This is a genomic window from Sorangium sp. So ce381, from assembly GCF_051473845.1.
Classification (GTDB): Bacteria; Myxococcota_A; Polyangia; order Polyangiales; family Polyangiaceae; genus Sorangium; species Sorangium atrum.
Map to the genome: position 1 here is coordinate 10,896,201 of NZ_CP150336.1, position 461,373 is coordinate 11,357,573.

General features: G+C 71.2%; 351 protein-coding genes, 1 tRNA gene and 3 pseudogenes (2 of these 355 running past the window's edge). 177 read left to right on the top strand and 178 right to left on the bottom strand.

The features are described 5' to 3' along the window. Window positions 1–47: the start of an ABC transporter ATP-binding protein gene (locus WMF29_RS40880; protein WP_437325496.1), read on the bottom strand. The gene continues 1,765 nt to the left of window position 1, outside the view; 47 of the gene's 1,812 nt are visible here — the first part of the coding sequence; the start codon lies at window positions 45–47; its stop codon lies beyond the left edge, outside the window. A gap of 282 nt (window positions 48–329) precedes the next feature. Here WMF29_RS40880 and WMF29_RS40885 point away from each other — a divergent pair, with 282 nt between their 5' ends. Together WMF29_RS40885 and WMF29_RS40890 are read left to right on the top strand one after the other, a co-directional pair. Next, window positions 330–707, top strand: coding sequence for a hypothetical protein (locus tag WMF29_RS40885; RefSeq protein ID WP_272102371.1), 378 nt, complete (start codon window positions 330–332; stop codon window positions 705–707). Window positions 708–1,215: 508 nt separating this feature from the next. After that, the gene (locus WMF29_RS40890) at window positions 1,216–1,728 is read left to right on the top strand and encodes a hypothetical protein (RefSeq protein ID WP_272102370.1); all 513 of its coding nucleotides are present in this window, start codon (window positions 1,216–1,218) and stop codon (window positions 1,726–1,728) included. A gap of 82 nt (window positions 1,729–1,810) precedes the next feature. On the opposite strand, the gene WMF29_RS40895 is transcribed toward WMF29_RS40890, so the two are convergent. Continuing rightward, window positions 1,811–3,043, bottom strand: coding sequence for a choice-of-anchor L domain-containing protein (locus tag WMF29_RS40895; RefSeq protein WP_437325497.1), 1,233 nt, complete (start codon window positions 3,041–3,043; stop codon window positions 1,811–1,813). 280 nt (window positions 3,044–3,323) lie between these two features. Next, complete coding sequence (gene argS, locus WMF29_RS40900; protein ID WP_437325498.1) at window positions 3,324–5,057, bottom strand: arginine--tRNA ligase; 1,734 nt, start codon at window positions 5,055–5,057, stop codon at window positions 3,324–3,326. Between the two features lie 114 nt (window positions 5,058–5,171). Here argS and WMF29_RS40905 point away from each other — a divergent pair, with 114 nt between their 5' ends. Beyond that, on the top strand, window positions 5,172–7,340 hold the full coding sequence (locus WMF29_RS40905; RefSeq protein WP_437325499.1) for a serine/threonine-protein kinase: 2,169 nt from the start codon (window positions 5,172–5,174) through the stop codon (window positions 7,338–7,340). A gap of 161 nt (window positions 7,341–7,501) precedes the next feature. Next, window positions 7,502–7,837, top strand: coding sequence for a hypothetical protein (locus WMF29_RS40910; protein ID WP_437325500.1), 336 nt, complete (start codon window positions 7,502–7,504; stop codon window positions 7,835–7,837). Window positions 7,838–8,251: 414 nt separating this feature from the next. Here the strand turns inward: WMF29_RS40910 and WMF29_RS40915 are convergent, their stop codons facing one another. Continuing rightward, entirely contained in the window at window positions 8,252–9,631 is a 1,380-nt protein-coding gene (locus tag WMF29_RS40915) for a GH1 family beta-glucosidase (RefSeq protein WP_437325501.1), read from the bottom strand. A gap of 47 nt (window positions 9,632–9,678) precedes the next feature. Beyond that, window positions 9,679–9,882 (bottom strand): CopZ family metallochaperone, encoded by a 204-nt coding sequence (locus WMF29_RS40920; protein WP_437325502.1) that lies wholly within the window; start codon window positions 9,880–9,882, stop codon window positions 9,679–9,681. 242 nt (window positions 9,883–10,124) lie between these two features. On the opposite strand from WMF29_RS40920, the gene WMF29_RS40925 reads away from it, so the two are divergent. Together WMF29_RS40925 and WMF29_RS40930 are read left to right on the top strand one after the other, a co-directional pair. Beyond that, entirely contained in the window at window positions 10,125–10,904 is a 780-nt protein-coding gene (locus WMF29_RS40925) for a helix-turn-helix domain-containing protein (RefSeq protein WP_437325503.1), read from the top strand. A gap of 15 nt (window positions 10,905–10,919) precedes the next feature. Further along, window positions 10,920–11,357: a membrane spanning transport protein gene (locus WMF29_RS40930; protein ID WP_437325504.1), complete on the top strand. Its 438-nt coding sequence runs from the start codon at window positions 10,920–10,922 to the stop codon at window positions 11,355–11,357. Window positions 11,358–11,368: 11 nt separating this feature from the next. Here WMF29_RS40930 and WMF29_RS40935 read toward each other — a convergent pair whose 3' ends face one another. Then, window positions 11,369–12,595, bottom strand: a complete 1,227-nt coding sequence (locus WMF29_RS40935) for an ROK family protein (protein ID WP_437325505.1) — start codon at window positions 12,593–12,595, stop codon at window positions 11,369–11,371. Window positions 12,596–13,442: 847 nt separating this feature from the next. Between WMF29_RS40935 and WMF29_RS40940 the strand changes: the two genes are divergently transcribed. After that, on the top strand, window positions 13,443–14,132 hold the full coding sequence (locus WMF29_RS40940; protein ID WP_272102360.1) for a Kazal-type serine protease inhibitor domain-containing protein: 690 nt from the start codon (window positions 13,443–13,445) through the stop codon (window positions 14,130–14,132). 59 nt (window positions 14,133–14,191) lie between these two features. Here WMF29_RS40940 and WMF29_RS40945 read toward each other — a convergent pair whose 3' ends face one another. Then, window positions 14,192–14,953, bottom strand: coding sequence for a hypothetical protein (locus tag WMF29_RS40945; protein ID WP_437325506.1), 762 nt, complete (start codon window positions 14,951–14,953; stop codon window positions 14,192–14,194). A gap of 363 nt (window positions 14,954–15,316) precedes the next feature. Between WMF29_RS40945 and WMF29_RS40950 the strand changes: the two genes are divergently transcribed. Beyond that, window positions 15,317–15,658 (top strand): hypothetical protein, encoded by a 342-nt coding sequence (locus tag WMF29_RS40950; RefSeq protein ID WP_437325507.1) that lies wholly within the window; start codon window positions 15,317–15,319, stop codon window positions 15,656–15,658. Then, entirely contained in the window at window positions 15,655–16,230 is a 576-nt protein-coding gene (locus WMF29_RS40955; RefSeq protein ID WP_437325508.1) for a hypothetical protein, read from the top strand. Before WMF29_RS40950 ends, WMF29_RS40955 begins: the two co-directional genes overlap by 4 nt. Window positions 16,231–16,424: 194 nt before the next feature. Here the strand turns inward: WMF29_RS40955 and WMF29_RS40960 are convergent, their stop codons facing one another. The 7 genes from WMF29_RS40960 to WMF29_RS40990 form a co-directional block, all read right to left on the bottom strand. After that, window positions 16,425–17,342: a metallophosphoesterase gene (locus WMF29_RS40960; protein WP_272102356.1), complete on the bottom strand. Its 918-nt coding sequence runs from the start codon at window positions 17,340–17,342 to the stop codon at window positions 16,425–16,427. 310 nt (window positions 17,343–17,652) lie between these two features. Beyond that, window positions 17,653–18,756 (bottom strand): alpha-hydroxy acid oxidase, encoded by a 1,104-nt coding sequence (locus WMF29_RS40965; protein WP_437325509.1) that lies wholly within the window; start codon window positions 18,754–18,756, stop codon window positions 17,653–17,655. A 212-nt stretch (window positions 18,757–18,968) separates the two neighbouring features. After that, window positions 18,969–20,000 (bottom strand): expansin EXLX1 family cellulose-binding protein, encoded by a 1,032-nt coding sequence (locus WMF29_RS40970; RefSeq protein ID WP_437325510.1) that lies wholly within the window; start codon window positions 19,998–20,000, stop codon window positions 18,969–18,971. Window positions 20,001–20,057: 57 nt separating this feature from the next. Beyond that, on the bottom strand, window positions 20,058–21,422 hold the full coding sequence (locus WMF29_RS40975) for a hypothetical protein (RefSeq protein ID WP_437325511.1): 1,365 nt from the start codon (window positions 21,420–21,422) through the stop codon (window positions 20,058–20,060). 229 nt (window positions 21,423–21,651) lie between these two features. Then, a complete protein-coding gene (locus tag WMF29_RS40980) occupies window positions 21,652–27,390 on the bottom strand; it encodes an AAA family ATPase (RefSeq protein ID WP_437331217.1) in 5,739 nt (1,912 codons plus the stop codon). Window positions 27,391–27,856: 466 nt separating this feature from the next. Continuing rightward, window positions 27,857–29,281, bottom strand: coding sequence for a YncE family protein (locus WMF29_RS40985; protein WP_272102349.1), 1,425 nt, complete (start codon window positions 29,279–29,281; stop codon window positions 27,857–27,859). Beyond that, entirely contained in the window at window positions 29,278–30,831 is a 1,554-nt protein-coding gene (locus WMF29_RS40990; RefSeq protein WP_437325512.1) for a YncE family protein, read from the bottom strand. Before WMF29_RS40990 ends, WMF29_RS40985 begins: the two co-directional genes overlap by 4 nt. 562 nt (window positions 30,832–31,393) lie before the next feature. Here WMF29_RS40990 and WMF29_RS40995 point away from each other — a divergent pair. Beyond that, entirely contained in the window at window positions 31,394–32,257 is an 864-nt protein-coding gene (locus WMF29_RS40995) for a fibro-slime domain-containing protein (protein ID WP_437325513.1), read from the top strand. Window positions 32,258–32,353: 96 nt separating this feature from the next. Here the strand turns inward: WMF29_RS40995 and WMF29_RS41000 are convergent, their stop codons facing one another. After that, complete coding sequence (locus tag WMF29_RS41000; protein ID WP_437325514.1) at window positions 32,354–32,686, bottom strand: hypothetical protein; 333 nt, start codon at window positions 32,684–32,686, stop codon at window positions 32,354–32,356. A 131-nt stretch (window positions 32,687–32,817) separates the two neighbouring features. Between WMF29_RS41000 and WMF29_RS41005 the strand changes: the two genes are divergently transcribed. Next, a complete protein-coding gene (locus WMF29_RS41005; protein ID WP_437325515.1) occupies window positions 32,818–33,942 on the top strand; it encodes a S8 family serine peptidase in 1,125 nt (374 codons plus the stop codon). A 37-nt stretch (window positions 33,943–33,979) separates the two neighbouring features. On the opposite strand, the gene WMF29_RS41010 is transcribed toward WMF29_RS41005, so the two are convergent. After that, window positions 33,980–35,947 (bottom strand): TolB family protein, encoded by a 1,968-nt coding sequence (locus tag WMF29_RS41010; RefSeq protein ID WP_437325516.1) that lies wholly within the window; start codon window positions 35,945–35,947, stop codon window positions 33,980–33,982. 501 nt (window positions 35,948–36,448) lie between these two features. On the opposite strand from WMF29_RS41010, the gene WMF29_RS41015 reads away from it, so the two are divergent. Then, a complete protein-coding gene (locus WMF29_RS41015; protein WP_437325517.1) occupies window positions 36,449–36,823 on the top strand; it encodes an RNA recognition motif domain-containing protein in 375 nt (124 codons plus the stop codon). Between the two features lie 185 nt (window positions 36,824–37,008). Here WMF29_RS41015 and eno read toward each other — a convergent pair whose 3' ends face one another. After that, a complete protein-coding gene (gene eno / locus WMF29_RS41020; protein ID WP_437325518.1) occupies window positions 37,009–38,304 on the bottom strand; it encodes a phosphopyruvate hydratase in 1,296 nt (431 codons plus the stop codon). A 206-nt stretch (window positions 38,305–38,510) separates the two neighbouring features. On the opposite strand from eno, the gene WMF29_RS41025 reads away from it, so the two are divergent. The 5 genes from WMF29_RS41025 (at window position 38,511) to WMF29_RS41045 (ending at window position 47,076) form a co-directional block, all read left to right on the top strand. Next, complete coding sequence (locus tag WMF29_RS41025) at window positions 38,511–39,152, top strand: DotU family type IV/VI secretion system protein (protein ID WP_437325519.1); 642 nt, start codon at window positions 38,511–38,513, stop codon at window positions 39,150–39,152. Continuing rightward, a complete protein-coding gene (locus WMF29_RS41030; protein WP_437325520.1) occupies window positions 39,149–40,243 on the top strand; it encodes a type VI secretion system protein in 1,095 nt (364 codons plus the stop codon). The genes WMF29_RS41025 and WMF29_RS41030 overlap by 4 nt, the downstream gene beginning before the upstream one ends. Before the next feature lie 160 nt (window positions 40,244–40,403). Further along, entirely contained in the window at window positions 40,404–45,851 is a 5,448-nt protein-coding gene (locus WMF29_RS41035; protein ID WP_437325521.1) for an AAA family ATPase, read from the top strand. After that, window positions 45,848–46,225, top strand: coding sequence for a response regulator (locus WMF29_RS41040; RefSeq protein ID WP_437325522.1), 378 nt, complete (start codon window positions 45,848–45,850; stop codon window positions 46,223–46,225). Before WMF29_RS41035 ends, WMF29_RS41040 begins: the two co-directional genes overlap by 4 nt. A 128-nt stretch (window positions 46,226–46,353) precedes the next feature. After that, complete coding sequence (locus WMF29_RS41045; protein WP_437325523.1) at window positions 46,354–47,076, top strand: Hsp20/alpha crystallin family protein; 723 nt, start codon at window positions 46,354–46,356, stop codon at window positions 47,074–47,076. Window positions 47,077–47,181: 105 nt separating this feature from the next. Here the strand turns inward: WMF29_RS41045 and WMF29_RS41050 are convergent, their stop codons facing one another. Together WMF29_RS41050 and WMF29_RS41055 are read right to left on the bottom strand one after the other, a co-directional pair. Next, on the bottom strand, window positions 47,182–48,171 hold the full coding sequence (locus WMF29_RS41050; protein WP_437325524.1) for a DsbA family protein: 990 nt from the start codon (window positions 48,169–48,171) through the stop codon (window positions 47,182–47,184). Between the two features lie 77 nt (window positions 48,172–48,248). After that, window positions 48,249–49,034, bottom strand: a complete 786-nt coding sequence (locus WMF29_RS41055; protein ID WP_437325525.1) for a hypothetical protein — start codon at window positions 49,032–49,034, stop codon at window positions 48,249–48,251. 328 nt (window positions 49,035–49,362) lie between these two features. Here WMF29_RS41055 and WMF29_RS41060 point away from each other — a divergent pair, with 328 nt between their 5' ends. The 3 genes from WMF29_RS41060 to WMF29_RS41070 are packed head-to-tail and all read left to right on the top strand — an operon-like array spanning window position 49,363 to window position 52,225. After that, the gene (locus WMF29_RS41060; protein WP_437325526.1) at window positions 49,363–50,364 is read left to right on the top strand and encodes a MopE-related protein; all 1,002 of its coding nucleotides are present in this window, start codon (window positions 49,363–49,365) and stop codon (window positions 50,362–50,364) included. Between the two features lie 11 nt (window positions 50,365–50,375). Next, the gene (locus tag WMF29_RS41065; protein ID WP_437325527.1) at window positions 50,376–51,236 is read left to right on the top strand and encodes a DUF692 domain-containing protein; all 861 of its coding nucleotides are present in this window, start codon (window positions 50,376–50,378) and stop codon (window positions 51,234–51,236) included. Next, window positions 51,233–52,225, top strand: a complete 993-nt coding sequence (locus WMF29_RS41070) for an HvfC/BufC N-terminal domain-containing protein (RefSeq protein ID WP_437325528.1) — start codon at window positions 51,233–51,235, stop codon at window positions 52,223–52,225. Before WMF29_RS41065 ends, WMF29_RS41070 begins: the two co-directional genes overlap by 4 nt. Window positions 52,226–52,346: 121 nt before the next feature. Here the strand turns inward: WMF29_RS41070 and WMF29_RS41075 are convergent, their stop codons facing one another. Together WMF29_RS41075 and WMF29_RS41080 are read right to left on the bottom strand one after the other, a co-directional pair. Continuing rightward, complete coding sequence (locus WMF29_RS41075; protein ID WP_437325529.1) at window positions 52,347–53,702, bottom strand: methyltransferase domain-containing protein; 1,356 nt, start codon at window positions 53,700–53,702, stop codon at window positions 52,347–52,349. A 170-nt stretch (window positions 53,703–53,872) separates the two neighbouring features. After that, complete coding sequence (locus tag WMF29_RS41080; RefSeq protein WP_437325530.1) at window positions 53,873–54,415, bottom strand: helix-turn-helix domain-containing protein; 543 nt, start codon at window positions 54,413–54,415, stop codon at window positions 53,873–53,875. Between the two features lie 381 nt (window positions 54,416–54,796). Here WMF29_RS41080 and WMF29_RS41085 point away from each other — a divergent pair, with 381 nt between their 5' ends. Beyond that, window positions 54,797–55,834, top strand: coding sequence for a hypothetical protein (locus WMF29_RS41085; RefSeq protein ID WP_437325531.1), 1,038 nt, complete (start codon window positions 54,797–54,799; stop codon window positions 55,832–55,834). On the opposite strand, the gene WMF29_RS41090 is transcribed toward WMF29_RS41085, so the two are convergent. Further along, window positions 55,805–56,638 (bottom strand): AraC family transcriptional regulator, encoded by an 834-nt coding sequence (locus tag WMF29_RS41090; protein WP_437331218.1) that lies wholly within the window; start codon window positions 56,636–56,638, stop codon window positions 55,805–55,807. The two genes, WMF29_RS41085 and WMF29_RS41090, sit on opposite strands and share 30 nt — an antisense overlap. Before the next feature lie 337 nt (window positions 56,639–56,975). Here WMF29_RS41090 and WMF29_RS41095 point away from each other — a divergent pair, with 337 nt between their 5' ends. Together WMF29_RS41095 and WMF29_RS41100 are read left to right on the top strand one after the other, a co-directional pair. After that, entirely contained in the window at window positions 56,976–58,160 is a 1,185-nt protein-coding gene (locus WMF29_RS41095) for a pyridoxamine 5'-phosphate oxidase family protein (protein ID WP_437325532.1), read from the top strand. A 151-nt stretch (window positions 58,161–58,311) separates the two neighbouring features. Further along, window positions 58,312–59,229 carry a hypothetical protein gene (locus WMF29_RS41100; protein WP_437325533.1) on the top strand — a complete coding sequence of 306 codons (918 nt, stop codon included), beginning with the start codon at window positions 58,312–58,314 and terminating at the stop codon, window positions 59,227–59,229. A gap of 191 nt (window positions 59,230–59,420) precedes the next feature. Here WMF29_RS41100 and WMF29_RS41105 read toward each other — a convergent pair whose 3' ends face one another. The 3 genes from WMF29_RS41105 to WMF29_RS41115 all read right to left on the bottom strand — a co-directional run bounded on the left by WMF29_RS41105 (window position 59,421) and on the right by WMF29_RS41115 (window position 63,945). Then, the gene (locus WMF29_RS41105) at window positions 59,421–60,107 is read right to left on the bottom strand and encodes a queuosine precursor transporter (protein WP_437325534.1); all 687 of its coding nucleotides are present in this window, start codon (window positions 60,105–60,107) and stop codon (window positions 59,421–59,423) included. A 218-nt stretch (window positions 60,108–60,325) separates the two neighbouring features. Then, complete coding sequence (locus tag WMF29_RS41110) at window positions 60,326–62,632, bottom strand: helicase-related protein (protein WP_437325535.1); 2,307 nt, start codon at window positions 62,630–62,632, stop codon at window positions 60,326–60,328. 263 nt (window positions 62,633–62,895) lie between these two features. Continuing rightward, window positions 62,896–63,945 carry a hypothetical protein gene (locus WMF29_RS41115; protein ID WP_437325536.1) on the bottom strand — a complete coding sequence of 350 codons (1,050 nt, stop codon included), beginning with the start codon at window positions 63,943–63,945 and terminating at the stop codon, window positions 62,896–62,898. Between the two features lie 614 nt (window positions 63,946–64,559). Between WMF29_RS41115 and WMF29_RS41120 the strand changes: the two genes are divergently transcribed. Next, complete coding sequence (locus WMF29_RS41120; protein ID WP_437325537.1) at window positions 64,560–66,212, top strand: protein kinase domain-containing protein; 1,653 nt, start codon at window positions 64,560–64,562, stop codon at window positions 66,210–66,212. 24 nt (window positions 66,213–66,236) lie between these two features. Here WMF29_RS41120 and WMF29_RS41125 read toward each other — a convergent pair whose 3' ends face one another. Next, the gene (locus WMF29_RS41125; RefSeq protein WP_437325538.1) at window positions 66,237–66,902 is read right to left on the bottom strand and encodes a nitroreductase family protein; all 666 of its coding nucleotides are present in this window, start codon (window positions 66,900–66,902) and stop codon (window positions 66,237–66,239) included. Between the two features lie 823 nt (window positions 66,903–67,725). On the opposite strand from WMF29_RS41125, the gene WMF29_RS41130 reads away from it, so the two are divergent. Together WMF29_RS41130 and WMF29_RS41135 are read left to right on the top strand one after the other, a co-directional pair. Continuing rightward, the gene (locus WMF29_RS41130) at window positions 67,726–67,884 is read left to right on the top strand and encodes a hypothetical protein (RefSeq protein WP_437325539.1); all 159 of its coding nucleotides are present in this window, start codon (window positions 67,726–67,728) and stop codon (window positions 67,882–67,884) included. After that, complete coding sequence (locus tag WMF29_RS41135; protein WP_437325540.1) at window positions 67,881–68,441, top strand: RNA polymerase sigma factor; 561 nt, start codon at window positions 67,881–67,883, stop codon at window positions 68,439–68,441. Before WMF29_RS41130 ends, WMF29_RS41135 begins: the two co-directional genes overlap by 4 nt. A 224-nt stretch (window positions 68,442–68,665) precedes the next feature. Here WMF29_RS41135 and WMF29_RS41140 read toward each other — a convergent pair whose 3' ends face one another. From WMF29_RS41140 to WMF29_RS41160, 5 genes and pseudogenes are all read right to left on the bottom strand, one after another. Further along, window positions 68,666–69,283, bottom strand: coding sequence for a hypothetical protein (locus WMF29_RS41140; RefSeq protein ID WP_437325541.1), 618 nt, complete (start codon window positions 69,281–69,283; stop codon window positions 68,666–68,668). 11 nt (window positions 69,284–69,294) lie between these two features. Continuing rightward, window positions 69,295–70,164 (bottom strand): hypothetical protein, encoded by an 870-nt coding sequence (locus WMF29_RS41145; RefSeq protein ID WP_437325542.1) that lies wholly within the window; start codon window positions 70,162–70,164, stop codon window positions 69,295–69,297. Next, the gene (locus WMF29_RS41150) at window positions 70,161–70,853 is read right to left on the bottom strand and encodes a hypothetical protein (protein ID WP_437325543.1); all 693 of its coding nucleotides are present in this window, start codon (window positions 70,851–70,853) and stop codon (window positions 70,161–70,163) included. The genes WMF29_RS41145 and WMF29_RS41150 overlap by 4 nt, the downstream gene beginning before the upstream one ends. A 442-nt stretch (window positions 70,854–71,295) precedes the next feature. Beyond that, a pseudogene (locus WMF29_RS41155) lies at window positions 71,296–71,547 on the bottom strand (IS1 family transposase); the annotation flags it as partial. Window positions 71,548–71,642: 95 nt separating this feature from the next. Further along, window positions 71,643–71,864, bottom strand: coding sequence for a hypothetical protein (locus tag WMF29_RS41160; protein WP_437325544.1), 222 nt, complete (start codon window positions 71,862–71,864; stop codon window positions 71,643–71,645). A 957-nt stretch (window positions 71,865–72,821) separates the two neighbouring features. Between WMF29_RS41160 and WMF29_RS41165 the strand changes: the two are divergent. Next, window positions 72,822–73,906, top strand: a pseudogene (locus tag WMF29_RS41165) (transposase). A gap of 110 nt (window positions 73,907–74,016) precedes the next feature. Here the strand turns inward: WMF29_RS41165 and WMF29_RS41170 are convergent. The 3 genes from WMF29_RS41170 to WMF29_RS41180 all read right to left on the bottom strand — a co-directional run bounded on the left by WMF29_RS41170 (window position 74,017) and on the right by WMF29_RS41180 (window position 79,676). After that, window positions 74,017–75,117 carry an aldo/keto reductase gene (locus WMF29_RS41170; RefSeq protein ID WP_437325545.1) on the bottom strand — a complete coding sequence of 367 codons (1,101 nt, stop codon included), beginning with the start codon at window positions 75,115–75,117 and terminating at the stop codon, window positions 74,017–74,019. A 117-nt stretch (window positions 75,118–75,234) separates the two neighbouring features. Next, complete coding sequence (locus WMF29_RS41175; protein ID WP_437325546.1) at window positions 75,235–77,532, bottom strand: multiheme c-type cytochrome; 2,298 nt, start codon at window positions 77,530–77,532, stop codon at window positions 75,235–75,237. 80 nt (window positions 77,533–77,612) lie between these two features. Continuing rightward, window positions 77,613–79,676, bottom strand: coding sequence for an arylsulfatase (locus tag WMF29_RS41180; RefSeq protein ID WP_437325547.1), 2,064 nt, complete (start codon window positions 79,674–79,676; stop codon window positions 77,613–77,615). A gap of 996 nt (window positions 79,677–80,672) precedes the next feature. Between WMF29_RS41180 and WMF29_RS41185 the strand changes: the two genes are divergently transcribed. The 3 genes from WMF29_RS41185 (at window position 80,673) to metH (ending at window position 87,240) form a co-directional block, all read left to right on the top strand. Continuing rightward, complete coding sequence (locus tag WMF29_RS41185) at window positions 80,673–82,016, top strand: patatin-like phospholipase family protein (protein ID WP_437325548.1); 1,344 nt, start codon at window positions 80,673–80,675, stop codon at window positions 82,014–82,016. Window positions 82,017–82,444: 428 nt separating this feature from the next. Continuing rightward, entirely contained in the window at window positions 82,445–83,398 is a 954-nt protein-coding gene (locus tag WMF29_RS41190; RefSeq protein WP_437325549.1) for an ArsR/SmtB family transcription factor, read from the top strand. A 2-nt stretch (window positions 83,399–83,400) separates the two neighbouring features. Continuing rightward, window positions 83,401–87,240, top strand: a complete 3,840-nt coding sequence (gene metH, locus WMF29_RS41195; protein ID WP_437325550.1) for a methionine synthase — start codon at window positions 83,401–83,403, stop codon at window positions 87,238–87,240. 148 nt (window positions 87,241–87,388) lie between these two features. On the opposite strand, the gene WMF29_RS41200 is transcribed toward metH, so the two are convergent. From WMF29_RS41200 to WMF29_RS41240, 9 genes are all read right to left on the bottom strand, one after another. Further along, window positions 87,389–88,798 carry a DUF1552 domain-containing protein gene (locus WMF29_RS41200; protein WP_437325551.1) on the bottom strand — a complete coding sequence of 470 codons (1,410 nt, stop codon included), beginning with the start codon at window positions 88,796–88,798 and terminating at the stop codon, window positions 87,389–87,391. After that, a complete protein-coding gene (locus WMF29_RS41205; RefSeq protein ID WP_437325552.1) occupies window positions 88,795–90,516 on the bottom strand; it encodes a DUF1592 domain-containing protein in 1,722 nt (573 codons plus the stop codon). Before WMF29_RS41205 ends, WMF29_RS41200 begins: the two co-directional genes overlap by 4 nt. Window positions 90,517–90,816: 300 nt before the next feature. Beyond that, window positions 90,817–91,617, bottom strand: a complete 801-nt coding sequence (locus WMF29_RS41210; protein ID WP_437325553.1) for a BPTI/Kunitz domain-containing protein — start codon at window positions 91,615–91,617, stop codon at window positions 90,817–90,819. Window positions 91,618–91,815: 198 nt separating this feature from the next. Continuing rightward, a complete protein-coding gene (locus WMF29_RS41215) occupies window positions 91,816–92,232 on the bottom strand; it encodes a hypothetical protein (protein ID WP_437325554.1) in 417 nt (138 codons plus the stop codon). 185 nt (window positions 92,233–92,417) lie between these two features. Further along, window positions 92,418–93,281, bottom strand: coding sequence for a BPTI/Kunitz domain-containing protein (locus tag WMF29_RS41220; protein ID WP_437325555.1), 864 nt, complete (start codon window positions 93,279–93,281; stop codon window positions 92,418–92,420). Window positions 93,282–93,497: 216 nt separating this feature from the next. Then, complete coding sequence (locus tag WMF29_RS41225; protein ID WP_437325556.1) at window positions 93,498–95,213, bottom strand: metallophosphoesterase family protein; 1,716 nt, start codon at window positions 95,211–95,213, stop codon at window positions 93,498–93,500. A gap of 122 nt (window positions 95,214–95,335) precedes the next feature. Then, window positions 95,336–96,568, bottom strand: coding sequence for a c-type cytochrome (locus tag WMF29_RS41230; RefSeq protein WP_437325557.1), 1,233 nt, complete (start codon window positions 96,566–96,568; stop codon window positions 95,336–95,338). Then, entirely contained in the window at window positions 96,565–97,956 is a 1,392-nt protein-coding gene (locus WMF29_RS41235) for a DUF1501 domain-containing protein (protein ID WP_437325558.1), read from the bottom strand. Before WMF29_RS41235 ends, WMF29_RS41230 begins: the two co-directional genes overlap by 4 nt. A 191-nt stretch (window positions 97,957–98,147) precedes the next feature. Further along, a complete protein-coding gene (locus WMF29_RS41240; protein WP_437325559.1) occupies window positions 98,148–98,975 on the bottom strand; it encodes an HAD family hydrolase in 828 nt (275 codons plus the stop codon). On the opposite strand from WMF29_RS41240, the gene WMF29_RS41245 reads away from it, so the two are divergent. From WMF29_RS41245 to WMF29_RS41255, 3 genes are all read left to right on the top strand, one after another. Next, on the top strand, window positions 98,974–99,744 hold the full coding sequence (locus WMF29_RS41245; protein ID WP_437325560.1) for a hypothetical protein: 771 nt from the start codon (window positions 98,974–98,976) through the stop codon (window positions 99,742–99,744). The genes WMF29_RS41240 and WMF29_RS41245 overlap by 2 nt on opposite strands. A 67-nt stretch (window positions 99,745–99,811) precedes the next feature. Then, window positions 99,812–100,702 carry a hypothetical protein gene (locus WMF29_RS41250; RefSeq protein ID WP_437325561.1) on the top strand — a complete coding sequence of 297 codons (891 nt, stop codon included), beginning with the start codon at window positions 99,812–99,814 and terminating at the stop codon, window positions 100,700–100,702. 11 nt (window positions 100,703–100,713) lie between these two features. Then, on the top strand, window positions 100,714–101,199 hold the full coding sequence (locus WMF29_RS41255) for a hypothetical protein (RefSeq protein WP_437325562.1): 486 nt from the start codon (window positions 100,714–100,716) through the stop codon (window positions 101,197–101,199). 270 nt (window positions 101,200–101,469) lie between these two features. Here WMF29_RS41255 and WMF29_RS41260 read toward each other — a convergent pair whose 3' ends face one another. The 8 genes from WMF29_RS41260 to WMF29_RS41295 form a co-directional block, all read right to left on the bottom strand. Next, window positions 101,470–102,129, bottom strand: a complete 660-nt coding sequence (locus tag WMF29_RS41260; RefSeq protein ID WP_437325563.1) for a nucleotidyl transferase AbiEii/AbiGii toxin family protein — start codon at window positions 102,127–102,129, stop codon at window positions 101,470–101,472. Further along, a complete protein-coding gene (locus tag WMF29_RS41265; RefSeq protein ID WP_437325564.1) occupies window positions 102,110–106,978 on the bottom strand; it encodes a hypothetical protein in 4,869 nt (1,622 codons plus the stop codon). The genes WMF29_RS41260 and WMF29_RS41265 overlap by 20 nt, the downstream gene beginning before the upstream one ends. Before the next feature lie 303 nt (window positions 106,979–107,281). Further along, window positions 107,282–108,004 carry a hypothetical protein gene (locus WMF29_RS41270; RefSeq protein WP_437325565.1) on the bottom strand — a complete coding sequence of 241 codons (723 nt, stop codon included), beginning with the start codon at window positions 108,002–108,004 and terminating at the stop codon, window positions 107,282–107,284. Continuing rightward, window positions 108,004–110,013 carry a DUF1585 domain-containing protein gene (locus WMF29_RS41275; RefSeq protein WP_437325566.1) on the bottom strand — a complete coding sequence of 670 codons (2,010 nt, stop codon included), beginning with the start codon at window positions 110,011–110,013 and terminating at the stop codon, window positions 108,004–108,006. Before WMF29_RS41275 ends, WMF29_RS41270 begins: the two co-directional genes overlap by 1 nt. After that, window positions 110,010–111,566, bottom strand: coding sequence for an ABC transporter ATP-binding protein (locus WMF29_RS41280; protein WP_437325567.1), 1,557 nt, complete (start codon window positions 111,564–111,566; stop codon window positions 110,010–110,012). The genes WMF29_RS41275 and WMF29_RS41280 overlap by 4 nt, the downstream gene beginning before the upstream one ends. After that, the gene (locus WMF29_RS41285; RefSeq protein ID WP_437325568.1) at window positions 111,563–112,645 is read right to left on the bottom strand and encodes an ABC transporter permease; all 1,083 of its coding nucleotides are present in this window, start codon (window positions 112,643–112,645) and stop codon (window positions 111,563–111,565) included. Before WMF29_RS41285 ends, WMF29_RS41280 begins: the two co-directional genes overlap by 4 nt. A 48-nt stretch (window positions 112,646–112,693) precedes the next feature. Then, window positions 112,694–113,791 (bottom strand): ABC transporter permease, encoded by a 1,098-nt coding sequence (locus WMF29_RS41290; protein ID WP_437325569.1) that lies wholly within the window; start codon window positions 113,789–113,791, stop codon window positions 112,694–112,696. Between the two features lie 19 nt (window positions 113,792–113,810). Then, complete coding sequence (locus WMF29_RS41295) at window positions 113,811–114,845, bottom strand: BMP family lipoprotein (protein ID WP_272102290.1); 1,035 nt, start codon at window positions 114,843–114,845, stop codon at window positions 113,811–113,813. 362 nt (window positions 114,846–115,207) lie between these two features. On the opposite strand from WMF29_RS41295, the gene WMF29_RS41300 reads away from it, so the two are divergent. The 5 genes from WMF29_RS41300 (at window position 115,208) to WMF29_RS41320 (ending at window position 119,879) form a co-directional block, all read left to right on the top strand. Beyond that, a complete protein-coding gene (locus WMF29_RS41300) occupies window positions 115,208–115,813 on the top strand; it encodes a hypothetical protein (protein WP_437325570.1) in 606 nt (201 codons plus the stop codon). Window positions 115,814–115,818: 5 nt separating this feature from the next. Beyond that, window positions 115,819–117,111 carry a c-type cytochrome gene (locus WMF29_RS41305; RefSeq protein ID WP_437325571.1) on the top strand — a complete coding sequence of 431 codons (1,293 nt, stop codon included), beginning with the start codon at window positions 115,819–115,821 and terminating at the stop codon, window positions 117,109–117,111. A gap of 186 nt (window positions 117,112–117,297) precedes the next feature. Then, on the top strand, window positions 117,298–118,731 hold the full coding sequence (locus tag WMF29_RS41310) for a sensor histidine kinase (RefSeq protein WP_437331219.1): 1,434 nt from the start codon (window positions 117,298–117,300) through the stop codon (window positions 118,729–118,731). Between the two features lie 14 nt (window positions 118,732–118,745). Further along, window positions 118,746–119,120, top strand: coding sequence for a response regulator (locus WMF29_RS41315; protein ID WP_437325572.1), 375 nt, complete (start codon window positions 118,746–118,748; stop codon window positions 119,118–119,120). 138 nt (window positions 119,121–119,258) lie between these two features. Continuing rightward, the gene (locus WMF29_RS41320; protein ID WP_437325573.1) at window positions 119,259–119,879 is read left to right on the top strand and encodes a DUF1349 domain-containing protein; all 621 of its coding nucleotides are present in this window, start codon (window positions 119,259–119,261) and stop codon (window positions 119,877–119,879) included. Between the two features lie 177 nt (window positions 119,880–120,056). On the opposite strand, the gene WMF29_RS41325 is transcribed toward WMF29_RS41320, so the two are convergent. After that, window positions 120,057–120,968: a LysR family transcriptional regulator gene (locus tag WMF29_RS41325; RefSeq protein ID WP_437325574.1), complete on the bottom strand. Its 912-nt coding sequence runs from the start codon at window positions 120,966–120,968 to the stop codon at window positions 120,057–120,059. A gap of 141 nt (window positions 120,969–121,109) precedes the next feature. On the opposite strand from WMF29_RS41325, the gene WMF29_RS41330 reads away from it, so the two are divergent. Continuing rightward, window positions 121,110–121,880, top strand: coding sequence for an SDR family NAD(P)-dependent oxidoreductase (locus WMF29_RS41330; protein WP_437325575.1), 771 nt, complete (start codon window positions 121,110–121,112; stop codon window positions 121,878–121,880). A 184-nt stretch (window positions 121,881–122,064) separates the two neighbouring features. Next, window positions 122,065–123,582: a hypothetical protein gene (locus tag WMF29_RS41335; RefSeq protein ID WP_437325576.1), complete on the top strand. Its 1,518-nt coding sequence runs from the start codon at window positions 122,065–122,067 to the stop codon at window positions 123,580–123,582. 70 nt (window positions 123,583–123,652) lie between these two features. On the opposite strand, the gene WMF29_RS41340 is transcribed toward WMF29_RS41335, so the two are convergent. Next, window positions 123,653–124,126 carry a MarR family winged helix-turn-helix transcriptional regulator gene (locus tag WMF29_RS41340; protein WP_437325577.1) on the bottom strand — a complete coding sequence of 158 codons (474 nt, stop codon included), beginning with the start codon at window positions 124,124–124,126 and terminating at the stop codon, window positions 123,653–123,655. 189 nt (window positions 124,127–124,315) lie between these two features. On the opposite strand from WMF29_RS41340, the gene WMF29_RS41345 reads away from it, so the two are divergent. After that, window positions 124,316–125,482 carry a serine hydrolase domain-containing protein gene (locus WMF29_RS41345; RefSeq protein WP_437325578.1) on the top strand — a complete coding sequence of 389 codons (1,167 nt, stop codon included), beginning with the start codon at window positions 124,316–124,318 and terminating at the stop codon, window positions 125,480–125,482. 112 nt (window positions 125,483–125,594) lie between these two features. Here WMF29_RS41345 and WMF29_RS41350 read toward each other — a convergent pair whose 3' ends face one another. The 7 genes from WMF29_RS41350 to WMF29_RS41380 form a co-directional block, all read right to left on the bottom strand. Then, window positions 125,595–127,889, bottom strand: coding sequence for a substrate-binding domain-containing protein (locus WMF29_RS41350; protein ID WP_437325579.1), 2,295 nt, complete (start codon window positions 127,887–127,889; stop codon window positions 125,595–125,597). A 77-nt stretch (window positions 127,890–127,966) separates the two neighbouring features. Further along, a complete protein-coding gene (locus WMF29_RS41355) occupies window positions 127,967–128,890 on the bottom strand; it encodes a response regulator (RefSeq protein ID WP_437325580.1) in 924 nt (307 codons plus the stop codon). Continuing rightward, window positions 128,884–131,805: a response regulator gene (locus tag WMF29_RS41360; RefSeq protein WP_437325581.1), complete on the bottom strand. Its 2,922-nt coding sequence runs from the start codon at window positions 131,803–131,805 to the stop codon at window positions 128,884–128,886. Before WMF29_RS41360 ends, WMF29_RS41355 begins: the two co-directional genes overlap by 7 nt. A 230-nt stretch (window positions 131,806–132,035) precedes the next feature. Further along, complete coding sequence (locus WMF29_RS41365) at window positions 132,036–132,896, bottom strand: sugar ABC transporter permease (protein ID WP_272102277.1); 861 nt, start codon at window positions 132,894–132,896, stop codon at window positions 132,036–132,038. Further along, on the bottom strand, window positions 132,893–135,184 hold the full coding sequence (locus WMF29_RS41370) for an extracellular solute-binding protein (RefSeq protein ID WP_437325582.1): 2,292 nt from the start codon (window positions 135,182–135,184) through the stop codon (window positions 132,893–132,895). Before WMF29_RS41370 ends, WMF29_RS41365 begins: the two co-directional genes overlap by 4 nt. 7 nt (window positions 135,185–135,191) lie before the next feature. Then, the gene (locus WMF29_RS41375) at window positions 135,192–136,271 is read right to left on the bottom strand and encodes an ABC transporter ATP-binding protein (protein ID WP_437325583.1); all 1,080 of its coding nucleotides are present in this window, start codon (window positions 136,269–136,271) and stop codon (window positions 135,192–135,194) included. 39 nt (window positions 136,272–136,310) lie between these two features. After that, the gene (locus tag WMF29_RS41380; RefSeq protein WP_437325584.1) at window positions 136,311–138,281 is read right to left on the bottom strand and encodes an alpha-amylase family glycosyl hydrolase; all 1,971 of its coding nucleotides are present in this window, start codon (window positions 138,279–138,281) and stop codon (window positions 136,311–136,313) included. Window positions 138,282–138,907: 626 nt separating this feature from the next. On the opposite strand from WMF29_RS41380, the gene WMF29_RS41385 reads away from it, so the two are divergent. The 9 genes from WMF29_RS41385 to WMF29_RS41425 all read left to right on the top strand — a co-directional run bounded on the left by WMF29_RS41385 (window position 138,908) and on the right by WMF29_RS41425 (window position 157,549). After that, window positions 138,908–142,441: an AAA-like domain-containing protein gene (locus WMF29_RS41385; RefSeq protein WP_437325585.1), complete on the top strand. Its 3,534-nt coding sequence runs from the start codon at window positions 138,908–138,910 to the stop codon at window positions 142,439–142,441. Window positions 142,442–142,771: 330 nt separating this feature from the next. Then, window positions 142,772–146,476 (top strand): protein kinase domain-containing protein, encoded by a 3,705-nt coding sequence (locus WMF29_RS41390; RefSeq protein WP_437325586.1) that lies wholly within the window; start codon window positions 142,772–142,774, stop codon window positions 146,474–146,476. Continuing rightward, window positions 146,473–149,685 carry a hypothetical protein gene (locus tag WMF29_RS41395; RefSeq protein WP_437325587.1) on the top strand — a complete coding sequence of 1,071 codons (3,213 nt, stop codon included), beginning with the start codon at window positions 146,473–146,475 and terminating at the stop codon, window positions 149,683–149,685. The genes WMF29_RS41390 and WMF29_RS41395 overlap by 4 nt, the downstream gene beginning before the upstream one ends. Next, the gene (locus WMF29_RS41400) at window positions 149,685–150,299 is read left to right on the top strand and encodes a hypothetical protein (RefSeq protein WP_437325588.1); all 615 of its coding nucleotides are present in this window, start codon (window positions 149,685–149,687) and stop codon (window positions 150,297–150,299) included. Before WMF29_RS41395 ends, WMF29_RS41400 begins: the two co-directional genes overlap by 1 nt. A 535-nt stretch (window positions 150,300–150,834) precedes the next feature. Next, window positions 150,835–151,911: a tyrosine recombinase XerC gene (locus WMF29_RS41405; RefSeq protein ID WP_437331220.1), complete on the top strand. Its 1,077-nt coding sequence runs from the start codon at window positions 150,835–150,837 to the stop codon at window positions 151,909–151,911. After that, window positions 151,908–154,220, top strand: coding sequence for a sulfatase-like hydrolase/transferase (locus tag WMF29_RS41410; protein WP_437325589.1), 2,313 nt, complete (start codon window positions 151,908–151,910; stop codon window positions 154,218–154,220). The genes WMF29_RS41405 and WMF29_RS41410 overlap by 4 nt, the downstream gene beginning before the upstream one ends. A gap of 201 nt (window positions 154,221–154,421) precedes the next feature. Further along, on the top strand, window positions 154,422–154,847 hold the full coding sequence (locus WMF29_RS41415; RefSeq protein WP_437325590.1) for a MarR family winged helix-turn-helix transcriptional regulator: 426 nt from the start codon (window positions 154,422–154,424) through the stop codon (window positions 154,845–154,847). Between the two features lie 53 nt (window positions 154,848–154,900). Continuing rightward, window positions 154,901–155,884, top strand: a complete 984-nt coding sequence (locus WMF29_RS41420; protein ID WP_437325591.1) for a hypothetical protein — start codon at window positions 154,901–154,903, stop codon at window positions 155,882–155,884. 102 nt (window positions 155,885–155,986) lie between these two features. Then, window positions 155,987–157,549: an Eco57I restriction-modification methylase domain-containing protein gene (locus tag WMF29_RS41425; RefSeq protein ID WP_437325592.1), complete on the top strand. Its 1,563-nt coding sequence runs from the start codon at window positions 155,987–155,989 to the stop codon at window positions 157,547–157,549. Between the two features lie 12 nt (window positions 157,550–157,561). Here the strand turns inward: WMF29_RS41425 and WMF29_RS41430 are convergent, their stop codons facing one another. The 4 genes from WMF29_RS41430 to WMF29_RS41445 all read right to left on the bottom strand — a co-directional run bounded on the left by WMF29_RS41430 (window position 157,562) and on the right by WMF29_RS41445 (window position 162,573). After that, complete coding sequence (locus WMF29_RS41430) at window positions 157,562–157,861, bottom strand: hypothetical protein (protein WP_437325593.1); 300 nt, start codon at window positions 157,859–157,861, stop codon at window positions 157,562–157,564. A gap of 378 nt (window positions 157,862–158,239) precedes the next feature. Beyond that, entirely contained in the window at window positions 158,240–158,641 is a 402-nt protein-coding gene (locus tag WMF29_RS41435; protein WP_437325594.1) for a hypothetical protein, read from the bottom strand. A 104-nt stretch (window positions 158,642–158,745) separates the two neighbouring features. Further along, window positions 158,746–159,732, bottom strand: a complete 987-nt coding sequence (locus tag WMF29_RS41440) for an RHS repeat-associated core domain-containing protein (protein WP_437325595.1) — start codon at window positions 159,730–159,732, stop codon at window positions 158,746–158,748. A 345-nt stretch (window positions 159,733–160,077) separates the two neighbouring features. Next, window positions 160,078–162,573 carry an RHS repeat domain-containing protein gene (locus WMF29_RS41445; RefSeq protein WP_437325596.1) on the bottom strand — a complete coding sequence of 832 codons (2,496 nt, stop codon included), beginning with the start codon at window positions 162,571–162,573 and terminating at the stop codon, window positions 160,078–160,080. Between the two features lie 10 nt (window positions 162,574–162,583). Here WMF29_RS41445 and WMF29_RS41450 point away from each other — a divergent pair, with 10 nt between their 5' ends. The 3 genes from WMF29_RS41450 to WMF29_RS41460 all read left to right on the top strand — a co-directional run bounded on the left by WMF29_RS41450 (window position 162,584) and on the right by WMF29_RS41460 (window position 164,728). Continuing rightward, window positions 162,584–162,961, top strand: a complete 378-nt coding sequence (locus WMF29_RS41450) for a hypothetical protein (RefSeq protein ID WP_437325597.1) — start codon at window positions 162,584–162,586, stop codon at window positions 162,959–162,961. A gap of 178 nt (window positions 162,962–163,139) precedes the next feature. Further along, window positions 163,140–164,480 carry an IS4 family transposase gene (locus WMF29_RS41455; RefSeq protein WP_437325598.1) on the top strand — a complete coding sequence of 447 codons (1,341 nt, stop codon included), beginning with the start codon at window positions 163,140–163,142 and terminating at the stop codon, window positions 164,478–164,480. Then, on the top strand, window positions 164,477–164,728 hold the full coding sequence (locus tag WMF29_RS41460) for a hypothetical protein (RefSeq protein ID WP_437325599.1): 252 nt from the start codon (window positions 164,477–164,479) through the stop codon (window positions 164,726–164,728). Before WMF29_RS41455 ends, WMF29_RS41460 begins: the two co-directional genes overlap by 4 nt. 261 nt (window positions 164,729–164,989) lie before the next feature. On the opposite strand, the gene WMF29_RS41465 is transcribed toward WMF29_RS41460, so the two are convergent. Beyond that, the gene (locus tag WMF29_RS41465) at window positions 164,990–174,085 is read right to left on the bottom strand and encodes a SpvB/TcaC N-terminal domain-containing protein (protein WP_437325600.1); all 9,096 of its coding nucleotides are present in this window, start codon (window positions 174,083–174,085) and stop codon (window positions 164,990–164,992) included. A gap of 577 nt (window positions 174,086–174,662) precedes the next feature. Here WMF29_RS41465 and WMF29_RS41470 point away from each other — a divergent pair. The 3 genes from WMF29_RS41470 to WMF29_RS41480 are packed head-to-tail and all read left to right on the top strand — an operon-like array spanning window position 174,663 to window position 179,226. Further along, the gene (locus tag WMF29_RS41470; RefSeq protein WP_437325601.1) at window positions 174,663–175,637 is read left to right on the top strand and encodes a hypothetical protein; all 975 of its coding nucleotides are present in this window, start codon (window positions 174,663–174,665) and stop codon (window positions 175,635–175,637) included. Window positions 175,638–175,689: 52 nt separating this feature from the next. Continuing rightward, window positions 175,690–176,775, top strand: coding sequence for an ATP-binding protein (locus WMF29_RS41475; RefSeq protein WP_437325602.1), 1,086 nt, complete (start codon window positions 175,690–175,692; stop codon window positions 176,773–176,775). A gap of 9 nt (window positions 176,776–176,784) precedes the next feature. Then, entirely contained in the window at window positions 176,785–179,226 is a 2,442-nt protein-coding gene (locus WMF29_RS41480; protein ID WP_437325603.1) for a DUF5682 family protein, read from the top strand. 69 nt (window positions 179,227–179,295) lie between these two features. Here the strand turns inward: WMF29_RS41480 and WMF29_RS41485 are convergent, their stop codons facing one another. Continuing rightward, window positions 179,296–180,252, bottom strand: coding sequence for a hypothetical protein (locus tag WMF29_RS41485; protein ID WP_437325604.1), 957 nt, complete (start codon window positions 180,250–180,252; stop codon window positions 179,296–179,298). 413 nt (window positions 180,253–180,665) lie between these two features. On the opposite strand from WMF29_RS41485, the gene WMF29_RS41490 reads away from it, so the two are divergent. Next, window positions 180,666–180,905, top strand: coding sequence for a hypothetical protein (locus tag WMF29_RS41490; RefSeq protein WP_437325605.1), 240 nt, complete (start codon window positions 180,666–180,668; stop codon window positions 180,903–180,905). Window positions 180,906–181,019: 114 nt separating this feature from the next. Here the strand turns inward: WMF29_RS41490 and WMF29_RS41495 are convergent, their stop codons facing one another. Beyond that, on the bottom strand, window positions 181,020–181,970 hold the full coding sequence (locus tag WMF29_RS41495) for a LysR family transcriptional regulator (RefSeq protein ID WP_437325606.1): 951 nt from the start codon (window positions 181,968–181,970) through the stop codon (window positions 181,020–181,022). A gap of 142 nt (window positions 181,971–182,112) precedes the next feature. Here WMF29_RS41495 and WMF29_RS41500 point away from each other — a divergent pair, with 142 nt between their 5' ends. From WMF29_RS41500 to WMF29_RS41535, 8 genes are all read left to right on the top strand, one after another. Then, window positions 182,113–182,433, top strand: coding sequence for a putative quinol monooxygenase (locus WMF29_RS41500; RefSeq protein WP_437325607.1), 321 nt, complete (start codon window positions 182,113–182,115; stop codon window positions 182,431–182,433). Between the two features lie 620 nt (window positions 182,434–183,053). Then, window positions 183,054–183,326, top strand: a complete 273-nt coding sequence (locus WMF29_RS41505; protein WP_437325608.1) for a hypothetical protein — start codon at window positions 183,054–183,056, stop codon at window positions 183,324–183,326. Window positions 183,327–183,414: 88 nt separating this feature from the next. Then, window positions 183,415–184,950 (top strand): sensor histidine kinase, encoded by a 1,536-nt coding sequence (locus WMF29_RS41510; RefSeq protein WP_437325609.1) that lies wholly within the window; start codon window positions 183,415–183,417, stop codon window positions 184,948–184,950. Further along, the gene (locus WMF29_RS41515; RefSeq protein ID WP_272102252.1) at window positions 184,947–186,332 is read left to right on the top strand and encodes a sigma-54-dependent transcriptional regulator; all 1,386 of its coding nucleotides are present in this window, start codon (window positions 184,947–184,949) and stop codon (window positions 186,330–186,332) included. Before WMF29_RS41510 ends, WMF29_RS41515 begins: the two co-directional genes overlap by 4 nt. A gap of 168 nt (window positions 186,333–186,500) precedes the next feature. Next, the gene (locus tag WMF29_RS41520) at window positions 186,501–187,169 is read left to right on the top strand and encodes a UPF0158 family protein (protein ID WP_437325610.1); all 669 of its coding nucleotides are present in this window, start codon (window positions 186,501–186,503) and stop codon (window positions 187,167–187,169) included. A 23-nt stretch (window positions 187,170–187,192) separates the two neighbouring features. After that, the gene (locus tag WMF29_RS41525) at window positions 187,193–187,831 is read left to right on the top strand and encodes an OmpA family protein (RefSeq protein WP_437325611.1); all 639 of its coding nucleotides are present in this window, start codon (window positions 187,193–187,195) and stop codon (window positions 187,829–187,831) included. 50 nt (window positions 187,832–187,881) lie between these two features. Then, window positions 187,882–188,268: an AgmX/PglI C-terminal domain-containing protein gene (locus WMF29_RS41530; protein ID WP_437325612.1), complete on the top strand. Its 387-nt coding sequence runs from the start codon at window positions 187,882–187,884 to the stop codon at window positions 188,266–188,268. A 208-nt stretch (window positions 188,269–188,476) separates the two neighbouring features. After that, complete coding sequence (locus tag WMF29_RS41535) at window positions 188,477–189,718, top strand: VWA domain-containing protein (RefSeq protein WP_272102248.1); 1,242 nt, start codon at window positions 188,477–188,479, stop codon at window positions 189,716–189,718. A gap of 929 nt (window positions 189,719–190,647) precedes the next feature. On the opposite strand, the gene WMF29_RS41540 is transcribed toward WMF29_RS41535, so the two are convergent. The 5 genes from WMF29_RS41540 to WMF29_RS41560 all read right to left on the bottom strand — a co-directional run bounded on the left by WMF29_RS41540 (window position 190,648) and on the right by WMF29_RS41560 (window position 200,125). Beyond that, window positions 190,648–192,849 carry an ATP-binding protein gene (locus WMF29_RS41540; protein WP_437325613.1) on the bottom strand — a complete coding sequence of 734 codons (2,202 nt, stop codon included), beginning with the start codon at window positions 192,847–192,849 and terminating at the stop codon, window positions 190,648–190,650. 16 nt (window positions 192,850–192,865) lie between these two features. After that, window positions 192,866–197,197: a HAMP domain-containing protein gene (locus WMF29_RS41545; protein WP_437325614.1), complete on the bottom strand. Its 4,332-nt coding sequence runs from the start codon at window positions 197,195–197,197 to the stop codon at window positions 192,866–192,868. A 114-nt stretch (window positions 197,198–197,311) separates the two neighbouring features. Continuing rightward, window positions 197,312–197,731: a response regulator gene (locus WMF29_RS41550; RefSeq protein WP_437325615.1), complete on the bottom strand. Its 420-nt coding sequence runs from the start codon at window positions 197,729–197,731 to the stop codon at window positions 197,312–197,314. A 17-nt stretch (window positions 197,732–197,748) separates the two neighbouring features. Further along, window positions 197,749–199,317, bottom strand: a complete 1,569-nt coding sequence (locus WMF29_RS41555; protein WP_437325616.1) for an ATP-binding protein — start codon at window positions 199,315–199,317, stop codon at window positions 197,749–197,751. A 433-nt stretch (window positions 199,318–199,750) separates the two neighbouring features. Then, entirely contained in the window at window positions 199,751–200,125 is a 375-nt protein-coding gene (locus tag WMF29_RS41560; protein WP_437325617.1) for a winged helix-turn-helix transcriptional regulator, read from the bottom strand. Between the two features lie 142 nt (window positions 200,126–200,267). On the opposite strand from WMF29_RS41560, the gene WMF29_RS41565 reads away from it, so the two are divergent. After that, a complete protein-coding gene (locus tag WMF29_RS41565; RefSeq protein WP_437325618.1) occupies window positions 200,268–201,398 on the top strand; it encodes an alkene reductase in 1,131 nt (376 codons plus the stop codon). A 192-nt stretch (window positions 201,399–201,590) separates the two neighbouring features. After that, complete coding sequence (locus WMF29_RS41570; RefSeq protein ID WP_437325619.1) at window positions 201,591–204,539, top strand: HEAT repeat domain-containing protein; 2,949 nt, start codon at window positions 201,591–201,593, stop codon at window positions 204,537–204,539. Window positions 204,540–204,689: 150 nt separating this feature from the next. Here WMF29_RS41570 and WMF29_RS41575 read toward each other — a convergent pair whose 3' ends face one another. The 6 genes from WMF29_RS41575 to WMF29_RS41600 all read right to left on the bottom strand — a co-directional run bounded on the left by WMF29_RS41575 (window position 204,690) and on the right by WMF29_RS41600 (window position 209,143). Beyond that, complete coding sequence (locus WMF29_RS41575; protein WP_437277491.1) at window positions 204,690–205,112, bottom strand: response regulator; 423 nt, start codon at window positions 205,110–205,112, stop codon at window positions 204,690–204,692. A 105-nt stretch (window positions 205,113–205,217) separates the two neighbouring features. Then, window positions 205,218–205,883, bottom strand: coding sequence for a hypothetical protein (locus WMF29_RS41580; RefSeq protein WP_437325620.1), 666 nt, complete (start codon window positions 205,881–205,883; stop codon window positions 205,218–205,220). Further along, complete coding sequence (gene parA / locus WMF29_RS41585) at window positions 205,834–206,517, bottom strand: ParA family partition ATPase (RefSeq protein WP_272102240.1); 684 nt, start codon at window positions 206,515–206,517, stop codon at window positions 205,834–205,836. Before parA ends, WMF29_RS41580 begins: the two co-directional genes overlap by 50 nt. A 540-nt stretch (window positions 206,518–207,057) precedes the next feature. Continuing rightward, on the bottom strand, window positions 207,058–207,615 hold the full coding sequence (locus tag WMF29_RS41590; RefSeq protein WP_437325621.1) for a flavin reductase family protein: 558 nt from the start codon (window positions 207,613–207,615) through the stop codon (window positions 207,058–207,060). A gap of 147 nt (window positions 207,616–207,762) precedes the next feature. Further along, complete coding sequence (locus WMF29_RS41595; RefSeq protein ID WP_437325622.1) at window positions 207,763–208,557, bottom strand: glutathione S-transferase family protein; 795 nt, start codon at window positions 208,555–208,557, stop codon at window positions 207,763–207,765. 181 nt (window positions 208,558–208,738) lie between these two features. After that, the gene (locus tag WMF29_RS41600) at window positions 208,739–209,143 is read right to left on the bottom strand and encodes a GFA family protein (protein ID WP_437325623.1); all 405 of its coding nucleotides are present in this window, start codon (window positions 209,141–209,143) and stop codon (window positions 208,739–208,741) included. A 475-nt stretch (window positions 209,144–209,618) separates the two neighbouring features. On the opposite strand from WMF29_RS41600, the gene WMF29_RS41605 reads away from it, so the two are divergent. The 3 genes from WMF29_RS41605 to WMF29_RS41615 all read left to right on the top strand — a co-directional run bounded on the left by WMF29_RS41605 (window position 209,619) and on the right by WMF29_RS41615 (window position 216,121). Further along, window positions 209,619–210,809, top strand: coding sequence for a PAS domain S-box protein (locus tag WMF29_RS41605; protein WP_437325624.1), 1,191 nt, complete (start codon window positions 209,619–209,621; stop codon window positions 210,807–210,809). Window positions 210,810–210,947: 138 nt separating this feature from the next. Beyond that, window positions 210,948–214,964 carry a hypothetical protein gene (locus tag WMF29_RS41610; RefSeq protein WP_437325625.1) on the top strand — a complete coding sequence of 1,339 codons (4,017 nt, stop codon included), beginning with the start codon at window positions 210,948–210,950 and terminating at the stop codon, window positions 214,962–214,964. Further along, the gene (locus tag WMF29_RS41615) at window positions 214,961–216,121 is read left to right on the top strand and encodes a UDP-N-acetylmuramate dehydrogenase (protein WP_437325626.1); all 1,161 of its coding nucleotides are present in this window, start codon (window positions 214,961–214,963) and stop codon (window positions 216,119–216,121) included. The genes WMF29_RS41610 and WMF29_RS41615 overlap by 4 nt, the downstream gene beginning before the upstream one ends. 38 nt (window positions 216,122–216,159) lie before the next feature. Here the strand turns inward: WMF29_RS41615 and WMF29_RS41620 are convergent, their stop codons facing one another. Then, window positions 216,160–217,908 carry a trypsin-like serine protease gene (locus WMF29_RS41620; RefSeq protein WP_437325627.1) on the bottom strand — a complete coding sequence of 583 codons (1,749 nt, stop codon included), beginning with the start codon at window positions 217,906–217,908 and terminating at the stop codon, window positions 216,160–216,162. 781 nt (window positions 217,909–218,689) lie between these two features. Here WMF29_RS41620 and WMF29_RS41625 point away from each other — a divergent pair. Next, complete coding sequence (locus tag WMF29_RS41625) at window positions 218,690–219,553, top strand: nicotianamine synthase family protein (RefSeq protein ID WP_437325628.1); 864 nt, start codon at window positions 218,690–218,692, stop codon at window positions 219,551–219,553. Continuing rightward, window positions 219,550–220,422 (top strand): ATP-grasp domain-containing protein, encoded by an 873-nt coding sequence (locus WMF29_RS41630; RefSeq protein ID WP_437325629.1) that lies wholly within the window; start codon window positions 219,550–219,552, stop codon window positions 220,420–220,422. Before WMF29_RS41625 ends, WMF29_RS41630 begins: the two co-directional genes overlap by 4 nt. Here the strand turns inward: WMF29_RS41630 and WMF29_RS41635 are convergent. From WMF29_RS41635 to WMF29_RS41645, 3 genes are read right to left on the bottom strand one after another with little or no spacing between them, the layout of a single operon-like run. Next, window positions 220,415–222,544, bottom strand: a complete 2,130-nt coding sequence (locus WMF29_RS41635; protein ID WP_437325630.1) for a 2-aminoethylphosphonate--pyruvate transaminase — start codon at window positions 222,542–222,544, stop codon at window positions 220,415–220,417. The two genes, WMF29_RS41630 and WMF29_RS41635, sit on opposite strands and share 8 nt — an antisense overlap. Window positions 222,545–222,569: 25 nt before the next feature. Next, window positions 222,570–223,592, bottom strand: coding sequence for a TauD/TfdA family dioxygenase (locus WMF29_RS41640; RefSeq protein ID WP_437325631.1), 1,023 nt, complete (start codon window positions 223,590–223,592; stop codon window positions 222,570–222,572). A 46-nt stretch (window positions 223,593–223,638) separates the two neighbouring features. Next, a complete protein-coding gene (locus WMF29_RS41645) occupies window positions 223,639–224,682 on the bottom strand; it encodes a TauD/TfdA family dioxygenase (RefSeq protein WP_437325632.1) in 1,044 nt (347 codons plus the stop codon). A 618-nt stretch (window positions 224,683–225,300) separates the two neighbouring features. On the opposite strand from WMF29_RS41645, the gene pheA reads away from it, so the two are divergent. Continuing rightward, window positions 225,301–226,380, top strand: a complete 1,080-nt coding sequence (gene pheA, locus WMF29_RS41650; RefSeq protein ID WP_437325633.1) for a prephenate dehydratase — start codon at window positions 225,301–225,303, stop codon at window positions 226,378–226,380. A 34-nt stretch (window positions 226,381–226,414) separates the two neighbouring features. On the opposite strand, the gene WMF29_RS41655 is transcribed toward pheA, so the two are convergent. Continuing rightward, entirely contained in the window at window positions 226,415–226,621 is a 207-nt protein-coding gene (locus tag WMF29_RS41655; RefSeq protein ID WP_437325634.1) for a hypothetical protein, read from the bottom strand. On the opposite strand from WMF29_RS41655, the gene WMF29_RS41660 reads away from it, so the two are divergent. From WMF29_RS41660 to WMF29_RS41680, 5 genes are all read left to right on the top strand, one after another. Next, window positions 226,620–228,104 carry an IS4 family transposase gene (locus WMF29_RS41660; protein ID WP_437325635.1) on the top strand — a complete coding sequence of 495 codons (1,485 nt, stop codon included), beginning with the start codon at window positions 226,620–226,622 and terminating at the stop codon, window positions 228,102–228,104. The two genes, WMF29_RS41655 and WMF29_RS41660, sit on opposite strands and share 2 nt — an antisense overlap. A gap of 162 nt (window positions 228,105–228,266) precedes the next feature. Next, window positions 228,267–229,616 (top strand): hypothetical protein, encoded by a 1,350-nt coding sequence (locus tag WMF29_RS41665; protein WP_437325636.1) that lies wholly within the window; start codon window positions 228,267–228,269, stop codon window positions 229,614–229,616. Between the two features lie 198 nt (window positions 229,617–229,814). Continuing rightward, the gene (locus tag WMF29_RS41670) at window positions 229,815–230,375 is read left to right on the top strand and encodes an RNA polymerase sigma factor (RefSeq protein WP_437325637.1); all 561 of its coding nucleotides are present in this window, start codon (window positions 229,815–229,817) and stop codon (window positions 230,373–230,375) included. Further along, entirely contained in the window at window positions 230,372–231,547 is a 1,176-nt protein-coding gene (locus tag WMF29_RS41675) for a tetratricopeptide repeat protein (RefSeq protein WP_437325638.1), read from the top strand. The genes WMF29_RS41670 and WMF29_RS41675 overlap by 4 nt, the downstream gene beginning before the upstream one ends. Before the next feature lie 247 nt (window positions 231,548–231,794). Next, complete coding sequence (locus WMF29_RS41680) at window positions 231,795–232,826, top strand: hypothetical protein (RefSeq protein WP_437325639.1); 1,032 nt, start codon at window positions 231,795–231,797, stop codon at window positions 232,824–232,826. A 72-nt stretch (window positions 232,827–232,898) separates the two neighbouring features. On the opposite strand, the gene WMF29_RS41685 is transcribed toward WMF29_RS41680, so the two are convergent. Further along, window positions 232,899–233,150 carry a hypothetical protein gene (locus WMF29_RS41685; protein WP_437325640.1) on the bottom strand — a complete coding sequence of 84 codons (252 nt, stop codon included), beginning with the start codon at window positions 233,148–233,150 and terminating at the stop codon, window positions 232,899–232,901. Between the two features lie 64 nt (window positions 233,151–233,214). On the opposite strand from WMF29_RS41685, the gene WMF29_RS41690 reads away from it, so the two are divergent. The 6 genes from WMF29_RS41690 (at window position 233,215) to WMF29_RS41715 (ending at window position 241,771) form a co-directional block, all read left to right on the top strand. Beyond that, on the top strand, window positions 233,215–233,988 hold the full coding sequence (locus WMF29_RS41690) for a hypothetical protein (protein WP_437325641.1): 774 nt from the start codon (window positions 233,215–233,217) through the stop codon (window positions 233,986–233,988). 84 nt (window positions 233,989–234,072) lie between these two features. Next, window positions 234,073–236,139: a PEP/pyruvate-binding domain-containing protein gene (locus WMF29_RS41695; protein ID WP_437325642.1), complete on the top strand. Its 2,067-nt coding sequence runs from the start codon at window positions 234,073–234,075 to the stop codon at window positions 236,137–236,139. Window positions 236,140–236,218: 79 nt separating this feature from the next. Further along, window positions 236,219–236,902 (top strand): DUF4956 domain-containing protein, encoded by a 684-nt coding sequence (locus WMF29_RS41700; protein ID WP_437325643.1) that lies wholly within the window; start codon window positions 236,219–236,221, stop codon window positions 236,900–236,902. Between the two features lie 102 nt (window positions 236,903–237,004). Beyond that, complete coding sequence (locus WMF29_RS41705) at window positions 237,005–239,101, top strand: HlyD family secretion protein (protein WP_437325644.1); 2,097 nt, start codon at window positions 237,005–237,007, stop codon at window positions 239,099–239,101. A 32-nt stretch (window positions 239,102–239,133) separates the two neighbouring features. Then, window positions 239,134–240,525, top strand: coding sequence for a TolC family protein (locus WMF29_RS41710; RefSeq protein ID WP_437325645.1), 1,392 nt, complete (start codon window positions 239,134–239,136; stop codon window positions 240,523–240,525). A gap of 10 nt (window positions 240,526–240,535) precedes the next feature. After that, a complete protein-coding gene (locus WMF29_RS41715; protein WP_437325646.1) occupies window positions 240,536–241,771 on the top strand; it encodes a CotH kinase family protein in 1,236 nt (411 codons plus the stop codon). A 77-nt stretch (window positions 241,772–241,848) separates the two neighbouring features. Here WMF29_RS41715 and WMF29_RS41720 read toward each other — a convergent pair whose 3' ends face one another. From WMF29_RS41720 to WMF29_RS41735, 4 genes are all read right to left on the bottom strand, one after another. Beyond that, a complete protein-coding gene (locus WMF29_RS41720; RefSeq protein ID WP_437325647.1) occupies window positions 241,849–242,205 on the bottom strand; it encodes a hypothetical protein in 357 nt (118 codons plus the stop codon). A gap of 111 nt (window positions 242,206–242,316) precedes the next feature. After that, the gene (locus WMF29_RS41725) at window positions 242,317–242,601 is read right to left on the bottom strand and encodes a hypothetical protein (protein WP_437325648.1); all 285 of its coding nucleotides are present in this window, start codon (window positions 242,599–242,601) and stop codon (window positions 242,317–242,319) included. Between the two features lie 269 nt (window positions 242,602–242,870). After that, window positions 242,871–243,236 (bottom strand): hypothetical protein, encoded by a 366-nt coding sequence (locus tag WMF29_RS41730; protein ID WP_437325649.1) that lies wholly within the window; start codon window positions 243,234–243,236, stop codon window positions 242,871–242,873. Window positions 243,237–243,272: 36 nt separating this feature from the next. After that, a complete protein-coding gene (locus WMF29_RS41735; RefSeq protein WP_272102212.1) occupies window positions 243,273–243,560 on the bottom strand; it encodes an RNA recognition motif domain-containing protein in 288 nt (95 codons plus the stop codon). A gap of 541 nt (window positions 243,561–244,101) precedes the next feature. Here WMF29_RS41735 and WMF29_RS41740 point away from each other — a divergent pair. From WMF29_RS41740 to WMF29_RS41780, 9 genes are all read left to right on the top strand, one after another. Then, the gene (locus tag WMF29_RS41740) at window positions 244,102–244,782 is read left to right on the top strand and encodes a methyltransferase domain-containing protein (RefSeq protein ID WP_437325650.1); all 681 of its coding nucleotides are present in this window, start codon (window positions 244,102–244,104) and stop codon (window positions 244,780–244,782) included. 73 nt (window positions 244,783–244,855) lie between these two features. Next, a complete protein-coding gene (locus tag WMF29_RS41745) occupies window positions 244,856–247,102 on the top strand; it encodes a glycosyltransferase (RefSeq protein ID WP_437325651.1) in 2,247 nt (748 codons plus the stop codon). Between the two features lie 13 nt (window positions 247,103–247,115). After that, entirely contained in the window at window positions 247,116–248,531 is a 1,416-nt protein-coding gene (locus WMF29_RS41750) for a DUF362 domain-containing protein (protein WP_437325652.1), read from the top strand. Between the two features lie 260 nt (window positions 248,532–248,791). Beyond that, on the top strand, window positions 248,792–250,060 hold the full coding sequence (locus tag WMF29_RS41755) for a non-reducing end alpha-L-arabinofuranosidase family hydrolase (RefSeq protein ID WP_437325653.1): 1,269 nt from the start codon (window positions 248,792–248,794) through the stop codon (window positions 250,058–250,060). A 331-nt stretch (window positions 250,061–250,391) separates the two neighbouring features. Next, window positions 250,392–251,201, top strand: a complete 810-nt coding sequence (locus WMF29_RS41760; RefSeq protein ID WP_437325654.1) for a fumarylacetoacetate hydrolase family protein — start codon at window positions 250,392–250,394, stop codon at window positions 251,199–251,201. An 88-nt stretch (window positions 251,202–251,289) separates the two neighbouring features. Further along, on the top strand, window positions 251,290–251,463 hold the full coding sequence (locus WMF29_RS41765; RefSeq protein WP_437325655.1) for an LUD domain-containing protein: 174 nt from the start codon (window positions 251,290–251,292) through the stop codon (window positions 251,461–251,463). A 304-nt stretch (window positions 251,464–251,767) separates the two neighbouring features. Next, window positions 251,768–253,018: a non-reducing end alpha-L-arabinofuranosidase family hydrolase gene (locus tag WMF29_RS41770; protein WP_437325656.1), complete on the top strand. Its 1,251-nt coding sequence runs from the start codon at window positions 251,768–251,770 to the stop codon at window positions 253,016–253,018. A gap of 212 nt (window positions 253,019–253,230) precedes the next feature. Next, entirely contained in the window at window positions 253,231–257,082 is a 3,852-nt protein-coding gene (locus WMF29_RS41775) for a serine/threonine-protein kinase (protein ID WP_437325657.1), read from the top strand. 142 nt (window positions 257,083–257,224) lie between these two features. Next, window positions 257,225–258,070 carry a hypothetical protein gene (locus tag WMF29_RS41780; protein WP_437325658.1) on the top strand — a complete coding sequence of 282 codons (846 nt, stop codon included), beginning with the start codon at window positions 257,225–257,227 and terminating at the stop codon, window positions 258,068–258,070. On the opposite strand, the gene WMF29_RS41785 is transcribed toward WMF29_RS41780, so the two are convergent. Beyond that, complete coding sequence (locus tag WMF29_RS41785; RefSeq protein ID WP_437325659.1) at window positions 258,051–258,362, bottom strand: hypothetical protein; 312 nt, start codon at window positions 258,360–258,362, stop codon at window positions 258,051–258,053. The two genes, WMF29_RS41780 and WMF29_RS41785, sit on opposite strands and share 20 nt — an antisense overlap. Window positions 258,363–258,383: 21 nt before the next feature. Here WMF29_RS41785 and WMF29_RS41790 point away from each other — a divergent pair, with 21 nt between their 5' ends. The 3 genes from WMF29_RS41790 to WMF29_RS41800 all read left to right on the top strand — a co-directional run bounded on the left by WMF29_RS41790 (window position 258,384) and on the right by WMF29_RS41800 (window position 260,543). After that, on the top strand, window positions 258,384–258,791 hold the full coding sequence (locus WMF29_RS41790) for a hypothetical protein (protein WP_437325660.1): 408 nt from the start codon (window positions 258,384–258,386) through the stop codon (window positions 258,789–258,791). A gap of 163 nt (window positions 258,792–258,954) precedes the next feature. Continuing rightward, a complete protein-coding gene (locus WMF29_RS41795; protein WP_437325661.1) occupies window positions 258,955–259,320 on the top strand; it encodes a hypothetical protein in 366 nt (121 codons plus the stop codon). Between the two features lie 398 nt (window positions 259,321–259,718). Beyond that, complete coding sequence (locus WMF29_RS41800) at window positions 259,719–260,543, top strand: SIMPL domain-containing protein (protein WP_437325662.1); 825 nt, start codon at window positions 259,719–259,721, stop codon at window positions 260,541–260,543. A gap of 52 nt (window positions 260,544–260,595) precedes the next feature. Here the strand turns inward: WMF29_RS41800 and WMF29_RS41805 are convergent, their stop codons facing one another. Beyond that, window positions 260,596–261,297 carry an alpha/beta hydrolase family esterase gene (locus WMF29_RS41805; RefSeq protein ID WP_437325663.1) on the bottom strand — a complete coding sequence of 234 codons (702 nt, stop codon included), beginning with the start codon at window positions 261,295–261,297 and terminating at the stop codon, window positions 260,596–260,598. Here WMF29_RS41805 and WMF29_RS41810 point away from each other — a divergent pair. After that, window positions 261,284–261,544 (top strand): hypothetical protein, encoded by a 261-nt coding sequence (locus WMF29_RS41810; protein ID WP_437325664.1) that lies wholly within the window; start codon window positions 261,284–261,286, stop codon window positions 261,542–261,544. The two genes, WMF29_RS41805 and WMF29_RS41810, sit on opposite strands and share 14 nt — an antisense overlap. Window positions 261,545–261,998: 454 nt before the next feature. On the opposite strand, the gene WMF29_RS41815 is transcribed toward WMF29_RS41810, so the two are convergent. From WMF29_RS41815 to WMF29_RS41850, 8 genes are all read right to left on the bottom strand, one after another. Further along, window positions 261,999–262,802, bottom strand: coding sequence for a hypothetical protein (locus WMF29_RS41815; RefSeq protein ID WP_437325665.1), 804 nt, complete (start codon window positions 262,800–262,802; stop codon window positions 261,999–262,001). Window positions 262,803–263,172: 370 nt separating this feature from the next. Next, window positions 263,173–264,561 carry a sigma-54-dependent transcriptional regulator gene (locus WMF29_RS41820; protein ID WP_437325666.1) on the bottom strand — a complete coding sequence of 463 codons (1,389 nt, stop codon included), beginning with the start codon at window positions 264,559–264,561 and terminating at the stop codon, window positions 263,173–263,175. Window positions 264,562–264,564: 3 nt separating this feature from the next. Further along, window positions 264,565–265,434 (bottom strand): DNA-3-methyladenine glycosylase family protein, encoded by an 870-nt coding sequence (locus WMF29_RS41825; protein WP_437325667.1) that lies wholly within the window; start codon window positions 265,432–265,434, stop codon window positions 264,565–264,567. Window positions 265,435–265,489: 55 nt separating this feature from the next. Then, a complete protein-coding gene (locus WMF29_RS41830) occupies window positions 265,490–266,089 on the bottom strand; it encodes a DUF488 domain-containing protein (protein WP_437325668.1) in 600 nt (199 codons plus the stop codon). 185 nt (window positions 266,090–266,274) lie between these two features. Next, window positions 266,275–266,613, bottom strand: coding sequence for a carboxymuconolactone decarboxylase family protein (locus WMF29_RS41835; RefSeq protein WP_272102195.1), 339 nt, complete (start codon window positions 266,611–266,613; stop codon window positions 266,275–266,277). A gap of 224 nt (window positions 266,614–266,837) precedes the next feature. After that, a complete protein-coding gene (locus WMF29_RS41840) occupies window positions 266,838–268,046 on the bottom strand; it encodes a cytochrome P450 (protein WP_437325669.1) in 1,209 nt (402 codons plus the stop codon). Between the two features lie 15 nt (window positions 268,047–268,061). Then, the gene (locus WMF29_RS41845; RefSeq protein WP_437325670.1) at window positions 268,062–270,503 is read right to left on the bottom strand and encodes a proprotein convertase P-domain-containing protein; all 2,442 of its coding nucleotides are present in this window, start codon (window positions 270,501–270,503) and stop codon (window positions 268,062–268,064) included. Window positions 270,504–270,539: 36 nt separating this feature from the next. Next, window positions 270,540–272,135: an ATP-binding protein gene (locus WMF29_RS41850; protein WP_437325671.1), complete on the bottom strand. Its 1,596-nt coding sequence runs from the start codon at window positions 272,133–272,135 to the stop codon at window positions 270,540–270,542. Between the two features lie 192 nt (window positions 272,136–272,327). Here WMF29_RS41850 and WMF29_RS41855 point away from each other — a divergent pair, with 192 nt between their 5' ends. The 3 genes from WMF29_RS41855 (at window position 272,328) to WMF29_RS41865 (ending at window position 274,415) form a co-directional block, all read left to right on the top strand. Further along, window positions 272,328–272,804, top strand: a complete 477-nt coding sequence (locus WMF29_RS41855) for a hypothetical protein (protein ID WP_437325672.1) — start codon at window positions 272,328–272,330, stop codon at window positions 272,802–272,804. A gap of 91 nt (window positions 272,805–272,895) precedes the next feature. Beyond that, window positions 272,896–273,312: a thiol-disulfide oxidoreductase DCC family protein gene (locus WMF29_RS41860; RefSeq protein ID WP_272102190.1), complete on the top strand. Its 417-nt coding sequence runs from the start codon at window positions 272,896–272,898 to the stop codon at window positions 273,310–273,312. A gap of 812 nt (window positions 273,313–274,124) precedes the next feature. Continuing rightward, window positions 274,125–274,415, top strand: coding sequence for a cupin domain-containing protein (locus tag WMF29_RS41865; protein WP_437325673.1), 291 nt, complete (start codon window positions 274,125–274,127; stop codon window positions 274,413–274,415). Between the two features lie 137 nt (window positions 274,416–274,552). Here the strand turns inward: WMF29_RS41865 and WMF29_RS41870 are convergent, their stop codons facing one another. Further along, window positions 274,553–276,061, bottom strand: a complete 1,509-nt coding sequence (locus WMF29_RS41870; protein ID WP_437325674.1) for an FAD-dependent oxidoreductase — start codon at window positions 276,059–276,061, stop codon at window positions 274,553–274,555. Window positions 276,062–276,148: 87 nt separating this feature from the next. Here WMF29_RS41870 and WMF29_RS41875 point away from each other — a divergent pair, with 87 nt between their 5' ends. After that, the gene (locus WMF29_RS41875) at window positions 276,149–276,793 is read left to right on the top strand and encodes a TetR/AcrR family transcriptional regulator (RefSeq protein WP_437325675.1); all 645 of its coding nucleotides are present in this window, start codon (window positions 276,149–276,151) and stop codon (window positions 276,791–276,793) included. A gap of 74 nt (window positions 276,794–276,867) precedes the next feature. Here WMF29_RS41875 and WMF29_RS41880 read toward each other — a convergent pair whose 3' ends face one another. Then, the gene (locus WMF29_RS41880; RefSeq protein WP_437325676.1) at window positions 276,868–278,322 is read right to left on the bottom strand and encodes a hypothetical protein; all 1,455 of its coding nucleotides are present in this window, start codon (window positions 278,320–278,322) and stop codon (window positions 276,868–276,870) included. Between the two features lie 289 nt (window positions 278,323–278,611). Then, complete coding sequence (metG, locus tag WMF29_RS41885) at window positions 278,612–280,684, bottom strand: methionine--tRNA ligase (protein WP_437325677.1); 2,073 nt, start codon at window positions 280,682–280,684, stop codon at window positions 278,612–278,614. A gap of 180 nt (window positions 280,685–280,864) precedes the next feature. On the opposite strand from metG, the gene WMF29_RS41890 reads away from it, so the two are divergent. The 3 genes from WMF29_RS41890 to WMF29_RS41900 all read left to right on the top strand — a co-directional run bounded on the left by WMF29_RS41890 (window position 280,865) and on the right by WMF29_RS41900 (window position 283,917). Next, window positions 280,865–281,473: a Dps family protein gene (locus tag WMF29_RS41890; RefSeq protein ID WP_437325678.1), complete on the top strand. Its 609-nt coding sequence runs from the start codon at window positions 280,865–280,867 to the stop codon at window positions 281,471–281,473. Window positions 281,474–281,627: 154 nt separating this feature from the next. Further along, window positions 281,628–282,917 (top strand): phytoene desaturase family protein, encoded by a 1,290-nt coding sequence (locus WMF29_RS41895; protein ID WP_437325679.1) that lies wholly within the window; start codon window positions 281,628–281,630, stop codon window positions 282,915–282,917. Between the two features lie 19 nt (window positions 282,918–282,936). Next, window positions 282,937–283,917 carry a sigma-70 family RNA polymerase sigma factor gene (locus tag WMF29_RS41900; protein ID WP_437325680.1) on the top strand — a complete coding sequence of 327 codons (981 nt, stop codon included), beginning with the start codon at window positions 282,937–282,939 and terminating at the stop codon, window positions 283,915–283,917. Window positions 283,918–284,099: 182 nt separating this feature from the next. Here the strand turns inward: WMF29_RS41900 and WMF29_RS41905 are convergent, their stop codons facing one another. Next, complete coding sequence (locus WMF29_RS41905) at window positions 284,100–284,432, bottom strand: polyhydroxyalkanoic acid system family protein (protein ID WP_437325681.1); 333 nt, start codon at window positions 284,430–284,432, stop codon at window positions 284,100–284,102. 407 nt (window positions 284,433–284,839) lie between these two features. On the opposite strand from WMF29_RS41905, the gene rseP reads away from it, so the two are divergent. The 3 genes from rseP to WMF29_RS41920 all read left to right on the top strand — a co-directional run bounded on the left by rseP (window position 284,840) and on the right by WMF29_RS41920 (window position 289,808). Then, on the top strand, window positions 284,840–286,510 hold the full coding sequence (gene rseP, locus WMF29_RS41910) for an RIP metalloprotease RseP (protein WP_437325682.1): 1,671 nt from the start codon (window positions 284,840–284,842) through the stop codon (window positions 286,508–286,510). Then, window positions 286,503–287,984, top strand: a complete 1,482-nt coding sequence (locus tag WMF29_RS41915) for an RsmB/NOP family class I SAM-dependent RNA methyltransferase (RefSeq protein WP_437325683.1) — start codon at window positions 286,503–286,505, stop codon at window positions 287,982–287,984. The genes rseP and WMF29_RS41915 overlap by 8 nt, the downstream gene beginning before the upstream one ends. Window positions 287,985–288,266: 282 nt before the next feature. Next, window positions 288,267–289,808: a serine/threonine-protein kinase gene (locus WMF29_RS41920; RefSeq protein ID WP_437325684.1), complete on the top strand. Its 1,542-nt coding sequence runs from the start codon at window positions 288,267–288,269 to the stop codon at window positions 289,806–289,808. A gap of 143 nt (window positions 289,809–289,951) precedes the next feature. Here the strand turns inward: WMF29_RS41920 and WMF29_RS41925 are convergent, their stop codons facing one another. After that, the gene (locus tag WMF29_RS41925; protein WP_437325685.1) at window positions 289,952–290,911 is read right to left on the bottom strand and encodes a PEGA domain-containing protein; all 960 of its coding nucleotides are present in this window, start codon (window positions 290,909–290,911) and stop codon (window positions 289,952–289,954) included. Between the two features lie 255 nt (window positions 290,912–291,166). Between WMF29_RS41925 and WMF29_RS41930 the strand changes: the two genes are divergently transcribed. After that, window positions 291,167–294,013 (top strand): hypothetical protein, encoded by a 2,847-nt coding sequence (locus tag WMF29_RS41930; RefSeq protein ID WP_437325686.1) that lies wholly within the window; start codon window positions 291,167–291,169, stop codon window positions 294,011–294,013. 44 nt (window positions 294,014–294,057) lie between these two features. Here the strand turns inward: WMF29_RS41930 and WMF29_RS41935 are convergent, their stop codons facing one another. After that, on the bottom strand, window positions 294,058–295,557 hold the full coding sequence (locus WMF29_RS41935; protein ID WP_437325687.1) for a hypothetical protein: 1,500 nt from the start codon (window positions 295,555–295,557) through the stop codon (window positions 294,058–294,060). A 689-nt stretch (window positions 295,558–296,246) separates the two neighbouring features. Between WMF29_RS41935 and WMF29_RS41940 the strand changes: the two genes are divergently transcribed. From WMF29_RS41940 to WMF29_RS41965, 6 genes are all read left to right on the top strand, one after another. Next, entirely contained in the window at window positions 296,247–296,552 is a 306-nt protein-coding gene (locus WMF29_RS41940) for a hypothetical protein (RefSeq protein ID WP_437325688.1), read from the top strand. Next, window positions 296,549–297,898, top strand: coding sequence for a hypothetical protein (locus WMF29_RS41945; RefSeq protein WP_437325689.1), 1,350 nt, complete (start codon window positions 296,549–296,551; stop codon window positions 297,896–297,898). The genes WMF29_RS41940 and WMF29_RS41945 overlap by 4 nt, the downstream gene beginning before the upstream one ends. Before the next feature lie 186 nt (window positions 297,899–298,084). Beyond that, complete coding sequence (locus WMF29_RS41950) at window positions 298,085–299,422, top strand: hypothetical protein (RefSeq protein WP_437325690.1); 1,338 nt, start codon at window positions 298,085–298,087, stop codon at window positions 299,420–299,422. Between the two features lie 39 nt (window positions 299,423–299,461). Next, a tRNA-Gln gene (locus tag WMF29_RS41955) sits at window positions 299,462–299,535 on the top strand. Between the two features lie 468 nt (window positions 299,536–300,003). Continuing rightward, window positions 300,004–300,585: a sigma-70 family RNA polymerase sigma factor gene (locus tag WMF29_RS41960; protein ID WP_044970125.1), complete on the top strand. Its 582-nt coding sequence runs from the start codon at window positions 300,004–300,006 to the stop codon at window positions 300,583–300,585. After that, window positions 300,582–301,025 carry a hypothetical protein gene (locus tag WMF29_RS41965; RefSeq protein ID WP_437325691.1) on the top strand — a complete coding sequence of 148 codons (444 nt, stop codon included), beginning with the start codon at window positions 300,582–300,584 and terminating at the stop codon, window positions 301,023–301,025. The genes WMF29_RS41960 and WMF29_RS41965 overlap by 4 nt, the downstream gene beginning before the upstream one ends. A gap of 269 nt (window positions 301,026–301,294) precedes the next feature. Here WMF29_RS41965 and WMF29_RS41970 read toward each other — a convergent pair whose 3' ends face one another. Then, entirely contained in the window at window positions 301,295–302,068 is a 774-nt protein-coding gene (locus tag WMF29_RS41970; RefSeq protein ID WP_272102167.1) for a Stp1/IreP family PP2C-type Ser/Thr phosphatase, read from the bottom strand. A 173-nt stretch (window positions 302,069–302,241) separates the two neighbouring features. After that, complete coding sequence (locus tag WMF29_RS41975; protein ID WP_437325692.1) at window positions 302,242–303,441, bottom strand: S1C family serine protease; 1,200 nt, start codon at window positions 303,439–303,441, stop codon at window positions 302,242–302,244. Window positions 303,442–303,703: 262 nt separating this feature from the next. Here WMF29_RS41975 and WMF29_RS41980 point away from each other — a divergent pair, with 262 nt between their 5' ends. From WMF29_RS41980 to WMF29_RS42000, 5 genes are all read left to right on the top strand, one after another. Then, window positions 303,704–304,282 carry an RNA polymerase sigma factor gene (locus tag WMF29_RS41980; RefSeq protein WP_437295745.1) on the top strand — a complete coding sequence of 193 codons (579 nt, stop codon included), beginning with the start codon at window positions 303,704–303,706 and terminating at the stop codon, window positions 304,280–304,282. 5 nt (window positions 304,283–304,287) lie between these two features. After that, on the top strand, window positions 304,288–308,994 hold the full coding sequence (locus WMF29_RS41985; RefSeq protein ID WP_437325693.1) for a VIT domain-containing protein: 4,707 nt from the start codon (window positions 304,288–304,290) through the stop codon (window positions 308,992–308,994). A gap of 272 nt (window positions 308,995–309,266) precedes the next feature. Beyond that, window positions 309,267–311,738, top strand: coding sequence for an AAA family ATPase (locus WMF29_RS41990; protein WP_437325694.1), 2,472 nt, complete (start codon window positions 309,267–309,269; stop codon window positions 311,736–311,738). Between the two features lie 118 nt (window positions 311,739–311,856). Further along, the gene (locus tag WMF29_RS41995) at window positions 311,857–312,363 is read left to right on the top strand and encodes a hypothetical protein (protein ID WP_437325695.1); all 507 of its coding nucleotides are present in this window, start codon (window positions 311,857–311,859) and stop codon (window positions 312,361–312,363) included. Between the two features lie 32 nt (window positions 312,364–312,395). Then, window positions 312,396–313,280: a 3-hydroxyacyl-CoA dehydrogenase family protein gene (locus WMF29_RS42000; RefSeq protein ID WP_437331221.1), complete on the top strand. Its 885-nt coding sequence runs from the start codon at window positions 312,396–312,398 to the stop codon at window positions 313,278–313,280. Between the two features lie 35 nt (window positions 313,281–313,315). Here the strand turns inward: WMF29_RS42000 and WMF29_RS42005 are convergent, their stop codons facing one another. The 5 genes from WMF29_RS42005 to WMF29_RS42025 all read right to left on the bottom strand — a co-directional run bounded on the left by WMF29_RS42005 (window position 313,316) and on the right by WMF29_RS42025 (window position 319,854). Continuing rightward, entirely contained in the window at window positions 313,316–313,993 is a 678-nt protein-coding gene (locus WMF29_RS42005) for a tetratricopeptide repeat protein (protein WP_437325696.1), read from the bottom strand. Between the two features lie 34 nt (window positions 313,994–314,027). Then, entirely contained in the window at window positions 314,028–314,843 is an 816-nt protein-coding gene (locus WMF29_RS42010; RefSeq protein WP_437325697.1) for a hypothetical protein, read from the bottom strand. Continuing rightward, a complete protein-coding gene (locus WMF29_RS42015) occupies window positions 314,840–315,820 on the bottom strand; it encodes a pseudouridine synthase (RefSeq protein WP_437325698.1) in 981 nt (326 codons plus the stop codon). Before WMF29_RS42015 ends, WMF29_RS42010 begins: the two co-directional genes overlap by 4 nt. Continuing rightward, window positions 315,817–318,861: a PEP/pyruvate-binding domain-containing protein gene (locus tag WMF29_RS42020; RefSeq protein ID WP_437325699.1), complete on the bottom strand. Its 3,045-nt coding sequence runs from the start codon at window positions 318,859–318,861 to the stop codon at window positions 315,817–315,819. Before WMF29_RS42020 ends, WMF29_RS42015 begins: the two co-directional genes overlap by 4 nt. A gap of 69 nt (window positions 318,862–318,930) precedes the next feature. After that, a complete protein-coding gene (locus tag WMF29_RS42025) occupies window positions 318,931–319,854 on the bottom strand; it encodes an alpha/beta hydrolase (protein WP_437325700.1) in 924 nt (307 codons plus the stop codon). 286 nt (window positions 319,855–320,140) lie between these two features. Between WMF29_RS42025 and WMF29_RS42030 the strand changes: the two genes are divergently transcribed. After that, entirely contained in the window at window positions 320,141–321,643 is a 1,503-nt protein-coding gene (locus WMF29_RS42030) for an amino acid permease (RefSeq protein WP_437331222.1), read from the top strand. 199 nt (window positions 321,644–321,842) lie between these two features. Here WMF29_RS42030 and WMF29_RS42035 read toward each other — a convergent pair whose 3' ends face one another. Then, entirely contained in the window at window positions 321,843–323,462 is a 1,620-nt protein-coding gene (locus WMF29_RS42035; RefSeq protein ID WP_437325701.1) for an AgmX/PglI C-terminal domain-containing protein, read from the bottom strand. A 681-nt stretch (window positions 323,463–324,143) separates the two neighbouring features. On the opposite strand from WMF29_RS42035, the gene WMF29_RS42040 reads away from it, so the two are divergent. From WMF29_RS42040 to WMF29_RS42060, 5 genes are all read left to right on the top strand, one after another. Next, a complete protein-coding gene (locus WMF29_RS42040; protein ID WP_437325702.1) occupies window positions 324,144–325,067 on the top strand; it encodes a hypothetical protein in 924 nt (307 codons plus the stop codon). Between the two features lie 52 nt (window positions 325,068–325,119). Continuing rightward, window positions 325,120–326,016 carry a hypothetical protein gene (locus WMF29_RS42045; RefSeq protein WP_437325703.1) on the top strand — a complete coding sequence of 299 codons (897 nt, stop codon included), beginning with the start codon at window positions 325,120–325,122 and terminating at the stop codon, window positions 326,014–326,016. Between the two features lie 269 nt (window positions 326,017–326,285). Next, window positions 326,286–328,355, top strand: coding sequence for a TonB family protein (locus tag WMF29_RS42050; protein WP_437325704.1), 2,070 nt, complete (start codon window positions 326,286–326,288; stop codon window positions 328,353–328,355). A gap of 58 nt (window positions 328,356–328,413) precedes the next feature. Beyond that, on the top strand, window positions 328,414–328,944 hold the full coding sequence (locus tag WMF29_RS42055) for a thioredoxin (protein ID WP_437325705.1): 531 nt from the start codon (window positions 328,414–328,416) through the stop codon (window positions 328,942–328,944). Window positions 328,945–329,051: 107 nt separating this feature from the next. Continuing rightward, complete coding sequence (locus tag WMF29_RS42060; RefSeq protein ID WP_437325706.1) at window positions 329,052–329,687, top strand: AMIN-like domain-containing (lipo)protein; 636 nt, start codon at window positions 329,052–329,054, stop codon at window positions 329,685–329,687. A gap of 75 nt (window positions 329,688–329,762) precedes the next feature. On the opposite strand, the gene WMF29_RS42065 is transcribed toward WMF29_RS42060, so the two are convergent. Further along, window positions 329,763–330,992 carry a LysM peptidoglycan-binding domain-containing protein gene (locus WMF29_RS42065; protein ID WP_437325707.1) on the bottom strand — a complete coding sequence of 410 codons (1,230 nt, stop codon included), beginning with the start codon at window positions 330,990–330,992 and terminating at the stop codon, window positions 329,763–329,765. Between the two features lie 200 nt (window positions 330,993–331,192). Between WMF29_RS42065 and recD2 the strand changes: the two genes are divergently transcribed. Together recD2 and WMF29_RS42075 are read left to right on the top strand one after the other, a co-directional pair. Further along, window positions 331,193–333,622, top strand: coding sequence for an SF1B family DNA helicase RecD2 (gene recD2 / locus WMF29_RS42070; RefSeq protein ID WP_437325708.1), 2,430 nt, complete (start codon window positions 331,193–331,195; stop codon window positions 333,620–333,622). Between the two features lie 425 nt (window positions 333,623–334,047). Then, on the top strand, window positions 334,048–335,181 hold the full coding sequence (locus tag WMF29_RS42075) for a tetratricopeptide repeat protein (RefSeq protein ID WP_437325709.1): 1,134 nt from the start codon (window positions 334,048–334,050) through the stop codon (window positions 335,179–335,181). Between the two features lie 79 nt (window positions 335,182–335,260). On the opposite strand, the gene WMF29_RS42080 is transcribed toward WMF29_RS42075, so the two are convergent. From WMF29_RS42080 to WMF29_RS42095, 4 genes are all read right to left on the bottom strand, one after another. Further along, window positions 335,261–336,103: an HAD family hydrolase gene (locus WMF29_RS42080; protein ID WP_437325710.1), complete on the bottom strand. Its 843-nt coding sequence runs from the start codon at window positions 336,101–336,103 to the stop codon at window positions 335,261–335,263. Between the two features lie 85 nt (window positions 336,104–336,188). Then, a complete protein-coding gene (gene rpmA / locus WMF29_RS42085) occupies window positions 336,189–336,446 on the bottom strand; it encodes a 50S ribosomal protein L27 (protein ID WP_012240530.1) in 258 nt (85 codons plus the stop codon). 14 nt (window positions 336,447–336,460) lie between these two features. After that, on the bottom strand, window positions 336,461–336,769 hold the full coding sequence (rplU, locus tag WMF29_RS42090; RefSeq protein ID WP_012240531.1) for a 50S ribosomal protein L21: 309 nt from the start codon (window positions 336,767–336,769) through the stop codon (window positions 336,461–336,463). Window positions 336,770–337,073: 304 nt separating this feature from the next. Beyond that, window positions 337,074–339,689, bottom strand: a complete 2,616-nt coding sequence (locus WMF29_RS42095; protein WP_437325711.1) for an ATP-dependent Clp protease ATP-binding subunit — start codon at window positions 339,687–339,689, stop codon at window positions 337,074–337,076. A gap of 80 nt (window positions 339,690–339,769) precedes the next feature. Between WMF29_RS42095 and grxC the strand changes: the two genes are divergently transcribed. The 5 genes from grxC (at window position 339,770) to WMF29_RS42120 (ending at window position 347,254) form a co-directional block, all read left to right on the top strand. Continuing rightward, window positions 339,770–340,063, top strand: a complete 294-nt coding sequence (gene grxC, locus WMF29_RS42100; RefSeq protein WP_044966993.1) for a glutaredoxin 3 — start codon at window positions 339,770–339,772, stop codon at window positions 340,061–340,063. 190 nt (window positions 340,064–340,253) lie between these two features. Further along, window positions 340,254–341,912, top strand: a complete 1,659-nt coding sequence (locus WMF29_RS42105) for a serine/threonine-protein kinase (protein WP_437325712.1) — start codon at window positions 340,254–340,256, stop codon at window positions 341,910–341,912. Window positions 341,913–341,919: 7 nt separating this feature from the next. Next, window positions 341,920–343,152 (top strand): hypothetical protein, encoded by a 1,233-nt coding sequence (locus WMF29_RS42110; protein ID WP_272102138.1) that lies wholly within the window; start codon window positions 341,920–341,922, stop codon window positions 343,150–343,152. A gap of 304 nt (window positions 343,153–343,456) precedes the next feature. Next, window positions 343,457–345,424: an acetate--CoA ligase gene (gene acs, locus WMF29_RS42115; RefSeq protein ID WP_437325713.1), complete on the top strand. Its 1,968-nt coding sequence runs from the start codon at window positions 343,457–343,459 to the stop codon at window positions 345,422–345,424. A gap of 267 nt (window positions 345,425–345,691) precedes the next feature. Continuing rightward, entirely contained in the window at window positions 345,692–347,254 is a 1,563-nt protein-coding gene (locus tag WMF29_RS42120; protein WP_437325714.1) for a serine/threonine protein kinase, read from the top strand. Between the two features lie 69 nt (window positions 347,255–347,323). Here the strand turns inward: WMF29_RS42120 and WMF29_RS42125 are convergent, their stop codons facing one another. From WMF29_RS42125 to rho, 4 genes are all read right to left on the bottom strand, one after another. After that, a complete protein-coding gene (locus WMF29_RS42125) occupies window positions 347,324–348,997 on the bottom strand; it encodes an ATP-binding protein (RefSeq protein ID WP_437325715.1) in 1,674 nt (557 codons plus the stop codon). Beyond that, the gene (locus WMF29_RS42130; RefSeq protein ID WP_437325716.1) at window positions 348,994–350,088 is read right to left on the bottom strand and encodes a (Fe-S)-binding protein; all 1,095 of its coding nucleotides are present in this window, start codon (window positions 350,086–350,088) and stop codon (window positions 348,994–348,996) included. Before WMF29_RS42130 ends, WMF29_RS42125 begins: the two co-directional genes overlap by 4 nt. Before the next feature lie 49 nt (window positions 350,089–350,137). Then, complete coding sequence (locus WMF29_RS42135) at window positions 350,138–352,225, bottom strand: GAF domain-containing protein (RefSeq protein WP_437325717.1); 2,088 nt, start codon at window positions 352,223–352,225, stop codon at window positions 350,138–350,140. Between the two features lie 115 nt (window positions 352,226–352,340). Then, a complete protein-coding gene (gene rho / locus WMF29_RS42140) occupies window positions 352,341–353,588 on the bottom strand; it encodes a transcription termination factor Rho (protein ID WP_012240541.1) in 1,248 nt (415 codons plus the stop codon). Between the two features lie 420 nt (window positions 353,589–354,008). Here rho and yccX point away from each other — a divergent pair, with 420 nt between their 5' ends. Together yccX and WMF29_RS42150 are read left to right on the top strand one after the other, a co-directional pair. Continuing rightward, window positions 354,009–354,287, top strand: coding sequence for an acylphosphatase (gene yccX / locus WMF29_RS42145; RefSeq protein WP_272102132.1), 279 nt, complete (start codon window positions 354,009–354,011; stop codon window positions 354,285–354,287). 5 nt (window positions 354,288–354,292) lie between these two features. Continuing rightward, complete coding sequence (locus WMF29_RS42150) at window positions 354,293–356,404, top strand: hypothetical protein (protein ID WP_437325718.1); 2,112 nt, start codon at window positions 354,293–354,295, stop codon at window positions 356,402–356,404. 143 nt (window positions 356,405–356,547) lie between these two features. On the opposite strand, the gene rplQ is transcribed toward WMF29_RS42150, so the two are convergent. The 24 genes and pseudogenes from rplQ to rplV all read right to left on the bottom strand — a co-directional run bounded on the left by rplQ (window position 356,548) and on the right by rplV (window position 368,767). After that, window positions 356,548–357,066 carry a 50S ribosomal protein L17 gene (gene rplQ, locus WMF29_RS42155; RefSeq protein ID WP_437325719.1) on the bottom strand — a complete coding sequence of 173 codons (519 nt, stop codon included), beginning with the start codon at window positions 357,064–357,066 and terminating at the stop codon, window positions 356,548–356,550. A gap of 20 nt (window positions 357,067–357,086) precedes the next feature. After that, window positions 357,087–358,127 carry a DNA-directed RNA polymerase subunit alpha gene (locus WMF29_RS42160; RefSeq protein ID WP_012240545.1) on the bottom strand — a complete coding sequence of 347 codons (1,041 nt, stop codon included), beginning with the start codon at window positions 358,125–358,127 and terminating at the stop codon, window positions 357,087–357,089. 207 nt (window positions 358,128–358,334) lie between these two features. After that, window positions 358,335–358,964 carry a 30S ribosomal protein S4 gene (gene rpsD, locus WMF29_RS42165; protein ID WP_272102129.1) on the bottom strand — a complete coding sequence of 210 codons (630 nt, stop codon included), beginning with the start codon at window positions 358,962–358,964 and terminating at the stop codon, window positions 358,335–358,337. 11 nt (window positions 358,965–358,975) lie between these two features. Continuing rightward, entirely contained in the window at window positions 358,976–359,386 is a 411-nt protein-coding gene (gene rpsK, locus WMF29_RS42170; RefSeq protein ID WP_272102128.1) for a 30S ribosomal protein S11, read from the bottom strand. Between the two features lie 20 nt (window positions 359,387–359,406). Next, complete coding sequence (gene rpsM, locus WMF29_RS42175; RefSeq protein ID WP_012240548.1) at window positions 359,407–359,787, bottom strand: 30S ribosomal protein S13; 381 nt, start codon at window positions 359,785–359,787, stop codon at window positions 359,407–359,409. A 43-nt stretch (window positions 359,788–359,830) separates the two neighbouring features. Continuing rightward, window positions 359,831–359,947 carry a 50S ribosomal protein L36 gene (gene rpmJ / locus WMF29_RS42180; protein WP_012240549.1) on the bottom strand — a complete coding sequence of 39 codons (117 nt, stop codon included), beginning with the start codon at window positions 359,945–359,947 and terminating at the stop codon, window positions 359,831–359,833. A 30-nt stretch (window positions 359,948–359,977) separates the two neighbouring features. Then, on the bottom strand, window positions 359,978–360,229 hold the full coding sequence (gene infA / locus WMF29_RS42185) for a translation initiation factor IF-1 (protein WP_012240550.1): 252 nt from the start codon (window positions 360,227–360,229) through the stop codon (window positions 359,978–359,980). Then, window positions 360,226–360,867: an adenylate kinase gene (locus tag WMF29_RS42190; protein ID WP_437325720.1), complete on the bottom strand. Its 642-nt coding sequence runs from the start codon at window positions 360,865–360,867 to the stop codon at window positions 360,226–360,228. The genes infA and WMF29_RS42190 overlap by 4 nt, the downstream gene beginning before the upstream one ends. 10 nt (window positions 360,868–360,877) lie before the next feature. After that, window positions 360,878–362,206 (bottom strand): preprotein translocase subunit SecY, encoded by a 1,329-nt coding sequence (gene secY / locus WMF29_RS42195; RefSeq protein WP_272102126.1) that lies wholly within the window; start codon window positions 362,204–362,206, stop codon window positions 360,878–360,880. A gap of 44 nt (window positions 362,207–362,250) precedes the next feature. Continuing rightward, window positions 362,251–362,742: a 50S ribosomal protein L15 gene (rplO, locus tag WMF29_RS42200; RefSeq protein WP_272102125.1), complete on the bottom strand. Its 492-nt coding sequence runs from the start codon at window positions 362,740–362,742 to the stop codon at window positions 362,251–362,253. A 50-nt stretch (window positions 362,743–362,792) separates the two neighbouring features. Next, a complete protein-coding gene (rpmD, locus tag WMF29_RS42205) occupies window positions 362,793–362,996 on the bottom strand; it encodes a 50S ribosomal protein L30 (protein WP_012240554.1) in 204 nt (67 codons plus the stop codon). A gap of 134 nt (window positions 362,997–363,130) precedes the next feature. Next, window positions 363,131–363,610: pseudogene (gene rpsE, locus WMF29_RS42210) on the bottom strand (30S ribosomal protein S5); the annotation flags it as partial. 79 nt (window positions 363,611–363,689) lie between these two features. After that, window positions 363,690–364,049: a 50S ribosomal protein L18 gene (gene rplR / locus WMF29_RS42215; protein WP_012240556.1), complete on the bottom strand. Its 360-nt coding sequence runs from the start codon at window positions 364,047–364,049 to the stop codon at window positions 363,690–363,692. A 47-nt stretch (window positions 364,050–364,096) separates the two neighbouring features. Beyond that, window positions 364,097–364,714 carry a 50S ribosomal protein L6 gene (gene rplF, locus WMF29_RS42220; protein ID WP_437325721.1) on the bottom strand — a complete coding sequence of 206 codons (618 nt, stop codon included), beginning with the start codon at window positions 364,712–364,714 and terminating at the stop codon, window positions 364,097–364,099. Further along, a complete protein-coding gene (gene rpsH / locus WMF29_RS42225; protein WP_272102122.1) occupies window positions 364,714–365,109 on the bottom strand; it encodes a 30S ribosomal protein S8 in 396 nt (131 codons plus the stop codon). The genes rplF and rpsH overlap by 1 nt, the downstream gene beginning before the upstream one ends. Before the next feature lie 4 nt (window positions 365,110–365,113). Then, a complete protein-coding gene (locus tag WMF29_RS42230) occupies window positions 365,114–365,299 on the bottom strand; it encodes a type Z 30S ribosomal protein S14 (protein ID WP_012240559.1) in 186 nt (61 codons plus the stop codon). Between the two features lie 10 nt (window positions 365,300–365,309). After that, on the bottom strand, window positions 365,310–366,035 hold the full coding sequence (rplE, locus tag WMF29_RS42235) for a 50S ribosomal protein L5 (protein WP_437325722.1): 726 nt from the start codon (window positions 366,033–366,035) through the stop codon (window positions 365,310–365,312). A gap of 2 nt (window positions 366,036–366,037) precedes the next feature. Then, window positions 366,038–366,355 carry a 50S ribosomal protein L24 gene (gene rplX, locus WMF29_RS42240; protein WP_272102121.1) on the bottom strand — a complete coding sequence of 106 codons (318 nt, stop codon included), beginning with the start codon at window positions 366,353–366,355 and terminating at the stop codon, window positions 366,038–366,040. Beyond that, complete coding sequence (rplN, locus tag WMF29_RS42245; RefSeq protein WP_012240562.1) at window positions 366,355–366,723, bottom strand: 50S ribosomal protein L14; 369 nt, start codon at window positions 366,721–366,723, stop codon at window positions 366,355–366,357. The genes rplX and rplN overlap by 1 nt, the downstream gene beginning before the upstream one ends. A 4-nt stretch (window positions 366,724–366,727) precedes the next feature. After that, on the bottom strand, window positions 366,728–367,027 hold the full coding sequence (gene rpsQ, locus WMF29_RS42250) for a 30S ribosomal protein S17 (protein ID WP_437331223.1): 300 nt from the start codon (window positions 367,025–367,027) through the stop codon (window positions 366,728–366,730). 53 nt (window positions 367,028–367,080) lie between these two features. Then, the gene (gene rpmC / locus WMF29_RS42255) at window positions 367,081–367,284 is read right to left on the bottom strand and encodes a 50S ribosomal protein L29 (protein ID WP_272102120.1); all 204 of its coding nucleotides are present in this window, start codon (window positions 367,282–367,284) and stop codon (window positions 367,081–367,083) included. 8 nt (window positions 367,285–367,292) lie between these two features. Further along, the gene (rplP, locus tag WMF29_RS42260; protein ID WP_012240565.1) at window positions 367,293–367,706 is read right to left on the bottom strand and encodes a 50S ribosomal protein L16; all 414 of its coding nucleotides are present in this window, start codon (window positions 367,704–367,706) and stop codon (window positions 367,293–367,295) included. Between the two features lie 12 nt (window positions 367,707–367,718). After that, the gene (rpsC, locus tag WMF29_RS42265) at window positions 367,719–368,411 is read right to left on the bottom strand and encodes a 30S ribosomal protein S3 (protein WP_020740980.1); all 693 of its coding nucleotides are present in this window, start codon (window positions 368,409–368,411) and stop codon (window positions 367,719–367,721) included. A gap of 17 nt (window positions 368,412–368,428) precedes the next feature. Continuing rightward, window positions 368,429–368,767 (bottom strand): 50S ribosomal protein L22, encoded by a 339-nt coding sequence (gene rplV, locus WMF29_RS42270; RefSeq protein ID WP_012240567.1) that lies wholly within the window; start codon window positions 368,765–368,767, stop codon window positions 368,429–368,431. A 629-nt stretch (window positions 368,768–369,396) separates the two neighbouring features. On the opposite strand from rplV, the gene WMF29_RS42275 reads away from it, so the two are divergent. From WMF29_RS42275 to WMF29_RS42285, 3 genes are all read left to right on the top strand, one after another. Beyond that, window positions 369,397–370,125, top strand: a complete 729-nt coding sequence (locus WMF29_RS42275; RefSeq protein WP_437331224.1) for a hypothetical protein — start codon at window positions 369,397–369,399, stop codon at window positions 370,123–370,125. 322 nt (window positions 370,126–370,447) lie between these two features. Continuing rightward, entirely contained in the window at window positions 370,448–371,344 is an 897-nt protein-coding gene (locus WMF29_RS42280) for an SUMF1/EgtB/PvdO family nonheme iron enzyme (protein ID WP_437325723.1), read from the top strand. A gap of 460 nt (window positions 371,345–371,804) precedes the next feature. Continuing rightward, complete coding sequence (locus WMF29_RS42285; RefSeq protein ID WP_437325724.1) at window positions 371,805–372,977, top strand: hypothetical protein; 1,173 nt, start codon at window positions 371,805–371,807, stop codon at window positions 372,975–372,977. A gap of 92 nt (window positions 372,978–373,069) precedes the next feature. On the opposite strand, the gene WMF29_RS42290 is transcribed toward WMF29_RS42285, so the two are convergent. After that, complete coding sequence (locus WMF29_RS42290; RefSeq protein WP_272102117.1) at window positions 373,070–373,639, bottom strand: hypothetical protein; 570 nt, start codon at window positions 373,637–373,639, stop codon at window positions 373,070–373,072. Between the two features lie 1,265 nt (window positions 373,640–374,904). Between WMF29_RS42290 and WMF29_RS42295 the strand changes: the two genes are divergently transcribed. The 3 genes from WMF29_RS42295 to WMF29_RS42305 all read left to right on the top strand — a co-directional run bounded on the left by WMF29_RS42295 (window position 374,905) and on the right by WMF29_RS42305 (window position 376,278). After that, a complete protein-coding gene (locus WMF29_RS42295) occupies window positions 374,905–375,171 on the top strand; it encodes a hypothetical protein (RefSeq protein WP_437325725.1) in 267 nt (88 codons plus the stop codon). Between the two features lie 18 nt (window positions 375,172–375,189). Then, a complete protein-coding gene (locus WMF29_RS42300; RefSeq protein WP_437331225.1) occupies window positions 375,190–375,570 on the top strand; it encodes a class I SAM-dependent methyltransferase in 381 nt (126 codons plus the stop codon). A gap of 84 nt (window positions 375,571–375,654) precedes the next feature. Beyond that, the gene (locus tag WMF29_RS42305) at window positions 375,655–376,278 is read left to right on the top strand and encodes a hypothetical protein (RefSeq protein WP_437325726.1); all 624 of its coding nucleotides are present in this window, start codon (window positions 375,655–375,657) and stop codon (window positions 376,276–376,278) included. Window positions 376,279–376,333: 55 nt separating this feature from the next. Here the strand turns inward: WMF29_RS42305 and WMF29_RS42310 are convergent, their stop codons facing one another. After that, a complete protein-coding gene (locus WMF29_RS42310) occupies window positions 376,334–377,443 on the bottom strand; it encodes a PhoH family protein (protein WP_437325727.1) in 1,110 nt (369 codons plus the stop codon). Between the two features lie 212 nt (window positions 377,444–377,655). On the opposite strand from WMF29_RS42310, the gene WMF29_RS42315 reads away from it, so the two are divergent. The 4 genes from WMF29_RS42315 (at window position 377,656) to WMF29_RS42330 (ending at window position 382,141) form a co-directional block, all read left to right on the top strand. Beyond that, window positions 377,656–379,407: a porin gene (locus WMF29_RS42315; RefSeq protein ID WP_437325728.1), complete on the top strand. Its 1,752-nt coding sequence runs from the start codon at window positions 377,656–377,658 to the stop codon at window positions 379,405–379,407. 166 nt (window positions 379,408–379,573) lie between these two features. Further along, window positions 379,574–380,857, top strand: coding sequence for a penicillin-binding transpeptidase domain-containing protein (locus tag WMF29_RS42320; protein ID WP_437325729.1), 1,284 nt, complete (start codon window positions 379,574–379,576; stop codon window positions 380,855–380,857). A gap of 437 nt (window positions 380,858–381,294) precedes the next feature. Further along, window positions 381,295–381,591, top strand: a complete 297-nt coding sequence (locus WMF29_RS42325) for a hypothetical protein (RefSeq protein ID WP_148314458.1) — start codon at window positions 381,295–381,297, stop codon at window positions 381,589–381,591. 370 nt (window positions 381,592–381,961) lie between these two features. Then, entirely contained in the window at window positions 381,962–382,141 is a 180-nt protein-coding gene (locus tag WMF29_RS42330) for a hypothetical protein (protein ID WP_272102111.1), read from the top strand. A gap of 167 nt (window positions 382,142–382,308) precedes the next feature. Here the strand turns inward: WMF29_RS42330 and WMF29_RS42335 are convergent, their stop codons facing one another. From WMF29_RS42335 to WMF29_RS42350, 4 genes are all read right to left on the bottom strand, one after another. Next, window positions 382,309–382,830: a hypothetical protein gene (locus tag WMF29_RS42335; protein WP_437325730.1), complete on the bottom strand. Its 522-nt coding sequence runs from the start codon at window positions 382,828–382,830 to the stop codon at window positions 382,309–382,311. A 59-nt stretch (window positions 382,831–382,889) separates the two neighbouring features. Beyond that, the gene (locus WMF29_RS42340; protein ID WP_437325731.1) at window positions 382,890–385,940 is read right to left on the bottom strand and encodes a BamA/TamA family outer membrane protein; all 3,051 of its coding nucleotides are present in this window, start codon (window positions 385,938–385,940) and stop codon (window positions 382,890–382,892) included. Between the two features lie 24 nt (window positions 385,941–385,964). Beyond that, on the bottom strand, window positions 385,965–387,050 hold the full coding sequence (locus WMF29_RS42345) for a hypothetical protein (RefSeq protein ID WP_437325732.1): 1,086 nt from the start codon (window positions 387,048–387,050) through the stop codon (window positions 385,965–385,967). A 191-nt stretch (window positions 387,051–387,241) separates the two neighbouring features. Then, window positions 387,242–388,090 (bottom strand): methionyl-tRNA formyltransferase, encoded by an 849-nt coding sequence (locus WMF29_RS42350; RefSeq protein ID WP_437325733.1) that lies wholly within the window; start codon window positions 388,088–388,090, stop codon window positions 387,242–387,244. A 104-nt stretch (window positions 388,091–388,194) separates the two neighbouring features. Between WMF29_RS42350 and WMF29_RS42355 the strand changes: the two genes are divergently transcribed. The 9 genes from WMF29_RS42355 to WMF29_RS42395 all read left to right on the top strand — a co-directional run bounded on the left by WMF29_RS42355 (window position 388,195) and on the right by WMF29_RS42395 (window position 394,969). Continuing rightward, window positions 388,195–389,016: a cell division ATP-binding protein FtsE gene (locus WMF29_RS42355; protein WP_272102106.1), complete on the top strand. Its 822-nt coding sequence runs from the start codon at window positions 388,195–388,197 to the stop codon at window positions 389,014–389,016. A 41-nt stretch (window positions 389,017–389,057) separates the two neighbouring features. Further along, complete coding sequence (locus WMF29_RS42360; RefSeq protein WP_272102105.1) at window positions 389,058–389,951, top strand: cell division protein FtsX; 894 nt, start codon at window positions 389,058–389,060, stop codon at window positions 389,949–389,951. After that, a complete protein-coding gene (locus WMF29_RS42365) occupies window positions 389,948–390,964 on the top strand; it encodes a murein hydrolase activator EnvC family protein (RefSeq protein ID WP_437325734.1) in 1,017 nt (338 codons plus the stop codon). The genes WMF29_RS42360 and WMF29_RS42365 overlap by 4 nt, the downstream gene beginning before the upstream one ends. Window positions 390,965–391,043: 79 nt before the next feature. After that, window positions 391,044–391,817 (top strand): ribonuclease PH, encoded by a 774-nt coding sequence (rph, locus tag WMF29_RS42370; protein ID WP_272102103.1) that lies wholly within the window; start codon window positions 391,044–391,046, stop codon window positions 391,815–391,817. After that, a complete protein-coding gene (gene rdgB / locus WMF29_RS42375) occupies window positions 391,814–392,437 on the top strand; it encodes an RdgB/HAM1 family non-canonical purine NTP pyrophosphatase (RefSeq protein ID WP_437325735.1) in 624 nt (207 codons plus the stop codon). The genes rph and rdgB overlap by 4 nt, the downstream gene beginning before the upstream one ends. 112 nt (window positions 392,438–392,549) lie before the next feature. Continuing rightward, the gene (locus tag WMF29_RS42380; RefSeq protein ID WP_437325736.1) at window positions 392,550–392,918 is read left to right on the top strand and encodes an AtpZ/AtpI family protein; all 369 of its coding nucleotides are present in this window, start codon (window positions 392,550–392,552) and stop codon (window positions 392,916–392,918) included. After that, complete coding sequence (locus tag WMF29_RS42385) at window positions 392,908–393,372, top strand: ATP synthase subunit I (protein ID WP_437325737.1); 465 nt, start codon at window positions 392,908–392,910, stop codon at window positions 393,370–393,372. The genes WMF29_RS42380 and WMF29_RS42385 overlap by 11 nt, the downstream gene beginning before the upstream one ends. Window positions 393,373–393,574: 202 nt before the next feature. Beyond that, complete coding sequence (atpB, locus tag WMF29_RS42390; protein ID WP_437325738.1) at window positions 393,575–394,342, top strand: F0F1 ATP synthase subunit A; 768 nt, start codon at window positions 393,575–393,577, stop codon at window positions 394,340–394,342. Window positions 394,343–394,630: 288 nt separating this feature from the next. Then, the gene (locus tag WMF29_RS42395) at window positions 394,631–394,969 is read left to right on the top strand and encodes an ATP synthase F0 subunit C (RefSeq protein WP_012240589.1); all 339 of its coding nucleotides are present in this window, start codon (window positions 394,631–394,633) and stop codon (window positions 394,967–394,969) included. Window positions 394,970–395,056: 87 nt separating this feature from the next. On the opposite strand, the gene WMF29_RS42400 is transcribed toward WMF29_RS42395, so the two are convergent. The 3 genes from WMF29_RS42400 to WMF29_RS42410 form a co-directional block, all read right to left on the bottom strand. Next, window positions 395,057–396,415, bottom strand: coding sequence for a L,D-transpeptidase (locus tag WMF29_RS42400; RefSeq protein ID WP_437325739.1), 1,359 nt, complete (start codon window positions 396,413–396,415; stop codon window positions 395,057–395,059). A gap of 72 nt (window positions 396,416–396,487) precedes the next feature. Continuing rightward, the gene (locus tag WMF29_RS42405) at window positions 396,488–397,642 is read right to left on the bottom strand and encodes an FHA domain-containing protein (protein WP_437325740.1); all 1,155 of its coding nucleotides are present in this window, start codon (window positions 397,640–397,642) and stop codon (window positions 396,488–396,490) included. 118 nt (window positions 397,643–397,760) lie between these two features. Continuing rightward, entirely contained in the window at window positions 397,761–399,374 is a 1,614-nt protein-coding gene (locus tag WMF29_RS42410; RefSeq protein ID WP_437325741.1) for a hypothetical protein, read from the bottom strand. Between the two features lie 361 nt (window positions 399,375–399,735). Between WMF29_RS42410 and WMF29_RS42415 the strand changes: the two genes are divergently transcribed. Together WMF29_RS42415 and WMF29_RS42420 are read left to right on the top strand one after the other, a co-directional pair. After that, window positions 399,736–403,194: a DNA translocase FtsK 4TM domain-containing protein gene (locus WMF29_RS42415; RefSeq protein WP_437325742.1), complete on the top strand. Its 3,459-nt coding sequence runs from the start codon at window positions 399,736–399,738 to the stop codon at window positions 403,192–403,194. A 180-nt stretch (window positions 403,195–403,374) separates the two neighbouring features. After that, window positions 403,375–403,602 (top strand): hypothetical protein, encoded by a 228-nt coding sequence (locus WMF29_RS42420; protein WP_162144043.1) that lies wholly within the window; start codon window positions 403,375–403,377, stop codon window positions 403,600–403,602. A 950-nt stretch (window positions 403,603–404,552) separates the two neighbouring features. Here WMF29_RS42420 and WMF29_RS42425 read toward each other — a convergent pair. Together WMF29_RS42425 and WMF29_RS42430 are read right to left on the bottom strand one after the other, a co-directional pair. Then, the gene (locus tag WMF29_RS42425; RefSeq protein WP_437325743.1) at window positions 404,553–404,837 is read right to left on the bottom strand and encodes a hypothetical protein; all 285 of its coding nucleotides are present in this window, start codon (window positions 404,835–404,837) and stop codon (window positions 404,553–404,555) included. Between the two features lie 762 nt (window positions 404,838–405,599). Further along, window positions 405,600–406,232 (bottom strand): hypothetical protein, encoded by a 633-nt coding sequence (locus WMF29_RS42430; protein ID WP_437325744.1) that lies wholly within the window; start codon window positions 406,230–406,232, stop codon window positions 405,600–405,602. A 13-nt stretch (window positions 406,233–406,245) separates the two neighbouring features. Between WMF29_RS42430 and WMF29_RS42435 the strand changes: the two genes are divergently transcribed. After that, window positions 406,246–408,069: a hypothetical protein gene (locus WMF29_RS42435; protein ID WP_437325745.1), complete on the top strand. Its 1,824-nt coding sequence runs from the start codon at window positions 406,246–406,248 to the stop codon at window positions 408,067–408,069. A 79-nt stretch (window positions 408,070–408,148) separates the two neighbouring features. On the opposite strand, the gene WMF29_RS42440 is transcribed toward WMF29_RS42435, so the two are convergent. The 4 genes from WMF29_RS42440 to WMF29_RS42455 all read right to left on the bottom strand — a co-directional run bounded on the left by WMF29_RS42440 (window position 408,149) and on the right by WMF29_RS42455 (window position 411,845). Beyond that, complete coding sequence (locus WMF29_RS42440; RefSeq protein WP_272102091.1) at window positions 408,149–408,868, bottom strand: hypothetical protein; 720 nt, start codon at window positions 408,866–408,868, stop codon at window positions 408,149–408,151. A gap of 108 nt (window positions 408,869–408,976) precedes the next feature. After that, on the bottom strand, window positions 408,977–409,957 hold the full coding sequence (locus WMF29_RS42445) for a hypothetical protein (RefSeq protein ID WP_437325746.1): 981 nt from the start codon (window positions 409,955–409,957) through the stop codon (window positions 408,977–408,979). Between the two features lie 19 nt (window positions 409,958–409,976). Continuing rightward, window positions 409,977–411,083 (bottom strand): M50 family metallopeptidase, encoded by a 1,107-nt coding sequence (locus tag WMF29_RS42450; RefSeq protein ID WP_437325747.1) that lies wholly within the window; start codon window positions 411,081–411,083, stop codon window positions 409,977–409,979. 195 nt (window positions 411,084–411,278) lie between these two features. Next, window positions 411,279–411,845, bottom strand: coding sequence for a hypothetical protein (locus WMF29_RS42455; protein ID WP_272102088.1), 567 nt, complete (start codon window positions 411,843–411,845; stop codon window positions 411,279–411,281). A gap of 256 nt (window positions 411,846–412,101) precedes the next feature. Here WMF29_RS42455 and WMF29_RS42460 point away from each other — a divergent pair, with 256 nt between their 5' ends. From WMF29_RS42460 to WMF29_RS42475, 4 genes are all read left to right on the top strand, one after another. Next, window positions 412,102–413,922 (top strand): right-handed parallel beta-helix repeat-containing protein, encoded by a 1,821-nt coding sequence (locus WMF29_RS42460; protein ID WP_437325748.1) that lies wholly within the window; start codon window positions 412,102–412,104, stop codon window positions 413,920–413,922. Between the two features lie 329 nt (window positions 413,923–414,251). Further along, the gene (locus tag WMF29_RS42465; RefSeq protein ID WP_437325749.1) at window positions 414,252–414,932 is read left to right on the top strand and encodes a hypothetical protein; all 681 of its coding nucleotides are present in this window, start codon (window positions 414,252–414,254) and stop codon (window positions 414,930–414,932) included. Window positions 414,933–415,380: 448 nt separating this feature from the next. Then, window positions 415,381–416,265, top strand: a complete 885-nt coding sequence (locus WMF29_RS42470) for an SUMF1/EgtB/PvdO family nonheme iron enzyme (RefSeq protein WP_437325750.1) — start codon at window positions 415,381–415,383, stop codon at window positions 416,263–416,265. Between the two features lie 284 nt (window positions 416,266–416,549). Next, complete coding sequence (locus WMF29_RS42475) at window positions 416,550–417,587, top strand: M28 family peptidase (protein WP_437325751.1); 1,038 nt, start codon at window positions 416,550–416,552, stop codon at window positions 417,585–417,587. A gap of 21 nt (window positions 417,588–417,608) precedes the next feature. Here WMF29_RS42475 and WMF29_RS42480 read toward each other — a convergent pair whose 3' ends face one another. The 3 genes from WMF29_RS42480 to gloB form a co-directional block, all read right to left on the bottom strand. Continuing rightward, window positions 417,609–418,553: an NAD(P)-binding domain-containing protein gene (locus WMF29_RS42480; protein WP_437325752.1), complete on the bottom strand. Its 945-nt coding sequence runs from the start codon at window positions 418,551–418,553 to the stop codon at window positions 417,609–417,611. Further along, window positions 418,550–420,331 carry a 1-acyl-sn-glycerol-3-phosphate acyltransferase gene (locus WMF29_RS42485; protein ID WP_437325753.1) on the bottom strand — a complete coding sequence of 594 codons (1,782 nt, stop codon included), beginning with the start codon at window positions 420,329–420,331 and terminating at the stop codon, window positions 418,550–418,552. The genes WMF29_RS42480 and WMF29_RS42485 overlap by 4 nt, the downstream gene beginning before the upstream one ends. A 66-nt stretch (window positions 420,332–420,397) precedes the next feature. Beyond that, on the bottom strand, window positions 420,398–421,153 hold the full coding sequence (gene gloB, locus WMF29_RS42490) for a hydroxyacylglutathione hydrolase (RefSeq protein WP_437325754.1): 756 nt from the start codon (window positions 421,151–421,153) through the stop codon (window positions 420,398–420,400). 195 nt (window positions 421,154–421,348) lie between these two features. On the opposite strand from gloB, the gene WMF29_RS42495 reads away from it, so the two are divergent. Continuing rightward, window positions 421,349–422,371, top strand: coding sequence for a hypothetical protein (locus tag WMF29_RS42495; RefSeq protein ID WP_437325755.1), 1,023 nt, complete (start codon window positions 421,349–421,351; stop codon window positions 422,369–422,371). Window positions 422,372–422,484: 113 nt separating this feature from the next. Further along, on the top strand, window positions 422,485–423,639 hold the full coding sequence (locus WMF29_RS42500; RefSeq protein ID WP_437331226.1) for a bifunctional methionine sulfoxide reductase B/A protein: 1,155 nt from the start codon (window positions 422,485–422,487) through the stop codon (window positions 423,637–423,639). A gap of 291 nt (window positions 423,640–423,930) precedes the next feature. On the opposite strand, the gene lpdA is transcribed toward WMF29_RS42500, so the two are convergent. From lpdA to WMF29_RS42530, 6 genes are all read right to left on the bottom strand, one after another. Continuing rightward, entirely contained in the window at window positions 423,931–425,337 is a 1,407-nt protein-coding gene (gene lpdA / locus WMF29_RS42505; protein WP_437325756.1) for a dihydrolipoyl dehydrogenase, read from the bottom strand. A 162-nt stretch (window positions 425,338–425,499) separates the two neighbouring features. Continuing rightward, complete coding sequence (locus tag WMF29_RS42510) at window positions 425,500–426,693, bottom strand: thiamine pyrophosphate-dependent dehydrogenase E1 component subunit alpha (RefSeq protein WP_437325757.1); 1,194 nt, start codon at window positions 426,691–426,693, stop codon at window positions 425,500–425,502. A gap of 115 nt (window positions 426,694–426,808) precedes the next feature. Further along, window positions 426,809–427,084 carry a hypothetical protein gene (locus tag WMF29_RS42515; protein WP_272102076.1) on the bottom strand — a complete coding sequence of 92 codons (276 nt, stop codon included), beginning with the start codon at window positions 427,082–427,084 and terminating at the stop codon, window positions 426,809–426,811. A 141-nt stretch (window positions 427,085–427,225) separates the two neighbouring features. Continuing rightward, complete coding sequence (locus WMF29_RS42520) at window positions 427,226–427,837, bottom strand: DUF4149 domain-containing protein (RefSeq protein ID WP_437325758.1); 612 nt, start codon at window positions 427,835–427,837, stop codon at window positions 427,226–427,228. After that, a complete protein-coding gene (locus WMF29_RS42525) occupies window positions 427,834–428,862 on the bottom strand; it encodes a HEAT repeat domain-containing protein (RefSeq protein WP_437325759.1) in 1,029 nt (342 codons plus the stop codon). Before WMF29_RS42525 ends, WMF29_RS42520 begins: the two co-directional genes overlap by 4 nt. A gap of 53 nt (window positions 428,863–428,915) precedes the next feature. Continuing rightward, a complete protein-coding gene (locus WMF29_RS42530) occupies window positions 428,916–429,635 on the bottom strand; it encodes a hypothetical protein (RefSeq protein ID WP_437325760.1) in 720 nt (239 codons plus the stop codon). A gap of 168 nt (window positions 429,636–429,803) precedes the next feature. Here WMF29_RS42530 and WMF29_RS42535 point away from each other — a divergent pair, with 168 nt between their 5' ends. The 4 genes from WMF29_RS42535 (at window position 429,804) to WMF29_RS42550 (ending at window position 434,221) form a co-directional block, all read left to right on the top strand. After that, the gene (locus WMF29_RS42535; RefSeq protein WP_272102072.1) at window positions 429,804–430,109 is read left to right on the top strand and encodes a YfhL family 4Fe-4S dicluster ferredoxin; all 306 of its coding nucleotides are present in this window, start codon (window positions 429,804–429,806) and stop codon (window positions 430,107–430,109) included. Window positions 430,110–430,203: 94 nt separating this feature from the next. Further along, the gene (locus WMF29_RS42540; RefSeq protein WP_437325761.1) at window positions 430,204–430,971 is read left to right on the top strand and encodes a hypothetical protein; all 768 of its coding nucleotides are present in this window, start codon (window positions 430,204–430,206) and stop codon (window positions 430,969–430,971) included. 186 nt (window positions 430,972–431,157) lie between these two features. Then, window positions 431,158–432,132: a hypothetical protein gene (locus WMF29_RS42545; RefSeq protein WP_437325762.1), complete on the top strand. Its 975-nt coding sequence runs from the start codon at window positions 431,158–431,160 to the stop codon at window positions 432,130–432,132. A 22-nt stretch (window positions 432,133–432,154) separates the two neighbouring features. Continuing rightward, on the top strand, window positions 432,155–434,221 hold the full coding sequence (locus WMF29_RS42550; RefSeq protein ID WP_437325763.1) for a protein kinase domain-containing protein: 2,067 nt from the start codon (window positions 432,155–432,157) through the stop codon (window positions 434,219–434,221). 78 nt (window positions 434,222–434,299) lie between these two features. Here the strand turns inward: WMF29_RS42550 and WMF29_RS42555 are convergent, their stop codons facing one another. Continuing rightward, window positions 434,300–434,647: a hypothetical protein gene (locus tag WMF29_RS42555; protein ID WP_437325764.1), complete on the bottom strand. Its 348-nt coding sequence runs from the start codon at window positions 434,645–434,647 to the stop codon at window positions 434,300–434,302. A 188-nt stretch (window positions 434,648–434,835) separates the two neighbouring features. Here WMF29_RS42555 and hutU point away from each other — a divergent pair, with 188 nt between their 5' ends. After that, on the top strand, window positions 434,836–436,509 hold the full coding sequence (hutU, locus tag WMF29_RS42560) for a urocanate hydratase (RefSeq protein WP_437325765.1): 1,674 nt from the start codon (window positions 434,836–434,838) through the stop codon (window positions 436,507–436,509). Here hutU and WMF29_RS42565 read toward each other — a convergent pair. Continuing rightward, a complete protein-coding gene (locus tag WMF29_RS42565) occupies window positions 436,424–437,374 on the bottom strand; it encodes a deoxyribonuclease IV (protein WP_437325766.1) in 951 nt (316 codons plus the stop codon). The two genes, hutU and WMF29_RS42565, sit on opposite strands and share 86 nt — an antisense overlap. 292 nt (window positions 437,375–437,666) lie before the next feature. Here WMF29_RS42565 and WMF29_RS42570 point away from each other — a divergent pair, with 292 nt between their 5' ends. Together WMF29_RS42570 and WMF29_RS42575 are read left to right on the top strand one after the other, a co-directional pair. Beyond that, window positions 437,667–442,241: an AMP-binding protein gene (locus WMF29_RS42570; protein ID WP_437325767.1), complete on the top strand. Its 4,575-nt coding sequence runs from the start codon at window positions 437,667–437,669 to the stop codon at window positions 442,239–442,241. Next, window positions 442,238–443,239 (top strand): NAD-dependent epimerase/dehydratase family protein, encoded by a 1,002-nt coding sequence (locus WMF29_RS42575; RefSeq protein WP_437325768.1) that lies wholly within the window; start codon window positions 442,238–442,240, stop codon window positions 443,237–443,239. The genes WMF29_RS42570 and WMF29_RS42575 overlap by 4 nt, the downstream gene beginning before the upstream one ends. Here WMF29_RS42575 and WMF29_RS42580 read toward each other — a convergent pair whose 3' ends face one another. After that, complete coding sequence (locus WMF29_RS42580; RefSeq protein WP_437325769.1) at window positions 443,240–444,160, bottom strand: DUF2267 domain-containing protein; 921 nt, start codon at window positions 444,158–444,160, stop codon at window positions 443,240–443,242. Between the two features lie 185 nt (window positions 444,161–444,345). After that, window positions 444,346–448,491 (bottom strand): transglutaminase domain-containing protein, encoded by a 4,146-nt coding sequence (locus tag WMF29_RS42585; RefSeq protein ID WP_437325770.1) that lies wholly within the window; start codon window positions 448,489–448,491, stop codon window positions 444,346–444,348. 129 nt (window positions 448,492–448,620) lie between these two features. Here WMF29_RS42585 and WMF29_RS42590 point away from each other — a divergent pair, with 129 nt between their 5' ends. The 6 genes from WMF29_RS42590 to WMF29_RS42615 all read left to right on the top strand — a co-directional run bounded on the left by WMF29_RS42590 (window position 448,621) and on the right by WMF29_RS42615 (window position 456,321). Then, window positions 448,621–449,064: a hypothetical protein gene (locus tag WMF29_RS42590; RefSeq protein ID WP_437325771.1), complete on the top strand. Its 444-nt coding sequence runs from the start codon at window positions 448,621–448,623 to the stop codon at window positions 449,062–449,064. 92 nt (window positions 449,065–449,156) lie between these two features. Beyond that, entirely contained in the window at window positions 449,157–449,588 is a 432-nt protein-coding gene (locus WMF29_RS42595) for a hemerythrin domain-containing protein (RefSeq protein ID WP_437325772.1), read from the top strand. A 55-nt stretch (window positions 449,589–449,643) separates the two neighbouring features. Beyond that, the gene (locus tag WMF29_RS42600) at window positions 449,644–452,481 is read left to right on the top strand and encodes a protein kinase domain-containing protein (RefSeq protein WP_437325773.1); all 2,838 of its coding nucleotides are present in this window, start codon (window positions 449,644–449,646) and stop codon (window positions 452,479–452,481) included. A 7-nt stretch (window positions 452,482–452,488) separates the two neighbouring features. Continuing rightward, complete coding sequence (locus WMF29_RS42605) at window positions 452,489–452,677, top strand: hypothetical protein (protein ID WP_437325774.1); 189 nt, start codon at window positions 452,489–452,491, stop codon at window positions 452,675–452,677. Beyond that, the gene (locus WMF29_RS42610; protein WP_437325775.1) at window positions 452,674–453,732 is read left to right on the top strand and encodes a lysylphosphatidylglycerol synthase domain-containing protein; all 1,059 of its coding nucleotides are present in this window, start codon (window positions 452,674–452,676) and stop codon (window positions 453,730–453,732) included. Before WMF29_RS42605 ends, WMF29_RS42610 begins: the two co-directional genes overlap by 4 nt. A 15-nt stretch (window positions 453,733–453,747) precedes the next feature. Beyond that, window positions 453,748–456,321, top strand: a complete 2,574-nt coding sequence (locus WMF29_RS42615) for a hypothetical protein (protein ID WP_437325776.1) — start codon at window positions 453,748–453,750, stop codon at window positions 456,319–456,321. A 181-nt stretch (window positions 456,322–456,502) separates the two neighbouring features. Here WMF29_RS42615 and WMF29_RS42620 read toward each other — a convergent pair whose 3' ends face one another. The 5 genes from WMF29_RS42620 to WMF29_RS42640 all read right to left on the bottom strand — a co-directional run bounded on the left by WMF29_RS42620 (window position 456,503) and on the right by WMF29_RS42640 (window position 459,945). Next, complete coding sequence (locus WMF29_RS42620; protein ID WP_272102055.1) at window positions 456,503–457,546, bottom strand: glycosyltransferase family 2 protein; 1,044 nt, start codon at window positions 457,544–457,546, stop codon at window positions 456,503–456,505. Window positions 457,547–457,813: 267 nt separating this feature from the next. Beyond that, the gene (locus tag WMF29_RS42625) at window positions 457,814–458,191 is read right to left on the bottom strand and encodes a hypothetical protein (protein ID WP_437325777.1); all 378 of its coding nucleotides are present in this window, start codon (window positions 458,189–458,191) and stop codon (window positions 457,814–457,816) included. Between the two features lie 148 nt (window positions 458,192–458,339). Beyond that, window positions 458,340–458,648 (bottom strand): NADH-quinone oxidoreductase subunit NuoK, encoded by a 309-nt coding sequence (gene nuoK, locus WMF29_RS42630; RefSeq protein WP_272102053.1) that lies wholly within the window; start codon window positions 458,646–458,648, stop codon window positions 458,340–458,342. 3 nt (window positions 458,649–458,651) lie between these two features. Further along, window positions 458,652–459,167 (bottom strand): NADH-quinone oxidoreductase subunit J family protein, encoded by a 516-nt coding sequence (locus WMF29_RS42635; protein ID WP_437325778.1) that lies wholly within the window; start codon window positions 459,165–459,167, stop codon window positions 458,652–458,654. 106 nt (window positions 459,168–459,273) lie between these two features. Then, on the bottom strand, window positions 459,274–459,945 hold the full coding sequence (locus WMF29_RS42640) for a NuoI/complex I 23 kDa subunit family protein (protein WP_437325779.1): 672 nt from the start codon (window positions 459,943–459,945) through the stop codon (window positions 459,274–459,276). 297 nt (window positions 459,946–460,242) lie between these two features. Between WMF29_RS42640 and dapA the strand changes: the two genes are divergently transcribed. Further along, window positions 460,243–461,148, top strand: coding sequence for a 4-hydroxy-tetrahydrodipicolinate synthase (gene dapA, locus WMF29_RS42645; protein WP_437325780.1), 906 nt, complete (start codon window positions 460,243–460,245; stop codon window positions 461,146–461,148). 71 nt (window positions 461,149–461,219) lie between these two features. After that, on the top strand, window positions 461,220–461,373 hold the 5' portion of the coding sequence (gene dapB, locus WMF29_RS42650; RefSeq protein WP_437331227.1) for a 4-hydroxy-tetrahydrodipicolinate reductase. 644 nt of this gene lie beyond the right edge of the window; 154 of the gene's 798 nt are visible here — the first part of the coding sequence; its start codon is at window positions 461,220–461,222; its stop codon lies off the right edge, out of view.

Below are 461,373 nucleotides of genomic sequence, written 5' to 3' on the forward strand. Positions count from 1 at the left end.
CGTGGGGTGTAGGCAAAGCTGTCCCGCAGGCGGGAGAGGCCGAGCATGGACGGCAGATTCTAACCACGCCGCGGCGCCCCGCCCGCGAAGACCCGCGAGGGCGCGAGGGCGCGAGGGCGCGAGGGCGCGAGGGCGCGAGGGCGCGAGGGCGCGAGGGCCGAGGAACGCGAACGCGGCCGCGGCGACCACGGGCTGCCTCCCGCGGGCGGGGTGATGACTAGCGCGCGAGCGCGCGAGCGCGGGCGCTCGACGGGCGGGCGAGCAGGCAGGACGCGGTGGCGGGCGCGCGCCCGGCGCGGTATCCCGGGGCTCCGAAAAGGAGGCTCTTCATGTCGAGCATGTCCACGTTGACCATGGGCTACGGAGCGCTGCTCACAGCGCTCGGCGTCGGAGGATTCGCGGCGACGAGCGCGCCGACGGCGCTCATCCCGGCCGGCTTCGGGGTCGTCGCGATCGGGCTCGGCCTGCTCGCGCGACAGGAGAGGTACCGCATGCACGCCATGCACGCGTCGGCCATGGTCGGCGTCCTCGGCTTCCTCGGCTCCGCGCGCGGCCTGGCCCAGCTGCCGACGCTGCTCTCCGGCGGCGACGTGGCGCGCCCGCCGGCCGTCATCGCCCAGTCGGTGATGGCCGTCCTCTCGGCGGGCTACGTCGCGCTCTGCGTGCGATCCTTCGTCACGGCGCGCCGCGCCGCCGCCCGCACCTGAGCGCGGCGCGCGCCGTCTCGCGTGAGGAGCGCGCCGCCCTGCCACGCGGCGCGCGCCGCCTCGCGCGAGGAGCGCGCCAGCGCGCCGCCCTGCCAGGGAGCCAAGGCCCCCTCACAGCCCGCTCCACCCATCGCCTTCCCATCCCCGTCCGGCCGGCGCGCTCCGTGCGGTCCTGTCGGGCGCGAGAGCCATCGAACGGCGCGCTCCTGCCGATCCGTAGAGAACGGCCGCTGCGGCTCCTCTCGCGTGGCGCGTGGTGGATGAGCCTCGTCCCCTCTCCTCACCCGCCTTACTCTGCACGTCCCATCTCTGCGTGTCCGATCTCCGCTCGTCGGATCCAGGCGCCCGCGCACCGAGGAGCTCTTTCATGTCGATTATTTGACAATCCGGACCGGCAGTCCGGAATGCTATAAATCCGCTCGCAAAAAGCCAGATCGGTGCCCTCGATGCCCGTGCATGATGTACTGTCATCGTCACCAGACCATCAACTACGAGAAGAGCGAGCACCATGCTTCGACGCGTCATTGCATTGGGGCTGACGGCGCCTTTTTTCCTTTCCTGCGAGGGGAGTGGTGGTGTCATCCAGATCTGGAATTGCGAGGAGTGCCTCAAGGGCTGGACCTGCACGGCGGACGCTTGCATCCCCCCGCACTGCAGCAATGACGTCACGGATGAGGACGAGGGAGAGACCGACCGCGACTGCGGCGGCTCGTGCCAGCCGTGCGGCTTCGGCGCCTCGTGCGAGACGGGCATCGACTGCAAGGAAGGCGTGTGTCGTCAGGGGGTTTGCCAGGCTCCGACCTGCGTCGACGGCGTGGCGAACGGCTTCGAGACCGGCATCGACTGCGGCACGCGCTCATGCCCGCTCTGCCCCGCGGGCGAGGGGTGCCTCACCGGCGAGAACTGCGCGTCCGGCGTGTGCAGGGAGCGTGTCTGCCAGGCGCCCTCGTGCGACGACGGGGTGCTGAATGGAAGCGAGCTCGCCGTGGATTGCGGGGGGGACTGCCTGACGTGCCGGTAGCCCGGAGCGCCCAGCGAGGCGGCCAGGCCTCGCGACCCCACCCCGACGAGGCGTCGGCGCGAGGGAGGAGCGCCCCCTCGCCTCAGAGGGGATTGACCGCGGGCGCCGTCTCCAGGCTGACCGTGCCGCCGGTCGCGATCCAGCGGAAGCCATCGATGAGCGCGGTCGAGTCGAAGCGATCGTCGCCGGTGTCGAACAGGATGAACCGGAGCGAGATCTCCTCGCCGCCGCGCACCGGCGCGCGGGTCTTGAGCCACCGGGTGCCGCCGTCGTGGCGCGGGCTGAACCCCGTCCCCACGAGCTCGCCCGAGCCGAGCGGACATCCGTCGCAGACATCGAAGAACGCGATATTGACGCTGACCGGCCTCCCCTCCCCGTCGAACGAGAGATTGCCGTTGTACGACCCGGGAGGCGCGGGCGTGGCCAGCGCGACGAATTGATCGTTGAAGTCCTCGCAGACCCACTCCGGGTATTCGAACGTATAGAACTTGAAGAGGAACTCGTAGCCGGTCGCGTTCGTCGGCGCGCGCAGGACGACCTCGAGGCCGATGTCGTCGTTGATGAAGCTGGACGGAGGACAGGCAGGGTTGTCCTGAGGGAACCCGGGGGGCGCTGTGCCGGCACCGTAGCTCGAGCAGCTCCCGGACCAGCAGGCGTCGGGGTGGCCAGGCAGGCGTGCGCTCCCCGTCGAGAGCGCGAGCAGGCGCGCGCCGCCCTGCACGTGCACGTTGGGGCCGAACCCATCGAAGACGCCAACCGCGGGCGACCGCTCTGCAGACGAGCCGTCCCCGCGGACATACCTCGCGGAGAGCACGCCCCACCGCCTGTCCTCGCGGGACGCGACGGCGCAGAGGTCGATCGCCTTGGCCCCGTTCACTGGGTCGAAGTCCTCCAGCGAGAGGCCCTCGTCGCACGGTGGCGGCACATCGTCGATCACACCGTCGCAATCCTCGTCCGCCGGCGCGGGGATATGGCCGCTCGCGTCAGGCTCGGTGACCTCGACCTCGATCGCGCCCGGATTCACATTTCCATCAACATCGTTGCAGTCGCCCTCCGCGGGCGTGAACCCGTCCCCGTCGCCGTCCACGTTGGGATCGGTGACAGGGATTGCGCCACCGGGGCCGAGCCCTGGCTCGCCCGGCTCATCGAGCCCGTCGGAGGCGTCCTCACCGATGGTCCCCGCGGGCTCACCGCGCCCGTCTCCCCCACCCCCCTGCGCGGACGCGCCGCCCACCGCGGAGCACCCGAGTGCAACGGCGAGCATCGCCGTCACGGCCATGCCGGTGCAGGGAAGAGCGATCCGTCGTTCGATCATGCTGCACTTTGCCATAGGGAACGGACCGACGTCCCACGCAACCTCGAGCGGGCGAGCGCAACCTCGGTTCGAACACGCACAGCTCACGCGAGCGCGGAGCTCACGCAGACGCGCAGCTCACGCGAGCGCGGAGCTCACGCAGACGCGCAGCTCACGCAGACGCGCAGCTCACGCAGACGCGCAGCTCACGCAGACGCGCAGCTCACGCGAGCGCGGAGCTCACGCAGACGTGCACCTCACGCAGACGCGCGCCCGCCGACGGGCGCCGCTGCCGGACGCTCTACATCCGCTCCGGCGCCTCGATCCCGAGCAGGCCGAGGCCCTTCGCCAGCACCTCCGCCGTCAGATCGCACAGCGCGAGGCGCGAGCGGCGCACCTCGTCGCTCTCGGCGCGGAGCACCGGGCAGCGCTCGTAGAAGGTCGTGAACGACCCCGCGAGCTCGAACAGGTAACCGCACAGGCGGTGCGGCTCGAGCGTGGCGGCCACGTCCTCCAGCACGGCGCCGAACCGGAGCAGCTCCAGCACGAGCGCCCGCTCCGCCGGCTCGCTCAGCACGATCCCGGCCTCGCGCGGCGACTCGACGCCGGCCTTCCGGAAGATCGACCGGATGCGGGCGTGCGCGTACATCAGGTAGGGCGCCGTGTTCCCCTCGAACGCCAGCATGCGATCCCAGTCGAACACGTAGTCCTTGATCCGGTCGCTCGAGAGATCGGCGTACTTCACCGCGCCCACGCCGACCGCCCGCGCCACGGCGTCTCCGGCCTCGGCGTCGAGCTCGGGGTTCTTCTCCCGCACCACCTTCGACGCGCGCTCCGTGGCCTCGTCGAGCAGGTCCGAGAGCTTCACGGTGTCGCCGCTCCTCGTCTTGAACATCTTCTTGTCGGCCCCGAGCACCGAGCCGAACGCCACGTGCTCGGCCCGGGCCGGCGGCGCGAGCCAGCCCGCCTCGCGCGCGGTCGCGAAGACCATCGCGAAGTGCTGGCTCTGCGGCGCGCCGACGACATAGACGATCCGGCGCGCGCCGACCGTCGTGAGGCGGTGGCGGATCGCCGCGAGATCCGTCGTCGCGTAGCCGTAGCCGCCGTCCTGCTTGCGCACGATGAGCGGCAGCGGCGCGCCGTCCTTGCCCGTGAAGCCGGCCGGGAAGACGCAGAGCGCGCCCTCGCTCTCGCGCGCCAGCCCCTTCTGGCCGAGCTCCTCGATGACGTCGGGCAGCATCGGGTTGTAGAAGCTCTCGCCGGCGAAATCCGCGTCGGTCAACGTCACGCCGAGGCGGCGGTAGACCGACTCGAAGTAGCGCGTCGACTCGCGCACGAGCTGCCGCCAGAGCGCGAGGGTCTGCTCGTCGCCGCCCTGCAGCCGCACGACCCGCCGGCGCGAGCGCTCGGCGAACGCCGGGTCGCCGTCGAACTTGGCGCGCGCCTGCCGGTAGAACGCGTCGAGATCGCCGACCGAGAGCTCCTGCGAGGCCGCGGCCTCGCCGAGATCGAGCATGTGCTCGATCAGCATGCCGAACGGCGTGCCCCAGTCGCCGAGGTGGTTCTGGCGGATCACGCGGTGGCCGAGCGCCTCGAGCACGCGCGCGAGGGCGTCGCCGATGATCGTGCTGCGGAGGTGGCCGACGTGCATCTCCTTCGCGGCGTTGGGGCCCGAGTAGTCGACGATCACCGTCTCGGGCTGCGCCGCGGGCGCGATCCCGAGCCGCCCGCCGCCCGCCGTCTCGGCGAGCTCGCGCGTGAGGTACGCGTCCTCGAGCGTCAGGTTCACGAAGCCGGGGCCCGCGATCTCGACCTTCCGGCAGATCCCGTCGAGCTGCAGCGCCGCGACGATCGCCGCCGCGACCTCGCGCGGCGGCCTGCCGAGGCGCTTGCCGAGCGCCATGGCGGCGTTCGCCTGGTAGTCGGCGTGGGTGGAGCGGCGCAGGGAAGGATCAACCGCGGCGTGCTCGGCGCCGAACGCGGCGGTGATCGCCGCCTGCAATGCGCGGGCGAGGGCGTGGACGGGATCGGCCATGGCGCATCCTTTGGCCCGGGCGCCCGGCCAATTCAATAGGCAAGCCGGCGCGGCCCCGCCACATCAGCGCACCTTTGACAAAAATCGGGGTAGGCCGGACAGTTCACGCCTCACGTGAGCGCTTCCCCGCCCCCTGCCCCCGGCGATCCGCCGCCCGCCGCGAGCAACGCGCTCGCGGAGAGCGCGGCGGCCCAGCTGGTCGGGACGGTCATCTCGGACCGGTACCGGATCGTGGAGCTCGTGGCGACGGGCGGGATGGGCGCGGTCTACAAGGCCGAGCACCTGCTCCTGCGCAAGTGGCTGGCCGTGAAGCTCCTCCTGCCCGAGGCGAAGGGCTCGCCGGAGCTCACGGCGCGCTTCGAGCGCGAGGCGATCGCGGGCGCGCACATCCAGCACCCGAACATCGCCTCGGCGACCGACTTCGGCACCCTCCCCGACGGCTCCCGGTTCCTCGTGCTGGAGCACGTCCGCGGCACGACGCTCGATCGCATCATCAAGAAGGGCCCCGTGCCCGCCCCGCGCGCCGCGGAGATCGCGCGGCAGATCGCGGCGGCGCTCGCCGCCGCCCACGAGCGCGGCGTCATCCACCGCGATCTGAAGCCGCGCAACGTCATGGTCGAGGACGGCACCGACGCGGTGAAGCTCATCGATTTCGGCCTGGCGAAGGTGCCGATCGAGCGCCTCTCCACGACGGACGCGCACAGCAGCGAGGCGCGGCCCGACGCCGGCCGGATCACGCTGAGCGGCATGGTCTTCGGCACGCTCGCGTACATGGCGCCCGAGGCGGCGCAGGGCATGGATCACGTCGACGAGCGCTCCGATCTCTACGCGCTCGGGCTCATCCTCTACGAGATGCTCGCCGGAAAGCACCCGTTCGACGCGATCCTCCCCGTCGAGATCTTCCGCGAGCAGATCCACACGGCGCCGCCGCCGCTCCGGCTGCGCGCCCCGGGCACGGCGGCGCCGCGCGAGCTCGAGGCGCTCGTGATGCGCATCCTGCGCAAGGACCCGGCGGAGCGCCCCGCGAACGCCCGCGCGCTGCTCGCGGCGCTCGACGCGGCCGTGCCGAGGTCCGAGGCGCTCGGCCTCCTCCCCTGGAAGGAGCCGCTCTCGAGCGGGGCGTGGCGGCTCAGCGACCCGCTGCGCGCGATCCCGCACGCCGCGCCGCCCGAGCTGCCGGCAGCGCAGGACCGCGCGGGCGCGGCCGGCGGCGCCGCGGCCAGGGGAGCCGCGGCCGGCGGCGCGGCGACCGGCAGCGCCGAGGCGGATGCGTTCGGCCTGCAGCTCGGGGCCGCCGGAGCCGACGGCGGGGCGCCCGGGAAGGCAGCGCGCGGGGCGGCAGGAGGCCGGCCGCGAGCGCGGAGGCGCGCGTGGGGCTGGCTCCTCGGGGTGGCCGCCGTGGCCGCGATGGGCGCGGCGGGCGCGCTGCTCCTCGGCCGGCTGCCCGCGGGCGCAGGCTGGCTGCGCGCGGGCGCCCCGGCGGCCGCCGGCCCGGAGCTCCAGGCGGCGCCCGCAGCGGCGCAGGCGGCCCCCGCCGGGGCGCCGGCCGCCCAGGCGCAGGACGCCCTCGCCCCCCCTCCGCAAGCCCCCTCCGCGGCGCCCGTCGCGAGCGCCTCGGCCCCCGGGTCGGCCGACGCCGCGGCGGCGCAGGACGCGGGCGCGGCGGCACCGGAAGCGGATGCCGCGGCGCCTGACGCGGGCGTGGCGTCGGCCGGCACGGGGCCGATCGAGGGTGCGGGCCTCCCGGCCGAGCGCGAGCGCCTCGTGGCGGCGGTCCGGGCGAAGCGGTGGGGCGACGCGGAGAGCGCGCTGCTCACGCTGCTCGAGAAGGATCGCGCCGCCTTCGAGCAGCGCGACGTGATGACGGCCGCGGCCGCCGTCGCCGTGAAGAGCTCGTACCGGACCGACGGCCGCGCGGACGCGATCTTCGACGCGCTGGAGGGCCGCCTGGGCCCGGAGGGCCTCGACATCGCCTACGAGATCGCGAGCGGCTACGGGGGCACTCAGGGCGGAAAGCGCGCGGCGGCGCTGCTCCGCCGCCCCGAGGTGCTGAAGCGCGCGAGCGTCCCGCTGCGCATCGCCGTGGCGCTGCGCGAGGCCCCCTGCCGGCGCAAGGAGGCGCTCTTCGAGCGCGCGGCGCTCGAGGGGGACGCGCGCGCGCTCGTGTTCCTGGAGATGCTCCGCTCGTCGCAGTGCCAGCCGCGCATCGGGCAGTGCTGCTTCCACCACCACGCGGGGCTCGAGAACGCGGTGCGCGCCCTGCGGGACCGGCTGCGCTACTGAGCCGACCGCGCCCGCGCGGCGCGGGCTCCCGGCGCGAGGCGGCCCCGAGGGCCGCCGAGATGGGCTAGGCTCGCGCCCCCGGGTTCCACGGCGCCCAGGAGGCCAGAGCACGGCGACCGGGCGACGGGCGACCTGCGGACGACAAGAACGAAGGAACAGGAATGAGCGACAAGACGAATGAGGAGATCTACAGGGCGTATCTGCTGGGTTACGCGTGCACCGGCGACGCTTCGAAGGTCGCGGTGCTCCAGGACGCGCGCCCGCTGACGTCGGTGATCGCCGCCGCGCTCGCCCTCGCCGAGCGCGACCGCCAGGCGAGCGAGCCGCCTGATACATGGGATTCCCTGTCCGGGCGCCTGCAGGCCATGTTCGATGAGTTCGACCCGCACGGGTACGACCTGGCGGGCGGAGGCGACGAGTCGCTCGAAGACGAGGACGAGGACGAAGAAGAAGACGACGACGAGGACGAAGACGGCGACGAGCCGATCGCCTCCTGAGGCGCTCCTTCGAGGCACGGACGCGCAGCGTGCGCCGGTGACACGGCCATTCGCCCGGCGAGCCCGGGCGAGTGGCCGTTCCTCACACCGCTTTCGCTCTGCGGGCGGCGGAGATCACGACCCTCCCCTCGGCCTTAACCAAGCTCGCGCCGCGTTCTCCTACATCCGAACGTTTACGTAGTCGTAGTCGTAGTCGTGGTCGTGGTCGTGGTCGTGGTCGTGGTCGTGGTCGTGGTCGTTCACGGCCTGCCGTTGACGACCACGACCACGACCACGACCACGTAAACGTTCACGTTCACGACCACGTTCACGTTGGTGACTGGTGGTGGGGGCAGCATTCATGCCCTGAACGTGACCGAACGAGCCTCGTTAACGCCACAGATCATCGAGGCGCTGCGCGCGACGCGGCCCCGCTCATCCCCCGAGGGTCGCGCCGTTCGAGGCGATGACCTCACGATACCAGTGCGCCGAGTCCTTGAGGACCCGCCTGCCCGTCGGGTAGTCGACGAAGACGAGGCCGAAGCGGTGTTTGTAGCCGTGAGCCCACTCGAAGTTGTCCATGATCGACCAGTGGAAGTAGCCGTTCACGACCGCGCCCTCGGCGATCGCCCGGCGGAGCTCGATCAGGTGGCGCGCCATGAAATCGATGCGCTGCGGGTCGTGCACCTTCCCGTCGAGCGAGATCCAGTCCCGGGTGGACAGGCCGTTCTCGGTGATCACGATGGGCCGCTTGTACCGCTCGTAGAAGAACCTGGGCCCCCAGTAGAGGCACTCGGGGGTGACCGACCACTCGAACGCGGTGATCGGGTGCCCCACCGGGTGGGGCACCACCTCGGCTGCGCCGTTCGCCCCGGCGCGCACCGGGACTCCCCAGTAGACGTTCACGCCGCAGAAATCGACCGGCTGGGCGATGATCTCCATGTCACCGCTCCGGACCTCGGGGAGCTCCTTCGCGAACAGGCGGAGCCCGTCCTCGGGATACCTGCCGAAGAACACGGGATCCATCCACCACGTGTTGGTCCACGTGGTCCGACCGTTCACCGACCACGTGGCCGCGCGCGCCGCCTCCAGATCCTCCGGCGACGAGGACGCGGGGTATTTGACCTGCGCGACGGGCGCATAATAGACGTTGCATTTCCCGGGGCTCGACGCGCGGATGGCCTGCACCGACTTGCCGTGCGCGAGCAAGACGTGGTGGCAGAGCCGGAGCACCTCGGCGAAGCGCAGCCGGTCGCCGGGCGCGTGGCGACCCTCGTAGTGGCCGGCGCCGGCGAACACCTGCGGCTCGTTGAGCGTCATCCAGTCCTTCACCCGGTCGCCGAGCTTCCTGACCACGACGCTCGTGTACTCGGCGAACCAGTCGGCGCTGTCGCGGTTCAGCCACCCGCCCTTGTGGTAGAGCGCGAGAGGAAAGTCCCAGTGGAACAGCGTGACATGGGGCTCGACGCCCGCCTCGAGCAGCGCGTCCACGAGGCGATCGTAGAACGCGAGCCCGCGCTCGTTGACGGCGCCCGTGCCCTCCGGGAGGACGCGAGGCCACGAGATGCTGAGTCGATAAGCGCGGAGGCCGATGTCGCGCATGAGGGCGACGTCCTCAGGGTACCGGTGGTAGTGGTCGCACGCGACGTCGCCCGTCTGGCCGTTCCACACGGCGTCCGGCTTCTTGCAGAACATGTCCCACACGGACGGCCCCTTGCCGTCCTCGTACGCGGCGCCCTCGATCTGGTACGACGCCGCGGCGGCGCCCCACAGGAACCCTTCCGGAAAGCCCTCTTCGCTCTGCTGTCGCGTCATGGTGGCCGCCACCATACCAAAGGCGGCCGAGCTCCGGCACCGCGGCGTCAGCCGGCGTCGCGCGCCTCGTAGCCGGCCTCGCGCACGGCCGCGAGGAGGGCCTCCTCCGTCGCGCTCCCCTCGACGACCGCCTCTCCACGCTCGAGGCTCACCTCGCTCACCCGCGTCACGCCAGGGACCTTCGCGAGCGCCTTCGAGACCGCCTGGACGCAGTGGCCGCACGTCATCCCTTCGATAGCGATTCTGTGCATCTCCCCCCCTATGCCCGCTCGAGGTGGCAGCGTCAACGAGGGCACGCGGCGCGCCAGCGCGGAGCGCCGTCGATGCAAGAGTCCTCCGGAACCGCCCAGGAGGTGGCCTCTCCAGCGCTCTCCGGCGCTCCGCTGCTGCGTGGTTGCGCCAGCTGCATCGGTCGCGTCGGTCGCGTCGGTCGCGTCGGTCGCGTCGGTTGCATCGGTTGCACCGCCCGCGTCCCGGTGATGTTCTCTCGAGCGTGACGGCTCTCGAGCACACGGCGCTTGTCGGCCACGGCGGCGTGCACATCATCGAGGGCGCCGGGGGGACGCGCCGCCATGCGCTCCACCTGGTCAAGCTGGTGGTGCCGGTCGAGGGTCCTCTCGAGATCGAGGCCGAGATCGGGCGGCCGTTCGAGGTGCGCGCGCCCGTGCTCACCGGCGCCGGGGTCGCTCATTCCATCGGATCTCCCGGCGCGACGGTGACGGTCTTCCTGGCGCCCGACGGGCTCGGCGCCGGCGCCCAGGCGGCCGCCCGCGGGCGGGTGCTCGCCCTCGAGGGCGCGCAGGCCGAGCGGGCGCGCGCGGCGGCGCGCGACGTGCTCCGCAGCGGGCTCGATCACGCGGCGACGCACGAGCTCATGAGGACGTGCGCCGCCGCGTTCGCGCCGGGCGGCCCGCCGGCCGATCGCCGCGTGCTCCGCGCCATGCGCCGCCTGACGGAGCAGGCGCCGGGCCGCCCCGCGCTGGGCCCGCTCGCCGCCGCGGAGGGCCTCTCTCGCTCGCGGCTCTCCCACCTGTTTCACGGCGCGTTCGGACACCCGCTGCGCGACTACGTGACCTTCCTGCGGGTGATGACGGCCATCCGGGCGCTCATGGAGGGCACCCCGCTGGCGCAGGCGGCGCTCGCCGGCGGCTTCCACGACCAGGCCCACCTGGCGCGCGCGGTCGTCGCGACGCTGGGCCGCACACCGGGCTCGGTCGCTCGCAGCCACTTCGTACAAGCCACAGCCACGGCCGGGGCCATGGTGATCCCCTGAACCCAAGGAGGATCCATGCCCCCCCGCGCTGTCGGCGCAGCCCGCGTCGCCCTCGGCCTCATCGTCCTGCTCGGCGGCATCAACGGATTCGTGCGCATCGTCCCGGTCCCCGAGCCGCTCCACCCGTTCATCCAGCTGCTCGTCGACAGCGGCTACATCCACGCGGTCAAGGTCGTCGAGATCGCCGCCGCGGTCCTGCTCCTGCTCGACCGCCGCCGCCCGCTCGCGCTCGCGCTGTTATGGCCTGTCGTGGTGAACATCGCCCTGTTCCACCTGCTGCTCGACCCCCGCGCCGGCATCAACGCCGTCATCCTTCTCGGCCTGCTCGGCGCCCTCACCTGGCATGATCGCCGCGCGTTCGCGCCGCTGCTCGCCGAGGGGCGCTCCGGATCGCGCGCCCGCGCGCCGATGGACGGCGACGCGGCGCGCGGAGAGCGCGCCTCGCCCGCCTAGAGCCCGATCACCTACGGCGCGCTGTCCTGGAGCACGCCGTCGGGCACGAGGCGGAGCGAGCGAACCGCGCCCTCGCGCGCGAGCAGGAGGGCGCCGAGCACACCCGCCTCGCTGCCCAGCGGAGAGGCGACGACCGGCACGTCCGCGCCGCGGACGGCGTGGCGCGGCAGCTCCTCTCGCACGCCGGCGAGGAGGATGTCGGGCGCGGCGAGCAGCTCGCCGCCCAGCACGACGAGCTGGGGGTTGAGCAGGTTCAGCAGGACCGCGATGCCGCGCGCGAGCTGCGTGCCCGCCTGGTGGAAGATCGCGCGGGCGCTCTCGTCGCCGGCGAGCGCCGCGCTCGCGATGGCGCTGACGGCGTGCGGGCGAGCGAGCGCGGCGAGCTGGGGTGAGCGCGCCGACGCCGCCTCGGCGGCGCGCCGGAGCGCCATGACCGAGGCGAACGTCTCAAGACATCCGCGGCGCCCGCAGCCGCAAGGCGGGCCGTCGTCCGCAATGCGACAATGGCCGATCTCACCGCTGTACCCCTGCATCCCGAAGAACAGGCGTCCATCGGCGACGAGGCCCGCGCCGACGCCGAGCCCGACGTAAATCCACACATACGACGCCTGCCCCCGCGCCGCGCCGAGCTCCCCTTCCGCCACCGCCGCCGCCTGAGGCAGGTTGTACACAGGCACCTGCATGCGGAGCGCGCGGCTGAGCTCCGCGCGCACAGGGAAGCGCTCCCAGCCGAGGTTGGGCGCAAGCACGCAGACGCCGCTCGGCCGCTCGATGAGCCCAGGCAAGACCGCGCAGGCGCCGCGCAGCCGCTTCCGCGGCACCCCGCTCAGCTGCAGCACCTTTGGCAAGAGCTCGACGATATCGCGGACCGTCCGGTGCGGATCGCGCAGGACGGTGGGCTGCTCCAGGCGCGCCCGCAGCCGCCCGCGGGCATCGGCCACGGCCACGGCCGTCTGCTCGACGCCGATCTCGATGCCTAGGAAGGCGGCGCTGTCGTCGTTGAACTCGAGGAGCCGCGCCGGGCGCCCGCCGCGCGATTCGCTCCCGACATCGCGGACGCTGCCGCTGTCGAGGAGCTCCTCGATGATGGCCGAGACCGTCGGCTTGGTCAGCCCGCTCAACCGCGCGAGGTTCGTGCGGGAAATCGGGCCGTGCTCTTGCACGAGGTCAAGGACGAGGGAGCGGTTGAGCTCCCGAGGGGTGCGGTTGTTCGCCGTCTTGTCGCTGGCACGGACCATTCGAGCAAAACCAGACTTAGCCGTCCTCGTGCAGCAAAAGCAAGGGGGGTCGCAACCGAACTGTCACGAAAGCGCGCGCGGCGAGCGCTCGTGGTCTCCCGCGCTTCCCCGCTCCTCACGCGCGTCACGCGCGCTTCCCGCTCCTCCCCGCCTCTCCGCCACGTCTTCCCGCTTCCTCTCGCTCACCGCGCATCGCCGCCTCGACGCCCCCACCCCGCGGCGCGTCAGAGCTGCTTATGTCAGCATCACAATCGCCGCTGCCCGAGACGGCCACCGCGCAGCGCCCCTCCGGCCTTCCACGTAGCAAACTGCCCCGCTTCGGGGGATGGGCTCCTACAGCCCGCACCTCCGTGTGGCGGAACGCCGCATCGCGCCTTGTGAGGTAGAAACAGGGTGCGCGCGCTCCGCTCGGCGTTCGACCCGCCCGGACCTGGCGATCGCCGCGCTCCCCGCTCCCACGACGCCGCAAAGTTCCGCGGCGGGCGGGCTCATCTCTTCTCGCAGGGAACACCGATTGCAGACGGCCATGAACAACAAGCGGTGGATGACAGACGGCAGACGCTCATCGGCCATCGACGTCCAATGAACGACAAACGGCAAACGCGGGAAGCGAGCAGACATCGAGTCGATGTGCGCAGACGCCGTGGGGCGTGAAGGAGAGCGATCGTCGAGGCGCTGGAGTCCTGACATGCCGACGCACTGTCGTCCCAGGTCGAGCGAGGGCTCGAGGGGTTGGAGGACACGGCGACATCGCGCAGCGACGCTTTGCCCAGCTCGCGCGCGATGCGCAATGCCGAGGAGACGCCCGGAGCGCCGGGCGGCATCCTCACGAGGAGTTTTCACGATCATGAAGATGGCAGACGTTCTGGGTGCAGTGTTCGCTGTGACGCTCGCCGCCTGCACGGCGACATCCGATGAGGTCGCTGATGCAGAGGAGACCGGGGCCGACGAGGGCGCGCTCGGGGTGAGCGACGTGGCGGCTGCACCGGCGACTTCCGAGCACGAGAGCCGCTTCAGCCTCGCGCGGCCCGGCGCCATGTGCGGGGGCATCGCCGGCATACGCTGCGCGGTGGGCCTCTATTGCGACTTCGCCCCCGAGGCGAACTGCGGCGCGTACGACCGGAGCGGCACGTGCGCGCTCATGCCCGACGCGTGCCCGCAGGACTACGATCCGGTGTGCGGCTGCGATGGCCGCACGTACAGCAACGGCTGCGTCGCGGCCACGGCCGGCGTCTCGGTGAGGAGCGCGGGGGAGTGCGGCCCCACGATCGTGGGGGTCGGCGAGAGCTGCGGCGGCTTCACCCTCGGCGGGCCGCGCGTGTGCGGCGAGGGGCTCTACTGCAAGTACGCGCCTTCCGCGATCTGCGGGCGCGCGGACGCGTCCGGCAGATGCGCGGAGAAGCCCGATGTCTGCACGAAGGAGCTCGCGCCCGTGTGCGGCTGTGACGGCCAGACGTACGCCAACGCGTGCACGGCGGCCGCGAGCGGCACCTCCGTCGACGCGCGGGGCGCGTGCGTGGACGCGCCGATCGAGTGAGCGAGATCGCCGCCCCGCTCCGCGGCTGCTCGAGCGCGAGGAGCGCGGGCGGCGCGCGGTCACGGCTTCTTCTCGACGGATTGCACGTCGAGCTGGATGAACTGACCGTTGAACGGCTGGGGCGCCGGGGGGACGCCGTCCACGACCAGGTGCTTGAAGTTGGTGATGCTGATGTCATTCGGGTCCTCGCCCTTGAAGGACACCTTGGCTCCGCCCCGGATCGGAATGGTCTTCGTGTGGTCGATCTTGAACGTGTCGTGCCCCACGTTGGGGCTGTCGTTGAGCCAGTAGACCTCGGCCGGGTCGGAGACGGAGATGCTGTAGCGGTTGTACTCCCCGTGGTCGGGTGCACCGCCCACGCGGAAGTGCATGCCGTCCGACGTGCCGCCCTTGTAGGTCTCCGGCTCGACGACGCCGCGGAGCCGGACGGTCACCAGATAGACCGTGTCGGGCGAGCCGCCGAACGTCTTTGTCGCGTCGACCTGCGCCGAACACGCACACTCGTCGCTGTTGCCCGGGTCCCGGTCGCACGGCATCTCCCAGCGGAAGCCGTCGATGCTGTCGGCCGCGGCGAGCAGGTTCTCTTCTTCGCCGCCGCCGCTGCCGCCGACCCCGCCGCTGCCGCCGCTGCCGCCGCTGCCGCCGGCCCCGCCGCTGCCGACGGAGCTCGCGCTGCTGGAGGCGCTCGCGCTGCTGGAGGCGCTCGTGCTGGCTGCCGTCGAGGCTCCCCCGCCCGAACCCGCAGCGCCGGTCGTGCTGGCGCTGGCCTGGTCGTCCGCGGGCGGGTCGTAATCGGAGCCGCAGGCGAGAAGGACCATCATCGCAGGAACCACGATCAAAGAGATTCTCATTTTACACCAGTCCGGCGAGGGCGCCGGCAGTTGAGGCTCGGGACGCGAAACGTCGTTGCCTTGGTATCACGGCTCGTTCGCGTGGCCATGTCAGGGTCGTGAGCGGTCCGGTGCACTACCGGACGAAGCCAAAGGAGGACGTGCGGCCGACAATGTGAACGTTCACATGACGGGCGTCAACGCGAATCGACCGACCCGCGGGGTTCCTCGAGCGTGCGGGGGAGCGCGGACCGAGGACATGCGGACATGGGCGTGCGCTCGCGGTAGGATGCCATGGCGCCCGGGGCGCCGCGATCCGCCGCGCCGCCTTCGCGCTTTGCAGCGAGGTTGAACGTGAGATCCTGGATCTCTGCCCGTCGAATCCTGTGCGTCCTCCTGCTCGCGCCGCTCGTCCTCGGGATGGGCATCAGCGAGCAGGAGTTCCTGTGCGAGAACGCGGCTGCGCATCTCGAGGAGTGCTGTCCGTCGTTCTCCGCGACTCCCGCGCTCTGCCGGCAGAACGTCGGCTGCAACGGGGACGAGGAGCTGTGGCTCACGGCCGACGAGAGCCGGTGCATCCAGGACAGGGAGTGCGGCGACCTCGTCGCGAGCAACGTCTGCGAGCAGGCCGCCACGCGCATGAAGCTCGCCGAGGGCGGGAGCACGGGCGTCGCGCGCCCGGTGGTGTGCCAGTGAGGCGGCGTATCCGCTCATCGAGGCGACGATGGGGCGTCGCGGCCGCGCTCTCCGGGCTCCTCGCCCCCGCCCTCGCCAGCGCGCAGGCGCCGCAGCCTCCTCCGGGGGCGCCCGCTCTCGAGGGCCCGGAGGGGTGGAGGCGCGGCTTCGGCGCCAAGTTCTACGCCGGGGGCTCGTGGCAAAGCTTCTATTCCCTCGCCATCTATGGAGCGAGCTTCGGCGCCGCCGCCGGGGGCACGCTCGAGCACGTCGCGCTCTGGGGAGGGTGCGAGGGCTTCGTCGGCGTCACCGAGTTCGGCCTCCCCGCGCGCATGATCCGCCCGAGCTTCGCGGTGGAGACCCACCTCGGCGATTTCCGGCTCGGCGGAGGCGCTGGCATGCTCGTGCTCGCGGTGACCCGCGCGACGTCAACGTCGTCGATGACCTCCGCGGCGTTCGGGTTCAGCGGGCACCTGAGCTACGACCTCGTCACCCTCGATCAGCACGCGATCTACCTCGAGGCTCGGATGAACGTCGATCTCGCCTCGGCGATCCTCTGGGGGCCCTCGGGAGCCCTGGGCTTCCGCTACTAGTTCTACCTACCAGGAGTCCGCCCAGGGATCCGGAGAGATATTTCAACGCAAAGACGCAAAGGCGCAAAAATACGAGAGATTTATTCTTTTTGCGCCTGTGCGCCTTTGCGTTGAAATCTCTTTTCGCACGCGAGGCAGATCGCTGGCAGGATTTCAAACCCGCGCAACCAGCGACGGCCTTGGGCGCCGCGGCGCTACGGCTCTCCGCCGCCGGCGCTCCCCTCGCCGTGCCGGTGCACCCGCGCCCGCCGCTCCCGGTTCCTCGCCACCTTCGCCGCGCGGCTCGCCATGAGCTCCGGCGACGGCTTGCGCCCCAGGTGCGGCGCCTGCTCCGCGTGGTGCTCGTCGAACGACCCCGGCTCGCTGCCGAGCTCGAAGATCGCGACCTCCCGCTGGCCCCGCTCGCCGAGGCGCAACGGCATCACCGCCGCGCCGATCCCCGCCCCGACGTAGACCGCCCCCTGGCCGGGCTCCCCCCGCTTGCGCGTGCCGTAGAGCCCGTGAATGTACCGGTGCCCCGCGATCTTGCCGATCGAGAGCTCGTTCAGGCGCGCGACCGTCACCTGGCCCGCGTGCGTGTGGCCCGACAGCACCAGCGGGATGCCATGGCGCCAGAGCCCGTCCGCCTCCTCGGCGATGTGCGAGAGGCCCAGCGTCGGCAGGTCGCGCCGCACCCCCTTCACCGCCTTCTCGAGCGACGCATGGCCGGTATACGCGTCGTCGAGCCCCACCACCTGGAGCCGCTCATGGCCCAGCGTGATCACCGTGCTCGCGTTGCAGAGCACCGCGGCGCCGCCCCGCTCGAGCGCGCGCTTCACCGCGTCGGCGCCCGACCAGTGATCGTGATTCCCCAGCACGGCGATCACCGGCGCCTCGAAGCCGCGCACCACCTCTTCCAGCTGATCGAGGTAGAGCTGGCTGTGACACACGAAATCGCCCGTGAGCACGACGAGATCGGGCCGCTGCAGGTTCGTCAGCGCGACGGCCGCGCGCTGCACCCGCACCGACGTCACGCGACCGACATGCTGATCCGTCAGGTGGGCAATCCGGAGCGACGACACCTGATCGAGGTAGGCCGCCGGCCCCGCGAAGCGCCGGAGCCGAATCCCCATGGTCGGGTCCGCCCCCTCGGGCGCTGGCGCCCCCCCGGAGGCGCCAGCGCCTCGCGTGAAGAGCCTCCGCCACCGCTCCCTCGCAGGTACTGCGCTGCTCACGATGGCCGAGTGTAAGGGTGAGGCCGAGTGGCCGCCACCTTTTCTTTCGTCGAAGACGCCTTGACACCTCGGTTCAGCGGAGCGCAGCAATCTGTCTACATGGGTTACATGGGCGACTTGAACGCCGTGATCGTCGCCATCCGCCAGGACGCACGCGGGGACAGCGCCGATCTTGGAAAACTCCGCGCTCGTGCGACTCAGGCATCCATCATAGCGCCCGAGCTCGTCGGATCAGGTCGCGATCGATGGATGCCAGGGTAGGACAGCCGGCGAGCGCCATGGCGATCGAGAGCTCATCGCGCAACCCCGCGAGCACGCGCGCGACGCCCTCGCCGCCGAGCGCGGCGAGTCCCCACAGGACTGGGCGTCCGACCAGCACCGCGCGGGCGCCGAGCGCGATGGCCTTCAGCACGTCGGTACCCCACCGGATACCGCCGTCCATCAGCACCAGGCACCTCCCGGCGACCGCCTCGGCGATCGCCGGGAGCACCTCGATCGTCGCGGGGGCGCCGTCGAGCTGCCGCGCGCCGTGGTTGGAGACGACGACGCCGGCCGCGCCCGCTTCGAGCGCGCGGACCGCGTCGTCGGGCCTGACGATGCCCTTGAGCAGGAGGGGGAGCCTCGTGAGCGAGGCGAGCCACCCGACGTCGCGCCACGTCAGCGAGGCGTCGTGTCGCGAGGCCACGTAGGACGCGAGCAGAGAGCCCCGCTCCTCGGCCGGCGCGGCCGACGCGGCGTCGACGAGGTTCGCCATCACGAGCCCCTCGGGCAGCGCGAAGCCGTTGCGTACGTCCGCTATCCGGCGGCCGAGGACCGGTGTGTCGACGGTCAGCATGAGCGCCCGGTAGCCGGCGGACTCGGCCCGCTCGACGAGGGCGCGCGTGAGGCCGCGATCCTTGTGGACGTAGAGCTGGAACCACTTCGGCCCTGAAGACGCGTCCGCGACCGCCTCGAGGCTCGTCGTCGAGAGGGTGGAGAGCGTGAAGATGGTGCCGAGCTCGGAGGCCGCCCGCGACGAGGCGATCTCGCCGTCGGGGTGCGCGAGGCGCTGGTAGGCCGTCGGCGCCACGAGGATGGGGAACGGCACCCTCGTGCCGAGCACCGTCGTGCTCATGTCCCGCTCGGCCACGTCGACGAGGACGCGGTGATGGATCTCGAGGCGGCGGAAGGCGCGCCGGTTCTCGCGGAGCGTGCGGCCCTCGTCGGCGCCCGATCGGTAGTAGTCATAGGCCATCTTCGACAGCCGGGCGCGCGCTGCGCGCTCGAAGTCGTCGACGGTGAGCAGCGACGGGGCGGGGCGAGGGTCTTGCACGGTGTTCTCCTGGAGATCCCGGCGGCGGGTCCGCCCGCAGGGGGCGGTCATCCTACCAGCTGGCCCCGCGACGAGCCGGCCGGCGAGCGCGCTTCCCCGCAGCCAGGGCGCGGTCGCGGCGCCCGTGTGCGCTCGGCCGCGCCGCGCGAGGGGCGCGGCCACCACCGGGCCTCCGGGCGGCCGCGCTCGAGCAGGGGGCGCAGGCCTCGGGCTCAGTTGCAGGCGGGGAACTGCGCGCTCGCGGGCTGGTTTCCGGCCTTGAGCTCCAGCATCGCTTCCACGGTGGAACCGTTGATGTCGGTGACGCGGACATGGTACGGCGCATTCCCCATGTTGCCGTCGCCGACGACGAAATAGTTGTACGGCTCCCGCGTGGCCGTCTTCCACGTGCCGTTGATCTCCACCTCCAGCTTCTCGATCGGGTGCGCGTGCCCCTCGACGAGGATCTGGTTCCAGTTCTTGTTTGTCGGCTCCTTGAGCCGGAAGGAGACTGCACCCGTCGTCGGGCACGGGATGTACCGCCACGAGATCTTCCCCGCCGCGCCGCCGTGGGTGGTCCCCAGATACCCCTCGCGCTCTTCGCCGATCTTGAGAAAGGCGTTCTTGCTGAGATCGATGTGGCCCGCAGTGCACTTCGGGTTCGTGGCGATCGGGCACTGGTCCACGACCATGGCCTGCACCTTGCGCCCGTCGTCCCGGGAGACCTCGACGCACGCGCCGCACATCGCCGCCGCGTTGTAGTCGGCGGTGTTCATGGCGGCGAAGAACTTGCCTCCTTCGAACGGGACGTGCCCGACGACGTCCGGGTTGCGCCCTACGATCGGATAGCTGCAGTTCACCTCGGTCGAGCCCATGTCGAGCGTGTAGAAGGTGACGGAGCCGTTCTCGTACGCCGCGGGATAATCGCAGCTCACCGCCTGCTCGCCGCCGGTCGCCGCCGTCGTGGTGGTCGCGCCGGTGGCCGTCTCGCCGGGCTCGCCGCTGCTCGTCGACGTGGCGCTGCTCGTCGTGGAGCCGCCGGAGCCAGCGCCCGCGCCCGTCGTGACGCCGCCGCCCCCTGCCCCTGCGCCGCTCCCGGCGCCGGCGCCGACCGCGCCCGCGCCACCCGGCCCGCCGGCGGCGGACGAGGCGCTCTCGGCGGTGCCGGCGTCACCGCCGCCGCCGTCGCTGCAGCCGGCGACGCCAAGCGCGATCAGCGACACGAGCGGCCATGAAATGCCCTTGGGCAGATAACCTAGCTTCATCTCGACTCCTTAAGATTTACGATAGGGATGGATTCGCGAATCCACGCGGTTGGCTTATCACGGCCCCGCGGCGCGCTGCTCGATGAAGGTGCCGGCCGGCGTCGTGTACGCGATCCATAGCGAGCCGCCGCGATCCGCCTCGATCGCCACGTGCTTGAACGACTTGCCCTCCACCGCGACGCAGCGCGGGTGAAACCGCCCTTCGCCGTCGAGCTGCCCGAGCTCGAGCGCGTGGCGCGCCCCGGGCTCGCGCGAGACGGGTCGGACCCGGGCCACATGGATCGGCGAGACGCCCTGCGTGGCCGCGATCGGCGCGGGGCTGAGCCCGTTCGGGTAGAGCGACCAGACCGCCGGCATGTCGTCGCGCGGCGCCTCGTCGATGCGGATCGCCGCCATGCCGAACGCCGAGATGTCCTTGGCCGCCGGCAGCAGCACGTACGCAGGCCCGGCGGCGCCGATGGCGAGCGCGCCGCCCATCCTCGATTCCCCCGCGTCGCCGACGAAGACGACCGCGTCGGGGCCGAGCTCGAGCTTGCCTTCCGCGGTGAGCCCCAGCGTGCGGGCGTGCACCGGCGTCAGCGCCGAGCGCGCGTCGATGTACATCGCCAGCGCGCCTCCCTTCCAGGGCGACAGCGCGACGAAGGTGGCGCCGCTGCCCTCCTCCGAGAGCGGCACGGCGGCCCTGTCGTCGAGCACCGCGAAGGCCTGCGTCACGGCGCCCTCGCTCGTCTTCCGATCCGAGAGAAAGGCGAGCAGCGTGTGCCCTCCGGGCAGGGCGACGGCGGAGATCCCCGTGCCGCGGCGCCCGGCGCCGATGGGCGGTCCCTCGCCGCCGCCGAGCGGGGTCCTCCGGATCGTGCCGCCGTGATCCATGCAGTACACGAACCGAGAGGCCACCGCGCACGCCGGCCACGAGGCGCGCTCTGGATCGCCGCTGCCATCCCCGGCGTCGGGCGCGGCCTCCGCGGGCGGCGAGCCCGGCGCGGTGAGCCCGCCGAACGACGGCGCGACGTGCTGCGCCACGCCGTCGCGGTTGAAGATCACCCGGAAGTCCGCGCGCTCCGCCTCGTCCGGAGACCACAGCAGCGCCGGCCCCCGGAGCGTGAGCGAGAGCGGCCCTCGGCGCAGCTTGCAGCCCGCGCCCAGCGCGGCGGCGTCCGGAGCTGCCGCGTCTGGAGCTGCCGCGTCTGGCCCTGCTGCATCTGCCGCTGCTGCGTCCGGTGCCGCTGCGTCCGCCACCCCCGCGTCCATCGACGGCGCGCTCGGGGCGCTTGCCTCGCTCGCGGCGGGCGCAACGGAGGGCGCCGGCGCGGCAGCACCCGCGTCGGGCGCCAGCCCGGCGCCCGGCGTACCCGAACCGTCACGGCAAGCGGCGAGCGCCGCCAGCACGAGAAGGCGCGCGCGCAGGGGGGGATAGCTCACCACCGCAGCCCGACTCCGAGCAGGGCCAGGATGTTCCCCGAACGCATGCGAAAGCTATCGGGCGGACGGCGTGTAGCGTCAACCCGGGAAGCATCGCCGGATGCCGTGTCGGCCCGTGGAACCCATGGGGAATCCACGCGAAGAGCGAAGGATGGTGTTCTCATCACCTCTGGCGAGCCGGTCGCGCGAAGAAGAAGAGCGTTATGGCGGATCGAACGATCCCAAGACGTCACTGCCTGAGCTGCCTCCCTGAGGCGCATGATCCTATCGAATCGTTCGAGAAAGCCGGCGCGCGCGGCGACACCGGCGCTCCAGCGCCGGGGAGCTCGACGGTGAACGTGGCGCCGGCGCCGGGCGCGCTCTCGACACGGATCGAGCCGCCGTGCGCCTGCGCGATCTGGCGGCTGATGTAAAGGCCTAGCCCCAGCCCGCCGTAATGCCGGTCGGACACGGCGCGCTCGAAGCGATCGAAGATCCGCTCCTGGCGCGCCGGGTCGACGCCGATCCCGTGATCCTTCACGGACAACCGCGTTGTCCCGGCCTCCTCGCCGAGCACGATCTCGATGGGCTTGCCCGCGCCGAACTTGATCGCGTTGGCGACGAGGTTCGTGACAATCTGGTCGACGCGGGAGCGATCCCAGAGGCCCACGTTCCGGCCGCTGGTCCTCAGCGAGACCGAGCACCCGGCGCGCGCCAGATCGAGCTCGAACCGCGCGATCACGTCGCGCACGACCGCACCGAGGTCGACCTCCGCGACGTCGAGCGAGACCCGATCCGTGTCGATCCTCGAGACCTCGAGGAGCTCGCTGTTCAGGCGGGCCAGGCGCATGGCCTGCCGCAGCGCGCGGTCGACCTGCCTGCCCATCGCCGGCTCGTCGCAGGGCCGACCCGAGCGAAGGCTCCGATCCATGGCCTCGAGCGAGAGCGTGAGCGACGTCATCGGCGTGTTGAGCTCGTGCGTCGCCACGGTCAGGAACTCGTCCCGCATGCGGATGGCCTCCTGGGCAACGCGGTACAGCCGCGCATTGTCGATCGCGAGCGCGGCCCTGTGCGCCACGTGCCGGACGAGCTCCAGGTCGGCCTCCCCGTAGCGGCGCCCCGGCGCGGACGAAACGACGCTCAGCGCCCCGATCGGCCGTCCCCGCGCCATGAGCGGCACCGCGATGGCGCTCTGCACCCCGAGCTCGCGGATGAGCCTCGCATGCTCGTCGTCTTCGCAGTATTTCCGGAGCTCTTCCTCGCAGCACCCGGATATCAGCAGCGGCTCACCACACCGCAGCGCCCTGGCCGCCGGATGGGGCGAGTCCAGGGCAGGAGAATACCGCCGCCGTAGCTGCTCGAGCAGCGGTTCCTTCGCAGGATCCGTGTGCGCCCAGATGCTTCGCCGGATCTGCTCGCCTTCAACGACGTCGGTGATGCACCAGTCGCAGAGCGATCGCACCGCGAGCCGCGCGACACGCGCCAGCGTCTCCTCGTAATCGAGCGACCCGGAGAGGATCTCCCCGGCCTCGGCCAGGAAGGCCGCACGCCGCTCCGCCGCCTCGGCCCCGGTCCTCGCGGCGTGTTCCTTGGAGAGAAGCCGCGCGTTCTCCAGGGAAATCGCGGCCTGCGCGGCGAGCAGCGACAGGGCGGTGAGCCGCTCCGGCGGGAACGCGCCGGCGAGGAGGTCGTTCTCGAGATAGAGCAGGCCTGCCACCTCCGCCTGCCTCAGGATGGGCATGCAGAGGACCGATCTGGGCTTGTGCCGCGCGAAGTACTCGTCGCCGGAGAACTTGCCGGCGAAAGCCTCGGTAGGACTCAGGATGACGCGCTCCTTCGTTCGTTGCGCGTAACGGACGAGCGACATGGGGACGCGCTGTGGAGCGCCTTCCGAAGAGCACGGGAGGAGGGTCTTCACCTCCCCGCTCTCCTCCAGGATGGCCTCGGCTCCGATGGAGAGGCGCTCGTCCTGATACAGGACGAGACAAGCTCGCTGCGCGCCGCCCTGCTCGAGGACCACCGTGAGCAGCGTCCTCAGGAGCTTGTCGAGGACGATCTCGCCCGAGATGGTCTGGGACGCCTTGACCATCGAGAGCTGATCGAGCTGCTCGAACCGCGTTGCAAAGGAGGCGGTCGGGGCGAGCGGCCTCGCGTCCCAGAGACGCGGATTCTGCTGATCGATGTGCCGGACCTTGCCGTCCGCCCCCCAGCGGACATAGCAGGCGCGGGCCTCGCGGAGGTAGGTGTCGGCGATCAGCTCGAACCGTCGCTCGCGGTAGAACCCCGACGCGATCTCGTAGGCCAGCGCCTCGTCGTGGACGAAGCCGCTCGCGCGCGCAGCGCCGATCGCCTGCTCGTAGAGCTGGGCCGCGTCGTCCCATGCGCCGCGGAGGCGCGCGATCTCGGCGCCGATCAGCGCCGCCCGGTCGCCGAAGTTCTCGGGGCAGCTCTCCGCCCAGGTGTCGATCTGCCTCTGGTGGGCGGCGAGCGCCTCGAGGTGCAGGCGCCGCTCGGCGGCGACCGCCGCGCGGCAGCGCGCCGCACGCACGAGCGCTCCATAGAAGTGGTACTCGGCCACCTCGAAGAACGAGCCGGACGTCCAGAGGAGCGGCCGCGCCTTCTCGGCGGCCTCGAGCGAGCCGTCGAGATCGCCCGCGTGGAAGCGCGCTTGCAGCTTGCGTATCCAGTACCAGCAGGCGGCGATCGCGAGGCGCGGATCGCCCTCCAGGCGCTGCTCGAACCGGCGCTCGTCGAAGTCGGCGTCGTTGAACGAGGAGGGATCGGGCAAGAGGCCCCGGAGGGCCCGGATGAGCCTGAGCTGCGCGGTGACGATGTCGACCTCGAGGCCGAACCGCGCCCGCTGCACGAAGTCGAGCGCGCGCTCGGCCTCTCTCTGCACCTCGCAGAGGGGCTCTCCCGCGGCGAGGAGGATCGTGATCAGGCAGCTCTTGTTGTACGACGCATACGTGAGGTCCCCGGTCTCCTGCCCCGCCTCGAAGCCCCGTCGCAGGAGCTCGACGCCGGTGCGCATGTGCCTCACCCACGGGTTGACCCGGTGCCCGAAGCCCAGGTAGACGCGGGATTTGAAGCGCAGGGCCCCGCGGCGCTCCAGCAGGTCGAGGCCGAGCCTGGCGAACCGGTAGGCCATGCGGTAATCGCCGAAGCGCGGCCCGAGGAGCATGCCGAACCAGGTGTACGCGAGGCATGATGCGTCGCTATTGCCATGCTGGAGGCTGAGGTTCGTCATGCGCGTCACGACGAGGCAATTCAGGTTCGCGTCCGTGAACAGGGCCGGCGACTGCGCGTGGGTCAGGACCTCGAGAATCGCGCGGCACTCCGGGTCCGTCATCCGAGGTGAGTCGATGAGATCCTCGACCGGACGGCTCCCGAGCAGCTCCCAGACTCGCTCGTATTCCTTCCGTACCTCCTCGTCCGTGGGGTGCGGCGACCACGCGATGCCGACGCGGCGGAGGTAGTCGAGGCCCACGTCGACGCCGCGATCGCTGCGGTCCATGGTCGTGTAGAGGCCGAGGCGCACGCACGTGACGGAGCCCAGATCGACGAGGCTCGCGGCGCGGCGCGAGAGCGCCGAGAGCCGCTCCTCGGCCGACGAGAGATCGCCGGTGAGGTACTCGCACTCGGCCCGATGGAGCTCGAGCTCGAAGGTGAGCTCGTACCGTCGCTCCCAGCAATCCTCCGGGAGCAGCGCCCTGCCGACGGCGAGATACCTCAGCGCCAGAGCGCAGGCGTTCGACCCCCTGGCCCGCTTGCCCGCGATGAGGTTGAGCTCGGCCACCCGCTCGCGCTCCGCCCGTGAGCTGATCAGCGGAGCGCCGCGGTCGAGCTGATTGACGATCTCGAAGATCTTCTCCTCGACCTCCTCCGGCGCCGCGCGCGACGCGAGCAGCCGGCCGACTCCGAGGTGCATCGCCGGCCGCTCGTCTTCGGGGATGAGCGAATAGGCGGCCTCCTGGACCCGGTCATGGAGGAACCTGTACGAGACGTCCCTGCGCAGGACCAGCCCCGCGCGGACGGCATCCCAGAGGTCCGCGTGTGTCTCCTCCACCGATCTTCCGCGGACCATCGCGAGGAGGTCGACGTCGGCGGTGCTTCCGAGACAGGCGAGGTGCTTCAGCGACTCCTGGGTGCCCGGAGGGAGCCGCACGAGCTTGCCGACCATCAGGTCGATCACGTTGTCCGTGAAGCCCTTTTGGCGGATCTTCGCCACGTCCCATCGAAAGATCTCGGCGCGGTCGTCGAGCTCGATGAGCCGCTCCTCGTGCAGCGCGGTGAGGAACTGGATCGCGAAGAAGGGGTTGCCGGCCGTCTTCTCGTGGACGAGGGCCGAGAGCTGCGCGGCGTCCTCGCTGCGGCAGCGGAGCGCGTCGCCGACGAGCGCGCCCAGCTGCTCCCGGGAGAGCGGGCCGAGCACGATGTCCGAGACGCGCGCGCCGTCCTTTCGCGCCTTGTCGAGCGCCACCATGAGCGGGTGCGAGGGCGTCACCTCGTTGTCGCGGTACGCGCCGACGAAGAGGAGGTGGCGCACCTCGGGGTGGGTCACCAGATCCTGGAGGAGCCCGAGGCTCGCGGGGTTGGTCCACTGGAGATCGTCGAGGAAGAGCACGAGCGGGTGCTCCTTCCGGGCGAACGCCCCGATGAAGCTCCGGAACACGACGCGGAACCGGTGCTGCGCCTCGGCCAGCGGGAGCTCAGGGACCTGCGGTTGCCGACCGATGACGAGCTCGAGCTGCGGGATGACGTCCACGATGAGCTGTCCGTTGGGCCCGAGCGCGTCGAGCAGCCGCTGCCGGAAGGCCGCGATCCGGTCCTCCGGCTCGGCGAGGATCTCGCACACGATCTCCCGGAAGGCCTGGACGAGCGTGAAGTGAGGGACGCCGCGTTTGCATCGTTCGAACTTCCCCGAAAGAAACAGGGCTCGTTCCCGGATGATCGGCTTGCAGAGCTCGTGGACCAGGGCCGACTTTCCGCTGCCGGAATAGCCGGAGACCAGGACGAGCTCGGGGGCTCCCGTGTCCGCGACGCGCTCGAACGCGCGCCGCAGGGCGCTCACCTCGCGCTCGCGGCCGTAGAGCTTCTGCGGGAGCTGGACGCGGCCGGAGACGTCGCGCTCGCCCAGGGAGAACGGCTCGATCCTGCCGCACGCTCGGTGCTGCGAGAGGCACCGCTCGAGGTCGTGCCTGAGGCCGCGGGCGGTCTGGTAGCGATCCTCCGCCATCTTGGCGAGGAGCTTCAGGACGATCGCCGAGAGGACCTCGGGCACCCCCGGGACGACCGCGGAGGGAGGCGGCGGGGCGAGGGCGACGTGGCAATGCACCCACTCGAGCGGATCCCGCGCCTCGAACGGCAGGCGCCCCGTGAGCATCTGGTAGAATGTGACGCCGACCGCATAGAGATCTGCGCGGCAGTCGACCGCCCGGTTCATTCGCCCCGTCTGCTCCGGAGACAGGTACGGCAAGGAGCCTTCGATGAGCCGGGGAGTCCCCACCGGGGGCTGCTCGCGCGGGAGCCGGGAGGCAAGACCGAAGTCGGCGAGCTTCACCTCGCCAGTGGTCGCGTTGACGAGGATGTTCTGGGGCTTGAGGTCCTTGTGGAGGATGTCCCGCTGGTGGAGCTCCGCCACGCAGGTGACGAGGCGGACCGCGAGCTCGAGGAACCGCCCGGCGCTCATGGGCGCGTCGATGACGATGAGGCGATCGAGCGACTCGCCGCCGAAATCCTCCATGACGAGCGCCGGCAGCCCCTCGAACGTCTCCAGGGCGAGCGGCTCGACGAAGGCCTCGTGGCGGAGCGTCTTGCCGATCGTGTACTCGCGCCGGAGGCGCTCGATGTCCTGCGAGCAGCCGCTCCTCGGGTCGATGACCTTCAAGATCACCGGCCGGCCATCGGCGTTCCGGACCGCGCGAAGCAGGCGAGTTCTGCCGCCCTCGTGGAGGGTCCCGGAGATCGTGTATAGGCAGGGAGCGCGCATCTCCTCGGGCAGCCTCACGAGGACGACACGCCTCGAAGCGCCGGCGCCGGTCGGCCGGGTGGAACATCGGTATCGTCGGCAAACCCCGAATTGCCGAGCCCGTGTGCCGCCCCGAGGGGACTCAGCCACACGATCGGCCTGCGCGCGCGCGCGCGGCTCCCGCCGGACACCGCGCCGCCGGCCCCATGCTCCCGCGATCGTACCAACGTCAGGTCCCTCCCGTATCGATATCGTATCGATACCACGACAACCCCGCTGCGCTCGTCCCTGGGCGGCCGGCGCCCGGCAGGAGGGGATTCATGAAGCGATCGGTCGGCTGCTCGGGCCGCGGGATCACCGGACGGGCGGGCCGGCGCCGGAGATGTCCGTCACCCGCGCGCCGCGGAACCTCGGAGTCACACGCCGGCCCTCCAGAGGAGCTACGGGCGCGCTCCGCGCCGAGCGCCGCCCGCCGCCGCGGCCGGGCTTACTGCTCGAGCACCGTGATCGACCGGTCCCAGTACGACGCGACAACCGCCCGCGCGCCGTCCTTCGAGACCGCCACGGCGCACGCGCCCTTGCCCGTGGGCAGCGACGCGACGACCCGCGGCGGGTCGCCCGCGATGACCGCGACGCCGCTGCCGACAGGCGGCCACTGGGTCCCGCCGAGCGCCACGAAGAGCGTCTTCCGGTCGGGCGACGTCACGCCCGTCAGCGGCACCCCGCGGAGCGGGAGCGTGCTCTTCACCTCCATCGTCGACAGGTCGATGACGCTCGCGGTCCGCGCCTCGGCGTTGAGCGTGATGCCGTACCGGTCCTCGTCGAGCAGAAAGCCCGCGGTCGGCCCGACGCCGACGGGCGTCTTCCTCGTCTCGGTCACCCCGGCGACGCTCAGCAGGATCGCCGTGTTGGACAGCCGATCAGGGAAGAACACGGCGCCGCCGTCCCTCGTGATGTCGCCCTCGCGCGGCTCGCGCCCGACCGCGATGCTCCGCCGGGTCGCGCCGAACGGCGACTCGCTCGGATCGAACAGGTCGATCCACGCGCCCGCCGGCCGGCCCGCGTGCGTCAGCGCGCCGAGCGCCGCGATGTAGGGGCGCCCCTCGGCCTGCACGAGGAACAGCTGCCCCGTGGCGTGCGGGAGCGTGATGTTCGCGAGCCGCACCCCCGTCGGCAGCTCGAACTTCGTCACGCGCTTCGTGTCCGTCGTCGCCGCGACCACCGTCCTGCCGTCCGGCAGCGCCACGATGTCGCCCGGCGTCCGGCCGACGTCGAGCAGGACCGGATCGCGATCCCACGCGGTCGTGTCCATCACCGGGATCCGCGCGGCGTCCTCGTGCCGCAGCACCGCGACGTAGCGGTCGAACAGGAGCCGGATGTGGTCGCCCTGCGCCGGCATCGACGCCTTGTGGATGAGCTCGCCGCTCTGGAGCTTGTACTCGCGCAGCGAGGCGTCGTCGGCGCTGACGTAGATCGACGCGCCGCTCGGGTTGAAGACCACGTCGAGCGGGTGCACGTCCCCGATCCGGAACTCGCGGGCACGCCAGCGGCCCTTCTGCTCCGCCGGGGGCGGCGCGGGCTCGGCGGCGTCGGGGCCGAACGCCGCGGGATCCGGCGCGTCGTCAGGCGTGTCGCGCGCGGCGCGCGAGGCGGCGCCCTCCGGCGCGAGCGCGGTCAGCGGCGGCGCCTCCCCGACGGGCGACTTCAGGCTGGTCAGGGTGGCGATGATCACGGCCGCGACGCCGCTCGCCACGGTCACCGCGGCCCGCGCCAGGCGCGGCTCGCGGCCGGAGAGCGACCCCACGGAGCCGCGGTGGCCCTCGCCGAGCCACCCCTTGCAGGCGCGGCACTTGCGCGCCCCCTCGACGATCCGCGCGCCGCAGCTCGGGCACGGGACGCGACGCTCGCTCATTGCAGCACCCATGCGACCTTGGCGCGATCGCCGAGCGCGAGCGCCGAGCCGCCGTCCGGGGCGAGGCGGACCCGCGTCGGCTCGCCGCCGAGCGGGTGGACCTTCGCCGCGTAGCTCTTCAGATCGACCAGGGCCACCGAGCCCGCCCCGTCGCCGCTCAGCGCGACGACCGCCTGCGCCCCGTCCGGAGCGACGGCCATGTCGAGCGCGCGGCCGGGGAACGTGACGGCGCGGAGCAGCTCGCGCTTCGACAGATCGAAGACCTGGATCGCCCGCCCCTCGTTGCACCGCACGATCGCGCGCCGGTCGCTCCGGACGAGCGCGATCTGCTCCGGCTCCCGGCACGTCGTGATGCGCGCCTCCTGCCGGACCGCGCCCGACGGGAGCCAGGTGAGCGGCACCAGGGTGTTCTCGGCCCGGAGGGCCACGAAGCCCGCCGAGCCGTCGGGGATCATGAGCGCGCTCGCCGGGTTGCCCACCATCGAGGTGCGCACGCGATCCTGCTCCGAGCCGAGCCGGCTCGGGTCGAACGGATAGGCGACGCCGCCCGCCGGCTCGCGCTGGCCGGGCAGCGGGAGCTGGCCCGTCGTCGTGATCGCCCGGCTGCCGCTGTCGTCCACGGCCACGGGGCCCACGGCGTCGTCGCCGAACTGGATGCGCTCGATCTCGGCGTGGTACTCGGTCGCGAGGATCGCCACCGCGTGCGCCGCCGGCAGCGAGGCGAGCGCGCGCCGGCCCGAGGCGCCGACCTGGATGTCGCCCACGGCCTCGCCGAGCTCGATCGTCTTGAGCAGCCGCGTCGTGGCGGCGTCGATCACGTAGATGCGCGAGGGCGCGGTGGCGTAAACGACGTCGCCCACGCGGTGCAGGCGCCGGACGTGGGGCGCCTCGGAGACGAGGCTCAGCGCCTCGCCGGTCCGGGAGCTGCGCACCTCCAGGCCGGCGGACAGCGCGACCACGAAGCGGTCGCGGTCGAGCGGGAGCGCGTCGAGCGCGTCCTTGGGGAGCGAGAAGGGCCCGGCGATCGAGGGCGCGTGCGCGTCGGCCAGGTGGCCGACGTCGTTCGGGCGCTGCCAGACGCAGCGGCCGAGCTGGCACGACTCGCCGCTCCAGCACGGCGCCCCGCACACCGGGGCCGGGGGAGCGACAGGCGACGCGGCCCTGGACGGCGCGAACCGGTGGGGCGCCAGGTAGCGGAGCGCGCCGCCGGTGCTGATGAGCCCCAGGATCGCGCCGATCGTGACGAGCGGGCGCCAGTGGAGGGCGAGCCAGCTCGCGTCCTTGGGGGCATCGGGGATCGAAGGCGCCGTCGCTGGCCGCCTGGGCGCGTCGGGCGGCTCCCCGCACTCGGGGCAGAGGGCGACCCCGGCGGCGATGCGCTCGAGGCAGACTGGACAGACCGCCTGGCCGGCGCCGGCGCCGGTCGATCGCCGGGGCAGCGGCTCCGTCCACGGGACAGGCACCGGGCTCGCCTCGGCGGCGTGGCGAGCCTCCCGCGCATCAGCGTCGCTGGAGCCGGGCTCGATATCGCTCCGCGTCTCGTGGTCCACTGCGCACCTGCGTCTCTTCCGAGTCCGTGACGAGCGGTCCTCGCGTAACCCGAGCGTGCCCGGAAGTCGAGCCCCTCGTGCCGGCGCAGCCGCTCCGGCGACGTGGCCCAAACCACGAACGACCCGCGCCGTGGACGAAACGACGTGGCTGGAGATCCCACCGCCGCGAAAGACGCCTCGCGCGGCGGGCGAGGGTCGCCGGCGCAGCCGAGGGGAACATGGTTGTGGCCGTCAGCTCGGGAGTCGGCCGGCGGACGCCAGCTCGGGAGTCGGCCGGCGGACGCCGGGTGGCCGAAGCGTCGGTATCGCCGAATTGACGTGCTCCCCGCTCCCGGGGCGCCTGTGCGCCATGACTCGTCCGACGAACACCGTCGAAAGAAAATGTCAGCACCATCAAAAGAATAGGCACATTTGCCGGGTGCAATTCCACCAGATAACGCACCACGTCAGCCCGCCGGGAGGACGTTATCATGCTAATTTGCCGCAGGGGTCTTGGGACGGCGTTCTTAACACGAGGTTGGCGATGAAAAAGACGGCTGGGTGCGTGGCGGCGCTTGCGCTTATGGGTGTGCTGAGTGCGTGCAGCGCGGTGGACAATCAGGGGAACAGCAGCGGAGGCGATACGTCGTCGCAGGCAGCTGGGCCCGGCGGGACGACCGGCGGGCCCGGCGGGACCGGCGGGCCCACCGGGACGGGCGGCTACGATGACAGCTTCGGCTCGGTCAACCCCAGCGTCGGCAGCAGCGGTGTCGGCGGGAACCCCGGGGACGACCAGGAAACCGGCAAGTCGTGCGACGGCAAGTTCACCGGCCGGGTGCGCGACTTCCAGGAGGCGCACCCCGACATGGAGCCGCAAGACGAGGGCAAGTGCGTCAACTGCGACGATCACATGATCGTCACGGACACCCTCGGAGAGGACCTGAAACCCGTCTATGCCGGCGCGGCCGACGGCACCAGGACCACGACCGGCAAGGAGAACTTCGACGTGTGGTTCCGCGACACCGAGGGCGTGAACATGCCGATGAACCTCACGCTGCAGTTCGAGGACCCCGAAGGCGACGGCGTGTGGACGTACAACAACCGGGAGTTCTTCCCGATCGACGAGGCGCTGTACGGCAACGAGGGGCGGCCGCACAACTACCATTTCACCTTCGAGATGCACATGGGCTTCCAGTACAAGGGCGGCGAGCAGTTCACGTTCGCCGGCGACGACGACGTCTTCACGTTCATCAACGGGAAGAAGGTGGTCGACCTCGGGGGCATCCACGCCGAGGAGCTCGAGGTCGTCGACCTCGACGAGCTCGGGCTCGAGATCGGGAAGACGTATCAGCTCGACTTCTTCTTTGCCGAGCGCCACGTGACCGACTCCCACTTCCGGATCGACACCTCGATCGAGTTCCTCAACTGCGGCATCCAGGTCAACTGACGCCGGCGAGGGGCGCGCGCCGAGCCGTCGTCGCCTCCCTTCGAGCCACCAAGCCTATCCGAAGCGCCGCGGCCGAGCGCGCCTCCCGCCGCGCGCTCAGCCGTCCGCCGGCCTCGGCACCGTGACGAGCCCGTACGTCCCTGCGCCGCTGACCTGGATCCACGCGCGCACCACCTGGATCGACCGCCCCGCCCGCGCCACGGCGGCCACCGCGTCGCCGAGGTCGCGCGCGCACGCGGCGTGCAGGTCGTCGGTCGTCTCGTGATCCTCCGCGGAGCGGCGGATCCAGACCGCCGTCGACGGCATCGCCGCGCCCTCGTGCCTGTCCTGCCAGCGCCTGCCGACGAGGTGCGCCCGCAGGAGCTTCCTCGCTTCCGGCGGCGTGTCCGGGTGGAGCTCATACACCATCGTCGCGATGAACGACCTCATGCGCCCGAGCCTGCCGGAGCGGCGCGCGCCCGTCCAGACGGCGCGCTGCATGCGTCCGCCGGACGAGCGGGCGGGCTCGCGCGGAGTTCCCGCGGGCGGGGGCGGCGGAACGGTGAAATAGTGTCCCGCCCATGCCTCCGAGCGACCTCGACCCCAGGCGTATCCTGCCCATCGCGGACCGGCTCCACGCGGATCCTGGCTACGCCGGCCGCGGCGTCACCATCGCCTTTCTCGACTCCGGCTTTTACGCCCACCCGGACCTCACGACGCCCCGGAACCGCGTCCTCGCCTACCACGATCTCTTCGCGCCCGAGGCGGGGCCGTCGGCGCTCGAGCACGGGGACACCTCGTCGTGGCACGGCATGATGACCTCGGTGGTCGCCGCCGGGAACGGCGCGCTCTCCGACGGGCGCTTCCGCGGGCTCGCCTGGGAGGCGAACCTCGTGCTGGTCAAGGTCGGCTTCGCCCACCGCATCGTCCACGACGACATCCGGCGCGGCATCGAATGGGCGATCGCGCACCGCGAGCAGTACGGGATCCGTGTGCTCAACATCTCCTGCGGAGGCGATTACGAGGAGTCGTACCTGACCGGGAGCCTGTCGCGCGCCGCGGACGAGGCGACCCGGCACGGCATCGTCGTCGTGGCCGCCGCGGGCAACGCAGGGCACGACCCGGGGCACCGCGTCCTGCCGCCGGCGAGCGCGCCGAGCGTCATCGCCGTCGGGGGGCTCGACGACGGCGGCGCAGGAGAGCAGACGTGGAACTACCACTCTTCGTACGGCCTCACCCTCGACGGGCTGCAGAAGCCGGAGATCATCGCGCCGGCGATCTGGCTGGCGGCGCCCATCCTGCCCGGGACGCCGACCGCGGCGCAGGCGCAGCTCCTCTCGATGCTCGACAGCGCCCTGGACGAGGAGCTGCCCGGGCTGCTCGTCGAGCACGCGTGCGTCGATCCGGACCTCGACGCCATCGCCGGCCGCGAGCCGTACCTCGTGCGCCAGCTCGCGGCGGCCAAGCTGCGCGATCAGAAGGTGATCTCCGGCCATTACAAACACGTGGACGGGACGAGCTTCGCCGCGCCGATCGTGAGCAGCGTCGTGGCGCAGATGCTGGAGGCGAACCCGCGCCTCTCCCCGCAGCAATGCCGGCGCATCCTGATGAAGACCGCGCGCGGGCTGCCCGGCATCGCGGCGGAGCGGCAGGGCTTCGGCGTCGTGCAGCCCCGCGCCGCCGTGGCCGCCGCGCGCGCCGCCTGAGCGGCAGGCCCGGCGGCGAGCCCCTCTCCTGCCTCGCTCACTGCGGCACGGGGAGCGCCTTCTCGGCCCATTGCGGGATATGGTTGCCGGTCGGATGGGCCATGTCGTCGTTCTGCCGGGGCATCCACACCGGCGCGAAGCTCGGGTCGCCGCCCTGCGCCGCTCCCGGCGAGAGCGTCACGGCCGCGAACCAGAGCTGCGGCGTGGTCGTGCCGTCGCTCGACCCGGCGAGGCGCAGGCCGTAGGGGCGCCGCGACGAGAACGCGACCCAGTAAAGGTTCTTGCCACGGTAGGTGTCGTGGCTCGGCCCGAAGCGCGGCCACGAGTTCGCCCAGGTGTCATCGCCGTTCGCCCGGGCGAGATCGACGGGCGCGCCCCCGTCGACCGGGATGATCTGGAGCCGCGCGGAGTTGTCGTCATAGGTGTCGCACGGGTCGTTGCCGTAAGGCCCGTTGCCGGGCGGCCCGTCGCAACGCGACGTGTTGAACACGACGAAGGCGCCGTCGTCCGAGATGGCAGGATAGTAATGGCTCCTGTCCTGCGCGCGCGGCACGAGGGCCCGCGGCGCCTCGAACGCGCCCGCCCCGTCCGAGCCCGCGATGAGGATCTGCGCGCCCCGGACCGTGTCGCCGTAGAGCTCGTCGCCCGCGCCGTTCTCCCCCGGCTGCCACGCGACGAAGGCGAGGTGCTTGCCGTCCGGCGACCAGAACGGCTGCGTCAGCCGCTCGCCCTCGTCGGTCGTCGGCGCGAACAGATCGCCGAGCGCCTCGAGCGTCTCGTCCGCGCGGCGGAGCGTCAGCGCGCCGCGGAAGGCGTTGACCATGAGCTCGCCGTCCGGCGAGAACGTGGTCATCGTGGCGAATCCGGCGGCGTCGGTGTTGCGGAGGGCGATGATGTCCGCGGTCGCAACGTCCACCAGCGCGAACGAGGACGGGCCGCTGCCGCCGAAGGTGAGCGCCATCTTGTCGCCGGCCTGCGCGAGGGCGTGGCAGCCCATGCAGGGCATCTCCTGCCCGTTCGCCAGCGGCGGCGACTGCTCGTTCTCCCAGAACAGCTCGGGCGGGCTCGCCGCGTCGTCGAGATCGTAGCGGTAGATGGCGGCCGACTGGAGCGTGGTCCCGTCGGTGCGCCAGTAGTACAGGCCGCCGGAGAGCGCCGCGCTCGCCCACCGGACGTCGATGGCCGCGCTCTCCCCGAGCTCGGCCCCGTCCTCGGCGGCGAGGCGGACGCGCGTCTCCATCACCTCGCCGTCGCTCGTGCGCACGAGCATCGGGACCACCTCCGCGGGGAGCGCCATCGCGCACCCGCCTTCGTCCGGCAGCGGCTCGCAGGCGCCGACCAACCTCAGATCGATGAGATCACCCACGATCTCGATCCGGCCCACGCGCTGCCCGGCGCTGCCCTTGCGCACGTGGACCTCGACCTCGCCGATGTTCGACGGGAAGAGCGCGCCGTCGAGGGGATAGGCGATCGCGGGGGCGCTCGCCGCCTCGGGCGCGCCGTCGAGCGCGGCGCTCGCGCCGGGGGGAGCTCCGGGCAGCGCGACGGTGCCGGCGAGCTTCACGGTGACGTCGGCGCTCGCCGTGAGGGGCCCGTCGGCGGCGATCACCCGGACGCGGCCGGGCGAGGCGGTCGTGAGCTCGCCGGCGTCCACGCGGGCGAAGAGGTCGCTGGTCCCCCAGCTGACCTGCGCCGTGACGTCGCGCTCGGAGCCGTCCTGGAAGCGGCCGATCGCCGCGAGCTGCACGGCGGCGGACTCGCCGTAGGCGAGCGCGACCGAGGCGGCGCCCGGCTCGACGCGCAGCGAGACGAGCCCCTCCACGGCGCCGCTGCCCGAAGAGCCGCCGCCGCCCTGCGCCCCGCCCGAGCTCGAGGTCGCGCCGGCGCCGTCGCCCGAGGAGCACGCCGCCGCGGAGGCCGCGATCGCCGTCGCCAGGGCGAGGAGGAGCGCCCCTCGATTCACCGTGCGCGGGGCTGCCCCCGGCGAGAACACGCGTGGCATCATGATCTGACCTCCGGGTCGAGCTCCGAACAGGCAAGGTACCATGCCGATCTGGCGGCCGGCTCGCCGGGCCTTCAAGCACGAACGGTTGGAAGAGGGCCCGGAGCCCTGTTCGTCCACATCGCACGGAGCATCGCGGCACGAGGCGCACGCCGTATCCCGACGCGGGTGCGCGCCGTCGCCCGCCGCGCGTCGGGCGGCGGGCGGCGGGCGGCGGGCGGCGGCGACGCTCGGCGCTCGGCGCTCGGTCGCGGTCATGAACAGGCAGACGCGGCCAGCCTGGGGGAATACCTTGCGTACCCCGTCGCCGGCCGGTAGCTTCCGGAGCGCCTCAAGGCTCGTTCGTCCTCGACCTCTGATCCGGCCGCCTGCTGCAACGTGGTTGCCTCGTCCGAACGTGGGGTGACGGCCGGTCGTCGGGGAGCGTTTTCGCGTGCGGTCCGCGGCACGATCCGGGCCGTCCGCGAGGGAAGCGGGGATCGTGCAACGGGATTGGCGGCAGACATGAGCAAGCGGCTTTATGTGGGGAACCTGGCGTTCCATTCGACGGAAGACAGCCTGCGCACCGCGTTCGAAGGGGCCGGCGTCGAGGTGCTCTCGATTCAGTTGATGACGGACCGCATGACCGGGCAGTCGCGCGGGTTCGGGTTCGTCGAGGTGAGCGATGCCCAGGCGCAGGCGGCCATCAACGCGCTGCACGGCAAGGACCTCGACGGCCGTACCCTGACGGTCAACGAGGCGCGCGAGCGCACCGGCGGCCCCGGCGGCGGCGGCGGCGGCGGCGGTGGCTTCCGCGGGGGTGGCGGCGGCGGCGGCCGTGGAGGCGGCGGCGGCGGGCGCGGCGGTGGCCGCGGCGGCGGCGGGCGCGACCGCTGGTAGCGCTGCAAGGTCGACCCCGACGGCGCGGTCAGCGCCGCGCGGGGCGTCTCGCCGCCGCGACCACGGACGCCGGGGCGCGGAGCGCAGGGGAATCCCCCAGCAAATAAAGCAAGGAACGCCAGCGCGAGGGCGCGGCGACCCGCGCAGGAGCCCGGCCACCCTGGCCGGACTCCTGGCGGGTGGGACTAGCTGGAGCGCTTCGCCCCGGGGCGGCGGAACGGCGCGCGGCCGGCGAAGACCTGGCCGTCGCCGAGCGCGTACGAGATCCGGAGCAGCTGGTTGTACTTCGCGACGCGATCCGAGCGGGACGCGGAGCCGGTCTTGATCTGGCCCGCGTTCGTCGCGACCGCGAGGTCGGCGATGAACGTGTCCTCGGTCTCGCCCGAGCGGTGGGAGATGATCGACCGGTAGCCGCCCTCGGCCGCCTGGCGGATGCAGTCGAGCGTCTCGGTGACGGTGCCGATCTGGTTCAGCTTGATGAGGATGGCGTTGGCGAGGCCGTCCTCGATGCCCTTCGCGAGGCGCGCAGGGTTCGTCACGAAGAGGTCGTCGCCGACGAGCTGGACCTTCTTGCCGAGGCGCTCGGTGAGCAGGCGCCAGCCCTTCTCGTCGTTCTCGGCGACGCCATCCTCGATGGACACGATCGGGAACGCCTTCGCGAGCTCGTCGTAGATGGCGACGATCTCCTCGCGGGTCTTCGACTGCTTGTCGAAGGTGTACCGCTCGGTCTTCGCGTCGTAGAACTCGCTGAGCGCCGAGTCGAGCGCGACGCCGACGTCCTCGCCCGGGCGGTGGCCGGCGGCCTCGATGGCGCGCACGACGTACTCGAGCGCCGCCCGGTTCGACGGGAGGCGCGGGGCGAAGCCGCCCTCGTCGCCGACGGCCGTGACCATGCCGTCCTTCTTGAGCAGGCCCTTCAGCGTGTGGAAGATCTCGGCGCCCGTGCGCAGCGCCTCGGCGAACGACTCGGCGCCGTAGGGGACGATCATGAACTCCTGGATCTCGAGGCCGTTGTCGGCGTGCACGCCGCCGTTCAGGATGTTCATGAGCGGCGTCGGGAGGACGCGCGCCGCGGCGCCGCCGAGGTAGCGCCAGAGCGGCAGGTCGACCGTGTCCGCGGCGGCGCGGGCGGCGGCCATCGAGACGGCGAGGATGGCGTTGGCGCCGAGCTTCGACTTGTTGGGGGAGCCGTCGGCCTGGATGAGCACCTTGTCGAGCTCGGCCTGGTCGAGCGCATCCATCCCGAGGACGGCCGGACCGAGGACGGTCTCGATGTTCTTCACCGCGGTGAGGACGCCCTTGCCGAGGAAGCGCTTCTTGTCGCCGTCCCTGAGTTCGACGGCCTCGTGCTCGCCGGTCGACGCGCCGCTCGGCACGGCCGCGCGGCCCGTGCCGCTCAGCGTGGTGACCTCGGCTTCGACGGTGGGGTTGCCGCGCGAATCGATGACTTCGCGCGCGATGACGCTCTGGATCTCCGACATGACCTCTCCTCAAGGGGGTCGCCTTCGCGCGACCCCGGCTGCTCTCGAAGGGGGCTCGAGAAGCGGGCGGAGCATAGGCACGGCCCCCCCCGGATGTCGACGCTCCGGTGCACCCGCGGCGCACGGCGCGGCCCGGCGCCACCGTCGACGGGGAACGCGCGCCCGGGTCGACGGTCGGTGCGCGCCTGGCGTAAGCTCGCGCCCGCGTGGAAACGTCCATCGGCGTCTTCGGTGAGGAGATGCTCCTCTGGCTCTGCATGCTCCGCCAGTCCCCGCGGCGGCCGCCGGCCGATCACGTGCTGCGACAGGCGAACCTGCTGCTCGAGGAGCTGAAGGGGTCCAGGCTCGCGCAGGAGATGCCGGTCGCGTCGGTCGACGACGGGATGTTCGCGATCGCCGCCTGCGCGGACGAGATCGCCATGTCGCTGCCGGACCTGCGGCCGGTCTGGGCGCAGCGCCCGCTCCAGGCGTCGCGGTGGACGACCAACAACGCGGGCGTCGAGTTCTTCGAGCGGCTGGAGCGCGTCCGGAAGGGCCCGCTCCCGGTGATGGCGACGTACGCGTGCGTGCTCGGGCTCGGCTTCCGCGGCCGCTACGGGCTGCCCGGGCAGAACACCGACGAGCTGCTGCGGATCCGCCGCGATCTGTCGCTCAAGCTCGGCGTGGATCCCGATCGGGACTGGAAGGGCGGGGTGCTCAAGCCGGTGCAGGTCGAAGGCGTCGCGGTCCAGCACCTCCCCACCCAGTCGTTCTGGCGGTCCGTCCTTGTCGGGCGGGTCCTGGCGTCGCTCGTCGCGATCGCCGGCGCGCTCGCGCTCGCGTGGACGATCGCCCAAAGGGTCCGATGAGCGGCTCCTTCGTTTACGAGCTGGCGAGCGTCCACACGCTCGTCGAGCAGGCGAACCTGGACAGCAGCCAGGGGATCTACGCGGTCCCCTGCTACCTGGTGCTCGGCGAGCCCGGGTCGGGCCGCTCCACGGTGATCCGCTCGATGAACCTGACGTGGCCCGCGAGCGGCGGGCAGCTCCCGATCGGCGTGCCCGGGGCGCGGTGCTCTTACTGGCTGGCGAAGGAGGCGCTCTTCATCGAGCCGGAGGCGTCGGTGCTCGGCCCGCGGCGGGAGCCGGCCGAGCTCTCGCGGCTCTGCGACGAGCTGCGCCGCTCGCGGGAGCGCGAGCCGATCGACGGCATCCTGCTCGTGCTGAGCATCGCGGAGTTCGTCGAGCTCGACGAGCAGGGGCTCGACGCGTACGCGAACCGCATCCGCGCGTACCTCGTCGAGGTCGGCCGCGCGCTGCGCGCCGACGTGCCGACGTACGTGGTGCTGTCGCGCTACGACACGCTCTGGGGCTTCGCCGAGGTGTTCCAGTGGACCGCCGAGCGCGGGCGCGAGGAGCCCTGGGGCTTCACGCTCCCCCTCGAGACGAGCCCGGACAACGCGGGGCCGCGGATCCTCCAGGAGCTCGAGGGGCTCAACGCGCGGCTGGAGTCGACCTGCCTCGCGCGGGTGAGCTCGGAGGACGCGCCCGAGGCGCGGACGCGGGCGTTCCAGCACCTGGCCGAGGTGCGGGCGCTGATGCCGCGGCTGCGGCAGCTCTTCGGGGTGATCGCGATGGCGAACGCGTTCGAGCGGGCGCCGTGGCTCCGCGCCGTGGCGATCGGCAGCGCGATGCCCGGCATGGGGGACCGGCTCCGCGCGGGGGTGACGCGGTTCATGAACATGGGGCTGGCGCAGCCGCCGAACGTGGCGGTCGCGATGCGGCCGGGGGGGCTGCCGATCCACGCGACCCTGAGGGCCGTCGTGCTGCCGGAGCGGGACATCGTGCCGCTCCGGCAGCGGTGGCGGGACGACCGGTTCACGCTGGTCTGCTTCGTGGGTGGGCTCTTGCTGCTGCTCGCGGCGGGGCTCACCGAGATCATCCTGCGCTACGCGATGTGAGCGGGCGCCGAGGGCGGCCCCGCCGGCCTCGGCCGTCCAGTTGACATGGCAACTCGTGAGCCCAAACGCCTCCGATATGCGGGGCACGTCGGAGGCATGGGATCGAGCTGCTGTCCAGCAGGCTCGCTCCGTTGAGCCTGGGCGCGCGCCACACCTCCCGGTGCGACCGAGCACAGCCCATCTCAAGGGGTATCACGTCACCGCGAAGACCGGCGAGGGCCCCGGCTCCGCCACGTATCGAGCCTATCGGGACGCCGACGGCATCGACGTGGCGATCAAGATGCTGCACACCGATTACGCTCGAGCCGGCGATATCATGCGCGTCAGGCACGCCTACCGCGCGATACGGCAGGTCGACTCGGCGAGGGTCGTCAAGGTGTACGCCGTCGAGGAGCACGAGGACGGCCTGGCGCTCGTCACCGAGTATTTCCCGGGCGCCCCGCTGTCCGCGAGGACGGCCTGCAGGCTGGGCGTCTGCGCGTCGCTGGACATCTTGATCCCCGTGGCAGAAGCCCTGGCCGACATCCATCGCCATGCCCTCATCCATGGCGACGTGAGGCCTCCGAACATCCTGCTCGGAGAGGACGGTCAGGTGAAGCTCACGGGCTTCGGCGTGGATTCCATCGTGACGCGCGAGAAGGAGGAGATCTATTGCCGCCGCGTCCTCTCGAAGGTGCTCCCCTATACATCGCCGGAGCAGACAGGCCGCATGAACCGCAGCGTGGACTACCGCACCGACATGTACTCGTTCGGCGTCGTCCTCTACGAGATGCTCGCCGGGCAAAGGCCGTTCGAGGCGACAGACCCCCTCGAGCTGATGCACGCGCACATCGCCGTGACGCCCGTCGCCCCCTCGGAGCTCAACCCGGAGGTGCCCGACGCGCTCTCCGCCGTCACGATGAAGCTCCTCAGCAAGAACGCCGAAGACCGCTACCAGTGCGCCGAGGGGCTGAAGGCCGATCTGGAGGAGATCCGAGCGCGATGGCAGCGCAGCGGCCAGATAGGAGCGTTCAGCCCTGGCCGCCACGACAGGAGAGACCTCTTCCGGCTTCCCCAGAAGCTCTACGGCCGCGAAGGCGACATCCGGAAGCTCGTCGGCGCGTTCGACGACGTGCTGCGGGGCAAGCGGACGATCGTCCTCGTCTCGGGCTATTCGGGCATCGGCAAGTCGTCGCTGGTCCAGGAGATCTTGAAGCCGCTGGTGCGCGAGAAGGGCTATTACATCAGCGGAAAGTACGATCAGTACAACCGCGACGCGCCCTACAGCGCCATCGTCCACGCGTTCGACACGCTCGTCAAGCAGCTCCTCTCCGAGAGCGAGGAGCGGATCCTACGGTGGCGGGACGCCATCCTGTGCGCCCTCGGGGCCAACGGACAGGTGATCTGCGACGTGCTCCCGTCGCTCAAGCACATCATCGGCGAGCAGCCGCCCGTCCCCGCGCTCGGCCCGGTCGAGGCACAGAACCGCTTCATCCTCTACTTCCACAACTTCGTGTCCGTCTTCGCCCGGCACGCCCACCCGCTGGCCATCTTCCTCGACGATCTCCAGTGGGTGGACTCGGCCAGCCTGAGCCTGCTCACGAGCGTCCTCGCGAGGGAGGACGTCGAGTCGCTCTTCTTCTGCGGCGCTTACCGCGACAACGAGGTGAGCCCGACCCACCCCTTCCTCGTCGCCCTGGAGCAGCTCACGAAGGGCGGCCTCGAGGCGCGCGACATCGTCCTCGCGCCCCTCGGCCTCACGCACCTGACCGAGCTCATCAACGACAGCCTGCAAATCGGCGGCGGCGAGGCCCTCGCGTGCGCGATCCTGAAGAAGACCGGGGGCAACCCGTTCTTCGTGAAGCAGTTCATGCGGCACCTCTACGACACGAAGGCGCTCGTCTTCGACCCTGCGGCCGGCTGGGGCTGGGACCTCTGGCAGATCGAGCGGCTGGAGTGCACCGATAACGTCCTGAGCCTCATGGCGGAGACCATCCGGCGCCTGCCGCATGCGGCGCAGCGGGTGCTCCGGCTGGCCTCGGCGATCGGCAACACGTTCGAGATGGACGTCCTGAACACCGTCAGCGAGCGGCCCGCCGACGAGACGTACGCGAGCCTCGACGACGCCCTCGCCGAGGGCCTGATCGTGAGCGCAGACGAGCAGTATCGGTTCGCGCACGACAAGATCCAGGAGGCCGCGTACTCGCTGATCCCGGAGAGAGACAGGCCAGCGTTCCACTACCGGATCGGGAAGCTCCTGCTCGGCAAGCCGCGCTCCGACGACCGGCGCGATCTGTTCGACGTCGTCAATCACCTGAACAGCGCCGGTGATCTGATCCGCGCGCCGGAGGAGCGCATGGAATCGGCCAGGCTCAACCTGGAGGCCGCCGGGCGCGCCCAGGAGTCGGCGGCCTTCACCGCGGCCCTCAGGTACCTGGAACATGGCATATCCATGCTGCCCGGAGACGCGTGGGCCTCCAGCTACGAGCTGACCTTCACCTACCACACGAAGAAGGGGCTCCTGGAATCGCTCTGCGGACGCCACGACGACGCGCTCTCCACCCTCGCGGGGAGCTTCGATAAAGCGGTGGGGCGCCTCCACAAGACGGAGGTGCGCCGCCTGAAGATGAACGTGGAGATCCTGAAGAACGATCTGCCCGCCGCCATGGAAGAGGGCCTCGCCGCGCTCCGGGCGTACGACATCGACCTGCCGCCCTATCCGGGCGACGACGCGCTCATGACCGAGATGGAGCGGACGATCGCGATGATCGGCGACCGCCCGATCGCGTCGCTGGTCGATCTGCCCGCGCTCGACGATCCCGAGATCGCCGCCCTGCAGGACGTGCTCCAGGAGATGTTCTCGCCGACCTACCAGCTGGGAACGAACAACTTCGGCATCACGGTGATGAAGGCGCTCCAGAACTCGCTGAGGCATGGCATCTCGAGGAACTCGATCTACGCCTACGTGAACTTCGGGACGCTCCTGTGCGCCAGGCGCGACATCGAGAAGGGGTACGAGTTCGGGCGGGCGGCGGTCCGCCTGAACGAGCGCCACCCGGACGTGAAGTCCGAGTCCATGCTGTGCAACATGTGGGGAGCGTGGGTCCAGCACTGGATGGATACCTACGAGAGCTCGAAGGCGTCCCTGCGCAAGGGCGTCCACGCCGGCGTGGAGACGGGGCAGTACATCTGGGCCTTCTACAACGCATGCAACGCGAGCATGAACGGCCTCCTCCGGGGGGAGCACCTCCACGACGTCATCGAGGAGGCGAGGCTGTATCTGCCGCTCTGCAGGCTCGACAAGTTCAACGCGATCACGTGGATCGTCGGGGCCGTCGGGCAGCTCTGCGAACACCTGAGCACGCAGGACGAGGGCGATTGGAGGCGCGGGGCGTGGGTCGACATCGACGCGGTCACCGAGGACGCCCGCAGCATCGACAACCGGGCGTCGCTCTACTTCGTGAACGTCTTCGAGGTCCTCGCCGGCGTGTTCCAGGGCGCGTACGAGGAGGTGGCCGAGAGGTGGGGCTCCACCGACCCGGGCAGCCTCGGCATGCTCGCCGCGTGGCACGCGAGCCCCTGTTATCACTTCTACGGCGGGCTGGCCTTCTCACGGGCCGCGGGCGCCGCCGCCCCCGCGCGCAGGGCGGCGTACCTCGCGAGGCTCGGCGAGTGCGCGCGCAAGGTGGAGTCGTGGGCAGCGCTCGGCCCGGAGAGCCACGGCCACCGCAGCTTGATCTTGAAGGCCGAGATCGCCCGGAGCGAGCGGCGAGACGGCGCGGGCGCCCTCTACGATCAGGGGATCGCGGCCGCGCGGGAGGGTCGTTTCCTGCACGACGAGGCGCTGGCCAACGAGCTCTGCGCTCGACATTACCTCGATCTGGGCAGGGCCTTCATCGCGCGCGCCTACATGACCGAGGCGCACAGGCTCTATGGGCGCTGGGGCGCCGTGCGGCCGATGCTGCGCCTCGAGAGGGACTTTCCGCACGCGCTCGGGCCGGAGGCGCTGCGCAGGCGGACCGACCTCGCGCGGGACGGGTACGCCGACGTCCGCGCCGCCGCAGTGGGTCACGGCGCGCGCCCGGGGCTCGACTTCATGGCCATGCTCAGGGCCTCGCAGGCGGTCTCTGGCGAGCTGAACCTCGACCGGGTGATCGAGGCCCTGCTGACGATCGCGGTCGAGCACGCGGGCGCCGAGCGGGGGCTGCTGATCCGCGCGTCCAGCGCCTCGCGCGCCGCGCACACGGCGCACGTCATCGAGGCCGAGGTCGTCACCCGGCACGACCGGGTCGAGGTCACCCTTCGCCAGGCGCCCGTCACCTCGAGCGATCTCCCCACCGCCATCCTCCAGTACGTGGTCCGCACGCGAGAGCGCGTGATCCTGGACGACGCCGCCGTGCCTAACCTGTACTCGGAAGACGCCTACGTGCGCGGGCGGCGCCCCCGCTCCGTGCTCTGCCTCCCCCTGGTGAAGCAGGGCGCGCTGGTCGGCGTGCTCTATCTGGAGAACAACCTGACCCCGCGCGCCTTCACCGCGGATCGGGTCGAGGTGCTGGAGCTCCTGGCCTCCCAGTCCGCCATCTCGCTGGAGAACGCGCGCCTCTACACCCAGCTTCAGCAGGAGAACGGCGAGCGCAGGCGGGCGGAGCTGGCGCTGAGGGAGAGAGAGGCGCGCATCCGGCGCCTCGTGGACTCCAACATCATCGGGATCGCCGTCTGGGACGTCGACGGCAGGGTCATCGACGCGAACGACGCGCTCCTGGGCATGCTCGGCTACAACCGTGAAGACCTGACCTCGGGGAATATCCGCTGGGCAGATCTCACGCCGCAGGAGTTCAAGGAGGTCACCCAGCTGGCGCTCGAACAGATCCGCACGACGGGCGAGTTCGGGCCGCAGGAGAAGGAGTTTTTCCGAAAGGACGGCGGCCGCGTCCCGGTGGTGATCGGCGGCGCGCGGTTCGAGGGATCGGAGAGCCAGGGGGTGGCGTTCTTGCTCGACGTGACCGAGCGCAAGCAGGCGGAGGAGCGCCAGAAGCTCCTGATGAACGAGCTGAACCATCGGGTGAAGAACACGCTGGCGATCGTGCAGGCGATCGCCGTGCAGACGCTCCGCATGGCGGACTCGCCCAGGGCCTTCACGGACGCCTTCCTGGCCCGGTTGCTCGCCCTGTCCCAGACCCACAACCTCCTGAACCAGACAGCGTGGCAGGGCGCCGACCTCCACGACGTCGTCCGCGCCGAGCTGGCGCCGCACGCCCATGGCGACGCCGATCGCGTCCGCCTGGCCGGCCAGGACGTCCGCCTCCGCCCGGAGGCCGCGGTGACGCTCGGCATGGTCTTTCACGAGCTGGCGAGCAACGCGGCCAAGTACGGAGCGCTATCGCAGCCGTCCGGCCGCGTCGCGGTCACATGGGACGTGATCACACGGGCGCACGAGCGCCTGCTCCACCTGGAATGGCAGGAGACGGGCGGGCCTCCGGTCCGGCCGCCGCACCGCAAGGGCTTCGGTTCACGCCTGATCGAGCGCGACCTCGGGCGCCAGCTCGCCACGGAGGTTCGCCTCGACTACCTGCCTGGGGGCGTGGTTTGCGTGATGGACCTGCCCCTCGAGCGCGTGGGCGTAGGATGAGCTCGACCCCAGGAGGCGAACGCGGGCTGGAGGGGCTGCGTGTCCTCATCGTCGAGGACGAGCCCATGATCGCCTCGTCCCTCGAGGACGTCCTGACCGACCTCGGCTGTGTGGTGGTCGGCCCGGCGCTGAACATGAAGGACGCGATGCGCCTGGCCCGCGCGGCCGAGATCGACGGGGCGAGCCTCGACGTCAACATCGCCGGCGAGAAGGTCTATCCGGTGGCCGACATCCTGAGCGAGCGAGGCATCCCGTTCGTCTTCCTGACGGGGTATGGCAAAGCTGGGTTGCGCGAGTCCGATCTCAGCCGCCCGGTGCTGCAGAAGCCGTGCAGTCTGGAGCGCTTCGAGGAGATCCTGGCGGGGTGGCGGTGAGCGATCCCACCGGGCTCCCGGGCGCAGCGGCGCGGCGTCGACAGGCCACGTCATCCACGTTGGTTCACGCTCGCGACACGGCACTACACTTGCAAGTCACGCTTGCGAATGCTCGAAAGGAGGTTCTTATGGCGGAACAGCAGCGTCAGCCGACAGGCCAGGACGTGTCCGTGAGCAAGTCGCAGCAAGGCAAGCCCGGCGGCCAGGCGACAGGTCAGACGCCTTCCCAGGGCGGTCAATCCACCGGGATGCAGCGTCAGCAGGGCGGCGGCCAGATGGGGCGGTACGGCGCGGCGGGCGGCGTCTTCAGCCCGTTCGCGATGATGAGCCGGATGATGGAGGACATGGATCGCATGTTCGACGATTTCGGCTTCGGAGGGTTGCTCTCGCCGTTCAGGCAGGGCCGCGCGATGGGTGAGCCGGGTGGCGGCCGGGGTCTCTCGTCCCTCGGGGGCGGCCTCTGGTCGCCGCGCATCGAGCTCAGCGAGCGCAACGGTCAGCTCGTCGTCAAGGCCGATCTCCCCGGCGTGACGAAGGACGACATCCGGGTGGAGCTCCGGGAGGACACCCTGATCATCGAGGGTGAGCGCCGGCAGGAGCAGCAAGAGCAGCGCGAGGGGGTGAGCTACACCGAGCGCAGCTACGGGTCGTTCACGCGCTCCATCCCGCTGCCCCAGGGCGTGCAGGCCGACGACGTGGACGCGAGGTTCGAGAACGGCGTCCTCGAGGTCTGTCTGAAGCTGCCGCAGCAGCAGCAACGCAGCCGCTCGGTCGAGATCAAGAGCGGCGGGCCCTCGCAGGGGACGAGCGCTGGCGGCGGCCAGATGCCCGAGAAGAACCGGCCCAGCTAGCCGATCTCGACGTGGGTCCCACCGGGGCGACGGTGCGCCGTCGCCCCGGTGTCGCTCGGCGGAGGGGTCGGTCGTCCACCGAGCGCGACCCGCAGGCGCGCGACGTTAAGGCGCGTCGTGCCCCGTGCCGCCTCCGGGCGCCGCCGCCTCGCGCCCTCCGAGGATCGCGAGCTCGGTCTCGATCCACCGGTCGAGCTCGCCCTGGAGGTTGAACAGCGCCAGATCGAACTCCCGCCCGTTGATGACGATGAACGGCGTCCCCGAGAGCCCTGCGCGGTCGGCCTCGGCCTTGTCGCGCGCCACCACCCGGGCGGCGGGCTCGCCCGCCATGTCGGCGCGGAACCGGGCCATGTCGAGGCCGACCTTCTGCGCGTAGCCGAGCAGGTCCTTCTCCTCGAGCCGCTGCTGGTTCTCGAACAGGAGGCGCTCCATCGGCCAGTAGCGGCCCTGGCGGTGCGCCGCGATGGCCGCGCGCGCCGCGGCGTCGGCGTGCGGGTGCGATCGCAGCGGATACACCTTGTGGATCAGCCTGACGGAGGGCGCGTGGCGCTCGACGACCTCGTCGATGAGCGGGACCGCGCGCCCGCAGGAAGGACACTCGAAGTCCGACCACACGACGATCTGGATCGACGCGCGCTCCGGCCCGCGAGAGGGCGAGTCGGCGAGGTCGATCCGCTTCACGTTCGGACCGAACCTCACGCCGTACGCGGCCTGCGCCTCGGCGCCGCTCGCGCCGCCGCGGATCTTGTCGGCGAGGAGCTGCGCGGCAGGCGCGCAGGCCGCGCAGGAGCGCGACTCGCGGACGCACTGCGCGAGCGACACCGCCTGATCCGGGCACGGCGCGTAGAGCTGCGAGACCAGCTGCCACCAGGTATCGCGCTCGCGGCGGACGAGCTCGGCCGTGTCGACGCCGGGCAGCTCCTCCGGCGCGTCGCCGCGCGCGTCGAGCGGCGCGGCGCCCGGGGGCCCGGGGAGCGGGACCTCGGGGGAATCGGCGAACTGGGGTTCCTGCCGCTCCGCGCCGCCGCAACCCGCGAGCGCGGCGAGCGCGGCGAGCACGAGCCGTCGTCGTACACCTGATCTCGGAATGAACACGCGCGGATGCTACACCCGCGCCGCGGCCCGGCCAGGCCGAACCGCGGCCCGAGGCGCGCGGCCGGCGCCGCGGCCCCTCAGAAGGCGCCGCTGAGGCCGAAGGTGGTGCCGCCAGGCGCGAGGGCGACGTGCGGCGCGAACCGGAGCCGGAGCGGGCGAAGGCGGATGTACTCGTAGCTCTCGGCCGCCGGGGGCTCCTCGTACTCGAGGAGCATGACGTCGAGGATGTTCGCCGTGAGCGCTCCGAGGACGGCGCCGAAGACCAGGCCAGTGAGCTCGCCCCCTCTGCTGGGGGCAGCGCTGCCGACGAGCTGGCCGACCAGGCCGCCGCCGAACGTGCAGCCGACGTTGAGGCCGAGGCTGGCAAAGCCCTTGACGAGGTGGCCGTTGGCCCAGTGGGTGATCGGACCGCCGAGCACGAATGGGCCGGCGGTCATCCAGGCGAACACCTCGTTCTCCGTGGCGACAGCGAGGGGTCCGAATGCGATGGTCCCGCTGAGCACGAGGAGGTGCTGCCAGCCATACCAGACGCGCTCCTGCTCGCGCTGATCGCGCCAGGGAGAGCTCCCGGGCTGCCAGGGACCCGGGCTCGTCGTCCACCTCAGGGGCGCCTGGGGAGCTCCGGGCGGCGCAACCCCGGTCGGCGGCGCGCCACCGTCGCCCGGAGCCGGCGGTGGCAGGAGGGGCGCAGCCGCCGCGTCGCCCGGAGCCGGCGCAGGCGGCGCGACGGCCGACCCGCTCGGCGGCGCGGCAGGCGCAGGGAAGACCTCGGACGCGGCCTGCATGGCGCTCGCCGGCGCCGCCGTGACCACAACGGCTGCTGCACAACCGATCCACAGCCCGCCGCGAAGCATGCCTGTCATCCTGCGTTCCTCTCTTCCTTCTTTCCGCGCTCAGAACCTCTTTACTTCGTTTCGCTCGGCCGCCGCGTGCAAATCCGGCCCCGCATTCCTGCGAGCGGCGATGGACGGCTGCTCCGCCCGCGGCGCGCGCCGAACGCCCCGCGGACCGGCCGTGGGCGCAGAGGAGAGAGCGCGCGGGACGCCGCCCGTACAGCCACGCTCCGTCCGGTCGACGATGGGCCCGCGACAACTTGCCGCATATTCCGCGCGCACCAGCCGTGCCACATGTCGTGCGCCGGGCAGCCTGCAGGCGCGCCCTGCGCGTTTCTTCGGAGGCACGACGAGCACCATGACCCAATCGCCGAGATCCACCTTGCTTGCGCTGGCGCTCGCCAGCTTCGCCGCCTTTGCTCCGGCCTGCGGCGACGATGACGGCGTGACGCCGATCGGGACCGGCGGCTCCGGCGGCGAGCCCCCCGCCGGGACCGGCGGCGCAGGCGGCGAGGAGCCCGCCGGGACCGGCGGCTCCGGCGCGACGGGCGCGGGTGGCCAGCCCGTGGGCGACGAGGACAGCGACCACGACAGGGACGGCCTCACCCCGCGCGCAGGCGACTGCGACGACTTCAACAACACCGTCCACCCCGGCGCCGAGGAGCGGAATTTCGATGCCATCGACTCGGACTGCGATGGGTCCGACGCGCCGGGCAAGACCCTGGTGTGGAGCGCTGACGAGGATCCCGCTCAGCCCGATCTGGTGGACGCGCTGGCCCTCATGGACGCCGACGGCGACGGCCAGATCTCCTTCGAGGAGTTCTCCGCGGCGTGCGCCGAGTCCGCCATGCTGGCCGGCACCGCGCGCCCCGGCGTGGTCCAGGTCCACGCGTCCTGCTCCGGCAACAACAGCTGCCGCGGCATGGTCTATCAAAGCTGGAATGAGCTCTACGAGCACTCGTGTCGCGCCGTGAACGGCTGCGAGGGCTGGAGCTGCGTGGAGACCGCCGAGGACCAGGATCGAGACGGCCCCGCGGCGTTCAAGGCCGCGACATGCGACCATTGCCACAGCGCCGCGGCGGGTAAGTTCTCGGTGAAGGTGCCGCCAGGCGAGGACGTGAGCGCCTTCCTCGCCGACTTCTGGGAGCGCCGCTCCGATCCGTACCTGCAAGCGATCATCGCGTTCGGGATCGACGGCGCCACCCCCGAGGGCACCGCCTACGCGAACATGCCCGGCTCCTATCATGTGCTCTCGCGCTCCGAGATGGACCGGCTGATCGCCTACCTCCGCACCCTGACGCCGGAGGGCGACAACTTCGAGCAGGTGCCGACGCCAGACCCGATCGACCCGGGCAACTGACCCTCCGACCGATGAGCGCGCCCCGAGACACCAGCGACGATCGGGCGCCCGGCGCGCGGTCCATCCCGCGCGACGCGCTCGGCCTCGGGCTGCGCCCGCCGCACTACGAGGCGATCGAGCGGACCAGGCCCGAGCTCGGCTTCTTCGAGATCATCGCGGAGAACTACCTCGGCGCGTCTCCCCTGCCCCGGGAGCGGCTCCGGCGCATCGCCGAGCGCACCCCGATCGTCGCCCACGGCGTCTCCGTCAACCTGCTGGGCGAGGCCCCCCTCGATCGCGGTTACCTGTCCCGGCTCAGGGATCTGATCCAGGAGCTCCGCATTCCCTACTTCACGGATCACCTCTGCTGGACGGCGTTCGAGGGCGTGACGCACCACGACCTCTTGCCGGCGCCCTACGATCCGGAGCTCATCCCCTACGCCGCGGGCCGGGCGTTCGAGGTCCAGGAGGCGCTCGGCGTCCCGTTCGGGATCGAGAACCTGTCTTCCTATGTCGCCTGGGAGCGCGACGTGTTGCCCGAGTGGGAGTTCTACCGCCGCGTGGTGGAGGAGTCCGGCTGCTGGGCCATGCTGGATCTCAACAACGTGTTCGTCTCCAGCGAGAATCACGGGTTCGATCCGCGCGCGTACCTCGACAGCGTGCCCTGGCGCCGGGTCTTGCAGGTCCACCTGGCTGGCCACCAGACATTGCCCTCCAGCTTGCGGCACGACACGCACGATCGCCCGGTGTGCGACGAGGTATGGTCTCTTTACGAAGAGGCGTGGCGCCGGGGCGGTCCCTTCCCGACGCTCCTCGAGTGGGACGCGGAGATCCCGCCGCTGCACGTGGCGCTCGCGGAGCTCGGCAAGGCGCGGCGGGTGCGGCCTTCATGAGCCCGAGAGGCGGGGCTCCTCCGGGCTGGCTGCGAGAGCTCCAGCGCGACTTCACCGCCGTCCTCCGCGCGCCGCTCGACTCGAGCGCGGGCCGGTTCCGGGAGCTGCAGGAGCGGTATCCCGCGGGGCTCGTGGCGCAGGTGAAGGGCGGCCCCGGGGGCCTCGCGCCGGCGGAGCGGCTCGCGCTCTATCACCGCCAGTACTGGATGCGCCTGTTCACGGGCCTGCAGACGAGCTTCCCGCGCGTGTCGCGGGCGCTTGGCTTCTGGCACTTCAATCACCTGGCCGCGCTGCACCTCGAGGGGTGCCCGCCCCGCCACTTCGACATCGACGAGAGCACGCGCGGGTTCGCCGAGCGGCTCCGCAGCGCGCTGCGCGGCCCTGACGGCGCGCGCCGCGGTCGCCAGCCGGGGCGCCCGGCGCGCGGGCACGAGGACGCGTGGCGCCGGCGGCTCGAGCTCTCCAGGGCGCCGCTCGCGATGGTCCGCCAGGCGCTGCGCATGGACGAGGCGGAGCGGCGCGCCTACGAGTCGCCGTTCGAGGGCCTCTGGCGGCCGACGCCGGAGGAGCTCGCCACGCTGGCCGAGGCGCGGCTGCGCTTCGCGGTGTCGTTCTCGTTGACCCACGAGGACTGGGACCTCGCGCGCTTCTCGCGGCTCGCGGGGGGCGACCTGGACGAGGGCCCCCTGGACGCGAGGCGTCGCCACGCGTCGACCCGTGCGTGGGTCTTCGCCCGGAGCGCCGCCGGCACGACCACGACCTCGGTGGATCCGCTGTTCGCCCGCCTGATCGAGCGCTGCCGGGAGCTGCCGTTCGGGCAGGCCCTTGCCGCCGTCGAGCAGGGCTGCACGGCGGCTGAAGCGGCGCAGCTGCAGGCAAATCTGCAGGGCTGGATCGCGCTCGCCCTCTCGAGCGGCTGGTGGACGGGCATCGACGGCGCCGAGCCGCGCGCGCAGGAGATCCCGCTCGACGATCTGGACCGAGCGTGAGCCCCCGGAGCGCCCCTCCGCCGCCCGGTCGCTCGCGCGCCCTTGCGCATCCGCGGTCTCGGTGGCCAGCTCGCGGGAGCGGCGCATGCCTTCAGCGCTGTCCCTGGGCGGATGGCGTCATCTATCCGATCTCGATCCAGCCCCGGAGCCTCATGGTTCGCAGCAGGACGACGAAGTCGTCCTCGGTGAGCGCCTCGCCGGCGGCCGTGCCGAGAGCGGCCAGGATCTCGCGAGCAGCCCGCCTGCCGTCGATGGACGACAGGAGCTTGTGCAGGAAAGCGCCCAACGGGCCCGGGATCGGCGTCGCTCTGCTGTTCGCGGAGGTCAGCTCCACACGAGGCTTCGGGCCCCCGGAGCCGAAGGACCACCCCTCGAGCAGCTGGATCCGGCGGCCCGCGATGAACCGCGGGATCATGTCCAGGATCGCGCTCCCGCGCCGGGCAGCGTGATCCACGAAGGCGCGTGCGACGGGATCGGGCTCGAGGTCTCCGCGCTTCCGTGCGGCGAAGAAGATGGTGGAGTGAACCAACCCGGGGAGCCACTCGTCGAGCGCAGAGAGGTCGTGGAACATGGCTCTCCTCCGGCGGATCTCCAGCGCATCGAACGCGAGCTCATCGAGGAAGGCCGGCATGTCGTCGCTCCTCAGGGGCCCGGCCGCCGGTGGGTCCGAGGAGCGGCGGAAGGGCAAGCCGAGATTGAGCCATACGCCCCCGGGGGACAGGACCCGGTTGATCTCCCGCGCGATGAACGCCGGCGCCCCGGCGATGTCCAGCAGGTACTGGGTCACGACCAGCGATATCGATCCGGGAGCGAAGGGCAGCGCGGCGGCGTCCGCCACGATGAAGCCTGCCCCTCTGGGAGGCGTCGCCGGCCCCCGCATCGAGACCTGGCGCCAGCGCGCCTCCGGGATCTGCAGCGAGAGCGCGCCGCCCCGCATCAGGTGGTCGGCGAGCAGCAGCTGCGGCAACGAGACGTCGAGCCCGAGGCTCGTGGGGAAGGCCGTGGCCAGGCTCGCGACGAGCCCTCCAGCGCCGCAGCCGAGCACCGCCGCGACGCCCCGATCCGGGCAATGCCGCAGAACCGCGTCGAGGAAGAGCGCGCGGTCGGCGCGGAATTCCTCGGTGTCGGCCCAGTCGATGTACAGGTACGGGAGCCTGGTTTCCCAGCCGGCCATCTGCGACGTCATGAAGTCGCTCATGCCGATCGGGCGCTGAGGGAGCCCCGCCGCTTGCGCGAGCGCGGGCTCCAGGACGCGCTTCAGCGACTCGCGGTTCCCCGGCTGCGCCGCGTCGGGCTCGGGCAGCGAGGCGACCTGCGTCCGCAGCGCGTCAATCCACACGTGCGGCTTGAACGTCAGGATGGGAACGCCGAGGAGGGACGGGGCCTCCGTCCCGCATACGACACAGGCATCAGGCCGCGCAGGGCCGAAGGCTCGGCCGCAGCACACGCAGCACCATGAGACATCGCCGCTTCCCATGGCGATGCTCCTTGGGCAGCGCGATGAAGGGCGTAAGGGGGCCGCTGGCGATGCCCGCCAGGGCCATCGCCGAGCTCATCTAAGGTTCGAGCTCCCTCCGGGCCCCGGGCTGGAGCAAGAGCCCGCTGCTCCCGAGGGCGCAGCGGGGCGCGCCTGGACCAGGTGACGTGCTAGGCGGCCGCGCTCCCGCGGCCGGCTGCGCCGTTTCCCCCTTCGTTGAGCTTCGCCTCGTGCTTTGCGACCCACTTGCGGAGCCGCTGCGACAGAGGTGACCGCCCGTTCTCGTAGTTGGCGACCGAGCTGCGCGCGAGGCCGAGCTTTTCGCCGAGCTCGGCCTGCGAGAGCCCGAGCTTCTCGCGAAGCACCTTCAGCGTCGTCGAGTCTGTCGCCGCTTTCGCGCGCGCCGGTGCGCTCGGAGGGGTGGCCGGCACGGCCTCGACCGCGCGCCCGGCCCGCTGCGGGCGCTCGACCGCCACCGGCGGCGACTCGGTGCGGGCGCCTTCCGGAGCGGCGCGCCGCGCGACGGGCGCTCGGACGCTGCTCGTGCTCCCCGCGAGCTTCTCGCCGCAAAACGGGCAGAAGTCGAACGCGAGGACCTTGCCCGAGTCGTTGCGGAACTCGACTCCCTGGATCGACGCTGGAATCCCTTGCGCGCGGCGCTCTTCGCTCGCCCACCCGTACACGAGCGTGAGCCCGCGCTCCTCTTGATTCACCGGTAGACCGGTCTGACTCATCCGAAGGCAGACTGTCCTGCCGTCGCGAGTGCACTGTCGTCCGATCATGGGCATCGTCATCTCCTCTTTTTCGTGCGGGCGCAGGCGTATCCGGTCCAACTTTTGCGCAGTACTGCTCACCTGTCAAGGTGGACACATGCCCGGTCGAACATTTGCGCGATACTGTTCATTTGTCAAGGCAGATAAACGGGAAGCCTGGGCGAGGAAGAGGCGATGATGTAGGGATCGTCGACGAGCTCGTTCCCGCTCTCTTCAGCGTGGAACCCGCGCGTGGAACCCGCGCGTGGACCCCGCGCGCGGGTTGTTTTGTCTACGTTTCGCTTCCTCGCGTCCTCGCGCTCCTGGGGGAGCTTGCAGCCGATGAGCCCCGTCAACGTTTACCACTGCCAGCGATGCATCGCGCCGCTGGAGGTTCCGCCGGGCATCCGCACGATCGTGTGCCGTTACTGCGGAACACACAACGAGCTGCAGCGCCCAGGCCCGCCCGCGGCCGCGCCTCGCCCCGCTGCGCCGCCGAGCCGCACGCTCGCCGCGATCCTCATCGGGGTCGCCATCGCCGTCGCCGTGCTCGTGAGCATCGCCATCCTCGCCCCGCGGCGCGTCCGGGTCCCTGGAGCGTTCCGCGGCCCGCTCGATCTCGAGTGGTCGAACGAGCGCAAGTTCGTCGTCAAGTCCGACGAAGCGCTCTACGGCGAAGTCTCCATCTTCGAGGGCACGTACCAGATCACCTTTCACGGCTTCCCACAAGGCACCAGGTGGAAGGTCGCGGAGAAGAGCGGGCGCATCGAGAGCGACATCTATGACATCATCAAGCTCGACAATGTCGAGGGCCAGCTCGGAAGAATACCAGTCGCCAAATACCGCGATACCCTGCTTGGGCCCAAGGCGAAGCTCGAGATCGAGCTCCCCTCCGGACAGGCAGCTTCCATCGAGCTGCGCCAGGCCGACGCCGCCATGTCCGTCCTGTCGGTGCTCGATCGGGTCAAGAATGGTCCGGTCCTCTTCGAAGGTGAGCCGAAGCAGGAGGGCGATCTGAGCAGCGTGCTCCTCCTGGAGACGGCTTCCATGAAGCTCTTCGGCCAGGCGGTCCTGCTGCAAGACGTCGATCTGGTGGCGATGACGCGCCGGCTCCCGGAGATCAAGGGCCGAAAGACGTGCACCGGGTACAAGGACCGAGCGGGCGAGCCGCTCGCTGACCTGACGATCCGGTTCAAGGAGACCGAGGCCACCGTGCTCGATAGGCGGACCGGGGCCGTCGTGCAGAAGAAGGTCTTTCCGCCGGATGAAGAGTGCCCGATGTTCAGGTTTTCGATTGGCGACGATCGCGAGCGAGAGCAGGACAGCTACCCGCCGACGCGGGACATCGAGTCATGGCTGAGCTCCTTGGTCCAGCGTTAGGCGACCGAGACGGCGGGCCATGTACCGCGCCGGCGACGCGCCGAGCGCCTTGCGGAACATGGTGACGAAGCTGCTCGCGCTCTCGTAGCCGAGGTCGCTCGCGACGCTCTGCACGCTCGCGCCGCGCGAGAGCCGCTGGAGGGCCAGGACGATGTGGAGCTGCTGGCGCCAGCGACCGAAGCTGAGGCCGGTCTCCCGGACGAGCAGCCGGTTGAGGGTCCGTTCGCCGACGCCGATCCGGCGGGCCCACGTCCCCATCGTCGCGCCGTCGGCGGGGTTGGTCGCCATCGCATCGACGAGCTTTCGGAGGCGCCGGTCGGCCGGCATCGGCAGGCGGTGCTTCTCGATCGTCGCCGCCGCCAGCTCGTCGAACAGGACGGCCACGAGCCGCGCATCCGGCCCGTCGAGGTCGTAGAGCGCGGGGCGCGCCGCGAGACGGACGAGCAGCTCGCGAAAGAGCGGCGTGACCGAGACGGCGCAGCACTCGGCCGGCAGGTTCGGAGCCGCGTCCGGCTCCATGAAGACGCCGTAACCCTCGAGCGGCGCGCGCCCTCGTATCTTGTGGACCACTCCGCCGGGGATCCACAGCGCCGAACGCGGCGGGATGATCCACAGCGCGTTCGACGCCTCGCACGTGACCTCGCCGCGCTCGAGGAAGAACAGCTGTGACTCGCGATGGCTGTGGAACTCGCTCTCCAGCCCGCCGGTGACCATGCTCAGGCCGACGGCGTTGGCGGGCCGGGCGAGCGTGCTTCGCCAGCGGCCACGATCCTCGAACGCGAAGCGGCGCGAGAGCGACTCCATCGCTTCGGCCATCGATGCGCGTGGCTCGTTTGCGAGCTGGACGTCGCCATGAAAGGTCCACCCGGGGGAAGCGCTCGACGGCGACGCGGGCGGGGCCGACGAGCCTTTCGTGGTGGAGCCGGCGGAGGGCGAGGCCGACGCCGGCGATGCCGGCGATGACACGGACGACGCGGGACGCTGCCTTCGCTTCGAGCCCATGGCCGGTTTGCGAAACAAAATGTCCTCATTTCGGAATGCGGTCAAGGTCGCCGGCTGCGATGGTTCCTCTGCGCGCTCCGGCGGCCGTGCCGGAGCCCGGAAACCGCTCTTCGGCGGACGGGAACGAGGAGGCTCTTCGATGCGGAAGGTGATGACCGCGCAGCAGATCGAGGCGATCGTCGGCGCCCCGATCCCGGCCGTGCGCATGAAGCAGATCGGCGCCCTGGACGAGGGTTGTCGGCGCGTCCTCGCCAATGCGCCGATCGCCGGCTTCGGTTTTCGTGACGAACAGGGAGGCTGGCACAGCACCTTCGTCGGAGGCGCCCGCGGCTTCGTGCACGTGGAATCGCCGAAGCGCATCCGGTTCGAGCTACCGGAGAGACACCCGACGCCGAAGTCGGGCAGCGGCGCCTCCTTCGTCTTCCTCTTGCCGGGAATCGGCGAGACCCTTCGGCTCAACGGCTCCGTGGCGGAGCGACGCGGCGGCCGGATCATCGTCACTGTCGAGGAGGCCTTCGTGCACTGCGCGAGGAGCATCCTCCGATCCGGCCTCTGGGAGGGGCCGCGCGCTCCCGCCGCCACCGCCGTCGAGCCGCCGTTGCCGCGTGATGGCGCGCGTCACGAAAGGGAAGGCGGACTGCTCGGCGATCCGAGCGTTGCCCGCTTCCTCGCGTCGAGCCCCTTTGCCGTCGTCTCGTCGTGGGACGCTGCTGGCTCGGGCGATACGAGCCCGCGAGGGGATTTCCCGGGCTTCTTGCGGATCCTCGACCACGAGACGCTCGTCATCCCCGATCGCCGGGGAAACCGGCGGACCGATACGTTCCACAACGTCATGACGTGCGCCCAGGTCTCCCTCGCGGCCGTGGTTCCAGGGCGCGACGACGTTCTCCACGTCAGCGGCACGGCGTACGTCACCGACGAGCCGGCGCTCTTGTCGACCATGGCGCTCGCGGGAAAGCCGCCGCAGGCGGCGCTCGTCATCCGCGTGGAGCGCGCGGAGCTCCTGGCGAACGAGGCCCTGCAGAGGTCGAAACTCTGGCAACGCTCCGCCCACGGCGACGCGGCCGTCATCCCCGATCTGATGGCGCTGGCGACCCAGCACCTCGCGCTCAACAAGGGCGGCGGCGCGAAGGCGGCGGTGATTCGCATGCTCGGCAGCGGCGCCGGCGCTTTCCCGAGGCTCCTGCGTTGGCTCATCGATCTCGGTTACCGCAAGGGTCTGGCGGACGAGGGCTACGACCGCGGCGCTGCGCTCCGGAGCGGCGACGAGGCGGTCCGCCCGCGAGGATCTCGCGGTCGAGCCGCTCGACCACGAGGCTCATGAGACGCCGGCGGGCCTGAGGGACTTTCGTTCACGTCGCGCCCGAGTCGACGTGGCCGACCGGGCAGCTCCTCCAGCACGCAGGGCCCGTGACGCTGTAGCCGGCGCCGCAGGTCGGATAGTGTTGTTCGGCAACCAAGGAGAAGCCGCGAAGATGATCCGATCCTCACGCGCCGCGACGGCGGCCATGGCAAGCCTGTTCCTGCTCCCGCTCGGAGCGTGCGTCGCGGAGTCGGGGGCGCGGCCTCCCGCCGCGGCCACCGCCCCATCACCCGGCCCAGAGCCCGCGGCCCCTGCGACGAGCCCCGCTCCAGCCGCGACCGCGCCGGCGACAGCCGCCGCCACCGCGCCGGCGACCGCCGCGCCCGGCCCGGCGGCCCCCGCGACGGTGGATCTCGATGCGCTCTACAGCGAGGCGATCTTCAGGTCCGCCGTCGTCACGCCCGCTGCCGCGCGCAAGCTCGTGCCGCTCAAGCCCGACGCGAACGGCACCTACACCGTGACCACCTGGGCCGGCTGCCGGGGCGACGGCGGACCGAACAAGTGCGGCGCCTACGTGGCGCAGCAGCCCGTGAACGTGAAGTGGGACGTGTGGGTCACGAGCAACGGCGAGCTCCAGAACAAGTGCAAGACATGGACAGGCGACGTGGTGCTCCAGATCCACCAGGTCCTCGGCATGTCGGCGCCGCAGCCGCCGCTGCCCGCGGACACGATGGAGCGGCAGTTCGTCACGTTCTCGGGGGTGCCGGCCGCGAGCATCTTCCGCCCGTGCACGGACGCCCGCGTCGACACCGATTCCTGCAACGGGACGAAGCTGCCTGAAAAGCAGGCTGCCCCGGCTCCGGCCGATTACTACAGGTGGTTCACGAACCAGGCGATGTCCTCGTGGCAGGTGCCGGAGAAGGGTCAGACGCCCACGGGCTTCCCCTGGACCAGGCTGGGCTATTCGTACAACTGGGCGCCGGGCGCGGACATCTACGGGGCGTCCGAGTACGTCATCTCCGGCAGCGCGAAGGCGGTGAAGCTCACCGTCGCCGCCGTCCAGACGGCCAAGGATTTCTGCAAGCCTTGATCAGGCGCGCGTGAACACTGCGGCGCCGGACGCTGCAGGGGTGATTTGATCCGATCGTTCGATCGGGGCCGATTCGGCGTGGGCCTCGCCGGGCCGACCTCCGCGGTCAAGGTGATTCGATCCGCCGCTCCTGAGGAGCTGGGACACAAGCGCCGCTTGTGTCCCTTCTGGTTTGAGCGCCGGAGGCGGAACTATGCCTGCAGCCCCGGCTCCTCCTTGCCTTTCTTGTCGGGCACGAGATAGATGCCAGGCAGGCTTATCAGGGTCATCGCGAATTTGGTCGCCAGATTGATGGCGAAGATCTGCCGGATCACGTCGAACGGCAGTACAAAGGCGAAGGCACCGAAGCAAAACAGCAGGTTATCGATCGGGACGCTGACCGCGTTGCTCGCGAGGACCGCGAGCCACTGGCGCCTGGGGCCCGATTTTTTCAGATAGGCCTCGCGAACCCGATGAAAAATCTCGGTATCCAGCAGCTCGCTCACGACCTCCGCGACGATGCTCGCGAACACGATCCGCCACACCGGGCTCAGGATCGCCGAAAACTGCTCGCCGAGCCCCCAGGACGGGTCGGACGGCACCTGTGCGGCCCAGAGGAGATAGAGGGCCATCAGGAGATTGACCCCGCCGGCGCACAGGATCAGCGTCTGGGCGCCGCGCTTGCCGATGGTCTTGTGGACCATGTCCCGCAAGGTGAAGGTAAGGGGATAGATGAAGGTCCCCATATCCACGGCCAACGAGAAGACGACGCCGATCTTGAGGCTTGCGATCTGGCTGATGAGCTGCGCAGCGATGTAGAGCGAGATGACGATGATGGCCGCCGGCCTGACGGCGTTCGTCAGATCTTGGCTCGCGCTCCTGGACGACACTTCGGACATGAGAATCGCCTCGTTTTTTAAGGCGGGCGTGGGGACCGCCGCAGTTGTGAGCCGGGTGCCCAGGGCAGCGAGACATCCTGGTCAACAAACAAGACAAAAGTCGGCTGAATCTAGATAATAAGCTTGAATCTTCGCACAGCATCAAGCCGAATCTAGAATCTAATCTCTCGAATCCGGCTAATTCAAAGCAAAAATCGAGGAATTACCTCGGGCAGCTCCTACCCCAGCAGCGACGCCGCCACCCTCGGCGCCTCCCGCGCGGGGCACCCCATCCAGCCCGAGAGCCGCTCCGCCGGCTCGCCGCTCGCGAGCGCCCGGAGCACCCGCTCCGCCACGTCCGCGCGGAGCGCCCGCGTCCCGAACACCGGGTAGCCGATCGCCGCGTATGCCCTCGGATCCACGCCCCTCGCGACCGCCATCGACACCGCGCCGGGCGCCGGGCACGCGGGCACCCGGCCGCGGTCGAACCAGGCGGCGCACAGCGCGAGGCGGCGCTCCAGCGCGCCGCGCCGGAGCAGCGGCTGCACGTAGAGCACGCGCTCGCCCACCTCAATGCCGTGCGCCGCGAGCAGCGCCCGGCCCTCCGGCGCGAGCTCCGCGACCTGCTCCTCCGCGTCGCGCGCCGCCGCCGTCCCGAGCCCCTGCTCCAGCTGGTAGACGATCCCGCGCGCCGCGGCCGGGAGCGCGCGCACCTCGGGCGAGCGCAGCGGCGCGAGCAGCGCCTCGACGAGATCGCGCGCGAACGCCACGAGCCGCCGGAGCACGCGCGAGCGCGCCCCTGCGCCGAGGTCCTCGAGCGCGGCGAGCCGCACGTCGGGCAGGAGCAGCGTCGGGCCGCGCGCGAGCTGCCCGAGCAGCCGCTCGCCGTCGAAGATCCGCCCGCCCACGTCGACCGAGAACCGCTCGTGCGGCGCCCCTACCAGCGCCTCGACCCAGCGCGCCCGGTCGTCCTCGGGCGCCGGCGCCGCAGGCCCCGGCGCGAGCCGGGCCCGGAGCGCGGCGATCCGCGCGAAGGGATGCCCCTCCGGCACCGCCGGCGGCTCGGCCTCTTCCCGGCGCGCGCCCGACGACGCCCGCGCGCTCGACGACGACCGTAAGCGGCGCGCCGCCCCGCCGCCCCGCTCGACGAAGCGCTGCACCAGCCGCTCGTGGAGCGCGTCGCTCAGGCGATCCTCGATCGCCCGCGTGCGCTCCTGCCACGCCGCCGCGTCGCGGACCCAGCGCGCGTGGTTCGAGATGTACGTCCACGTCCTGATCGACGCGATCCGCGTGATCAGCGTGTCGATGTCGCCGCCCACCTCGTCGATCTCGGCGACCCGGGCGGCCATCCAGCCGGCGTCGAGCGCCGCGCTCGGGCCCGAGAGCTGCCCGTAGATCTCCGCGAGGAGCGCGACGTGCGACTCGAACAGGAGCTTGCGGAAGTCGGGGATGCGGCAGATCTCCCAGAGGAGCCCCACCGCCTCTTCACCCCGCGCGCGCGCTCGCACCGCCGGGTCCTCGGCGAGCCTCGCCAGCGCGGCCGTGTCCTCCGCGTCGTCGACGAGCCTCAGCGAGCGGGCGCGCGGGCGCGCCCGGAGCGACCCGAGGAGCGCGTCGATCGAGCTCATGTCGAGCTCGCTGCTCCGCCAGAGCAGCCTCCGCACCGGCGGGAACCTGTGCGCCTCGATCGCGGCGGCCACGCCGTCGGGGAGCGACAGCGGCGCGACGGTGCCGAAGGTCCCGTCCGCGAGGTGCCTGCCCGCGCGGCCGGCGATCTGCGCGAGCTCGGCGGGGTCGAGGTCGCGCACGGCGCGCCCGTCGAACTTGCGGAGCGCCGCGAACGCGACGTGGCGCACGTCGAGGTTGAGCCCCATGCCGATCGCGTCGGTGGCGACGAGGTAGTCGACCTCGCCCGACTGGAAGAGGGCGACCTGCGCGTTGCGGGTGCGCGGCGAGAGCGCGCCGAGCACCACGGCGGCGCCGCCCCGCTGCGCGCGCAGCCGCTCGGCGATCTCGTAGACCTGAGGGGTCGAGAACGCGACGACGGCGCTGCGCGGCGGCAGCCGCGAGAGCTTTCCGGCCCCGGCGCTCGCGAGCCGCGAGAGGCGCGGGTGCTGGACGATGCTGGCGGTCGGCACGAGCTCGGCCATGAGCGGCCGCATCGTGTCGGCGCCGAGGAACCAGGTCTCGCGCCGGCCGCGCGAGAGGAGCAGGCGCTCGGTGAACACGTGGCCGCGCTGGTCGTGCGCGGCGAGCTGGATCTCGTCGATGGCCAGGAAGTCGACCTCCAGATCGACCGGCATCGCCTCGACGGTGCACACCCAGTAGTCCGGCCGCCGCGGGACGCGCTTCTCCTCGCCGGTCACGAGCGCGACGCGGGCCTCGCCGACCCGGGTGGTCACGCGGTCGTAGACCTCGCGCGCGAGCAGGCGCAGCGGCAGGCCGATCATGCCCGAGTCGTGCGAGAGCATGCGCTCGATGGCGCGGTGGGTCTTGCCGGTGTTGGTCGGGCCCAGGACGGCGGTGATGGGGGAAGCGTCGACCATGGCGCACGCAGCTTAGTACCGGACGCCGCGGTTACGCCTCCGCGCGAGACGCCGAGGGCGTGCGCCTCGGGTCCTTGCCGCTGGGCGGGCTCGTCCTCGGGCCCGCCGATGGCCCTACGGAGCCCGAGCGGCGGAGCCCGACCCGCGCCGGAGGCCCCGTGGGCCTGTCACCGCTGACGGCACGGCGATCGTCGCTTCGGCGCGCGGCCGCGTCGAGCCCCGCGACGGAAGCGTAGGCACCGTCGGCGACCGACGGATCTGTCTCAGCGTGCCGTCGGGTCCGCGAGCCAGGCGGCGAGCGCCTCGGGCGGGAGTGCCAGCTTTGCATCGTCGAGGCGATCGGCACCCAGGCGCTCGAACCGTTCAGCCAACACGGAGTGCTCCATGTCGGTCATCGGTCGGCCCAGCTTCTTCTCGAACTGCCTCGCCAGCACCCGGAGCTGCCCCTCCTGGAGGCCCTCCTTGCGCCCCTCCTGGAGGCCCTCCCTGCGCGCCTCGTCGCGGAGGGATTGCTTGAGCTGCTCGAACCACTGCTGAACTTCCGTCACGATCTCCTCCTCCTCCGCGTCTTCCGCGGTGCGCGCCGAGGGCTCAGCCGGGACCTCGAAGCGCAATCTTAACAGCCAGGGCAGGGCGATGCCCTTCTCCCAGGCGTCGTCGGGCAGGGCGATGAGCTCACGAATGGCATCCCGGAGCACGGCGCGCGCGCCGAGCAGGCGCAGCAGCAGGGTGTCTCGGGTGCGCGGCAGCTCGGCGATGACGACGAGGTCGATCCGCCATCCCGGCGCGGCCCGGTACAGGCCGGGGCGCCCGGGCACCGGGTCGAAGCCGAACGCGTCGAGCACGGTGGCGGGCCGGCCGCTGCTGAGGACGCATAGCCGCGGGAAGGGCACGGCGCCGCCGGCGCGGCGCTCGAGCTCATGATGCCAGTGGAGCTGCTTGCGGACGCAGCCGCGCAGCTCGGCCGGACCGGGGGTGTCGTGGAAGGGCTCGAACTGACAGGGCTCTGCCGCGAGCTCGCCGAGCAGGCCGAGCTCTGCGCGCAACGCGGCGCGGGCGGGATCGGGCACGTACCAGATGTCCATGGTCTGGGAAGTTGCGATGACCTCGACCTGAGTGTCGGCGCCGCCGACGAGACCGAGGGTCTCGCGCAGGACGTTCTTGCAGAAGGCGTCGAATCTGCTGCGCATCGATGCGGTGACGAAGATGGGATTTATCGGACGCGTCAGCAAGCCAATTGCGCACGAAACGTGCTGTTTTCGCGAAGCGACGTAGAGCGACGTCGCGTATAGGGAGGAGAAGAATCGGGTCATTACATGCGCCGCATCGATGTCGTTCAGAAATCGTGTCTTCAGCGCTGCACCGCCGCGGCGTTGGGGGTGCGAATCGATGGACAGGAGAGTGGTAGTTCGTCGGGCGGATGTTCGGGGTGTGCGTGCGCGTACCGCGGGAGAGCGCGAAGGACGCGGCGGTCGAAGGCGTGGACCTCGACGCTGGGGATCGAGCTCCTGCGCGCGCAGCGCGCTGGCCCGTGTAAAGGACGAGCACGGCAGCTCGCTTTGGCCTGCATCGACGTCGGGGATCGGCGGGCCCCGAACGCCTGAACAGCGCGAAATTTCACTAACATTGTATTCGCAGGAGCGATGCCCTGGGCCACCTGGGCGGGAACGGCTTCTCCCTCTTCAGCGACATCGACCGCTCGCCTCGATGCCGCGGAGCCCCCGGAGGGCCTGGGAGCAGCCTGCCGATGCAGGGAGGAGAAGATGCGACAGCAGCCCGCTTGCGCTCGGCCTTCGTCGCGCCGCCGGGCCCGTGGCATGATGGGGCGAGATGCCGGCCGCTGTAAGACGTGCGACATGGGACCCGGCCTCTGCTAGACCGCGGAGGCCCGAACGGACGGACGCTGGGACGCGGAAGGCTCGATCGCATGCTGTCGCTTGAAGCGGGGAGCGTCGTCGGTGGGAAGTATCGCCTGGAGCGGCCGCTGTCGGGCGGCGCCATGGGCTTCCTCTGGGTAGCCCGGCACCTCCATCTCGACGTCGAGGTCGCGCTCAAGTTCATGATGCCGCAGCACGCCGACTCCCCCGTCGCGCGCGCGCGGTTCGAGCGGGAGGCGAAGGCGTCGGCCCAGCTCCGGACGCCCAACGTGGTCCACGTCTACGACTACGGCCTCGAGGGCGACACGCCTTACCTCGCCATGGAGCTGCTCGAAGGCGAGGACCTGGCGGCGTACCTCGCGCGCCACGGGCGCCTCGAGCCGGAGGAGCTGCTCGGCATCGTGAGCCAGGTGAGCAAGGCGCTGCGCCGCGCGCACGAGGTGGGGCTCATTCACCGCGACCTCAAGCCGGCGAACATCTTCCTCGCGCGGCAGGGCGAGGAGATCGTCAAGATCCTCGATTTCGGGGTCGCCAAGGCGACCGGCACCGGACTGGCCGCCGACGCGACGAAGACCGGTACGCTCATCGGCTCGCCGCACTACATGAGCCCGGAGCAGGTGCGCCGGAGCAAAACGATCGACTTCCGCAGCGATCTCTGGTCGCTCGGCGTGATCATCTTCCAGTGCCTCACGGGCCAGCTGCCCTTCCCCGGCGAAGAGCTCGGCGACGTGCTCGTGGAGATCTGCACGGGCGACATTCCGGTCGCCTCGCAGCTCGCGCCGAACCTCTGGCCCGAGCTGGATCGTTTCCTGGAGCGCGCGCTCAAGCGCGAGCCCGCGGAGCGGTTCCAGAGCGCGAGCGAGCTCGCCCGCGCGTTCGCCGCGGCGGTGCAGCGCAGCGGGGTGGTGCCGGACTCGCGCGACTCGCTGGACTCGACCGAGGCGCTGGCTCAGGGCGTCGCGCCGGTTCACGGCGGCGCGCCGGTTCACGGCGGCGCGCAGGCTCACGGCGGCGCGTCAGCTCACGGCAGCGCGCCAGCTCACGGCATCGCGCAGGCTCTCGGCATCGCGCCGGCTCACGGCGTCGCGCCTGCCATCGGGGGTGGCACCGTGGCCCTCGACGAGGCGGTGACCGCCGGCGGCACGCTGGCGGCGGGCGGGACGGTCGTGGCGGACCGCGCGCAGGTCCCAGGAGGCATGGGGGGCCCGGGCGACACGCTGGCCGCGGGCGGGACGCTGACCGCCAGCGGCACGCTGGAGGCCGTGGGAGGCGCGCTGTCCCCGCCCGTGGATCGTCGCGCCCCGTCGCGAGCGGCGCTCGCAGTGGCTGCCAGCGTGCTCGTGGTCGGCCTGGGGATCGCCGCCGTCGTCCTGCTTCGCTCGCCCGCTCCCGAGGTCGCGGCTGCCCCTGCGGCGACGTCTCCGCCCCGCGCTCCGGGATCCGCCGCAGCGCCGGCGCGGGTGGAGGAGGTGCCTTCCCCGCCTCCCCCGGACGCGAGCGCCGTCCCCGCCACGTCGGCTTCGTCGGCCCCGGCGGGCGCAGACGCCGCGTCGGCAGCTCCCTCACCCGCTCCCCCCTCCGGCTCGGCGAGGGCCACGCTCAGATCGACACGTCCGTCGGCGCCTCCGCCGGCGAGGCGGCCTTCCCAGGCTGCGCCCTCCAACAGGGGCACTTCCGAGAAGGATCCGACCTTCGGCTTCTAGTGTCCGGTCCCTGAAGAGCGCGAACTAACGGTCGACGAACTTGATTGTCTCGTCGAGCGGCGCCCGGCCCGTACGGGTGTAACCGACCGTGGGGTCCTCGTAGCCGATCGACATGCCGCAGAAGAGGATGAGCCCGTCCGGGGGTGACAGGACCTGCGCGACGGTCTCGCGAACCTGCGACCATGCCATCTGCGGGCAACTGTGCAGCGCTTCGGCGCGCAGCAGCAGCATGACGGTCTGCAGATACATCCCCGTGTCGGCCCATTGGGCCGGGCCCACGTCACGGTCGATGTAGCAGAACAGGGCGGCGGGCGCGCCGAAACAGTCCCAGTTCGCGATCGCGGCCCTCTGCCGCGCCTCCCAGTCCTCGCGAGCAATGCCGAGCGAGGCGTAGCGCTCCCTGCCGAAGGCGGACCGGCGCTCTCTGTACGGGGACTTCAGTCCCGGCGGGTACATTTCGTACTCCCGCTCGTCCCAGGGGTCGCCTGCAGCCACGCGCTCAACGGCGAGCTTCTTGAGCTCAGCCAGCGGCGCGCCGGTCACCACGTAGATGTTCCACGGCTGGAGGTTCGATCCGGATGGCGACCAAGCCGCCGCGGATAGCACGCGCTCCAGCACCTCCCCCGAGACGGGCCGGTCGGTGAATCCGCGCACCGCCCGTCGGCTCCTGACTGCCTCATAGACGTCCATGACCGCCTGCCTCTCCAGATCTTCTCATTGACATCACAAACCTATTCGACGACTTGACCAGGATCGAATCGCCGCGTGGCGGAGCGAGACCGACTCGGGCGGATAGTGCAAGCAAACGGGCTCCGGAAGTCAAGGGGCGTCTTATCCCACGTCGCAGTGGGCAGAACATGCCATCCACCATCCTGGTCAAGTCGTCGAACAGGTTCGTGATTCATGACATGGCGCACCACCGGACATCGACATGCAGGAGCCCTAACGCCCGGACGACATGGCCGGCGCGTGCTCGACCAGGCACCCCGGCATGTCGGACATGGGCCGGCGCGTGCTCGACCAGGCATCCCGGCATATCGGACAGGGGCCGGCGCGTGCTCGACCAGGCATCCCGGCATATCGGACAGGGGCCCGCGCGTGCTCGACCAGGCATCCCGGCATATCGGACATGGGCCCGCGCGTGCTCGACCAGGCATCCCGGCATATCGGACATGGGCCGGCGCGTGCTCGACCAGGTAGTGCGGTCTTTTGAGATCCGGTGCGGTCATTTGACCCCGGACCTTCGATGAGCCGCTAAGTTCGGCCGGAAGTAGTGCAGCCCGCGACGGCGCCAACCGTCCGGGCTGCGTGGCCGAACCCCGAACCACGAGGTCCGACAGTGCAACTGTACCTGATCCCTCCCGACGGAGGGCAAGGCGAAGGTGCGCGCGCGCGCCGCCGCTTCGCCCCTTGCGTCTCCCTGACCCCCACGCAGCGCAAGCGCCTCAGAGCAGCTTTGCGCAGCCTTCGATCGGCGTACGGCTCATGGGCCTGCCTGGCCGAGGTGATGGGCATGTCCGTCATCGCGGTCGAGAGCATCGCGAACGGGCGGGCCAACGGCTCGCCCGCGACCGCGCTCCGCGCTGCGAAGGCAGCGGGCGTCACCGTCGAGCAACTGCTCGGTGGCCTCGCACCGGTCCATCGCTGCCCGACGTGCGGGAGGTCCGGGTGACGAAGCCGCGGAAGGGGGCGAAGAGCCCGCCTGCCGCGCGACATCCCCGGAAGAAGCCGAGCATCGAGGCGATCATGGCCGAGCGCGACATCGTGCGCGCCACGGTCGCAGGCATCCCCGCGCGCGACCGCGCCGACGTCGAGCAAGAGATCCTCCTCGGCGCGTGGCGGTCCGTGAAGCGCGGCATGTACAGACCCGACCCGCGGGACAAGCCGCGCGACGCGCTCCGCAAGTTCTTGCGCGGAGTCGCGTGGCGTACGGCCGCGCGTCACATCAACAGCGCGTGGACGCGCCGCGCCGTCCTGACCGAGCAGCCCCTTGGTCTGCTCCGCGATCTCGTCGGGCCCGATCTGGAGGCACAGGTCGCCGCGCGCGAAGTGCTCGACGCCGTGGCCAGCCTGCCGGACTGGCAACGCGAGGCGCTGCTCATCGTCGATGCGCCCGAGGCGCTCACCGAGTGGGCAAGGGCCCGCCGCATGAACCCGAGCACCGCGGCGTCCAGGCTCCGCATCGCTCGCGAAACGCTGGCGCTGCGACTCAAGAGGTGGCGGCGGTAGGCGACCGCGAAGCGGCCCAGCGGGCTCTCGGTGCCATCCGGACGCTCGACGCCATCGACCAGTTCTTCGTCCGGCACGACAGTCAGGCGCACGCCCGGCGCAGCACCTGCGTGAGAAGTCGTACTTACACAGACAATGTGCGACGAGTATCAGTCCCATGTCCGCGCGATGGGTACGCTATCGATGGTCCAATGCGGGCCTATCTACACATGTGATAACGCGCCTTATTGGCTACCATCGCCCGAGAGCAGCGAGAATACCGGCGTATGCGGTGGAGGCGTTGGCATTTGAACATCTCGATGAATCTCGAACACGCGCGCATATTGCATCCGCTCGCGCTGCGCTTTCTCAGTGTCTCGCGGTCGCTTTCTGTTAGGTGCGAATACCCTGCCATGCCAGAGCTTTATCGCCATCTTAAGATCTTGGACCGACTTTCCTACTGGAACCAGATTGAAATGACATGGATTCTGAGTTCCATCAGGGTCCGGATCGTAAACCGCCTTAATCTGGATGCCGATCTCATCAACGAGGGCAGCCAGATCGATCACAACCGCATGCCTAAACTGCTCTGATTTGGGATGCAGAAGCACGGCGCAGCGCAGTGTATTTACGCACGATTCAAGATTCACCGAGAGGCCGTCGTCCAGTTCCACGGCCTCCCATCTCCACTCGTGCGGCTTTACGCGGTATCCGAACTCCGGCGGTTCATCATCCATCTCGAAGCGCTTTGGCGCCTCATCATTCTTCAGAATTCTGACAAACTTTCCACCATCGAGCTGCGCACCTCGATTGAGTTCGGGCTTATTCGCACGATCGATGCACTCTTGTCGATCTGCGCTCACTGGCCAGTCCTTCAGATAAGGAATGAACGCGCATGCTCCACCACGCGATGCGCAAGAGAGAACGATCGAGTTTGAATAGCAGGTCGGTCCTCGTCTGCGCGCGCGTAAGCTCGCACGCTAACACCCGGCCACGGCAATCGTGGCCGATTCACAATCCATGTAAGCTGCCTAGGCGTGTCCCACGTAACCTCGATTGCGCCATCGTCGGACGGCTCGAAATTGGCCTCAATATCAGCACCAACGTCAGCGATCACTGCGCAGATGAGATTTCGCGCCGAAGCTAGTACGCGACTGTCTACCGTGGCAATCGCGTTGAGTTCATTGAGCCACTCAGGAGCGCTCGTGCCCAAAGGCAGGGAGGGCAATTGCTTAACGATGACACGCAGATGCGATTCTGCAGCGACGCAAACATCCTCGGCACGCTCACGGATGGCGTCGAGATGTACCGCATCATTTATGGTGCCAGAGGCACCAAGAGCAGCTATCGTTTCGTCTAATAGACGAAGCGCTTCACTTCCAAATTTAGATTGCGCATCTACACTTGACAGTGTTCTCCAATGAAGAACATCGCCATCAGTGAGGGTGATTGGTTCGTACTTGTATATGCAGTGAGATACGATCTCTGGCTGCGCACGTGGCCATAGCTTCTGAGAAAGTGGTGGAAGCAAGTGGCGTGACGTGTAAACGATGGCGTTGGTGGATTGCTGAAATTTGTCCCGCGCAATAGCAAGTCCACTTGTGCTCCAAGAGGCGCCGCTTACCACTTCTTTCTCATGTTCACCTGCGAGACGGCCCCACCTGGACGACGTGTACGCCTTTTTAGCATGCCCTGGCGGCGAGCGGAGTAACCGTTCCGAACCAGATCCTTTTGAGTGGCTCATGTGCTTGGCGTGTCCGACAGGGTCATTATAGATTCTGGCAGTTCGATGCCGTTTTGCGCGCTCACAAGTTTCTTCAGCGCGGCCAGTTTTCTTTTTGCTCGCGCTGCCTGAACGCACAGGTCATCGAGTTCCTCCTCGGTAATCCGTACCTCAACAACGGTCGGACTTAATGCCCCGGACTGATGAACAACGAGCTTCAGAGTGGTCAGTGGAACAAGCCCCTCAACCCGCTCTCCGTCTTCATCGAACACTGGGCGCAGGTCGGAAATCATCGCCAATTCATCGAGATGAGATCCGGTCTTTCGAACAACCCGATCTACCTTAGCCTGGAGTTCCACTCCGAGCACCGGCGCCAGCGTTTGTGGCAGCCTATCAACGATGCTGCGTCGTTCAGCATCTGATAATGAGTCGGGCAGCTCCTCAGCGATGGAATCCACAAGCGCACTAGTACGAATACCAGTGTCTCGCCCCAATTCAGCGAAGTTGATGACAAAGTGCGCAAAGCTGGCGGCTTGTTTACTATCAGCGATCGCGGCACGCGCTACGGCATGCAGTCGTCGTGGTCCGAGAAACCCAGGCGCCGAATGAACGGCTTTCAGAGCAGCCTCGAACGCATCATCCGGTATGGCCGCGAAGCGCCTAGCATCGTTGAGAAATGCATCGCTCTGCAAGAGTTGCTCTAGCGACATAGAAACCCATCGTTCTGCCCTAGACGCCACGATTCGCTTTGCTCCGCGCTGAGAGTTTCCAGAGACAATAGTCAACCCGCATACCAACAGCAAGAGGCGAACAATGTAGGCACATGTGTTACAGAGTAGCCAAGACTCTCAAGTGTTACATTTCTTACAATTTTTGGAAGCTAGTCTGACTTCTTCGCTTTCGTAACCGTTTAACTTACCGACTTGTTCCAGATGGTGCCAACTAACCGGCCGGGCAAGCCGACCGTTTGTGCTCCGATGGAGATGCCTTGGGCTCCGCTTGGGCACCTCTCGCTGCGGATCGTAGCCGCATCCGGATGGCCGTGGACGCACTCGGCAACACGCCTCCCGTCGAGCAGAACCCGCTGACATTCTGTCAAGACAGAATGTCCATGCGTGCGTACCGGGCTGTGGGAGGCGCAGGTTTCTCGCTTCAGGTGGGATCGTCGCCGAACAACGAGAGCTGAACCATCGTGCGCGGCTCGGGAGAGGTCGGCTCTCGCCTCGGCGCCACGGGCGGCGGCTGCGAAGCAGCAGGCGCCGCCGGCGCGTTCCCGACGAGTCGCCGGAACCCGCGCCCGTTCGGCAGAGCTCGCGCGGGCGCCGTAGGTGTCCCCGGGTTTGGCGTCCGGAGCTTGAGCGGCTGCGGGGTCGGCGGCTCGGTCTTGGGCTCCGCCAGGGCCGAGGACGTTTCCCTGCTGCGCGCCTACCCAGGCGGTAACGCCGGACACGCTGAACGAACCCCGTCTTGCACTCAGCACTTCGACACCTCGCTGCTGCTCAAAAGTCCCACCAGTTGTTTGTGATGGTGAGAGGCCCTGAGTAGGCGCGACCTCCAACGTCAGCAGGCTTGAACTCGACGGAGTAGTACCTCGGGAAACCAATCCCGCGCGCGTAGTCCGTGAACCGTATCGCGCCTTGCCCCTCATGAACAGGTTCGCTGGCTTCGTGGTACGGTGCGTCCTCTAGCATCTCATCAATCGTTCTGTACCTGATGGTCATGGTACCTGGATGTATAAACCGTCCTCCAGGCCCACCCGTCGCAGCGTCAATCTTTGTGACGACAAAAACCATCCGCTCACCTATGAACTCGACACACAGCTTCAGAATAGAACCCCAATTTCCACCCCCATCAGCCTGAATGGTGCATTGGCCCAACGGCGCCTTAAGCCCAGCCTCAGCCGTACTCTGTCCGCCAAAAGTCACGAGGCTCGCAGCTCCAACCATAAGAGCGGTCGAGCTCAACCACAATAACCTCATTACACACCTCCGTTCTGCACCGGTGTACCTAAGGCACCCCACCCGGCACGCAATCCTGTTGTTCGAGATTGCGTTGATGTGATGGTTTTTCTTTCAGGACGGCCCCGAACCCGCACCCGTTCCCAGCGCGCCGCCGCCTCCACGGGCGCCGAGCTCGCCGCGGGGTCGTCGGGGGGCTGGCGAGCCCGTCGAGCCGCCGCCGCGCACCGCGAGCGCGACGACGAGGCGCACCTGGTCGAGGCAGAGCACGCCAGGCCCGCCACGCGCCCGCGGGCGCGCGCAGCTGGGCTCTTCCGCTCGCGGTTCGGCCGAGCGTCGCGAGCGTGCTCCTCGCGTCCGCCGCGCCATCAAGAGCCCGCACGCCACCCCGCACCCCTCCGGGAGCGGATGTTTCCGAGGTTCCAGCAGGTGCGTCTCGAGCGCCGCGCACGCCTCGTCGTTGATCTCGACGCCCTCCAGCGCGCACCCCCGCAACGTGCCAGTGCGGCTATGACACCTGCTGTCCTAGCGCCCCCCTCTTCTGCGTCCTTGCCAGCGGTTTTACTCGGCAAAATCGCTATAATCAGAGGACCTTAGACGAAAACGCCCCGCCTCCGGCTGGAACCCGAAGGCAGGGCGGCAGAAGCCGAGCGGTGCGACCCGTCCGACGTCCTGGCAGACCGGATCGTGGGCCCTCCGCTGGGGAAAGGCAAGGGTCCCGTGGCGAACGTGCTCCCGGCCGAGAAGCGCCTGCGTGTGCTCGCGGCGCTCGTAGACGGCAACAGCGTGCGCGCGACCGAGCGCATGACCGGCGTCCAGCAGAAGACCATCCGGCGCTTCGCGCTGGCCCTGGGGCAGGGTGCGGAGCGGCTCCACAACCGACTGGTGCGGGACCTTCGCTGCGTCCTGGTCCAGGTCGACGAGATCTGGGGCTACGTCCAGAAGAAGCAGTCCCGCGTGACCGAGGCCGACCCGCCCGGCGTGGGCGAGGCGTACACCTTCGTTGCGATGGACACGCTGTCCAGGCTCGTGATCGCCTACCGCGTCGGCCAGCGCGACCAGGCGACGACGGACGCCTTCATCGAGGACCTACGGGCTCGCATGCTGGTCATGCCCCAGCTGACGTCGGACGGCTTCGCGCCGTACATCCCTGCCGTTGGCGCCTCGTTCGGCACGTCGATTGACTACATGCAGACGGTGAAGAACTACCGCTCTGGCAGCCGTGGACGCCGAGACGACCACCGGTACGAGCCGCCTCGGGACCCCTTCATCACGAAGAGCACCGTCTACGGCGCGCCCGACCCGGCCAAGGCGTCCACGTCCTACGTGGAGCGGCTGAACGGCACCACGCGACACCAGAACGGGCGCATGCGGCGCTTGTGCTTGGCCTTCTCCAAGCGCATCGAGCACCACCGCGCGTCGGTCGCGCTGGTGTACGCCTACTACAACCTCTGTCACGTCGTGAAGACGCTTCGCGTCACTCCGGCAGCATCACCGACCACGTGTGGAGCCTGGACGAGCTCCTGGAGACGCTCCTGACCGAGGGAGAGACGGACGCGCCCGAGGCGCAGCCGCTCGCTCATCGCGAGCCCTCCGCACCGGCGAGGCCGCTCCCCGGCGGTCGCGGGTTCCTGCGCCTCGTGACCGAGCCGACGCCCGCGCTGAAGCGTTCGCCGCGTCATCCAGAGCCCCCGCCGTCGGCGCCTCCGGTCCAGGCCGCGCCGCCTCCGCCGCCTGACCCACCGCGACGTCCGGTTCAGCTCGACCTGTTCGATCTCGGCGAGCCGCCCACCACCGAGGACTGAGCGCGTGATCGGGTGCGGTCTTTTGCTCGCCGGCCGCGGTCATTTGGGCAAATGACCGCACTACCCTCGACCAGGCATCCCGGCATATCGGACATGGGCCCGCGCCCCGCTCAGAGGTTCGCGGTCGTCAGCCAGTGGGGGTTCCTCGTCGTGCCGTCGAAGCGCTCCGTGGTCTTGAACTTCTCGTGTTCCCCTCTGGCGCCGAGCTCGGCGGTGCGCGCGAGGATCGCCGAGACGCGCTCGCTGCCGAGCGGCTGGAACGTGTAAGCCGCCTTGAGCGCCTGCTTGAGGACACCCAGGCTGTCACAGCCGGTGATGACCACCGACGTCGGCAAGCTCATGGGATAATGCAGGCAGGTGATCGGCGAGACCACGCCCGTCTTCGCGATCTCCCCGCCGGCGAACGGCTTCATTCCCAGCACCCCGATGCCCTGCTGCGTCAGCACCGGGAGCACCGCCTTTTCGAAGCTCCGGTAATGGGGATCGAGGACGTTGAGAGGCATCTGCACGGTGTCGAGCGGGACGCCCTGCCGCTCGGCCATCTTCAGCATGGCGAGGTGGATGTCCGGGTCCTTGTGCCCCGTGAAGCCGATGAACCGGATCTTGCCGGCCTTCTTCGCGGCCACGAGCGCCTCCATCGCGCCGCCGGGCCCGAAGATCTGCTCGGGATCGCCCATCCGGATGATCTCGTGCATCTGCACGAGATCGATGACGTCGGTGCGCAGCCGCCGGAGCGACTGCTCGAGCTGCGCCTCGGCGGTCGCCCGGGTGCGGCCGTCGAGCTTGGTCATCAGGAAGACCTTGCTGCGATATCCGTCCTGAAGCGCCTTGCCCATGCGCTCCTCGCTCTTGCCGTCGTGGTAATCCCAGCAGTTGTCGAGGAAGGTGACCCCATGATCGATCGCGAAGCGAACGAGCCGGACGCTCTCCTGCTCGTCGCTGGGGACCGCGATGTGGTAGCCGCCGAGGCCGAGGAGGCTGACCTTGACGCCGGTCCGCCCCAGAATCCTCGTCGGCATCACGCCGCCCGCCGGCAGCGCGACGTCCTCTTCCTCCGGCGCCCCGGAAGAAGGCCCCTCGGGAGGCTCCGGAGCGCCCGCGCCCAGGGATGTAGCGTTTTGCCGCAGCTGCGCGCTCCGCGCACACGCGCCGAGCGCGAGGCTGGCACCGGCGGCGTGGAGAAAGGTCCGCCGAGAAGGTCGCTTCGTCATGACAGGCAACGCTCCTTTTCAGGGCGAAGCCCGACTGCAGGGGACATGCCATGCGAACGCAGGGACGAGCCCGCGTTCACGACCGAAGTGGTGACCCCCTTGGGGTGGAGGAGCTCCTCATGGCCGTCCGAGACGAGGCTGGCCGTGAGCAGCCTGGAGGGATGACCGCAAGGCGGTCAGCGCGGCCTGGTAGACGGTCTGGAAGCGAGCCTGCTCGGGCGCGAGCTCGGCGGCACGTTTCAGCGGCTCGAGCGCTTGATCCTGGTGGCCTTGCCGGACCAGGGCGAGGCCCAGCGAGTGGAGCAGCTCGGCCTCCTCGGGAAGGCGGGTGATTCCGCGCCGGAGCAGCGCGACGCCGTCCGCGTCGCGGCCGAGCTCGCGATAGAGGTCGGCGAGGTTCACGTAGGTGGGGACGTAGCCGGGCTCGATGCGAAGCGCAGCGAGGTAGGCGTGCTCGGCGTCGCGCGGCTTGCCCGTGCGGGTGAAGACGAGGCCCAGGTTGTTCTGGGCCTCGGCCCGATCGGCGTGGAGGGTCTGCGTGGCGATGTACTCGCGCAACGCTCCGTCCAGCTCCTGCGCGGCGCGCTCGGGCAAGGCGCGAAGGTCGACGCCCGCGAGCACGCGCGCGGCTTCGACGCGCACACCGCGGACGGGATCGGCGAGGAGCGGCGCGGCGACGGCCGCGGCGCGACGAGGGTCGTAGCCCTCCAGCGCGCCGAGCGCAGCGCGCCGTAGCAATGGCTCGGGATCGGCGAGCGCCGCGCGGAGGACAGCGAGCGACGCGGCCGTCGGGGCGGCGCGCAGCGAGGCGAGCGCGGTGGCGCGCGCGATGGCGGGGATGGCGCGGTCGGTCGCGAGCCGCTGGAGCTCAACGGCAACGGCCGGGTCACCGGGCGCGGTGCGCGCGAGAGCGAAGACCTCGGCGTACGTCTGGTAGCCCTGCGCCGGGCGGCCGAGCCAGGCTCGCACGGCGTCGGCGGCCCAGCTCGCCTGCTTTTGCGCATGGCAGTCGGCGCAGGTGTTCGGGATCCCGAGGCGGACCGAGAGATCCGGCCGAGGCACCCGGAAGCCGTGATCGTGACGGACGTCGACGCCCATGTACGTGCGCGCCGGCATGTGGCAGTCGACGCAGCGCGGAGCGGCGAGCGCGCCGGACGGGGCGCCGGCGGCGTTCGCGGCGTGGTGGTGATGCTCGGGGACATCGAAGCGCGCCGGCTCGTGGCAGGACGCGCACACGCCGTTGCCCTCGGCGCGCAGGCGGCCGGAGTGCGGATCGTGGCAGTCGCTGCACGTCACGCCGACATGCGCCATCTTGCTCTGCTGGAACGAGCCGTAGGTGAAGACCTCGTCGCTCATCACGCCGTCGGGCGTGTAGAAGGGCGCGGTCAGCAGCTCGAGCGCCACGCTGTCGAGCAGCGGGGCGCCGTGCCGGAACGGCTGCGAGAGGGTCTCGCGGCGGCTGTGGCAGAACGCGCACGTGGCGCTCTCGGTGCCGCTCGAGGCGCGCTTGCCACGCTGCGCGGTGCCGCTGGGCAGCCGCGTCCACGTGGCGTCCTTGCGCTCGTCGAAGCGCACGTCGAGGCCCTTCGAGGGGTCCGGCATCCTCGCCTTGGTCCAGTCGAGGTGGCGCGCGCCGCCGCCGTGGCAGCCTTCGCACCCGACGCTGATCTCGGACCAGGTGGTGGTGAACCGATCCGCGGCGGCGTCGTACCCTTTCGTGACGTGCGTAGAGTGGCACTCGGCGCACATGTGGTTCCAGTTCTGGCTGGCGGCGGTCCAGTGCAGCACGTCGCCGGCGCGCACGTCGTCGCGCTCGTGCAGGTGGTACCAGCGCTGCCCACCGCGTGTCTGGGGGCGCGCGTCCCACGCAAACGGCAGCGCCTGCAAGCGTCCGCCCGGGCCGGCAACGAGGTACTGCTGGAGCGGCTCGACGCCGAAGGTGTACAGCACCTCGTAGCGGTGCAGGTGGCCATCGGGGCCGTCCGTGGTGACCCAGTATTTTCCGTCCTGGCGATCGAAGCGGTGGACCTGCCCGGCGTAACGCAGGCGCGCGCCCTCGAAGTTCCCGAGCACGGTGGCGGCGCTCGCGTGCTGCATGGCCCGCGCGTGCTGCGAGCCCTGCCATGCGGCGTGCTCCTCGGCGTGGCACGGGGCGCAGCGGTCGCTGCCGACGAAGCCGGAGGCCGCACGCTCCGGCGAGCGCTCCGCCGGGCTGACCCGCGTTGCGGCAGCCGACGAGGCCTCCGCGTCGCCGCCGCGCGCCGCCCCGGGTTTCGCCCCCGAAGCGCTCGCCGTGATGGCGTCGGCTGGCGTGAGGGAGGACGCGCTCGTTGGCGCGCGCCAGACCACGAGCCCGGCGAGCGCCAGGATCACGACAGCGATGGGCCACGAGCGAACGAGTCGGGAATCGGCCATGTGCGGGGCGGAGGCGAGCGCCGCCGCGAGACGCGGATCGTGCAGAGACGCCCGGGTCTCGCGCGCGGCAGGGTGCGCGTTTACTCGGTGAGGATGACTCCGCGGGCGGCGGCGTACTGCTCCCACGCGGCGGCGAGCTCGGCCGCCACCTCCGGATGAGCCGCGGAAACGTCGTTGATCTCGCCGCGGTCGGTGGCCAGATCAAACAAGCTCCAGGCGCGCGGCGTCGGGCCATAGGGCGCGCTGAGCCACAGCAGCTTCCAGTTGTCGCGGATCACGTAGCGGTGGTTGCCGTGCTCCCAGATCAACGTCTCACCGGGCGCGCGCAGCCCCGTGGCCCGGTCTTCGAGCACCGGCAGGATCGAGCGCCCGCTGATCGGCTCGACGTCCCTGCCCTTGTAGGTGCTCCCCGGATTGGGCACACCGGCCAGCTCGAGCACGGTCGGCAGGAAATCGATCACGTGCGTGGTTCCGTCGAACTGCGGCCTGGCCTGGTGCTGTCCCGGCAGCCGTGCGATGGCCGGAACGGCGATGCCGCCTTCGGTCGTGTAGCTCTTCCACAGCCGGAACGGCGTGGCGCTCACCTCGGCCCAGCGGGGTCCGACGCCGATGTACGAGCCCGGTCGGCCCAGGTTCTCGAGCGTGTTCACCACCGGTCCGGAGCGGCTCGGGTCGGTGGCGGCGAAGCCCTCGCGCGTGCCGCCTTCCGCGCCGTTGTCGGACTGGAAGAAGATGAAGGTGTTCTCGTACTCGCCGACCCGCTTGAGGTACTGGATCAACCTGCCGATGTTGGCGTCGAGGTTCTCGACCATGGCGGCGTAGATCTCCATGCGCCGCGCTTCGTAGATCCTCTCCTCCGGCGTCAGCTCTTCCCAGGTCTTCGGGTTGCTGCCGCCGCTCGGCAAGCGAGGATTCGGCGTGAACGATTGCGGGATGACGCCGCGGCTCTTGAGCCGCTCGAGGCGCCGCTCGCGGATGGCGTCGTAGCCCGCGTCGTAGCGGCCGCGGTACCTGTCGATGTACTCTGGCGGAGCCTGGAGCGGCCAGTGCGGCGTTGTGTACGTCGCGAACGCGAAGAACGGCTTGCCGTCGGCGCGGTTGCTCTCGATGTACTGGATGAGCTTGTCCGTGTAGAACTCGGGCGCATAGAAGTCGCGCGGCGGCTGCGTGTACACGCCGTCCTCGCGATAGAGCTGAGCCTGCGCGGTCGTGGGCGGGTCGGCGAACTCGTTGAAGAACGTCGCCACGCCGGGGAGCAGGACGTACGATTTCTCGAAGCCGCGCGCCGGAGGGCTCTGCTCCTCCGTGTCGCCGAGGTGCCACTTGCCGGCGATGTACGTGTGGTAGCCGGCGTCCCTCAGGATCTCGGCGACGGACAGCGCATTGTCGGTCAGGTAGCCCTCATAGCCGGGCTGCCCTGCTTGCGGTCCGGTGCCACCGCCCATGCGGCCCAGCCCGACAGCGTGGCTGTCGGTGCCCGAGACGAGCATCGCCCGGGTCGGCGCGCACAGCGATCCGGAGCGGTGCCCGGTGAGGATGCGGCCTTCGGCGGCGAGTGTATCGAGGTTCGGTGTGCTGATCTCGCCGCCGAACGCGCCGAGGTCCGAGAAGCCCAGATCGTCGGCCACGATCGTGACGATGTTGGGCAACTCGACGATCGTATTGCCGCCGCCCGTGCCGCCGTCGCCGCCACCTCCGCCGCCGCCGCCCGTGCCGCCTCCGGCACCGCCGCCGCCCGTGCCGCCGCCGGCACCACCGCCGCCGGCACCGCCGCCGCCCGTGCCGTCACCGGCACCGCCACCTCCACCGCCCGTGCCGCCACCGGCACCGCCATCTCCGCCGCCCGTACCGCCGCCGCCCGCTGCACCGCCGGCCCCGGCAGCGCCGCCCGAGCCCGCTGCACCGCCGCCGCCTTCGCCCGTCGCGCCGGCTTCACCCGAGTTGCCACCGCCGCCGGCTCCGCTCGTGGCGTTGCCGGTGCCGCCCGAGGAACCGCTCGAGCTGCTGGTCTGAGCAGCGCTGCCACCGCTGCCCGAGTCGTCGTCGCTCCCGCAGCCGATCGGGCCGAGCAGCGTGGCGAACAACCAGGGCCCGGTCGCGAGCGCCGAACCAATCCATCGGTGACGTTCGAAGAACCGCTTCATACCTGTCTCCTTGGGAGTGCTGGAAGCGCCGCATGCCGGAGTCGAACGTCGTCGAAAGCGATGTTCCGCCGTCCTCCCGAAGGGACGCCTCGGCTCGCGCGGTGGCCAAAGGCCAGCCGGGCGCGCCACGTGAAGGGCGGACTCTGACGGCGATGAGCCGCGTGGCTCGGCCGTCACGACGAACAGCAGCGCGACGCATCGGCGTGGACGCGGGCGCGCTGCCTCGCTGTTCTCCTCGCCGCAGCTCACGCCGCGGCTCATGCGGCTAACTACAGCAAGAGCGACGAGCGCTCGCTCGACAGCACGCCCGCGAGTGAGCGCCGAACGTCTGCGTGGCCACGAGGAGAGGAGACATGCGTCCGTTATAACGGATAGCGTGGCGTTATACAAGACAATTTTCGCGGTCGGCGGATCGTTCTGGACAGCGGCGGTCCGAAGCCCTGCCAGGAAAGCCGATCGATAACGAGCCTGGATCAGGGCGACGCTCGCGACGGTCGAGGTCCTGCCGCGCAGCCGCCGGATCGCATCACCCCCCCGCTCGCGAGCGCGGGGTCGTCCAGGCGGTCCCGTGAAGGCGATTTTCAAGGCTCCTGCCTTACCGAGAGGCATCGATGTCACCGGTGTCCTGTCAAAACGTGCCGCGCCGGGCGACCAGCGAACGTCTATCTCAGCAGGATCGGAGTCCGGCACCGGCCGAGACGCTCTCCGTACGCACAGCGCAGATCCTGCGGAGCAGCGAGAATCCGGCGTGAAGGAGAAAGGCACGATCGACGGATTGACCTCCTTCAGGCACGCCCACGCGCGTGCCTCTCGTCGAGGCGATCTGCCGGGCACGGACGAGAGCGCAGGCATCGAGGAATCATGGCCTCGCTACCACAGCCACCCTCACCGTGGTAGCCCTCGACAATGGGGCTCACGCCGCCTTCGCGGCGTGGGCCCTGGCTTTCGTTCCGTGTGGAGCGTTCGCGCGCGCTGTCAGGAAGGAGATAGAACATCATGTCAGAGCAGGACAATCCGGCTGCATATTCGTTAAAGAGCAGAAATGCGCCTGAGCCTCCGGTCGCCATCGTATTGACCGGCGCGGGGGCTCGCGGCGCATACGAGGCCGGCTTCGTTTCCAGGCTGCTGCCCGAGCTCGGGAAGACCCGACCGACGATCCTGATCGGCACCAGCGCTGGCGCCATCAACGCCGCCCTGCTCGCGTCGGTGGCCGCCAAGACCCAGGAGGAGGCCAGTAGCGAGCTCGTCGAGCGCTGGCAACGCATCCACAAAGAGATGGTCCTCGGCCCTGTCTTCCGCTCCTTGGTTCGCGCCGGCGCAGAGTACGCCGCCGGCTTGCTGCTCGGCACGAACGGCCCCACGAGCTTGCTCGACACGAGACCGCTGCGGAGCAGCCTCGCGAACCGGAGCCTGATCGACTGGGATGTCATCAACGACAACCTGCAATTCAACCCCAAGGACTGCGGGAGCGACGGGAGGGTGGACGGCAACAAGCCTAGGATCGATGTACTCGCGGTTGCCACGACCGAGTCCGGGTCGGGACGAACCAAAATATTCTACCAGATGGGCACCAACAGCCGTGCGAACACACCACGGAACGACGACGATCGGGCCATCGACTACGTCCCCACCCAGCTGTCCTCAGACCACGTGCTGGCGTCGGCCGCGATCCCGGTCCTGTTCCCTCCGGCCCGGATCGGCTCGCCGGCTCGCGGCCACTTCTACGTCGACGGTGGCGTGCGCCTCAACGCACCGCTGCAGCCCGCGATCGATTTCGGCGCCAAGGGCATCATCGTCGTCTCGACGGACTCCCGGCGATATGGCGCCTCCGCAGCGGTGAACATCCACGAGTGGCCAACGCTGCAGGATCACGCATTGCAGATGATGCGCGTGATCACCTCCGATCGCATGATCGAGGAGGTCCGCAAGCAGCTGGAAGCGAACATGCAAGCGGAAGCAAACGAAACAGCCGGGGCGCCCCCCATCCCGATCATCTTCGGCGGCCCATCAGGGCAAGACGATGTCGGCTCGGTGGCGGCGAGAGCCCTGGAGGACATCCTCCGTGGCACGCGCAAGCTACAGCATCGCGACCTCGCCCTGCTTTACTGGCTCACCTCCGTGAGCCCGCACAGCCGTCCCGATGTGCTCAGCTATGTGCTGTTCAACGAGAAGTTCATCAGCGACGCGTTGCGGGCGGGCATTCAAGACGCCGATGAGCTCATCGAGGACGCCTACACGTTCAGCGCCAGCCAAGGCACTTCGAACGAGGCAAAGCTCTGGAATGCGCTGCAGATAAAGCACAACGAGAAGAAGCTGAGCCGTCCGCTGTCATGCCCGTGAGCGTTCGCCGCCTGCGCGCCATCGTGCACGACCCCGCCGGGGCCGACGTCGATGTCGCTCCCGCACCCCGACCCCGGCAGCGCGCGGGAGGACCAGGTCCGGCGAAATTCGCCAGCCATGGTGCCGGCGCGCGAGGCGATCGCAGGCGCCCGAAGCGACGGCTCGGTCACAGCGAGCTCCCCGGGCCCGGGGCTTGACGGTTGGGCCCGGGCCGGGTCCATGCCTCCCGAGCGGGCGCGATCCGTCGTCACGCTCTCCCCAGATCCCGGCAGATTCGACGGATCGCGACGGTTCGCCTTCGCGGAACAGTCCTGCCAGTGTTCCGGGCTCAGCTCGGCGGCCAGCGCTCGGCGCCCCTCGGGCACCGGCGCGCTTGACTCCGGCAGCCGGCGCCTCTATTACATTCGCACATCGAGATACATGAATACATGAGTCTTTCCGAGTACATCGAGACGCTGAACCTCCTCGGGGACGAGAGCCGGATACGGCTCTGCGTGCTCCTCCGCGAGCGCGAGCTGCGGGTGACGGATCTGGTTCGCGTGACGGGCATCGCGCAGTCGCGCGTCTCGACGCACCTCGGGCGGCTCCGCGAGGCAGGGTTCGTCCGGGATCGGCGCCAGGGGCCGCAGTCGTTCTATGCGCTCGCGGTCGATACCCTGCCCGGGACCGCGAAGGCCCTCCTCGATGAGGCGATGAAGTCGCCCGACCCGACGCTGGAAGGCGACCAGCGGCGCCTCCTGGAGCTCGACGCCGAGCGGCGCGGCGGCCTCCCCGAGTCCTTCGCCGGCGAGATGGAGCGGCACTACTCCCCGGGCCGGACGTGGCAGTCGCTCGCGGTCGGCATCGCCGCATTGCTCCGCCTCGGCGACGTCCTCGACGTCGGATCGGGCGACGGCGCGGCGGCCAGCGCGCTCGCGCCTTACTGCCGCTCGCTCACCTGCGTCGACTCGAGCAGCCGGATGATCGAGGCCGCGAGAGAGCGGTTCTCGACCCAGCCCCACGTCCGCGTCCAGGTCGCGGATGTGCACGCGCTGCCGTTCGGAGACGCCTCCTTCGACTCGGTCCTCGTGTTTCACACGCTGACCTACGCCGAGGACCCGCCGCGGGCGCTGGAAGAGTGCGCCCGCGTGCTCCGCCCGGGCGGCCGGGTGGTCGTCCTGTCGCTCGACGCGCACCAGCAGCGGGAGATCACCGTGCCCTACGGCGAGCGCCACCCCGGCTTCTCGCCCGCCGACATCCGCGCCATGCTCGCCCGCGTGAAGCTCGATGTCGTCGCGTCCGAAGTCGCCTGCCGCGAGACGAAGAAGCCCCATTTCCAGGTCGTGCTCGCCATCGCCGACAAGCCGACCCCCTGTCCCTCCAAGAGCGCCAAGCGAGGCTGATCATGCCGTCCAACAACCCCACGCCTCCCCTCCATCCACTCCAGAAGCTCCTCCAGAGCCGCATCGTCATCATCGACGGCGCGATGGGGACGACCATCCGCACCTACGGGATGAAGGAGGCGGACATCCGGGGCGAGCGGTTCGCGGGTTCGAAGAAAGACCTGCTGAACAACGGCGATCTGTTCTCGCTCACGCAGCCGGAGATGATCTGCGATATCCACCGGCGGTTCCTCGAGGCCGGCGCGGACATCATCGAGACGAACACCTTCGGCGCGACGAGCATCACCCAGAGCGAGTTCTTCGTGGACGACCCGCGGGAGCACGGCGGGCGGAAGGATCCGGCCTTCTATCAACGGATCATCGACGACCCGTTCCTCAACGACCTCGCCTGGGAGATCAACGAACAGTCCGCGCGGCAGTGCCGCGAATGGGCCGATCGCGTGGCGAACGCCGACGGGCGGCAGCGGTTCGTCGCGGGCGCCATCGGCCCGCTCACCGTCTCGCTGTCCAACTCCCCGGACGCCGACGACCCCGGCTTCCGCGTCGTGACGTTCGATCAGGTGAAGCAAGCGTACGTCCACCAGATCCGCGCCCTGATCGCCGGCGGCTCCGACGTGCTGCTTGTCGAGACCATCTTCGACTCGCTCAACGCGAAGGCCGCGCTCGTCGCCATTCGAGAGGTGTTCGACAAAGACGGCAAGACCCTGCCGGTGATGATCTCGGCCGCGGTCGGGCGCGGCGGAGAGACGATGATCTCCGCGCAGACGGTCGAGGCGTTCTGGAACGCGGTGAAGCACGTGAACCCGCTCGCCATCGGGCTGAACTGCTCGCTCGGCCCGGACCTGATGTATCCGTTCCTGTCCGACCTCTCGGAGAAGTCCAGCGCAGCGATCTCCTGCTACCCGAACGCCGGCCTGCCCAACCCGCTCTCGCCCACGGGCTTCGATCTGGAGCCGCCGGACATGGCGCGCCACATCGGCGGCTTCGCGGACGCAGGCCTCCTCAACATCGCCGGCGGCTGCTGCGGCAACACGCCCGAGCACATCGCGGCCATCGCCAAGGCGCTGGCCGGCAGGCCCCCGCGCGCCCTCGCCCCGAAGACCCACGCCGAGGCCCCGCCCGGCGGCGCGCCCTCGTCCGGCCCGCCGATCCCCCTGCGCCTGTCCGGCTCGCAGCCGTTCACGCAGCAGCCCGGCGTCTACATGATCCTGGGCGAGCGCACCAACGTCGCCGGGTCGCCGAAGTTCGCGAAGCTCATCAAGGAAGGGAAATTCGAGGAAGCGGTGGGCGTCGCGCGCCAGCAGGTCGAGAACGGCGCCAACGTCATCGATATCTGCATGGACGAGGGCATGATCGACGGCGCCTCTGCGATGACGCGCTTCCTGCTGCTCCTGGCCAGCGAGCCGGAGGTGGCGAAGGTCCCGTTCATGGTGGACTCGTCGAAATGGGAGGTCATCGAGGCCGGCCTCAGGTGCATGCAGGGCAAGGGCATCGTGAACTCCATCTCGCTCAAGGAGGGTGAGGCGAAGTTCCGCGAGAACGCGAGGACCATCCTCAAGTACGGCGCCGCCGTCGTGGTCATGGCCTTCGACGAGCAAGGGCAGGCCGCCACCTACGAGGACAAGATCCGGATCTGCAAGCGCGCGTACGGCATCCTCGTCGACGAGGTGGGGTTTCCTCCCGAGGACATCATCTTCGATCCGAACATCCTCACGGTCGCCACCGGCATGGAGGAGCACAACAATTACGCCGTCGACTTCATCGAGGCCACCCGCTGGATCAAGGCCAACCTGCCGCACGCCAAGGTCAGCGGCGGCGTGTCGAACATCTCGTTCAGCTTTCGCGGCAACAACCGGGTGCGCGAGGCCATGCACTCGGCGTTCCTCTACCATGCCATCCGTGCCGGCATGGACATGGGCATCGTCAACGCGGGCATGCTGGAGGTGTACGAGGAGATCGAGCCGGAGCTCCGCGAGCTCGTCGAGGACGTCCTGCTCAACCGGCGCCCGGACGCCACGGAGCGGCTGGTCGATTTCGGCGAAGCGCTGAAGGCCAAGAGCGCCGGCGCCGCCGCGACCGAGAAGAAAGAAGAGGAGTGGCGCAAAGGCTCCGTCGAGGAGCGGCTGTCGCACGCGCTGGTCAAGGGCATCGACACGTACATCGATGTCGACACGGAGGACGCGCGCGCCAAGCTCGGCCGCCCGCTCGCCGTGATCGAGGGCCCGCTGATGGATGGAATGAGCGTCGTCGGAGATCTCTTCGGCGCCGGCAAGATGTTCCTGCCGCAGGTGGTGAAATCGGCGCGCGTGATGAAGAAGGCCGTCGCGTACCTCACGCCGTTCATGGAGGCGGAGAAGGCGGCGATGGCCGCCGCTGGACAGGAGGTGAAGACGCAGGGGAAGATCGTCCTCGCCACGGTGAAGGGCGATGTCCACGACATCGGCAAGAACATCGTGGGCGTCGTGCTCGCGTGCAACAACTACGAGGTGATCGACATGGGCGTCATGGTCCCGTGCGAGAAGATCCTCGAGCGCGCCAGGCAGGAGAAGGCGGATCTGATCGGCCTGAGCGGGCTGATCACGCCGTCGCTCGACGAGATGATCCACGTCGCCCGCGAGATGGAGCGGCAGAACTTCAAGCTGCCGCTCCTGATCGGCGGGGCAACGACAAGCAAGGCGCACACCGCCGTGAAGGTGGCCCCGCATTACAGCGAGCCGGTCGTGCACGTGGTCGACGCGAGCCGCGCCGTGCCCGTCACGACGAGCCTCCTGAGCGAGGAGGGCAAGGCGGCGTTCGTCGCCCAGCACCGCGCCGAGTACGAGAAGCTCCGCCGGCTCCACGCGGCGCCGAAGCACAAGCTCGTCTCCATCGAGGCCGCGCGCGCGAACCGGACGCGGATCGAGTGGCGCGCCGAGGATCTGCCGGTGCCCGAGTTCACCGGCGTGCGCGTGCTCGAGGACTTCCCGCTGGCCACCTTGCGCGAGTACATCGACTGGACGCCGTTCTTCCACACGTGGGAGCTGAAGGGCGTCTATCCGCGGATCCTGGAGCACGAGAAGTACGGCGAGCAAGCGCGCCAGCTCTTCTCCGAGGCGAACGCGCTGCTCGACACGATCATCGAGGAGAAGCTGCTGACGGCGCGCGGCGTCTATGGCTTCTTCGCCGCGAGCGCCGTGGGCGACGACGTGGAGGTGTACACCGACGGGACGCGCACGAAGGTGCTCGAGCGGTTTCACTTCCTGCGCCAGCAGACGGCGAAGGAGAACGGCGAGCCGAACCGGTCGCTCGTGGATTTCATCGCGCCCAGGGAGACCGGCCTCCGGGACCACATCGCCGGCTTCGCGGTCACCGCCGGGATCGGCCTGAAGGAGCTGTGCGAGCGGTTCAGGGCGGTGCACGACGACTACAACGCCATCATGGCCGAGGCGATCGCCGATCGCCTGGCCGAGGCGTTCGCCGAGTGCCTGCACAAGCGGGTGCGCGACGAGTGGGGCTATGGCCGCCAGGAGGACCTGACCAAGGCCGAGCTCATCGAGGAGAAGTACCGCGGCATCCGGCCCGCGGCGGGGTACCCTGCGTGCCCGGATCACACGGAGAAAGGCACGCTGTGGCGGCTCCTCGACGTCGAGAAGAACACCGGCATCCGGATCACCGAGTCGTTCGCGATGTGGCCCGGCTCGAGCGTGAGCGGCCTGTACTTCGCGCACCCGGAGGCCCGGTACTTCAGCCTGGGAAAGATCGATCGCGACCAGGTGGTCGACTACCACGCGCGCAAAGGCATGACCGTCGGGGAGGTCGAGCGCTGGCTCGGCCCGAACCTCAACTACGACGCTTCAAACTAGTAGAAATCTCGCCAGGGACCTGTCTCGCGAACGAGGAGAAATTTCGACGCAAAGACGCCAAGGGCGCAAAATCGCAAAGAATGCACAGAATCTGTTCTTTTTTGCGACTTTGCGTCTTTGCGCCTTTGCGTTGAAATCTCTCGCCGGATCAGGCCTTGAGCTCGTCGAACTCGCCGGGCTCGCCGAAGGAGCCGAAGTTCGCGATCGGCCCCCCGCCCTCCTCGGTGCAGCCGACCGCGTTCGCGAAGGTCGTGAGCAGCTTGTTGTGGGGCGCGTCCTTGTCCTGCACCGTGCTCGACTGCCGCGTCACCTTGATGTACTGCCCCGTCTTGAAGTAGCCGCCGCAGCTCCCCGCGATGATGTACGGCAGGTCGCGGAAATCATGGCGCTTGCCGTCGGAGAGCTCGTTCATGAACACGACGGCGCTGTTGTCGAGCACCGTGGCCCCGCCCTCCTCGTAGCCCGCGAGTCGGTCGAGCAGATAGGCATACTCGCCCACGTACCAGCGATCGATGTCGAAGAGCATCTCCTCGTAACCGTCCACGGCGCTCCCGGTGTCGTCGTCCCTCGTGTTCCCGTGGGAGAGCTTGTGGTGGTTGTACTCGTGGGCCATCCCATCCCACTTGAAGATGGGCCCCGCCGCGCCAGAGCCCCATTGCAGCGTCGCGGAACGCGTCGCGCCGGTCGCGATCGCCAGCGCGAGGATGTCCATCTGCATCCGCCCGACCTTCTTGAACTCCGCGTCGAACGCCACCGTGTCCGGGTCGATCGCCTCGATCTCCGCCGCTCGCTCCGGCGAGAGCTCGCGCGGGATGATCCCCGAGCCGCCCATGTCCACCTCGAGGTCGCGCACCGTCTGGAAGTGCATCTCGAGCTTGTCGCGATCGGCCTTGCTGAGCTTCTTCTTGAGCAGCGCCTCGTACTCGACCGAGACCAGGTCGAGCACGCTCTCGCGGCGCTTCGTGAGCCGGACGAGCGCCTCCTCTTCGAGGTCCGTCCCGCCGACCAGGTCCCGGTACGCGAGCCACGGGTTGTTCTCGCCGCTGACCGGCGCCTCGCTGGCGGTGTACGAGATGTGCCCGCGCACGTTCGGCGTCTTCGACCCGACCATCAGCGTCAGCGCGGGCGTGCCCGGCGGGTTGAGCTTGTTCGCGATGAACTGGTCGAGCGAGATCCCCGCCGCGTACTGGCTGCCCTGGACGAGCGGCTGCGCCGTGAGCTTGCAGCCCATCCCCTTCGCGTGATCGTCGCCCGCGCTCGGGTCGAACCCGTAGCCGCGCGGCGCCATGTGGATGCCCCGCGGGATCAGCAGCTTGTCCCGGTACGCGGCGAGGGGCGCTATCGCGCGCGTCGCCCCGAACGAGGCGGCCGTCAGCGCGCCGTACTGCGTGCTCGGGAAGAACTTGGCCATGTTCACGCCGTTGCACATGAAGAAGGCGATGAACCGGCGCGGCGCGCTCGCCGGATCGGCCTTGGCGTCGCGCGGGCGCAGCGACTCGAGGAGCGGGAGGCCGAGCATCACCCCGCACGCGCCCCGCAAGAACGTTCTGCGATTCATTGGTCCACCTCTTCCACGGCCCGGTACCTGAACGTCTTCGTCTGCGTGAGCGCGACCAGCAGCTCCTTGATGTTGTACCCGGACGCGCCGAGCTTCGCGTCGAGGTCGGCGATCGTGCACGCGTCCTCGCTCGAGAGCTGGCGCGCATTGCCGTAGCGGTACCAGTTCGTCAGATAACACCGCTGCGCGACGGGGCTCTCCGCGAGCTGCGTCGCGAGATCCACGGCGCCGTCGAAGCTGATCTCACCGTCCCCGACCTCGATCGTGCCTGTCGCGTCGATCGTCTCGCCGTCCTCGTCGGCGCGGTAGCGCCCGACCGCGTCGAAGTGCTCCAGCGCGAAGCCCGGGGGGTTGATCACGCCATGGCACTTGTTGCACGCGTCCGGCGACGTGTGCACCTCCACCTGGTCGCGCGTGGTCTTGATGTCGCCCTGGATGGGCGGCAGCGTCGTGTTGATGTTCGCCGGGGGGTCCGGGAGGTCGGTGCAGAGGATCTGGCGCTGGATGAACACGCCGCGGTGGATCGGCGAGCTCTTGTTGAAGAACGCGTGCGAGCTCAGGAAGCCGGCCTGCGTGAGCAGCCCCGCCCGCTCCGCCGGGTCGAGCGGCGTCTCCACGAGCTCGCTCGTGAACGACCCCTCCACGCCGTAGATCGGGGCGAGCTTGTCGTTCACGAAGCCGACGGGCGCCGTCATCAGCGTCCTGAAGTCGCCCTCCATCTCGAGGATGACGTGCCGGATGAACTGCTTCGTCTCGCCCATCATGGCCGAGGACACGCTGGCGTCGAAGTCCTCGTAGAGCGCCGGATCCTTCGAGAGATCGGCGTAACGGCTCATGTGGAGCCACTGGGCGTGGAACTCGTCCAGGGCGCTCGTCGCCTTGGGGTCGTCGAGCATGCGCCGCGCCTCGGCCTCGATGCCCTCGGGCGTGGCCAGCGCGCCGCCCTCCGCCGCTTCGAGGAGCGCGTCGTCGGGCAGGCTGTTCCAGAGCAGGTACGAGAGCCTCGTCGCGACCTCGTAGGCGTCGAGCGGGATGATCCCCGCGCCGTCGAGCTCCTCGCTGAGCTCGATGCGGTAGAGGAAGTGCGGCGACTGGAGCATCGCCTCGATGACGTGGCGCACGCCCTGCTCGAACGGCGTGCCCGCGTCGAAGAGGCCATTGCCGCGGGCATATGCGGCCACGTACGCCTCCTCCTGCTCCGCCGAGAGCGGCCTCCTGTAGACGCGCTTGCCGAGCTCCCGGATGAACTGCCGGGCGCAGGCCGCGCCGTCGCCCTCCGGCGCGCACGGCAGGATCTTGCCGAGCACGGCCTGGTCGACGACGGCGTCGGCCGCGATGGTCTCCGCGGCGCGGCGGTAGTCGCGGGCCAGGCGGTCGGAGACGAGGAGCCCCTTGGCGTTGTTGTTGAACCCCTCGAACGCCGGGTCCGCGAGGAACGCCGCCGACGCCTTCATGTCCTTGCCGAAGAGGTCCCGGATGCTGTTGTCGTACTGCGCGTGCGTGAGCCGCGTCAGGCGCGGGGTCGGGCCTGGCGCGGTGACGCCGGGCTCGCACTGGGCGCTGGGGTCGGTGCCGGGACCTGGGCCGGGACCGGTGCCGGTGCTGGTGCCGGGACCGTCGCCCGGATCCGATCCGCCGTCTCCAGACGTTCCCGAGCACGCGACCGCGCTGAAGAGCGCGATGGCCGCGAGCAGCATCCTCGGGGTGCTTCGATTCACGGGCAGCTCCTTCGTGAATGAGGTCGAAGAAAGGAGAATCTACGAGCGCTCCATGGGAAAGGCTATCGGGGCCACGCGCCCAGCGTCAATGCGAGGCGGCGGTGGAGCGGTACGCTTCAGCTTCAGTTTCCGTCCTTCCCGTCCAGTGCGCCAGAGCTGTTCACCGGAATCGGCGCAGCGCGGCCATTGACGCGCCGAGCCTCGAAAGGCGCCCGGGTGGGTACAGGGAAGTGCCTTATCTACGATTCAGGAGACAGCGCCTGACCGCGCACGCCGGGAGCGCTGGTCGTTCCTGGCCGTTCAGGGTGTCGCGGGCATCTGCGGCTGACACCTGCCCGACGAGCAGACCGCCGTCATCCCGTCCGGGAACACGGGCGCGCACGGGGGGCACGCGCCCATGCCGGCGGGACAGACCAGGGCATCGAGCTCCGCGCTCTGGTTGAGGGCGACGATGCCTGTCCCGTCGCACCCCTCGCAGCAGCCGAGGCCGTCGCGCAGGACGCAGTCCGAGTCGACCGCGCACTCTGTCAGCGGCGACTCGCGCACGTCGAGGACGACGCAGCGCCCCGCCTCGCACGTGGCGGTGAAGTACTGGGTCGTGCGCTCCGCCTCGGTGACCTCCGGGCACGCCCCGCACGCCACGCCCCCGCACCCCTGGATGATCTCGTCGAGCTTCGTCCCGGCGCGGTTGATGGCTCTGAAGTTCTCGGCGCTGGCCGTGTCACAGGCGCCGCAGCAGCCCCGCGACACCAGGACGCAATCGCTCGGCGCGTTGCAGACGCCTATGTCGGGAAGCTCGCCCCGACAGGCCTCCTCGCACGCGTCGAGGGAATCGAAGCGGTTCTCGTTGCCCTCGCAGCCTCCATAGGTGAACTCCCTGCACGCGCCGGCGGCCGGGTCGTACCAGTATTTCGGGAACGCCGCGTCACACCGGCCAGGATCCGCCGGCAGCAGGCAGCGGACGGGCAATTGCCCATCGCCGCCAGCGCCACCGCCGCCGGTCTCCGCAGACGAACCGCCGCCGCCCGGGTCCCCGCCACCCGAGCCTGCGCGGTCCACCTTTCCGGAGCAGCCTGCGGCGAGCAGAAGGGATGTAAGCAAGCCAAGACCCAGGGATAAGCGCCGAGGCATGCCGGGCGAGTTGCAACGGGCATGCCCTGGGCGTCCGGTCGATGCGCCCGCTGATCTCGGCCCGGATCGCGCGGGCGCTGGGCCTCGGTGTGCCAGGCGGCGCGGCACACCGTGACGACGTCGTCGAGGGGACCGGTCCCTGAGCTGATCGCCGTCAGGGGTCGCGCGTCAGCCGGACGTTGTAAATGGTGCTCCCGAACGCGATGCTGCCGTCCGCCCTCTGCTGGTCGACGAGAAAATCGAAGGCGAGCGCGTCGCGCGCATCGACGGTGCATCCGGGCTCACGACAACCGCAAACGCCGCTTTCACACAGCGCGAGGTATCCGCAGTCGACAGGCCGCTCGCCCGCGAAGCAGCCCTCGGACCCTTCTTCCCATGCCCCCCGTTGTGCATGCATTTGTAGGAGCCTGAGCCTGGGTTCGACGCCAGAAGCTCGCACCAGCGCTTCCAGAGCTCCCGGGGGTCGATGGCGAAACGCAGCCGGCGGTCGGTGAGCTGCGCACCGAGCATGGTGAAATCGAACCCTTCGTAAGGCAGGCCGATATTGTAGCCGACCTCCAGCCCGACGGTTTCGGGATAGGCCATATCCGGATCTACGGCCGGGGGGTAGCGAGGCTCCCGTGCCGAAGCGCACCTTCCCCTGGATCGATGTGCCCTCCACGGTGGCGACGTCGGCAGGAGGCTGCGCGCTCAGCTCGGGAGGATGGATGGAAAGCGCTGTGGGCCCAGGCCGATTTCTGCTGTTATGCGACGCTGGGCGCGCTGCTCGCTCAAGGTGTGGCGGGCATCTGCGGCTGACACCTGCCCGACGAGCAGACCGCCGTCATCCCGGGCGGGTAGACGGGCAGGCACGGATTGCACGCGGCGCCGAAGTTGCCGGGACAGACCATGCCTTGGAGATCCGCGCTCCTGTTGAGGGCGACGATGCCTCTCCCGTCGCACCCCTCGCAGCAGTCGAGGCCGTCGCGCAGGACGCAGTCCGACGCGATCGCGCATTCTGTCAGCGTCGACTCGCGCACGTCGATGACGACGCAGCGCCCGGCCTCGCACGTGGCGGCGAAGTACTGAGAGCTGCGCTCGGATTCGTCGACATCCGGGCACGGTGCGCACGCCACCCCCTCGCACCCGGTGGCGATCTGGTAGTCGTGCACGCTCGCCCGGTTGAGCGCGACGAACGCGCGGGCATCGACAGGATCGCAGGCGGCGCAGCAGCCCGGCGATGCGAGGATGCAATCGCCCAGCGACTCGCATGCATCCATGTCAGGAACGCCGCCCTGACAGGCCTCCTGGCACTGCTCGAGCGACTCGAAGCGATTCTCGTTGCCCTCGCAGCCGCCATAACTGAAAGGGACGCATACGCCTGTTCGCGGATCATGCCAATAACGCGGGATCGCGCCATCGCAGGGCCCGATATCCTGCGGCAGCGTGCATCGGGTGGGCAATCCCCCGCCGGCGCCTCCCGCTCCGGCAATCCCCGCGCCTCCGGTCCCTGAGCCCGAGCCGGAGCCGCCCGTGCCCGCGACCGAGCCGCCGGTCCCCGCGACCGAGCCGGCGCCACCCGGATCCCCGCCGCCCGTACCTGTGTGGTTCACCGTCCCGGAGCAGCCCGCGACAAGCAGAAGGGAGGTAAGCACGCCAGGACCCAGGGGTAAGCCGCGGAGCATGTCAGAGCATGTGGCAACCGGTGTGCCCACGACGTTGGGTCGATGGATCCGCGGAACGCCCGCGGAATCGAGGGGGCTGCAGGGCGCGGTGTGCCAAGCGGCGCGGCACATCATGACGAAGTCGTCGAGGGGGCGACGCCCACCGCTTCGCGCGAAGCGTGGGAGACGTTATGCACCTCGCGCCGATCAGGGCCGGGGGTCGTCCAGATCGGCGGTGATCTCGAGCGGCGGCAGCTGCTCGCGGAAGAACGCGTTGTACTTGGGATCGTTGTACCGCTCGTACTCGATCGCGAACGGCGTCAGCTGGCTGACCCCGCCCTTGTACCGGATGGTGAGGGCCATCGGCGTGACCTCGCGGTAATTGCTGGTCTCTGGCAGGTCGTCGTTGGTCTTCCCGCCCGCGGAGAACAGGGTCAGCAGCACCCCGTCGGGGTCGTCGTGAACGACGCGGAAGCCCTCCGGGACGCGCTCGTGGCCGCGGATCAGCGTGGTACAGCCGAGCTTCTGCATGAAGCTCTTGAACTGCCGCTTGCCGAAGGGGAAGCGCGCCGTGGACCTCTGGAGCTCCGCGGGGATCGCGTCGACCTCGCTGGGGTCGCTCCAGAGCATCTGGAACCGGATCTCCGGGTCGTTGAGCGAGGACACCGACGTCCACCGGGCGGCGATGGTCTCGTCGCGGGGGATCCCCGCGTGGACGAAGAGGATCCGGTCGAAGACCAGCATGTTGGGGAGCGCCTCGAAGAGGCGCATGTAGGCGGCGAACACCTCGTTCGGGGCGATGGCCGCGAGCGAGCTCATCGCCTCGGAGGGCCGCACCGGCGCGAGCACGCGGCCGTTCAGCTCGACGTAGTACTCGTGATTGCCGCGCAGCACGAAGACGTTGTCGGGCGCGGCGAGGAAGAGCTGCATCACCGTGCGCAGGATGCCGTTGTAGCTGAACCTGCCGCGATCGATGTAGTCGCCCAGGAACACCAGCATCATCCGCGGGTTGTGCGCGGGGTCGTCCCGGTGGGCCTGCACCTTGGCGAAGAAGTCGGCCTGCATCAGCGCCCCCTTGAGGCACGAGTAGCAGCCGTGCAGATCGCCGATGACCAGGAGCTCGACGTCCTCGGCGGGGTCGGGCGAGGCGACGTAGACGTGGCCGTCGAGGAAGGGCGCCTGCCCGGCGAAGCCCGCGAAATCCGCCGCGCCGTCGAGCCGGCCCGCGCCGCGCGCGCGCTGCTCCTCGAGCTTCGCCTCGAACCTGCGCATCAGGTCCATGTCGACCTTGGCCTGCTCCGCGAACGTGGCCGGATCGCTCGCGTAGTCCCACTCGAACGCCTTGAAGAACGGGTGATCGACCTCGCGCGCCTGCTTGCGCGTGGCCGGATCGATCACGACCGCGCCCTGCTCGATCGTCTCGATGTCCACGTCGTCGATCTCGATCGGGGACGCCGACAGGAGCGACGACAGCTCGTCGCGGAACCGCTGCTCGTTCGGGTGGACGACGCCGTCGGCGAGCATGAGCTCGTCGACGGTCGCGAGCAGCGCCTTCCGGTTGTCGTCGTCGAAGCCGTCGAGGAGCTCGAAGCAGCGGAGCTTGATCTTGGAGAGGACGAAGTCCTTCGGGTCCTCTCCCTCGGCGACGCTCTCGGTGAAATGGCTCTGGATCTGGTGGTCGATCTCGGAGAAGACCTCGTGGAAGTGGCTGGTCCACCGGCCGACGACGTCCGGGTTCTCCTGCCCCTCGCCGCCGAGGGCGTCGCGCGCGCGCTGCCGCACGAGGTCGTGGATGTAGCCGCGGATGAAGGACTTCTCGGTCGGATCGAGCTCGCCGTCGATGTACCCGAACCCGGTGAGGTAGTAGATGATGGCGTGCATCTGCTGCTCTGCGACGCGCGGATCCGGGCTGAACGACATCATCAGGCAGCTCTCCTCTTCGCGATGGTGCCCCAGGGTAGCGCAAGACGGGCGCGCGGCGGCGGCGAGCGCGCCTCACGGCCGCGCGGGCGAGCGCGCATCGCGGCCTCGGCGGCGAGCCGGCATCACGGCCGCGCGGGCGGCCCTGCGCGCCCGACGAAGGCGCGGATCCGCGCGCGGTCGGCCTCGGACAGCGTGTTTCCCGGGGGCGGCATATTCCGCTCGTCGACGACCCGGCGCGCGATGGCCTCGGGGAGCGAAGCCCACGCCGCGGGCGTGGAGAGGTCGACGCCGCCCTCGCCGCGCGGGCGGTGGCAGCGCGCGCACGCGCGGGCGAACACGGGCGCGATCTCCCCCCAGGCGGGCCCGGCGTCGTCCTCTGCGGCGAAGCGCCGGAGGGCGCTCGACGCGAGCAGCCACACGTCGCCGCTCGGCGAGCCGACGAGCCTGCCGCCCTGCGGGAGGCGCGCGCCGCGGGTCTCGCGCGCGCCGGCCTTGTCGAGCACGCCGAGCTCGTCGCCGTCGGCGAACCACGCGCGGTCGCCGGAGACGGCGAGCCCGTGGAGCGCGGCGCGCGCCCGGAACCGGAGGCGCAGGACGCCGGCGCCGTCCTCCGCGTAGAGCGCCGCGGGTGTCGCCGCGAGCAGCGCGCCCGCGCCGGTCAGGGCGAGGAGCGGCGCGGCGCCGTCCGCCGGGAGCGGGTACGATCGCAGCGCCCTCGTGGCGACGTCGAGGGCGCCGAGCCCGTCGCCCCCGGCCGCGAAGGCCACGCGCCCGGCCCCCGCCGCGAACGTCGCGAGCGGGCCCGTCGCGTAACGCGTGACGGTCTCGCCGTCCGCCACCGCGATCTCGCGGTCCAGCGCGAAGGTGGCGCCGCCCTCGCCGAGGCCGATCGCGGACCGCACCGCGGCGCGCTCGAGGCCGTAGCGGTCGGAGACGACCTCGAAGGTCCCCTGGCCCGGGAGCCGGAGCAGCCGGCCCTCGGCGTCGACGCCGACGATCCACGTGCCGTAGCCGTCGGGCGCGGGCAGGGCCGCGGCGCTCACCCAGCGGTGGGGCGCGCGCTCCACCCTCGCGAGGGCGCCGTTCACGAAGACGGCCGCGGCGCCGTCGTGGAACACCACGACGCGGCGCCCGTCGTCGGCGACCGCGCGCACCGGGCCGAGCTCCCCCGGGGACGGCCACGCGACCTCGCGCACGACGAGCGGCGGGAGGGGCGCCGCGGCCTGCGCCGCGCATCCGGCGAGCGAGAGCGCCAGCGCGGAGGACGACAGCGCCAGCGCAGAGGACGACAGCGCCAGCGCGGAGGACGACAGCGCCAGCGCGGCGGCGGACGCCGCTCGGCGGAGGAGCGTCACGGCGACCGGAGCAGCTCCGGCACCACCTCGCCGTCGCGCAGGTGCTCGCGCGGGGAGATGCCGAAGGCGAACAGGAACGTGGCGAGCAGGTCCGGCGGGGCGATCGGCCGCGGCCCCCCTTGGAACGTCTTCGCCGGGACCGGCAGGAGCTGCTCCGGGTCGGTCTTGCCGAACGCGAAGCTCCCGCGGAAGCGCGGGGAGATCACCATCGCGGAGTTGTTGGGGTAGTGGTCGCGGCCCATCGCCGTGTTGAGCTGGGGCGTGCGGCAGAAGTCGCTCGTCACGAGGATGTGGGTGTGATCCGAGAGCTTCTTGCCGGCGCGGGTCGGGTGCGGGGTCTTGTCGAGCGAGCCGAGGAGGGCGGCGATCAGGTCGAAGAGCTCCTGCTGGGTGGCCGCGTGCTGGCGGTAGTTGCTCGTGTGCGTGTCGAACCCGCTGCTCGAGAAGCTCACGCAGCGGACCACGTTCCGCCGCATGGCCTCGATCGCGAACGCGGCGTTGACGGCCGCTTGCCTGGCGAAGCGGGCCGCGTGGTTGAACTCCGGGTGCGCCTGGATGAGCTTGCCCCTGGAGAACACCTCCTGGAGGCCTGCGCCCAGCATCTTGCCGAGGCCTTCCGCCTGGATGGCGAAGCTGTGCAGGGCGTCGGTGTGGCTGGATCGCGCGGCGAGGGAGCTGGCTTCCTCGGAGAGGAGCGCGGTCACCGCGGCGCGGTCCTCGTCGGTGTCGTAGTGGCGCGCGCGGAACAGCGAGCGGCTCAGGGTGCCGATCTCCCCGACCATGAGCGGGACGGCGCGCCGATCGAGGCGCTCGCCGACGAACGCGGACGGGAACTGCACCGAGACGACGGGGAAGGTCTGGCCCGCGCCGAGCTCGCTCCCGCAGATCGCGTCGACGCTGGAGGCCACGGTGCGGCCGCCGCTGAGGTGCCGTCCCGTCGTCGAGAAGGCCGTGCCGTCGGGGTGGCTCACGGTGTTCATCGCCAGGCCGTTGAGGATGCACAGCCGGTCGTGCATGTCCGCGAGGGCGCCGATGCCCGGGCCGAACGCGAGGCTCGATCCCTTGGGCGTGACCGGCGCGAAGCTCTTCGCGCCGCCGGCCGCGGGCGCGTCGACCCAGAGGCGGAGCCCCGCGGTGTCGGTGTTGTCGGTCGTCGCGGGGCTCACGAGGCCCCTGGCCTCGTTCCGAGGATCGGCCCAGAGCGTCACGTCCCAGCCGCCGGACGCGTGGATGAAGAGGAAGAACTCGTCCTCCGCGGCCTTGCCCTGCGCGGCGAGCACGCGCGCCGGCAGGCCGAGGACGCCGGCGAGCGCCGCGCCCGCAGCGGCCTCGAGCAGCGCGCGGCGCGGGACGGCGAGGTAGCGGGAGCGGGGGGCGTGGCGAGGCATCGGGCGTGCTCCTCAGGATACCCTCCGGGGCCGCGCGCGCCCGCACGACATTGCCTTCGAACGCGACCGCCATCGCGAGCACCGGCGCCGCACGAACGAGCTCATCGGGGATCTGGTCGTGACGCCGCCTCGAGGTGGCGAGGCCGAGGTGCGCTCTGATGCCGCCTTGAGATGGCGAGGCCGACGTGCGCTCAACACCAGCTCGGAACGAAGCCGAGGTGCGCGAGCCGCTCGAGCACGAGGGCGACGCCGTCGTGATCGTTGGCGCTCGTGACCTCGTCGGCGGCGGCGAGCACGTGGGGATGGGCGTTGGCCACGGCGACGCCGCGCCCTGCCCAGCCGAGCATCGGCAGGTCGTTGGGCATGTCGCCGAACGCGATCACCTGCGCCGCCGCGATGCCGTGCTCGGCGCAGTACGCCTCGAGCGCGAGCGCCTTGGTGACGCCGGCCGCGGCGACCTCGACGAAGTTCGAGCCCGAGTGCGTGACGCTCGCGAGCGCGCCGGCGTGGGCGCGCGTGACTTCCAGCAGCTCCTCGAGCGTCCAGCCGGCGTGCTGGACGATCAGCTTGGTGACGCCTTCCCTGCACAGCGCGACCGCATCGTCCCGCCGCATCCGCGGGTCGTCGCGATCGTTCGGATGTTCGCCGGGGATCACATAGCCGCGCTCGCACCCGTACTGGATCCCCGCCTCGACGGCGAAGGCGACGCCGGGTACAGCGGCGCGCAGGCTCTCGATGAGCACCGACGCGGCGGCAGCCGGCAGCAGGTTCTGCCGCAGCACGGCGTCGTTGGTCACGTCATAGACGAGCCCACCGTTGCTGCAGATGGCCGTACCGCGCAGGCCGGTCTGAGCCGCGACCTGCCGCACGCGCCGGGGCGGCCGCGCGGTCACCGACATGAGCGTCAGACCTGCCGCCTCGGCCATCGCGAGGGCGCTGCGCGTCCGCGCGGAGATCGAGCCATCCGTCCGAAGCAGCGTGCCGTCGAGATCGAGCGCGACGAGTCGGAGGGCTTCCATGCTGGCCAATGCGGCGCATAACACGCATCAGTGCGTCGAGCACATGCCGGCCCCGCGCACGGAGGTGGAGCGGCGCCTGTATGAGCACCGGCACGCCGACCTCGCCCGGGCCCGGCGGCGCGTGGGCGAGGTGGTCCTCATGCCGCCGCCCGGCGTCGTGGGCATGTTCGTGAACGGCCGGGGGCTGAAGGACGGCAGCCGCGTCTACGTGAGGCCTGGCCAGCACGAGGTGATGGCCGTCGGGCAGGAGGGGCAGGTCGCGCGCGCGGGTGTGAGGGTGGAGGCGGGCGAGTCGAAGGAGGTGCCGCTCACGTTCGACAAGCCGGCACAAGCGCCGAAGGACCACGCGCAGCCGCCGAAAGGGGCTTCCGGGCCTGGAGCGCCCGGGCCTGCGGCGCCAAAAGGGCCGCCACAGGGCGCGGGCCGGCCCGGGCCGGACTTCCGGATCGTCACGACGGGCGCGGTGGCCTCGATCGGGTTCTTGGTGGCAGGCACCGTGTCCTTGCAGAGCGCGCGGGGGTACGGGCAGGAGGCGACGGCGGCTCGACATCACGCCCGGGTGATGAGCGCGGTCGACCCCGCATTTCAACCCGACTACGACGAGATAATCGATATTGCCGCAAACGGGAAGCTGATGCGTCTCCTGGGTACCAGCGCGTTGCTCGCCGGGGCGGCAGCAGGCGCGGCCACCCTCGTGTACGTCTGGTTGCCGCACGACGCGCAGATTCGAGTGGCGGCGCACGGCGCGGAGGTTCGCGTTCGATGGTGAGCGTCGGCGATGTCGCTTTGGACCGTCAGCGCGTGAGCATGCCGACGCTGGCACGGAGGCCTTTCTGATGCGGCGTCCGATGTTGCTGATCGTCTCCGCGACGACGCTGCTCGCGTGCGAAGACGAGTGGTTTGTGCCGCTGCTTCCGCCGCCGGCCGATTCGGCTCCAGTGCTGTGGATGTGGGTAGGCGCGGAGGACGATGCGCCTCCCTGTATCGACGGCCAGCCGCCGAAGTGGGAAGGCTGGATGGCTGACGCGCCTGAAGGGCTGCCGGACACATGCGATGCGTGCGAATGTGGTCCGGCGGCGTGCGAGCTGCCCTCCACGGTCATGGCGAACGCGATGACCTGCCCAGGCGGAAGCACCTCGATCGCGCTCGACGCCGGAGCGGGATGGGATGGGACATGCGCTGCGCTCCCGTCGCCCGTCCAGCCGGACGAATTCGCGTCCGTCGTCTACGAGCCGCCGACGCTCTCGCCATGCATCCCCTCGGCGACGCCCGAGCCGCCGCCCGTTCCGGCAATGTTCGTCCGGGTGTGCGCCGGCAACACGGCACAGGAACCGCCGGGGTTCATCCCCTGCATGCAGGCCAGCAGCGAGGGGACCTGCCGGCGTGGCCTGACACGACACGAGTTCTTCGAACAGCTGATCGACAACCGCGCCTGCGCTCCGTGCGAGTGTGGTCCCCCAGCGGGCGGCAGGTGCGTCGCCGACGTCGGCTTGTATGCGGACAGCGCATGCAGCGACCGCATGGAGGCGGGGTTCCCCGTCGGCCTCGGGGAGACGGCCTGCGCGGACGTCACCTCGCCCCTCCCGCTCAGCGCGATGCGCGCCACGCTCGTGGAGGAAGAGCCAGGCGCCTGCTCCCCCAGCGTCGCTGCCGTGCTTGGCACCCTGGAGCGACGCGAGCCGCACATCGTATGTTCCTATTCCGAGATGTGGTGGAAGACACCGTGAGGTGGATGACGATGTCCATGTCGAGCGCGCGGCTCACGCTCCTGGCCGTGCTGTCGTTGCCAGCGATGGCGTGCGCCAACCATCCGGACATCGCGGGGAAGGCGGTCGTCGCCCTCGACGGTAAAACGCTGAATTACGATACCGGCGATGATGGGCGGAGGTTCGTGAAAACAGGGGAGAGGTGGTCGACGGGGTGCTACCTGAAAGACTCCTTGCCGGAGATGTCCCTGGACCGCGCGCGCGACGACGACCCGCCGATCAGCTCGATTGTATTGCTCGTCAAGCGCGAGGATGACGGCGGCGAGCCTCTACCGAATGTCGCGATGTACACAGGAGACGATTTCTACGATGGCTTTTGCCACGTCGTGGCGACGGTCGGCAGCGACCCGCGCGAGGTGGAGTTCTCGACGGGCGACTGCGAGCTGCAGCGAGCCCTCGACGGCCATCCCGCGCTGCTCGTCTCCGCTCTGTTTCACGTCAAGGAGTGCGACGACTAGGTCACGGCCGGCGCGGCCGGAGCCACGCGCGGCGCCGGCCGCGCCGCGGGACCGCTGATGCCAACTTGGCCGACCCTCTACGCCTTTTTCAGGCCATTGACCACTCGGCGCGCAGGTGCGTTCCCGAGGCTGCTTGGCGTGTTCACCGGCGCTCCCCGGGCGGCTGGCGAATCCGCAGGTACGCTGGTGATCAGCGACAACAAGAGATCGAACGTATCGGGGAGCAGACACGTCCGTGCCTTCACAGCATCGCACGGCTCGAGAGGCTCCTCAGGACTCGTCGCTCTGCGTGGGGTAGGCCAAGCGCCCTAGACGAGAGATGAGATCCTGGAGAAAGGCACGCAGCTCCGGCACCGGGATGTCACCCGGGACGGAGGCATCATCGCCGATCTCGATCTCCGAGAGGATCCATGCCAGGGAGCCGGGCGTCACAGCACCATCCTTCCGCTTGGCACGCGGCAGCGCGTCCTCCACGCTGTAGCCTGCCCGCTCCAGCGCGAGCACGTCGACCAGATCGCGGATCTCCGAGCGGGACAGCAGCGCGCAGAGCTTGTTGGCCAAGATCTCCTCCGGCGGGTCCACCCGGATGTCGCCAAAGTGCTGCTTCTCCGGGCAGACCTGGAAGGTGCGATCGACGACCAGATCGACCATCACCCGATCCTTCCCCCGCTTCACCAGGCGGCGGCGAAACGTGGGCGCTGTCTCTTTGTTCTCGATCGCACCGCCGAGCTCCTCCGCGACCGCTCGCAAGGCATCGTCCGCGTGGTCGAGATCCATCGAGGTCGTGAAGAGATCCAGATCCGCAGTTCGCCGGTGGTGGAGGTGAAAGCCAGCGAGCGCCGCCCCCCCCGTCACGAAGAACCGCCGTTCGCGACGAAAGAAGGCCGCCAGCACCTCCTCCTGCAACGGGCTAAGCAGGCTCTTGCTCAAGTAGACCCTCCTTGTGCCATAGCTTCAGCAGAAACTCCCAGAAGCGCCTGCGTCGCCCGAGATGCCGTGCCAGCTGACTGAACCGCGCTGCGACCTCTTCGGGTGTGGTGAACCGCCAGACGTCCGGGTCCTGGGCTTCGCGCAGGATCTTGCCCAATAGCCGGTCGCGCTCCGGCGGCGAGGCGCTCTTCAGCCGGCGTCGGACCTCGCTGACAGGAATGGGATCGTCCCAGAGAAAATACGGGATGGCCTGATCGTCATCGAGATCGCTGGAGAGCGGAGTGGCCAGCTCCGGGTTGCCGGGGCCGGCCGGAGCCTCGGAAGAGCTACATCTTCCCGGGGCTGATGGGCTCGCAGCGTCGGGTTCGTCAGCCCCGCGGACGCTGCCTGAACCGGGCAAGGGTACGACGTCGATCCTCGGGCCGCCGACGCTCAAGTCGCCCATGACCGCGAGCCAGAGCCAGCTGCGAAGCGCAGATGGCGCGTCTTTCGAGAGATAGTCGATGATCCCGGGGGCGGGTTCACGAAGCAGCCTGACGCCCCAGACGAGACGTTGACTCCGATCGTCCAGCGCTCGCTCAAGCGCACAGCGCCTGATCACGAGCGCCTTCTGCCATGTGATTTGACCCGTTGAATGATGAGAATAAATGGCCTGTACGCGCCCCTCGCGATCCATGAAGCACCAGTTCGCGCCTCCTCCCACGGGCCTCGCGTCGACGAGACCGAGGAGGAGGCGGAGCCATCTGGCCGGGAGCCTGCACGACTGCGCGACGCCACGAAGCCCATGATAGCCGGCCTCGACGGAGGTGCCCATCAGCTCGATCGCTCGGCCGCCCACCGGAATCTCGTACGCTCCGATGCGCTCTTCCGACCAGGGGGCCCACATGGCCTCGCCAGGATCAACACCATGACACCCCAACTCGCCGTCCTCGCAGAGGCGACCGAGGGTCTGTGGGTCAACAGAGCGCGCATGATCCGCAAGCAATCCGGCGTCGCGCTCTGCCACCGCGGCGGCTCCGATCCATAGCGTGGAGTCGGCCTGACTCTCCCGCTCACGTGCGCGGACTTCGCCCCAGAGGGTGATCCATTCGTCTTCTTCCCGTTCGAAGCGCGGAGCTGCGCCTCTCGGAAGACGAAGCCAAGGCTCGATCTCGGGTGGCGGGGCTGTCATCACCCACTCGACGGCTCGCGCCACCTGATCCCGGGCGTCCAGGTGGCACGAGGAGACGAGGCCGTCATCCGCCCAGAACACCCAGGGCTCGCTTTCCCGGGAGGACTCCAGGCCGGCGTCGCTCGCGGGATTGGGCTCGATCGGGGCGATGCGCACGGGATCCACGGGCGGCTCGATCGGCCCGTTGGCTCCGCCGCGCACGTCCGCAGGCGCGCGTGCCGCGAGATAAGCTTGCAGCTGACGGCAGCCGGTCCGGATGTACTTCTCGGCCACCGTACATACCGGGCTGACATCCCCACGTACCCTGGCATCGCCGTGGTACCGCGCGATCGCCACGTCCATCCCGACGGTCGCGACCGGCCCCTCATCGTGCGAGTCGCCGTAGAACTCAGCCTCGTTCCAACCCACCGCACGCAGGTGTGCCACGAGCGCGCCGCACGCGAACCGAAGCGGAGAGAGCGCGGGGAGCTCCGCCTGTTCCGCATGCGCGCGCAGGAGTCGGTAGGTGCGCGGGTCAAGCCGCGCTGCTCGCTCCGGCGACCACAGATGCAGATCCATCGAGGCCGCGTGCCGGAAGAACGGGTCGATGGCCGGAGGCACGACGTACCAGGCAAACCTCGTTGAGACTGGCTCGACCCCGTGACGATCGCTCGCCGCTCGTGCGGCCTCTGCGTCGATGGGGAGCGTTTCCCCGGTCGGCGCATAGAACCGATGCGCGCGTTCGAGTGCAATAGGATCGATGACGACGCCCACGGCGCGCGCGCGCTCGACGATGCCGCGCGCCGCATGGAGCACCGCGACGTCCTCCCGGCGATGGGGGGCGTCCGGGGCAAGCAGGTGCTGGTCGACCCACCCGACTAGCCGCTCCAGCCTCGGATCTGCGCCGGTCAGGCAGGCGGCCCCGAAGGCCACCATCGAGACGTCCTCGGCCATTTGAGGATCGTTGGTGCCAATCACCAGATCCAACCACCGGATCAGCTCGTCGATATCTGTGGAAGCCCAACGCGCCAGCTCGGCGCGGATGCGCCTGCGCCTGGCCGTGATCACCGACGTGAGCGCCCAGGCCAGGAGCAGCGGCGGACCGTCCGCCGGGTCGTCTTCCACGAGCGTGAGCTCCTCCAACGCCCGATCGCCGCTGCCTTCCCACGGCTGCCCGCCGTCGCCGGGCAGATGCTGCGGACCTGACCAGAACTGGTCACGCCTCGCCGGCAAGAAGGGCAGGAGCGCCTCATGGACGAAGCGGGGACCGAACGGGTGCGTCACGTCCCGAGCCACCGGGACGCACAGCTCGGCCAGCACCCGCCGGCACGAGGGCATACTGGCCCGCAGCCGCTCGATCACCCATCCGTGGTAGGTGCGGGCTGCGCCGTCATCCAGCGCGGCGATGGCCCGCAGCTCCAAGCGTTCGATCTCCTCGTGCGGCAGCTGATCGCGCCAGAGGCCCGAGCGAACCAGGCTGATGCCCTTCTGCGCGAGCAAGATCGCCGCCTGCGTCAAGGCGTCGCGCCGATCCCGCATCACCTCGGGGAGCGGCGGCACCTCGCCTCGTGCCAGCGCGTCGTGCGCTGCGTCGCACGCTCGGCGGGCGATCAGATGGTCGATGAGGGGCTCGAACGCCAGATCGATATTCTGGATCGGTGGACGGGGATCGTCCGACTCCTTCACCCACTCGGTCACGAGGCCGTGCTCCTTCGCCTGGTCGAGCAGCCAGTGGGCGTCATCGATCGAGAGCGCCTGCGCCGGCGGGAGCGCGGCGCGGATCACGTCGGCAGCGTCATCGCGGCGCATGTCGCGGCCGTTCATGCGGGCCTCGGCGAGCGCCGTGAGCGCCTCCCACAGCGGGACGCGCCGGCTCCACCCGCGCTTGTCTTGCAGCTCTCTTTCGACGCGTTGAAGCTTCTCGCCGAGCAGCGCCGTGAGGGACACGTCCTGGGGCCGAGAGCCCCAGAAAGCTCGGTGCGCCGGGATCCGCCGGCGGAGCTCGCAGTAGAGCCGCACGCTCAGGGGCTCCCGGAGCGCCCAGCGGACGCGCCTGTCCGGGAGCCCAATGCCCCATGCGCGGCAGGTCTTGCGCAGCAGCGCGTCGACCTCGCGGCCCGTGGGGAGCGCGATCTCGTGGAAGAGGTCGGCGCGTACGCGGCCCAGGATCGCCTCGCGGCTGGCCGTCCGCAGGGTCACCGCAGCCCGCACGCGAGGATAGCGCTCGAGGTGCGCCGAGAGCTCGCCTAGCAGTTCGGCCCAGCGGCGGTGCTTCCCCGGCTCGTCCAGACCATCGATCGCAAGCAGAAAGCAGACCGGCTCGGACTCCACCCCGTCCTCGTGGTCCCACGCCGAGCCGGACGGTTGGACAGGGCCCTGGACGCCAGCGGTGCCATCTGGAACCTGCACCGACTTTCTCGCCCGTCGCACGTGGGCGCGCATCGCCGATGCTTCCATGGCGTTCAGGATCTCGGGGAGCCGGGAGCGAGGTTGATCCAGCGCCTTACGAAGGATCTCTTCCCACCCTTCGTCGACAGGACAATCCCTGGCGCGGAGAATCACCGCCGGCATCCCGCGGCTCAGCCGCTGCTCGACCGCATGGGCGAGGCCATGGGTCTTCCCGACGCCCGGCGCACCGACATAAGCGCCGAGGAGCCGCGCTCCACGCCAGCGTGCCCACGCACCGCGAAGCAAAGAGGATGGATGCCCCAGCTCGTCGACACACCGATCCAGATGCTCGCGAATGCCACGCGTGGGGGTGTGGAACTGATCGTGTTCGAGATCGCGGAGCACCCCGGCGAGCCGCCGGAGGGGCTCCTCGTCGTGCTCGCTCGGCTTCAGCCGCTCCGGGAGGGGCGTGGCGTGACAGAGCGCGTAGGCCAGCGCATGGCCCGCGTCGACCATGCGGTCCAGGGCGTCAAGGGCTGCCCCGCGGAGCTGCTCTGCGTCAGGGACATCACGCCGGAAAGTCGATAACCGCGCCAGGCGAGCCACGTCCTCGCGAAGCGCCTCCAGCTTGGCCGTTGCCTGCGTCACATGGCCGAGGATCTTCGCGCGCGCTTCGGACTCACCCAAACGAAGCGCGAGATCCTCCTCAAGCCAGCCGGTTGCGTGCAGGTCCGGATCGTAGCGCCGCGCATTGAGCCAGCCACGGCGGGCAGCATCGAAGCGCTGGGCCAGGTCGGCCAGTGTAAAGACGCCGTCGGTGAACCAGTAGGCGTGCAATCCCTCGTTTTCGCTCTCGCCGAGCAGAGCTTCGAGCCTCGCCCTGTCCCAGAGATCAACTTCAACGTTCGGCGCAATCGCGGTTGCCCTGGCGATCCAGTCTCTCCACCGCGCCCGCTCCGGTTTCTCCTTGCGTCCGCGGTCGTCGGTCATGGCACAGGGCAGCGCAACGCAGTAGCGCACGAGGTTCGGGCGTACCCGGATCGCTGTCTGAAAGGAGTCGCGGATTTGATCGATTTGGGCCTGTCCGAGGCGATCGGGAAACCACTTTACCTGCAGGCCTACGATCTTCCCGGATGCCAGCACGGCGTACGCGTCCAGGCCACCATCGCCCCCCAGCCCGTCGGGGATCCGGACGTCCCGGAGATCGCCCCGGTACTCCCGCCGGCACCAACGCTCGAAGAGCTGGCCGGCGAAAGCCTCGAAGGCCTCGGCCTTGTCCTTTCCGTGCGCGTCGAACCGGCTCCAGTCCATGCCTCTCGCGAGAACATGCCCCTCGATGCCCCCGGTGCGCAAGCTGGCGCGAGCCGCTTCGACCCGCGTGCCGCGCAGGCGCCGGGCGCGAGCGGCTCGGTGTATGAGATCGTCGCTCGCGCGAGCATCCATCGCGTCGTGGTCACGCCCGTGGTTGTGGTCACGCCCCTGGCGGAGCGCGCCCCGGCGGGCTGTACCGATCCAGCGGCGTTTCCGCCCCAGCCAGGCCAAGACGAGCGAGCGCGCTGTCGAGGGTGGAGGACGACCGGAGATCCGGCGGTGCGCCCTCGCGCCAGCCGGGCGTCAGTACAGATGGAACTCCGGGTGCCGCACGAGCCCATAACAGACGGCGGCCCACCCCGCCTCCTCCGGCGTGAATCGCGACTTCGGCGCGCCCTTCGCGCGGTGCCGCGCGACCGTGCCCTGGTAGAGCGCGAAGAACTTCGCCTCCCGGTCCGGCGGCGCCAGGCGCGCCGGGTAGCTCAGGAACGTCCGGTGCAGCACGTCGAAGCGCGGGGCGAAGGCCGCCTCGTCCGGATCCTGCGCGGGCAGATCGAACGCGAAGATCAGCCGCCGCTCGATCGGGACGCGCTCCTTTGCCTTGAGGTCATGCTCCAGGGCGCGGTCGCAGAGCGCGATCCCGAGCCGCTCGAACGCCGCCAGCATGAGCGCGTTGGTCTGCGTGGCGCGCGGGAGATCCAGGCCGTAATCGGGGAGCCCGAGCGCCGCGAGGTAGTCTCCCCATGTGTCGAACAGCGCCGCCTTGTCGTCCCCCCGCGCGCGGCGCTCGACCTCGGCGGGCGCGAGGCCGCCGAAGAGCCGGAGATAGGTCCTCAGGTATGCTTCGGCCGGGATGAGCCGCAGATCCTGCTTCGGAGCGCGGCTCTGCGCGACGCGCCCCGTCTCCCGGAGCGGCGCAGCCGGTCGCGGCGGGATCGCCTCCGGCGGGGCGCACGCGCCCGCCAGCGCGGCCATCGCAAGGACGAAGGCCCCCATCCGGCCGGGCGCCCTCCCCCGGCCCTGCATCACCGCGCTCCCTCGCCGCGCGCCGCGCCGCCCCGCTCCTCCGCTCCGCCCTTCGCCGCCCCACCCCGCTCCGCCTCGCCCTTCCCCGCCCCGCCCCGCTCCAGCGCAGGCCGCACGTTGCTCGCGCGCGCATACGCCGGCGAGCGGACGATCGCCTCGACCAGCGGCCGCATCCGGTAGCCGCGCGACACGAACCGCTCGCGCAGCGCGCCGAGCAGCGCCTCGTCCTCCTCGCGCAGCGGCCGCCCCAGGAACGACTCGGTGACGCGCTCGACCGCGCACGACGCGAACTCCGGCATGCGCGTGAGATCCGCCGCGGCGCCGGCCGGGCCGCGCTCGGCGTGATCCGCCGAGGCATAGGCGCCCCGCAGCACGCCGCGCTCCCGGCTCGAGAACACGGGGTCGTAGAAGCGCTGGCACGATTGCCCCGTCTTCCCCTCCGCGTTCAGCTTGCACGCCGGGTTCTCGATCGGGAACCTCTCGGCGGGCAGATAGGTCCACGTCGTCTCCTCGACCCGCGTGAAGTACGCCGCGAGCGGCTCCAGCGTCGCATGACAGCTCGCGCAGCCCGGCCGGATCATGAGGTCGGGCTCCTCCGACGGCGGGAGCTCCGCGTGCTCGGCCGTGAAGCTCTTGCACAGGAACGCGCTGTAGAGCGCCGCCGCCCGCGCGCGCCGCGAGGAATACTTCGTGAGGAACACCGGCGTCGTGAGGATCCCCGCCGCGCGCGGCCCGCGATCGGGGATGAACGTCCAGGTCGAGACGTCGTGCGGCGCGACGACCGGCGGCACCGCGCCCGGCAAGAACAGGGGCGCCTCGTCCTCGCGCATCCCAAACGACGGGTGCAGAGAGCAGCACGCCGCGGGCGCGCTCGACCGGTAAAACTGCGCGAGCGGGCCGTTGATGAACGTATAACGACCGGTGAGGATCTCCCGGAAATCGCGATCCGCCGCGAAGACGTGATTCATTGTATGAATCGCCTCCTGCGACCACCAGAACTTGTTCCAGCCGGTGATCGTGTGCGGCGCGGAGCCGATGGGATCCTCGATGCCGAGCGGGATATGGGCGGGCAGCACGAAGCCGCGCGGATCCCTGCCCGCGCTGTCGGCGGGAAGGCAGTGCTCGAGGCCGATCCCGCAGCCGCAATCGACGCTCATCGCCGGCGCGAGCGCGCTCCGGCACGAGATGGGCTCGCCCCGGTGCGCCTGCGCATAACGATCCTCGCGCACCGGCGGGCGCGCGCGGCCCGGCGGCGGAGCGCCCTTCGGCGATGAAGGGATGTCGCTCGCATAGAGGTGGCCGACCTCGGCGGTCTGCGCCTCTTCCTTGCAGACCCTGACCTCGACCGTCGGCGTCTTGCCGTCAGGCTCGACAAGGAGCTGCGGCAGCGGGACATAGGCGCTGTCCGGGTCCTTCCACCCGTCGCCATAACGCTGCGTCGGGACGACGGAGAGGTAATCCCGGTAAAGCCAGTAGGGGCGCACGAGCGTTGTCCGCTCGTCGAGCAGCCGCTGGGAGATGCGGGCGGGCGTCCCCGTGACAGGCGCGTAGGCCGCGACCCGGAGCCCGCTCTCGGCGTCGGAGAAGCAGAACTCCCCGTCGATCACCGGGTTCAGGCGGCGCTGGCCGACGCGGTAATAGACGTAGAGCGGCTTGCCCTCCGGGCCGAGCACCTCCACCCGGCGGAGCGTCGTCGCGGGCGGCGTGAACAGCCCCGTCGGGCCGAGCTCGAGCCGCAGGACATCCATGTAGATGCGCGTGAGCCGCTCGGCATACCCCGGGCCGTCGAGGTGGCGCTCTATCCAGGCGTCCAGATCGAAGCCCGGCGACTCGAGCTCGGCGAGCTCCTCGCGCGTCGGGAGCCGCCCCTTCAGGTCGAGGGAGAGCGCCCGGAAGTACCGGTATTGCTCCAGCGTCGGGGCGGCGGCGGACGGCGGCGCGAACGAGGCCGCGGCCGCCGCCGCGAGGGGCGCCGCCACGGCCAGCGCGCGCAGCGCGCGCCCCCTCATGCGTCGACCTCCTCCGCGGCGGGCGGCGGCGCCTCCTCGCCAGGGACCACCCCGGCCATCAGCATCCCGAGCTCCGTCCGCGAGACCGCGCCCGCGTCCCGCGTCGCCACGATCTCGCCCCGGTACATGACCGCGATCCTGTCCGACAGCGCCAGGATCTCGTCGAGCTCCGCCGACACGAGCAGCACCGCCGCCCCCGCGTCGCGCGCCGCCACGATCTCGCGGTGGATGTGCTCGATCGACCCGACGTCCACGCCCCGGGTCGGCTGGCTTGCCACGAGCAGCTCCACGGGGCGGCTCATCTCCCGGGCGAGGATCACCTTCTGCTGATTGCCGCCCGACAGCGCGGAGACGGGCGTCTCCGGGCCGGGCGCGCGGATGTCAAAGGTCTTTATCAACCGCCTCGCGTTCTCCTCGCGGGCGTCGTCGCGCAGCACGCCGCGCACGGCGAACGGGGGCTCGTGGTAGGTGCACAGCACGAGGTTGTCCGCGATCGCGTAGGAGAGCACGAGCCCGTGGCGCTGGCGGTCCTCGGGCACGTGCGAGACGCCGCGCTCGATCAGGGCGCGGGGCGGCGCGCCGGTGACGTCGCGGCCCCGGAGGAGCACGCGCCCGGCGCGGGGCGGCGAGAGGCCGGTGATCGCCTCGCAGAGCTCGGTCTGGCCGTTGCCCTGCACGCCGGCGATCCCCAGGATCTCGCCCGCGCGCACCGAGAAGCTCACCTCGCGCACCACGTCGGCGCCGGACCCGCGGCGGCCCGCGACGCCGAGGCGCTGCACCTCGAGCACGACGTCCTTGGGGCTCGCCGGGGCCTTGCTCACCTGGAGCGCCACGTCGCGGCCCACCATCGTCGCCGCCAGGCCGCGCTCGTCCGTCTCCGCCGGGATCGCGGCGCCCACCACGCGCCCAGCGCGCATGACCGTCACCCGGTCCGCGACCGCGAGCACCTCCCTGAGCTTGTGCGTGATGAACAGGACCGAGACCCCCCGCGCCGTCAGCCCCCGCAGCACGCGGAACAGGTCGTCCGCCTCCTGGGGCGTGAGCACGGCCGTGGGCTCGTCGAGGATCAGGATCTCCGCCTTCCGGTAAAGAGCCTTGAGGATCTCCACCCGCTGCTGCACGCCGACCGGGAGGTCCTCCACCCGAGCGTCGGGATCGACGTCCAGCCCGTGGCGCGCCGAGAGCTCGCGGACCTCGGCGCTCGCGCGCCGGCGGTCGAGCAGGGCGCCGCGCACGGGCTCCGCGCCGAGCACGACGTTCTCGGCGACCGTGAACACGGGGATCAGCATGAAGTGCTGGTGCACCATGCCGATCCCGAGCGCGATCGCGTCGCTCGGCGAGCGCAGCGCGACCGGGCGCCCGCTCCGGAGGAGCGTCCCCTCGTCCGGGCGCAGCAGCCCGTAAAGGATGTTCATCAAGGTCGATTTGCCGGCGCCGTTCTCCCCGAGCAGCGCGTGGATCTCGCCCTCGCGGAGGTCGAGATCGACCCTGTCGTTCGCCAGGACGCCGGAGAACCGCTTGGTGATCCCCCGGGCCTCGAGGACCGCCGTCACCGCCGCCCCTCCCGCTCGTACGGCAGGCCGTCGGCGGCCGGCGGCGTTGTCTTGCCGATGACGCCGGTCAGGAGCAGCAGCGTCAGCAGATAGGGCACCAGCCCGACGACCGACGATTGCTGCAGGAACGACCACGACGGCGGGATCTGGTCGCGGAAGAGCTGGAGGTTGATCTGGAACGCCTGCGCCGCGCCGAAGACGAGCGCCGCGGCCCACGAGCCGAACGGCGTCCAGTCGCCGAAGATCATCGCCGCGAGGGAGATGAAGCCGCGCCCGTTCGTCATCATCGGCTCGAAGGACGGCACCGACTCCAGCGTGAAATACGCCCCGCCGAGCCCCGCGATCGCGCCGCCGATCACGACGTTCACGTAGCGCACGCGGGCCACGTCGATCCCGACCGTCGCGGCCGCGCGGGGGTGCTCGCCCACGGCCCGCGCGCGCAGGCCCCACCGCGTGCGGAAGAGCACGAGGTGCGTCAGCGCGACCAGCGCGACGGCGGCGACGGCGATCGGCTGCTGCTCGAACACCGGGCCCACGACCGGGATGTCCGCGAGCAGCGGGACGCCGAGGCGCGGAAGGACGCCCGGCGCGTGGGGCACCTGCCCGCCGAACGCGCTTCCCGGCCCGAAGAAGAGCTGGCGGTTGAAGAAGCCCGTGAGCCCCACGGCGAGCAAGTTGATCACCGTCCCCGCGAGGATCTGGTCCACCGAGAAGGTCACCGCAAGCGCGGCGAGCAATAGCCCCAGCGCGGCGCCGGTGGCGACCGCGATCACGACGCCGAGCAGCAGGCTCGGCAGCGGCGGGAAGCCCAGGATCGAGCTCGCGTAGATCGACCCGAACCAGCCCGAGAACGCCGCCGCGAGCATCATCCCTTCGATGCCCAGGTTGACGACCCCGGAGCGCTCGCAGAAGACGCCCGAGAGCGCCCCCAGGGTGAGCGGGGTGGCGACGGCGAGCGTCGTGGCCGCCATGCTGGCCACGATCGTCAGCGGCGGCACCTGCGACGCGCCGACGAGCGTCACGACGAGGACCAGCACGCCCACGACCACCGCGATGAATGCGTAGCGTCGATAAGCCATCTTCGTCCTTCCCTGCTCCCTCGCCGGCCGCTCGCTCGAGCCGGCGCGCTAACCGCCCCACCCGCGCGTGAGCACGAGCCGCTCGCGCTCGCCCCGGACGCGGTAGATGCGCCGGACCAGGGCGTCCGCCGCGACGAAGAGCAGGATCAGCGCCTGGATGACGGAGATCACGTCGATCGGCACCTGCGTGAGGTACTGCATCCGGGTCGCCCCGCTGCGCATCACGCTGAACAGCAGGGCCGCGAGCACCGTCCCGCCGGGGTGCGTCTTGCCGAGCAGGGCGATGGCGATCGCGTCGAAGCCGTATCCCTGCGAGAACCCGAGCTCGTGCCGGTGGTGCAGCGCGCTCACCTCGATGGCGCCGGCCAGCCCGGCGAAGGCGCCCGAGAGCGCCATGGTCGCGATCACGGTGCGGCTCACCCGCACGCCGGCGTAGCGCGCGGCGTCCGGGCTCTGCCCGGCCGTGCGGATCTCGAAGCCGAACGTCGTCCGCCGGAGCGCCCACCCGACGAGCGCCGCCGCGAGCAGGGCGAGCGGGAAGCCCCAGTGCAGCCGGAAGCCGTCCACGAGCGCGGGGATGCGCGCGCTCTCGTCGATGAGCGGCGTGCGGGAGAGCACGTTGGACGCCTCGGGGTCCTTCATCGGGCCGTTCAAGAGGAAGCTGACCGCGTTGAGCGCGACGTAGTTGAGCATGATCGTGCTGATCACCTCGTGTCCCCCGGCGCGCGCCTTGATCCAGCCGGGCACCGCGGCCCACAGCCCGCCCGCGAGCGCGCCGAGGAGCAGCGTCACGGGGACGTGAAGCGCCGCGGGCAGGCCGCCGCCCACGAGCTGCGGCAGCCAGTGGCCCGCCCAGGCCGCGGAGAGCGCCCCGAGCGCGAGCTGCCCCTCCGCGCCGATGTTGAAGAGGCCGCCCTTGAGCGCCAGCGAGACCGACAGGCCAGCCAGGATGTACGGCGTCGCCCAGACGAGCGTCTCGCTCACCGCCCGCGGCGACCCGAGCGCGCCCTCGAGCATGCCGGCGTAGGCCTCGAGCGGGTTGCCCCCGGCCACGGCGATGAGGACGCCGCCCAGGACCATCGCGGTGAACACCGAGAGGGCCGGAAGGAGCAGCGGCTCGAAGCGCCGGATCAGCTTCTCTCGCATGCTCGGGAGCCCAGGGCGGTCACGGCCCCTTGGCCGGCGGCACCGCCGTCTTGAGCGTCCCGTCGAGGAGCCCTTTCCGGAGCTCCTCCATCTTCGCCTTCACGTCGGCCGGGACCTTGGCGTCGAGATCGTGATACGGCGCATACCCCGACTTGCCCTGGAAGTTCCCCGACGGCAGCTTCCCCTCCTTGGCCGACTTGATGAGCTCGAAGGCGCCGTCGGAGATGAGCTTGACGGCGCTGGAGAGGAGGACCTTCTGGGCCTCGGGCACCGTGAAGTACTGGTCGGTGTCGACGCCGATGGCATAAACGCCCTTCGTGGCCGCGCCGAGCAGCGCGCCGTTGCCCGTCTTGCCGCCGCCGCCGAAGACGATATCGACCCCCTTGTCGATCATCGAGACGGCGGTCGTCTTCCCCCACTCGGGATCGGTAAACGTCTTATCGAAGCCGACGTCGTTGTGATAGACGACGCTGAGCTCGATGTCGGGCTTGACGTGGCGCGCCCCGGCGCGGAAGCCCTCCCCGAAGCGGAAGACGGGCGGGACGGCGTCGGTGGCGAGCACGGCGCCGATCTTCCCCGTCTTGGTCATCATCGCGGCCAGCGCGCCGACGAGGAAGCCGCCGTGGTCCTCGGGGAAGACGAGGCCCACGACGTTCGGCTTGGTCGCCATCTGGAACTGGTCGATGCCGATGAACTTGACGTCCTTGAACTGATCCGCCGCGCCGCGCGTCGCCTCGGTGAGCCCGAATCCCGACGTGACGACCACGTCGTAGCGCTCCTCGGCGAACGTCGCGATGTTCTTGGGGTAGTCCTTCGGATCCGTCGTCTCGATGTACTGCGTCGTGGCGCCGAGCTCCTTCTGCGCCCGCTGGATCGCCTCCCAGGCCGACTGGTTGAACGACTTGTCGTCGATCTTGCCCATGTCGGTGACGAGGCCCACGCAGAACACCTCGGGGCTCGCGCAGTCGGCCTTCTTGCTGCTGCTGTTGCACCCCGGGAGCGCGCTGGCGAGGGCCAGCAGGACCGCGATCGCGACGCGCCGCTTCTTCAACATGCCGGATCTCCTTGGAAGGCCCGCATTGGACACCGGGCCGCGCACCAAGGCAACCACCGTATCGCAGCGGCGCACCTTTGCTCACACGAGCGCTCTCATCTGCTGGGCGGGAGCACGGTCGACTGCGCGGGAGCACGGCGCGCCGTCCCTCGAGTTCGCGATCGGGGAAGCAACATTTTTTCCTCGAGCGTTGTCACAGTCGATCGGCAGCGCCCGACGAGCGACGGGGCGCGCCGGCGCAGCCTTCCCGAGGAGGTCCTTCCATGAATGGTCCCGCCGTTCGATTCACGCTTTTTTGTGCTCTCATCGCGTCCGCCCTCGTCCCTTCGGCGGACGCGTCGGCCTGCGGTGGAGTCGAGATCATGCCCGCGATCGACCACCGCGTGATGGGGATCGCGCAGGCCGAGCAAGCGCTTCACGACGGCCGGTTCACGGCGGCGGCGGGGAGCGTGATCAGGATGTTCCCCGAGATCCGGCGGATCTCCTATGACAAGGACCCGCTGATCAACAGGGCCTTCCGCGTCCTCGCGGTGGCCACGGCGCGCGCGGACGGGGCGCTCCAGGTCGGCCCGCAGCTGCCGCGCGAGCTGCTCGAGACGTGGGGCGGAGCGTCGGCCGAGGAGCGCAAGGGGAACATCGACTGGTCGATCCGCGCGCTGCGCCGGCTGAACGAGCAGCGGAAGAACGATCCGGCGCTCCAGACCGACCTGGGCGAGGCGCTCGCCAGGGCGCCCGAGCACCGCGGCGAGGCGCTCAAGCTGCTCGGCGATCTGGCGGAGAAGGACCTCCTGACGAGCCCCGAGGCGTACGCGGCGCTGGCGCGGCTGCGCGCGCTCTCGGGGGACAACGCGGGGCACGACGCCGCGGCCACCCGGTGCGAGACGATGGCGCAGAACAAGGCGCTCTGCAGGACGACCGGCGCGGTCGGTGCGGTCGGCGCGGTCGGCGCGGTCGGCCAACAGAGCTGACGCCGATGCGCGCCCGTCCGCTGCTCGCCCTGCTCGCGGCGCTCACCTCGAGCGCCGCGGGGTGCACCTCCGAGGACGCGCGGGGCCCCGCGCTGGCCGCGCCGCCACCCGCGAGCGACGGCGGCGCCGGGGCGACCGCTCCGGCCGCCGCCGCGGCGCTGGCCGGCGATCCGGCGCGCGGGGAGCGGCTCGTCGCGGAGCTCCAGTGCAACCGCTGCCACGACGGGACCGGGCAAGCGCCCGCGGCGCGCGACGCCCACTGCGTCCAGTGCCACCAGGACATCGCGGCGGGGCGGTTCCAGGCGCCGGCCGCGGCGATGAAGCGGTGGAACGAGAACCTCGTGCAGCTGCGCGACGTGCCGTCGCTCGCCGCCGCCGGTGACAGGCTGCGCCGCGACTGGATCCGCGGGTTCTTGCTGTCGCCGCACGACGTGCGCCCGCGCCTGCACGCGACGATGCCGCGGCTCGCGATCGGGCCCGAGCAGGCGAGCGATATCGCGGCCTACCTCACGCGCGAGCGGCGCGATCGGAGCGAGCAGCGCGAACGTCCGACTGCGCCGCTGGAGGGCGCGAGCGCGGCCCGGGGGCGCGAGCTCTACGAGGCCAAGGGGTGCGGGACGTGCCACGCCTTTTCCGGGACGACCGGGCTGACGGCGGTCGCGCCCGTGAAGGGGATGGAGAAGGAGACGCGCGCCGCGATCGCCCTGGCGCCGGATCTGAGGCACACGCGCGACCGGATGGAGCCCGCCGATCTCGTCGCGTGGGTGCTCGACCCCGCGGCGATCAAGCCGGGAACGCCGATGCCCCAGGTGCCGATGTCGCCCGCCGAGGCGCGGGACATCGCGGCCTTCGTCACGACCGCGGAGCTCTCGCCGCGGGCGCCGGCGAGCGCGCCCGAGCGGCTGCCGCTGCTGTCGCGGCGGGTGACCTACGCCGAGGTCGATCGCCGGGTGTTCCGCGTCACGTGCAGGCACTGCCACTCCGAGCCGGACTACGCGCTCGGCGACGGCGGGCCCGGAAACACGGGCGGCTTCGGGTTCAAGCCGCGCGGGCTGAACCTCGCCACGTACGAGGGGATCGCCGCGGGCTACGTCGACGATCAGGGCGAGCGGCGGAGCGTGTTCTCGCGCGGGCCGGACGGCGCCCCGCGCCTCATCGCGGCGCTGCTGGCGCGGCAGGCGGAGGAGGCGGGCCGCGCGGCCCCGGCGGTGCGCGGGATGCCGCTCGGGCTGCCCGCGGTCGGGCCGGAGGAGATCCAGCTCGTCGAGAGCTGGATCGCGCAGGGGCGGCCGCAATAGCGAACGAGCGGGAGGGGGCGGTCGGTCCGGCGTTGTCGTGGTGCCTCCCTTGCTTCCACGGCGACACCGAGGAGGTGGCCAATGCCTCGGTGGTCTCAACGCGCTCAGCACGCGGGCTCGCCTCCGAGCGGCGGGGGCAACGGTCTTCCGGGGAAGATGTCCATAGGAAGGCGTCTTTCCTTGCTCGTGTTGAGCCAGCTGATCCTGGCCGCCCTGGGCGTCACGATGTCCATTGTCGCGCTCAGGCGGCTGGCCACCGAGACAGCCTACCTGCGTCACTACGTCTTCCAGCCGTTCGTCGTCATCAGCAACGGCATCGAGTCATCGAACGCTCTCTATGCCCTGCTCGCGCGCCCGTCATCGGACGTCTCGCTGGAGGTCCGGGAGCCCATGATGCGGCTCCGCTTCTTCATCGATCGGTACCAGCGCGACTGGTTGACGGCGACCTCGACCCTACCGGACGCCATCCACCTCCGCGGTGCGCTCGCTCGGGCCGGGGAGCTCGTGCTCCTGGAGGAAGAGCGCGAGGCGGCGGATACCGTCGCCGCTGTCGTGATGCACCTCGAGCGCACGACCGGGCTCGCGGGTCCGACGCCTGCCGCGCCGCACTTGCGGCGCGCCGACGTGGAGCACCTCAGCGACGCCCTCGTCAAGCTGCACAAGATCAACCTGCGCTACATGGAGGTCGCTTACGACGCTTTCGACCGCATCCGGCGGCGCATCCTCCTCGTCTTCATGGCCGTCGGCCTCGGGGGCGTCACGGCGGCGTCGCTCTTCGGCCTCGCGGTGCGCCGCGCGATCGCGCCGCGCATCCACCGGATGGTGACCGCCGTCCAGCGCTTCCGCGAGCTCGGCGTCTACGAGCCGCTCGGGGACTGCGGGGACGACGAGCTCGCCGTGCTCGGCCACACGCTGAACACGAGCTTCAAGGCGATCGCCGAGCGCGACAAGGATCGGGACCGGTTCCTCGCCGTCGCCGCGCACGAGCTGAAGACGCCGCTCACCACCATGAAGGGGTTCTCGCAGGTCGCGCTCACCCACCGGAACGACACGGCCATCCGCGAGCGCGCCCTCACGATCATCGATCGCCAGGCGACGCGCCTCGGCCGCCTGGTCCAGGATCTCCTGTGGTCGGCGCGCATCTCCGGAGGCGAGCTCCCCTTCAAGCCCGAGGCGATCGACGTCGAGGAGCTCGCCCGCCGCGTGATCGGAGAGTTCGAGCTCGTGGCCAGGGATCACAGCATCCGCCTGGTGCCCCGGGGAGACGCGCACATCCTGGGCGATCCAGAGCTCGTCGAGCAGGCGCTCTGGAGCCTGCTCGTCCAGGCCGTGTCCGTCGCGCTGGAGCGCGATCCGGTGCTCGTCACGATCGACGCCGGCTCCGCCGCGCGCGTGCTCATCACGATCGAGGTCCGGGGCGGGAAGGATCTCCCGGAGGACCTCGAAAAGCTGCTGGAGCCCTTCGCCGTCGTCGGCTTCGAGCGGCAGCGCGACGAGCCGCGCAACACGGGCATCGGCCTCCACCTCGTCCAGGGGATCGCCCGGCTCCACGGCGCGAGGTTCTGGATCGAGCGGAGGCCCGATGACCTCATGGTCTTTTCGCTGGAACTGAGGCGCTAGCGGGCAGAGGGAACATGGTGCGAAACCGCGTGCTGGTCATCGACGATGACCCCGATTTCCGGGAGCTCGTCGCCATCAGCCTGAACGGGTGGGGGCTCCAGTGCCTCCAGGTCGCCGACTGCGTCGAGGCGCTCCCGCTCCTCGAGCGCGAGCGCGACGGGCTGCGGGCGGTGCTGTGCGACTATTTCATGCCAGGGCTCTCTCCCCGCGATTGCGCGAAGGCGATCCGCGCGCGGGTCGATCCGGCGGTGCGCGTGGTGCTCGTGAGCGCGGCGGTGGACGTCTCGGAGCTGGCCCGAGGCCTCGGGCTCGCGCGGTTCCTCGCCAAACCCTTCGATCTCGACCAGCTCTACGACGCGGTGCTCGGCCCGCGCGAGCCCTCGGCGTGAGCGGCGCCGCCGATCGCAGCGGGGCGCGGCTGGACCGCAGAGGGGGCCACCCGACCGCGGCGCGCTCCATGGTAGCCTCCCGACCCTCGCTCGCGCGCGGGCGGACCGCGCGCCGTGCGGCGCTCGGAGGTCTGCGTCATGACAGGACAGCTTCTGGAAGAGGGCTTTACCAACCCTGGAATCGATCCGCGGCTCGCGTGGCGCAACCCGCCGGCGCGCTGGGCGGTGGAGCCGCAGCGGAGCGTGCTCGTCGTCGAGCCCGCCGCGAAGACGGACTACTGGCAGCGGACACACTACGGCTTTCGCAACGACAACGGGCCTTTCCTCTTCACCCGCGCCGGCGGCGACTTCGTGATGACCTGCCATGTGCGGTTCCGGCCGGCGCACCAGTACGATCAGGCAGGGCTCATGGTGCGGATCGCGGAGTCGTGCTGGCTGAAGACGTCGGTCGAGTTCGAGCCGGACGGCCCGAGCCGGCTCGGCGCGGTGGTGACGAACGCGGGCTACAGCGACTGGTCGACCCAGCCGTTTCCCTCGGATCGACGCGAGATCTGGCTGCGCGTCCGGCGGGAGGGGCCGGATTACCTCGTCGACAGCTCGGACGACGGCGCGGCGTGGACGCAGATCCGCATGGCCCACCTTCACGAGGACGACGGCGCGCGCGAGGTGGAGTGCGGCCTTTACGCTTGCAGCCCGCTGGGCGAGGGCTTCGTGGCGGAGTTCGATCTGCTGCGGATCGCGCCGGGGCGCGCGGCGTGAGCCCTCCGTGGTGGAGTACTTACCCCACCCTGCCGGAATGATGGAACCGCCAAGACACCATAAGACGCCAAGATTTTTATATCTCTCTTGGCGTCTCTTGGCGTCTTGGCGGCTCAAAAACCCCTACCTTCGGCCAGAGTACCCCATCACCCGAAAACCACATGGGAAGCGCGTGGATCAGCGGTCGAGCGCCTCGAGGTGAGGAGAGAGCACCTCGGTGAGCCAGCTCATCACCGCGCGCACGCGGCGCGGCACGCTTCGACCGTGCGTGTGGAGGAGCGAGACCGGCATCGGCGCGCAGGTGAGGGAGGGCAAGACCTCGACGAGCTCGCCCGCGGTGATGCTGGCGAGCTTCCCCGCCCGCGGGGCCTGGATGATGCCGAGACCCGCCAGGCACGCGGCGATATAGGCGTCGGCGCTGTTGACCGTCACCGCGCTGCGCATCGGCCACTCGCGGTAGCCGCCGTCGTGGGGGTACTCGAACGACGGCGCTTCGGCGCCGAGCGTCGTCGAGTAATGCACGAGGAGGTGCCGGTCGAGATCCTCGATCCGGCGAGGCGTGCCGTACTGGCGCAGATAGGACGGGCTCGCGCAGTTCATCATGCGCAGGACGCCGAGCCTGCGGCCGACGAGCCCGTCGCCCCCCGGGGCGCCGATGCGCAGGACGCAGTCGAAGCCCTCGCGGAGCGGCTCGACGCGCCGATCGGTCGTGCTGAGGAGCACCTCGAGCTCGGGGTGGCGCGCGAGCAGCTCGGGCAAGCGCGGGATGATGACGTCGCGCGCGAAGTTCACAGGCAGATCGATCCGCACCCGCCCGCGCAGGCCCCGCGCGGCCTGGAACATCGCGCCGAGCTCGTCGGCCTCGAGCGCGAGGCGCCGCGCCCGCGGAAGGAGCTCCTCTCCGTCCGGCGTGAGGCGCACGACGCGCGTCGACCGCTGGAGGAGCCGCGTGCCGAGCTCGGCCTCCAGGGCCTTCAGCCGCAGCGACACGCGCGCCTTGGGCATGCCGAGGTGCTCGCCAGCGCGCGTGAAGCTGCCAAGCTCCGCCACCTTCACGAAGATCTTCAGCGATCCGACGTCGACGGTCATTGTTTCGATTGGCGAAACAGTCTGTCGGAGCCTCGGGCCTTCCGCAACCGGGATCGGATCGCTATTCAGAGTCGCAGGCAGCGGCGAGCAACCGCCGCAGACAGCGGCGAGCAGCCGCGTCGCCATCGAAAGGACCCGACCATGAGCACATCCAAGCGTAGCCCCGTCGCCCTCATCACCGGCGGAAGCCGCGGGCTCGGAAAGAGCATGGCGCTCCACCTCGCGGATCGCGGCGTGGACGTCATCATCACCTACCGCGGCGGCGCGGCCGAGGCGGCGGATGTGGTGAAGCAGATCGAGGCCAAGGGGAGCAAGGCGGCGGCCATCGCGCTCGATCTGGGGAGCACCCGCGGGTTCGACGCGTTCGCCGCCGCGGTGAAGGCGGAGCTCGCCGGTCGCTTCGGGCGCGATCGCTTCGATTACCTGGTGAACAACGCCGGTATGGGCGGCCACGCGAGCTTCGCCGAGACGACCGAAGAGCAGTTCGACGCCCTCATGAACGTCCACTTCAAGGGGACGTTCTTCCTCATACAGAAGCTCCTTCCGCTCATCGCGGACGGAGGGCGGATCCTCAACGTCTCGTCGGGGCTCACGCGGTTCAGCTTCCCCGGCTACTCCGCCTACGCCGCGATGAAGGGCGGCGTGGAGGTGCTGACCCGCTACCTGGCAAAGGAGCTCGGGCCGCGGAAGATCGCGGTGAACACGCTGGCGCCCGGCGCGATCGAGACCGACTTCGGGGGCGGCGTCGTGCGCGACAACGCCGAGCTGAACAAGATGATCGCCGCCCAGACCGCCCTCGGCCGGGTCGGCCTCCCGGACGACATCGGCGGCGCGGTCGCCGCGCTCCTGTCGCCCGAGGGCCAGTGGATCAACGGCCAGCGCATCGAGGCGTCAGGCGGGATGAATCTCTGAGGCGCTCCGAGCCCGCGGCAGGCGCGTGGTCGTCGGGCCAGCGCCTGCAGCGGGAGCAGCGAGCACATCGAACATTCCGACACAGAACGGCACAAGCCATCGAGCGTGAGGGCGGCTTTTGCGGAGGAGCTCGACTGGCACGTTTGGTGCTGGATGAGAGCGCATCGCAAGGAGGCGAGCGCTCATGCGCAGAGAATTGCAGTTGCTCATCGTTCGAATCCTCGGGACCGGCATGCTCGCCGGCCTGTCGCTGACGCTCGGGTGCCAGGGAGATACCAGCGTGCCAGCTGGCACAGGAGGGGCCGGCGGCGCCGGGGGTGAAGGCGGCGCCGGCGGTCAAGGCGGCGCGGGCGGTCAGGGCGGCGCGGGCGGCGGCCCGGCGACGTGCGATTCGCAGCGGGGCGACCACGGCGACGCCTGTCCCGCGGACGCGCCTTGCGCGATCACGCTCGACGTGGAGGTGACGTGCACCGACTTCGACTTTGCAGCGGGCGGGGTGCGGGCCGTTCCGGCGGCGGGCGCGACGTACCTCGTGACGAGCAGCAACGCCCCGACGCGGCTGTTCGAGCTCGACGGCGATGGGGCGACGCAACGCGACTTCGACGTGCAGAGCAGTAGCGTGAGCGTGGCGCTCTCGCCGGACGGAAAGGCAGTTGCCGCGGTGGACGAGACGCAAGGCAGCGGTGACGGCTATCCCGGCGGTGTCGTGTTCCTGCCGCTCGCAGGCGGCGCGGCCGAGAGGCAGATGGTGTTCGATCGCGACGACAAATACGTGCCGGTCCTCGATGTCGCGATGGACTCCCAGGGCGAGCCGCACATCTGGATCCTGACGGACGCGCCGGAGAGCATCGCGCACGCGACGCGCACCTCCGGCGGCGCCTGGGACGTCGCGCCGGCGAGCCGGCCCGTCGACAGCGGCTGGACCCGCTTCGCCCTCGCGCCCGACGACGCGCCGCTGGCGTTCGGTATGGTCCAGGCGCGCTCCGATAGCTGGCAGCTCGAGGTGCTCGACGGCACCACGGAGCGCAGCATCGGCGCTCCGGTCTCCGCGAGCTCGCCGCTCCGTTACGAGCCCGTCCCGCCACCGCAGCCCCCTGGTCAAGCGGCGATTCCGCGCTTCGCGGCGGTCGTGCAGCACCCCGACGGGCTGCGGCTGGAGAGCGCCGGCGAGGACGACGGCGTCGACGAGGTGGCGATCCCCGGCACAGCGACGCCGACGTACAGCTGCCAGCGCGGCTTCGGCGACCCCGCGTCGGAGGGCTGCCCGGCGGACTGCCACGAGGTGACCTCCGGGCTCGAATGGTCGGCCTTCTCGGCCGCGCGCACGAGCGACGGCGACGTGTGGATCGCCTTCCTGATCAGCCACATCGACTGGACGATCGCCTACGAGGTGCAGAACGTCGATCTGCCGACGTGCGTCGGCAACATCGCGGCGGACGCGAGCCGCGGCGAGCTGCGCCTCGTGCGCGTGCCTGCCGCCGGAGGCGCGCCCGAGGTCGCGGTGACGCTGCCGCTCCCCGCGATCGCAGGCGAGAGCCATTTCAGCGATGTGTACCAGCGCCACCCGCTCGTCGATGTCTCCGCGTTCGGCACGGAGCTCACCGTGGCCATGCGCACGCAGGCGTCACGCGTGGGGCCCTTCACGGCGCGCGTGCTGCGCGTCGACACCTCGCGCCTCGCGCCTGCCGCGCCGGGCGACTGAGAGGCGCGCTGCGCTTCTACGCCTCGGTCGCCCCTTCGGCCGCGCAGCCCCCGGGTCGGACCCGGGCGCGCTACGGGTGGCGGAGCCGGCGCGAGGACAGGAGCTCGAGCCCCCCCGTGCGCTCCGCGATGCGCTGGAGCGACGCGAGCAGCGCGCCGGCCTGCTCCTCGCCGAGCAGCGCGCGGAGCCGCCTGTTCACCGCGGCGCGCGCGGCGCGCCCCGCCTCGACCGCCGCCCACCCGCGGTCGGTGAGCTCCACGAGGCGGTTGCGCTGGTCGTCCTCGGCGACGCGCCGGCGCACGTAGCCGAGCTCCTCCAGCTCCGCCACCGCCTTCGAGGCGCCCTGCGCCGTGATGCCGAGCCGCTCCGCGAGCTCCCTCACCTTCACCGGCCCCGGGATGAGGTGCTGGAACACGTAGCCATGGCTCGGCCGGAGATCGCCGTGGCCAGCCCGCTCCACGCGGCGCATCACCTCGTCGCTGTTCGCGGCCGCGATGGCGGCGAACAGCAGCACGAGATCCTCGTCCGGGCGCGCAGGCTTCACGACGGGAGCGTGTAACCCGCAACCGAGGTTGCGCAAATGACGTTGACGACCGCGGGCGGCGGGCCTATTCATCAACCAAGGTTGCGCAACATAGGTTGCGTATCATCGGGGTCGGGCTCGAAGGGCCGGGCGGCTCGCCCGCGCTCGCCCGGGCCGCGCTGCCCCGAGGAAGGGACGAAGGGACGAGCGATGCACCTCGCGATCCATGGCACGTGCGACCCGGCGTTTGCGCCCGTGCGCGCGGCGTTCGCCTCGAATTTCGAGCGGTTTCCCGAGCTCGGGGCCGCCGTGTGCGCCGCCGTGCGCGGCCGGGTGGTCGTCGACCTCTGGGCCGGCTTCCGGGACGCGGCGAGGACCGCGCCCTGGCGTGGCGACACGATCGTGAACGTCTTCTCGGCGACGAAGGGCGCCGTGGCGCTGTGCGCCCACGCGCTCGCAGAGAAGCGCGCGCTCGACGTGGATGCGCCGGTCGCCGCTTCCTGGCCGGAGTTCGGCGCGGCCGGCAAGGGGCGCGTCCTCGTGGCCCAGCTGCTCGATCACAGCGCCGGCCTGCCGGCGCTGCGCGCCGAGCCGAAGGAGGGCGCGCTCTACGACTGGCAGGCCATGACCGCCGCCCTCGCCGCGGAGGAGCCGTTCTGGGAGCCGGGCGCCCGGCACGGCTACCACGCCGTGACGTTCGGCTTCCTCGTGGGCGAGGTGATCCGGCGCGCGAGCGGCCAGCGCGTGGGCGCGTTCCTCCGGGAGGCCGTCGCGGGCCCGCTCGGCCTGGACCTCCACATCGGCACCGGCGCCGAGCACGACGGGCGGATCGCCGAGGTGCCGCCGACCATCGCGAGCCCTCAAGGCCTGGGCGGCGCGTTCGGCGCGAGCTTCCGCGACCCGGCGTCGCTCACCTCGATGGCCTTCACCAGGCCGCGCGACCTCGTGTCGCCGGGGCTCGTCAACACCGTCCGCGCCCGGCGCGCGGAGATCCCCGCGCTGAACGGCCACGCGAACGCGCGCGCGCTCGCGCGGATGTACGGCGCGCTCGCGAACGGCGGGGCCCTCGCCGGCGCCGCGCGCGTGCTGTCGCCGGAGGCGGTCGAGGCCGCGCTGGCGGAGCGGTCGGCCGGGCTCGACGCCGTCCTCCTCGCGGAGAGCCGGTTCTCGCTCGGGTTCATGCTCCCGAGCGCGCTGCGCCCCTTCGGGCGCGGCCCGCGGACCTTCGGCCACCCTGGCGCGGGCGGGGCGCTCGGCTTCGCCGACCCCGACGCGGGGCTCGGGTTCGGCTACACACCGAACCAGACCATCGCGAGCGGCGAGGGCGGCGACCCGCGGTGGCCGGCGCTGATCGAGGCCGTGTACTCGTGTCTATGAGCGCTGGTTCCGCGCGTGCAGCCCCTTCCATGACGATGACAGACGCGAGCAGGGATTCGACGAGCCTCGGTTGCAGCATCGGTCCTCCCCAGGCCGCCTCCGGCCACGGCCATCAGGCGAAGCGCGCCGCGCGGCGCCTCGCGCCGGCAGGGCGGCGGCCCCTCGCCGTCAGCTCGTGAAGGGCGGCCGCAAGGGACGAGTACGTGGACAGATCGCCGAGCTCCACGTCCACGAGGCTCCTGGCGAGCTCGGGGCGCACGCCGACCAGGACGACGCGCGCCCCGAGCAGGGCGACCGCGCGGCTCGTCTGGCCCAGCGCGTGGGCGACCTGGACGTCCACCGCAGGCACGCCGGTGATGTCGAGCAGCACGAAGCGCGCCTCGTGGCGGCCCACGCCCTCGACGACGGCCGTCATCACCTGGAGGGCGCGGTCGCGGTCGATGGCGCCGATCAGCGGCACGAGCAGCACGCCGGGCAGGAGCGGGATGAGCGGGCAGCCGAGCTCGCGCACCGTGTCCGAGAGCGCTCGCTCGCTCGCATAGGCGGTCTGCAGCTCCGCGTTCTTGGCCGAGAGCGACTCGACGAGCTCGTTGCGCTCGAGGGCCGCGGCGAGCAGCGACGCCCAGACCCCGAGCGTGCCCTCGTCGCCGGTCAGCTCGCGGAGGGTCGACCCCATGAGCGCCAGGAACCCCCAGTCGCGCCGGGCGGTGCGGATCGGCAGGAGGATCATCATGAGCGCGCCGCTCGCGACCGAGGGCGGCAGCAGATCCACAGGCGGGAACGCCTCCTGCCGATAGCGGCTGCCGATCGGGGGCGTCGCGTCGCCGTCGCGGCTGTAGGCGCCGGCGACGACGAGCGTGGACGCGTCCTCCCGGAGCGCAAGGCACGCCCAGCCCGCTTTGGTCTTTGCAAGCCAGGAGAGCGAGAGGGATTCTTCCTGCGAGCCGCTGAACAGCGCGAGGCCCACGTCGTGATTCGACCTCACGAGCATCCCGAGCTGCGCCACGAACTCTGCCTCGACGCTGAGCCGAGCCCGAGCGATCGAGAGGTGCGCGCTGTCCAGGAACGCCTCGACCCGCTGCGCGGACGCCGCGTCTCCGCCCAGCCGCTCGCGGCGCCGCTCGTGGGCCCGGCGGAGCACGCGGACGATCGCCATCAAGGTGCCCATATCGGACGAGATGCCCACGGCCTCGTGGTAGGCGCGCTCCAGCGCCTTCGCCGGAGGGAGCGCGGCGCCCTCGATAGCCGCCTCATACGCCTCGAGCACCAGGGCCACCCCCGGCCATACCGCGGCAGGCGACGTATCGGGCGGAAGGGGCAGGGGCGCGAGGAGCAGCTCGACCATCCGTCGGTCCAGGTCACCGTCGGCGCCCTCCCCCGGCGCCGCGTCCTCGTCGAGGAAGCTCTGCAGCACGTCGCATCCGCACGAGATCCGCTGGATCAAGGTGTTCGGCGTGAGCACGAGGTCGGGCGGGGCGGTCTCGCCGGCGACCATCGAGACGACGAGATCACACGCGGCGCTCCCCAGCATCTCGAACCGCTGGCGCACGGTGGTCAGCGGCGGGTCGGCCGTTTGCGCCTCCGGCACATCGTCGAAGCCGACGATCGCCATGTCTTCGGGGATACGGACGCCCGCCGCCTTCAGCAACGGCATCATCCCGAGCGCGTTCTTGTCCGTCCCGAAGATCGCCGCCGTGCACGCGTGCCGCCGCGCGATGAGCTGCGGGGCGGCCTTCTCGCCGCCGGGATACCAGTTGTCGTCGGTCCGGATGACCAGCTCTGGATCGAACGGTATCCCCGCCTCGTCGAGCGTCCCTCGGTAGGCGTCGAAGCGCTCGCGTACATCGGACTCATGGAAGCAGCCGACGAACGCGATGCGCCGGTGACCGTGGCTGATCAGGTGGCGCACCGCGCTCCGGATCCCGCTGTGGTTGTCCGGGATCACCGACGGGCAGCTGCCCTTGTGGACATGGGTGCCGACGACGACGCGCGGGGCCCGCTCGCCGGCGAGCTGCTCGATGCCGTCCACCCCGATCACGACGATCCATCCATCCACCTGCTCTCTGGCGAGCGAAGGGGCCTTTAGCGAGGCGGGCGTGCCTCGCATCACCAGCGTCCGACAACCGTGCTGCTGCGCTGCCTCGTGGATGCCCGTCAGGACCGGGTTCCAGAAGGAGCCGTCCAGATAGGGGGTGATGACGCCGACGGTCATCACACGTGGTGTTTCATCGACGCCTGTTCCGCCGAGGGGCGACTCCGCAAGGCGCTTCGCGTCGCGCGTCGAGCGGCCGGCGTCTCCTCCCGTGGCTCGCTGTCCGGCAGCGCCATCTCCCTGGACCGAGCCGTCAGATCCGCCGCCCCGCTGCCCCGGCGACTCGACTTCACTGCCCCGGCTACCCTGAACCATCACCTCGCTCTCCCTGCTCCCCCGTCCCACGGCTGCGCGCGCTAGCGCCGAGGATAGCAGGTCGCGTCGCGACGGCGTCAGCCGCCGTCCTCGCCCGGCTCGCCGCCGGCCCCCGGCGAGCGACACCGCATCACCATGCGGATCTCGTTGCCCTTCTCGTTGTGCCGCACCTCGTCCATGAACGTGCGGATCAGCATCAGGCCGCGGCCGCTCGGTTTGTCCAGGTTGGCGAGGTCGGTCGGATCCGGCAGGTTGCGCGGGTCGAAGCCGGGCCCCTCGTCGCGCACCACGTACGTCGCCTCGGTGCGCGTCTCCCGCGCCACGACGACCACGCGCCGATCCCGGAAGGGGCTCTCCGTCCGGCGTCGCTCGACGAGCGCGGAGAAGGCGCTCGGCTGCTCGTCGAGCAGCTTCGAGCTGACCTCGAGGTTGCCGTGCACGATGGCGTTCACGAGCGCCTCGCGCAGCGCCACCGCGACCTGGATCCGGCCCGTCTCGTCGCACAGCCGCATCCGGCCGAGGCTCTGCTCGACGTGGCCCACCAGCGCGGGGACCTTCGCCACGTCGTTGTCGAGCTCGAAATGGGACTCGGTCGCCGTCAGGCACGAGAGGAGCTGCTGCTCCCGCCGATCGAGCCGCGCCACCGCGAGGACGTTCTCGACCGTGTTCACGAGCTCCGCCGCCAGGCTCCGCTTCGCGACGTAGCTCGCGGCGCCGCGCCGAAGCGCCTGCACCGCGATCTCCTCGCTGCCGTGCGCCGTCATCAGGATCACCGGGAGGTACGGGTGCTCGCGGCGGATCGCCTCGACCAGCTCCAGGCCGTCCATCTCCGGCATCTGGAGATCGGTCAGCACGATCTCGGGCATCGACCTGGCGATCGTCTCGAGCGCCTCGACGCCGTTCTCGGCGTACACGGGCTCCATCCCGGCGCGCTTCTTGAGCAAGCTCCCGGAGAGGCGCCGATCCATCGGGGAGTCGTCCACCACGAGCACCCTCACCATCGCGTCACCTCGCTATCAGAGCGCCGCTCGCCCTGCACCGGCGGCGCCGGGTCCGCCGGCGCGCCCTCGCGCACGAACGCGGCGAGCTCGGGCAGCAGGCGCTCGATCTGCGCCCGCAGCGCGAACTGCGCCTCGGCCAGGCTGCCGAGCTCGTTCGCGCGCGCCATCTTCTCCAGCGCGAAGGAGGCCTCGAACGCGCCCCGCGCGCCGAAGCTGTCGACCCCGCCCTTCAGGCTGTGCGCGGCCCGCTGGAGCTTGCGGGCGTCGCCGGCGGCCACCGCGTCGTCGATGTCGCCCATCCAGCGCGGGCACTCCTCCAGGAAGACCTCGGCGAGCTCGCGCAGGAGGTCGGCGTCGCCGCCCGTCCGCTCCAGCGCCTTGGTGCGATCGAACATCGGCCGGGCCGCGATCGAGGAGGGCGAGGGCTGCAGCCGCTCCTCCGCCCGGGTGCTCGGCGGCCCGCTGTCGAACGTCGACGAGGGCACCGACGCGTACGAGCTCGGCGCGCCGAGCGACATGCGCGCCGGGTCCTCGATCTCCAGGGCGGCGGGCCCGGCGGCGAACCGGTCGAGCATGTCGTAGAGCTCCTCGACCTGCACCGGCTTCGACACGTAGCCGTCGAAGCCGGCCCGGAGGCAGCGCTCGCGATCGCCCTTCATCGCGTAGGCGGTCACGACGATGAGCGGCATGTGCCCGCCCTCGCGCCGCTCGCGGGCGCGGACGACCCGCGCGACCTGGAGGCCGTCCATCTCGGGCATCTCCACGTCGAGCAGGGCCACGTCGTACTGCCCGCCCGCGATCTTCTCGACGGCGAGGCGGCCGTTCTCGACGATGTGCACGTGGTGGCCCTGCCGCTCGAGCCAGCGGCGCATCAGCTTCTGGTTGATCGCGTTGTCCTCGGCGACGAGCACGCGCAGGCCGCGCGCGCGCATCCCGGACGCGGCGCGGCGCGGGTCGGCCGACCGGAGGGAGGTCCGCGTCGGGATGCCGAAGGCGTGGAACACGGCCTCCTGGAGGTGGGACGTCTTCACGGGCTTCGTGACCATGCCGAAGACGCCGAGATCGCGGCAGCGCGCGACGTCCGCCTGCGCGGACGTCGAGCTGAGCAGCATGAGGACGCGCCCCTTCAAGATCTCGCGCTTCCGGCAGTGCTCGACCACGGCGAAGCCGTCGACCTTGGGCATGCGGGCGTCGACGATGGCGAGGCCGAACGAGCTGCTCGGCCCGACCGCGTTGCCCCCCGGCTTGCCCCAGGGCAGCGCCCACACGCCCGAGTCCTCCGAGAGCGCGGCGATCGCCGCCGCCCCCGAGTCGACGGGGACCGCCTTCATCCCCCAGCCCTCGATGGTGTCCGCGAGGATGCGCCGCGCGGTCGCGTTGTCGTCCGCGATGAGGACCTTCGTGCCGAGGAGGTCCCTCGGGATCTCCAGGCGGCGCGACCGGGCGGCGCCCTCGAGCGCCCGGAGCTGGAGGGTGAAGTGGAACGTGCTGCCCTTGCCGAGCTCGCTCTCGATCCAGATCTTGCCGCCCATCATGTCGACGAGGCGGGCGCAGATCGTGAGGCCGAGCCCCGTGCCGCCGTACTTGCGGGTGGTCGAGCCGTCCGCCTGGGCGAACGCGTCGAAGACGAGCCGCTGCTTGTCCGGGGCGATCCCGATGCCCGTGTCGATCACGCTGACGCGGAGCACCACGGCGTCGCCGAGCGCCTCGCCCGCGTAGAGGCTCGGCGTGCCCTGGCTGTCGGCGCTGGCCTCCTCCTGCGGCGTGAGGGGCGCGCGCGAGTCGACCTCGGCGCGGACGACGACCTCGCCGGCGTCGGTGAACTTCACCGCGTTGCTCACGAGGTTGACGAGGACCTGGCGCAGGCGCAGCGGATCGCCGACGAGCGCCTCGGGCACGTCGGGGCCGACGTCGTAGGCGAGCTCGAGCCGCTTCTCGTGGGCGCGGAGCGCGAGCGTCTTCACGGCGTCGCCGATGATCTCGCTCGGGTCGAAGACGACGGGCTCGATCTCGAGCTTGCCGGCCTCGATCTTCGAGAAATCGAGGACGTCGTTGATGATGGAGAGCAGCGCGTCGGCCGAGATCTTGACCATCTCGAGGTACTCGCGCTGCTCCTGGGTGAGCTCGGTCTGGAGCGCGAGCGACGTCATGCCGATGATGCCGTTCATCGGGGTGCGGATCTCGTGGCTCACGCTGGCGAGGAACTCGCTCTTCGCGCGGCTCGCCGCCTCGGCGGCCTCCTTGGCCTGCTGGAGCTCCTCCTCGACCGCCTGGCGCTGCATGAGCAGGGCGCGCAGGCTCGCGGAGTGCTCGCGCTCGTTCTCGAGCGAGGCCTCGCCCATGGCGTCCGCGCGGCGCTTGGCGATGCTCGCCATCACCGCCATGGCGGGGGTGGTGACGGCGTAGACGACGACCCGGAGGAGCTTGTCGTCCTCGTACGACAGCAGGACGCCATCCTTGGAGAAGTAGAGCGCGAAGTACACGCACGAGATGAGCGCGGTGACGATGCCGCTCCAGAGGCCGCCGCTGAACGCCGCGAAGACGATGATCATCGAGAGGATCGCGGGCGGGTTCGGGACGGTCCAGTCGAGCGCGGCCTCGAGCGTGGCGACCGCGCCGATGACGAGCAGCGCGAGCACGGGGCCGAGCAGCGGGAGCACGAACTTCTCCCAGGAGGGCCGGCTGAGGCGCCGCTGCAGCGCGGAGGGGAGCGGCAGGAACGTGCCGCGGCCGTCGGCGTCGCCGCCCAGCGATGGGCGAGGCTCGCCGCCCAACGATGGGCGGGGCTCGCCGCCCAGCGATGGGCGGGGCTCGCCGCCCCCCGATGGGCGGGGCTCGCCGCCCAGCGACGGGCGCAGGTCCGCGTGAGCGGTCCCCGGCGCGGCGACTGGCGGGGGATCCTCGGCCTTCGGCATGGCTTCATGGAGATAGCGGGGTCGCGATCGGGCGTCCACGGCCGCGAGGGTCGGGTCCCATGGACGGGCGACGCCGGGGCACAGCGGGCAAGTAGGAGGGACGCCGCTCGACACCGAGCACCACGAGGCCGGGCAGCGCGGGTCGCGTCGCCGGCGGACCCGGCGCTGACGGCCCGCGCCGCCGGTGCGCGGCGGCCGAGGCGCCCGCCGCCGCGCTCACCGCGGCGCGCTCACCCCTTCACGCCGCCCGTCGTCAGCCCCGCGATGAGGTGACGCTGCACCACATAGAACGCCGCCATGACCGGCAGCGACACGAGGAGCGCCCCCGCCGCGAACCGCTCCCACTGCGCGTCGTACTCGCCGATGTACCGCTGCAGCACCACCGGCAGCGTGAACATCTCCTCCTTGCCGAGCAGCGTCGCCGCGAGGATGAACTCGTTGTACGCCGTCATGATCGCGAACAGCGCCGTCACGGCGATCGCCGGCCGCGCCGCCGGGAGCACGACCCGGAGGAAAGCCTGGAATCGCGTCGCCCCGTCGACCATCGCCGCCTCCTCCAGGTCGACCGGGATGGCCTCGAACGCCGCCCGGAGCTGGAAGATCGAGAACGGCACCGCCGTCGACGCGTAGCAGAGCACGAGCCCGGTCCGCGAGTTGAGCAGGCCGAGCGCGTCGAGCAGGAGGTACAGCGGGATCGCGCTCGCCACCGTGGGGAACATCTGCGTCGCGAGCAGCGCGCGCAGGCCGCGGTCCTTGCCGAGGAACTGGAAGCGCGCGAGCGCGTACGCCGCCGGGACCGCGACGGAGACGCCGACGGCCGCCGTCGCGAGCGCGACGACGATCGAGTTGGCGAGCTGGCGGGGGAAGAGCCAGATCGGCTCGCCGCCGACCTTCTTCGACGTCGTGACCACCGCCACGAGGTGCTCGAACGTCGGTTGGTTCGGGATGGGCAGCACCTCCGGCACCGGCGGGCGCGCCCCGGAGAAGGCGATCGAGGCGACCCAGAGCACCGGGTACAGCGCGAACGCGACCGCCGCGATCAGCGCGGCGTGCACCGCGATCGACTCGACCGGAGAGGGCCTCCGCGTCACGCGGCCTCCGTCGCCGCCGCCGGCACGGGCGCCGATCCGGCCTCGGCCCCGCCCTGCGGGAGGGCCGACACAGGCGTCCGCCGCCGGAAGCGCCAGTCCCGCGTCGCGAGCGTCAAGAGCAGGAAGATGAGCACCGAGTACGCCGCGGCGTAGCCGTACTGGGCCTCGCGGGTGAACGCCCACCGGTACGCCTCGGAGACGAGGATGTCCGTGGTGCCGTCCGGGTCGCCGCCGGACACCAGGAACACGACGTTGAACATGTTGAACGTCCAGATCGCGCCCAGCGTCACCGCGGGCGCGAGCACCGGCCTGATCAGAGGCAGCGTAATTTTCCGCAGACGCTGCCACCGCGTTGCGCCGTCGACCTCGGCGGCCTCGAGCACATCGTCCGGAACGGCGGTGAGCGCGCCCAGCGTGACGACCATCATGAACGGGAAGCCGAGCCAGACGTTGGTCGTCACGTTGGCCGTGAACGCGGTCGTGAAGCTCGAGAACCAGGAGATGGGCTCGATGCTCGTCCCGAGCGCGGAGTTCACCGCCTCGATGAGGCCGGTGACGGCCCCGAACTGCCGGTGGAACATGCCCTTCCAGGACAGCGCGGTCACGTAGCTCGGCACGGCCCAGGGCACGATGAGGAGCACCCGGTAGAGCGCCCGGAGGCGCAGGGTCGGGCGGTGCAGGAGCAGCGCCAGCGAGACGCCGAGGAGGACGTGGAGGCAGAGGTTCACCGCGGTCCAGAGCACGGTCACCGCGAGCACGAGGTAGAACGAGCCGCTCGCGAAGAGCGGCCCGCCGCGGGCCGTGAGGATGCTGATGAAGTTGGCGAGGCCGACGTACCGGAGGCCCTCGCCCCTGCCGGCGAAGAGCGACGTCGCCGCGCCGATGACGAGCGGGACCACGACGAGCACGCCGATCGCGACGACCGCGTGCGCGACGTACTTGTAGGCTGGAATCGAGCGTACGAACGAGCGCCTGAGCGACCGCCGGAACAAGCGCCAGTGCGCGGCGCCGGGCGCCGCGCGCCTCGAGGCGCGGACCCACCGGAGCGCGAGCAGCAGCGCGAGCGCGCCGAGCGCGGCGAGGAGCGGCGCCGGCGAGGCGGGGGGCGGGAGCGGCCGGCGGACGTCGTCGAAGCGGCGCTTGGCCTCGGAGAGCGCGACGTCGGGGGGCGCGTCGCCCCGGAGCACCTTGCGGATCGCGCGCGTGGACGGCTCCCAGGTCGAGCGCATCGCCGGCGAGGTCGGCATCGGGATGGCCACCTTGGCCTGCTCGGTGAACGCCGCGATGAAGGCGTCACCGGCCGGGATCGCCACGTCGCTCCGCGCCGGCGGCGTCCGCGCCACCCGGAGCCGCGTGGCCGCGGCCGCGGCGCCGGCGACGTGGCGCGCGAGCGCCCGCGCCCCGGCGCGCCGCGCGCCCTGGGGAGAGAGCATCACCGCCTCGACGGTCAAGAACGGCCGCATCGGGAGGCCGGTCTCGCGCACCTTCGGGAGCGGGACGACGCGGGCGCGCCGCCTCGCCTCTTCCCGGAGGCCGCCCGCAAACCACGGCCCGCTGATCACGAACGCGGCGCGGCCCGCGTTGAACAGGTCGGTCACCAGCGCCCCGTTCGCGTCCTCCGGGACGATCCGCCGCTCGATCATCGAGCGGACGAGCTCGAGCGAGCGCTCGGGCCCCGGGCCGACGAAGCCGAACTGGTCGTCCTCGCCCAGCATCGCGCCGCCGAACGCCGCGAGGATCGGCATGTGCGCGTAGGCGTTCGACGCCTCGTACGCGAGCGGATAAACGCCCTGCGGGAGCGAGCCGGCCAGCGCCTCGATGTCCTCGAGGGTCGCCGGGGCCTCCTTCACGAGCGCGGTGTTCATGTAGAGCGCCACGCATTTCTGGCTGATCGGCAGGCCGAGGATCTCGCCCCCCTGCCGGACCGCGGCGAGCGCCGGCCCCTGGAACACGGCCTCGCCGCCCGGCTCGAGCGCGTCGCCCACGGGCGCGACGAGGTCGCGCGCGCGGAAGTCGCCGAGCCGCTCGTGGGCGTCGATGAACAGGTCGGGCCCCTCCCCCATCGGGATCGCGGCCTGGAGCTTCGAGGCGTAGGCGTCGAACGGGACGGCGAGGACCTCGACCTCCTCGCCCTCGAAGGCCGCGACGATGGCGTCGAGCGCCCTGGCCTCGTCGTCGCGGTAGGCGTGCCACAGCCGGATCGGCGCCGCGGCCGCGAGCGCGGGCAAGAGGAGGATCAGCGCGGGCGCAGCGAGCGTGAGCGCGAACGCGAAACGACAGCTCGGCACGGTCGCCTCACGCTTCTCGCAGGCTCAGCCCGGAGTCCGCGTCGAACAGGTGCACCTGGCGGAGCGCGACGCGCACGGTGTCCCCCTTGCCGACGCGCGCCGCCGGGTCGAGGCGCGCCACGAACGGCGCCCCCGCGACGGTGCCGTGCGCATACGACTCGGCCCCGAGGGCCTCGACGATCGCCACCTCGAACGGGGCGCCGCCGTCGCCCGGGGCGAGGTCCACCTCGTGCGGGCGCACGCCGACCGTCACGCGCCGCCCGGACGAGAGCGCGCCCGGGAAGTCGGCCGCGTCGACGTCGATGGCGAGGTCGCCCTGGGCCGCGACCCACCGGTCGCCGCGGCTCTCCAGGCGCGCGTCGACGAAGTTCATGGCCGGGCTGCCGAGGAAGCTCGCCACGAACTGGGTGCGAGGCCGGGCGAAGACCTCGAGAGGCGGCCCCGACTGCTCGACGACGCCCTTGTTGAGCACGAAGATCTCGTCGGCGAGCGTCATGGCCTCGACCTGATCGTGGGTGACGTAGACGCTCGTCGCGCCGAGCCGATCGTGCAGCTTGCGGATGTCGACCCGCACCTGCGCGCGCAGCGCGGCGTCGAGGTTCGAGAGCGGCTCGTCGAACAGGAAGAGCTGCGCCCGCCGCACGATGGCCCTGCCCATGGCCACGCGCTGCCGCTGGCCGCCGGAGAGCGCCCGGGGGTGCCGCTCGAGGAGCGGGCCGAGCCCGAGCATCTCCGACGCCTCCTTCACGCGCGCCTCGATCTCGGCCGGCGGCGTCTTCCGGAGCTTCAGGCCGAAGGCGAGGTTCTCGCGCACCGTGAGGTGCGGGTAGAGGGCGTACGACTGGAACACCATCGCGATGTCGCGATCGCGCGGCTCCAGCCGCGTGACGTCGCGGTCGCCGAGCGCGATCGTGCCGTCGTCCGCCTCCTCGAGCCCGGCGAGCAGCCTGAGCAGCGTCGACTTGCCGCAGCCGCTCGGGCCCACGAGGACGGCGAACGATCCGTCGGGCACGTCGACCGAGATGCCGCGCAGCACGTGGGTCTGGCCGAATCGCTTGTTGAGTCCGCGCACTTTGACAGACGCCATATTGGAGACTCTCTTGGAAGGCAGGAGTGCCAGGGAGGATCAGAGACCATGGATGACCTGGTCTTCCGGGATGAGCAGCGCCCCGCTCACCGGAGGCAGCGTAACGGTGACAGCGCCGTTCGCGCCCACCCTATATGTCTTTTTTTCGGGCGAGAGCACGTCGACGAGCACGGTCCCCCGCGTCAGCCCCGTGGTCATCGCCGCCCCGTCGAAGCTCGTGGCGCTCTGCTTCCGGGGGTGCGTGTTGAGCACCACGAGCGCATAGTCGCCGTCCGGCTCCCCCCGGTCGAACGCGAACATCCCCGCGTCCTCGTCCTCTTCGCCCGTCCGCTCCGTCGACCAGCGCACCCGCTGCTCGCCGAGGGTGAGCGCCTGGTAGCCCCTGCGCAGCGCCGTGAGCCGCTGGACCCACCGGAAGAGCGGGCGCTGCGTGTCATAGCCGCTCTCCCAGAGATCTTCGCGGTTCGCCGGGTCGTCGCCGCCGCTGAAGCCCTGCTCCGTGCCGTAGTACAGGCAAGGGATGCCGTCCTCGGTGAAGAGGAACAGGAGCGCATTCTTGAGCGCCGCCTCGGGATCGGCCTCGAAGGGCGAGGCGCCCGGGCCGACATGGAGGAAGCGCGGGACGTCGTGGTTGTCGATGAAATTGACCAGCGCCTTCAGCGGCGGAACACCAATGCCGTTCGCGTTCGGCTCAGCGCCGTAGTTGAGCGCCCGCGCGTGCCAGAGCTCCTCGATCCGCCGCGTGGCCCGGGCGTCCCGGAAAACATCGCGGAAGACCTGATAATGCTGGGGGAAATACAGGACGGAGTCGACCGAGTCCCCCGTGATCGGCGCGGCGCCCGGACAGCCCCCCTCCGCCTCGTCGCCGTTCTCGCGCTCGAGATCGCCGCCGAGCGCTTCGTCGTGCGGGTGAGCCGGGACCTCGTGCCTCGTGAAGCTGCCGACGAGGTCGTCCTCGCCGTCGAAGGCCTCGCCGAACATGAAGAAGTTGGTCTTGCCCATCGCGGCCAGCTGCAGCCGGACGTTCTGCGTGAAATAGCGCCAGAACTCGTGCTCGACGTGCTTCAGCGTGTCGATGCGGAACCCGTCGACGTCGGTGAGCTCGACCCAGCGCACGAACACGTCGACCATCGCCCGCTTCACGTCGCAGCGGGAGGTGTCGATGTCCTTGAGGCCGCCCGGGAAATCGCCGTGCACGAGCTGGTCGACATCCTCGAAATCGAGGATGCGCCCCTTGCGGTTGTACACCTCGGGGTTCTGGAAGACCTCGGGCCGCGGCGGGAGGTGGTTGGTCGCGGGGTCGTGACGGAAGACGATCGGCGCCCGACGGGACGACTTGCCGAGCGACGTCCGCGCCTGGACGCCGCGTGGGTCGAACTCCGGATCGTACTCGTTCACTTCCTCGAGCTGGACGCGCCCGTCCCCGCCGCTGCCGTGCACGCCCTCGTCGGGCCGCCCGTTCTCGTTGATGTCGTAATAGAACAGCTGGCCGACGTGGTTCGTCACGATGTCGAGGATGACCTTCATGCCGCGGTCGTGGGCCGACGCGACGAGCCGGCGCAGCGACGCGAGGTCGCCGAAATGGGGGTTCAGCTCCGTGAAATCCTGCGTCCAGTAACCGTGGTATCCGTCGACGCCGGCGTCGCTGTCGACGTTCTTGACGATCGGCGAGATCCAGAGCGCGGTGACGCCGAGCTCCTCGAGGTAGGGCAGACGCTCCTCGAGCCCCTTCCAGTCGCCGCCGTGCCACCTGCCCGGCGCCGAGGACACCCGGGTGTTGTTCCCCGCGTCGCCGTCGGCGAAGCGGTCTGTCAGCACCTGATAGATGATCTCCTCCCGCCAGTCGCTCGCGTGCGTCCCGAGCGAGAGCGAGACCGACCGCGCGGGCTCCTGGTCGAGCTCGGCGCACGCCGCCGCGAGGAGCGCGAGCGAGGCGGCCCCGGCCGCCCGCGCGAGGGCGGCCGCGCGCGCGGTCCGCCAGAGGGAGAGTCTCGATCGCCGCCGGTCCATCGTGATCACCTTAGCTCGGCATGTCGAGCCATCACACATCCACGCGAGCCGACACACGCGCCGGACGAGAGCCCATCTCGCCTGATGAGCCCGATGGGCAGCGACGCGGCCGGCGCGAGCGCGTCCGGGTCAGGCCGCCCGCGCGCTCCGGCAGGCACTTCTGGAGTGTCAGGCAAAGCCGTAGTATTCGCAGGAGCCCTCCGAGCCGCAGAGCGCAATGCACAGACGAGCAGCGGCACGGCGGCCAGCACGGCCACGACGCGATTCTGCCCCACCCTCAACGCACCTCGCACGGCGCGGACGCTACACCGGCAGCCGTGGACCGGTCCACGATTTCTGGACGTAGAAAGCGGTTTTTCGCGGCGCGACACGATCGGCGCACACGCAATCGCGCCGCGCGCAACGCAGGCGCACAGGCGCACAGGCGCACGGTAGAGCCCGGGCCGCGCGTCGCCGGCGCCTCCGCGGACGAGTCCCGATCGCGTGAGCGCCAGCCCATCCGGTCGAGGCGACATTCGCGTGACATTCACCGCGCCGCCGCGAGCCCTGTTGTTTCACCGCGGACGCCAGCGACACGGGCTGTCGTTCCGTTGACGGTCCTGGCGTCGCATGGCACCGTCAGATTCGTGACCTTCTCGGCGCCTCCCGACCTCGATCAGGCGAAGGCCAGTACCCGAGATCACAGGCGCCGGTTCCAGGCGGGCGGGACCGTGGGCGAGGGCGTGATCTACATCGAGCGCCCCGCGGACAGAGAGCTCTTCGAGGCGCTCCTGCGCGGAGAGCTCTGCTATGTGCTGTCGCCCCGACACACGGGGAAGTCCAGCCTGCGACTCCAGGTCTCGATGCGGCTCCGCGCCGAGCAGGTGGAGTGTGCGAGCGTCGATCTCGGGGCGCTCGGCACCGACACCACCTCGCCGGTGAGCTGGTACCTCGGGCTCGCCTCGGAGATCGCCGAGCAGCTCGGGCTTGAGCCGCCGGACGAGTTCTGGGACGCGCACTGGCACCTCGGGCCGGTGCACTGCTGGTTGCGCTGGCTCGAGGACGTCGTGCTCGTGGAGATCTCCTCCGCGATCGTCCTGTTCATCGACGAGGTCGACGCCACGCTGGGCCTGCCGTTCTCGCGGGACGATTTCTTCGCCATCCTCCGGGCCTTCGTGAACCGGCGCGCGGAGCGCCCCGCCAACGCCCGGCTGACCTTCTGCCTGCTCGGGGCGGCGGCGCCCTCGGAGCTCGCCGCGGATCCGGCGCGCGCGCCGTTCAACATCGGCCGCCCGATCCGGCTCGACGACTTCACCCGCGCCGAGGTGCGCGGCTTCCGCGCCGGCCTGGAGGGGCTCGTGGCCGACCCCGACGCGCTGCTCGACGCGGTCTTCGCGTGGACCTCGGGGCACCCTTACATGACGCAGCGGCTCTGCGCCGATCTCGCCGGAGAGCGGCGCGATCTCGACGTCGACGAGGCCGTGGCGCGGCGGTTCCTGGACCAGGGCCGGACCGAGGACCCGAACCTGCGCCACGCGGAGCGATGCCTGGAGGCGCAGGGGCCCCGCTGCTGGCGGGCGCCGGCGCTCCTCCGGCTGTACAAGCAGCTGCTCGACGGCCACCGGGTGGGCGTCGACGCCGGGGACCCGATCCAGCGGACGCTGCTGCTCTCGGGGCTCTCCGTGGAGCGGACGGCGGCCTCGGGGGCGCCGTACCTCGACGTGCGCAATCGCGTCTTCCGCCGCGTCTTCGACGGGGCGTGGGTCCTGTCGCGCGAGGCGGACCGGGCCACGAGGGAGCCGCTCGCGCGCTGGCTGTCGCACGGGCGGAGGGACGATTACCTCGTCGGCGGCGTGGCGCTCGCGGAGCTCACGTCGTGGTGCGACGGCCGGGGGGACCTCTCGGCGGAGGAGACGGCGTTCCTCTCCGCCTGCGCGCGGGCGGAGGGCCAGAGGCGATCGACGCGGCGGCTCGTCACCGTGCTCGCCGTCGCCGTCACGCTGCTCGGCGGCCTGATCCTCGTGCTCGTCTGGCAGATGGGGAAGGAGGAGCGGGCGCTGCTCCGCGCGCAGCAGGAGTCGCGCGAGAACGACGCCCGGCGGCTCGCGGCCCAGTCGGCGAAGGAGCGCGCCGGGGGCCTGCTGCCCCGCGCGCGCCTGCTCGCCGTGGAGGCGGCCCTCGCCGCCAGGGCGAGCGGCCGCCCCGCGGGCCCCGCCGTGGTGCAGGCGCTCGGCGACGCGGTCTGGGGTCCCGCCGTCGACCAGGAGGTGCTCGTCGGGGGCGGCGGCGCGGTCCAGCACGCGGCCTTCAGCCCCGACGGCCGCCTCGTCGCCACCGCCTCGGCCGACGGGGCCGCGCGGATCTTCCGCCTCGGCGGGCACGACGAGCCGATCGTGCTGCGGGCCCGCACCCCCGGCGGCGTCGTCGCCGTCGCGTTCAACCACGACGGGAGCCTCCTGGCGACCGCGTCGACCGACGGCGCGGTGCGCCTGTGGCGCCCCGACGGCCGCGAGGACCGCGCGCTCAGCACGAGGGACGCCGCGCCGACCAGCGTGGCGTTCAGCCCGGATGGCAGCCGCGTCGTCGCGGGGACGACGGGCGGCGCGATCTACGTGTGGCGCCCCGACATGGAGGGCGAGCCGCCGCTCGTCGTGCCCCTGGGCGAGCGGCTCATCCGGCGCGCGGTGTTCAGCCACGACGGCGCCCGGATCCTCGCCACGGCCATCAGCGGGACGGTCTACGTCGTCCGCGCCGACGGGCACGGCGCCCCCGCGGCGCTGAAGGGGCTCGAGCCGGGCGTCGAGGGCGCGGACACGAGCCCGGTGGACGACCGCGTCGTCCTCGCGACGGGCGACGGGACGGCGCGCATCCTCGGCGCGGACCGGCGTGAGCCCGTCGTCCTCCGCGGGCACGAGGGCGCGGTGCGCAGCGCCGCGTTCAGCGCCGATGGCGCCGCGGTCGTCACGGCCTCCGCGGACGGGACCGCGCGCGTCTTCCGCGCGGACGGCAAGGGCGCGCCGATGGTCCTCGAGGGCCACGAGGGGGTCGTGAACAGCGCCGCCTTCAGCCGCGACGGCGCGAGCGTCGTCACCGCGTCGGAGGACGGCACCGCGCGGGTGTGGCGGCTCGACGGGCCGGGCGAGCCGCTGCTCCTGCGCGGCCATGCGGGGCCGCTGACCGGCATCGCCGTCAGCCACGACGGCAGCAGGATCGCCACCGCCGGGACCGACAAGACCGCGCGCGTCTTCCGGGCCGACGGCTCGGGCGAGCCCGTCGTCCTCCGCGGGCACGAGGACCACCTGCTCAGCGTCGACTTCAGCCCCGATGGGAGCCGCGTCGTCACCGGCTCGGCCGACAAGACGGCGCGGATCTGGCGCGCCGACGGGCGGGGCCAGCCGATCGTGCTCGGCGTCCACGACGACCGGGTGGTGGGCGTCGCCTTCAGCCCGGAGGGCACCCGGATCGTCACGACCTCGTGGAACGGCATCCTGCGCGTGTTCGAGGACGGCGTCCCGGGCGAGCCCGTCGTGCTGCGCGACGAGCGCGCGGGGCTGCTCAGGGCGGCGTTCAGCCCGGATGGCCAGCACATCGTGGCGACGTCGGGGCCCAACGTGAAGGTGTGGCCCGCGGACGGCCGCGGCGCCCCTCGCGTCCTCCCGTCGGGGTACGAGGACCGCGCGATCGCGGCGATCGCGGTGAGCCCGGACGGGAACCACGTCGCGATCGCCGCGCTCGACGGCTGCGTGCGGCTGCTCCGCATCGACGGCCAGGGCCAGCCCCTCCTCCTGAGCGGCCTCGGCGCGGCGGTCCGGACCGTCGCGTTCAGCAGCGACAGCGCGCGCCTCGTCGCGGTGTCGAGCGACGGCATCGCGCGGGTGCTCCCCGTCGACGGGCAGGGCGAGGCGATCACCCTCCGCGCCGAGGGCGTCACGCTGACGGACGCCGTGTTCAGCCCCGACGCCACCCGCGTCGTGACCGCCGCGAACGACGGCGCGGCGCGCGTCTTCTCGATCGCGGCCGAGCCCCTGATGGCGCGCGCGTGCGCCTACGCCGGGCGCAACTTCACGCGCGAGGAATGGGCGCAGCTCATGCCCGGCATCGACTACCGCGCCACGTGCCCCGAGTGGCCAGGCGCCCCCGAGGAGGACGCCGGCGCAGCGCCGCGGCCGGACGTGCGCTGAAGCGGGGAATCGTCGGTGATTGTCCGAGAGTGTCGGCGCTCTCCGCGCCGGGCCGTGATCGTCTATCGGCTGCACGGGGGAACGTGAACCGACGTGAACCGACGTGAACCGACGTGAACCAATGTGAACCAACGTGAACCGACGTGAACCAACGCGAGCTGCGCGCTGCGAGACGTCTGGGAGCAGCCCCACAGGATGCTTCTCCTACCTTTATTCCGTGGGGGCGGACGTTCTTGTCATGGTTCGCGCTTGAGCGGGAACCATGTATGCTCGGCCAGGCTTGCTCGCCCTCTGCCGCGCACTGCGCGGCCCCTGATCGCTGCCCGGTCTATGGCCCCGCTCGACCTGCACGCCGAGGAGCCGAACCTCGTGGACACCGCCGCTGCGCGGATCGGGACAGCCCTGAACGCCAAGTGGCGCCTGGACGATCTGCTCGGCGTCGGCGGCATGGGCGCGGTGTTCGCGGCGACCCACCGCAGGGGGACGCGGGCGGCGGTCAAGGTCCTCCACATCGAGTTCGCGCGCAACGCCGAGCTGCGGGACCGCTTCCTGCGCGAGGGCAAGATCGCGAACCGGGTCGATCACCCGGCGCGCGTCGCCGTTGTCGAGGACGACCTCAGCGACCGCGGGGAGCCGTTCCTCGTCATGGAGCTGCTCTCCGGCACCACGCTCCAGCGGCTCGCGAGCAGCGCCGGCGGCACCCTCCCGCTCGCCCAGGTGCTGCCCGTCTTCGACGTCGTGCTCGATCTGCTCGAGAAGTGCCACTCGATCGGCATCGTCCACCGCGACATCAAGCCGGCCAATATCTTCGTCACGAGCGCCGGCCACGTGAAGGTCCTCGACTTCGGCATCGCCCGCATGCGCGACCCCGAGCGGCAGGCCACGCGCGCGGGGCTCACGTTCGGCACGCCGGCCTTCATGTCGCCCGAGCAGGCGATGGGCGTGTCCGGCATCGACGGCCGGTCCGACCTCTGGTCGGTCGGCGCGAGCCTGTTCACCCTCCTGTCCGGCAAGCGGCTCAACCGCGGCCGGAGCGAGTCCGAGTCGTATTTCCTCGCGGCGACGCAGACCGCGCCGTCGATCGCGACCGAGGTCCCCGACCTGCCTGTCGAGATCGTGGCGTTCGTCGACAAGGCGCTCGCCTTCGAGCGCGGGGGCCGCTTCCAGAGCGCCGCCGCGATGCGCGGCGAGCTCCGCCGGCTGACGGCCGCGCACGCCGCCGGCCAGCTGACGCCCTCGCGCGAGAAGAAGGCGCCGCGCGTGCTCGTCCGCGGCAACGACGCCATCGACGAGGACCAGGATCCGCCGTCGATCGCGCTCGTCGAGCAGACCTGCCAGCGGCTCGTCGGCGTCTGGAAGCAGCTCGCGCTCGTGCTCAGCAACATCCGCCAGTACGGGTGGAACCACCCCCACGTGAACAAGGGCATCCACTTCGCTTTCGACGAGATCACGCGGACGCTCTCGCAGAACCCCCTCGGCGTCCGCTGGGAGGTCACCCCGAGCGCGTTCACGTCGGGCGGCCAGCCGATCTGGCAGCCCGACAGGTCTCCGTTCGATCGCATCCCCTACCAGCTCTTCGCCGACGGCATCCGGAAGATCCAGATCAAGGCCGGCATCACCGAGGCCGAGCTCCGCGATTTCGCCGCCATCCTGCTCCGCGACCAGAGCTTCGGCATGGGCGAGGACGACGACGCCGTGACGGCGCTCTGGGACCGGCGCTTCGAGCACATCGCGTACATGGCGATCGACCAGTTCGCCGAGGGCGACGAGGATCTGGAGGATTTCGAGGAGCAGTGCCGGGAGGTCGCGGTAGGGGCGCGCGCCCTCGCGCAGATCGAGAGCCTCTGGGACGAGAGCTCGCTCGCGGGCAGGGCGCTGCAGAGGAACGTCGAGGCCGCGCTCGCGGAGACCGGCGCGGCCGCCTCGGCGCTCGCCATCGACCCGCTGACCCGGAGCACGCTCGGCGCCCAGATCTCGCTGCCGTCGGAGCAGTGGAACGAGCGCTACATGGACGCGTTCGTCGACGGCTACGTGGACGCCGTCCGGCACGGCGACGAGGGCCGCATGACGGGGGCGCTCACCGCGTGGACCGCCGACCAGATCGTCCTGCACAGCTACGAGCTCGCGTTCGAGGTGCAGACGATGCTCCGGCGCGCGTTCTTCGCGCGGCTCGACGGCATGCAGCGCGGTGCGGCAGGTGCGGCAGGCGCGGCAGGTCGACAGAGCCCCGCGCTGCCGCAGCTCTCGCCGCGCGCCGTCGACCGGGCGCTCGCGCAGGCGATGTTCCCGGTCGAGGCGCTCAGGGCGATCCTCAACGATCTCGCGACGGCTCACCCGGAGGAGCCGGCGGCCGCGGGTGCGTCGGCCCCCGGCGCGGCGGCCCCCGGCGCGGCGGGCCATGGCGCGGCGGCCGCCGGCGCGGCGTCCGCAGGCGCTGCCCTCGGCGGCGCGGCGTCCGCAGGCGTGGCGGCGCAGGCCGGCGTGGCAGCGCAGGCCGGCGCGGGCAGAAGCGCGGCGCAGGCCGGCGCAAGCCGGAACACCATGCTGGCCGGCGCAGGCCGGAGCGCGGCGCAGGCCGACGCAGGGCGCAGCGCGGCGCAGGCCGGCGCAAGCCGGAACACCATGCTGGCCGGCGCGAGCCGGAACGCGGCACAGACCGGCGCGAGCCGGAGCGTGGCGCCGCTCGACCCGGCGATCGTCGAGGGGCTGGCCCACGCGCTCGACGCGCTCGAGGACGGCTCGCTCTTCAGCGCCGCATGCCAGTGCCACGGCGCGGTGCAGTCCGAGCGCCTGCGCGAGGTCCTGTTCGCGTACATGCGGCGGTGGGCGCCGGGCCGGGAGGCCGAGCTCGGGGACCTGCTCTCTCGCGCCCCGGTCCCCCTCGCCCTGACGCTCCTCCAGCTGCTCGCGCAGCTCAAGACCCCCGGCGCCCTCGCCGCGCTGGAGGCGGGCTTCGTGAGCCCGCACGTCGAGGTGCGCATCAGCGCGCTCGCCGAGCTCCCCGACGCCGCGGCGAGCGAGAGCGGCTCCGCGGGCTCCGCCGCCGAGCGCGTCCGGGACGAGCTCCAGAAGCTCCTCGACGATCCCGCGCCGCCGGTGCGCTGCGAGGCCCTGCGCCTCATCGGCAAGCTCGGCGTCCTCGCCGCGGGCCCGACGCTCGTGCGGCGGATCGTCGCGCCGTCGTTCCACGACCTCTCGGGGGCAGAGCGGCGGCAGTGGCTCGAGACCGTCGCGCAGCTGAACCCCGCGCGGGCCGAGAAGCTCGCGATCGAGCTGCTCGAGAAGCGCCAGCTCATCCCGTCCGAGGCGATCGAGCAGACCCGCGAGCTGGCCGCGCACTTCCTCTGCCAGGCGCGGAGCTACGAGGCGCTCCGCGCGGTCAAGGAGGCGACCAAGCCGCGCTGGTGGAACACCCCGCCGGTGCGCGACGCCGCCGCGCGCGCCGCGGTCGCGATCGCCGCGCGCCTGGTCGCGCCGACCCGACCGAGCGAGCGCCCGCCGGTGCCGGCGCCCCCGGACGCGAGCGCGCCGCCCTCCCGCGCAAAGCGCTCGTACTCACCCGTCTCGGTCCGGCGCGTGAGCCCGGGCGGGCCGCTCAGCCTGCCGGACCAGCTCGAGCCGTGGAGCACCCCGCGCCCCGGAACCATGGCCCCGAACGGCGGCGACGCCGGCCGACCCGCCTACAGGGCGCCGCTCGTGTCGCCGGTGCCCGCCTCGACGAGCGCCGCCTCGGCGCCTCCCACCTCCGTGCCGTTCAGCCGGCGTGGGCCGCCGCCGCCTTCCTCCGCCGCGTCGTCCACCCCGACGGCCGCGCCGCCGCCGATGCCGGCGTCGATGCCGCGCCCGGCCATGGCGCCGAGGTCCCCCGCCCCGCCCTCGAGCGCCAGCGCCGCGCCGTACAGCGTGCGGCAGGGCCCCGCCTCGTTGTCGCTCGGCGCGCCGTCCCGCACGGCCATCGAGCCCGCGCCGGGCAGCGCGGTCCCCTCGACGAAGCCGGCGCCGTCTCCGTCCCCCCGGGGCGGGAGGAAGCCGTGAGCGAGGAGAAAGCCAACCTCCACGAGAGCACCGGCGACACGGCGATCTCCGGCGTGAAGGCCGACGTGCGGCGCCGCGCGGCGCTCGGCCTCGTGCAGATGATCTACCGGCTCGCGAAGGCGTGCCTCCTGCACAGCGACTCGAACCAGGCGGTGCTGTCGCTCGTCCCGTCCGCGATCGACAGCATCGTCCAGTTCTGCGAGCTGTCGGGGAGCGAGGCCGCGACGATCGTGTTCGCGGGCAACACCCTCTTCATCAACGGCCAGATGCTCCGCGCCTCGCGCGAGACGTACGAGGTCGCCCTGGAGCTCGGCAGCTTCTTCGAGGCCTGCGACGTCTCGGAGCTCGTGCTCGACAAGACGGTCCGTCGCGCCGAGCTCGCCGCCTTCGCCCGCCTCCTCGCCGACGCCCAGCGCGACCGCAGCATCGCCGCGCGGCTCCTCCAGTCGAGCCTGCGGGGCGTCCGGGTCCGCAAGCTCACGAACCCGTTCCCCGGCGGGGCGATCGACGGCGACGGCACGCGCATCGGCCGGATCAGCCGCACCTACGCGGCGGCGATCCTCGTGATGCGGTCGTTCTACGCGGCCCTGCGCTCGTCCCCGGCGATCCTGCCGCAGCGGGTGAAGCGCGTCGCGCAGAAGCTCGTGGCCGCGGCCGAGGAGGACGCGCGCCTCCTGCTCTCGGTCGCCGCGGGCAAGATCGCCGACCCGGACGAGGCGGGCATCAGCGTGTCCACGGCGATCGTCGCGCTGGGCATCGCCCGGCAGCTCACGACCGACAGGAGGATGCTCGGGAGCCTCGTCACGGCGGCGCTGCTCTACGACGTGAGCCGGCTGCGGCTCACGGGGGTGCTCGCCGGCTCGACCGACGGGGGCGAGCCTGTCGCGCGCTCTCTCCTCGAGCGCGGCCTGAGCGACGATGAGAAGGAGCGGCTGCCCGCGAGCGCGGCCGTCATGTTGACGGCGCTCGGCAAGCTGCACGCGCCCTCGATCACGCGCACGGTGATCGCCTACGAGGCGCTCGCGCTCCGGCAAGGCGGCCGGCAGGGCCCGCTCTACGGCGGCCGGCGCAGCCCCACGGTGCTCGCGCGGATCCTCGCGGCGGCCCGCCAGTTCACGGAGCTCCGGACGGCGCCTTTCCCGACGATCGAGACCGCGTCGGGCGGCGCCTCGTCGCTCGACGCCGTGCTCCAGCGCATGATCGCGGGCGCCGAGAGCGCGACCGACCGGGCGATCGGCAAGCTGCTCGTCGGCGCGCTCGGCATCATCCCGACCGGGACGTTCGTGCAGCTGAGCACCGGCGAGCTCGGGGTCGTCCTCTCGACGCCGCTGTCGCCCGCGCACTTCGCGCAGCCGCCGGTGCGCGTCCTGTTCGACGAGCAGGGTCACCTCCTCGGCGCGCCGCTCGACGTCGACCTCTCGGTGCGGGCGCCGGGCGCGGAGCCGTGCTTCATCGTCCGGCCCGTCGAGGTCGAGCCTCACCACGAGCGGGCGATCCGCGCCGCGTTCGGCTTTCGCCCCGGGAGGGGCGGCGCGGCGGGGGTGGAGTCGCGCGTGACGGCAGCCGCGCCGGTGCTCTTCGGCGACGAGGTCCCGCCGACGGAGCCGGGCGACACGCTCGCGCCGCGCGCGCTCCGCTCGGAGGACGGCGCGCGCGCCGCGCAGGCGCGCAAGGAGGCCGCGTGGCTCGGCAAGCCGCTCACGAGCGCCGCGCAGGCCGGATCGTCGCCGACCAGCGTGCAGCCGCGGCAACCCGCCCAGGCGGAGCGCCCGGCGCCGGCCGAGCGGGGTCGCGACGAGAACCTCATCTCGACGCAGCCGCCCCCCTCGACGGCGGCGGCGCGCGCGGCGATGGCGGTCCCTCCTCCGCCGCGGTTGCCGCGGGACTCGCGGCCCTTCGGGCAGGTCGCGTCGACGAGGTACTCCGTGCCCGCGCCCGAGCCGACGCGCCCGTCGCGGCAGATCGAGCGCCGGGACGACGCGCCGCCGCGGGATCAGGGCGTGGGCCAGCTGCCGACGATCGGCCCTCCGGCGGGGTTCCCGGCGTCGCGGAGGTCGGGTGATCTCCGGCTCGGCGCGTCGGCGCGCCGGTCGGATTCCCGAGTCGATACGGAGGATTGGGACTGGGACGACGAGCTCCCGACCATCGATCCGCCGCCGCCGGGGCCGCCGCCGACCTCGCGGAGCCCCTCCTTCACGTCCGAGCATCCGCCCGCCAGCGCGCTCGATCACGCGCCCACGTACACCCCGCCCCGTCCCTCCAGCCATGCGTCGGATCGCGCGCCTGGCTATCTGCCGCCCCGTCCTTCCAGCCATGCGTCGGACCGCGCCCCTGGATACGCGTCGTCACGTCCTCCCAGCCACGCGTCGGACCGCGCCCCTGGATACGCGTCGCCCCGTCCTCCCAGCCACGCGTCGGACCGCGCCCCTGGCTACGCGCAGCCCCGTCCTTCCAGCCATGCGTCGGACCGCGCCCCTGGTTATGCGCCGCCCCGTCCTTCGAGCCACGCGTCGGACCGTGCCCCTGGCTACGCGCAGCCCCGCATCCCCAGTCCGGCGCCGGCCCGTGCCTCCAGCCACGCATCGGACCGTGCCCCTGGCTACGCGCAGCCCCGCATCCCCAGCCCGACGCCGGCCCGTGCCTCCAGCCACGCGTCGGACCGTGCCCCTGGCTACGCGCAGCCCCGCATCCCCAGCCCGGCGCCGGCCCGTGCCTCGAGCCATGCGCCGGGTGGTGCCCCGAGCTACGCCCCGGAGCCTGTCCCGACGGAGCGGAACGCGCCGCGCGCGTTCTCCAGCTCCAGCGCCGGGTCCGGCCCGAGCCTGGAGGAAGCGGACCTGACGTGGACCGACGAGCTGCCGACGCTCGATCCTCCCCCGCCGCCGAGCACGGAAGAGCTCGAGCGCGATCGGCTGCTCGCGGCGTACCTGGCCGAGCGCACGCCGTTCCCGCAGGCTGGTCTTCATGAGTGGAGCGCGACGTCCAGCGAGGCGCCGGGGCGGCCCGAGGCGGACGTCGACGGCAGGTGGCGCGGCGACGCGCTGTCCCAGCGCGCGACGCCGGACTCGCGGGTGATGGCGCCGATCACCATGGCGCCGACCAGCTCCAGCTCCTTGGGCGCCACGAGGCGCCCGCGCGCGCCCATCCCGCGGGAGGAGCCGGAGGACGACGGGGGTGACCCTCCGGCGCCGGAGGGGCGAGACCGCTGATGGCCTGGCCCGCTGCGGCGAGCCGTGGGCTCGCTGCGCTGCTGCTCGCCGCGCCGGCGTGCGCCGACGACGGCGTGGATCCCCCGCCGGTCGAGGACGCCTGCAAGCTCGGGTACCTGGGCCAGGAGGGCGCCGACATCCGCATGGAGGTCACCGCGCTCGACTCGAGCGACGCGGCGCACCCGGTGAGCGACGGCGACGGGATCGACATCATCATGCCGCCGCAGGGCGGGCGGGTGCTCTTCCTGGGCGTCCGCGCGACGAACCTGAGCGCCTGCGGTGTCCAGCTGTCGGGCTCGCTCCGCGATCCCCTGTCCGGGCGTGTGATGTCCGAGTCGAGGACGGTCAACCTCAAGCCGACCGGCGACGGCTGGGGAGCGAGCGTCGACGCCGACATCTCGACCTTCGCGAACGTGGGAGTCTGCCCGAACAACTGGTCGAGCAGCGACATCTTCGATCACGACTACGAGATCGTGGTGCAGGTGAAGGACAGGGAGGGCCGGACGGCGAAGCAGGTGCGGCAGGTCCGGCCGGCGTGCAACGAGCCCGAGTTCGAGGTCGAGTGCCGCTGCATCTGCAAATACGGGTACGTCCTCGGCGAGGCGTGCGAGTAGGCCGAACCGCCGCGAGTCCAGCAGCGGAAGGACTGATCCGGAGCGATATCGCCCGCGCCGGCACGGCCACGCGCCCTACACATCGAGGTCCTTCCACCACCGGGTTCACAAGCGCATCCCGTCGCGGTCCGTCGGGGGCAACAACGATTGAGAGCCTCCTTCGCTGCGAGCGAGCGGGCGTCGGTCTCGCGCGCGTCGAAACAGCAGGTCTTCACCGCCTTGCTCGGCAGTCCCATTCACGGTTCGACAGCGCAGCTCATGGATCATCCTGGACAGCACGGCGCTCACGCCATGTCGCCCACCGGGTGGGTGTTCGCTCGTGATCCGTGAAGTGCGTTTTCATCAGGGCATGGCGCGACGCGCCCTGCGACCTCCACCTGCCGCCGGGACCTGGCGACCGCCGACCGCGGTCCCCCCGGCCAGCGCCCGGCTCCCCTCGCCGCGCCGCGCAGCGGCTCCGGCCGAGCGGCGCTCCAGCTCGGCCAGCGGCGAGTCTTTGCCTGCGGCGCCGTCCTGGTGGTAGGGCAAACCCGTGATGCACGCGCGGCGGAGCGGCGATCGATCCGGCGGGACCACGCTGGAGCAGGCGATCGCGCGTTTCCTGACCTACCTCACGGCCGAGCGGCGGGCCTCGCGCCACACCGTGGACGCGTACCGGCGCGACCTCGAGCAGCTCGCGCGCTTCGCTCGCGAGAAGGCGGCCGCGAACGCCGACCACCGCCCTGCGCGAGCGCGCAGCAAGGCCTCGGCCGCCGGCAAGGCCCCGGCCACCGGCCAGGCCCCGGCCGCCGGAGAGGCTCCCTCACCGGACGAGGCCCCGGCCGTGGATGGCCTCGACGTGCTCCTCCTGCGCGGCTGGCTGGGCTCGCTCGCGCGCACCCACGCGCCCTCCTCGATCGCGCGCAAGGTGGGCGCTGCCCGCGCCCTGCTCCGCTACCTGGAGCGGCGCGGCGAGGTCGACAAGAACGCGGCGGCCCAGCTCGCCCTGCCCAAGGTCCGGCGCCCGCTGCCCACCTTCCTGGACGTCGACGCCGCCGCCGAGGTCATGGAGATCCCCGGCGCCGAGACGGCCGAGGGGCTCCGCGACCGCGCCATGCTGGAGACCCTCTACGGCGCAGGCCTGCGCGTCTCCGAGCTCTGCGGGCTCGACCTCGCCCACGTCGACCGGCACCCGGCCGACAGGGCCGCGGTGCGCGTCGTCGGCAAGGGCAACAAGGAGCGGATCGTCCCGCTCGGCTCCCACGCCCTCGCCGCCATCGAGCGCTACCTCGAGCGGCGCGACGAGCTCACCGATCCGACGACCGGCGCCCGCGACCCCCGCGCCCTCTTCCTGTCCCGCCGCGGCGCGCGCATCGGGGTGCGCCGCGTCCAGGCGCTGGTGCAGCGCTACGGCGCGCTCGGCGCCGGCCGGGCCGACCTGCACCCGCACGCGCTCCGGCACACCTGCGCGACCCACTTGCTCGACGGCGGCGCCGACCTCCGGGCCATCCAGAAGCTGCTCGGGCACGCCTCGCTCGCCACCACGCAGCGGTACACGCACGTCTCGATCGACCACCTGCTCAAGGTCTACGACGCCGCTCACCCCATGGCGCGGAAGCGGAGCCCGGCGTGAAGCGAGCCTCGAGCTCGCCGGGCCCCGCGGTCCCCACGCTGGCCCGCGCGTGGGCGGGGCGGCTCGCCAGGAGCGCGCTCGGCGCCAGCGTCTTCGGCGTCGTGGCCGCGTCGCTCGACGCCGGGTGGGCCACGGCGGGCGCCGGCGACGACGCCACCTTCCAGCTCGCCACCTACCTCGCCGACATCGGGGTGTTCGCGCCCGTCGCGCTCGTCGTCGGCCTGCTCGCGGGCGCCTCCGCGATCGTGGTCGACCCGTCGGGCCCGCCGTCGCCGGCCACGCTCGTGGGCGCGCTGCGGGTGCGGGCGATCGGCCGGCCCGCCGACATCGCGGCGTTCGTGCCGCTCGCGGTGCTCGCGGCGTTCCTCTGGATGACCCTGTGCGCCCACCTGGCCCGCGCCCTGCTCGGCCTCGAGGCCGCGCCCCTCCTGGTGGGCACCGCCGTCGCCGCGGGCGCGCTCGGCCTCGGCCTCATCGCGGGCCTCGCCGTCCTCGCCCTCACGCCGCCGCTCCGGCGCGCGCTCGCCAACGCCAGCGACGGCCGCCCCGCCTGCGTCGATCCGGCGGTCACGGGCGGCGTCGCGCTCGGGATCGCCGCGGCCCTGTTCGCGCTCGGGGTCGCCACGGGCGGCGTCTCGGGCGAGGGCGGCTTCCTCGGCATCTACGGCATCTTCAAGCGCCCCGAGCTCGACCTGCGCGCCCCGGCGCTCCTGCTGGTCGTCGCGCTCGCGGCCTTCCTCGCGCCGGCCGCGGTCCGGACGGCGCGCGCCCCGGTCGCGCTCCTCGCCGCGCTCCTGCCGCTCGCGCTCACCACGCGCGCCGCCTCCGCGCTCAACGCAGAGCCCGCGGTGGCGCAGGCGATCGAGCGCGGCGCGCCCGTCGGGGGCAAGAGCCTCGCGGTCCTGCGCCGACTCGCCGATCGCGACGGCGACCACGCGGCCGCCCTCTTCGGCGGCGGGGACTGCGACGACCACGACGCGCGCGTCCACCCGCTGGCCCAGGAGATCCTCGACAACGGCATCGACGACGACTGCTCCGGCGGCGATCTGACGTCCGCCGCGCTCGCCGCGCTCGCCCCCGCCCCCAAGGCGGCCCCGGGCGCCGACTCGCCCGGGTCGTCCGCCGCGCGCCTGCCGGCGGACCTGAACGTCGTCCTCGTCACGGTCGACACGCTCCGCGCGGACCTCGGCTACGCGGGCAACCAGCGGCCCGTGTCGCCGAACCTCGACGGCCTCGCGGCCCGCTCCACGGTGTTCGAGCGCGCGTACTCGCTCGCGTCCTACACGGGCAAGAGCGTCGGCCCGATGCTCATCGGCAAGTACGGGAGCGAGACCCACAGGAACTGGGGGCATTTCAACAAGTTCAGCGAGGAGGACACGTTCGTCGCCGAGCGCCTGAAGCGCGCCGGGGTGCGCACGATGAGCGTGCACGGGCACCGCTACTTCGGCAGCTTCGGCGGGCTCGATCGCGGCTTCGACGTGGTGGACATGTCCGCGGCGCCGCCCGAGGGCGCGCCCTGGGACGTCGACAACAAGGCGACGAGCGCCGCGCTGACCGACGCCGCGCTGCGGCTGCTCGGGTCGACCGAGAACACGGGCGGCCGCTTCTTCCTGTGGGTCCACTACCTCGACCCGCACGCCGACTACCTCCGGCACGACGACGTCGCGGGCTTCGGCGCGGCCTCGCAGCGGGATCTCTACGACGGCGAGGTGGCGTTCACGGACCGGCACATCGGCCGGCTGCTCGACGCGATCGCGGCGGCGCCGTTCGCCGGGCGCACGGCGATCGTCGTGACGAGCGATCACGGCGAGGCGTTCGGCGAGCACAAGATGTTCCGCCACGGCTTCGAGCTCTGGGAGGAGCTCGTGCGGGTGCCGCTGCTCGTCCACGTGCCGGGCGCGGCGCCGTCCCGGGTCTCGGCGCGGCGCAGCCTGATCGATCTCGCGCCGACGCTGCTCGACCTGATGCGGGCGCCCGGGCCTGGCGAGGGCGCGCACCCGAGCGACTTCCTGTCGGGCGCGTCGCTCCTGCCCGACGTGTTCCTCGCCCCTGGCGAGCAGGCCCAGGCGCGCGACGTGCTGATCGACATGCCGGCAGGGCCGTACAACGACGCGCGGCGGTCGTTCCTCCGCGGCGACATGAAGCTGACGATCTCGGGCGGCGCCCGGTTCGAGCTCTACGACCTCGCGAGCGACCCGGAGGAGCGGAAGAACCTCTGGGGCACGCCGGCGGCGAAGGAGATCGAGCCGTACTACGCGGCGGCGCGGGCGCGCCTCCGCGAGGTCCACGTGACCGCCGCCCGCAAGTGACCGCCGCCCGCAAGTAACCTCCGCCCCGACGCGACCACCCCGCGAAGCGGCCGGCCTGTCCGGCCGACCGGCCGCGCCGGTGGGTGGCCGGCCGCGCGGCGCACCTGCCGCCCTCCGCGGCGGACGGACCGGCGCTGGTGATCGCGCGATCGCGTCGACAATTACTTGCGCTTAAGCAACTAATGCGTAATAGACAATATTGTGAGCAAGCAAAAAATCCTGGGCTCGCCGCTCGAGCGGTTCACGCGGATGATGTTCTCGCGCATCATCGCGGGGCTCGCGCGGGCGCTGCACGAGGAGGACTTCAGCGTGGCGCAGGTGGCCGCGCTGCACCTCGTCGATCAGGAGGGCCCGGTGCGCGTCACCGCCCTCGCCACGTCGCTCGGGCTCTCGGCCTCGGCCGGGAGCCGGCTCGTCGATGGCCTGGTGCAGCGGGGGCTCCTGGCGCGGCAGGAGGATCCCGAGGACCGCCGCGCGAAGACGCTCGAGCTCACGCCGCTCGGCCGCCGCTTCGTCGACCAGGCGAGCGTGGAGCGGGTCCGGGTGATCATGGAGACGGCCAGGTCGCTGCCGGCGGAGATCTCGGCGGCGATCCTGTCAGCGATCGGCGCGTTCCAGCGAGAGTGAGCCCGGTCGCGGGGCGCCTCGCGTGAAACCCCTTGTCTGAAGAGGAGGTCAGCATGGATATCGTCGTGTTTCTTTCTCATGAGATCCCGGCCGCGCTCGGCGCGCTCCGGGAGGTGGCCCTGGCCGACGGCGCGCTCGCGCGCTTCGACCCGGAGCAGCGCGCCGTCCTGGAGGAGCTCGCGGCCCTGCACGGCGCCCGCGCCGACGTCGACGGGCTACCGCGCGTCGCGCCCGAGGCGGTGGCGCGCGCGATCCCGGATCCGCACCGGCGCAAGCGGCTGGTGCAGCTCGCGCTCGTGACCGCGATGGCGGACGGCGAGGTGACCGCGGCCGAGGTGGATGCGGTCGAGGCGCTCGCCCGGGCGCTCGGCGTGCGCGAGCAGGGCGTGGGCGTGCTCCGCCTCGTGGCGCGCGGTCACAGGGGGCTCGCCAAGGCCGCCGTGAGGCGCCGCCTCGTCGGCGCGTTCGCCGGCGAGGTCCTGAGGAGAGAGGGCCTGTCCGGCGTGCGCAGTCTCGTCGGGCCCTTCTTCCGCGCGGGCGTCGCGGATCGCTCGCGGGCCTTCCGCTACAAGCAGCTCGGGCTCCTGCCCGAGGGCACGTTCGGCCGGGTGTTCTGGGAGCATTGCACCGCGCGCGGCTTCCTGTTCCCCGGCGAGAGCCGGGACGCGATCCCGGAACGCATGGTGTTCCACGATCTCGGCCATGTGCTCGCGGAGTACGACACCGATCCTGCGGGCGAGATCCAGGCCGGCTCCTTCCAGGCGGGGTTCATCCGGCGCGACGGGTTCGCCTTCCTGCTCTTCGTGATGCTGCAGTTCCACCTCGGTATTCAGATCACGCCCGTCGCCGCGCCGCAGATCGGGCTCTTCGAGGCGCGCAAGGTGCTGCGCGCGGTGGCGCGAGGCGCGGCCTGCAAGGTCGATCTGAGCGATCGCTGGAACTTCTGGGACGTCGTCCACCTGCCGCTCGACGAGGTGCGCGAGCGCTTCGGGATACCGCCGCTCGCCGCGGTGGCGGCGCGCCAAGAGGCCGCCTGAGCGGCGCGCCGCGGGCGCCGCCTCGCCGGCAAGGCGCCCACGGCGCGTTCACCGACCAGGCACGGTTGGCTCGATGCCCCAGCTGCGGTAACCACGTCATCGATGAGCCGGGCAGCGAGACTCGAGGCAGCCGCCCTGCCGCCGCTCCTCGACCGCGTCGACCTCCACCGCATCGAGGCCGCGCGGGCGCTCGATCCCCGCACGCGGTCCGAGCTGGGTCAGTTCCTCACGCCGCCGCCGGTGGCGTCGTTCATGGCGTCGCTGTTCGAGCGGTCCTGCGAGGAGATCCGCGTGCTGGACGCCGGCGCCGGTGTGGGCAGCCTCCTCGCGGCGTTCACGGCCAGCGCATGTGCCCGCCGGATACGCCCGAGCGCGATCCGCGCGACCGGCTTCGAGATCGACCCGCGGCTCGCGGCGTACCTGCGTCGGACGGCGCGCGCGTGTCGCGACGAATGCGCGGGCGCCGGGATCGACTTCACCGCCCGCATCATCGAGGCCGACTTCATCCGGTCGGCCGTCGAGCAACTCGACGGCGGCCGGGCTCGCCCGGGCATGCCGCGCTCGTTCACGCACGCGATCCTGAATCCACCCTACAAGAAGCTCAACTCGGACACCGAGGCCAGGGCGGCGCTGCGGCGCGTGGGCATCGAGACCAGCAACCTGTACACGGCCTTTCTTGGCCTCGCGATCCTCCTCCTGGAGCCGGGCGGGGAGCTCGTCGCGATCACCCCCCGGAGCTTCTGCAATGGTCTTTACTTTCGGCCATTCCGGGAGCTGTTCTTCCGAGAGATGTCGCTGCGAAGGGTGCACGTCTTCGAATCGCGCAAAGCCGCGTTCGCGGAGGACGAGGTCCTTCAAGAGAATGTCATCATTCATGCCGTCAGAGGCAGCCAGTGCGGGTCCGTCACCATCTCCTCGTCGCGCGGTCCCGGGGGCGGGCCGCTGTCCGTCCGCTCCGTGCCATTCGAACACGTCGCCCGACCTGGAGATCCCGAGCTGTTCGTTCACGTGGTACCGGATGACGCCGGGGAGAAGGTCGCCGCGACGTTCGCGCGCATGCCATCCCGCTTGACGGACTTGGACGTGAGCGTCTCGACGGGAAAGGTCGTCGACTTCCGAGCGCGCGAGTTCTTGCGGCAGGAGCCCGAGAGGGGCACCGGTCCGCTGATCTACCCGACGCACCTCGCGTCGGGCGTCGTTCGCTGGCCCAAACGAGGCAAGAAGCCGAACGCCCTCGTGGACGCCCCGGGGACCGCCGACCTCTGGATGCCCAGCGGGAACTACGTGCTCGTCAAGCGCTTCTCGTCGAAGGAGGAGCGGCGGCGGGTCGTCGCCGCCCTCTTCACGCCCGAGAGCGCGCCGGGAGACAGGATCGGGTTCGAGAACCACCTCAACGTGCTCCACCGAAACGGCGGGGGGCTGCCGGCCGTGATGGCGCGCGGCCTGACGGCCTTCTTGAACTCGACGCTCGTCGATACGCACGTTCGACAGTTCAACGGGCACACCCAGGTGAACGCGACCGACTTGAGGAATCTCCGGTATCCGACGATCGAGCAGATCGAACAGCTCGGGCGGCGGGCACCTGATCCCGGCCTTCCACACGATGAGCTCGATCGAATCGTCGGCGAGGTGCTCGGCCTGGAGCATGTGAGCAGCGCCTGCTAGACGACAGCACACTCACAGGTGCTTCGTCGCGATCACCCCGTTGCGCACCACGAGGTGCTGGTCGACGTACGCTGTCTCCTCCTCCCCGGCGACCCGATGCAGGTGCACCCGCCGCTCCCCGGCGCCGTCGTACAGCGCCCGCGACCTCTCCTGCCCGTTCTCGTTCACCGACACCAGCCGGTGGTCCTCGTCCCAGCTCAGCGTGCGCTGCACACTGCCCCGGTACTTCCACTGCTTGTGGTTGCCGTTCGCGTCGTACGACAGCTCCCTCAGGCGCGGCTGCGTCTCTGCGGCGTCCCTCCGCACAGTCAATCTGACAAACGCCTTGCCTTCGGCCATCCACAGTGCTTTGAGTCCGCCTCCGACGTTGCCCATCGTCGCGATGATTCAGGTCTACGGTCACGGTCGGCGTGTACGGCCTCATATCGTGCCCGAGTCTCCCCAACTTCTCCACGACTCGAGAAACGCTGGCTCGATGACAGCTTGCAGCCCGCGGAGGATCTCCCCCTGGAGGGCATCGGAGAACTCCCTCGCCTTGCCGTGCACTGCGCCAGCTTGAACGCTTCGACTGAGCACCGTGTATCAATCGACATAGAGCCCGTCGAGCCATGGAAGCGGACGTCCGCAGATGCAGACATCCGCTCGATGTGTCCGACCGACACCGCAGGCCGTCAGCCGGACAAACAATCATCAATGTCGGAGATCTTCCTCTGACAAGGACGCGATGAACGCTGCTGGATCCGTTACATACTTCCAGGCTGTAGACGCCTGCAGTGCTTGAAGGACTGCAGACAGTGTCGGCTCGCATAGCTGCGCCGCCTCATCGACCAAAAGCACGCGGGCTCGCTTAAATCCATCAAGCAACCGTGCCAGGTCTGGCTTCTGTATATTCCTCAGATCAACACGCAAGAGGATCTCGACAACACGGTTCCTGTCTCGAACCATTGACAGACAGGTCGAATCCTCATCTCCCCAGACGTCTACGTCTGACGACCAGCTCGCTCCCTTTCCCAGGATCTCGAGCGCCGTCCGTTCGATATCCTCGCCCGGCTGCGAATCCGCCCAGAAACTTCCGCTCTCTATCATTTCCAACAAACTCCGCGGATCTCGATCGTGCTCTGTAGATGGCACGAGCAAGAACGAGCACTGCCAGGTAGCCATGTTCACTGTCCCGCAAGATCAGAAACCGCTTTGTATCATTGATATGGCAATTTCACCTGCTCGACGGGAACCTCGGGCATCTTTAGCTCCTTCGCTATCCGAAGCCTATGGTGGCCGTTCACAACATACCGCTGCCCATTGTGCTCGACAAACTTTATGGTGTCTTTCATGCCGTGCTCCGCGATGTCCTGCTTGAGCGCATTGCACCTGTTCCTGCCGAGCGTTATCCCATGCGTGGGTGTCAACGAGTACGGGTCGACTTTGCCTTTGAACAATCCCCCGCCTGCCGGCTGCTCCGGCGGCTCCGCTGCCGTGGCGGCAGGCGGCTTGGGAGGCTCCTTCGCCCCACCACCTCCCGCTTCCAACGGCGGCGGTGCTCCAGGCGTCGCGGACGTCGGGAAGTCTGCCGGTACGTCGCAGCTAGGCCCGATCGCGGACTCGTCGGAATCAGCAGTGGCGATGGTGTAGATCGCATAACCCACCGTTCCCACGGCGAACAGGCCGCCCACGACCAGCTCTCCGATAGGGGTCGGCTCGACCACGGCAGCGGTGGCGGGCACTGAGAGCGCGGTCCCGACGACCACCGAGCCCTTCACAAACGCCTCGGCTATCGCTTGCGTCGTCAGGCGCCCGTCCGGGTCGATGAGGACGACGGGGTTGTTCCACGCGTACGTGTAGAGACTCAGGTTGATCGGCCGGTACACCCCCTCGTTGAGCTTGCCGGCCATGTACTCTGTCAGCACCGGATCCGGGCTCACCCACACCCCGAGCCGCGGCTCATAGCTCCGCGCCCCGTAGTGATAGAGCCCCGTCGACAGGTCGAGCTCTTTCCCGTTGAACAGGTACGGCTGCCGGTTCTGGACCCGCGAGTCCGTCTGGTCTGCCCACAGCTCCCCGCTCGGCAGGTACTCCACGTGCTGGCTCAGCGCCTGGTCCTGATCGCTGACGTACTGCGTGCTCCCGAGCCCCGGGTGCCCTGCGCGTCGCCGGTTCGGTCGGCGCCGCCGCACGTAAAGACCCACCTCCTCCTCGTTCAGGAAACCTGACTCTTGACCTCGATACTACGACACAGAAAGCACACAAAATCCTCCTCCGCATCGGTCACCCTGTAAATAGATGCTCCCAGCCACGGTCACTTATATCCTCAACAACAAACAACACCAATTCAGTCAGCGAAACCGAATCACCTCTGAACTTGAGCTGCGCGACACCACTAAACACAACAACTGTATCCTCAGCGTTATCTGGATCACGGAGCCGAACCGTCAAGACCAAACCTGAACCTTCTCCCTCCACGAGGCCTCGTTCGAGACTCAGGTGAACTACATGCCCCATTCGCGCAATCGTGCGCGTCAACAATTCGCTTGTCATTGTGGCTTGAACTCTCCGGGAACGTGGCTTTTGACTTCTTGACCAGCAGCGCCAGGCTTCGACCAGTCGTATACATGATGATGCGTATCCGGGATCCCTTGCGCCTTGTTACCTGCGTTATAATCGGTGCTTCCGACTAGTCGCCCATATTCGTCATAGTAAGCTTTCCAGGGCTCCACTCGGCCTTGGTCGTTCACATATTGTCCCTCCAGCATCCGCGTCCCCGGCGTTACCTGTTTGGGCGCTTTCACGGCGAGATGCTCGCTGATCTGGGAATCTGGCACCGCGGTCGGGGCCCCCGGTGCTGCCGTTCCACCGCTGCTATCCCCACCGGTCGCTGCCATCTGCATGGTCATGGCGCCCTGCATCACAGCGGCACGACCGCTCGCGACGAGCACCACCCCCACCTCGACGCCCGCGACAGCAACCGGAACTGCTGCGGGAGCCGCCGCGCCGCCCGAACCGGCGGTGGCCGCCACGCCGCCTGCAGCTGAACCACCTGCGATCGCGCCGCCGACAGCCATCTGCACCGCGCCGCCGGTCATCTGCCCGGCTCCCATGCCAACTTGAAACGACTCGGTATCCTTTGGAGGCGGCAAGAAGCCGAGCACGTTGCCAACAACAGGCGTCGCGCCGAGCACAAACCCGTACGAGAATCCGAGGACGGTATCCTCTGCACGCGCGAGGCCTGCCTCGATTTCCTCGACTGTTGGCCATCTTCCCGTGGGATCCATGAGTACAACCGGGTTGTTCCACGCATACGTGTACATCCCCAGGTTGATGGGCCGATACACCCCGCCGTTGATCCTGCCGACCATGTACTCTGTCAGCACCGGATCCGGGCTCACCCACACCCCCAGCCGCGGCTCATAGCTCCGCGCCCCGTAGTAATAGAGCCCCGTCGACAGGTCGAGCTCCTTCCCATTGAACAGGTACGGCTGCCGGTTCTGGAACCGCGAGTCCGTCTGATCCGCCCACAGCTCCCCGCTCGGCAGATACTCCACGTGCTGGCTCAGCGCCTGGTCCTGGTCGGTGACGTACTGCGTGCTTCCGAGGTGGTCCGGGTGGTAGTACAGCACCGGCGGCTTCTGGTAGTAGTCCGCGTCGATCTTGCTCGCTATCCGCGTCTCTCCCGCGAACAGGTGCTTCGTCGCGATCACCCCGTTGCGCACCACGAGGTGCTGGTCGACGTACGCCGTCTCCTCCTCCCCGGCCACCCGGTGCAGGTGCACCCGCCGCTCCCCCGCGCCGTCGTACAGCGCACGCGACATCTCCTGCCCGTTCTCGCTCACCGACACCAGCCGGTTGTCCTCGTCCCAGCTCAGCGTGCGCTGCACGCTGCCCCGGTACTTCCACTGCTTGTGGTTGCCGTTCGCGTCGTACGACAGCTCTCGCAGCCGCGGCTGCGACTCCGCCGGCACGTACTCGTCCACCTGGTTCGCCGCGTGCGGCCTCGGCCCGGTGTAGCGGTAGTCGTTCCGGTACGTCCTCTCCCGGATCGGGTACTGCAGCTGCCAGTTGTTCCCCCCGCTCCGCGCGTACCGGGCGACCTCCTGCCGCTTCGCCGTCGCGTTCCCGAGGACATCGTAGTCGATGCCGAGCGTGTATCGCTCCTGCTCGTTTCCCCGCTCCTGGTAGATCCCCGAAGCCTCGGTCAGCTGGTTCAGGTCGTCGTACGCGAACCGCTGCTGCGTCCGCGCCACCATGACCGCTCCGCCCAGCGACTCGTCGAACGGCACCTCGTTGTTCAGCTCACGGATGTTGCCGACGAGGTCGTACCGGTACCTCAGCCGCTGGAACGGCCTCGGCGGCCGCCCCATCGACCGCATCTGCGCGCTCTGGTGGTCCGCGTTGACCTCCGTCATTCGCCGCGTCGACTCGTCGTATCGGTACTTCGTCTCGATCCCGTTGCCCGCCACCACACGCACCCGCTGCCCGAACTCGTCGTACCCGATGTGCCTCAGGTACTCCGTCGTCCTCGGCTCGCTCGGGTGCTGCGGATTGACGCGCTGGTTCTCCCCGACCACCGACACGACCGCGCCGCCTCGGTCGTACCCGTAGCGCACGACCTCCTCGCCCGAACCCGGGAAGTGGAGCTCCTGCATCCGTCCCAGCGCGTCGAACACGTACTTCATCGTCGCCTGGTACGGCCCCCGGTGCGGCTCCCGCAGCCGCGGGAACTCCGAGGTCAGCTCCGCCGTGTTGCCGAACCGATCGTAACGGAAGCTCCGCTTGCCCGCCGCGCTCGTCTCCTCCACCAGCCGCGCCGCTCGGTTGCCTTCCTCGTCCCCGGCATCGTCCGGCTGGCCGTACGTGTAGACCACATCCTGCGTCACCGGATAGTCGATCTTCCGCAACCGGTTGAAGTCGTACTCGTACCGGATCAGCTGCCCCCGCGCCGCGAGCTCCGCCGTCTGCTTCGCTCGAAGGTTCCCGACCAGATCGTACCGCCACTCCGTGCGGCCCGCGTCGGGGCTCACCAGCGTCACCATCCGGCCCACCGTGTCGTACGTCGCCGTCGTCGCGCGCGTCCGTCACCCGCACGAGCTCCCCGAGGGGGTTGTGCTCATAACGCGTCACGATCAGCTGCTGACCTTCGTCGCTCGTGTTCCGCTCCTCGACCGCCCCGATCCGGCCACCGACATCCCGGTAGCTGCTACGCAACTTGCCGTTCGCGTCGATCACCGTCTCCTGGAACAAAAGCTGCCCGTCGAACTGCACCACGTCGTGCTCGACCCGCGTCTGCGCGTACCCATCCGTCCTGGTCGCCTTGGGGTCGGGCACCTCGACCAGCCGCGTCCGCGACAGCACGTCGTGCTGGAAGCGCGTGGCCCTCCGCAGATCCACCGCCACGAACGTCGTTGTGCGGCTCCACGCTGAACAGCGGCTGCCTCGGCTCCACCACGCGGCCTAGCGCGGCGAACCGCCGCGCCCGGCTCGCCATCCGCACCGCGGTCTCAGGATCCTACAGATCTCGCTTGATGTGTGTTGGGCGACGTGATCAAAGCTGCGGATGGGTTCACCTGCAGCAGAGCACGCAGCGGCACTCGCCGAGGAGATGAGCGACGCGCACTTCGGCGATGCGCGGCTTTCGAAGCGCCAGACCAAGCTGGTGCAGAAGCTGGCGCAGGCGCCGGACAAGAGCTTCCCCTCGCTGCTGTCTGACAGCGAGCTGGAGGCGGCGTACCGTTTCTTCGGCAACGACGCCGTCACGCCCGCGGCGATCCTGGCTCCGCATGTGCACGCCACCCTCGCGCGCATGGAGGCCGAGCCGGTCGTGCTCGCCATCCATGACACCACGACCCTCTCCTTCCGCTCGGACGGCCAGCGGCAGGGGCTCGGACGGCTGCGCTCCTCGGGGCAGACGTTCTTCGCCCACTTCACGCTGGCGGTCAGCGGCGATGGAACGCGCCGCCCGCTCGGCGTGCTCGATCTGAGCACGCACGTGCGCGACGACGGCACGACGGACAACGAGCACGACCGCTGGGGAGAGCAGGTGGAGCGAGTCGCGGCCTTGGGCGCAGCTCCGCACGACGTGGTGCATGTCATGGACCGCGAAGGCGACGACTACGGCCTGTTCGCGCAGCTGTTGAGCGCAGGGCATCGGTTCGTGATTCGGCTCGCGCACAATCGCCTCGTCGAGGCCGACGCCCTCGGAGAGGAGGCCAAGCTCGAGCAGGCGCTCGCGCCTGTTCAAGCGGTGGCCGTACGCGAGGTAGAGCTTTCGCCGCGGCCGGCGGGCAATCGCAGCCCTCAACAGAAACGGCTGCATCCTTCGCGCGCAGGACGCTTGGCCAAGCTCGCCCTTGGAAGCACGCGCGTGACCCTGCGGCGACCGAGATCCCAGCCGCGCGAGCTGCCGGCGACGCTCTCGCTTCAGGTCGTGCGTGTCTGGGAGCTCGAGCCGCCGCCGGGCGAAGCGCCGGTCGAGTGGGTGCTGCTCACGAGCGAGCCGGTCGAGTCCGTCGAGCAGTTGACGCAGCTGGTTGACTGGTACCGCGCGCGGTGGATGGTGGAGGAGTTCTTCAAGGCCCTGAAGACCGGATGCGCCTACGAGAAGCGCCAGATCGAGGACCTGCACGGCTTGCGCAACGTGCTGGCGCTCTTCGCGCCCATCGCCTGGCAGCTATTGCTGCTGCGCAGCGAGGCTCGGCGCGCTCCGGAGCAGCCCGCGACCGCCGTGCTCACGCCCACCCAGCTCGCGGTGCTGCGGGTCTTCGCGCGCAAGCCCCTGCCCGAGAACGCCACGGCCCGCGATGCCTTCCTGGCCATCGCCGGGCTCGGCGGACACCTCCGGCGAAACGGCGAGCCCGGCTGGCAGACCTTGGGCCGTGGCTACGAGCAGTTCCTCACCCTCGTCCAAGGCTGGAGCGCCGCGAAGGAGGTGGGGAAATTATGATCAATCCTGAGACCGCGGTGCCCGTGACCGTGTCGCGCTCCAAGTCCTTCTTCGTCTGGATCACTCGCTCCAGCCCGTCCGCGAGCGCGGCCGTCACTACAGGGGTCGTCCGGCGGGTTCAGCCAGCTGAAACCGTCCTCGTGGCACTTCATCCGAACCCGAAACTACTCGACGGTAAAACGCCTTACCAGTCGCGCGCTACGGCACTCGAACCGAACGGCATCGCGTTCCATCTCCTCTACGCGTAGCTTCACGCGTTCGAGCCCTAGATCGCTTACGTCGACAACTCGAACACAAAGGACCTGAGTCACCCCTCCTCCAAACTCCCGAATCGATAGCTGCCCAACGTCATCAAACTCCAACTCAACCGCTTCCGAGCCAACAGCATCGTCCTTTGCCAGCCGAATATTGAGCCTACACACCCCAGACGCAACGTCCGCAACAAACTCGAGCGACATAACTATTGTATATCCACGCAGCTCTCGGTCAATTTCTGCAGTTTTCATCAGTCATTTCCTATCGAGCGGATGCGGCCCGGGAAACGGACCCGACTCTTTACCCTTAGGCCCGTACTGAGGACCGTATTCGCGTATGTGATGATGCGGACTGGTGTGAGTCGCAGGATCGGGCTGATTTGTATAATCGGTTCGCCCAATCTGCCGGCCGTATTCATCATAGTGCGCCGAATACGGCTCTGGCTGTGTGCGGTTTGGAGAATCGTACTCACCTTTTATGCTTCTTACTCCCGGCTCGACCTGATCCGGAGCCTTACCATGAGGTGCGGTTTCAGTGGATGAAGTGCCATCGCTGTCGCCACCGTTCGCTGCCATCTGCATGGTCATGGCGCCCTGCATCACAGCGGCACGGCCGCTCGCGACGAGCACCACCCCCACCTCGACGCCCGCGACAGCAACCGGAACTGCTGCGGGAGCCGCCGCGCCGCCCGAACCGGCGGTGGCCGCCACGCCGCCTGCAGCTGAACCACCTGCGATCGCGCCGCCGACAGCCATCTGCACCGCGCCGCCGGTCATCTGCCCGGCTCCCATGCCAACTTGAAACGACTCGGTATCCTTTGGAGGCGGCAAGAAGCCGAGCACGTTGCCAACAACAGGCGTCGCGCCGAGCACAAACCCGTACGAGAATCCGAGGACGGTATCTTCTGCACGCGCGAGGCCTGCCTCGATTTCCTCGACTGTTGGCCATCTTCCCGTGGGATCCATGAGTACAACCGGGTTGTTCCACGCATACGTGTACATCCCCAGGTTGATGGGCCGATACACCCCGCCGTTGATCCTGCCGACCATGTACTCTGTCAGCACCGGATCCGGGCTCACCCACACCCCCAGCCGCGGCTCATAACTGCGCGCCCCGTAGTAATAGAGCCCCGTCGACAGATCGAGCTCTTTCCCGTTGAACAGGTACGGCTGCCGGTTCTGAAAGCGCGAGTCCGTCTGGTCCGCCCACAGCTCCCCGCTCGGCAGATACTCCACGTGCTGGCTCAGCGCCTGGTCCTGGTCGGTGACGTACTGCGTGCTCCCGAGGTGGTCCGGGTGGTAGTACAGCACCGGCGGCTTCTGGTAGTAGTCCGCGTCGATCTTGCTCGCTATCCGCGTCTCTCCCGCGAACAGGTGCTTCGTCGCGATCACCCCGTTGCGCACCACGAGGTGCTGGTCGACGTACGCCGTCTCCTCCTCCCCGGCCACCCGGTGCAGGTGCACCCGACGCTCCCCCGCGCCGTCGTACAGCGCACGCGACATCTCCTGCCCGTTCTCGCTCACCGACACCAGCCGGTTGTCCTCGTCCCAGCTCAGCGTGCGCTGCACGCTGCCCCGGTACTTCCACTGCTTGTGGTTGCCGTTCGCGTCATACGACAGCTCCCTCAGCCGCGGCTGCGACTCCGCCGGCACGTACTCGTCCACCTGGTTCGCCGCGTGCGGCCTCGGCCCGGTGTAGCGGTAGTCGTTCCGGTACGTCCTCTCCCGGATCGGGTACTGCAGCTGCCAGTTGTTCACCCCGCTCCGCGCGTACCGGGCGACCTCCTGCCGCTTCGCCGTCGCGTTCCCGAGGACATCGTAGTCGATGCCGAGCGTGTATCGCTCCTGCTCGTTTCCCCGCTCCTGGTAGATCCCCGAAGCCTCGGTCAGCTGGTTCAGGTCGTCGTACGCGAACCGCTGCTGCGTCCGCGCCACCATGACCGCTCCGCCCAGCGACTCGTCGAACGGCACCTCGTTGTTCAGCTCACGGATGTTGCCGACGAGGTCGTACCGGTACCGCAGCCGCTGGAACGGCCTCGGCGCCCGACCCATCGACCGCATCTGCGCGCTCTGGTGGTCCGCGTTGACCTCCGTCATCCGCCGCGTCGACTCGTCGTACCGGTACTTCGTCTCGATCCCGTTGCCCGCCACCACACGCACCCGCTGCCCGAACTCGTCGTACCCGATGTGCCTCAGGTACTCCGTCGTCCTCGGCTCGCTCGGGTGCTGCGGATTGACGCGCTGGTTCTCCCCGACCACCGACACCACCGCGCCGCCTCGGTCGTACCCGTAGCGCACGATCTCCTCGCCCGAACCCGGGAAGTGGAGCTCCTGCATCCGTCCCAGCGCGTCGAACACGTACTTCATCGTCGCCTGGTACGGCCCACGGTGCGGCTCCCGCAGCCGCGGGAACTCCGAGGTCAGCTCCGCCGTGTTGCCGAACCGATCGTAACGGAAGCTCCGCTTGCCCGCCGCGCTCGTCTCCTCCACCAGCCGCGCCGCTCGGTTACCTTCCTCGTCCCCGGCATCGTCCGGCTGGCCGTACGTGTAGACCACATCCTGCGTCACCGGATAGTCGATCTTCCGCAGCCGGTTGAAGTCGTACTCGTACCGGATCAGCTGCCCCCGCGCCGCGAGCTCCGCCGTCTGCTTCGCTCGAAGGTTCCCGACCAGATCGTACCGCCACTCCGTGCGGCCCGCGTCGGGGCTGACCAGCATCACCATCCGGCCGACCGTGTCGTACGTCGCCGTCGTCGTGTTGTTGCGCGCGTCCGTCACCCGCACGAGCTCCCCGAGCGGGTTGTGCTGGTAACGCGTCACGATCCGCGTCTCCGCCCCCTTGATCCGGTTGAACTCCTCCACCGTCGCGATCCGCCCACCCACGTCCCGGTACGTGTTCCGCACCTTCCCGTTGGCGTCGATCACCATCTCCTGAAAGAGCAGCTGTCCTTCCAGCGCCACCAGGTCGTGCTCGATCGCCGTCCGCGCGTAGCCGCCCGGCGCGCTCGTGTCCGGCATGGCGACCTCCCGCACACGCGAGACCGCGTCGTAGTGCGTGAGCGTCGGCCGCAGCAGCCCCAGGTTCACGAAAGCCGTGTCCGGCTCCGCGCTGAAGCCCGGCTGCCCCTGCTCCACCACGCGGCCGAGCGCGTCGAACGCCACCGCCCCGCTGACCGTCATCCCGAGCTCGGTGCCCGTGCCCGTGTCGCGCTCGTGGTCCTTCTTGGTCTGCAGCACGCGCCCCAGCCCATCCGCGAACGTCACCGTCACGATCGGGTCGCCCGGGTGCTCCACATCCTTGTGGCTCGTCTTCGCCCACGCCGGCAGCGCCGCCGTCTGACCCGGCTGGAGCGCATACTCGAACCCGATCGTCGGCTCGCCCTCTCCCACGAGCGCTTCCGGATCGTACACCATCGTCGGCTCGCACCCGACCGGCACGGCGTCGTCGCCGTTCTCCGCGAGATCGCTCGGCCCCCAGATCTCGGTGAGCCGCCCGAAGTCGTCCACCCGGTGCACCATCGTGTGCCCGTTGACGTCGGTCTCCTGCGCCACCGTGCCATACAGCAGATTCGGCACGCTGTTCGAATGGTACCCGAAGCTATCGCTCGCGCACGTGCGGTAGCTGTGCGTCACCTCATCGTAGCTGTAGGTCAGCTTGTAGCTGTTCGGGTCGGTCGACGTCTCGAGGTTGCCGAAGTCATCGAACCCATAGCTCCACGTGGCCTCCGCGTTCGCATAGGTCGTCCCATCCGCCCGCTTGCCGCCGGAGATGACGTTCGTGACCGTCCGCAGCGCGCCCGTCCCCGGCCAGTACGTCGCCGTGCGCCGGCGCAGCACGCGCCCCTGCTCGTCCGTCGTCTCGACGAGCTCCGGCTTCACGATGTAGGCCGAGCCAGGCTCCGTGTAGTCCACCCTCTGGTGCACATTGTCGTCCGGCGTATTGGCCTCGCCGCCCACGTGCAGCTCGATCAGGTTGCCGAGCTCGTCGAAGACCCGCGTCTCGCGCGTGCTCTTGTGCGGCGCGCTCGGGTCGTCGGTCGTCCCCTCGTAGAACGCGCTCCTCCTCTCCGTCTCCTTGGGAAAGAACGAGCCCACCCTGGGCTCCAGCCCCTGGGGCGGCGCCGCATAGTCGACCTCGTTCACCGTGTAGAGCAGCCCATCGCCGTCGCGCAGCGTCGAGCGCGCGACCAACCCGCGGCGGTAGACGTCGTGGTTCAGGTGCTCGACGTCCTCGCTCGACATCGCCGTGACGCCATCCTCGCCGAGCGCCGTCGTCGTCACCAGCCCGTACCCGAGCTCGACCCGCTCCTCCCGGTCGTAGACCCCGTCCGCGTGCGTCGCGATGCGCGTCCGGTACGCATGCACCCCGTACACCCCCGGCGCTCCCTCCACGCCGTCGTGCACCGTCACCTCGCTCAGCACCCACTGGCTCGACGGCATATCGACCTGAGGCGCCCTGTCCACCTCCCCGAGCGCCCCTTCGCTCGGCACGACCAGGTTGCCCTCGCGCTGGTAGTCCAGCTCGATGCTCCCGCCGAGCGGCCGGCTCACCCGCCGCAAGAGGTTCGTCTTGCCGAGCCCGTTGACCCGCGCGTACACCGTCGCGTCACCGTCCCGCTTGAGCACGTGGTCCTGAAGCCCATCGCCGTCGATGTCCTCGAACGCGAGGTGCGATGAGCCGGCGCCTTCCGAGTAGAACACCGACCCGCCGACGCACACGAAGTAGCAGACATCGACCTTGAAGCTGCCCTCGTAGCTCTCCGACCTGCGGAAGCTCACCGCGTCGCCCCCGCCCATGAATGCGTACTCCGGCGGATCGATCGACACGCCCCACGCCCCCGCGGGCCAGGACTCCTCCGGCGCAAACCGGCTCCCGAGGTTGAGCTGTACCCGGAACCACGGCTCTTCCGGCGCCTTCATCACCTTGTCCGGCAGCCCGTCGCCGTTCACGTCCGCGAAGTCCACCACGGTCCGCGCCGTCGTGTACGTGTACCCCGCGCCGGCTGCGGCCACGGTCGCGTCCACGCCGACGCCGACGCTGTTCGCGCCCGTGTCCTCCAGCCGCACCGCGTCCACCCCGGCCGCGTCCGTGAACTCGCTCAAGATGTCGCCGAGCGTCTCGCGCAGCGCTCCCGCATCGAAGTCGCTCTTCTCGAAGCGCGCCCGCTCCAGCGGCACCGGCCCCGCGAACCGATGCCCCAGGTTGAACGCCACCGTCATCACGCCGCGCTGGGGATCCTGCGCCACCTGGTCCACCAGACCATCGCCGTTGACGTCCACCAGATCCACGTGCGTGGCGGACAGGCCATAGCTCGTCCCCAGGTGGAATTGCGTGTGCAGGTACCCCTCGAAGCGCCCCTCGCTCGTGGTCTTGGAGATCGTCTGGATCTCGCTGTCCACGGTGACCGAGGCGCTCCCTTCCAGCCGGATCGCACGGTGCTCGATCCGCCGCAGCGCCTCCGGCAGCGACCAGCTGTCCCGCGGGCCGAACCCTCGCCCGGTGTTGAGCACCGCGCCGTCGCGCGTCACGCTGTCGGGCAATCGATCGCCATTGACGTCGATGAGGTCCAGGTCCGACGTGGTGCTGCCAAAGCTGTAGCCCGCCCCCAGCGGCCCGAGGTTGGCGCTGATCTCCGCATTCCACGTCTCCGCGCTGCGCAGCCGGCCGAGCTGACCGTCTCCTCGCCTCACCTTGCCCACGATCGACGGCTTGACCGCGCTGCCACCGACGAACGCCTCCGACGCGGCCGCGCCCCACACCGGCGCGCTCCCCTGCGGCAGCGGCACAGCGAGCGTGAAGCCGCGCTCCGGGTGGAGCGTCGGAAAGGCGATGTCCGCCTCCGAGAACCCGCGATCTCCATCGAGGAAGCCGACCGACCAGCCATGGAACCCGCCGGCCATCGGGTCCTCTGCCCCGCCGCTCATCGCCGCCTCGGGCGCGAACAAGCCGAGCGACACCGGCTCCCCGTCGATCGTCGCCTGCAGGGTGGCGCCCGTGGGCGGCTCCTGCGCGAAGGCCGTGACGAAGATCGGCTCGCCGGCCTGGACCTCCAGGTCGAGGTCCACGGGGAATGCGGTGCCAGCAGCGCTCGGCGCGGAATACGCCTGCTTGAAGAGCAGCCGATGCACGCCCTGAACGACCAGGGTCAACGGCTGAGAGAACGTGTTGGTCCCCGGCACCAACAGCATTCCCTCGAGCCGCGCTGTCCCCGTGCTCGGCGCGATCCACGGCCGCGGGCGCGTCGCATGCGACCACCTCGCGACAGGCATCGATACATGCGCCCGCTGCTCGACGAGCGCGAGCGGCAGCGGCGCGTCCCCGGGCCCGTCGTTGTGCAGCGTGCAGCCGGTGCGGCCATTCGGCTGCTCGCCGCACTGCACTTGCCCGCGCCGCGGCGCGCCCGTCGCCCGGTCCACGCGCGTATACTCCTCGTAACGGACCACCGGGCTCCACGCGATGCGCGCCGGGTCATCGGGCAGCTCCGCCTTCACCCGGAACCGGAGGCGATCGCCCGCGAGCACCGGGATCGCCTCGGGCAGCAGCGCGCCCATCCCGAGCCCGCCGGCGCCCGCGTCAACGTGCTGCGGCGCCAGGATCGACTCCGCCGCGGCGCTGCCGCGCTCCCGCACGATCTCCACCCACAGCTCATCGCTCGTCGACCACTTCGTGAGGTCGCCCGTGATCCGGACGCTGCCGTCGGCCGGCGCCACCCACGGCACGTCGGGGCGCCCCGCGAGCCGGTGGTCGTGGCTGTACTCGAAGCGGTGGATCGGCGCCCCGTCCGGCCCCGCCTGCGCGAGCTGCGTTTCGCTCACCTCGTAGGAGATCGACGGGCTCCACGAGACCAGATCAGCCGCCGTGTCCACGCGCCGCTCGGGATCGATCGTCGGCGCCGCGCTCACCCGGAAGTAGATCCGGTCGCCCGCGGCCACGTGCGTCGTGAGGACATCACCGCCGCACCGACGCGCGCCAAGGAGGCAGGGAGTCAGCTCGTCCCCGTCGAGCACATCGTCGAACAGCGGCTCCTCCTCGCCGCTCCGCACGATCTGCACCCGCACCCCATCGCCGCCTGCCTCCTGCTTCTGCAGCGCCCCGCCGATGCGGATGTCTCCCTCGAACGGCGCTACCCAGCGCAGCAGCGGATCGGCCGGATGCAGGTCCTTGCGCGCCGCCTGGGCCAGGTCGGGGCGGCCGGACGGCGCGCCGCTCGTGTCGAGCGCGCCCCACGGCTGCTTGCTCCCGAAGCGGCCTCGCCGGTCGTTGAGCGCGGCGTAGACGCCCCCGAGCGGGCCGCCCGACACCAGATCGGGGTAGCCGTCGCCGTTGATGTCCGTGACGATCTGCTCGTCCTCCGTGCTGCTCCGCGTGTACCCCACCGAGCCGCTCAGCGCCGCGACGTTCAGGCCCGCATACACGCTCCATCCCGAGCGGTCCGTCAGGCCGAGATCCCTGTCGAACAAGCCGAGCGCGCTCGCCGCCGCCAAATGGCTCCCGGACGCGGCGCGAAGAAGGTTGAGCCCGACATCGCCGCTGTCCTCCAGGAAGTCGGGCATCCCGTCGCCGTTGAGATCGAACACGCTCTTTCGCACCGTCTCGTCGCCGAAGAAGCCGCCCCCGCCGACCGAGATCGAGAACATGCCGATGCCAAGCCCCACCGACGCGCTGCCGCCCGCGGTCGATTCCTCCGTGCGCGACAGGCCGTCCTTCGTCTTGGCCTGTCCCCATGCCTCGGCGGCCTGCGCGAACGCCGCCACCTCGCCGGACGCGGTGCGCGGCGCCGTGAAGTACTCGAACGTATGCCGGTACAGCTCCTCGCCGAGCGTCACCTGCCCGCCCGCCTGCCGCGCGCCTCGCCCATGGAACGCGATGGCCTGCAGGAGGCGCTTGCCGAAATCACCGTCGATGTAATGGAGCGCGTAGCTGCGGACCACGACGTCGCCGAACCGCACGTCCACACGCGAGAGCTGCTTTTCGGTCTGCTCGAGAAAGCCGGGCCTGCCGCTGAGCATCACGTCGGGCCGCCCGCTCTCGGACACGAAATCCACGGCATAGGCCGCTTCGACCCCTCGTGACGCGTTCGCCGTGTACTCGATGCGCTCGGGGTGCACCTCGATGCGCGGCGGCGGACCGGCCTCGACCTCCCGATCATAGCGGACCCGCATCTGGTTGCCGAACGTGTCGCGCACCTCGTCGAGGTACCAGCGGAACACGTTGCGCGGTTGCCCCGGCCCCGGCTCGGGATCGTCGAGCCGCGCGTTCGCGTCGCGGCCGTAGACAACCGTTGTCCCGTCCTTGTCCGTCACCTCCCAGAAATAGTTATCCGCGGCGATACCGCGGCGCACGATGCGGTCGAACCGCCCTTCCACCCGCCGCCGGAACAGGCACGGGTCGCCGCACGCGCCGCCTTCGGCCTGCACGAGCTCGCTCCCGTCGAGCAGGTAGCGCGGCGCCTCCCCCGCCGCGTACGTCGGCACCCCGAAGCGCGTGTCGATCTCGATGCTCGACAGCCGCAGATCCCAACCCACGCCGAGCCATCCGTTGGGGTGCTCGCTGTCGTACGCGATCGCGAGCGCCGGCTGGATCCCGTTGCGCCCCGGCGGAACCTCGATCGCATGGCTCAGCCGCGCCGCGCCGCTCGAGCTCGCCTCAGGCGGCGCGACCACCGTCACCGCGGCGAACGGGCTCCCCAGCGCGAGCCCCTTGATGCTGTTCGGATCGAAGCTGCGCGTGCCCGGCGCATCCGGCATCGCGAGCGTGGCATTCACGAAGTCGGTGAAGTGGTCGGTCAGGCTCGCCAGCTTGCCCTTTGCGGCCTCGCCGTCCCGCGCGACACGCTCCCACTGGCCCAGCGCCTCGTCGAAGTAGAAGCCCGTCACGTGCTGCGCGGTCATCCCCGGGGGAATCGCATGCTCGTCATAAGGCAACGTCAGCCGCACCGGCTTCTTGAACCTGAGCCCGTGCGGCCCGAAGCGGTATGCCCTCCCCCCGGGCGTGACGTTGACCATCGCGCGCCCCATCGGACGCACCGCGCCCTGGTCGAGCGGGCGAATCGTGATCCGCACCGGCTCGTCCACCGCGCCTTGAGGGATCTCCAGCACGGCCCCCTCGAACTCCACCACCCGCGCCTTGTCGGGCACCACCATCTCGCCGAACGGCGCCCCCGCGTCCTCGACCAGCGGCGCATCGACGCGCGGCCCCAGGGGCAGCCCCCCGACACCGTCGCTCGGCAGCCGGAAGGGAATCGAGGAGAGCGCTGCTCCGCCGCCCGGCGGCGACATCGGCATGAGCCGCGGCTCCGGCGGCCCTGCCAGCGCGAGGCCTTCATGCCCCCGCCCGAGCAGCAGCACCACCGCACAGAACAAAGCAAGACGGTACAACCAGCCCGCGTGTCGCATTCGAGACACTCCCGACGCAAGGTCTGTTGAATTCGCGGCCACCTATGTCCCGCATGACCCGCCGTGTCAACACCACCTCGATTACAACCGATTACAGATCGCGGCGCGGTCAGCCCCTCCAAGGAACCTCCTCCCCACCGCCATCGGCTCGCCGCTCTCCCCCGCTCGCTGGCTCGTACGCCCCTTGAACCGCCACGCCGCCGACGCCCGCAAGCCAGCGTTCCAATAGCGGTCGCCTCTCCACCCGGCCCTCGAGGGCACCCGCCTCCCGGCCGTCGCCCCCCTCACCCAATCCCGGAGTGCGCCGAGCCTCCCGGCCGTCGCCTTTCCACCCGACAGCGCAAGCCACATGCCTCGTCATCACCGCCTCTCCACCCGACAGCGCAAGCCACATGCCTCGTCATCACCGCCTCGCCACCCGACAGCGCAAGCCACATGCCTCGTCATCACCGCCTCTCCACCCGGCGCCGCAGGCAAGAAATCAACGCTGCGCGCGCTGGCGACTCGCGGCTTCCCGTGCGAGGGTGCCCGAATGCCCTCGACTCGAAGACAACCCAATAACAAGCCGAGAACTCAGGCGAAGAAGCTCAGCACCAGCGGCAAGCAACCCTTCCTCACCGAGGACGCCGAGGTCGCGCTCCACCACTTCCGATCCATCGTGGAGCAGACTCCGGAGGACGATCTCGACCCCTGGACCGGCGACGCGCTCATCGTCCGTCTCAACGCGACCCGCGCCGTCGATGCGCTGAGGCCCCATGAGGCCCGCCTCCGCGAGGCGCTGCCGCTGCTCCGGTTCGACGACATCCTGGAGCTCCCCGCCCTCTGCCTCGCGCTCGCCTTCGCCGCCGATCGGGTCTTCGTCCCGGCCAGCCGCAAGGAGATCCAGGCGCGCCAGCTGCGCGTGCGCCCGCTCCGCAGCCAGGCATTGCGCGTCCTCGAGGTCCTCGCCGAGCGCGGCCTCGTGCTGGCCGACCGGGTCAAGGCCATCCGCGCCAACAGCGGGCCGATCGACGAGGCCCGCGACGCCGTGGCCATCCCGGCCCTGTTCCGCGATTTCGCGGACGCCGTCGCCAATCGACACCCCTTCACCCAGGAGGAGCTCAGGCAGCTCTCCGACGACGGCAACTGGCTCCTCACGCAGCTCATTCCAGCCGGCGCGCCCGCAGGAAAGTCGGCGCGCAACCGCGACGCCGTGCTGCGCGACCAGCTCTGGACCGAGGTCCAGCGCCGCTACGACGAGATCTACAAGGCAGGCGTCGAGATCTGGGGCCGCAGGAAGGTCGACACGCACATCCCGGCGCTGATGTCGCGCGCAACAGCCGCCCCCCCGAGGAGCGCCACGAGCGGCGAAGCCGCGCCCGCCGCCTCGCCCCCGGCCGCCACGACGCCCGCCTCACCGCCCCCGGCCATCACGAACCCCGTCACCCCGCCGTCGAGCGACACGACGCCCGCCGCGCCGCCGCCCGCCGCCATGCCGCCCGCGGCCGCGCAGCCCGCCGGCCGCTGATCTCCCCGGAGGGACGCCTCGCCGCGTTCTGCGGTAACCTCCTGCGCCACCCATGAGCGACCTCCGCCAGCCCGCCGAGACCAAGTACGAACACGAGCTCGCGGCCCTCGCCGCCAACGACACGGCGCCGAGGCCGCCCGGGTGGCGCCTCTCGCCGAGGGCCGTCGAGACCTACATCCTCGGCAGCGACAAACCCGTCGGCGGCGTCGCGATCTCCCCCAAGTACATCGGCGATCGCGCCCTCGTGCAGGTCGCCCTCGCGACCCTCGCCTCCGACCGCGCCCTCATGCTCGTCGGCGAGCCGGGCACCGCCAAGAGCTGGCTCTCCGAGCACCTCTCCGCCGCCATCAGCGGCACGAGCGCCCTCGTCGTCCAGGGGACCGCTGGCACCAGCGAGGAGCACGTCAAATACGGCTGGAACTACGCCCTGCTGCTCGCAGAAGGGCCCTCGCAGAAGGCGCTCGTGCCCTCGCCCATCCTCCGCGCCATGCGCGACGGGCGCTTCGCGCGCTTCGAGGAGATCACCCGCACCTCGTCGGAGATCCAGGACGCGCTCATCTCCATCCTGTCCGAGAAGCAGATCGCCGTCCCCGAGCTCGACCAGGTCGTCCCCGCGCAGCGCGGCTTCAACCTCATCGCCACCGCCAACACGCGCGACCGCGGCGTCAACGAGATGAGCGCCGCGCTCAAGCGCCGCTTCAACTTCATCACCGTCCCCGTCGTCGACGACCTCGAGCAGGAGATCCGCATCGTGCAGAAGCGCGAGGCCGAGCTCCGCGGCGACTACCAGGTCGGCGTCGAGCCGCCCGCCGAGCTCGCCAAGCTGCTCGTCACGCTCTTCCAGGAGCTCCGCGCCGGCGTCACCAAGGACGGCAAGACCAAGGTGAAGACCCCGGGCTCCGTCCTGTCGACCGCGGAGGCCATCAGCGTGCTCTTCAACAGCGGCATCCTCGCGCAGCACTTCGGCACCGGGAAGGTCACCGCCGACGACCTCTCCCGGTCGCTGCTCGGCGCCGTGAGCAAGGAGGGCGGCGACGACCTCAAGGCCGTCCGCGAGTACTGCGAGACCGTGGCCAAGGGCCGCGCAGGGCTCTGGAAAGAGTTCTACGCCGCCGCCAAGAAGCGCCTCGCGATCTGAAGGGACCCGATGGACCTCGACCGGCTCGCCGCCGTGCACCTCTTCCCGGTGCGCCACCACTCGCCGCGCTCCAGCGCGACGCTGCGCGCCTACCTCGACGAGGTGCGCCCGAAGGCGATCTTCGTCGAGGGCCCGAGCGACGCCACCCCGCTCCTCGAGGCGCTCGTCGACCCGAAGACCGTCCCGCCCGTGGCGATCCTCGGCTACCGCACCGATGGGGAGCCGGCGTCGTCGCTGTGGCCGTTCGCCGCCTACTCGCCCGAGTACGTCGCGGTGAAATGGGCCTTCGAGCACGGCGCGCGCGTCGAGCTCATCGACATCCCCGTCGGCACGACGCTCGCGCCCTTCGACGGCGCCCCGGTCGGCCACGACGACGCCGACGACCCGGGCGGCCACGAGCGCGAGATCGACGAGGACCGCGGCGAGCACGGTGAACACGGCGACGAGCACGGCGAGCACGCGGATGGCGGCGGCGACGGCGGCGACGGCGGGCCGGCCAGCGCGGAGGGGGAGCAGGAGAGCATCTATGCGGCCTGCGCGCGCGCCCGGGGATTTCGCTCGTTCGAGGAGTTCTGGGAGGCCTCGTTCGAGGCGCCCCGCTACGATCCCGGGCCGTTCCGCGAGGCCCTGCTCGCGTACGCGGACCTCGTGCGCAGCGACGGGGACCGGCTGATCCACCGGGCGCGCGACGCCTACATGGCGCGGAGCATCCTCGAGCGCATGGGGCCGGACCTCGCCCCGCACGAGGTCGCGGCCGTGCTCGGCGCGGCGCACGCGGCGGCGTTCGCGGCGCGCGACGTCGATCCGGCGCTGGAGGCGCGGCTACCGGCGCCGATCCCGTGCGCCGTGACGCTCATCCCGTTCAGCTTTCCGCGGCTCTCCGAGCAGCTCGGCTATGGCGCGGGCAACCGGGCGCCGCAGTACTACCAGCGCGCGCACGACGCGGGCGGCGACTTCCGGCGCGCCACCCTCGAGGTGCTGATCGACTTCACCGAGCACCTCCGCCTCCGCGGCTTCATGGCCTCGCTCGCCGACACCATCGAGGCCTTCCGCCTCGCGGTCTCGCTCGCCGAGCTCCGCGGCAAGGCGGAGCCCGGCCTCGACGAGGTGCGCGAGGCGACGATCGCCACGATGTGCCGCGGCGACGCCACGCACGTCGACGGCTTCCTCTGGCCTGCCGTCATCGGGCGCAACGTGGGCCGCGTCGGGGGCGGCATCGGGAAGAACTCGCTCCAGGAGGAGTTCTGGCGCGAGGTGCGCGAGCGCAGGCTCCCCGCCACCGACGCGCCCGAGTCGTTCCGGCTGTCGCTCACGAACGAGGTCGAGGTCGGAACGAGCGTGCTCCTGCACCGGCTCCGCATCGCGAAGATCCCCTACGCGGCGTACGCCGGCACCCGGGCGGCCGGGCGTGGCGGCGCGGGTGCTCGCGGGCAGCGGCGCGGGCAGGCGGCGAGCGAGGTGCCGCCGGACGAGCTGCTCCGGCAGCTGAGCGAGACGTGGGAGGCGCAGTGGACGCCGGCGACCGACGTGGCGCTCGTCGAGAAGATCGTCCTCGGCGACACGCTGGAGCAGGTGGCGACGCGGCTGCTCGAGGAGGACCTGGCGGCGTGCCACACGACCGGCGAGGCCGCCGACGTGCTGCTGAACGCCGTGCTCGCGTCGAGCGCCCGCGCGGCGGCCTCGGCGCTCGACGCGTGCGACCGGTTCGCCGCGGGCGACAGCGATCTGCCGTCGCTCGCCCGGGCGTGCCGCGCCTTCGCGGGGCTCGCGTCGTTCGGGTCGTCGCGCTCGCTGTCGTCGCTCGGCGACGGCGTGATCGCGACGATGCTGGAGAAGACGTTCGCGCGCGCGGTCCTGCGCGTCCACGGCGGCTGCACGGGCAGCGACGAGGCGGTCGCCCCGGCCAAGGAGGCGCTGCGCACGCTGCACGACGTGGCGCTGTCGCAGCCGATCGTCGACCGCGCCGCGTGGTTCGAGGCGGCGCGGGCGCTCGTGGACAGCGACGCGGTGAACCCCACGGCGTCGGGCCTCGCGTGCGGGCTGCTCTACCTGGCGCAGGTGATCGACGACGCCGAGGTGGCGAGGATCGTCGGCCTGCGGCTCGGGAGCGCGGCCCCGCCCGAGGCGGCGGCGTCGTTCCTGGCCGGCTTCCTCGAGGTGAACGCGCTGGTGCTCGTGAAGAGCCGCCCCGTGGTCGAGGCGCTCGACGCGTTCCTCGGGGGCATCCTTCCCGAGCGCTTCAAGGACACGCTCCCGGTCCTGCGGCGCGCGTTCGCGGCGCTCGGCGCGACCGAGCGGCGGTACCTGCTCGAGAACGTGCTCGCCGCGCGGAAGCTCGGGGACAAGGCCCGCGCGGCGCAGGCGGTGCTCCTGGAGAAGGACCGCGAGAAGCTGAAGGAGATGAGCGAGGACCTGTCGCAGGCCATGGACGACCTGGACGACCTGCTCTGACGCGGGGCCGCGGCGCTTCGCGCGCCGCCTTCGTCGCTCGGCCGGCCGAGCCAGCGGGGCTCGATCAGCTCACTCGGCCCTGCCGGCCCGCGACCAGCCGCCGACGTCGAGGTCCGGGTGCTGCGCCAGGAAGCTCTGCACGCCGGGCGGCGGGGACGCCCACGCCGCGAGGCGCTCCGGCGCCTTCTTGGCGGGCACCACCGCCGAGCGCGTGTAGGAGCTCCACGCGCCGTCGCCGCAGGCATAACACGCGGCGCGCGCGAGCTTCGCGGTCAGCCGGAGCGCCCCCCGCGCGTTGTAGGCCGGCGCGATCTGCACGAGCTCCGGCGCATCCTGCTCTTGCCGGGCGGCCTCCGGGTCGTCCTCGGCCTCGTCGAGGAGCGCCTCGGCCTCGCCCTGCAGCGCCGGCACGCTGGACACCTCGGCCAGCAGATCGACGATCGCGCCCTTTTCGGCGTCCCACACCATGAACCCCACGCCCACGAAGCCGTGCGCGCCGCACGCGTCGCTGTACGTCCGCTCCTCGATGAACAGGTACGGCCCGACGCTCCCGATCGCCTCCGCCTCGTGCTGAATCACGTTGCTCCCGTCCGCGCCCGACGGCGCGATCACCTGCTGGCGCGCGCCCGTCCCGCGCAGCACGAGCTCCGCGCGGTGCGCGGTCCCCTCGCCCGGCTCGCGCGTCTCCCCGGGCCCGAAATCGCAGGCCGAGGTCTCCACCTTCACCTCGCTCACCTCCCAGCGCCACTCCCCTCGACCGGTCGCCACGACGATCCCGGGCTCCTCGCGGATCACCGCGCCTTCCTCGGTGAGGTGCCATGTCCGAGGCGGCCCATCGCCCGTGCGGCCCCAGACCAGGAGCGCCCCGCCGGGCGCGGCGTCCTCAGCGCCCTTGGACTCGGACGAACGCGGGGCAGGCGGGTGCGGGACGTCGAGGGCAACGGGAAGGGCCGACTGCGGGCGGGCGGCGCAGCCGGAGATGAGCGCAAGCAAAGCGATCGACGTGGCGAGTCGGGAGCGCGGCATGCCGGCCGGAGGAGCACGGCACATGCCGCGCAGCGCTCTCAGGAAAGGCCGCGCCGCGCAGGGGGCGGGTGTCTCCGCAGGCCCACACCGCGTGGCAGCCGGGAACCATCACGGCCCTTCGGAGGGCAGGATGGATCGGGCACGTCACCACGAAGGCGCTCTCGCCCGGGTCAATGGCTGACCGGGCGCGGGGGCGAGGACGATCCGAGCCCCAAAGCGAGAGCTATCGTGCGTGTGCAGATGACAAGCACGTCGGACCGCGAGAGCACGTAAGCATTAGCGCGCTCTTTGCGGTGCTCCGCCAGTTACCGGAAGACGCGCCGGAGCGCGCCATCGCGCTCGGCCCTCTGCTACGCTTCCGAGCGGCGCTCGTCGAGCCCGGACCGGCGACGCCCGAGGAAGAGGAGTTTGTCATGACCACCCAGGAGCTCGTCGAGCAGTTCATCGAGCAGGGGCGCAAGCAGGGGTTGGCGCAGGGGACGATCGAGCTGTACGAAGCGCGGTTCGGCCCCATGCCGCCAGCGATGCGATCCGCCGTGGAAGCCATGCGCGACCTGTCGACGCTCCGGAAGTGGCACCTGCTCGCCGGAACCGGGACGCGCGACGAGGTGCATGACGCGATAGCCGCCGATCCGGCTGGTCGCTCGTCCTGAGCTACACCCGGGTCGCCAAGCGGCCGCGACCGGAAGCGCAGTGCGCGTCGTACGTTTTGGATATCCGACAGGCACGGGGCCGGCGCGCCGCGCTCCCGGCGCATGATAAGCTGCTCACCGCCCTCGCGCAGGGGGCCCACCGGCCTCGCCCAGCCCCGCGACCGGCTCACACGCGACGGCGCGCTCGATGGCGGCGCGAAGCCAGCTGTGGCCCTCGTCGCCCTCGGAGCGTTCCGGCCAGACGAGCGTCAAGGTGTAGCCCCTGGCCTCGAGCGGACACGGCCGCACCACGAGATCGAGCTTCCGGGCCAGCGCCTCGGCGACCCGCGCAGACACGGTGAGCAGCAGGTCAGAGCCGGAGAGGATGAACGGAGCGACAAGGAAATGCGACACGGTCAGGGTCACCCGACGACGCAGCCCCCGCGCTGCGAGCTCCTGATCGATGACGTTGTGGTCCTCTCCGTGCGGCGAGATCATCAGGTGCTCGCAGGCAGCGTAGCGCGCCGCCGTGAGCGCCTTCCGGGAGGCCGGGTGGCCCCGCCGCATCAGGCAGACGAGCTGCTCGGCCGCGAGCTGCGTGGACCGGCATCCGTCGGGCACCGGCCCGCCGCGCCCCAGCTTGGCGTCGAGCTCGCCGCGGCGCAGGAGCTCGGCGAAATCCGGCGGGATGTTGCGGCACCGCAGGTTGACGTGCGGCGCCTCGGCGGCGAGGATCCTGGTCAACGGCGGGAGCACGAGCAGCTCCAGGTTGTCGGTCGCGACGAGCCGGAACGTGCGGGTCGAGCGCCTCGGATCGAACCGCTCGGCCTGGCCGAAGACGTGCTCGAGCCGCTCGACGGCCTCGGCTGCTCTCGGCAACAGATCTCGCGCTCGCTCGCTCAACGTCATCTTTCTGCCCACCTGGACGAGCAACGGATCCCCGAAATGGGCGCGCAGCCGTGAAAGCGCGTGGCTCATCGAGGGCTGCGTCACGCCTACCCGGCGCGCAGCGCGCGTGACGCTCCTCTCCTGGAGCAAAGCGTGCAAGGCCACGACAAGATGGGTGTCCACCGACTGCAAGCGCATGGTCGATGGATAGTACGCCGCCCCATAGACATCGTCTATGAATCGGCTCACCGACTGTCGATTCGACGATCGATCCGCCGGCGCGTATCTCTGCTCCCCGGACGGCTCGTGCTGCCGCACACCCCCTACCCAGGAAGCTGCAATGATCATCGAGTACATTCGCTACGCGATCCCCGCAGAGCAAGCGCAGGCGTTCCTGTCGGCTTACCGCGCTGCAGCCACGGAGCTGCGCGGCTCCGTGCATTGCCTCAACTACGAGATCTCCCGATGCACCGAGGAGCCGACCAGCTTCGTCGTCCGCATCCGCTGGGACTCGCTGGAAGGCCACCTCCAGGGGTTTCGCAAGGAGGCTTCGTTCCCGTCATTCTTCGCCAAGGTGAAGCCCTTCTTCGAAAACATCCAGGAGATGAGGCACTACGCGTTGACCGACGTCGCCGGCGCGGGGGGCCGCCCTGGCGGCTGAACGCGCGCGCGTACGACGCGGGCTCCCCTGGTTTCGCGTAGGCCATCGTGCGATGCTCCCTTGATGACGCGGAAGATCGCATCGATCCAGGCGCTCGCTCTCGGACGGTCGCTCTCGCTTCTTCTGCTCCTCGTTCACTGCGCGAGCACGCCGAGCCCGACGACCTCGGCCGCTCCGCCCGGCCGAGGGTCTGGCTTGATCGCGGAGCGAGGGCCCGACCCGGAGGCGGCCCCCGAGCAGGGGCCGGCGCCAGGGTCCGAGCCCGCGATCGGCGGCGCGCCGACGTCCGATCCCGACCAGACCCCTGCTTCCGGTCACGCGCCCAGAGCGGACCTCCCGCCGCCCACCAAGCCGGCACGATGCGCTGCTCCAGCCCGACCTGCTCAGGACTTCGTCGACTGCGCCGACAGCGAGGTCTTCGCCGCCGGCTGCTGCTACCCTAGCTTCGAAGCGGCCTGTGCGGGCCTCGGCTGCTCTCCGACGGCCTGCGAGCGCTTGAAATCGATCCCCCTGCAGGCCCGATGCACCCCCTGATGGTCATGCACCCGGAGGGCCCGACGATGGGCAGCTCTCGACAACAGCCATATCCGCGGCGACAGCCCGGTCGCTCGTCGCCGTGGGTGCATAGGCCCCTCGCGGCGCTCCTCATGCTCCTCGTGGCGGGCGCCGCGCTCGCCGCCTGCTCCAGGGTCACCGGCGCGCCGAAGGGCCGCGAGGCAGCGCCGGAGCGCGACAGCGCCTGCGCCGATCCAGCGAAGCCCAGGGCGTACTTCTATCCTGCGGAGAACCGGACGGACTACGCGCCTGACGACCCCTGGAAAGACGGCTGCGCCATGCTGGTGCCAGATCACCTGTTCTGCTGCCCAGCGAAGGCGCCCGCCGGCCCGCGGTAACAAGCGGCCCGCCAGGCTCCACAGGGGAGCGCGCTCCGGCGGCCCGCGGGCCCGCGCGCGGGCCATCGCCGGTGCCGCAAAATGCGGCATGTCGTACTTTGCGGCGGCGTCGAGCGGCGATGGCTCGCCGCGCTCCACCTGCGCTACGACGTCGGGCATGAAGCTGGCGCGCAAGCTGACGCTCGCCCTGGTGTTCGGCGTTTTCCTTGTGCTCGCGCTGAGCGCCTACGTGCAGATCCGCAGAGAGGCCAAGACCTTCGAGAACGATGTCCAGCGGGACCATCACGCGATGGGCCGCGCGCTGGCCGCCGCCATCACGGGGGTGTGGCGCACGGAAGGGCCCGCGCGGGCGCTGCGCCTTGTCGAGGACGCCAACGAGCGCGAGAGGCAGGTGGACCTCCGGTGGGTCTGGCTCGATGAGCAGGCGGATGACGCCCATCGGCCCCAGCTCGCGCCGGAGCTGCTCGTCCCCGTCACGCGAGGGGAGGCGGTCGTGCACAGGCTCCCTCGTGAAGACGCGGACGTGCTCGTCACGTGCGTGCCGGTGCCGGTGCCGGTGACCGGCGACCGCGTCGGCGCGCTGGAGCTCTCCGAGTCGCTGGCTGGAGCCCGCCGCACCACCCACGGCATGATCCTGAACACGGCGGTCACGACCGCCGCTCTGACGCTGGTATGCGGGTTGCTCGCGACGTCCCTCGGAGTCGGGCTGGTGGGACGTCCCATGCGAACGTTGATCGATCAGGCGCGGCGGATCGGCGCCGGCGATCTCTCCCGGCGCCTGTCGCTGCGCCAGGAGGACGAGATCGGCGAGCTCGGACGGGAGATGGATGCGATGTGTGACCGCCTCGCCGCGGCGAACCGAAAGCTCGAGTCCGAGGCCGTCGCGCGGCTCGCCGCGCTCCAGCAGCTCCGTCACGCCGAGCGGCTCGCCACCGTCGGCAAGCTCGCGTCCGGGATCGCACACGAGCTGGGAGCGCCCCTCCAGGTCATCGTGGGGCGCGCGCGCATGCTGGTGGACGGGGACGTCACGGGAGAGGAGGTGCCGGCCAATGGGCAGATCATCCTCGAGCAGTCACAGCGGATGACCCAGATCATCCGCCAGCTGCTCGATTTCGCCCGGCGCCGCAGCGCAGAGAAGCAGGAGACCCCGCTGAGGAGCGTCATTCACAGCACGTTCGTCATGCTGAGGCCGCTGGCCGAGAAGCAGGGCGTCACGATGGTCCAGGAAGGAGACACGCCGGAGCTGGTCGTCCACGCAGACGCCGAGCAGCTCCAGCAGGCGCTCACCAACGTGGTGGTCAACGCGATCCAGGCCATGCCGTCCGGCGGCACGTTGGCCGTGGGCCTCCGGGCGGAGCGCGCCAGTCCGCCGGCCGACCAGGGAGGGGCCGAGGGGGATTATGTCGCGCTATCCGTTCGTGACGAGGGGCAGGGCATACCGGCCGACGTCCTGGAGCACATCTTCGAGCCGTTCTTCACGACCAAGCCCGTGGGCGAAGGGACCGGGCTCGGCCTGTCGGTCGCCTACGGCATCATCAAGGAGCACGGCGGCTGGATCCACGTCGACAGCCGGGCGGGCTCGGGGAGCCGCTTCACCATGATGCTGCCGCGGGGGAACTCATGACAGGGCGCGTCCTGATCGTCGACGACGAGCGCGGCGTCTGCGAGCTCCTCGACGCCGGGCTCAAGAAGCGCGGGTTCCGGACGGCATGGCGGACGTCGGCCGCAGAGGCGTTCGAGCTCCTCGGCGTGGAGGATTTCGACGTCGTGATCACCGACATGACCATGCGCGGCATGAGCGGCCTCGATCTCTGCGAGCGGATCGTCGAGAACAGGCCCGATCTCCCGGTCATCGTCATCACCGCGTTCGGGAGCCTCGACACCGCCACGTCCGCCATCCGCGCCGGCGCGTACGACTTCGTGACCAAGCCGTTCGAGCTCGAGGCGCTCCGGCTCACCGTGGAGCGCGCCCTGCGCCACCGCGCCCTCCGCGAGGAGGTGCGCCGCCTGCGGCGCGCCGTGGCCGACGCCCACGGGTACGAGCAGATCCTCAGCGGCAGCCCGGTGATGAGGAGCGTATTCGATCTGCTCGATCGCATCGCCGACTCGGACACGTCGATCCTCATCACGGGAGAGAGCGGGACCGGCAAGGAGCTCGTCGCCCGCGCCGTGCACCAGCGCAGCCGGCGGAGCGAGGGCGCGTTCGTGGCGGTCAATTGCGCTGCGGTCCCGGACGCCCTCCTCGAGAGCGAGCTCTTCGGCCACGCGCGAGGCGCGTTCACCGACGCCAAGGGGGCCAGGAGCGGTCTGTTCGCGCGGGCCCATGGCGGGACCCTGTTCCTCGACGAGATCGGCGAGCTGCCGATCGGGCTGCAGCCGAAGCTCCTGCGCGCCCTCCAGGAGCGCGTCGTCCGGCCCGTCGGCGCCGACGAGGAGCTCCCGGTGGACGTCCGGCTCATCGCCGCGACGAACCGCGACCTCGAGACCGCGATCGAAGAGCGCCGTTTCCGCGAGGATCTCTACTACCGGATCAACGTGGTTCACGTCGACCTGCCGCCGCTCCGCTCCCGCGGCGCCGACGTGCTGCTGCTCGCGCAGCATTTCCTTGAGCACTTCGCGACCGTCAAGGCGAGGCCCATCCAGGGACTCTCGGCGCCCGCCGCGGAGAAGCTCATGGCCTATGCGTGGCCCGGCAACGTGCGCGAGCTCCAGAACTGCATCGAGAGGGCGGTCGCGCTCGCTCGGTACGATCACATCACCGTCGATGACCTGCCCGAGAAGATCCGGACCTACCGGCGCTCCCACGTCCTTGTCTCGAGCGACGACCCGACCGAGCTCGTCCCCATGGAAGAGGTCGAGCGGCGCTACATCCTGCGCGTCCTGGAGGTGGTCGGCGGCAACAAGAGCCAGGCGGCGCAGATCCTGGGCTTCGACCGGGCGACCCTCTATCGGAAGCTCGAGCGGTACGGCATGCGCGGAGGACGCTCGAGCGACCCGAAGCCGTGATCCGCCCGGCGGCCCCGCCGCCGCGAGGCGCGCGACTCCCCTCCTCATCGGCCTGTTGCACAACGCGACACCCGCAGCTCCTTGCGGAAAACATGCTCTCGGGCGCCCCGCGCAGGCGCGTGCGTCCTGCACGCCTGGCATGGGAGCTGCCTACAGGCCGGGCTCGCAATGTGCACCACCGCGCCGGAGTCCACTGCTGCGAACCGGAGAATCCCTGTCGACTGGAACGCTCTCGCGAACGCCTTCGACAACACCGCTCAGCACATCCGCTATTTCCTTCACCTCGAGACAGGCGCCGTGATCCGGCTGGTCGACGGGCTCGCCGACCCGGACACGTGCGCGCGCATCGAGGCGGATCCGTGCTGCGTGCGCGTCGAGGCCATCGGCGCGCGGGAGCAATACGGATGGCTGGAGGCGTTCATCCCGACGGTCGACGACCTCGAGCTGCAGGTGACGCTCCTGCATTCCCTCCAGGGCCGGGGATCGTTTCGGCGGTTCAAGGCCGTGCTCTCTGGCAGGCCAGAGCAGCTACGACGCTGGCGCGTCTTCCGGCTCGCGCAAATCCGTGCCAGCATCCTCGCGTGGTTTCACACCCGCGGTCTGATACCGGCTTCGTTCGAGCATGCGTGGCCCAGCGAAAGCGCTGAGCCGAGGAGATCTCACGCCGCCGACTCGGCTCGCCGGCGGCTCCACGCGGCGGCGAGCGCCCTCGCGCCCGGCGATCTCCACGCGCTCACGTCGCTCGCCGAGTTCCTGCGCGCGACGCGCACCGGCGCGCCGATTCCCGCGGTTTCATCGAGGGGCGACGGAGAGCGCCCCGGTGGCCTGGGCCCGTGACAGCGGGCCATGGAGACGCGATCATGAACGATATCGACGATAAACGAGATGTGACGAGCCGCCCGAGCCCCCGCTGGCTCGTCGCGCGGCGCAGCGCGCGGCGGGCCACGGGCCTCGGGCCCTGGGTCGCCGCCGCCGCGCTCACGGCGATGGGCCTGGGCCCCATCGCCTGCGGCGGCGTCACCACGTTCGAAGGAGGGAAGGCGCTCGCCGTCGTGGGCCGGCCGCCCGCGCCGCCCCCGCCGCCCGCGCCCCCGCCGGAGCGCGTGGTCGTGACGGACGACAAGATCATCATCAACGAGAAGATCCAGTTCGAATACGACCAGGCGACGATCCGGTCGGAGTCACACAGCCTGCTGGACGAGGTCGTCAGCACGATCAAGAAGCACACGCACATCAAGAAGATCGCCATCGAGGGTCACGCGAGCGCCGAGGGATCGGACGACCATAACCTGAAGCTCTCGGACCGCCGCGCGAAAGCCGTGATGAAGTACCTCGTCGACCACGGGATCGCCGCCGGCATGCTCACCGCCAAGGGCTTCGGCAAGTCGAAGCCCATCGCGGACAACGACACGCCGGAGGGGCGCGAGAAGAACCGTCGCGTCGAGTTCAACATCGTCGAGCAGGACACCGCGCAGAAGACCGCGGACGCCGGCAAATGAACGCTGGTCCGAAACCGAGCCGCAAGGGCGCTCCCCGCAAGGAGGCGAGCATGAAGAAGTTGTTTACGGGTCTCACCATGATGGTTCTGGCGAGCGCGTCCGCGGGCTGCTCCTTCGCCGTGCGGAACGCCGAGATGTACCGCGACGATACGGCAGCGCTGCTCGAGACGAGGCGCGACGAGATCAGCGCTTGTTATGACGCAGAGCTCGCGCGGAACCCCCGCGCGCAGGGCAAGGTCACCGTCGCTTTCACGGTGCTCGAGGACAGCGGTCGCATCACGAACGTCGCCGTCGATCCCGCCGGCACCACCGCGTCGGACGACGTGGCGAGCTGCGTCGTGAAGTCGATCGACGGGCTCGTCCTCACCCCGCCGGACGAGAAGCAAGGAAAGGGGAAGTTCGTCTGGGAGTTCACCGTCGGGGCTCCGAAGGCGTAGCGCCGGCGGCGGCGGAGCGCTGCGGCGCCGCGGCGCTCCGCCGCGCCGTCCTCCTTGTGCCCCGCGGCCACGCCCCCTATCCTGCCGCTGTGCGGCACGCACGCACCGCGCTCACGGCCGCTCGCTGCTCGCGCCGCAGGGCGGCTCATCGGGCTTCCGCCAAACAGGCCCTCTGGAGAGCTCGCGACCCCTCCGACACCCCACAGCGATGAGCGCCCGCACCCCCAAGAAAGCCCCTCCGCCCCCCTCCCCCGCCGGCGCGACGGACGACCTCACCGACGGCGATCGCGACGCCCTCCTGCGCTGGCGGCTGGCGCTCGGGCCCGAGGCCGAGCGCGTCGATCCTCGGCTCTCCCTGGGCGGCCTCGGCGGCGCGGCGTCCGCGCTCCACGTCGATCCGCGGCGGCTCGGCGACCTCGACAAGGCCCTCTCGTTCATCTACGACGAGCGCGCCGGCAACCTGGGCGGCTCGCGGCCGTACGTCCCCGAGTGGCTCTCCGCGGTGCGCGAGTTCTTCAGCCACGACATCGTCGCGCTCGTCCAGAAGGACGCCATCGAGAAACGAGGGCTGACGCAGCTCCTCTTCGAGCCCGAGACGCTGCCCTTCCTCGAGAAGAACGTCGAGCTCGTCGCCACGCTCATGAGCGCGAAGGGCCTCATCCCCGACGCCGCCCGGGAGACCGCCCGGCAGATCGTGCGCGAGGTCGTCGAGGAGGTGCGGCGCGCGCTGGAGTCCGAGATCCGCACCGCCGTCCTCGGCGCCCTGCGGCGGAACACGACGAGCCCGCTCCGCGTCCTCAGGAACCTCGACTGGAAGCGCACCATCCGCAAGAACCTCAGAGGATGGGACGCGGAGCAGCGCCGCCTCGTCCCCGACAAGCTCTATTTCTGGGCGAACCAGACGCGGAGACACGAGTGGGACGTCGCGATCCTCGTCGACCAGTCGGGCTCCATGGGCGAGAGCGTCGTCTACAGCTCCATCATGGCCGCGATCTTCGCGTCCCTCGACGTCCTCCGCACTCGGCTGCTCTTCTTCGATACCGAGGTCGTCGACGTGACTCCGATGCTCGTCGATCCGGTCGACGTGCTGTTCACGGCGCAGCTCGGCGGCGGCACCGACATCAACCGCGCGGTGGCCTACGCCCAGGCGAACTTCATCGAGCGCCCCGAGAAGACGCTGTTCATCCTGATCACCGACCTGTTCGAGGGCGGCAACGCCGAGGAGCTCGTCGCCCGCATGCGCCAGCTCGCCGACAGCAAGGTGAAGTCGATCTGCCTCCTCGCGCTCTCCGACAGCGGCAAACCCTCGTACGACCACGACATGGCGCAGAAGCTCGCTGCCCTCGGGACCCCCTGCTTCGGCTGCACCCCGAAGCTCCTCGTCAAGGTGGTAGAGCGGCTCATGCGAGGTCAGGACCTCGGCCCGCTGCTCGACGCCGAGGCGCGCTGAGCGCCTGGCGAGAGCACAAAACCACGGAGGCACAGAGGACACAGAGGTTCTTTTCCTTCCTCTGCGTCGTCTGTGCCTCCGTGGCCCCTCGCTCCCCCCGCCTCTGGTACACGCGCCGCAGAGCGGCGGTCACCCGCACAGGAGACGGGTCCAGATCGACGTTTTCGGCGCGCAGGCGTACTCACGTACGCCGAGCACCGAAAACGTCGAGATGGGCCCGTATCCGAAGCGGGTGACCGCCGCTCCTGTCACCGCGCGCGGCGGGTCGCCTTCGCCGAGCGCTCGTCCGTCCGCCGGGCGGCGGCGCGCTTCCGGGACGTGGCGCCCCGGGCAGCGCTCGCAGAGACCCGCCGACGGGCCCCGGCCGCGCGAACCACCTCTTCCAGAGAGGGTGTCTTGACCAGAAGGGGACCCGCGCTGCTCTCGGCGCTGATCGAGGGGCCAACTAGGCTGATAGAAAGTTTCACTTGAACTACCGATATATGTTGCGGACTGATCACGTCGCTCAGCGAGGGCTCATCACCTATAAACCGTTTTGATCTTTTACGCAGCGTCGCAGTGCGGAGATCACGAGCCCTGAGCGCCCGTCCGGACGTGAACTTGTCCACCCGGGAGATCCACTCGCCTTCCGCCTCTCACGGCGGATGCACGCATGCACCACGGAGGCACGAAGGCACGGGTCTGGGTTCGCTCCGTGCCTCCGTGTCTCCGTGGTGATCGGCGAGGGACTGCCCCCGGGTGTCGCACCGGGCGCTCTGTCACGAGCTTGTTGCACGATGCAGGCCAACGATGGCCGGATGCCGGCGTCGCCGCTTTTCACGGGGGGACCGTGAGCCGCCTTTCACGGTTGAAACCACCGGTTGCAACGGTGGCGCAGCGCGACCGCATCCCTGCCCCACGGACGGCAGGTGAGCTCAGGAGAGCGCCTCTCAGCCGGCAGGACCGGTCAACGACGATCCAGGGCGCTCGCCCAGGGGCCCGGACGGACCAGCCGCTCGGGGCGGGAGCGGCAACGCCACCTGGAATCTGGCCCCCATGCCCGGGGCGCTCTCCACCTGGATGCTGCCGCCGTGAGCCCTCAGGATCTGGTCCACGATGTACAGGCCGACACCCAGCCCGCCATACGAGCTGGTCGGCGCCGCGCGCTCGAAGCGCCCGAAGATGCGGGCGATGTACTCCTGAGCGATCCCGATGCCCTGATCTGCCACCTGGAGCACCGCGGACCGCCCATCCACCGAGATGCGCACCTGGATCGGCTTGCCCCGCCCGTATTTGATGGCGTTCATGAGCAGGTTGGTGATCACCTGATCGATCCGCAGGCGGTCCCACCGGCCGACCGCGGTCAACGGCATGTCCAGATCGAGCGTGCAGCCGGCCCGCTCCAGCTCGGCTTCGAGGCGGCCCGCCACCTCGCGCGCCACGTCGCACAGATCCACGTCATCGAGGCTCAGCTCGAGGTGGCCGCTGTTGATGCGCGCCACGTCGAGCAGCGTGTCGATGAGCCGCGTGAGCCGCTCGATCTGCCCGCCGGCCTGGGAGAGCTTCGCCAGCACCTGATCCGCCGGCAGCCCGCCGTCCGCCCGGTGGAGGGCGCGCGTGAGGCCCTGGACCTGGAGCACCAGCGCGCTGAGCGGCGTCCTCAGCTCGTGCGAGGCGACCGCCACGAAATCCTCGCGGATCTGCACGGCTTCGCGCGTCATCCGCAGCAGCCGGGCGTTCTCGAGGCAGAGCGCCGCGCGCTGCGCGACGTCGAGGGCGACCGCGAAGTCGGGCGGCTCGAAGCGCTCGCCCGGCTCGACCCACACCATGCTGAGCGCCCCGAGCACCTCGCCGCGCGTGACGAGCGGCACGCACAGGTAGCTGCTGGCGCCGATCTCCTGGATCACGGCGGGATCGTCGATGTCGAGCGCCACGGCGACGTCGCGCGGAGCGCACTCGACGCGCAGGTCGGGGCGGCCGGTCGTGAGCACCGCGCCGACGCCCTCCGCGGTCAAGGCGAGCTCCCGCGGGCCGAATCGTTCCACGAATCGTTCCACGAACCGCGCCCCGTCGCGGGCCCGATGCGCGGCCGCGAGCCTGCGCGCGCCGCCGTCCTCGCGCAGGTCGAGCACGCACCAGGTGCAGATGCGCTCCGCGGCGATGCGCACGAGGGCCGTCGCGACGCTGTGCTCGTCGAGCGACGCGGAGAACGAGCTCGACGCCTCCGCGAGGATCTCCGAGCGGCGCACCGCGGCCTCCGCCTCCGCGCGGGCCGCCCGCTCGCGCGTCAGGAGGTGCAGGCGCTCCTGCTCGTGGCGCTTGCCGTCGTCGATGTCCGTGAAGCTGCCGAGCCAGGCGACCACCCGCTTCCAGACGTCCCGCTCCGGCACCGCCCGGCACAGGTGCCACCGGTAAGCGCCGTGGATCGACCTGAGGCGACACTCGCCCTGAAAGGGCTCGCCCGACTCCAGGCAGCGCCGCCACTTGCTGACGAACTGGTTCAGATCGTTCGGGTGCACCGCGGCCTGCCAGCCCCAGCCGCGGAGCGCCTCGAACGCGAGCCCCGTGTACTCCAGCCAGCGCGAGCTCACGTAATCGATGCCGCCGTCGAGCTTCGCCGTGAAGACGCACTGCGGGATGGCGTCGGCCAGGTTCTGGTACCTCGCCTGCGCGGCGCGCCGGAGGTCCTCGACCTCGGCGTCGCGCCGCTGCTGCTCGGCCTGACGCAGGAGCTCCGCCTGCTCCTTGATCTGCTCGCCGCGCCGGTGGAGCTCGACGAACACGGCGACCTTCGCCTGGACGACCTCCGGCTCGAGCGGCTTCAGGAGGTAGTCGACGCCGCCCACGGCGTACGCCCTGTAAATGGCCGCGAGATCGTCCGTCGCCCCCGTCAGGAAGATGATCGGCGTGTGGCGCGACCGCTCCCGTTGCTTCACGAGCGAGGCGACCTCGAAGCCGTCGATGTCGGGCAGCCGCACGTCGAGCAGGATGACCGCGAAATCCTCGGACAGGATCCTGAGGAGCGCGTCCTTCCCGCTCGCGGCGGTCACGAGGCGGTAGCTCTCGTCGGCCAGGATCGCCCTGAGCGCCGTCAGGTTCTCCGGCTGATCGTCGACAAGGAGGATGCTGGTCGTCGCGGGCGCGGTGGACACGGTAGGGCTCCGTGGCTCAATCCGGCCGCACCCAGTGCAGGATCGTCGACATCAGCCGCCCCTCGTCCACCGGCTTGGCCACGAAATCGTTCAGGCCGGCGTCCAGGCACTTCTGTCGATCTTCCGGCATCGCCTTGGCCGTCACCGCGATGATCGGCAGCTCGTTGAAGCGGGGATCGCTCCGGATCTCCCGCGTCGCCTCGTAGCCGTCGAGCTCGGGCATCATGATGTCCATGAGGACAACATCGATGGACGAATCGGCGTCGCGCAAGATCTCGATACCGTGCCTCGCGTTCTCGGCCAGGACCACGTGCGCCCCGCGCCGCTCGAGCAGGCTCGTGATGGCGAAGACGTTGCGCGCGTCATCGTCGATGACAAGCACGCTGCGCCCGGCGAGCGCGACCGCGGAGGTGCCGTTCGTGAGGAGCGGCGCGACCGGCTCGGTCAGCTCGGCGCGCGCCGGCCTCGTCGCCTTCTGCTCCGTCCGCTCCGCCGGCAGGTACAGGGTGAACTTGCTGCCGAGCCCGGGCGTGCTGTTCAGCCAGATCTCGCCGCCGAGCAGGCTGGCCAGCTCCCGGCTGATCGTCAGGCCGAGCCCTGTGCCGCCGTAGGTGCGGCTGGTCGACGCGTCGGCCTGCTGGAACGCGTCGAAGATGAGCGTCTGCTTCTCCGCCGGGATGCCGATCCCCGTGTCGGTGACGGCGAACGCCAGGACGGTCTTCGCCTTGACGAGCGTCTCCCGCTTGAACGTGAGCGCCTTGCTGGCCACCTCGATCTCGAGCGAGATCCGCCCGGACGACGTGAACTTGAACGCGTTGGACAGCAGGTTCTTCAGGATCTGCTGGAGCCGCTGCAGATCCGTCATGATCCCCGCGGGGACGCCGGTCGCGACCCGGACCCAGAACTCGAGCTCCTTCTGCTCGGCGATCTGCCGGAAGCTCCGCTCGACGTACTCGGCCAGCTCGGAGAGCAGCACCCGCTGGGTCTTCACGTCGATCTTGCCGGCCTCGATCTTCGAGAGGTCGAGGATCTCGTTGATGAGCTGCAGGAGGTCCTGCCCCGCCGCGGCGATCGTCTTCGCGTACTCGACCTGCTTCGACGTGAGCGTGTGCTCCTCGTTGTCCGCGAGGATCCTGGCGAGGATGAGCAGGCTGTTCAGCGGGGTGCGCAGCTCGTGCGACATGTTCGCGAGGAACTCGGACTTGTACTTCGACGTGCGCGACAGCTCCCTCGCCTTCTCCTCCAGAGAGGCGCTGGCGCGCGCGATCTCGCGGTTCTTGATCTCGAGCTCCGACGCCTTCTCCTCCAGCTCCTGCGACCGCGAGCCGAGCTCGGTGTTGGACCTCTGGAGCTCCTGGAGCAGCTCCTCCGTCCTCATGCTGGCGCCGATCATGTTGAACACGACGCCGATCGACTGCGTGAGCTGCTCGAGGAACGTGAGGTGGATGGGCGTGAAGTTCTGGAAGCTCGCCAGCTCGATGACCGCCTTGAGGCCGCCCTCGAAGAGCACCGGCAGGACGCAGATGTTGCGCGGCGGCGCGTCGCCGAGGCCCGAGCTCACCCGGATGTAGTCGTCCGGGAGATCCGTGACGACGATGCTCTTCTTCTCCAGGCCGCACTGCCCGACGAGCCCCTCGCCCAGCGCGAACCGGTTGGAGATGCCCTTGCGCTTCTGGAACGCGTAGCTCGACGTGAGCTTGAGCGCCGGGTACTTCTCCTCCGACTCGAGCACATAGAAGGCCCCGTGCTGCGCCGACACGAGCGGCGTCACCTCGGACATGATGAGGCGAGAGAGCGCCTCGATCGTCCGCTGTCCGGCCATCATCCCGGAGAAGCGCGCCAGGTTCGTCTTCAGCCAGTCCTGCTCCTGGTTGGCGCGCGTCGTGTCCCGCAGGTTCGAGATCATCTGGTTGATGTTGTCCTTCAGCTGGAGGACCTCGCCCTGCGCCTCGACCGAGATGGCCCGCGTGAGGTCGCCCTTCGTCACGGCGGTCGCGACCTCGGCGATGGCGCGCACCTGCGTGGTGAGGTTGCCCGCGAGCTGGTTCACGTTGTCGGTGAGGTCCCTCCACGTGCCGGCCGCGCCGGGCACCTTGGCCTGGCCGCCGAGCTTGCCCTCGATGCCGACCTCGCGCGCGACCGTGGTCACCTGCTCGGCGAACACGCGGAGCGTGTAGGTCATGTCGTTGATGGTGTCTGCCAGCGACGCGATCTCGCCCTTGGCCTCCAGGGCGAGCTTCTGGCGGAGGTCGCCGTTCGCGACCGCGGTCACGACCTTGGCGATGCCGCGCACCTGCGAGGTGAGGTTCGAGGCCATGACGTTGACGTTCTCCGTCAGGTCCTTCCACGTGCCGGAGACCCCGGGCACCTGCGCCTGGCCGCCGAGCTTGCCCTCAGTGCCTACCTCGCGCGCGACGCGCGTCACCTCCGCGGCGAACGCGCGCAGCTGATCGACCATCTTGTTGATGGTGTCCTTCAGCTCGAGGATCTCCCCCTTCGCCTCGACCGTGATCTTCTGGGACAGGTCGCCGCTCGCGACCGCCTTCGTGACGAGGGCGATGTTGCGCACCTGGTTCGTCAGGTTGCCCGCGAGCTGGTTCACGTTGTCGGTGAGGTCCTTCCACGTGCCCGCGACGCCCGGCACCTGCGCCTGGCCGCCGAGCTTGCCGTCCGTGCCTACCTCGCGCGCGACGCGCGTCACCTCCGCGGCGAACGCGCGCAGCTGATCGACCATCTTGTTGATGGTGTCCTTCAGCTCGAGGATCTCCCCCTTCGCCTCGACCGCGATCTTCTGGGACAGGTCGCCGCTCGCGACCGCCTTCGTGACGAGGGCGATGTTGCGCACCTGGTTCGTCAGGTTGCCCGCGAGGACATTCACGTTGTCCGTGAGGTCCTTCCACGTCCCGCTGACGCCGCGCACCTCGGCCTGCGCGCCCAGCTTGCCCTCCGTGCCTACCTCGCGCGCGACGCGCGTCACCTCCGACGCGAACGCGCGCAGCTGCTCCACCATCTTGTTGATGGTGTCCTTCAGCTCGAGGATCTCCCCCTTCGCCTCGGCGGTGATCTTCTGAGAGAGATCGCCCTTGGCGACGGCCGTCGTGACGAGGGCGATGTTGCGCACCTGGTTCGTCAGGTTGCCCGCGAGCTGGTTCACGTTGTCGGTGAGGTCCTTCCACGTGCCCGCGACGCCCGGCACCTGCGCCTGGCCGCCGAGCTTGCCGTCCGTGCCTACCTCGCGCGCGACGCGCGTCACCTCTGCGGCGAACGTCCGGAGCTGCTCCACCATCTTGTTGATGGTGTTCTTCAGCTCGAGGATCTCCCCCTTCGCCTCGACCGTGATCTGCTTCGACAGGTCGCCGTTCGCCACCGCCGTCGTCACGACCGCGATGTTGCGCACCTGGTTGGTCAGGTTGCCCGCGAGGACATTCACGTTGTCCGTGAGGTCCTTCCACGTCCCGCTGACGCCGCGCACCTCGGCCTGCGCGCCCAGCTTGCCCTCCGTGCCTACCTCGCGCGCGACGCGCGTCACCTCCGACGCGAACGCGCGCAGCTGCTCCACCATCTTGTTGATGGTGTTCTTCAGCTCGAGGATCTCCCCCTTCGCCTCGACCGTGATCTGCTTCGACAGGTCGCCGTTCGCCACCGCCGTCGTCACGACCGCGATGTTGCGCACCTGGTTGGTCAGGTTGCCCGCGAGGACATTCACGTTGTCCGTGAGGTCCTTCCACGTCCCGCTGACGCCGCGCACCTCGGCCTGCGCGCCCAGCTTGCCCTCCGTGCCTACCTCGCGCGCGACGCGCGTCACCTCCGACGCGAACGCGCGCAGCTGCTCCACCATCTTGTTGATGGTGTTCTTCAGCTCGAGGATCTCCCCCTTCGCCTCGACCGTGATCTGCTTCGACAGGTCGCCGTTCGCCACCGCCGTCGTCACGACCGCGATGTTGCGCACCTGGTTGGTCAGGTTGCCCGCGAGGACATTCACGTTGTCCGTGAGGTCCTTCCACGTCCCGCTGACGCCCTGCACCTCCGCCTGCGCGCCCAGCTTGCCCTCGGTGCCTACCTCGCGCGCCACGCGCGTGATCTCCGAGCCGACGGTCTGCAGCTGCTGGACGACGTCGTTCACCTCATCGGCGATCTGACCGATCGTCCCCGGCACCTCGCCGATGCCGACGCGCGCGGAGAAGTTGCCGGCCTTCACCGCCTTGAGCACCTCCAGCACCGCCTGGAGCTGCATCTCCCGCACATCCAGGTGGCTGCCGTTGGCGCCGCGCTTGCGGGGCGGCGACTTCTTGCTCGCTCCGCTCCCGTGCTTGTCCTTCGAGGTCGCCGCGATGTTGTTCGATTGCATGACCACCTTCCCGACGACGTTAGCGCGCCTGGAGTGCTTGTTCTCGTTTCAGGTGTTCAGGCCTCGTCGACGCCGGGGGAGCTCGGCGTCATGAGACCCTGGAGTACCGCCGTTTCACGACTTGCCGCGGCGCAATACTTCTGCGACTTGCCGCTGGAGACGAGCATGCTCGATCTCGCGAGCGCGACGCTCGAGCGCGCGTCGCATGCGAGAGCTTAGCTCATCGGAGCGGAAAGGTTTGGAGAGGTAATCCGAGGCGCCGACGCGGAGGGCGCGCATCCCGGTCTCGACGGAGCCGAAGGCGGTGATCGCGATGATCGCCAGCGACGGATCGTGCTCCTTCGCCCGCGCGATCAGCTCGATGCCATCCATCCCCGGCATGCGGATGTCGGTGATCAGCAGGTCGAAGTTCCCCGACGGGAGCAGACCGAGGCCCGACATCGCATCGGCCACGTGCGTCGCTTGGTAGCCGTGGTCCTTGGCGATGTCAACGACGAACCGGCCGAGATCATCGTCGTCTTCGACAACCAACACGCTCGGTGAGCCCAGACTCATGCTTTCTGCCCTTCCTCTCTACCCCCTCTACTTGACTCCGAGCTCGCTTCCGCGCTCGCCGGTGAATCGGACACGGTCGCGGGCAAGGTGATCCGGAAGCGCGCCCCGCCTGTCGCCGAGGCGGCGGCCTCCACCGAGCCGCCAGCTTCCTCGACGATCCCACGGACGATCGCGAGCCCGAGCCCGCTCCCGGCCGCCTTCGTCGTGAAGAACGGGTCGAAGATCCGGTGCAGATCCCCGGCGGGGATCCCCGGCCCCGCGTCGGCGACCTCGAAGCACACGACGCTAGAGCCCGCTGGACCATCGCACTCGGGCAGGACGCTCACCACGAGCTCGCCGCCGCGGGATTGGGCCTCGACGGCGTTCAGGCACAGATTGAACACGACCTGAAACAGACGATCGGAGTCGAGGGCGACGCGCGCCCTCGCGGCGCCGCCGAGCGGGCACAGGACGCTCGGCTCGATGCCGCGCCTCCTGCACTCCGGGCCCAGGAAAGCGACCACATCGTCGATGACGCGCCGGAGATCGCTGTCCGCCTGCTGCGGTCTCGGCGGCCGAGCGAGGGAGACGAGGCGAGAGACGACGCGCGTGATCCGCTCGGATTGCCGCGCGATGGTCTCCAGCTCGGCGCGCAGGTGCGCTGGGCAGCCGGGCAGGTCGGCCGCGCGGCGCGCGCGGCCATGGATCACGTTCAGCGGCGATCCGATCTCGTGGCCGAGCGAGGTCGCCACCTGCCCCGCGGCGGCGAGCGCCTGCGCCTGCTGCAGCTTGCGCTCCCCGTTCACACGCGCCGCCTCCTCCCGCACCGCGCGCTCCCGCGCCTCGCGGAGAGAACAGGTCATCGTGTTGAAGGCGCTCGCCAGACGAGAGAGCTCCTCCGCGCCCCGCTCGGGCACGGCCGCGTCCAGATCGCCGCTCGCGACGCGCTCGGCCCCGGCGAGGATGGCCCGCGCGGGGAGCGCGACCGTGAAGCGCCCGACGAGCCCCGCGACGACCGCGCTGATCAGCAGCAGCACGACGCCGGTCACCGCGAGGCCGTGGTTCAACGTCCTCTCCAGCACCTCGACGTAATGACGATCGCGCACCAGGACGGCGACCAGGGGCTGATTGGCGCTGCTCGGCCGGATGTAAACCGTGCGGAGCAGCACGGATTGCTCGGCCAGGCTGCCGGCCTCCTCGATGTCGCCGCCTTCGAGGAACGCCTGGCGCGCGATCTGCTCGAGGCGCTCCGCTTCGCGCTCGACTCCCTTCGTGATGAAGATCGCCTCACCTTCCCTGGTGAACGCGGCGATGCCGAGGATGCGCTCGGCGCTCGCGAAGTCCTCTGCCCTCCGCCGGACGAGCGCGACGTCCCTGCGCTGCAGCGCGCTCTCGACGAACGCTTGAAGCAGGGTGGCGTAGTTGCGGAGCTCCGCCGTGGCCTCCTCCCGCAGGACCTGCTTGCGGTGCGCCGACGCGAAGATGCCATACAGCAGGATGGCCATCGCGATGGGGAGGACGAGAGACAACCAGAACTGGTGCGCGAGCCTCATCCCCCCCGGTCGGCGCTGGTGCTGCAATACCATACGGCGATCCACCGCGACCCTCAGGGGACGCCCTTGCATCAACGCTTCGCGTTATAACAGAACGCGTCTTCGTACTTGGCGAGCTCATCCGCGTCGTTCGGCGCGTGCCGCGTACTTTCGTACGCCTCACTCGCCGGCCTAACGGCTGAGCTCGTATCCCACGAATCGGCACCCCATTTTATCAGCCACCGAGATGCGAAGCCCTCGAATTACATCACCATTCCACCGGAGCGGCAAGCGCAACCTCGAGATCGATACGACCGCTCATCTCGCTACCTCGCCGCTACCTCGCCGCTACCTCGCCGCACGAGCGCTCGGCGTCAGGTATTGCCTGAGCGCTGCTCAGGAGCGAGCGGACTCCTTCGTGACATCCGTCACGCGATCTGCGTGGAGGCCACGCGGATGACGCCCGCGCGCGCTTCGCCGCCGGTCGTTACCGTGCCGCCCGCGCCGCGCGCGCGCCGCGCTTCGCCCCTCCGCCGCGCGCCGCGCTCACCGCGAGCCGCTCTCCCCACCGCGAGATCGCCTGCGCCACCTCGCCGAATCCCCGCCCGGCGTCGGTCAGCTCGTACTCCACGCGCACGGGGGGCCCCGGCAGGACGCGCCGCACCACGAGGCCCAGCGCCTCGAGCTCCTTCAGCCGGCTGGAGAGCATCCGATCGCTGATCGCGTCGAGCCGCTCGCCGATCTCGCCGAAGCGCAGCGCCCCCTCCTCGAGCGTCGCAATGATGAGCCCGTTCCAGGGCTTCGCGAGCACGTCCATCGCGACCTGAAACTTCTCGCAGAGGTGCTGGCACGCGTGCTTCATGTGTCGTCCCAGACACCAGCATGACCTGTTCACTTCCAAAAGGGAAGTGACTTGACATCGTGCAGTGCAGATTCATCATGCTCGCCGAACGGATGCCACTTCCCTTTCGGAAGCCACATCTTCTTTGCAAGGAGCATCGATCGTGACCACCGCCAAAGACCTGCTCTTCAGCCCCTTCGCGCTCGGCCCCGTCTCGCTGCCAAACCGCCTCGTGATGGCGCCGCTGACGCGCTGCCGCGCCGGCGAGGGCAACGTGCCGACCGAGCTCAACGCGCGGTACTACGAGCAGCGCTCCTCTGCGGGCTTCATCATCACCGAGGCGACGCAGGTCACCCCGGAGGGCGTGGGATATCTCCGCACGCCTGGCATCCACACGGACGCGCAGGTCGCCGGGTGGCGGCTCGTGACGGACGCGATCCACCGGGCGGGCGGGCGCGCCTTCCTCCAGCTCTGGCACGTCGGGCGGGCGTCGCACCCCTCGTTCCAGCCGAACCGGCAGGCGCCCGTCTCGTCCTCGGCCGTCGCGATCCGCAAGGGCCACGCGTACACGCCCGAGGGCCCGCAGCCGTACACCACCCCGCGCGCCCTGGAGACGGACGAGATCGCCGGCGTGGTCGCGCGGTTCGAGGACGGCGCGCGCCGGGCCAAGGCCGCCGGCTTCGATGGAGTCGAGATCCACGCGGCGAACGGCTACCTCATCGACCAGTTCCTCCGGAACGGCGTGAACCAGAGGACGGATCGGTACGGCGGCTCGGTCGAGAACCGGGCGCGGTTCCTGCTCGAGATCACCGAGGCCGTGACCGGGGTGTTCGGCGCCGACCGGGTCGGCGTGCGGGTCTCGCCGCTGGCCGACTTCAACGACATGAGCGACTCCGATCCGAGGGCGCTCTTCGGCCACGTCGCCGCCGAGCTCTCGGCGCGCAAGGTCGTCTATCTGCACGTCGTGGAGCCGCTCTCGGGGCAGGCGCTCGGCGCCGCGGAGCGGGTGACGCCCCTGCTCCGCGAGCGGTTCCGCGGCGCCCTCGTCGTGAACGGCGGCTACACGCTGGAGACCGCGGAGGAAGCGCTGCGGACCGGCGCGGCGGATCTCGTCTCCTTCGGCGCGCCGTTCCTGGCCAACCCCGATCTTCCGGAGCGCCTGTCGCGCCGCGCGCCGCTCAACACGCCCGACGTCGCGACCTTCTACTCCGAGGGCCCGCGCGGCTACATCGACTACCCGCGCCTCGGCGAGGCCGCGGCGGAGCGCGCCGGCGCCGCCGCACAGCCGGCCTGACGGCCTGACGGCCCGAGGGCCTGATCTCATGAGCCGATGGCCCGATCCGGGGGAGGCGGGCGGAGGCAGCGAGCAGCTCCCGCGCTGCCGCCCGTGATAGGCTTCCAGGCCGATGCCGGCCGCCCATCCGCTGCTCCCGAACGACGAGATCCCCACGTCGCCGCGCCCGGCGCGCTCGCCCGCGGAGGCGCCGTGAGCGCGGCCCCGGGCGACGTGAAGCGCATCGGGGCCGGCGAGCTCCGGGCGTTCATCCAGGACGCGGGAGAGCTCAAGAAGGGCACGCTGCTCTACGACGGCGGGCAGCTCCTGAACCTCGCGCGCTACGAGAACAAGCTGTTCTGCGACGCCAAGGGCTCCGGGGCCTCGCCTTACAAGGTCTCGCTCGTCTACAGCGACGCGCCGGCGCCGGCGTTCAAGGGGCGCTGCTCCTGCCCGGCGCGGACCTTCAACACCGCGTTCTGCAAGCACGCGGCGGCGCTGCTCGTCGCGTGGGCGCGCGCGCCCGAGTCGTTCGCCGTGAGCGAGGCGGCGCCGCCCGGCGCGCCGGGCGGGGACGCCGCGCGCAAGAGCGTGAAGAAGGGCAGCGCGAACGCGCAGGCCATGATGAAGTCCGGCGTCGAGCAGGTCGGCACGCTCGTGCGCGAGCTCGGCGTTTCCGGCGTCGCGACGATCGGGGGCGACCGCATCGAGCAGATGGAGAAGCTCGCCGAGGCGCTCCGGGAGAACCGCCTCCGGCGCCTCTCGGCGCGGACGCTCGACCTCGCCGCGCTGCTCCGCAGGCAGGCCGCGGGGGGCCGGCAGGCCAAAGGCGCTCCCCGGGGCGCGCTGCCGGCGGTCGCCTACGCGAACGTGATGGCCGATCTCCTGCTCACCGCCCGCAAGCTGGAGAAGCACCTCGCGGGCGAGCCGCTCGACGACCGCCACGTCGAGGAGCTCGTCGGCAAGACGTGGAAGGCGTCCGACAGGAAGCCCGCCGGGGACCTCACGCTCGTCGAGTACGCCTTCTCGACGCGGACGACGAGCGACGATTTCGTCATCCGGGAGAGCCGCTTCATCGACCTCGAGTCCGGCCGCCACTTCAGCGAGAAGCAGATCCTCCCGGTGTTCCTGGCGAAGCGGACCGAGCCGAAGCGGAGCTTCGCCGGCGAGGTGCTCGCCGGGGCGCGGGCGACCACCTACCCGGGCTACCCGCCGCTGCGCGTCGACTTCAGCGATCTCGGCGACAAGCGCCCGCTCGACGCCGGCGCCCTCGAGGCCGTGCTCGCGCGGGCGCTGCCCGACGTCGGCGCGGCGCTCGCGGCGCTCCAGGAGCACCGCAAGGACGTCTTCGCGCCCGACCTCGTGCCCGTTGCGGTGCTCACCGACACGCTCTTCGCGCGCGGCGCGCGGCTCTCGGCGGTCGACGACAAGGGGGAGGCGCTCCACCTGCCCGACGACCCGGCGCTCGAGGAGCGGCTCGCCGGCTCGCTCCGCGACGCGCGGCTCCGCGCGCTGCTCGGGGACGTCGGCATCGACGCCGCGCTGCCCACGCTGTGGCCGCTCGCCGCCGTCGTCGAGGGGCCGCTCGGCCTGGAGCTGCGCGCTGTCTTCGATCAGGGCCTCGCCGCGCGGGGCGGGCCGCTCGAGGGCTCCGCGTGGAACGCCGCCGCCCGCGAGGCGGGCGCCTCGCCCGCGGCCATCGCGCTCGGCGAGGTCCGCGAGGAGCTCGCCGAGGCGCTCGTCACGGGCCTGACCGGGCTCAGCGCGCGCGCGACGGACCCGCTGGCCGCGCGGCTGCGCGACCTCCGCCTCGAGAAGCAGGCCGCGCTGCTCCAGGCGCTGCCGCAGCGGCCCGAGCCGGCCGATCGGCTCGACGACTTCATCAAGCTCTACCAGGTGCTCGAGATGGCGCTCGTCCGCCTGGCCGGCGCGACGCAGATCGACCGCGCCTCGACCGAGCGCGTGCCGACCTACGAGAGCGTCGCGGTGGCGCGGCCCGACGAGACGCTCTCCCCGGACGAGGTGGCGCGTCGTCGCGCGGCGGGCGCGATGAACCGCTACGTCGCCGCGGTCCACCACGCGCGCTACTACGCGGCGCTGCCGGCGAGCGAGCTCGTGGCGAGCATCTTCCCGATCTGGGCGGACGGCACCGCGACGCCGACCATCGCGAGGACGTTCGGGCCGCTCGGGGCCGAGGCGATCGCCGCCGCGGAGAAGGCGCTCACGGTGAAGGCGGGCCGCGTGGCGAAGCTGACGGCGGTGCGGGTGCTGCAGGCGGTCGTGCTGCACGGCGGCCCGGCCCGCGCCGAGGCCACGGCGATGCTCCGCAAGGTCGAGGAGCACGCGAAGGACGCCGGCCTGCGGGCGCTCGCCCGCGACGCGCTCGACGTGATCGACGTCGCGCACGCCACGCAGCCGGCCGGGCCGGGGAACGACGCGGTGCGCGCGCGGCGCGCCGCGCGGCTCGGGCGCGTGCACGAGCTCGCGAAGACGCTGGGCGCCGCGCCGACCAAGGAGGAGCGGCTCGAGGCGCTGAAGGCGCTCTCCGAGCTGGGCGACCTCGCCGCGCTGCCGGCGCTCCGCCGCGCATTCTACGGGGACGTCGCCCGCGGCGTCCGCGAGGAGGCCGCCTACGCGCTGGCGCAGCTCGGCGACGTCGAGATGGTCGAGACCTTCGTCCGGATGCTGGCGAGCCGGAGCGAGAACGAGCAGGAGGCGAAGATCGCCGCGTACGCGCTCGGCTTCCTCGGCGACGTCCGCGGGCTGAGCGAGCTCCTCTCGGCCTACGCCGACGGCTACAAGCCCGGCATCGTGGCGGACGCGATCCGCGCGTTCGGCCCCGTGGCGCTCACGCCGCTCGTGGACCTCATCGAGGCCCGGCCGGAGCTCGCGAAGCGCGCGGCGGCGCTCGACGCGCTGAAGAAGATGGACGACGCCGCGGTGGCCGCCTGCCTCGTCGAGCGGATCGAGGCCCGGCGCGGCGACGCCGATCTCGCCGACAAGGCGCCGCTCTACCTGAAGCTCGCGGACGTGCACGCGCACAGCCGGCGCGAGGTCGCGACGGCGCTCATCGCGGCGCTCTCGAGCGCCCCGGGCAAGGAAGCGCAGGCGGCCGTCAAGGCGGCGCAGAAGGCGCTCGGCGTCGTCAAGCGCAGCAAGTAGCCGGACTTCCCCGGGCCGCCTCCGCTCAACGCGCGACGCGCACGGGGATCTCGGCGGACACCTTCTCGGCCGACGCTCCGACCGCGTGTGTGCGCGCGCCGCGCGGGGCGCTCCTCGTCACGACAAGAACCAGAAAGACGATGTGTTTCGCTACGGTAGCTCCACAAGTCTCCAGTACTTGTTGAGCGCCGCCATGAGCTCGACGAAGCTGAGGAACGTGACCGGCTTGACGAGATAGCCAGCGACGTTGAGGTTGTAGGCTCCCACCTTGTCGCGATCGTCGTTCGATGTGGTCAACACGACAACCGACGTGGCCCCGAGCTCTGGATCGGCCCGCAGCTCGCGCAGGAACTCGATCCCGTTCATCTTGGGCATGTTCAGGTCGAGCAGGATGAGGCGCCGCTCCACCGGGACGACGCCGCTGCGCAGCATCTCGAGGGCCTCGACGCCGTTCCCGGCGACCCAGAGGGGATTCGAGATGTTGTTCCGCTTGAACGCCCGGCGGACGTTCATCACGTCGACGTCGTCGTCTTCGACGAGGAGGATGTTCAAGAGTTTTTCTTCGACGTCCATTGTCTCCTAGCTTCTCATTGGCGAGACGGACGCGAACGTCAACTCCTGTCGAGGCGGCCGCGCCAGTCAGGTACGAGAGGGGCGGAGTCGATGCGCGCGGGTCGGTCAGCTCGCCCGGGGCCGCTGCCGCCAGAGCGTCATCAGCACCCGGCCGACCTGGACCACGCGACCGACACGCCCTTTCGGGCCGGTGTCCGCCGGACGGAACGGTTCGGTGCGGTAGCTCGCGCTCGGGGGCGGCGCCTCGCGGGGGGCGGCGGCGGCCTCGGCCGGGACCGCGGAGACGGACGCCGGTCCGAGGCGCTTGTCGAGGTGGACCTCGACCGCCTCGCCGACCAGGTTGCTCATGTCGCGATCGTTCTCGATGCAATGGAGCAGCAGCCGATCCGCGAGCGGATCGGGCAGGTAGACGGTGACCGCGCGCCGGGAGCGGCCGTCGTTCCCGAGGAGCACCGGCGGGCCGGCGTGCGGCTCGGAGGTGGTGGCGAGCGCCTGGGGCCCGGCGGCGGCGCTCGCCGCCTGCGGCGCCGCCGCCGCGGGCGGCTCGGCGTCTGGACGCGCCTCCTGCGCGCGCTCCTGCGGCGCCTCCGGCGCTCGCTCGCGGCGCGCCTCGACGGGCTTCTCGCCGTCTTGCGCGCGCTGTTCTGCGGCGGGCCTCGACTTCACGACGTCGTCTGCCGCTTTGCCGCCCTCGCCGCCCGCGACGAACGCGTCGGCCTTTTCAGGCGACGGCGGCTTTCGTAGCGAGACCGCGACTTGCTTTTTGGCCATGGTGAAGCTTCTCCAGTTCTTCGAGAAGGTGGGTGATCTCTCTGGCCGCGGCGTCCCGCGGTGCGTAGCCCGTCACCCCTTGCCCGCAGGCGAGGGACTCCTGGTAGGCGATGCGATAGCCGAGCTCCGTGGAGAGCACCGGCAAGCCCGACGTCTCGAGCACCGCGCGCGCCGATTTGCCGAGCGCCGTGCGGCCTTGCTTGCGTGTGATGAGGATGCAGCCCTTGAGCGCGCTCCGCAGCGCGGCGGCCTCGCGGAACACCTCGAGCGCTGCGGTGAGGGCCCAGGCGTCCGCGGCCGTGGGGCCGCAGGGGTAGATGGCGATGTCGGCGACCATCAGCGCCGATCGCGCGATCTCGCCGTGGCGCGGCGGGCAATCGATGACGGTGAGGTCGTACGCGGCGGCGACTTCCGGCAGCTGTCCCGGCTTGTGCATCGAGGCGCCCATGGCCATGACGGTCGGCGTATCGTGCCCCGCCTCGGCGGCCACGTCGCCCCACGTGCGGACGGTCCCCTGGGGATCGGCGTCGACGAGCAGCACACGCCGGCCGTTCGCCAGCGCGGCCACGGCGAGGCTCACGGCCGTGGTGCTCTTGCCGATCCCACCTTTCTGTCCGGTGAGCGCGATGATCATGATAGACCCCCCTAGCAGAACCTTCGCCGGGCGGTCCACTTTCTTGCAAGCGCCGACAGGGCTTCTACCGAGCCGTCCTGAGGGGAATTCCCGACGAGGACGTTGATTTCTCGGTCGTGTCGGCGGGTTGGCCGGCACATCGCAGGAGGTTGTTCAGCTCTCTATCCGGCGGGAACGTCCTCACCCGCGCGTCGCATAGCCGTCATGATGAGGATGCTCAGGGAAGAGGCGCCGCTCCCGCGCCGGCGAAGCGCGAGCGGCGCCTCCGGTGCGCCCGCCGCTTCGTCGGCGCGGAGGCGCGCGGCGCTGGCGGGCGAGCGGGCCGGAGCCATTGCCGGATCGCGGGGGCGATTGAATCGAAGGCGGCGGCGATGACGCTTTGGACGGTCGGCCTCGGAACGCCCCCGAGCGGCGCAAGGCTCACGCGGCGTTCGCCCTCCTGGCGTCGCAACCTCTACCGCGCGCGGCCGAGATTCCGCCACGATCGAGAGAGCGAGCGCACGCTCGTGCCCGCCGGCCTCATATCCAGCGCCTGGCGAGCTACAGGTTCTCCGGCTTGAAGAGCCTCCGGTAGCTGACATTGCGACCGGATACCATGAATACCCCGTCGCCGCGGTAGTGGACGGTCGTCGGATAGCGCGGCGATGTCGCGACGTGCGCCTTCACCACCTCGAAGACGAACAGGCTGAAGCGCTTGACGGCGCTCGTGTCGATCAGCTTGCACTCGAAGCTCGCATGACACTCGGCGATGAGGGGCGCGCCGACCTTCGTCGCCTCGACGGCGGTGAGCCCGAACTGCTCGAACTTGTCGACCTCGGATCCGTGGCTGTTCCCTATCCCGATGACGGCGCGCACGAGATCGACCGTGGGCACGTTGATCACGCACTCTTTGCTGCGCCGCACCATCTCATGGCTATCGTTCTGGTCCCAGATGAAGCACCCCACGAGGGACGGCTCCTGCATCATCACCATGTGCCAGCCCATCGTCATGATGTTTCGCTGGCCCTTGTGCGCAGAGCTCACCAGCACCACCGGACCCGGCTCCAGGAAGCGCCGGACGTCCGCGACCGGAAAATCTGCCTTCTTGTAGGTCTTCATGCGATCACCCGACGCGCGGAGGCACTGCGAGCAGTGCTGGGCCCCGACTGCCCGCACGGCCGGTCGGCAGCGGCCTGCTCGGCGCCAAAACGCATTGTGCCATGCACATCGCCGGCAGCAACGTCGGATACCGGCGCGCGAGCGGCGTCAGAGCACCTGTTTGATCAGCTTCAGCGGGCTCAACCGGTCCCAGACGTCCGCCTCGCGAAAGCTCGGCCGCGCCTTGACGGCCTTCGCATACCGGGCGAGGCGTGCTCGCCTGGCGATCTCGACGTCGAGGCGCACGAAGCCCATCCGCGCGAGGAACACGGTCCACACCACGTCCGCGGGCCCATGACCACCGGGGAGGAGCGACTCGCGTCCATCCGCGAGCGCATCATCGAGCGCGTCCAGGAGCTCGAACGCCGCGCGCTTGCGCTCGCCGAACATCGCCACCACGCTCCCTGGGTCGAACGTCTTGATGCGCCCGGCGAACACATCGGCGCGCCGCGCGTAGACGTCCGCGAGGTCCGCGTGCTCGGTCGCGAGCTGGCGCAGGCGCTTCTCCGTTGCCACGAGCGTCCTTCGCACGGCCGGTCGCGCGAGCGGGTTCCACGAGAGCAGCCACCCGAACGTGAGCTCCTCGATGGGGAAGGCGTAGTGGCGGTCGAGCCAGCCCCGCGTCGCGTCGTCGAGCGCGGCCTCGGTCGTGCCGAACGCGAACAGGAGGATGTCGCGGCTCTGCGAGAGCACGCGGCCGTCGACCTGCAGCGTCGGCACGGTCAGGTTCGGGTTGAGGCGCGCGTAGTCCGGCGCGAGCTGCTGCGCCCTGCGGTGGATGTCGACGCTCACCGATTCGAAGGGGACGCCGCGCTCGACCAGCGCGAGGCGCGCAATCATGGAGTAGTACGACGAGGCAGCGTGATGGAGGCGGAGGCGTGCGGGGTTCGCAGGAGCGCTCATCGAGCCGAAGCGTACCACCGCCGGGCCCAGCAGGTGCCTGGCCAGACGGCGATCTGCTCGGCTGGGCCTCGCTGTCGGAGGGCGACGCGAGCCGCGCGCGTGTCGTCGCGCTGGCTGGATCAGAGGCGGCTTCCGCGAATCGGGCGCAACGAAGGGTCGGGCGACGCTGGAAGACCGCAGCTCATCGTTCAGGAAATGCTGCGTGCTCGACGAGCTGCGCTGCCAGCTTGGCCCATGGCGGACGCTGGCCGGTGAACAGGGCGTCCGTCGGGGAAAAGGACGCGGAATCGTCCAAGCTGCCCACGTAGATGGTGACCATATCGGGTGCCGACTCAGGAGTACCAAACAGCAGGCTGCCGCACTCGGAACAGAAGTTGCGGACAGCCGGCAGGCCGCTGCCGCCCCGTACGCTCGACTGCTTCACGGGTCCAGAATAGCTGAACGATGTCTTGGGGACGCCCAAGACAGGGACACCGCCACTGCCCGATGCGCGCTGACAGTCGCGGCAGTGGCAGATGACGGAGAACAGGGTAGGCCCCTGTGAGTTGTACTGGACTGCGCCGCAAAGACAGTGCCCGGTGAGCATGGATTCCTCTACTGTTCGTCGCTTCGCGTGGTGCGGTGGTGCTGCCCAACACCCTACCGCAACCTGACGGCGGCCGCCCGCCCCATGCGTGCCTCGAAGGGCTCGACCCCACGGAGCGGCCCAGGTTGGCGGCGGCACATGGGGACGACCCCGCCGGAGCCCGCGGGGCGGCCCCAGGTTGGGCGGGGGCCGCCTGCACACCCGCCGGCGAAGCACATCCGCTCCCTGTCCCTGCGCGCGCCCGCGCGCCGCTCGCAGCAACCCGCCCGGCGCCGCCGGTCGGACCACGCCCGCCTGCGGAAGTCCGCATTTGCGTCCCAACGAAGTTCATCTCACAAGCTCAGCTCACCAATCGTCCTCCCTGCCGGACTCCTGTCGGTCGTCCTCGACACCGACGGCCGGCCCCGTTTACCTTGGACGAAAGATGATGAGCACAGGGACTGCTCCCGGAGCCCCGGGCCTCGCCGCGAGTTATATGAGGGCTGTCCGCAGCGCGCCTTTCGCGGTGATCGAGTGCGCGGGGAACCTCGACGAGCTCGTGGTCGCCGAGTGGAACGCCGAGGCAGAACGCATCTTTGGATATACCGCTGACGAAGCGGTGGGCCGCCGACTCGCGGACACGATCGTGAGCGAGCTGGACGCCGAGACCTTCGGGCGTTCGCTCGGGCAGGAGAGCGCCCCGCGCCGCTACACCCACGCCCGCAAGGACGGGCGCGCCGTCGTGTGCGAGTGGCGGTACGCGCCCGTGCTCGACGACGGCGGCGATCCGATTCGGGTGCTCTGCTTCGGGCAGGATGTCACGGAGCAGGTCGAGGCCGTCGAGAAGTTCAAAGAGGGCGACATGATCCTCCGGGCCATCCTCGGCACCGTGGATGCGGCCGTGACCCGGATGGATCGGGATGGATTCTGCACCTTTCACGAGGGCAAGACGCTCCAGTCCCTCGGCCTCCGATCGGGCCAGTTCGTCGGATTGAACGTGTTCGACGCCCCCCCCGCGCCGATGGACATGGAGCCGATGCGAAGGGCTGTACGGGGCGAGTTCGTCCGCACCCGCGTCGAGGCGTTCGGGATGGCCTGGGAGACGTGGCTCGTCCCGCTGACCGACGAGCGCGGGGAGCGCAACGGCGCGGTCAGCTTCACGCTCGACGCCACCGAGGCGAAGGTCAGGGAAGACGAGCTGAAGGCGCGGCTCGACCTCATCGAGCGCCAGCAACAGGTGATCCGCGATCTGTCGACGCCCATCATCGAGGTCTGGGACAGCGTGCTGACCCTCCCGATGGTGGGCGTCGTCGACAGCAGGAGAGCCGCCGACGTGATGGACGACCTCCTGGCCGCCATCGTGGACAAGCGGGCCCGCTTCGCGATCCTGGACCTCACCGGCGTCGAGATCGTCGACACGAAGACAGCGAGTTATCTCATCGAGCTCATCCGCGCCATCCGGCTCCTGGGCGCCGAGGGGGTCATCACGGGCATCCGGCCCAACGTGGCGCAGACGATGGTCTCCCTCGGGCTCGATCTGTCGGGCATCGCGACCGTCGGAAATCTCCGCGCGGGCCTGAAGCTCTGCATGCGGCGCGTGGCAGCGGACGGCGCGGCGCCGCCCGGAGCGCCGCCGCGCGCCCCCGGGGGCGCAGCGCCGAGGCTCCCGGGAAGCGACGGGCGCTGAGGTCCAGCACACGAGGCTGGCCTCGGAGGTCGGGGAGATCGCGGTGGCCCGCCGAAGTTCACCTTTGCGTCGGCAATCCCAGGCCCGTAAGGAACGGCGGACAGGCACCGCGCGCGCGGCGCCGTGGAGACGCCGATCGTGACCACCCACCCCCGCAGCCCCACGAGCGCCGGCCAGCGCCCCGGGAGCCCTCGCCCCGCCGAGCGCCCCCTCGTCGCCCGCCGCCCCCTCCTCGTCGCTCGCCGCGCCGCCCTGGCGCTCACCCTCGCGCTCGCCGCCGCCGCGCCCGCCGCGTGTGCCCCTCGGGGCGCCGCATCGCCGCTCCCCGCCGACGCGCCGCTCCCGTCCGCGTTCTCCGCCGCGCTGGAGGCCGAGATCACGAGCTCCGCCGCCGCCGCGCCGTACCTCGACGCCCTCGACCGCGCCGTCGACGCGCCGAGCGAAGGCGGCGCCCTCGCCACCGTGATCGCGTCCCTCGACGCGCTCGTCTTCGGCGCCGGCACCGCGGGCGGCCCCGACCCCGACGCCGCGGCCATCGCCTTCCGCTCGCGCGAGGCGCTCCCCGAGGTCGCCCGCCGGCTCCAGCGCGCCTGGGCGTTCGCGGACGTCTCCGGCCGCGGCGCGCCGGAGATGCCGTTCGTGCGCGGCGCCCTCGCGAGCGCCCTCCACCGCATCGCCCTCTTCGTCGGCGACGAGGCCGCGGCGGCGACCTGGGGCGCGCGCCGCGGCTGCGCGGGCGAGGCCGCCATCGTCGGCCCGCTCGACGCGGCGCCCCTCCACGGCCTCGCCCGGCCGTCCCCCGTGAGCTCCGCGCCGGGCGCGCCGCTCGCGAGGGCCTACCCGGGGCTCGCGCCGTTCGCGCAGAGCGCCTCGCCCATCGTCGTCCGCGCCGACGCGTGCGCCATCGACATCGACGCGGTGAGCGCCCTCCAGGGGACGCGCGCCGTGGTCGTCGACCTCCACAACCCGATCGCGCAGCGGGTGAGCCTCGCGCTCGCCTCGTCGTCCGCCGCCGTGCTCGAGGTGGGCGGCGTTCCCGCCCTCCACCGCGACTACGCGGCGGGCGGCGCGCAGGTCACGCGCTTCGCGACGGTCGAGGCCCAGCCGGGGACGCTGCGCGTCGTCGTGCGCGTGGCGCAGAAGGGCGACGGCGACGCCATCGAGCTCACCGCGTGGGGCGAGAACGGCCTGCCGCTCCGCGCCCGCGCGCCGCGCCCCGGCGCCGCCGCGACCGCGTCCGCGTCGCGGCCCGCCGCCGTGAGCCTTGCGCCGGCCGCGGCGTCGAGCGGCGCCGCCGGCCAGCGCCCCGGCGCGGCGAGCATCGAGGTCGCTGCCGCGGCCCTGCTGGCCCTCGGCGACGCGCGCGCGGCCGAGCACCTCCTCGATCCGGACGGCGACGGCCGCCTCCACCAGAGCGACGCGCGCTCGCCGCGCCTCGACCTGCTCTACGCGAGGGCCATCCGCCGCGTGGGCGATCTGCCCGAGGCCGAGGTCGTCGAGCGCACCCGCGCCGCCGTCGATCGCGTGCTCGCCGCGTGGCCCGCGTCGTGGGAGGCGCGCCTCTACAAGGCGGAGCTCGCCGAGCGCCGCGGCGGCCGGGGCGAGGGCACCATGGACGCCCTCCGCGAGCTCGGCGTCCGGGTCGCGCCCCCCGGACCGACCGGCCCGAGCGCGCCCGCCGTCGCCGACGCCGATCGCATGGTCCTCGCGGAGCTCGCGGCGGTCGCCCACCGCGCGAACGTCACCGACGTCACCGAGGCCGCCTACGCGAAGCTCGCCGCCGCGGCGCCCGGCTCGACGCTGCTCGCCGTCGTCGACGACCGCATCCACGGCCGCGCCGGCGTCGACGCGGTGAAGGCCGCCTGCGAGGGCGGGCTCGATCGCTCGAGCGCCGCGTGCCTCGGCGCGCTCCTCGGCGCGAGCGATCGCGACGCGGTCCTCGCCGAGATCAAGCGGCTGCGCCGGCTCCGCCGCGCGCCCGACGCCCTGCGCGACGTCGAGCTCCGCGAGCGCGTCGCCCGCGGCGACCTGCGCGGCGCGCTCGCGGTCTACGACGCGATGCCGCCGGGGCAACGGGCGATGCTCGAGGCGCTCGGCCTCGCCGCCGGCCGCGGCGACGCCCGCGCCGTCCGGGGCCGCCTCGCCCGCGACCGCACGACGGCGCGCGACACCCCCGCCGGGATCGGCCCCATCACCCGCGCCCTCGGCCTCGCGCCGGATCCGGCGCCGGCGCTCGAGGCCGAGGGCCGCAAGCTCGTGCTGGAGGACCAGCAGAAGGCGTTCCTCCCCGGCGCCGCGACCGCGGTGCTCCGCCACGTCGAGCGGTTCACGATCTCGCCCGACGGGCTCGTCCACTACGTCACGTACGACCTCCGCCGCGTCTCCGGCACCACGGACGTCGCCCAAGGCACGGCCACGTACGGCCCGCTCATCGAGGGCCGCGCCATGCCGCGCCTCCTGCGCCGCCGCATCCACAAGCGCGACGGCCGCATCCTCGCGCCCGACGCGGCCTCGAACGCCGCGCAGGACCAGAGCGACCTCTCTCAGCTCGAGCAGGGCGACTACGTCGAGCAGGTCACCGAGGGTTACGCGCTGCCGGGCGACGGCGGCCAGCTCGTGATCGACACGTGGGACCTGCTCCCCGAGCGCACGAGCGTCCGCGAGGCGACGATCGAGGTCAGCCGCCCGACGTCGCTCCCGCTCGCGCTCTGGTCGCACCCGCTGCTCGGCGCCGCGGAGCAGCGCGCCGAGGGCGCCTCCACGGTCAGCGTCTGGCGCATCAAGGATCAGCCGCCGCGGCGCATGGAGGACGGCGTGCCTCGCGTGGAGATGGGCGTCGGCGTCAGCCTGGGGACGCAGACCTGGGACCACGTGGCCGCGGCGCTCGACGAGAACATCCGCGCGCTCGAGGACCGCGATCCCACCATGACCCGCTGGGCGCGGGAGGCCGCGGGCGCCGACAGGACGCCGTCGCCCGCGCTGCTCGAGCGCGTCGTCGCGGCCGCGGGCAAGGCGGTGAAGGTCGCCGGCGGCGCCGAGCTCTCGGACATGGCGGCGCTCCTCGGCGGCGGCCCGCAGCGCACGACGGCGCGCGCGATGATCGAGCTCGGCCAGGGCAGCCGGTCGTGGGTCGTCTACCGCGCGCTGCGCGAGCTCGGCGTGCGCGCCGATCTCGCGATCGCCGAGACCGAGCCGTTCAGCTCGTCGGCGGACTTCCCGCCGCACGCGGGCCGCTTCCGCCACCCGCTCGTGATCGCCCGCCTTCCGGGCGGCGACGTGTGGATCGACGCCGACGTCGAGGGCCCGCCGCTGCCCCCCGGCCGCATCAGCCCCGAGCTGCGCGGCCGCGCCGCCATGCTGCCGAGCGGCGAGCTCGTCACCGTGGCCGGGACGAGCGGCGAGACCGGCGACGAGGTCGACCTGCGCCTGACGGTCGACGCGCAGGGGAACGCCACGGGAACGTTCACGATCCTCCTGCACGGCCGCGCGGCGCAGGCGCTCTCGGAGGCGTTCGAGACCGTGGTCGGCACCGCGCGGCGCGAGATGCTCCGGGGCGTCGTGCTCGGCTGGCTCCCGTGGGCCGACGTCGAGGACGTTGTCGTCTCCTCGACGGAGGGCTCGTGGGAGGTCGCGCTCCGCGCCGCCGTGACGATCCACGGCTTCGCGCAGCCGGCGGGCAAGGACGCCGCGGCGTGGACGCTGCCGGGGCTCGAGCCGGTGCACCTCGTGTTCCCGCGCGCGTACACGAGCACGCTCGGCGCCTCGTACGCCTCGCGGGGGGCCCGCAAGAGCGCGCTCGCGATCGAGACCGCGCTCCAGTACCACGTGCGCCGCAGGATCGAGCTGCCCGAGGGCTACGCTGTCGCGCGCGCGCCCGAGGGCGTGCGCGTCGAGCACGCGGGCCTCGCGGCGTCGCGCAAGGGCAGCTACGGCGCGGCGATCGAGGAGGACTTCGCGCTGAGCTTGCCGACGGGGACCGTGTCGATCGACGAGTACAAGGCGTTCGTCGAGCGGGTGCAGGCGGTCGACAGCGGCTTCATGGCGGGCATCCGGGTGGCGCGGCCGGCGGCGCCCGCGCGGCAGGCCGCCGGCGCGCAGGGGCCGGGCGCTGTCCGCGGCGGGGCGAGGCCGCAGGCGCCGGAGAAGAAGCCGTGAGCCTCGACGTCCGCGAGTCGGTCCCGCTGGCCCCGCTCACGACGCTCGGCGTGGGCGGGCCTGCGCGCTATTTCGCCGAGGCCGCCGATGAGGCCGCGGTGGTCGACGCGTTCCGCTTCGCCGAGGCCCGCGGCGTGCCGCTCTTCGTGCTGGGCGGCGGCTCGAACCTGCTGGTCGCGGACCGGGGCGTCGACGCGCTGGTGCTGCGCGTGCGCGTCCGCGGGATCGAGCTGCTGCGCGGGCGCGCGGAGGCCGGCGGCGGCGCGGAGACCGACGGCGGCGCGGAGGCCGGGCGCGCCCTCGTGCGCGCGGGGGCGGGCGAGGCGTGGGACGATCTCGTCGCGCGCTCGGTCGCCGAAGGCTGGGCGGGTATCGAGTGCCTGTCGGGCATCCCGGGCGACGTCGGCGCGACGCCGATCCAGAACGTGGGCGCGTACGGCCAGGAGGTCGCGGAGACGATCGTCGAGGTCCGGGCGATCGACCGCGCGACGGGGGCGGCCGTGGTCCTCTCCGGTGCGGACTGCGGCTTCGGCTACCGCGACAGCCGGTTCAAGCGCGCGTGGCGCGGGCGGTACGTCATCACGGCCGTCACGTTCGCGCTGCGCCCGGGGGGCGCCGCGACGGTGCGCTACCCCGAGCTCCAGCGGGCGCTCGCCGTACCCGCGGGGGGCGCCGCGCCGCCGCTCGGCGAGGTGCGCCGCACGGTGATCGCGCTCCGCCGCGGCAAGTCGATGGTGCTCGATCCGGCGGACGAGAACGGCCGGAGCGCGGGGTCGTTCTTCATGAACCCGACGCTCGCACCCGACGCCGCGGCGGCCGTCATCACGCGCATCGAGGCGGCGGGCGTGCTCGCGCCCGGCGAGGCGATCCCGCGGTATCCGGCGGACGGCGGCCGGGTGAAGCTGTCCGCGGCCTGGCTGATCGAGCGCGCCGGCTTCACGAAGGGGACGCGCCACGGCGCCGCGGGCATCTCGACGCGCCACACGCTCGCGCTTGTGAACCGCGGCGGCGCCACGGCGGAGGAGCTGCTCGGCCTCGCGCGGCGCGTGCGGCGAGGCGTGCTCGATCGGTTCGGCGTGGCGCTCTCGGCCGAGCCGGATCTGGTGGGGTTTGCGCCCGGCGAGATCGCCGATCTCGTCAGCGCCGCCCACCTGTAAGAGGGGCCCCGGGCGGCCGAGGCCCCCTGCTCGACAGCTCACCGCCCGGCGTCGTGGAGCATTCCCTTGATCGCCCAGCCGCTGTCGACCTGGCGCGGGTACAGGTCGCCGACGAAGTGCGCGCCGTGCATCAGCCAGATGGAGACCTGGCCGTTCGTGTGCCGCCAGACGATGTCGTCGCGGCGATCGTGATCGAAGTCGCCGACGCCCTGCACCTGCCATGCGAGGTCGCCGGGCCCGTGCGCGTTGTTGTACGAGGGCGAGTCGAAGCCCTGCTCGCCGCCGAACCAGATGGCGAGCTGGCCATTGGCGTCCCGCCACAGGATGTCCGAGCGCAGGTTGCCGTCGAAGTCGCCGATGGCCTGCACCTTCCAGAAGAGGCTCGGGTCCTGGCCGCCGGGGTAGGCCTCGCCCACCCGCGTCCCGCCCGACATGAACCAGATGGCGACCTGACCGTTCGTGTTTCGCCACAGGATATCCGAGCGCGCATCGCCGTCGAAGTCGCCGATGCCCTGCACCTTCCACGAGTTGTCGACCGGCGCGGGTTGGTTGTTGTAGCCGGGATAGGCGGCCTGGGCGGCGTCGCCCTTGAACCAGATGGCGAGCTGGCCGTTGGCGTCGCGCCACAGGACGTCCGAGCGCCCATCGCCGTCGAAATCCCCGACGCCAGCCACCTTCCAGAAGAGGCTCGGGTCCTGGTCGCCGGGGTAGGCCTGACCGACGACGGCTCCGCCATCCATGAACCAGATGGCGATCTGACCATTGGCGTGTCGCCAGAGCACGTCGCTCTGGCCGTCGCCGTCGAAGTCTCCGGAGCCCTGGATCTTCCAGGAGAGGCTCGGATCCTGCCCGCCGGGGTAGGCCTCGCCGACGATGTCGCCGCCGTCCATGAACCAGATGGCGACCTGGCCATTGGTGTGCCGCCACAGCAGGTTGGTGCTGGCCGAGCAGTCGCACGTGTCGCCGCGGCCGCTGCACTGGTTCGAGGATGACGACGGGCACATGTGCGACTTGATCCAGTCGAACTCGGAGCCCGTCGTGACCCCCTTGCTGACCCAGCCATGGCTCACCGTCCACGTGTGCATCGAGTGGACGGCGTAGAGCCGGCTCGCCTCGACGTTCAAGACGGCCCCGCCCGAGTCGCCGCTGCAAAAGGCCTGGTCGTTGAAGCGCAGGATGTCGTGGCCGTCCTCGTACCCGCCGACCACGGCGGCGTCGAAGTTCAGCGTGCCGAAGGGGGTGCTGCAGTCGGCGCCCGTGCGCCCGAAGCCGGCGATCGTGACGCGCGATCCCTCGGCGGGGTAATCGTTGGCCACGACGAAGGGCTTCACGTGCGCCGGCGCGACGCCATTCAGCTTGATGACCGCGACGTCATGCTCGATCTGCCTCTCGGTCCAGGAGGGATTGTAGTCCGGCTGGATCTCGGCCACGCCGCTCAGCACGCGCGGGCGCGCGCCCGGCGTGGCCGGGTCGGGGCGAAAGGTCACCGTCGCGTCCGTGGAGCAGGCGTTGTCGCCGACGTAGCCCTCCTCGCAGAAGCAATGCGCGGCGGTGAGGACCGTGTCCGCAGCGATGACCATGCCCGAGCAGCTCCCCTGCGAGGTCGACACCTTCACCATCGCGAGCAGATCGCCGGGCCCCGCCGGCGTCGGATCGACGATCGGCAATGCGACCTGGGCCGTCTCATCGAAGTCGCCCGTCTCGCCGGGGTCGGCCGCGCAGGCGGCCAGCGGCAGCGCCAGCAAGGGACACAGCCAGCGCCGTCGACGAACATGCTTTTGGGTCATCGGTTCAATCCTCATTCCGCTACCCTCCTTTTCGCTTCGCCCGCCGCAGTGGCGCGCGAAGGGGACATGCATCGCTTGCTCTGGCGCGCGCTCGCGCCCTCGGTCGTCGGAGGGCGTTCAGCGGGCCTCGTCAGCGACGCTTCGCTCTTCAGCTCTTCAGCTCTGCAGCTCTTCAGCCTTCAGCCTTCAGCCTTCAGCCTTCAGCCTTCAGCCTTCAGCAACGCACGTGCCGGGTCGGTGCGGCGCTCGCCCCCGCGGATCGTCGACGCGCATGGGCGGGAGACACGCTTCTTCCGACCCGTTCGCGAGCCCGTCGTCTCGAGCGAACTGTCGCCCCGGGAGGACCAGGTGTCTCCTCGACAGAGACAGGGGTCCAGCGGCGGGGGCGCGACCCCGGGCTCCCCGGCCGAGCCATCCGTAAGCGCGATCACCTCCCCGGGACCGGAGGGCGCGCGCCGCGCCGGCGCTGCGCCTCCGCTCGCTGCGATCGAGCGGCGACTTCGAAGCCTACCGGGCGTTCCACCTGCAGCAGGAGCATGACCGAACGCACCGTGCACGTTATGCAGGGGGCGATGTCCCCTCACCGCTGCCGCCGCCTCGACCCAAGCTGCGCCGAGCGAAATGAGCAAAACGCCCTCGCTCCAGAAGAGCCGCCCCCAAAGCTAATCCGGACCCCCACGGTCAACGCCCATGGGCGCCGAGGCGGCCCCAGTCGTAGACCACATCGTTGATGCCCAACCTCCGACACATCTCCCCAGCACGGTTTCAGGCGAGAAGGTTCATGCAATCAAACAAGCATTTATTCTTGACTGAATTACGCGCCCTGAGCTCCGAGCTTGAAGAGCTTCGCCAGGAAGCCGGCCGTTGCGGCAATTTCGATCCCTTGGAAAAGAAGCTGGGCTCCGTTCGCCAGTTCGTCATGGATGCGGAGAACGCCTCGTGCTGGCGGCGCTGGGAAGGCGATCTCAAGCTTCTCCACGAGGCCACGATGCTTCGCGATGTCCTGGATCGCGCTCTCTGCGACCTGGAAAAGGGCCATTCCCGCCACCTTTGCCAGAGACCGACAGAGGGAACCTTGCCTTTGGAAGCCTATCTGGATGCGACTTACACGGAGTTTCGAAAGTCGTTCCGGGCGGAGTTGGCGGCCTCCGGGATAGGCCCAAAATCGAGGATTGTCTTCATAGGGGCCGGGGCGCTGCCCGTCACGGCCCTGCTCTTCGCCCGGGAAAGTGAGGCGGAGTTGCTGTGTCACGATATCGATCCTGAAGCGACCCGCCTCGCGAAGAAGCTTGTCATGCATCAGGGTCTGGCGGAGCGGATCCGGTGTAGCTGCCGTCCGCTCGAAACGATCCCTTGGGTCAGACAGGCGAGCCATTTCATCATCGCCGCGCTGGTCAAGGAGAAGGCCACCGTTCTTCGGCAACTAGGCGGCCAGATGCACGGGCAGGCGAAGATCATCCTTCGCTACGGCAACGGCATCAAATCGCTCTGCAACTATCCGTTCGAGAAGGAGCTTTCCGGGTCCTGGCACGTCACCCCGCTCATCCATGCCGGTGCCGTCTATGACGCCGTGCTTCTTGAGCGACACGCTGGAAGCGAGGCGGGCGTGGTTGCCGCCGTCGACCAGAAGCAGGGTGTGCCGTGAAGCTCCTACTGGCGACCTGCGCAAAGATCCCTCCCGAGGCAATCGGATGCGATCTGGCGCTCAAGCAGGCCCTGGAACATCGGGGCGTGGAAACCGTCTTGCGTCCCTGGGACCAGATCGAACCGCAGGAGGAAGCAAGAGGCCACGCGGCGGGCGTGGTGGTCCGCTCCGTATGGGACTACACGGAACAGAGTGAGAAATTCTTCCGATGGCTCCACGGCTTGCGGGACGAGGCGATTCCCGTGATCAATGAAATCGACCTGCTGCTGTGGAACTCGAACAAGCGGTACTTGCTGGACCTCATCGCCCACGGAGTACCCTGCCCGGTCACGCGCATCTTCGATCAAGATCCAGATATAGAAACCACGGCGTCCGAAATTCCTGGAGATCGGCTCGTCTTGAAGCCCTGCATCGGGGAGAGCGGCGTGGGCGTGACCCTCGTCGAGCGCCACCAGGTGGCTGCGCAGGCCGAGGCCCTGCGCGCCGAAACGGGTCGGAACGATCTCTTGCTCCAGGAATTCATGCCGGAAATCCGCGAAGGCGAATTGTCACTCGTGTTCATCGACGGATATTTCGCCCATGGCGTGAGGAAGCGTCCCAACCCCGACGATTTTCGGGTGAACGGGCGTTACCGCCCGCTCGCTCCGGTGTCCGTCGTCCCCGAGAAGGAGCATGTGGCGGCCGCGGAGGAGGTCTTGCGGCATGTCCCTGGTCGTCCCGTTTACGCGCGGATCGACGGCATCCTGCGCGGTGGCCAGTTTGTCCTGATGGAGATTGAGGTCATCGATCCCGCGCTGTATCTCCACATGGCCCCCGCGTCGGCAAATGCGCTCGCGGACGCCATCGTGGCGGCAATACGTCCTAGCTGAGCCGCGGCAGGTCCTTGTAGCGCGAATCGATCTCGCCGAGGACTTCGCGGATGACGTTCATGATCATGCGGATGTCCGATTCGACCAGATCGCCCATGACACCGATGCGGAACGTCCCGGCGGCGGTCAGCCGTCCCGGGAAGATGGTGATCCCGCGCCGCTCCAGCGCTTCGTAGAAGGGCCGGAAGTCATGCGCGAACGGCTCGGGAACATGGAAGGTCGCGATGATGGGGATGGCCACCTCGTCGGGGATCAAGGTCCGGAATCCCCACTGGCGGAAGCCGTCGATCAGGATGCGCCAATTGCGCCGGTAACGTGCCCCGCGGGCGGCCACGCCGCCTTCCCGCCGGTGTCGTTCGCAGGCCCTGGCCAGGGCCGCGACGACGTGGGTTGGGGGCGTCCAGCGCCAGGTGCCGCTCTTTTCCATCGTGCTCCACTGGGCATGGAGATCGAGCGAAGGCGACATGGACCTGCCCGCCGAGGCGGCCAGGGCGCCTTTGTCGACGAGGACGAGGCCGATGCCCGGGACGCTCTCCAGGCACTTGTTGGGAGAGATGATGAGCGCCTCGAGATCGAGCGTGGCCACGTCGATGGGAAAGCCGCCGAAGGAAGCGACGGCATCGATGATGAGGCGCTTGCCCCTGCACCGGGCCACTTCCGCTACCATCTCGACCGGATTGAGCACGCCGGTGCCGGTCTCCGCGTGGCACATGGCGATGTGCGTGATGGAGGGGTCGGCGTCGAGGGCTCTCTCGAGATCGTCGCGCGTTGGTAGCGGCAGCATCGGAAGGTCGAGGGTCGTGACCTTGAGGCGAATGCCCTCGGCGATTTCCCTGAGCCGGCTTCCGTAGAAGCCATTCTGCACGATCAGGATCGTGCCGGTACGCGGCACCAGGGTCTGCATGGCCGCTTCGATGGCGTAGCTGGCGCTGCCTTGCAGGGGAACGCAGGCATGCGTCTCCGTGCCGTTGGCGATCTCGAGCAGATAGCGGCGGATCGCGGCGGTCATGCCGACGAAGTCCCCCGCGTAGGGGTTCCGGTCGAGCAGCATCGTCTCACGGATCTCCGTCGGGACCGTGAGGGGCCCCGGTGTGAGCAGGTAGTGGTCGTGTCGACGATTCACTTGAATTTCAAGGCGCCCACCCTCAGCAATGGAAACAGGGCCGCCCGTGGAGAGGGATCGGCCAATGGCCTCGAAAGCCGCCACGCCGTTGAGCACCTCGTCCATGGGAATGGGATACGGGGCCTCTCCGGAGATGGCGTCGGCAAAAGCCTCGATCTCGGCGCGCTCCGTGGAGACAGCCTCAAAGGAGAGGGGACCGCCTTTGCCTGCGAGGTCGACGATCTCGAGCGTGTCAGGGCCACGGATCTCCGCGGAACCCTGGGTCCCGAATACCTGAAGGCGAAAGCTCGGCGCCGTGGCCATCATCGTCGTCACCGAGGCCGTGGCGCCGGAGGCCAGGGTGAGGAGGGCGGAGACGGTGTCCTCAAGAGGCCCCAGGGCCGGGATGCGCGGGGAGCCCACCGCGAACACGCCGGTGACGGGACCGCCGAGATGGATAATCGCGTCGATCATATGAATGCCACCCCCGGCGAAGCCGCCCGCCGGATTCTCCTCCGCTGTCAAGCGCCATTGCCCTGGGAGAAATCGCCCGATGAGGTTCGCGGTGAAGTTGCATTCGATGTGACGAAGGGTGCCCAGGCCGCCCTCTCCGACGACGCTCTTCAGTTTGCGCATCGCGGGAAGAAACCGACGGTTGAACCCCGCGGCCACCACGACTCCCGCCGCCGATGCGGCAGCGGAGACCTGCACCGCGCTGGAGGAGGTGAGCGTGAACGGCTTTTCGACGAAGACGGGGCGCCCCGCGCGGACGCAGGCCTCGATCTGCGCGGCATGGAGGGAATGGGGCGTGGCGAGGACGATGCCCGCGATCGTCGGTTGGGTCAGCGCTTCTTCCAGCGAGGCGAGGACCTTGATTCCCCGCGAGGCGGCCGCCTGTTCGATGCGTCCGGGAGTACGGCTGACCGCGGCGGCAAAACGGACTTTGCGGCTGACGCCCTGCACGGCATCCACGAGGAAGGTGCCCCACCGCCCAAGTCCGACGATTGCCAGGTCGATCATCGACGCCTTCCAGGTAGAGGTTCCGTCACGCGGCCGATACCTGCGGCGCTTCGCCGTTCTTGGCCGACACGTAGAACCCGTCATGGGTCTGCAAGCGTTGCAAATCGGGATGGAGCGGACGGCGGTCCCCGGGATGCAGCTTGAGCCAGAGCCGCAGGAGGAGCCGGCGCCGCTCGACTTCGGGCCAATCCTCGAAGGTGGAGCGCGAATGAAGGACCGTGTAGTTGCTCATCAACGAGGCTTCTCCTGGTTCCAGCACGAACTTGTAGGCGAACTCGTCGCTGTCGGCGACTTGCTGGAAATAGTCGAGCGCGTCCCGCTGAAGCTGGGTCATTTCCTTGTTCCTCGCGGCCTGCTCGACGAACGGCTTGACCATGAAGACGCTGAGCTGGCCCTCGACTTCGCTGAAGACCGGAACACGGTAATCGGTTATCAGCGACCGCTCGCCCTTCGCCTCCTCTCCCTGCCAGTGGACGTAGTAACCGGCATAGAGCGGGGCGAGATATTCGGGATGGGTCTCGACGATCTTGTCATGAATGGCGAGGGCGCTCGCTATTCCGCTGTGGCCGCCCAGCCTGGCCTTGCGGATCGCCAGAAGGCCGACCAGCGCGCCGAAGTCGCTGTGCATGTCCAGAGGAATATTGGAGTTGTAGGCCCGCCCGCCCCCGCGATCGATGACCTGGTTCAGCCGGTCGCCGTGATGGCTCTGCTCAATTGGCACTCCGAGCTGCTTGCCCACGACCCAGAACAACAACCCGATTTCCTCCGGCGTATAGGTCTCGACCGGCCAGCCGCGGATGACGATGACGCCGCGCTTGTGGAGAACTTCGTCGGCGATCCGGCGGATATCGTCGTGAATCTCGGCGAGGGGAAAATCGCTCTCGGAAGCGGTCCGGAGCGTGAGGTTGCGTTTCCGCGCCTCATCCATGATCTTTTCGAACGCTCTCAGGTGCCGGGGCCCGAGATCGAAGGAGATTTTTTCTTTCGTCAGGTCCGAGGCTCTCCAGGCCCCGGGATGGCCAGTGTACCTTGCAAGGCTGTTGGACATGTCGATTTCCCGCGTGAAGGGTTGCAGGCAAGGAGGCCAATTGCCATTAAATCACTTTCGCCGGCGGCGGGGAGAAATTTCCAGCCATTGTGTCGTAAAACCGACGGACGCTGGAATGGACCGGCTGCTTTTCCTGGGAAGTCCTCAGCCACATCCGCAGGAGAAAACGGCGGCGTTCCGGTTCCGGCCAGTCCTCGAAGGGAGCGCGGTCGTGCAGAATGACGTAGTTGTTGACGAACAACGCCTCGCCCGCTTCCAGCATGAAGGTGAATTTCAGTTCATCCCCGACGGCATGAAAGTATTCGAGCGCCTCGCGCTGCAGCTCCGTGAGCGGCTCGTTCCGCTCCGCGGCCGCCTGCTCGACGACCCTTTTGTTCATGAAAGAAACGCTGACCTGCCCGTCGAGCTCGCTGAAAAGGGGCACGCGGTAGTCGAGGTTGATTGGACGCTCGCCCTTCTTCTCGTTGCCCGTCCAGTAAATAGAATAGCCCTCGTACAGGGGCGCCAGATATTCGGGATGCGTGGCGGCGATGCGGTTATGAATCTCTATTCCGCTGACCAGGCCGCTCAGTCCCCCCGATTTGGCCCGCCGGATGGCCATCAGCCCCATGATGCCACCGTAATCTGTATGGAGCGTCAGCGCGTTCTCGGAGGTGAAACCTTTGCCCCGCGTCCCCGGTACCAGATGGGGAACATCGGTCAGATAGCCGAGACGATCCCCTTTCCAGCTCTGAACGATGGGCTCTCCCCATTGCTTGCCCAATGCCCAGTAAAGGAGAGCGATCTCCGCTTCCGTATAACGATCCATCGGCCATCCGCGAACGATGACCACGCCGCGGCCATTCAGGATCCTGTCGGCGATGAGCTGCACATCGTCCTGGATGTCCTCGAGCTGAAAATCCTCGTTGGAAGCGTTCTCGAGCGTGATGCTGCGTCTCCGGGCTTCCTGGATCACGCGGTCGAAGGCCTCCAGGTGTCTGGACCCGAGATCGAAGGCGACTTCGTCCTTGGTCAGGTCCTTTCCATCCCAGGCCCGGGGGTGTTTGATTTGTTTCGTTTGAATCTTGGAGGGAGCAAACGATGTTTCCACGGTGGGTCATCCTCTCGGGGGCGTGAAGCCGGCAAAGCTGACGAGATCGTCTTTTCCCGCCTGATCCTTTCGATAGTGCTGCACTGTCGCCGCGCAGTATACCGCTTCCCAGGCAACGTCATCATGGGATCCTGCGGGGGATCGGCATCGATCGCCTCGGACCAGAGCGCGTCCATGCTGTTGCGGGCCGGTGCAGGCAGCTGTCTCGACAAGCTCGGCAGCCGAGCCCGAAAGCATAAGTTCTCCTACGGGCGCCGTTCTCTCGCTCCGGCAGCCGATCCTCCCGCTCCGGCGCCCGATCCTCCCACTCCGGCGGCCGATCCTCCCGCTCCGGCGCCCGATCCTCCCGCTCCGGCGCCCGATCCTCCCACTCCGGCAGCCGATCCTCTCGCTCCAGCTCCCGCGCCAAGAGCTCTCTCTTCCTCTCCTCTGCTCCCTCACGGGCTCTCTCTCGCCCATCCGCTCCACGCGTCGAGCCCGCACGGGTGCCGCTTCGCCCCCGACGTGCGTCGCCGTCGCGCGCGTTCCGCGCGCATTCCCGGCTCCGCGGCGAGCCTTGCGCTGCGGCGCCCCCTGCGCTTTGATGGCCGCCCTGCCCCTTCCGAGGTGAAACAGTTCATGGCGACCCTTGGCGAGCTTCGTGAGCGCATCGACAGCATCGACGACCGGATCCTCGAGCTCCTCGCGGAGCGGGCCGAGGTGGCCTTCGAGGTCGCTCACACGAAGCGCGCCGCGAACGCCACGCAGTTTCACGACCCGGAGCGGGAGCGGCGCGTGCTCGCCCGCCTGCAGGCGAAGGGCGCGGGCCGCTTCCCGCGCGACGCCATCCGGGTGCTCTTCCGGGAGGTGATGAGCGCCTGCCTGTCGCTGGAGGAGCCCATGAAGGTGGCCTTTCCGGGGACGGAGGGCGCCTTCGCGGAGGTCGCGGCGCGGCACCTGTTCGGGCTGGCCGCGCTCTACCGGGAGACGGGCACCATCGAGGGCGTCTTCGACGCCGTGCGCGCGGGCGAGGCGGCCTGCGGCGTCGTCCCCGTCGAGAGCTCGACCGACGGCTCGGTGACCCTGACGGCGGACGCCCTGATCGAGAGCGACCTCCAGATCCGGCAGGAGCTCGTGCTCGACGTCGCCTATTGCCTGTTCAGCAAGGCGGAGGGGCTGAGCGGCGTCGCGCGGGTCCACGGGCACCCGCACGCGCTCTCGCAATGCCGCCTCTGGCTCGCCAAGCACCTCCCCGGCGCGCAGATCGTCCAGACCGTCTCCGCGGCCGCGGCGGCGCACGAGGCCCTCGGCGACCCCGCCGCGGCGGCGATCGGCAGCCGCGGGGCGGGCGAGCTCTACGGACTGCCGCTCCTGCGGGAGCGCATCCACGACCGCGCCGAGAACGCGACCCGCTTCATCGTCATCGCCGCGGGCGACGCGCCCGCCACGGGCGCGGACAAGACCTCGATCGTCTTCTCCGTGCAGGAGGAGCCCGGCGCGCTCCGCCGGGTCCTCGCCATCTTCGACGACGCGGGCATCAACCTGACCCGGATCGAGTCGAGGCCCAGCCGGCAGAAGCACTGGGACTACGTCTTCCTGGTCGATCTGGAGGGCCACCGGAGCGATCCGCGCGTCGCCGACGCGATCGAGCGGCTCCGCGCGCGCTGCGAGATGGTGAAGGTGCTCGGGAGCTACCCGCGGTCGACCGGCGCGCGCTGAGGCGCGGGCGCGGCCATCCCGCCGGGCCCCGGGCCTAGGCGTTAACGAAGCTTCGCGCCGCGTTCTCCCACCTCCGAACGTTTACGTGGTCGTAGTCGTAGTCGTAGTCGTAGTCGTGGTCGTGGTCGTGGTCGTGGTCGTCAACGGCAAGCCGTGAACGACCACGACCACGACCACGACTGAAGATCCCGCACATCTTTTTTTGATCCGTTTCGGACCCGCCAAGCGTCTGAAATGTCATGGGAAATCCCGATGTGCCGGAAGCGACGCCGTCGCTCGTGCGCGAGTTCGAGACGGTGCAGCTGGGCGACGCGCGCCTGCATCAGCGGGTCCGGGCGGTGGTGGCACGGCTGAGCGTCGCGCCGGGCGAGAGCTTCCCGGACTCGCTGAAGACAGAAGCAGAGCTGGAGGGCTTCTACCGGCTCCTTGGCAACAAGCGCGTGTCGTATGGTGCGCTGGTGCAAGCCCACAGCGAGCAGACCCTCGAGCGGATGGCCGGTCACGACACGGTTCGCGCGGTGCATGACACCACCGCGGTCGCTTTCGACGGCGACGGCGCACGCAAAGGGCTCGGCCCGCTCAACGGCAAGCACACCCAGGGCTTTTTGGCGCACGCGACGCTCGCCGTGGCCACCGACGCGATCAACCAGCCGCTCGGACTGCTGGGGCTGGCCTGCTGGGCCCGCAAAGCCTCCGCCCTGTCCAAGAGCCCACGCAAGAAGAACAGGACGGGCAGCGACTATGCGCGCGTGACCGACAAGGAATCGACGCGCTGGCTGCGGCAGGTGGAGGCGGCCGAGCAGGCCGTGGGCGACCGCACGTCGCTGCTGCACATCATGGATCGCGAGGCCGACGCCTACCCGCTTCTGTGCGCCATGGTCGAGCAGGGCCACCGCTTCGTCGTGCGCATGGCGCGGGATCGGAACGTGTTGGAGTTGGCCGAGGACGAGGAGGAATCGCTCGACGACAGCGCACCGCTTCGGCTGAGCGAGGCGCTGGTCGAGCTGCCGATCCGGCTTAGCCGCGAGGTCGTGCTCACCCAACGCCGCACCGGCCCTGTACCTGCGAGCAAGCGTGCGCACCCCGAGCGCTCGGAGCGGAGGGCCACGCTGGGCGTCGGCGCCCGGCGCGTGGCGCTGCGCCGTCCGTACTACCTGCCCGAGCTGGCCGAAGAGCTCGCAGTCAACATCGTGTGTGTGCAGGAGATCGACACGCCAGCGGGCGAAGAGCCGGTCGCGTGGGTGCTGGCGACCAACGAGCCCGTCGACACGCCCGACCAGATCGCTGCGATCGTCGACCATTACCGGGCACGGTGGCTCATCGAGGAGTTCTTCAAGGCGCTCAAGACCGGCTGCGCCCTCGAGACGCGCCAGCTCGAGAGCTTCCGGAGCCTGACGAACGCGCTGGCGCTGTTCGCCCCGATCGCGTGGCAGATGCTGCTGCTGCGCTCTCTGTCGCGCCTTGAGCCCAACGCGCCCGCGGAACGAGCCCTGAACCCCACGCAGCTGAAGCTGCTGCACCAGCACCAGCCCAAGAAGCTGCCGGCGCAGGGGGCGACGGTAGTCGATGCGCTCTACGCCGTTGCCGGTCTCGGTGGACACCTCAAGCGCAACGGTCCCCCCGGTTGGCTGACGCTCGCGCGCGGAATGCAGACCTTGCTCATGCTGGAGATGGGCTGGAACGCCGCCGTCGCCAACACAGCGAAAACTAAGGGGGAAATGTGATCAATCCTCAGACGACCACGACCACGTAAACGTTCACGTTTACGTTGACGTTGCTGGGGGTGGAGGGGGCGGGCTTCGGGCCCCGAGCGTGACCAACGAGCTTGGTTCACGCCGATACCCCGACGGGGGATGGTGCCCCGCGAGGAAGGGTGATAATTTTCCGTGCCCGTGCCGGCCACGTCGCTCGCGCTCGCCCTCCGCGCTGCCCGAACGGCCGCGAGCGCGGTCGCCGGCGCGCTGCTGGCCGCCGTCGCCCTGCCCGCCGCAGCGGCTGAGCCTCGCGCCGCAGGCGAGCCGGTGCTCGTCCTCGCCGCCTTCCCGGGCGCCGGCGGCATCGACAAGCGCGCCCTCGACCTCGTCGTCGCCCATATCCGCCCCGTCGGCGTCCGCCTTCAGATCGTCCGCCCCGGCACGCCGAGGCCCGTGCTGCAAACGCTCCTCCCCGAGGCCAACGCGCTCGCCGACACATGGGACGCGCGGGGCGTGCTCTGGATCGACGCCGGGTCGAGCGACGAGCTCGCCCTGTACGTGGTCGAGCGCGACGGCGAGCAGATCTACGGCCGCCGCATCCCGATCTTGCCCGGACAGAGCGCGACCGCCCTCGAGTCGCTCGCCAACATCGCCGGCGCGGTCGCCGAGGAGCTCCGCGAGGGCCACGTCGCCGGCCTGGCCGAGGTGAAGGTCGCCCCGGGCCCACCGGCCCCGGCGGCTCCACCCGAGCCCGCCGCTGCCCCCGAGCCCGCCGCGTCCCCTGCAGCGCCCGCGAACGCCGCGCCCACGGACGCCGCGCCGGACCTGCAGGCGCCCGCGGGCCCGCCGTCGCCATCCACGCGCGCCCGCCGCGACGCGAGCCCCCTGCCCACGTTCGCCGTCCTCGCCGGCTACACCGGCGCGAACTTCAGCAGCGACGCGCCCTGGCAGAGCGCCGCCGCGGTCCGCGCCTCCTGGGCGCCGGTGGACTACGCCGTCCTCGGCCTGGGGTACGAGCTCATGCCCTCCACCTCCGTCGACGGCGAGCAGTCCACGTTCGAGCTCTCGCGCCACCCGGTGATCACGACCGGCCAGGTCCGGCTCAGGCTCCCCCTCGGCCTCGACCTGCAGCTCGGCGCGCGCGCCACCGTCGATATCGTCGAGCGCGTCCCCGAGGAAGGCACGACCCAGCAGGCGCTCACGGAACCACCACCGTTCCCTCCGCCTCCCGGTCATGGCCCGCCACCGCCGCCCCCGTGGCGGTGGCCACGGATGTTTCCGCAGCAGCTGCCGCCGCCGGAGGCCAGGACCGACGTGCTCGTGAGCGTCGCGCCGGTCGCGGAGCTCGGAGTCCCGCTCACCGGGTGGCTCCGCCTCAAGACGACGGTGGGTGTGGACGTGCTCCTGACGAAGCCAGACGCCGCCGTACACCCGGCCCTCGCGCTTTCGGCCGATCCGGTGCGGATCCTGGCCGGCGTCGGGCTGGAGCTCGGCCTCGCCCTGCCGGCCTCGCCGGCCCCCGCGGGCATGGTCAGGAAATGACCATCCGCGCCGCATGACCCGACACGAAAGGAAAATTGACCCGCTTCGGGCCGTGCATCGCACCAGGTCGAAGCGATGGACGCTGAGCACGCGCGAGCTCTCTCCAGGCGCCTCGGCCCACTGCCCGAGCCGCTCCTGGCCAGCGCCATGACGCGCCCCGTCCCCGCCCCGCCGCCTGCCTCGTCACCGTCTGTGCCCGTGCCGTCTGATCTCGAACGGATGCGCCGCGCCGGCGCGGGTGACCCGGAGGCCCAGGCCTGGCTCATGACCCACGTGATCTCGCGGGTCCGCCGGATCGCGCGGACGTTCCTCCGCAGCGCGGCCGACGCCGACGACGCCGCGCAGCTCGGCCTGCTCGCGATCCTCGAGAGCGCGTCGAGCTACCGCGGCGAGGCCACCGTCGAGGCCTGGGCCAGACGCGTCGCCGTCCGGACCATCCTCCGGTACGCCAGGCAGCAGCGCCGGGAAGGCGCGCCCGTGGCCCCGGAGAGCGCGATCGACGACGAGATCGCCCTGGCGCCACACCAACCCCCGTTCGAGGCCCTCCCGCGCGAGGCGCGCGCGTACCTCGACGAGCTGCCGGAGGCGCAGCGCACTGCGATCCTCCTGCACCACGCGCTCGATCACTCCATCGAGGAGATCGCCGGAATGACCGAGGTCAGCCCCGATACGGTCAAGAGCAGGCTGCGCCTCGGGATCGGCGCGCTCCGCAAGCAGGTGCGACAGGACCTCGCCGTCGGCCGGAAGAGAGCATCATGACAGGGACGCAGAAGTCCGAGATCGATCTGGACCTCGTGCCCGCGATCCTCGCCGCGGAGGCGCGCGGCGAGCCGATCCGCCCCGAGGACGCGGAGCTCCTCCGCCGCGCCGAGCAGGACGACCCCGAGCTCCGCAGCGAGGCGCCGCTCTGGGCCGCCATCGGCAGGCTCGGCGACGCGCGCGGCGACGGCCGCGAGCTCAGCGACGCCGCCATGCTGCAGCAGGTGCTCGCGCGCGCCCGCCTCGAGCCCGGGGGCGCCCGCCTCGAGCCCCGAGGCGCTCCCGTCGACGCCCGAGGCGCCCGCGTCGAGGCCGCGCCCGAGAGCACCGCGAGGCCGCGCACAGCGCCTCGGCCAATGCTGCGGCGAGGGATCGCCGGGTCGCTCGCGGGCGTCGCCGTCGCGGCGACGCTCCTGGCAGCGCTCGCCGCGGAGCTGTTCGATGAGCCTGCGCACGCGCCTCCGCCGGCGCCGAGCGGGAACGAGGCGCTCGATCCGAGCGGCGCGCGGCGCACGGTCCTGAGCCTCCCCACGCTTTCGGTGCCGGAAGCGCCTCCGCCAGGCGCCGGCGCGCCCACCGCCGAGCCCTCACCAGGCGCCGGCGCGCTCTCACCAGGCGCCGGCGCGCCCACCGCCGAGCCGCCGCCCGCCGCCGAGCCCCCGCCCGGCGCCGACGCGCCCGCCGCCGAGCCCTCGCCCGGCGCCGGCGCGCCCACCGGCGAGCCCGCGGCCGCCAGCGCCGTCGGGGCCCGCGATCGCGCGCAGCCGCCCAGGCCGCGCGCGGAGGAGCCCGCGGCGGGTCCGCAGGCGCTGCTCCTGCGCGCGCAGGCCCAGCTCGGGCAGGGGAAGAGCGCCGAGGCGAACGCCGCCTACCGCGCCCTGCTCGCGCAGTACCCGGGGAGCCCCGAGGCGCGCACGGCCCTGGTGTCGCTCGGGCAGATCGCGCTCCACCAGGGCAAGGCGGCGGAGGCGCTCGGCTATTTCGATCGCTACCTCGCCGGCGCGGGCGGCCCCCTCGCCGCGGAGGCCCGGGTCGGCCGGGTGCAGTGCCTGCGACGGCTCGGGCGGGCGGCCGACGAGCGCGCGGCCATCGCCGATTTCCTGGCGCGTCACGGCGAGAGCGTCCACGCGCCGCGGCTGCGCGCGCGCCTGTCCGAGCTCGGCGGCGGCTGAGCGCATCAGCCTGACGCCGGATGGCCAGCGTCCGCGTTCCGAGCTCGGCGGCGGCTGAGCGCATCAGCCTGACGCCGGATGGCCAGCGTCCGCGTTCCGAGCTCGACGGCGGCTGAGCGCATCAGCCTGACGCCGGATGGCCAGCGTCCGCGTTGTGAGCTTTCACAAAAAAGATTGACCCCTGATCCCGCGGCGTCGCCACCTGGCCATCGAGATGTCGCAAAACCTTTGCCGAATTGAAAAATTCTTGTCACGCGGCGGATGGCGCGCCGGCGTCCTTGGCGGGGTCGTGGCCCTCGTCTCGCTCGCCTGCTCGAGCTCCGCGGATGGAACCAACGACCCGTCAGGGAGTGGCGCCAGCACCGGGTCGAGCTCCGGCGGCTCCGGCGGCTCCACAGGGTCGGGCGAACCGACCGGCGACCCCACGAAGCTCGTCGGCGCCTTCCAGGTGCGCTCGCTGCCTGCTGCCGAGCCGGGCGCGGCGGGCAGCACGTCGGTGATCGGGAAGATCTACGACGGCCCCACGCCCTCGCAGCTCGTCTGGGAGTTGAAGGCGGAGGAGGGGGGCTGTCAGCTCCTCACGCCGCGCGTCCCGTTCTGCAACGAGCCCTGCGGGGGCAGCGCCGTCTGCGTGGAGGACGACACGTGCCAGCCCTACCCGGCCGCGCACGGCGCCGGAGACGTGACGGTGACCGGCCTGAACCTCGAGTCGGGCGCCGCGTCGCTCGTCATGAGCCCCACGGCGAACAACTACCAGCCTCCCGCCGGCACGAAGCTCGGCTACCCGCCTGCCGACGAGGGCCAGGTGGTCCGCTTCGAGGCGAGCGGCGATTTCTTCAGCGCCTTCACGGTGGAGGCCAAGGGCGTGAGCCCCCTCGATCTCCTGAACGAGTCGATAGCGCTCGATCCCGGTCAGCCCGTGCCGCTCGAGTGGACCCCGCCGGGGCAGGACGGCATCTCCAAGGTCCACGTGAAGCTCGACATCAGCCATCACGGGGGCACGAAGGGGATGATCGAGTGCAACGTCGAGGACACCGGCTCGCTCGAGCTCCCGGCGTCGCTCGTCAAGCAGCTCCTCGACCTCGGCGTCGCAGGCTTCCCGACGATCATCGTCACGCGCAAGTCCGTGGGCTCCACGACGATCCCGCCCGGCCGGGTCGATCTGGTCGTCTCGTCCCAGATCGAGCAGGCGGTGGTGATCGCGGGGCTCACCTCGTGCAACGACGACTCGCAGTGCCCCGAGGGCCAGACGTGCCAGAGCGATCTCACCTGCAAGTGAGCCTCGCCGATCCGCGGCGCGGCCGACCGTCTAGCTTAACAAGGAAAAGGACACAGAGACCATGACACGCACTTATCGTCCCTTGCTGCTGCCCCTTACCCTCGCTCTGCTCGCCCCCGTGGTCGGCTGCTCCGGTTCGGACTCGGATGTGGGCTCCTCGGGCGACAGCTCGACAAGCACCTCGTCCAGCTCCGGCGGCAACACTTCCTCGTCCAGCTCCGGCGGCAACACCTCCTCGTCGACCTCCGGCGGCAACACCTCCTCGTCCAGCTCCGGTGGCAACACCACCTCGTCGACCTCCGGCGGTAACACCACCTCGTCCACCTCCGGCGGTAACACCTCCTCTTCCAGCTCCGGCGGCGGGACGACCGAGAAATTCAGCTTCTTCGTGACCAGCCTCGTCGCCTTGCAGGAGCTGTCGGGCTCCCAGGACGGCTTCGGCGGCGATCTCCGCTTCGGAGAGACGGGCCCCGGCGCCGGGCTCCGCGGCGCGGACAAGATCTGCGCGACCATCGCCGAGAAGAGCATGCCCGGCGCGGGGGGCAAGCAGTGGCGCGCCTTCCTGAGCGCCGTCGCAGGGGAGGACGGCAAGCAGGTCAACGCGATCGATCGGATCGGCAACGGTCCCTGGTACGACCGGCTCGGCCGGCTGCTCGCCAACAACAAGGAGGAGCTGCTCAACGACCGCCCCTCCGCGGCCGACCCTGCGATCGTCGACGACTTTCCGAACGAGGACGGCGTCCCCAACCACCAGCCCGATCCGAGCCAGTCCGAGGTGGACAACCACGACATGCTGACGGGGACGAACGACATGGGACAGCTCTACAGCGCGACAGCGACCTGCAAGGACTGGACGGCCAAGTCGGGCGACTCGAGCGAGGGGCGGCCGCGCGTCGGTCACTCGTGGCCCAGGAATTTCGGAGGTGGCGGCTTCCCGACCGGCGGCGGCAGCACCGGCGCCGGCTTCCCGACCGGCGGCGGCAGCACCGGCGCCGGCCCCGGCGGCAACATCAACATGGCCAACTGGATGTCGTCGCTCGACGAGTCGGGGTGCGCGCCGGGCATCAACCTCCTGGAGCAGGGGGGACCGCTACCCGGCGCGGTCACCGTCGGGTCCGGCGGCGGTTACGGCGGGTTCTACTGCTTCGCGCTGACGCCCTGACACCTTGACACCTTGACGCGGGATTGACGCGGGATGACCGGCGCGCGCCGCTGCGCGGTCAGCTTACTTGTCTCAGGAGGAATCATGTACAAAGGCACTCGCATCACGTCGATCGTCACGCTCGCCTTGCTCGCCGCGGCGCTCCCGGGCGCGTGTGGCGGCAGCGGCACGGACGACCCCGGCGTGACCGGAGAGGTCTGCGAACGCAAGAACGCCGATGAATCGACGGAGTTCCTGAAGCGCATCGGGTGCGCCGCGGACTTCGAGGCCCTCGCGTCGCAGCCCATCGACGCCACCTTGCCCGGCGCGCGGTCGGTCAAGGTCGTGCTGGATCAAGCCGACAAGAACGCGCTGTACTTCCAGAACAGCGTTCTCTACCTGATCCACTACGACTTCGTGTCATCGCACCTCTCCGGCGACGCGCTGCCCCTCGTCCCGCCCCTCGCCGAGTTCAACGCGACCGAGTACTTCACGCCGGATCGCCGCTTCGTCCTCGGCGCGGTGACGCACTACGAGGGTCCAGACGTGTGGGCCCTCGAGCTCTCCCCCTACGACACCGCGTCCGCGGACATGATCACCACCCTGTTCAGGGCGGCCAAGGCGGCCTCCTTCTTCGGGTCGAAGCTCGCCTTCCACCCGACGTCGGAGGCCGTCGCGGCCGAGGCGAAGAAGCTCCCCTCCGACATCCCCGTGGTCAGCACCGGCGATCTCTACGCCGGGATCGACTACCAGCCGCTCTCGCTGGGCACGGCGGTGGGTCGGCTCCACTTCGCGAAGGCGGCGGATCTCGACTCGGAGTACCTGTCCCACCAGGACATCGTCGTCCTCGACGAGGCGCCCAACGACATCTCGGTCGTCCAGGGGATCATCACCGAGGAGTTCCAGACGCCGCTCTCGCACGTCAACGTGCTCTCCCAGAACCGGCGCACCCCCAACATGGGGCTGCGCAACGCCATGAGCCGCCCCGAGCTGCTCGCGCTGAAGGACAAGCTCGTCGAGCTCACCGCGGGGCCGCTGTCCTGGAGCGTCCGCGAGGTCACCGAGGCGGAGGCCGAGACGTTCTGGGAGGCGCACAAACCCACGCCCGTCACGCTCCCCGAGCTGGATCTGACGGTCACCGATCTGCGCGACATCGAGGAGGTGACCCCCGATCCGCCGGAGGGCGAGCCGCTCCGGGACGCGATCAAGCAGGCCGTGCTCGCCTTCGGCGGCAAGGCGGCCCACTACTCCATCCTGGCCAGGCTCCCCGAGGTCCCCATCCTGAAGGCCTTCGCGATCCCGGTGTACTACTATGACCAGTTCATGAAGCAGAACGGGTTCTACGAACAGATCGACGCGCTGCTCGCCGACCCGAAGTTCAACACCGACGCCGCGGCCCGCGACGAGCAGCTGAAGGCGCTCCGCGACGCCATGAAGAGCGCGCCCATCGACGCCGAGTTCCAGGAGCTCCTCAGGGCGAAGATCGAGGCGGACTACCCCGGGCACAAGATGCGCTTCCGCACCAGCACGAACAGCGAGGATCTCGACGGGTTCCCGTGCGCCGGCTGCTACGACTCGAACACCGGCGATCCGACGGACTGGGAGGATGTCCTCGACGCCATCCGCAAGACCTACGCGAGCGCCTGGAAGCTGCGCACCTTCGATGAGCGCACCTATTACGGCATCGATCACCGGACCATCGGGATGGCCTTGCTCGTGCACCACAATTTCCCGTCCGAGGAGGCGAACGGCGTGGCCGTGACCAACAACCCGTTCGACACGGCAGGGGTCCAGCCCGCGTTCTACGTCAACGTGCAGAGCGGCGGTGACGTGGAGGTGGTCGCCCCGCCCGCGGGCGTGACGAACGACGCGTTCCTCTACTTCTTCAACCAGCCGAACCAGCCGGTCACCTACCTGACCCACTCGAGCCTCATGCCGGAGGGCCAGACGGTCCTCTCGACGGCGCAGGTCCATCAGCTCGGCGTGGCGCTCGACGCCATCCACGAGCGGTTCTCCCCCGCTTATGGGCCCGCGAGCGGCAACGACGGCTGGTATGCGATGGACGTGGAGTTCAAGTTCGACGACGACGCGAACCCCGACGAGCCGCCGACGCTCTACATCAAGCAAGCGCGCCCCTACCCTGGCCGCGGGGCCGCCTCCGAGGCGCCATGACGCGGACGCGCGTGGATCGCGTGGATGGGGCTCGGCGCGCGCTGCGCCCGGCGATCGCCCCGGGAAAGAGCGGCTCGCCGTGATAGACTGGCTCGGATGGGTCACCCAGGGGAGCGCCATGGACTTCCGCAAGGCGGTCGTGGCGCTCCTGCTCGCGTTCGGGCTCGGCCAGGGGGTCGCGCTCGTCTACATGGCCACATTTCGCGGGCTCTCCTACTCCCGCTCATCCGTGCACAGCATGGCGATGGGCAGCGTCATCACCTGCATGCTGATGCTCGCCGTCGGCAGCAGCATCGCCGCCGGCATCGGCGTCGCCGTGGGCCTGAGCGCGGTCCGGTTCCGCACGACCATGCGCGATCCCCGCGACATCATGTTCGTCTTCGCGGCGCTCGGCGTCGGCATCGCCTGCGGGCTCCAGGCGGTCGGCGCGGCCCTCGGCGGGACCGCGATCTTCGCCGCCGGAAGCTTGCTCCTCCATTTCTCCGGCTGGGGCTCGCGACGACAGCCGGATGGCCTGGTCCGCTTCACCGCGCCCGCCCTGCCCGAGGTGGACGACGCGCTCGCGAAGGTGCTCCGCGCGCACTGCCGGACCTTCTCGCTGGTGACCCTCCGGGAGGCTGCGCAGGGGACCGCGATGGAGCATGCTTACCAGATCACCGTCCTCGCGCCCGATCTGCGCTCGGCGCTCGTCGCGAAGCTCCAGGCCATCCCGGGCGTGCAGGACGTCTCTCTCATGCTTCAGGAGCCGACGCTGGATCTCTAGCGGCCGAGGTCCATCGCGGAGGATGCCTGTCGGTCACGCCCTCGCGGGCCCTCTCGCTTCGTTGATACAGCCGCCGTCGTCATCACCGCGCAAGGATCATCGATGTACAGCTACCAGCGACTCCGCTCGGCGCTCCAGGACGCCACCCCCGCGATCACCTTCGTGCTCACGCTCGGAGCCGCCCTGTGGCTCCACCTGGGCAGCGGCCCGCGCGGGCGGGTCTTCGGCTTCGCGGAGGCGCTGCCCGAGGTGCTCTCGCCGGTCGAGACCGCCCGGGTGGCCTCCGTCGAGGTGAGCGTCGGCGAGGAGGTCGAGGCCGGGCAGATCATCGCGACGCTGGACACCTCGGTGATCGACGCCGAGATCGCCGTCGCCAGGGCGGAGAAGGCCCAGGTCGAGGCCGATCTGCAGATGGAGTTCGCCGTCCTCGAGCAGGAGCTCGACACGAACCGCGAGACGGTCGAGCGCCACCTCGCCATCCACCGCGAGGAGCAGCGCCGGGCGGTCGCCGAGGCGAAGGTGCTGGACAGCGAGATATCGAGGGTGAAGGCGCTCGTCGAGAACCGGCAGGCGGTGCTCGACGATCTGACGAAGCTCGATCTGCAGCAGGCGACGGTCACGGCGATCGCCAGCGAGAAGCCGCGGACGCTGAGCATGCTCACGGAGCAGCTCAAGGCGACCGAGCGGCGGCGGAACGGCCTCCGGGATCGGACGTCGGGGCTGGCGGCGAAGCTCGACGCGGACGTGCGCGTCGCGACCGAGAACATCGCGATGCTCGAGCAGCGGCGCGCGAGCTACGTGCTGCGCGCCGCGAACGCGGGGCGCGTCATCTCCATCGACAGGCAGCCCGGCGACGTGGTCCCGGCCGGGATGCCCCTGGTGCAGCTCCTGAGCGCGCGCACGGGCGCGCGCGCGCTGGCCTGCGTCCCCGAGCGCTTCGCCCTCGGCGTCAACGACGGGGACGCGGCCGAGCTCTACATCCGGGGCCAGCTCGGCGACGCGATCCCGGGCACGGTCGTCGCCGTGGGGCCGCTCGTCGCGCAGCTCCCCCCGCGCTGCTGGCCGACGCCGGAGCTGCCGGCGTGGGGCCGCGTCGTCACCATCGCGCTGGACGCGCCGATGGCGCTCGTCCCCGGTCAGGCCTTCGACATCACGTTCGACGCGCGCCGCGGCGCGGCCCCCGCCCAGCCGCCGCCGAAGCCCACCACCACCGCGCCGAAGGCCGGGGCAGCGCCGAAGGCCGGCCCGGTCGCGTCGCAGTCCCCCATGAAGCTGCCCCCGACCCTGGCGAGCCGGACGCGCTTCGAGCCGTCCGGCGTCCTCGCGCGCCCCGGCGAGTCGCGGTACCTCATCGTCAGCGACGACACGGGCCACGAGCAGAACGAGGGCGTGCCGTGGCTCTTCGCGATGTCCGCGAGCGGCGCCGTCGCCGCGGAGCCGGTGCCGGTGAGCGGCGTCGACGAGGTGAACGACCTCGAGGGGATCGCGGCCGGGGACGCGGGCGAGATCTACCTCCTGTCGTCGCAGAGCTACAGCAAGAAGGGGAAGCGCAAGCCGGAGCGGACCGCGCTCCTCCGCGTCCGCCAGGACGGCCAGGGCTTCCGCGTCGACGGCGAGATCCACCTGGCCGAGGTCCTCGACGCGGATCCCGCGCGCGCCGCGGCGCTCGGCCTCCCCGAGGGGACGCGGGAGCTCGACATCGAGGGCCTCGCCTTCCGGCAGGGCGCCCTGTACCTCGGGCTGAAGGCGCCGCTCGACGCGCAGGGCAACGCGATGATCTGGCGGGTCGGCTCCCCGGGCGCGCTGTTCGGCGGGGAGGTCGAGGCCGCGAGCGCGAAGAAGAAGGAGCGGACCGCGGCCGAGGCGGCGCGCTTCGACGCGGCCCGCGTCGCGCTGTGGGCGCGCGCGCGCGTCGACGTGGAGGTCGCCGGGAAGCCCACGCCGGGCGGCATCTCGGAGCTCGTCTTCATGCCGGACGGCGCGCTCGCCATGACGTCCACGCCCTCGACGGCGGACGGCGACGCCGGCGCGCTGTGGCGCGTGGATCGCCCCGAGGGCGGCGTCCTCTCGCCGCGCCTCGTCCAGCGGTTCCCGGGGCTCAAGCCCGAGGGGATCACGCCGTCGCTCACGCCGGGCGCGCTGACGATCGTGTTCGACGCCGCCACGCCCTCGTTCCAGGAGCTCTCGTGGGGCCAGTGAGCCAGCGCCGCCGCCGCGCGGCGATCCCCGTCATGTTGATTTGCGCGGCCCTCTCGGGCTGCTCTGCCCCGCCGAGGCCGGCGGCGTCCGACCGCGCGATCGCCCTCTACCGCGAGGGCCGCGCGTCCGCCGGCCCGCCGGCGCCCGGCCGCGCGGGCCCGGGCGCGCGCCCGGGCGCGTCCAGCGCGGCGCCGCTCGCGATGACCGTGGAGGACGCCGTCGCCTGGGCGAGGGACCACAGCGCCGAGCTCGCCGCGCAGAGCGCCCGCGCCGAGGCGGCCGCGGCGCAGGTCGACGCGGAGGACCATTTCGATAACCCGGAGCTCCGCATCACGAACGTCGATCTCGAGCGCATTCTCGAGCGCCGGCCGAGGGTGAGCACCGCGCTCCGCTTCCCGGTGACCCGCCCGGGCGAGGTCGACGCGAACGTCGCGGCCGCGCGCGTGGACGAGGCCAAGGCGCTCGCCGAGGCGCGCGAGGTCGAGATCGCCCTCGAGGCCGACGTCCGGTCGCTGTTCGACGAGGTGCTCCTCTTCGACGCCGAGATCGAGGCCGCCGACGCGGTGGCCGAGGCGCGCCGGTCGCTCGCCACCTGGATGAAGGGGCAGCTCGCCGCCGCGCGGACGACGGCGGTCGACGAGGCGATGACGGAGCTCACCGCCGTCGACGCGGAGCAGGACGGCGTGGATCTGCGCGCGCAGCGGAGCGCGGCGCTCGCGGCGCTCCTCTCGCGCATGGGGCTCGATCCCGCGGTGCCCGTGCGCCTCATCGGCGCGCCGAAGGGCGCGTGGCCTCCCCCGGAGCTCCCCACGGAGGCGGAGGCCGTCGAGCTCGCGCTCAAGCGCCGGCCCGAGATCGAGCTCGCGGCGGCGCAGGGCGACGCGGCGGACGCGGCGCTCCACGCCGAGCGCGCCGCGCGGTGGCCGTGGCTCTCCTTCGTCGAGGTCGGCTACGAGTTCCGGCCCGAGAGCGTGCTCGGCCGCGCGTGGACGTTCGGGCTCGGCGTCGAGCTGCCGGTGTTCGACACGCACCGCGCGGCCGCCGTCGCGGCGGACACGGCCCGCAAGGCGGAGCAGCGCGCGCTCGGCGCCGCGGTCGAGCTCGTGACGCGCGAGGTGCGGACGAGCCTGAGCGAGGCCCAGGCCACCCGGGCCCTCGTGACCGAGCTCCGGCGCCGGATGACCCCCGCCGCCGAGCGCGCGGGCTCCGAGGCGCAGCGGGCGATCGAGGGCCGCAACGTCGACGTGGGGCGGGCGCTCGAGGTCGACGAGCGCCGCGTGCGCCTGGAGCTCCGGCTGATGCGCTTCGTGCGCCGCTACTGGACCGCGGTCGGCGAGCTCCGCCACGCCGTGGGCGGCCGGCTCCCCGCCGAGGCGGGCCACCCTGGCCGGACTGCAGAGTCCAGGAGCGATGCGGAGCAGTAGGCCGCGATCGATGAGATCCCTTCATGCATCCGCGGTCCTCGCGCTCGTCGCGGCGAGCCAGGGCGGCTGTGTGCCGCTCGACCCGGGCAGCGACGTCGTCTTCGATCGGGCGGCGCTGCACGAGATCGCGATCACCGTCGATGAGGCCCACCTGGGGCAGCTCCGCACGAACCTCGACGACCGCGCCCCGTGCACCATCGTCTACGACGGCGAGGTCGTCAGGGGCGCTGGCATCCGGCAGAAGGGCAACTCGGCCGTCGATCTGTCCGAGAAGCCGAGCTTCAGCGTCAAGCTCGACGAGTTCGACGAAGAAGCGAACCTGCACGGGCTCAAGAAGCTCCTGCTGAACAACTCCAAGCAGGACCCGACGTTCCTGCGCGAGCAGATCGGCGAGGAGCTGCACGACCGCGCCGGCGTGCCCGCGGCGCGCACCGCGCACGCGGTGGTGAGCCTCAACGGCGTGGACCAGGGGATCTACGTCGTCACCGAGGCCATCGACAAGCGGTTCCTGCGGCGCCACTTCGGCGAGGTGAACGACGAGGGCGTGCTCTACGAGGGCCCGTGCTGCGGCGACTTCGCCGAGGACGTCGGCGCCGTGGAGCTCGACAGCGGCGATGACGGCGGCGGGGCGGAGCTCCGGTCTCTCGCCGCCGCCATCCAGGACGCGCCGGACGAGCAGCTCGCCGCGGAGGTGAGCGAGCGCCTCGACCTGGATCGGTTCCTCACGAGCTACGCCCTCGAGGCGCTGCTCGGCCACTGGGACGGCTACGCCTACCGGGCGAACAACTATTATCTCTACGAGAACCCGGCCGACGGGCGTTTCGTGTTCATCGCCCACGGGATGGACCGCATCCTGGACGACCCGCATTTCGACACCGAGACGGAGCCCGTCGCCGTGCTCCCGCGCCGGATCCGCGAGATCCCGGCGCTCGACGAGCGGTATCGCGCCGAGCTCGCCCGCGTCGTGAGCGCGGCGTGGGACGAGGGCGCCGTGCTCGCGGCCATCGATCGGGCGGAGCAGGTGCTCGACAAGGCCGTCGCCGGCGCCGGCGCCGCGACCCGAGGCGACCTGAGCGCGTTCAAGACGCACGTGGGCGCCCTGCGCAGCGATCTGAAGCTGCGCCGCGCGCTGGTCGATCCCGCGATCGTCTGCGGCGACGGCGACGTCGCGGGGCTCGAGACGTGCGATGACGGCAACACGGCGGGTGGCGACGGGTGCAGCGCGAGGTGCCGCGTCGAGCCTTGACGGGAGGCGAGCTCGGGCCTCAGCCCTGCAGCCGCGCTGAGCCGGATCCTCGGATTGGCATCCGAGCGCGACGGCGCTCAAACACTACCGCTCACCTTCGCTGCGCGGGTGCTGCCGTCGAACGATGACTCGATCGTATACAGCGCTCCATGGAAGGAGATGCTCCCGTCCTCGCTCAAGCTCCCGCCGCGCAGCACGTTGGCGGCGCTCTCGTACAGAAGAAAGGGCGCGAGGCCGACGGGCAGATCGCGAGCGAGCGTCCAGGTGCCCTCCGCGCCGCCAGAGGCGATCACGAGGTACTGCTGAGCGCCGGACGCGTCGACGAGCACGCCGAGCGTCGAGCCGCTCCGGTCTCGGGACGTCGCGCGGAAGTTGAGGTGGGCAGCGGTGGCGAGCAAGGCGGCGGAGGTGACGGGCTTCTGGGAGGTAGACATGGCTGTGTTGCACGACTCGGTTGCTAGCTCAGCGAAAAGTTCACGGTTCCGCGTCATGCCGGAGATGGATGCTGTCCTCGCTTCCGGCCGCCACGGTCCAGCCTCTCACTCTCACGGACCGAACCCGTCGTTCGAGCTCTTTGGCGAGCTCTTTGGCGAGCTCCTTGGCGAGCTCTTTGGCTGCCAGAAGAGCCCATCGTACTTCCGGGGAGATCCCGAGCGGTCCAGCCGCTGGAACGTCTCGCCCAGCTTGAGGTTCCGCTGGCGGTCGCGATCGAACGGACCGTGCGAGCCGTCCGCCGGCTCGTACATGGCCTCGCTCCGCCCGTGCACCTGGAAGCGCCAGCAGAGCCTCTGTTCCACGCCATCCACGACCCGCGATAAACACGCTTTCATGGCGACCACTTTCCTTGCGCTCAGCCGCACGAACGCGGAAGGCACGCCGGGCGCGTGCTTCCGGGTGTGCATGCACGAGCTGCCTCGAGCGGCGCTTTACGGACTTGCCTGTCGCTCGAGCCCAACGGGTCCAGGCGGCATCTCTATCCAACTCGTCCACTTCGCCGCGCGACCGTCATCATGTACCAGAAAACGAGCCGCAGCACCACGATAATATAGAGACCGATCTCGTCGATGCGGGGCTTTTTCACGATCCTGCGCTTCAGGTATCAGCGGCCAGAGACGACCGTGAACCCCTCGACGCGCGCGGCCGCGGGCTCCAGGCGGGCGACCTGATAGCCGGGTCGACCTCGAACCAGCGCACCGCGACGCACCGGCAAGCTCGGGCTCATTGAGGACTCGTGGCGGCCCTTCTGGGAGAGCTCGCCGAGCGCCACGATATCGAGGGCCAGCGTGTCGCGCGAGCCGTCGTCGTCGTTGAAGCCACGGTCGCCGCAGCGGTGGCCGCACCTGCTCACGATGGCGCCGCGCAGCGGCCCCATGGTGCAGCGGCCCCCTCTTCTGGCGCGGCGCTCGCGCGCACCAGCGTGCAGCTCGGGCGTCTTGAAGACAAAATAAACGCGGCGAGCCTTCATGGCCCGCCGCGATGCTCCGACTCGACGAAGGAGCGATCAGTAACGACCGCGACCGCCGCCGCCGCCGCCGCCTGCCGGACGCTCCTGCGCCTCGTTCACCTTGAGCGAGCGCCCATCGAGCATCATGCCGTTGAGCTGCGAGATGGCGCTGTTCGCCGCCTGGGCCGAGCCCATCGTGACGAACGCAAACCCGCGCGGCTGGCCGGTCTCCCGATCGGTCGGCATCGAGACCTCGCGGACCTCGCCGCTGCCAGCGAACGCGGCCTCGAGGGACTCGCGGGTGGTGCTGTACGAGAGATTGCCGACATAGAGACGATTACCCATGACACGTTACTTTCACGGCTTGCAGCTGCGCTCGTGAGCGCTCTTCGCCTGCCATTCGATGAAGCCGTCGCGGTTCGAACGGAGGCGTGCCGCGCAGCGAACCCGCGCAGGCACACGGTGCGTCGTCCAGTCATCCGCGCGAGCAACGATCTCCCTCGCGTGGAGGGAGAGAGAACGCATCGTGTCGAGAGCCAGTGACGTCGTGAGGGGCCCAAGCTACTCCCTTGGGGCACCAACAGCAAGGAGTGTCTCAGCAATCTTTTCGCTTTCCGCCCGCAGCGGCAACCAGCGCGTGGTCGCGCGAGCACGCGACCGCGCGATGCGTCCGGGGGTGCTCAACAGCGTCTCCCGGCGGACCTGCTCGATGCGCGCTGCACCGCACCGTCAGCGGCCTCTCACACGCCCAGGGAGCCGCCACGGCGGCGACCAGGCGGATCGCCGCCTCGACGTTCACGTCGGAGGATGACCGCGCGGTCACATCGGCGGGCGCCGAGCGGCCGCCGGGGTGAGGCTCCGCCGCCCCCGTGCTATGGGCCCGGCCATGGCGAACGCCGCCGGCGACATCGACGTGGAGGCGCTGAACGACCGCCTCGCCCGAGAGCACCCGATCGACGACTACTACGACCGCGCCCCGCTGCCGATCCGGCTCATCGAGCGCGAGCGGCTCGCCATCATCCGCGGCATGCTCGGCGACTCCGCCGGGCTCGACCTCGCGGAGGTCGGCTCGGGCGGCGGGCACGTGCTCCGGATGTTCCCGCGGGCCCGCATCACGGCGATCGACGTCTCCGATGTCTTCCTCGACACCGCGCGCAAGAACCTCGCGGGCTACGACGCCCGCTTCCTCAAGGGCGAGGTCGACAAGCTCGACCTCCCCGCCGCGAGCTTCGATCGCATCGTCTGCACCGAGGTCCTGGAGCACACCGTGGAGCCCGCCGCCGTCCTCGCGGCCATCGCGCGCCTCTTGCGCCCCGGCGGCGTGGCCGCGATCACGGTGCCGAACGACCCGCTCATCGCGCGGCTGAAGGGCATCGTCCGCCGCACGCCCGTCGGCTACCTCCTGCGGGATCGCATCCAGTGGGGCGGGGACGCGTACCACCTGCACCAGTGGACTCCCGACGAGTTCGTCCGCCTCCTCGACCGCCATTTCCGCGTGACCGAGCGCCGCGCGGCGCCGCACGGCGCGCTGCCGATCCGCGCGTGCTTCCGCTGCGTCCCCCGGTGACCGCTCCCGCGCGCCCGGGCCGCCCCTCGCCCTGCTGCGGTGTCTCCTTCAAGGCAAGATAGGCGAACACACCATGTCCGAACCCCGAACCGAGCTCGCTCCGGACGCGCCGATCGAGCTCTCCGTCCTCGTGCCCTGCCTCAACGAGGAGCTGAACATCCCCGAGCTCACCGACCGCATCCTCGGCGTCTTCCGCGAGGGCGCGCTCACGGGCGAGCTCATCCTCGTCGACGACGGCTCCACCGACGGCACCGCCACGACGATCCGCGCGCTCATGGCCGCGCACCCCGGGCTCGTCGTGGGGTGCTTCCACCCGCAGAACCGCGGCATCACGGCGGCCTGGCGCACCGGCGCCGCCGCCGCGCGCGGCAAGCTCGTCGCCACCATCGACGCCGATCTCCAGTACCAGCCCGAGGACCTCCTGCGCCTCCGGCGCGAGCTCTACGAGCACAGCGTCGATGTCGTCCAGGGCTGGAGGAGCGCCGTCGGGCGCCGCAGGGACCGCCGGTACCACCTGAGCCGCGGGCTCAACCACCTCTTGAACACCACCTTCGGCATGTCGCTCCACGACAACAAGAGCGGCTTCGTGATGTGCGCCCGGGAGGTGTTCCAGGATCTCTTGACGTACAAGGGCAGCTATTTTTACTGGCAGTCCTTCATCCTGGTCGCCGCCCACGCCAAGGGCTACTCCTACAAGGAGATCGAGACGCTCTTCGAGCAGCGGCGGCAGGGCGTCTCCTTCCTCGATCAGGCGGCGGCGCGCGCCGTGGTCAAGTCGTTCTACGACCTCGGCAAGGCCGCGTGGGAGTACCGCGTGGACCGGATCCCGCCGGATGTGGCCACGCAGTATCTCCGCCGCAATCCGGTGGTCGACCGCTCGCCGGAGCGCGATCCGCTCTCCACGGCGAGGTGGCGCGCGTACCTGGCCGCGTTCAACCACACCCACTGGATGATCACGCGCGACGTCGAGCACTACTACGAGACGCTGCGCAGGACGCAGTGGCTCACGCCCTCGCAGACCCGCGAGCTCCAGGACGAGAAGCTCAGGCGGCTGCTCCGCCACTGCTACCGCAACGTGCCCTACTACCGCGCTCGCATGCAGGAGCTCAAGCTCCGGCCCGAGGACATCCGCGGCCAGGAGGACCTCCACAAGCTGCCGTTCCTCACCAAGGCGGATATCCGGCGCCACCTCTACTTCGACATCATGTCGGAGAACCACGACAAGTCGCAGGTCCTCAAGATCACGACGAGCGGCTCCACCGGCGAGCCCTTCGTCTGCTACGCGGACCGGTCTCAGCTCGAGTTCCGCTGGGCGGCGACGCTCCGGGCCCAGGAGTGGACGGGCTACCGCTTCGGCGACCCCACGGTGCGGCTCTGGCACCAGACGATCGGCATGACGAAGTGGCAGGCTGCCCGCGAGCGCGCGGACGCCGTCCTGTCGAACCGGACGTTCATCCCCATCTTCGAGCTCTCCGACGACAACCTGGGAGAGATGATCGCGAGGATCGCCGGCGCGCGGCCGGTGCTCATGGATGGGTACGCCGAGGCGCTCGATTTCCTGGCCCATTACGTCAAGAGCACCGGAAAGGTCGCGGCCCGGCCGCGCGCGATCATGTCGAGCGCGCAGACGCTGCCGCTGCCGAGCCGCCGGCTCATCGAGGAGGCGTTCGGCTGCAAGGTCTTCGACAAGTACGGCAGCCGCGAGTTCTCGGGCATCGCGTACGAGTGCGACGCGCACGAGGGCCACCACGTGGTGGCCGAGGGGTACATCGTCGAGGTCCTGCGCGACGGGCGCCCCGCCGAGCCGGGGGAGATCGGAGAGGTGGTGATCACCGATCTCAACAACTTCTGCATGCCGTTCGTCCGCTACCGCATCGGCGATCTCGCCGAGGCGATGTCCCCGTCCGCGCCGTGCCCCTGCGGCCGGGGGGCGCCGCGCGTCGGCCGCATCGAGGGGCGCGTCCAGTCCATCATCCGGGGGACGGACGGGCGCTATCTGCCCGGCACGTTCTTCGCGCACTACCTCAAGGAGTTCGATTACGCGATCAAGCGCTTCCAGGTGGTGCAGGAGGAGCGCGACGCCATCACGTTCCGCGTGGTCAAGGGCGGGCGGTTCTCGCAGCACGTCCTGGACGAGGTGCTCGCGACGTTCCGCCATCACCTCGGCGAGCGGATGCGCATCGACGTCGAGTTCGCCGACGACATCGCGCTCGTCCGCACGGGCAAGCACCTCGCGAGCGTCTCGCGCCTCAACGTCGATTTCCAGCGCGCCGCGCCGGCCGAGATCCTCTCGCCCGGCCCGAACGGCGCGGGCGCTTGACCGGGGGCCCCCGATGACAGCGACGAGCCGCCGCGTGGTGACGGTCTCTCGGCCGGGCGTGAGCTACGGGGGCAGCGCGCCCTACGGCCCGCCGGGCGCCGTCTACGAGGCCGTCGAGGCGCTCTTCCGCCGGCTCGGCCTCGACGCGGCCCGCGCCGGCACGCCCGCGTGGAACCCGCTCGGCGACCTGATCGCGCCGGGGGACCGCGTCGTCGTCAAGCCGAACCTCGTCTCCTCGAAGAACCTCCACCAGAAGATCACGGGCGAGCGGCTCGCCGCCTCGAGCACCCACGGCTCGCTGCTCCGGCCCGTGCTCGACTACGCCCTTCGCGCCGCCGGCCCGCGCGGGAGGGTGCGCGTCGTCGACTCCCCCGTCGAGGGCTGCGAGATCGAGAAGGTCGCCGGCCCGCTCGGCATCTTCGACGTCATCGATCACCTGAAGGCCCAGGGGCATGACGTCGATTTCATCGACCTGCGGTATTTCCGGATCGCGCCGGTGTTCGCGCTCGACGACGTGCGCCGCTTCGGCCGCTCGTGGAACCTCGGCCTGCTCCTCCGCCGCCGCCTGCCCGGCGATCCGCGGGGCTACCGGGTCGTCGATCTGGGCTCGAGCAGCTTCTTCGCCGGCGCGGGCGCCCCGCGCGGCGCTGCGCTCCGCTTCCACCGCAGCCATTACGCGACGCCGGTGCCGCACCACACGGGGCAGCGGCACGAGTACAGCATTCCCCAGACGCTCCTCGACGCGGATGTCGTCATCAACCTCCCCAAGCTGAAGACGCACAAGAAGACGGGTATCACGCTGTCGTTGAAGAGCGTGATCGGCCTGACGAACGAGAAGTACTGGCTCCCGCACTTCACCGAGGGCGATCCGTCGGTCGGCGGCGACGAGTTCGATCGGCCTCAGGGTCTCGGAGAAGCGGTGGAGAACAAGCTCAGCCGGCTCCCGCTCCCCGGCGATCACTCGCTCGTCGCGCGCGCGCCGCGGCTCGGGGCGCCGCCGAAGGTCATCGACGGCAGCTGGGAGGGGAACGACACGCTCTGGCGGACCATCCTGGATCTCAACCGCATCCTGTTCTTCGCGGACCGCGGCGGCGCGCTGCGCGGGGAGCCGCAGCGGCGGTACCTGACGATCGTGGACGGCATCGTCGCCGGCGAGGGCGAAGGGCCGCTCGGGGCGACGCCCGTGCGCGCAGGGCTCCTGATCGGCGGGTTCGACCCGGGCCTCGTCGACGCGGTCTCCTCGCAGGTGATGGGCTTCGATCCGGCGCGGATACCGCTCGTGCGGGAGTCGCTGGGCGGGGTGCTGCTCCCTGGCAGTCGCCTCGACGAGGTCGAGCACGTCGTCGACGGGCCCGCGCCGACTTACCGGTTCAAGCCGCCACGGAGCTGGCCGTCGCTGCTCCCCGGCATGGCCGGCGCGGCGGCGTGACGGGAAGAATCCAGTCTGCGTCCCTGTGACACCGCCGCCGGCCGCCGCTGCGCGCCCATCGGGATCGAGGATGGACCGCGCGCCGGTTTTTGATTGACGACGACAATGTGAACGTTCACAATTTGGTCTCCGGGTATCCTTCTGCTTTGCCCTGGGTAGGCCGTCATGCGCCCCGGCTTCTCGTCCTCATGCGCGTTCACCCTGGCGGTCGGGCTCTGAGGAGCTCGATGGCCCGATTGGGCATCCCTCTGGAGACTAGCATGATCACTCACCTCGATTTGCCCTGCCACGCTCTGGCTTCGTACCGTTCCCTCCTTCGTCTCTCTGCTCTCGGCTGTGTGCTCGCGGCGCTCGCCGGCTGCAGCGGCGGCACGACCGACGACCAGCCCTCCCCTGATGGGACGGGTGGCTCGGAGAATCCGGTGACGGGCGCCAGCAGCGCCAGCAGTACGACGGGCACCGGCGGGAGCACTGGTACGTCGAGCTCCGTCGGGAGCGGGGGAAGCGGTACGACGGGTACCGGCGGGAGCACGTCGGCCTCGGGGACCGGCGGCAGCGGCGGCGATCCAGGGGACGGTGGTGGAGGCGCAGGCGGCTCCCCGCCGACCTGCGACTTGCCCACCACGTTCAAGTGGAAGTCGGGGCCTCCGGTGATCAGCCCCAAGCCGCCTGCCGGCCGCAGCTGGGCATCCGTCAAGGACCCGACGATCGTGTTCTTCGAAAACAAGTACCACGTGTTTGCCACCGTGTTCGACACCACGTCGGGCAACGGCGGATGGCAGTCCATGTACTCGAACTTCACGGACATCCCTCAGGCGAACGCCGCTGAGCAGCACTACATGGCGAGCTGGCCCACCGGCAGCACGGTCGCGCCCCAGGTCTTCTTTTTCAAGCCGCACAACAAGTGGTACCTCATCTACCAGTGGAACGGCCGGTACTCGACCAACGATGACATCAACAACATGAACGGCTGGAGTCGGCCCCAAGGGCTGCTCCGAGGCGAGCCGAACGGCGCGCTGGACTTCTGGAACATCTGCGACGACAAAAACTGCTACCTCTTCTTCTCGCGGGACGACGGAAAGCTCTACCGCTCCAAGGTCAGCATCGACAAGTTCCCGAATTACGACGGTTACGAAACCGTCATGTCGGCCCCCAGCGCGAGTCTCCTGTTCGAAGCCAGCAACGTCTACAAGGTGGATGGGTCGAACAAGTACCTGCTCATGGTGGAGGCGTACGACAACAGCCCTCGCTTCTTCAGGTCGTGGACGTCCGAGAGCCTCGACGGCCCCTGGGCTCCCCTGGCGGACACCAAGCAGAACCCGTTCGCCGGCCCTGCCAACGTGACCTACGAAGGCCAGGACTGGAGCGACGACATCAGCCACGGCGAGCTGATCCGCTCCGGGCACGACGAGAAGATGACCATCGACCCGTGCGACCTGCGGTTCCTCTACCAGGGCAGAGATCCGAAAGTCGGGGGTGATTACGGCAAATTGCCCTACAGGCTCGGGATGTTGACGCTCCAGAAGTAGCTCCGCTCCCCTCCAGTTGTGGTTTTACCACCCCGGTAAGCCTGGCGGCCGCTCGGGCCGCCAGGCGGACCCGTGGGCTGGCTCGGCTATCCGGACGAGAAGATCCGCTCGGGCATGCCGCGATCGCTCGAGCGCTCGAGCCGCTCGGCATCGGCGTCGCGAGCGGCGAACACTGTCACCTGCACGAGCACTTCGTCGACCCCTGTGTGGTGCGCGGCGGGCGCTACCTCGCCCCCACGGCGCCAGGCACATCGATCACCATGAAGGCCGACTCGCTCGCGGCGCACACGTTCCCCGGCGGGCAGGTCTGGCAGGACCTCTCGGAGCGCTCATGAAAATCATCCGCTACCTGGACACGAACGGACGCGCCCGCTACGCGAGCGAGCAGGGCGATGGCACGGCCCTGCGCATCGAAGGCGACCTCTTCGATCGCTACACGGTCACACAAGAACGTGCGGAGGTCGCGCGCAGGCTCGCCCCGATCGCTCCCACGCAGATCCTCGGCATCGGCCTGAACTACCGCCGGCACGCCGAAGAGATCAAGGCCAAGCTCCCCGAGCACCCGATCGTCTTCATGAAGGGACTGAACGCCGTCCAGGATCCTGGCGCGCCGATCGTGATTCCGCGTCAGCTGGCGAGCGAGGAGGTCGATTACGAGTGCGAGCTCGCCGTGGTCATCGGCAAAGCGTGCAAGAACGTGAGCCGCGCGCGCGCGCTCGAGCACGTGCTCGGTTACACGTGCGCGAACGACGTGTCGGCTCGCGACTGGCAGCTCCGGCGCGGCGGCGGGCAGTGGTGTCGCGGCAAGACGTTCGACACGTTCGCCCCGCTCGGCCCCCGCCTCGTCACCGCGGACGAGGTCGGAGATCCAGGAGCGCTCCGCATCGCCACCCTCCTGAACGGCGAGCGCGTGCAAGACTGGACGACCGGCGACATGATCTTCGGCGTGCCCGAGCTCATCGAGTTCTTGAGCGGCAGCACGACGCTGCTGCCGGGCACCGTGATCCTCACGGGGACGCCGCATGGCGTCGGCATGGCCCGAACACCGCCGCGCTGGCTGCGCCCGGGAGATCGGGTCGAGATCGAGATCGAGAAGATCGGCGTGCTCGAAAATTACGTCGTCTCCGAAGGGGAAGCGTGAATCACGGCGGCCCCGCCGCGCTCGACGCCGGGCAGCTCGCGGCCCGCTCCTCGCCCGCGGCGGCTCGCGCCTGGCGCCAAGGTCACGCATGGCCCGCGCGGCGCGGGGGAGCCTCCCGCCGCTGGCTCGCTCCGCGCTCGGCGGCGACCCCTACGGGGTCTGGTGTACGGGGCCATCCAAGACGGCCGACGTGGAGGGCCTCCTGATTCAGGGCGTGCACGGACCGGGCGAGCCAATCGCCCTGATCGTCGATGCCTGGTAGAGCGACGCCGGGAGCGCGTTCTGAGGAATTTCCGGCGATCGGCATCGTGGCCGGCGAGTCCCGCGCGCCGGTTTTCAATTGACGCCGTAGATGTGAGCGCTCACAATTTGGCTCGGAGATTCCTCCGCTTTGCCCTCGGTAGGCCGCCATGCGGCACCGGGCCCTTCGTCCTCGTGCGCGTCAACCTTGACAGTCGGGCTCTGAGGAGCTCGCTGCCCGCTCGGGCATCCCTCTGGAGACCAGCATGATCACTCCCTTCGATTTGCCTCGCCAATCTTTGACTCCGTCCCGTTCCCTCCTTCGTTTGTCTGCCCTCGGCTGTGTGCTCGCCGCGCTCGCCGGTTGCGCCAGCGACACGGGGGACGAGCAGCCCACCGGTGGTGGTACGGGTGGCTCGGAGAACCCGACGACGAGCGCCAGCAGCACGACAGGCGCGGGCGCGAGCACCAGCACAAGCGGCACGGGTGGATCAGGCCCCGGCACGAGCACGAGCACGAGCACGAGCAGCGGAAGCGACCCGGGCACGGGCGGCGACCCGACGGGTGGGACCGGGGGGAGCGGCGGCGCTCCGGGGGACGGCGGCGGCGGCGCGGGCGCGGGCGGCTCGCCGCCCGTGACCTGCGACCTGCCCACCACGTTCAAGTGGAAGTCGGGGCCTCCGGTGATCAGCCCCAAGCCGCCTGCCGGCCGCACCTGGGCATCCGTCAAGGACCCGACGATCGTGTTCCACGACGGCAAGTACCACGTATTTGCCACCGTGTACGACACCACGGGCAACGGGGGGTGGAGCTCCATGTATTCGAACTTCACCGACTTCGCTCAGGCGAACTCCGCGCAGCAGCAGCACATGGCGAACTGGCCCACCGGCGGCACGGTCGCGCCCCAGGTCTTCTTTTTCCGGCCGCACAACAAATGGTACCTCATCTTCCAGTGGAACGGCCGGTACTCGACCAACGACGACATCAACAACCCCAACGGCTGGAGCCGGCCGCAGCCGCTGCTCAAGGGCGAGCCAGGCCAGATGGGGAACACCCTTGGCGCGCTGGACTTCTGGAACATCTGCGACGACAAGAACTGCCATCTGTTCTTCTCGCGGGACGACGGGAAGCTCTACCGCTCCAAGGTCAGCATCGATAAGTTCCCGGCTTTCGATGGGTACGAGACCGTCATGTCGGCTCCCAGCTCGGGGCTCCTGTTCGAGGCCAGCAACGTCTACAAGGTGGATGGCACGAACAAGTACCTGCTCCTGGTGGAGGCGTTCGACAACAGCCCTCGCTTCTTCAGGTCGTGGACCTCCGAGAGCCTCGACGGCCCCTGGGCTCCCCTGGCGGACACCAAGCAGAAGCCCTTCGCCGGCCCTGCCAACGTGACGTTCGAAGGCGGGGACTGGAGCGACGACATCAGCCACGGTGAGATGATCCGCTCCGGGAGCGACGAGCGAATGACCATCAACGCGTGCAACATGCAGTTCCTCTACCAGGGCAGGGATCCGAACGCCGGAGGGGCTTACGAAAGATTGCCGTACAAGCTGGGTCTGATCACGCTCGAGAAGTGACGCCGCGCCCCTCCTCGAGCTCTCGGTAAGGGACGTCCAGGCAGAAGCGCCGATCTCCCGATCGGCGCCTCCCCGGCGGGCCCGGGCCGACATCGGCCAGGGTCGGAATCGGGGCAAACCATCGATGCGTCCGGGGCGCCGCGCGCGCAGTCTCCGCGGCCAGAATCCAGAGGATCGCTGGACGAACGGCATTCTCCGTCTATCCTTGAGCGGTGCGCACGGGGGAGCTCTTGGGGGGGCGCTTCCGGGTCGAAGCGCTCGCGGAGACCGGGGGGATGGGCGCGGTCTACCGCGCCTTTGACGTCACCACCGGAAGGCGGGTCGCCGCCAAGGTGCTGCACGATCCGTCGCCGCAGCACCTCGCGCGCTTCGCGCGGGAGGCGGAGCTCCTTGCCCGTCTCACACACCCCGGGATCGTCCGGTACGTCGCCTACAGCGCCGCGCGCGAGAGCACGCCCTTTCTGGTCATGGAGTGGCTGGAGGGAGAGGACCTCTCCCGGCTCCTCTCGCGTCGGCGGCTCACGGTCGCCGAGGCCGTGGAGCTCGGGGCGCGCGTCTCCGCGGCCCTCGGCGCCGCCCACGCGCTCGGGATCGTCCACCGCGATCTCAAGCCGGCCAACATCTTCCTCGTCGGCGGCCGGATCGAGGAGCCCAAGCTCCTCGATTTCGGGGTCGCCCGTTTCCCGGACATGGCGCCGATCACCGGCGCCGGGGTGCTGGTCGGCACGCCCGACTACATGGCCCCGGAGCAAGCGCGCAGCGGCGATGAGGTCGGCGCCCCAGCGGACATCTTCTCGCTCGGCTGCGTGCTCTTCCAGTGCGTCACCGGCGCGCCGCCGTTCCAGGCAGATCACCTTGTCGCCCTCCTCGCCAGGATCATCTTCGACGAACCGTCGCGCTTGTCGGACCGCTGCCCCGGCGCGCCCCCGTGGCTCGACGCGCTGCTCTCGCAGATGCTCGAGAAGGATCCGGCGCGGCGCCCGCGCGACGGGGCCGCGGCCCACGCCGCGCTCGCGGCGCAGGAGGTCCAGGCCGGGTCGCTCCCGGCACCGGCGAGCTCTGCCCTCACGAGCAGCGAGCGCCGCTTCCACGGCGTCGCGGTGATCGGCCGCGCGCCGGCGTCCGCGCTGGACGCCACCCTCTCGGTCTGCGACGTGGACGCGGACGCCGGCGCGCTCCGGGAGGTCGCCGCCCGCTTCGAGGGGCGCCTGGAGCTGCTCGCCGACGGTACGGCGGTGCTCATCGTCGGCCGCCCGCACGTGCCCACCGACGTCGCCGCGCAGCTCGCGCGCTGCGCGCTGGCGCTGCGGGAGCGCGTCCCCGAGCGCCCGATCGCGATCACGGTCGGCTGGGGCGAGCTCGGGCGCGGCCTGCCGGTCGGCGACGCCATCCAGCGCGCGGCGGGGCTGCTCCGGAGCGCGGGCGGCGCGGGCGCGCCGCAGATCCTCCTCGACAAGACCACCGCCGGGCTGCTCGAGACCCGCTTCGAGGCCGCGATCACCGCGTCCGGCGCCGTCGAGCTCCGCGGCGAGCGCAACGCCGCCGAGCCGTTGCGCCCGCTCCTCGGCAGGCCCACGCCCTGCGTCGGCCGCGATCACGAGCTCCGCCTGCTGGAGCAGACGTTCGCCGCCTGCGCCGGCGAGCCCGCCGCCCGGGCGGTGCTCGTCATCGGCGCCGCGGGCATGGGCAAGTCCCGCCTGCTCCAGGAGCACCTCGCGGCCCTCCGGCGCGCCGGCGCGCCCGCGGAGATCTGGGCGGGGCTCGGGGATCCGCTGCGCGCGGGCTCCATCGGCGGCCTGCTCGCGGAGGTGATCCGGGGCGCGGCGGGCATCAAGGGCGGCGAGCCCATCGAGGAGCGGCGCGCGCTCCTCCGGGCCCGCGTCGCCCGCCGCGTGCCCGAGGCGGAGCGGCGCCGGATCGAGGAGTTCCTCGGCGAGCTCGCCGGGGTCCGCTTCCCCGACGAGGACAGCCTCCCGCTCCGCGCCGCCCGGCAGGATCCCGAGCTGCTCGGCGAGCAGATGCAGCGCGCGCTGCGCGATTTTCTGCGCGCCGAGTGCGCGGCCCAGCCGGTGGTGCTCGTGCTGGAGGACGTGCACTGGGCCGATCGCGCCTCGGTCGCGGCCATCGACACGGCGCTGCGTGAGCTCTCGGATCAGCCGCTCGTCGTGCTCGCCACGGCGCGCCCCGAGATCAAGCAGGCCTACCCCGATCTCTGGGGCGAGCGCGGGCGGCAGGAGCTCTGCCTCAGGCAGCTCTCGCCGAGGGCGTGCGCGCAGCTCACGCGGGAGGCGCTGGGCGACGCGGCCGACGGGGCGCTCGTCGATCGCCTGGTCACGCAGTCCGAGGGGCAGCCCTTCTTCCTCGAGGAGCTGATCCGCGCGACGGCGGAGGGCCGGGGCGACGCGCTGCCCGACACCGTGGTGGCGATGGTGCAGGTCCGGCTGGAGGCGCTCCCGCCCCCCGCGCGCCGGATCCTGCGCGCCGCCAGCGTGCTCGGCGAGGTGTTCTGGCGAGGCGCCGTCGCGCACCTGCTCGGCGGCGACGCCGCTTCGCTCGCGGATCACCTCGCGGCGCTCGTCACCGGGGAGCTCTGCGTCCGTCGCCGCGAGGGCCGCTTCCCGGGCGAGGAGGAGTACGCCTTCCGCCAGGCGCTCCTGCGCGAGGGCGCCTATGCGCAGCTCACCGAGGAGGATCGAGCGCTCGGCCACCGCCTCGCCGCCGAGTGGCTCGAGGCCGCGGGCGAGGCCGATCCGCTGGTGCTCGCGGCGCACTGCGAGCGCGGCGGCCTGACCGCCCGGGCGGCGTCGCTGCTCGTCCGAGGCGCCGAGCTCGCGGCCGCGCGCCGGGCGTACCTCGACGCCGAGGGCTGCTACGGGCGCGCCGAGGCGCTGCTCGGCGCGCTGCTCCCCGCGGCGCGCCACGCGCGGGGCCTCGCTCGCTTCCGGCTCGGGCGCCACACGGAGGCCCTCGCCGATCTCGCCGCGGCGCGCGACGACGCGGCCGCGGTGTCGGAGCCGGGGGCGGAGATCGAGCTCCTCCTCGATGAGGCCATGATCCTCGACTGGATGGGCGAGTACCGGGAGGCAAGCTGGCGGGTCGAGGCCGCCGAGCGCCTCGCCGACTGGGTGGCCTCACCCCTGCTCGGCGCGCGCCTGCTCCTCGGCGTGGGCCGCTCGCTCCACCGCGCCGACCGCGAGGACGACGCCGCCGCGGTGCTGTCGCGCGCCGCGGCGCAAGCCGCGCGGCTCGGGGACGAGGGCCACGAGACGCACATCATCGCCCGGCTGATGCTCGGCTTCATCCTGGCCAGCCTCGGCCGGGTCGACGAGGCGGCGCGGGGCCTCGACGCGGTGATCCTCAGCTGCGAGGAGCGCAGCGATCTCATGCACCTCGGCGCAGCGCTGAACAACCGCGGGCTCGTGCGAGCCCTCCAGGGCGACCGCGCCGGGATGATCGCCGATTGCGAGCGCACCATCGCGCTCGGGCACGACCTCGGCCAGCCAGCGCTCGAGCTCATCGGCCACTTCAACCTCGCCGAGTACCTGTATCTGATGGATGATCTCGAGGCTGCGGCGCCGCATGCGCATGCCGTCCAGGCGATAGCGCCGCGCTGCGGCGAGCGCCACGCGCCGGTCGCCGTGGCGCTGCTGACCGCGCGCCTGCGGCTCTACCAGGGCGACGAGGCGGGCGCTCGCGGGATCGCCCTGCGGCTCCGAGCGGCGCAGGAGGAAGCCGGCGGCGAGGCGCTGAAGCCTTCGGAAGACGTGCTCTGCTCGATGATCGAGCTGGCGACCCGCGACGACGACCACGCCGCGTGGGCCGCGCTCGAGGAGCGCTCCGCGCGCTGCTCGGTGGGGCAGGAGCGGATCGAGGTGCTCGAGGCGCGGGCCCTCGCCGCCTTCCGTCGCGGCCGGCACGTCGATGCTCGGTCTCGGCTCGAGCGCGCCCTCGCTGCCGCCTCCACCATTCCGACCGTCATGGGCAGTCGCCTCCGTCGCTGGCACACGGAGCTGACGAAGCTGACAGAACTGGACGCCTCGGACACCCACCCTCGCCGCCGCTGAATCACCTTTCACGGGCGTGGCAATGCGGAAAAAGGTAGAACATTGAACCCATAGCGTACCTATGGGGGATGGTTGGTGAGCCCGCGCTCGCGCGCCGCGCGCAGGGAGCCGCCGGGTCATACGCCAGAAATGGGGGGAACCCATGTCTCTCAAGCAGACATTCATCGTGCTTGGCTGGGCTGGGGTGCTGTCGGGCTGCGCCGCCGAGGTGGTGGACATCGGTGCGTGGGATGAGCCAGTGGGGGAATCCCAGGGGGCCCTTCTCAGCGGCAACGCGCTCAGCGCGAACGCGCTGAACCTCAATGCCTTGAACCTCAACGCCTTGAACCTCAACGCCTTGAACCTCAACGGTCTCAGCGCAAAAAGCCTCGCCGCGCTCCGGGATCCGGGCCCGAGCGGCGCGCTGGCGCGCGAGTTCGTGCGTTATGCGACGAGCTGCGCCCTGAGCAGCGCGGCGTCCTTCGCCTTCTCATGGACGGACTCCAGCGGCGCCATCCACAACGAGCGCTACCCCGGGCTGCTCGGCGTCGCGCCCACCTGGACGAGCGGGCCGCTCGACGAGCTCGGGCAGCGGATGGTCTCCAGCTGCGTGGCGGCGCGCGTGAACTACTATCAAGTACCGGTCGTCCTCTCCGCCCGCTCGCTGCGGGATCCCCTGAAGACGCTCTCCTCGAGCCAGGAGCTCATCGATTATCCGGACGTCGAGGGGGCCTTCTGGGGCAACCTGTTCGCGGCGCAGCCCTACATCAACGCCTGCTACAACAGCGCGACGGTCGACAACTCGCGCGCCCACCAGCGCGACTGCGCGGCGGGCCACCTGATCTCCGGGAGCCAGATCGTCGAGTGCGGGGTGATCCGCATCGCCGGACCATGCAGCCGGGTCTGCCAGAGCCTCAACGGGGCCGGCCAGTACTACCCATCCTGTATCGACCGCCCCGGCCAGAGCACCGCGACCACGAAGGAGGTGATCACCACCGCCTTGCCCTGACCGGCGCGCCGCCTCGGCCCGCGACCGACCCGCCAGCGCACCGTTCGGACAGGGTCTCGGGCGAGCTCGACACGAAGCGCGGCGGCATGGGGCTCGCGCCGCCAATCGTGGACGCGACCGGCGGATACTGCCGCAGGTACTCCTGCTCTTCCGCGTAGCACTGACGCGAGAGCCCCTCGCAGCTCGACGGGTCGTTCCAGCACTGTCCCTGGCCCGCGCTTCGCACGATTCGACACGTGGGGAAGTTGTTGAGCTGGCGTCGCTCTTCCAGGAGGGCGAGCGCATCGACCATCTTCCGTCACCGGCAGCGAACGTGGCGACTCGCCCTCGATATCCTTGGACGGTCGACGCGCTCGATACCTCGACGACGCCCGCCACCGTGCTCCGCTCGGCCGCCATCGAGATTGGCTTCTCCAGGCAGGACGTGAAAGGCGCGATCTTCTATTGGTCGACGACCTCTGCCGGAGTGCGGCGGGGGAAGATCCCTCGCCGCACTCCGGAGAACCACATCGTGGGCAAGCCCCCGACGACGTACTCCGACGGCGACAAGGTCAAGTGTGTCGCATGCCGCGTGGTCTCGCGCGATGGCAAGTACATGGCAGCCCCTGTGTCCGCTGACTCCGGGAACAGCCTGTGGATCCTCGGGGTAACTACTTCAGGGGGCTCTGGATCGCCTTCGGCCCCCTCTGCCCCAAACCCCGAGGCGACAGGCAACTCGTAAGGTGGTCCACAGCGCGCACCCTAAACAGCGATTCTTCGAGGAGCAAGTCGATGTGATATGCCGGTTCATGTCATGACAGGTCGCACGATACAGCCCCGCGAGGCGGTTCCACGGGGCGTAAGCTGATGACAGGGCGGTCGCTCGTGGTGTAAAGTGCATACGCATGACAGCAAGGGGATGGGTGGTGGTGTTCGCGGCAACGATCGTGATCGGATGCGGCGAGAGCAGTGACGGCAGCGGCGGTATCGCGCGGCCCGTCACGACGTTCAACGGTGTTCCCTACGGCGCGACATGCGACGGGGACGCGAGCTGCGGGGGCCAGCAGGACTCCTGCTGCCTGGGTGGCAAGTGCTCGGCCGAAGGCTGGTGCAGCCCCAAATGCGAGAGTGATCAAGACTGCCCCGAGGGCTTCTACTGCATCGATCACAGCGGAACCCGCTGCTTCTCCGCTTGCGAGGACGATCGCGACTGCCCGACGGACTTCATCTGCGAGGAGAAGAGCGGGCACAGGACCTGCCGCTTCAAGTAGCCGCGGGGGCGGCCTCCGTGCCTCCGGCGCGCGGAGGCGTCGCGCAGCTCGCCTCGGGACCTCGCGCGGCTACAGGCCTTGCACGTGCGGTATTCTCACGAGCTTCGGCAGATCGTGTCGAACTCGCACGAGCCCGATTGCGTCGCGCTGGTGGCGATGCAGCTCTTCGAGCTGGGCGCATGAGGCACGAGCCGAGCAGCGAAGGACGTTCTGTCAAGCCGGGGCAGGTCCCGCAGCTGGTCAGGCGGGCGCCTCGCGGGCAGACGCCGTAGTTTACAGACGCGAAGGGCCCATGAGCCCGCCCCTCGCGGTCGAGCCTCCTCGGCCCTAGATTCGGCGCGCTGACAGCAAACTCGGCTGCCGGGCGCAGCCGATCCGCTCGAAGGAGGAGAATCGCGATGCGTCCTATTATGCCGACCCTCACGCAAAGCCTCATCGCAGGGCTCGCGCTCGGGCTCATGACATGCATTTCGTCGACCGCGCTCGCCGGGCGCCCCGTCGCCAAGCGCGTCGCAGCGGATAGCCTCGCAGCCGAGGAACCCGAGGCCGCGACGGAGAACGCCGAGAAGCGGACCATCACGATCGACGGCGTCGGCGAGGTCACGAGGCCTGCGGATTCGATGCGCACGAGCATCGGCGTCGAGGCGCGCGAAAAGACGCTCGAGGCCGCGCGCGACAAGGCCGCGTCCAGGTCGCAGGCCGTGCTCGCCGCCCTGCGCGGCCTCGTCATCCCAGGGCTGGAGATCCGCACGGTCGATATCTCGCTCTCGCCGATCCACGAGTCGAGCCTGGCGCCCGTGGAATTAACCGAGCCCAGGATCATCGGTTATTCGGCTTCCAACCAGCTCTCCGTCGCGCTGCGGGGCGCGTCGCCGGCCGAGCTGCAGGCCGCAGGCTCGAAGATCCTCCAGGCCGCGCTGACCTCGGGCGCCAACGACGTCGGCGGGCTCGAGTTCTTCCTGAGCAACCCCACCGAGGCGCGCCGGGCGGCCCTCGCGGCTGCCGTGCAGGACGCGCAGGCGAGCGCCAAGGCGGTGGCCAAGGCGGCGAACATCAGGATCGTCGAGCTGCGGTCGATCTCGGTCGGTCAACCGGAGCGTTTCGCCTACGCGCAGCAGATGAAGGCTGAAATGGGAAGCGCGGGCGCCTTCGCCGTCGAGCCCGGCAAGCTCCGTGTCACCGCCACGGTGACGGTCCGCGTCGCGTTTGCCCCGACCCCGTGAGCCCAGGGCGACGGCCCGCAGGCGGCGCCCGCGATCGCAGCTCGGGGCGAGCTTACGGCATGCCCGTGAAGAAGTCGTACATCGCCTTGATGGCAAAACACGGCACGCCGTGGCTCGTGTTGCTGTACGAGGGGTCGTCGTGTGAGCACCAGATCGTCGGCTCCGAACAGCCGCTGTAGGACACGCAGCCGGGGTTCACCGTCTTGCCGCTGCTCTGGCAGCCCATCACCTGGGAATACGGCGTCGAGCTCATCTCGCACATGTTGGCGGTGCGGAACCTCGCGACCGTGCTCGCCCCGTCTCCCCCGCGGACGGTGTCGTTCTTGCCCTGGATGTACATCACGGGCACGGACACCTGCAGCGCGCCGTAATCGGAGGCCGCGACGGGCGCGACCGCCCTGAAGTTCAAGTGCTCGGCATCGGACTTGTGCGCCAAGATCTGCACGATCATCTGCGCGCCGGAGCTGTGGCCGGTGGCGAACACGCGGTCCATGTCGATGCAGTAGTTGTCCATGAGGTCGTCGTAGATCCGCAGGACCTTGGAGATATCGCTGTTGTAGTTCCAGCATCCACCTCCGTCCGACGACCGTCCCACGGCGCGCACGTACTCCGTCTCGAAAGCCGACCCCCGCGTGAGGTTGATGAACTGGTCGATCGGGTTGCCGCAGGCGTGGAACCCCATCAGGAGCGGGAGAGGGGTGTTGCCATCGTAGCTGTCCGGGAACGTGTAGATGTGATCGTTGTCGACCTTCACCGTTCCGCTCGCGGGCCGCCCCGACTTGCCGCAGCCTGGGCTCGGGTTGCCCGCCGGCGGTTCCGTGCCGCCGGTCCCCGTGCCGCCGGCCCCGGCCTGCGGTCCGCCCCCGGTCGACCCACCTGTCGTGCCGCCGCTGGTCGTGCCACCGCTGGAGGCGCTGGCGTCATCGCTCGTTCCCCCTGTCGAGGTGGTCTCCCCTGCGCTCGCAGACGTGTGGGCTCCGCCTTCGCCGCCCGTGGCCTGACCGGTTCCGCCACCTCCCGTACCGGGTGAGCCTGTCTCGGACGAGCAAGCGAGGAACAGCAAAGCGACTGCGGGGAAAGCGGAATAAGCACCTGGTCTCGGCATCGTCTAGACCCTCTCTATGAACGCCCGATTCGTCTTTCCGCGCTCGCCCCGTGCCGATCCCGCGATGATCTCGGGCGATGATACGCCTCACCTGGAGGCACCAGCCAGTCCGTCAGGGCGGCTGCGCAGAAGGACGAAAGGTCCGGTGCGCATGGCGCGCCTCTCCGTGGCAAAGCGGAAGAAGGATCGACGAATCGACTGTGAGCGTTCACATGGTCGGCGTCAATCAAAATGGACCGGCGCGACGCCGTCCTTGATGCCGGCCGGTGCGCGGCGACGGCAACCGCGCGTCCGTCGACTCCCACGGCAACGATCCGTGGGAGTTCGACGCGCAGGGGCCCTTCGTCGGGTCAGTTGGCGATGAACGCGCAGCACCCGGCGAGACAGATGTAGCCGTCGGCGCACCCATCGCTGCAGGGATCCGAGCACGTCGGAGCCGAACCGCCTTCGCCGCCGCCGGGGTCGGAACCGCCGCTATCGGAGCCGCCGCCGGGATCGGAGCCGCCGGGGTCGGAGCCGCCGCCGCCATCGCTCTCGCCCGTGCTCCCGTCATCGGGGCAATCGTGCCCGCCGTCGTCGCTGCCGCCCGGATCGCCTGAGCTGCTGTCCCCCGGGTCGTCGGAGCCGCTGCCGGGGCCGCCGTCGCAATGGCCGGGGCCGATGCCGCCCTCGTTGAAGTCCGCAAGCGCATCGGACAGCGCGACGGCATCCTCGGCCGCGCCGCCTTTCTTGATGCCGTAAGGGAGCCGGCCATCGGCGTCCTTGTTGTCCTTCATCCACGCCTCGGCGTCCGCGAGCGCCCCGCCCAGGGCCGCGTCGCTCGCGCCGCTGCCCACGTTCAGCAGCGCGGCGATCAGCTGGTGGCCCAGGATGAGGCTGGTGTCGCCCCGCGGCGGCGTCTGAAAGAGATCCATCAGCTCCGCCTGGGAGTACACCTCTCCTCCGATGGTGAGCGTCGATGTCGGCCAGCTCTCCTCGTGGTTCTTCCAGTAGCCCTGGGTGAGCGTACAGCCGTCGCCGTCGGACCCGGGCGGCGTTCCGACCACGTTGCCCGTCCCCTCGCCGAAGCGATCCGCGTCGCCGTTCCCACAGGCGACGAGAGCGGAGCCCACCAGCGACAGACACCCCACGAGCATCAACCTGCCAAGCATCATGATCCCTCCTGAAGTTGCGCGTCGTGCGATGGGCGCTCCTCGCGAGGAGCGAGCGACATCGCGCGAGCCAGGCGGCGGGCATCGCGCCGGATCGGGGTGCACAGGCGACCCCGCTCCGACGGGACCAGGTTCTCGATCCACCCGCCCCAGCTGCAGCTCATGAGGAGCCGCGCTCTCGGTTCCTTCAGTGCCGGCCTGCGCTCGGCGCGGCTCATGTTTTTGGGGGTGCGTTCCGGTCACGTGTCGTTCTTGAGCGATTGAATTTTTCCTTCATCAACACATGAGTGGTCGAGACCACTTCAGCTCGTGAGATCCCGTGTCATTCTCGTTCGATCAAATTCTTCCTTCACCAGCGAACGAGTGACCGAGGTCACTTCAGCCCATGACGATCCATCTTGTTGAGCAGCCCCTGCCGCGACAGCCCGAGCCGCGCCGCTGCCTGGCTCCTGTTGCCCTGGGTCGCCCGGAGCGCGGCGGCGATCTCGCGCCGCTCCAGCGCCGTGATCTTCTCTTCCAGCGTCGCCCCCTCGGCCGGCTCGTCGTCGCCTGCCAGAGCCACGGGACCGCTGCCTCGCCGGGCCGGCGAGAGGTCCTCCTCGAGGATCTCCCCCCTGCCCCCGGCCATCACGAGCGCGCGCTGCATCTCGTGCCGGAGCTCTCGCAGGTTGCCGGGCCAGTCGCAGGCCTCGAGCCGGCGCATCGCGCCGGGCGAGATCGCGGTCGCCGGCGAGCGCGGCACGAGGGCCCGCGACAGGTTCAGGAAGTGCTGCGCGAGGAGCGGCAGATCGCCCACGCGATCCGCGAGCCGCGGCAAGGCGATCTCGATCCCGCGCACGCGCCAGTAGAGGTCGTCGCGAAAGGTCCTGTCCGCCACCATCGACTCGAGCGCCCTGTGGGTGGCGGACACGACACGGACGTCCACGGTCAGCGGGCGCGCCGCGCCCACCGGCAGGATCTCGCCCGTCTCGAGCACGCGCAGGAGCTTCACTTGCAGCGCCGGCTCCATGTCGCCGATCTCGTCGAGGAACAGGGTCCCTCCGTCCGCCTCGACGAACAGGCCGGGAGCGTCCTTGATCGCGCTCGTGAAGGCGCCTTTCCTGTGGCCGAACAGCGTCGATTCCAGGAGGGTCGGCGCGAGCGCGCCGCAGTTGACGGCGATGAAGGCCTTGTCCTTCCGGCGGCTCCTTGCGTGCAGGTAGCGGGCGAACACCTCCTTGCCCGTGCCCGACGCGCCGGTGATGAGCACTGGAACGTCGGTCGGCGCCGCGCGCTCGCACAGCGTCCTCGCCTCGAGGAAGGCCGGCGACTGGCCGAGCATCGCGGAGGCGTCGCCCTCGCGGGCGGCGAGCGAGCGCTCGAGCTCCATCACCCGATCTTCGAGCGCGAGGCGCGCGGCCGCGCGAGCGACCACGGAGAGCAGCACGTCCGGGTCGACGGGCTTGGCCAGGAAGTCGTATGCGCCGCGCTCGACGAGGCGCAGCGCGAGCGGGGTCTCGCCCGCGCCCGAGACGACGATCACCTTGGCCGCGGGCCGCTCGGCGAGGAGCCTGTCCGCGAGCGCCGCGCCCTCCTCGGGGCGGCCCGACGGCGGGAGCATCAGGTCGAGCACGACGAGGCGCGCGCTCGTGCGGCGGAGCTCCGAGAGCGCCTTCGGGGCGGCCCCGGCCTCGGCGACGGCGTAGCCCTCCAGCGCGAGGAGCTCGCGGTAGGCGTCGCGGAACCCCGGATCGTCGTCGATGAGCAGGACGGTCTCGGTCACGGGTCACGGTATCGCGTCACCCGGGCGCGCGGCCAGCGAGCTCAGCAACAGATGGAAGTACAACATCCCGCGATAGGGACCGAGTGCCTCGACGAGCTCGCCCCCGTGCTCGCCGGCGATGGCGCCGAGGCCGCGAGCGGCCGCCACGTCTCCGCCCGGAAAGACATCGAGCCGGCGAAAGCCACGGAGCAGGATGACCGACGCGGTCCAGGGCCCGATGCCCGGAAGCTCGCGCAGGCGCCGCTCGATTTCACCATTGGCCAGTGCTTCGAGCTCCTCCTCCCGCAGCTCGCCCGCCGCGATCATCCGCGCGCATGTCCGCAGCGCGTCCGCCTTCGCTCCGCTCAGCCCGAGGGTGCGCAGATCGTGCGGGGTCGAGCTCGCCACGACCTCGGGCGGAGGGAACGGGAACAGCCGCTGCCCCGCGAGGTCGACGGGGCTCGCGAACCGAAGCACGAGGCGTCGCACCGCCGCCATCGCCGCTGCCAGGCTGAGCTGCTGGAAGACCACCGAGTTCACGATCGCCTCCCAGAGCGAGGCAAAGCGTGGAGGCTTGACCCCGCGGAACCGCGCCGCGAGCGCGGCGACGGCGGGCAACCGCTCCGCTCGCGCGTAGAATGGCACCAGATCGATGTCGGTCCCGAGCAGCCGGGTAACCAGGCCGCGCCACCTCCTCGGATCGTGGACGTCCCCGAAGAGCTCGACGCGGAGCCGCGTCCCGCCTGCCTCCTCGGTCACCGCCCAGGCCACCGGGCCGCGCGCGGTGTCGAACGCCCGCAGGTAGCGGCGATCCGCGGACCACGTGTCGACCGGGTTCTCGGGGCGCCTCTGAAGCGCGGCAACGGTGAGCGCGAGGCGGAAAGGCGTCCTCACTTGAACGGTGATCCTCGTCGTTCGGGCCGCGGTTCGGTGCGACATCGTGCCGAGCTCAATGCGAGCGCACGCGTGGGCCGGTGCGCCGCGCGGGCGACGTACGCGCCTTCGTCGCGCCCAGGGCCCGCCTCCTCGACGAGGTAGGGTGTTGCGCCGCGAGGGCTCGATCTCGGGCCCGGGGGGCGGCCTCTGCCGGGACGTGGGCGGCCGGTGCACGGATGCGAGCCCTGCGCAACCGCTGCTCGATCCTTTCGCGGAGGACGACAGCCTGGTTGTGGAGCTCGTCCTTTGCTCCGTACACGAGCGTGAGCGTCCCGCGCTTCGCCTGCGCGACGAGCTCGTCCACGAGCCCCGAGGCCGGCTGGCGGCGGAGCTCCTCGCGATAGCGCGCCGCGAACTCCTCCCATCGGGCAGCGTCGTGACCGAACGAGCGGCGGAGCTCGTCGCTCGGCCCGACCTCCTTCATCCAGGCGTCGATCGCGAGCGTGTCCTTGCGCACGCCTCGCGGCCACAGCCGGTCCACGAGCACACGGTACCCGTCGGCCGCTTCGGGCTGCTCGTAAGCCCTCTTGAGGAGCACCGCGTCCGCCGTCTCGGCACCGACGCGCGCAGTCCGCGCCCTCCCCGTCGCCGTTCGTCGCCTCACGTTGGCCACGCCCCCTTCTTCCCTTCTCGTTGCAAACCCTACGAGGCGAGGCGCGCTTTGACCACGACGAGCGCAAGATCCTCCAAGCCCTCGCGCTGCACGACGGTCTCCCGGCCAATCTGCCGGTGATTCGTGGACTCCGCCTTCCCGGTGCTCATGGCCCTCCTCCTTCGAACATGGGCCTGGACGCCGGCCTATCGGGTCGGCGGCTCCCCCATCGCGGCGATCGCGATGACCGAGTGCGCGAACGCGCCGCCCGCGCGCATCTCGGCTGCGACCCAGATGGCCTCCATGATCTCCTGCTCACTCGCTCCGTGTCGAAGCGCGCCCTGGGTGTGGCCACGGATGCAATACGGGCACTGCGTGACGTGCGCCACGGCGACGGCGATGAGCTGCTTCACTTTCGCCGGCAGGGCGCCCTCGGCGAACACGCGCTTGCTGAACTCGCGGAAGGCCTCGTCCGGCTCGGGCGCCAGATCGTGCCGTTTCTGCGAGGTCTCCTTCGATTGCAGCGGGTACACCTGGTCTCCCATGGCCTTCTCCTCATCGCTGGCCCGGGGGCTTTTTCGATGCGGCGGCCGCGTCGCACAAGCAAGGAAGCCTCTTTATTCGGCGTCCGGCGCAACGGGTGCCGGCTACGGCATTCGGCCGACCGCCGGCCCTGGCATTCCCCGACGCACCGATCGCGGAGACGTGCTCGTTCGCCGTCGCTCGCGCCCATTCCCAGCACGGGACGCCTATTTCTCGCCGCCGCGCGCTACCTGGCGGGGCGCGCGCACCGGACCGGCATCGCTTTCACGCCGCTCACCCAGTTCGAGCGGAGCCGCACCGCCGGCCCGGCGAGCTCGAGATCGGGGAGCCTGCGCAGGAGCTCCTCGAAGGCGACCCGCGCTTCCAGGCGCGCGAGCACGAGGCCCAGGCACACGTGCGGGCCGATGCCGAAGGAGAGGTGCTCGTTGGGCGTCCGGCCGACATCGAATTTCTGCGGATCGCTGAAGACCGCCTCGTCGCGGTTGGCCGAGACGTACCACAGCACCACCTTGTCCCCGGCGGCGATCCGCTGCCCGCCTATCTCGGTGTCTCGCACCGCGGAGCGCCGGAAGTAATAGACCGGCGGCGTGAAGCGCAGCATCTCCTCGATGGCGGTCGGGAGGAGCGAGGGATCGTCGAGCAGGCGCCGGCGCTGGTCGGGGTGCTCGAGGAGCGCGAGCATCCCGTTTGAGATGAGGTTCTTCGTGGTGTCGTGGCCGGCCGTGAGCAGCAAGTTGAAGAAGCCGCCGAACTCCGTGTAGGAGAGCTTCTCGCCGTCCACCTCGGCGGCCATGAGCAAGCTCAGCATGTCGTCCTTGGGCTCCTTCCGCCGCTGCTCGGCGAGCCCGTGCGCATAGGCGTTCATGTTGTGGAGCACGGCGTTCAGCTCCTCGGGCGTGACGCCATAGGCCGGATCGCTGGCCCCGAAGAACCGCGTCGTCCAGTCGAGCATCTGCTCCTGATCCTCGCGGGGGACGCCGAGCACCTCGAGGATCACGGAGAGAGGCAGCTTGCCCGCGATGTCGCTGGCGAAGTCGCACCCGCCGCGCTCGCAGGCGTCGTCGATGAGCCTCGTCACGAGCTCCCGCACGTGGCTTTCGAGGCGCTGGATGACACGGGGCGTGAACCCCTTGCTGACCAGCGCCCGGAACCGGCCGTGCCGGGGCGGATCCATCATGATCATGACATCGGGGTTGTCGCGCATGTCCCCCGGCGGGAGATCCTCGATGAAGAGGCCGCGCCCCGAGCAGAACGCGGCCGGATCGCGCGAGATGCGGGCGACGTCGGCGTGCCGCGTGATCGCCCAGAAGCCCCTGCCCGCCGGCTCGGGGTGCCAGTAGACGGGCGCCTCCCGGCGGAGGATCTCGAAGCGATCGTGCGGCGCGCCAGCGAGGTAGAGGTCCGGATCGAGGATATCGACGGTTTCAGGGGTCATCTGGGCAGGATCTCCTCAGGAGCTTTGCGAGCGCAACCGCTTACAACGTATCCGGGCCAGCGCGATGAGCGCGAGCGCCGCGGGCCATGGCCACGGGGGCTCGTCACCTCCCACGAAGCGGCACCCGCAGCCGCTCGTCTTGTCGCTGCTGGCGGATGGGTCGCCGTTCGAGCCGGCGCCCGCGCCGGTGCCCGACGCGGGGGTGCCGGTCGCCGCGCCGCCGGCGCCGCTGCCGGTCGCGCCGCCTTCGCCCGTGGTGCTGCCGCCGCTCGTGCCGGCGCCGCTGGCCGCCGTGGCGGTGCCGGTCGCCGCGCCGCCGGCGCCGCTGCCGGTCGCGCCGCCTTCGCCCGTGGTGCTGCCGCCGCTGCCCGCCGCGGCGCCGCCGACCCCTGCGCCGCCGGCGCCGCTGCCGGTCGCGCCGCCTTCGCCCGTGGTGCTTGCGCCGCTCGTGACGGCGCCGCCGGTCGCCGTGGCGGTGCCGGTCCCCGCGTCGCCAGCGCCGCTGCCCGTCGCGCCGCTCTCACCCGTGGTGCTTCCGCCGCCGGTACCGCCGCCTTCGCCCGTGCTGCGGCGCGGGCAGCCCAGGACCGACACGTCGTCGATCGCGAGACCGGCGAGCTGGACGCTCGCGTCGCTGTCGAGGTGGAACACCACCTCGACTCGCTTTCCGGCGTATCCGCTGACGTCGGCGTAGTGCGTGCCCCATCCCGCGCTCTCCTGGAGCACCAGGTTGGAGCTACCGACGGTCGTGGTCATCGATGCATCGAGGAACTCCCAGAGACGCCTGGCGCTCGCACCCCCGACCTCCCGGATCTCCACCCACCCGTGGTCCGAGGATGCATTGTCGAGCTGGTACTTCATCGCCCAGCGGAGCTGGATGGGCGCCTCCACCCCGGACAGGTCGATCGGCGGCGAGACGAGATCCTGATTCGAGCTCGCGTTGTACACGCCCGAGAGGTTCGTCTTCCAGCATTGCGTCCCGCCGTTGCACGTCGCGATCGGCGCGGCGCTCGGTGTGCCGACCGCCCACGCGTCGGCCGTACCGGCGTGCGTGAAGCCCTGCGCGCCGCCCTCGAAGTCCGCCGACAGCAGGGCGGCCGGGGCGTCGCCGCTCGAGCAGGAGGGCGCGGGGATCGGCGCGTCGCAGATCGTGAGGCTCCACGCGGACAACGCGCCGAGGTTGTTCGAGTTGTCCGTATCGTCCCGGAGCGTGAGCGTCCACCGGCCTCCAGCGGTCTCCCCATCGAACCAGTGCAAGCGGTAGTCGAGCTCCGGCTGCACCATCATGCCGTTCAGCAGGGTGAAGTGTCCGGCCGGGAACGCAGCCTCGTCGTCGATCGTGAGTTCGAGGTTCGGGTAGGTCCTGCTGCCGATATCGGTGAAGAGACCGTTGGTGTTGCCGGCCGGCGAGACGAGGTACACGTCCACGTCGGGGGGCATGGGATGGCTGAGCCGGATGCTCACGTTCAGGTCACCAATACGGGGCGCGCCCGGGACGTCGATGAACGACGTCGTGGGCGCTCCGAAGACGATGTCCCGGGGCACGTTCGCGCTGTCGTACGTGGTGCACCCCACGCTCGGCGCCGCCGGATGCACGCTCACGCTGAGCCCGTAATCACCCGCCGTCACCGAGCCCGTCACCGTCACCCTGTAGGTGCCCGCTGCCTTCACCGTCGCGAAGATGGCGTCCGAGTACGGTGTCTCGACAGGCCCGGACTGGTTGTCCACCTGGATGTCGAACCCGGACCCGAAGGGGCCGATCGCGAGCGCGGCGGCGAACTGCGTGAGGTCGCGCGTCGGGTCCTGATCGAGGCTCGCGAAGAGGGTGTCGCCGGCGTTGAGGGAGAGCGAATAGCTGTCGACATCGGTCGCGCCGCTGTGCGTGCCAGCGATCCAGCCGGTCGCGGGGAGCGCCTGCGGTGTCGTGTCGTTCGGCTCGACCTCCGCCATGGGCACGCCGCTCTGCACCTTGAGGTGGAGGTCGTAGGGGCGCACCTGGACGGTCGCGGAGGGCACGCGCACGCGCGCGTAATACCTTCCTGCGGTCGCGAGGGGCGTGCCCGCGATGCTAGGCGACAAGCCCCCGAACGACCCGTTGAAGACGTCGGTCTCCAGCACGGTCGTGCCGTCCTGATCGAGGATGTCGAGGTCGGCGTCCTGCGACGCGGTGGAAGACGCGGACATCACGGCCGCGTAGACACGGCTCCCGGCGGGCGCCTGGAACGAGAAGAGATCCGCATCGCCGTCCGGAACGAGGTTGGCGCGCACGACCGTGTCGCCGGAGATGGCGTTCGCCTGCAACGCCGTCCCGTTGGGCTCCGCCTCCGAAACGAGATCCTGTCCGACAGCCAGTCGTGCTTTGCCAAGGCCGTCGCCTTCGTTCGCGCCGCAGCCGGCGAGGATCAACGCCGCCGCCCCCAGCGCAGCGGACGAGCTGATGAAATCCCTGCTTCTCACGTCGTTTCCCTTCCGTTCAACTGCCCCGATACCACCTCACCCCGCCGCCTCCGCCGCCCTCTCGGGCCACCGCGCCTCGAAGCGCGCGCCGCCCCCCGGGGCGCGCTCGTGGCGCAGCGCTCCCCCGTGCCGCTCCAGCCAGCGTGCCGCGACGGCCAGGCCGAGGCCCGTGCCCGGGTGCTTCGCGTCTCGCCCCCGCCCCGTCACGAACGGCTGGAACAGCATCGCCTCGATCTCGGCCGGCACCCCCGGGCCGTTGTCCTCCACGCGCACGACAACGAAGCCGCCCTCGCCGCGCGTGACCACCGCCCGGATCCGCCCCTCGGGGCTCCCGTCGAGCGCGATGGCCGCGTTCTGCAGCAGCGCCGTCGCGACGTCGAGGAACGCCCCGCGATCGGCCTCGACGAAGATCGACCCGCCTGACTCGGACGCCACCTCGATGGGCGGCGCGCCCTCGCCGACGATCTGCCGGACCTGGCTCGCCGCGAGCCGCAGCGTGGAGAGCACGTCGACCTCGCTCACCTCGAGCGGCCTCGGGCGGCTGTAGCGGAGGAGATCGTCGAGGAAGCGCCTCGCCCGGTCGACCTGGGCGCGCAGCGACGCCACGGTCTCGGGCCTGGCGCCCTGCCGCTCGAGCAGCTTCGCCTGCGCGGCGATGACCCCGAGCGGATTGCGGATCTCGTGCGCGACCGCGCTCGCGAGGCGGCCGAGCTCCGCGAGCCGCTCGGCGTGGTCGGCGCGCACCTCGACGCGCTCGATCTCGTCGGCGAGGTCGCGGACGCCGATGGGCCTCGAGAACAGCCGGCGCCCGAGGTGCTCCACGACGAGCATGCGCAGCGGGTCGGACGGGAGCGCGGCGAGGAAGACGACGAAGGCGAGCCAGCCGAGCGACGCGCCGCCGCCCGGCGCGAGCGCGGGCAGGACCTTGAAGAAGACAACGAGCCCGAGCGTCGAGACGAGCGCCGTCAGGCCGGCGTAGGCGAGCCCCTGCGCGAAGACGCGGCGGGAGCGGCCCAGCTCGCCGATGAGCACGGCGTAGGCCACGAGCAGGATGGCGAGGAGCAGGAGCGGCGCGCCGAGGAGCACGTCGCCCAGCCGGAGCACGCGCAGCACCACGACGAAGCCGCCCCCGAGCGTCGCGAGCACGCTGCCGAAGAAGAGCGCGGCGATGCGCCGCCGCTGGAGCCCCCGGGCCGCGAGCGCCGCGCGCCCGATGTGAACGGCGACCACGACCCAGGCGACGGCCATGACGACCGAGAGCGGGAAGAACAGCGGTCCCGGCGAGCGGGCCGCAGGGCCGTAGAGGAGGCGCGGGTCCACGGCCCCGAGCAGCGCGACCGCGGCGCTCACGGCGTAGGCCAGGGCGACGGGGCGGCGCGAGGCGCCGGCGACGTCGGCGTAGGCGTGGGCGAGGCCCGCGGACACGATGATCCCGCTCGGAATGACGTGCTCGGCGAGGGCGAGCGTGCCGTCGGTCTCGAGCAGGATGAGCCCTGTGACCCAGAAGGCGAGGAAGAAGCAGAGGGCGACGAGGCCGCGGCCCACGTTGCGCCCGAGCCGCAGCGCGGTGACCGCGACGGTCACGGCAGCGGCCCAGAGCGGGTAGTACGCGAGAGCGACCAGGGGTCTCACACGGCCTCGGCGGGGTAGGAAGCCCCGACGATAGCGCCAGAGGCCCCGGGGGCGCGAGGTGTCCACGGCGTGGACACCGGCCTGCCCATGGCCTGGGCACCGCGGCCCGCCGCCGCGCCTCGATGCGCCCGATCGGCGCGGATCCCGCCGATGGCACGGGCGCTGCTGAGAGGCCTATCGAGGAGACGAACCATGGCAGACGCGGTCGAAAGCTATCTCATCGCGGTGTACGGGGCCTATGCGGTCATCAGCGTCGGACTGACGATCTGGATCGCCCGCACGCTGTTCAAGAATGGATCGGTGTTCCTGGAGGAGGTGTTCGCCGACAACCCGAGGATGGCCGAGGCGGTGAACCGCCTGCTCGTGGTGGGGTTCTACCTGGTGAACCTGGGGTATGCGTCGCTGATCCTGAAGGCGGAAGGCTCGGCGACGCTGACGGAGGCGGTCGAGGTGCTGTCGTCGAAGCTGGGCCTGCTCTTGCTCTCGCTCGCGCTGATGCACTTCACGAACCTCCTCGTGTTCCACCGCATCCGCCGCCGCGCGAAGCTCGCGGTCCTGCCGCCTCCGGTCGCGCCGCAGATGCGCATCGATCCGCGCACGGAGCGCGCGGAAGAGGAGATGGCCGCGCAGCGACAGCGCCGGCGGGCCGTCGCGGAGGTCTCGGCGTGACCAGCGCAGACGCGGGCGCGGGGCGCCGTGGCGCCTCGCGCTGGCGGCGCGGCCAGGCGCCCTGGCCTCCGCGCTGCGAGGAGAGCGGGCCATGATCGAGCGAATCACCGTGCTCTATGACGCCGAATGCGCGCTGTGCGCGCGGTGCCGCCACTGGATGGAGCACCAGGCGGCGCTGGTCGAGATGGAGTTCCTGCCCGCCGGCTCGCCCGAGGCGGCGGAGCGGTACGGGGCCGTGCCCTGGCTCGGCGAGGAGCTCGTCGTGATCAGCGATCGCGGCGAGGTCTGGGCCGGCCCCGCGGCCTTCATCGTGGCGCTCTGGGCGCTCGAGGGGTACCGCGAGTGGTCGTACCGGCTGAGCGGCGACACGCTCTCGAAGATGGCGGAGCGCTTCTTCCACGCGCTGTCGGGCAACAGGAAGTGGCTCGCGGGCTGGTTCGGTCACCCCTCCTGCGCGAGCGGCTCCTGCCGGCTGCCGGGAGCGCCGGCGGCAGGGCCTTATCGGTGAAGAGAGCTAGTTTCGCCCGCCAGAGGTCCGGCCAGGGATCCGGAGAGAGATTTCAACGCAAAGTCGCAAAGCCGCAAAGTCGCAAAAAAAGAACAGATTTTGTGTAGTTGATCGCCCGCGCGCAGCGGCTACGCCGCAGCATGCGACGCGATCGCATCCAAGGCGTGAGCCTGCCGGTGATTGGTTGCAACCGGCCCGACTGCTGGCCTTCTCCGAGACGCTGCCCCTGACCGGGGCGTGTCCCCCTGCTTTGGACCGTTGACAAGCGGCAAGCCGTGAACTACAAATGTAGTTGTGTGGGAGGGGCGTTCCAAGAACCTCTCCTGATGCGGAGACGCGTGAGGGCCCTGTCAGGAAGTGTGCGGTGAAGAGGCGCTCGGCGGCGGCAGTTGCCGCAATCGCCACGCAGCTCTGAGCTCGCCCCGGACGGTTCGACTTGGAAGAGGAGTGCCATGGGAAAGAGCGTGCTCGATTGCAAGTTTCCATCGACGTTGTTCGGCGGTGCGGCGTTGTTGCTCCTTCTGGTGAGCGCTTGTGCGACGCAACCGTCGCCGGCGCCTGTGTCCGCTGACTCGAAGCTCCCGCTGAACGGGCCGGAGGCGACGCCGATCGTTCGAACGCAGGAAACCGAGGGCGGCGCGGCTCCAGTGCCGGCGGCCAACGCCAACCAACTTGCCTCGCCTGCGGTGCAAGCGCCCCCGAATGCACGAGCTCCGGCGACGACCGCGCCAGGCTCCGCAGGAAGCGCGGAGCGCGCCCAGGAACCGAAAACTGCCCAGGGGATCTCGCGCACGCTGCTCGATCAGTCGGACTTGCAGGAGCTTCCCGGGTGGGAGACGCGGATGTACCTCATCGAGTATGCGCCCGGCGTCGCGGCGCCGCCGCACCACCACCCGGCGCCTGGCGTCGGGTACGTGGTGAGCGGCAGCTTCGAATCCACCTTCGAGGGCGGCAAGACCATCGAGGTCCGCGAAGGGCAGAGCTTTCGGGACTTGCCGAACGTGCCCCACGTGATGTTCAAGAACACGAGCGCCACGAAGCCGCTCAAGTTCGTCATATCTTACGTGGTCCGCAAGGGCGCTCCAGTGCTGGTCGTCCCGTGACCACGCTTCGCATCGTCGAAGCAACGGTCGGCTGGCACCAAACTCCCTCATGGCCCTCGCCGCTGCCAGAACGCACTTCGCTCACATCGGGTTTGCGCTTCTCTGTCGCGCCCGTCGCAGACCCGCCATCGCAACGCTCAGCTGAACGCAGCGAGATGGTCCGAGACTGCCGAGGCGTCGCCGGCGTCGGAGATCAGCGCGACGTAGCCGTCGGGGCGGATGAGCACGAGGGTGCGCTCCGTCGCGCCGTAGGCGCGGGCGAGATGGCCAGCGGTGTCGGCTACGTCGTCGGGGCCCGTCGGCTGTCCGACGACATGGAGCGTCCTCAGGTCGGAGGCTGAGGCGCCGATCGCCGGCGCGGGCCCGAAGCTCAGCAACGTGAAGCGCCCGCCGCGCGTCAGCTCGAACAGCCGGCGTTCACCTTGCACCGTGGTCAGCTTCGTCGCGTCGGGGGCGCGGTCGCCGGCGCGGAGCAGGGCAGCCGCGTCGCGGTCGTCGCGCGCCAGGCTAGAGCCGCGGTAATGGATGTCGAGCTGGGTGACGCTCGCATCGCGGCGGATGGCGACGTCCTTCCGCTCGAGCACCTGCTGGAGGCGTGAGTTCGAGAGCGCGAGCACGCCGGCTGCGATCGGTCGCCGCTCGGCCTCGTAGCTGTCGAGCAATGCCGGCGAGGCGCCCTTCGCGACAGCCGCCAGCTTCCAGCCGAGGTTGTGCGCGTCCTGGATGCCCGTGTTCATCCCCTGGCCGCCGGCGGGCGAGTGGATGTGCGCCGCGTCGCCCGCGAGGAACACGCGACCCTCGCGATATCTGTCGACGAGGCGGACATTCGCGCGCCACAGCGACGACCATATCGGCTCGTGGAGCCGGAGGTCGGTGCGGCCGCTCCGCCGCTCGAGGATCGCCAGCATGTTCGCGAGGCTGAGCTCGGGGTCCTGTCGCGGCGCGACGACGGCGTGATACTGGAAGACGTCGGTCGAGGGCAGCGGGCACAGGCCGACGACGCCCTCCTCGTGCCACCAGATGTGCCAGGCGTCGCGGTCGAGGCCGTCGACGCCGACGTCGGCGACGATCATCCGCACTTCCTCGCGGGTCTCGCCCTCGAACGCGATGCCGGCCTGCTTGCGGACGACGCTGTGGCCGCCGTCGCAGCCGATCAGCCAGCGCGCGGCGACCGTCTCCGCCTCACCGCCCTTGACGACCACCGCCGACACGCCTTCGTCGGACTGCTCGAAGCTCGCGAGCGCAGCGCCGAACTCGACCGCGCCGCCGAGCTCCAAGAGCCGCAGCCGCAGCGCTTCCTCGGTGCGCCACTGGGGCGTGATCAGGCTCGCCGGATAGGGGATGTCGGAGCGACCCGTCAACGCCTCGGGGACGGCGCCGCCCAGCGTCACCCGGCCGTCGGGAGCCGTGGAGCGGAGCGGCATCGCCATCCGGCCGTGGGCGATCACGCGATCGACGATGCCGAGATCGTCGAAGACCTCGAGCGTGCGCGGCTGGATGCCCTTGCCGCGCGAGCCGGGCCGCGGGCCTGGGGCGGCCTCGATCAGGCGGAAGGACACGCCGCTGCGGGCGAGCTCGCAGGCCAGCGTCAGCCCGGTCGGGCCGGCGCCGACGATCAGCACTGCGCACGCCTCGGGATCCGCCATCGTCAGCCTCCGGTTGAAGAGAGCGATCCATCTCTTATCATCCGCGGCGTTGATAAGAAATGAAAATCTCTCTAAACAATCGGGGCCATGACGACAGGAACACGATCGCGAGCGCGCCGCAGGCGACGCGGCGCGCAGCTCGAGGCCGATCTGCTCGACGCGACCTGGGAGGAGCTGGTCGAGGTCGGCTTCGCGAACCTGACCATGGAGTCGGTCGCCGCGCGCGCTCGCACGGGGATCGCGGTCCTGTACCGTCGCTGGGCGAACAAGGACGAGCTGGTGTTCGCCGCCATCCAGCACCGCCGCGACGCCAACCCGGTCGCGGTCCCCGACACCGGCGCCCTGCGCAGCGACCTGCTCGCCCACCTGACGGCCCTGAGCGACGCCCTCGCCGGCTTCTTCGCCATCGCCGCGGCCGCCGCCTTCTCGGGGTTGCTGGCCGGCACCGGCCTGACCCCCTCGCAGGTGCGCGACAAGGTCATGGGCACCCGGACGCCGCGTGTCCGCGTCCCCTACCAGCGCGCCCACGACCGCGGTGAGATCGACCTCGAGCGCATTCCCTCCGCCGTGCTCGCCCTGCCGTACGACCTCGTGCGGCACGACCTGCTCATGGATCTCAAGCCGCTGAAGCCCTCACGCATCCAGTCCATCGTCGACGAGCTCTTCCTGCCCCTCGTACAGAGCTTTGGAGCGCGCGAAGGCGATGCAGCACGTCGCGTTCGGCGTCGATGACGTGGTGACTGGTCCACGAAAGCGCGGCGCATGCAGCGTGGCCGTACGGTGGAACCGGTGATGCCGCGAGCCCTTCACCGCGGGCGACGCGGCGGCGGAGGGCGCCCCGTCGGGCCACACCGGAACCGCCTTCGGCGGCGAAACAGGCTGTAGGGCTCGGCAGGGTCGCGCTCTTCATCGCGGCTGCCCTCTTTCGCGCAGAGCGCCCCATCCACGAGCGCGCACCAGATGACATCGCACACACGAGCGGCCCTCTCGACGCTGGCACATGGATCGCTCTCGGTCCCGAAGCGACAGGCCTGGAGGAGCGCATCCGTCGCAGCGCGACGCGCCCGCTGGACGTCCGCCAAAAATCCCACGAGTCCTCCCGGCTTGTCCATCCAGGCCCTGAGCCACGTCGGTGAGACAAGAGCCATGCAATCGGTCACCCCAGCACCTCGCCGCGTCATGTGAGTGCCGAGGTACTCCACGAGGTACGGGGGCCACGCGACGTGCGGCTCGGAAGCCGCCTTGCACGCACGCAGCGTCGATAAACCACGATCGACGATGTCGTCCTCGATGGCCGCGAGGCGATGAGGCGCCGCCCAGTGGGCGCGCGCCGCGTCATCTCGGAACCGGTAGGCTCCTCCGTCATCCGTGACGACGAGCCGGCGCGCCGGATCCGGAGCGCGCTCGAACGCCTCGAGCTCAGCCAGGTCAACGCCCACCGCTCGCACGAGATCGCCAGGCGACACGGGAGCAAGGATCGCTGCAAGCGCGTCGAAGGCACGCGCGGCGAGCGCTCCCTCCTCACCCGAGGACGCCAGAGCGTGCCGTGCCCTGGTAGCCTCGTCGGGCGGTGTACGATCCGCCGGGAATGACATCAGGGTCGTCTCCTCCGCCGCCCACGCGAGCCGTTCGCGCCACGACACACCGCTCGGCGCGTACACCTCGGAGTCGACGGACACGACGATATGCGCACCGTCGCCGGGGTCGCGCAGGAAAGGCTCTCGTGGATCCGGCCACGCGTCGGCAGCGCGTTCGAGGCCGTCGAGGACCACGAGCAATTGGGGGTTCTCCTCGTCAGGCACCGAGGATACCCATCCGACACCACCCAGAGCCAGCCGAATGGCCGCCCTCAGCTCCCCCGGGCTCCGCGGACGGCTGAACATGGCCGTCGGCGATCCCTTGAACAGGCCGAAGAGCAGCTTCAGCATGTCGCGCTCGACCGCGGTCCCGAAGCGAGCGCTGACAGGCACGAAGATCACCTCCGCGGCCCGGCGCTCGGCCACCGACAGGGCCCATCGCGAAAGCAGGGCAGAGCGGAAGCTCGGGTCCGCGCCCGCGACGAGCGCGCAGGCAGGCCCCCCCGTGAACCAGGCATCGAGGGCGCCGAGCAGCGTACGGGTTTCCTGCGGAGCAGGGTCGAGAAGGACGTCCTCGGCGACGGACCGCCAGAAGGCGGCGAGCCCGCCGTGCGACCGCGCAAGACCGCCCTCCGGGCCGCGCAGGGATGACAGCGCGGCCTGCTGCCCGGAAGGGCCGTTCATCAACGTCTTCCTGCGTTCATGAAAATCTTCCGTGTACCCGGGTTGTAGGTCGACTCCCCGTTCCAGGGCCCGGTCTTAGTCAGGTTCTTTGGCGGGTGTCCCTGGACGGAGGTATGAGGCGTGTAGCCCTCTTCCTGGAAGAGCCTGGCAACATCTTCCTTCGTGGCGCCGGGGCCGAGTCGGTGCGCCAGGTTGGTGAGCGCCCAGCGCCGGGCGCAGGGCTTGCCATTCGGCACCGCGCAGTGCGGCGGCTGCGCGGCCCACCGAGCCCGCGTAGCCGCCAGCCGTCTCAATGCACCCGCATCCCCGGCTTCGCCCCCGAGTCCGGCGACAGGAGATGCACCGTCTCGTCCCCCGCCGCGAGCACCATCCCCTCGCTGAGGCCGAACTTCATCTTCCGCGGCGCCAGGTTGGCGCACACGATGACGAGCCTCCCGATGAGATCTTCCGGCTTGTAATACGCCTTGATCCCGGCGAACACCGTCCTCCGCGCCTCCCCGCCGAGCGAGACGGTCAGCTTGAGCAGCTTCTTCGCCTCGGGCACGTGCTCCGCCGCGACGATTCGCGCGACGCGCAGGTCGACCTTGCTGAAATCGTCGATCGTACACTCCGGCGCGAGCGGCTCCTTGGCGAGCGCCGCGCCGTCGTCCTCCGCGGCCGCGCCGCCGGCCGCCGCCTGGCCCGCCTCGGCGCTCGCCCCCGCCGCGCCGCCCGGCGCCGCCGCCTCCTCGGCAGGGCGGCCCTCCGCGATCATCTTCTCCACTGCGCCCGGCTCGACCCGCTTCATGAGGTGCTCATACGCGGCCACAGGCGTCCCCACAAGCGGCGTCTTCGCGAGCTCCCACCGGTCCATGGGGCACCCGAGCAGCCGCCCGACGTCGTCGGCCAGCTTCGGCAGCACCGGCGCCAGGTAGAGCACGATCTGCCGGAACAGGTTGAGCGCCACGGTGCAAACGGCCTGCACCTCCGCCTTCTTCTCGGGCTGCTTCGCCAGCGCCCACGGCTGCATCCGGTCGACATACTCGTTCGCCCGGTCCGCCAGCGCCACGATGCTCCTCGTCGCACGCGCATAGTCGAACGCCGCGTACGCCGCCCCGATCGCGTCGCCCTCCGCCGCCGCCGCCGCGAACAGGCCCCCGTCCTCCGGGTAGACCGCCGACAGCCCCGCCTGCGCCACGAAGCGCGACGACCGGCTCGCCAGGTTCACGACCTTGTTCACGAGCTCGGCGTTCACCTTGTTCACGAGCTCTTCCAGGTTCAGATCGATGTCGTCGACCTTCGAGCTCAGCTTGCTCGCGTAGTAATAACGGAGGTACGCCGGGTCGAGGTGCTTCAGGTACGTCGAGGCCAGCACGAAGGTGCCCTTGCTCTTCGACATCTTCTCTCCGTTCACGGTGAGGAACCCGTGCACCTGCACGCGCGACGGCAGCGAGAAGCGCGCGCTCTTCAGCATCGCCGGCCAGAAGAGCGTGTGGAAATACACGATGTCCTTCCCGATGACGTGGACGACCTCCGTCTCCTCGGATCGCCACCAGTCGTCGAACGCCTCGCCTTCCCGGTCGCACCACTCCTTGCTCGCGGCCATGTACCCTATCGGCGCGTCGAACCAGACATACCAGTAGTTCCCTGGCGCGTCGGGGATCTCGAACCCGAAGTACGGCGCGGGGCGCGATACGTCCCAGTCGCGGAGCGGCTCCGACAGGAAGTGCCCCGCGAGGTAGTTCGCGATCTCCTTCGGCATCCGCCCCTCGCCCTGCGTCCAGGTCGACAGGAACGGCCGCTCCGGCTCGATGGCCACCATGAGGTGCTGCGCGCTCCGCACCTCGGGCCGCGCGCCCGTGAGCGCGCTCCTCGGCTCGACCAGATCGGTCGCGGCGTAGGTCGAGCCGCACCGGTCGCAGCTATCGCCGTACTGGTCCGGGGCCGCGCACTTCGGGCAGGTGCCCTTGACGAAGCGATCCGCCAGGAACATGCCCTCCTGCGGATCGAAGAGCTGCGTGACCTCCTTCGTGGTCACCATGCCGCGCTCGCGCAGCGACGCCCAGATCTCCTCGCACAGCGCGCGGTTCGCGGGGGAGTTCGTGCTGCCGTAGTGGTCGAACCGGATCTGGAACGCCGCGAAATCGCGCTGGTGCGCCGCGCTCATGTCCGCGATGACGTCGGCCTCGCTCCGCCCCTCTTGCCGAGCGCGGATCATGATGGCCGTGCCGTGGGTGTCGTCGGCGCACAGGTAAATGCACCTCCGCCCGGTCATCCGCCAATAACGGGCAAAGATGTCGGTCTGGGTGTACTCGACGAGGTGGCCGATGTGGATGTGCCCGTTGGCGTAGGGCAGCGCGCTGGTGAGCAGGAGCCGTTTCATGCTGCGCTGGACTTTGCACGAAATCCCGGCCGGATGCGAGCGGCCGATGCGGCGCGGCGCGCGGACCGTTGCGCGGCCAGCAGCCCGCCGCCCGGCGCGGAGACGATTCCGGGTCTGCGACCTTGGACATAGCGAGCTGCCGCTCTATGTACTGGGTGGATCGATCACACGGGGGGAATCATGGCATCGAAGATCCTGAAACAACGTGGCAAGCACGGACAGACGCGAGCTTTCGAGGCCCAGCCGCTACTCCGGCAGCGGGGCGCCGAGATCCAGCCTTTCGGGACGGTCGTGGAGTATCAGCTGGCGCTGAGCGCGAAGACTCGCATTGCGAGCGTCAACGCGTTGAATCAGGTCCTGGCGGACACGCTCGTCCTGCGCGACATGTACAAGAAGCACCACTGGCAGGTGTCCGGACCGACCTTCTACCAGCTCCACCTCCTGTTCGATAAGCACTTCAATGAGCAGAACACGCTCATCGATCTGCTCGGCGAGCGGGTGCAGACGCTGGGCGGCATCGCGGTGGCGATGGCGCACGACGTCGTGGAGATGACGAGAGTCGAGCGGCCGGCCCGCGGCCGCGAGCAGGTGCCGGTGCAGATCTCGCGCCTGCTCGACGCCCACGAGGTGGTCCTTACGGACACGCACGAGGCGTTGAAGGTGACGGCGACGGGTGACGACGCCGGCACCGCCGACCTGCTCATGGGTGAAGTCCTCCGCATGAACGAGATGCACGTGTGGTTCCTCTCGGAGCACCTCGTCGACACGCCCCTCGTCCGCGCCACCTGAGCGACCCGCGCCCCCGCGCCTGCCAGCGGCGCGCGGGGGCGTTCCTCCGTCGCCCTTCCCCTCGCCCTGCCAGAGACCGCCCCCAAAATTCGACCCGGCGCGCGTAACCTTTCCGGCCCCCCGATCGTGGTACCGCCAGGAAAGGGGTCATGTGATGCGTACTACAAAAGACGTGGTGGTGATCGGCGGCGGGCTCGCGGGCCTGGCCGCGGCGGCGTACCTGGGCCGGGCGGGTCGGTCGGTCGCCCTCGTCGAGAAGGCGCACGCGCCGGGCGGCCGCGCCTCCACGCAGGAGAGCCACGGCTTCTCGCTGAACCTCGGCGCCCACGCGCTCTACCGCGGGGGCGCGGCGCACGAGGTGCTCCGCGAGCTCGGCGTCCGGTTCACCGGCGCGCCGCCCTCCCAGTCGGGCGCGCTCGCGCTCGACCGCGGCGCCCTCCACACCCTGCCGTCCGGCGCCTTGTCGCTCCTCACGACGGGCCTCTTCCCCCTCGCCGCGAAGGTCGAGATGGGGCGCGTCCTTGGCAGCCTCGCCGCGGCGAACCCCGCGCCGCTCGCGTCGGTCCCGGTCTCGGCCTGGCTCCGCGACGCCTTCCGGACGCCCGAGGTGCGCCGCTTCGTCAGCGCGCTCGTCCGGCTGTCGACGTACTGCGCCGACGACGATCGCCAGAGCGCCGGCGCGGCGCTCGCGCAGGTGCAGCTCGCCCTGAGCCACGGCGTTCTCTACCTCGACGGCGGCTGGAGGACCCTCGTCGACGGCCTGCGCGACGCTGCCGTGGCGGCCGGCGTGGAGATCTTCAGCGGCGTGCGCGCGACGCAGATCGCGGCCGAGGGCGGCGCCGTCTCCGCCGTGGAGCTCGCGAACGGCGACCGCCTCGGCGCCGGCGCCGTGCTCATCGCCGCGAGCCCGCGCGCCGTGGCCGCGCTCGTGCCTACGAGCACGGCGCTCGCCGCGCACGCCGAGCGCGCCGTCCCGGTCCGCGCCGCGTGCCTCGACGTCGCCCTGTCGAGGCTCCCTCGCACGCGCCCGGGCTTCGTGCTCGGCATCGACCGCCCGCTCTACCTGTCGGTCCACTCCGACGCCGCGCGCATCGCCCCCGCGGGCGGCGCCGTGATCCACACCGCCCAGTACAGCCCCGAGCTCGCCGGCCGCGACCCCGAGCGCGAGCTCGAGGATCTGCTCGACCGCGCGCAGCCCGGCTACCGCGACGCGATCGTCGAGCGCCGCTTCCTGCCCTCGCTCATCGTCTCCAACGCCGTGGTCACGGCGGAGGGAGGCGGCCACGCAGGGCGCCCCGGCGTCCGCGTCCCGGATCTCGACGGGCTCTTCCTCGCGGGCGACTGGGTCGGGCCGGCGGGCATGCTCGCCGACGCGAGCCTCGCCAGCGCGCGGGACGCCGCGAGGGCCGTCCTCTCGCGCCGCGCGCTCGACCGCGCGGCGTGACGGGGTTACCCGACGCGCCATGAGCAGCTCCACGGCCTCTCCTGCCCCGAGCGCGGGGCTCGCCGCCCCCGGCTTCGTCGCCGCGAGCTACCGCGAGCACGAGCGCTTCCTCTGGGCCCTCTCCTACCGGCTCACCGGCAGCGCCGCGGACGCGGACGACATCGTGCAGGAGACGTTCGTCCGCGCGCTGGAGCGCCCGCCCGCGCGCACCGGAGAGCCCGTCCGCCCCTGGCTCACGCGCGTCGCGCTCAACCTCGGCCGCGACGCCCTCCGGCGCCGCAAGCGCCTCGCCTACGACGGACCGTGGCTCCCCTCCCCGATCGAGGCGGAGCCCGAGCCCCCGTCGTTCGAGATCCCCGGCAAGGACGGCACCGAGGGCCGCTACGACCTCCTCGAGAGCGCGTCCTTCGCCTTCCTCATCGCGCTCGAGGCGCTGACCCCGCAGCAGCGCGCGGTGCTCCTGCTCCGCGACGTCTTCGACTACTCGGTGCAGGAGACCGCCGCCGCGCTCGACCTGTCGGAAGCCAGCGTGAAGACGACGCACCACCGCGCCCGCCGCGCCCTCGAGCCGTACGAGCGCGATCGTTGCCGCCCCTCGCCCGAGCTCGTCGAGCGGTCGGGCGCGGCGCTCGTGCGCTTCCTGCAGACCCTGGCGACGCAGGACGTCGCCGCGATCGAGGCGCTCCTGAGCGAGGGCGTCCGGGTCATCAACGACGCGAACGGCGAGTTCAAGGCGGCGCGCCGGATCGTCGTCGGGCCGAACCGGGTCGCGCGGTTCTACGTCGGCCTGCTGAGGATCGACGGCCCCGGAGCGCTCCGCCACGAGCTGCGCCTCATCAACGGCCTCCCTGCGGTCGTCATCGAGCGCAGGAGCACCGTCGAGAAGCTGGCGCCGCGGTTCGTCATGCGCTGCGAGATCGACGCGAGCGGCCTCATCACGGCGATCCACACCGTGCTGGCCTCGCACAAGCTGACGGCCGTGAAGGCGCTCGCTCCGTGAGTGCGACGACGGGGAAGCGCAACGACGAGGCCGGCAGGGTGAGCAGCGAGGAGACAGCCCCCTGCCGGCCGAGCACTGGAGTGAGTCGTGTCGCGGGGCGTACTTCGGCCGGCGAAGTAGATACTGTCGGAGCAACATAGCGCCGCCTGGCGCTCATGTCCATAGCGGAACAGCCCGCTCGCTCAGGGGGCTTTGCCGCCTCCCTGGGCCCGTTCGCGGTGCGCCTCTTCGATGAAGTGACGAACCTCCTTGTCGATGGCGGCGATCGCCACCCCCTTGAAGGGGCGCATCAGGAGAGGCACGTCGAGATCCACATCCACGGCGCCGGGGCGGAGCTCCATGCTGCCTTTCAGCTTGACGCCCTTCACCGAGAAGCCGAGCTCGGCGCGCCGCGGATCGCGCCACACGAGGAAAGGCTCGTACTCGGCGTACCGCTCTCGGTACTGCGCGATCGCTCGTTCGGTGGCCAGCTTTGCCTCGCTGTCGCTCAGGTCGTGCTCAATCGTGTGCTTCATGATGGGACCTCGCAGTTCGTATCAGGGCACATCGCGAGAATCGGCCAGGGGACCGTCCGCCGTGAGGCGTCGCTCGCGGGCGCAGCGCCCGGCCGAGTTCCATCGGTGAGATATCACGGATGCGCGGGGCACGCGGCCCTCCGGCGCTCGTCAGCACCGCGCATCGCACGCCCGCGCTCTGTGACATTTCGCCACGCGGCGGGACCGCGGGTGTTCGTGGGCGGCCGACCCGGGCCATCGCCGTGAAGGCACCTCACGCCGGAGGGCGCCTTTCCACGGACCGGACGGCGTACCTGCGCCGGAGGCCTGCGCCGGAGGCCGCCCTTCGCGCGGGGGCGCCGCGGCCCCGCGCCCCCTCAGTGGCCAGTGGTCACCGAGCCCGGCCTCGCGTAAAGACAACCGCCGCCGTGGACCTCCTGTATTTCGCGCTGCTCTGCTCCGTGCTCATCTTCGTGCACGAGCTCGGCCACTTCGTGTGCGCGAAGATCTTCGGCGTGAAGGTCCTCACCTTCTCGATCGGCTTCGGCCCCCGGGTGCTGCGCCTCCGGGGCCGGGAGACGGAGTACTGCGTCGCGCTCCTGCCCCTCGGCGGCTTCGTGAAGATGCTCGAGGAGAACCGGCAGGAGGCCGTGCTCCCCGAGGATCGCAAGCGCACCTTCGAGTCCCAGGCGCTCTGGAAGCGCGTGATCATCGTCATGGCCGGCCCGGCGATGAACGTGCTCTTCCCGGTGCTGCTCTACTTCGCCGTCTTCATCGGGGAGACCCGCTTCGTCCCGCCGACGGTCGGCGTGGTCCTGCCGGGGCACCCGGCCGAGGGCCGGCTGATCCCGGGCGATCGCATCCTCGAGGTGGACGGCGAGCGCGTCAGCACCTTCGCCGAGCTGCACCGGATCGTGACGAAGAGCCCCAACCAGGAGCTCCGGCTCAAGGTGTTCCGCAACAAGGAGCACGTCGAGGTCACGGTCGTCCCGGAGGAGAAGGTCGTCCAGAAGCCGCTCGAGATCGTCGACCGGGTGGGAGAGATCGGCGTCCGGCCGAGCCGCCCCGCCGCCGTGGTGGGCGTCTCGCGGCCCGACTCGCCCGCGTTCCGGGCCGGGCTGCGCACGTTCGACGTCGTGACGGAGGTGCGCGGCACGCCCGTGAAGACGTTCGCCGATCTGGAGCTCGCGCTCGAGGAGAGCCGCGGCGCCACGGTGCCGGTCACGTACCTGCGGCCGGTCACGGTGCCGCGCGCGCTCGGCGGCCTGGCCGAGCTCGCCGTCTACGAGTCGGGCGTGGCCGCGCTGACGCCGGAGAGCGGCCACGGCGACCTGCTCGCGCGGACCGGCATCGAGCCGGCCGACCTCTACGTCGCCGAGGTCCCCGAGGGCTCGGCCGAGTGGGACGCCGAGCTCCGGCCGGGCGATCGCATCACGGAGGTCGACGGCGTCGAGGTCACCGCCTGGTCGACGTTCGTCGAGCGGCTCTTCGCGGCCCCGGATAGATCGCACGTCATCACGTGGCAGCGCTCGGGCCAGCGCAAGAGCGGCACCATCGAGCTCCGCCGCGAGGACTGGATCGACGAGTACGGCCAGCACCGCCCGCGCTTCTACCTGCGCGCGTCGAACTGGTCGCCGATGGTGGCCGAGCCGTTCGTCGACAGCCCGTCGGCCTTCCAGTTCGCCCTGGAGAGCGCGGTCGACGAGACGTACGACGTCATCCGGTTCATCGTGGTCGGGATCGTCCGCATCATGGAGGGCAAGGTCAGCATCTCCACGCTGGGCGGCCCGATCACGGTGTACGACGTGATCGGCGAGGAGGGCGCGAAGGGGGTCAGCTACTTCGTCTGGGCGATGGCGGTCATCTCGATCAACCTCGGGCTCATCAACCTGCTGCCCATCCCGGTGCTCGACGGCGGCCACCTCCTGTTCTTCACGTTCGAGGCCGTGCTGCGGCGCCCGCTGCCGCTGCGCGTCCGCGAGATCGCGAGCCTGGTCGGGCTCGTGGTGCTCATCGGCCTGATGGGCATCGCCTTCAAGAACGACGTCGAGCGCCGCTGGGACGTGATCCAGGGGCAATTCAAGGAGCTCGTTGGCTGACCGGGGCCAAGGTGACGGGCGCGACGGGGGCCGCGGCGCGGCGCGCCCGCCGCACCCGACCGAGAGCGCGCCGCGCGCTGTCGCGGCGCGCGTGCTCGCGCGGGTGTGGGGCTCGGAGGCCTTCGCCTCGGCGGCCCTCGACGCCGAGCTGCGCCGCGCGCCGGCGCTGGACCCGCGGGACGTCGGCCTCGCGACGGAGCTCGTCTACGGCGTCCTGCGCACCCAGGCGGCGCTCGAGGCGCGCATCGCCGAGTTCGCCGCGAAGAGCCGCTGGACGACCGACCCGCTGGTGCGCGCCCACGTGCTGATGGGGGCGTACTCGCTCTGCTTCCTCGATCGCGTCCCCTCGTTCGCCGCGGTCTCGGAGGCGGTGGACGGCGCCCAGGCGGCCGGCGGGCCGCGGGTCGGCGCGTTCGCCAACGCCGTGCTGCGCCGGCTCGCGGCGGCCGTGGAGTCCGGCGGTCGCCCGCCGCTCGCGAGCGCGGTGGTCGCCTCCGCGCCGGGGTGGCTGCGGGGCGCCCTGCGCCGCTCGCTCGGCCGGGCCGCGGCCGAGGCGTTCCTGTCGGCCGGCCCGGTGCCGCCGCCGACCGGCCTCTGCCTCGCCCCCGGCGAGGACCGCGGCGCGTGGATCGAGGCGCTGCGGGCCGCCGCGCCCGCAGCGACGTTCGAGGCGGGGCGCGTCTCGCCGGCCGCGATCGTCGCGCGGGGAGCGGGCGATCTCCGGCGGCTCCCGGGCTTCGGCGCCGCGTGGATCGGCCAGGAAGAGGGGGCGCAGGCGCTCGCCTTCGCGCTCGGCGCGCGGCCCGGCGAGGCCGTGCTCGACGCCTGCTCCGGCCGGGGCAACAAGTCGTGGCTCCTGTCGCGCGCGGTGCTGCCCGGCGGCGCGGTGGACGCGGCGGATCTGTACCCTGCGAAGCTCTCGCAGCTCCGCGCGGCGCTGGGCGCGCCTCCCGTGAGCGCAGAGGGCGCAGGCGCGGAGGCCGGCGATGCGCAGGGCGGCGCGCGCGGCGCGCTCGGGCGGGCTGCGGCCTCCGTGCGCGAGACCTACGCCGTCGACTGGACGGTGGGCGCGGGCGACGTCCCCGAGGGCTACGACCGGGTGCTCGTCGACGCCCCATGCTCCGGGGTGGGCACGCTGCGGCGGCGCCCGGAGATCGCGCTCCGGCGCGAGGCGGACGATCTCCCGCGCCTGGCCGATCTCCAGGTCGCGATCGCGCGCCGCGCCGCGACCCGCGCCCGGGACGGCGGCCGGCTCGTGTTCGCTGTGTGCAGCGTGCTGCGCGAGGAGTGCGAGGCCGTGGCGGCGCGGCTCGCGGCCCCGTCGGACGACGGCCTCGGCGTCCGGCTGGAGCCGGCGCCGTTCGACGCGGAGCTCGCGCGGGAGCTCGCGGGCGGCGGCGACGCGTTCCGGCTGCTGCCGCACGTGCACGGCACAGACGGGTATTTCGCCGCGATGTTCGTCGTGCGGCGGTGACGACGCGTGATGGCGCGTGACGACGCGCCCGTCCGCCGTCCTTGTACGATGGTAGGCAGATAAGAGCAGCTTGACTTCCGGACAGCGCTTGGACTTGCTAACGGCGTTTTGGTGGCAGCTGCCCATCCGCGAAGCGCCGCCAGTTGTCGGCTGATGTAAGGAGGTGGGGTTACTGGTGCGCTAGCCGCAATTTGTCTCCGCGGTGTTTCTTATTGCTAGGCACTCGCTTCGTGTCGCCGCACACTCGTACGGTCAGGGCACTTAACAAACCTTCTGAGTAGCGTGAATCCTGCGCCGAACCTCCTGCCCAACACCCCGGCCGAGCTCGGGCCCGGGTCCGTGTTGGGTCGTTACGAGCTGCTGCTGCCGATCGCGGCAGGCGGCATGGCCATGGTGTGGGCGGCGCGGCTGAAGGGAACGCGCGGCTTCCAGAAGATCGTCGCAGTAAAGACGATGCTGCCGACGCTGTCCGAGGACGACCAGTTCGAGCGCATGTTCCTCTCGGAGGCGTCGCTCGCGTCGCAGATCCGCCACCCGAACGCCGTCGAGATCCTCGATCTCGGCGAGCAGGACGGCGTGCTGTTCCTGGCGATGGAGTGGATCGACGGCATTCCGCTCAACCAGGTGATGAAGGTCGCGAAGCGGCAGAACGGCATGCCGATCCCGATCGCGGTGCGCATCGTGGCGCAGGCCTGCGCCGGCCTGCACGCCGCGCACGAGCTCAAGGACAAGAGCGGCAAGCTCGTCGGCCTTGTGCACCGCGACATCTCCCCGCAGAACATCCTGGTCACGTACAACGGCCTGGCCAAGGTGGTGGACTTCGGCGTGGCCAAGGCCACGGCGCTCAACGACAGCACGACGCAGGCCGGGCAGCTCAAGGGCAAGGTGAGCTACATGGCGCCGGAGCAGGTGCGCGGCGGCGCGATCGACCGGCGCGTCGACGTGTTCGCGATGGGCATCGTGCTCTACACGCTCACCACCGGCAAACACCCGTTCCGCAGGGAATCCGAGGGCGCGACGCTGTTCGCCATCTCGTCGACGGACCCGGTGGAGGCGCCGCACGAGTTCCAGGCCGACTACCCGGCGTCGCTCGAGGCCGTGCTGATGCGCGCGCTCGAAAAGGAGCGCGACGAGCGCTACGCCACGGCCAACGAGCTGATGCGAGCGCTCGACAAGGCGCTGCCGCCGAGCCAGCGAGCCACCGACGAGGACGTCGCCAATTTCGTCCGCGAGCTGTTCGAGGACCAGCAGGAGCAGACGCGCGCGGCCCTCACCGAAGCGCTGGAGCGCGCCGACCGCAATCAGCTGAGCAACAACCCCGGCGTCTCCGACGTGACCGGCCGGAGCCCCTCGTCGGTGAGCGCCTTCAGGACCGTCAACCTCCGCGGCGCAGCCCCGGGCGCGGCCGGAACGATCACGCTCGACGACGAGATCCCGCCGTTCGCGCGCTCCAGGAGCCGCGCGCTGCCCGCCGTCGTGATCCTTGGTCTCCTCGCCGCCGGCGTGCTCGCCGTGCTGCTCCGGAGCGGCGACGCACCAGCCCCGCTTCCTTCCGGCGCCGCGCCTGCCGCCCCGGCGTCCGCCGCCCCGGCGCCCGCGCCTCCCAAGGCGGAGGCGCCCCCAGCGACCGAGCTCGACGCGCCCCCGAGCGAGCCCTCTGCCCCCGTCTCGGCCAGCGCAGCGCCGGCGCCGGCGCCGCTCCCGGCGTCACCCGCGCGCGCGGCGCCCCGCCGTCAGAACAAGCCCGCCGAGCAGACCAGATCGCCGAGCCCGACGCCAACCCCCACGCCGCCCAAGTCGTGGAAGCACGATCCGGGGTTCTAGAGCGGGGCGCATCTTCGTGCGCTACGGGCTCATCCGCGTCGTTCGGCTCGCTGCGGCGTACTTTCGTACGCCTCACTCGCCTGCCTAGCGGCTGAGCCCGTAGCGCACGAATCTGCACCCCGCTCTAGGCGAGTTCGACTCCCTCAGAACGTTCCTGAGAGACTCGCGCCAATCTCGGATCCGCCCGCGACGGGCACGAGCTGGAGCGAGGTCTTCTCGGGCTCTTTTGGCTTCCTGTTCTGAAGGAGCAAGATCGCGGTCGCCGTGCCGACCGCGACGACGCCGACGCCGAGCGCCACCTGCGCGCCGTAATGATAAAATTTGAGGTCGTCGTAGCGCGACTGCATGGAGGGCGGGCACGATTTGCCTTCCGCGCCGCAGGCGTCTTCCAGATCCTTGAGCGCTCCCTGGCGGAGCCCGAACAGCACCCCGGAGCCGATCAGGCTCGCGGCGCCGACGCCCCCGATGACGTACGGCACCACCTTGGACGGCGGCCTCTCCCGCAAGGCGCCCGCCCGGATCAGCAGCTCTTGCGGCAATGCTTCGAGCGTCACCTCGACGCGCGTCACCCCCTCCTCTTTGAGCTCCACCGTTTGTTGAAACGGCTTGTAATTGGGAGCCTTGGCGGTGAGCGCGTGAGGCCCGGGATCGAGCGGCACCTCGACGCCGATGGACGTCCCGCCGAGGGCGATGCCATCGAGCGCAATGGCCGCGGAGGCCGCCCCCTTGCCGCGCACGATGACGAGCTTCGGGATCCGGGCGCGCAGCCGGCCGATCGACTGATCGACCTCGGCCCGAAACTCGGGCCCGACGGCGTCGGCCTCGGCGAGCGCCAGCTCGTAGCCACCGAGCGCGGCCACGAGCCGCCCCAGGTTCTCCTCGCACACGGCGATGTGGAAGCGAACCTGCGGCGTCATCCGCACCTGGCCGACCTCTCGAAACCGCTGCAGGGCCGCGGCCCAGTTGCCCGCCTGCTCGAGCTCGGTCGCCTGCTGAAACTGCGCGCGGGCTTGCTTGAGCTCGTCGGTGTCCTGGGCGAGCGCGGGCGCCTCGAGCAGCAGCAGCACCGCTGCGACGCGGAAAATTCGCGGGAAATTCCTCATGCGGCGCTCGCCATGGTGACTTGACGCCTCCGCTCCTGTCAACGTGGCGGCGCGGCCTTCGCCACGCGCGTCAACGTGGCGACGCGGCCTTCACCGCACGCGTCAACGTGGCGGCGCGGCCTTCGCCGCGCGACGCCGCACCGCGTCGTGGCTGGAGGTGTGCGCGTGCTGGCGGAGCTCCGCGCGCGGATCCTGACGCAGCCTCCTCGATTTGTGGCCGCGAAATCCGCCAGCGAATGATACTTTTGTCGTTCGATGTCGACCTTTAGCTTTCTGCGTCGCTTCGCGCTGCTCCGCGCGTTCTCGGCCGCCGCGCTGACGGCGGGGATCTTCGCCGCCGCCGCTTCGTGCAGCGTGCCGGACTTCGAGTTCGCGTCGGTATCCGGCCCGCCGGCGCACTGTACAGACGACACGCAGTCCGACGGCGAGACGGGCCTGAACTGCGGCGGCGAGTGCGATCCATGCCCGCTCGGCTCCGGCTGCGTCGCGAGCCGCGACTGCGCCGAGGGCGAGTGCATCGACGGCGTCTGCCAGGAAGCGGGCTGCATGAACGACGCCCGCGACGGCTCGGAGTCGGACATCGATTGCGGCGGCAGCTGCGACAGGAAGTGCGCGACCGGCCAGACGTGCAACCGGGCCGGCGACTGCGAGAGCGGCGTGTGCCAGGACGGCCAATGCGTCGCGCCGACGTGCACCGACGGGGTGCCCAACGGCACCGAGAGCGACGTGGACTGCGGCGCCGACTGCGGGGGCTGCCAGGACGGCAAGATCTGCCGCTCGAGCGGCGACTGCCTCAGCGACGATTGCATCGACGGGGTGTGCGGCCCCACCTGCCCGGATGGGCACGCCAACTGCGATCGCCAGGCCGAGGGCGAATGCGAGGTGAACATCCGCACCGACACGGACAACTGCGGCAGCTGCGGCCTGAAGTGCGCGCTGCCGAACGCGACCGCCGAGTGCCAGGGCGGCGCCTGCAAGGTCAAGGCGTGCGAAGCGCCCTACGCCGACTGCGACGGCGATCCCGAGAACGGCTGTGAGGTGAACACCTCGACGGACTCGAGCCACTGCGGCGGGTGCGACGAGCTTTGTCCGGCCGCGAACGGCGACGCGTATTGCGAGGCGTCGGAGTGCAAGATCGAGTGCGACGCGGGCTTCACCGACTGCAACGGCCAGGTCGTCGACGGTTGTGAGAGGGCGACTACCCGTGACGTGTTGCACTGCGGCGGGTGCGACATCGAGTGCGTGCCCGAGGCGGGCGGCAGGCCCTGGTGCCGCAACGGCGTTTGCGGCGAGACGATTTGCCCGGCCGGCAGGGGCGACTGCAACGGCGACCCCGAGGACAGCTGCGAGGTGAATCTGGCCGCCGATCCGGAGAACTGCGGCACGTGCGGCGGCCTGTGCACGGTCGCCAACGGCACCGGCAAGTGCACGGCCACCGGCTGCGCCATCGGCAGCTGCGAGCCGGGCTTCGCCGACTGCGACGGCAGCTACGACAACGGCTGCGAGACGAGCACGGACACGAGCCTCAGCCACTGCGGCGCCTGCGGCGAGACCTGCACCATCGCCGGCGGCACCCCCAAGTGCGAGGGCGGCGACTGCAAGGTGCGGACGTGCAACAGCGGGATGGGCGACTGCGACGGCAATCCGGACAACGGCTGCGAGACGAACGTCAACTCGAACCAGACCCACTGCGGCGCCTGCGCGGCCGCCGGCGGCGTCAACTGCAACACAATCTACGCGAACGCCACCGCGACCTGCCAGGGCGGCGCGTGCTCCTTCGCTGGCTGCAAGGCGGACTACGGCAACTGCAACAGCTCGCTGACCGACGGCTGCGAGGCCAACATCAGGACCGACGAGGGGAACTGCGGCGCCTGCGGCACCCAGTGCAACATAATCCACACCACCAGCAACCTGTGCCTCGACGGCACCTGCAACCCGGTGTGCACGAGCGCGCAGTACGACGCTTGCGGGGTACCGAGGAACGGCTGCAACATCGACCTGTGGAACGACGAGAGCAACTGCCTCGGCTGCAACCTCGTGTGCCAGAGCGGGGCCAGCGCCCACGTCACCAGCAATCAATGCAGCTCGTCGGGCTGCACCCCGGTGTGCAGCGGCCTGTGGCGCAGCTGCGACGGCAACGGCATGAACGGCTGCGAGAAGGACGTCTCCGGCGACGTCAACGCCTGCGGCGCCTGCAACACCCAGTGCCTCCAGGCGCACGCGAGCGCCACCGCCTGCACGGCCGGCACCTGCGTGCCCACCTGCGACCCGGGCTGGAAGGCTTGCGGCGACCCCCGCGAGGGCTGCACGACCCAGCTCGGCACCGCCAGCAACTGCGGCGACTGCGGCCACGTGTGCTCGGGGACGAGGTCCATCTGCTCGAACGGCAACTGCGTCGTCTCGCCGGACATCGTCGTCGTCAACTCGGGCACGACCGGCACCCTGAGCACCATCGGGAATTCGGCGCCCATCATCAACGTGAGCCACGCCCTGCAGACACCGCGGGACAACGATCGCATGGTCCTTGTCGGGATCGTCGCCTCCGAGAACTCGCTCGTGCCGGTGAGCGTCACCTACGACGGCACGCCGATGACGCTCTTCAACACGCGGCAGGCCGACAACAACTCCGCCGCGCACATCTACTACCTCCTGGACAGCCAGCTTCCGGCCGCCACCGGCAACAAGCCCGTGGTGGTGCAGATGGCGAGCTCGAACACCTGGGGCGTGTACTTCGCCAACGTGGTGGAGCTGAAGGCCGTGCACCAGTCGAACCCGTTCGCGAGCGCCACCACGACCGGCATCCACACCAACACGGCGGACTGCGGCGCCAGCGCCGTGCCCCGAGGGGTGACCACCAACTTCAGCGCGAGCGGCTCGTTCGTGTACACGGTGATGGCGGCGCGCAACGGCAACACCGGCGCCACCATCAGCCCCACCGCGGCGACCTCCACCATGAACCGGCGCCTGACCGATCCGACGACCATGGTCGCGCTGGCCGGCTATCTCGTGGCCAACTCCAACACCACCATCTCCTGGACGGTGAGCGGCTGCTACAGCACCGCCGGCGTCGGCGTCGCCGTGCGGCGCGCCAGCGGCGGCTGAGCGCCTCGAGGCGCCACGCTCCTCCCTCGATTCGCGGGCGCCGGCTACCTGACCAGCCGCACAACGACGAGCTCGCGCTGCCCGCCGACGGGTCCGAAGCCGAAGTCGCCCGGACCGTCGAGCTGGCCGGCGAGGTAGACGGAGTGTTCTCCTCCCGTGCAGACGGCGAAGAAGCGTCCGGGAGCGTCGAAGACCTCCGGTTCGCCCGGCGTGCCGTCGGCGGCGAGGCGGACGAGCATCGGGCTCTCCTCAGCGCCGTAAGCGCCACCCGTGATGAACACGCTGCCGTCTGCCGCGAAGGCGGAGGCTCGTGTGAAGTAGTCGGCCTCGTCGCCGAAGAGGGAGCTCCACAGCGGCTCGCCGCCGGGGCCGAAGCGAGCCGCGAAGAGCTTCGTGGAGCCGCCCGTGTTCCGTGAGCCTCCGCCGAAATCAGCCGTCCCGTTCATGTAACCGACGATCAGCGCGCCGCCGCCCCGCGCGCCGCTCATGTCGTTTGCCAGCGTGTAGCCATCAACGCCGAAAGGTTTTCGGGTCAAGATCTGTCCAGTCGGTGAGACCTGCGTCAAGTACGAGCCGTAGCCGAACGAGTGCGTGGCGTATCCCGTGAGCCAGACGTTCCCGTCGCTGCCGAGCGCCATTCCGGTCGCGTTCGTCATGGGCCACGTGTCGAGGTCACCTCTCGGGTGAAGCACCTGGCTGGTGACATAACCGCCATCGGTGTCGAGCGTCAGCAAGAAGGCCGTCTCCCCACCGGCCTCGTGGACGCCGCCGCCGAAGTCGATCTCACCGCTGACGTAGCCCGAGACGTACACGTTGCCGTTCGGCGCGACTGCCGCGCTCTCGGCCACGTCGTACCCCATACCGCCGAAATGTCGCGCCCAGATCACCTCGCCGTTCGCCGCGACCTTCATCACGAACAGGTCGGGGCCCCAGCTCTCGTTCGTGGGCAGCCAGATGTCGTCGCCGATGACGACCCTGGTGCGGTACGTGCCGACCGCGATGATCGACCCGTCGGCGAGCGGAGCAATCCCGTTCACCTGCGTGTCGTAAGCGGCGCTGCCGAAGCTCTTGGCCTGCACGAGCTCGCCGCTCGGCGAGAGCCACAGCAGCACGGCGCCGGCGTGCTCTTCGCCATTCAACGAGAGGGTGCCATCCGCCCCACCGCCGACCACGAGCCGCCCCTGTGCGTCGAGCGCCGCCGCATAGAGGCTGTCGTTGACGCCCTCTCCGGGGAACACGACGCTGTAACCGGGGCCGTCCTCCGAGGGAAAACCGACGCCGGGGTCCTCACCTCCCGCCCCCGGGCCCCCCGAGGTACTGCTGGCGCCGGCCGCGCCCCCCGTCGCGCCGGCCCCGCCCACCGCCTCGCTGGAGCCGCTCGTCCCCGCGGCGTGACCGCCGCCGGCGCTCGCTTGCGCGCCGCCCGCGTCCGCGCCGGCGCTCGGCGCCGAACCGCTCTCCCCTTCGCCGATCCCTTGCACGATCCTGCCATCGCACGCAGCCGTCACGAGCGCCGCCGCGAGGGACCAATTCGCGAACGGCACCCACCGATGCCGAAGCCCCCGCCCGTCGCTACCGCCCCGCCCGACGACCGATGCCACCATGAGGACAAGCTATCACGGATACCCGAACGCCCCTATGCTCTGCACGTATACGCCCCGTTGCAAACATTACCGCTCCGGCATTCTTCGGCGCTCATCAGAAATGATCACCTGCGCTCGTCGGAAATGGCACGAGCGTGGACATCAATCGTTGCGTGGACGGCGAGCGCAGACCTGGAGCACGCGAGGGCAACGATGCGAATGATTGCGTCGGCCCGTCCGCCGGGGGGCTGAACGCGCCTCCGTCAGGGAGCTCATCGACCAACGTGGTTGACGAGCTCCCGCCCCCGGGAGCCAACCACGCGGGACATGGTTCCACCTGGCGTATGTGTGCATCGATTATCGCGGTATGCCGGATTTCGGCCACGCGGCGGCCGCCCATGGTCTCCACGCCGCAGCCTCTCGTCTCCACACCGGAAGCGGCCCTCAAAGCCGCCCTCTTGCCCATTCTGCAAGCGCTCACCTCCCCGGAACGGCGAGCGCCCTCTTCCATGCCCTGTGCCCGCACCCATCTCTCGCCGCGCCCCGGACGCCGACCGCCTGGACGGTCGGGCGAGCCCGATCGCTGCCGTGTCGCGCACCCTCCAGCCGCTGTACCGTGCCGCGCGCGTGTGAGAGGATCGGGCGCGACCATGAAGAGGATCAAGCTCAAGCTCCACAGCGACGAGTATCACCTCAGCGCCGTCGGCTATCTGTTCGAGGACCCGGCGCCCGCCGCGGATCCGGCGGGGGTGAAGCCTTTCTCGATCCGCAACACGGTGTTCCCCGAGTTCGATCTGGATCCCGGTAACTACGTGTTCCGCTTCAGGGTCCGGAACGGAAGCGGCAAGTTCCAGATCTTCGCCTTCGATCCCAAGACGAACCAGAGCACCCGCGCCGAATACGACACGTCGAGCGGCGACGACGGCCTCACGTTCCGGTTCACGGTGGCGCCGTGAGGGGCGCCCCGCTGCTCCGCCGCGCCGCCGCGCTGCTCTCGCTCACGCTGGCCGCGCCCGCGCTCGCCCAGGGCGCGGGGCAGCCGTCGGCTCCCGTGCCGCCGGGCGCAGCGCCCCCGGCGCGGCCGGCCGCCACCGCGCCGGCCGCCACCGCGCCGGCCGCCACTGCGCCCGGCGCCCCCACGGCGGCCAGCGCCCCCACGGCGCCGATCCCGTCTGCCGCGCCGAGCACACCCGCCGCGCCTGCCGCGCCGACGCCGGGCGCTGGCGCGGCCGTGGCGCCCGCGCAGCCGGGCCGCGCCATTGCGCCGGTCGCCCCGGCCGCCCCCATCGCGCCGCTCGCGCCAGCCCAGGGCGCGGCCATCTCGCCGGCCGCCACGGGCCGCGAGCTCGTCTACCTCGTTCCGGCCAAGGTCACGGGCAGCTCCGACGGCGCGGCGCTCGCGCGGGTCGGATTCGGCGTGCTGGCCGGCTTCGGCGAGGTGACGGACCCGACGGCGTGGGATGTGAGCGCCGTGATCGAGGCCGAGGTGGCGGCCGAGAACGGGCTGGCCACGCTGATCGGCCTTTCCGGCACCGACGATTCGGCCCAGACGCCCACAGGCACCCTGCGCCTGTCCGCCTCGTTCGCGCGCCTCGACTTCGAGGGGGAGGGCAGCTCGGCGTATCCGCCGCTGATCCTCTACGTCGGCGGCGCGGTCGGCCGCACCCGGTTCAGCTACCTGGGTCCGGGCCCCGAGCGGCGCGACCAGAGCCTGCCGCCGACCTACGCGCCGCGCGAGCTCACCGCCGTGCCCTGGAGCGTCGGCGCGGCGGCGGTCTACGTCGGAGAGGGCGGGAAGAAGCTCGCGCCCACCCTCGAAGGGCAGATCAAGTTCGACTCGCGCTGGACCGCGTCGACGGACACGCTCGAGTGGTGCGAGCCCGCGGGCGACGTCGTCCACGGCGTGGATCCGGTCACCCAGTCCACCACCTTCGTCCCTGCCACGCGCTGCAGGAAGGAGGTGCTCGGCGCGCCGGTGCAGAGCCAGGAGCTCACGATCGCGGCGCACGCCGGGCTCGTCGACAAGGTGGCGAACGCCTCGTTCCGCGCGGCGCTCGGCGCGAAGGTCGCTGTCGCGCTCAACGACGAGGCGCCCGCCGATGTCCGCCTCAGCCTGCGCGCCCCGGTCCACGTGACGCTGGCGCGCGCGCCGGTGGGGACGGAGTACCGCGGGCTCATCCGGCTGATGCCAGCGCTCAACGTGGTCCGTAGCTCGACCGGGGGCACGAGCGTCGGCGGCATGCTCGAGATCGCCTTCCTCGGCCAGCGCGCGATGTTCGCCGACAACTACACCGACCTCTGACGTCAGGCCGCGACGCGCCCCCGCGGGCCCTGCCGCCGGACGCAGCGCTCCCGGCCTGGGCGCCTGCCCCGCCCGGCACCTTTCTTGGCCCACCGCGCCAGCATCCGCTACCGACGCACGAGAGCAGCGGAGGTGCACCCGGAAGCAGCATCGGGTGGGCCGCCGCGGCTCGCTAGGGAGACAGCGATGGGCCCGAGCGCAGCGTACAAGGTGGAGGGGCTTGACGACGGCGTGCCGGCGTCGGGCGGCGCGGAGGGGTGCGGGCAGGGGCAGCTGAGCAGCCTCTGCAGCGCCCCCACGATGCCGTTCACGTCGCACGCCGGCGGCGCGGAGGAGGTCCCGACGGAGTCGAAGCCCTGGTGCATCGACCACGGCGGCTTTCTCGAGGCGATGAGCACGGTCGCGCTCTGGCGCGCGCTGGAGCTGGGGGAGCTCCCCCACAGCACGCGGGTCTGGCGCGAAGGCCTCGAGTGCTGGACGCCGGCCGGCGAGGTGAAGGCGCTCGGCTGGACGATTTCCCAGCCGCCCCCGCGCGACGAGGCGTCCGCCCTCTCCGCCGTGGGCGAGGCGCCTGAGTCCACCGGCCCGCTCAGCTTCGCGCTGACGCCGGACGACCTCAGCTCCGTCGCGCCCCGCTTCCACCAAGGCGCCCCCGCGAAGGCGCGCGGCGAGCGCGCCGAGGCCTTCACCCTCGGCCGGTTCCCGCTGACCGAGACCGTGCTGCGGCAGGACAGCCCTTCGCAGCCAATTTCTCTTGACATTCCGTCCGGTTTCCCGGCTGCACCCTCGTCCCCGCCCGACACGCTCCCGAGCGCCGGGGCGCTGAGGCCCGGCGCCGCGAAGCCCGGGCTCGGGCCGGCGCGCGGCGCGCGCGACGCGGATCAGACGTCGCGCGGGCGCGTGTCGGGCGCCTGGTCGCGGCTCGCGCGGCGCGCCCGCGTCTCTCGCGGCGCCGCCGGAGCGGCCGCGGGCAGCGCGGCGCTCGTGCTCGTGCTGGGCCTCTCGGTGCTGAGCATGGTCGCCCCTGCGGCCGCGCCTGCGAGGCCTGCGGCCGCGCCGGCTGCGCACCCCGGCGTGGCCCAGGGCGTCGCGGCCGCCGCCGCGCAGATCGCCCTGCCTGCCCCGAAGCTCGAGACGGCCGGCGCTGCGGCGCTCGCCGTGGCAGCGCCCGTCGCGACCCAGGCGCGCGACGGCGCGGCGACGGAGGCCCCCTCGCCGCGCGACGGCGCTGCGACGGAGGCGCCCCAGGCGCGCGACAGCGCTTCTCCGGAGGCACCCCAGGCACGCCGGGAAGCGGCCGCGGCCTCGGTCGAGGACACCGACGCGCCCGCGTTGCCGCTCCACCGGGCGGAGAAGGCCTCGGCGTCCGGCGCGAAGCCGGCGCCGGCGGGCCGCCGTGAGCGCGGGCAGTTCCGCCTGAGGCGAGGTCGATCCGAGGCGGACGCCACGCGCGGCATCAGCTATCCGGCCCGCAGAGCCGACTCCTGGATCGGGACGGGTGCCATCCTGCGCGACTCGCGCTAAGGTGCGCGCCGCGCGGCGGTCGGCTCCGTCCCGCAGCACTCCGGCGTCGTTCAAGGGCAGGACGGGGGACTTTGAATCCCCTAATCGTGGTTCGAATCCACGCGCCGGAACCATCGAGCACCCGCGCCCTCTGAGGAGGGTCATGGCGGCCGATCGTCATCGCGCGGGCGGGCGCGCCTCGGGCGAGGTCGCACCGCCCCAGGGGAGCGTCCTGCGCCGTCATCCGCTCGCTATTGTCTGGCGCGGTCGAGCCGGGGTTGTTTACCGTGGTCTCACCGAGGGCTCCGCGCCTGCCGCGCGGCGTGCGCGAGCCCCTGGCTCCTGGAGGACCGGACGGCGTGGCGAGCGATGAAGGGGCCCGCGGACGCGGAGCCCCGAATGTAGATACGGCCCGCGGACGCGGAGCCCCGAATGTAGATACGGCCCGCGGACGCGGAGCCCCGACCCATGGTGATGCGGCCCGCGGACGCGGAGCCCCGGCCCATGGTGATGCGGACCGCGGACGCGGAGCCCCGACCCATGCGGGCGCGGAGCTCGAGCGCGCGTCGGCGGCGCCGCTCGAGGCGGGCGAGGCGCAGTTCATCGCGCGGCTCGTCGCGCGTGACGAGAGCGCGTTCAACGAGCTCGTGATCATGTACGAGCGCCGCGTGTTCGCGCTCGTCTACCGCATGCTCGGCCGGCGTGACGAGGCCGAGGACGTGTCCCAGGAAGTCTTCGTGCAGGTCTTCAAGGCGATCGATCAGTTCCGCGGCGAATCGAAGCTCTCGACGTGGATCTATCGAATCGCCGTGAATCTCTGCAAGAACCGGACGAAGTACCTCTCGCGGCGGCACGCTGGCGCCCAGGACGACGTCGACGCCATGGCCGAGCGGGTGCCGCTGTCCGCGGCCAAGGGCGTGAGCGTCGGCGACGTGAGCCGCCCGGACGAGCTGGTGGAGGGGATGCAGCTCGAGGCGGTGGTGAAGCGCGCCATCGGCCAGCTCGATCCCGAGTTCCGGGAGGCGCTCATCCTTCGCGACGTGGAGGACATGTCCTACGAAGAAATCGCCTCGGTGACGGGTTTGCCGGATGGGACCGTGAAGAGCCGGATCCATCGCGCGCGCGGGCAGCTCCGCGCGCTTGTCGAGAAGATGATGGGCGAGAAGGTGAGAGGCGGGAAATGAGCGAAGCGGACGACCCGAAGCGCACGGGGCAATCCGATGAGCCGGCCGCTTCGGGCGCGGAGAGCGGCAGCCGTCCCACGGCTCCCCCCGTGGAGCGCCCGCCCGCCGCCGCCGCGCCCCGAGACGATCTCCCCGAAGACGATGACTTCCCCGAGGAAGGCGACCTCCCCGAGGAAGGCTCGTTGCCGCTCGTGGACGAGCTCGATCTGCGCGAGCTGGTCCGAGGCGCGATGCGTCCGCCGCCCGCCGCGCCGCCGAGCCTTCTCCGCGGCGTGCAGCGCCGGATCCGGGTGCGCTCGCGCGGGAAGTTCTACGGCGACGGCTGGAGCACCGCGCGTTCGCCGCGCTCGACCTACCTGATGACGAGCCTCTTCATGCTCGCTCTCATCGCCTTCGTCTTCCTGGTCCTGATCCCCTGGAGCGGCGGCGCCCTGCCCTGATCGCCGGTCGCTCCCAGGTTCCCCCGCAGGCGTTGACCAAGCTCGTTCGGTCACGCTCAGGGCACGACGCCCGCCCCCCACCCCCGGTCACCAACGTGAACGTTTACGTGGACGCGAACGTGGTCGTGGACGTTTACGTGGTCGTGGTCGTGGTCGTCAACGATATGCCGTGAACGACCACGACCACGACCACGTAAACGTCCACGTTCACGACTACGTTCACGTTCACGACCAGGTAAACGTTGGGATGTAGGAGAACGCGGCGCTGCTCACTGAGTCCAGCGAACCAGGACGCACGTCACGTTGTCGGGCCCGCCGTTCTCGTTGGCGCGCTCGATCATCTTGGCGGTCGCGACCTGGATGTCCTGATGCTCCGTCAGGATCTGGGTCATCTCCAGATCGCTCACCGGCCCGGAGAGCCCGTCGGAGCAGAGGATGTACGTGTCGTTCAGCTGCGGCACCTCGAAGCGGGTGTCGACCTTGACCGTGTCCTTCATCCCGAGCGCGCGCACGATCACGTTCTTGTGCGGGAAGTTCGCGATCTCCTCGGGCGTGAGCCGCTTCATCTTGATGTAGTCGTTGAGGAGCGAGTGGTCCTCGGTGAGCATCTCGAGCCGGCCCTCGCGGAAGCGGTAGACCCGGCTGTCGCCGACGTGGGCGACGTACACGCCGTCGTTCGCCGTGAAGATGCCGACGAACGTCGTCCCCATGCCCCGCTTCTTCGCCTCGCGCTGCGCGGTCTCGTAGATCCGCAGGTTGGCGAGCTTGATCCCCGTGATCAGCCGGTTCTCTTCGTAGCCCTTGGACCGGTCCATCTTGTAGGGCCAGGTCCGCTCCGGGTCGTCCTGCGTCTGGGCGAAGAAGTCCTGCATCGCGTCGACGGCCATCTTCGACGCAACCTCGCCCGACGCATGCCCCCCCATCCCATCGGCGACCATGAAGAGGCCGTACTCGACCATGATGCCGAAGTTGTCCTCGTTGTGGTTGCGCTTGCGCCCGACGTTCGTCTCGCCGGCCACTTCGATTCGAAACGTTTGGGACACGGATCACCCGATCGATGGCCCCGCGCGAGGCGCGGGGTTGAATGAGAACCGCGAGCGCGCCCGTCCGAGCCGCTCGAGCCCGATCCTGGAGGTTCGGTTGACGGGGTGTCAACCGGATCGGGCCCGAGCGCCGAGCTTATAGAATCCGCGCGCGGCCCCGCATCATTTTTTGCCTACTTGCGGTACTCCTCGGTCGCCTTGCCGCCCGAGCTCGGCGGCGGGAGCTCGGCCTCCGGCCGCTTCGCCGCGGCGGCCGACGGATCGGGGGCAGCGCGGAGCACGACCGTGACCTGCCGGTACTTCCCGCGGCTCAGCAAGGTGAGCGGGACCTTCTCGCCGACCGCGTGCGTCCGGATCGCGTCGGAGAGCGCCTCGGGGCTCGTGACGGGCACGCCGTCGACGGCGAGGATCATGTCGCTCTCCGCGCGATCGCCGCCCGTCAAGCGGGCCTCGTCCGCAGGGCTCTCGGGGTGCACCACGGTGACCCGGACCCCCTTGGCGACCGGCGCCGCCTCGCTGACGCCCTGGATCCCGAGCCACGCCGCGGGCGGCACGGCCGCCTTCGGCACCGCGCGAAGGAACGCCCTGACCGCGCCGATCGGCACGCCGAACGCGACGGGCGTGCACGGCTTGCCCTCGTTCGGGGCGCAGCCGCGGCCCAGGATCGCGACCACGCGGCCGTCCTCGTCGATGATGGGCGCGCCCAGATCGAGCGGCGAGACGCGCGAGCCGAGCTCGATCGCGCGCTCGAGCGGCCGGTCGTCGCCGCCGATCAGCGTCCGGTGCGATCGCAGCACGAGCGAGGTGGCCGCGACCTTGCCGCGCGCCGCCGAGAACGAGCGGATCTGCGCGTCCGGCCGCACCGGATCGCGCGACGAGGCGGTGAGCCCCTCGGTCCACTTGCCGGTCTGCGGCACGAGCAGCGCGAGATCCCACACGCGGTCGTGGTGGCCGAGCTTCACCCGCACGGTGGTCCCGTCGGCGAGGCGCGCCGTGAGGTCGTTGCCCGCGCCGAGCGGCGAGAGCGCCGTCAGGATGCGCCCATCGCCGGCGAGCGCCGCGCCGAGGCCGAGGACCTGCCCGCCGCGCTCGATGACGACCACGCCGCGCGCGGCGCGCTCCTCCACCGACGGCTCCGCCTTGTCCTTCTCGGCCGGGCCCCCCTTCGGCTCGGCGGCGGCCGCCTTCTTCTCCTTCCCGCCCGCGCTGACCCGGGTCGGGAGCACCGCCCGCTTGCCGGCCGGCGGGGCTTCACCTTCCCCCTGAACCTGCGCCTCGCCCGGCGCGCCCTGCGCGAGCGCCGCGGGAGCGGCGAGCGCTGCGGCGGCGGACACGGCGGCGGCGAGCGCCAGCGACCGTCTCCATCGCTTCACACGCGACCTGTCAACGGGATCGCTCGGCGCCGCGCCTCGGGGCGCGGCGGCCTTTGTGACACCAGGCGGGCTTGTCTCGTTCATAAGCGCGGCTCCTGAGGCGACGGCCGATTCTGCGGCGGCGCGGATCGCATTGCAAAAGGCAAAGGCCGGACCGCCCTGTACTGTGGGATCGGGCACCGGAGTCCGCCGGGGGCGGGGGCGAAAAAAAACCGGTCACGAACTCGAGGGACGGGGGCACATGGCTGGCGATGAGGCAGCGATGGCAGCGGGGTTAGCGCTCGTTGGGTCGGAGGGCGACGCGCGGGCCGACGAGGCGCGCGCGATCGAGGGGCTGATCGGGACAGGCGACTTCCGGGAAGCGCTGTCGCGGTGTGCGAAGGCCTACGCCATGCCGCTGGGCCGGCTGTGCATGGCGTTCACGGGCTCGCAGGCCGAGAGCGAGGAGCTGGTGCAGGAGACGCTGCTCGCGGCGTTCGACGCCTTCCCGCAGTACCGCGCCGAGGGGAGCGTGCGGGCCTGGCTCTTCGGGATCGCGCGGCGCCTCTGCGGGCGGCACACGGAGCTCAGGGCGCGGCGCGAGGCGCGGCTGCGCCTCGTCCACGACACCCGGCCGCGGCCCGACGCGAGCGAGCTCGCGGCGGAGCGCGAGCGGGCCGAGCGCGCCCGCGCCGCGCTCTCGCGGCTGAAGCCGAGCGAGCGCGAGGCGGTGGTGCTGCGCTTCGAGGCGGGCCTCTCCTTCAAGGAGGTGGCCATCGCGTGCGGGATCGACGAGGCGGCGGCGCGGAAGCGGGTGAGCCGCGCGCTTTCGCGGCTCAGGGCCGAGCTGGGCGAGGAGTGAGGGCGATGGGCGCGACAGGAACGGGTTCGGTTGGGCTTTGCGGCGAGGTCGAGGAGCAGCTCGCGGAGGTGCTCGACGGGACGGCGCGGCCGGCGCTGTACGAGCACATCGCCGGCTGCGACGCATGCCGCGACCTCCGCCACGACGCAGCGCGCGCCGCGGAGATGGCCGCGGCGGCCGGCGCGGACTTCCGGCCGGCGGACGGCTTCACCGAGGCGCTGCTCCGGCGGCTCGAGGCGGCGCGCCCCTCGGAGGGCGCGACGAGCGGCGCGATCCTGAAGGTGGCGGCCGAGGAGCAACACGGCGCCGCAGGCGTGCGATCCAGCGCGACCGAGGTGCGATCGGACATCGCCGAAGGGCGATCGGACATCGCCGAGCAACGATCCGACACGGCCGACGCTCGATCCGACATCGCCGAAGGACGAGCCGAAATCGCCGAAGGGCGAGCCGACACCGCTGAAGGGCGATCCGACATCGCCGAAGGGCGCTCCGACATCGCCGAGCGGCGCTCCGACATCGCCGAAGGGCGATCCGACATCGCCGAAGGGCGATCCGACATCGCCGAGCAGCGATCCGACACGCCCGCGTGGCGTTCCCTTACGCCCAGGCCGCGATCCGACACTTCCGGAGCGCGATCCGGCGCGGCCGAGGCGCGCACCGGCGGACCGCGCTCCACGATTCCGGAGCGAACCGCGCCGGCGGCGCGCCGCACGACCTTCGGGCGGCGCTCGGCCTTCGCCGCCGCCGCCCTGGCCGCGGCGGCGGCGGTAACGGTCGGGGTCGCTCTGCGGCGCGGCGGCGAAACAACGGCGCCGTCCGTCGCCGCGGCGACCGGAGCGCCATGGTCCGGCAAGATCGCCTCGGTGTCGCGCGCGTCGGCCGACAAGTCGGGCGGCCTCGCGGCGTGCGACGCCGCGGGCGCCTGCGCGCCGCTCGCCGCGGGCGCCGCGCTGCCGGAGGGCGCGACCCTGCGCACCGACGCGCGGACGCGCGCCCACCTGTCGCTCGCGGACGGCTCGGCGCTCGCCATCGACCGCGGCTCCCGCGTGTGGATCGCAGGCGACGGCCGCCGCGCGCGCGTCGACGAGGGCGCCGTCGTCCTCGACGTCACGCCGGCCCCCGGCGCGCCGCCCGCGCGCATCGAGGTGCCGCACGGCCAGATCGAGGTGCTCGGGACCAAGCTCGCGATCACCGCCGGCGCCGCGCGCGCCTCGGTCGAGGTGGCCCGCGGCGCCGTGCGCGTCACCGGTGAGCGCGGCGAGCCCGTCGAGGTGCGCGCCGGCGAGGAGGCGACGCTCGCGAAGGGCGCAGCGCCGGAGGTCGCGAGCGCGACGTCGCTCGCCGACACGCTCGAGTGGAGCGACCGCTCCGCCGAAGAGGCCGACGCCCCGGCGCTCCGCGGCCTCGGCGAGCTCAGGGCGCGCAAGCCGGGCGCGACGCAGGAAAAAGAGCGGGCCGTCCGGCTCGCCAGACACGCCGTCAAGGTGCGGATCGTCGACGTCGTCGCCAGGACGGAGATCGACGAGACCTTCGCCAACGACACCGACGAGGAGCTCGAGGGCATCTTCCGGTTCCCGCTCCCGCCGGGCGCGCAGATCGAGCGGCTCGCGCTCGAGGTGGACGGCAAGCTGGTCGAGGGCGCGTTCGTCGATCGCGATCGCGGGGCCGCGATCTGGCGCGGCGTCATCCAGAACGCCGCCCCCAAGGCGCCCAAGCCGCGCGAGGAGATCATCTGGGTCCCCGGCCCGTGGCGCGACCCCGCGCTGCTCGAGTGGCAGCGGGGCGGCCGGTTCGAGCTGCGCATCTTCCCCATCCCGAAGCGCGGCTCGCGGCGCGTCGTGCTCACCTACACGCAGCTCGTCGAGCAGGCCGGCGGCGTCCGGCGCTTCACCTACCCGCTCGCGCACGACCAGAGCGGCACGACGAACATCGGCGACTTCTCGCTCGACGTGCAGGTGCTCGGCCACGACCGGGAGTTCGGCGTCGCGACGCGCGGCTACGAGCTCGCCGCCGCCCCCGCGGACGGCGCGGCCGACCGCCGCACGCTGGAGGCCCGCGGCTTCACGCCGGCCGGCGACCTCACAGTCGAGTACGCGCTCCCCGATCGCGACCGGCCCGTCACCGCCTGGGCCTACCGGATGCCCCCCGCCCCGCCGCCGGCCACGCCACCCGCGGCATCTCAGCCGTGGCGCGGCGCGGCCGGCACGTCGAAGCGCGACGGCGCGGAGCACGAGGCCTCCCTCGCCGCGGCGCAGGCCATCGCGAGCGACACGTCGCCGTACGTCGCGATCGCGATCCGGCCCCGGCTCCCGCGGTGGCAGGCGTCGACCTCGCGGCGCCACGCGATCGTCGTCGACTCGAGCCGATCCATGGTCGGCGAGCGGTTCGCCCGCGCGACGCGGCTCGCCTCGTCGCTCGTCCGCGAGATGGACCGGCGCGACGAGGTCGTCGTGCTCGCCTGCGACACCCTCTGCCGCTCGCTCGGCGACGCCGGCCAGGGCGGCGCCGCGCGCCCCATGGCCCCCGGCGCCGCCTCGGCGGGCGAGGTCGAGCGCTTCCTCGGCGGCATCGAGCCCGACGGCGGCAGCGATCTCGCCGCGGCGATGATCGCGGCGCGCGCGGCCGCCGGCCCGCTCGACGGCAAGGAGCTCCGGATCATCTACCTCGGCGACGGCACGCCCTCGGTCGGCCCGACGCGCCCCGCCCACATCGAGGCCGCGGTGCGCGGCGCGATCCCCGCGGACGGCGCCGCCGCCGTGGTCGCGGTCGCGCTCGGGAGCGACGCGGACACCACGTCGCTCAGGGCGCTCGCGCGGGGCGGCGGCGGGGTGATGGTCCCCTACGTGCCCGGCCAGAAGGTCGCGAGCGCGGCGCAGTCGGTCCTCGGCGCGGCGTACGGCCTCGCGCTGCGCGATCCCGAGATCGAGCTGCCCCCCGGCCTGACCCAGGTCACGCCGGCGCGGCTCGACCCGATCCGCGCCGGCGGCGAGGCGCTCGTCGTGGCCCGGATGAGCTCCGGGGCCGACGTCACCGGCGCGATCCGCGTCCGCGGCCGCGTCTCGGGCGAGCGCTTCGAGCAGACCTACCCCGTCAACATCGTCGCCACGACCGGCGCGGGCAACGCCTTCGTCCCGCGCCTCTACGCCGCGGCGAAGATCGCGGAGCTCGAGGAGAGCGGCGGCGACGCGCAGAAGCCCGCCATCATCGAGCTGTCGCGGCGCTTCTCCGTGGCGAGCCGGTTCACCTCGCTGCTCGTCCTGGAGAGCGAGGCGATGTTCAAGGCGTTCGGCCTCGATCGAGGCGGCATCACCTCCGCGTTCACGGGCGAGGAGCAGGCCGAGCGCGTGAGCGCGAGCGCCGAGGGGGAGGAGCCCGACGCGGCGGACGAGGGCGCCGAGGAGAAGGGCGACGCGCTCGGGGCGGGCCTTGGCCTGTCGGGCAGCGGCAGGGGCGGCGGCGGCTCCGGCTGGCCGGACGCCGCGCCGGCCGCGAAGGCGGAGTCGCGCACGTCGGCGGGCGCCCGCCCGGCGTCGCCCGCCAAGCCGCAGCGCCGGTTCGACAAGTCGTTGGACGCCGACATGCCGGCGCCCCCGCCGGCGCCGACGGCCGCCGCGCCCGCGGAGCCGAAGCCGGCGCCGCCGCTGGACGATCGCGCCAGGAGATCGTCCGACGACGGCCTCGTCGCCGCCGAGGAGTGGTCGCGCCCGCGGCCGCGGCGGATGATCCCGATGCGCCGGGTGTTCGATCGCAAGGTGAGCTTCGACGCGACGAACACGCTCGCGCCCGAGAGCGCCGCGAAGACCACGGCCGCCGAGGCGGCGCTGGCGGCGGCCCCGGACAGCCGCGACAGGACGGTGGGCCTCTACGCGCTCTACGCCACGACCGGCCGCCTCGGCGAGGCCCAGGAGCTGACCGCGCGCTGGAGCGGGCGCGACGCGCTCGATCCCGACGCGCTCATCGCCCGCGCCGACCTCGCGGCGCGGCAGGGCCAGCGCGACCGCGCCGCGCGCATCCTCGGCGGCCTCGCCGACGTGCGCCCCGGCGACCGAGCCACCCAGACGCGGCTCGCCGAGCTCTGGGACGCCGCGGGGCGGCCCGCGTTCGCGTGCCAGCACCGGGTGGCGCTCGCGGACCTCGCGCCCGCCGACGCGAAGCTCGTCGCCGCCGCGATCCGGTGCGCCGGCGAGGGCGGCATGAGCGAGCTCGCGAGCCAGCTGCGCCTCGACGCGACCTCCGCCGTCCGCGCGGAGATCGACCGGCGGCTCGCGCAGCCGGACGCGGCGCCGGCCGCCGACCTGCCCGGCGACGTGCGGCTCAGCGCCGAGTGGACCGGCGGCGCCGACCTCGACCTCTCCCTCATCGACGCGCAGGGGCGGCGCGTCTCGTGGATGGGCGCAACCCTCCCGTCGGTGGGTGTGCGCTCGCGCGACGCGACGAGCACGCGGTCGGAGTCCCTCGCGCTGCGGAGCCTCCCCAAGGGGAGCTACATCGTCGAGATCGCGCGCGCGTCGGCCGTGGAGGACGCCAGCGCCTCCACCCCCGGGGCCAGCGCGCCGGGCCCCGTGCGCGGCGAGCTGACCCTGCGCCTCGCGGGAGAGACCCGCAAGGTGCCCTTCACGCTCGAGGGCGCGCGCCTCGAGCTCGGCACGGTGCGCGTCTTCTTCACCTCCCGCCTGGTGCCGGTCGACGGCCTGTCGGCTCCGCCGTTCTGACGGAACTCACGGAACCGACGAAACCGACGAAACCGACGAAACCGACGAAACCGACGAAACCGACGAAGCTGCCGAAACCGACGGGACCGACCTCCGCCCACGCGCGGAGGCTCTCTCCTGCGCACCCCTCCCTTCACATGTCCTGAACGACCCTCGCGGCGCGCTTCCGTAACAACAGCCTCTTCCGCGCACCCCCGGGTGCGCTCGCCCGGGGCGCGAGCGTCCCTCCCGCCGCGCTCGTGTCGGGCGGAGATACCCGATAGAGTTTCGACATGAATCCGCTCGTCCCGGACTTCATCCTCGAACAGGACGCCGAAGGGCAATACGCGGGCGCGGTCGACGCGGCTGTCCTGCACGTCTCGCTGCCGGCGGTCGTGGAGCTCGCCGAGCAGATGATCGCGCGCCAGACGCTCGATCCGGAGGCGCTGCGCTCGTTCTTCGATCCGCTGTTCGAGGCCGTGCACCAGTCGGGCGGGTTCGTCGCGACGCTGTCGCCCGGCGGCGGGTTCACCGCGCTCTTCCCCGATCGGCCGGGGCGCAACGTCACCCGGCACGCGCGCAGCGCGGCGCTCGCGATGCGGCGCAGCCTGCTGGAGCTCGCGGCGCGGCGCGCGCTGGGCGCCGGGGGCGCGCAGACGCCGTTCAGGATCGGGCTCGCCTGGGGCACTGTCCACTGGACGATCGTGCGCATCGCCCCGGATCGCGCGTACTTCCTGATCTACGGCCCCGCGATGGAGGCCTGCCAGGCGACCGACCGCGGGGTGGACGACAGCGAGCTCCACCTCGATCGCAGCTTCCGCGAGCGGCTCCCCGCGGCCAGCGCGCGGGAGAGCGTGGCGGACCTCGACGAGGCCGATCTCCTGAGCGGGCCCCCCTCGCTGACGATCGCGTCGGCGCCGACGGACGCGGACGTCGAGGCGTTCCTGCCGCCGGGCGCGGGCGATCTCGCGCCGGAGGGCGAGATCCGCGAGGTGACGACGGTGTCCGTCTCGCTCGATCGGGTGGAGAGCCCGACCGAGCTCCTCCAGCAGCTGCACGAGATCTCGGCGATGTACGGCGCGACGTTCGCCGGCATGACCGTGACGGAGCGCGGCCTCGGCGCGCAGTTCTACTTCGGCGCGCCCGTCGCGCACGAGAGCGACCACGATCGCGCCCTCGACTTCGCGCTCGAGCTGAAGAGCAACGGCCTCGGCGTGCCCCGGCTCGCGGTGGGCGTCACCCGCGCGCGCTGCCTCGTCGGCTTCTTCGGCGCCGTGGGCCGCCGCGAGTTCGCGTGCGTCGGCCGCGCCATCCACCTCGCCGCGCAGATCGCGCGGAAGGCCGCGCCGTCGTCGATCTGGGCGGACGAGCGGGCGTTCCGCGCGGGCGAGGCGAGCCACCAGTGGTCGACGGAGAACATCTTCCGGTTCGACGGGTTCGACCTGCCGATCCTCGTCTACTCGCTCGAGCGGCGGCGCATCGCGGTGCAGGAGGAGTTCTACGATCTCGGCCCCATCGGCCGCGAGGTCGAGCTCGGGCGGCTCACGCAGGCGCTCGAGCCCCTGTTCGCCGGGCGCTCCGCGGGCGTCGTGTACATCCTCGGCGAGGCGGGCATCGGCAAGAGCTACCTCGTGCACAGCTACCGCCACCAGCGCGCGCAGCTCATGGACATGCGCCCGCTGCTGTGGATCGAGGCCCGCTGCGATCAGACGCTGAGGACCCCGCTCTACGCGTTCGAGTTCGCGCTCAAGGAGTACCTCGGGATCTCGTCGGAGCTCGGCCAGCGCGCCAAGGAGGCGGGGCTCGATCTCGCGCTGGAGCTGCTCCTGGAGCGGCTGCCCGAGAGCTGGACCGAGGTGCGGGCCGGGATCGACAGGTCGCGCGAGGCGCTCGCGCGGCTGCTCAGGCTGCGCGGCCAGGAGGCGGGGGCCGAGGCCGGGTGGCGCGACGAGGCCCTCGGGGCGCTCGCCGCGCTGCTCGTCGCGGAGAGCTCGCTGCAGCCGGTGGTGGTGCACCTCGACGACGCGCAGTGGGCCGATCGGACCTCGCTCGACGCGGTGCGCGCGATCACGGCCGCCTGCAGGGACCTGCCGCTGGCGGTGATCTGCTCGGCGCGGCCTGGGGTGTCCTCGGGGGAGGGGGTGGACGCGCGCATCCCGCTCGACGCCGGCATCCCGTCGCAGGTGATCGAGATCGCGCCGCTCCCGGCGGAGCGGCTGCTCGCGCTCGCGGAGCCGTTCTTCGGCGGCCCGCTCCCCACGATGCTCGGGTCGCTGCTCGGCCAGACCGCGGGGGGGAACCCGTTCTTCGCGCAGGAGATCCTCGCGTACTGGCTGGAGGACGGGCGGTACGGGTCGGCCCACGACGCCGCGCGCTCGAGCCGGTTCATGCCGCCGCGGACCGTGAACAGCCTGCTCGTCGCGCGGCTCGAGCGGCTCGAGCCGCGGACGCGGCAGACGGTGATCTCCGCGGCGGTGCTGGGGCGCGAGTTCGACACGCGCGTGCTCGCCCGGATGATCCCGGACGCCTCGGCGCTCGTGGATCACCTGCGCTTCGGCGAGGCGCAGCGGATCTGGTCGCGGATGGGGGAGCACCGCTTCGAGTTCTGCACGGTGCTGATCCGCGACGCCGCGTACGGGATGCAGCCGAAGGAGACGGCGGAGCGGCAGCACCGCCTCGCGGCGGAGGCGATCGAGGCCGTCTACGGCGACGATCTCGCGGATCAGCGCGCGGCGCTCGACAGCCACCGGAGCCTCGCGGGCTGAGCGCGCCCGGCCGTTCTGGCCGGCGGGGCGTGGAAGGGCGTGGGGCGAGGCGTGGAAGGGCGTGGAAGGGCGTGGAACCCCCTCGACGCCGCTTTCGAAGTACGGCAACTGTCCGCGCATGAGCACGGCCCATCACGAGGCTCACGCGGCCCCGGCGCACGACGTGAGCGATCACCATGGCTTCGACGGGGAGCCCGCCCGCGCGCTGCCGGCGGACGAGCCGCCTACCCCGAACTGGGTCCCTGCGCTGGGGCTCGCGGTCTTCGTGGTGGCTGGCGTCACCTTTCTTGCGATGAGCAGCGGCGACGACGGCGCCGCGGGGCAGGCCGCGCCGGCGCGCGCGCGCCCGGCTGCCGCCGAGGCTCGCCCGGCTCCGGCTGGCGCCCGCCCCGCGACCGCCGAGGCTCGCCCGGCGGCTCAGCCTGGCGCGCGCCCGGCGGCGCCGACGGGGCCCGAGGCGGGGCCGGCCGCGGAGGCCCTGCGCGCCGCCGGGGCCGAGCGCGCGGCGGGCACCGCCGCGCCGGGGCCGGCGAACCTGCGCAAGCTGACGCCCCAGGAGGTGGAGCTGGTGCGCAAGCGCATGGATGCGCGGCAGAAGGACGGCGCCCCGGCTCCGCCGAAGTGAGCGAGATCGTGGTGGACCCCGCCGCAGCGCGGATGCGCACGGTGCTTGTGCTCGGCGCGGGCACGATGGGCCAGGGGATCGCGCAGGTCACGGCGGTCGCCGGCTACGTGACGCGCCTCTACGACGTCGACGCCGCGCGGATCGGCGCGGCGATCGAGGACATCAAGCGCACGACCGATCGCCTCGTCCAGAAGGGCAAGATGCTCAACGAGGCGCGCAGCGAGATGATCGGGATGCTCGTGGCGTCTCCGGATCTCGAGCACGCTGCGGCGGACGCCGATCTCGTGATCGAGGCGGTGCCCGAGCGGATGGACCTCAAGGTCGAGGTGCTCGGCCGGGTGAAGGCGGCGGCGCCGGAGAGGGCGCTGTTCGGCACGAACACGTCGAGCCTGAGCATCACGGAGCTCGGGCGCCGGCTCGGCGCGGGCGGGCGCACGATCGGCCTGCACTTCTTCAACCCGCCGCCGGTGATGGAGCTGCTCGAGGTGGTGCGGGGGCTCGAGACCGACGAGGCGACGGTGACGGCGGCGCTCTCGGTGGCGAGGCGCCTGGGCAAGACGCCGATCGTGGTGAACGACACGCCCGGCTTCGCGACGAGCCGGCTCGGCGTGGCGCTCGGCGCAGAGGCGATGCGGATGCTGGAGGCCGGGGTGGCGTCGGCCGTCGACATCGATCGGGCGATGGAGCTCGGGTACCGGCACCCGATGGGGCCGCTCAAGCTGACGGATCTCGTGGGGCTCGACGTGCGGCTCGCCATCCTGGAGCACCTCCACCGCGAGGTGGGGGAGCAGTTCCGGCCGCCGGTGATCCTGCGGCAGATGGTGCGTGCGGGGAAGCTCGGGAAGAAGACGGGGGAAGGGTTCTATCGATGGACGGAGGCGGGGGCCCAACCCAGCGACGGCTGGCGCCGCGGGTAGGAGCGCGGCGGGGGCCGCGCGCGGCCGAGGGCGCGCTACCGGTTCATCTTGTCCTTCTTGGCGTTCTCTTCGGCTTCCTTCTGGCGCTCGGCCTCGCGCTGGACGATGCGCTCCTTGACCGCGGCGTAGTCCTTCTCGTCCTTGATGCGCCGGTCGAGCTGCTTCTGCCGCTCCGCCGCGGTCGCCGGGTAGCCGGTCGCCTTGGGGTTGCTCGTCAGGTACGTGCTGTAGGCCCCCCACGCCTCCTTCGCCGCCTGCCAGTTCTTCAGCCGCTCGCGCAGATCGGCGAGGCAGAAGAGCACCTTGGCGTGGAGCTCGTCCGGGCCCTTCTTGCCGAGCGCCGTCGTCCAGGCCGTCTCGGCCTCCGCCGTGTTGCCGGACTCGAGCATCGCCTCGCCGAGCAGATAGAAGCCGAGCATCTTCGAGGAGTCCTGCTTGATCGCCTCCTGGAACCCCGCGATCGCGCCCGGGATGTCGCGCGCCACGAACGACGCCTGGCCCTTCAGGATCTGCTCGGTGTAGGGGCTGATGCCGGTGTGCCCGTTGGGATCTTTGCGCTGCGAAGAAGCAGCATCGGGCGCGGCCGCCGCCGGCTCGGGCGCGGCTGCCTGCGGCTTCTCCTTGCCCGCAGGCGGCTGAGCGGCGACCGGCGCCGCGGAGAAGACGACAGCGAGAGCGAGCGATGCGACGACAGCGAGCGAGCGGTCCTGCATGCCCGCCAAGGTACCGCAGCTCAGGCAGGGCGCGCTACTTCCGCCGCGGCTTGAACGGATCCGGCGGCGATCCGGCATCCGGAGGCCGCCCCGCGTCCACCGGCGGCCATCCCGCGTCCGGCCACCCCGCGTCCACGGGCGGCCATCCCGCGTCCGGCCACCCCGCGTCCACCGGCAGCCTGCCCGCGTCTTGCCACCCCGCGTCCACCGGCGGAAAGCCCCCATCGGGGCCAGCGTCCGGCCAGCCCGCGTCCGCCGATCCCCCGGCGTCCGCCGGCAGCTTGCCCGCATCCCCCGGCGCGCCTCCGTCGACCGTCACCCCGCCCTGCGCGCTCAGCGACACGAGGCGGCCGTCCGGCTCCGGCGGCCAGAGGAAGCGCTCCTCCGCGCCCGTCTTCCGGTCCACCAGCTTGGCCCAGCTCGCGCGCGGGTTGTCCGCCATCTGCACGCGCAGCCGCGTCGTCACGCCGCTGTCGAACGTCGGACGGCGGAGCAGGGCGCCCGGCGGCCGGTCCGGCGCGTCCCCCGTCAGCGGCACGTCGAAGCGGACCCGATCGAGCAGCTCCTGGCCGACGTACAGCTCGATCGCGAACCGGCCCATCACGCGCGCCGTCGCCAGAGGCCGGTCGAGCGTCACCGGTCGCACCCGCACGATCGAGCCCCTCCCCTTCGCATAGTGCACGTCGAAGACCCACTGCTTCGCGCTCGGCCGCGCGGCAGGGTCCGGCGCATACCCGGCGCGCGTCGGCGGGGACTCCGGCTCGGCCACGGCGACCACGCCAGCGGCGGCGAGCGCAAGACCAGCGAGGATCCCCAGGGCAGCGCGGGTGAAAGGGCGAGGCGAGGTCATCTGGTACCGGAAGGAGCACCGAGCGGCAGGGCCGCCTCGAGCGGCGCGGAGAGCACCTCATCCCACGCCGAGCCGTCGCCGTCGAGCGCCCCCCAGAGCTCGCGGAGCTCGTCCGGCACCGGCGAGATCGCCGCGCAGAGCTCGCCGCGCTCGTCCGGCACCGTGACGCGCAAGGCGTGCAGCGCGACGCGCGAGAGCGGGATCACCCTGCCCTTCGCCGTGGTCACCGACCTGGCCCCGCCATGGTCGCGATCGCCAAGGAGCGGCGCCGCCGCGTGCGCCGCGTGCACCCGGAGCTGGTGCGTGCGGCCCGTCACCGGATCCAGGCGCAGCAGCGTGGCCGGCGCCGCGCCGCGGCCCGCCGAGGCGACCGCGCGGTAACGCGTCGCCGCGTCCCTCGCGTCGGCGCCGCCCACCGCGGGCAGGCTGCGACCGCCCCGCGCCCGCGCCGCGCCGATGGGGGCGTCCCACGTGCCCGCCCCATCGACGCGACCCCCGGCGATGCCCACGTAGACCCGCGCGATGCGCCCCGCCTCGCGCATCGCCGCCAGGTGCCGCCGGCCCCGCGCGCCCGTCGCGCACAGCACCGCGCCGCTCACGCCGACGTCGAGCCGCGAGGCCGCGTGCGGCAGGTCGCGCAGCCCGAGCAGCTCGGCGATCTCCGTGACCAGCGACCGCGTGCCCCGGCGCTCCGGCTCGGTCGGCAGCGCCGCAGGCTTCGACGCGACGAGGAGCTCCCCCCAGCGCGCCAGCACCTCCACCGGCGGCGCCCCCGGCGCGTCGCGCCGCGCCGGCCACACGGCGAGCTCGTCGCCGAGCGCGACCGCGTCGCCGGGCCGCGCGCGCCGGCCGTTCAGGAACGCGCGCCCCTCCGCCGCAGCGCCCGCGATGCCCCGCGACGCGCCGCCCGCGCGCTCGAGGACGTCGGCCACCGTGGGGCCGTCCGAGGGCCCGACGCGGAAGCGCGCGGCCGTCATCCGGGCGGCGCCGCGAGCGGCGCGGCGCCGCCGCCAGGAGCTCCCTCGGCGACGACGCCCGGCGACGACGGCGAGGCGCGCTCGTCCAGGCGCTCGACCACGCCGCGATCGCCGTCGATCCGGAGCCGATCGCCCGTCTTGATCGCCAGCGTCACGCCGGGGACGTTCACCACCGCAGGGATGCCGTACTCCCGCGCGACGATCGAGGCGTGCGACATGGGGCCGCCGAGCTCGGTCACGACCGCGGCGGCCACCAGGAACAGCGGCGAGAGGCCGACGTCGGTCGTGCGCGCGACCAGCACCTCCCCCGGCGCCACCGCGTCGAGCGCCGAGGCGCCCGGCTCGAGCACGCGGGCCCGCCCCTCGACGACCCCAGGGCTCGCCGGCAGCCCGAGCAGGCGCTCCCCGGACGCGGGCGGCAGCACGACCGGCGGCGGCCGGCCGATGAACGTGGCCGGCGGATCGGGGCGCGCGGCGTCGCGGAGGTGCTCGGCGCGCCGCAGCCGGACGAGGTGGCCCACGTCGGCGCGGCCGCTGGAGAGCGCCGTCACGAGCTCCTCGTAGGTGCAGAAGAAGACGCTGCCGGGCTCCAGCGAGGGATCGAGGCGCCGGAGGCGCCGGTCGATGTCGAGCGCGACCCTGCGCAGCATGCCGAGCACGCGCGTCACCCACGTGCGCATGCGCTCCCGCAGGCGCACGTAGCGCTGCGCGCGGCCGACGAGCGCGCGCAGGAGCGCGAGCTCAAGCCGCGGCACGCGCGTCTCGAGCATCGCCATCTCCCGATCGGCGAGCGCCCGGGCGCGCGCGAGCGCGCGCTCCGGATCGCCCGGCGCCCCGCGCAGCGACGCCGTGAGCATCGCGACGACCGGCGACGGGTCCTCCCGCCAGCGCGGCGTCGCGAGCTCCGCCTCGCGCACCGCGCGATCGCCGTAGGCGTCGAGGAACCGCGCGTACGCGTCGCGCGCCGGCCCCTCGGGCAGGTCGCGCGGCCACAGGACCCCGCCGGAGAGGAGCCGCTCGCGCGCCGTCCGATCCTGCAGGACGAGCTCGGCGACCCGCGCGAGCTCGATGCCCGGCCCCGCGCTGTCGAGCTCGCGCACGCCGCCCGCGAGCACCTGCGCCAGGTGCTCGACGTTCGTCTCCGCGCGCCCGGCCGGCGCGTCGAGGTGCGCCTCCCCGGAGGCGGAGCGCGCGGAGGCGCGGCGGCCCGCGATGCGCTCGAGCGCCTTGCACAGCGCGAGGTGGCTCGCGAGCGACGCCGACGCGCAGTGAAGCATCCGCGTGCCGGTCCGCTCGAGCAGCAGGAAGACGCTCCGGAGCGTGGTGCCGATGGCGTCGTCCGGCAGGAGCGTCATGTCGAGCTCGGAGAGGGCGCGCTGCGCCCAGAGCGCCTCGCCCTCGTAGGCCGCCACCTCGCGCTCGAGCCGCGCCTGCCGGAGGAGGAGCCGCGGCCCCGTGAGCGGCAGCCGCGCATAGAAGCCGCGCCGCGAGACGCCCTCGCTCTGCTCGGCGAGCCGCGCGATGAGCGCCTCGCTCGCCCCGCCGCTCATGCCGAGCAGCGCGCGCGGCGAGAGCCCCGGGACCTGCGCCGCGATCCGCATGAAGGCCGTGAGGTTGAGGTAGAAGCGCCCGTGCACGTTGGCCACGAGGCGCGCGCCCCGCGGCACGCGGCAGCCGAGCGCGGCGAACGCCTCGCGGAAGCCGCGGTCGGAGAACGCCCGCGCCACCGACCAGGTGAGCGGCGTCGCGGCCCCGGGGAGCGCCTCGCCCACGTTGGCGCGCGACCAGATCGTGTCGGCGTCGCCGCCCTCGGGGAAGCCGCCGCCGCTCACCGGGCGCACCTGGAGCAGCCACACGCGCCGCGCCACCGAGGAGGGCGCGCCTTCGCCGGCCTCCGACGCCGCCGCTGGTGAGGGCACGCCCTCGCCGCCCGCCGACGCCACCGCCGAGGGCGCGCCTTCGCCGGCCTCCGACGCCGCCGGAGAGGGCGCGTCCGCCGCGGCGGCGCCCTCCGGCTGGCCGGAAGGCGCTTCCCCGTCGACCACGAGCGCCGCGCCCGGCGGGACCGCCTCGACCGCGAACTCCACGTCGAACGGGCCCTTGCCGCCCTGCTCGAGCCGCTCGGCGAGCTCGGCGAGCTGCCGCAGCGCGGCCTCGCCGAGCGCCGGCTGCTCGGCGCTCGCCTCGGGCACCGGGACCTCCTCGAGCCCGGCCGCGCCCACGACGAGCGCGCGCCGCTTCTGCGCCACCGCCGACGCGACGACCCTGCCGCCGTCGCGCGCGAGCCGGATCGTGTCGGCCGCCGCGGCGCCGTCGACGACCGGGGCGCCGAGCCCGAGCGTTGCGTTCACGAGCCGCTCGCCGGCGTGCCAGTGCTCGCCCTCGAGCCCCGGCGGGGGCGCGGTGAACAGCACGCCCGCGGCCTCGGCGCGCACCATCACCTGCAGCACGACGCCCATCGCGACGTCACGGACGCCGGCGTGCGCGAGGTACGCGAGCGCGCGCGGCAGGAAGGCGCTCGCCCAGACCTGCCGGATCGCGGCGTCGAGCCCGGCCTCGCCGCGCACGCCGAGCACGGTCGTCGCGAGCCCCGCCATCGACGTCTCCTCGCTGTCCTCGCACGTGGCGCTGGACCGCACCGCGAGGCCCCACGGCGCCTCCTGCTCGACGGCCTGCCAGAGCGCCTGCAGCGCGGCCGAGAGCGCCTCGGGTAGCGGCTCATTCAGGATGCGGTCGCGCGCGCGCGCCGCCCTGTCGACGCCCGCCCTCGTGCCCGAGAGCCGGATCAGCGTGGCGAGGTCGTGCCCCGGCGGCAGCTGCCGGTCGACGAGCTCCGTGAAGCACCGCGCGTCGAGCACCCACCCGCGCGGCACCGGGAAGCCGTCGCGGAGCAGGCGCCCGAGCGAGGCCGCCTTGCCGCCGACGCGCTTCGCGCTCGTGTGGCGGCGCAGGCCGGCGCTCTCGAGCGGCTTGAGCCACTCGCGCACGGTGGGCGGGTCGGTCGCGCCGTCGGCGCGGGCGGTGCGTGTGGGATCGGCCACGTCGATGCCGAGGGAGTAACACGGTTCGGCGGCCTGGGTCAGGGGCTTGTGACGGCCGGGCCGCCGCGATCACGGCGGCGGCAAACCGCGCTGGATCCGCTCGTGCCAGAGCACCATTTCAACGCCGCCCGGCCCCCGATTCCAGGCGTAGTCGTGCGGGCCGGGCACGACGAGCAGGGTGTGCGTCACGCCGTCCTGCCGCAGCCGATCGCTGAGCGCCTGGATGGCGGGCAAGAAGGGGTCGGCCTCGCTCGACACGAGCCGGAGCGCGACCGCGCGGCGCTCCATGGCCCGGCGCGCGAGCGCGGAGAACATCTCCGCCTCGCCCGCCCGCACCGCGGGCTGCAGGGCGCCGACCGCGCCGAAGACGTCGGGGAACGACAGGCCGACGAGCAGCGCGAGGCGGCCGCCGAGGCTCACGCCGTCGATGCCGGTGGCCTCGCGTGCGGCCTGGCAGCCGCCCTCGGCGCGCGCCCGCGGCAGGAGCCGCTCCACGAGGAAACGGCCGAAGCCCGCGGCCCCCTCGACGGAGCGGTCGCGGAGGTCGGGCGTGAACGGCGTGGCGATGCACAGCCCGCGGTAGGGGTGCTCCTTCAGCGAGGCGTTGAGCTGCGCGAGCCGCTCGGGCGTCACCATCTGCCCGAGATCGTCCGGCGTGAGCGGCGGCGAGCGGAGGCGCTTCAGGGCCGCGTCGAGGCCGTAGTCGTCGCGCCACCCGCGCGCGCCGACCTCGAGGCCCCGCACCGCCTCGCCGCGCCCGTGCAGCGCGACGAGCAGCGGCGGCGCCGGCGCGTCCTCGGGCGCGAGGAGCAGCGCGCGCTGCGGGTCTTCGCCCTCGGAGGCGGGCTCGAACGGGAGATCCTTCCAGGCCGAGGGGGCCGCCGCCTCCGGCGCCGGCGGCGAGGTGCCTCGCCTGCACGAGGGCGCGGCGAGCGCGGCGAGGCCGAGCAGCGCGCGCCGGCGCGAGAGCGGGGGGATCGTCGTGGCGGCCATCGGCGGCGAGGGTAGCAGCGGGGCGCGGGCGCAGCCCTGGGCAGGCCCGCGTGCCCCCATGTAGGCTGCATGGGTCCGGGCGAGGGCCCCGAGGGGGAGCGCTCATCGGCGAGACGCGCCGATCCTGACGAGGCCCGAAGGGCTCCGTCGGCCCCGGGCGGGAGACCGTGACGAAAGGGGACCGCTCATGAGCCATGAGACGAAGGGGGACGTCGGGCCGCGCGCAGGCGCCGCGCCGGGCAGCGTGGAGGGCGTGATCGCCGACGACGTGAAGACGCTCCACAGCATGGGCTACGCGCAGGAGCTGCTGCGCAGGATGGGGGGCTTCTCCAACTTCGCGATCTCGTTCTCGATCATCTGCATCATCGCGGGCGGCATCACGTCGTTCCAGATGGGCTTTTGCAGCGTCGGCGGCGCCGGCATCGGCATCGGGTGGCCGGTGTGCAGCGCGCTCACGCTCTGCATCGCGCTCACGATGGGCCAGGTCGCGTCGGCGTTCCCGACCGCGGGCGGCCTGTACCACTGGGCCTCGATCCTCGGCGGCCGGGGCTTCGGCTGGGCCACCGCGTGGTTCAACCTGATCGGGCTGATCACCGTCCTCGCGGCCATCAACGTCGGCGCCTACCTGTTCATCATGAGCTCGCTCGGCCCGCTGTTCGGCGTGGATCTCGCCGCGATGCCCCCGGATCGCGCGCTGGTGACGCAGGCCGTCGGGGTCACGCTCATCACGGGGACGCAGGCGCTCTTCAACCACCTCGGGATCCGCGTCACCACGCTGCTCACCGACTTCAGCGGGTATCTCATCCTCGTCGTCTCGGTGATCCTCACCGCCGCGATGCTCTTCTACGCGCCCGCGATCGACGTCGGCCGGCTCGTCACGTTCACGAACTACAGCGGGCCGAAGGGGGGCGACGTGTGGCCGGAGACGGGCAGCATGACAACGCTGTTCCTCCTGAGCTTCCTCCTGCCCGCGTACACGATCACCGGGTACGACGCGTCGGCGCACACGTCCGAGGAGACGATCGGCGCGGCGCAGACGGTCCCGCGGGGCATCGTCCGGGCGGTGCTCGTCTCCGGCGTCTTCGGGGCGCTGATGCTGAGCGCGATCGTGCTCGCGATTCCGGACATGGACGAGGCGGCGTCGAAGGGCGGGGGCGTCTTCTTCTGGGTGATGGAGCGCGTCATCCCGGAGAACCTCCGGATCGCGCTCTACGCCGGCATCTCGGTGGCCCAGTACCTCTGCGGGCTGGCGACGGTGACGTCCGCCTCCCGCATGACCTTCGCGTTCGCCCGCGACGGGGGGCTGCCGCTCTCGGAGCAGCTGCGCAAGGTGAGCCCGAAGTTCCGGACGCCGGCGACGGCGATCTGGGTCGTCAGCGCGCTGACGATCGGCTTCACGGTGTACACGCCCGTCTACTCGACGATCACGGCCGTCTGCGTGATCTTCCTCTACATCTCGTACGTGATGCCCACGATGATGGGCGTGCGCGCCTACGGCCGCACCTGGGTGAAGATGGGCCCGTGGGACCTCGGCCCGCTGTACCGGCCGCTCGCGATCGTCAGCGTCCTCGCGTGCCTGATGCTGATCGTGGTGAGCGTCCAGCCGCCGAACGACAAGGCCCTGGGCATCATGCTCATCGTGTTCGCCGTGACGGCCATCGTCTGGTTCGCGCTGGAGCGCCGCCGCTTCCAGGGCCCGCCCCAGGGGGTGATGATCCAGCAGCGAGCGCAGGAGATCGCCGAGGCGGAGCGGGCCGTCGGCCAGATCGCCGCGCGCGGCGGGCAGTAGCACTGCCTGCTGCGGGGAGTTGCCCCGGTTCAGCAGAAAAACCGCCATGACGCCAAGGCCGCCAAGAGGAGAGGAGAAGGGCCGTCCGGGCATTTGTCTCTCCTACTCCCCCGGTTTCTTGGCGCCCTTGGCGTCATGGCGGTTCACGTCGTCGCCCGCCTTGGCGCTGCACAGATAGGGACCTGGCTGAAGAGCCGGATCAGCCGCCAGAGGGGCTAAAGAGGAGGGGATACGTCACGGTCACGATGCCGGCGTCCGGCGGCGGGAACGACAGCCCGTAGAACGAGCGCACCACGCAGGAGACCACGCCGGCGTCCGGCAGATCGGAGCCGCCGTTGTGGACGCTCGACACCGCCCCGTCGCGGCCGATCACGAAGCCGACCGACACGCGCCCGGTGAGGTTCGGGCTGTTGCGCAGCCCGTTCTCGTAGCAGAGCCGGAAGCGGCCGAAGTTCTGGCGCACGATGCGCTGGATGACCTCCGGCGGGATCCGGCCCGACACCGTGGTCGAGCCGACCCCCATGCGCGGCGCCCTCACCCTGTGGCCAGGGCCGTTGGCGAAGCGCGACGCCCCGCCGCCAGGCCCGAAGCCCTGCCCATCACCCACGCCGTTCCCGTGGTTGATGGTGCCGATGGCCCCGATCCCGATGCCCATGAGATGCCCGCCGCCGCCCTCGCCGACGCCCGTCAATCCGAGCCCGCCCACGCCGCCCGACTCGTCGATCGTCTCGCCCCACATGTTGCCGATCACGCTCCTTTCGCCGTTGCCGAGCGTGTCGGGGCCGCCCCAGGGCGCCGAGAGCGCGTTGGGATCGCCGCCGGACCCCGCCTGGAGCACGCCGATCATGCCGAAGCGCGCCGCGTCGTCGAGCGCCTGGGCCCGCGAGATCCGCACGTCGCGGTTGTCCTTCGGCCCCTGGATCTCGAAGCGCCCGCCCGTCTTCCGGCTCGTCTCGCTCCCGGTCTTGCCCGACTCGCCCATCGCGGCCGCGCCGGAGCCGCCCTCGCGCTCGGTCTGACCGCTCGCGTCGGTGACGTCCTTCGCCTCGGGCAGCTCCTTCTCGGCGATCGCCTCGATCGCCTGCGCCATGAGGTAGGCCTGCTCCGCGCTCACGCCGCCGTCGTCGGCCATGGCGAGCGGGGGCATGAACGCGGCCATGGCCCCGAGCAGACCGACGTGGAGCAGCGTCGAGAGCGCGGTGAACGGCAGGCCGCGGCGGTCCATGCCGGCCTTGCCCGCGACGCGGCGGCCCGCCTTGCCCACCGCCACCTCGAACCCGAAATCGCCGAGCTCGAGCCTCGCGCGAGCGCCGGGCGGCAGCGCGATCCGCCGCGCCCCGTCGAGCTCCGCGCACGGCACCGCGCGGCCGGCGGCGATCGCCTGCGCGATCGTCATCCCGCAGCTGCCGAACTCGATGGATCCCGACGCGCCCGGCGGGATGACGGCGCTCACCTCACCGCCCTCGCCGACGAGCACGAGCGGCGCCCGCGCCGCGCCCAGCCGCTCCGCGGGTATGAAGAAGTCGCACACGCCCCCGGCGCCCTCCGTTTCGCCGACATGAAAGGCGCGCGGCGGCGTCAGGTGCGCGACGTGAAGCGGGGTGTTCCCCCACCGGATGATCACCTCGAGCGACAGCGCGTCGGTCTCGCACTCGTCGGCGGGGACGTCCGGCGCGCTCTTGACGAGCGCGTACGTATAAGAGCCCTCCGGCGCGTCCGCGGGCACGTCGGCCGCGATGGCCGGATACGGGCTGAAGGGCAGGTTGCTGAGGAACGGATTCGAGGGTGCGATGCCCGGAGCCATCTTGAACGTGTCCATCGGAGAACAGCCCTTTCCCTGCTCGCGCTCGGGCGCATGTCCGCGCGGCGAGCGGTCTGAATGGAGCGAGCCCTCGAGGGCCCGCCTCTCTCGGCGCGCCCCGGCGCACGCGCGGCGAGCTTCACCGCTCTCTGCGTGCGCCGCGGCTCACCGCGTCCACGCCAGGGATCGACAGCGCCGCCCGCCGCAGGTTCCGGAGCCGCGCCGCGATTTTCGGCGGCGCATCCCCGCGCCGGGGGGTTGAAGTTTCTGGACCGCTGCCCGGCGCCTCGAGGTGGTGGTGGCCCGGGCCATCACCCCGCGGGATCGCGCCGCCACCTCTGGCGGAACCCTACGGCGCCCGACGGCAGCCGACGGCGCCCGCGCGGGCACGATCCCGGCGCATCCCGGGGAGATCACCGAGTTCCCGGGGTGACGCGACGCCCCCGCTGGCGGACGCCAGGTGATGGCACGGAAGCTGCGAATAACGTTGATTCGTTGGCGACGTCATCGAGGTCGACGCCGCTGTCGACGTCAATGACGCGCGACCGCGCTGAACGGAGCGCGGCGCGCTGACGCCCGCGCCCGTCGACGCTGCCCGGCGCCGGTCCACGCCCGTGGTCCGGCGGCGACGTGCCCGTGCTGCGGGGCGGCGGGCCGCGGCTGACATCCACCGATCGAGACAACGAAGGAGTCGAGCGTATGAGCAACAGGCGATCGTTCCATGTCCTCGCAGGGGTTCCGGTGCTCGGGTGCCTCCTTGCGATGCCGTCGCCGGCGCGCGCGCAGCACGAGGCGCACGTCTACGGGATCGCGAACTTCGGACACGCGGGGGAGTGTGAGGACGACACCAGCCTGTCGCACTCGGTGCACACGAGCACCGCCGCCGCCTTCGCGAGCACGTTCAACCTCCTCAGCATGGTCTCGCTCTGGGATGAGGTCTCGACGCGCAACAACACGAGCGCCCGGGGGAGCTACTGGACCGACTCGAGCCAGGCGGCGTCCTGCGCCTGCTCGGCGAACGACATGGCGTCCGGCTCGGGCGCGGACGAGGCCGATGTCGTCTTCATCCACACGCACGGCTGGCACGACGCCGGGAGCTCGTCGACGCCCGCCTACAGCGGCCTGGTCATGGGCAACGGCAGCTACGACTGCGGCGTCCTGACGAACGAGAACATGCTCTTCGGCAACCCGAGCTCGGGCGGGGATCTGGAGATCGCGGTCGTCAAAGCGTGCCAGTCGGGCGACTACGACGTGTGGAAGAACGGCGGATACCGGCAGCAGATCACGACCTCGGACAGCACCATGACGATGTGGAACGCGTTCCACGGCGACTCGTCGTGCGGCAATCACGTGAAGGACTACGTGGGCGACTACTCGATCAGCTCGATCTCGAACGGGGTGGGAGAGAACTGGATCGACGAGGCCTACGACGACAGTCAGTTCAGCAACGACGATGACTGCCCCGTCTCCATCGTGTTCGGCGCGTCGTTCGCGTCGCGGGAGCTCATGTACGAGTACGGCGGGTGGCGCGACCGGAAGAACACCGGCCTGAAGACCGGCTCGACCATCTATTACATCGCCGGCTGCGACCCCTCGAACGGGCGCGTGCTCCCCGGCGGATGAACGACGAACGCTGCGTGTTGCCCGAGGGATTCGAACGACAGGAGACATGACGATGACGACGCGAACGATTGGTTTCTGGGCCGCGCTCTCGATGACCCTCATCGCCTGCGGGGCGCCGGAGGTAACGACCGAAGGGGGCGGCGACGACGGCGAGATCGCCGCGGCCGCGCAGGCGCTCGAGGGGTTCACGTTCGACTCGCGGGAGCTCGCCACGGCGCCCGCCGCGAGGCTCCCGACGGCCCGGCTGACGCTGCGTTCGTTCGATGACGCGCTCATCCAGCGCTCGCTCATCGGGGCCGATCAGCCGTTCACGCCGATCGGCGAGCTGGGGCGCTGGACGGAGCTCGAGTCGGCGGACTGGACCTATGAGAAGGACCCGTCGAACGGCCAGGTGCTCGTCCTGCGGAAGACGCCGAGCGGCCCGCGGACCTCGCCGGACGAGGCGCTCCTCCGGCGGAACGCGCTGGCGCGCCTGAACAGCTGGGGCATACCGAACGACGAGATCGGGGCCGTGGTGCAGCGGAGGACGCTGCGCGAGGATCAGGACGGAACGGCGGCTTCCGCCCCGGAGGTCCATCGTTACAAGACGTTCGTGTTCCGGGCCGTGAACGGCGTCCGGGTCCAGGGGCACCGCGCGGTCGTGACCCACACGCTCGATGGGACCTTCAACCGCGCCCTCATCCGCTGGCCCGCCATCGCCTCGACGGGCCATCGGCTCCGCACCGCGCTCACGGCGCCGGAGATCGAGCGGCGCGCCGTGGAGGCGCTCTCGGCAGAGGGGGAGAGAGGCGGCAGCGTGCGGCTGCGCTGGAAGTACGTCGCCACGCCCCTCACGAGCGGAGAGGTGACCCTGACCCTCACGGTGGGCGCGGTCCTGGGCGCCGAGGTCACGCGCAGCGGCGTCACCGAGGAGCCGCGCGAGGTCGACATCGATGTCGCCGCGCTGTGACGGGCGCGCCGGAGGAGGGGCGCCCGGCGCTGGACGGCGCGCGGACGCGTGCCGCGCGAAACCGGCTCGCAATGGTTCGGCGCTCGCTAGTTAACCGGGGCGTACCCGCGGGGCGAGGCCGTCAGGAAAACCCGTCGGCAACTCGCCGCATCGCTCGCGCTCCACCGCCGTACGATCCAAGCCGCATCGTTGTTCCAGAACCGCGCAGTCGGCCAGGACACACGAGTTGGGGTAGCGGTGCGCCCATCATCGCGCATATAGTAAAGACCATGGGTGCGGCCAGGAGCAACGGTCAAGACCCCCTCATCGGCGCGACGATCGCCGATCGATATCGGATCATCTCGCTCATCGCGCGAGGGGGGATGGGCAGGGTCTACAGGGCAGAGCAGTTCGCGCTGGGTCGGATCTGCGCCCTCAAGCTGCTCCTCCCCGATGAGCGCCTCGAGCAAGATCCGGAGTTCTTTCGGCGCTTTTCGCGCGAGGCCGCGACCGCGGCGAGGCTCACCCACCCGAACTCCGTCACGGTCTTCGATTACGGCCGGGACGATCCGCGCGGGATCTACTTTATCGCCATGGAGTATATCGCCGGGCGCACGCTCCACCGCGTGCTCCACGACGAGGGCGCGCTCCCGGAGGCGCGCGCGGGCCGGATCGCGCGGCAGATCTGCCGCGCGCTCGCCGAGGCGCACGGCCTCGGCCTCGTGCACCGGGATCTCAAGCCGGGCAATGTGCTCCTCGTCGACCAGGAGGACGAGAAGGACTTCGTCAAGGTGCTCGACTTCGGCCTGGTCAAGGACGTCTCGGGGCGGCAGCTGGACGAGCTGACCCAGAGGGGCCTGTTCATCGGCTCTCCCAAGTACACCGCTCCGGAGCAGGCGATGGGCCACGAGCTCTCGCCGCGCGCGGACATCTATGCGCTCGGCGTCCTGCTCTACGAGATGCTCTGCGGCAGGGTGCCTTTCGACAGGAAGGTGCCCTCGGCGACGCTCATGGCGCACGTCGGCGAGCCGCCGCCGCCGCTCTCCGATCACGCGCAGGGCGCGCTCGTGTCGCCGGCGATGACGGCCATCGTGATGCGGTGTCTCGAGAAGAGCCCTGACAGGCGCTTCCAGTCGATGAGGGAGTGTCTCACCGCGCTGAAGAGCGCGGCGGGCGAGCCGAGCGACGCCTCGCGAGCCTCGGCCCCGGACCGCCTGTCTCTGGCGCAACCCCGGGGCGCGCTGCCCTCCGCGTCGTCGATCTCGGAGCTCCGCATCTCGGCCTTCTCGCTCTCTCCCAGCGAGCCGCTCGTGTCGCTTCGCGCTGCGCCGCCCGACTCGCTCTCTCCGCCGCAGGCTCCCGCGACCTTCAGCGGCTCCGTCGCGCCGCCCCGCCACGCGACCGTGTCCCTGTATCTGGTCGCGCTCGTGGCGGCGATCGTCGGCGGGGGCCTGGTGCTGGCGCTCGGCTGGCGCGGGCCGGACGCCGCGCGCGCCCCTGCCGCCGTCCAGGCCTCCCCTGTGCCGATCGCCGTGCCCGTCGAGGCATCGGCGGGCAGGGAGCCGGGCGCGGTGGCCGAGTTCAGGATCGTGAGGATCGAGAGCGCCCCGCCCGGCGCCCGTGTCTCCGACCGCGGGACGGAGGTCTGCCTGGCGACGCCGTGCCGGCTCGTGCTGCAGGGCGCCGGGAGCAGGGCCGAGTACCGGCTCCAGCTGACCAAGCCCGGCTACAGGCCGGCCGTGCTGGTCGTGCGCCCGGAGGACGAGACCGCCTCAGCGGAGCTCGAGGCGTTCGCCGCGGCCCCGCCGCCAGGGTCGCGGCTGGCGGCGGGCGCGCTGCCGGAGCCAGCGCCGCCGACGGATCCGGCGCCCGTCGAGGCCGGCGCTACCCCCGCCGCGGTGGCCGAGCCCGGCGCTGCCACGGCCAGCGCAGCCGAGCCTGACGCTGCCGCCGCGGCAGCCGAGCCCGCCGGCGCCGCGACCGGTACGGCCGAGCCCGGCGCCGAGCCGAGCGCGGCCGCTCCGCCGCCTCCAGCGCCTGCGCTGGCCGCCACGCCTGCGCTGGCCGCCCCCGAGATCCTGCGTTTCCAGGAAGGGATGACCCGCCCCGTGCCGCTCGCGGCGCCCGCCGTGGTCTACACGCGGGAGGCGCGGCAGGCGCGCGTCGAGGGGACGGTCCTCGCGAAGTGCGTGGTGACCACGGCCGGCAGCCTCACCGGCTGCCGGATCGTCAGGGGCGTACCCCACATGAACGAGGCGGTCCTCGCCGCCCTGGCGGCGAGCCGCTACCAGCCGGTCACCTACCAGGGCAGGCCCGTCAACGTCGACTACGTGTTCTCGATCAAGCTCGTGCTGCCCTGATGCGCTGGCAGCGCGGCCGCCCCTGAGCAAAGACCCTGGCCGAGAGGCAAACGACGACGTGAACGCTCATGGCTGGAAGGGGTCGGTTTGCGCTGGGCTGGTCCTCTGTCTCGCGGCGCCGCTCGGCTGCTCGCGGGAAGAGACCTCCCAGCCGGCCGCTCGAGGCGAGGCCACGCGGCCGGCGGCGCTGCGGGCCGAGCTCGAGCCGGCGCCGGAGGGCGGCGAGATCGCCGCGCTCGTGCAGCAGGCGCGGGAGCGCGCGCGGCGGGAGGGCCGCGAGCTCGTCGTCTACGTGGGCGCGCCCTGGTGCGAGCCGTGCACGAGGTTTCACGACGCGGTGAAGGCCGGCCAGCTCGACGCGGTCCTGCCTGCGCTGCGCCTGCTGGAGTTCGACCTCGACCGCGATCGGGATCGGCTCGCCGAGGCCGGCTACGCGTCGGAGATGATCCCGCTCTTCGTCGTGCCCGGCGAGGACGGCCGGGGAACGCCCCTCCGCATCGAGGGGTCGGTGAAGGGCGAGCGCGCGGTGGACGAGATCGTGCCCCGGCTCGCGGCCATCCTGAGCCGAGCGCGGGCCTCGGCGCGGTGATCCTCGAGGCGCGGCGGCCGCCCCGCCCGCGCGAGCGCCGCCGCGCCGCGGTGCGCGTCGGCGTCTCGGTGGACGCGCGGAGGCCGCGGCACCATGGATGGGATCTCATGAGGACCGCCGCCCTGCTGCTCGCAGCCGCCGCCGTGTCGCTCGCCGCGGGCTGCCGCAACGGCGCCGGCAGCGAGCCTGCCCAGCCCATGCCGAACGTCACGCCGATCGACACGCGCGCCTCCGCCGAGCCGGCAGCGGACGACGAGCCGCCCACGCCGCGGCCCCCGAAGGAGGCCGATCCCACGAGCACCGACGCGTTCGAGGGCACCGCGGGCGCCACCGACAAGCCGCGCGCCGGCGCGAAGGTCGCGGTCCTGCGCGACGTGCGAGCAGCCCGGCACGAGCACTACGACCGCATCGTGTTCGAGTTCGAGGGGGACGCGGTGCCGGGCTACCACATCGATTACATCGACAAGCCGGTGCGCCAGTGCGGCTCGGGCGAGGCGACGGAGATCGCGGGCGACGCATGGCTCGCGGTGCGGATGACCCCCGCGGCGGCGCACAACGACGCGGGGAACGCCACGGTCCCGTTCCGCGAGCGGAAGCTCGCGCTCGGCGTGGCGCGCGAGATCGAGCGGACGTGCGACTTCGAGGCCGAGGTGACCTGGGTGCTCGGGGTCTCGTCGCCGAACCGGTACCGCGTCCTCGAGCTGACCAAGCCGGCGCGGCTCGTCGTCGACGTGAAGCACTGAGGCCGCGTCCACGGCACCCCTCCGGCTCGCCGCGCCGCGAGCGGGCCGCAGAGCGCGGCGAGCGCCGCCCGCCGCTCAGCCGTCCAGCGCGGGCCCGGGCTCGCCGTGGCGCGCCGGCGGCGGAGGCGCGTCGGCCGCCTTGGGCGGGGGCAGCCTCCGCGGCGGCACGACGACCTGCTTCGGCGGAGCGGCGGGGCCGCTCGACGGCCGCGGGATGTTGTAGACGCGCTTCGCCTGGATCGCCGCGGATCGAAGGCCGTTGGCCCGCTTGATCGCCTCCACGGTGGTGCCGTACTGCCGGGCCAGCGAGCCCAGGGTCTGCCCCTTCTTCGCGGTGTGGCGCACGTACTGCGACGTGGGCTTGATCGCCCCGCGCTTCACGAGCAGCGGATACGCGAGCGCGGCCGACTCCTGCGCGATCGGGCTGTAGAACCGGACGTGGATGTGGTTCGCGTGCCCCCGGGCGTGGCGGACGAGCGGGCGCGGCTTCCTCGACCCGAGCTGGAAGACCTCGTCGAGCCAGTCCTTGTCCTCCCCGATCTTCAGCGCGTGCTCCTTGAGCAGCCGCTGCACGCTGCTGTCGATGAGGATGAGCTCCACGTCGGTCTCGGTGACGAGCGCCCGGACGAAGGCCCAGGTGCGCTCCCGATCGAGGTTCGCCGCCGTGGCCCGCTGGTACCAGCGGTGCCGCGCGTCGAGGAAATAGCTGATGTCGACGTCGCGCCCGGCCTGGTGGCTCTTGTGCGGGGAGAGGTGGCCGCCCTCCCGGGCGCTGATGTGCCCGATGTAGAGCTTCGGGCTCCCCGGGAACTGCCGGTGCACCTCGGCGATCGCCCTGTCGAGCGCGTCGATCGTCTCGCGCGTCCCCCAGGCGTGGGCCGGATCGACGAGCTCCCACCGATCGCCCTCGGGCATCCGGACGCCGTTGAACAGCGCGCCCGCGTTGGTGGCGCCCAGCGACATCGGCCCGAGCGCCGCGGGGTCCTTCGAGAGCAGCTCCTCGATCTGGGCCTCGGTCATCGCCGAGAGCGGCGAGTGCGCCCGCGCGCCGGTGCCCGGATCCGCCGGCAGCTCCAGGCCGTCGTCGACCTCACCGTCGTCGTCGTCGACGTCGTGGGCGTCCGCGAGCGCGGCCTCCTCCGCCGTCCCGGGCGCGGGCGGAGGCGAGGCGCCGCGCTGCTCCGAGGACACCGCGGAGGCCACGCGCAGCAGGCCGTCCTTGGACCGCGCCGCCTCCGGCGCCCTCCCGGCGCAGCCCGCGAGGAGGAGGGCGCAGAGGACGGAAACCAAGCTGCTGCGCCCCATCGCGGGCCACTATACTGACACGAGGGAGCGACGCCAACCGCGGCCCCGCGCGTCGCGTGCGGCGCGCTCCACGCGACGCGCGTTCAGCGTGGGCCTGCGTTGCGGGGCGTCATGCGGCGCTGCGCGATCTTTTGCAGCGTCGCTCGCGTCCGCGCACGAGGACGTTGCCGCCGCCGCGCCGGCGGCTACATGCTGCCCTCGTGCAACCGTCCCAGCGGAGCGGCCGCCCCGATCGGGCGGCCCGGGGAGCCGCCGCGCCGGCGCCGACGCCGGGGCCGGACAACGCGCCGCGCCACGACGACCGCGGCGAACGCACGGGCGGGACCGGGGAGCGGCAACCGGGCGGCGGTGGCCAGCAGAAGCTCTTCTCGGCCCGGGAAGTGGCGGGCAACGGGGCGGCGACGGTCGAGGGGGAGGTCGTCCGCGTCACGTACGAGAGCGAGTCGAGCGGCTTCCGGGTGCTGCGGGTGGAGGTCACCCCCGGCGCCCCGCCGGAGGTCTGGGTCGGCGTGTTCCCGCAGGTCGGGCCGGGCACGCGCGTGCGCGCGACGGGGCGCTACGAGCGCGATCCGAAGCACGGCGAGCAGCTCAAGGTCGAGACCCTGCTGCCGATCGCCCCCGCCACGCTCGATGGGCTCGAGCGCTACCTCGGGTCCGGCATGGTGCAGGGCATCGGCCCGGCGTACGCGAAGCGGATCGTGGAAGCGTTCGGCACGGAGACGCTGGAGATCCTCGACCGGTCGCCGGAGCGGCTCGCCGAGGTCCCCGGGCTCGGCCAGCGGCGGGCGCAGGCCGTCGCGAAGGCGTGGGCGGCGCAGCGGGCGATCGGGGCCATCATGATCTTCCTCCAGGCGCACGGCGCCTCGCCGGCGCTGGCGAGCCGCATCTACAAGCGGTTCGGCCCCCACGCGATCGACATTGTCTCCCGCTCCCCGTACCGGCTCGCGATCGACGTGTGGGGCATCGGCTTCAAGACCGCCGACCGGATCGCGCGCTCGATCGGCGTCCGGGCCGACTCGCCGGAGCGGGCGCAGGCGGGCGTGCTGCAGACGCTGGTGGATCTGTCGACGCGCGGCCACACGCTGGCGGTGCGGCCGGAGCTCGCGGAGCTCGCCGCCGCGATGCTCGAGCGCGACGCCGCCGAGGTCGACGGCGCGATCGACGCGCTCGTGGCGAGCGGCCATGTGCGGGTCGAGACGCTCGAGACCGGCGAGGTGGCCGTCTATCCGAAGGACCTCCACGAGGCCGAGGTGCGGCTCGCGCGCCGGATGCGCTCCTTGCTGGGCGACGACGAGGGCGACGCGGCGCCCGAGGCGCGCCTCGTGGAGGGCGTCGACGCGGCGATCGCCGCGTTCGAGGCGAAGACGCAGGTCTCGCTGGCGCCTGCCCAGCGGGACGCCGTGGCGCAGGCGGCGCGGAACAAGGTGCTGGTCATCACCGGCGGCCCAGGCGTGGGCAAGACGACCATCGTCCGGGCCATCCTGGCGCTCTTCGACCGCGCCCGGCTCCCGGTGCGGCTCGCCGCGCCCACGGGCCGCGCCGCGAAGCGGATGAGCGAGGCGACGGGGCGCGAGGCCGTCACGCTCCACCGCCTGCTGGAGTTCGATCCCAAGCAGCGCAAGTTCGGCCGCCAGCGGGGCCGGCCGATCGAGGCGGGGGCGATCGTGGTCGACGAGGCGTCGATGCTCGACCTCGCGCTCGCCGACGCGCTCCTGCAGGCGACATCCGACGCGGCGCGGCTCGTGCTGGTGGGCGACGTCGATCAGCTCCCCTCGGTGGGGCCGGGCGCGGTGCTGCGGGACGTGATCGCCTCCGGCGAGGTGCCCACGGTGCGGCTCACGCAGATCTTCCGGCAGGCCGAGGGCAGCCTCATCGTCCGGAACGCGCACCGGATCCACGACGGCGAGCCGCCCGAGGGCGCGCGCGGGCCCGGCGGCGAGTTCTACGTGATCGAGCGGATCGAGGCCGAGGCGGCGGCGGATCTGATCCTCCACCTCGTGACGGAGCGCGTCGGCAAGGGGTTCGGGCTGGATCCGCGGCGCGACGTGCAGGTCCTGACGCCGATGCACAAGGGCGAGGCGGGTGCGATCGCGCTGAACGCGCGGCTGCAGGCGGCGCTGAACCCCGAGGGCCCGAGCGTCACGCGCGGCGCGCGGACGTTACGGCTCGGCGACAAGGTGATGCAGCTCCGCAACGACTACGACCGTGAGGTGTACAACGGCGACGTCGGCTTCATCACGGACGTGAACACCGAGGAGCGGAAGCTCCAGGTGCGCTTCGATGATCGCGAGGTCAGCTACGAGGAAGCGGAGCTCGACGAGCTGACGCTCGCCTACGCGACGAGCATCCACAAGAGCCAGGGGAGCGAGTATCCGGCGGTGATCGTGCCGATCCTCACCCAGCATTTCGTGATGCTGTCGCGCAATCTCATCTACACGGCGGTGACCCGCGGCAAGCGGCTCGTGGTGCTCGTGGCGGACCCGCGGGCCGTGTCGCTGGCGCTGGCGGAGACCCGCCGTGAGGAGCGCCGCACGCACCTCGCGGAGCGGCTGCGCGGCGGCGCGCCGGCGCGCTCCGGATCGGCGCGCACGCTCGAGGGCCCCCTCGCCGCCGTTCCACGACTCGACTAGGACGGCGCGCGGCGAGGGAGAGGGCGAGCGAGATGGGCGTCCGAGACGGCGATAGCGACAGCGAGCACGACACGGATCACACGAGCGACCGCGAGGCGGCGACGGCGACGCGAACCGCAGCGGCGCAGCCGGGTTCAAGCGCGGGAACCGCGCCGAGGTTCACGGTTGCGACGCGTGGAATCACGGGTGGAAGCCGTGAAAGCGGTGGAAGCGGCGGAAGCGCTTCTGGCCCGAACGCGATGGCCGCGATGAGGCCGCGCGCGCTCCGAGCTCCCCCGTTGCCCGGCTGGGTCCTCCCTGCTAGCGTTCGCGCCCCTTCTACACGAACTACGGCCCCCATCATTTCGGCGCGCAGGGTACCGGGGCGAGGCTGGGCGATGCCTGCGCCTCGGCGCGCGTGGGGGAGAGATCTCGGAGCATCGACGATGACGACGAACGGACAGCAGCAGGCGGGTGGGCTCAACATCACCGGAGGGGCGGCGATCGTCGCGCCCGTGAGCGCGTTTCCGAACGGCGTGCCGGGGAACGCGCTCATCGTCATCCCGATGAACAAGCCGACCGACGAGCTGAAGGGCCTGCTCGAGCAGGGTCCCGCGGCGGTGACCCTCGAGCAGATGTGGCAGCTCCTCGGCTTCAACGGGCCGGCGGTGCAGGTGCAGGACGATCAGGGGCGCCCGATCGCGATCGGCCTGGAGGACCTGCTCTCGGGGCTCGAGAAGCACTGGACCGAGCAGCCTGATGACCTGAACCGCGGGCGCATCTTCGCGCAGGAGCTCCTCAAGCACAACCGGCTGGCGCGCGCCGAGCAGGTGCTCTCGAAGGTGGTCGCGAAGGGCGGCACGGGCGACGACTGGCTCGCGCTCGGCGTCGCGCAGCTCTCGCAGGACAAGCACGACAAGGCCGAGGGGACGCTCAAGGGCGCGCAGAACCTGCTCAAGGACAACCCCTACCCCTCGCTGCACCTCGCGAAGCTCTATCAGGCGCGCAAGGACGACGCGAAGGAGCGCGAGTTCATCGAGAAGGCGATCGCGATCGACGTGGACTGTATCGACGCGTGGGCCTACCTCTTCCAGTACGAGAAGCAGCGCGGCGACGAGGCGAGCGCGGTCGCGGCGATCGAGAAGTTCTCGGCCGACAAGAAGACGGCCGCGCCGTACATCGCGATCCAGGGCTTCTACGCGGCCAACGAGGAGACGCGCGACAAGGCGGTCGAGTACGCCAAGAAGGCGGTCGCGCAGAACCCGGACAACCCGCTGGCGCTGCTCTGCCTGTCGGCGCTCTACGGGCAGAAGAACGACCTCGAGGCGGTGGTCCGCCTGCTCCAGCCGCACGAGGCGAAGATGAGCCGCGACGTGCGCCTGGCGAACAACTACTTCGAGGCGCTGTTCCAGTCGCGCCAGCTCGAGAAGGTGACCAAGCTGCTGAATGCCCTCGCGGGCTCTCCAAGCAAGGAGGTCAAGCAGTTCGCCATCGAGCGGTCGCGCGCCGTTGCCCAGTACCTGCAGCAGCAGCAGCAGCAGCTCGCCGCGGCGGCCCAGCCGGCGCAGCGCAAGGCCTGACACGCACGAAGTCGGGGGAGCGCTGAGCGGCGCTCCTCCGCTTCCTCCGGCGCTCGCCGTTGGCCGGCGTTCAGCGCGTTCAGCGACCGAAGGCGCGGCGGATCGCTTCGGCGATGCCGCCGCCCACCAGGCCGTCGGCCTTCAGGCGGTCCGTCGCCGCCTGCTTCACAGGCTCGGGCGCCTGCGCCATGGCGAACGACCGCCCCGCGACCTCGAACATCGGCACGTCGTTGAGCCAGTCGCCGACGACGACCACGTCCGACAGCTCGCAGCCGTGGTGCTCCGCGAGCCACGCGATCGCGGTCCCCTTCGTCGGCCCAGCGGCCCGGACCATCATCGCGAAGAGGCTCGTCTGGTCGTCGCGCATGAGGGGGAACGAGACGACGAAGGCCGCTTCACCGAGCTCGGACCGGACCTCCTCGACGGCCGCCGCGACCTGGAGCTCGGTCCCGAGCGCCACGAGCGCGAGCAGGCCATGCTCGTGCTCCCAGTACGGGTGCGACGAGACGCGATCGACCTCGGCGATGGCGGGCGACCAGCCCCGGACATAGTGGACGTGCGGCGCGCCGGTCGCGTCGTGGACGATGCTGTCCTGCGCGAACAGGAACGACGCCGTCGCGTGCCGCTCGGTGATCGAGCGCAGGAGGGACGCCTCGGCGCCGGAGATCGTGCGCGAGTACAGGTGCGCGTCGCCCTCGGTGTGCACGATGTGGCTGCCATCGACGCACGCGATGGGGCCGACCACGCCGATCCTCCGCGCGACCTCGCGCGTCCCCGAGTACAGACGCCCTGTCGCGATCGAGACCGGGACGCCGGCATCCTGGAGCCGCTGGATGGCGCGGAGGTCCTCGTCGTGGATGGACCCATCACGACGGACGAGGGTCCCGTCGACGTCGAGGGCGAGGAGCTTGTAGGTCGTCACCGCGCTTGAGTAGCTCGGGAGCGCGTGGAGCGCAGCAGGCGGGACTGGATGGGACGGATCAGGACGCCCTCCCGGTGAGGAGAGCTCAGGAAGCCGGGTAGACCGACACCTGCTTCTTGGTGTTGGACTTCCACTCGTACGTGACGACGCCGTCGACGAGGGCGAAGAGCGTGAAGTCGCGGCCGGTGCCGACGTTGTGGCCGGCGTGGATCGAGGAGCCGACCTGCCGGACCAGGATGTTGCCAGCGCGCACGGGCGCCCCGGCGTACACCTTCACCCCACGGCGCTGCGCGTTCGAGTCACGGCCGTTCCTGGAGGAGCCGCCACCTTTTTTGTGAGCCATCTCTACTTCTCCTGCTAGGCGGTGATGCCGGTGATCTTGAGCTCGGTGTACGGCTGGCGGTGGCCGTTCTTGCGGCGGTAGTTCTTCCGGCGCCTGAACTTGAAGACCACGATCTTCTTGCCGCGGTCCTGCCCGGTGATCTCGGCAGCGACAGAGGCGCCGCTCACGAGGGGCTTGCCAATCTTGGGAGAGTCACCGCCGACGAGGAGCACCTCGCTGAAGGTGACCTTGTCACCCGCATTGCCGACAAGCTTCTCAACCCGGAGCTTCTGACCTTCGGCGACCCGATACTGCTTGCCGCCCGTCTTGATGACCGCGTACATGGTGCGTCTTCCTCAACCTGGGGACCGCGATCCCTCGCCATACGCCACGCAGATAACCCTCGATCGGAGGGCCCGGTGGGCGAGGGAGCGGCAGTATACGGACCTTCTCCGGCTTGGCAAGTGGTTCGCAGCGGCGTCGCCCAGGTTCTTCGCCGGAGCGACGCCCGGGAGCGACGTCCGCGCCTCCGGGCGTGGGCAGGGCCCTGGAAAGCCCCGGGCAGAGCGCAGCCCGGGCCGCGCGCCCGGTCGCGGCGCGGGTCGCGCTCGCCGCTCGCCCAGCGCCCGCCCACCGCCTTTTTCGCCCTCACGCCTTGGTGAAGACGAACTTCTCGTCGACCACGTCGACCTGCATCGTCTGACCGGGCTGATACCCGCCGGCCAGGATGGTCTCGGCGAGCGGGTTCTGGAGCTCGCGCAGGATCGCCCGCTTCAGCGGGCGAGCGCCGAGGCTCGGCTCGTAACCGAGCTCGACGAGCCGTGCCTTCGCGGCGTCCGTGAGGGCGAGGCGGATGTCCTTGTCCGTGAGCAGCTGCTCCAGCCGACGGAGCTGGATGTCGACGATGCCCCGGAGGTCCTCCTTGCTGAGCGCCTTGAAGACGACGATGTCGTCGACCCGGTTCAGGAACTCGGGGCGGAAGAACCCGCGCAGCTCCTCGAGCAGGACGTCGCGGATCGCCTCGCGCCCGTCCTCCGTGGTCCAGAGCTTGGCGTCGGTCTCGAGCACGCGCTTCGACCCGATGTTCGAGGTCATGATGACGACCGTGTTCGAGAAGTCGGCGAGCCGCCCGCGGCCGTCGGTGAGCCGGCCGTCGTCGAGGATCTGGAGCAGCAGGTTGAACACGTCCGCGTGGGCCTTCTCGACCTCGTCGAACAGGAGCACGCTGTACGGCCGGCGCCGGGCCGCCTCGGTGAGGAAGCCGCCCTGCTCGCTGTCCGCGTAGCCCGGGGGCGCGCCGATCAGGCGCTGGGCCATGTGGCGCTCCATGAACTCGCTCATGTCCATGCGCGTCAGCGCCTGCTCGTCGTCGAACAGGAACTCGGCGAGCGCCTTCGCGAGCTCCGTCTTGCCGACGCCGCTCGGCCCGAGGAACAGGAACGAGCCGATCGGCTTCCCCGGATCGCGCAGACCGACGCGCCCGCGGCGCACCGCCTTCGCGATCGCGCGCACCGCCTCGTCCTGACCGACCACCCGCTGCGCGAGCCGCGCCTCCATCTTGAGGAGCTTCTCGGCCTCGCCCTCGAGCATCTTGGCCACCGGGATGCCGGTCCAGTCGTTGAGCGTCGCCGCCACGTCCGACTCCGCGACGACGTTCGAGGTCGGCGCGACCCCCTCCCGCTGCGCGGCCTCCTCCGCGGCCTGGAGCCGCCGCTTGATCTCCGGGAGCGTGACGTGCTCGAGCTCGCCGATCTTGGCGAACGCCTTGTCGCGCTGGGCAGCCTTCAAGGCCTCCGTCGCGGCGACGAGCTCCCGACGGATGGACTGGCACGCCGCGATGACGCCGCGGCGCGACGCGTTGCGGCTGCGCATCGACGACGCCTTCGGCTCGATCTCCGCGAGCTCCGCTTCCAGCCGCGTGCGGGTCTGGACGCTGAGCTTGTCGTCGTCGTCCGCGAGCGCGGCGATCTGGGCGCGGAGCGCGTCGACACGCCGGGTCAGCGTGTCGAGCTCGGCCGGCACGCCGTCGACCTCCACCCGCTTGCGGGCAGACGTCTCGTCGAGCAGGTCCACCGCCGTGTCGGGGAGCGCGCGGTCCGAGATGTACCGCTTGGCCAGCGCGACCGCCGAGGTGATGGCGCTCTCCCCCACCCGGACGCGGTGGTGGGCCTCGTACTTCGTGGCGATCCCGCGCAGGATCTCCGTCGCTTGATCGATGCTCGGCGCCTCCAGCGTGATCGTCGAGAACCGCCGGATGATCCCGGGATCGCGCTCGTTGATCTTGCGCACGCCCTCGGGCGTCGTCGTGGCGATGATCCGGATCTCCCCGCGCGACAGGAGCGGCTTCAGGAGCTCGCCCACGCCGGCGCCCTGCACCCCCTGGCCGAAGAGCGCGTCGAGATCCTCGACGACGAGGATGCTCTCCGCGTCCTGCTCGCCCCGCAGCCGATCGACGAGGACCTTGAGGCGCTGCTCGATCTCCCCGCGGAGCTTCGCCCCGGCGACGAGCGCGCCGGTGTCGAGCTCGTAGAGGTGGGCGCCGGCGAGGTTCGTGGGCACGTCGCCGTGCGCGATGCGATCGGCCAGGCCCCGGATGAGCGCGGTCTTGCCCACGCCGGGCTCGCCGACGATGAGGGGGTGATTCTTGAACCGCCGCTCGAGGATCTGCAGCAAGCGGCGCGCCTCGACGTCACGGCCGATGACCGGATCGAACCGCCCTTCACGCGCGTCGGCGACGAGGTCCCGCGTGTAGGGCGCGGGTTGACCCGGCTCGGCCGCGTTGGCCGGCGCGGGCGAGGGCTCCCGCGAGGCCGCTTCCAGCGCCCCGAGATGCGGCCGGAACGCGCCAGGACCGATGCCGAACGAAGAGAGGATCTCCCCGGCAGGCCCGCGGATCTCCTGGGCGAGCGCGTGCAACAGGTGCTCGATGCCCACGTTCTGCGACTTGTCCCGGGTCGCCTCCCGCTCGGCGCGCCCGAGCAGATCGAGCAGGCGAGGGCTCACGTACGCAACGCCGCTGCTGCCCGCCCTGGACAGCTTCTTCAGGGCGTTCTCGGCGAGCTGGAGCACCTCGTTCGGGTCGGCGCCGGCCCGCCGAAAGACCTCGGACACGCCCCGGTCGCGCTCCAGCAACCTCATGAGCAGGTGCAGCGGCGTGACCTCCGCGTGCTGGCGCTCGTCCGCGATCTGCTGTGCGCCGGCGACGACCTGCTTCGCGTCGCCGGTATAGCGATCGAGGTGAATCGTGCCCTCTTTCTCGGCCATGCGCGCAGCCTACCGCAAGGTGGAGCCCTGTGCGCTTGCATCTTTGGCCTGCCCGGGAAAGGAAAGAGGACGAGATGCCCATGCAAGCAGCCGAAGTCACCATCTACGTCACCGACTACTGCCCTTACTGCGCCATGGCGAAGCGCCTGCTGACGCAGAAGCAGGCGCGCTTCACGGAGATCAACGTGGAGAACCGCGATGACCTCCGCGCTTGGTTGGTCAAGGCCTCCGGGCAGCGGACGGTCCCTCAGATCTTCATCAATGGAGCCAGCATCGGCGGATTCAGCGACCTCTCGGCCCTCGACAAGGAGGGGGGGCTCGATCCGCGCCTCGGTGAGGCGCCGAGCGCGGACGCACCTCCCATGCCGCGCTGAGACGGATGAAGGTGCCTGAGGTACGGCGGAGAATCCTCGTCGGACGCACCCCTGGGGCCCCGCCGGCGAAGGTGCACCCCGGCGTGAGGAGGTGATAAGCTGCCGCGCGGGGACGGGGCGCAGCTTTCTTTGATGCGGTTCGTCCAAAGGGCTTCACGGGCTTCGTCCGCTTCCCCCACGTCGAACCGCCATGCCTAGCAGCACCGACACCACCGCCGCAGCGACCCAGCCGGTCGAGGGGGCGCTCGTCGGAAAGCGGGTTCAGAAGTACGAAATCGTACGGACGATCGGGCGTGGCGGGATGGGCGTGGTCTACGAGGCGGTGAACACCGCCATCGGGAAGCGCGTCGCGATGAAGTTCGTCGACGCCGATCTCGCGCAGAACAAGGACGCGGTCGCCCGGTTCCACCGCGAGGCGCAGGCGGCGAGCGCCGTCGAGAGCGCGCACATCGTCGAGATCTTCGACGCCGGCTTCGCCGACGACATCCCCTTCCTGGTCATGGAGCTGCTCCGCGGCGAGGACCTGGGCCACCGCATCCGGCGCTGCGGCAGGCTCGACCTCGGCGAGGCGCTCCACGTGACCGCGCAGCTCCTCCGCGGCCTCCACCGCGCCCACGAGGCGGGCATCGTCCACCGCGACCTCAAGCCGGACAACGTCTTCCTTGTCGACCGCGACGACGACCCGAACTTCGCCAAGATCCTGGACTTCGGCATCTCGAAGGTGCGCCGCGCCGACGGCGCTCCGGCCCACACGTTGACCCGGCAGGGCACGGTGCTCGGAACGCCGTTCTACATGTCGCCGGAGCAGGCGCAGGCGCTGCCCGACGTGGACGGCAGGACCGATCTCTGGGCCGTCGGCGCGATCCTCTACGAGTGTCTCACGGGGCACCCGCCGCACAGCGGCGGCTCGTACGAGCAGGTGATCGTCAACATCTGCATGAAGGACGCGCTGGATGTGCGGATGAGCAACCCGGCCGTCCCCGAGCCGATCGCGCGCGTGATCGCCAAGGCGCTCACGCGGGACAGGGACGCGAGGTTCTCCTCCGCGCGAGATTTCCTCGATGCCTTGGCCGCCGGCGCCGGCGGGCTCCTCGCGTCACGGCGCAGCTCGAGCGACGAGCTCGGGGCGCACACGACGAGCGCTCCCGGCGCCCTCGGGCAGACGCCGGCGAGGCAGCAGACGCCGGGGGATCCCAGCATCGGGCTGGATCCGACGCTCGAGGTGCACGGGAGCGGCTCGAAGGTGGGCTGGTCGAGCAGCGGGCACACGGGCGCGCGCGGCCCGCGGCGGCTCGCGTTCGCCGCGGTGGCGCTGGTCGCGCTGATCGGCGGGCTCGCCGGCGCGGTCCTTCACGCGCGCCGCTCGCCGGAGGCGGGCACGGCAGCCATCGCGCCCGCGCTGCCCACCCAGGTCTCCGTCGAGCTCCGGACGAACGCCGAAGGCGCCCTCTTCACCGTCGACGGCGTGGCGCTGGCCGACCGCACGCTGCGCGGCCGCACGGGCGAGACGAAGCGTGTGCGCATCGAGGCCTCCGGCTACACGGCCGTGGACAAAGAGGTGACGCTCCAGGACGGCAACGCCCCGATCGATGTCCTGCTCCACCCGCTGCCGGCGGCCGTGACCCCGGCGCCGCCGCCGGCCGAGGCCACGACCGCGGCGCCCGTCGCGCCCGCCCCAGCGCCCAAGGCCGAGCCGATCACGAAGAAGGCGACGACGCTCCCCTTCGCGGCGCGCCCCAGGGGCGCGGGCGCCGGGGCGAAGTCCGCCGGTCCGGCGCAGGCCACCCCGGCGGTCGCGACGCCGAAGCCGGCGGGGGTCGCGGCTGGTTTGCAGCTCAAGGTCGACTGAGGCGGGATTGGGCAGATCACACGGACGACTCACGCTGGCGCTCTGCGCAGCGACGCTCGGCCTGACCATGCAGCTCTCGCCGGCGCTCGCGCAGGTCGAACCGTACCGGCAGCACATGGAGAACGGCATCAAGCTGTTCCAGGACAGGAACTACCGGGCCGCGGTCGTCGAGTTCGAGGCGGCCTACAAGGAAAAGCCGAAGGCCAGCCCGCTGTTCAACATCGCGCTCGCGGAGAAGGCCCTCTTCAACTACCCGAGGGCCATCGCGGCGCTCGAGCGCGCGCTCGCGGAGCACCGCGACACGATGGATGAGGGCGACGAGAAGACGGCGCGCAGCGCCATCGAGGAGATGCGCGCGCTCCTCGCCCATCTCACGATCGAGCTCAGCCCACAGACCGCCACGCTGATCATCGACGGCGAGGAGCAGCCTCCCTCGTCCTCGGGGACGCGGGTCGTGGAGCTCGGGCCGGGGGTGCACCGCATCGGCGCGCGAGCCGAGGGGCACGCGAGCGCCGAGGAGAGCGTCACCGTGGCGAGCGGCGAGCGCGACAAGAAGGTGAAGCTCGCGCTGGTCCCGGACAGAGCCCCCGCCACCCCGGCGCCGCAGCCGTTCACGCCGCCCCTGCCCCCTCCGCCGAAGCCGGTGCCCCTCTCGCTCCCGCCGCAGGGCTACTATGTGATCGGCGCCGCGTCGTTGCTCTGGCCGCTCAGCCACCCGCGAGCCTTCCCGGCGCCGGAGGCGAACAGCGGCGGAGCTGGCTCGATCCGGGTGGGATACCGCGTGAACACCCCCGCGGCGTTCGACGTGATGCTCCAGTACGCGAACATCGCGACCGGTTCGGACGACCCCGCCTACCCGAACGCCAGTTACACGCTCGGCTCGACGCGCCTCGGGCTGAACGTCCGCCTGATGACCCCTGGGCAGACCTGGCGGTTCGTGGGCTCGATCGGGGGCGGTCTCACCTACGATTCCGTGAAGTTCGACAGCATCAAGACGCCGGCGGGAGATATCTGCAATGGCCTGTGCCAGAAGGCCGCCGGGGTGAACGCGTTCGTGTTCTCCGAGGTGGGCGTCGAGCTGGACCTCGGGGGCGTGCTCCTCGGGTTCTCGCTCGACAGCTACTTCCAGTCGTCGCGCGGCATCAGCTACAAGAACAGCGATCAGGACGACGCCACGCTCTACTCGGCCGTGCTGCTTCAGCTGGGGGGCAGCTTGCACGCCGGCTATGCGTTCTGGTGATCAGCCTCTGCCGATCTCGGGCGCTCGTTCCATCCTTGTTCTGCCGCTTGACGGATGTATCCTCGCACGCCCTCGCGGTGAGTCGTAGAGGGTTCGCCGCGCTCTCCAGCGGGGAGCATGGGCCGGGGATCGGCTGCCGCCGTCCTCTTCAACATTGGCCGGGGATCGGCTTGCGCCGTCCCCTTCAACATTGGCCGGGGATCGGCTGCCGCCGTCCCCTTCAACGTCAGCCGGGGATCGGCTGCCGCCATCCCCTTCAACGTCAGCCGGGGATCGGGCTGCCGCCGTCCCCTCAAGGGGTGCCATGTCGCAGGATGCCATCACGTCGTTGCTCAAGGAGACGCGCCGGTTCGAGCCGCCGGCCGAGTTCTCGCGTCGTGCGCGCGTCGGCGCGCAGGCGACCTACGAGGCGCTCTACCGCGAGAGCATCGAGCAGCCGGACGCGTTCTGGCGCCGGGAGGTGAGCGACCTCGTGTTCCGCACGCCGTGGACCACGACCAGCGACTGGTCCCTGCCGCACGCCAAGTGGTTCCTCGGCGCCACCCTCAACGTCACGGAGAGCTGCCTCGATCGACACCTGACCACGGCCACCAGGAACAAGGCCGCCATCATCTGGGAAGGCGAGCACGGCGCCACGCGGACGTTGACCTACGCCCAGCTCCACCGCGAGACGCTGCTGCTCGCCAACGCGCTCAAGCGGCTGGGCATCGAGAAGGGTGACCGGGTCGCGATCTACATGGGCATGGTCCCCGAGGTGGCCGTGGCGATGCTCGCCTGTGCGCGCCTCGGCGCGGTGCACACGGTGGTGTTCGGCGGCTTCGCCGCGGACGCGCTCCGCGACCGCATCCACGACAGCCAGGCCAAGCTCGTCATCACGCAGGACGGCGCGTACCGGCGCGGGCAGGTCGTGCCGCTGAAGGCGACCGTCGACAAGGCGCTCGCTCAGCCGGAGGCGAAGAGCGCGACGCGCGTCATCGTGTACCAGCACCTCGGCAAGGAGCGCTGCGATGTGCAGATGACGGAGGGCCGGGACGTCTTCTGGCACGACCTGCTCGCCGGGGCCGCCCCCGCCTGCGAGCCGACGATCGTCGACGCCGAGCACCCGCTCTTCATCCTCTACACGAGCGGCTCGACCGGGAAACCCAAGGGGGTGCTCCACACGACCGCCGGCTACCTGGTCGGCGCGCACGTCACGACGAAGTACGTCTTCGATCTGCGCGACGACGACGTCTACTGGTGCACCGCCGACGTCGGCTGGGTGACGGGCCACAGCTACATCGTGTACGGCCCGCTCTCGAACGGCGCGACGTGCCTCATGTACGAAGGCGCCCCGAACTTCCCCGACTGGGGCCGCTTCTGGCGGCTGATCGAGAAGCACGGGGTCACCATCCTGTACACCGCCCCCACGGCCATCCGCGCCTTCATGCGGCAGGGCGACGAGTGGCCCGCGAAGAGCGATCTGTCGAGCCTCAGGCTCCTCGGCTCGGTCGGCGAGCCGATCAACCCCGAGGCGTGGATCTGGTACCACCGGACCATCGGCGGCGGCCGCTGCCCGGTCGTGGACACCTGGTGGCAGACGGAGACGGGCTCGATCATGATGACCACGCTGCCCGGCGCGTCGTTCTCGAAGCCGGGGTCGACCGGGCTGCCGATGTTCGGCGTCGTGCCCGAGGTCGTGACGAAGGACGGCAAGCCCGTCGCCGCGGGCGAGGGCGGGCTGCTCGTCCTGAAGCAGGCGTGGCCGTCGATGCTGCGCACGGTGTGGGGCGACGACGAGCGCTTCCGGAAGCAGTACTTCAGCGACGTCGAGGGCTGCTACTTCACCGGCGACGGCGCCCGCCGCGACGAGGACGGCTACTTCTGGGTCGTCGGTCGCATCGACGACGTGCTGAACGTGGCCGGCCACCGCATCGGGACGGCCGAGATCGAGAGCGCGCTCGTGTCTCATCCCTCCGTCGCAGAGGCGGCCGCCGTCGGTCGTCCGGACGACCTCAAGGGACAGGCGCTCGTGGTGTTCGTCTCGCTCCGGCCGGGGGTGACGGCCGGGCCGGAGCTCCAGGCGAAGCTCGCCGAGCACGTCGCCAAGGAGATCGGCAAGTTCGCCCGCCCCGACGCGATCCGCTTCGCGGACGCCCTGCCGAAGACCCGCAGCGGCAAGATCATGCGCCGGCTCCTGAAGGACGTCGCCGCTGGTCGAGAGCTGACCGGCGATACCTCGACGCTCGAGGACCTGAGCGTCATGGCGAAGCTCCGCCAGCAAGAAGACGAGTGAGCCCCGCGGCGGCGCAGGGGCGCGGCCGTGCCCCTGCGACCGACGCGAGGACGCCGCGCGCGACCGGGCAGCGCCTGCCCCTCGGCGAAGGGGAGGAGAACCCACGGAAGAGCTCGATCCCGCGGCCCTTCCGCCGCGCTGGGCGCTGGGAAGAGCGACGGCGGCCCACGACCGGCGGCCCGCGACTTACGGTCGGATCACCTCGTTCGCGCCGGAGAATTTGATCCTCCGCATCGGCACGGAGGATACTCTGGGGCGAGGGCGCGCTTGGAGCTCGAAGCTGGAACCGTCGTTGCGAACCGGTATCGCATCATCCGCCAGCTCGGCCGCGGCGGCATGGGCGAGGTGTTCGCCGCGGAGAACATCCGCACCGGCCGCCAGGTGGCGATCAAGCTCCTGCGCGCCGAGTCGAAGGCCAAGTCGTCCGCGGCCGAGCGGTTCCGGCGCGAGGCGCGCGCCGCGGGATCCATCAACAGCGATCACGTCACCGAGATCCTCGACGTCGAGGAGGACCCGGAGCACGGCATCGTCCTCGTCTTCGAGCTGCTCGAGGGCGAGTCGCTGATCGATCGGCTGAAGCGGACGGGACCGATCGATTTCGAGGAGCTGCACCCGATCATCGAGCAGGTCTGGATGGGGCTCGCCGACGCGCACCGCGCCGGGATCATCCACCGCGATCTGAAGCCGTCGAACGTGTACATCGAGGCGCGCCCCGACGGGTCGAAGCGGGTCAAGATCCTCGACTTCGGCATCTCCAAGCTGCCGAAGGAGATGGGAGCGGAGACCCTGACCGAGATGGGCCAGAGCCTGGGCACGTTCTCGTTCATGCCGCCCGAGCAGATCGGCAAGGCGAAGACGGTCGACCACCGCGCGGACATCTACGCCTGCGCCACGATGATCTACCAGTCGATGAGCGGCCAGCTGCCTTACCAGGCGCGCAACCTGCTCATCATGGTCGAGATGAAGCAGAAGACCGACGCGCGGACGCTGGCCGAGGCGATGGACGGGCCCGTCGACCCGCGGCTCGAGGCGTTCCTCGCGAAGGGGCTGGCGCGAGAGCCCGCGGACCGCTTCCAGAGCGCGCTCGAGGGGCTCACCGCCTGGCGGGAGCTGCGGCCGGCGAGGACCTCCAGCCATCCGGTCAGCGGCTCACCCAGCTCCACCCTGCCGGCAAGCAGCGCCTCCGGCCATGCGCGCAGCTCGCCCATCCCGCCAGCGCACCAGAGCTACAAGCCGCCTTCCTCCGGCGCGGTCAAGCTCCCGGTGCCACCGATCGATCCCATCTTGATCCGCACGGCGACCGACCCGGGGGCGCAACCGCGGGTCGAGACCGTGGGCCGCCCGCACGGTGAGCCTGAGCGGGCGGCCCACCCCCTCGCCGAGCCGCAGCTCACGCAGAACGAGGGCCAGCTCCCGCCTTACATGCCCGGCGGGCGCGCGCCGGGCGGACCGACGGCGCTGGCGCCCGCCCAGTGGACCGGCCCGAACGGCACCATGGTGCTCAACAACGCGGTCAGAGAGCTCGTGCCCCCGCTCGTGTCCCACCCGGTGACGCCGCGGACGCTCCCGGATTTCTCCGAGGACAGCTCGGGCGGGTCGACGACCGGCCAGGGTCCGACGCTTGTCTACAAACCCGTGCGGCCAAGCATGGACTCGGCAAGCCCGGGGCCTGCCACGGCCGGCGAGCCAGGGCCGCTCGAGCAGCGGCCTCCGGCGCCGCCAGCGCGGACGCTTCGAACCATCGTTTACGTGCTCGCGGCGATCCTGTTCGCCGTGGTGGGCTTCTTCCTCATGGGGCTCGCCCTCCAGTACCTGGACATGCCCAAATAGCCCGCGCGCTGCGGCCCCGCGTCGGACGTGCCGCTCTCCGCCGCGCGAGCGAGGCGCGGCCGGAGCGGCTCACAGCACCGCGTCGGCGGCGCGGCCCTGGGCCGGTGAACGCCCGGCGGGCAGCGCGATCCGGAACCGCGTGCCCCCCGCCTCGCGCGGCTCGCACGAGATCGTGCCGCCGTGCGCCTCGATGATGTCCCGCGTGACCGCGAGCCCGAGCCCCGTACCGCGCTGCTTCGTCGTGAAGAAGGGGTCGAAGATGGACGCCCGCAGCTCCTCCGGCACGCCGGGGCCCGTGTCGTCGACCGCGATGGTCGCGGCGCCGCTCGAGAAGCTGACGCTCACGACGATCTCGCCGCCCTTCGGCATCGCCTCGCGCGCGTTGCGGAGCAAATTCAGGAGCGCCTGGCGGATCTGCGACTCGTCGAGGAGGATCTCGGGCCCCGCCTCCTCCACCTCGACGCGAACCGCGACGCCGGCGCGGTCGAGCTCGGGCCTCACGAACGCCACCAGCTCCTGCACCAGGTCGTCCACCCGCTCTGGCTCCAGGCGCGGGCGGGGGCGGCGGGCGACGCTGAGGTACTGCTCCGCGATGCGGGACAGGCGGTCCACCTCGGCCCGGATGGCTGTGACGAGCTGCGCGGACTCCTTCATCACGGGCCTCAGCTCGGCGTCAGGCATGTCCGCCGCGGAGGCGCGCGCCACCTCCTCCTCGAGCAGCTCGAGGTTCAGCCCGATCGACGACAGCGGGTTCCTGATCTCGTGCGTGACGTGCGCGGCCATCTTCCCGATCGCCGCCAGCCGCTCGGCGTTCACGAGCTCGGCGCGCGCGCGGCGGATCGCGGCGACCATGTCCTCGAACGTCGTCGCGAGCTCGCCGATCTCGTCGTTCGTGGCGAGCGCCTGCTTCGGGGTGAGGTCGCCGCGCGCGACGGCGTTGGCCCGCTCGGTGACCGCGGTCAGCGGGGCGAGCACGCGCCGCGCGTACAGCGACATCATCACGCCGACGAGGAGCGTCAGCACGCCCAGCCCGAGGAGCAGGTGCATCGAGCGCTCCTCGCGCAGCTCCGCCTCGTCGGTGAGGCTCTGCATCTGCCCCTCGACGCGGCTCCTGATCGCCCGCAGCCGCTGCGCGCCCTCGACCTCCCGCTTGACCAGCTCGTCGCGCGTGCGCTCGGCGAGCTCGCGGTCGCCGACGGCGAGCGCCTGGAAGAGCTGAGCGAACCGCTCCGGGCTGGCGCCGACGAGCCGCTCGATCGCCGCCACCTCGGCCGCGACCTCGTCGCTGAACCGGCGGACGCCGGACGACGCGGCCGTCTGCCCGAGGCGGGCGTCCCCGCCGGTCGCCTTCTCATCGCCGGCGAGCGCCCGGGCGGCGTCCTTGACGATCGAGAACGCGAGCGGGCGGGTCCGCCGCGCGGTCTCGATCCACTCGCGCACGTCCCCCGGGTTCTTCGCGGCGGTGATGTGGTTGAGCTGGGCGTTGAAGACGTTCTGCTCGGCCAGGACCTCACCGATGCGGAGCAGCAGCGGGACGTACCCGGCGCGCAGCAGCTGGGCGTCGCGCGAAGCTGCCCGCAGCGCCTGGACGCTCCAGCCGACGGTCAGCGCGAAGGCGGCGAGCACCACGAGGTAGCTCGCGAGCAGCCTCCCCGCGACCGTGCGCCGCTTCTGAGGCGCGCGCTCCTCCGGCCCCGCGGCGCCGCCGCGCGCCTCGTCCGCGGCTGGCGGCGGCGCGCTCATCGCGGCGCGACGGCCCGCGCGACGAGGCTCGCGAGGTCCTCCGCCGGCTCGCCCCGCGTCCTGAACCGCCGGAGGCTCTGCGCGCAGTGCGTCACGAGCAGCCCGCCGCCGAGCGCGCGGTGCTCCGCGATCCTGCCGTCGGCGATGCCGGCGGACGACGCGGCGCGCGTGGCGGGCAGGAGGCCGCCGCCGCCGCTGCAGTCGGCGTGCTCGCGGCGGTGGATGAACTCCTCCGGCGGGCGCCCCGTGATGCGGGCGAGGATCTCCCGGGGCGCGTCGTAGCGATCGAGGCCGCGCCCGAGCTGGCAGGGATCGTGGTAGCGCACCCGCCGCTCCGACGCCGATCGCTGCAGCCGGTCGAGCGACGAGCGCGCGAGATCGACGAACAGCTCCGGGGCCTTCACGCTCACGCCCACGCGCGGGTACTCGACGCGCACGGCGCGCGCGCACCCGGGATCGACGGCGACGAAGCGCCCCCCGGGCGCGACCTCCGCGGCGAGCCGCCGCGCGGCGGCCTCGAAGCCCGGACGATCGCCGGCGTACAGGAGCGGCAGCCCGCAGCAGGCGCGCACCGGGCGGGTCGGGGCGCCCGTCAGCGCTTCGGTCGCGTCGAGCGCGTCGCGCGCGACGTCCGGCGCGTGGCGCTCGTAGCCGCAGCCGATCAGCACGAGGACCGCGCCGGGCGCGGCCGCGGCCGACCGAGAGCGCGCGTCGAGCTCACCCGCGCGGCCGTCCTCGCGGGCCGAGAAGCGCTCCGCCACGCGCCTGGCCCCCTCCGGCGCGAGATCGCGCGCGAAGAGCTCAGCGCGCGCGTCCGTCAGCACGGTGGCCACCTCGTTCTTGTGATCGCAGCGCTCGCGGCACCCGAAGCACGCCGAGCACGCCCAGGCCGGGTCCGCGTGGCCTGGGTCGAGCGGCACGTCGCCGCGCGCGGCGAAGTACGCCATCGACATCTTCCCCCACGGCGTCACCGTCTCGTTCGCCTCGACGTTCGACACGGGGCAGGCGGCGCGGGAGAGCTTGGGGCAGTAGACGCACTTCTCGAGCGACGTCCGGTGGGGCTCGAGGAGCTTCAGGCGGAGCTGGGACACCGTTCGAGTCTCTCCATCGGGTGCGCCTCGCGCAAGCGGCGGGGGCGCTTCAGGCGTCCGAGCCGTTGCTGGACGAGCGTCGGCCCCGCTCGTTCACGGGAGTGACGGAGGGGGCTGAGCCCGCCGGCCTGCGGCGGGAGATGCCCTCGTGGACGACCGGCGCGACGCTCGCGCCCGCCTTGCTCGCCGAGCTGCCGTCCGTCGACGCCAGCTGAGGCTGCCCCCCTGCGGTCCCAGCAGACCGCGACGGCGCGCTCTCCTGAGGCAGGCGGATGGTGAACTTCGCGCCCTTGTCGGACGACGCGACCGTGATCGTCCCGGCGTGCTCGTCGACGATCTTCTTCACGATCGCGAGCCCGAGGCCGGTGCCGCCGCGCTTGCCGGAGGTGACGAACGACTGGAAGAGGCGGCCCTGGATCTCCTTGGGGATCCCCTTCCCGGTGTCCGCGACGCAGATCGCGAGGTCGCCCTCGTCGCGGTAGGTGCGGATCGTCAACGTGCCCCCGCCTGGCCGCATCGCCTCGACCGCGTTGCGGACGAGGTTGTGCAGGAGCCGCGTCATCTTCGCCTCGTCGAACCGCGCGGTCCCTCGGTCCTCGAGCTCCAGGGAGAGCGAGACGCCGGTCCCGGCGAGCTCGTGCTCCAGCTGCTTCTCGATGTCGCCGAAGAACTTGGTCAAGTAGACCTTGCGCACGAGGATGCTCCGCTCGCCGCGCGCGAACTCCAGCACCTCGCGCTGCATCGCGCTGATCACGTCGAACTGCTTGAGGATCAGCCGCGCGTGGTCCTCCCTCGTCGCCGCGTCGGGAGCGCCGGCCATGAGCTGGACGTAGCCGCTGATCACCGTGAGCGGCGTGCGCATGTCGTGCATCACGCCCGAGAGCAGGCGCCCGATCGTTGTGAGCCGCTCGCTCTGCTCCCGCTCGAGGCGCGACCGGAACAGCCGCAGCGCGGTCGACGCGTTCGCCGACACGAGCCGCAGCAGCGCGCGATCGTCCTTCGAGAAGCCGTGGGGGTGCCTGGAGTTGTAGAGGGCCATGGAGCCGATCGGCACCGCGTCCTCGCCCTCGAGCGGCACGGCGATCGCCGTCCTGAGCTCCGCGCCGACGAGCTGGGCGAGCCGCGGCGAAACGAGCGTGTCGTCCGGCTCCTCGCCCCCGCCCTCGCGCGAGAAGCACACGGCCTCGTTGTTCACCATGGCGCGCCCGACCACCCCTTCGCCGCGGCGCATCGCGATGCGCTTCACCGCCGGCCACGGGGGGGCCCCGCCCACGACGCCCTCCGGCTCATCGCCGAGCGCGGGCGCGCGGGGCGGCGCGCTGCCCCCGTCGAACGCCGTGAGATCGAAGAAGTAGAGGAACAGCCCGCCCTCGATCTCGTCGACGAGCATCCCCCCCGCCCGCGCCTCGCACGCCCTGCCGGCCTCCGTGATGACCGCGCGCGCGAGGTCCTCCATCGTGGTCGCGCGGCCCATCGCGCTCTCGAGGTCGAAGAGCAGCTTGAGGTCGCTCACGCGGTGCTCGAGCTGCTCCTTCGTCTCCACGAGCTGCGTGTTCTTCTGGATCACCGAGAGGAACAGCCTCGAGTTGTCGATCGAGACGGCCGCCTGCGTCGCCAGCGCGCTCAGGAGCTCCTCGTCATGGACCGAGAACTCCCCCTCCCCGTGCTTGTTCAGGACCTGGATGACCCCGATGGTCCGGCCGACGTGGTTCTTCATCGGCGCGGCGAGGATCGAGCGGGTGCGGTACCCCGTGACCTCGTCCCAGTCGCGCTGGAACCGGCGATCCCGGTAGGCGTCCTTCACGCGGACCGTCCGCCCCATCTTGGCGACGTGGCCCGCGATCCCTGCGCCGACGGGCAGCTCGATCGCGCGCGCCTCCTCGCCGATGATGATGCGCGACAAGAGCCGCTGCCGCTGCTCGTCGAGCAGGTAGAGGGTGGCTCGGTCCGCGTCGAGCAGCTCGGTGATCTTGTTCAGGATCAGCGCGAGGAGCTGGTCGAGATCCAGGGTGCTGCCAAGGGCCAGCCCGACATCCCGGAGCGCCTGCACCGTCTTGTCGGCGTGGGCGAGGCGCGCCTCGAGCTCCTGTATGCGAGCCTGCAGCGCCTTCGTGCGTTGTTCCGCCTTCGCGGTCACCAGAAGACGCTAACACGACTTCGCCCGGAGAAGCGCGCGCGCGGGCCCCCGCGCGAACCGTTCGCGCGAACGAGAGCGCTCCCGACGACCGCCGGGAGCGCCCTAGGACATGCGCCTACTGGTTCATGCTCTCGAGGAATTCCTGATTGGTCTCGGTGCGGCTCACCTTGTCCAGCAGGAATTCCATCGAGTCGATGACGTTGAGGGGGTGCAGCAGCTGGCGGAGCAGCCAGACGCGCTGGAGGATCCACTCGGGCAGCAGCAGCTCTTCCTTGCGGGTCGCGCTCTTGTTGATGTCGAGGCAGGGGAAGATCCGCTTCTCCATCAGCTTGCGATCCAGGTGGATCTCGCTGTTACCCGTGCCCTTGAACTCCTCGAAGATGACCTCGTCCATGCGCGAGCCCGTGTCGACGAGCGCGGTGGCGACGATCGTCAGCGACCCGCCCTCCTCGACGTTGCGCGCGGCGCCGAAGAACCGCTTCGGCTTGTGCAGCGCGTTCGAGTCGACGCCGCCGGAGAGGATCTTGCCGCTCGGCGGGACGACCGTGTTGTACGCGCGCGCCAGGCGGGTGATCGAGTCGAGCAAGATCACGACGTCGTGCTTGTGCTCGACGAGGCGCTTCGCCTTCTCGATCACCATCTCGGCCACCTGCACGTGCCGCGTCGGGGGCTCGTCGAAGGTCGAGCTGATCACCTCGCCCTTCACGGTGCGCTGCATGTCGGTCACCTCCTCCGGGCGCTCGTCGATGAGCAGCACGATCAGCGTCGTGTCCGGGTGGTTCGCGGAGATCGCGTTGGCGATCTGCTGGAGCAGCACCGTCTTGCCCGCGCGGGGCGGCGAGACGATGAGGCAGCGCTGCCCCTTCCCGATGGGGCAGAGCATGTCGATGATGCGGGTCGAGAAGCTCTTCGTCCCGTTCTCGATGTTGAACTTCTGCTGCGGGTAGAGGGGCGTGAGGTTGTCGAACAGGATCTTGTCGCGGGCGACCTCGGGGGGCTCGCCGTTGATCTTGTCGACCTTGAGCAGCGCGAAGTACGCCTCGCGCTCCTTGGGCGGCCGGATGGAGCCGCTCACGCTGTCGCCGGTGCGGAGGTTGAAGCGCCGGATCTGGGACGGCGAGACGTAGATGTCGTCCGGACCCGGCAGGTAGTTGTAGTCCGGCGCCCGGAGGAAGCCGAAGCCGTCGGGCAGGCATTCGAGCACGCCCTCGCCGTAGACCGGCTGGTCCTGCGCCGCGTGGGCCTGCAGGAGAGCGAAGATGACCTCCTGCTTGCGCAGCCCGGCAGCGCCCTCGATGTTGAGCCCCTTCGCCATCTGGACGAGCTCGGCCATCGGTTTCTGCTTCAGTTCCCTGAGGTGCATGAGTCGGAAAGCTCCAGGATGCGACGGCGCGTGCCCTGTCAAGGGCGTGGAGGCCGTCGGTCGTTGGTTTTTTGGTTGGGGAGGGTCAGCGGGTCGGACCCGAGGCGGGGCCGAGCATGTCGTCGATGTCGGCGGGTCGCCAGAGGGAAGAGGGGTCGCGTCGCAACCGGCGCCCCTCACGTTCATGTCGCTCGATCGGCGGGCTGTGCTTGCCGATCGGGCGGCGACTCTATCAAGCGCGTCTGCTCTGTCAATGCGCGGCGGGAGGCACGGACGATGCTCGCGCGTCGTGGGGCGCGGCACGGACACAGGTCGTCCGCGCCGTCCTTGCGCAGGACGGCGAGGGCGAACTGCCCGTGGCCACCAGGTGCTGCCTGAAGTTGCCTCCCCCCGAACGCACGGCTAAGTCAAGCTGGTTCCATGGGGCTCAAACAGGTTCAGCTGTTCGTCCGCGGTCGCGTCCAGGGCGTCTTCTTTCGTGCCTCCACGCAGCGCGAGGCCAAGCGGCTCGGCCTCACCGGCTGGGTGAAAAACCGGTCCGACGGCGCCGTCGAGGTCCTCGCCGAGGGAGAGGAGGACGAGCTGAAGGAGCTCATCGCCTGGGCGAACCGCGGCCCGAGCGCCGCGCGCGTCGAGCGCGTCGACGTCCGGTGGCGGGGCTTCTCCGGCGATTTCTTCGACTTTCGCATCACGGATTGATGCGCTTGGCACGCAGCTCGTCGGATCCGAGGGGCGCAGGGGCGCAACCGGCGCGGCGGCGCACGCCGGCGTGCGCGTGGCTCGCCCTGATTGGCCTGCTCGCAGCCGTGCCGCTCGCGACGCCTGCGGCGCGCGCCGCAGGCGAGCGCGACGCGGGCACGTCCGCGCCGGCCTCCGCCGCGCTCCCGGAGCTCCCGCGCCTCGCCCCGATCGCTCGACCTGAGCCCGACATCACCGCGGTCCGCGAGCTCGACCGGTTGCTCGACCAGCTCACGTCCGAGGACGCGCGCTCGCGGGAGAACGCCCGCGCGGCCCTCGACGAGCCGATCCCTGGCATCGTCGATGCGGTGCGGCTTCGCGTTCAGGACATCCGCGGCTCGCTCGATCGGGGCGCGGCGCCTCGCGTGCTCGCGGAAGCGCGCAGAGAAGGCCGCAAGGCGTTGAAGGGCGAGAAGGGGGAGGACGCGCGCGACGGCAACAAGAAGAAGGCCCCGGACGCGAAGGCCGACAAGGGCGCGAAGAAGGGCGCTGGCGACGCGAAGAAGGGCGCCAGCGACGCGAAGAAGGGCGCCGGTGATGCCAAGAAGGGCGCTGGCGACGCGAAGAAGGACGCGAAGGCCGACCAGGGCGCGAAGAAGGACGCCGGCGAGGCGAAGGACGCAAAGAAGGACCCCAAGGCCGACCAGAGCGCCAAGAAGGGCGCTGACGACGAGAAGGACGAGGGGGACTGGCTGGACTTCATGCTGGCCGCGGCGCGGCCGCGGGACAGCGCGTGGCGCGATGTCGTCAAGCTGCTCGCGATGGAGCGGATGCTCGTCGCTGCAGGGACGACGCCTGCGGTCCGCGAGCTCATCGCGCTGCACGCCTATTTCGGCGAGCTGCTCCGCATCGATCTCCAGCGGCAGGTGGCCAAGCTCCGCGACAAGGCGGTCCCCGCGCTGATCGAGGCGCGCCAGCACGACGCCAAGATCGTCCAGCGGTGGGCCAACAAGCAGCTCGACCTGCTCGGCCGGGCGATCCCCGGCGAGGCGATCGCGTCGAACGACACGCAGATCCTCGCCGACGTCCTCCGCGCCTATGGTCGCGTCCGGGACGTGGACGCCATGCGCGTGGTCCTCAGCTTCTGCAACAGCGACCGCGCGCGGCTGCGCGACGCCGCGCGGGAGGCGATCTCCGCGATCGGCGAGCCCGGCATCTGGCAGCTCCGCGACGCCTACCTGGACCTCACCGGCGCGAAGCCGCCGCGCGAGTGGTCGTGGGACCGTGTCGCGCGCGAGCTCTTCGGGACGTACGATCGCGCGCGCCTCGCGGAGGTGTACAAGCTGATGGACGAGGGCGTCGCCGCGGCGAGCGCGGGCAAGCCCGCCGAGGCCACCGAGGCGTTCGACAAGGTCCTCGCCCGCGCGCCGCTCTTCGAGCGCCGCAAGGAGATGGTGGACGCCTACGTGGAGCGGGCGCGATCGCTGCCCGCCGACCGGCGCGACGACGCGCTCGCCATGCTGCGCAAGGCGCTGCGCCTCGACGCGCCAGGCGAGCGCGCGAAGAAGATCGAAGCGGAGATCGCCTACCTAGAGGGCGCGCTCCTCATCGAGCGCGGCACGCCGGACAAGTTCGTGCTGGAGCGCGCGATCGAGCTCGACCCTTCCAACGCCGGCGCGAGGGCGGCGCTCGCCTCCCTCGGGGACAAGGTCGCCGAGCGGAAGAGCCAGACGAACCGCCACATCGCCGCGGGAGCGGTAGGTCTCGCCGCGGTGCTCTCGATGTTCTTCATCGCCCGGCGTCGGAGCGCTCCATCGCCCGCGAGAGGGCAAGGCGGCACCGTTCCTCCGCCGCCGCCCGCCTCTCCTGCTTCGGTGCCGCCGCCGGCCGCCTCTCCTGCTTCGGTGCCGCCGCCGGCCTCTCCTGCCTCGGCGCCGTCCCCTCCGCTGCCGGCCGCCTCTCCTGCCTCGACACCGCCGCGAAGGCAGGACAGCGCCGCTCCTCCGCAGCCTCCGACGTCTCCCGAGCCGGCCCCGCCCGCCACTTCGAACGCGGACCCTGACCTGCCGGCACAGCCTATCGAGCAGGCGGAACCGCGGAGCGACGACGCCCCTGAAGCCGGCGCGCGCGACCGCTGAGCCGTCGAGCGCGCCGGCCACGCAGCGCTCTGTCCCTGATTGCTGGCGGGGCTCACAAAGCAGAAACACCGGGCGAGCTGAGCGCTCTCCCGGCGTCCTGTCTGCAACTGCGCCGGCGCCATGGGGCGCCGGCTGCATCCGGCTCAGCCGGCGGTCGTCGCCGGGGTGGCCGGCTCCGCCGCGGCGACCGGCTCGGCGGCCTGCGAAGGCGCGTCCGCGACCGGCGGCGCGTCGATGAACTCGATGAGGCTCATCTGCGCGGAGTCACCGCGGCGCGGACCGAGCTTGATGATCCGCGTGTAGCCACCCGGCCGCCCCTCGAAGCGCTTCGAGAGGTCGATCATCACCTTCGCGATGATGTCGACCTTCTTGCCATCGGTCGCGACCCCCCAGCGAGGGATGTAGCTGCCCACGAGCCGCTCGGCGTGGAGCCGGCGCGCTCTGTCGCCGGGGCTGAGCTCCCCGTGCGCGGTGTACGCGACCTTGCCGAGCCGCGTCGCCTTGGTGATGAGCCGCTCGGCCACGCGCCGCAGCTCCTTCGCCTTGGCGTCGGTCGTCTCGATCCGCTCGTGGGTGATCAGGTTCGCCGTCAGGTTGCGAAGCATCGCCCTGCGGCTGGAGGTATCCCGACCAAACTGCCTGCCCGCTTTCTTGTGACGCATGACGTTCCCTCAGTACCGACTCACGCCTGCGCCTGCTGCGCCTTCCAGCGCTCGAGGAGCTGCGGCCAGTTGTCGATCTTCATCCCGAGCGAGAGCCCCATGTTCGCGAGGATCTCTTTGATTTCCTTCAGCGACTTGCGACCGAAGTTCTTGGTCTTGAGCATGTCCTGCTCGGTCCGCTGCACGAGCTCGCCGATGAGCGTGATGTTCGCGTTCTGCAAGCAGTTCGCGGAGCGGACGCTGAGCTCGAGCTCCTCGACGGAGCGGAACAGGTTCTCGTTGAGCGGCTCGTCGTCGCTCATCACCGCCTGGTAGCTCGTCTCCTCGCTCTCCTCGAAGTTGACCCAGATGGAGAGCTGCTCCTTGAGGATCTTCGCGGCGAAGGCGACCGCATCCGCGGGCGAGACGGACCCGTTGGTCCAGACCTCGAGCGTGAGCTTGTCGTAATCGGTCACCTGCCCGACGCGGGCGTTCTGCACGGTGTAGTTCACCTTGCGGATCGGCGAGAACAGCGCGTCGATCGGGATCGTCCCGATCGGCATGGTCGGCGTCTTGTTGCGCTCGGCGGGCACGTAGCCGCGGCCCACGTTGACCGTGAGCTCCATCGAGAGCGGGCCCTTCTTGTCGAGCACGGCGATGAGGTGGTCGGGGTTGAGCACCGACAGACCCTCGACCAGCTGGATATCGCGCGCGTACACGGGCCCGGGCCCCTCGCGATCGATCCGCACCGAGTACGTCTTCGGGGTGGCCGCCTTGAAGACGACCTCCTTCACGTTGAGGATGATGTCGCTGACGTCCTCGACCACGTCCGGCACGGTCGTGAACTCGTGCAGCGCGCCCTCGATGCGGATGGCCGTCGCGGCCGCCCCCTGGAGGGAGGAGAGCAGCACGCGGCGCAGCGAGTTGCCGATCGTGATCCCGAAGCCGCGCTCCAGGGGCTCACACGTGAACTTGGCGTAGAACTGGGTCCCGCTCTCCGCGTCGATCGAGATGCCCTTGGGCCGGATCAGATCGCGCCAGTTACGGGCGATCATCGTGAGGTTCGGGTTGTTCATCGTCATGGCGATCTCCTTCCTTCATGAGGTTTGCGCGGAGGTCTCACGCCGCGGCCGCACTCGACCGATCGGCGCCGCCTCCTGCCCGCATCCTAGGCTCCATGCCCCCGCGCGAGAGCGCGGGACGGCGACGTCGAGGGGAGCCCGCAGCGAGCGAGCGCACCCTGCAAGGTGCGCTCGCGACGCCGCCCTCCTCGCGCCGCCCTCGCGCGATCAGCGCGAGTAGTACTCGACGACGAGCTGCTCGCGGATCTCCGGCTCGTTGAGATCCTCGCGGATCGGCGCGCCCTTGATCGCGCCGGTGAACGCCGCGCGATCCACGTCGATCCAGCTCGCGACCGGCCGCTTGTCCGCGCCGCCGACGGAGGCGAGGACGCTCTTGAACTTGCGCGCCCCCTCGGTGAGCTCGACCCGGTCACCCGCCCGAACGACGTAGCTCGGGATGTCCAGCCGCTTGCCGTTCACGTGCACGTGGCCGTGCCGGACGAGCTGGCGCGCCTCGGCGCGGGACGAGCCGAAGCCCATCCGATGCACCACGTTGTCGAGCCGCCGCTCCAGCAGCCCGAGCATCTCCTCGCCCGTCCGGCCCTTGCGCCGGTTGGCCTCCTGGAAGTACCCGCTGAACTGCCGCTCGAGCACGCCGTAGATGCGACGCACCTTTTGCTTCTCGCGCAGGCGCACCGCGTACTCGCTCAGCTTGATGCGCCCCTGGCCGTGCTGGCCCGGGGGATACGGGCGCCGCGTGTACGCGCACTTCTCGGAGTAGCACCGCTCGCCCTTGAGGTAGAGCTTCATCCCCTCGCGGCGGCAGAGCTTGCAGACCGGACCAATGTAGCGAGCCATCGTGAATTACCTCAAACCCTGCGCCGCTTGGGCGGCCGGCAACCGTTGTGGGGGATCGGCGTGACGTCGCGGATCAGCGTCACCTTGAAGCCAGCGGTCTGGAGCGCGCGGAGCGCGCTCTCGCGCCCGGCCCCCGGCCCCTTCACGAACACGGCGACCGAGCGCATCCCGTGCTCTTGCGCCCGGCGCGCCGCCTCTTCCGCCGCCAGCTGCGCGGCGAACGGCGTCGACTTGCGCGATCCCTTGAAGCCGCGAGCGCCAGCGGACGACCACGCGATCGCGTTGCCGTTGATGTCCGTGATCGTCACGACCGTGTTGTTGAAGGTCGACTGAATGTGCGCGATACCCGCGGACACATTCTTCTTGACCTTCTTCTTCTGCTTGGCCTTCGTTGTAGCGGCAGCCGTCTTCGCTTGCGCCATGGCGTCCTAATCCCCGCTCGTCACTTGGTCGCGGCAGGACGCCGCTGCAACATGCCCTTGCGCGGTCCCTTTCGGGTGCGCGCGTTCGTATGCGTCCTCTGCCCGTTCGCCGGGAGCCCGCGCCGGTGGCGGAGGCCCCGGTAGCAGCCGAGGTCCATGAGCCGCTTGATGTTGAGCTGCACCTCGCGCCGCAGGTCGCCCTCGACCTTGTACTCGGCGTCCAGGAGGTCGCGGATCGCCTTCACCTCAGCGTCGCTGAGCTCCTCGACCCGCTTGTTCTGCGGGATGTTGGTCTTCTCGCAGATTTGCAACGCGAGAGTCCGCCCGATGCCGAACAGGTACGGCAGGGCGTAGGCGACATGCTTCCGACGCGGGAGATCGACACCAGCGATACGAGCCATGGTTACTCCAAACCGAAACGAGGGCGGGCTTCCGCCGAAAGAGCTAATTCCCCTGGCGCTGCTTGTGGCGGGGATTCTCGCAGATGATCCGAACGACACCACGCCGCCTGACCACCTTGCACTTGTCGCAAATCTTCTTGACGCTCGGGCGCACCTTCACGGGGAGCCTCCAGATTCCTCAAAAACTACGTTACTTGTGCCGGTACGTGATCCGGCCACGGCTCGGGTCGTACGGCGAGACCTCGACGGTCACGCGGTCGCCCGGTAGGATCTTGATGTAGTACTGCCGCATCCGGCCGCTGATGGTCGCGAGGACGCCGAGGCCGTTGTCCGCCTTCACGCGAAACATGGCGTTCGGCAGGGCCTCTTGAACCACGCCGTCGAACTCGAGCTTGTCGCCCTTCGGTTCCTTCGGCGGTCTGGTCTGATTCTTACGCCTCATTCTCCACCCGAGCCCGGCCGGCCAATGGCCGACAGTACCCTGTGCGTCACGTCTTCAGGCTTCCCGACCCCATCGACGCGATGCAGCAGCTTCTTCTGCTCGTAGAACGGCAGAAGCGCGGCCGTCATCGCCTCGTAGGCATCGAGACGCTTTGCAACAGCCTCGGGCCGATCATCGGCCCGATGCTCTAGCTCCGCACCGGGGGGCGGCGGATTATAGACGAGATGATATATCTGTCCACTGCGTTTGTCAGTGCGGCGATGGATCAACCGTTCCTCGAGCAGGGGACGCGCCACGTCCAGCTGGATCACCGCGTCGATCCAGGTACCGCCCTGGCTGGCGAGCAGCTCGTCGAGCGCGTCCGCCTGCGGCACCGTCCTGGGAAATCCGTCCAGGAGGAAGCCATTGCTGCAGTCGGGCTCGACCGTCCTGCGCGCGATGAGGCCGATGACGGCCTCATCCGGCAGGAGTCCGCCAGAGTCCATGATGTCCAGATAGCGCTTCTCCAGCGTCCCCGACCGCTTTGCCTCGCGCAGCATGTCGCCTGTCGAGATTTGCGGGATGCCGAAGCGGGCGCACAGCAGCTTTGCCTGCGTACCCTTCCCAGCTCCAGGAGGTCCCACCAGAACCAAGATCATTTGCCCTCCATCACGCTTCCGGGAGCCTGCGGCCCCGGATGCGGGTGGCACCGGGGCCCGTGAGCCCCTCGTAGCTCCGCGTGATCAGGTGCGCCTCCAGCTGGTTCACGGTGTCGAGCGCGACGCCGACGACGATCATCAGCGACGTGCCCCCGAAGCCGAAGGGGACACGCAGGAGGTTGCCGACGATCGAGGGCACCACGCACACCGCGGCGACATAGAGCGCGCCGCCCACGGTGATCCGCTGGATCACGCGGTGGATGTAGTCCGCCGTCTGCTTGCCTGGCCTGATCCCGGGGATATTTGCCTGTTGCTTCTTCAGGTTCTCCGCGACGTCCACCGGCTGGAACGTGACGTTCGTGTAGAAGAAGCAGAAGAAGATGATGAGCAGCGCGTAGCCGGTGTTGAAGACCCAGTCCCCCCGGTTGATGATCGCCTGGAGGTGGTCGGCCCCGGGGACGTTCATGTTCGCGAGCGTCTGCGGGAACATCAGCAGCGACGACGCGAAGATGGGGGGGATGGTCCCGGACGTGTTCACCTTCAGCGGCAGGTGCGCGGTCTGCCCGCCGTAGACGCGGCGACCGACCTGGCGCCGCGAGTACACGATCGGGATCTGACGCCTGCCGTTCTCGAAGAAGGCGATGATGGCGATGACGAACACGATGAACGCGACGACCGCGGCCATCGTCAGGGGCTGGAGATCGCCCGCGTTCTGGGCGAAGTAGTTGCCGAGCTCCGCCGGGATGCGCGTGACGATGCTCGCGAAGATCAGGAGCGAGACGCCGTTCGAGACGCCGCGCTCCGTGATCTGCTCGCCGATCCACATCAGGAACGCGGTCCCGGTCGTCAGCGTGATGACCGTCATCAGCTGAAAGCCGATGCCGGGGTGGTTCACGATCCCGGCCCCGGTCTCGCTGCTCGACAGGCCCTCGAGCATCTTCGCGATCGAGAAGGCCTGGAACAGCGAGAGCGCGACCGTGCCGTACCGCGTGTACTGATCGATCCGCCGGCGGCCCTGCTCGCCCTCTTTCCGCAGCTCGTCGATGGGCTTGTAGACCATGCCCATGAGCTGCATGATGATCGAGGCCGAGATGTACGGCATGATCCCGAGCGCGAAGATCGACAGGTTCTCCAGCGCGCCGCCCGAGAACATGTTGAAGAAGCTCAGGAGCCCGCCGGACTGCTTCGCGACGTACTGCCGCATCGCGTTCCGGTCGACGCCGGGCGTCGTCACGAAGACGCCGACCCGGTAGACCGCGAGCATCACCAGGGTGAAGATCACGCGTCGCCGGAGCTCGGGGATCTTGTGGAAGTTGGTGATTCCCGCGAGGCTGGCCATAGGCGATCCTGGACTCCGGCTTGGTGGGTGCGCGTGCGCGCTGGCTACGAGGACGAGGAGTCCGTCGAGTTGCCCTGGGGTGCAGGCGCCGCGAGCACGACCGCCTTGCCCCCCGCCTTCTCGATCTTCTCGACCGCTCCCTTGGAGAAGCGGTGCGCCGTCACCGTGAGCTTCTTCGTGAGCTCACCGTCGCCGAGGATCTTCAGCACGTCGAACCGCCCCTGAACGAGGCGGCGCTCGTGGAGCGCGATCAGATCGACCTGCGCGCCATCGTCGAACGCCTCGAGCGCGCCGACGTTGACGTTGACGACGATGTCAGCGAGCGGGTTGCGGAAGCCACGCTTCGGGAGGCGACGCTGGATCGGCGTCTGCCCGCCCTGGAAGTGCTTCTTGTTGATGTTGCCGCCGGCCCGCGCCTTCTGCCCTTTTTGTCCGCGGCCGGACGTCTTGCCGACGCCCGAGCCCACGCCACGGCCAACGCGGAGCCTCTTGGTTACGGCGCCTTCAGGGGCTTGGAGCTTAGAGAGAATGTCCATGTTTCACACTTCCGTACGCGGCGACTCCGCTGGAATGACGATCTCGCTTCTCAGGCCTTCGAGGAGGTCGCACCGTCGGCGACCTCCTCGACCTCGACGAGGTGGAGGACCTTCTTCACCATGCCACGGAACGAGGGCGTGTTCGCGACGACCACCTCGGACCCCGGCCCACGCAGGCCGAGCCCCTTGATGATCTTGCGGGTGTGCTCGACCTGGCCGATGTTGCTGGCCTTCTGACGTACCCGGAGCTTCACTGCGAGCCTCCTTCACCGCCGCCGCTCGGTGCACCACCGCCGCCGCCCGGCTTCCCGGGGGGCGGCGCGACGCTCGCGCGCCGTCGACCCGCGGTGTTCGTGCCACCGCGGCGCTGGTAGTCGAGCGAGTCGAGCTGCATCGACCGCTTCCCGGCGACGCTCTCCGGGCTCTTGAGCCCACGGAGCGCCGCGACGGTCGCGTGCACGACGTTGTGCGGGTTGCTCGTGCCGAGCGACTTCGACAGCACGTCGTGGATCCCCGCCGACTCGACGACGGCGCGCACCGCGCCGCCGGCGATGACGCCCGTCCCAGGGCTGGCCGGCTTCAGCAGGACCTTGCCCGCCCCGACGTGGCCGAACGAGTCGTGCGGGATGGTCACGCCGTCCAGCGGGATGCGGAACAGGTTCTTGCGAGCCTGATCGTTCCCCTTGCGGATGGCCTCCGGCACCTCGTTCGCCTTGCCCAGGCCGATGCCCACGTGCCCCGCTTCGTCGCCCACCACGACCAGCGCCGAGAAGCTGAAGCGCCGGCCGCCCTTGACGACCTTGGCGACGCGGTTGATGTGGATGACTCGCTCTTTCAGCTTCTCTTCGTCGACATGATCGAACGCCATAACCGTCCTCTATCACGTTCTCCGCCGCGGCAGTTGACCGCGCCCGCTGCCCTCACCATCAGGGCAGCGGCTGTGGGAGTCAGAAATCGAGACCTGCCTCGCGCGCCGCCTGGGCGAGGGCGCTGACGCGCCCATGATACAGATAGCCGTTGCGGTCGAAGACGACCTTGTCGATCTGCCTCTCTTTGCAGATCCTCGCGATCAGCGCCCCGACCTTCTTCGCCGCCTCGACCTTGTTGTCCTCGTCGAGGGAGCCCTTGAGGTCCTTCGACAGCGTCGAAGCGTGGGCGAGGGTCTTGCCGCTCACGTCGTCGATGACCTGAGCGTAAATGTGCTTCGAGCTGCGGAAGACGCTGAGGCGCGGGCGCTCCGGCGTCCCCTCGACCTTCTTGCGGATGCGGAGCTTCCGGCGCTCCCGACCGACGATTTTCATGCCCATGACCGTCTCGTCCCTCGGTGCAGCGGCGTAAACGCCGCCGCTCGCCTTTACTTCTTGCCGCCCTTGCCGGCCTTGCCAGCCTTCTCCCGCACGCGCTCGCCGCGGTAACGGACGCCCTTGCCGCCGTACGGCTCCGGCGGCCTGAAGCCACGGATCGTCGCGGCCGTCTGCCCGATGAGCTCCTTGTCCGCGCCCGTCAGGATGAGGACCGTGCCCTTCGAGTCCGCCGGGATCGTCGCCGTGAGCCCCGTGGGCACCGGGAACGTCACCGGGTGGGAGAAGCCGAGGGCGAAGTTCAGCGTCGTGCCCTTGAGCTCGACGCGATAGCCGGTCCCCTTGAGCTCGAGCGTACGCTCGTAGCCCTCGGCGACGCCCTTCACCATCGCGGCCACGAGCGCCCGCGTGAGGCCCTGGAGGCGCGACCCGTCGCGCCCCGGCGCCACCGAGCTCACGTGCAGCTTGCCGCCGTCGAGCTTGATGTCCACCTTGTCGGTGATCGCGCGGGAGAGCTGCCCCTTCGGGCCCTTGACGTCGATCTTCCGGCCGTTGACGGTCGCGGTGACCCCCTTCGGCAGGTCGATCGGGCGCTTGCCGACGCGCGACGTCTTCGGAGCGAGCCGGCTGTCACCGTTCGCGGGCTGGGCTGCGTTCGCCTGAGCTTCCATCACCACACCTCGCAGATCAGCTCGCCGCCCATCTTGAGGCGACGCGCATCCCTGTCGCTCATGAGCCCGCGGGACGTGCTCAGGATCGAGATCCCGAGCCCGCTGAACACGCGCGGGATCCTGTCGTGACGCACGTACACGCGGCGCCCGGGGCGGGAGACGCGGCGCACGCCGTCGATCGCGCTCTGACGATCGCGCCCGTACTTGAGCACGATCGTGAGCTTCTTGGGACCCTCGCCCTCGGTCTCGCGCACGTCGGCGATGAAGCCTTCGGACTTGAGGATCTCCGCGACCGCGGCCTTGATGCGGCTCGCGGGAATCTCGGTCCTGTCGTGCCGCGCGAGCGCCGCGTTGCGAATGCGGGTCAGCATGTCGGCGATGGGATCGGTCATCATAGAATCACCAGCTGGCCTTGATCACACCAGGGAGCTCACCACGGAGCGCGAACAACCGAAGGCAGACGCGGCAGAGCTCGAAGTCGCGGTAGTAAGCGCGCGCGCGCCCGCACACCTTGCAACGGTTCTTGTGCCGCGTAGAAAACTTCGGCGGACGGTTCAGCTTCGCAAACTCTTTTGCACGGGCCATCGAAAATCCCTCAATGCCGGAACGGGATGCCAAGCTCGGTCAGGAGCGCGCGTCCTTCTTCGTCCGTCTTCGCCGTCGTCACGAACGAGATGTTGAGCCCCTTCACGACATCGATCTTGTCGTAGTCGATCTCGGGGAAGATGATCTGCTCGCGCAGGCCCATCGTGAAGTTGCCCTTGCCGTCGAACCCCTTCGGGCTAACGCCCTTGAAGTCGCGAACACGCGGGAGAGAGAACGCGATCAGGCGATCCACGAACTCCCACATCCGCTCGGCACGCAGGGTCACCATCACCCCGATGGGCAGGTTCTCGCGCAGCTTGAAGGTCGCGATCGACTTCCGAGCACGGGTCACCACCGGCTTCTGGCCGGAGATCGCCCGCATGTCCTCGACGGCGGAGTCGATGATCTTCGGGTTCTGCACCGCGGCGCCGAGCCCCATGTTGATGACCACCTTCTGCAGGCGGGGCACCATCATCGGGTTCTTGTAGCCGAACTTCTTCGCGAGCGCGGCCGTCACGCTCTTCCTGTAGTGCGTGCGCAGCCGGGGAGCGTAGTTCGGGTCGCGCGGGCGATCCTCGGCCGGCCCGGAGGCCTCGGCCTCGGCGCCCTTGGCCTTCGCGCCCTTGGCTTCCTTGCTCTTGGCGGGCGCCTGAGGCTTGGCCTGCTGCGGCTTGGGCTTGTCCTTGCCCTTACCGGCGTCCTTGGCCGCCTTGTCCTTGTCCTTCTTGTCCGCCATGGCTAGCCCACACCGATCGCGCTGCCGCTCTTGCCGACGCGCGTCTTCTTGCCGTCCTCACCGACGCGCACCTTCACGCGCGTCGGCTTGCCCGTCGCCGGATCGACCGGCATGACATTCGAGGCGTGAATCGGCGCCTCCTTGGTGATCTTCCCGCCCTCCTGGTTGCGCGGCGTGGGCCGCTGGTGGCGGGTCACCGTGTTCAGGCCTTCCACGACCACGCGATCCTCGTCAGCGAGGATCTTCGTGATGCGGCCCTGCTTCCCCTCCTCCTTGCCGCTGATGACCTGCACGAGGTCACCGACCCTGAGGCGCTTCATCAGAGGACCTCCGGAGCGAGAGAGATGATCTTCATGAACTTCTTCGCGCGGAGCTCGCGAGCGACCGGCCCGAAGATGCGGGTGCCGATCGGCTCCTTCTCCTTGTTGATGAGGACCGCGCTGTTCCCATCGAACTTGATGTAGCTGCCGTCCGAGCGCTGGTACTCCCGGGCGGTGCGGACGACGACGGCGCGCGCCGTCTCGCCCTTCTTCACCTTGGTGCCCGGCAACGCCTCCTTGATCGAGACGACGATGACGTCGCCGAGGGCGGCGTACTTGCGGCGCGAGCCGCCGAGCACCTTGATGCACTTCACGATTCGGGCGCCGGAGTTGTCCGCGACCTCGAGATGCGTCGACACCTGGATCATGGCGCTACTCCTCCACCGGGCGGGCAACGAGCTTGGTCACGAGCCACCGCTTGTCGCGGGAGATCGGCCTGTGCTCCGTGATCTCGACGCGATCGCCCACCTTGTACTGGTTCGTCTCGTCGTGCGCCTTGTAGCGCTCCCGCTGACGGACGTACTTCTTGTACACGGGGTCGAGCGCGTTCCGGATGACCTCGACGGTGACCGTCTTGTTCATCTTGTCGCTGGTCACCTTGCCGACCAGCTTGCGCCGGAAGCCGTGCGCCTTCGCCTCGGTCTCACCCTGCGCAGGCGCCGCGGCTGCCAGCTCGGGCGCCGCAGCGACCGGCTGCTGGGTCTCTGCCTTCTTCTTCGCCATGGCTACGCCTTCTCCTCGGCACGCGCACGCTGCGTGAGGATCGTCTTCACCCGCGCGAGATCCCGCTTCGACTTGCGGATCGTCGCCGTGTCGTTCAGCCGATTCGTGAAATTCTTGAACCGCGCCTCGAACAGGCCCGCCGCCAGAGACTTCTCGAGCTCGCGCAGGTGCTCGGTGGTGCGTTCACGCAAATCCTTCGCCTTCATCGCCTACCTCACGTCAGCCCGCGGGCGAGGAACTTGCACTGCATCGGGAGCTTGTGCGACGCGAGGCGGAACGCCTCCTTCGCAGTCTCCTCGCTCACGCCGCTGATCTCGTACATCACGCGGCCCGGCTGCACGAGCGCGCACCACTCCTCGGGCGCGCCCTTGCCCCCACCCATGCGGACCTCGAGCGGCTTCTTCGTCACCGGACGGTCCGGGAAGATGCGGATCCAGAGCTTGCCCGCGCGCTTCACGTGCCGCTGGATCGCCATACGAGCCGCCTCGATCTGCCGCGAGGTGACGCGGGCAGGCTCGACGCACTGGAGCGCAAAGTCGCCGAAGGAGACGTCGCTGCCCGTCATGGCGAGGCCGCGGTTGTTCCCCTTCTGCATCTTGCGGAACTTGGTTCGCTTCGGAGACAGCATTCTGCAATCCCTCTACTGGATCCGGCGCGCCTTACGCTGCAGGACCTCGCCCTTGAACATCCAGACCTTCACGCCGATGATGCCGACCTTCGTCTTCGCCTCGGCCAGGCCGAACTCGATGTCGGCGCGGAGCGTGTGCAGCGGCACCCGGCCCTCGCGGTAGGTCTCGACGCGGCTCATCTCGCTGCCACCGAGCCTGCCGGCGCAGCGCACGCGGATGCCCTTCGCGCCGAACTTCATCGCGGTGGACACCGCCTTCTTCATCGCCCGGCGGAACGCGATCCGGCGCTCGAGCTGCGTCGCGATGTTCTCGGCGACGAGCTGCGCGTTGGTCTCGGCCTTCCGGACCTCCTGCACGTCGATGAACACCTCGTTGTCGGTGAACGACGACACGCCGGGGAAGAGCGTCTCACCCTTGGACGCGGTGCCGACGTTCCCGCTCTTCAGCGTCTCGATGCCCTTGCCGCCCTTGCCGATCACCATGCCCGGGCGGGCGGTGAAGACGATCACCTTCGCGCGGTTGGCGGCGCGCTCGATCTCCACGCCGGCGATGTTGGCGTTGTAGAGGTACTGCTTGATCGCGCGCTTGATGCGGATGTCCTGGTGGAGCCACTTCTGATACGCAGCGCCGTCCTCGTACCACTTGCTGCTCCACGTCTTGATGACACCGACGCGGAAGCCATACGGATGGGTCTTTTGTCCCATATCGGCAGGTCCTCTACTTACTTTCTCTCGTCGACTTCGATGACGATGTGCGACACGCCCTTGGTGATCCGGGTCGCACGGCCCATCGCGCGCGGCCGCCAGCGGCGGTTGAACTTGTTCGGCCCCTTGTCGACGGTGGCCTTGCTGATGAAGAGCGCGTCGATGTCGGCGCCCGCCTGCTGGGCGTTCGCGACCGCGCTCTCGATGATCTTCCGCAGGACGGGGGCGCCGCTCTTCTGCGTGAACGAGAGCAACTGGATCGCCTCGTCCGCGTCGCGACCTCGGACGAGATCGGCGATCATGCGAGCCTTGCGCGGGGCGATCCGCGAAAACATCGCACTGGCTTTGCTTACCATTCGAGATACCTCGCGACACCGGCGGGCGGAGTGACTCCGTACCGGGTTTCGGTTCGCTGCGAACCGGTTGCACCGTCGTACGCTTCCGGTCCCAGCCCGACGTCCATCGACGTGGGCCCCCTTCGCGTCACCGGGGGGGTTCCCGCGGCGGCCGAAGGGGCGGAGCTGGGATCGAAGCGCCGTTACGGCTCTTCTACTGGGAGACCGGGAGGACACCCGATCGCCCGGGAAAACGGAGCGCGGTGATTACCAGCGGGAGGCGCGGTACGCAAGCGCGATCCTTCCGCGCCCTTTCAGTTTGTTTCGCGCGTCCCCGCGGCCTGAGCAGCTTTTCAGGTCTTCCTGAACGGACGTCGGGAGGAGCCGGGCGCGCCGGCCTGGTGCCCGGGCAGGCGGACGGACGACCACGATGCTGAAATTTGTTCTTGACACTGACGAAATGCAGCTGAAACAAGCGGTCGACGGCGGCCTGAGCCGCCGACGTCGGAGGTGCGCCCCCGGAGCGTCGGCGTCGGACGGCTGGACCAGGCCGAAGAGCAGGATTGCGAGGGGAATAGGGGAGCCCCAGGTTCAGTCGAACGCACCAGGCCGTGGAACTCTTCCCTGACATTGTAGGAGGCACCGTGACCATGCTTGCTCGCCATCGCCATTCTTTCCTCGCGCTTACCTTCATCTTGCCCGCCATCGTCACCGGCTGCGTCGTGACCACGGAGGACACCGACAACGACGTGGACCAGACGGTCGGACCCGGCGTCACCCACGGGTCCACGAGCAGCGGAGGCGACGGCGGCGACGGCGGCCAGGGCGGCGACGGCGGCCAGGGCGGCGACGGCGGCCAGGGCGGCAGCGGCGGCGACGGCGGCCAGGGCGGCGACGGCGGCAGCGATGCCTGCATCGAGGCGTCGGACGGCAACCTCACGGTCGCGGCCTGTGACGAGCTCAACATCTCGCCTGAGCAGGGGGCGACGAGCCAGTGCGGCGCGAACCGCGACGAGGACCCGATCGGCTACGGGCTCTGCAAGCACGGCTTCGCCATCTTCTCCCCGGGTCACGCCGCGGACCTCGTGGACTGCCTCAGCGACATCGGAGTGGAGCGGGCGTGCGATGTGGAGCCCGTTCAAGCGTGCATGAACCGCGCGTACGCCAACGCGTGCCCGCACCAGGCCGACGAGATCTGCGACACCATCTCCGACTTCTGCGACGCCGGCACGTTCGACACCTCCAAGTGCGCGGCTCAGATGAACCCCCTCAACCGAGATGCAGCGGACGATCTCGTCGCGTGCATGAACGACAACCCCAATGTCTCCTGCCAGGAGGCTTACGACACCTGCTACGAGGAGATCATGGCCTTCGAGTGACCCGGCCGCCGCCACGGGTGCGCGGCCTGCGCGCCCACGGTGCGCGCTCTGCTCTCGCGGTTCTTTTCCCCTGGCAGTCGACGCACACCAGATGACCTCTGGGCCTCTCATCAGCTCACGCCCACCTGAGCGCCCCTGCGCGCGCACCCTCTCATGTAGGCCGGTTCGGGGAGCCCCCGAGCGCGGTATTCGGTTGCAAAAATGATCGCGGGAAGGGATCCTCGGCTCCTCCGTGGCCAAGGACTCCTCCCGCCCGCGCCTGGCAGCTTCCGTTCCGCGATCGCCGGGGGCGCGTCCATTCCGCGGTGGAGCGCTGCTCGGCGTGCTCGTCGCGTCGGCGGGCTGTGCGCCGGGGTCGACGACAGCGGAGCAGATCACACCGCGCCTGATGGTGCGCGCGTCGCTCGAGGGGACCGCCGCCGTCCCGACGGAACGGCGCATCAAGGCCAAGGAGAGCGCGCTCGCTGCCGTCAAGGACAGCGCGGCGCTCGCGTCCGGGATGGAGTCCGAGATCGGCGCCACCCCGATGTCGTCCTCGGCGGGCAGCACGCGCTGTCCCGCGGAGATGGCCCTCGTCGACGATCGCGTGTGCGTCGACCGCTGGGAAGGCGCTCTGGTCGAGGTGACGCCGACCGGTGAGCGCCCCTGGTCGCCCTACGATCCGATTGACGGGAACGAGCGCCGCGTCCGCGCCGTCTCCTGGCAGGGGGTCATCCCCCAAGGTTACATCAGCGGGCGGCAGGCCAAGATGGCGTGCGCGGCATCGGGCAAGCGCCTGTGCACTTCGGAGGAGTGGGTGACCGCCTGCCGAGGGCCGGACGACACGACCTTCCCCTACGGCGCGCTCCGCCAGCAGGGCGTGTGCAACGATGACGAGCGACGCGTTCACCCCGTCGCCCAGATCGCGGCGTTGCTCGACATCAAGCCCGAGGAGCGCTGGACGACGGCGATGAACAACCCGCTCATCAACCAGCTGTCCGAGGCGCTGCTCCCCACGGGCGAGCGCGCGGGATGCACCAACGCCTACGGCGTGTTCGACATGGTAGGCAACCTCCACGAGTGGGTCGATGACCCGAGCGGCACCTTCCGTGGCGGCTATTTCATGGACACGACGCGCAACGGCGAGGGCTGCAAATACGCCACGACCGCCCACTCCTTCGGCTACCACGACTACTCGACGGGCTTCCGGTGCTGCATGGATCCGGAGCAGGCCGACTAGTGCAGGCCGCGCGGCGTGCGGCCGGCGGTAGGGCAGACGCGGATCGAACGCGAAGATCGGGGCGATTCAGCGGGGAGACAGGGCGATCGCTGCGCGCGCATCCCTCCGTGACGCGACGGGCGCTCCGACAAGGCGGCTCGGGCGCGGCGCGAGCGAGCGTGCGAGTCGTGGATAAGCCAGGGCGACACCAGCGAAGAGATTGCCGATGTTCGACTCCATAGTGAGCGCGCCCACGCGGCGCCGTGCCGCTGCGACCGCCCTTGCCGCCCTGATGAGCCTCCTGGCGCTCGGCTGCGGGAAGAAGGAAAAAGCAGCGCCCATCACCGTCCCGCCACCCCCGGGCGCAGCATCGTCGGATGAGCTCACCACCGCCATTGGCCAGGCGCGTGGCATCGATTCGGCTCTCGCGCCGTCGTCGACCCGATGGCGACGAGCGTTCGTGCTCGATGAGAGGCGTGCCGTGGTGACAGGAGAGATCGAGAACGAGGCGATCGCGCTCGTGACCGAGAACGCAGGGCGGACCTGGCGATCTCTGCGGCGCGTCCGCGAGGGGTGGTCGACCTGGTCGGTCGGCGGAGACGGCGCCACGGTGCTCACCGCCGGTCCGCGCGGCCCGGCTCTCCCGGCGGAGACGCGCGGAAATCGAGGGACGCCGCCCGCGCTGGACCCGCCGAGCGTCTTCTTCGCTCCGTTCGATGCGACCGACCTCTCGGCGCCTTCACCGGTCACGCTTCCCGCGCTGAGCCGCGGAGCGCGGCCGCTGGTGAACGCGGTGCCCGCGGTGCTCTCCGCCGAGAGCGCCGCGCTGCTCGTGGAGCCCAAGCCTCGGCACGCGACCCTCGTCTATGCGGGGCCGGCGGGCGCCGAGCCGGTGCCTCCCGTCCCGCTCCCCACGCAGGAACAAGCGCTGCCGGTGCCTTATGGCCGCCCACCGGTGCTCCTGTCGGTGCGCGGACGCAACCTCCTCGTACGGCCCGTCCCCTCGCCGGGGAAGCCGCTCGACGCACCGAAGAGCGTCGAGGGACTCGCGATGAACCCAGCGGCGATTGCCGCGCTCTCCACGACACCAGCATGCGACTTCGCCGGGTGGTCGTTCCAGCTCGTGCCTCAGCCGCCCGACAAGACCGCCGTGGTCGCCGTCTCCGCTGCCCAGACAGCCGTGCTGAAGCTCCCGGCGAAAGCCGCGCCTGGAGCGTCGGTCGGCTGCGCAGCCGATCGGATCATGGTCGAAGTCATGACGCCCACAACCGGAGAGCCCACGCTCGCGACGTGCACCCTCCAAGGCACCTGCATCATCGCCGAGAAACCGCCGTTTCGCCCCTGGCTGGAGCCGCATGAACGGTCTGTCGCCCTGGCGCCCACACGCGAAGGGGTCACCGCAGTGCTGACCTCCCGCGCGGCAGCGCGATGGGGGCTCTATATCGCGCTATCGCCAGAAGCGGGCAAGATCTACGACGTCCCCAGGGTAATCGGCGAAGGCACAGGCGAGCGCGGCCGTATCGAGCTCGGCACCCTCCTCTCGTTCGGAAATCGACTCTTGATGCTCCTCCAAGCGGACGTGACCGGAACATCGCGCCGCGGCTGGTATGTCGCGGCCTCCGATGATGGCGGGCTCACCTGGAGCCCGCCCTGAGCTCCGTCTCGAACGGGACAACCATTCCAAACGCAACGCGTCAGCACAGCTTGCATCCCATCTGATGCTGACGTGCGCGGTGGTCCCCAGACCTACTTCGGAGGAGCGGCAGCCGGAGCGACGCGCTTGCGTCCCTTGGCGCTCGGCTTCTTCACGGGCGCAGGCCCCGCCGCGGTCTTGCGCGCGTTCGCGCTCGCCTGCTCGGCGGTCTTCGCGTCGCCTGCATAGCGGGCGAAGCGACGGTCGCCACCTTGGAAAATCCGCTTCTCCAGCTTCAGCTCCTTCAGCGCTGCGGCGGCGCGGGTCTGCGGGATACCCGCCTGCTTCGCCACCTCGCTCGCGCTGACGCCAGAGCTCGCTTTGACGACGCGCTCGACGGCATCCAGCGTCTCCTGACGCTCCGCCGACGCGGCCGGCGACTTGCGCGGGCGACCAGGCCGACGCTTCGGCGCGGCGCCGCGCTTGGCCGCGACGGAAGACGTTTTGGACTGGACCGCTCCAGCGCGGGCGCGCGAGCGGCTGCGGCGCGGCGCCGCAGGAGGAACCAACGGCGCTTCCCCTGTCACGGCGCCCAGCTGATTCTTGACGAGCGCGAGGATCGCCTCGTCCGGCATCTTCCGCACGAGGTTTACAATCTGCTGTGAAAAGGCGTCCGTTGCCATGTGCTCTCCCTCGTCGCCGAATCCAGCTCGGCGGTTGGATACGACTATGCCGTTGCCACTTGCCTGGTCAAGCGAATTGAGGATAGAGGGCCGTCTTTTCTTTCAATAGGCGCTGCGGGCGGGCTCAATCGGAGAGCTCATTGGACGGGACGGCCCCGAACGGCTGGGCTGCTTTGCTCGACAGGCGCCGAGCGATGAAACCCTCGCCAGCGTCGATTGATGGCCGAGACCCCTCCCCCGCGCAGGACGGCCCCGAGGCCGCTCCAATCCTCTCTCGACCCCCTTGACGATGCACTGCGGCATTGCGTGTCTCGGGTGCTCGGGTCTGGTCAGGTAAGCACCGTCCGAGAACCGAGCAACCCCGCGCCTCGGGCCGCGCCCGTCACGGGCGGCAATGCGGGCGCGCGCACAACCGCGAGGTGCAGCGACCCGGCGCGAGCCTCCTCACCCCCAATCATTGAAGCGCCTCACGCAGGGTGCGACCGCCTGGCGACCACACACAGGCGGCCGGTGCGTGGCTACATTGCACGCCCCGGGCGCACGACTGGCCTATGCGGAGGCGTGATAGGATGCGCCGCTCGGCGGGTGGGGCGCAGCACGGACGCTTCGCTATGAGCGCCGGCGGGCACGAGAGTCCGGGTCGAGCTCTCCGCACGACATCCGCTCATCACGCCGGGGATTGCGCGGACCCGAGCCCACTCTGGCCTCCCGATCGAGCGCCAACCCGCCGAGCTCTTCGAAATGACGACTCTGCTGCAGCCCCGCCGCCGGAGGCGCGCTCGGGTCGCGCAGCGCCGCTCTCCACGTCACGCGCGGCGGCTCCCCGCGGCTCCCGCTGGGTGGGCGCCTCCAGGCCGTCGTGTCCGGCGGACCGGTGTGTACGCGCGGCTCAGGCTCATCCCGCGAGACACCGCGTTACATAGCAGAGCGCCGAGGCGCGCTCGCCGTCGTCTTCGGCCGCTCCGATCGGGCCCTCCCGAGAGAGCTCAGCCTTGGGCCCGCGCTCTCGAGCGCGAGTCCGCGCGTCCGCGCGTCCACCCTGGGGGCATGTCCTCTACGACATTGGCGCCCGCTCCAATGAGAGGAGGACGCCGGCGGGGAGCCGGCCCGCTCCGCCTCGACTTCTTCAAACGCCTTCCTGTCCATATCTACGGCGCCCAGGATCCACCCCGCCCCCGCTCGACCTCCGTCCGACCAGCGGACGAGATTGACCAGCCGCCGGCAATCGGTTGACACGCGCGTCGGCCGCGGAGAAGGATGCGCGCATGTCACTGGTGCGCGTGCTCGAGCCGGAGGTCATGGATACCGACGAGGACGCGCGGGCCTACGACAGCATGGACCACGCCGTCGTGAACACGGCGTTCTGCGACGCGCTCCTCTCCCACAACCCCGGTCTCGCATACGCCCTCGACGTCGGCACAGGGACGTGCCTGTTGCCCATCGAGCTTTGCAGGCGCGTCCCCGCGGCGCGGATCAAGGCGATCGATCTCTCCGCGGCGATGCTCGATCTCGGGCGCCGCCACGTCGAGTAAGCCGGGCTCGCCGAGGCCATCGCGCTCGCGCTCGTGGACGCCAAGGCGCTGCCCGAACCGGATGGGACGTTTTCAGCCGTGCTCTCGAACAGCATCGTCCACCACATCCCGGAGCCGGCGCAGGTGCTGCGCGAGATGCTCCGCGTCCTCCGGCCCGGCGGCCTCCTGTTCGTGCGAGACCTGCTCCGTCCGGAAGACGAGGCGTCGATCACCGCCCTCGTCGACACGTACGCAGCGAACGACACGGCGTACCAGCGAGCCCTCTTCGACGCGTCGCTGCGCGCGGCGCTCTCGCTCGACGAGGTGCGTGAGATGCTGCGCTCGCTCCGGATTCCCCCCGAATGCGCGCAGGTGACGAGCGACCGGCACTGGACCCTCGCGTTCCGCAGGGCGTCCTGATCCGGAGGCGCCGCGCGCTGATCCGGGGCGCGGGCACGTCAAATCGACGCGACGGCCAGCCCGGCTCGTAATAAAAGCGTCCACGTGAACGCCACCGGAACACGAGCTCGCCGGGCGCGCGGCGTTGCCCCCGCGCTCTTCCTGTCCTTCGCCATCGTCCTCGCGGCATGCGAGGAGAACCCGCCTCGCCCGGGCGAACCGGAGCGGCCCGCGCCCCCGCCGCCTCAGCCGAGCGCGGCGCTCGCGCCGCCCGCGGCCAGCTCGGCGACAGCAGAGCCCCCGAGCGCGGGCGCGCCGGAAGACGCGGGCGCCGCGACGGGCACGCCCGCATGGCAAGGGACATGGGAAGGGCGCTACGACGCCAAGAAAGGCAGCGTCGTGATGCCCCCGAAGGTCAAGGACGCCGCGCGCCAGAAGGACGACGGGAAGCAGGCCACCGGCCCTGGGACGGTGACGCTGACCATCGAGCCGAGCGGTGAGCTGAAAGGCACCGCGAAGGGAGCGCTCGGCGACGCGACGCTCGTGGGAAAGGTCGAGGACGGCATGGTCCGCGCATCGGTCTTCCCCGCAGATCCGCGCGCGCCGAACGCGATGACCGGCGTCCTGGTCGGCGAGCTGAAGGAGAACGCCATCCACGGCAGGATCCGGGTGACCGGGCCCGATGCCCTCCTGGTGCGCGAGTCCCCCATCGATCTGAAGAAGAAATGATCAGCGCAGCCGAGCGAGACGTCGGCGCCGGCGTCTCGCTCGGCCGCGTCGCGCGTCAGCTCGCTGCGCCGGCTCCTCCCGGCTCGCCTGCCGGCGCGCGCCCCTGCGGCTCCTGCGGTGCAGCCCCGGCCTCTCCCGCCGCGCCGCCGCGCGCGCCGCGACCCGCCTCCGCCCGCCGCTCCTCGCGCTGGCGAGCCACCTCGGCGTCCCGTTGCTCGTACGCCACGATGATCCGCTGCACGAGCGGGTGGCGCACGACGTCGACCTCGGTGAACGAGCAGATCGCAATCCCCTCGATCCCCGCGAGCAGCTCGCGCGCCTCCGCGAGGCCGCTGCGCGCGCCGTGCGGGAGATCGACCTGCGTGACGTCGCCCGTCACCACGGCACGGGAGGCGTAGCCGAGGCGGGTGAGGAACATGCGCATCTGGTCGCTCGTCGCGTTCTGCGCCTCGTCGAGGATGACGAAGCAATCGTTGAGCGTGCGGCCGCGCATGAAGGCCAGCGGGGCGACCTCGATCTGACCGCGCGTCACGAGGCCTTGCGCCTTGTCCGCATCCATCATGTCATGGAGCGCGTCGTAGAGCGGGCGCAGGTAAGGATTCACCTTCTCGGCGAGATCGCCGGGGAGGAAGCCGAGCCGCTCTCCCGCCTCGACGGCGGGGCGGGTCAAGATGATCCGCTTCACGCGGCGCTCGAGGAGCGCGTGGACCGCCATCGCCATCGCGAGGTAGGTCTTGCCCGTCCCCGCCGGCCCGATCCCGAAGGTCATGTCGTGCGATCGGATCGCCTGGATGTAGCGCTTCTGCGCCAGCCCCTTCGCCGAGATAGGCCGGCGGCGCGCCGAGATGAGGACGACGTCCTCGAACAGCTCCCGCAAGGTCATCCCGGGATCGTCCCGGAGCGCCTGCACGCCGCGCACGTAGTCCTGGGGATCGAGGACCACGCCGCTCCTCAACATCTGCGCGGCCTCTGCCAGGCACCGCTCGGCGAGCGCGACCTTGTCGGCGTCCCCGGCGAGCCGGATCGTGTTGCCTCGGACGCCCGACTCGATGCCAAGAGTGCGCGCAATGAGCTTGAGATGCTCGTTCCCCGGCCCTGCGAGGGCCACCAAGGTGCTGTTGTCGAGCACCTCGACATCTGCCGTGATCCGCACGCTGGTCGTCATCCCGTGATCCTTCCCCGCCGCTGCCCCGACGCTCCGCCGCCGGCACGCGCTGCCATTCCATGAGCAGGACCTTGACGCGGCTCACATCTCGCTCGAATGTCGCGCTCGCTCGCCGTATGGCCTACACAGAATCGTAACGTCCTGGTCATATTTTCGCGTTGTAGTGCGTGCGAGATCCGGCGAGCGGGCGAGCCGCACACAGGGAGAACTGCATGAGGTTAGCTACATCGGCGCTGCTGGGCATGACTGTTACGCTGTCGGGCCTTTCGGCGCTAGCACAGCCTGGACCCCAGGGCCCAGCGCAACCTGCCCCGGCGCCGCCTCCGGCCGCTGCCCCGGCGGCTCCTGCCGGCGCGGTTCCGCCCGCTGCCGCTGCCGCTCCGGCCCCCGCGCCGCCGCCCGACGCGGCGCCGCCCGCAGAGCCGCTGCCGCCCCCTGGAGCGGAGCCGACCGCCGCGCCGCCGCCGCCGCCGCCTGCGCAGGTGTTCGCGCCGACCGCCGAGGCCGCCGTCGTGAAAGAAGAGCAGCAGCCGCTCGCCGGCTGGCACGGCGGCTTCTTCCTCCGGGACGCGAACGACACGTTCCGACTCTACCCGAAGGGGAGGCTGAACTTCGACTTCGCCAGCAGCTTCGGCGCCGGCGTGTCGGACGTCTCGGCGACGGGCGGTGGGAGCGCGCTCAAGCCGCGCTTCTTCATTCGCCGCGCGCGGCTCGAGGTGGCCGGCGAGTTCCTGAAGAGGTTTTCCTTCGATGTCGACGTCGACTTCGGCGGCCAGGGGCTCGGGAACGCCAACGGCCGGACCGAGAACGCCGCCGGCCCGGCCGGGCAACCGCCGACGGCCGAGAGCGCGCGCTTCGCGCCTGTCGAGAGCACCACCGCGAACGCCGTGCTCGCCGACGCCTGGATCAACTACTCGGTCATGCCCGCGCTCAACTTCCTGTTCGGGCAGCACCAGGCGTTCTTCTCGATGGATAACCAGACGAGCGACAACAGCACGACGTTCATGGAGCGCAACATCGCGACCCGGAGCTTCGCCTACCCCGAGGGCAAGGACATCGGCCTGACGATCTGGGGCGACGTCGCTGACAGGATGGTCGTCTACGGCGTCAGCGTGGTCGGCGGCGACGGGCAGAACCGGCCGGGCGTCGACAGCCAGTTCGATTTCATCGGCCGCGTGGCCGCGCGCCCGTTCGCCAGCGACAAGAAGGGGTTGCTCGCGAAGGCGCAGATCGGCGTCAGCGCGCGCTATGGCGACCGCGACCAGAAGTACGTGGGCTACGACTATGCGCCCATCAGGACGGGGCAGGGCTACACGCTCTGGGGCGCCGGCTACACGGACTCGCTGAAGCGCCCGATCCACGTCATCCCGTCGGCCACGCAGGCCGCGATCGGCGGCGAGCTCCGGCTGCCCATCAAGATGGTCGAGCTCCGGGCCGAGGCGTACTACGTCGCGAACCAGACGCGCGAGGGCGTGGAGGGCTTTCAGCTCACCAACACCGAACGGATCGGGCAGGTGAAGGGGCTCGGCTGGTACGTGCAGCTCTCGGCGTGGCCGGTCGGCGACGCGTTCGTCAGCGGCGATCCCGGGTTCAGCCCGCGCCCCACGAAGGTCGATCTGACGAAGGAGCTCGAGAAGCCGAAGTCGGGGCTCGAGGTGGCGGCGCTCCTCGCGGGGATCAACGCGACGTACGACGGCGCGTCCCGCGGGGGTGCGTACGACGAGAAGACGCCGGGCGCCGAGGGGGGGCCGGGCACCGACCTCAACGTCATGCAGATCGGCCTCGCCGCGAACTACTGGTACACGAAAAACGTGCGGCTCGGCGTGAATTACAGCGCCTACCTGACGCCCGGCAGCGGCTCCAGCGAGAACCTCCTCCGGGTGCCAGGCAATACGGTGACGCCCGCCAATCCGGACGCGCACGCGCTGCACGAGCTCGGCGCCAGGGTCAGCATGTCGTTCTGACGCGCCCCCGCCCCACGGCGGCCGGCGTCCCGGCCGCGCCCTTCATCCTTTTGCCCTCCAACGATCCGCGCCGCGGGCGCGGCGCGCCGGCGGCGCGGGAGCCCCGCGGCGAGCTCGCGCGCCTCAATTTTGGCCCAGGACAGCGTGGCGGGGTACCCGTCGGGCCATGCGCGACATGCGTCAGTGGATCGCCGTCGGTGCAGCCGTGGGGCTCGTGGCCGTGACCCTCCCCATGCTGCGCGAGCACGACGTCCAGCTCGGAGGGCTGCTCGCCAAGAAGACGACCGCCGGAGGCCCGACGATCACGCGGACCGTGACGCCGCCGCCGCTCACGGACCTCGATCTGACGCGCATCGACGACCGGAGGACCCCGCCCACGGCGCCGGCGCACGGCGACCGCGTCGCGGAGCTGACCATCGACCCGATGTACCAGCGGGCGGCGCTCGGCTTCCTGCGGGCAGGCCAGGTCCCGGAGGGCGCGGTCGTCATGACCGATGTCCGTACCGGGAAGGTGCTGGTCTGGGCGAGCTACGTGAACGAGGGGGCGATGCACGACGTCGCCGCGGAGGCCACCGCGCCGTCGGCGAGCGTCTTCAAGGTCGTGACCGGCACCGCCCTCGTCGAGGCCGGCCTGAGCCCGAACACCAAGCAGTGTTATTCGGGCGGCGAGCACTCGATCCGGCCGGCGGACCTGGTCGACAACAAGCGTCGCGACAAGTACTGCGCGACGCTCGCGCAGGCGATGGGCCGGAGCATCAACACGGTGTTCGCGCGGCTCGCCGGGAAGAACCTCGACCGCGAGAAGCTCGGCGCCGTGGCCGAGAAGCTCGGCTGGGGGCAGGACACGCCGTTCGACGTGAAGGTCGCGACGAGCACGATCTCGCTCCCGGAAGACGAGCTCGGCTTCGCGCGGACCGCGGCGGGCTTCTGGAACACGACGCTGTCGCCGTTCCAGGGGGCGAACCTGGCGACCACGGTCGCCAACGGCGGCGAGATGATCCGGCTCCACGTCGTGTCGAGCGTCAAGGACGAGGTCGGCGACATCTACCAGGGCCCGAGCGAGCGCCAGGTGCTCAAGCGGGTGATGGACGAGAGCACGGCCAACGCGGTGACCGCGATGATGGAGGCGACGGTCGATAACGGCACGAGCTACCGTTCGTTCCATGATCGCAACGGCCGCCCCTACCTCCCGGATATCCGCGTCGCCGGAAAGACGGGGACGCTCACGAAGCCGACGCCCGAGGGGCCCTTCTACACCTGGTTCGTGGGGTTCGCGCCGAGCCGCAAGCCGGAGGTCGCCATCTCCGTGATGGTCGCCAACAGCGCGAAATGGCGCGTGAAGGCGACGAACGTCGCATGCGATATGCTCCGCACCTACTTCGCCGACAAGGGCGCGCCCGGCGTGAGCGATCCGAACAACCGGACCGGCGCGACAGCCCAGCGCCGCTGACGCGGAGCTGACGAGCCGCCGAGCCGCAGCGCGCCAGGCCGCTCGCGGTGCGCCGCGCTGCGCAGATGCACCTGAACGCCGCGCCGTGCCCCCGGGCAAGGTCCAGGCGGCCGACGAGACCGCGCGCATTGTCGGCCCGTCAGGCAGACCACCGCGCAGCCTGCACGAGGCCTCCGCAAGGCGGAAATCGTTCATCGTGATTTCCGCCCTCACCAGGATCCGGCGATGACGGTGCGCAACGGACCGCTGTGCCTGTCTGGCGGCCGACAGGTTTGCAGGATCATCGTACACGCCGCGGCGGCGATCGATTCATGGAAGCTTTCCGCTCGGGGGCCCGGCCCCTCCGGCTGGCCGTCCGCGGTGCGAAGGTCCGGGCCGCTCCGATGCAGCCGGACACCCTGGGCCAGGGTGGGACCTAGTTACGAGAGGCGCTGCTTGTGCAGCTTGTGCTCGGCCGAGATCTGCGTGCTAGCATCTCTGTTGTGCAGGTTGTGCTCCGCAAGCTCGGCCGGGGATCACGCGCAGTCGTTGGCCGGCTCGTCCGTGCACCACGGAAAGGCTCGGTCATCGTCATCGAGTTCTCCGACGGAATGCATGAATACGTCACGACGCCGGTCAAGCGCGTGTTGCGCCTCGCCGGGCGCGAGGTCTTCTACATAGAGACCGTAAACTCCCGGTACCGCCTCGAGGTGCGCGGCCGCGAAGTCGCGCTGGACGGCGCGGTCGGCGGCTGAGCCCTGGCCGGTGCGGCTCAGGCAGCGCGGATCCTGCGCGAACGTCGCGGATCCTTCGGATCCTTCGGAACGAGCGCGCGCCTCTGATGTGACGGATGTGACGGATGTGGCCGCGGACCACGCGGCCGAAGGCGGGGAGGCGGAGGTCGCGGACGTCGACATCTGACGGCGGCGCGATGCACTGCACACTCGTCTAGCACGAGAACTGCATCTCCGCGCGCATTGCCCCTTGCGCTTCCATTCGCTCTTGGGCACAGTCCCGCTCCCTTTGAGGGGCCCCGCGGTAGGCCATCCACCGGTGCAGGATGGGGCTCGCCCGGCGAGCTGTCGTCATGATGCCGCGCCCCCGACCGTGAGGAGATTGAAGCAGATGGGCAAGCGCGATCGCCGCCAGTCGATGAAGATGAGGCGCCGCAAGGCGCAGGCTGCCAAGAAGGAGCGCGCCAAGCGCAGCAAGCTGGCGAAAGCCCCGACGGAGGTCGCTGGCAAGGCCAAGAAGCCCCGCGCTCCCAAGAGCGCCGCTCCTGCGAGCCCTTCGCCGGCTGCTTGATGGAGTGCGAGGCGCGGTCAATCGACCGCGCACCGCGCACCGCGCACCGCCCGTCGCATCCCCGCGCTGTTGCGATCCCGGCGCTCACCGAGGCCGCGCACGCCGGCGTCGAGCTCGACCGCGCGCGTCCCGCTGCGCGCGGCCGCACACCTCGTCCGCGGCGGCGCTCACTCGTCGCGAATCACACGCGTGTGGAGGCTCCGGCCGGACTGCCGGCCCATGTCGGTCGCGCTCGCCGAATCGCCAGCCCCGCTCTGCGTGGGCCGGGACGCCTCGGGCGGGGGCTCGCCGAGGAGCCCAGTGTCGCCCTCTCTTCGCTCCTCGCCGATAAGCTCCCAATGGCCCCGTTCGTCGCGCCAGCGCTGCGCCACCCGGGTGCTTCGGACCGTGGCCTCGTCGTCCCGTAGCCAGAGGACGTCGAGGTAGACCTCGGCTTCATCGCGCTGGGTCATCTCGAAGCCGCCGAACTCCACGTCGACGACCCGGAGGCGGGTGCCCCACCCGGCGTGACGATTCATGAAATCCTGGCGCGCGCTCGAGCCGACGCGCTCGAGCGCGACATCCATGCGGCCGAACCGGGCAGCCGTGTTCATCTCGAGCGCCGCTTCGGTGAGGCGCTGGGAGTTGCTCGGGGCGATGCCGCAGCTGGCGAGGGGCAAGAGGCTCAGGGCAAGGAGGACGCGGCGCATGCCGAGCACCCTGGGCGAAGGGGTCGGCGCGGGCAAAATTTCCAGCAGGCGCGCGGCGCTCAGAACGAGTTCGTCGCGACGAAGTAGAACTGACCGCCAGGGATCGCGAGATCGCTCAGGCCATAGGCGTACCCGAAGCGCATCTGCGAGGAGAGGACGTACCCGAGGTTCAAGCTCAGCCACAGCTCGCCGCCGACCGAGGCGTGCAGCTGGGGCGAGTAGAGCAGGCTCTTCTGCGTGAAGAGGGCGAGCTCGTCCATCTCGAAGCGGTTGAATGCGCCGCCGTGGTCGAGGAAGAGGCTCGCGTCGATGCGGCGCAGGTAGATCGGCAGCGTCACGAGGCCGCGGTCGGGCTGCAGGACGGGCACGCGGTACTCGAACGTCTGCGAGAAATAGGAGCGGCCGAACATCGCGCCCGGCGCGTAGCCACGGAGCGTGAACGAGCTATTCGTGACCCCGGTGAGCAATGTGTCGACGAGCGTGAGGTTCTCGAGATCGTACCCGCCCACGCCATAGTTGGCGCCCCGCGGGAAGTTACCGCCCGACACCGCCCCGGCGACGCGAAACGCGAGGGTGTGATCGCCTGACCAGGGCATGGCGACGTAGGCGGTGAGGCCCGTCGAGAACGCGTAGGACGTATAGCTGCTGCCCGTCTCCGGGCCGGCGTAATCGAGGCCAGCGTTCAGCGACACCCCGCGCGGCGCGCCGGCGGCGTCGATCGAGCCCTCGGCGTTCGAGAATGCGTAGCCGAGGTGCGCGAGGTTCAGCGTGCCCCGCGGCGGGAGGATGGTGCGGGGCGCATACGGGTCGAGCTTGTCGCCGATGGGGAGCTGCCCCTTGAACGCGGCGCTGCCGAACGACGCGCTCAGGGTATGCCGCGAGAACTCGCCGCGGATCGGATAGCTGACGCCCGAGGAGATCCCGATCGTCCGCTCGTCGTAGACGACGTTTCGGCCGTTGATGCGGTAGCCGCCGCGCGGCGAGATGTTGTGGTACGCGCGGACGCCGAGGTCGACAGGCAGCCGGCCGTAGTTGTACCCGAGCAGGACGTTCGGGGCCGGCGCGTCCGGCTGCACGGTGAGCTCGCCGAAGATCGTGTGGCGACCGACGATGTCGGTGCCGGTCACGCTCACCGTGAGCGCGTTCGAGCCATAGCTCCCGGGCGCGTAGTCGAGCGTGATCGCGCGCGGCGCGAGCGTGGGAAGCGGGTTGTAAGGAACGCGCTGGAGCCGCGCCGCCGAAGGCTCGGCGGCGGGATCGGGGCGATCGCCCGGGGGCGGCGGCGCCGGGAGGAAGCGCGCCGGATCGAGCGGCATGGCGAAGAGGTCGTGGCCGCGAGAGGTATATCCGACATAGACAAGGGTCTTGCCATCGGGGCTGATCGCCGGGTGCAAGGCCCCGAGTCTCACGTTCGTGACCTGGCGCAGGGCGCCGGACGAGACGTCGTAGGCGTAGACGTTGTGGATGCCGGTGCGATCGGAGGTGAAATAGAGCGTCTCGCCGTCGGGCGACCAGACGGGGTTCATGTCGGTCGCGCGATCGCGGGTCACCTGTCGGAAGCCGCCGGTGGCGACGTCCACCACGCGGATGTCGCGATAGCCGCCGGCGGTCCAGACGCTGTACGCGAGGCGCTTGCCGTCGGGCGAGAACGACGGGGAGTAGGCCTGCTCGAAGCGGGCGCTCGGGACGAGATCGCGCCGCTCGGACAGGACCCCATCCCTGGAGAGCCGCGCGATCTCCAGGTAGCGGGTGCCCTTGCTGTTGAGGGAGAAGGCGACGAGATCTCCGGTCGGGCTCACGTCCGGGGCCGAGGATCGGAGCCCTTGCGTCAACCGGCGCCGCGAGGGCTCGTCGCCGTCCGGCGCCGCCTCGCCGCGCGGGAGCAGGACCAGATCGTTTCGGTAGTAGTGGTTGCGCCACGGCAGGAGCGCCGTGAAGACCAGATCACCCGCCGGCGTGAACGCCGGTCGCGAGGGCGCGTTGGTGCGCGCGACCAGCGCTTCGCGGCGCTCGCTCCCTGGCGCGGGCGCGGCGAGGGAGACGCGGTAGATACCGGGGCGCTCCCTGCCGTCGTCGCGGAAGTAGACGATCTCGTCGGCATCGGTCCGGCGCGCGGCGGGCGGAACGAACCGCGGGTAGAGGGCCGTGCGCCCGTGGTAGGTGAGCCGCGCGCCCTCGCGGAGCCCGCGCGCCTCGACGGCCGCCATCTGCGCTCGGTAGAGCTGGCGGAGGTGGTCCTTCCAGCCCTCGTACAGCTCGACGTAGGTCCTGCCGGTCACGCGGCGGATGGCGCGGTTGATCCCCCACGGGATGAGCGACGCCCCGTAGTCGGCGGAGACGGCGCGCATCGTGTTGGGCCCGTAGACGTCGATGATCCAGCCCAGGAACCTCGATCCGTAGAGATACCAGAGGTTGCCCTGCGGCCAGCGGAACGCGGAGCTCGAGATCTGATCGAGCCCCGCGATGTTGTCCTCGAGCACGTCGGCGCGCAGGTACATGTCGAACATGCTCGAGCGCATCCGGCCACCACTCGAGTGGTGGCTCTCGCTCACCACGGCGAGCCCCTCGATGATCCACCGCGGCTGCACCTGGTTCGGCGAGAACGTCTTGCCAACGATCGCGTTCAGGATCGCCGGGATCCCCGACGTGTTGTCGATGTGCGCGATGTGCGTGAACTCGTGCGTGAGGAGATCGAGGTACCAGTCGTCGTAGTCGCCGAGCGTCGACAGGTCGTCCGGACCGGACGCGAGGAGGTGGATCGAGTTGTAGGGGAGCGTGCCGGCCGACCCGTTCGCCATCTCGGAGTCGTCGGTGATCAGGATCTCCGTGCGGCCCTGCGGGGCGTAGCCGAGCGCATCCTCGACGCGCCCGTAGATCGTCTCGGCGAGCGAGGCGATGCGCGCCGCGATGGGCTCGAGGCCCTGCGGATGGTGCACGCGGAAGTGGGCGGTCTCGAACGTCCAGAAGGCGAGATCGGGGTCGCCCGTCGCCCGGGCCGGCCGCGGCGCGAGGAGCAGCAGCGCCGCGAGGGCGACGGCAGAGAGGACGGACGCTGCGCGGTGGAGCGGCCGGCTCGCTCGCGAGCCGGCGCGCGCGGGAGAGGAGTTCACCAAGATCGATGCGGCGTGGCGACCTCAGAGGTCGTCGTAGAAGAGCGGCTCCCTGTTGCGCGTGAACCGAGACACGAGCTGCCGGCCCTCCGCCGAGATCTGCGTGATCCTGGCGCCGAAGCCTGGCTCGGCCGAGTCCCTCGATCCGCCGGCCTCGCGCGTCCACCGGACCGCGGCCTGCGCGGTGAACTCGTAGTTGCCCGGCAGGCGGACACGCAGGGTCACGACGGAGCCCGTCGGCGGGATCTTGTAGGTCGCGACGAAGATGCCCCCGTGCTCGATGACGTCGTTGCCTGCCAGTCCCTTGTAAAAATTCGACGGTGTCAGAGCGCCGAGCTCGACATCGACGACCGCGGCAGGCGTGCGGTGGTCGACGGGCTGCGGCATGGCCTGGGGCGGCGGAGCGCCGCGCGGGTCCGCTGCCGGGTGCGATGCGGCCGGGTAAGCGGGTGACGCGGGCGCCGGCGCGCGCCGCGGCTGCTGCGGCGAGGGCAGCGTGTGCTGGGCGGGCGCAGCCACGGCGACCGCGGGCACAGGCGCGACCGGCGCTGGCGAGGCCACCGCTGCAGGTGCAGCCGCGAACGGCGCTGGCGAGGCCACCGCTGCAGGTGCAGGCACGAACGGCGCTGGCACGGGCGCTGGCACGAACGGCGCTGGCACGGGCGCAGGTGCGAACGGCGCTGGCGCGACCGGCGCTGGCGCGGCCACCGCCACAGGCGCAACCGGCGCTGGCGCGGCCACCGCCACGACGGGCGCTGGCGCGATCGGCGCTGGGCCAACCGGCGCTGACGCGGCCACCGCCACAGGTGCAGGCGCAACCGGCGCTGGCGCGGCCGCCGCCACGGGCGCACGCGGCTGCGCGGAGGCGCCGGCGGCCTGCGCCCTGCTCAGCGCGTTGACCTTGCTCAGCGAGGAGGCGACGTGCTCCATCAGCACGTCCACCACCGGATCGGCAGCGGTGATCCTCTGCAGACGGTTCAGGACGTCGCGCACATGGCCGAGCGCGATCTCGCTGCCGTCGAGGGCCTGGCCCCCGGAGCGCTCGATGCGGTGCATGATGCCCATCGCCTGCGCTATCGGCTCGGCGAGCGCCTCGATCTCAGGCGACACCCCCCCGTTCGACTGGAGCGCATTGAGCGCCGCGGCGAGCAGTTCGCGGGCGCTTTTCGCAAGCTGCGCGGGTTCCGACATGAATCCTCCGAGGGGCGCATCCTACGCGGTCGCGCGCGCGTAGGCTCAGGATTCGATGGCCGCGAGCCGGCCAGGCGACCCCGCCGGCCGCCAAACGCCCCAGCCGGCGGTCACCCGCGCGACGCCCCCGACGCCACGAGGGCCGCGAGCTCATCCACCGACGCCGGCTCTCCGTCGATCTCCCCCTCCAGCAGCGCGACGGCCGTGTCGCCGGTCCGCACCAGGACCACCCCGCCCTCGACCACCGCCTCGCCGGGCGCGAGCGCTTCGGGGAAGCTCGCCGCCGGCGCGGCCCGCAGGACGATGACGCAGGCGCCCTCGATCTCGGTCCACGCGCCCGGGGCCGGCGCGAGGGCGCGGACGTGCCGGAGGACGCGCTCCGTCGGCCAGGACCAGCAGATGGCGCACGCCTCGTCGTCAGGCGCAGGCGCCTGCGTCGCGAGCGCCGGATCCTGGGCGACCCCCGCCACCTCCTCGCCGCGCGCGAACCGGGCGACCGTGCGCCGCAGGACCCGGAGGCTCGGCCGGTCGAGCGCCCGGGCGAGCTGCCACGCGGTCCACCCCGGATCGATGGCGAGCCTCTCCTGTTCAAGGATCTCGCCGGTGTCGTACTCCGCCTCGATCCTGTGCGCCGTGACGCCGCTCTCGGCGTCCCCCGAGGCGATCGCCCAGTAGGTGGGATCCGGCCCGCGATGACGGGGGAGCAGCGAGGGGTGCACGCCGATCCCCCCGAGCCGCGCCGCCTTCACGAGCGACATCGGCAGGCGCGTGGTCCAGAACCAGCTCACAAGGAGATCGGGCGCGAGCGCCTCGACGCGCGACGCGAGCTCCGGGCGCTCGACGTCGGGACGCAGCAGGAGGCGCGAGCCGAAGATCCGGCGGGCCCGGCGGAGCCCCACGGCGTCGGCGCGGCTGATCGCGGCGAGCGCGATCTCGTGACCGTCGCCGTGGAGCAGCAACGCCGCCAGCGGGAGGCCAAAAAAGGCGACCCGCAGCGGGCGCTCGCCGGAGCGTCGGCCGAAAAGTTTTCCGTGTGCGAGCAGGCTGATAGGTGAAGGCTCCGATGGCGGCGCCCCCTCTGCAAGGCTCATTTCGTCCGGCGCTCCGGCCCGGCCACCGCTACGACGCGTCCGCCGCGCGCCGGCCGATCCTCGTCTTCGAGGACGTCTACAAATCGTACCGCGCCGATCAGCCGGTGCTGCGCGGGATGTCGCTCTCGATCGAGCGCGGCGAGTTCGTGTTCATCACGGGCCCGAGCGGCTCGGGCAAGAGCACGCTCCTCCGCCTCGTGCACCGCACCGAGCGCGTCGACGATGGCCGGATCCTGTTCCTCGGCCGGGACATCGCGCGCCTGACCGACGCGTCGATCCCCGCGCTCCGGCGCAACATCGGCTTCGTTTTCCAGGACTTCAAGCTGGTCCCGAGCTGGACCGTGTTCGACAACGTGGCCATCACGCTGGAGGTGCTCGGCCTCCCGTCGCGCCTGCTGCGGACCCGGGTCGGCGAGGCGCTCGAGCGCGTCGGCCTGGCGGGGCGCGGCGGCGACCGGGCGCAGGTGCTGAGCGGCGGCGAGCAGCAGCGCGTCTCGATCGCGCGGGCGATCGTCGGGGAGCCGACGCTGATCCTCGCGGACGAGCCGACGGGCAACCTCGACCCGCAGCTCGCGATCGATCTGCTCGGGCTCTTCGAGGACATCCACGAGACGGGCACGACCGTCCTGTTCGCGACGCACGATCGGACGCTGCTCGACGTGCGCCCCCGGCGCGTGGTCGTGCTCGACGACGGGAAAGCGACCGACGTGCCGCACGGCCTCGGGTCCGGCGGCGAGTTCGTGGACGGCGGCGACGAGGACGAGATGGACAGCGGCGTGCGCGGCGCGGCGTAGCGCCGAGGGCTCCGCCTCACGAGACGGATAGAGGAAACCGGATGCAGACCAGCGAGCGTGACGATCGGCGGAGATGGCTTCGCACCTGGCGGGCAGGGAGGAGCGATTGGCGGCTGCAGGCGCTGTCGATCTTCTCGCTCGCGGTCGCGTTCGTATGCCTCGCGTCGGCCCTCCTCGTGGTCACGAACCTCATGGCGGTGCGCGATCGCTGGTCGCGCGCCGGCCGCGCCACGGTCTACCTGCGCGACAGCGCGACCGAGGCGCAGACCGCGGAGCTGACCCGCGCGCTCGAGGGCACCGAGGGCGTCAAGAAGGTGCGGCTCGTGACGAGCGCCGAGGCGCGCCGCGAGGTGGTGCACGACGACGGCGACAAGGCCCTCGCCGCGCTTCCGCCGAGCGCGTTCCCCGCGTCCCTCGAGGTCGGCTTCACCGAGGAGGTCTCCGACGAGGCGCTCGCCTCGATGACGGTGAAGCTGCGCGCCCTGCCGGCCGTGGACACGGTGGAGACGTACCAGCGCTGGACGGAGCGGCTGTCGTCCCTCCTCAGCGGCGGCGTCGCCGCGAGCGCGTGCCTCGCCGCGATCGTCCTCTGCGCCGTCGTGAGCGTCATCGGCTCGACGATGCGCCTGCTCTTGCATCGCCGGAAGATCGAGGTCGAGGTGCTGAAGCTGGTCGGCGCGACCGACGGCTTCGTGCGCCGGCCGTTCATCGTCGAGGGCGCCACGCAGGGCGCGGCCGGCGCGGCCGGCGCGCTGCTCGTGCTGGGCGGCCTGTTCATGATGGTGCGCGGCCGCTTCGATCACGAGCTCGCCAACCTGCTCGGCATCTCGCCGTCGTTCCTGCCCTGGGAGGTCGCGTTCGGGATGGTCACCCTCGGCGCCGCGCTCGGCGCCACGACCGCGCTGCTCACGCTGCGCAAGATGGTGGCCGTGTGAGGCGCCGCATCCGGCTCGCGCCGCTCGCGCTGGCGCTCCTCACCGGCGCCGCGACGAGCGGCGCCGCGGTGCCGGCGGCCGACGCCCCGGCGCCCACGTCCGCCTTGGCGGCCAGGGCCCCGGCTCCGGCGGCGCGCCCGGGCTCCGCGCTGGCCGAGAACGATCTCGATCGCCTGCTCGCGAAGCTCGACGCCGAGGAGAAGGCGCTGCGCGCGGAGCTCGACGCGATCGGCCCCGCGCTGGAGCTCACCCGCCGCCGGATGATCGCGCGCGGGCGCGCGTACTACCGCCACGTCCGCGCCGGCTTCCTGCCGGTGGGCGGCGGGTTCGACGCGCTGGTGGACCACGCCGCCCGCGTGGAGCGCACCCGGCTCGCCCTCGAGCGCGACCTCGCCCGCGAGGCGGAGCTGACCCGGCGCAGCGCCGAGCTCGCGGACCGGCTCACGCACCTCGGAGCGGAGCGCGCGCCCCTCGAGGTGCACCGCGAGGCGATGAACCGCGCCCGGGTCGCGCTGGCCCAGGAGGAGGAGCGCCGCGCCGCGTTCTCGCGCGCGTTCGAGACGAGCGTGCGCCCCGACTACCTCGCGATCTACGGCGCGGACACCGGGCCCGCCGAGCTCGATCGCCGCGCGGGCTTCCGCTCGCTCATGGGGCGGCTCCCCTTCCCGATCGCCGGCCGCGCTGAGGTGCGCAAGGTGTCGCGCCGCGGCGCCGGCGGCCCCGGCGTCGAGCTCACCGCGCTGGACGGCGCGCCGGTCCGCAGCGTGGCGGCGGGGCGGGTGGCCTTCGCCGACACGTACGCGGATTACGGGCTCACCGTGATCGTCGATCACGGCGAGCGGCTCTACTCGGTGTACGCGAACCTCGGCGCCGCGGACGTGCGCGCCGGCGATCAGCTCGCGGGCGGGGCGCGGGTGGGCACGGTCGCGAGCGGACCAGGTGGCGCGAAGCTCTACTTCGAGCTGAGGCGCGGCGCCGAGGTGATCGACCCGGGTCCCTGGTTCGGGATGTAGCGGCGCGGGCCCGCAGGGCTCCTCGCCCGCCGCCGCGAGGCGAGCCCGCGCGACGCGCGAAGTGTGCTAAGGCGGCCGCGTGAATCGCCCTGACGGCCGCGCCCTCGATGTCCACCGCCCCGTGGAGATGATCCTCGGGTTCCACCGCAATGCAGAGGGATCCGTCCTCTACCGCGCCGGGAGGACGGTCGTGCTCTGCACGGCGTCGGTCGAGCCCACGGTGCCCGCCTGGATGATGGGCAAGGGCGCGGGCTGGCTCACGGCCGAGTACCAGATGCACCCGCGATCGAGCCCGGCCCGCAGGGAGCCGCGCGACGGGCGGGGCAAGGCCCCGAGCGGGCGCACGCAGGAGATCCAGCGGCTCATCGGCCGCGCGCTCCGGGCGGCGATCGATCTCAAGCAGCTCGGCGAGCAGACGATCGCGATCGACTGCGATGTCCTCGAGGCGGACGGGGGCACGCGGACCGCGTCGATCACCGCCGGGTTCGTGGCGCTCGCGCTGGCGCTCGACCGGATGCGCGCGGCCGGGTCGCTCGAGGCGCCGGTGCTCCGCGATCAGGTGGCGGCGATCAGCGTGGGCCACCTCCCGGGCGGGCTCGCGCTCGACCTCGTCTACACCGAGGACAGCTCGGCGCGCGTCGACATGAACGTCGTGGCGACGGCGGTCGGCTCGATCGTCGAGGTCCAGGCGACGGCCGAGGACGAGGCCATCCCCCGGGCGGAGCTCGATCGCATGACCGACCTCGCGCTCGCGGGCGTGGCGTCGCTCGCGAGCGCGCAGCACCGGGCGCTGTCGAGCGCCGGCGTCGAGCTCTCCGCCCTGTTCCAGACGGATCGCTGGAGAGTCGCGTGAGCCGGGAGCCGCTGCGCCTGCTCGCCGCGACGTCGAACCGAGGAAAGCTCGTGGAGCTGCGCTCGCTGCTCTCCGACCTCCCGATCGAGGTGCTCTCGCTCGCCGAGGTGCTCCCGGGCGCACCGCCGGTGGTCGAGGACGGCGCGACGTTCCTGGACAACGCGCTCCTCAAGGTGCGCGCCGGGGCGCACCGGTCGGCGATGGTGACGCTCGCCGAGGACTCGGGGCTCGAGGTGGACGCGCTCGGCGGCCGGCCTGGCGTCCGGTCCGCCCGCTTCGCGAGGGAAGGCGCGACCGACGCGGAGAACAACGAGGCGCTGCTCGCGGCGCTCGCGGACGTCGCGGACGACCGGCGCCAGGCGCGCTTCCGCTGCGTGATGGTGCTGCTCGATCCGCGGTCCGAGGCGCAGCCCATCGTGACCGAAGGGCGCTGCGAGGGGCGGATCGGCAGGCAACCCAGGGGCGCGGGCGGCTTCGGATACGATCCGCTGTTCGTCGTGGAGGACTACGGACGGACGATGGCCGAGCTCGACGAGGCCGAGAAGAACCTCGTGAGCCACCGCGGCAAGGCCGCACGGGCGATGCGCTCCTCGCTCGAGGCGCTGGTCGCGCGACGGTAAGCGACGGTAGGACGACAGGCGCGGCGACGCCGGACGGCGGTTGACCCCGTCCGGGACCGCTTGTAATCGCGACCGGAGGCACCCAAGTACTGCCCGGTGATCGGATCCCCTGATGAAGCAGGACTGGAAGGCCGTCGGAAGCTACGGGACCGTCGGTCTCGAGGTGGTGCTGTGCATGCTGGTCGGCCTGTTCATCGGCCGCTGGCTCGACGGGAAGCTCGGGACCGATCCGTACCTCTCGGTGCTCTGGTTCTTCTTCGGGATCGGCGCCGCCGGCAAGGCGGTCTTCCGGGCGTGGAAGGAAATGCAGGCCGTGGCCGAGCGCGAGGAGCGCGAGCAGGGGAACCCTGCGCCGAGGTTCGACGACCGGAAGACACGGCAGGACGAGCGCGCTCCGGACGACGACCGCCGGACAGGCTCGAGCGACGACGTCCGCGATCCCGACGGGCTGCAGGACGCGAAGGGGAACGATGAGCGCTGAGCGAAGGCCCGGTACGCCCGGGGGCGACCCGCCCCACGAGGAGCCCGACGCGGAGGAGCGGCCCGGCGTCGGGGACGCCACGATGCGGTCTGTGCTCCGCTGGGTCGCCGGCACGGCCGCGGTCCTGTCCGTGGCCGCGCTGCTCGCGTACGGCGTGCGCGCGGCGCTCGGCGTGTGCATCGGAGGCGCCATCGCGACGGCGAACCTGTACGTCTTCGCGCGCATCGTCGACGCGTTCCTCTCGCGCCGGGGCCACACGGTGTCGTGGACGCTGATCGCGATGATCAAGCTCACCGGCCTGATGGGCGGCGTGTGGCTCATCCTGAAGAGCGAGATGGTCTCGGGCGTCGCCTTGATGGTCGGCTACGCCTCGCTCGTCGTCGGCATCAGCCTGGGGACGCTGTTCGGACCGAAGCCCCCGGAGGACAGAAGCCCGCCGGGCGCTCACGGCTGAGCTCCCGCCGGAACCGGCGCCGCCGAGGGCGACCCGCGCCGCGTGACGAGACTTGGCGCGCTGCAGGGTGCCCACCGTAAACGAGTTGTGGTAGAGGCGAGGCCCCTCGCCCGAGGGCGAATTCCCACAAGGCTCGCCAGCGCTCGCGGCCGTACCGGCACAGCCGCGCGGCTGCCGGCGCGGCGCATCGACGACGAAAGCCATGCCTGAGCACACAGGGTTCCTCACGTACCTCCTGGCGCAGCTCCCCGGACTCCGGGAGAACGCTCGCAACATCGGCAAGACGTTCATCGGTCACCACGCGGTGGACTACCGCGGGACCGAGCCGATCTTCATGAGCCTGCTGATCATGGTGCTGTTCGTGCTCCTCGCCAGCGAGGTCCGCGGCCAGTACCGGCGCCTGAACGAGTCGGTGATCCCGGAGGACAAGCTCACGCTGCGCACGTTCTTCGAGGCGTTCTTCGGCTACTTCTACGGGATGGCCCGGGACGTGATGGGGCCCGCGAACGCGAAGCGGTACTTCCCGCTCATCGGGGGCTCGGCCGCGTTCATCTTCTTCTCGAACGCGTCGGCGCTCATCCCGGGAGTGAACCCGCCGACCTCGAACCTGAACATCACGATCGGGTGCGCGGTCGTGGTGTTCGTCCTGTTCAATTACTACGGGCTGAAGGAGAACGGCTGGAGCTACCTCGCTCACCTCGCCGGGCCGAAGTGGTACCTGGCGCCGCTCATCTTCCCCATCGAGGTCATCTCCACCTGCGTCCGCCCGGTCACGCTCTCGATCCGGCTCATGCTCAACATCGGCGTCGATCACCTCGTGGCGAGCATCTTCCTCGGGCTCGTCGCGCTGTTCGTCCCGGTGCCCCTGATGTTCCTGGCGATCATCGTCATCGTCGTGCAGACGCTGGTGTTCTGCCTGCTGAGCTGCATCTACATCGGGCTCGCGACCGAGAAGGCAGACCACCACTGACCGCTTCGCCTGACCGCCTGGTCAGCCGCCCACCGGCGCCGCGGAGAATGGCGCTGGAGGTGAAGAGAAGGCTAGCCAGCCCTCGAAAATCGGATTAGAGGGGCCCCGCTGTCGATGGGTTGCCCCACGAGGTGGTGGTTCGCGGAAGCGCGGCCCCTACCGAGCAGTAGCAGAGGTCCCTGGAGCGATCCCCGGATCTCGATGGGGGACCGCCCCGCGGCCCCCGACCCACGCAGATGTTTCGCATGCAGCCCCGCGGGCTGTGTGGCTTGAAAGGAGCAGATTCGGATGTCGCTGAAGAGCAAGCTGTCGCTGTCCGCCGTTGTCGGCACTGCGCTGGTACTGGTTCCCGCTATGGCGCTGGCGCAGGATGGCGCGGCGTCGAACAAGTACGACGCGAACTCGTGGCTCGCCGTCGCTGCCGGATTCGCGATCGGCATCGCTGCCCTCGGCGGCACCATGGGCCAGGGGCGCGCCGCAGCCGCCGCCCTGGAGGGCATCTCCCGGAACCCGGGCGCCGCTGCCCGGATCCAGACCCCGATGATCCTCGGCCTGGCGCTCATCGAGTCGCTCGTGCTCCTCTCCTGGGTCATCGCGTTCTTCCTCCAGGGCAAGATCGCCCCCTGAGCCAGCGCTCGCCGCGCCCATCGGGCCCGGCTCCGCTGCTCCTTCCCGCCCCCCTCACAGCTACCCCGACGGGCCTCGCGCCTGCCGCTACCTCACGCGCACGACGGTGCCCGGCTCGTGCGCCGTGGGGAGGACGGCCGTCCAGCCGGCGGGGAGCCGGGGCGACGTCCACCAGAACAGCCGCTGCGCATCGAGCGGAGCCAGGTTCACGCAGCCGTGGCTCCGCACCTGGCCGAACGAGCGATGCCAGAACGCGCCGTGGAGCCCGATCCCCTTCGAGAAGTACTGGACGTAGGGGACGTCCTCGATCCGGTAGTACCGCTCGGCGGCCTCGTCCTCGAGGTTGTCCATGTCCGAGGTGAGCAGCTTGGCCCAGATCCGGAAGGTGCCGGCGGGCGTCGCGCGCTGCGACCCGGGCGCGCCCTTGCCGGTCGAGACCAGCGTCGCGAACACGGGGCGACGCCCCTCGTAGGCGACGAGCGTCTGCGTCGAGCGCTCGACGTCGATCCAGCGCTCACCCGCCTCGACGTCGATCTCGGGCGGCGGCGCCGCCGACGGGCGCCGGAGATCGCGGGTCGAGATCCACGCCGCGACGTCGCCCTCGGCGATCCGCGCGAGCTTCCCCGAGGCGCCCTGCGCCTCCTCCAGATAGGGGACCACCTCGAACCGCGCCTTGCTCTCCTCGGTCCGCGTGAAGCCCGCCCCCGTCCGCGTGTAGAGCGGAGCCCGCTCCGACACGACCCACGCGGTCGCGATCTCGGCGGCGCCCGGCGCGACGTCCACCCCGTGGAACGCGAACGCGCGCACCGGACCGAGATCTCGCATCGGCAACCAGAAGCCGCTGTTCGTGCGGCCGTACCGGGCGCCTCCCTCGATCCGCTCCTCGACGATCGCCACCGCGAAGCCGGGCTCGAGCTGCGCGTCCGGCGCGTCGATGTCGGCCGCCTCGGCCCGCCGATAGCCGAAGGTCCCGTCGGGGCCGACGAAGTAGTAGCGGTACGGGAGCCCATCCGGCATCTCGCGCCACGTCCGCACCAGCGGGCTGATCGGAGCCGCGGCGGAGAGCTCGACGGCGTCGTCACAGACCCAGGCCGCGGCGCCCACCTCGAGCCAGCGCCCGAGGCACCCGCCGGCGCGCCTGGCCGCAAAGATGGGCAGCTGCACGTTGCGATCGACGGAGCCGCGCCGGCGCGCGCCCTCGCCGGGGGCGTCGAACAGCGGCTGGTCGCGCTTGAGCACCCGCGCGCTCCTGACCGACGCCGGCAGCGGGGCGTCGCCCGCCGAGACCCACGGCGGCAGCTGCGAAGCGAGGACCGCTCCGCCCCAGATCGCCACGCCGAGGCCGACCACCGCGGCGCCGCCGCGCAGCGCGCCCCGGCGCGCTCGTCGCAGCGCGCCCCGGCGCCGTTCCTGCGGGCCGAGCTCGGCGCCTCCACGCTTGGTCATCCTGCAGCGGGATCCTAAGCCCTCGCCTGCGCTCCAGCCAAACTCCCGCCTGCGCGCCTGCGGTCGGCGGGCTCAGCGGTAGGAGAAGCGCACTTCGTGATCGCAGATCCGGAAGAGATCGCCCTCGACGATGGCCTTCCGGGCGATGCGCTGGCCGTTGTACTCGACGCCGTTCGTCGAGCCCATGTCGACCATGTAGTACTGGCCGTTCAGGAACTCGACCATGGCGTGCTGGCGCGACACGTTCGGGTCCTTGATCGTCAGATCGCTCGACTGCTTGCCGCGCCCGATGATGAACCGATCCTTGTTCACCACGAACCGCTGCCCCGCGTAGAACGCGGCGAGCGTCGGGCCGACGGGGACCTGATTCGGCATCCCCATGGCCATCGGCGGCGGACCCGGCACGCTGCTGGATGCCTGCGGCGGAGCGATGTACGGCGGCGGCGACAGGGGGGGCGCGAGCGGCGGCGCCACCGGCGGTCCCATCGGCGAGGCGTAGCCGGCGGCGTTGCTCAGCGGCGGAGGCGGCGGGGGCCCCGAGCGGCTCGCCGCGGCGCCCGGGAGGCTCTGGCGGCCGCCGGGGTTCGTGACCTGCGACGGGAGCGGCGGCGGCGCGCCGAGGCGCGTCACGCTGGTCGGCGGAGGCGGCGGGCCGCCGACGCGACCCGGGACGGGCGGCGGCACGGGCAGGCTGGGCCGCTTGCCGCCCGCGTTGCTGCTGCCGGGGGGCGGCGGGGGCGGCGGCGGCGCGCCCGCACGGACCTGCCCCGGAGGCGGTGGAGGGGGCGTGATCGCCGGGACCGGCGTCGGCCCTGGCCCGACGGGCGTCACGCCGTACGGCGACGGCGCGCCATACGCAGGCGCCCCGGCCGAAGCGCCGTAGGGCATCCCCGCTGCGGGCTGCTGCTGCAAGCCTCCCAGCGGCGGCGCCGAGCCGGACGTCGCCAGCCCGGGCGGCTGGGGCGTCGCGAGGGGAGGTGGCGCGCTGGCCTGATGAGCGTGCGGGACCGCCATGTGCCCGGAGGGGGGCACCGCGTCGCCCCTGGCGGGCGGCGGGAACGGCGTGCGCGGGCTGTAGCTTCGCTGCCGCGCGTACTGCTTCATCGACTCATTGATGAGGTAGTCGATGGAGCACTCGAGCTCGCGCGCCATCTGCTCGAACGTCTCCCAAAGGACATCGCGACACTGGAACGTCCGTGCGCTTTTCTTGTTCGGATCCGCGCTCATCTCTACCCAACGATAATGGAGGATGAATTGCGCTGGGAAGCCTCCTCCCGGCCTCTTCCCTGCAAGCAACTGACGGCTCTGGGCCGCGCGTGCCGCGCGCGGCGGACGAAGAAGCGCGTCACTTCTTCTCGCCCTTCTCGAGCTCCGGCTTCCTGTCCTGCATGGCCGGCTCGATGCAGTACTGAACGAACTCGCCGACGGTCTTCACGTCCCTGAGCTCGCGCTCGGTCGATCCCTCTTTCTGCACCTCGCACGCCCACTTGCAGTCCGGGTCGGCCTCGCAGACCGGCACGCGCGTCGTGTCGCCCTCGAGCGGCTTGACCGCCGGGAGATCGGCCGCCGTGCCGAAGGTGAAGTAGTAGGCGATCGCGCTCGTCCGCGCCGCCGCGGGGCCCGCGGCGAAGTGCTTCTTCAGCGCCTCGACGGGCGAGCCCTCCTTCAGGTCGCCGAGCGCCGCGCCGTACGTGAGCGCCTCCGGCATGGCGAACCCCTTGCTGTCCTTGCTGTCGGGGAGCCTGCTCATGAACTCGTCGATGTGCTTCACCGTCGACATCTTCAGGATGGTCGCGGCGGCGGCGCGGCGGATCTTCCACTTGTCGGTCTTGAAGAGGCCGTAGAGCTTCTCGACGACGAGCTCACGCGGCATCTCGCCGACGCGACGGAAGGCCTGGTCGAGCACCGCGTCGGGCGCGTCCGCGGTCGCGATCTCGAGGATGCGCTGGATGTCGCTCGGGTTGTTGCGATCGAGCCGGCCTTCGAGCGCGGCGAGCGCGGCCTGGCGGCGCTTCTCCGGCTGATCCTTGTTCGCCGCGAACCCGAGGAGGAAGTCCACCGACGGCCTGCCGCCGAGCTTCTTCATCGACCCGAAGACCCGGAACAGCTCCTCCTCCTGGTACTGCGCGAGCTGCGCCTCGAACTGCTTCTCGGTCGGGTCGAGCTTCGACGCGGCGTTCGCCGCCTGGAGCTCGGGCTTCTTGACGGTGGTCCACTCGCTGGAGGTGACGAACCTGGCGATGGCGACCAGGTTCGCGGAGGCGGCCTCCTTCGTCGGCGGGTCGCCGTACTCGGCCACGAGCGACGCGAGCTGGTCGAGCCGCTTCGCCTCGCGGGTCATCAGCTTCGGCAGGCCGGACACCGCGGCGGGGCCGATGAAGCGCAGGAGCTGCTCCATCCCGTAGGCCTGCGAGCGGTCCTCGAGCCGGTGCTCGAAGTCCGCCATCGCCCAGTCGATGAGCGCGGCCTTGAGCCCCTCCTTCAGCCCCTCGTCCGCGATGATCACGGTCCGATCCGACGTGAGCATCGCGTACGCCGTGTCCTTGTAAGGGAAGGACGTGTCCTGCTGGAGCGGCTGCCCTGGCTGCGCGACGGGCGGCGGCTTCCTGAGCTCGGCGATGATCGACGGCACGAGCGCCGCCACGATGGATTGCCGGGCCTCCGGCGCCATGGTCGCGAGGGTCTCGACCATGATGCCGATGCCCACGCGCCGGCCCTGCCGCGGCTTCATGCGGATGAGCGACGTGGCCGCCTCGACGCGGAGCGAGCTGTCGTACTTATCGTGAAACAGCACCGCCCTGAGCTTGTCCGGGCCGTGCGCCGTGGTCTCCCACCGGTGGATGTCGTCCTCGTTGACGCGGCACCCGCTCGTCGCGAGCCCTGCGCCCGCGGTCGCGAGGCACAGCAAAAGAAGGCCCGCAGCGCCGACGCGCCGCCCTGCTCGTTCGACAGTTTCCATGCACGTCCCAGGAGGGTCGGGATGGTACCGCCCGCAGCGCTCTGTTTGAAAGAATTTCAAGGCCGGGATAGAGAGGAGCCTTTTCAAAGTCTGCGCGAAATCTGGCCAGAACTCCAGCGCGCCGACGGTCTGCGATCCCTCCCGGCCTCCCTCCCCTGGCCTACGCTGCCTGGAAGCGCCTGCTTCGCCCTCCCCGGCGAGCTCAAGCCCACGCGACGCATGGCAGCGACCAGACCGCCTCGCCCCTTCATTGTCCGTCCTCCTCTTCCGGTTCCGGTCTCTTCCACTTCTTGCAGCCCTCCCATACTTCTTGCCCCCGGAGCGGAGTACGCATATGTGAGCAAGGTAGGTACAGGTAGGTATGCACGTCCCCTTGTTCGCTCCTCGCCGTGCCCAGCCCGCCGCCGGCCTTGGCGAGCCCTTGCGGTCCGGGGCGCGCGGCGCCGCGCGGACCAGCCCAGCAGGGATCGCGGGTCCTGCTGCGCCGCCGGGCCATGGCTACGCCCGGGATGCGGCGGCGCTGGTTCTTCTTGTGTCGGCCCTGTACAGCGCGCTGGCGCTCGCCTCCTTCCGCGCGGATCCGATGCGGCCGGAGGTCGCGGGCGACGACTGGGTGGGTCCCGTCGGCGCCGCGCTCGCGGGGACGTCGATCGAGGCGATCGGCGTCATCGCGTGGTTCGTCCCGCTCGAGCTCGCGCTGCTCGCGATGCCGCTCCTGGGGGCGAAGCGCTCGATCGCCAGCCTGTTCCGGCTGAGCGGCGACATCGTGGTGGTCATCGTGCTCGCGGCGCTCGCGCACGTCGCGTTCCCGCGCGCGGTCGCGTTCGGCGCGATGCCGCTCGGCGGGGCCGTGGGCGAGCTGTTCGGGGAGGTGCTGCGCGCGCTCTTCTCGAACATCGGGTCCTACATCATCGGGCTCACCATCGTCGCGCTCATCCTGATGGGCCGCGCGACGTTCTCGTTCATCGAGCTCGCGCACCGGGCCGAGCAGCTCGCGATCGCCGTCGCGATGCGCGTCGCCGGCTGGGCGCGCGCGCTCTTCGGGGCATGGGCCGCGGCGCGCGACCTGGAGCGGCAGACCGAGGTCAAGACGCAGAGCGCGCCCCCGATCATCGCGCGCAACTCGAGCCCCGACGCGATCATCGCCGCGCTGGCCGACGACGCCGACGAGCGGCCGTCCGATCCCTCCGCCAGGGCAACGCCCGTCGAGCCGGCGCCCGTCGAGGCGCCGGCGCTCGATCTCTGGAAGAGCGCCCCGTTCGACGCCTCCCCCGAGGAGCCGGCCGCCCCGGCGAAGCCGCGGCGCGGGCGGAAGGCGCAGGCCAGGGAGCCGCGCGAAGCGGCGCAGCAGGGCGCCGAGCCGCGCGGGGCAGAGCCGCGCGACGCCGAGCCGCGCGAGGTGGCGATCCACGGCGGTGAGGCGCACGAGCTGGTGATCCACGGCGCCGAGCCCCGCGAGCTGGTGATCCACGGCGGTGAGGCGCACGAGGTGGTGACCCACGGCGCCGAGCCCCGCGAGGCGGCGCCGCGGGACGACGAGCCGCGCGAGGCGGCGTCGCGCGGCGCCGAGCCGCGAGGCCGGGCGCAGCGCGTTGCCGAGCCGCGCGAGGGAACGCAGCGCCGAGCAGCACGGCGTCGCGCCGCATCTCCCGCGGCGCCGCGCGGCGCCGCCGCCGAGGAGGACGGCGATGAGCCGTCGTTCGGGGGCGAGGCGCACATCGACGAGGAGCAGGGCGACCTCGACGAGGAGCAGGGCGAGGTCGACGAGAATCAGGGCGACCTCGACGAGAATCAGGGCGAGGTCGACGAGAATCAGGGCGACCTCGACGAGGACGAGCCCGTGGCGCTCGCGGCGCTCGATCCGGGCGACGACGAGATGGTGACCGCTCTCGGGGAACCGGAGGACGTCGACGTGCCGACACCGTCGCCCATCCTGCCCGTGCGTCACCGGCGCGAGCTGCCCGCGCGCGAGCACAACGCCGCGGTGGCTCACCGCGAGCTGCCCGCGCGCGAGCAGAACGCCGCGGTGGCTCGTCGCGAGCCGCCGATGCGCGAGCTGCCCGCACGCGAGCAGGACGCCGCGGTGGGTCACCGCGAGCTGCCCGCGCGCGAGCAGGACGCCGCGGTGACTCATCGCGAGCTGCCCGCGCGCGAGCCGGACGCCGCGGTGGCCCACCGCGAGCCGCCGCCCGCCATCGGCTCGGAGCGGGCTCGCGCGGTCGCGCCGCGCGACCCGACCATCGTCGATACGAGCCGCGCGCTCGTCAGCGAGAAGCCGGCCGTGGTGAAGGTCGTCCCGGCGACCGGGGCAGGCTTCCGCCTGCCGATGACGGACATGCTCGAGGCAGCCGCGGGCGGGCGCCTCCAGCTCGACGCGGATCAGCTGAAGGCGACCGCGCAGCTCCTCGAGAAGACGCTCGCCGACTACGGCGTCAGCGGGAAGGTCGAGGAGATCCACCCGGGGCCGACCGTGACGACGTTCGAGGTCTCCCCCGCCGCCGGCACCAAGGTGTCGAAGGTCGCGGGGCTCGCGGACGACCTCGCGCTCGGCCTCTCGCGCAAGGTCCGCATCGTCGCCCCCATCCCCGGCAAGAACCGCATCGGCTTCGAGATCCCGAACGAGCACCGCCTGCCCGTCAACCTGCGCGAGCTCGTCGAGGATCGCCGCTTCGTCGAGATGAAGGCGCCGCTGCCGTGCGTGCTCGGCCGCGACATCATCGGGACGCCTTACTTCGCCGACCTCGCGTCGATGCCGCACGTCATCGTCGCGGGCGCCACCGGCGCGGGCAAGAGCGTGGGCCTCAACGTGATGCTGGTGAGCCTGCTCTTCCGCAAGACGCCGGAGGAGCTCAGGCTCCTGATGATCGATCCCAAGGTCGTCGAGCTCGCGCCCTTCGATCGCATCCCGCACCTGCTCCTGCCGGTCGTGACGGACATGAAGCAGGCGGCGAACGCGCTCAAGTGGGCCGTCGACGAGATGGAGCGCCGGTACCAGCTCTTCGCGAACGCGGGGACGAAGAACATCACGACCTACAACGCCTGGGTCGAGCGCGTGCAGCGCGGCGAGGCGCGCCCGCCGAAGCCCCCGGCCAAGGTGAGCGCCGTGGGCGCCGACGGGCTCGAGGTGGAGATCGACGCGGCGAAGGACGGATCGGACGCGGCGCTGCCGGAGAAGATCCCCTTCATCGTGATCGTGGTCGACGAGTTCGCCGACCTCATGATGCAGCAAGGCAAGGACGTGGAGGCGAGCGTGGCCCGGCTCGCGCAGAAGGCGCGCGCCGCCGGCATGCACGTGATCCTCGCGACGCAGCGGCCGAGCGTCGACGTGATCACCGGCATGATCAAGGCGAACTTCCCCACGCGCATCGCCTTCCGCGTCGCGCAGAAGGTGGATAGCCGGACGATCCTCGACGAGCAGGGCGCGGAGCACCTGCTCGGCCGCGGCGACATGCTGATCAAGATGAACGGCTCGAACGATACGCGCCGCGTCCAGTGCCCGTTCTGCTCGGAGGAGGAGGTCCAGAAGATCACCGACTTCCTCCGGCTCCAGGGCGAGCCCGTCTACGACGAGGCGATCCTCCGGCCCCGAGACGACGAGGGCGAGGAGCCCGACACGTCCGACGCGGAGACCGATCCGATGTACGACGCCGCGGTTCGCATCGTGGCCGACACCCGGCGCTGCTCGACCTCATGGCTGCAGCGCAAGCTCGGCGTCGGCTACAACCGCGCGGCCAAGCTGGTCGAGGCAATGGAGAAGCGCGGGCTCGTCGGGCCCGCGAACGGCGCCAAGGATCGCGAGGTGCTGATCGCGCCGATTTGACCCCATGTGATTTATCTTGACGCCACTGCACAACGGGTATTGGCACGCGGCCGACCCGGGCAAGCGGGACAGACGAGATGTCGAGGAGCACACAGCGTCGAGGTGCCCGCCGACGGGGCTGCGCGCCGGCATGGCGGTTCTTTTGACTTTCCCGTTCGAATGCTTCATGGAGCACCCAGGATGGCGCCCGAGGAAACGCGCACGCGTCTGATTGCCCAGATCGCGAGCCTCCTGAACGACGGGACGATGCCCGCAGACGCCCGCGCAGCGGGGCTGACGCTCATCGGCTGGCTCGCGAGACGCATGCCCGGAGAGGCCGCATCGCGGGATGGTGTCGAGGAGATGTGCCGTCGGGCGGCGGTCCTGGGCTGCCGGCCGCGGCGCATCGGCGGACGGCGCTCCACCTGACCCGGCGTCATTGCACAGGCCGCGGACGCGCCAGCGCGTGCCCCGTGCTCAACCAGGATCGGCCAGGCCCCCTGGCCGAGCGCTCTGCGGACGCTCGCGGCGCTCGCTCCTTATACGTCGGGCTGCGTCGAATTCACGTCGGAGCGTCGCCCCGGACCTGCGTTCGCCTCGCGAATGTGGGCCAGCACCGGGTTCTGACGGGCACCTGATGGGCAACGACGGCGAGGCGAGCGCTAAAAGCGACATCCGTACCGTAATTTGTACGTGCCGTAGCGAGCGCGGCTAAGCTCCTGGGTGGCGCGGCTTTCCGCGCCGCGGGGCTCGCGCGACGCCCGATCCGGGACGTCGGCTCGCTCGGTACCATGGGGTAAACGGCCGCAGTGGGGCCTGTGATAGGTGGTGTTGCTCATGGCGAACCGCGTGGTCGCCCTCCCCGAACCGCACCCGAATGACGATGAAGATGTCGTGTGGGGGATCTCCACGGCCAGCGCGCTGTGGGCGCGCGGCGAGCGGCGCGACGCTATCGTGTGGCTGCGACGCGCGGCCGACGCCGCCGGGGCAGCCGGGCAGCCGTTCCGCGCCTCGGAGCTCGGGCTGTGCGTGACGGCGCTCGAGGAGGTGATGGCCTCGGAGGTCGGGCAGCCGAGCGATCCCGATCTCCTGGAGACCATCGACAGCGAAGGCGACAAGCCGCCCCCGTCCTCTGACGAGGCGCCGCCGTCGGACGAGCAGACCTGGCGCCGCCGCATGTCGCTCACGCAGGAGCTGCGCGCCTCGATGCCCTCGATCGAGATCGACATGTTCGAACCGCTCTCGCAGCCGGAGCTGGCGGCCGAAGCAGAGCGACTGACGGCATCATCCCGGCCGTCGCCGCCGCTCCGCCCGGATGCAGAGGGCGGACCAGGCGCCGGAGCACGACCGATCGCGCCGTTTTCCCCCGCGCCGCCCGCTCAGCAGCCGCCGCCCTTCGCCCCGGCGGCTCCGCCCGTCTCGCGCTCGCAGCCGCCGCCCTTCGCGCCGGCGGCTCCGCCCGTCTCGCGCTCGCAGCCGCCGCCCTTCGCGCCGGCGGCTCCGCCCGTCTCGCGCTCGCAGCCGCCGCCCTTCGCGCCGGCGGCTCCGCCCGTCTCGCGCTCGCAGCCGCCCCCCGCCGCGTACCCGCAGCGGCTCGACCCACCGCACGCGGCGCCGCCGGCGCCGCCGACGGCACCCTCGGCACCACCGACGGCCGCGCCCAACGTCCAGGCCGGGGCGATGTACCGGAGTCAGCCGCCGCCGGCGGCTCCGCTGCCTGCCCCCATGGCGAGCGCCATTCCGCCGCTGCCTCCCGCGCCGGGGGTTCCGTCGTTCCGGCAGCAGCTCACCACGGACCCGCTTCTGGTGACGGCGCCGGCGAAGACACAGAGCGCGCAACCGCCCGCCCCGATACCACCGCCGGCCATTCCGCGGGGAGCATCGCGGCGGCCGTCTTCGATTCCCCCTCGGCCTGCCTCCGTGCCCACACCGCAGGAGCCGCAGTCTGCCCTGCCTCCGTCGCCGGAGCGCGGCCGCTCCGACCCCGCGATGAGCCCCCTGCAGCCCCCGCGTCCCGCCGGGGTACGCTCCATGAGCGAGCCACCGCCCCCGGCACCGCGACCTCCGTCAGCGCTTCCGGCGGTACCTCCACCTGCTCCACCGCTGCCGAGCCTCATCGCGGAGCCGCGACCGCCGCCAGCGCCGGGAGGCGTCGCGCCCGCGTCGCGCCCGCCGTCGTTCAGACCTCCGCCAGCGCCGCATCCGGCGTCCCTCGGACTTCCGCCACCGCCGCACCCGCCGTCGTTCGGGTCTCCACCCGCGTCGCACCCGCCGTCGTTCGGGCCTCCACCAGCGCCGCATCCGCCGTCGTTCGGGCCTCCGCCAGCGCCGCACCCGCCGTCGTTCGGGTCTCCGCCCGCGTCGCACCCGCCGCCTTTTGCGCCCCCGCGCCCGCAGCCTGCGGCAGCACCGCATCCGCCGTCTTTTCAACCTCCGCGCCCGCAACCTCCGCCTCCGTCCGCCGTGCCGGCGCCCGCTGTACCGTCAGCTGGCGTGCTTGCACCCCCGCAGGTGCTGCCCCCGCCGGTGTCGCCGCCGTCTTTCGCGCCGCCGCAGCCGCCGATCAGCACGCCGCCACACCCGCAGGCTCTGCCTCCCCCGACGCCGCCGCCGCCCACGCTGGCCTCCGCCATACCGCCGCCCGGCGCGCTGCCGCCGCCCGGCGCGCTGCCGCCGCCCGCCGCACCTCCGGCGCCAGCCACGCGTCCACCGTCGCTCTCGGCCACCACCACGCCGCATCCGGCGCCCCTCGCGCCTCCGCCTCTCACGCCTCCGCCCCCCGCGACGCCGCCGCTGGCGTCGTCGATGGCGGTCGCGCCGCCTGCTGCGCCTCCCGATGCGCCCTCGGGGGTCGCCACGCTACCGCCATCACCTGCTGTGCCGCCGCTCGCCGCGCCGTCGCCGGCGTCCGTCCCGCCGGCCGCAGCGCCCGCCGCGCCATCGTCGCCGGTATCCGCCGCACCTCTGGCCGCAGCGGCTTCGCTCCCGACATCGGCGTCGCACCAGGCCCCGAGCCCGCCGGCCCCCGCCGACGAGCACGCGCCCAGCGACGACGACATCGGCGAGATCGTCGTGGAGGCTCAGGCCCCGACGCCCACCCCGGCCCGCACAGGCACGGCCGCGCCCGCACAGGGAGCGATCAGCTCCAAACGCAGGCCGCGCGAACCGATCCTCGACCCCTGGTCCGAGGACGCGGAGCCAGCCGCGCCGCCGCGGCCTCCCCAGGAGATCATCACGTCGAACGGCGACACGTACCTCGTCGCCCGCAGGCATCCCTCGACGCCACAGCCGGGCGACGAAGAGGAAGACGAGGTCATCACCTCGGCAGCGCCGCTCGATCTGACGCTCAAGCGGAAGCCGATCTCCGCGCGACCTCCGGCGCCCCCGACGCCCGCGGCGGCGCGCACCCGCCCGGCGGCGCCCACCGGAAACGAACCCCCAGGACACCTCGGGGCCTCGGCCGACAGCGTTCCCGCAAAGGGCACCGCAAATTCCGCGAGCGACGGCGCAAAGCTCGAGCCCCCTGCGAGCACAGACGCGTCGCCCGCGGAGTCGACGATCGAGGGGACGGTCGTCATCGAGCTCTCCGACAGCGACCTCGAAGCGCCGATGTCATCCCGGCTCGCCAGCCTTCCGCCTCCGCCACAGGCAGCGGAGCCGGAGGACGACCTGCAGACGACCGCCACCCCGTCCCGCACCGAGCCCGCGTCCAGCAGCGCCGAGGTCCAGGCGCCGCGCCCGCGCGCGCTCGATGAAGCCTCGGGCGAGCCCGCGCCGGAACCCGTGGAAGAGCTGCTCGACGACGCGGACCTCGCGCTCGACGAGGAGCCCCCGGCCCAGGCGCCCACCGCCGCGCCGCGGCCTGCGTCCGCCGCCGACGCCCGCGCGCCGGCCTCGGTCGACGCCCTCCCCGATCTCGCCGAGGCGCCGCTCATCGATGTGCCCGCGGTCGAGCGGCGGCGGTCGGCCGCAGGCGAGAGCGCCGACCTCGCCGCGATGGCGCTCGACGCGCCGCCCAGCGCGCCGCCGGAGACGGAGGCGATCGCGGCCCTCGACCTCGCCCCGGAGCTCGCGTCGGATCTGCCGCGGCCCGGCGCGGCCAGCGCCGCGCCAGCCGCCGCCGGGGCCCTCACCGGCCGCGACCTGGAGCAGATCGAGGCGTTCGCGGACCTGCCCGAGGAGATGCACGACGAGCTCGCGCTCGCAGCGCGCGTGGAAGACCTCTCGTCCGACGAGGAGCTCGCCGTCGACGGGGCGGCGCTGGTCCTGCGCGGGGACGCCGCCGTGTGCGCGAACATCGTCGATATCCCCGCCGAGCGCGCCGCGACGAGGACGCTCGTGCCGTCCCGAGGGACGCTCGAGGAAGGCGTCCCGCTGCGCGTCGTCGCCGGTGCGGACGGCGCGCGGGTGGCGATCTGGGACCAGGCGACCATCGATCACGCGCTCCGCAGCTGCCCGTGGGTGCTCGACGAGCTGCGCACCGTCGCAGACCGGATCCAGTCGCTCGCAGGCGCCACGATGGGGCCGCTGGGCGAGCTCGAAGACACGCTGCTGCGCCGCGTCCTCGGCCGGCTCCGGCTGCGCGGCCTGGCGCCCGGCGAGCCCTTCATCCATGCCGGTAACCCCATCCCCGGGCTCGTGATCATCGGCGCCGGCGCGCTGGAGCTGGTCGCGGAGCGATCGCAGGCGATCGCCGGCACAGCGAGGCCCGGCGAGCTCCTGTTCGCCTCGGAGCTGCTCGGAGGCCAGCCGGCGCCGTCGATCGCTCGCGCTGCAGGGGGCGGCGCGCTCGTGCTCATCGCCGACCACCCCACGCTGCGCGAGCTGTTCGAGAGCACGCCCGAGCTGCTCTCCATCCTGGCGCAGTCCGTCTCGATGAACGCTCAGCGCGGCTGAGGCGGCGCGCGGAGCGAAAGCCGCGCGGGGCTCGGCTGGCTCCGCGCGTCGGCGAGCGCTGGCGGGATGGCGCGCGGCGCTAGAGCTGGCCGCCCTTCGGCCGCGGCGGCCGCGCCGCCCCCTGCTCCAGCTCGGCGGGATCGATGGGCTCCGCTTCCTCGTTGATCTGCCAGACGAGCTCGCTGTTGCCCTGCGCTCCGGCGAAGCGGAGCCCGAACCACCTCGCGCTCGGCGAGATCGTCGGCTTGCCGTCCGCGGTCGCGCGCGGGAAGCGGATGCGGAACGCCTGGCGCCACACCGTGTTGTACGGGAAGTAGGTCCGCTCGAGCGCGTTCGGCTTGGCGATCGCGACGATCTCCTCGGGCGCCGTCTCGTTCCCGGTGTCGTCGATCAGCCGCACGATCCACGCGCTGTTCGGCGTCGAGAGGTCGTTGTATTTGCGCTCGCCCCCGAAGATCGCGACGAAGAACTGATGGCGCTGGCGCGTCTCCTCGAGCGTCTTCTCGAGCAGCTTCTGCCGCTGCTCGATCGTGAGCCGGTAGTCCTGCGCGTAGCGGACCACGTAGGCCCAGCGGAAGTCCCACGACTCGAACGTCGCGGTGGCGGTGAGGAAGTTGTCGAGCTCGGAGAGCGCGAACAGGTGCTCCGTGCGCGTCCAGCTGCGCAGCACGTTCTCGTAGTCCGTCGCGACGTACTCGCGGGGCCCCTCGTTCAGGCTCACGAGCTGGGTCGAGCAGCCGGCCGAGCCGAGGAGCGCCGCGAGAACCAGACCGCGCCGGAGCCATGCTGCGTTGACCACGCGGCCAGGGTACCGAGCGCCCGCGCTGGATGCACGCACACTCGAAGCCGAGCCCGCGCCTTCGGCGCCGTCGGCCAGAGGCGCGCCCGGCGAGCGCGCCCTCCGCGCTCACGGGGGCGCCCGTGGAGCGCCCGTCGGGAAGGTGAACCCGACGCTGAAGCGCGCGGCGTAGTACGAGGCGACGTCGCCGCGCAGCGGGGTCGTGACCGGCAAGAGCACGCTCAGCGCCGGCTGCACGTTCGACAGGATGAAGCGGACGCTCGGCGAGACCGCGAACGTCGCGCGCCGGTCGTCCGGCAGGTCCTGCGTCAGCTGGTAGACCTCCCACAGCTCCAGCCCCACCCCGACAGGCCGCGCGAGCCGGTAGCCGAAGTAGAACGCCGTGTGCGCCGAGATGTCGGTGCGGCGCTCCCCGGACCGCAGGCCGCGCACGACCAGCGACCAGTCGAGGCCTTGCCTGAGCTGGAAGATGAACGGCCCGGTGATGTGGCGCATGTCGAACCAGGGGCGGAACGTGAGCGTGAGCTCCCGGAAGCGCGTCTCGTCCCACGGCCGCACCACGCGCGCCGTCCGGAGCACCTCGGCCTGGTCGCGCGAGACGTCGCGCGGGACCGGGAGCACGAGGCCGAAGCCTCCGCCGGAGGCGAGCCCGCGCACGCTCGACCAGACGCCGCGCCCGTACAGCTCGGGGCTCCCGAGCAGGATCGACCGCTCGACCCCCGGGACGCTCGCCGCGGCGCTGTCATGCACCGCGCCGACGAACCACTTGCGCGGGACGAGCGGCACCTCCATCTCGCCGTGCGAGTACCAGGCGAAGGCGAGCTTGCCGCCCGCCCGGCTCGCCGCGTCCGGCTCGATCACGGCCGCCGTGTACTCGAAGGTGAAGGTCGGATCGCGCAGCGTGAGCCCGGGGAGCGTCGGAGGCGCGGGGACGTCGAAGACGGCCTCGTCTTCCTCGTCGGACCACGCGCCCGGGCCGGGCGACGCGGCCTCCGCTGCGCCCGCCACGGAGAGCAGGCCGAGCCACGCCGCCGCGCGGGCGAGGCGCCTGAGCGACGCCGGGACCCGCGCGAGCGGCCTCGATGCCACGTGGTGCGCTGGCTCGACGCTACTTCGACCCGAGGCCGAAGTCGTTCGCCGTGACGTAGAGCATCAGCCCGATCAGCATGAACACGCCGACCAGATGGATATGCGCCTCGATGCGGGCGTTCGGCCGGCGCCGCGTGGCGGCCTCGTAGAACAGGAACATCAGCCGGCCGCCGTCCAGCGCCGGGAACGGGATCAGGTTGAAGGCGCCGAGGTAGGCCGAGAGCAGACCGAGGAACTCGAGCCCCTCGGCCCACCCGCGCTTGGCCGCGTGCGCGGTCTCCTCGATCATCCGCTTCGGACCGCCGAGCTCGCCGTCGACCTTGCCCGTGAGGTACTGGCCCAGACCGACGACCAGGCTCTGCACGACCTTCGGCGGCTTCGTCACGGCGAGGACCGCCGCCTCCTTGGCGGTCACCGGCGCCGACTGGACCGGCCCGATGGCCATCACGCCGATCTTGCCCGCGCCGCCCTCGTTCGCCGGCGTGACCTTGGCCTGGACGCGCTCGCCAGCGCGCTCCACGACGACGTCGAGCGGCCGGCCCGGGCTACGGGAGATGATCTCGGCCATCTTTTCCCAGTCCTGGACCGGGGTTCCATCGATCTCGACGATGCGGTCGCCGTCCTTGAGGTTGGCCGCCGCGGCCGGCATGCCGGCGACCACGCCGATGTCGGTCAAGCGGTAGGGCTTGCCGCCCGTCATCAGGCTCGCGAAGAAGAGCACCGACGCGAACAGGTAATTGGCGAGCGGACCGGCGAAGATCGCGGCGATCCGGCCCATCAGGCTCGCGTTCGCGTAGCTGCCCTTGTCCTCGGGATCGACCTCCTCGAGGGGGTTCATCCCCGCGATCTGGACGTACGCCAGGAAGGGGATCATGGCGACCTGGAACACGGTGGGGCCGTGCTTCACCGGGTCGTGGCGGAAGAGCCGCACGCGGACCTTGTCCGCGGCGGTCGTGAACCAGTAGTACCCGTCCTTCGGGACAACCTTGAAGAAGGTGGGGCCGAAGCCGATCGAGAACTTCAAGACGCGCATGCCGTAAGCGCGCGCGGCGAGGAAGTGCCCTCCCTCGTGGACCACCATCAGCAGGGCGAGACCGAGGATGCCTACGAAATACCAGCCGACCATCTCCGGCTAGTCTAACCAGGGCGGGCCCCTTCCGCACGCGCCCGATGTCCGCGCCGTACGCCCGCCCCGGCGAGATGCCGCCCGCGGCGGAGGCCGCGCGCTCCCACCGGCCCTGGTGTGCCGGGAGAGCGCGACAGCAGGGCAGCGCCCGGGGCGGCTCAGCCCGCCAGAGGGCCAGAGCCAACGGGGTGCGGCTCAGCCGACGAAGAACGAGACGCCGACGCTGAAGAAGGGATACCCGATCCGCATCGTGAGCGACATGCTGTCGTTGAAGTGGTAGCGGCCGCCGACCATGCCGACGAAGTCGAACCACACGTCGCGGTAAAATCCGTCGGTCCGGAGGGTAGCGCCGAGATCGGCGAACGCGCTCCACTGATCGTTGAAGAAGAAGTTCCACTGCATGGTGACCGGGCTCCAGATGGTGAAGTCGCGGCGGCAGTACCTGCAGTCGGTGAAATCCAGCCCGAACGAGATGGCGACAGTGTTGTTGAGCTTCGGGATGAACGCGGGATCGGCGAGCTCGATGCTCGCCCTAAAGCCGAGGCCGAACTCGGGGTCGCCGAAGTCGTTGTAGCGCCCGGGCCCGTACCGCCGCAGGCCGTAGTCGCGGTGCAAGAAGACGAGGTCTCCGTGCGGCTCGAGCTCGGCGAAGTAGCGGGGGTGATCGTTCGGATTCTTGATGTTCGCCTGCGCTTCGGGCGCGAGCGTGAGGAGGGTGGCGCCGGCAAGAGCGACGCTCACGAGCGAGGGCAGCGCTTTCATGAGCTCTTCGTACCAAAGGAAGGGCAGCGACGGAAGCAAACGGGCACGTGTCGGCCGCATGACGGCCGCCGCTGGAAGGTGATGTCGCACCTCGCTCGGCGCGGTGCGCGCGGCGCGGGCCGAGCGCGCGCGGGCCCTGGCCGAGGCGCGCCCTCGTCTGGCTGAAGCGCGCGCTTTGGGGTAAGCCGGGGTAGCCAGGGCCGAGCGCCGCACGCGCGGCGCGCCTCGGAGGGGCGGCCTTCCCCGGAGCGTCGAGATGAGAGGATCGACAAGCGTCATCCAGCTGGCCCGTGGCTTCGCGCGCATCGGCGGCGGGCTCGTCGCGGTCGCCGTGCTCGCGTGCAGCGGGACGATCCAGGTCGCGGGGCCGCCGTCCGAGGAGGCGGCGCCCCCGCCGGCGCAGGCGAAGAAGCCGCCCGCGCCGGCGAAGGCCCCCGAGGCGCCAGAGCCGCCCGCGCCCGCGGCGGTCGAGCCGTTCGTGATCACGCGGGACTCCGAGGAGTGGGTGCGCCAGACGATGAAAGTGCAGGCGCGGTACGAGCGCGTCCTCGTCGTCGGCGCGCCGGCCCCCGCCGCGATCCGCGTGGCCGCGCTCGATCTGAACGCGCGGGGCGCTGCGGCCGAGCCAGGTGAGCTCCCTGTCACGCGCGCGTTCGCCACGCTCCAGGAGGCGGCGGACGCGGCGCGCGGCGGCGATCTCATCGCCGTGTTGCCCGGGACGTACGCGGGGTTCTCGATTGGCGACAAGCCGAGCGCCGGTCAGGAGCGGTACATCCATTTCAAGGCGATGGGGAGCCCGGGCGAGGTCGTGATCGACCGGGGGTGCGCCGCCGACCCGAACTGGATGATTTACCTGAAGGCAGCGCACCACGTCGTGATCGAGGGCTTCCGCCTCGCTGGCAGCAGCGCGCCTGGCAGGCAGAGCGCGGCTGAGCCGAAGGCGGGGATCATGATCGACGGCGCCTTCGGCGAGACCAGCAGGCTCGCGCACCACATCGCCATCGTCGGCAACTTCGCCCATCACCATCGAATGTGGGGGGTTCACTCCACCGACAGCCACACGGTCCTCCTGCAGGACAACCTGTTCGCGTTCTCGGCGGGCGAGCACGGCGCCTACATATCCGACGGATCGGACAACTACGTGGTTCGTCGCAACGTGTTCTTCGGCAACAGCGCGAGCGGGCTCCAGGCGAACCTCGATCCGGAGGCCTCGCTCGACGCGGTGCTGGAGCACCCGTCGTTCCGGGATCATGCGCCCAGGGAGCCGACCCGCGCCTGGGCCGCGGAGCTGATGAAGCGCGCGACGGAGCGGTTCGGCGAGCACGGGTTCCCGGATGGCCGCGGCGTGAACTTCATCATCGAGCAGAACGTCATCAACGGCAACGGGCGCAGCGGCGGCGGGGCGATCAACCTCGCGGGGGTGTCGGACTCGGTCATCCAGAACAACCTCATCTATGGCAACCTCGCCAGCGGGATCGCGCAGTGGGACAACGCGAACCCGTTCGACCGCGCCTATGTGGAGCCCGGCCCGCGCGCTCCGGAGCAGGTGACCGGGCCTGACGCGCTGCCGCTCTGGGGCTGCCGCAACAACCTGATCCGCAACAACACCGTGGTGATGAGCGCGAGGGGCCGGCCCGCGCTCCAGTGCGGCAATGGGAGCTGGGGTTGCCGCCTGCGGAACAACATCCTCGTGAGCGACGCCTCGCCGTCGATCGAGGTGCTGAGCACGAGCATCTACCGGTTCGACGCCGGCCACAACGTGGTGACCCAGGTGAGCTACGGCGGCATGCCGGAGGGGCTGAAGCGCCTCGCGGCCGCGCTTCCGGAGACGAGGGCAATCACGGGCATCACGCGCGCGCGGTTCGCGACGGAGGTGGTGCGCGCGAGCGAGGAGCCGTGGGTGATCCTCGACGGGGGCTGGTGGAAGCGCAACCCGAACCGCCCGGATTTCAGGCCGAAGCGGTCGTCGAAGATGCTGATCGGGCAGGGCGATGCGCGCGAGGTGCCGGCGCGGGATCTGCTCGGCGTGGAGCGCAGCGGCGCGGAGCTCGGGGCCCTGTCGCCGGGGCCGGGCTGAGGGGAGGCGGCGGCGCAGGTGTCGGGACCGCCGGCCGCGGCAGCCGGGGCAATGGCGAGCTGGCGGTGCACGGCTTCGAGGCTGGTGGGAGGCCGGCGTCGGCGAGCGCCGCGAAGCCGCGGCTCTGCCAGACGCCCTCGGACACGGCCACGACGAGTATGCCCGGGCGCGCAGAGAGGCCAACGAACGCTGCAATGGTGGCGACGCCCGCGCGAGCGGGGGCGCTTGCGAGCGAAAAATGTTGCCGGGGGTGAGAAACAGGCGAACGATCGCGCCGCGTTGGGGCAATGACGTGGAGAATGGCCGCGGCGTGCCCAAGGAGAGTGGCGATGCGCAGCAAGACTTCTTCTTTGGTTATCGTGTTCAGTATCGCGGCGTTCGCGGCGTGCTCCGGCGAAACGACGGAGAACCCCGGCGGGGGCAGCGGGAGCGGCGGCGGGGGGACGACGAGCACTACGACGTCGAGCACCACGACGACGACCACAGGCTCGGCCACGAGCTCGACCACAGCCGCGTCGACGACGGCGGCATCGAGCGGTTCGGGCGGAGGCGCGGGACAGACCGAGTGCGAGGAGGCGTGCGCGAAGGTCGAGGAATGCAGCGATCTCAGCTGCGAATCCCTGTCCATCAACTGCTCTGAGCCGGGCTACGAGTGCGCTTCACAGTGCATCCTCGACACAGCATGCGAAGATCTGAACATCACGAACACCGACCTGCTGGTCTGCTTCAGCGACTGCGACGCCGGCGCTGGGGGCGGAAACGCTGACGCTGCAGCTTGCCGGTCCTGCGCCATCGCGAACAGCTGTCTGACCCTCTGCGCGCTCAGCGACACATGCCAGAGCTGGCTTGAGTGCGCTCAGGGGTGCTTTCAGAACGACCCGCAACCCAGCTGCTTCGACGCGTGCGACACGAAGTTCCCTGGCGCCGAGCGTCAGTTTGACGCCGTATATAGCTGTGCGTGCACGAACTGCGATGAGAGCTGCAACACGGTCGCGGCTCCGTGCAACTGAGCAGTCCGCGTCGAGGCTGGACGACGGCTCCCCGCGCGTGAGCGCTTTCCTTCACCTCCTGGATCTCGCCTCAGATCGAAGGGCAGACGGCGGATAGCCTCCAGCCAGCACGCCGGCCGCGTGTACACTCCCCCTCGTGCCGACCGCACCGCCCCGCGATCCCCTCCGGGCTCCCCTATCGAACACCCCCACACTCTCCCGACGCTGTGTGTCGCGCCACACGGCGCCAGGCTGGCTCGGTGCTGTAATGTGGTTCACAGCGTGTTCTGCGCCAAGCGGTGGTGGCTCAGCGAGCAAGTCGGACGCCCCAGGCGAGACCGGCGCAGTCCGCGCAACTGACACGGCCCAGGCAGGGGCTCCCGCTGCGCGTGCGCCCGGCGGAAGCGCGGACGCTGGCGCTGCCCTCCCGGACATCGCCAGCGCCGCGCCCATGTCCATCGCCGCTTCCGTGCCCGTTGCAGACGACGCGGGCGCCGCCCTCGCCGCGCCACATCCGCTCGGCTCGGCCAGCGCCGGTCCTCCCGCCCTCGCCCCACAGCCGCCCTTCCATGCCGCGCCGGCCCCCGGCCCCTGCCCTGCCGACATGGCCCTCGTCAACGGCTTCTGCATCGATCGCTACGAGGCGCACCTGGTCACCGATGCCGGCGGGGAGCTCGCCGTCCACCCGCACTTCAAGCGCCCCGAGCCGGGCGTCCGGTACCTCGCGCGCAGCGCGGCCGGCGTCTTTCCGCAGGCGTACATCAGCCGCGTCGAGGCCAAGGCCGCCTGCGTCGCCGCCGGCAAGCGCCTCTGCACGCGGCGGGAATGGCTGCGCGCCTGCCGCGGCAACGGCGCCCACCGCTACCCCTACGGCCCGCGCGGCGAGCGCGGGCGGTGCAATACAGGCAAACCCCACCTCCTGCGGGAGGTCTTCGGCGAGCACCCGCCGGGCGGGTGGAGCTACGAGCGGCACTTCAACAGCCCCGACCTCGACCAGAAGCCAGGCTTCCTGGCGAGGAGCGGCGAACACACCGGCTGCGCCAGCGAGCTCGGCGTCCACGACATGATCGGGAACCTGCACGAGTGGGTCGGCGACATGGTCGATGGCGAGCTCGTGATCCGGATGAGCACCGAAGGCGTCGAGCGCCGCGACCAGCCCTGGCACGAGGGCAACGGCGTGTTCATGGGCGGCTTCTTCAGCACGACGAGCGAGCTCGGCCCCGGCTGCTACTTCACCACCATCGCCCACGAGCCGACCTATCACGACTACTCCACCGGATTCCGCTGCTGCGACAGCGTCGACCCGCCGGCCGCCCCGGGAGCGACCGACGCGAGCCAGCGAGACGGCGGCTGACAGCGCGGCCGGCCGCGACGCTCGGCTCGGCGCCGAGGTCCCCGGTGCCTGCAGGCATCGGAGCCTGCAGGCACCGGCGAGCTCGCCCGCGGCGCGATCTCGTCGCCCGCGGCGCGATCTCAGCGACGCTGCGCCCAGGGACGGCTCCGGCGTGGTCATCGCGGGCGGCCGTCTCTCATCGCGAGCGGCCGCCTCTCATCGCGCGCAGCCGTCTCGAAGGATCGCCCGTCGATTCCTGCCCGCGCCAGGAACAGAGCACCTCCGCCAGATGTCCTGCCGTCTCGATGACCACGAGCGCAGCGACGCCCCTGGATGACGCTCGTACGATCACAGCGCTTCGCCCCCGCTACGGCCGGTGGGCCGCGGCCGCCGCGGTGCTGCTCCTCTCCAGCTTCGCGGCGATCGGAGCCATCGTCAGCCAGCCCCTCGTGGCGGCGCTCCCGCCGCCCGCCCCGGCGCTCTCCGCTGACCCCGCTCGCATGGAGCGCGACGTCCGGATGCTCGTGGAGACGTTCCGCCCCCGGGGCTACCGGCAAATCGAGCAGCTGGACCGCGCCGCGGCGTACCTCCGCGACGAGCTCAGCGCCGCCGGAGGACGCGTGACCGAGCAGCTCTACGATGTCGAGGGACACACGTACCGCAACGTGCTCGCCCGGTTCGGCCCGGACTCGTCGGCGCGCGTCGTGGTCGGCGCCCACTACGACGCGGCGAACGACTTGCCCGGCGCCGACGACAACGCGAGCGGCGTGGCAGGGCTGCTCGAGCTGGGGCGGATGCTCGGCCGGGCGTCCCTCCGAGGCGACGTCGAGCTCGTGGCGTTCACGCTGGAGGAGCCGCCCTATTTCCGGTCCGAGCACATGGGAAGCGCCCATCATGCGGATGCGATGCAAGCAGCAGGCGTGAAGGTCCGGGCGATGATCAGCCTGGAGATGATCGGGTATTTCACCGACGAGGAGGGCAGTCAGGCGTTCCCGCTGGCGCCGCTCTCCATGCTCTATCCCACGAAGGGGAACTTCGTGGCCGTGGTCGGCAACCTGAAAGGGCTCTCGCTCGTTCGCACCATCAAGGGGGCGATGCGCGGCGCGACCGATCTGCCCGCCTATTCCCTGAGCGCTCCGGGGCTCGTTGAGGGCGTGGACTGGTCCGACCACCGGAGCTACTGGGAAGCGGGTTATCCAGCGGTCATGATCACGGACACGGCGTTCCTGCGTAACCGGCGTTACCACACCGACAAGGACACGCCGGATACGCTCGACTACGCGCGCGCTGCGAAGGTCGTCACCGGCGTGGCCCAGGCCGTCCTCGCGCTCGCGAACGAGTGAGCGAGCGCCGGTCGCCGAGCCTCACGCCGCGAACATCCGATCGAGCACCGCCCTCGGCGCGCCGCCCTTCAGGATCGTCTCGAGCGCCTCGAACACCCCCGCATCCACCCTCCGCGCCTTCGCGAACGCCACGACGCGCGGGATCAGCGGGATCGCCTCCACCCGCAGCCTGGCCTCCGCGACCGCCTCGTCGAGCGTCCTGCCGCGCGCGAGCGCCTTGCCGAGCACCACCTCGGGGCGGCCCTCGAGCCGGATCGAGGCGAGCAGGTCGCCGTAGCCGCCGAGCCCCAGCATCGTCCGCTCCTCCGCGCCCGCCGCGGCGGCGATGCGGGCCGCGCTGTCGACAGCCCTCGAGATGAGCGCGGCGAGCAACCCCGGCCCCGCGCCCGCCTGCTCGGCGAAGCCGACGCCGATGGCGAGGCAGCCGACGAGCGCCGACGCCCACTCCAGCCCCTGGAGATCCGGCGTCGTGTAGACGCGGAGCGCCTCCGACTGGAACGCCGCTGTCACCGCGGCGTGGACCTCCGGGAAGCGCGAGCCGCACACCATCGCCGAGGGGCGGCCCTCCCGGAGCTCGTCCTCCTGCACCGGGCCGCCCAGCGCGCCCACCCGGCGCGCCGGAGTCTCCTCGCGCACCAGGTCCGAGACGGTCTTCAGCGCCTCGCCCTCGAGGCCGCGCACGCCGTGGATCACGAGGTGCGAGCCGTCCATGTGATCGCCGAGCGCGCGCAGCGCCGTCCGGGCCGCGTTCGACGGCACCGCGATCACGAGCAGCCGCGCCCGGGCGACCTCCGCGTGGTCGCGCACGACCCGCGGGCCGCCTTTGAGCTGCGGCTGCTCGCGGCGGGAGTACAGGAGGACCTCCGCGCCCGTGCGGCTGGCCGCGAGCGCAAGCGCCACGCCCCAGAAACCGCCGCCGATGACCCCCACCGACGGCGCCGGAAGCGCGCTCCCCGAGGCGCTCACTGGCCACCCCCGGCGCCGTTCATCGAGCCCACGTGCGCGTCCGCCTCGCCCGCGCGAGACGAAGCAGACGAGGCCGACGAGGCCGAGCCCCGCGGCTCCTCCAGGGGCGGCGGCGACGAGGCGGGCTCGAGCGGCGGGAGCGGCGGCTGGACCTGCAGGCCGGAAGGGACGCCGGGCGGGGCGATGACGTCCCACGCCACGCCGTGGGCGGCGAGGCGGTTCTGGTAGTAGAAGAGCAGGTTGGTGTCGCAGAGCGCGATGCCTTCGGGCCGCGAGTCGAGCACCGGCGACGAGTGGTAGCCCGCGAAGGCGCGCATCGCGCGCTCGACGATGTCCCCGCCCGAGCCGAGCCGGACGTCCTCCCCCAGCACGATGCACCCCCGCTGCTCGAGCGCGCGCAGCCGATCGCAGAGGGCCACGACGTCGGCCGCGAGGTCGTCGCGCGGCACCGTGATCACGTCGCGCTGCCGGAGCACCGTGAAGAGATCCGCGGCGGGCGCCTGGCTGCGGAGCCGGGCGAAGCTCGCCGACGCGACGACGTGCGTCGCCATCACGACCGTGTCGCGCGCGTACGCCCGGCAGATCTCCTCGCCGAGCTCGCGCGCGTACTGGGCGTCGCGCGCCGCGTCGATGACCGCCTTGCCGGCCTGATCCCTCACGTAGCTCGCCGGATCGACCTCGCGACCGCGCGCGTCGAACGAGCGGCCGAGCTCGTCGACCCGGTTGCCGAACGGATCGAGCGGCTCGGAGAAGCGGATGACCACCGCGGCGTTCATCGCGAGGAGCTTGCGCAGGAACGAGGCGATCCGGCCGATGCGGCTCGACTCGTCGTCCTCGATGATGAAGCGGCCCTTGCCGGCCTCGGAGAGGAAATCGGCGATCAGCGTCTCGGCCTCGAGCGTGATGAGGTAGTTGATCGTGGCCGGGACGAAGAAGACGCGGCGCTCGTGGCCGCTCTGCAGCGTCCGCGTGTAGGCCTCGAACGCGCTGCCGACCAGGCCCAGCTTGAGCTTCCGCTCCACGCCGCCCGAGCGAGACCGCGTGCCCCCCGGGAAGAACAGCGAGTGGTAGCCGCGCTCCAGGAGCACGCCCGAGTACGTCTTCAGCACGTCCTTGTAGAGGTTGTGCCGGATGCGCCGGTCGACGCGGTAGGCGCCGAGGTTGTGCATGAAGAACGAGAGGACCGGGTTCGTGAACAGGTTCTTGCCGGCGCCGTACGTGGCGGGCGGCAGGCCGGCGCGCTCGAGGGCATAGCCGAACACGATCGAGTCCATGTTCGACAGGTGGGTCGGGACGTAGACGGCCGTGCCGCGCTGCACGAGCGAGCGGAGCTTCGCGAGCGGGCCCTCGACGAGCACCCGGTCCGCCAGGAGCTCGAGGCTGACGAGCTTGAGCGGGTCGCGGACCACCGTCATGAGCTTGCGCGGCGCGAGCAGGGCGCTGACGACCGGCGGCAGGAGCCGCGACGACAGCTGGTAGACACGCCGGTCGAAGTTCCCCGCGATGTCCCACGCGTACTCCTCCGAGAGCTCCCGCAGGCGGCGGCGGCGCTCGCCGTCGTGCATGCGGCCGAGCGAGCGGGCGAGCCGCTGCCACTCGGCGAGCTCGCGGACGTCCTGCGGCTTCCGGGACCCCTCGAGCCGCTTCGCCTCCTGATACGCCGCCTCGTTCATGGCGAGCAGCGGATCCCTCGTGGCGCCGACGACCCGGTCGACCACGGTGCGCACGATCTCGTCGCGCGCGTCGTTGAACCCGAAGATGGGAGCGCGGGAGTCCATGGGCCTAGTCGTATAGAAATCGGACGGCGGGCGCGAGCGGAATACGGCCGCGCGCGACGTCGAAAGTCAGCGGTAATCGTCCTTCGCGCGACGCACGGCGGCGAACACGTCGGACGGCGTGGCCCCCGGGAAGCGCGCCTGCAAACTCGGCTCGCTGCAGCGCAGGAACGGGTTCGTCGCGAGCTCGTCGGCCATCGTGCTCCCGACCGTGGGCTCGCCGCGCTCCCGCGCCGCACGGGCAGCCGCGAGCTTCTTGCGGACAGCCTCGTTCTCGGGCTCGACCGCCTCGGCGAAACGGAGGTTGTTCACGGTGTATTCATGACCGCAGAAGACGCGCGTGTGCGCCGGGAGCGCGGCGAGCTTCGAGAGCGAGGCGTGCATCACCTCCGGCGTCCCCTCGAACATGCGGCCACATCCGGCGATGAAGAGCGTATCTCCGGTGAACACAACGTCCTCGACGCAATACGAGACGGCGCCGAGCGTGTGGCCGGGGACGTGCAACGGCTGGAGCGTGAGGCCGGCGACCTGGACCGGCGTGCCCTCCTCGACCCGCTCCGTCTGCGCGGGAACGCGCCCGACGTCGCTCGAGTGCGCATAGACCGGGAGGTCGCCGTAACGCTCGCGGAGCGCCTCGTTGCCGCCGACGTGATCGTGGTGGTGGTGCGTGTTGACGATGGCGACCAGACTGAGCTTCTCGCGCTCGAGCGCCGCGATGATCGGCTGGGCCTCCGAGGGATCGATGACGATCGCCTCGCGCCGCCCGTCCGCGGCCACGAGGTACGCGTAGTTGTCGCTGAGACAGGGCACGGGGAGGATGCGCATGAGGCGTCGACTATAGCGGCGCCCCCGGCCGGAGCCGGGGAAAAGGTGCGCGCGCCGCCGCGGAGCACGCATGAGCTCGAGAAAGTCTGAGAATTTTGGGACCGAACCGGCAAGTGGTCCCGAGCGGGGCGGCGGGTGGCCTGGCGGAGATCCGCGCGGTGACGCGGGCGCCGTGGTGTGGCAGAGGGGCCGTGCATGACGTCCGCCGAGCCCTCCGTCCGCTACCGCATCGGCGTCGATGAGAACGGGCTGGGCCCGCGGCTCGGTCCCATGGTGGTGACGGCGGTCCTCACGCGCGTCACGGAGGCGGGCTGGCAGGTCGCCGGCCGCGCCCCTCGCGGCGCCCTCGCCCAGCGGCTCGGCGACTCGAAGCAGCTCGTTGCGCACGGGGATGTCTCGCTCGGCGAGGCCTGGGCGCGCGCGCTGGTCGCGCGCGGCTGCGGCCGCGGCCGCGACGGGACGGCCAGCGGCGCGTCGTCGGTGGATGAGCTGCTCCACGCCGTCGCGCTCGATGATCGCCCCGCGCTCCGCGCGCTCTGCCCTGGCCACGTCGAGGAGCAGTGCTGGTCGGCGGAGGGCGAGGCGTTCACCGCGCCCGACGAGCTGCTCGGCGCGGTCGGCAAGGACCTCGACAAGCTGTCGGGGAAGGGGGTCGAGGTCGTCGCCGTGCGCTCGGTGCTGCTCTGCGCGAAGCGGATGAACGACGGGGCGCGCGCCGGGAAGAACAGGTTCGTGCTCGATCTCCACGCGATGGAGCGCCTCGTCCTGGAGCTCCGCGGCCTCGCGGGCGCGGAGGTGTTCGCGGTGTGCGGCAAGGTCGGCGGCTTCGGCAAGTACGGCTCCGTGTTCGGCCCGCTCGCGGGGAGGATGCACGTCGTGCTCGAGGAGAGCCGCGCCCGCAGCGCCTACCGCTTCCCCGGCCTCGGCGAGATCGCGTTCGTCCGCGATAGCGACGCCTCGGATCTTTGCGTCGCGATGGCGTCGATGGTGGGCAAGTACGTCCGCGAGGCGCTCATGGAGCGGGTCGCGCGCCACTACCAGCGCGCGGTTCCGGGCCTGCACGGGGCGAGCGGCTACTACGATCCGGTCACGTCGGCGTTCATCGGGGCGACCCGCCTCGTCCGCCGCGCGCGCGAGATCCCTGCCGAGTGCTTCGAGCGGGGCGCCGGCGAGAGCGCCGGCGAAAGCGACGCCTCACTCGAGAGCGGCGGCCCGTAGCGCCGAGGCCGGCGCCGCGCGAGGCCGCGCGGGGCGCGCTCGCCGGGCGAAACCAGCGGTGCCGCGGGGCGTAGGAGGGTTGGGTGCGCTACCCTCGACAGGCCAGGTGGATGATGAAATGGCTCCGCGCTGCTGGTCTTCTCTTCGCGCTCGTCCTCATTGCGTGCGCCGCCGTGTTCGCGTGCTTTCGCGCCGGCGATGCAGGGAGGGCGAGCAAGGTGATTCCGGGGTCCAAGGAGGCTGTGACGATGTCGGACAGAAGCTATCGCAAACCGTCGGATGAGGAGCTGCGCAAGCAGCTCACGCCGCTCGCATACGAGGTCACCCAGCGCGACGCGACCGAGCCGCCGTTCCGCAACGCCTTCTGGGACAACCACGAGGCGGGCCTCTACGTGGATGTCGCGAGCGGCGAGCCGCTCTTCACGTCGCTCGACAAGTTCGACTCGGGCACCGGCTGGCCGAGCTTCACGCGCCCCGTCGAGCCGGAGCGGGTCGTGGAGCGCTCGGACAGGGGCCACGGGATGGTCCGAACGGAGGTGCGCTCCAAGGCCGGCAACTCGCACCTCGGGCACGTCTTCGAGGACGGGCCCGGGCCCGACGGGCTGCGCTACTGCATCAACTCCGCGTCCCTCCGGTTCATCCCGCTGGCTCGCCTCGAGGCGGAGGGTTACGGCGCCTATCGGGCGCTGTTCGAGGGCCGCGGCGGCGCGCCTAGGGAGCAAGCGAGCGCGAACGCCTGCGCCGTCCCGGCGCCTGGCGAGGCGCCTGGGTGCCAGACGACGCTGGAGACGGCCGTCCTGGCGGGCGGCTGCTTCTGGGGGATGGAAGAGCTCCTCCGGCAGATCCCCGGTGTCCTCGAGACGGAGGTCGGTTATGCCGGCGGCCGTACGAAGGCGCCGACCTACGAGGACGTGAAGACCGGATCGACGGGCCACGCCGAGTCGGTGCGCATCGTCTTCGATCCCGCGAAGCTGTCCTATGCCGAGCTGCTCGAGAAGTGGTTCTTCCGCATGCACGATCCGACGACGAGGAACCGCCAGGGCAACGACGTCGGGACGCAGTACCGCTCAGCGATCTTCGTCACGACGCCCGAGCAGCGCCGCATCGCCGAGGAGGTGAAGGCGCGCGTCGACAAGAGCGGCAAGTGGCGCGCGCCGCTCGTCACCGAGATCGTGGAAGCCGGCCCGTTCACGCGCGCCGAGGAGTACCACCAGAAGTACCTGGAGAAGTACCCGGCCGGGTATACGTGTCATTTCATGCGCGACTGACGCGACGGTGGCCTAGCGTCGATCCAAGCGCTCGTCCGACGGCTGCGACGGGTCGACCGGAAGTGGGTTGAAAACGCAAAGGCGCAAAGGCGCAAAGGCGCAAGGAGAGAGGGAAGGACGAGCGACCCCTCTCCTTCGTCTTTTTGCGCCTTTGCGCCTTTGCGCCTTTGCGTTTTTTCTTACGTGCACCAGCGGCTCACACCGCTAGCGGCTCACACGGAAGGCCAGCGCGCACAGCCGGCGGCCGCGCCCCCGTGGGGCGCAGGCCAGCGCTGCTCTGGAGCGACGAGCTCAGCGATTTGCGATGTGGATCGCCGCGCCCATGGCGTGGGCGGCGGCTTCCATCAGCGACTCGCCGAGGGTCGGGTGGGGGTGGATCGTGAGCGAGATGTCCTCGAGGAAGGCCGCCATCTCGAGCGAGAGGGACGCCTCGCTGATCATGGTGCTGGCCTCCGGCCCGACGATGTGGACGCCGAGCACCTGCTTCGTCTTCTTGTCGGCGACGATCTTCACGAAGCCCTCGGTCTCGTTCATGGCCATGGCCTTGCCGAGCACCGAGAACGGGAACTTGCCGATGCTGACCTCGAGGCCCTTCGCCTTCGCCTCGGCCTCGGTGAGCCCCACCGTGGCGATCTCCGGATCGGTGAAGATCGCGCCCGGGATCGCGACCCAGTCCTTCTCGGCCTTGTGCCCCGCGATGACCTCGGCGGCGATCTCGCCCTCCTTCGTCGCCTTGTGCGCGAGCAGGGGCGGCCCGCTGACGTCGCCGATGGCGTAGATCGACGGCACGTTGGTGCGGCAGAACTTGTCCGTCGGGACGAACCCGCGCTGATCGACCGTGACGCCGACCTTCTCGAGGCCGAGCCCCTTGCTGCTCGGCCGCATGCCGACGGCGACGAGCACGGTGTCGACGACGATCGTCTGCTCCTTGCCCTCGGCCTGGATCTTCACCCCGACCGAGCCGTCCTTCTGCTTCTCGTACCCGAGCGCCTTGGCGTTCTTGTGGATCGTGCCGCCGCGCTTCAGGATCTTGCGCTCGACGATCTTGGTGCAGTCGGGGTCGACGCCCGTGAGCAGCTCCGGCAGCGCCTCGACGACGATGAGCTCGGCGCCGAACGCCTGGTAGACCATGCCGAGCTCGAGGCCGATGACGCCGCCGCCGATCACCATCAGCCGCTTCGGGACGCGGCGCAGGCTGACCGCCTCCTTCGCGCCGATGATCGTGTCGCCGTCGAACTTGAACGTCGGGATCTCGATGGTCGTCGAGCCGGTCGCGATCACGATCGCCTTGGTCGCCTCGAACTGCTCCACCGAGCCGTCCGCCCGGGTCACGTCCACGCGCTTCGGCCCCACGACCGTGGCGGTGCCGTTCACCACGTCGGCGCCGTTGCCCTTGAGCAGCGAGCCGACGCCGCCGGTGAGCTTCTTGACGATGCCTTCTTTCCAGTCCTGCATCTTGTTGGCGTCGAGCTCGACGCCGCTGACCTTGATGCCCATCGCGGCGCCGGCCTGCGACTTCTCGTAGAGATGCGCGGCGGAGATCAGCGCCTTGGAGGGGATACACCCCCAGTTGAGGCAGACGCCGCCGACGTTCTCCTTCTCGATGCAGAGCACCTTCTGCTTGAGCTGAGCGAGCCGGATGGCGCAGGGGTAACCGCCGGGGCCGGCTCCGATCACGATTGCGTCGTAGGTCTTCATCCTTGTCCTTTTGTGCGCTTCGAAGACTGGAACTAGGGGCGCCGGGGTTCGTCAGGCAAGCCCCTCGCCGACAGCCCTGAGGCCGCGCCCGCACCCGCGAGCCGTCCCTGGGTGCCCGGGGGCTTACACGACCTCGCAGCGAGGGGAAATCCCTCCCCGAGGTCAGCGCCCGCCGCCGTGCGCCGGCGCTTTCGGGGAGCGCAGCAGCTCTGCGCGCTGGTCGCGCAGGTGCCAGGGCAGCTCCGCATAGACGTCGTCGAACAGCGTCTCCCGGGCAGGCGGTCCCATCGCCTCGACCTCGGCGACGGCGGCGGCGATCTCGGCGTTGAGCTCCGCCTCGAGGGAGGACTCCGCGGCGTCGTCGAGGAGCCCGCGGCCGGCGAGGTGGCGCCCGAGGCGCAGCAGCGGGTCGCGCTCCGTCCAGCGATCGACCTCCTCCTGCGACCGGTAGCGGCTCGGGTCGTCGCTCGAGGAGTGCGCGCCGACGCGGTAGGTGAGCGCCTCGATGAAGCTGGGGCCGCCGCCGCCACGAGCCCGCGCGACCGCCTCGGAGACGGCGCGGTAGACGGCGATGACGTCGTTGCCGTCGACCCGCACCGACGGGACACCGTAGGCGCGCCCCTTGATGGCGATCGTCCTCGAGGCCGTCTGCCGGTCCGTCGGCACGCTGATGGCCCAGTGGTTGTTCTGGCAGATCATGACGCACGGCGCCTTGAAGACCGCCGCGAAGTTCATCGCGCTGTGGAAATCGGGCTCGCTCGTCGCGCCGTCGCCCATGAACCCCACCACCACGGCGCTGTCGCGCCGCAGCTTCGCGGCCCACGCGGCGCCGACCGCCTGCGGGAGCTGCGGGCCGATGCAGCTCGACCAGGACACCTGGTTCACCTGCCGCCCGCTCATGTGCGACGGCATCTGGCGCCCCTGGAGGAGGTCGCCCGCGTTGCCGAACACCTGGGCCACATAGGTGCGGAGCGGGAAGCCGCGCACCAGCATCATCACGCTCTCGCGCAGCGCGGGGAAGATCCAGTCCGTCGGCTCGACCGCGAGCGCGGTGGCGATCGGCGTCGCCTCCTGGCCGGTGCACGCGCCGTAGAAGCCGACCCGCCCCTGCCGCTGGAGCAGGAGCATGCGCGCGTCGAGCAGCCTGAGGCGCTTGATCTCGCGGTACGCGCGCAGCAGCAGCGCGTCGCTCAGGCAGGGGTCGGTCGCGGGATCCAGGGTTCCGTCGTCCCGGAGGACGCTGAGCAAGCCCTCGTCGCCCCCCTCCCCTGGTCGCGACGTGGGCGCGTGAGGTGGAGGGGCGTCGGCGGCGGACCTCGCGGACGCGCCGGGCGGCGTGGCTTCCAGCTCGCTCATGACCGGACCATACCGCGAAATGACGGCGCTCGTGGCCCCTTCGGCCCGCGGCGACGCCCCTCCGGCGCCCTGCAGCATGCCCGAGCGAAGCGGCTCACATCCCTCGCGCACGAGCTCAGCCGAGCAGGACGCGGAACATCCGCTTGCTGTCCGAGAGGTAGTAGTAAGCGGCGCGGTCCGCGTCGCCCATCAGATCGAGGATGGCGCGCTCCATCTGATCGGGGCTCAGCGTGTTCGACACTTCCCAGGTGTCGGGCGTGACCTCGTCGCCCTGCCACGGTCCGGCGCAGAGCGCGACGAGGCGCGCCCGGTTCGCCTCGTCGGCGATCGAGAAGGTGATGATGTAATCGTGGTTGACGAAGCCGCTATAGAGCTTGTTGTCACGCGGCATCCGATCCCTCCGTATCGTGGGCGCGATGCGCGGCGGCGCGCGCGCGACCGTCGCGCCCCGCGGAGCCTCGATCGTCGCGCTCGCGCTCGCGCTCGCGCCCACGCCCGAGGCGACGGCGCAGGTGGGACGCCCCCGGCGTCGTCACCGCGGGCCGGGCGGCAGCGGGGCGGCCGCTTCCTCGTCGTCGTCCTGCTCGGGGCGGCGGGCGCCGAGCGTGAAGACGTGCAGCAGGACCAGGCTCGCGCCGAGGAACACCTCCGACTTGCTCACGAGCTCGGCGCGGCGATGGACGCGCTCGAGCTCCATGCCGAGCTCCCCCTCGCCGCGCTGGACGCCCTCGCGGTGGAGCGCCGCGATGCGGGGGGTGAGCGCCAGGCCGACGTACGCGGCGCACCCGGCCAGCACCATGGCGACGACGCGGCGCACGCGCGCCGCGCGGCCCGCGCCCTGGCGGTACGCGGCCCAGGTGCGGGCCACCTCGGCGCCGAGGAGGATCACCGCGGCGCCGAGCGCGAATTGATCGAAGCGGGCGAACGCCGCGCTCATCGCGTCGCCGGAGAAGGGGGCCGGGGCGAGCCGGAAGACGAACGGGGCAGCGCAGGCGCCCAGCGCCACGATGCCGCCGACCCAGGCCCCCGCCGCGAGCGCGGCCACGCTCGCGGCCACGCGATCGATGAGGGAGCGGCGCGACGCGGCGCGCTCTTCGGGGCTCGGGGCGAGGTCCGCCTCGCTGAACTGGGCTTCATCGTTCATGCATCCACCTCGGAAGCGAGGACGGCGAGCGCCTCCTCGACGGCCCCCTGATCGGCCTTCCGCTCGTCTCCCCGCATCGCCGCGATCGCGGCGCGGGCAGCCGCGAGGCGGGCGCGACCGGCGGCCGCGACGGCGAGCGTGCGCCGGTGGCGGTCCCACGCGCCGAGCTCGCTGAGGATCTCGCGGATGGCCCGCTCGTGGCCCATCCGCGCGAGCGCGACGCGCGCGTGCCAGCGCAGCGGATCGCGACCGAAGCCGAGCTTGAGCCCGAACGCGCGCCGCTCAAGGGCGCTCCGGGAAGCGGCGAGGCCGAGCTCGCCGCAGAGCTCGATGGCCGCGGCCTCGTCCTCGTGATCGACCCCTTGGAGCTTTCCTCCCACGATCTCGGCGAGCACGGGGTGGCCCACCGGATCGCCGAAGCGCGCGGTGACGACCGCCGCCGCTGCCCGGACCAGCGGGGACGCGTGGCCGAGCAGCGCGCGTGCCCGCGCCATGCCAAGCGGAGGCAGCTCACCGCCGGACTCCCCCAGCTCCTCGAACATCCGCAGCGCGATGTGGCAGACGAGCGGGTCGTCGTCGTGGGTGGCCTGCATGACGGCCTCGATCGCGTCGACCTGCTGGGCGCAGACGCGCGGGAACGCGATCACCGCCTGGAACCGCACCTCGGGCCGCTCGTCCGAGAGGGCGCGCCGGAGCCGGCCCGTGGCCCGCATGTCCCCGATCTCGCCGAGCGCCGTGATCGCCATCTGCCGGACGTAGGGATCCACGTCCTCGACGGCGAGGAGCAGGGCGGGGAGCGCCTCGACGGCCTTCGTGTCGGCGAGGGCGATGGCCGCTGCCGCGCGGACCGCTGCGTGCTCATCGACGCGCAGCGCGCCCTCGATCGCGCGCACGACCTGCTCCCGTGCCGTCGTGGCATACGGGACGAGGTCGCTCACGGCCTCCGCGCGCACGGCCGGCTTCTGCGAAGCGACGTCGCGCAGCGCAGCCTCGAGCGTCCTTTTCGCGGGGGCCGGTCCGAACACGCGGCCAACGCTAGCACGGTCGACGCGCAAAGCCGGGCCGCTCCGAGCGGCGCTCAGCCGCCGCCCGAACCGCCAGCGCCGCCCGAACCGTCAGCGCCGCCCGAACCGCCAGCGCCCCCTTCGCCACCCGAGCCGCCGCCTTCGCCCTCCGAGCCGCCGGCGCCTCCCGCGCCACCCGACCCTCCAGCGCCGCCGGCGCCGCCGGCGCCCGAGGCATCCGGCGTGTAGGGGGGCCACTCGTCTTGTTCAGGAGCGGCCCTGCACACCCCAGGCTCGCTCTCGACGCCGCCCGGCGGCTCGCTGGCGGCGCTCGACGCGGACGGCGGGTTCGGCAGGCAGGCCTTCGAGCCTTCTGGCCTGGCGTCGACGATCGCGGCGTTGCGCTCGCCCGGCGCGATCCCTGCGGCATCCTGGATCTTGCCCAGCGCGACGCACGAGTAGCCGCGGCGGCAGTCGTCGTCCTCATCGCAGGTAGCCATGCAGAACGTGCGCTCGAAGCGCGGCCAGCGGACGTTCTCGAGCTCGCTGCACGCCGGATCGATCACCGGGTTGAACGCGACACAGACGCTGCTCCCGGAGCAGCCGTCCGGCTCGCAGTTGAAGACCGTGCAGTAGCCGCCAGGCTGCGTCCCATCGCAGAGGAGCTGCTGCTCTGCCTGCACGCAATCGAGCGACGAGGTGCACGGATCGCCGATCTGGGGACCGCATCCGGCGAGCAGCGAGGATGCGCCAAGGACGACGAGCAGGAGGGCGGGCTCGGTGAGGCGGAGCATCGAGGAGGCCGCTTAGTACCGGCAGGGGCGCCCGCGCGCAAGCGCAGGCCCGCGACGCCCATGACACCGTGCCGGAACCGGCGCTCGCTTCCGCCCGAATTGACACCCTGCGGTCAGGCCTCTACAAACGAGCGGACCGGGGTGACCCCGGAGAACGAAGCGAAGGCCATGGCGACTTACATCACCGAAGACTGCATCAACTGCGGCGCCTGCGAGCCCGAATGCCCGAACGAAGCCATCAGCGAGGGCGACGAGATCTATGTGATCGATCCGGAGCTCTGCACCGAGTGCGTCGGCTTCTATGATCACGAAGCGTGCCAGGCCGTATGCCCGGTCGAGTGCTGCCTGCCCAACCCGCAGATCGTGGAGACCGAGGAGGTCCTCATCGCGCGCGCCGTCAGGCTGCACCCCGACGATGCGGAGCTGAAGAAGCGGGCCGCTGCCAACGATTACCCCTCGCGCTTCCGCAAGTAGCGCGCCTCTTCGCGCACCATCGCGTCGCCTCTGCGGCCGCGCTTCCCATGCCTCCGCCGGCTCCGTCGGTTCGATGCGGCGCCCGGGTCACACCGTGATCCGGCGCTGGGCCGCAGTGGTCCTCGCGGGCGCCTGCGCGGGCTGCCATGGCAGCGGTCCGCTGCTCCACCCGGCCCACGTCCTCCGTCCCGGCGCCGTGCGCCTCGGCGGCGGCCTGTCGGGTGACATGGTCGTCGCCGGAGCGGCGGACGCAGGCGCGAGCGCCGCCGACCCCGCAACGGCGGAGGGCGCCGCGCGACGAAAGCTCTCCGAGATCACCGTCTCGCCGGGTGTCGCGCCGTGGGCCAGCGCCCGCGTCGGGATCGAGGGCGAGAACGAAGCGGGGCTGACGTACACGGGGCGAGCCATCCGGCTCGACGGGCGCCACGCGTTCCCGCTCGGCGACGCGGCCCTGTCGATCGGCCTCGGCGCCTCGGCGCTCCTCGCGGGCGGGCCGGGCCCCAGCGCAGAAGGGATCGACGTCCACGGCGCGGGGCTCGACGTCCCTCTGCTGCTCGGCTTCCGGTCGGACGCGGATCTCTACGCGGTCTGGTTCGGTCCCCGGCTCGGCTTCGAGCTCCTCGGCGGCCAGGTGCGGCTGCCCGCCGCCGGAGCGGCGCTCCGAGGACCGCTCGTCGACGCGTCGGGCCAGCATCTCCAGCTCGGGTTCGTGCTGGGCATCCGCGCGGGGTTCCGCCACGTGCACGTCGCGCTCGAGGCCACCGCGACCTACCACCACGCCGAGGGCGAGATCGCCGGCAGTCCGGTCGCGATCGATCAGGGCACCGTCGCCCCGGGCGGCGGCCTCACGGTCACCTTCTGACGCGACCGCAACAAACGCAACGACGTTGCAACGTCGGCAAGCACGACGCCGGAGCGTTCCCGGACGTAACCGGACGTATCGAAGCGCAGCAAGCGTAACAAAACGTAATGAAACGGATTCCCTGCCATTTTCGGTGGCAGGCGCAGGCGCTTGCCCGGCCGGAGGACCCGTCTTAGACTCGGATCTATGCGTCCCCACGGCGCCCTCGCCACCTCATGCCTGCTCGCCGGTGCGGCTCTCGTCGGCTGTTCGGCGCCTGTCGCGGGCGACGCGACGGAGGTCAACGGGGTGGTCACCCAGGGGGTCGTGCGCGTCGAGCGCGCGATCAACCTGAGCCGGGATGCCGCCTCGACCGCCACCCCCGGTGAGCTCGACGACGCCGCGCCGCCGAGCGCGGGCGTCGACGGCGCGGGGGCGGTCACGAACGTGCTGGCGAAGTTCATGCGCCTCTCGTCCGCGATGGATCCCGAGCTCGCCGAGGGCGCCGTCGGGAAGCCGTTCGTCCTCCCCTCCGCCGGCAGCTGCATGGTCCTCTCGCCCGCCGCCGACGACGAGGCGGCGAGCAGCATCAGCTCGCTCAGCCCCATCGAGCTCCTCGACGCGGGCGACGTGACGATGAAGACCGAGAGCACCGAGATGCCGCTCGCAGCCCGCGCGTTCCCGGACGTGGGCGCCCTGGTCTTCGGCGTGTTCTACACGTCGCGCGACGCCACCAGCGATCTGCCTGCGCCGGCGCGGTACGTGTTCGAGAGCTCCGGCTCGGGGCAGCTCGACCGGTTCGCGTTCGAGGCCGATGCCCCCGCGGGTCCCGAGGAGGTGCGCATCGGCGACGCCGAGCTGGCCGACGGCGTCGATCTCGACGCCGGGGTCGGCGCGGTCGTGCAGTGGCGCGCGGACGAGGGCGGCCGGGCGCGGGACGTCATCTACGTCGATGTGACCTCGGCGCACGGCGCGACCGTTCGGTGCGCGTTCAAGGACACCGGCAGGGGCGTGATCCCCGGTTCCTTGCTGGATCCCTCGACGCTCGGGCCTCTGCCGGCGAACGCGACGCTCGCCCTGCACCGGACGCGGCAGGTGCCGTTCAACGCATCGGGGATCGACCTCGGCGAGGTGCGCTTCGACCTCTCCGTGAACGGCCGAGCGCGCATCGCCGCGCGCTGACGGCGCTCCGACCGACATCGGCGTGGCGTACGAGGATCTGCGACGTCGCGCGGCCGAGCTCGCCGCGATCGGGCAGCGCGACCGCGGCACCGCGCTCCTCGTGGCTGCCGGAGATCACGCGGGCGCATCGGAGCTGCTCGAGCGCGTCTGCGATTTCGCCGGCGCGGCCCGGGAGGCGCTGGCAGCAGGGGACCCGGCCCGCGCAGCGCTGATGGCCGCGCTCGGCGGCGACGAGGCGCTCGCGCGCGAGGCGCTCGATCGGATCGCCGCCACGTCGCCCCGGGACGCCGCGCTGCGCGCGGCCGCCGACCTCGCGGCGCGCGGGTTCTCGCGCCACGCGGGCGCGCTGTTCGCGGCGCTCGGCGCCCACGCGGCGGCCGCGGAGGCGTTCACCGCGGCCCACGACGCGTGCCGCGCCGCCGAGAGCTTCGAGCTCGCCGGCCGCCCGGCCGACGGCGCGCGGGTGCTCGAGGCCGCGCTCCGCCGCCGCCCGGGCGACGCGGCGGCGTGGCTCGCGCTGGGCGAGCTGCTCGCGCGCCACGGCCGCACCGAGGCCGCCGTGCGGGCGCTCCAGCAGCTGCCGCCCGCCGCCGCCGAGCGGGCCCGCGCGCTGCCGCTGCTCGGCCGCTGCCTGAGCGAGCTCGGGCTCGAGGACGCCGCGCGGACCGTCCGCGACGAGCTCGCCCGGCTCGATCCGCTTGGCCAGGAGGCGCTCTCCTCGCGAGGCGCCGCTCCCGGCAGCCCCGCCGCAGGCCCTCCCCCGGCAGGACCGGCGCCCGTCGGGCCGCTCCTCTTCGGGCGCTACGAGACGCTGCGCGAGGTCACGTCGACGCCCCACGCGCGCGTGGTGGAGGCGCGCGACCGGATCACGGCGGAGCGCGTCGCCGTGAAGATCTTCGCGGGCGCGGCGTTCGGAGCGGGCCGCGACGCGCTCCTCCGGTTCGAGCGCGAGGCGCGCGCCCTCGCCCAGCTCCGGCACCCGAACGTCGTCGCGCTCCGCGCGTACCACCCCGAAGGGCCGGCGATGGTGCTCGCCTGGATGACGGGCGGGTCCCTGATCGAGCGGCTGCGGGGGGAGCCGGTCACCCCCGCGCGCGCCGTCGAGATCGCGGGCGCGCTCCTGTCCGCGCTCGGCGAAGCGCACCGCCTCGGCATCCTCCACCGCGACGTGAAGCCGAGCAACGTGCTCTTCGACGAGATCGGGACGGCTCACCTCGCGGATTTCGGCGCGGCGCACCTCGGGGATCTCTCGTCCACCGCCACGGCGGGCGCGATCGGGACGTTCGCGTACATGTCGCCGGAGCAGCGCATGGGCCGACCGGCGACGCTGGCGAGCGATCTGTACGGCGTCGGCGCGGTGCTCGCCGAGCTGCTCACCGGAGAGCCGCCCGCCCCCGCCGTGCGCGGGCAGCTCGATCCCGCGCCGAGCGAGGTCCATCCGGACCTCACGGCGGCCCACGACGCGGCGGTGGCGGCGCTGCTCGCGGAGGACCCCGCCGCGCGGCCGGCCGACGCGTTCGAGGCGCGGCGCGCGATCACCGCGATCGCCTGGCCAGAGCGCGCGCGGCCGCGGCGGTCGCGCGCGAGCGGCCGGCCCCGATCGAGCGACGCGCCGCCCGCCACGGCGGCGCGGCTCGCGGCGACCCTGGAGGTCGGCGACGGCCGCGACACGGAGGGGCGCTGGCACGACGCCTGGCTCGATCGCGACGTCCTCGTGCTGCAGCTCGACGACGCGACCCTCGCCCGGGCCCGGGCCTTCGCGCGCGCCGGCCACGCGGCCTTGGCGTCCGTCCTCCGGGTCGATCTCGCCAACGGCGAGGTCTGGGTGGCGCTGCCCCAGGGCCGGGCGCTCGCCGACGAGGCGCGCGCGCTGACAAGGGCTCAGCGCGCGCGCCTCGGCGAGGGTATCGCGGCGCTCCACGCGGCCGGAGGCGCGCACGGGTGCATCGACAGCCAGCACCTTTACGTCCACGACGGCGAGCTCACGCTGGCCTACCCGCGCGAGGCTCCCGGCGACGTGGAGGAGCTCGCAGCGCGGGATCTCGCGGCGCTCCAGGAGCTCGACAGGAACGCGCTGGACGAGCTCTAGCTCGATGAGTCAGGGCGGAGGCGGCGCCCTACGCGGGGCCCGCGATGCGCGAGCGCGCGCGGTGTCCGGCGCGCCGGCTCAGTTCGGCGGAGACGGGGCGGGCGGCGGCGCCGGCTGCGGCGGCGAGATGCGCCCGCCGGGCGAGGTGCAGAAGCCCCCGTAATCGTCGCGCTTGGTGATGTCGTAACAGCAGTAATCGCCGTCGTACTCGGGCTCGCTGTCGACCGACTCGACCTCGCCGCTGCACGAGTCGCTTCCGAAATAGGCGAGCGCCTCGTCCTGCGAGGGGCATTCCCCTTCGATCTCGGTCCACTCGAAGCACCCGACCTTGTCGCACCCCGTCGTCGCGAGGGTGAGCGCCAGGGCTGCGAGCTGGAGGGCCCGGACCGGACAACGCGCGAGGGACGAACGGATCGTCGAGATCATGGATTCTCCCGGACACACGGGCGCTGCGCGCGCCCCGAGCGAGCATACTCCGGTTCGGACGAAGCCGGCTGCTCCGGAGAGGACCGAGCAGGCTCGCGTCGCGCGGCGGCGTGCGCCTCGCCTCGCCGCGCGGCGCGGCGGACGCCTCGCCTTCTGGTCGATCCGGACCGGGTGGAGTACACGACAGCATGACGACCGGAGAGCAGGGGGCCCGGGTGGTGCGCGCGCCGCGCGGGAGCGAGCGGAGCTGCAAGGGGTGGATCCAGGAGGCCGCGCTCCGGATGCTCCACAACAACCTCGATCCGGAGGTCGCAGAGCGCCCCGACGATCTCGTGGTCTACGGCGGCACCGGGAAGGCGGCGCGATCGTGGGAGGCGTTCGACGTGATCGTGCGCGAGCTCCGGGAGCTCGCGGACGACGAGACGCTCCTCGTGCAGTCGGGCAAGGCGGTGGGCCGCTTCCGCACGCACCCGGACGCGCCCCGCGTGCTCCTCGCGAACTCGAACCTCGTCGGCCGGTGGGCGACGTGGGACGAGTTCCGCCGGCTCGAGGCGCTCGGCCTGACCATGTACGGGCAGATGACCGCGGGCTCGTGGATCTACATCGGCTCGCAGGGCATCGTGCAGGGCACCTACGAGACGTTCGTCGCCGCGCGGAAGGCGCACGCGGCGCGCGCCCCGGGCGGCGGGCGCTGGGTGCTCACCGCGGGGCTCGGCGGCATGGGCGGCGCGCAGCCGCTCGCCGCGACCATGGCGGGCATGGCCTGCCTCGGCGTCGAGATCGACCCGGCGCGCATCGAGAAGCGGCTCCGCACCCGCTACGTCGACGAGCGCATCGACGATCTCGACCGCGCCCTCGACGCCGTCCTCGAGAGCGTCCAGCGCGGGGCGCCGCGCTCGATCGCCCTCTGCGGCAACGCCGCCGACGTCTACCCGGAGCTCGTGCGCCGCGGCGTCACGCCCGACCTCGTCACCGAGCAGACCGCGGCGCACGATCCGCTCGTCGGCTACGTCCCGCCGGGGCTCACGCTCGAGCAGGCGGCGGAGCTCCGCGCCCGCGATCCCGGGGAGTACGTCGCGCGCGCGAAGGCGGGGATGCGGAGGGAGGTCGAGGCGATGCTCGCGATGCAGCGGCGCGGGGCCGAGGTCTTCGACTACGGCAACAACATCCGCACCTGCGCGATGGAGGCGGGCGAGGAGGACGCGTTCGCGATCCCCGGCTTCGTGCCGGCGTACGTGCGCGAGCTGTTCTGCCAGGGCAAGGGCCCGTTCCGGTGGGTCGCGCTCTCGGGCGATCCCGAGGACATCCTCGCCACCGACCGCGCGGTGCTCGAGGCGGTCCCGGGCGACGCCGATCTCCGCCGCTGGATCGAGCTCGCACAGCAGAAGATCGCGTTCCAGGGGCTCCCGTCACGGATCTGCTGGCTCGGCTACGGCGATCGCGCGAAGGTCGGGCTCGCCTTCAACGAGCTCGTCCGCGCCGGCCGGGTGAAGGCGCCGATCGTGATCGGGCGCGACCACCTCGACTGCGGATCGGTCGCGTCGCCGTTCCGGGAGACGGAGGCGATGAAGGACGGCTCGGACGCGATCGCCGACTGGGCGATCCTCAACGCGCTCGCGAACACGGCGGGCGGCGCGTCGTGGGTGAGCTTCCACCACGGCGGCGGCGTCGGGATCGGCAACTCGCTGCACGCCGGCATGGTGATCGTCGCCGACGGCACCGAGGCCGCGCGGCAGAGGCTCGAGCGGGTGCTCACCATCGATCCGGGGATGGGGATCATCCGGCACGCCGACGCGGGCTACGAGACGGCGATCCGCGTGGCGGACGAGAAGGGGGTCCGGGTGCCGCACCGGGCAGGGTGACCGGCTCCGCCGCGCCCTCGAGGGCGCGCAGCCGCGCGATCTCCTCCATGTAGCCGCGCCGCTCCTTCGAGAGCGGCGGCAGCTCGATCACCGCCGGCACGCGCGCGAGCCGCGCGTCGTTCGCGAGGCGCCAGAACGGCGCGAGCCCCATCTCCCCGTCGCCGATGCGCTCGTGCCGATCGAGCCGCTGGCCGAGCCCCGCCTTCGAGTCGTTCATGTGCATGCACCTCAGCCGCTCCAGCCCGAGCAGCCGGCCGAAGTCGCTCCAGAACCGCTCGTAGCCGGCCTCGCTCCGGAGGTCGTGCCCCGCCGCGAAGGCGTGCTGCGTGTCGACGCAGACCCCGAGCCGCGACCCCTCGGGCCCGGCGCGCTCGATCATCGCGGCGATCTGATCGACGCGAGCGCCGAGGGTCGACCCCTGCCCGGCCGTGTTCTCGATGCACAGCTGCGCGCGGAGCCCCTTCGCGCGAGAGAGCACGATCGACAGGCTCTCGCCGATGCGGTCGAGGCCGACCTCCTCGCCGAGGCTGCGGGGCGCGCCCGGATGGAACACCACGAAGTCGATCCCGAGCGCGTCGCACCGCGCGAGCTCCTGGAACAGCGCTTCCCGCGAGCGCTCGAGGATCGCGGCGTCGTCGGCGCACAGGTTGATGAGGTAGCTCGCGTGGGCGAGCGTCCGGCCCGCGCCGGCCCAGGCCGCGCGCGCGGCGCGAAACGCGGCGATCTGCTCCGCGCTCAGCGCCGGCTCCCGCCACTGGCCCGAGACCTTGGTGAAGATCTGCACCGCCTCGCAGCGGTCCTCCCCCGCCAGCGCGATCGCGCGGTGAAGGCCGCCAGCCACGGACTCGTGCGCGCCGAAGATCATGGGCCGCACTGCTTGGGGCGCTTCCCCGCCTCCGGCAAGGCATTGCCCCGAGCCGACCGGATCTGCCACGGCCCCCGCCCTCCGCGCGCAGCCGCGCGTCCCCACGCGCTCTCACGCAGGAGGGCAACGCCCGGACCGCCTCGTCCGTCCCCGGCGATGAGCCCGATTCTGCGAGCAAATCGAGCAAACCGCATGCCGGGAGGGCGCGAACCCCGGTTCGCGGCACCTCACCCTTGACGCGTTCCTGCCCAGGCGCGAATTGAGCGGCCTTCCTGGAGTCTCGATGAGCCATATGGGTGTTACGAACGGGGCCGGCGCCGGAGAGGCAGTGCCGGGGTCGCCGGGTGGGGCCAAGGGCGAGGAAACCGCGGCGGCCCCGCCGCTGATGCCGTCGCACGTGCTCTCGGGCAAGCGGCTCGTGGTGGTCGGAGGGACCGGCTTCCTCGGCAAGGTCTGGCTGGCCATGCTGCTCGCGAGGTTCCCGGAGATCGGCCACATCTACCTGCTCGTCCGGGCCAAGGAGAGCCAGTCGCCGGAGGAGCGCTTCTGGTCGCAGATCGTGACCTCGCCGGTCTTCGACCCGATCCGCGAGCAGTACCCCGGGCCCGCCTTCGAGGAGTACCTGCGGCAGAAGATCACCCCCATGAACGGCAACGTCGGCCTGCCGCTGCTCGGGCTGGGCGACCGCGTTGGGGAGCTCACGGGCACGATCGCCGCGGTCGTGAACGTGGCCGGCGTCGTCGATTTCAACCCGCCGCTCGACGAGGCGCTCGAGGTCAACGCGTTCGGCATCAGCAACCTCGTCGAGCTCGCGCGGACCCTCGGGGCCAAGGTGATGCACACGAGCACCTGCTTCGTCGCGGGCTACCGCTCCGGGCTCATCGAGGAGAACCACCCGGCCGAGATCCCCTTCCCCCGCGCCGCGGGCGAGACGTGGTTCGGCGCCGCCTGCCCGAAGCGGACCCTCGATCGGTCGCACTGGGATCCGCAGCGCGAGATCAGCGAGTGCCTCGACCTCGTGCAGCAGGCGCGCCAGCGGTGCGAGGACGCCTTCCGGCAGAGCGCCTTCCTCGACGAGGCCAAGGCCAACCTGGCCGCGCGCAGCGAGCCGTGCCGGGGCAGCGCGCTCGAGAACGAGCTCGCCAGGGTGAAGCGCAAGTTCATCAAGGACCGGCTCATCGAGGCCGGCAAGGAGCGCGCGCTCTTCTGGGGGTGGACCAACATCTACACCTACACGAAGAGCATCGGCGAGCAGGTCCTCGCGAGCTCCGGGCTGCCCTTCACCATCGTCCGCCCCGCCGTCGTCGAGACCGCGGTCGAGTTCCCGTTCTGCGGCTGGAACGAGGGGATCAACACCTCGGCGCCGTACCTCTACCTCGCCTCGAAGGGGCAGGTGCAGTTCCCGGGCGACCACGACGTGCGGCTCGACCTGATCCCGGTCGACATGACCGCGAGCGGCATGATCGCCTCGCTCTGCGAGCTCATCGAGGGCCGCGCGCCCGCGGTGTACCAGTACGGATCGACCGACACGAACGGCTGCCGCGTGACGCGCTACCTGGAGCTCGCCGGGCTCTACAAGCGGCGGCAGGTGTTCGAGGGGAAGAAGACCTCGCTCTTCGACGTCGTGTCGTCCCGCTTCGAGCCGCGCGGGCTGACCCGGCAGCAGTACGGCGCGCACGGCGCGCGGGCCATCGAGGGCGCGCTCCGCGGCCTGGGCGGCCTGCTCAAGACGGCGAGCGTCGGCCCCGCCGCGGCCCTCCTCAAGCCGGCGGCGGCCGCGCTCGAGAACGCCGCAAGGACCGAGCAGAAGACGGCCACGCTCCTCGAGGTCTTCATGCCGTTCGTCGCGGAGGGCGACTGGGTCTACTCCTGCGCCAACACGCGCGCGGCGATGGCCCGCATGCCCCCCGAGGAGCGGGCGCGCTTCGTCTGGGCGCCCGAGAAGATCGACTGGCGCGACTACATCTGGAACGTGCACCTCCCCGGCCTGGAGAAGTGGGCCTTCCCGCTCATGGAGGAGATGCTCCGCCGGGAGATCAAGCCGCTCCGGCCCTACGACAGCCTGGTCGACCTGCTCGACGAGGTCGCCGAGCGCTTCGATCACGCGCTGTCGGTGCAGCGGTTCGAGCAGGACGGGCTCTCGCGCACGAGCTACCGCGAGCTCCGCGACGCGGCCTGCATGACGGCCGCGCGCCTCGCCGCGCTCGGCGTCCGCCGCGGCGATCGCGTGGCGCTCTCCGGCGCGAACCAGCCGGCGTGGCCCGTCGCCTACTTCGGCATCCTCCGCGCAGGCGCCGTCGCCGTCCCGATCGATCCCGCGCTCGACGCGAAGGCGTTCGCGGACGTCCTCCGCTCGTCGACGGCGAAGGTCGTCCTCTGGGACAGCGGCGTGGCGGAGAAGCTCGGCGCCGACGTGCGCGCGGCGCTGCCGAACCTGGTCGCCTTCGACATGGGCGGGTTCGCCGAGGGCCAGGTGCCCGACCTGGGCCCGGCGTCCGGCGACGGGCTCGCGCCCCCGGACGTGCGCGTGGGCAGCCAGGACGTCGCGAGCGTCGTCTACACGAGCGGCACGACCGGGGAGCCGAAGGGCGTGCTGCTCACGCACGGCAACTTCACGGCCCTGCTGGCCTCGCTGGCGCCGCTGTTCCCGCTCAAGGCGAGCGACCGCGTGCTCAGCGTGCTGCCGCTGCACCAGACCTTCGAGGTGACCTGCGGCCTGCTCCTGCCGCTGTCGCAGGGCGCGCGGATCATCTACCTCGACGACGTCTCTGCCGATCGGGTGAGCGACGGGCTGAAGAGGGCGCGCGTCACGGCGATGGTCGGCGTGCCGGCGCTCTGGCAGATGCTGGAGCGCCAGATCGTCGCCAGGGTGAAGGAGCAGGGGCCCGCCGCGGCCACCGCGTTCAGCTGGGCCATGGAGCTGAACCGCATGCTCGGCAAGCGCTTCGGGCTGAACGCGGGGCGCCTCTTCTTCGGCAGCGTCCACGACGCGCTCGGCGGCAACGTCCGCTTCCTCATCTCGGGCGGCGCGGCGCTGCCCAGGGACACGGCCGCCGTGTTCAAGGGGCTCGGCCTGCCGCTCGCCGAGGGCTACGGCCTGACCGAGGCGGCGCCGCTCCTGACCGTCGCCAGGCCCTCGCCGGCGGCGAACCCGGGGAACGTCGGCAAGCCGATCCCCGGGGTGCAGATCAAGATCGCGAACCCGGACGCGAACGGCGTCGGCGAGGTGCTCGCGCGCGGCGCCAACGTCATGAAGGGCTACGCCGACGACCCGGGCGCGACCCAGGCGGCCCTCGACGCGGACGGGTGGCTCCGCACCGGCGATCTCGGCAAGCTCGACAAGCAAGGGCGGCTCGTCCTCGTCGGCCGGCAGAGCGAGGTGATCAGCGCGGCGAAGGGCGAGAACCTGTACCCGGCCGACATCGAGCGAATGCTCGGCAAGGTCGAGCACGTCAAGGAGCTCGCCATCGTCGGGATCGACAACGGCCGAGGCGGCGAGCAGGTCGCCTGCCTCGCCGTCCCCACGGCGCCCGGCGCGAAGGACGGCGACGGCGACGAGGCGCTCGCGCTGGCCACGCAGCACGAGCGCGCGCTCGACGCGCTCCGGACGGCGATCCAGGCGCTGCCCAAGCCGTGCCACCCCATGGCCCTCCACCTCCACGACGCCGACCTGCCCCGCACCGCGTCCGGTCAGGTGAAGCGCTCCGAGGTGAAGGCGATCGTCACGCGCCTCGCCGCCGAGGCCGGCGCGGGCGCGGCGGCCGTCGCGCAGGACGCCGGCGCGGCGATCGCAGAGCCGAAGGCGCAGGGCCAGGGCGAGGAGCCGATCCACATCCCTCGCCCGGTGGCCGACTTCGCCAAGCACTGGATGAACAAGGTCCAGTCCGGCTTCTACGGGAACGTCATGCGCCCGAAGGTCTACGGGCGCGCGTTCATCCCGCACAACCGCAACACGATCGTCGTCTCGAACCACGCGAGCCACCTCGACATGGGCCTCGTGAAGTTCGCGCTGGGCAGCTACGGGGACGGCCTCGTCTCGCTGGCCGCCCAGGACTACTTCTTCGAGGGCAACCGCTGGCGGCGCGCCTACTTCGAGAACCTCACGAACCTGGCGCCCTTCGACCGCAAGGGCGGCCTCCGCACGGCGCTGCGCCAGACCGGCGAGATCCTGGACCGCGGGCGGACGGTGCTCCTCTTCCCGGAGGGCACGCGCAGCCCCGACGGCGGCATCCTCGAGTTCAAGCCGGCGATCGGGCACCTCGCGCTCACGCACAACGTCGACATCCTGCCCCTCTACCTGGGCGGCACCTTCGAGGCGCTCCCCAAGGGGCGCAGCGTCCCGATCCGCCGCGACCTCGTCGCGCGCATCGGGCCGCCGCTCACGATCGGCGACCTCCGGCGGCTCACCGCCGGGATGAAGTACGCGGTGGCCTGCCGCAAGGTCGCGGAGCTCACGCAGCTCGCCGTCATCAAGCTCAAGGAGGGCGGCGCCCTCGATCTGAGCCGGGTCGAGAGCATCGATCAGGCCGCTACCACCACCAAGGAGCACCCGCTCACGGTCCTGTTCCGCGAGCTCGAGTCGAAATACGTCGCCGGGCGGGTCACCCAGCCGATCACCTACTACGTGACGCTCGGCAACGAGGACGAGGCGAAGTGGACGCTGCGGATCGACCCGGCCAGCTGCGAGGCGCGGATCGGTAAGCCAAGCCAGCAAGCGGACTGTGTCCTCAAGACGACGCCCGAGATATTCACCAAGATCGTCCGCGAGGCCTACACACCGAGCCCGATGGAGTTCATGACGGGCCTCGTGAAATCGAACGACATCTCCCTCCTCCAGACCTTCCAGAAGGTTTTCGATCTCGCATGAGCCGCTATCTCGTCACCGGGGCGACCGGTTTCCTGGGATCGCACCTCGTCACGGCGCTCCGTGGGGGTGGCCATGACGTGGTGGCGCTCTGCCGGGCGGAGGCGCCCGCGCTCGCCGAGCAAGGCGTGGAGCTTCGCCGCGGAGACATCCTCGACGCAGGGTCGGTGCGCGGCGCCGCCGAGGGCTGCGACGGGGTCTTCCACTGCGCCGGGCGCGTCTCGCGGCGCCGCGAGGACGCCGAGGCGCTCTACCGGACGCACGTCGAGGGGACCAAGATCACCCTCGACGCCTGCCGCGACGCGGGGGTGAAGCGCGCGGTGATCGCGAGCACGAGCGGCGTCGTCGCGGTCAGCAAGGACCCGAGCGACGTCCGCGACGAGACGGCGGCGACGCCGATCGACCTCATCGCCGGCTGGCCCTACTACCGCTCGAAGCTGTACGCCGAGCGCGCGGCGTTCGATCGCAGCGGGCCCGGCTTCGAGGTCCTCGCGGTCAACCCGAGCATCCTGCTCGGCCCGGGCGACGTCCACGGCGCCTCGACCGGGGACATCGTGAGCTTCCTGGAGCGCCGGCTCCCCTTCACCCCCGCGGGCGGCCTCTCCTTCGTCGACGCCCGCGACGCGGCCCAGGGCATGGCGCTGGCGATGGACAAGGGCCGCCCGGGCGAGCGCTACCTGCTCGGCGCCGCCAACATGAGCCTGGAGGTCTTCTTCAGCCGCCTCGCGCGCATCTCGGGCGTCCCGGCCCCCGCCCTGCGGCTGCCGCGGAGCATCGCGCTCGCGAAGGCGGGCGCGCACCTCATCGAGCAGGCGCGGAAGCGGCTGCCGTTCGATCTGCCGGTCGATCCGGTGTCGGCCGAGATGGGCCAGCACTTCTGGTACCTCGACGCGACGAAGGCCCGGCGAGAGCTCGGCTGGACGCCGCGCGACCCGCTCGAGACCCTCGCGGACACCGTCGCCGATCTGCGCGCCCGCGGCGTGGTCTGGCCGCAAGCTTAGCTAGACGGCCCGGCGCAGCGGGGTCGGCGGGAACAGGTCCTTCATGTCGAGCGGGAGCTGACCGCGGAACCCCTCGATCTCCCCCGCGGACACGCTGTCCGCGACGGCCTCGCAGATCGCCTGCAGCACGAAGCCGGCGGCCTCGCGGTCCATGCGCAGCTCGCGCGCGACGTCGGCCTCGATGGTCGCGGTCGTGATGCGCTTGTCGGGCCCGTCGAGGAACGGATCGAGCGACGGGTGGAGCTTCGAGGGGAGCTGCGCGACGAGGTGCCGCGCCTCCTGGGGCGTCACCCTGCGGCAGAGGCAGCCGAGGACGATCTGCAGCGCGAGCTCCGCGCGGTCGCGCTGCTGGAGGCCGCTGTGGCGCTCGACGGCGTGGATCAGCCGGCCATACGCGCTGTCGGCGCGCGCCTTGCGCCGGGTGAGGGCGCGCACGCGGCCGTGCGAGCGCTCCGGGCGCGCGGTCCCCTCGGGGTGCAGCGCGCCTTCCGGCTTGAACCGGGCGGCCACCTCGAGCTGCGCCTTCACGACGGAGCCGGCGGCCTCCGCGTCGATGACCCCATCGGCGAGCAGATCGTCGAGGGTCACCAGGCCGACGGGCCGCCCTTGCTCGGTCACCGGCACGCGCCGACACGCATGATCGCGCATGGTGCGCACGGCGTCGTCGATCGACGCGTCGAGCTCGAGCGTCGCGATTTCGTCCGACATGATGTCGCGCAGCATCGTGCTGCGCGCGTCGAGGTCGCCTGCCACGACCTCCAGCGCGATATCGCGGTCGGTCACGATGCCGGCGAGGCGCTGGCCGTCGTGGACCAGGACCGCGCCGACGTGGTTGTCCATCATCGCCCTCACGGCGTCATAAGCGGTCGAGCGCGGGCTAAGAACGATCATTCGCGGGCGTCGGTACTCTTCGAGCGACATGGCGAGTCCCTCCCCTGGGCAGCGCGTTCGGGGTTGTGCGTGCGTACACCAGGGCCCGGCTAGCCAGAACGGTACCAACCGCGATGGCGCGCGTGGCCAGCGGGTGGACGCGGCGCCCGGGATCGTCGCCGCGAGCGGACGAGCAAGCGCCAGGCGCGCCGCCCGCGCGAGGGCGGAGCCGCTCGTCAGTGGATGGCGCCGCGCGCCGGCGGCGCCGCACCGGCGCCGCCGCCCGCCTCGGGGTCCAGCGCGCTGCGCGCCTGCTTGGTCGCGGGCGCGACAGGCGAGAGCCGCACCATCCGGTGCAGGAGCCCGTCGACCCGCTGCAGCCAGCCGCGCCAGGCGGCGTACTGCGCCACCGGGATGGTCGACTGATCGAGGATCACGCGCTCCTTCACCACCACCGCGTTCTTGCCGGGCGCCTTCGCGAAGGAGATCGTCGCCCGCCCGAACGCGCCGCCGTTCTCGTCGCCGCCCGGCGGGAGCTCGGCGAACACGTACCCTGGCGGGGCGGTGATCGTGATCGTCCGGCTGTGGTGCCGCGGCGCGAAGCTCGGCGGCAGGACCACCGGCAGCGTGCGCTTCACGAGCGGCGCGAGCTGCGACGTCATCGTGGACGCGCCCGAGAGCGGCACGGAGAGCTCCGCGCCCTCGCGGCGGGCGAGCCCCTCGGAGCGCGCCTCGTACTCGAGCGTCGCCGCCCCGTGCGGGAGATCGGCCTGGAACGCCACCTTGGGCTTCACGTCGACCGTCGGGAACCAGCCGTACGCGAGGTACTGCTCGACCCACTGCGCGCGCGCGTCGGCCTCCGCCAGGTTCGAACGGAGCTCGAACGCCGCGTCGCCGATGTGCCGCTCCTTCGCCGCGAGCTCGCCCGCGCCGGAGGGGAGCAGCGCGATCGTCCACTCGGCGTCGACGCCGTGATCGGCCGGCGAGCTCGCCGGCGTCTCCACGATCTTCGGCGGCCCCTCGTCGACGAACAGCGCCAGCGTGCGCGCGTCCATCGCCGGCAGCGGACCCAGGCGGCTCTGCGGGCTCGTCGCGTCGAGCCACAGGCCCGGCGCGCCGCCCGCGCCCGGGAGGTACGCGATGCCGTGATCGAACACCGGGATCGCCGCCACTTCGCTCCGGAGCAGCGAGGGCTGGCCCGTGTAGCGCGTCTGCACCAGCACCTCCGTCGCCTCGATGCCGATCGACTTGAGGAGCGTGATGAGCAGCATCGCCTTGTCGTCGCAGTCGCCCTGGCGCCGCGCCAGGAGCTCCTGCGGGCGGTTCGGCAGCCACCACTCGCCCGACACGAAGTTCACGTACCGGATGTCGTCCGACACGAAGTCGAAGAGCGCCCGCAGCTTGTCCTCGCGCGTGGCCTTGCCCTTGGTGAGCTCCGCGGCGAGCCGGCGGACCTGATCGTCGGGCTCCATGAAGCCGGCGACCGCGCCCCGGTACCACTCCCGGAAGTCGTGCCATCCGTGGAACGTCGAGCCCACGACGACCGGCAGCACCTCCGCGAGGTGCGGGGCGAGCGGCTCCTCGGGCACCTCGGGCGGGTCGTCCCAGATGTACCGCGTCACCTGGCGGCCGTCCTTCTCGGACCTGAGCACCCGCTCGGCCTTGCCGTTCAATACGTCGATCGCCAGGGGATCGCTCGCCGGCGAGTCGACGACGACCTCGTTGTAGAGGATCGGCCGCGTGTCGGTCGAGCCGACGTAGTCGATGAAGTAGAACGGCGCGTCGCCCCGGCGGCCGACGGGGCCCCGGGTCCACGAGCGCACCGCGACCTCCACCACGTCCCCCGCCTTGAGCTCGGGCCAGCGCACGAACGGCTTCTGCCCTCCCGCGCCCTGCTCGTCCGGCTGCGCCACCGTGCCGTCCTTGCGGTGGACCCGCGCGAACAGGAGCTCCGTGTCCTCCCCCTCGGCGGGGATGTCGCGCTCGTAGAGATCCTGATCGGTGCGCGGCTCGATGACGATCTCGCGCGCGTAGTGCATGAGCTGCGAGACGCGCTTGTCCGGGTGGTACGTCACGACGCGCACCCAGTGGAGCTGCCGGTCGGCCACCTCCCCCTTCTTCGCCGGGGTCTGCCGCGCGCGCGCGAGGAAGACGTCGGGCGCGACGATGTGCTGCTCGTCGCGCATGCGCTGCCGGCCCGGCGCGCCGGCCGAGCCCTCGCCGAGGCGGAGCGCGAGCTCGGCCTTGAGGAACGGATCGCCAGGCGTGAGGTCGCGCGCCCGCGCGAGCGCCGCCGTGGCCACGCGCGACGCGGCGGCCGTCGGCCGCGCGCCCGCGCCGCCCGCGCCATCCTCTCGCACCGCGGCGAGCGCCTGGAACGCGGCGGGCTGGTTCGGCGCGACGTGCGTCGCGTACGACAGCACCTCGCGCGCCCACGCGACGCGGCCCGCGTCGTGGAGCGCGCGGCCGATGCGGATGACGTCCTCGGCCGACGTCTGCTGGGCGAGCGCCCCCGCGGCCGCCACCTCCAGCGCGGCGCCGCCGTCGGGCTCGAACGCGAGCACGTAGGACGCGCCCCGCGACTCGGGCGCGATCTCGGCGAGCCTGCGCGCGGCCCGCAGCTCGAGCGCCGGGTCGAGCCGGGCCGCGGCCGCGATCTCCTGCCAGACGACGACCGGCGTCCGGTCCTTCTGCTCGCGCTCGACCGCGAGCAGCTCCTCGAGCCCGGCCCGCGTGAGCCCCGCCGTCGCAAGCTTCTTCTTGACGAGCGCCCTGAGGACGCGCGCCTCGGGATCGCGCGCCGAGCGCAGCGGCTCCTCGCGCAGCGCGGCCGCCGCCCAGTCGACCCGCTCCGAGGCGAGGTGGGCGGCGACCAGCCGGCGCTGCGCGAACGCCGCGGTGGTCCGGTCCTTCTCCGGGAGGCCCCGGGCGCGCGCGGCCTCGAGCCAGCCGCTGCGGTTCGCGCCGAACGGGGACACCCACCCCGCCAGGGCGAGCGCGTCGGCGGAGATCCCGGGCGACCGCGTAACACGGTCGAGCAGCCCGGGCGCGCGGGGCGACCGCTGGTCGTCGGCGCCCCCGAGCGTGCGCGCCACGACGGCCGTGAGGGTCTGCTCGAGCGACTGCGACGCGCCCGCGTCGAGCGCCCTGTCGAGCGCCGTCGCGACGGCGGTCGCGGCGCGCGCGCCAGGGGGCGGGGCCGGCGGCAGCTCGAGCGGCGTGAGGTCCGACGAGGTCGCGAGCGCCACAGGCCGGCGGTCCTCGTCGGTGAAGCGCACGCGGACGCGCCCCTCGTCGGCGATGGCCCCGGTGCACACCTTGAGGGCGAGCAGGTGATCGCCGGCGGGCGCCTCGATGCGCGCGGCGATGCGGTCGAGCACGAGGCGCTCGTGCGCCGCCTCGCTCGCGGCGACGTCGGCGCCGTCCCACGCGAGCCGCACGGCGCCGGTCGCGGCGACGTGGGCGAGGATCGGCTTGCGATCGAGCGCGGCCGGGACGGTCACGCGCGAGGCGAGGTACGTGCAGGCCTCGGTGCGCGGATGGATGTAAAGATCGAGCGGCACGCCGCGCGCGGTCGACGCGGCGGGCAGCACCCTGCGCCACGCGACGTCGTACACCCCCCAGGCGTAGCGGGCGCTCATGTCCGAGAAGCGCTGGCCTGCCGCCTCGGGCCCCTCGCGGCGCGCGAGCCCGCCGCCCGAGTTGTCCTGGAAGGGGCCGAGGACCGCGAACGCCTTGACGAGCCCGGACGGGTCCGGGGGCGCGTCGTACGAGACGGCGCGCGCGCCGGGCCACGTCGCCGCCGGCGGCTCCGGGGCGAGCGAGGCGGCGAGCCAGCGCGCCTCGTCGGCGAGCGGCGACGAGGACGCCCCGATCTGCGCGAGTCCTTCCCGTGCGCGGCCCTGCGCGGCGCGGTCCGCGAGCGCCGCCGCGATCACGAGCCCGGCGAACGCGTCGTCGCCGCCCCGCCGCGCGCGGGCCAGCGCCGCGCCGAGCATCTCGTCGGGCGTCGCGGCGGTCCACCGCAGCGCCAGCACGATGGGCGCGCGCTTCTCGGACACCGGCGCGCCGCCCGCCGCGGGCGCGCCGGCGCCTGCCTTCGCGCCCCCTGCTCGCGGCGCCGGCGCGCTGCCGGCTGCAGGCGCGCCAGCGCCTGCCTTCGTGCCCCCCGCTCGCGGCGCCGGCGCGCTGCCGGCTGCAGGCGCGCTCGCGCCCGCCTTCGCGCCCCCCGGACGCGGCGACTGGGCGTTGCCCGCTGCAGGCGCGGCGGCGATCGCGAGCAGCGCGGCGAGCCACCCGCCCCCGCGGAGCGCGCGGGCGCGCGCGCGTCGATCTCGTCCTCGTCGATCCCGTCGATCTCCCCCCGGCGAGCTGCGCTCCATCGAACCTCGCTTCCAGGCCACGGCATAGCGCGGGCCCGATCGCGGCGCGAGCGCGGCGATCGCGCGCGCCGCGCCCGCGCGCCGTGCGCGAACTTGGCCGGCGAGCCCGCGGCCCCCTACCCTGCGCGCATGCGCCGCGCGTCACGATGGCTGCTCTCGACGGTGATGGCCCTGACCACGCTCACGGCCTCGCCAGCATCGACCTTCGCCCGCGACACCAAGGTCGAATGGAAGAGCGTCGACGTACCCGCGGGCGAGGGCCAGGCCCAGCGGGCGCGGGCGCTGCGCGGGCTGCTCTCCAGCGCCGCGAAGAAGGCGGACTTCGGCAAGGCGAAATCGGTCGTGCTGAGCGCGCGTGTCGTCGAGTTCACCTCGGCCACGCGGGGCGACGTCCACCGCGTGAGCTGCACCGTCGTCGGCCGCGTCGTCGGCGGAGCTACCGCCCGCTCGCGCATCTCGTTCGGCGGCAGGCCGAGCGAGCGACAGGCGCTGGAGAAGCAGGTGCTCGCCATGGTCGCGAGCGGCGTCGTCGGCCGGCTCGCCGCGATCGTCCGCGCCCGCGCGCATGACTGACGCGCGCGACGGAGCCGACCCGCTCCGCCGCGGGATCGCGCCGCGCCCCGCTCGACCCTCCACGGGATCTGGACTACGACGGCCCGCACCTCATGGAACTGGACCGGATGGTGAGCGAGCTCTTCCAGGAGGAGGAGCTCGCTCGCGACACGGCGAAGAAGCTGATCGAGCTGGCGCAGCGCTCCGCGGACGAGGCGAGCGCCGAGCGCGCGAGCCTGCTCGCGTTCCTGCGTGGGCCGATGGAGCGACACATGCGCTACGAAGAGACCGCCATATTCCCGCATTTCCAGGCGCGCGGGCTCGCCGAGGAGGTCCAGGTGGCGCTGAAGCAGCACGCCGCCGTGCGTGAAGCGACCGACGCCCTGGCGGGCGTTGCGCAGGGCGGCGACGTCGCGCGGGCCATCGTCGATGTCGCCCGGTTGCTCCTGCACCATACAAATTTCGAGGGCGACTACATTTATCCAGAGCTCACCCACGACGAATGGCGCGAGCTGATGCAGGAAACCGTTCCGCAGGGCATCTGAGGTGGTACGCATGAACTCGACACGGATGTTGTCCTCGACGTAGGCTTTTGCCGCCGTGTCTATTGCAGCTGGTCAGGTGCTGAGCGAGCGCTACCGCCTCATCCGACCCGTGGGGCAGGGCGCGCAAGCCGCGGTGTGGGTCGCCGAGCACCTGGCGCTCGGCACGCATGTCGCGGTCAAGCTGATCGATCCGGAGCTCGCGAAGCAGGACGACGCGCGCGAGCGGTTCCGCCGCGAGGCGACGGCCGCCGCGCAGCTGCGCAGCGCGCACGTCGTGCAGATCATCGATCACGGCATCGACGGGGAGCAGCCGTTCATCGTGATGGAGCTGCTCGAGGGCGAGGACCTCTTCGATCGGCTCGCGCGCCGGCGCCGCCTCTCGCTCCAGGAGACGTCGAAGATCGTGACGCAGGTCGCGCGCGCGCTCACCCGCGCGCACGGGGCCGGCATCGTGCACCGCGACCTCAAGCCGGAGAATTTTTTCCTCTGCGCGAACGAGGACGACGAGATCGTCAAGATCCTCGACTTCGGCATCGCGAAGGTGAAGGGGCAGGGGAAGCGGGTCGCCCAGCGCACAAGCGTCGGCACGCTCATGGGCACGCCGCACTACATGAGCCCGGAGCAGGTGAAGGGGCTCCGGGAGGTCGACTACCGCGCGGATCTCTGGGCGCTCGGCGTGATCGCTTACCAGTGCGTGACGGGCGAGCTCCCGTTCGACAGCGAGGGGGTCGGCGACCTGCTGATCAAGATCTCGCTCGGCGAGATCCCGGTCCCGTCGAGGGTGAACCCGGAGCTGCCGCCGAGCTTCGACGCGTGGTTCGCGCGCGCCTGCGACCGCGACCCGTCGCGGCGCTTCAGCAGCGCGCGCGATCTCGCGGAGTCGCTCGCCCGCACCGCCGACTTGTCGGCCGATGCCCCGAGCAGCATGAGGTCGCCGCCGTCGCCGCAGCCGCCGCCGCTGCCGCCCCGGGCCGCGCCCACGCGCCCGCCGGCGGCCCCGCCGCGACCGGCGACGGGCTCGGTGATCCCCAAGGCGCCGCCGCTCCCGCGGGTGGCCGACCCCACGGCCGCCGCCGCGACGCGATCGCCCGAGCGAGGATCGGGCGAGCCGCCGGCGGACATGGCGGCCGCGCCGTCGTCGGCCAGGCCGAGCGCGAGGATCCCCGCGGTGCCGAGCGAGCGGCCGCAAACGCCGCCGCGGCTCACCGAGCGGCCTCCGCTCAGCGAGCGCCCGCCGCTGTCGTCCCGGTTCGGCGAGCGGCCTCTCGCACCGCCGCGGGCCACCGAGCGACCTCCGGCGCCGCCTCGGCCCACGGCGCGGCCTCAGACGCCGTCGCTGGCTCCGATCAGCGAGCAACCGCCGGGCTCGTCCGAGGTCGGCGAACGGCCGCCGCTGAGCCAGCGGCCGCCGCCCTCGGCTCGGCCCGGCGATCGACCTCCGCCGCCGCCGCAGCCCAGCGACAGCGCGTCGCAGAAGCCGCCGGTCGCTGCCGAAACGCCGGTCGCTGCCGGAGCGCCGGTCGCTGCCGGAGCGCCGGTCGCTGCCGGAGCGCCGATCGCTGCCGAAACGTTGGTCGTTGCCGGAGCGCCGGTCGATGCCGGAACGCCGGTCGCCACTGGAACGCCGGTCTCCGCGCAGCCGAGCAGCGTGTCGCCCGCGACGGCAGACAGCGTCGACGCCCCGCCAGGCGCGCCTGCACCGGCGCTGGCGCCCAGCGACACGTTCCGGAAGGCGGCGGACAGCGCGTCCTCGCTCGTCGACGTCGACATCGACGAGTTCGAAGAGGACGCGATCGACACCGACGTGGACGAGCCCGGGGCGGCGCCGGCCGCATCTGCAGCGCTCGCTCCGCGCGCAGACGCGACGCCGGCCGAGCCCGCAGCGACAGCCCATGCGCCAACCGAGCCCGCGGCCCATGCGCCGACCGAGCCCGCGGCCCATGCGCTGGTCGAGCCCATGGCCGGCGTGCCGGCCGAGCCCGCGGCCCACGCATCGGCCGAACCCGCGGCCAATGCGCCGGCCGAACCCATGGCCGACGTGCCGCCCGAGCCCGCGCTGACTGCGCCCCAGAGCGGCGTACCCGTCGCGCCGGGCGCCACGGCCGAACCACCGCTCTCCTCGCAGACGCCGCGCGCGCTCTCGCCACAAGCGGCCGATCCGCACGCGATCGCCCCCGAGCGCGAGGCGCCGCCGAGCCAGGACCCGCCGTCGGAGCAGCTCCGCGACAACGTCAGGCGAGCGGTCGCCGGGACGGCCGCAGCCGCCGCGCCCCCCGCGTCGGTGCGCGCGCCGCACCCGCTCGATCCACCGCTCGATCCACCGCTCGATCCACCGCTCGTCCCTCGGGCTCGCGCGTTGCCCTCCGGCCAGTCGCCGGACCAGTGGATGAAGGGGTCCAGCGTGAGCGGGGTGGCGCACGAGGCGCGCGAGAGCGAGCCTCCGGAGTTCGACCCCGGCTCACGTCGGCGCCGGCGCGCTCGGCTGGTCGCGTTCGCGCTGGTGGCCTTGGCCGGCGTCGTCGCGTGGCAGGTGGTCCGCTCCCAGCGCCTGCCGCAGAGCACGCCGGCGGCCGAGAGCGAGGTCCCGCCGCCCGCCGTCACGGCAGAGCCGACGCCGCCGCAAGAGCCAGCGCCCGAGCCGGCCGTCACGGCGCCGCCTGTGGAAACGGCCCCGTCCGCGCAGCCGTCGGCCAGGGCCGCCGCGACGACGCCGCCGCGGAAGCGGCGCCCGCCGCCGCCGCCGCCGAAGAAGTCGCGGAAAGAGCCGGGCAAGGTGGACGATCTGACGATCGAGATCCCGACCCCCCCGGAGCCGGCCGAGGCGGAACCAGCAGAGTCGCCGCCCCCGGCCGGATCGCCCCCCCAGGGCGATCCAGCCCCGCATGCAGAGTGAAGAGCGGATGGGAACGACGGTAGTTCAGCGCGACTTCGAGGAATCCGGCGACTGGTTGAAGAAGGGGAGGGCCCGGTTGCTGGCCCATCTGGTGAGCGGGTTCGGCCTCGGCGCCGAGGTCGACCTCATCGCGCGCGGGTACCGGCCAGGCTTCGGCCCGTCGGTCTTCTGCGTGGCGAAGCGCTGGCCCGCGTGAAGGACCGATCTGCGTCGCTCGTCGACCTCACCAGCACCCCGCCCGCGAGCGCCCCGCCAGCGCCCCCGATGATCGCGGCGGATCCACCCGAGCCCGCGCGCGACCCGCCCGGCCCGCCGCAGGGGATCGGAGGCCCGCTCGCGAGGGTGCGCAAGGCGCTGCGCCCGGTCATGGTCGTCGCCGTAGCCTTGTTCATCGGGCTCGCTGCGCGGGATCTCGCTCGCAAGTGGGAGAGCGGCGAGCCCGTCGACGTCCGTCCCGCGTTCGTGGCGCTCGCGGTGCTGCCCCTCGCTCTCGGCATCGTCGTGCTGGGGCTCGCCTGGGCCTTTGTCCTGGAGGAGCTGACCGGCCGGCCCATCCCTCGCTGGCCGGCGATCGCGCTGCACATCGAGTCGCAGGCGGCACGCTACATCCCAGGCAAGCTCGGCGTGCCGCTGGTCCGCATGCTCGGCGCCCCGCGGATCGGGACGACCAGCGCGGTGGTGGCGTCCTCCTTCGCGGTCGAGTTTGCCAGCTTCGTCGCGGTCGGCGCCATGGTGGGGTTCGGCCTGCTCGCGGCGGGCGGCGAGCAGTTTGCGGGCGCGAGCGCGCTCATCGGTCGATGGAAGCTGCCTCTGCTCGTCGCCCTGGGCGCGGTGCTCGTCGCGCTCATGACCGTGGATCGTGCCCGCGCGCCCGAGCGCGTGCGCAAGCTCCTCGCGGCCGAGGGGCGCGGGCCGCTCATGCCGGTGCGACTGCCGCTCGTACACGCGGCGTACTGGCTGACCTGGGCCGCGCATGGCGCGTGCGCCGCGCTCGCTGTCGGCGCGACGCCGGGCGCGGCGCTCGGCGGCTCGGGCCTCTTCGTGCTGGCGCCCGTGGCCGGTTTCCTGGCGATGGCCACGCCGGGCGGCATCGGCGTGCGCGAGGCGCTGCTCTCCGTGGGCCTCGCCCCCGCCGTTGGACCCGCCGCAGCGCTGGGCGCTGCGATCATCTCGCGCGCCACCTCGCTCGCCGTGGACGTGGGCGGCTTGCTCCTCGCGCGCCTGCTTTGCCGACGCCCCCCGCCTCGCTAGGATGCGCCCCCTCTCATGCTGGCTCACCTGCGTGTTGCCCTGAACTCCGACTCCCCCCTGGCCCGCTTTTGTGCCGCCCTGACCTCGAGTTCGCCCCGGCCAAGGCTGCTGCGCAACGTCTTCGCGGCCATCGCATGCCTCACGGGCCTCGCCGGCTACGCGCGCGTGGTCCACGCGCACATTCCAATCCAGCACTGGCTCCTGTGGCGGCTCGCGCCGCTCTGGGGCTATTCGCTGCTGTTCCTGCTCTCCAGCCTCGGCGTCGGCCTCGTGCTGTTGCGCCGGGGGCTCCGCGTCGCGCACTTGCCGCCGGTCGAAGAGGGCCTGTTCGGCATGACGCTCGGCACCATCGCCTTCGTGTTCGGCATGTACTTCGCGGGCGTGGTCGGCTGGATCCGCCCCTGGTACGGGCTCGTGATGCCGGCGGCCCTCTTCGCGGGCGGCCTCCTGGAGCTGCCACGCTGGCTATCGCGTCTGAAGCACGATCTCGACGCCTCGACGACGCCGAAAGGGACGATGCGCTGGCTGTGGCTCACGGCCACGGGCGTCGGCGCCGTGTGCCTCGTGCTCCTCTACCTGCTGTCGCTGACCCCGGATTCCATCAGCTTCGACGCGACCTGGTATCACCTGCCGATCGGGCAGGACTATGCGCGCGCCGGCCGCATCGTGCCGTTCTACGGCGACGTGAACCACTCGTTCCCTCACCTCGCGAGCATGCTCTACGCGTGGGGTTTCAGCGTCCCCGGGATGCTCGTGGAGCAGCGGTGGATGATGGCGCTCCACCTGGAGTTCGTCTTCGTCCTGGGGAAGGTGGTCGGCGTCGCAGCTCTGGCGCGGTACCTGCTGCATGGCGAACGCATCCCTGGCCTCTGGGTGGCTTTCTTCCTGTTCCCATCGCTGTTCGTCCAGGACCAGAACCCCGGCGGCTCGGCGGACCATTTCCTGGGCTTCTTCGCGGCGCCGGTCCTGCTCGCGTCGATGCGCTTCGCCGAGCGCTTCGACAGGCGGTATGCCGTCCTGCTCGGCGCGTCGCTCGGGGGCGCGATGCTGGTGAAGTACCAGGCGGTCTATCACCTGGCGATGGCGGCGGCGGTCGTCGTGCCGCGCGCCGCGCTCCTGCTCGCGCGCGAGGCCTACCGCGCCGTGAAGAAGCGCCGTCGGCCGCTGCTCTCGGCGCGCCGCGTCCTCGTGGCGGGGCTCATCGTGTCGGGCGTGGCGCTCGGCACGGCCGCGCCGCACTTCATCAAGAACGTCATTTATCATAACAACCCCGTTTTCCCGATGGCTCAGCGGGTGTTCACGCGGTCGTACCCGCAGCATGCGCGCTCCGCGGAGTTCATGGAAAAGGCGTATCCCAACGAGCCTTACCTGCCCAAGGGGAAGGGGCTGGAGCGGCAGCTCATCGCGGTCGGGAACTTCTTCACATTCTCGTTCGCTCCGCACTACTCGTTCACTCGCTACGTCCCCTCGATGGGCTCGCTCTTCACGCTCCTCCTGCCGATGCTGCTGATCATCCGCGGTCGGCGCAGGCCGGCGCTCGCGACCTGGGCGACGTTCGCTGGCATCTGGATGTGGAGCAACACGTACACCGCGGACCGGTACCTCCAGGGCCTGCTCGCGGTGCCGATCGCCGTCACCGCGGCGCTGCTCGTCCGCACATGGCAGCTCGGGTCCATCGCGCGGCTCGGCCTCGTCCCGCTCGTGGCATTCCAGATCGTGTGGAGCGGCGATGTGCCCTTCTACTCCGGCCCCCGCAGGCTGGAGAGCGCGCTCTCGATGATCCGCTCCACCTTCGACAAGCGGTGGAGCGACGCGCAGCGGTTCAAGTTCCGCGAAAATCACCGCGCGATCACCCGGGCGACCCCGCCGGACGCGCGCATCCTCGCGCGCAACTACCGCACGACGCTCGGCATCGAGCGCGAGATCATCTTCGATATCCAGGCCTGGCAATCGCTCATCTTCTACGAGCCCTTGCGAGGACCGCGCGAGCTCTACGATCACTACCGGAGCGTCGGCATCACCCACATCCTGTACCCGCCGGGCCAGCGCCCGCCGGACACGCTGCAGGCGGCGGTGCTGTTCAACGAGCTCGTGCACCGGTACGCGACGGAGAAGCGCCGCTTCGGCGATCTCCAGCTCGTGACCATGCCAAAGGCGCCGCCGCCGCCCGACGAGCTGCCGTATCAGGTGCTCGCGCTCGGCGCGCCGGGCTACACGGACGGGCTCTACCCGGTCGAGGCGCTCCACATCATCCCCAAGCTCCGCCCGCCCAAGGGCCAGGAGCCGAAGCCCGCGCGGGCGTGGCCCAGCGACGCGAACGCGCAGGCCGCGCTCCTCGACGCCGCGCAGGCGGTGGTGCTCGGCAAGAACGCCGCGCGGAGCGGCCGGAACGTCAAGCTGGACGGCGCGTTCTTCGCAGCGGAGCGCTTCAAGAACTACACGGTCTACCTGCGGCAGCAGCGCGACGCCGCCCGGCCGGAGCCGCCGCCCGAGCCCCCGGCGGCGGACACGTCATCCGGGCCGGAGCCGACGACCGGCCCGGCGGATCCCTCGCAGGAGGACGACGACCAGGAGGATCCGGACGGCTGAGCGCCAGGCCGAAGGCTATCCGCGCCGCTCGGCCAGCAGCCCGGTCCAGGGGATCGGGCTCTTCACCTCGCGGACAGCGAGCTCGCCCCCGACGAGCGCCACGAGATCGCGACCACGGCAGCTGGCCAGTCGATGCTTCCCGGAGCCGGAGCAGGAGATCCGATGTTCTCCGGCATGGCCCTCACCTCGCGATCGCTCGCGCCTGCCGCACCTGCTGGTTGCGCCAAGGCTTCGCGCCCGTGGTCCGGATGCCCTCCAGCCCGAGGGCCGACTCCCGCCCCGCGAGCTCGGTCTCGATCCGGCGCACGCGCATCAGCACCTCCTCGACGAGGCGGCGGTTCGTCGCGATGAGCTCCGCGAGCAACGCCACGGCCACCAGGATGCACGCCATCACGACGGCGCCCGTGCCGACGATGAGCGACTGGATATAACCGCTGTGGTCCGGATTCCGCAGGTAGAAGTAGAGGAACCGGACGCCGAGCGCGACGCCGAACACGAGCAGGACCGTCGCGACCCAGCCCACGAGCTGCACGGGGCGGTACATCGCATAAGCCCGGAACATGACAGGACCGGCCCGGCGCAGGTAGTCGGGGATCGAACGAAAGAGCCGCGACTCGCGCGTCTTCGGGTTGGTCGTGATCTTCACGTTCTCCACGGCGAGGCCGCGGCGGCCTGCCTGGATCACGGTCTCCAGCGTGTAGGTAAAGCGGTTGTGCACGAAGAGCTGCAGCGCGGCCTTCCGGCTCACCGCGCGGAAGCCGCTCGGCGAGTCGGCCACCTCCGTGGCGGACAGGCGCCGGATGAGCCGCGAGCCCCACCGCTGCAAGACCTTCTTGAGCGGCGAGAACTCCTCGATCCTGTCTGTCTGCCGGTCGCCGATCACCAGGTCGGCCCGCCCGTCGAGGATGGGAGCGATGAGCTTCGGGATCTCCGCGCCGCGATACTGGTTGTCTGCGTCGGTGTTCACGATGATATCGGCGCCGAGCCGCAGGCACGCGTCGATGCCGGCCATGAACCCGGCGGCGAGGCCTCGATTCCTCGCGAAGCGGACGATGTGGTGGATCCCGAGCTGCTCGGCGAGCGAGCTCGTCCCGTCCGTGCTGCCGTCGTCAATGACGAGGACCTCGATCTCGTCCACGCCGTCGATCGACCGCGGCAGGTCCGCGAATGTCTGCGCGAGCGTGTCGCGCTCGTTCAAGCAAGGGATTTGGATGATGAGCTTCACGGGCGATTTCGCGGCGCAGCGTAGCACGACGTGCGTCGAGAAATTCACGTCGGAGCGCAGCGAGCTCCCCCGCGACGCGGGGCTCCGCGCGGGCCGGAACGCCGCCCCGCTCGCGCTGAGCGCCGGGCGGCCAGCAGAAACCTGTCCACACCGCTCCGCCGGTACCCTGGGGCACCGTGCATCGCGGAACATCACGGAACATCACGGAACATCACGGAGACGATGGCCCGCAGCCCTGCGCCGGGCCAGCGGGACCATCGCTCCGCTCTAGTTGAGCAACTTCTTCGAGAGGTGCTTGACCGCCTCCTGCGCCGCGTTTCGCAGCGCGACCTCGACCGCCTTCGAGGACGTGTCGCCTCGCACGAGGATGGCGCAATTGTCCCCTTCAGCCTCGAACGATGCGAGCGGTAGCTCTGTCGCCGCTGCGGCGGCGCGGATCGGCACCTGCACAGCAAGCGAACCGACCTCGAGCTCCACGAACCCCACCAGCTCCGACTTGGATAGGTTCTGCATGCCTTCGAACGTGGGTCGCCCGCTGGGCCTTAGCAAGGTCAGGTTTTTCCTGCTTGAGCTCCACGTGAAGAAGCAGGGCGCGGGCGCGTCGAGCGCATCTCCTGGTCGGCGATCGGCGTAGGCGATCGGCATCGGCGCGCGGCGTGGGCGTGGCGCGCGCGGGCGCGCGACGCGGCGGCCGCCGGTCCGAACGTCGCGCCCGTCGCGCCCATCCCGCGCGTCACGCGGGTCACGCGCGTCACGCCGACCGCGCGCTTCCGCACGGATGACCGCTCTCGCGTCAGTTCTTCAGGGATGTCAGCTGGTCGGCCATGATGCTTCGGTGGTTGCGGTAGACCTGAAGCACGATGGCCAGCGCGATCGCCGCCTCGCTCGCCGCGAGGACGATGATGAAGACCGTGAACACCTGGCCAGCCACGCCGCCGGCGACGAAGTGGTCGAACGCGATGAAGTTGAGCGCGGCGGCGTTGAGGATGAGCTCGACGCCGAGGAGGATTCCCACCGCGTTTTTCCGCGTCATGACGGTGAACAGCCCGAGTCCGAAGAGCACCGCGGCGACGCTGAGGTAATGGATGAGACCGACCTCCATCGCCTACTCCCTCTCCCAGGCGCGCCTGACGGCTCGACGCGCGAGCACGACAGCGCCGATCATCGCGGCGAGCAGCACGACCGAGCCGAGCTCGAACGGGAGCAGGTACTCACCGAGGAACGCGTGCCCGAGCTTGGCGGTGGACGGCATCGGCGGCTTGGCCTCGGCGGGCCAAGGGGTCTGGGCCGCCACCCTGCCGAGCAGGAGAAGCACGGCCGTGACCAGGCCGAACGCCACGGCCGGCCCGCCGCGCGGGTTCGAGATCTTCATCTCCGCGATGCGGCTCGTGAGCATCACGGCGAAGAGGATGAGCACGAGCGTGCCGCCGACGTAGACGAGCACCTGCGTCGCCGCGATGAAGTCGGCCGAGAGCGTGACGTACAGCCCGGCGATGCCCAGGAACGTGCCGAGCAGGGCCAGCGCGGAGTGGATGATGTTCCTGGAGAACGCCACGAGCCCGGCCGAGCCGAGCGTCAGCGCGGCAAGCCCTAGGAAGACGAGTGCGCTCAGGGGGGGCATGGGGTGAGGGTCGCGACGTTAGACCGCTGCCCACCGCCCATCAAGGGCGACCCCTGGGCGTCGCTCGCGGCGCGCTCCTGCGCCCTTCTGCGCGCCGCGCCCTGGCTCAGGCGCCCGCTCCAGCCCCCGCTCCAGCCCCCCCTTCGGCCCCCCCGCCCGCGGGCTCCGCGCCCTCGGCGCCCTGCTGCTTGCCGCGCTCTTTGCGCCAGATGGCGCGCAGCTCCTCCAGCGCGGCCGGGTTGTCGCGCATGGCGCGCTCGCGGGCCTCCCGGGCGTGCGGCCCGTACTCGCCGACGGGCACCTCGCCGAGGTCCTTCGGCGCCTTGTACAGCGGCACGAGGCCCTCCGGGATGAACCGGAACGTGAGGTGGTCGAGCGTCGGCGCCGCCCCCTCGAACTCGCGGGTGTGGCGGATCGCGCCGGTCGACTCCGTCTTGCACGCCTCGACGCAGAGGCCGCAGTACATGCACTTGCCCATGTCGATGTCGAAGCGGCTCATCGCCTGCTTCTTCGTCGCCGGGTCCTTCTCCAGATCGATGGCGATGCACTCGATGGGGCACGCGCGCTCGCAGCGCTTGCAGCCGGTGCAGATGTCCATCTGCACCTCGAGGAAGCCGCGGTACCGCGGGGGGAGCATCTCGCTGACGGGGCGGTCCGTCTTGTCGGGGTACTGGACGGTGATGGGCTCCCGGAACAGATGGGAGAACGTGACCGCCATCCCCTCCAGGATGGTATTGGCCGCGCTGGAGATGCTCTTGATGTACTGGGCGAGATCCATGGCCGGTGCCTCTCAGGGACCTGACGCGCTCGGGCAAATCCCCCGAAGGAGCGAGGCGCTACACCGCGGACGATAGCAGACGCGGACCTGCCCTGGAGCGTCCGGCCCGCTCCCCGCAAGCCCCGGGGGTTCCCGCCAGCCCGCGCCGTACAGGCCGAGCGGGCTCCCGGCAGCCCGCCCCCAAGGCCGCGTCCGTTCGGCGTCGCCCCGCGCGGGAACCAGCGGAGAGCGGGGAGTCCGCGGCGAACCTGTCCTCTCCTGTTGACGCGCACCCGGGGTGGCGATCATGGTCGTCTGATGTCGCAGCTCCCCTTGTCGGGAACATTCACCGCCCTCGTCACGCCATTCACGCCCGATGGTGAAGCCGTCGACTTCGACGCGCTGGACGCGCTCGTCGAGGCGCAGATCGCGGGCGGCGTCAGCGGGCTCGTGCCGTGCGGGACCACGGGCGAGTCGCCGACCCTCAGCGAATCCGAGACGACCGCGGTCATCCGGCGCGTCGTCGAGGCCGCGCGCGGCCGCGTGCCGGTGATCGCGGGGACGGGCTCGTTCTCGACGAAGAAGACGATCGATGCCTCGCGCGCCGCGCTCGCCGCCGGCGCGGCGGGCGTGATGATCGTGATGCCGTACTACAGCAAGCCCTCGCAGGACGGGCTCCGCGAGCACACGCTGGCCGTGGCCAGGGCCGTCCCTGCGCCGATCGTGCTCTACAACATCCCGGGGCGGACGGTGGTCGACCTCTCCGCCGAGACGACCGAGCGCATCTGCGCCGCCGCGCCGAACGTCGTCGCCATCAAGGACGCCTCGGGCAACGTGTTCCGCTGCCAGGAGCTCGTGCGGCGCCTCGGCGACCGGCTCACGATCCTGAGCGGCGACGACGCGCTGACGCTCGCGATGATGGCGCTCGGCGCGCAGGGTGTCATCAGCGTCACGTCGAACGTGCTGCCGCGCGAGACCAGCGCGGTGACCCGGCGGTTCCTGGCCGGCGACCTGGCGGGCGCGCGCGCAGCCCACCTCGCGCTCCTCGAGCTGCATGGGCTCCTTTTCGTCGAGCCGAACCCGGCCCCCGCGAAGGCCGCGCTCGCCGCCCTGGGCCGCATGAGCGCCGCCGTCCGGCTGCCCCTCGTGCCGGCCGGAGAGGCGACCCGGCAGCAGATCGCCGAGGCGATGAGGCGGCTCGAGGCGAGGCGCGAGGCGTCGTGAAATCGAACGGAGATCATCGAGGTGTGCCGATGAGCGCGCTCCTGGGGGCCGCCCAGGGAGACGACGCCCGGCTGCTGAAGGTCGCGATCCACGGCGCGAGCGGCAAGATGGGGCAAGCCATCGTCCGGCTCGCGGCGAACGAGCGAGCCCAGGTCGTGGGCGCGATCGTGTCGCGCGGCTCCTCCCGCATCGGCCGCGACGTCGGCGAGCTCGCGGGGACAGGCA

Coding starts and splice junctions, on each gene's coding strand:
- WMF29_RS41175 (WP_437325546.1), bottom strand. CDS start 77,532: ATGGCCGATTCCCGACTCGTTCGCTCGTGGCCCATCGCTGTCGTGATC.
- WMF29_RS41995 (WP_437325695.1), top strand. CDS start 311,857: ATGAGCACGGCCCATCACGAGGCTCACGCGGCCCCGGCGCACGACGTG.
- WMF29_RS41100 (WP_437325533.1), top strand. CDS start 58,312: ATGATCCGATCCTCACGCGCCGCGACGGCGGCCATGGCAAGCCTGTTC.
- WMF29_RS41870 (WP_437325674.1), bottom strand. CDS start 276,061: ATGGCGGATCCCGAGGCGTGCGCAGTGCTGATCGTCGGCGCCGGCCCG.
- WMF29_RS41375 (WP_437325583.1), bottom strand. CDS start 136,271: ATGGCGTCTGTCAAAGTGCGCGGACTCAACAAGCGATTCGGCCAGACC.
- WMF29_RS41600 (WP_437325623.1), bottom strand. CDS start 209,143: ATGCTCACCGGGCACTGTCTTTGCGGCGCAGTCCAGTACAACTCACAG.
- WMF29_RS41990 (WP_437325694.1), top strand. CDS start 309,267: ATGAATCCGCTCGTCCCGGACTTCATCCTCGAACAGGACGCCGAAGGG.
- WMF29_RS41265 (WP_437325564.1), bottom strand. CDS start 106,978: ATGGACTGGAGCCGGTTCGACGCGCACGGAAAGGACAAGGCCGAGGCC.
- rplR (WP_012240556.1), bottom strand. CDS start 364,049: ATGGGCATGAAAATCGTCGGTCGGGAGCGCCGGAAGCTCCGCATCCGC.
- WMF29_RS42095 (WP_437325711.1), bottom strand. CDS start 339,689: ATGGCCGAGAAAGAGGGCACGATTCACCTCGATCGCTATACCGGCGAC.
- WMF29_RS42000 (WP_437331221.1), top strand. CDS start 312,396: ATGCGCACGGTGCTTGTGCTCGGCGCGGGCACGATGGGCCAGGGGATC.
- WMF29_RS41660 (WP_437325635.1), top strand. CDS start 226,620: ATGGGAAATCCCGATGTGCCGGAAGCGACGCCGTCGCTCGTGCGCGAG.
- WMF29_RS42605 (WP_437325774.1), top strand. CDS start 452,489: ATGGGAACGACGGTAGTTCAGCGCGACTTCGAGGAATCCGGCGACTGG.
- WMF29_RS41525 (WP_437325611.1), top strand. CDS start 187,193: ATGAACGATATCGACGATAAACGAGATGTGACGAGCCGCCCGAGCCCC.
- WMF29_RS42330 (WP_272102111.1), top strand. CDS start 381,962: ATGGGCAAGCGCGATCGCCGCCAGTCGATGAAGATGAGGCGCCGCAAG.
- rho (WP_012240541.1), bottom strand. CDS start 353,588: ATGCACCTCAGGGAACTGAAGCAGAAACCGATGGCCGAGCTCGTCCAG.
- WMF29_RS41535 (WP_272102248.1), top strand. CDS start 188,477: ATGAGCGCCCGCACCCCCAAGAAAGCCCCTCCGCCCCCCTCCCCCGCC.
- WMF29_RS41455 (WP_437325598.1), top strand. CDS start 163,140: ATGAGCGACGCGCACTTCGGCGATGCGCGGCTTTCGAAGCGCCAGACC.
- WMF29_RS41695 (WP_437325642.1), top strand. CDS start 234,073: ATGTACAAAGGCACTCGCATCACGTCGATCGTCACGCTCGCCTTGCTC.
- WMF29_RS41125 (WP_437325538.1), bottom strand. CDS start 66,902: ATGGACGTCTATGAGGCAGTCAGGAGCCGACGGGCGGTGCGCGGATTC.
- rpsH (WP_272102122.1), bottom strand. CDS start 365,109: ATGATGACCGATCCCATCGCCGACATGCTGACCCGCATTCGCAACGCG.
- WMF29_RS42320 (WP_437325729.1), top strand. CDS start 379,574: ATGCGCGACATGCGTCAGTGGATCGCCGTCGGTGCAGCCGTGGGGCTC.
- WMF29_RS41060 (WP_437325526.1), top strand. CDS start 49,363: ATGACCCAATCGCCGAGATCCACCTTGCTTGCGCTGGCGCTCGCCAGC.
- WMF29_RS41130 (WP_437325539.1), top strand. CDS start 67,726: ATGTCCGTCATCGCGGTCGAGAGCATCGCGAACGGGCGGGCCAACGGC.
- WMF29_RS42410 (WP_437325741.1), bottom strand. CDS start 399,374: ATGGAAACTGTCGAACGAGCAGGGCGGCGCGTCGGCGCTGCGGGCCTT.
- WMF29_RS41420 (WP_437325591.1), top strand. CDS start 154,901: ATGGATATCGTCGTGTTTCTTTCTCATGAGATCCCGGCCGCGCTCGGC.
- WMF29_RS42500 (WP_437331226.1), top strand. CDS start 422,485: ATGAAATGGCTCCGCGCTGCTGGTCTTCTCTTCGCGCTCGTCCTCATT.
- WMF29_RS41855 (WP_437325672.1), top strand. CDS start 272,328: ATGGCAGACGCGGTCGAAAGCTATCTCATCGCGGTGTACGGGGCCTAT.
- WMF29_RS41320 (WP_437325573.1), top strand. CDS start 119,259: ATGACAGGACAGCTTCTGGAAGAGGGCTTTACCAACCCTGGAATCGAT.
- WMF29_RS41880 (WP_437325676.1), bottom strand. CDS start 278,322: ATGAACGGCCCTTCCGGGCAGCAGGCCGCGCTGTCATCCCTGCGCGGC.
- WMF29_RS42510 (WP_437325757.1), bottom strand. CDS start 426,693: ATGAGCGAGCTGGAAGCCACGCCGCCCGGCGCGTCCGCGAGGTCCGCC.
- WMF29_RS42040 (WP_437325702.1), top strand. CDS start 324,144: ATGAGCAACAGGCGATCGTTCCATGTCCTCGCAGGGGTTCCGGTGCTC.
- WMF29_RS41520 (WP_437325610.1), top strand. CDS start 186,501: ATGTGCACCACCGCGCCGGAGTCCACTGCTGCGAACCGGAGAATCCCT.
- WMF29_RS42580 (WP_437325769.1), bottom strand. CDS start 444,160: ATGTCGCTCGAAGAGTACCGACGCCCGCGAATGATCGTTCTTAGCCCG.
- WMF29_RS42565 (WP_437325766.1), bottom strand. CDS start 437,374: ATGATCTTCGGCGCGCACGAGTCCGTGGCTGGCGGCCTTCACCGCGCG.
- WMF29_RS42455 (WP_272102088.1), bottom strand. CDS start 411,845: ATGAAAGCGCTGCCCTCGCTCGTGAGCGTCGCTCTTGCCGGCGCCACC.
- WMF29_RS41270 (WP_437325565.1), bottom strand. CDS start 108,004: ATGCAGGGCCGGGGGAGGGCGCCCGGCCGGATGGGGGCCTTCGTCCTT.
- WMF29_RS42400 (WP_437325739.1), bottom strand. CDS start 396,415: ATGACCAAGCGTGGAGGCGCCGAGCTCGGCCCGCAGGAACGGCGCCGG.
- WMF29_RS40915 (WP_437325501.1), bottom strand. CDS start 9,631: ATGACGCGACAGCAGAGCGAAGAGGGCTTTCCGGAAGGGTTCCTGTGG.
- rplU (WP_012240531.1), bottom strand. CDS start 336,769: ATGTACGCGGTCATCAAGACGGGCGGCAAGCAGTATCGGGTCGCCGAA.
- WMF29_RS40995 (WP_437325513.1), top strand. CDS start 31,394: ATGGGTGTGCTGAGTGCGTGCAGCGCGGTGGACAATCAGGGGAACAGC.
- WMF29_RS42515 (WP_272102076.1), bottom strand. CDS start 427,084: ATGCCGCGTGACAACAAGCTCTATAGCGGCTTCGTCAACCACGATTAC.
- WMF29_RS41180 (WP_437325547.1), bottom strand. CDS start 79,676: ATGAAGCGGTTCTTCGAACGTCACCGATGGATTGGTTCGGCGCTCGCG.
- WMF29_RS41065 (WP_437325527.1), top strand. CDS start 50,376: ATGAGCGCGCCCCGAGACACCAGCGACGATCGGGCGCCCGGCGCGCGG.
- WMF29_RS40895 (WP_437325497.1), bottom strand. CDS start 3,043: ATGATCGAACGACGGATCGCTCTTCCCTGCACCGGCATGGCCGTGACG.
- WMF29_RS42335 (WP_437325730.1), bottom strand. CDS start 382,830: ATGCGCCGCGTCCTCCTTGCCCTGAGCCTCTTGCCCCTCGCCAGCTGC.
- WMF29_RS42615 (WP_437325776.1), top strand. CDS start 453,748: ATGCTGGCTCACCTGCGTGTTGCCCTGAACTCCGACTCCCCCCTGGCC.
- WMF29_RS41445 (WP_437325596.1), bottom strand. CDS start 162,573: ATGGTGACGCTGGTGAGCCCCGACGCGGGCCGCACGGAGTGGCGGTAC.
- WMF29_RS41580 (WP_437325620.1), bottom strand. CDS start 205,883: ATGGCCAAAAAGCAAGTCGCGGTCTCGCTACGAAAGCCGCCGTCGCCT.
- WMF29_RS41325 (WP_437325574.1), bottom strand. CDS start 120,968: ATGACCGTCGACGTCGGATCGCTGAAGATCTTCGTGAAGGTGGCGGAG.
- nuoK (WP_272102053.1), bottom strand. CDS start 458,648: ATGGAGGTCGGTCTCATCCATTACCTCAGCGTCGCCGCGGTGCTCTTC.
- WMF29_RS42420 (WP_162144043.1), top strand. CDS start 403,375: ATGGCGCCCGAGGAAACGCGCACGCGTCTGATTGCCCAGATCGCGAGC.
- WMF29_RS41490 (WP_437325605.1), top strand. CDS start 180,666: ATGACCACCCAGGAGCTCGTCGAGCAGTTCATCGAGCAGGGGCGCAAG.
- lpdA (WP_437325756.1), bottom strand. CDS start 425,337: ATGAAGACCTACGACGCAATCGTGATCGGAGCCGGCCCCGGCGGTTAC.
- WMF29_RS41400 (WP_437325588.1), top strand. CDS start 149,685: ATGGCCTGGCCCGCTGCGGCGAGCCGTGGGCTCGCTGCGCTGCTGCTC.
- WMF29_RS41795 (WP_437325661.1), top strand. CDS start 258,955: ATGACAGCAAGGGGATGGGTGGTGGTGTTCGCGGCAACGATCGTGATC.
- WMF29_RS41330 (WP_437325575.1), top strand. CDS start 121,110: ATGAGCACATCCAAGCGTAGCCCCGTCGCCCTCATCACCGGCGGAAGC.
- WMF29_RS41355 (WP_437325580.1), bottom strand. CDS start 128,890: ATGGTGAGGGTGCTCGTGGTGGACGACTCCCCGATGGATCGGCGCCTC.
- WMF29_RS41985 (WP_437325693.1), top strand. CDS start 304,288: ATGGGCGCGACAGGAACGGGTTCGGTTGGGCTTTGCGGCGAGGTCGAG.
- WMF29_RS41625 (WP_437325628.1), top strand. CDS start 218,690: ATGCAATCAAACAAGCATTTATTCTTGACTGAATTACGCGCCCTGAGC.
- WMF29_RS41475 (WP_437325602.1), top strand. CDS start 175,690: ATGAGCGACCTCCGCCAGCCCGCCGAGACCAAGTACGAACACGAGCTC.
- parA (WP_272102240.1), bottom strand. CDS start 206,517: ATGATCATCGCGCTCACCGGACAGAAAGGTGGGATCGGCAAGAGCACC.
- WMF29_RS42355 (WP_272102106.1), top strand. CDS start 388,195: ATGGCGGCGCCCCCTCTGCAAGGCTCATTTCGTCCGGCGCTCCGGCCC.
- WMF29_RS40970 (WP_437325510.1), bottom strand. CDS start 20,000: ATGAAGCTAGGTTATCTGCCCAAGGGCATTTCATGGCCGCTCGTGTCG.
- WMF29_RS41705 (WP_437325644.1), top strand. CDS start 237,005: ATGTACAGCTACCAGCGACTCCGCTCGGCGCTCCAGGACGCCACCCCC.
- WMF29_RS41240 (WP_437325559.1), bottom strand. CDS start 98,975: ATGGAAGCCCTCCGACTCGTCGCGCTCGATCTCGACGGCACGCTGCTT.
- WMF29_RS42310 (WP_437325727.1), bottom strand. CDS start 377,443: ATGACGACCAGCGTGCGGATCACGGCAGATGTCGAGGTGCTCGACAAC.
- WMF29_RS41545 (WP_437325614.1), bottom strand. CDS start 197,197: ATGCAATCGAACAACATCGCGGCGACCTCGAAGGACAAGCACGGGAGC.
- WMF29_RS41515 (WP_272102252.1), top strand. CDS start 184,947: ATGACAGGGCGCGTCCTGATCGTCGACGACGAGCGCGGCGTCTGCGAG.
- WMF29_RS41305 (WP_437325571.1), top strand. CDS start 115,819: ATGCGCGCCCGTCCGCTGCTCGCCCTGCTCGCGGCGCTCACCTCGAGC.
- rplF (WP_437325721.1), bottom strand. CDS start 364,714: ATGGAAGCTCAGGCGAACGCAGCCCAGCCCGCGAACGGTGACAGCCGG.
- WMF29_RS41765 (WP_437325655.1), top strand. CDS start 251,290: ATGGCCCGCGCGGCGCGGGGGAGCCTCCCGCCGCTGGCTCGCTCCGCG.
- WMF29_RS41890 (WP_437325678.1), top strand. CDS start 280,865: ATGGCATCGAAGATCCTGAAACAACGTGGCAAGCACGGACAGACGCGA.
- WMF29_RS41120 (WP_437325537.1), top strand. CDS start 64,560: ATGCTGTCGCTTGAAGCGGGGAGCGTCGTCGGTGGGAAGTATCGCCTG.
- WMF29_RS41255 (WP_437325562.1), top strand. CDS start 100,714: ATGTCCATGTCGAGCGCGCGGCTCACGCTCCTGGCCGTGCTGTCGTTG.
- WMF29_RS40945 (WP_437325506.1), bottom strand. CDS start 14,953: ATGATGGTCCTTCTCGCCTGCGGCTCCGATTACGACCCGCCCGCGGAC.
- WMF29_RS42535 (WP_272102072.1), top strand. CDS start 429,804: ATGGCGACTTACATCACCGAAGACTGCATCAACTGCGGCGCCTGCGAG.
- WMF29_RS42555 (WP_437325764.1), bottom strand. CDS start 434,647: ATGATCTCGACGATCCGTTCGTCCCTCGCGCGTTGTCCGGTCCGGGCC.
- WMF29_RS41040 (WP_437325522.1), top strand. CDS start 45,848: ATGAGCTCGACCCCAGGAGGCGAACGCGGGCTGGAGGGGCTGCGTGTC.
- atpB (WP_437325738.1), top strand. CDS start 393,575: ATGCCTGAGCACACAGGGTTCCTCACGTACCTCCTGGCGCAGCTCCCC.
- WMF29_RS42625 (WP_437325777.1), bottom strand. CDS start 458,191: ATGCCGATCGCCTACGCCGATCGCCGACCAGGAGATGCGCTCGACGCG.
- dapA (WP_437325780.1), top strand. CDS start 460,243: ATGTCGCAGCTCCCCTTGTCGGGAACATTCACCGCCCTCGTCACGCCA.
- WMF29_RS42635 (WP_437325778.1), bottom strand. CDS start 459,167: ATGCCCCCCCTGAGCGCACTCGTCTTCCTAGGGCTTGCCGCGCTGACG.
- WMF29_RS41250 (WP_437325561.1), top strand. CDS start 99,812: ATGCGGCGTCCGATGTTGCTGATCGTCTCCGCGACGACGCTGCTCGCG.
- WMF29_RS41190 (WP_437325549.1), top strand. CDS start 82,445: ATGAGTCTTTCCGAGTACATCGAGACGCTGAACCTCCTCGGGGACGAG.
- WMF29_RS42595 (WP_437325772.1), top strand. CDS start 449,157: ATGGAACTGGACCGGATGGTGAGCGAGCTCTTCCAGGAGGAGGAGCTC.
- gloB (WP_437325754.1), bottom strand. CDS start 421,153: ATGCGCATCCTCCCCGTGCCCTGTCTCAGCGACAACTACGCGTACCTC.
- WMF29_RS42380 (WP_437325736.1), top strand. CDS start 392,550: ATGAAGCAGGACTGGAAGGCCGTCGGAAGCTACGGGACCGTCGGTCTC.
- WMF29_RS41300 (WP_437325570.1), top strand. CDS start 115,208: ATGCCCGCGATCGACCACCGCGTGATGGGGATCGCGCAGGCCGAGCAA.
- rpmC (WP_272102120.1), bottom strand. CDS start 367,284: ATGAAGGCGAAGGATTTGCGTGAACGCACCACCGAGCACCTGCGCGAG.
- WMF29_RS41145 (WP_437325542.1), bottom strand. CDS start 70,164: ATGAGCCACTCAAAAGGATCTGGTTCGGAACGGTTACTCCGCTCGCCG.
- WMF29_RS41640 (WP_437325631.1), bottom strand. CDS start 223,592: ATGTCCAACAGCCTTGCAAGGTACACTGGCCATCCCGGGGCCTGGAGA.
- WMF29_RS42395 (WP_012240589.1), top strand. CDS start 394,631: ATGTCGCTGAAGAGCAAGCTGTCGCTGTCCGCCGTTGTCGGCACTGCG.
- WMF29_RS42315 (WP_437325728.1), top strand. CDS start 377,656: ATGAGGTTAGCTACATCGGCGCTGCTGGGCATGACTGTTACGCTGTCG.
- WMF29_RS41010 (WP_437325516.1), bottom strand. CDS start 35,947: ATGATGCCACGCGTGTTCTCGCCGGGGGCAGCCCCGCGCACGGTGAAT.
- WMF29_RS41950 (WP_437325690.1), top strand. CDS start 298,085: ATGGGCCCGAGCGCAGCGTACAAGGTGGAGGGGCTTGACGACGGCGTG.
- WMF29_RS42030 (WP_437331222.1), top strand. CDS start 320,141: ATGGGCTACGCGCAGGAGCTGCTGCGCAGGATGGGGGGCTTCTCCAAC.
- WMF29_RS41930 (WP_437325686.1), top strand. CDS start 291,167: ATGTCGACCTTTAGCTTTCTGCGTCGCTTCGCGCTGCTCCGCGCGTTC.
- WMF29_RS42005 (WP_437325696.1), bottom strand. CDS start 313,993: ATGCAGGACCGCTCGCTCGCTGTCGTCGCATCGCTCGCTCTCGCTGTC.
- WMF29_RS41185 (WP_437325548.1), top strand. CDS start 80,673: ATGTCAGAGCAGGACAATCCGGCTGCATATTCGTTAAAGAGCAGAAAT.
- WMF29_RS42230 (WP_012240559.1), bottom strand. CDS start 365,299: ATGGCCCGTGCAAAAGAGTTTGCGAAGCTGAACCGTCCGCCGAAGTTT.
- acs (WP_437325713.1), top strand. CDS start 343,457: ATGTCGCAGGATGCCATCACGTCGTTGCTCAAGGAGACGCGCCGGTTC.
- WMF29_RS41425 (WP_437325592.1), top strand. CDS start 155,987: ATGAGCCGGGCAGCGAGACTCGAGGCAGCCGCCCTGCCGCCGCTCCTC.
- WMF29_RS41360 (WP_437325581.1), bottom strand. CDS start 131,805: ATGCCGAAGGCCGAGGATCCCCCGCCAGTCGCCGCGCCGGGGACCGCT.
- WMF29_RS40920 (WP_437325502.1), bottom strand. CDS start 9,882: ATGCACAGAATCGCTATCGAAGGGATGACGTGCGGCCACTGCGTCCAG.
- WMF29_RS41675 (WP_437325638.1), top strand. CDS start 230,372: ATGACAGGGACGCAGAAGTCCGAGATCGATCTGGACCTCGTGCCCGCG.
- WMF29_RS41500 (WP_437325607.1), top strand. CDS start 182,113: ATGATCATCGAGTACATTCGCTACGCGATCCCCGCAGAGCAAGCGCAG.
- rplE (WP_437325722.1), bottom strand. CDS start 366,035: ATGGCGGACAAGAAGGACAAGGACAAGGCGGCCAAGGACGCCGGTAAG.
- WMF29_RS41785 (WP_437325659.1), bottom strand. CDS start 258,362: ATGGTCGATGCGCTCGCCCTCCTGGAAGAGCGACGCCAGCTCAACAAC.
- WMF29_RS41345 (WP_437325578.1), top strand. CDS start 124,316: ATGCACCTCGCGATCCATGGCACGTGCGACCCGGCGTTTGCGCCCGTG.
- WMF29_RS41460 (WP_437325599.1), top strand. CDS start 164,477: ATGATCAATCCTGAGACCGCGGTGCCCGTGACCGTGTCGCGCTCCAAG.
- WMF29_RS41735 (WP_272102212.1), bottom strand. CDS start 243,560: ATGGGTAATCGTCTCTATGTCGGCAATCTCTCGTACAGCACCACCCGC.
- WMF29_RS41755 (WP_437325653.1), top strand. CDS start 248,792: ATGATCACTCACCTCGATTTGCCCTGCCACGCTCTGGCTTCGTACCGT.
- WMF29_RS41045 (WP_437325523.1), top strand. CDS start 46,354: ATGGCGGAACAGCAGCGTCAGCCGACAGGCCAGGACGTGTCCGTGAGC.
- WMF29_RS41015 (WP_437325517.1), top strand. CDS start 36,449: ATGAGCAAGCGGCTTTATGTGGGGAACCTGGCGTTCCATTCGACGGAA.
- WMF29_RS40910 (WP_437325500.1), top strand. CDS start 7,502: ATGAGCGACAAGACGAATGAGGAGATCTACAGGGCGTATCTGCTGGGT.
- WMF29_RS41815 (WP_437325665.1), bottom strand. CDS start 262,802: ATGATGCTTGGCAGGTTGATGCTCGTGGGGTGTCTGTCGCTGGTGGGC.
- WMF29_RS41900 (WP_437325680.1), top strand. CDS start 282,937: ATGAGCAGCTCCACGGCCTCTCCTGCCCCGAGCGCGGGGCTCGCCGCC.
- WMF29_RS40935 (WP_437325505.1), bottom strand. CDS start 12,595: ATGGTCCGTGCCAGCGACAAGACGGCGAACAACCGCACCCCTCGGGAG.
- pheA (WP_437325633.1), top strand. CDS start 225,301: ATGGCGACCCTTGGCGAGCTTCGTGAGCGCATCGACAGCATCGACGAC.
- WMF29_RS41290 (WP_437325569.1), bottom strand. CDS start 113,791: ATGCGAGAGAAGCTGATCCGGCGCTTCGAGCCGCTGCTCCTTCCGGCC.
- WMF29_RS42460 (WP_437325748.1), top strand. CDS start 412,102: ATGAGAGGATCGACAAGCGTCATCCAGCTGGCCCGTGGCTTCGCGCGC.
- WMF29_RS42295 (WP_437325725.1), top strand. CDS start 374,905: ATGTCACTGGTGCGCGTGCTCGAGCCGGAGGTCATGGATACCGACGAG.
- WMF29_RS42125 (WP_437325715.1), bottom strand. CDS start 348,997: ATGAGCGCGCCGCCGCCAGCCGCGGACGAGGCGCGCGGCGGCGCCGCG.
- WMF29_RS41745 (WP_437325651.1), top strand. CDS start 244,856: ATGTCCGAACCCCGAACCGAGCTCGCTCCGGACGCGCCGATCGAGCTC.
- WMF29_RS42025 (WP_437325700.1), bottom strand. CDS start 319,854: ATGGCCGCCACGACGATCCCCCCGCTCTCGCGCCGGCGCGCGCTGCTC.
- WMF29_RS42640 (WP_437325779.1), bottom strand. CDS start 459,945: ATGGATCTCGCCCAGTACATCAAGAGCATCTCCAGCGCGGCCAATACC.
- WMF29_RS41005 (WP_437325515.1), top strand. CDS start 32,818: ATGCCTCCGAGCGACCTCGACCCCAGGCGTATCCTGCCCATCGCGGAC.
- WMF29_RS41295 (WP_272102290.1), bottom strand. CDS start 114,845: ATGTTGAAGAAGCGGCGCGTCGCGATCGCGGTCCTGCTGGCCCTCGCC.
- WMF29_RS42360 (WP_272102105.1), top strand. CDS start 389,058: ATGCAGACCAGCGAGCGTGACGATCGGCGGAGATGGCTTCGCACCTGG.
- WMF29_RS41750 (WP_437325652.1), top strand. CDS start 247,116: ATGACAGCGACGAGCCGCCGCGTGGTGACGGTCTCTCGGCCGGGCGTG.
- WMF29_RS41575 (WP_437277491.1), bottom strand. CDS start 205,112: ATGGACGTCGAAGAAAAACTCTTGAACATCCTCCTCGTCGAAGACGAC.
- rpsD (WP_272102129.1), bottom strand. CDS start 358,964: ATGGCTCGCTACATTGGTCCGGTCTGCAAGCTCTGCCGCCGCGAGGGG.
- WMF29_RS41245 (WP_437325560.1), top strand. CDS start 98,974: ATGCTGGCCAATGCGGCGCATAACACGCATCAGTGCGTCGAGCACATG.
- WMF29_RS41895 (WP_437325679.1), top strand. CDS start 281,628: ATGCGTACTACAAAAGACGTGGTGGTGATCGGCGGCGGGCTCGCGGGC.
- secY (WP_272102126.1), bottom strand. CDS start 362,206: ATGGCCAGCCTCGCGGGAATCACCAACTTCCACAAGATCCCCGAGCTC.
- WMF29_RS41760 (WP_437325654.1), top strand. CDS start 250,392: ATGAAAATCATCCGCTACCTGGACACGAACGGACGCGCCCGCTACGCG.
- WMF29_RS41350 (WP_437325579.1), bottom strand. CDS start 127,889: ATGGTTCAGGGTAGCCGGGGCAGTGAAGTCGAGTCGCCGGGGCAGCGG.
- WMF29_RS42450 (WP_437325747.1), bottom strand. CDS start 411,083: ATGGTCGGCTGGTATTTCGTAGGCATCCTCGGTCTCGCCCTGCTGATG.
- WMF29_RS41380 (WP_437325584.1), bottom strand. CDS start 138,281: ATGGACCGGCGGCGATCGAGACTCTCCCTCTGGCGGACCGCGCGCGCG.
- WMF29_RS41055 (WP_437325525.1), bottom strand. CDS start 49,034: ATGACAGGCATGCTTCGCGGCGGGCTGTGGATCGGTTGTGCAGCAGCC.
- WMF29_RS42415 (WP_437325742.1), top strand. CDS start 399,736: ATGCACGTCCCCTTGTTCGCTCCTCGCCGTGCCCAGCCCGCCGCCGGC.
- WMF29_RS41835 (WP_272102195.1), bottom strand. CDS start 266,613: ATGGGAGACCAGGTGTACCCGCTGCAATCGAAGGAGACCTCGCAGAAA.
- WMF29_RS41285 (WP_437325568.1), bottom strand. CDS start 112,645: ATGGCTTATCGACGCTACGCATTCATCGCGGTGGTCGTGGGCGTGCTG.
- WMF29_RS41530 (WP_437325612.1), top strand. CDS start 187,882: ATGAAGAAGTTGTTTACGGGTCTCACCATGATGGTTCTGGCGAGCGCG.
- WMF29_RS42530 (WP_437325760.1), bottom strand. CDS start 429,635: ATGCTCCGCCTCACCGAGCCCGCCCTCCTGCTCGTCGTCCTTGGCGCA.
- WMF29_RS41150 (WP_437325543.1), bottom strand. CDS start 70,853: ATGTCGCTAGAGCAACTCTTGCAGAGCGATGCATTTCTCAACGATGCT.
- WMF29_RS41560 (WP_437325617.1), bottom strand. CDS start 200,125: ATGAAGCACGCGTGCCAGCACCTCTGCGAGAAGTTTCAGGTCGCGATG.
- WMF29_RS42575 (WP_437325768.1), top strand. CDS start 442,238: ATGAGCCGCTATCTCGTCACCGGGGCGACCGGTTTCCTGGGATCGCAC.
- WMF29_RS42405 (WP_437325740.1), bottom strand. CDS start 397,642: ATGAGCGCGGATCCGAACAAGAAAAGCGCACGGACGTTCCAGTGTCGC.
- WMF29_RS41905 (WP_437325681.1), bottom strand. CDS start 284,432: ATGAAGCACACGATTGAGCACGACCTGAGCGACAGCGAGGCAAAGCTG.
- hutU (WP_437325765.1), top strand. CDS start 434,836: ATGACGACCGGAGAGCAGGGGGCCCGGGTGGTGCGCGCGCCGCGCGGG.
- WMF29_RS41215 (WP_437325554.1), bottom strand. CDS start 92,232: ATGGCCTATCCCGAAACCGTCGGGCTGGAGGTCGGCTACAATATCGGC.
- WMF29_RS41715 (WP_437325646.1), top strand. CDS start 240,536: ATGAGATCCCTTCATGCATCCGCGGTCCTCGCGCTCGTCGCGGCGAGC.
- WMF29_RS42465 (WP_437325749.1), top strand. CDS start 414,252: ATGCGCAGCAAGACTTCTTCTTTGGTTATCGTGTTCAGTATCGCGGCG.
- WMF29_RS42485 (WP_437325753.1), bottom strand. CDS start 420,331: ATGGACTCCCGCGCTCCCATCTTCGGGTTCAACGACGCGCGCGACGAG.
- WMF29_RS41595 (WP_437325622.1), bottom strand. CDS start 208,557: ATGAGCGCTCCTGCGAACCCCGCACGCCTCCGCCTCCATCACGCTGCC.
- WMF29_RS41105 (WP_437325534.1), bottom strand. CDS start 60,107: ATGTCCGAAGTGTCGTCCAGGAGCGCGAGCCAAGATCTGACGAACGCC.
- WMF29_RS40930 (WP_437325504.1), top strand. CDS start 10,920: ATGCCCCCCCGCGCTGTCGGCGCAGCCCGCGTCGCCCTCGGCCTCATC.
- WMF29_RS41495 (WP_437325606.1), bottom strand. CDS start 181,970: ATGCGCTTGCAGTCGGTGGACACCCATCTTGTCGTGGCCTTGCACGCT.
- rpsC (WP_020740980.1), bottom strand. CDS start 368,411: ATGGGACAAAAGACCCATCCGTATGGCTTCCGCGTCGGTGTCATCAAG.
- WMF29_RS42385 (WP_437325737.1), top strand. CDS start 392,908: ATGAGCGCTGAGCGAAGGCCCGGTACGCCCGGGGGCGACCCGCCCCAC.
- WMF29_RS41710 (WP_437325645.1), top strand. CDS start 239,134: ATGTTGATTTGCGCGGCCCTCTCGGGCTGCTCTGCCCCGCCGAGGCCG.
- WMF29_RS41225 (WP_437325556.1), bottom strand. CDS start 95,213: ATGATGTCGTTCAGCCCGGATCCGCGCGTCGCAGAGCAGCAGATGCAC.
- WMF29_RS41030 (WP_437325520.1), top strand. CDS start 39,149: ATGAGCGGCTCCTTCGTTTACGAGCTGGCGAGCGTCCACACGCTCGTC.
- WMF29_RS40940 (WP_272102360.1), top strand. CDS start 13,443: ATGAAGATGGCAGACGTTCTGGGTGCAGTGTTCGCTGTGACGCTCGCC.
- WMF29_RS42475 (WP_437325751.1), top strand. CDS start 416,550: ATGACCACGAGCGCAGCGACGCCCCTGGATGACGCTCGTACGATCACA.
- WMF29_RS42545 (WP_437325762.1), top strand. CDS start 431,158: ATGCGTCCCCACGGCGCCCTCGCCACCTCATGCCTGCTCGCCGGTGCG.
- WMF29_RS41095 (WP_437325532.1), top strand. CDS start 56,976: ATGCGGAAGGTGATGACCGCGCAGCAGATCGAGGCGATCGTCGGCGCC.
- WMF29_RS41405 (WP_437331220.1), top strand. CDS start 150,835: ATGCACGCGCGGCGGAGCGGCGATCGATCCGGCGGGACCACGCTGGAG.
- WMF29_RS41780 (WP_437325658.1), top strand. CDS start 257,225: ATGTCTCTCAAGCAGACATTCATCGTGCTTGGCTGGGCTGGGGTGCTG.
- WMF29_RS42010 (WP_437325697.1), bottom strand. CDS start 314,843: ATGACCTCGCCTCGCCCTTTCACCCGCGCTGCCCTGGGGATCCTCGCT.
- WMF29_RS41730 (WP_437325649.1), bottom strand. CDS start 243,236: ATGAAGGCTCGCCGCGTTTATTTTGTCTTCAAGACGCCCGAGCTGCAC.
- WMF29_RS41315 (WP_437325572.1), top strand. CDS start 118,746: ATGGTGCGAAACCGCGTGCTGGTCATCGACGATGACCCCGATTTCCGG.
- WMF29_RS41605 (WP_437325624.1), top strand. CDS start 209,619: ATGAGGGCTGTCCGCAGCGCGCCTTTCGCGGTGATCGAGTGCGCGGGG.
- WMF29_RS40980 (WP_437331217.1), bottom strand. CDS start 27,390: ATGCGCGCTCCCTGCCTATACACGATCTCCGGGACCCTCCACGAGGGC.
- rplQ (WP_437325719.1), bottom strand. CDS start 357,066: ATGCGTCACAAGAAAGCGGGCAGGCAGTTTGGTCGGGATACCTCCAGC.
- WMF29_RS41720 (WP_437325647.1), bottom strand. CDS start 242,205: ATGTCTACCTCCCAGAAGCCCGTCACCTCCGCCGCCTTGCTCGCCACC.
- WMF29_RS41620 (WP_437325627.1), bottom strand. CDS start 217,908: ATGACCCAAAAGCATGTTCGTCGACGGCGCTGGCTGTGTCCCTTGCTG.
- WMF29_RS41090 (WP_437331218.1), bottom strand. CDS start 56,638: ATGGAGTCGCTCTCGCGCCGCTTCGCGTTCGAGGATCGTGGCCGCTGG.
- metG (WP_437325677.1), bottom strand. CDS start 280,684: ATGAAACGGCTCCTGCTCACCAGCGCGCTGCCCTACGCCAACGGGCAC.
- WMF29_RS42050 (WP_437325704.1), top strand. CDS start 326,286: ATGGGTGCGGCCAGGAGCAACGGTCAAGACCCCCTCATCGGCGCGACG.
- WMF29_RS41840 (WP_437325669.1), bottom strand. CDS start 268,046: ATGACCCCTGAAACCGTCGATATCCTCGATCCGGACCTCTACCTCGCT.
- WMF29_RS41980 (WP_437295745.1), top strand. CDS start 303,704: ATGGCAGCGGGGTTAGCGCTCGTTGGGTCGGAGGGCGACGCGCGGGCC.
- rplP (WP_012240565.1), bottom strand. CDS start 367,706: ATGCTGTCTCCGAAGCGAACCAAGTTCCGCAAGATGCAGAAGGGGAAC.
- WMF29_RS41800 (WP_437325662.1), top strand. CDS start 259,719: ATGCGTCCTATTATGCCGACCCTCACGCAAAGCCTCATCGCAGGGCTC.
- WMF29_RS42075 (WP_437325709.1), top strand. CDS start 334,048: ATGACGACGAACGGACAGCAGCAGGCGGGTGGGCTCAACATCACCGGA.
- WMF29_RS42190 (WP_437325720.1), bottom strand. CDS start 360,867: ATGATCTTGGTTCTGGTGGGACCTCCTGGAGCTGGGAAGGGTACGCAG.
- infA (WP_012240550.1), bottom strand. CDS start 360,229: ATGAGGCGTAAGAATCAGACCAGACCGCCGAAGGAACCGAAGGGCGAC.
- WMF29_RS40985 (WP_272102349.1), bottom strand. CDS start 29,281: ATGAGCGAGCGTCGCGTCCCGTGCCCGAGCTGCGGCGCGCGGATCGTC.
- WMF29_RS41725 (WP_437325648.1), bottom strand. CDS start 242,601: ATGAAAGCGTGTTTATCGCGGGTCGTGGATGGCGTGGAACAGAGGCTC.
- WMF29_RS41590 (WP_437325621.1), bottom strand. CDS start 207,615: ATGAAGACCTACAAGAAGGCAGATTTTCCGGTCGCGGACGTCCGGCGC.
- WMF29_RS42585 (WP_437325770.1), bottom strand. CDS start 448,491: ATGGAGCGCAGCTCGCCGGGGGGAGATCGACGGGATCGACGAGGACGA.
- WMF29_RS41925 (WP_437325685.1), bottom strand. CDS start 290,911: ATGAGGAATTTCCCGCGAATTTTCCGCGTCGCAGCGGTGCTGCTGCTG.
- WMF29_RS40960 (WP_272102356.1), bottom strand. CDS start 17,342: ATGGGGATTCGGCTCCGGCGCTTCGCGGGGCCGGCGGCCTACCTCGAT.
- WMF29_RS42160 (WP_012240545.1), bottom strand. CDS start 358,127: ATGACGATGAACAACCCGAACCTCACGATGATCGCCCGTAACTGGCGC.
- WMF29_RS42060 (WP_437325706.1), top strand. CDS start 329,052: ATGAGGACCGCCGCCCTGCTGCTCGCAGCCGCCGCCGTGTCGCTCGCC.
- WMF29_RS42520 (WP_437325758.1), bottom strand. CDS start 427,837: ATGAACGATGAAGCCCAGTTCAGCGAGGCGGACCTCGCCCCGAGCCCC.
- WMF29_RS41070 (WP_437325528.1), top strand. CDS start 51,233: ATGAGCCCGAGAGGCGGGGCTCCTCCGGGCTGGCTGCGAGAGCTCCAG.
- WMF29_RS41200 (WP_437325551.1), bottom strand. CDS start 88,798: ATGAATCGCAGAACGTTCTTGCGGGGCGCGTGCGGGGTGATGCTCGGC.
- rpsK (WP_272102128.1), bottom strand. CDS start 359,386: ATGGCGCAAGCGAAGACGGCTGCCGCTACAACGAAGGCCAAGCAGAAG.
- rplN (WP_012240562.1), bottom strand. CDS start 366,723: ATGATCCAGGTGTCGACGCATCTCGAGGTCGCGGACAACTCCGGCGCC.
- rpsM (WP_012240548.1), bottom strand. CDS start 359,787: ATGGCTCGTATCGCTGGTGTCGATCTCCCGCGTCGGAAGCATGTCGCC.
- WMF29_RS41235 (WP_437325558.1), bottom strand. CDS start 97,956: ATGCCTCGCCACGCCCCCCGCTCCCGCTACCTCGCCGTCCCGCGCCGC.
- WMF29_RS41390 (WP_437325586.1), top strand. CDS start 142,772: ATGGCCCCGCTCGACCTGCACGCCGAGGAGCCGAACCTCGTGGACACC.
- WMF29_RS41485 (WP_437325604.1), bottom strand. CDS start 180,252: ATGCCGCGCTCCCGACTCGCCACGTCGATCGCTTTGCTTGCGCTCATC.
- eno (WP_437325518.1), bottom strand. CDS start 38,304: ATGTCGGAGATCCAGAGCGTCATCGCGCGCGAAGTCATCGATTCGCGC.
- grxC (WP_044966993.1), top strand. CDS start 339,770: ATGCAAGCAGCCGAAGTCACCATCTACGTCACCGACTACTGCCCTTAC.
- WMF29_RS42275 (WP_437331224.1), top strand. CDS start 369,397: ATGCTTGCTCGCCATCGCCATTCTTTCCTCGCGCTTACCTTCATCTTG.
- WMF29_RS41085 (WP_437325531.1), top strand. CDS start 54,797: ATGAGCCCCGTCAACGTTTACCACTGCCAGCGATGCATCGCGCCGCTG.
- WMF29_RS42105 (WP_437325712.1), top strand. CDS start 340,254: ATGCCTAGCAGCACCGACACCACCGCCGCAGCGACCCAGCCGGTCGAG.
- WMF29_RS41000 (WP_437325514.1), bottom strand. CDS start 32,686: ATGAGGTCGTTCATCGCGACGATGGTGTATGAGCTCCACCCGGACACG.
- WMF29_RS41940 (WP_437325688.1), top strand. CDS start 296,247: ATGAAGAGGATCAAGCTCAAGCTCCACAGCGACGAGTATCACCTCAGC.
- WMF29_RS42015 (WP_437325698.1), bottom strand. CDS start 315,820: ATGACGGCCGCGCGCTTCCGCGTCGGGCCCTCGGACGGCCCCACGGTG.
- WMF29_RS40890 (WP_272102370.1), top strand. CDS start 1,216: ATGCTTCGACGCGTCATTGCATTGGGGCTGACGGCGCCTTTTTTCCTT.
- rplO (WP_272102125.1), bottom strand. CDS start 362,742: ATGGACATTCTCTCTAAGCTCCAAGCCCCTGAAGGCGCCGTAACCAAG.
- WMF29_RS42590 (WP_437325771.1), top strand. CDS start 448,621: ATGCGCCGCGCGTCACGATGGCTGCTCTCGACGGTGATGGCCCTGACC.
- WMF29_RS42045 (WP_437325703.1), top strand. CDS start 325,120: ATGACGACGCGAACGATTGGTTTCTGGGCCGCGCTCTCGATGACCCTC.
- WMF29_RS41335 (WP_437325576.1), top strand. CDS start 122,065: ATGCGCAGAGAATTGCAGTTGCTCATCGTTCGAATCCTCGGGACCGGC.
- metH (WP_437325550.1), top strand. CDS start 83,401: ATGCCGTCCAACAACCCCACGCCTCCCCTCCATCCACTCCAGAAGCTC.
- WMF29_RS41275 (WP_437325566.1), bottom strand. CDS start 110,013: ATGAGGGGGCGCGCGCTGCGCGCGCTGGCCGTGGCGGCGCCCCTCGCG.
- WMF29_RS41075 (WP_437325529.1), bottom strand. CDS start 53,702: ATGGGAAGCGGCGATGTCTCATGGTGCTGCGTGTGCTGCGGCCGAGCC.
- WMF29_RS42035 (WP_437325701.1), bottom strand. CDS start 323,462: ATGGACACGTTCAAGATGGCTCCGGGCATCGCACCCTCGAATCCGTTC.
- WMF29_RS41160 (WP_437325544.1), bottom strand. CDS start 71,864: ATGACCATCAGGTACAGAACGATTGATGAGATGCTAGAGGACGCACCG.
- rplX (WP_272102121.1), bottom strand. CDS start 366,355: ATGAAGCGCCTCAGGGTCGGTGACCTCGTGCAGGTCATCAGCGGCAAG.
- WMF29_RS41635 (WP_437325630.1), bottom strand. CDS start 222,544: ATGATCGACCTGGCAATCGTCGGACTTGGGCGGTGGGGCACCTTCCTC.
- WMF29_RS41110 (WP_437325535.1), bottom strand. CDS start 62,632: ATGGTCGACGCTTCCCCCATCACCGCCGTCCTGGGCCCGACCAACACC.
- WMF29_RS41470 (WP_437325601.1), top strand. CDS start 174,663: ATGCCCTCGACTCGAAGACAACCCAATAACAAGCCGAGAACTCAGGCG.
- WMF29_RS41170 (WP_437325545.1), bottom strand. CDS start 75,117: ATGACGAAGCGACCTTCTCGGCGGACCTTTCTCCACGCCGCCGGTGCC.
- WMF29_RS42290 (WP_272102117.1), bottom strand. CDS start 373,639: ATGGCAACGGACGCCTTTTCACAGCAGATTGTAAACCTCGTGCGGAAG.
- WMF29_RS42430 (WP_437325744.1), bottom strand. CDS start 406,232: ATGTCGTCGTCGCTGGGCGCGTGCTCGTCGGCGGGGGCCGGCGGGCTC.
- rpmA (WP_012240530.1), bottom strand. CDS start 336,446: ATGGCTCACAAAAAAGGTGGCGGCTCCTCCAGGAACGGCCGTGACTCG.
- yccX (WP_272102132.1), top strand. CDS start 354,009: ATGGGGCTCAAACAGGTTCAGCTGTTCGTCCGCGGTCGCGTCCAGGGC.
- WMF29_RS42495 (WP_437325755.1), top strand. CDS start 421,349: ATGACGTCCGCCGAGCCCTCCGTCCGCTACCGCATCGGCGTCGATGAG.
- WMF29_RS41555 (WP_437325616.1), bottom strand. CDS start 199,317: ATGGTATTGCAGCACCAGCGCCGACCGGGGGGGATGAGGCTCGCGCAC.
- rplV (WP_012240567.1), bottom strand. CDS start 368,767: ATGGTAAGCAAAGCCAGTGCGATGTTTTCGCGGATCGCCCCGCGCAAG.
- WMF29_RS42065 (WP_437325707.1), bottom strand. CDS start 330,992: ATGGGGCGCAGCAGCTTGGTTTCCGTCCTCTGCGCCCTCCTCCTCGCG.
- WMF29_RS41965 (WP_437325691.1), top strand. CDS start 300,582: ATGAGCGAAGCGGACGACCCGAAGCGCACGGGGCAATCCGATGAGCCG.
- WMF29_RS41875 (WP_437325675.1), top strand. CDS start 276,149: ATGACGACAGGAACACGATCGCGAGCGCGCCGCAGGCGACGCGGCGCG.
- WMF29_RS41740 (WP_437325650.1), top strand. CDS start 244,102: ATGGCGAACGCCGCCGGCGACATCGACGTGGAGGCGCTGAACGACCGC.
- WMF29_RS42570 (WP_437325767.1), top strand. CDS start 437,667: ATGGGTGTTACGAACGGGGCCGGCGCCGGAGAGGCAGTGCCGGGGTCG.
- WMF29_RS41115 (WP_437325536.1), bottom strand. CDS start 63,945: ATGACCCGATTCTTCTCCTCCCTATACGCGACGTCGCTCTACGTCGCT.
- WMF29_RS40885 (WP_272102371.1), top strand. CDS start 330: ATGTCGAGCATGTCCACGTTGACCATGGGCTACGGAGCGCTGCTCACA.
- WMF29_RS41860 (WP_272102190.1), top strand. CDS start 272,896: ATGATCGAGCGAATCACCGTGCTCTATGACGCCGAATGCGCGCTGTGC.
- argS (WP_437325498.1), bottom strand. CDS start 5,057: ATGGCCGATCCCGTCCACGCCCTCGCCCGCGCATTGCAGGCGGCGATC.
- WMF29_RS41480 (WP_437325603.1), top strand. CDS start 176,785: ATGGACCTCGACCGGCTCGCCGCCGTGCACCTCTTCCCGGTGCGCCAC.
- WMF29_RS41655 (WP_437325634.1), bottom strand. CDS start 226,621: ATGACATTTCAGACGCTTGGCGGGTCCGAAACGGATCAAAAAAAGATG.
- WMF29_RS41510 (WP_437325609.1), top strand. CDS start 183,415: ATGTCGTACTTTGCGGCGGCGTCGAGCGGCGATGGCTCGCCGCGCTCC.